Below are 448,655 nucleotides of genomic sequence, written 5' to 3' on the forward strand. Positions count from 1 at the left end.
CCTCGGTGGTGGGCTCGTCGATATCGGCGATGGGCGGTGCGCGAAGCTCGCCAAGGGCGAGGTTGCAGATGGTGATGCTGATGGCCATGCGCCGTGTTTAGGCCGGCCGGAACGGAGTTTGAATCAAGCGCCGGAGGAGCCTTTTTCGCCTGCAGCATGCCGCGCAGCAAAACGTCGCTCGAAACCGGAAAAAATCCCCCTGTTTTGGCGCCTTGGCATGCACAGGGCAGTTGACGAAACGACCGCAAACGTGCGGATAATCATGGCTTGCGAAAAGGGGAGAGAATGCAGGACCGCGATCTTCTGGAAGGCGAAACGCGCGAGGTCGGCCGCCGTGTGCGCGAGCAGATCGCGCGCCGCCGCATCTCGCGCCAGGCGCTGGCCGATATGGCGAAGATCAGCCTGTCGACGCTTGAAAAGGCGTTGTCCGGCGGACGTCCGTTCACGCTCGCCACGACGATCCGGCTCGAGGAAGCGCTTGGCGTCACGCTCCGTCCGGTGGCGCCGCCCGTACCCGCCCAGTCCCATGACCTCGCACCCGAAACCATGGGCGCCTATGCCCATGCCGCGGTGCGCTGGATCGAGGGGCGCTATCTGACGCTCAGGCCCAGCTTCGGCAGTCCGGGCGACATCTTCGCTTATGTCACCACGATCCGCTGGATCGACGAGGCGGGGCATCTCGGCTTCGCTGAATCGCAGCGCATGGACGCGCGCTTCGAACAGACCGGGCATGTCTCCATGCCGAACCTGTCGGGCCATATCTATCTCGTCACCAATGTAGCCGGGCAGCACCGCATGGCGATCCTCGGCCGCCCGACGATCGAGGGGGCGCTCTACGGCGTGCTGACCACGCTGCAGGTCGGCACCGGCTCGCAGCTCGTGCCGGTCGCCTGCCCGATCGCGCTGGCGAAGCTGGGCGGCGAGGCCGATCCGGCGATTGGCCGCATTGCACCGGGCACGGCGGAGCATCGCGACTATCGCGAGCGGCTGGACGTCGCGACCCAGGGCGATTTCGTGCGCTTTTATCGGTAGCAGGTGCTGGTGGGAGGATGTGGTTACGCTCCACTCCCCGAAGGACGGGTTTTACAGACCCGCTGCCGGAACTACCGGCTTTACCCTCCCGGAAACATGCGAACGGACGGCGCGAGATCTCGGCCGGGTCACGGTTCTTTCCGAAGGGAGTTGAAGCGGATGCTTCGCCAATCCAGATCGTCCCGCTTCCCGGGACGCACGACTACGCCCGGTCAGTCGACGCGGTAATATCGATAGCTGGTGTGGGTCTTGGCGTTCATGGTGCGCGGCGCCTGCCACAGCTTGGCGGAGTGGTCAATCGACGGACGCCGAAAGAACTTGCATCCACACCGTCCTTGGGCACGTATAAGCTCGCATAACATGGTCGCGTCCGTCAGCCCGTGCCGTTTCGCGGTACTGGCAAAGAATGATAGGATCCACGCGCCGCCCCGCTCGGGGGTGGCGCTTGCGGGGCGAGACCATGGCTGTCCGGAACTGCATTCACCCGATCTGCATCGCGTTGGCGTGCGCTCTTGGCGGAGCCATGCCGGCTACCGCCCAGACCGATCCCACCGCCGAGCTCGACATGCTGTCACGGGATTCGGTCCAGACTGGGCCGGGCATCGCGCTTGCCCGCCGGCAGATCGGGGAAGGCGATCTGATGGCCGCGATAGCGACGCTAGAGCGGGTGCTGATGGCGCATGGCGATGCCGACGCGGCGCTACTATTGCATGCGACCCTGCTCTGCCGCCTCGACGATCGCGAGGGCGCCCGGGCCGAGCTGGCGGCGCTCGACCGGCCCCCGCCTGGCCCGGCCTGGGCTGAGATGACGGCGGCCTGCGGCCCGATGCCGCGTCCCGGAACGGGAGGGTGATGCCATGACCCTTCTGGTCTCCCGCATCGCCGCCGCGCGCCTGCTGCTCGCCGCCACCGCGCTCACCGTCGGGAGCGCTTCCCTTGCGGCGGGCGCGCCGGAGGTGATCGGCATCAACGCCGCGGTCCTCAACAATGTCCGGATTCGCCCCGGCGGCACGACGGTCGCGCGCACCGCGGTCGTGCGGCAGCGCGTGGCGCTTGCCGACGAGGTGCAGACCGGCGGCAGGAGCCAGCTCCAGGTCCTGCTGCTCGACAAATCCACCTTCACCGTCGGCGCGAACGCGCGGCTGACGATCGATCGCTTCGTCTATGATCCCGCCCGTGGCGCCCGCTCGGTCGGCGCCTCGGTGGTCAAGGGCGCGTTCCGTTTCATGTCTGGCCGGCCCGATGCGAAGGGCAGTTCCTCGATCCGCACGCCCGTCGCGACGATCGGCATCCGCGGCACGATCGTCGACGGCGTGGTCGGCGAGGATGCGGTGCGTATCGCCGTCGGGGAACGCGGCGTCGGACCGGGCGTCCGCAGCGATCCCGCGACCGCCTCGCTGATCATCCTGCGCGGGCCCGGTCGTGGTGCGCAGGGCAGGGTGCAGCCTGGCATCATCGACGTGTCGTCGGGCGGGCGGACGGTCACGGTCGATCTGCCGATGCGCGCCGTCTATGTGCCGCGCCCCGGCGCCGCGCCGATTGGTCCCTTCGTCATTTCGCCCGAGGGATTGCGCGCGGTGCAGGCGCTGATCTTCCCCTCCCTGGCGCCGCGTTTCGGGCTCGCGCCGGAAATGGCCGGCCAGCCTTATTACCCGGTCCAGCCCACCACCCGTCCGCGTCCGCCCGGCGGCCCGGACTATCTGGAGGACAGTGCGGGCGGCAATCCGACTGGCTATCCTACCGGCTATGCGCCGCAAGGGCCGGGCAGCTATATCCCGACCATCCCGCAAGGGATGCTCGAGACGGCCCGGCGGCCGCAACGATCGGCGCCAACGGGCGATCAGCAAACGCCGGCGCCGACACAGACATCTGGCGGCGAGAACGAACGGATAACCACCCAGAAGTCCACGCCCACGCCAACCCCGGTACCGACACAGGTCGATACGCCGGTGTCCGACCAGGTCCCGGCACCCGCATCGACGTCAGGCCCGAACGAGAAGATGTCGGTTCCGACACCGACGCCCACGCCGCCCGCGCCGAAACCGGTAGGCGCACCAGCGCCGGGGCCCAACGAGCAACTGCCGGCCCCAACGCCGATGCCTACTCCGACGCCCAAGCCGGTTTATACGCCGGTGCCGGGTCCGAACAACAAGGTGCCGACACCCCCGGCCAAGCCGATCAATATGCCGGCACCCACGCCGAACCCAACGCCCACCCCGGCACCGCCACCCAAATATCCGCCGGGCCAGAATCCCAATCCGAACAACCCGACCGCCGTGAAGTGACGGCGCGGCCCGGCGGCGGCGTCAGCGGCGGGGCGTATAGACCGGCAGCTGGATTTCGTCCTTCTCGACGCTTGCCAGCGTGCCGGCCAATCCCTGCCGGTCGCGCGGATCGGTCGCCTTGGCGGCCAGGTCCTTGAGGATCGCGGCATAGGCGATCTTCATCGCGCCGGCGGCGGGCACGGCGATGTCGGGTTTCACCCCGACATGCTCCCAATTGGTCCCCGTGACCGGGTTGATTGCCCGGCCGGTCGGGATGAAGGCGACGAAGCCCTGACCCAGCGGCACATAATCGCCCGGATTGGCGCCGCCGCCGGTCGTTTCGCCGACCAGTACGCCACGCTTCTGCGTCTGCAGGTCATAGGCGCATTCTTCGCCGCCCGAGAATGTATCGTGCGACGTCAGCACATAGATCGGCCTTGTATAGCGCACGCCGGCCGCCGGGCTGGTCCAATAGGCGCGCGTCTTGCCGTCGGTGCGGCTGTACAGGTCATTCAGATGCCTGGCGTCGCCCTCGGCGAAGAAATGGCTGAGCAGCCAGGCAACGCTTTCCGGCTCGCCGCCGCCATTCTGGCGCAGGTCGATGATCAGCGCGTCGGTGCCCGACAGCAACGTGATCGCCGCGGTATAGGCCTTGGCCACGAACGCCGTCGGGCCGAAGCCGCGGATATCGAGATAGCCGACATTGCCGGGCAGGCGCTGCACGCGGTTGATGCCGAAGGCTCGCTGCGCCACCTCCTGCCGGCCCTGCGCGACCTGCTCCGGGGTCATCGGTCCATCCTCGCTGGGCGGCGCCCTGAATTGCGGCTCGAACCGTACCCGGAAATGCCCGTCCTTGCCGATCTCCCGCAGGTCGTTGCTCAGGGCATCGCCGAACGCGGCGCTGCTGCTGGCAGCGTCATAACCGCCATGGCGCAGTTTTGCCGACAGAGCGGCGGCGACCTTCGCAGCGGTGTCGGGAAAGACATAGTGGCTCTTGAGTTGCCGGCCCAGGGTCTCGACGACGGCCGCTCGGGTGTCGGGCGTGATCGGTGCGTCCGGCGCTGACTGAGCGAGCGCTGCGTGACTGGCGGTGAGGCCGAGGACGGACAACAGGGTGAGAGAAAGGCGCATTACTTCTCCTAATCGATTAGTAGATAAAGGTAAAAAGGGGGAGCTCAGCGGGGTGCGAGATCGAAGCTGGCGCCGGTTTCCGGGGCCACTTCGAGTCGCTGGAATTCCCAGGCATCGCCCTTGCGAGTGCCGACGGCATGCAGGCGCGCCTTGCCCTTCGGTCCCCACAGGGAAATCGTCATGTCGGTCCGATACTCATCGAGATAGCTCGGGCCTTTCGTGCCGATCGCGCTGACCGGCTGGCCGATCGCCCCGATTACGCGCTGGTCGCTGCTCGCGGCGCTGGCGGCGGCCTGATAGGCGGCGGTACCGATGAACGGGGGTGGCGGCAGCGGAGGCGCGGGCGGCAGGGGCGGCGGCGGCACGATCTGCGCGTCGTGGATCCAGCGGCGCACGCCCGCATCGATCGGGGCCGGACGGCCATCGACCGAATAGCTCTCGTAATGGCGTCCATGGATATCGGTGGAACGCTTGTACAGGCGCTGCCGCCCATCGACGGTGTCGTGGATTTCCATCGTGTTGCCGACCAGTCGGCCCCAGAAAGACATGCCGTCCCCGGAGCGCGCACCGGCGGGTGTTGCCTGCCCAGCGAGCACGACACCCGTGCCGACCAGCGCGAGCAAGCCGAGCGGCACGCCCCAGCGCAGTGTGGGCGGCGTATCGGGTGACAACAGGCGTTTGATTCGATTCATCAGTAATCCTCCATTGGCAGGTAAAGCGAAACGAAAACCAGGCATGCGCAGGCGCTCGAGCGTGCTCAGCGCCTCGGCCAGCACGATCGGATCGCCGCAGGCTGTGACCGCCAGATCGTCACAGGCATGTTCGCGCTCGGCCCGGATGCGGCGGCTGAGCCACCAGGCGGCAGGATGATAGAAAAGCAGCGTCTCGATCGCGCATTGCAGGCCGTTCCAGATCCAGTCGAGCCGGCGGATATGCGCCAGTTCATGCGCGATCAGCGCCTCGATCTGTTCGGGTGCCAGGCGTGTCAGGATCGATAGCGGCAGCCAGATCACCGGCCGCAGCGCGCGCGCGGTGCAGGGCAGGACGGAATCGTGCAGCAGCCGGATCGCGACTTGCCGGCGAATGCCGATCGTGCGGCGCAACGCATCGGCGCGCGCCTGCCAGAGCGGAGGCAGCGGCTCGAATACCGTGGTGTCGAGCCGTCGCAGCATCGCCCAGCCTCCCGCCAGCCTGATCGCCATCAGCGCGACGCCGGCGATCCAGAGCCAGCCCAGCCAGAGCGGCGCATCGCCGGCACTCGTTCCGGGCAGCACCGCGAGGGGCGGGAGCGGGGCGCCGGCTGGCCTGACCATGGCTTCGCCAGCCGGGATCGCCGCTTGTTCGCCCATCATCGTCACGAAAGTCAGTATCGGCGCCGCCGCCATCGCCAGCAGCGCGACCATGCCGACCGCGTGACGCAGCGAAGCGCTGCGTCGTGCGAGCAGCGCGAACAACGCGGCGGCGATCAGGCCAAGCGCGGCACCCTGCCACAGTGATTGCAGCAGCGCGCTCGCCAGGGCTGCCTCGATCGTCTGGCTCATGATCCCCGCCGCCGTGCCTTCGCCTCGGCGATCATCGCCTCGATCGCGTCGAGATCCGCGGGGCTGGCGGCGTCCGCATCCAGCGCGCGCTGCACCAGTTGCACGGCCGATCCGGAAAAGGCCCGGGTCATCAGGTCCTTGAGCAGGGCGGATTGCACCGCCGGTTCGGGATGGGCCGCGGCATAGAGATGAGTCCGTTCGCGCTCGTCGCGGCTGACCAGGCCCTTCTCGGCCATGATCGTCATCATCTTGAGCACCGTCGTGTAGGCGGTGTCCTTGGTGCGGGAGAGCGCTGCGTGAACGTCGCGCACGGTGCACGGGCCACGACGCGCCCACAGCACCCGCAAAATCGCCAGTTCGCCTTCGGTAGGATGAGGGTTCACGCGTCGCTCCTTGGTACGACGCCTATAGTACTAATATGTTAGTAGATGTCAACCACCTGTCTGATAATCGGGCCGGCTACCCGATTCCCGCCAATACCGGGCCAGGCCCAGTTCCTCGACGAATCCAGCGAAGCGCGGGTCCTTCCGCATCGCGGCGGTCGAAGGCAGGAAGATCATGCGCGATCGCCGGGCGGTGGGCCGGCTGTAGATGCGCTGCTCGGGCGAGAAGCGGAGAGCGCCGATATCGAAGCTGCGCCCGAAGAAATAGCCCTCGGCGATCGCGAAGGCGGTATCGACCCGGCCCAAGGCAGCCGCGAACTGCATCGAATTCTCGGCATAGCCCACACCCTTGTGCGCTGCCTCGACCGCGACGGCGATCGCGGCGTCGATATCGGCGCTCGTTCGTGATCGCATCGCCTGCGCGACGCGCAGGAGCATGTCGAAATCCCAGTCGGGGATGCCGGTCGGTCGTCCGTCGACATTCTCGCCGAAGCCGATCGCCTCGTCGGCGCGGCCGGTGTAGAGCAGCAGATAGAAACGCGTGAACCAGACCGCGAAATGGGTCGGGAACAGGGCAAAGGCCTCGTCCATCGCGCGATCGGCCTCGTCGAGCCGGTTTGCAGCCCAATAGGCCACGACGCGCGCATAGGAGGAACCCGGCGTCGGCATCGATCGCGGCCACAGCGCGTCGACCAGCGTGGCACATTCGCGGCACCGCCCGACATCGCCGAGGATGCCCGCCAGCGCGCTCGTCAGCATGGGCTGGTTGGGGCGATCGGCGAGCCCGGCGCGGAGCCGCGTCTCGATCTGTCCCCAATGCCCGATCACCGGCGTCAGCACGCCCATCGCCGCGCCGGCATAGACATTGGCCGGGTCGATCTCGCGCGCGCGCTTGCTCGCCGCGGTCGACCGGGCGCGCAAATCGGCTTCGAACTGCGGCGCCCGGGCGATCGATGCCCCGGCATAGGCCAGCGCGAGCAGACCCCAGCCATCGGCATAATCGGGCGCGGTTTGAGTCACGCGGCGGAGCAGGCCGATCGCCTGGCTGTTGCCCTCCAGCGTTCCCTGTCCGATCGCGAGCACTGCCTGCTCGACAAGCGGGGCCACCTTGGCCGGCGGCCCCTTGCGCCCGAGCAGCTGCGGCAGCAGCAGCGCGCCGCCACTGGCCGCGGCGAGGGTTGCGACGGCGCCCGCGATGATAGCGCGCCGGTTCGGCGAACGCTCGATCATGGTGTTGACCGGCACGAGGATGGGCGGTGGCGTTTCCCGCGCCGGTTCGGTGGTCGCGACGGTCAGGCGATAGCCGACTTTCGTCACTGTCTCGATCGTGAAGGCGCGGGCGCCGATGCCGTCCGCCAGCCTGCGCAAGCGCGACATGACGCGGTTGATCGCATCCTCCCCGACGACCCGGCCTTCCCAGCAGCAACGGATAAGGTCGTCGCGGCTGACGACACCGCCCTCCGCGCGAGCGAGCGCCACTAGCACCTGCATCACGCGTGGTTCGACCACTTCGCGGGTGCCATCCTCCGCCGTCACCTGGCGAAGGTCCGGCCGGACGTCGATCGACCCGATCCGGAACGGCGCCGCATGCGCAAGATCGATCCGGTCGTTCACCCCATCGCCCTTTCCACCCCGCCGCGCCCGCGTCGAGCCCGCCGCAGCCATATCGGTTCTTGATCGGTATTTCATCGGTCAATCATCACCTCCTCCTCCTCTCGGACAAGCGCGGCGGAGGGCAATGTCGCAATGCCCGGCGCGGTCGTTCCGGCCGGCGATTTGGAGGAGAATGATGATGACGAAGACCCTGACGATCGCCGCGGCCGCGGTCGCCCTGTTCGCCGCGATGCCGGCCGCCGCCGGCCCGATCGCAGTGCGTCACGCCGATCTCGATCTGGCGAGCCCCGCCGGTCGCGTCGAACTGGACCGCCGCATCGCGCGTGCGGTCGAGGCGAGCTGCGGTTCCTATTTCCAGGCCTCGCCCGAAGAACAGCGGGATATCGATGCATGCCGCGCCGGTGCCGTTGCGGCGGTGCGGCCGCTGAAGGACGCCCTCATCGCCCGCGCGACCGGCACGGCGTCGACCAGGGTCGCGTCGCGCTGACGCGGATCGACTGCCTCGCGATCAGAAGCTCGTCGTCAGGTTGGTCGACACATATCTGGTGTTGCCGGATCGCGGCGCGTTCGGGGCGTCGCGCAGGAAGCGCCCCTTGGCGAGCCACACCCCGTCAAGCTCGATGCGCACCCGGTCCGGAACCAGCCAGTATCGTACTCGCGCATCGACCTGATGGCCGGCAAAACTGCCTGATCGTCCCGTGACATCGCGCACGCCGGTGGTGGAAAAACTGTCGGTGCGATCCGCCAGCCATATCGGCCGGTAGCTCACGAACCAGTCGATCGCCTTGTTGGGCGTTGCCTCCAGGCGGATGCCCGGCGTCACCAGGTTGGCGCGGCCCACCGCATTGTACAGGCCGGCCGGGGCGAGATCGGCGCGGCGCATGCCGAACAGCGAGTCGAACCGGCCATAGGAGCCGCCCGGTCCGTCGCCGCTGGCCCGGTCGAATTCGATCGAGACATGGGGCTTCCATCCATGGGCAAAGCCGTAGCCGATCTCGGCATGGACGAAGGACGCGCTCACATCGAGCATGGCGGCCGTCGGCGCCAGGCTGCTGCGGATATGGCCGAGCTGGTAGATTGCCTCGACCTCATAGTCGAACCCGCCCGCCTTGGGCTCGCGGACGATGCGGGCGCCGATCGTGTTCAGCGACCGATCGCGGCTGGGCCGCTCCGGCGCATCGCGTTCGCCGAGATGGTAGAAGGACAGTTCAGCCATTGCGGGGCCGATCGTTTTCGTGCGCGAGACCGTGCCGCCCCACAGCACCTGGTCGAAGCTCTCCCGGTCGACTTTCAACCGGTTGTCGAGGAGGGAGGTGAGGTCGTCTGGCAAGCGGATTTGCGGCAGGACGTAGATGAAGGTCCCGCGCACCCCGCCCCGGGCGGCGATGTCGGCGCGCAGGCCGGTATAGCCATTGGTGGTGTTGCGATAATCGTCGGCGGCGACCAGCCGGCGCGAGCCGATATTGAGCAGAAAGCGCCCGCCCTGCAGCGAAAGAGTGGTGCCGGGACCCAGAGCATTCGGTGCGTCGACCGCGACATAAGCCTGTACGAGTTCGGCCGCATTCACTTCGCCGGTGGTGATGGGCGTACCGCGATCGGCCAGATAGGCCCGGCTGTCGTAGAGCTCGGCCGCGATCCGCACTGGCCCGTGGCGGTATTGCGCGGTCAGGATCGTGCGCAGGTTGATCAGCTCGTCGCTGGCGTTGAACCCCGCGCGCGGCTGGTCGTCGATCGTCTCGTAGCGAAAGCGGATGCTGCCGCTCAAGTCGAGGCCTTGGCCGAAGGCGGGTGTGGCGGCGAAGAGGAGGCAGGCCGCCGTTACGGCGCCTCTCATGCGGTAACCCCGGCAAGATAGAGCGCGATGCCCGCCGCCGACGTCGCCGCGAGCGTCGGGATCGTGCCGGCCTTGAAGCGCAGCACCGCCACCACCGCCGCGACCGACAGCAGCAACGCCCATGGATCGACGCTCGACAGGACCGGCAGGTCGAAGTGCAACGGGCCGGCCTCGAACGGCCGTACCGCGCGGAACAATGTGTGGACGGCAAACCAGATGGCGAGGTTCAGGATCACCCCGACAACCGCCGCCGTGATGGCGGAGAGCGCGCCGGCGATCGCCGCATTGCCGCGCAACCGCTCGATGAACGGCGCGCCGAGGAAGATCCACAGGAAACAGGGGATGAAGGTGACCCAGGTCGCGAGCAGCCCGCCAAGCGTCCCGGCGAGCAGCGGCGGCAGCACGCCCGGATCGCGATAGGCACCCATGAACCCGACGAACTGCAGCACCATGATCAGCGGACCCGGCGTCGTCTCCGCCATGCCCAGCCCGTCGAGCATCTCGCCGGGCTGAAGCCAGTGATAGGATTGCACGGCTTCCTGCGCGACATAGGCAAGCACGGCATAAGCGCCGCCGAAGGTGACCATCGCCATCGCCGAGAAGAAGGTCGCGATCTGGCTGAACACGTCGTTCGGGCCAAGCCACAGCAACAGGACCGCGACGGGCGTCAGCCACAGCGCGAGCCACACCGCCGCGATCCGCAACGCCTGGCGTTTGCCCATGCGTGCATGCTCGGGCAGCTCCTCGCCGAGCAGCGTATCGCGGTCCTCGACGATCGCGCCCTTCGACGCACCGTGCCCGCCACCGACCTTGAACACGCCCAGCCCCGCGCGACCGCCGACATAGCCGATCGCGCCGGCGGCAAAGATGATCAGGGGGAAGGGAATGCGGGCGAAGAAGATCAGCACGAACGCCGCGCCCGCGATCACGAGCATGACGCGATTCTTCAGCGCCCGCGAGGCGATCCGCACCACTGCCTGCAGCACGATCGCCAGCACTGCCGCTTTAAAGCCGAAGAACAGCGCCGTGACGATGCCGAGCTTGCCATAGATTGCGTAGATCCAGCTCAGCGCCATGATCGAGACGACGCCCGGCAGCACGAACAGTCCGCCGGCGATGATGCCGCCCTTCGTGCGATGCATCAGCCAGCCGATATAGGTGGCGAGCTGCTGCGCCTCGGGACCAGGCAAGACCATGCAATAATTGAGCGCGTGGAGGAACCGGTGCTCGCCGATCCAGCGTTTCTCCTCGACCAGCACGCGGTGCATCATGGCGATCTGGCCGGCCGGGCCGCCGAAGGAGAGTGCGGCGATGCGCAGCCACACCCGAAAGGCCTCACCGATCGAGACCTGCTCGGGCGCCCGATGCGCCGTTTGGGCGGCGGTCATTTCGGGCTCCGCGATGTCGCCGGTTTGTGGGATGTCCAGTCATGCGTCTCGCCGGTCGCATCCCGGCACCAGCGATACAGCGCGTCATAGATCGGCATGCCCGCATCGAGCTGGGCCAGATCGTCGGCGAACATGCGTGACAGGCCAAGCGATATCGCGAGCAGCCCGGCGGCTTCGGGCACCAGGTCGAGGCGCGCGGTGTCGGCACCGCGCACGATGGTCGACAGGCGGACGAGCGCTTCGATGCCGCCCAGCCCGAATTCCTCGACCATTACATCGAACGTGCAGAGATCGCCGCGATGCGTCCAGCGCACGCCTTCGCCCTCCACGTCGAACGGAGTCGCGCCCAGGCGCACGGCCACGCCGGTCACTTCGGGGGCGGGCACGAACAGGAACTGCGCGGCGGGATCGACGAAGCGGCGGATCAGCCAGGGGCAGGCGATCCGGTCGACCTTGGGCCGCGCACGCGTGACCCAGAGCGTGCGGCCGGCGCCGTCGCGCGGCGGCACCGCGGACTGGTCGACCATGGCAAAACCTGCGGCCGCCCAGCCGGGCACACCGTCCTCCAGCGCGTCGGCATCGGCGCCCGCCTGGCGCAACAAGGCGGCGATGCCATGGCTGGCGGTATCGCTTTCGCCGGCGACGACGATGCCGCGTCCGGCAAGGGCCGGCACCCACTCGGTGGCATCGGCAAAGGCGCGCCGCACCGCGCCGGGGATGAGTCGCGGCTCGGCGGCGAATTCGGCATCCGTGCGGATATCGACGATCGTCGGGCAACCGGGGGTGCCGATCAGCTTCACGAGCTTGTCGGCGGCAATGGCATTGATCGCGGGCATGATGCGTCCTCAAACGATAAGGGACGCGATACTTCAGCCTGTCGCCTCATGGGGAGATCGCGATCCCCATGAGGCTAGAAGGCAATGTAGCGACGTTTCTGTCAAGCCTTGGATCAGGGCTTGGCGGTATCCAGCACGATGTCCTGCACCACGATCTTGTCGTGGCGGACCACGAACACGTCGACGCCCGATACCTGTTTCGGCGTGCCGCGGAACTGCATCCAGCGCAGCAGCGCGACATCGCCGCCCAGCGGCTCGACCACCGTCTCCATCGCGCGGATGCCGTCGATGCTGCCCGGGCCGGTCAGCACGACGAACACTTTCCGCGCATTCGCCTTGCCTGAATAGACGCCCGGCGCGTTCGCTGGAGTCTGGCCGGGGACGAGGCCGGGCGGAGTGATCACGACCGTATCGTCCGCATAGTCGGCCATCACCGCATCGACATTGGCGGTCTTCATCGAGACGACATGATCCTTCACGACCTGCTCGGGCGTACGGTCAGCCGCAAGGGCGGGCACCGCCGCAAACATGAAGATCGCTGCGGTAAGTTTCGCCAATTTCGACATCTTGCTCTCCCGATTCTGATCTTATTGTCGGGTGACCCTTCCACGATATGATATAGGATTCAAGAGACGACCTAAGGTTTTCCGGCCCAGCGTACGGGCAGCATTGTCCAGGACGGAACCGGTTTGCCTGCGTCGTCCAGCGCCGGACTATATCGAACCTTCGCCCGGGCGATGTCGCAGGTGAGACGATCGAGATCGGGTGCAACGTTGACGACGACCCGGCAGTCGGTGACTGCCCCGTCGGCTCCTAGGGTCAGCACGGCGACCACCCGCCCTCCCGGGCCTTTGGGATAGGCATCCTGGCGGAACCACTGAGCCGGATTGCCGGTGGGCGGGGTAGCGGCCTTGGGGAAGGCGGCGGGGTCGACGCCCCATGATGCCAGAAGTTTGGCTTCGCACTGCTGTAGGTCGACAACCGCTTTATCAGCGCCCTGGATGTCGAACATCATGCTGTCGCCGGCATCGATCGTCAGCCTGGTCGCGGACGGCAACACGTCGACGAACCTCCCGTCCACGCTGAAACGGATCAGCCGCTGTGGCTTGTTGGGTATCTTTACGCTGGAATAGATGCTCCGGGCGCTTTGTCCGGCTGGCCCCACGGTTATGGTGGCGTTGCCGGACCGGCGCGCGGCAGTGGAATCGGCCGTCGGGGTGAGCACGATTATCTCGGTCCGGCCACGGTCTAGTCCAGGCCGAAAGGCGATCGAGACCGGCTTTTCAGACGATCCGTAATCCCGGGTCAGCATGCATTTGTCGACCCCGTCATTTTCGACCTTCCATGAGCTCGCTGGAACCAGTGGCGCTGGCGACGCGGGCTCCTGCGCGCCGGATGCCATAGGTGCGATCACAATGAACCCGGCGGCCAGCGTCGAGAAAGCGGCTCTCATCGTCGTCACTTCCCTCCGCTGGCACTGTGCATGTTCTTCGGCGATATCGTGCCGGATCGCAACGCTGCCAGTTCGCTTCCAGGGCTATTTGCTTCGCGGTCGGCACCTCCCATATCGGCCACGCCGCCTTGGCTGGAGACTTGCTTATGCTAAAACGACGCGCTCTCGGGACTCAGGGTCTCGAAGTTTCCGAACTGGGCCTTGGCTGCATGGGGATGAGCCAGTCCTATGGCAGTTTCGACGATGCCGAATCGATCGCCACGATCCACCGCGCGATCGACCTCGGGGTGACTCTGTTCGACACCGCCGAGGTCTATGGCCCGTACACCAACGAGGAACTGCTCGGCCGTGCGCTTCAGGGCAAGCGCGACAAGGTGGTGATCGCGACCAAGTTCGGCTTCGATCTCCGCCACGAGAATCGCACCGGCGCCGTGAACAGCCGGCCCGATCATATCCGCGAGGTTACCGAGGCATCACTCGCGCGGCTCGGCACCGATCATATCGACCTTCTCTATCAGCACCGCATCGACCCGGCTGTGCCGATCGAGGATGTCGCGGGCACGGTCGGCGAGCTGATCCGCGAGGGCAAGGTGCGCTATTTCGGCCTGTCCGAGGCGGGCGTGGCCAATATCCGGCGCGCGCATGCGGTCCAGCCGGTCACGGCATTGCAAAGCGAATATTCCCTATGGGAACGCGGGCTCGAGGCGGAGATCCTGCCCGTGCTGCGTGAACTCGGCATCGGGCTGGTGCCGTTCAGTCCGCTCGGCCGCGGCTTCCTGACCGGCACGGCGATGCGGGCCGAGGACTATCCCGAAGGCGATTTCCGCCGCGGCGATCCGCGATTCCAGGGCGAGAATTTCACCGCGAACATGCGCGCCGCCGATGCGGTGCGCGCGCTGGCCGAAGCGAAGGGCGTGAAGCCGGGCCAGATCGCGCTCGCCTGGCTGCTCCATCAGGGCGAGGACCTGGTGCCGATCCCGGGCACCAAGCGGCGCACCTATCTGGAGGAGAATGTCGCCGCGGCGGAGATCGCGCTGAGCGAAACGGAACTGGCTGGGCTCGACGAAGCGCTGCGCCCAGGCGTCGTCGCGGGCGAACGGTACGGCGAGACCGGCATGGCGATGCTCGACCGCTGATCGCGGGTCAGGGCTTGTCGGTGAAGCGCTTGACCTTCACCGGCAGGTCCTTGCCCTTGGTTCGCCGCGACGGGATCTGCACCGGATGCTTCTTCTTCCACGCGGCGAAGGTCATCGGTCCGTCCGGCGTATCGATGATTAGGTCGTCGGTCGAATCGGCCATGGTGCGCTTCCGGTTGGCGGTGGCGCGGCGTCGATGCCGCCGCTCGGGACAATCAGCCCTTTACGGCCTTCGGCTTGGCATAGGGCACGAACTCGCCCAGCCCGACAAAGCCGGTCTGGAAGTGCACCGACCGGTCGACCAGCTTGATCGTGTCGAGGCTGCACAGCTGCGAGCCGAAGGTCCTGCTGACCAGGATATCGTCGCTGTCGAGCGAGCTTTGGCCGACGCGCGGGCGGTTGACGTACAGCGTGCTACCGATCCGGTAGACGATTGCGGTGCCGTCATAGACCGTGGACGAACTGATGTTCTGCTGGCTGATGCAGCTCACCGGCTTGCCGGCGACGCGGCCTTCCAGCGCCTTGGCGAGCTGGGCCTCGGCCTTGCTGTTGTCACGGTGATCGCGCGCCGCGGCGGGAACGGTGGCGCCCATGCCGATCAGCGCGGCGCCGAGGAACAAGGAGGAAAGGATACGCATAGGGACCCTCGCAGTTTTGAGTGTTGATGGCACCCATAGCACATCGTTGCTGAACCGGCGATGAGTGGCCGGGACAGAACCGGTTCCTCTGGTCAGGGCACGCGGCGGGCGGTGAGAATCTTGATCGTCGGCGCCAGCATCTGCCCCTTCATCACGCCCTCGCCTTCGGTGGGGGAGGTCGGCGCCATGCCGATGCGGCGCACCACGTCCATCCCCTCGACCACATGCCCGAACGCCGCGAAACCGAGATTGTCGCCGGGCTGGTCGGGTTTGGCATCGAGCGAGGAGAGATCGCCGATCGCAATGAAGAAATCGGCGGTCGCGCTGCCCGGCTTGTCCCGCGCCATCGAGATCACGCCGTCCTTGTTGGTGAGGCCGGTCTGGGTGGTCGGCTCGTGCGGCACCGGCGGGAACAGTTTTTTCGGATCGTTGCGCAGGCCGCCCTGGATCAGCCCGAGCTCGGGCTGAAGCTTCATCGCCCGGTAGAAGGTGATGCCGTCGAACCTTTTGGTGTCGACATAATGCAGGAAGTTTGCCGTCGTCTTCGGCGCGCGATCCTTTTCCAGCTCAAGCGTGATCGGGCCTTCGCTGGTCGTCAGTACCACGCGAACGGTGGCGGGCACCGGCGCCGGCACGACGGGTTCGGCGGTCTGGGCGGAGGCAGTACCGATGCCCAGACACAGGGCGGCGAGGAAGGCGAATCGTCTGAACATGCGCTCAGCCTAGAGCGTCGCCGCGCGCTCTGCCAAGCGGGATGGCTGCCCCCGCGCGGATCGGCCGCGCGGGGGCATGCGCATCAGAATTCGGCGCTCACGCCGAAGGTGAAGGTCCGGCCGCTGGTCGTATAGACCTCGGGACGGTCGGCATTGATGTCGGCGAACTGACGGATCGCCTCATTGGTCAGGTTGATGCCCTCCGCCACCAACCGGATCTTCGGCGTGATGTTGAAATGCGCCTGGAAGTCGATGTTGTTGGTGCCCTTGATACCGCCGCCGGTGTTGGCGAGATTGCCGGTGCTGGTCAGATACTGGCTGCGATAGGCGTCCGACACGCGCACGCCCCAGTCCTTGTCCTCATAGTAAAGCGTCACGTTAGCCGCCCATTTGGACAGGTTGAGCAGCGGCAGCGTCTCGATCCTGGTCGTCGTGCCGGAGGTGTAGAGCGCCTTCTGGTGCCCGTCGAACCAGGTGCCGTTGGCGACCGCGCCGAGATGGTTGAACGGTGCCGGCAGGAAGGTGAAGTCGTGCTGGACCGCGACTTCGATCCCCTTGATGTCGGCGCCCGGACCGTTGACCGGCCGGCTCACATCATAGGGCGTGTTGCCGTCCTGGCCCTGGATCAGCAGCGACAGCGGCAGGCCCGTCTGGCTGTACGGGATCGTCGTGCTGTTCGTCGTGATGAAGCTGTCCATCTTCTTGTAGAAGAAGCCCACCGAGGCGAAGCCGGTACGGTCCATATAATATTCGATCGAGCCTTCGATCGAGGTCGCCTTGTACGGCTTCAGGAACGGATTGCCGAAGCTGGCGCTCCCCCCGTTCGGCCGCGTGGTGAGTGTGCCTGCTGCCGCCAGGTCGCCGAGCGCCGGCCGGTTGACGTTGCGGCTCGCGCTCAGACGCACGACCACATCCTTGGCGACGTCGAGCGCGAAATTGGCGGCGGGCAGCCAGCCATTGCTGTTGGTGCGGATCGTCACCGGCACCAAGGTGTTCACATTGTTCACCGGCACGGTGAGGTGACCCGAGGAGGTCAGGTCGGTCGAATAATAACGCAGGCCGGCATTGCCGCGCAGGCGCATGCCGCCAACCAGCGTGTCGAGATCGACTTGGGCGAAGCCGCTCCAGGTCTTCTCGTCGACCAGGAAATCGCTGCCGGCCTGCAGGTTCTTCGCCGCCAGGTCCCGCTGATCGCCGATATAGGCATACACCCCGTCCACATTGCCGACGATATAGGGCAGCAGCGAATCCCGCCCGATCACCTCCTTCAGATTGTTCGGAATCGCCACGTTCGCCGGGACGTTGTGGAACACCTTGTTGACGTAGATATAGCCGCTGTTGCTGAAGTGCTTGAATTCACCGCCGGCCTTGAAGGTCAGCGCGTCGGTCGCTGCGAAGGCAGCGCTCAGCTTGCCATTGGCATATTTGCTGGTGATCCCGTTTTCCTGCACGTCCAGGCGCTGCAGCGTCCAATTGTTGGGGTCCGTCAGGTCCTTGCCATAGGTGTTGACCGGGATGGTCGGCCGGTCGTCGAAGCTGAAGGCCATGTTCTTGGCCTCCATGAACACCTTGTCGAACACCGGCTGGCTGAAATCGGATTCCTCGTAACCGCCAAGCGCGCTGATCGTCAGTCGGTCGGTCACCTTCCAGCTCGCATTGGCCACGCCCTGGTAGAAATCGGTGTGGTTCTTGACGATGTGATGCTCGGAACGCTGGTCGATGCCGGTATAGCTTGCAGCGCGCAGCGTGTTGCCGTCGATCACCGCCGACTGGATGATCTGGCCGCCATTGACGGTGGCGCCGGTCAGCGCGTTGGTGCCGGCGCTGGCGATGGCATAGTCGTCGCGGTAATCCCACAGCCGGCCATAGAGGAAGTCGACGTCGAGCTTGAACCGGTCGCCAGGATGATATTGCAGCGACGACGTGACGCCCAGCCGCTTGCGGTCGGTGTACCAGGTCGAGGGCGATTCAGCCTGGGGCGCGATGATGTTGCCCGATTGCAGCTGCTGAGAGGTCGCGGCGTCGATATTGGGGCCGATATTGCCAGGCGCATATTTGACGAAACCCCAGCCCCAGTTGCGATAGCCATATTCGTTGCTCTTGATCTGGCTGTAAGCGACCGAGACGAGCGCCCCGAAATCGCCCCAGCGCCCGGAGGCGAGGCCGACGACGCGCGGGGTGATGCCGCTGGTGTTGGTGTTGGTCTGGCCCTTGGCCGAGACGACGATTTTCGAGCCGTTATAATCGAACGGCTTGGCGGTGTTCAGCCCGACGGTGCCGGCGATGCCGCCTTCATCCTGCTCGGCCGCATAGGATTTCTGGATCGAGACGCGGTTGAACAGCTCGGACGCGAACAGGCTGTAGTCGAACGAGCGCGACCGGCTGACGCCGCCGCGATTGTCCATGCCCGATGCGGTGTTGCCCAGCACTTCCATGCCGTTCAGCTGCGTGCGGGTGAATTCGGCGCCGAGACCGCGCAGCGCGATCTGGCGGCCTTCGCCCGAATCGCGCGTGATGGTGATGCCGGCGACGCGCTGGAGCGATTCAGCCAGGTTCAGGTCGGGAAAGGCGGCGATATCCTGCGCCAGGATATCGTCCTCCGATCCCACGGCGGCGCGCTTCAGTTCCTGCGCGCGGGTGAGGCTCTGGCGATAGCCGGACACGACGATGTCGCTCTCGCTGATGGCTTCCTGCTCCGGCGCGGCGCCGCCGGTCTCGACCTGCGCGATCTCGCGCACGGCGTGGGTCGGGCGGCGCAGGGCGGCGGGTGCGGCCACGGGCTTCAGCACCGCGACGCCGTCGCTGATCGACGCCGACAGGTTGGTCCCGCGCAGCATCAGGTCGAGCGCTTCGCGGACGCTATGCGCGCCGCGCACGCCGGCGGTGCGGCGCTTCGCCACGACGTCGGGCGCCACGATCACCTGTACGCCCGTCGCGCGCGAAAATTGCGAGATCGCCGTGCGCAGGTCCGATGCGCCGATATCGAAGCGCATCTGGCGTGCCAGCGTGCCCTCGACCGGCTTCGCCTGCGCCATGGCCGGCGCGGCGAGCGCCGCCGCCAGCGCGATCAATGAAAGTCCCTTTGTGCGATCCATGATATTCCTCCGCTCAGGCGTTTGTTCGCCTCGGACGGAGGACGGGGTTGGGCACCCGGTCCGGACAAAAGAATTTTGTTGCAGTGCAATGACAGTGGCGGAGCGAAAACGCCTCTCACTCCGCCGCCGGCGCTAGCCGCAGCTTGTCGCCGTCTTCGACGACCTCGAAACCATAAGCGGTTCCGATCGCGCCGAGCAATTGGCGCGGTTTATCAAGCTTGAAACGGCCGGACAGGGCGATGTCGCCCAGAGCCCGTGGCGGCTCCATGATCACCGGTCCACCGCGGCGATTGAGCGCGTCGACCAGGTCGGACAGCCGCATATCGTCGGTATCGAGCCAGTCCTGGCGCCAATCCTGTTGCGTTGCGTCAAAACGCGTCGGCGCCTGCGCCACCCCGCCCTCGAAGCGCGAGCGCCATCCCGCCGGCACCTCTACGCTATGCGCGTCCGCGCCGACGCCGCCGAACCGCACGCGCCCGCGATACACCGCGAGCTTCACCTCGCCGCGCGCCATGTCGACGTCGAAGGCAGTGCCGAGAACCTGAGTCGACGACACGCCGGCCTGGACGATGAACGGCCGGTTCTTCTCGTGCGCGACGTCGAAATAGGCCTCGCCCCGGTTGAGCGCGACCTGCCGCTTGTCGTCGTCGATCGTCACGTCGATGCTGGTCGCACCGTTGAGATGAAGCGTCGAGCCATCGGCAAGCGTGACGTCGCTCTGCTGCCCGCGCGCCGTTTCGTAATGCGCGACGATCGGGGCCGGGGCGCTGGCGAACCATCCGTTCGACACGCCGCCAATCCCCACGCCCGCCACGAGCATGGCGGCGCCGAGTGTCGCAATTCCCCGCCGCCGCGTGGCGCGCATCGCCAGAATATCGTCGTCGGAAAGCCGGCCAAAGGACGCCGATTGCTCGAGCGCCTCAGCCAAAGCGGGGTCGTCGAGCGTCGCCTGGACGTCATCGGCAAGCGGCGGCGGCGCGGCCGGGGCGGCATCTTCGGCCAGCGCCCAGTGGGCGGCATCGCGCAGGGCGGCACGGCGGCTCATGCCCGGGCTCCCGCCGGCAGGCCGCGCCGTTCCAGCGCGGCGCGCAGATCGGCCAGCGCCCGGCTGCAATGTTTCTCGATCGCCGAAAGGCTGAGCTGCAGGTCGCTTGCGATCACCGTCGCCGGAATGCCGTCGAGCCGCCGGCGCAGGAACACCTCGCGGCGTAGCGGCGGCATCACCTTCAGCGCGCGCACCAGGATGTCGACCCGCTGGCGGTAGTCGAGAATTTCCTCGGCGCGGGGCTGGGGACAGGCAATGTCCTCGGCCAGCTCGGCGGTCTGCGGTTGAGCCTGGCGGCGGCGCATATGGTCGAACACGAGGTTGCGCGCGACCGCGAAGCAGAAGGCGCCGACATCCGCCACCGGCCGGGTGCGGCGATAGCTGTAGAGCCGGACATAGGTTTCCTGGACGATGTCCTCGCCGTCGTTGCGGTCGCGCAGCCGGCCTTCGACGAAGCGCTGCAGCGCCTGGCGCAGGTCGATCTCATCCCGCGCGAGGCCCCGCGCGGCGGCGATGGGCGACAGCTCGTTCATGAGATCCGCCCGGCGCAGAGGGGCAGGGCGCGGCGGCGCGGCATGCCGGTCATTGGTCGCTCCCGTCCCTGGAAATTCACACGAGTCCCGTTCCCCTAGGCGCGCTCCATGACCCATCAGTGACAGTCGCGCGGATGAAGCGCTGACTCGTCGCTTTACTGTAACGCGCGGCCCTTAAGGCCCGGCCCTTTGGTGGCGGGAGTGGATCATGCGTGGAACGATGCTGATGGCGACGATGGCAGCGCTCGCCTTGGCCGGCTCGGCTCCCGCGCAAAAGCCGGAACGGCCGTTGTTCAGCATCGGTGCCATCGCCGATGCGCAATATGCGGTCGAGCCCGACAATGGCCAGCGCCTCTACCGCACTACTCCCGCCAAGCTCGCCGCCGCGGTGGCCGATCTCAACCGGCAGAAGCTCGCCTTTGTCGTCCATCTCGGCGATTTCATCGATCGCGACTGGGCGAGCTATGATCTGATCCTGCCGGTCGCGCGCAAGCTGAAGCACCCTTGGCAGTTCGTGCTGGGCAATCATGAATTCTCGATCGACGACGTGCACAAGCCGATGGTCCCGGCCAAGCTCGGCATGAAGGCGCGCTATCACAGCTTCGTGCAGCATGGCTGGATGTTCATCGTCACTGACGGCAACGACCTCAGCAGCTATGCCTGGCCCGAGGGCAGCGCGGAGCTCAAGGCCAGCATGGCGGCACATGCCGGGCTCTACGCCGACAAGCCGCTATGGGACGGCGGCATCGGCGACGCGCAGCTCCACTGGATCGACGCGCAGCTCGCCGAAGCGGACAAGCGCGGGCTGAAGGCAATGCTGTTCAATCATTTTCCGCTCTATCCGGAAAACCAGCACAATCTGTGGAATGCGCCGGCGGTGATGGCGCTGCTCGAACGCCACCCTTCCGCGAAGGTCTGGCTCGACGGCCATAATCACGATGGCAATTACGGCGCCCGCGCCGGCATCCACTATGTCAACCTGAAGGCGATGCTCGACACGGAGGAGACCTCCTATGCCCGGCTCGACTTCTTCGCCGACAAGGTGGTGGTGCACGGTACGGGGCGGCAGCAGGACATGACGCTGTCACTGCGGTGACGCTGGCCGATCCCGATTTCCATGCCTAGACTGTGCGGGTCAGGGGCCGTGGAGAGGAACCGCCATGCAGATCGTCGACCGCGCGGCCGTGAAGGGCTCGCTGCGCCCGAGCAACCATCCTTATCTCAACGGTGCCTGGACGCCACTGCATGAAGAAGTGACCGCGATCGAACTGGAGGTGATCGAGGGCGCGATCCCGACCGATATCGACGGCGTCTATCTGCGCAATACCGAGAATCAGCTGCACCAGCCGCTCGGCCGTTATCATCCGTTCGACGGCGACGGCATGATTCACCAGATCGATTTCCGGAACGGTGCTGCCTCGTACCGCAATCGCTTCGTGCGCACGCGGTGCTTCCAGGCCGAGCAGGAAGCGGGCGGGTCGCTCTGGGGCGGGCTGGCGGATCGCGCCGGCACCTCGCTGCGCCCCGGCTTCGGCGCGCATGGCGCGCTCAAGGACAGCAGCAGCACCGACATCATCGTCCATGCGGGCAAGGCGATCTCGACCTTCTACCAGTGCGGCGAAGGCTATGTGCTCGATCCCGAAACGCTCGAACAGCATGGGATGGCGGCCTGGGTACCGATCGACGGCATCTCCGCGCATCCCAAGGTGGACGATCGCACCGGCGAGCTGATGTTCTTCAACTACTCGAAGCACGCGCCCTTCATGCATTACGGCGTGGTCGACCGGAACGAGAAGCTGACGCATTATATCCCCGTGCCGCTGCCGGGCCCGCGCCTGCCGCACGACATGACCTTCAGCGAAAACTGGTCGATCGTGAACGACCTGCCGGTGTTCTGGGATGCCGAGCTGCTCAAGCGCGACATCCACGCCGCGCGCCTGCATGAAGGCGTGCCCGCGCGCTTCGCGCTGATCCCGCGCCATGGCGGCCCCAACGAGATCCGCTGGTTCGAGGCGGCACCGACCTATGTCCTGCATTTCCTCAACGCCTATGAGGAAGGCGACGAAGTGGTGATGGACGGCTATTTCCAGGAGGATCCCACGCCGGCGCCGCTCGAGAACGCCGATGGCTATGGGCACCTCATGGCCTATGTCGACGAGCACAGCTTCCGCCCGAAGCTGCACCGCTGGCGCTTCAACCTTGCCGACGGCACGACCCGCGAGGAGCGGCTGGACGATCGCATCCTTGAATTCGGGATGATCAACCAGCGCGTTGCGGGGCGGAAGCACCGCTACATCTATTCGACCACGTCGAAGCCCGGCTGGTTCCTGTTCAACGGCTTCGTCAAGCACGACCTCGACACCGGCGAGTCCTGGGAGCTGATGCTGGAGGACGGCCGCTACGCCAGCGAAGCCCCCTTCGCGCCGCGGACGGGCGCGGTGGACGAGGATGACGGCTATCTGGTCAGCTTCATCATCGACGAGAATCGCGGCACGTCCGAATGCGTGCTGATCGACTGCAAGAGGTTCGAGGAGGGACCGGTCTGCCGCATCGCGCTGCCGCACAAGATCTGCAGCGGCACGCACGCGCATTGGGCAGAGCGGTCGGTGTTGCGGGCTGCAGGGTAGAACCTCAGCCCAAAACGACCACGTCACCCCGGACTTGTTCCGGGGTCCATCGTCCCGCAAACATAACGGCTGCGGCGTCTGCGGAAACATGGATGCCGGAACGAGTCCGGCATGACGCAGTTTGGTGGAATTACGCCTTCGGCCACCACGGCACGAACCCCGACGTCCGCCGCACATACTCCTGATAGCCCGCCCGCTTGCGCTTCAGCCGTCCTTCGATCGTCGGCACGCCCGACCATCGGATCAAGGTCCAGGTGAGCAGCGCCGGCCCGGGCAGCGCCCATATACCCGACCAGGTCTCGGCGGCGATCAGGTACAGGCCCCACCAGGTCAGCGCGTCGCCGAAATAATTGGGATGGCGCGTGAAGCGCCACAGCCCCGTCGCCAGCACCTTGCCTGCATTGGACGGGTCGCGGCGGAACTGAACGAGCTGCCAGTCGCCCACGCTTTCGAACAGGATGCCCGCGATCGCGATGCCGGCGCCGGCCAGCCCCAACGGGCCGACCGGCGGCCCGGCATCGATCTGCCCCAGCTGGACCGGCAGGCACACGATGAACAGCAACGGCGCCTGAGTCGCGAACACCAGCAGCAGCGACGCGCGGGCGAAACCCCAGCCCTTGGCTTCCTCCACCATCGCGAACATCTTGCCATAGCGCCGGTCCGGCCCCTGGGTGCGCCAGCGCCAGAGCAGGTACAGGCCAAGCCGCACGCCCCACACCGCGCAGAGCCCGAGCAGCAATGCCTTGCGGCTCGGATCGCCGCCGGTGTGGAGGAAGCTCGCGACGCCGAGGAACACCATGCCCAGCGCCCAGACGCTGTCGATCGGCGTCACGTCACGCGTCTTCAGGCAGACCAGCCAGAGCAGGACGAACAGGGTGACCAGCAATGCCGCATTGGTCGCAAGGAGGATGAGCGCGTTCATGCGGCCGCGCGCTCGACGATGAAGCTGACCGTCGTGGTGGTCGATCCACCGATATTGAGCGTCTGCACTCGCCGTGCCCCCTCGACCTGATAGTCGCCCGCTTTGGCGGTCACCTGCTTTGTTGCATCGAGCAGCATGCGCACCCCCGTCGCCCCCACCGGATGGCCAAGCCCGATCAGCCCGCCCGACGGATTGATCGGCAGGCGCCCGCCCATTTCGATCGACCCGTCTTCGATCGCCCGCCAGGACTCGCCCGGGTCGGTCAGGCCGAGATGGTCGATCGCCATATATTCCGTCGCGGTGAAGCAGTCATGCGTCTCGACCGCGTCGATCGCCCCGATATCCACGCCGGCCCGCGTCCTTGCGTCGAGAATGGCGCGGCGCACCTGCGGGAAGACATAGGGCTGGCCTTCGCTCGCCTGCACTTTCGCGGCGTAGGAAATGGGGGCGGAGCGATGCCCCCAGCCACTGATCCGCGCCAGGCTCTCCAGCGGCACGCCGCGCGTGCGGGCATAATCGGCGGCGCGTTCGGGTGAGGCGAGGAACATCACCGCCGCGCCATCGGTCACCTGCCCGCAATCCATCTTGCGCGTCCGTCCTTCGACCACTGGATTGGCCTCGTCATCGGCGGTGAAATGCGCCGGCGTGAAGACATGGCCGCGCGTCTGGGCATTGGGATTGCGCTTCGCATTGCCGAAATTGATCTCGGCGATGCGCATCAGATGTTCGTATTCAAGGCCGTGCCGCCGGCCATATTCCTCGGCGAGGTCCGAAAAGGCGCGCGGCCAGACAAATTCGGCATCGCCATATTCATGCCCGTTCCACGCCGCCGCCCCCAGATGCTGCGCCGCCGTGCGCCCAGGCACATTGCGCATCTGCTCGATTCCGACGACGCAGGCCAGGTCGTATCGCCCCGCCTCGATCTCCGCGGTCGCCGCCAGCAGCGCGACGCTGCCAGAGGCGCAGGCCGCCTCGTGCCGCGCGGTCGGAAGCCCGTCCCACGCCGGATCGATCAGCCCGAAGAAGCCGCCAAGCAATCCCTGGCCGGCGAACAGTTCGGCGGTGAAATTGCCGACATGGCCGGTCTCGACCTCATCCGCGTCGAGCGCGGCCGCTTGCAACCCGTGGCGCACCGTCTCGGCAAAGGAATCCGCGATATCGATCCCCTCGCGGCTCCAGTTGCGCGCGAAGTCGCTCTGCCACCCGCCCAGGATATAGACCAACCTCGCTCTCCCCTCTTTTCGCCGAGTGTCGCGCGTTTGGCGGCGCTTGGCAATTTGGCGTGCGGTTATCGCGCGCGGTCGTTCCCGAATTTGTCCGCGCGGCGCTGGCCGACCATCAGGCCCCGTTCCAGCCGGGCGCACAGCGCGGCATAATAATCCGACAGGAACCGGTAGTCGTCGCCGTCATCGGGGATGTCGGCCTTGCGCCGGATCGTCGCCGCGACCGTCGCGATCGCTTCGTCGCGGCCGCCGCGCAGCACATCCTCGAGCGTCTGGAGCTCATAGACGCCGTAAAGGCTGAGCGCTGCTTCGCTGAAGGTCCGCCGCTGTCGCGATACCTCTGCGCCCAGATCGTCGCCCAGCGTGTTGCTGACGGTCCGGACGACCCAGGTGCCGGCGATCAGGTCGCCCACCCGCAACCGGTCGCGATTGAACAGCGGGAAGAACAGGAAGATGCAGCTCCAGCTCAGCGAGAACAACACCAGGAACCCATCCGCCGTGCCCTGCGCCGATTGCATCGCCAGGAAGGATAGCGGCAGGAACACCTCGATCTCGCGCATCGCGTTGCGCGCCAGCACGGCACCGCCGGTCAGCCGCGCGCCGTCGCGCGCGACCACGCGCAGGCCCATCAGCCGCTTGCCCGGCGTCGCGCCCCGCCCGCCCATTTCGAACAGCACGAACCAGCCATTGCGCAGGACGAAGAAGCCGATCAGCCACAAGATGGCGAATGACGTCGACTTGCTCGCGGTAAAGAGCAGGCCGATGACGATGGTCAGGATGATCAGCACGACCAGCATGGCTAGCCCGTCGAGCATGAAGGCTGCCGCGCGGGCGCCTGCGCCGCCCAGCTCGAGCTGCAGGTCCACGCCCTCCGGCGTCACGAAATTGCGGCGGAGCGACTTGGGGGCCGTGGGCCCCTTGCGGAACGGCCAGCGCATCAGCGGCGCCGCGGCAGGTAGAAATAGACCAGCCAGCCGGCAAGCATCGCAAAGCCGATGCCGTAACGGGTGACGTCGCCCGTTATCGTCTGTCGGCCAATGCCTTCCAGCAGGCCCGCGATCGCCAGCATGATCACTGCGCCGCCCATCGCGACCGCGCCGGCGCGTCCCGCAACGACCACTGAATCGCCGCGCGCGAGGCGCCCGGGAAAGGCGATGGCAGTACCGATGCGGAAGCCCGCGGCACCTGACAGGATGATGGCGAACATCTCCGTGGTGCCATGGATCGTCAGCCAGCCGATGAATTCGAAGCCGAGCCCCTTCGCGGCGAAAACTGCCACCATCGCGCCGAGCATCAGCCCGTTATAAATGATCAGCATCGCCGTCGGCACCGCGAAGGCGAAGCCCAGCGCGAAGGCGAAGATCGCGATCTGGGCATTGTGCGTGAACAGGAAGGTCGCGAAGGTCGCGAGCAGCTCTTCCTTGCTGTCGTAGAGCGTGGCCTTCAGCGTTGCCGCCGATGCAGTCGGGTCGCGCCCGCCGGCCATGTCGCCGCCGACGATCCCGTAGAACCAGGTCGGATCATGGATGACCAGCAGATAGCCGACCACGGCGCCGGCGATGGTCAGCAGCAGCGCGACCAGCGTCTCCCGCCACAGCGACTTCACCGCTTCCGGCCAGCCATGCGAGAAGAATCGGCCGAGCTGGCCCAGCGCCGATGTCGGCACGCCGTAAATCTGGAAATAAGCGCGCGCGCAGAGCTGCTCGAGATAGCCGACGAGCGAGCGGTCGAGCGAGGTTTCACGCGCGACCGACAGGGTCGACAGGGTCGAGCGATAGAGCAGCGGCAGGGCGAGCAGATCGTCGTCGGACAGCGACCGCACCGATCGTTTCTCGCACCGCGTGATCAGCTGGTCGAGCCGATCCCAATCGGCCGCATGCACCTTGCGGAACCGGCTGGCGTTGACCAGCACCGGCTGCGCATCGACAAAGGCCGATGCCTTGCCGGGCGTCCGGGCGTTCGCTGGCGCGGTCACAACAGGTTCCTCCGCTTGAGATCGATATAGCCCTCGACCAGCCGCTCGCTGACCTGGTCATGCTCGCTTTCGATCAGGTGCACGCCGAGATGGCGCAGCCGCGTCATCACGACCCGCCGGTCCTTGAGCAGCGCGGCGGCGGTCACCGCGCGCGTCACGTCATCGGCACTCTCCGGCGCACGGTCGGCGATCGATTCGACCTCCTCGTCGCGGAGCACGACGATCAGCAGCAAATGCGTCTTGGTGATCCTGGCGGCAGCGCGCACCAGGAACTCGGCGGTGGTCAGGTCAGTGAATTCAGTGAACAGGACGATCATCGATCGCCGTGTGAGCTGAGTCGCCAGGGTAGTCAGGGCGAAGGTGTAGTTGGTCTCCTCGCCGCTGTAATCGATGCCCGCTGCGAGCCGCTGCAGATTGGCGAAGGCGGCCGTGCCCGAGATCAGCCCGCTGGCGATGCGCGGTCGGGAATCGAAGGCGTGGAGCGCGATCCGGTCGCCCAGCTTCAGGGCGACCCACGCGGTCAGCAGCATCGCCGAGACGGCGCGGTCGACGCGCGGCAGGCCCGCGACGGGCTCGGTCATCTGGCGCCCGGCGTCGATCGCGAACACGATCTGATTGTTGCGCTCGGTTCGATATTCCTTGGCGTGCAGCTTCATGTGCCGCGCCGATTGTTTCCAGTCGATCGCGCGGCGGTCCATTCCCGAGCGGAACTCGACCAGCGATTCGAAGTCGGCGCCATCGCCGCGGTCGATCTGCGCGATCAGCCCCTGCAGCGCGTGCCGCTGGAAGATCTGCGCCCCGCGTTCGTGCACCGGGCGGATGTCGGGCAGGATCGGGAAGGTCAGGCTCACCGGTATTTCGCGCTGCTTCCATGCCAGGCCGAGCGGCCCGTGCCAGCGCAGCCAAAGCCGGTCGATCCGCGCCAGCCCGCGCCGCAACGTCGTCAGCGGCAGCAACGCCGCGCCCTTGCCATTCTCCAGGGCGATCCACAGCCGCCCGTCATCCTCGACCGAAACCAGCGGATCGGCGGAAACGGCGATCTCCGCCGATTTCGGCGCCCGCCCGTCGCTCAACGTGACGCTCACCGTCGCTTCTGTCGTCGCCCCGACGCAGACGCTCGGAATCGGTGCGATCTGCGCGCTGCCTTTGCGCGCACCGGAAAAGGCATCGATCAGGGTCAGCAGCAGCACGGCGATCGGCCAGGCCAGCCCGGCATACCAGCGCGACGGCAGGAGCACGGCGAGCAGCAACACGGCGGGAGCACCCGCCGCGGCCGCAATCACCGCCGTGCGCGTCGGATAGATCAACGGGGGGCCTCGATCGCCTCGATGATGCCGCGCAGCACGTCTTCTACCGTACGCCCGTCGATTTCGGCCGCTGGCGACAGGATCAGCCGGTGGCGCAGCAATGCCGGCGCCAGCGCCTTCACGTCGTCCGGGATCACGAAGTCGCGCCCGTCGATCGCTGCCCGCGCCCGCGCCGCACCGGCCAGCATCGCGCCGGCCCGCGGACTCGCGCCGCTTTCCAGATCGGCCACGTCGCGCGTCGCGCGGATCAGCGCCGTGATGTAATCGATCACCTCGTCCGCCAGCCTGATGGCGGCCACCGCGGCGACGGCCGCATCGATCGTCGCGGCGTCCGCTTTCTTCTCCACGCCCCATTCGGCCGGCGTCATCGCTTGGTGCGCGCCATGGTTCGCGACGATCCGGCGCTCGTCCTCGGCGGAGGGGTAATCGACCGTCTGCTTGAACAGGAATCGATCGAGTTGTGCCTCGGGCAGCGGATAGACGCCCTGCTGCTCGATCGGATTCTGCGTCGCCACGACCATGAAGCGGTTGCCGAGCGGCAGGCTCTCGCCATCCACCGTCACGGTGCGCTCCTGCATCGCCTCGAGCAAAGCCGCCTGGGTCTTGGGCGGCGCGCGATTGATCTCGTCGGCCAGCAGCAGATCCGTGAAGATCGGCCCGCGTGTCAGGGTGAAGGTCGATGTCTGGAAATTGAACAGGTTCGCGCCGATAATGTCGCCCGGCATCAGGTCAGGCGTGAACTGGATGCGTCCGAAATCGAGCCCGACCACGTCGGCGAAGCTCCGCGCCAACAGAGTCTTGGCGGTACCGGGAGGACCCTCCAGCAGGATGTGCCCGCCCGAAAAGAGCGCGACGAGCATCAGCTCGACACTGTCCTCCTGGCCGACAACCGCCTTGCCGATCTCCCCGCGGATCGCCTCGGCGAGCGCGCGCACATCTGTCGTCACCTGTTCTTCTCCCACAACCATTGATGCAGCGCCTGCGCCGCGGAAAGGACTGAATGCCGGTCGCGCGCGTCGCGCGCTGCCTGGGCCAGCTCGCTGAAGCGCGCGCGGCGCCCGAGCCCGTCGAGATGCGTGTCCAGCGCCGCGTCGCGCAGGTGCGGCGGCACCGCGAAGATCGTGGCGGCCCGGTCGCGCACCGCATCGGCATAGCGCGTGCCGAGCATCGCATAGCGGCCGGCCTTGCGCACCAAGGCGGCGGCATTGTCGATCAGCGCGGCCTTGCCGAAGGCGATCGCGCGGGCGCGCCGCCGCGGCGCGCCGAACCGCACCGCCCCCTGCCACGCCGCGAGCAGCACGGCGATGAATACCGTCAGCGTCATCGCCAGGAAAGGCGGGTCGAGCGCCAGCTTGAGCGGGCTTGGCGATTTGCCGAAGCCATTCAGCGTTACGTCGAAATAGATCGAGGTCGCCTCGTTCGAATTCAGCCAGTCGAGCAGATCGAGCGCCGAGGCCGCCTGACGCGGATCGGCCATGCCGATATTGGAGAGCAGGTCGGGATCGGCCAGCACATAAAGCGGCTGGTCGGCCAGTTTGGCCAGGACGATGCGGCCCTGCGCGTCAGTGATCAGCGGCGTCAGGCCGGTGCCCGAGATCGTCTGGAGCGGCCGCGGTGCCGTGAAACGGATGGTCTTTGGCAGGTCAGGCGAGGTGACGAGCGGCCTGCCGCCGCTGCGGTGCCGGGCGGTTTGGAGCATGGTGCCGGGCGCCAGCACCCCATTGGGTTCGGAGACGGGTTTCAGACCCTGCTGGTGGACCCAGCCGGTCCGGTCCTCGTCACCCACCGTCTGCCATTTCGGCAGGACGACGAGCGTCGGCTTTCCCCCACGCTGGCTGAGCACGGGCGAAAGATTGGTGGCCGCCGCCTCGGGCGTCAGCACCACCAGATCCTCGGTACCTAGCAGATGCACGTCGCGCGTGACCTGCGGATCCCGGTCCGTCGCTTCGGCCAGGCGGACGAGCCCGCTGAAACCGGTCGCGGCGTTGGACAGCGCATGTCCGCCGCCGTTCCGGCCGGACCGCATGTCGGGGGCATAAGCGCCCAGCACCAGCGTGCCGATAAAGCCGAGAATACCGATCGCCAGGATCAGCACGACCGTGCGGGCCCTGAACACGCCGTCCGAGACAGCCGGAGTTCCGATCGCGATGTCGCTCATACGCGCCAGGTCCCCGGCAGCGCGAAATCGGCATAGGCGGCGCGTGCCGTTTCCCAATCGTCAGCGGAAACGGGCCGGCCGCCGAACAGGCTCTTTTCCACAAGGCGCGCGATGCCGGTGAACAGATCGCGGGCCGATGGCGGGATATCGGCCGCCGCGGCGAGTTCCCGGCTGGTGAGCGCGGGGCGGACGAGGCGCGGGCGGCGGCGCGCGATATCCTCGATCGACCGGGTCAGCAAATGGTGGACCGCCTCGGCAAAACGGCCCTGCCTCGCCATCGCATCGGCTTCATTCAACCAGGCGCGCGCCGGCGCCGCTTCGGGCGCCCAGGCCTCTTCGGGCATGTCCGTGGATGCGCCCTGCGACCGCCGACGCCGTGGCAGGCGCCAGACGCCATAGCGGATTCGTTCATACACCACCCACAGCAATGCCGCGGCGGCCAGGGCGATCACCGTCCACAGGAAGATGCGGGCGTAAGGCGCATCGGGCATGAAGCTGCTGAGCCAGCGGAAGAACCGGCCGACCGGCCTCAACACTTCCGTCAGCCATTCGCCGAAGCGCACCAGCCATGCCGGCGGCTGCGGTGGTGGCGGCGCCGGGGTCAGCGTGAATTGAGTCGACGGGTCGGCCTTCAGCGCCCGGTAAGCGCTGGCGAACCGCTCGGCTGCGGCTGCCGCCTCTTGCGAATTACCCCCGCTCACCTGTTCCCCCGGTCGTAGTCCGCTTCGCCCCGACACTAGCCGCTACATGCGCCGGCGCAATCACGGATATCTGTCCAAAACGGTTATTACTTGGGGCTTTACAGCGAAAGGGGTCTTCGTCAGTCTGCCCCGGATAAGGCGCCAAGGCGCCTTCAGGGGGACGCGAATCATGGCGACGAGCATTGACGGCGCAAGCGACCGGTCCGTTTCGATCGGACGAATCTTCAGCCGAGCCTTTGGGACGATGGGCGGCAATCCGATCACCGTTTTCGGCATCTCTTTCGTGTTCGGCGCGGTCCCCGGCGTGCTCATCAACTATGTCGCGCAGAGCCTGGGCTATTCGCAGCAGAATCTCACCACTGGCGTGATCTCGCCCATCCTGTTCTTCACCATCCTGGCGGTCACTCTCGTGCTCGGCGTGGTTTTCGCGATGCTCAGCCAGGGTGCGCTGGTCCGCGCGACGATCGCACACAGCGAAGGTCGCGAGGCGAGCTTCGGCGACTGCGCGATGACCGGCCTGCGCGTCGTCGTCCCGCTGTTCCTGCTCGGCATCCTGCTCGGTCTCGGTGTCACGTTCGGCTTCCTGCTGCTCATCGTTCCCGGCATCATCCTCTATCTGATGTGGGCGGTCGCGGCGCCGGCGCTGGTGGTGGAGCGGACCGGCGTGATCGAGGCGTTCGGCCGCAGCAGCTATCTGACCAGCGGTGCGCGCTGGAAGATTTTCGGCCTCGGCCTGATCATGCTGGTGATCTACTGGATCTTCTCGGCAATCAGCGGCGTCGTCATCGTCAGCATCTACGGCCTGCAGGGCATGGTCGCCGCTACCCAACAGGGGCTGCCGATCGGTTTCCTGCTCGTGAGCGCCGTGATCTCGACGATCGTCACCGCCATCGTCGCGACGGTCCAGACCTCGCTCTATGTCGAGCTGCGCAACTGGAAGGATGGCCCGGACACTGAGGCGCTGAGCGAGATTTTCGCCTGAACCAGCCGACAGGGGCGGGATCAGCGCAGCGGAACGGCCGGGATACGGCTCGTCACGACGTTGCGGGTCTGCCGGTCGAGCGACCACAGCATTCGCGGCGCCGAACGATCCCAGGAGATCGCCTGGCCGCCGGTCGGCAAGGGGATGGTCGCGACATGCTCGAGCACCGTGCCCGCTTCGGGCAGGCGCAATGCATAAAGCTCGGGCCGGTCATGGCCGGTGACGTAGAGCAGCCCGTCATCGCCCCATGACCCGCCCGAACAGCTCATCGGATCGAAGCGCGCCAGCACGCTCGCCGGGAAATGCCAGGAGGCGGTCGGGCGGAAGTCGGCATCGAGCCGGACCAGCAGGGTCCAGCGATGGTCGTGCCCCGGCTCGCCGCCATGGTCGGCGGGGTAGTTGGCAAGGCCGGCATACCAGTCCTTGCCGCGCCGCTCGATCCAGGTGAGCGAGCCGGGCAACGGGGGCAGGGCGATGCTGCGGATATGTTTCAGGGTGGCGGTATCGAAGATCTCGACCGCACTCGACATCGGCACGGCCGGATAGTTGGACGCAGCACAGATGAGCTGCGTGCCCTCGACCACGCACGAATTCATATGCGGATACAGCGCACGCGGACCTTCCCACTGGGCCACGCGCTTGCCGGTCTTCTTGTCGTATTTGCCGATGCGATTGTTGGTCATCGGATAGAAGAAGCGGGCATCGGCGGCGACGCCCTGCCGCGCTTCCTCGGCGGTCCAGCGCGCGACCGGCTGGGCCGCGCCAAGTTCGGGCACGGCCGCCGGTGCCGGAGCCGCCACCTCCTGCGCACCGCCGGTCGTGGCGGAGATCATTGCCGTGGCGGCGGCGAGCAGGAGGAAGCTGCGCATCAGAACTTGGCCGATACGCCGGCGTAGAAGGTCCGGCCATAGCGTTCGTTCTGGATCAGCCAGTCGGGATTGCCCGCCTGATATTGCCGGGTCGGCTCGTCTGTCAGGTTCTGCGCTTCCGCGAAGATGCGGACGCCCTCGAACACGCCGACGCTGATCTTGGCGTCGAGCCGGCGCAGATCGTCATTATACTGGTCGTTATAGGAAGGGCTGCCGATCGCGAGCAGCGCCTTGCCGGTGTTGTGATAGGCGACCGACGCCTCGACCGGGCCCTTCTGGTAGAACACCTCGGCACCGTAGAGATATTTGGACTGGTTCGGGAAGGTCGAGCTGCGCCCGTCCGGCAAGGTCAGGGTCGAGCTGGTCAGGGTGCCCGTCAGCTGGATGCCGAGGCCCGACAGCAGGCCGGGCAGGAACGTGAACTGCTGCTGATATTGCGCCTCGATGCCGACGATGTCGCCGTCGGTCGCGTTGAACGGCTGGGTGATCGTCAGGGTCGGATAGGCCACCCCGTTATAGGTCGTGTTCTTCAGCACCGTCGCCTGGGAGAAGATCGGGTTGCTGATGAACTTGGCAAACACGCCGATGCTCAGCAGGCCCCCTCGCGCGAAATACCATTCGGCCGTCGCATCCAGATTCTGCGCGCGATACGGCTTCAGGTCGGGGTTGCCGAGCGACACCTGCGCATTGATCGTGTCGATCGATCCGCCGGGCGAGAGATTGCTGTATTCCGGCCGTCCCAGGCTGGTCGAATAGGCCAGGCGGAACACCGTGTTGCCGCTCGGCTTGATCCGCACCACCAGCGAGGGCAGGAAATCGTCATAGCTGACGCTACGCGCCGCCGGCGTGATCGTCGTGCCGTTCTGGAGCTGGAAGCCCGTGATATCGAGCGCGGTATGCTCGTAGCGGATGCCCGGCGTCACCGTGACGTCGCCGAAATTCAGGTTCGCCATGGCGTAGACCGCGGCGACCTTCTCGGTCAGCTGGAAATCGGACAGCGTGTTGTTGGCGAGCGTCGCGACCGGATCGAGCGGCATCAGGGCGTCGCCCAGATGCGCGTCGGTGAATTGCTGTAGCGCCGGGATGTTGAAGGTCGGGCTGTTGCTGAAACATTGATCGGTATCGGCGCTGTTCGGATAGACGCAGATGGGGGGGGCGCCGAGACTATACTGGCCGAGCGTCCAGCGGTTCGCGGCCGAGCCGCGCACCCAGGTCGGGTTGTCCTGATCGAAATCGCGGTTGGTCGTGCGGTATTTCGCGCCGGCCTTCAGGAAGCTGCCCTCGCCGACGCTGTCGAGTTGATAGGTCGCGTCGAACCGGCCCTGCCAGATCTTCTCGGTATTGAGTTGATGTTGTTTGGTGAACTGGCGGAACTGCATCTGGTTGGCGACGCATTCGGTGTCGGGCTTGGCCGAATAGACCTTGTCGCTGAAATCGAAGGTCACGCGGCCCGGGTTGCAGCGGAACTGCCAGATCGGGAATTTGTCGAGCGTCTCGTTGCGACTGTACGCACCCTCATAATCGAGCTTGAGCGCGCCGAGATCGGTCGAGCCGCCAACCATGCCCGTCGCCAGCCACTTCGCCTTGTAATCGAGCCGCAGATCCTCGCGCCGCTCCGGCCCGGTGCCGGGCGCGCCCGTCATCGAGCTGGCGGTGCCGTTGGTGAAACCGGTCAGCCCGTCGGCATTGAGCGTATAGGGCGTGGTCGTGAAATCCAGGCGATAGCGCGGGCGCACCTCGTCCTCGATGAACTTCGAATAAACGCCGCGGATGTAGAAGCTCTGGGTATCGCTCGGGCGCCAGTCGAATGCGCCGGTCGCGCCGATACGGTGCCGGTCGAGCGAATATTCGGTATATTTGATATTGTCGGGCAGGCCGCCGCGCGCCGCGCCCGCGACCGGCTTCCAGTTATCCGGATAGAAGCCCTCGCTGACGAAGTCGCGATTGGAGAAGCTGCCGCCGAGCACCAGGCCGAACTGCTCGTCGGCCCCGAACCTGGTGGCGATGCTGAGGTCGGCCTGCACCGGCACCTTGTGGTTGAGTTCCTGATAGCCCGCCTTGGCGCTGCCGGCGATGGTGAACTTGTCCTTGAAGTCGAACGCGGTCTGCGTGACCAGGTTGATCGTGCCGCCGATGCCCTGGCCGTCCATGTCGGCGGTCTTCACCTTGGCGACCTCGACCCGGTTGAGCAGCTGGCCCGAGATGATGTCGAGCGGCAGCGACCGGGTCGTACCGTCGGGATTGCCGATCTCGATCCCGTTCAGCGTATAATTGTTGAGGTTGGAGGGCACGCCGCGGATCGAGACGTAACGTCCCTCGCCCTGGTCGTAGGTGACGCCGACGCCGGGCAGATGCTCCACCACTTCGGAGACGTTGCGGTCTGGCAGGCGGCCGATCTCGTCGGCGCTGGCGACGTCGGTCACGCCGATCGCATCGCGCTTCAGCTCGATCGCGCGCTGCAAGCTGCCGCGCTGGCCGGTGACGACGATATCCCCGGAGGTGTCGCTGCCGTCGACGCTCTGAGCATGGGCGGTGGTGGCGGTGCAGATGGCGATGATCGAGACGCCGACCCGGCTGACCGTGCGAATGCGCTTCATGAAGTTCCCCCTGAACATCTGCGGCGAGGCAAGAGGTACCACCGCTTTGGTGGCAATCTCCTCGCCGACGCCCTTGCGGTTCAACGTTACCGCGCCATGACCGGCTTGTGGCATTTCCGTTACGGAATCGGGTTTTTGCCGAACGATGCGGCCGGCAACTAGGACCATAACGGTACTGAAAATAGTGTCAGGCGGGGCCAGGGTGCATCCATGCGGGGAATTTGGGCGTAGCTTGCCTCATCGCCAGAAATGGAGGGAACATGTCCAGGCGAACGATCGGTGAGGAATTGCAGTATCTGTTCGCCCGGCGCGATCAGGGCCTGCTGCCCGAAGACGAATTCCAGCGGCGCAAGGCGCATCTCCTGCGGGTCAGCGCCTGCCGGCTGCCGGCAATGGCGCCCGACCCGATCGGCACGCTCGCAAAAGCGGTGGCGATCACGGGTGGGGCCATCGCACTTGTCGCGCTGATGGCGGTCGGGGTCGCGTGATGGAGCAGTCACCGCAGGTCAACGCCGGTCTTCGCCTCTCCATCTTAGATCGGGGCCCCTGCAGGTGCGCATGGCATTGCCGCGTTCCAGCTCGTGATTCTGGCTCCATAGCGCGCTTGCCGCCGGTGTCGCCCTGCCGCGTTGTTCGTCGAACAGCATCGCCGGCTTCAGCCGGGCGATCTTCCCGGGAAGTGCAGCCGATATGGCAGTAGTTTCCCTCTGCTTCGCAAGAATCGCTGTTGTGACAATGTAAACGCCTGAATCGTCAGAATATCCATGTTAGTAAGTAAGCCGGAAATGTCGCTTCCAGCCAATACACGTTTTCAAGGCCGGCAGTATTTGAGCGGCGAGGGACGAATCGATTAGTCGATTCGGTATCGATACAAATATCCGCAGGGTCGCAGACTCACTCGGGGGGCACCATCCTGAGGAGAAGATCATGGCTGACCATATTCAAGATATCGAGATACTGGGCGATCTGCTCGGACAATCCGACGCGATTGCCAATCTGCTGCAGGCGCGGGGCGCCTTCGATTCGGCCTATGCCGCGTTTCGCGCCGAGGACGCGAAGAAGTTCCAGTCCGTCCTCGACCGCGCGCAGTTGCAGATTCATTGCCACAGGATCTGCCACTGGATTCGCACCAAGGAATGCGTCTTCCTGTGCCTGGAGCTTGCAGGCCCGCCGGCACCGGCAACCGCGCTCGATCCGCGTGTCCTGGCCAAGGCGATCGTCCGGCTCGGCGAGGACGAGAAGCTGGTGCGGCGCGTCGCCGACGTGCTGGCCAGGCGCGACAAGGCAGGCTTTGCCGAGATACTGAAGCTGCTCAAGATCGAGCCCTATGCGCATCTGTTCTGTCACTGGCTGTGCGTGATCCGATACCGGCTGGTGTGCCGCTGGATCTGTCATGTCGGCAAGATCGAGCGGCCCGTGCTGTGGGTCGAGCTCCAGGCGGCGGCGCGCGCCATCGGTATGCTGGTCAAGGACGAGAAGGCCTTTCGCGCCGCCGTCATCGCATCGACGGCAGGGGACGCTACCAGGCTCGGCGCGGCGATCACCGGCGCGGGGCTCGGCCTGCGTTGTCACTTCGTGTGCGAATTCTTCTGTTCCTGGCGCTGCGTCCTGGTCTGCCTGACCCTGGCACGCGCTTATCCGTTCGCCGCGATCGAAGGGCCGGCGCAGATCAAGGAAGCCCATGAATTCGCCACCGCCATCGTCAAGCTCACGCAAAACCCGACGGACCTCATGCGCTTCAGCGCGGCGGTCGGTAGCGGCAATGTCGACGCCTGGGCGGCGCTGATCAAACAGTACAAGTTCGAGCGTTTCGCCCTTCAGCTGTGCCACTGGATCTGCGGCTGGCGCTGCAGCCGTTTCTGCCGGCTGGTGTGCGTCAACATCGATTATCATCCATGGTTCACGCATATCGGCGATTTCAGCATCACCGGCGATATCAGCTCGGCGACCGGCCGGACGGTCGGTCCGCGCGGCGGCCATGGCGGGCCCGATTTCGGCTTTTTCGGCGGACTGAGCCTGCGCGGCTTCTGTCCGAAAAAGGACCCCGCTCATCCGGCCGAGGATATGGCGTACCGCTTCCTGTTCCAGCCGGCGGGCGCGGCACAGCCGATCCCGATCGGGCCCGGTTTCGTCGCCGAGGTATTGGTGGGCACGCGCTACACTTTCTGGAACGGCAACCCCAACACGCTGCAGACCGTGCGCCTGCGCGGGACCAACCCGACGCCGACGCCGCCGACGCCGAACGCGGACCCCAGCCCGCCCGATCATTTCATCGTGCCGGACGCGGACGGCTGGGTGCTGGTCGACCAGGGCGCGCTGGACGATGCGTTCAGCGGGTATCTGATGGGGTTCAATTCGGGTGCGGCGATCCTGCCCAACGGCGCGGCACCGACCGGCGTCGCGGCTGGAACGGCAGTGCCCGCCGGAGACCAGAAGAACGGCGTCGATTGCGCGATCATCTTCCAGGCGACGCGTGTCAGCACCATCGCTCTGGTCAATGGCGGCGCGGCGCCGGACTATACCAACCAGATCGGCAAGGTGCGGATCAACAACTGGAGCCAGGTCGCGCTGCTTGACCTGCTGCAGTTCCACACCAGCGGCGGCACACCCTGCTCCCCGCTGAGCTCGGCGCTCGATATCGAATATAGCGTCGATCATGAGCTGATCGCTGCCTGGAGCATCGGGCTGTCGACCGCGGCGCCGGGCGTGTCGCTGACCAACCCTCCACCGCCGCCTTCCACTGCCCGTGGCGGCGCCGGCACGCATCATGAGGACATTTCAACCTGGCCGACCTGTTCCTACACGGTGACGCTGACGACGCGGCGGCGGCTGACCAACGGATTGAACGACGATCCGAACTGGCCGATCTCGAAGACCTTCTGCATCGGCCGCGGCACGGTCAGGCCCCGCCCGGTCTGATCGCGCCCGGCTTGATCGCGGCGAGGGTCGCCACCTCACCCTTCCGCCTCGTCGAACGAGACGGAAGGGTGGGAGTGCGCTAAACTGCTGCGATGGACCAATCCGAGACCACCGCGCCCCGCGCCACCCTTATCGCCAGGCTGACGCTCGCGGGCCTGCTCGTGCTTCTCGGGCTGTGGATCGCCTGGACGTTTCTGCCGTCGCTGGCCTGGGCGGTGGTGATCGCGGTGGCGATCGATCCGCTGCAGCTGTGGCTGCGCGCGCGATGGCCGGGGCCGGCGGGCCGCACCTGGATCGCGGCGGCGATCACGCTGCTGGTCGCGTTGCTCGTGCTCGTGCCCGTCGCGGCGGGCATCGCCCAGGCCGCGCGCGAGGCGCATGATGTCTCGGTCTGGATGACCCAGGCGCAGACGAACGGCCTGCCCTTGCCGGCATGGGTGGCGAAGGTGCCCGTCGGCCGCGAGATGCTGACCAATTGGTGGGAGACGAACCTCGCCACGCCCGAGGGCGCGATCCATCAATTCCATCAACTGCGCGCCGTCGCCGACACGCGCCTGATCGGCACCAATGTACTGCACCGGCTGGTGATTTTCGGCTTCACCCTGCTGACCTTGTTCTTCCTGCTGCGCGACCGCGACGCGATCATCGCGCAGATGCGCCGCGCCGGAGACCGGCTGTTCGGGCCCACCGGGGAGCGCGTCGGCGAACAGGCGCTGCGCTCGATCCGCGGGACGATCGATGGCCTCGTCCTGGTCGGCATCGGTGAGGGCGCGGTGATGACGATCGTCTATATCGTACTCGGCGTGCCGCATCCCCTGCTACTCGGCGCAGTGACGGCGGTGGCGGCGATGATCCCGTTCGGCGCGGCATTGGTCTTCGCGATCGCCGGCGCCTTGCTGATCGGTCTCGGCTCAGTCGGCGGCGCGGTCGCGGTGATGGTCATCGGTCTGGTCGTGGTCGGCATCGCCGATCACTTCATCCGCCCCGTGCTGATCGGCGGCGCGACGCGGCTGCCCTTTTTGTGGGTGCTGATCGGTATTCTCGGTGGCGTCGAGACCCTGGGATTGCTTGGCCTGTTCATCGGCCCCGCGACGATGGCGGTGCTGGTGATGTTGTGGCGCGAGTTCCTGGAGGCGCCGGGACAGGCCGAGGAAATTCCCGCGACTCAGTAAACCCCGCCGACTGCCTGCACCGTCGCCACCGCGATCTGCAGCCGGTTGGTGCGCACGTCGAGCAGCGACCGTTGCGCGTCGAGCGCCGCGGTCTGGGCGGTCACCACTTCCAGATAATCCGATGCGCCGTCGCGGTAGCGGATCAGCGCCAGGTCGCGGGTGCGCTCGGCCGCCGTCGTTGCTGCCTGCTGGTCCGCCTCCTGCATGGCGAGATAGCGGGCGCGGGCCAGGTCGTCCTCCACTTCGCGAAAAGCGGTCAGCACGGTCGAGCGATAGCTGGCGGCCGCCTCGTCATAGTGCGCGCGGCTGATCGTCACCCGGGCGCGGCGGGCGCCGCCGTCGAAGATCGACAGCGCGGCGGAGAGTGGACCCAGCGCCCAGAAACCATTGGGGGCGCTGAAGATTCCGCTGTTTCCGGCCTCGAATCCGCCCGATCCGCCCAACGTAAGCGAAGGGAAAAGCGCCGCGCGCGCGACGCCGATCCGGGCATTGGCCGCGGCGATGCGCTCGGCCGAAGCGATCACGTCCGGGCGGCGCTGGAGCAGGTCGGAGGGCACGCCGACCGGAATCACCGGCGGCGCGAGCGGCATCTTGGCCACGGCCAGCGAGAAACTGGACGGGGATTCGCCGACCAGGATCGCGACGGCATGTTCCAGCGCGGCGCGATCGGCTGCGACTGACGACAATTCGGCCCGGGCGCTCGACAGGATCGAGGAAGCGCGGCTGACGTCGATGCCCGAGGCAATGCCGCCGGCATGGCGCGTATCGGTAAGGTCATAAGCGCGCTGGAATGCGGCGACCGTCTGCTCCAGCAAGGTGATTCGCGCATCGAGCCCGCGCATCCGGACATAATTGTCGGCGAGCGATGCTTGCAGACCGAGCCGGACGGCGGCGAGATCCTGCGCACTGGCGCGGGCGTCGGCGGCACTGGCCCTGATCGAATTGCGCACCCGCCCGAACAGGTCGATCTCATAGGCAAGCGACGCGCCGACGCGCAGATCCGTGTCGGTCGCCGCCGCGCCCGATCCGAACGGCCGGCCGGCGGAAATGCGCGAGCGCTCCGCGTCCGCGCCGACATCCACGCTGGGCAGCGCTTGCGCACCCGTCTCGCGCAAGGCGGCGCGGGCCTGGTCGTAGCGGGCAACGGCGGCGGCGAGATCGGGGTTGGCTGCCTCGATGCGGGCTTCGAGATCGTTGAGGGTAGGGTCGGCGAACAGGGTCCACCATTTGCCGGGTTCGGGTGCGGGCGTGGCGATGGGCTGCCACGGGCCGAGTTCCTTGTACGCCGGCGCGGCGAGGCTGGGGGGGATCGTTTCCGGCGGGGCCAGCGAACAGGCGGTGAGGCTGGTTGCAAGAAGGGCCGCCAAAAAGCCCCGCCCCTTCAGGCGCACCGGGTCGGCCATGCCCCCGGCATGGCCTGAAGAGCGCGGGGCGCTCTTCACCCGGTGCGGGGTTGGGGGTGGGGCAGTGCGGCAAGAACCAGCGCCGGCGTATGCGGGACGGCCCCACCCCAACCCAGCATCGCCGCCCTTGGCGCTGTCCGGGGGACAGGGCTGCGGCGATGCTCCTGAAGGGGAGGGGCTTATAGTTGTAGTCTCAACTCGCCGCACGGGTCGCCCCCGGCTTCGCCGTCCGCACCGCATCGCCCGACTGGAGCGAGTCCGGCGGATTGTCGATCACCCGGTCGTTGGCGTTCAGCCCCGCGCTGATCTCGACATTGTCGCCATTGTCGCGGCCGATCGTGATCGTCTTCAGCAACGCCTTACCATCCGGCCCCAGCACCGCGACCTGAGTCCCGTCCGCCCCGATGATCAGCGCGCTCGGCGGCAGGCGGACGCCCGCGCCCGGGCTGCCCAAGCCAAGCGGCAGCTTGACCTGGGCATAGGCGCCCGGCTTCAGCGCGCGGTCGCCATTCGCGGCCTGGAATTCCATCAGCACCGTGCCCGATTGCGGATCGACCGCGCCGGCGCTGCGCACCATCTGGATGTCGAAATCGCGTCCCGGATATTCCGGCACGTTCAGCGACGCGTGCAGGCCCGGATGGAAGGCGCCCGAATAAGGCTGGGGCACGCGCACATAGACGCGCATCCGCCCGATATCGGCGACGGTGAACAACGGCGTCGACGCGGCCGTGCCCGCGGTGACGAGCGCGCCGATCTGAGTCGACCGGCTGGTCACCACGCCGGAAAAGGGCGCGACCAGCCGCGTGAAGCCCTGCAGCGCGCCGAGCCTGCGGACGTTCGCGCTCGCCGCATTGGCGATGGCGGTCTTGGCGGCGAGATCGCCGATCTTCTCGTCGGTTTCCTGCTTCGACACCGCGTCCTTCGAGAGAAGATTGTTCCAGCGCGCGGCGGTCGACTGGGCGAGCGCGCGATTGGCCTGGGCGGTCTGGAGATCGGCGCGGGCGGCGGCGACCTGCTGGTCCACCTCGGGCGCGTCGAGCACCGCGAGCACCTGCCCGGCGCGGACCGGGTCGCCGATATCGACGAACCAGCGGCTGATATAGCCCGTCGTGCGGGCATAGATGGCGGCGCTGTTATAGGCCTGGACGCTGCCCGGCAGGGTCAGCGCATCGGCCTTTTCCGCGGGTGTGGGCCGGATGATCGTGACGACGGGGGTGGATTGCGCCTCGGTCCAGGTCGTCAGGCTGCTCTCGGCGCGCATCCGGGTGACAATGCCGAACGCGACGACCAGCAGCGCGACCACCACCGCGACGATCGCATAGGTCCGCAAATGGCTTTTGGGTCGCGTATCGGGCGTATCGGTAGCGACGTCAGGCATGCACTTCCTCCAGCGCGGCGCCCGTGGCGGCGCGTCTGCTTTTCTTTTCCGCATCGCGGCGGTGCGCAATGCTGAAGATCACCGGCACGAACATCAGCGTCGCGATCGTCGCGACGATCAGCCCGCCGATCACCGCGCGGCCGAGCGGCGCATTCTGCTCGCCGCCTTCGCCCAGACCCAGCGCCATCGGCAGCATGCCGATGATCATGGCGAGCGCGGTCATCAACACCGGGCGGAACCGCGTCATGCCGGCCTCGAGCGCGGCCTTCATCGCCTCGCCATGTTCCGCCAGCCTTTCGCGCGCGAAGCTGACCACCAGGATAGAGTTGGCCGTCGCCACGCCCATGCACATGATCGCGCCGGTCAGCGCCGGCACCGACAATGTCGTGCCGGTGATGAACAGCATCCAGATGATGCCGGCGATCGCGCCCGGCAGCGCGGTGATGATCACGAACGGGTCGAGCCAGCTCTGGAAGTTCACCACGATCAGCAGATAGATCAGCAGGATCGCGCCGATCAGGCCGAAGAACAGGCCGGAAAAGGCCGTGTTCATCGTCTGGTACTGGCCACGCAGGGTGACCGTCACGCCCTTCGGCGCCTGGTCCTTCATCTGCTTCAGCACATGGTTGATGTCGCCCGCCACCGCGCCGAGATCGCGTCCGCTGGGCGTCGCGAAGATGTCGATCGCGGGGGCGATATTGTAATGGGAGACGATCGCGGCGGCATTGCCGCGCGACACGGTGGCGATGCCGCCCAGCACCTGGGACCCGGCATGGCCGGCACCGGTGATCGGGATGTTCTGCAATTCGCTGAGCGAGCCGACGCGATATTCCGGCGTCTGCGCGACGACTGAATAGGACACGCCGTTTTCCGGGTTGAGGTAAAAGACCGGCGAGGTCTGGCCCGATCCGGCGAGCGCCCCGGCCAGGCCGTTGGTCACGTCGCGTTCGGTCAGGCCGAACTGGCTGATCCGGCTGCGATCGACCGCGACGCGCATCTCGGGATAGCGCGCGCTTTGCTGGATGCGCGCATCGGCCAGGCCGGGGATCGTCTGCAGCCTGCGCAGGATGTTGCGGGCATAAGCGTAATTGGCGGCCTGGTTGCGCCCGCCGGTGATCTGCACGTCGATCGGTGCCGGCGCGCCGAAGTTCAGGATCTGGCTGGTGATGTCGGCGGGCAGGAAGGAGAAGGTCGTGCCCGGGAAAGCGCGCGGCAATTCCTCGCGCAGCTTGCGGACATAGCCTTCGGTCGGGGCATGGTCCTTCGACAGCTGGATCAGGATGTCGCCGTCCTGCGGCCCGATCGTGCCGGAATTGTTGTAGACCAGGTTGATGCTGCTGAACGCCAGGCCGATATTGTCGACGATCGAGACCAGCTGGTCCGCCGGGATGATCTGACGGATGCGGCGCTGGATGCGGTCGAATTCGGCCGAGGTCTGTTCGATGCGCGAGCCCACGGGTGCGCGGACATGCAGCGTTATCTGCCCGGCATCGACCGAGGGGAAGAAATTCTGTCCCAGGAACGGCACCAGCAGGAACGATAGCAGGACGACCGCAAGGAAGCCGATCACGAACCGCCGGCCGGCGCCCAGCGCCCGCTCGAGCAGGCTGCCATAGCCGGCGCGGATCCGCTCGAACCGCGCCTCGAACCCGCGCTGGAACCGCACCATCGGGTTGCGCGAGGTTGGGCTGCCCGCCTCATGGATATGCCCCGGCGCATGCGGCTTCAGCAGGAACATCGCCATGGTCGGCACCAGGGTGCGCGACAGGATGAACGACGCGATCATCGCGAACACCACGGCGAGCGCCAGCGGCACGAACAGGAAGCCGGCGATGCCCGGCAGGAAGAACATCGGCACGAACACGATGCAGATGCACAGCAGCGAGACGAACGCCGGCGTCACGATCTGCGCCGCGCCGTCGAGGATCGAGGGGACCACACCCTTGCCCTGCTCCATGTGCCAGTTGATGTTCTCGATCGTCACCGTCGCATCGTCGACCAGGATGCCCACCGCCAGGCTGAGCCCGCCGAGCGTCATGATGTTGAGCGTCTGCCCGGTCGCCGCCAGCGCGATCAAGGCGGCCAGGATGGCGAGCGGGATCGAGATCGCGATGATCACCGTCGAGCGCCACGATCCCAGGAACAGCAGGATCATCAGGCTGGTCAGCGCGGCCGCGATCGCGCCTTCCCTGACCACGCCGTTGATCGCTGCCTTCACGAACAGCGACTGGTCGCCGATCGGCACGATCTTCAGCGTGTCGGGCAAGGTCGTCTGGATATTCGGCAGCGCGTCCTTGATGCCCTGGACGATCGCCAGCGTCGAGGTCGCGCCGTTCTTCAGGATCGTCATCAGCACGGATCGCGATCCGTCGACATGCACGACATTGGTCTGCGGCGCGGTGCCGTCGCGCACATGCGCGATGTCGCGCATATAGATGGTGCCGCCATCGACCACCTTGACCGGCAGCGCGTTCAGCTCCTCGATCGATCCCGGCGCGTTGTTGAGGCGCACGGTATATTGATAGCCGCCGATCTTCACGAAGCCGGCCGGATTGATCTGGTTCTGCGCGGCGATGGCGTTGGTCACGTCCTGCGCCGACAGTCCCTTGGACTGCAGCGCCTGCGGATCCATGTCGATCTGGATCTGGCGCGATCGTCCGCCCGAGGGATAGGGGATGGCGGCGCCCGGTACCGTGACGAGCCCGGGGCGGATGCTGTTCTGCGCGAGATCGAACATGCGCCCTTCGGACAGGCCCTTGCCCGACAGGGCGAGCTGGAGGATCGGCACGGTCGAGGCATTGTAATTCAGGATCAGCGGCGGCGTGGTGCCGGGGGGCAGCTGGCGCAGCACCGATTGCGACACCGAGGTCACCTGCGCGGTTGCGGTGCGGATATCGACGCCGGGCTGGAAATAGATCTTCACGATGCCGATGCCGGGCATCGACTGGCTCTCGATATGGTCGATGTCGTTGACCGTGGTGGTCAGGATGCGCTCATAGGGCGTGATGATCCGGCCCGACATGTCGTCGGGCGACAGGCCGGCATAATTCCACGCCGCCGCGATCACCGGCACCTTGATCTCGGGGAAGATGTCGACCGGGGTACGCGCCGCCGAGAGTATGCCGACGATCGCGATCAGGATCGCCATGACGATGAAGGTCAGCGGCCGCGTCAGCGCGACCTTGACGATTCCGATCATTTGGGTCCGATCATGGCGGATCTCCGGGCCTGGGGAGGCGCAACAACTGAGTCTTCCGGCGCCGAATGGGCCTTTGCTGCACGTGCGTCCAATATGATTTGACCCCGGATCAAGACGTGGGACATATCGATTATGGAGCTTCGCCACCTGCGTTATTTCGTTGCCGTCGCCGATGCGCTGCACTTCGGCCGGGCGGCGGCGCAGCTCGGCGTGTCGCAGCCGCCACTCAGCCAGCAGATCCGCGCGCTCGAGGACCTGCTCGGCGTGCGCCTGTTCGAACGCAGCAGCCGCAAGGTCGCGCTGACCGAGGCGGGCCGCGTCTTTCTCGACCAGGCGCGGGCGACGCTGGCCCAGGCCGAGCATGCTATCGACGTCGCGAAGCGCGCCGCGCGCGGCGATTTCGGCAAGCTCGCCATCGGCTTCAATCCGTCCGCGCCCTTCGTGCCCGCCGTCGCCCGCGCGATCTTCGCGTTCCGCCAGCTTTATCCCGACGTGCGGATCGAGCTGTTGGAGCTGTCCCCCGGCGCGCATGTCGCGGCACTGGCGGCCGGCGATATCGACATCAGCTTCCTGCGCAGCCCGACGCCGCCGGTGGTGCCGCCGGGCATCGTCGCCACGCATGTGCTGGAGGAGCGGCTGTTCATCGCCATGCGGTCGGACCATCGTCTCGCCCGCAAGACCAGCCTGTCGTTCCGCGATCTGCACGGCGAGCCGATGATCTTCTACGCGCGCGACCAGAAGGGCAGCTTCGCGACGAATTTCCTCGAAATGCTTCATGCGGAAGGCGTCGACCCGCTGGTGGCGCAGGACGTGCGGGAGATTTCGACCATGTTCGGCCTGGTCGTCGCCGGCCTCGGCGTCGCGGTGCTCGCTGAATCGCTCTGCGCGCTGCAGCCGGCGGGCCTCGCCTATCGCGCGCTCAGGGGCAAGAAGGCGATCTCGTCGCTATGGATCCTCAGCGCGAAGGATGCCGAAGGGCTCGCCGCGCGGCAGTTCCTGGCGGTGCTGGAAGACGCGGGGCAGCCGTTGGACCGCCCCGCGCCATGACGTCAGCTGCGCAGCGACCGGAAGGTGGCGCGCAGGTCTTCAGTGAAGGCCTGGGGCTGTTCCCACGCGGCGAAATGCGTCCCCCTGGCGTGGCGCTTGTAGAAGACGAGGTTGGGATAGGCCTTGCGCGTCCAGCTTTCCGGGGCCTGGTAGATTTCCTCGGCAAAGGCGCTCACCCCGGTCGGCAGCTCGATGCCCTTGGGCGCGAAAAACGCCAGCTTGCTTTCCCAATAGAGCCGCGCCGAAGACACTGCGGTGTTGGTCAGCCAGTATAGTGTGATATTGTCGAGGATATCGTCGCGCGTCAGCCCTTCGCGCGCGCCGTCGAACACGCGGGCGATCAGCTTGTAGCTTCTGATGTCGTGATCGAGCATCCACGCGGCGAGGCCGACCGGCGAATCCGCGAGCGCGTAGAGCGTCTGCGGCCGCCCCGCCATTTCCTGCGCGTAACCCAGGCCGTGCGCGTAGAAATCGACCAGCTGGTCCCACGCATATTTCTCGTCCGCCGACAGACCTGCCGGTTCGGGACCGCCGGGCAGCAGCGCGGAGATGCTGTCGGGCACCGTCGCCGGCATGTTGGTGTGAATCCCGGCCAGCCCGGCCGGCTTCTGCAGCGCCATCTGCTCGGTGACGGCATTGCCCCAGTCGCCGCCCTGGGCGACATAACGGGTATAGCCAAGGCGGGTCATCAGCACGCCCCAGGCCCGCGCGACGCGTTGCGGGTCCCAGCCGGTCGCGGCCGGCTTGCCGGAAAAGCCATAGCCCGGAAGCGAGGGGATCACGACGTCGAACGCATCCGCGGCGGTGCCGCCATGGGCTGTCGGGTCAGTCAGCGGGCCGATGACCTTGAGCTGCTCGATGATCGACCCAGGCCAGCCATGGGTGATGATGACCGGCAACGCACCGGGATGTTTCGACTTCACATGGATGAAGTGGATGTCCAGCCCGTCGATCGCGGTGACGAAGGCGGGATAAGCGTTGAGCTGGGCCTCGGCGCGGCGCCAGTCGTGATGATGTTGCCAGTAATCGGCGACCTTCTGCATCGTCGCCAAGGTCACGCCCTGCGATGTGTCGCTCACCGTCTCGCGCTCGGGCCATTTGGTGGCGGCAAGGCGGCGGCGAAGATCGGTCAGCGCTTCGTCCGGCGCGCGGTACCGAAAAGGGCGGATCGACGCGTCGCCGGCCGCTTCGCTGGTTGCCGTGGCGGCACCGACGACGAAGCTGGCCGTGGCGGCCATCTCCGCCTGAGCGGCGCCCGGCGCCCGGGCCTGCGCATCGGCATGCCCGGCAGAAGGTGGCGCGGCGGTTTCGGCATGCGCGCTACCGGACAATATCGCGCCGAACGTACCCACCATGGTCGATGCCAGGAGCTGGCGCCGACCGATCGAACTCCACAACAAGCCCATGATCATTCTCCCCGTTCAGGGCGGGCAGGAATGATGCGTTCGCTTCGAATTGGACCCAGGTGACAGCGCACGCGCTACGGTCCCCGCCCGTGCGGGTATCGTGCCTGACGCCGGCCGAGTCGGTCAAATCGGATCGATCGCACCGGACGTTGTCCGGTCGGCATGTCGTGCCCGGTTGCGGTGGACGCTGGCCTGGACGCGGCCATCTGGAATCCCGACGCATTGACACCCGCTCGGGCCGCCGCGAGGATCGGCCTGTCGGCAGCCAGGCTCCGAGCCGTGTGACGAGGAAGTATCTCGTGGTAGAGTTGACGGACCCGACCGCTGCTCATCGCTGGCCCGCGACAGCAAAAACGGGTGTGTCGAGCGCGATCTCCCTGGCGTGGCTGCTCGACCCGGTTCCGCCCGCGACATTCGTGGCGGACCATTGGGAGCGCGCGCCGCTGTTCGTCAGCCGCTCCAGTCCCGGCCATTATGCCTGCCTGCCGGGCCTGAACGAGGTCGACGAACTGATCACCGCGACCGCGTCGCGCTCCCCGGGCATGACGGAAGATGTGCGCATCATCAGGACCGATGAAAAGGGAGAGCTGTCGGTTCGGCCGCCCCGCATGCTCGAAAACGGATTGCCGGATATCCAGGCGATGTACCGGGACTATCAACATGGCTGCTCATTGTCGGTCAATCATCTGCACCGCCGATCGGCTTCGCTTGCCCGGCTCTGCGGCCGCCTGGAGGAGGATCTCCACCACCCGATCGGGGTCAATCTCTATCTGACGCCGCGCGGATCGCAGGGTTTCCAGCCCCATATCGACACGCACGACGTTTTCATCCTGCAGGTCCATGGCACCAAGGACTGGTATTATGCCGAGCCCGACGACGCGCTGCCGCTGGCTTCGATGAAGCCGCCATGCGACCATCGGCTGGACAGATATCGCAAGATCACGATGCGGCCCGGCGATCTGCTGTACCTGCCGCGCGGATTTCCGCACTTCGCCAAGGCCACCGCAACGTCCTCGCTTCACTATACGGTGGGGCTGGAGCCATATCGATGGATCGACTTCATGTATGATGCGCTCCAGGAAATGGCGCATTCGGACGTCGCATATCGTCATGCCCTTCCCCCCGGCTTTTCCGATCGGCCGGTGGACGGTGCCAGCCCGCGCGCCTTTGCAGGCGAGCTGGTCCGCCAGCTGCAGGACGACGGGTTCCTGGCGCGTGTCGGGCAGCGGCTGGAGGCGCGAAGGCTTCGGCCAGGCAAGGCCACGCCGATCGGGCATTTCGCGTCCATCGACGCGGCCCAAAATCTTGCCGCTGAATCCGTCCTGGTCCGCGTCCCGGGCGTCCATTGCCGCGTCCGTCGTACCGAAGATGCGGCCATTATCGATTTCACCGGAAACTTCGTGTCCGGTCCCGATTTTCTGATGCCATTGCTCCAGTTTATTGCCGCGAATCGCGCGTTTGCTGTAAAGGATTTGCCGGGTACGCTGGCGATGGCAGACAAGCTTGATTTGATTCGGCGTCTGATCGGCGAAGGCCTGCTGCACATCATCCCTACCCGCTAACCCGACGTCCAAGGAGGAAGTGCCATGACCAGCGACGCATCTCCGTATCAGCAGCCCGGCCCATCACATCAGTCCGGCAAAGCCAAGGGCCCTATCGCGGGCGACGACCTGCCGAACGACGCCGAACTGGTGTTCAGCGAATGGCTGGCGAGCCTGGAATATCAGGACCGTCGATATCATGAGAAGGTCATCGGATTGCTCGCCCGCGAGGCGATGAAGGACGAGGCTTTCAGGCATAAGGTCGTGGCCGATCCGGCCGGCGCCTTATACGATCTCGGATCGAGCCTGGCCGTGCCGGAAGATTTTTCGATCAGGTTCCTGGAAAATACCGACAAGGAGCTGAACGTCGTCCTGCCGCCGCTCGCCTCGACGATAACGGACTATCTGGAAACGCTTGGCCGGGAGGACGCCGATTATCCGATAGCATTGCGCGATCGCCTCCAGTCGCGAACCGCCGCGCGGATGCCCACGCTGTTTCAGGACGACTGGAATTTGAGCGACGCTGGCGATGATCTCTCTTTCCTGATGATCGCGCCGCCTGGCTGACCCCTTCGGCGCGTGTTCATCTCATCGCCGCGTTGGCTGCCGATATCGTCGGCCATCGAGGCGACGCGGCCTAGAGTAGCTTGCATTACATCGGAGCCACCACCACCCGTTCGTCCTGAGTAGCCATCGAGTAGCCGCGCAGCGGCGTATCGAGAGGGCGTATCGAAGGACAGGTTCCGCGCGACAACCTGTCCTTCGATACTGGCTCTCGATACGCCTTCGGCACCTCGATCCCTACTCAGGACGAACGGATCAGATTTAACGCTCGCCGCTCTAGAGTCTGATGACTTTACCTTTACCCGTTCGTGCCGAGTGAGACCGAGTAGCGCCGCAGGCGCGTATCGAGGGCTCGTATCGAGGCACTGTTCCGGGCGACACCCGTCTCTCGATACGCCATCTCGCTACGCTCCTGCGGCGCTACTCGATAGCTACTCGAGACGAACGGCAGGGACCGGATCGACCTGAAGTCATCTCGCTCTAAGCGTGTGAAACGGCGGCCCAGTCCAGCCCGAACCGGCTCAGATATTTGCGCAGCCGGTCGGCGTCATTGGCGCTGCTCCGCCGGGTGCGTGACGCGGCGAAGAGGGTGCGGCCGGCTTCGGACAGCGATCGGCTGGTACGGCAGACGCGAATGGTCTCGGCGAGTTGAACGCGGTCGAACGGGTCGATGTCGGCAAGCGCTTCGGCATCGAGCAGCTGGGCGAGCACGCCCAGCCCGTCGTCGGTCTGGCCCGACCACAGACGCTTGAGCCGGATGATTTCGGCTTCGACGCAGTCCAGATCGATCCGCCCCTTCGGCGAGAGCGTCGCCATGCGCGTCACGCTGGCGGCAAGGTCGCGAAAATTGCCGGGCCAGCGCGCATCCACGCCGGTGGCGAAGGCCAGATAACGCTGGCGGGCTTCCTTGTTGAAGCTGGCGCGATCCCCCTCGCGCTCGGCGAAGCGATCGAGCTCATAGTCGAGATTGGGCTCGATATCCTCGCGCCGGTCGGCAAGGCCGGGCAGCGTGAAGGTCCACAGGTTGAGCCTTGCGTAGAGATCGTCGCGAAAACCGCCGGCCGCCACCGCGTCGCCGAGATCGCGGTTGGTGCCGGCGATCAGCTGGAATTCGGATGCCGCTTCCTTGTCCGCTCCCACCGGCAGGAAGCGCTTGTCCTCAATGGCGCGCAGGATCATCGCCTGTTCGTCCAGCCCGAGCTCGCCGATCTCGTCGAGGAACAACATTCCCTTGTCGGCGGCGCGCAACAGGCCGGGGCGGTCAGCGACCGCGCCGGTGAACGCGCCTTTGCGGTGGCCGAACAGCGCCGACATCGCGCCGTCGCCCTTCAAGGTCGCGCAATTCACTTCGACGAACGGCCCGGCGACCTGGTGCTTCAGCTTCTTGAGTTCATAGATGCGGCGCGCGAGCAGGCTCTTGCCGGCGCCGGTCGGTCCCATCAGCAGGATCGGCGCCTTCGATCGCAGCGCGACGCGCTCGATCTCGTCGATCATGCGGTTGAAGGCGGCATTGCGCGTGTCGATGCCCGATTTGAGGAACGAGGTGCTTTCGGCGCTGGCCACCGCGAACCGCGTGGCGATGCTGTCGTAGCGCGACAGGTCCAGGTCGATCGTGTTCCAGATGCCGGCCGGGTTGAGCGACCCGCGCTCGGGCTGGGTCTGGAGCAGACGGCCGGGCAGATACCGCGCCTCGGTCAGCAGGAACAGGCAGATCTGCGCGACATGGGTGCCCGTGGTGATATGGACCAGATACTCCTCGGTGTCGGGATCGAACGGCTCCGCGCGGGCGAAGTCGAGCAGCTTGCCGTACACTTCCTCGAAATCCCACGGGTCCTTGAAGTCGAGCAGACGCATCTCGACCGTGGTCTCGGGCGAGACAGCGGCAATGTCCTCGACGACATAGTCCGCGAGCCGGCGATGGGCGCTGCCGTGCAACAGGATGAAGCGATCGACCCGCAGGTCTTCGTGCATGGTCAGGCCCACGCTCGGCCGCCATTTATTCCAGCGCGACGGCCCGAACTTGGCGGCGTCGAGCGTCGAGCCCAGGAATCCGATGACGGTGAGCGGCTTCATTCTTATCCCATAGGATAAATTCCTATCTGTAGCGATAAGAAAGTGGATAAGCGCCGCAGCGGCTGTCGCGCCCGGATGTGGCGATCTTCTTGAATAATATCATTCATTATCAGGCAATTATGAAATTATCGGCCCCGTCTCGGCCGAACTGGCACGCGAACTGCTCTGTATCCGGCATCGAGCGAGGCGATATTTCGGCCTCCTTGGTAGCGGAGCAGAGCAGGGGCGGCCGGAATGGGCCGGCCGCCCCGAAGGATTTTCACAGGGCGTAGCTCAGGCCGCGCAGAGCACCGGCCTTGGGCGCCGGGGGTCGCAGGTTCAAATCCTGCCGCCCCGACCAGTAAGAGGAGTTGGACGATGGCCAACAAGGGACTTTTTGCTTCGGCGGTGGCGAAGCTCTTGCCGCGCACGGACACGGTGAACCGCGAAGGAGCGCCGGCCTATGCCTATGGGCCCCGGGAAAAGCTCGCGCAGCTTGCCGCGACCGGAACGCTGGCGGACAATTTTTACGGCGCGGCGGAGACGCAGCTGGCCGAGGTGCTCGATGCCGCCAAGGCGGTCGATCCCTATTTCGTGGCACAGGCCGCGATCTACGCTCGCAAGTCGGGGGCCATGAAGGACATGCCGGCCTTGCTGGCAGCCTATCTTACGGTCGCCGATCCCGATCTGTCGGTCGCGGTGTTCAATCGCGTGATCGACAACGGGCGGATGCTGCGCAACTTCGTGCAGATCATGCGTTCGGGGCAAGTCGGGCGGACGTCGCTCGGCTCGCGGCCGAAGCGGCTGGTCCAGCGCTGGCTGGAGCAGGCAACCATGCCGCAGCTGATGGCGGCGGCGACGGGCAAGGATCCGTCGCTGGCGGACGTCGTGCGGATGGTGCATCCCAAGCCGGCGGATGCCGCGCGCAAGGCCTTTTACGGCTGGCTGATCGGGCGTCCCTATGACGTTGCCGCGCTGCCCGCCGAGATCGCCGCGTTCGAGGCCTGGAAATGCGACGGCATGCTGCCCTTGCCGCCGGTGCCGTTCGAATGGCTCACTGCTTGCCCGCTCACCGCGGTGCAATGGGGGGAGCTTGCCGGCCGCATCGGATGGCAGGCGCTGCGGATGAACCTTAACACGCTGGCGCGCAATGGCGCGTTCGACGTGGAGGGAGTCACTGATGCCGTTGCCGCTCGACTGACGGATCGCGATGCACTGCGCGTCGTGCGACCCATGCCGTACCAGTTGATGGTGGCGCTGGGTCAGGTCGGCGATGGCGTGCCGCTCAAAGTCCAGGCGGCGCTGGAGGAAGCGCTGGAGCTGTCGCTTCGGGGCGTGCCGAAGGTGCCGGGCCGGATCGTCGTCTGCCCTGACGTGTCGGGGTCGATGGGGTCGCCGGCGACGGGCTACCGCAAGGGTGCTTCGTCGAAGGTCCGGTGCATCGATGTTGCGGCCCTGGTCGCGGCGGCGATGCTGCGGCGCAACCAGGATGCGCGCGTGCTGCCGTTCGAGCAGCGGGTCGTGAAGCTGAAGCTCGAGGCCAATGCCCGCGTGGCCGTGAATGCGGCGAAGCTGGCGGCGGTCGGCGGGGGCGGGACGAATGTCTCGGCGCCGCTGGCGATGCTGAACGCCGAACGCGCGACCGTCGATCTGGTCGTCATCGTCTCCGACAACGAGTCGTGGGTCGATGCCGGCCGGCGCGGCTCGACGGCGACGATGGCGGAGTGGAACAAGCTGAAGCGCCGGAATCCGGCCGCCAGGCTCGTCTGCATCGACATCCAGCCATACGGGACCACGCAGGCGAAAAGCCGGGCGGACATCCTCAACGTCGGGGGATTCTCCGACGCCGTATTCGACACGATCGCGCGCTTCGTCTCCGGCGAGACGCGCGACTGGGTCGGGATCATCAAGCAAGTGGAGATATAGGAACAGGCCGTGGCGAATGCCGACGGGATTACATTGCGCCAAGGGGAAACCCGAAAATCCAGAGTAGAGCGCCCGGGAAGCAGCGATGCCGAACGGGAGATGGGGTTCGAGTCCCCCCGTTGCAGCGGTAGCTCAAGGACGTTCTCGTCACTCTTGTCGCCACGGCCCATTAAACATCACGGCGAATGCCGGGAAGGACTACACTATGACTGCGGGTGTCGCGGGTTCGAATCCCGCCCGCTCGAAAGAGCGGTAGCTCAGTCTGGATAGAGCACCGGCCCCCTCGGGGGCGGTCTTTCCCAATCCTCGTCGCCGTGGACGAGATCAACATGGCGAATGCCTGACGGACTACATCGACTCCTAATCGCCAGGTCGCGGGTTCGAGTCCCGCCGGGCCTTTCACGGGCCCGTAGCTCAGTTGGTAGAGCGGGGAAGTCCGTCAAACACCTGGTCGCCATGACCCAATTGAAGCTGGCGAATGCCGGCGGGACTACATCGGTAAAGGCCGAAAGGCCGAGCGGTTCGAATCCGCCCCGGAAGCAATTCCTGGATGTCCCGCCTCACTTCGTCGCCAGCACCGAAATTTCAGTCGGCGAATGCCGGCGGGACTACAGGTCAGAGCACCTGCCGGAAGGCAGGAGGTCGGCGGTTCAACTCCGCCTCCGGGCAACCGGATAGCTCAGGGAAATGTCTCGCCATGCCTCGTCGCCGACACCATGATCGAACCAAGGGAGGTCGCGATGACCGAGACTTATGACTACCAGCACGTCGAAGGCGGCGTGCCGATCAAGATGTGGACGCGCGGCGTGCCGGTCGAGGACGGCGCGCGGGCGCAGCTCGCGCGGGCGGCGCAGATGCCGTTCGTGTTCCGGCATGTCGCGGTGATGCCCGATGTCCATATCGGCATCGGCGCGACCGTGGGGTCGGTGATCCCGACCAGGGGCGCGGTGATTCCGGCGGCGGTCGGCGTCGACATCGGCTGCGGCATGATGGCGGCGCGCACCTCGCTGGTCGCAAGCGACCTTCCGGACAATCTGGAGGCGATCCGCTCGGCGATCGAGCAGGCGGTGCCGCACGGCCGCGCCGTGGGACGCAGCAAGCGCGACACTGGCTCATGGGGCGATCCGCCGCCGGCGATCGTCGAGGCCTGGGCGACGCTCGTCCAGCGCTTCGATCGGCTCACCGAGAAGCATCCGCGGCTGAAGAACACCAACAACCTGGTGCATCTCGGCACGCTCGGCACCGGCAACCACTTCATCGAGCTGTGTCTCGACGAGAAGCAGCGGGTGTGGGTCATGCTGCATTCGGGGTCGCGCGGCGTCGGCAACGCGATCGGCACTTTCTTCATCGAGCTGGCCAAGCAGGACATGCGCAAATGGCACATCAACCTGCCTGACCAGGATCTCGCCTATTTCCCGGAAGGGACTGACCATTTCGACGAGTATGTCGAGGCGGTCGGCTGGGCGCAGGACTTCGCCGCGCTCAACCGGCGCATGATGATGACCAATGTCATGCGCGCGCTGCGGAGCCAGATCGCCAAGCCGTTCGAGGCGGAGATGGAAGCGGTGAACTGCCACCACAACTACGTCCAGCGCGAAAATCACTTCGGTGAGAACGTGCTGGTCACGCGGAAGGGGGCGGTGCGTGCGGCAAAGGGCGTGATGGGCATCATCCCGGGATCGATGGGCGCCAAGTCGTTCATCGTGCGCGGGCTGGGCAACCCGGAATCGTTCGACAGCTGCTCGCACGGCGCCGGTCGGGTGATGAGCCGGACCGCCGCCAAGAAGCTGGTGACGCTCGACGAGCATATCGCGGACACCGCGGGCGTCGCGTGCCGCAAGGACGAAGGCGTCATCGACGAGACGCCCAGGGCGTATAAGCCGATCGAGGCCGTCATGGCCGCGCAGGCGGACCTGGTCGAGATCGTCCACACGCTGAAGCAGGTGGTGTGCGTCAAGGGCTAGTCCCCTGGCGCACACCGCCCCATACGAGAAATAGCATGATCATCATCGATGGATCGGAAGGCGAGGGCGGGGGGCAGGTGGTGCGCAATGCGCTCGCCCTGTCGCTGGTCACCGGCCGGCCGTTCCGCATCGCCAATATTCGTGGGCGTCGTGAGAAGCCCGGGCTGATGCGCCAGCATGTGACCGCGGTCGAGGCAGCGCTGACCATCGGCGGCGCGGTGTGCGAAGGCGTGTCGGTCGGATCGTCCGAGCTGAGCTTCACGCCCGGGCGGGTCGTGCCCGGCGACTATCGCTTCGCGGTCGGCACGGCGGGCAGCACCGGCCTGGTGCTCCAGACCATCCTGATGCCGCTGCTGCTCGCGGGCGCGCCGTCCCGGATCGTGCTGGAGGGCGGCACGCACAACATGATGGCGCCGCCCTTCGAGTTCATCGAGCGCGCGTTCCTGCCCGTCATCAACCGCATGGGGCCACACGTCTCCGCGCGGCTGACCCGGCATGGCTTTTTCCCGCGCGGTGGCGGGCGGATCGACATCGACGTGACGCCGGGCAAGCTGACGGCGATGGAGTGCCGCGATCGCGGCGGGCTGACCGCCGTTTCCGCCACGGCGCTGTTCGCCGGCCTTCCGTTCGACATCGCCGAACGCGAGATCGGGACCGCGCGCAAGCTTCTGCCGGACTGGCCGGAGGAGGCATTCTCGGTACGGCAGCTGCCCGCCGAGCAGGGGCCCGGCAACGCGCTGCTGCTGGAGGCGGCATTCGAAAACGTCACTGAAGTCGTCACGGGCTTCGGCAAGCTGGGCGTCTCGGCAGAGTCGCTGGCCAGGACAGCGGCGCACCGCATGGCGGGATTCCTGGCGTCGGATGCCTTTGCGGGCCCCTATCTGGCCGACCAGCTGCTGTTGCCCTTCGCGCTGGCGGGCGGCGGCAGCTTCACGACGGTCAAGCCGAGCCAGCATGCCCGCACCGCTGCGGACGTGATCCGGCTGTTCACCGGCCAGCAGTGGGTGTTCGAACAGCAGCCCGGTGGCAGTCATCTGGTGCGGCGGAGCTAGGGCGGTTTCGAGCTGGTGTGATTCTCACCGGCCTCTCGAACCGGAAGTCCGTCCACTCTAAACCTGCCATCATGCCGAACTCGTTTCAGCATCCAAGGTGCAAACAACCGATGCCGCCGCTTGGGGAGCGTTGGATGCTGAAACGAGTTCAGCATGACGGAACTCAATATTATCGAACGACCTTCAGTTACAGGACACCAGTCCCGTTCGCCCTGAGCTCGTCGGGGGGGCGCTGCCGTCTGGCCGCGCTTCCCCCGTCGATTCAACATTCTCGCTTCCCGGTCCATTCCCTGTCGCGATGGGGGCCTGTGCCTGGCCGGAGCGCCGACGGGCGGGAAGATGATCCCCAGTCAAAAACATAGGGGTCGCGAAATTCATTACTTGCCAATACTATTGTCATGCGCCGGCACGATGGATCTCACGGCGAACCGCCGCCATCATTGGCGAGCCGGCGGCGTAATGCGTATGAAGTCGACGTTCACGCCGCGCCCGGAATCGAAAAACGCCCCCTGCTTGATGCCTCTTATAATTCGCCTCCGCGGCAAAAGCGATCTTGTGGTGATCTGTCGGCAGTTGAAGATATACCTGCCTGTACTGATCCTTTACCTCGACGGCCCGGCCAGTTGCCCTGTGCGATGTCTGCCGTTCGCATCGCTCAACGAGGGGAGGCGTCGCCAGGGCAAGGAACCCTCGCATAATTCGCTCAAGTATAGATGCGGTCACGTCGATCGCACGCACCCGCTTCAACGCTGCTTTACAAGCCCAACACACCTGCTAGCCTTCCCCCAAGCGGAGGGAATCATGCTGAAGATCGAGAAGCTCACTCATGTCTATGGCAATGGCACGCGCGCGCTCGACGGCGTCGACCTGACCATCCCGCCCGGCATGTTCGGGCTGCTCGGCCCGAACGGCGCCGGCAAGTCGACCCTGATGCGCACCGTCGCGACCCTGCAGACGCCGACCTCGGGCTCGATCAGCTTCGACGGCCTCGACGTCATCGCCGAACCCGAGAAGCTACGCCGCACGCTCGGCTATCTCCCGCAGGATTTCGGCGTCTATCCGCGCGTCTCGGCCTACGACATGCTCGATCACATGGCGGTGCTGAAGGGCATTGCCAGCCGCGGCGAGCGCAAGACGACGGTCGAGGGGCTGCTCCACCAGGTCAATCTCTGGGACGTGCGCAAAAAGGCGCTGGCCGGTTTCTCGGGCGGCATGCGCCAGCGCTTCGGCATCGCCCAGGCGCTGATCGGCGGCCCCAGGCTGATCATCGTCGATGAGCCCACCGCCGGCCTCGACCCGGAGGAGCGCAACCGCTTCCTCAACCTGCTCGGCGAGATCGGCGACGATGTCGTGGTGATCCTGTCGACGCACATCGTCGAGGACGTGGCCGATCTCTGCCCGCGCATGGCGGTGCTGGCCAACGGGCGCATCCTGCTCGAGGGCGCGCCGCTCGACCTCATCGAGGCGACGCGCGGCCGGATCTGGGAAAAGACGATCGATCGCAGCGAGCTGGAGGACCAGCGCCAGCGCCACCGCGTCATCTCGACCCGGCTGTTCGCCGGCAAGACGATCATCCACGTCCTGGCGGACGCGGCGCCCGGCGCCGGTTTCCATCCGGTGTCGGGTGGGCTCGAGGACGTCTATTTCTCGACGCTCGATTCCTCGCGTCGCGCGGCCTGAGCGGGGTGTCCGGCATGTTCGGCGGCGTCTTCGGCTTCGAGCTTCGCTACCAGATGCGTAACCCGGTCTTCTGGGTCGCGGTGGTCGTCTTCTTCCTGCTCTCGTTCGGCGCGACGACGATCGACCAGATCCAGATCGGGTCGGGCGGCAACGTCCACAAGAACGCGCCCTTCGCGATCGCGCAGGTCGTGATCATCATGTCGCTCTTCTACATGTTCGTCTCGACCGCATTCGTCGCCAATGTGGTGGTGCGCGACGACGAGACCGGCTTCGGCCCGATCGTGCGGGCGACGCGGATCACCCGCACCGCCTATCTGCTCGGCCGCTATACCGGGGCCTATGTCGCCGCCGCGATCGGTTTCCTCGCGGTGCTGGCCGGCATCTGGGTCGGCACCTTCATGCCCTGGGTCGACAGCGAAGTGCTCGGCCCGAACGTCTTTTCCTATTATGCCATGCCGTTCCTGTGGATCGGCCTGCCGAACCTGCTGCTGACCTCCGCCCTGTTCTTCGCGCTGGCGACCGCGACCCGGTCGATGATGGCGACCTATCTCGGCGTCATCGCCTTCCTGATCCTGTGGACCATCGCCAGCGTCGTGCTCGATCGCAACCCGGCCTATGAACTGGCGGGCGCTTATGGCGAGCCGTTCGGCATCGGCGCCTTCTCCTATGCGACCAAATATTGGACGGCGGCCGACCGCAACACGCTGGTGCCGCCGCTCGACGGCATGCTCCTGTGGAACCGCGCGGTCATCGTCGCGATCGGGCTCGGCGCGCTGGCGCTGGCGACCGCGACCTTCCGGTTCGGCACCAAGGCCTCGAAGGCGAGCCGCCGCGCGCTCAAGCTGCAGCTCCAGGTCGACGCGCCGGCGCCGTCCGGCCCGATCGGTCCGCTGCCCGTGCCCGGCTTCGGGCGCGCGACCGCGCTGGCCCAGCTCCGCGCGCGTACCCGGCTCGAGCTCGGCCAGGTGTTCAAGAGCCCGGCCTTTTTCGTGCTGATGGCGCTCGGCCTGTTCAACGCCGCCGGGGCGATGGTCGATTTCGGGGAGCTGTTCGGCACGCCCGTGCTGCCGGTCACCCGGGTGGTGATCGGGCTGCTGCAGGGATCGTTCGGCATCATCCCGCTGATCATCGCGGTCTATTATGCCGGCGAGCTGGTCTGGCGCGATCGCGACCGCAAGATCCACGAGATCATTGATGCCTCGCCGATCCCGGACTGGGCCTATGTCGTGCCCAAGGTGCTCGCCGTCATCCTGGTGATGTGCTCGATCCTCTTGGTCAGCGTCGTCGCCGGCGTGGTGGCGCAGCTGCTTCACGGCTATGGCGAGTTCGAGCTCGGCAAATATCTGCTCTGGTACGTGCTGCCCGACACGATCAACTTCACCCTGATCGCCGTGCTCGCCGTGTTCATCCAGGCGCTCAGCCCGAACAAATATATCGGCTGGGGCGTGATGGTGTTCTACTTCATCATCGTGCGCGTCACGCTGCGCAATCTCGGCTTTGGCGACGCGCTGTACAATTACGGCCAGTTTCCGCCCGTGCCGCTGTCCGACATGAACGGCATGGGCAAGTTCTGGATCGGCGCCTGGTGGCTCCGGCTCTACTGGTCGGCCTTTGCGGTGATGCTGCTGGTGCTTGCCCATGCCCTGTGGCGCCGCGGTACGGAGACGCGGCTGCGGCCACGGCTTAAGCGTTTGCCGCGCCGTCTCGCCGGTCCGGCCGGGCTGGTCGGTGCCGCGGCGCTCGCGCTGTTCGTCGCCAGCGGGGTGTATATCTTCATCAACACCCATGTGTGGAATCACTATACCACCCAGGTCGCCGACGAAGCCTTCATGGCCGATTATGAAAAGGCGCTGCTGCCTTATCAGAAGCTGCCCCAGCTTTCGGTGACAGCCGCGCGTGTCGCGGTCGATCTGCGTCCGCAGGAACCGGGCCTCACCGCCAGGGGCGTGCTCACCCTCGTCAACAAGGCGACGGCTCCGATCCGCGACGTGCATGTGCGCATGGGCGATCAGGTGACGCGGATCGGGTCGTTCGCCATTCCGGGGGCGACGCTCGTCCGCGATTATCCGAAATTCCAGTACCGCATCTATCGTCTCGCGGCCCCGCTCGCGCCGGGCGGCACGACCAGCCTGACCTTCCGCACCGAGCGCACCCAGCACGGCTTCCGCAACAGCGGCAGCGACACGCGCGTCGTGCAGAACGGCACCTTCGTCAACAATTTCGAATTCGTGCCGTCGATCGGCATCGACCAGAGCGGCATGCTGCAGGACCGGGTCAAGCGCCGCAAATACGGCCTGCCGCCGGAGCTTCGCCCCGCGAAGCTGGAGGACATGACCGCGACGCGCTTCAACCAGCTCCGCACGGACTGGATAAAGACCGACATCACCGTCACCACCGATGCCGGCCAGACCCCGATCGCGCCGGGCTACAAGGTCAGCGACACGACAGCCAATGGGCGGCGCACGGCGCGCTTCGTCGTCGATGCGCCGATCCAGAATTTCTATTCGGTCCAGTCGGCGCGGTACGTCGAGAAGCACCGGATGCATGATGGCGTCGATCTCGTCGTCTATTATGACGCGCGCCACGGCGCCAATGTCGATCGCATGCTCGCCGCCTTCGCGCACGGGCTCGATTATTATCAGCCCAATTTCGGTCCCTATCAGTTCCGCCAGGCGCGCATCATCGAGTTCCCGGATTACGCGCAGTTCGCCCAGGCATTCGCGGGCACGATGCCCTATTCGGAAGGCATCGGCTTCATCGCCGATCTCTCCGATCCGGAGAAGATCGATTACGTCACCTATGTGACCGCGCATGAGCTGGCGCATCAATATTGGGCGCATCAGGCGATCGGCGCGGACATGCAGGGCTCGACCATGCTGACCGAGACGCTGGCGCAATATTCGGCGCTGATGGTGATGGAGAAGCTGTACGGCCGCGACCAGATCCGCCGTTTCCTGAAGTTCGAACTCGATCGGTATCTGCGCGCGCGCGGCGGCGAAGTGATCGAGGAGCTGCCGCTCTACCGCGTCGAGAACCAGCAATATATCCATTACCGCAAGGGCTCGCTGGTCATGTACCGGCTGAAGGATGCGCTGGGCGAGGCGCGGGTCAATGCCGCGCTGAAACGCTATCTCGAACGCTTCCGCTTCAAGGGCGCGCCGTTCCCGCGCTCGCTCGACCTGATCGCCGAGTTCCGCAAAGGGGCGAGCCCCGAGGAGCAGGCGCTGATTACCGATCTGTTCGAACGCATCTCGCTCTACGACATCAAGACCAGGGCTGCGGTCGTCAAGAAGCTGCCCGACGGCCGGTTCGAGACGACCCTGACGGTCGAGGCGCACAAGCTCTATGCCGACGGCAAGGGCAAGGAGACCGAAGCGAAGATGGCGGAGACGGCGGAGTTCGGCCTGTTCGCCGCGATGCCCGGCCGCGGCGCCTTTGCAAAAAAGGACGTGCTGCTGCTCCAGCGTCTGCCGCTGAAAACGGGCACGCAGACGATCAGGCTGGTGACGGCGACGAAACCGGCCTTTGCGGGTGCGGATCCCTATAACGTCCGGATCGATCGCAACTCCGAAGACAATGTCATCGCGACGACCGGGTAAGGGTCAGGGCGCCTTCGCGGAGCCGGCCGCCACGGCATAGACCACGCCTTCGCGGCCGGGATCGAGCCCGATCAACCGGTTGAGCGCGCCGTCGCGAAGGCCGCCCATGCAGAGCGTCGCCAGCCCCAGTTCGACCGCGGCGAGGCAGAGATTCTGCGCGACATGGCCGGCCTCGAGCAGAATGTAGCGATAGCCCCGCGGCCCATATTTCTTCTGCGATCGCGGGAACACCGCGCCGATACAGACCACGATATTGGCGTCGATAATGAACGGCCAAGTGTAGAAGATTGTCGCCGCCTCAGCCTGCCAGTCGCCGGCACGCACCAGTTCGAGCGCAGGCCCGCGCGCATCGAAATGATAGATGCCATCGGCCAGTCCCTCCACCTCGCGGAGCAGCAGATACAGCTCGAGCGGATAGAGCCCGCCGGCCGAAGGCACCCCGCGCCGGAGAAAGGCATGGCCGCCCTCAAGTGCGGCCCGGTCGACGATGCCATAGGCCGCGTGCAGCAGGTCGGAGAGTATCTGCCCGCTCATCGCCCGGGGCTCGAACGCGCGCACCGAATAGCGCGCCGCCGCCAGCGCCACGACGCTACCCGGGACAGGCGGCGGCAACGGGATACGCGCCGCCTCCAGATGGTCCTTGAATTCCTGCGCGAAGGGGGCTCCGCGATAGGCCTGTTCGTTCAGCCAGGGCTCGGAATTGAGGTGGAACAGCCGGGAAAGCTGCATGGGATCGTCGACCGGCAGCATCGCAGCCATCAGGCCAGGGGATGGGGGCAGGGGTTGAGCGTCGCCTCGGTGCGCGCCGCGTCGCGCAGGCCCCAGGCGACCGGCGCGTCGAACAGTCGCGTGCCGCCCAGCCGGGCCTCGCCATGGCCGAAATGGATCGGCTGGAAACCCGTGGCGATGCAACGGACGACGCGGATGCCGGTCGCGACGATGTCGGCCCCGGTGATGTCGACATAGGCGACCCGAGCGCCCGCCCGGACCAGCCCGTCGACGACCAGATCGAGCGCCGCCGCGGGATCGGCGGTCTCTGGCCGGGGGAGATCGTCCAGCGCCACGCTGTCGCCCAGGTCGAGAAAGTCGAACTCGCCCAGGTTGCGGCGGAGCGCATGGAAGGCGGGATGATCGTCCAGCCCGCGCACATCCTCATAGCTTCTGAGCCGCTCGGCATGGTCGGACTGCCCGGAGCGCGCCGCTTCGCTCGGACGCGCCTGGCAGGCCTCGAACACGGCCTTGTCCAGCGCCGCGACCGGATCGACATCGCACCCCATGCCGATCACCCGCGCCGGCCCGTTGCCGGCCAGGTCGTCGAGCACCGCCAGCATCACATACGGCACCTGGTCGGTCGCCAGCCGGTAGAGCCGCAATTCCACCCCATGCAGCCGGTAATGCCGCGCGATCGAGGCCGCGTGGCACCCGTTCTGCGGTATCGCGATCCGCGTTGCCGGCAGCTGGTTCATCCAGCCGATCAGCAGCGCATCCCGCTCGATCACCTCGTAAAAACCGCTCAGGATCGCCCGGGTCAGATCGGCCCCTGCGGCAAGCCCGTTGGAGGTCGTCGCGGTGACATGGTCGGCCGCGAGCGGCATCGGCGTGACGAGATAGACCAGCCCCGCCGGCAGCGCGACCGGCGTGCCCGCAGGCAATTCCATGCCCCTGATCCAGGAGATCGGCACTTCGGGCGACCAGCGGGCATAGCGCGCGCCCGTCTCATATTGCGTATCCGAATAGAGCACGCAGTCAGCCGGCGTGATCGCATCCGGCTCGGCCGGGCCGGTCCACACGCGCGCCGCGTCCCAATGATAGGCGCTGTAGCGCTCCACTGCCTCGCCGATCGCCGAGAGCTTCGCCTGGGTCTCGGTCGCGCCCTTGCCGCCGCTCAGCCTTTCCGCGGCCGGCGCGGCGCGGAAATCGAAATGCGACAGCATCGCGGTGAACAGATGCGGCGGCACCGGCTCCTCCGCCCCGCGCTGCTGATGCACCACCTCGGTGATGATGCCGGTCCGGCGGCTGACCAGCAGCTCCATCGTCCTTTCCGCACCGGGGTTCATGCCGCCGCGCCCGTATCGCAGACCGGGCAGCCGGGCTTTTTCAGCACGACATGCTTCTCCTGCCGCAAGGTGAGCAGGCTGGTCACGATCAGCCGGCCGTTGAGCGCGGGCTCGGCGATGCCGGTCAGGATATTGACGGCCTCGGCCACCAGCATCCCGGCCAGGATATCGGCGCCCCAGGCCAGATTCTCGCGCCGGGCGCCAAGATCGCGGCGCAGCCGGTCGAGCCGGCGTTCCAGCGCGAAACGCGTCTGCGGATCGGCCGCCGTCGCCACTTCCCGCATCCGGTAGCACATATAGCAGGGGCCGTCGGGCGATGCGTCGAACCCCGGCCCGGCAACGACTTCGCTGCCTTCGAGCGATCCCGTCAGCCAGGCAACCCCGGCACCGCGGCACGCCCGGTTGAGCTTCAGCGCGAGGTTGAGTTCGCCGGACTCGAGGCAGGAGATGACGAGATCGCAGCCCGCGACCAGCGCGGCGATCGCCTCGCTGTCTTCGGGGCGGTCGCCCGCCCATGCGATCATCGGGTCATGCATCGTAGCGGCCAGGCGCTCCGCCACCAGCTCGGCACGGTTGCGGCCATTGTCGTCCTCAGCGAACAGCCCCGAAAAATAGGGTGACGTCGCGTCCGCCATAGCGGGATCGATACACAGGATTTGCCCCACGCCGGCGGTGGCAAGCAGTCGCGCGACGCTCGCGCCGGCACCGCCCATGCCGAATATCGCGACCTTTGCCCCGGTCAGCCGCGCCTGCGCGCCGCGCCCCTCGGGCGCCGTCTCGTCGAGATAGCCGAGCTGAGTCGCCAGCCGCGCCGGCGGCTCCTCGGCCGCCGCCGCGCCGTCGATCAACAGGCCCTGTCCCGCCAGCATCTCGATCGCTGCCTCCAGCTCGTCACGCGGAAAGGCGGACGCGGCGGAATCGCAGATCTCGTCCACGCTGCGGGTGCCGTCGAGCAGGGGGAAGACGATGCGCTCGAACTCGCGAAAGGATCGCCCCTTCATGGTCAGCAACCGGCGCCACGACACGAAGCGGAGCTGCTCAGCGCCCGATGGGTCGGGTGGCTCGGTCCAGGTCAGGAAGCAGCTAGGCAGCAGCGGTTTCTGCAACCCGGACCTCCCGCATGTCGGCCGCCGGGCGGTCCCGGAATACGGCAAGGCTCAGCACCCGGTCGCCATCGCGCGCGACCAGCCGCCGCGCGTCGAAGTCGGCGACGATCGCCTCGATCCCCGCTTCGTCGACGCCCAGGTCCCGCGCGACATGCGCCACGGTCGCGGCCCGATCGCACCGCGCATAGACAAGCGCGGCAAGCCCGGCAAAGTCGTGGCGCGCCGCCACGGCCGCTGACCGGCTGTCGAAGATGGTCAGGCGATCACCGGCGAAATGCGCGTCGAGCCGCGGCGGCTCGGCGGCGGCGCGACCGTCGATCCATCGCCGCGTCTCGCGCTGCACCGGCGCCAGATAGGTCTGCGGATCGCGCCGGTCCGGGTAATCGAAATCGAAGAAATAGGCGAGTTTCGACAGGTCGCGCCGGCCGAGCGGGAAGACGTAGAAATAGGCCTGGGCCGGGCGCAAATTGGTGAAGCCGAACCGATCGGGCTCGCCGTGAAACGGGCTGAACCGGTCGAGCCGCACCATGCCGCAGGAACAGGGCGGATCGAGATGCGTGAGCCGCGGGATCAGCGCGGCCATCCGCTCATATTCGGCCGGGTCCTCGCCCGGGAAGCCGCCCAGGATATTCCACGACACCTCGATGCCGACCTCGCGGCACCAGCGCATCAGCTGGATGTTCTGGAATCCGGTGCAGCCCTTGCTCATCAGGGTCAGCACCGCGTCGGAGAAGCTTTCGATCCCCGGCTGGATCTGATTCACCCCGCCCGCACGCAGCTTGACCAGCTGCTCGAGCCGCAGATTGGCCTTCACTTCGTAGAACAGCTTCAACTCGTGCGGCGATGCCGCCAGGCGCGCGAACAGCGTGTCGATATAGCGCAGGTCGAGGATGTTATCGACGCAGCCGATATTCTCCGACTCATAATGGGTGAGCAGATAATCGATCTCCTCGAACACCCGGTCGGGCTTCTTGGACCGGAACACCATGGTGTCGCCGTTCAACCCGCAAAAGGTGCAATGATGCTTGGCGCCCCACCAGCAGCCGCGCGAGGATTCGAAGACGAGATGCCCCTTGAACAGCCCGGCTAGCGCGGAGGTGGAGAGATTGCCGAAATAGTCCTCGAAGTCGGGATAGGGCAGGGCGTCGAGATTGGTGACCGCGGGCGACCGCGCCGGCAAATTCACCTGGCCCTGCTGCAACACGCCGCCGATCGGCTGCGGATCGGCACCGCCCAGCAGGCGATCGAGCAAGGCGGGAAAGCTCAGATCGGCCTCGCCCGAACAGACATAGTCGATCCACGGGAAGCTGCTGATCAGCTGCAGCCCCATATCGCCTTCGCAATTCGCCCCGCCGAAGACGATCACCGGCGGCGCGGGCAGCGCCTTCAGCCGGCGCGCCACCGCCAGGCAGGCACAGGTCTGGTGAAATACCGTCGAGAAGCCGACGATCCGCGGTTCGCGCGCCATGATCGTGGCGACGCACGCGTCGAGGAACCCGGCGACCTGCGTGCGCACGCGCATCAGCGCCGCGATGAAGGCGGGGTCGCCGCCCGCCATCGGGCCGAAGATATCGTCGAAATAATCGGCCGGCGCGGGGATGTCGTCGCCGAACAGGTCGTCCGCGAACACCCATTCGCCGAGCAGCATGTTGGGCGGGAATTCGGAGGCGACGCGCTGATAGTCGCCAATGCCCATCAACCCCGCAAGATCGAGGTTGAAATAGATCGCCTCGGCTGAATGGCCCGCGCGGCGGACCTCGGGTATCAGCAAGCTGACTCCCATTGAGGGCCGCCCCACATCGGCGAACGGCATGATGGGAAAGACGACATCCACGCGCCGTACTCCCGCTAACCGCTCACCGTTTGTTCAGACCCTGCCCCGCGACTGCCGTCTGGAGCAGACACCGGGCTCAACCGCCCAGCGTGCCGAAGCCGCCGCCGCTGATCGGCCCGCCCGGCAGGCCGCCGCCGCATTCGTTGATGCACTGTTCGATCGTGCACGCGCGAATGGTGCATTGCTGGACGACGGTACAGGCCCGGATGGTGCATTGCTGAACCACGGTGCACGCGCGGATGGTGCATTGCTGGACCACGCAGGGATGGACGATGCATTGCTGCACGACGCAGCTCGTCACGCACGGTTGCGGTTGCGGCGCCGGCGTGAGCGCGGTCGCGTCGCCCGTAGACGTCACGCCGCCATGAATCAGGGATGCGACCTTGTGATAGGCGCGCATCTCTTCCTCCGAGACGTGCAGGCCGCTCAACTTGTCTTCAAGCGCCGCAAGGCGCATCTCGAGAGTCTTCTCGTCACTTGTTTCAGCCATGGCTGCCTCCATCAGTGTTCAGTAGACACGACAACGCATCAGCGCCAAGTTATTTGGCGCGAGTCGTTTTTGCTGGATTGCGGCTATAGTATCAGTTTCAGGAACATCTTCAACAAAAAGCGCAGAAAACCGATTGGAAACTATAGCAAGATTCCAACCTATCTTGTCGTTTCTGTCCAATTGCTGGCTGGCTAGCCTTCGGCGTCAGCCTTGAGTGCGGCGAGCAGCTCCTGCCACCACTGGCCATGACGCTGCAGGAAGGTCATGCCGACCATCCCATGCCGCGCCGCATGCGGCGCCGGGACGCTGTCCCAGCCGAGGTGCTCGACGGTGACGCGCGTCTCCCCGCCGATCGCCTCGAACCGCACATCGATCCGGGTCGACTGATCCTTGGTGAAGCTCGCCTGGCGCCAGGTCAGGCCGAGCCGAACGCCCGGCTCCCAGGTCGTCACCCGCCCGATTTCGAATATGGCGCCGTCCGCCTGGGTCTCGGTGAAGCGCCCGCCCTCCATCGGCTCGATCGTCAGGGTGCCGGGGCCCGCGCGGGTGAAGCTGAACAGCTGGTTGGGCCGCCACCAGAGATGGATCTCGTGCGTGAACGCCTCGAACACGCGGTCCGGCGCGGCCGCGATGCGCAGCGCGACCAGGACGCGCGAGCTCATGGCCGCGCCTCGACATGCGCCTTGAGCGCCGCGAGCTGATCCGCCCAGAGCTGTTCGGTCTCGTCCACCCAGGATTTGAGTCCCGCCATCGATCCCGCCTTCAGCGCATAGATGCGCACGCGCGCATCATAGTCCGGATGTACTTCCTCGATCAGCCCACCCGCCTTCAGGGTGCGCAAATGCCGGCTGAGCGCGGCGGGGCTGACCCCGACACTCTCGGCCAGTTCCCCGGCACGGTACGGCCGGTCGCGCAGCAGCTCGACCACGCGCCGCCTTGTCGGGTCGGCGAGCGCGGCGAGCGTCCGGTCGATCGCGGGGGCCGCGCTCAGGAGAACATCTCGATCTTGAGGCCGGTCGCCTTCTCCGACTCCTCGACCGAGAAGGGCCGCTTGTTCTGCGCGAAGGTCCAGACATGCCCTTCGGGGTCGCGTGCGCGATAGGTGCGGTCGCCATAGAATTGGTCGGTCGGCGCCTCCACAATCTCCGCGCCGGCCTCCACCGCGTGCGCGCAATGCGCGTCGATGTCGCTGTCCAGCTTCACATGCAGGCCCTGGCTGTTCTTGCCGCCGATGCTCGCCGGACTGGCGGTATAGTCGGCCCATTCATTGCCGATCATGAGATAGCCATTGCCGAAGCTCAGCTGGGCATGGACCATCTTGTTGTCGGGATCGGTGATGAGCATGGCCGGCTCGAAGCCGAAGGCCTTTTCGAGCCAGGTGAAGGCGGCCAGCGGATCGCGATAGAAGATGGCGGAGGCAAGCGAGGCTTGAGTCATGAGGTCATCCTTCACGAGTCGATCAATATTTAACGTTATAGGCAAATATATTCACGCACGTCAAATTCGCGCGCGCCGCCTATGATCATGCCAGGGAGATGTCTCATGCGGATCATGCTCGCCACACTGGCGATGGCCATCGCGGTACCGGCCCCGGCGCAGGACCGCGCGGCCTTGGTCGGTATTTATGACGGCCATCAGATCGAGATGGGCGCCCAGCTCAGCCTGACCGCCGATGGCCGCTTCGAATACGGCCTGGTCTATGGCGCGCTGGATGAGGCGGGGCAGGGAAGCTGGGTGGTGAGGGACGGCCGCGTGCTGCTGACCAGCGATCCGGTCACGCCCCCGCGCTTCGTCTTCACCGGGCAGAAACCCGCGCCCGCCGGCACGCTGCGCGTGTCGCTCGAGACGCCTAAAGGCGTGTCGCCGCACTATTTCGATGCGGTCGTCACCTCGGCCAAAGGCACCACCAAAGGCGGGCAGTTCACCGAGGAGGGCCTGTCGCTGCCACTCGACGCCGGCGATCCGCCGGCCAGCGTACGGCTGTTGCTGCCGATGTTCGATCTGGCGGGCGATATGGTGCCGATCGATCCGACCCAAGGCTATTGGCTGAGCTTCCGCTTCGAGCCGAACGACATCGGCAAGGCCGATTTCCGCGAAACCGCACTGACGATCGACAAGGGCGACCTGGTGTTCGACCGCTTCGGTCGCACGATCCGGTTCAGGAAAGTGGAGTAACTATCTTCCCAACCACTCGCAGACGAAATCGCCGATGCCGCCCGCCCTAAGGCGTCGTCGGATCGCGCCGCACGGGCGCGGGCGCGTCCTGCCAGCCGCCGCCCAGCGCCTTGAACAGGCTGATCTGCGCATCCGCCACCGCTGCGTCGGATTGCGCCAGCGCGGCGCGCGCATCGGCGCGGTCGCGCTCGGCCTCGATCAGCAGCAGGAAGCTGTCGGCGCCGTAGTCGAATCGCAGGCGCGAAAGCCGCGCCGCCTCGGTGCTTGCCTGGGCGGCGCGGGCTAGCGCCGCATTCCGATCCAGCGCGCCGGCATAGCGTGCCAGTGCCTGTTCGACTTCCTTCAGCGCGGTCAGCACCGTTCCGTCGAAGCGGGCGAGCGATGCGTCGGCGCCCGCCTCGGCCTGGCGGACACGCGCGCGTGTCGCCGTCATGTTGGGGAAGCTCCACGAGATCAGCGGCCCAAGCGACCAGGAGAAACCGGCCGGCTTGAAGATGTCGCCCGGCTTCTGCGCGCCGAACCCGACCGCGCCAAGCAGACGGATCGAGGGATAGAGATCGGCCGTCGCCACGCCGACGCGCGCCGTGTCGGCCGCCAAGGTGCGTTCGGCCGCGCGAACGTCGGGGCGACGGGCGAGCAGCGCCGCGCCGTCACCGACCGGCACCGTCACGGTCACGCGGGGCGGGGCGGTGCATTTGTCGGCATCGGCATCGATCGCTTCAGGCGTGTGGCCGGTCAGCGCCGCCAGTGCGTAGAGCGCGGCGCGGCGTTCGGCCTCGAAGGTCGGGATCTGCGCCTGGGTGCCGGCGAGCAGCACATCGGCGCGCTGCACGTCGCGGCGAGTGCCGCGCCCGGCCTCGAACAACGTATTGGTCAGGTCGAGCGTCTGCTGCTGCAGCTTGACCGTCTCGAGCGCGACCGAGCGTTGCGCCGCATTCGAACAGGCCTGGGCATAGGCGCGCGTCGTCTCCGCCGCGACCGAGACCCGGGCTGCGTCGAGTTGCGCGGCGGCGGCATCGGTGTCGCCCCGTGCCGCCTCGATCGCGCGGGTCACGCCGCCGAACAGGTCGATCTCATAGGAGGCGTCGAAGCCAAGCGAGTAGAAGTCGGTCTCGAACGCCTTGCCGGTCGGGCTCTGCGTCGCGGGCGTGCGGCTTCGCGTCGCCTGGGCACTGAGATCGGTGCTCGGCAACCGCGCGCCGCGCTGCTCGGACAGCACCGCCCGCGCGCGCGCGAGATTCGCCGCGGCGGTGCGGATATCGGTATTGTGCGCCAGCGCGTCGGTGACGAGTCGGTCGACCACCGGATCATTATAGAGCTGCCACCAGTGATCGGGCAGCGGCGTCGCGGCGACGCTGTTGCTGCGGGTGGTCTCGGCGAATCCGGCGGCCGAACTGCTTGGCGTGGCGGGGTGCTTATAGTCAGGGCCGACGGTGCAAGCCGAAAGGGCGAGGACGGCAGCCAACACCCCCACTACCTTCCCCGGCGAAGAGTATCGGGTCGGATCGTCCCCCGGACGATCCTTGAACATGCGGGGCATGTTCAACCCGATGCTGGGCCCAGTTGGGCGAACCTCAGTGATGGATCGAAAAGCCTTCCCAACTGGACCCCGGCCTCCGCCGGGGAGGAAGGAGGAGGTGAGGGCGTGAAAACGCATCATGCCGGCTCTCCCGCAGGCTCGGCATGCGGCGGCTCGGCCTTTTTGTGCGGGATCTTGCTCGACACCCAGTCACCCAGCTTGCGGCTGATGACATAGAAGCTCGGTGTGAACAGCAGGCCGAAGGTGGTCACGCCAATCATCCCGAAGAACACCGCAACGCCCAGCGCCTGGCGCATCTCGGCGCCCGGGCCGGAGCCGATCACCAGCGGCAGCACGCCAAGGATGAATGCGATCGAAGTCATCACGATCGGGCGCAGGCGCTGCTCGGCGGCATGTTCGGCGGCTTCATGCATCTCCATGCCCGCTTCCTCGTTCTGGCGGGCGAATTCGACGATCAGGATCGCGTTCTTCGCCGCCAGGCCGATCAGCACGACCAGGCCGATCTGGGTGAGGATGTTGTTGTCCCCGCCCATCAGGTTCACGCCAAGGATCGCGGCGAGCAGGCACATCGGCACGATCAGGATGACGGCGAGCGGCAGCACCAGGCTTTCGTAATTCGCCGCGAGCAGCAGGAACACGAACAGCACGGCCAGCCCGAACACCAGGCCGGCGGTATTGCCCGCCTGTTGCTGCTGGAACGCCAGCTCGGTCCATTCGAAGCGCATGCCCTTGGGCAGGGTCTCCTCCGCCAGCTTCGCCATGGTCTTCAGCGACTGGCCCGAGGAGAAGCCGCGCACGGTATCGCCCTGGAATTCGGCCGAAGGGTAGAGGTTGTAGCGCACCACACGGTACGGGCCGCTGTCGTTCTTCAGGGTCATTACCGCATCGAGCGGCACCATCTGCCCGCTGGCGGAGCGGGTGCGCAGATGCCCGACATCCGATACCTGGTCGCGGTACGGCGCATCGGCCTGGGCGGTCACCCGATAGGTACGGCCGAGGAAGTTGAAGTCGTTGATATAGGTCGAACCGAGATAGGTGCCGAGCGTCGAAAAGACATTCTCCACCGGCACGCCCAGCTGCTCGGCCCGCTCGCGATCCACATCGGCGAACAGGCGCGGCGTGCGCGTGTTGAAGGTGGTGAAGGCGCTGGTGATGCCCGGCGTCTGGTTCGCCTTCATCATCATCGCAAACGCGGCGCCTTCCAGCGCCTTGTAACCCATGTTGCTGCGGTCCTCGATCAGCATCTTCCAGCCGCCGCCGGTGCCGATTCCGCGCACGGGTGGCGGCGGCACGACCAGGATATTGCCGCCGTTGATACCGCTGAACGCGCCGCGCAGCTCGTTGGCGATCACATCGGCATTCGCGCGGTCGGCATGCGGCTTCAGCGGGATGAACATCGCGCCCGCATTGGGCGCGGTCGAGAAGGTCGCGCCGTCGAGGCCGGCAAAGGCGACGGTGGCCTCGCTCGCCTTGTTGGCCAGCGCGATCTTGCCCGCCTGAGTCATGATCTCGGTCGTCCGTTGCAACGAAGCGCCCGGCGGCAGCTGGATGACGGCGATCAGATAACCCTGGTCCTGCGCCGGGATGAACCCGGTCGGCGTCGCGGTGAAGCGCCACCCGGCCAGTCCGATCAGGCAGACATAAACGATACCGACCAGCGCGAGCGCCCGCACCGCACGCGCTGTGAACTTGCCGAAGCGCGTGCCGACGCGTTCGAAGCCGTGATTGAAGCCGCGCGCGAACCGGCTCGGCAGGCCGAGCACACCCGGGCGCGGTTCGCCCTCATGCTTCGGCTTCAGGATGATCGCAGCCAGCGCCGGCGACAGGGTCAGCGACACAAAGGCGGAAATCACCGCGGCCGACACGATGGTCAGTGCGAACTGCTGGTAGAACTGTCCGGAAATGCCGGGAATGAAGCTGGTCGGGATGAACACGCCGCACAGCACCAGCGCGATCGCGATCAGCGCGCCGGACACTTCGTCCATCGTCTCATGCGCTGCTTCGCGGGGCGTCAGCCCCTTTTCGTGCATCAGGCGCTCGATATTCTCCACGACCACGATCGCGTCGTCGACGACGATACCGACGGCGAGCACCATGCCGAACAGCGACAGATTGTTGAGGCTGAAGCCGAACACGGCAAGCATCGCCAGCGATCCGACCAGCGACACCGGCACCGCGATCAGCGGGATGATCGTCGCGCGCCAGCTCTGCAGGAACAGCAGCACGACGAGCGCGACCAGGATGATCGCCTCGATCAGCGTGTGATACACTGCCTCGATCGACGCCTGGATATATTCGGTCGGGTTATAGGGAATGCTGTACGCCATCCCCTGCGGGAAGCTCTTCGCTGCCTCGGCGATGTCGGCGCGCACGGCCGCCGCCGTGGTCAGCGCGTTCGATCCTGGCAGCTGAGTGATGGCGATGCCGATCATCGGCTTGCCCGAGAGGAAGGCGTTGATGCCGTAATCCTGCGCGCCGATCTGCACCCGTGCGACGTCGCGCAGGCGGGTCAGCCGCCCCTGGTCGTCGCGCTTGACGATGATCTCGCCGAACTGTTCCGGGGTGGTGAGCCGCCCGGTCGCCTGGATGCCGAGCTGGAAGGCGGTACCGCCCTGGTTGAACGGCGGCGCACCGACCGATCCGACCGCGACCTGCGCGTTCTGCGCCCGGATCGCGGCGACGATCTCGTCGACGGTCAGGTTGCGCGACGCGGCGCGATCAGGGTCGATCCAGACGCGCATATTGTAATCGCGCCCGCCGAACGCCCGCACGCCGCCGACGCCGGGGATGCGCGCCATGCGGTCGATGATCTGCGTCGTCGCATAGTTGGAGACATATTGCTGCGGCAGCGAGCCGTTGGGCGAGGTCAGCGCGATCACCATCAGGATGTCGGGCGAATTCTTCAGCACGGTCACGCCGACCTGGCGGACCTCGGCCGGCAGGCGCGGCTCGGCGGTGGAGACGCGGTTCTGCACCAGCACCTGCGCCTGGTCGACATTGACGCCCTGCTTGAACGTCACCGTGATCTGCAGCGATCCGTCGCCGGTGGCGGACGAGGACATGTAGAGCATGTTCTCGACGCCGTTGATCGATTCCTCGAGCGGCGCGGCCACGGTTTCGGCCAGGGTCTCGGCGGTCGCGCCGGGATAATTGGCGGTGACCACCACGGTCGGCGGCGCGATCTCAGGATATTGCGCGACGGGCAGGCCGGGATAGGCGACCAGCCCGAACACGACGATCAGGATCGACATGACGGCCGCGAAGATCGGCCGCTCGATGAAGAAATGGGGGAATTTCACGGGATCAGTTCGCCGTGGCTTCGGACGGCGGCGGTGCCGTGTCCGGTTGCGATGTCGGGCCCGTGTCAGCCGCCTGCGGCTTCATCACGACCTTCTTTGCCTTTACCGCGGCGCCGGGCTGCAGGGTGGTGATGCCCTCGATCACCACCTCGTCGGTCGGCGCCAGGCCAGTCTTGATGACGCGCAGGCCCTCGACCTGCGGCCCGGTCTCGACCGGTCGCGGCGATGCCTTGCCGTCCTTGCCGACGACATAAACGAGCTTGCGGGTCTGGTCGGTGATGATCGCCTCGTCAGGGACGAGCATGGCCTTGTAGGTGCCCGAACCGAGCAGGCGCGCGCGGCCGAACATGCCGGGCGTCAGGAAGCCGTCGGGATTGGCGATCACGGCATGCGCGCGGATCGTGCCCGAATTGGTGTCGATCGCATTGTCGACAAACTCCATCCGCCCGCGCCAGCGAAAGCCGCTCTCGTCGGCGAGCTGGACCTGGACCGGGTTCGGCGTGTTGCGGGACGAGCCACGCTCGCCCGTGCGGGCCTGGCGGATATATTTGAGGTAGAAGCTCTCGGCCCCCTCGAAGGAGAACCAGATCGGATCGGTCGAAACGACGCGGGTCAGCACCGTCGTGCCCTCGGTCGCGAAATTGCCCTTGGATACGCGCCGGTCGGATACCAGGCCGGTGATCGGCGACCGGACGGTGGTGAAGCCGAGGTTCAGCCGCGCATTGCTGACATTGGCCTGCCCTGCCGCGAGATCGGCCGCGGCGCTGCGCACATTGGCCTGCTTGGTCTCATATTCTTCCTTGCTGATCGCCTGGGCGGCAAGCAGCTTGTCGGCGCGGGCCAGTTCCGACCGGGCGTTGATCAGCGCGGCGTTCGCCTTGGCCGACTGCGCCTGGGCCTGGGCGAGCGCGGCGGCATAGGGACGCGGGTCGATCGTGAAGAGCGGCTGGCCGGAGCGGACGCGCTGCCCGTTGACGAACAGTACCCGGTCGATCGTGCCCGACACGCGGGGGCGAAGCTCGACATCCTGGATTGCCTCGAACCGGCCGACATATTCGTCCCAGTCGACCACGTCGCGCTGCAGCGGCACGGCAACGGTGACCTGGGGCGGCGGCGGCGCGGGCGGCTTGCCGCTGCCCGAACAGGCAGACAAGGCGAGCGCCGCAGCGGAAATGAAGGAGGCCGAAGGCCAGCGGAAAACAGTCGGCATCGGTTGGCTCATCCCCTTGTCGGCCAGCTTCTTCTTTTTCCGAGCATCCCCGCAATGATCCTGGGTCTCGCGCCCGGCACATAGTCGTGGTGCAAGTGCGAACGTTGCGAGCGGTTTGCAAGGCCGATCCAGCCGATCTCGGCCCCATATTAGCGCTAACATATTGCGGAGGAAGTGTAACTTTCTTTCCGCTTCTTTTCCCAACAATTCTCGTCGACCGGAAAATCGCGACCAGTGTCCATCGGGCGGCTCGCTCGGCCATATCGCGCGCTTCAGCAGGACGATGCAACAGGTGGCCCTTGGCAACCGCCGGCAACTGTGTTGCGGGATGCCGCAGGAACAATCCTGCCGGCGGCTGGTTCTCCTTTTCTTGGGCATCGGCCGGAGGGGGCTGGAACGATGGTAAGCGGGGAGGGCGAGGCGCAGCCGACGAGCAGGTTCGAGCTGCTCGTACAGAGCGTTACCGACTACGCGATCTACATGCTCGACCCGAGCGGGGTCGTGACCAGCTGGAATGCCGGCGCGCAACGCTTCAAGGGCTATACCGAGGACGAAATCCTCGGCCATCATTTCTCGCGCTTCTATACCGAGGAGGACCGTGCCGCCGGCTTGCCGGCGCGCGCGCTCGCAACCGCCCTGAACGAGGGACGGTTCGAAGCGGAGGGGTGGCGCATACGCAAGGACGGGACGCGTTTCTGGGCCAATGTGGTGATCGATCCGATCCGCGATACGGACGGCACCTTTATCGGCTTCGCCAAGGTGACGCGTGACCTGAGCGAGCGGCGGAAGGCCGAGGAGGCGCTGCGGCACAGCGAGGAGCGATTCCGCCTGCTCGTCCAGAGCGTGACCGATTATGCGATCTACATGCTCGATCCGAGTGGCCTGGTAACCAGCTGGAATGCCGGCGCGCAACGCTTCAAGGGCTATACCGAGGAGGAAATCCTCGGCCATCATTTCTCGCGTTTCTATACCGAGGAGGACCGCGCCGCAGGGCTGCCCGAAACCGCGCTCGACACCGCGGCGCGCGAGGGCAGGTTCGAGGCGGCCGGCTGGCGCGTGCGCAAGGACGGCACGCACTTCTGGGCGTCGGTCGTGATCGATCCGGTGCGCGACCCGAAGGGCCGGCTGGTGGGCTTCGCCAAGATCACGCGTGACCTGACCGAGCGCCGCGAAGCGCAGCAGGCGCTGGACCTGGCGCAGGAGGCATTCTTCCAGTCGCAGAAGATGGATGCGATCGGCAAGCTGACCGGCGGCGTCGCGCATGATTTCAACAATCTGCTCGCCGTGATCATCGGCAGCCTCGATCTGGCCCGGCGCCGCATCCCCGAGGGAGCGGATATCGGCCGCTTTCTCGACAATGCGATGAGTGCGGCGGAACGGGGGGCGACCCTCACGCAGCGCATGCTCTCCTTCGCGCGCCGGCAGGAGCTGAAGCTCGAAACGGTCGATGTCGGGAATCTGGTGCGCGGCATGGCCGAGCTGCTCCAGCGGACGATCGGTGCGGGAATCAGCATCGACACCGAATTCCCGCTCCGCCTGGCGCCCGCCCGTGCCGATCCGTCCCAGCTCGAGCTGGCGGTGATGAACCTGGTGGTGAACGCGCGCGACGCCATGCCAGACGGCGGCAGAGTGACGATCGAGGGCAAGCAAAAGCGGATCGGGCGCGGTGCGGGGCTGCAACCCGGCGATTATGTCCGCTTGTCGGTGGTCGATCGCGGCCAGGGCATGGACAAGGTGACGCTCGCGCATGCGATGGAGCCGTTCTTCACCACCAAAGGTGTCGGCAAGGGCACCGGCCTGGGCCTGTCGATGGTGCATGGTTTCGCCGAACAATGCGGCGGCCGGCTGATCCTGAAGAGCCGCCCGGGCAAGGGGACCAAGGCGGAACTGTGGCTGCCGCTCGCGACGGCGGCGGTGGACGCCGATCAGCGCGACCAGGCGGCGGCGCCTCATATGGCGATGGAGCCGCTGGTGGTGCTGGCGGTGGATGACGATGCGCTCGTCCTGACCAACACGGCGGCGATGCTCGAGGAAATGGGTCATCGGGTGCTGCGCGCCGCGTCGGCGCGGGAAGCGCTGGCGATTGTCGAGCAGCAGGCGATCGACCTGGTCGTGACCGATTACGCCATGCCGGAAATGACGGGCGCGGACCTCGTGGCCGCGCTCCCGGCCTCGATGCCGGTTCTGATCGTCTCGGGCTATGCGGAAATTCCCGCTGGCGGAGAGGCTATCGGCGCCAGGCTGACCAAGCCGTTCCGTGAGGAACAGCTTGCCGACGCGATTCGGGACCTGATGCTCCAACGCGAGGCGACGGTCGAACAATGACCGGCGAGGACACGCGCCGGCTTTCGTTATTTGGCGGCGGCGACCTTGTTCGCGACTCTGCTGCCCGATGCAGCCGGACCATGGGCCGCCGTGCGGGTCAGCTCGGTTTGCACCTCGTCGGCCCGGATCCGGTCCAGCAGGAACCACACTGCGGCGGACAGCAGGAAAAGCAGCGCGAAGGTGATCAACACCGGCACTGCCTCGCTATCCTGTGCCGCGACCGCCTGTTTGGGCTGGTCGTCGGTCTGATCGGTCATACCGTTCCCCAATATCTGGCGGTGCAACGATGCTGCATTCCGCCGGTTCCCTCCGGGAATCGAGCCTATGCGGTCCGCAGGGGTTGAATCCCTGTCACACCGCGATCGCCGATGCCCCTTAATAGGGTCATGACCAATATAGAAAAGCCAAAGGCGTCGGAATGGTATCGCCGGGAGACGAAAATGCGCCAAACCCGTCCCTCGCGGGACTTGAAACTTCCGGCGCGAAGAATCGTTCGACCCTGATGACCGCAACCGAATGCGACTGCCTCGTCGACCGCAAGTCCCTTCCCGATACCGCCGTACATGCCATTCGTGAATGCTGGTTCCTCGCCCGGAGCCTGGTTCCCGCCGGCAAGACGCTGCGGCGCCGCCTCGCCAACCGGGGTGGGCCGCGCATCCTGCTGCTGCCTGGTCTGTTCGCGACCGACGCGGCAATGCGGCCGATGCGCATGGCGCTGCGCTATGCCGGGTACCGCGCCTATCGCTGGGGCCTGGGGCGCAACATGGGCGCCTCGGCCGATCTGTTCGAACGCCTGGACGCGCGGCTCGACCAGTTGCAGCGTCGCGACGATCGTCCCGTGATCCTGCTCGGCTGGAGCTTTGGCGGGCTCATCGCGCGCGAATATGCCAAGGTGGCGCCGCACCGCGTGCGCGCCGTCATCACCCTTGGCAGCCCCTTTTCCGGCGATCTCAGCACGACGATGCTCGCGCGGGTCTATGAATGGATCGCCGGCCACCGCGTCAGCGCGCCGCCGATCCAATGTACCCTGTCGGAAAAGCCGCCGGTCCCCACCGCCGCGATCTGGTCGCGCTGCGACGGCGTCATCCCCGTCTTCGCCGCGCGCGGTGCCGCCGGGGAGGCCGATCACCGGATCGAGGCCGGGTGCGCGCATCTGGCCTATCCGTCCGACGACGGGGCGCTGGTGGCGGTGCTCGACGCGATCGCGCGCTGCTGTCCGGACGAGGCGATCGTGCCGGCCGCTCCCCGGCCCGTATTCGCCGGCATGGACATCCCGGGGCTTCCGGCCTGATATATCGACATGCCTCGATGTTAAGGCGCCGCGCACCGGCTGCGTCTAGACCGCGACATTATCTCGCTTGCGTGCTGGTCCGGCGCGGCGAACAATGGAGCCGACATGACTCTTGAAAAAAAGGCGGCGACCGGCGTTGCCGGACTGGATGACATCACCGCGGGCGGCCTTACCCGGGGCCGCCTCTATTTGCTCGAAGGCAGTCCCGGCACGGGCAAGACCACGATTGCCTGTCAGTTCCTGATGGCCGGCGCCGCGGCCGGGGAGCGCTGTCTGTACATAACCCTTTCCGAAACCGAGGAGGAATTGCGGGACAGCGCCGCCTCCCATGGCTGGGTGTTGGAAGACAGGATCGAGGTGTTCGAGCTGGTACCGCCCGAAAGCCTGCTCGACGAGGATCAGCAGCAGAGCCTGCTCTATTCCTCGGATCTCGAGCTCGGTGAGACCACCAAGCGCATCTTCGAGGCGTTCGAACGGGTGAAGCCCGACCGGGTCGTGCTCGACAGCCTGTCGGAGATCCGGCTGCTCGCGCAGAGCTCGCTGCGGTATCGCCGCCAGATCCTCGCGCTGAAGCATTATTTCTCGCGTCACGGTACGACCATCCTGATGCTCGACGACCTGACGACCGAAATGCTCGACAAGACCGTGCACAGCGTCGCGCACGGCGTCATCCGGCTCGAGGAATTGTCGCCCAATTACGGCGCGGAGCGCCGCCGCCTGCGCGTGGTGAAATATCGGGGCCAGCGTTTCCGCGGCGGCTATCATGATTTCGTGATCGATACCGGCGGCGTGCGGGCCTTTCCGCGGCTCGTATCGGCCGAGCACAAGAATAGTTTCAGCCGCGATCTGGTGGCGACCAGACAGGCGGCGCTGAACGCGCTGCTGGGCGGCGGCTTCGAACGCGGATCTAGCACCCTCATCATCGGCCCCGCCGGTACCGGCAAATCGTTGCTCACCCTGACTTTCGTCGCGGACGCGGTCGCGCGGGGCGAGCATGCGGCGATGTTCATCTTCGACGAGGAAATGGGCCTGCTCACCTCCCGCGCCCGGGCCCTGGGAATCGATCTCGACGCGATGGTCGAAAGCGGGTCGCTGACGCTGGAACAGGTCGATGCGGCCGAACTGACCCCGGGCGAATTCTCCCAGCGCGTGCGCAACTGCGTCGAGACGCACAAGGCGCGTACCGTCGTGATCGACAGCGTCAACGGATACCAGGCGGCGATGCCGGAGGAGCAGGCGCTGATCCTGCACATGCACGAGCTGCTGCAATATCTGAACCGCCAGGGCGCGACCACCTTCCTGACCGTGGCGCAGCACGGCCTGGTCGGCGACATGAGGGCGCCGGTCGACGTGACCTATCTGGCGGATACCGTCATTCTGCTGCGTTATTTCGAAGCCGCCGGGCGCGTGCGCCGCGCGATTTCGATCGTGAAGAAACGCACCGGCGCGCATGAGGACACGATCCGCGAATTCCGGATCGGCAGCGAGGGCATCACGCTCGGCAAGCCATTGACGGAGTTTCAGGGCGTGTTGCGCGGCGTACCGTCGCTGATCGGTTCCACGCCACACGACGGGTTCGCCGACGAATGAGACCTGTGTGACCGGCATATCGGCCCAGCGCGCGATCGTTCTCGCCCCGCATGGACGGGACGCGACGATCGCTGCGACCATGCTACGCGAGGCCGGGATGGAGGCGGTCACTGCGGCAGATCTTCCGGGCCTGGTGGCGGAACTGCAGGTGGGCGCCGGTTTCGCGCTCGTCACCGAAGAGGCATTGCGCGGGGCGGATCTCCATCCGCTCGACGCTTTCCTGCGGATGCAGGAAGAGTGGTCGGATTTTCCCTTCATCCTGCTCACGCAGCGGGGCGGCGGGCTGGAGCGAAATCCGGCGGCGGTGCGGCTGCTCGAAACATTGGGCAACGTCACGTTCCTGGAACGGCCATTCCATCCCACCACGCTGATCAGCCTGGCCAAATCGGCGGTCCGCGCGCGGCTGCGCCAATATGAGGCGCGGGCGCGGCTGGCGGAGATCAATGCCCGTGAAGCGCAGTTCCGCACTTTCGCCGAAGCCATGGCCAACCATGTCTGGACGTCGCCGCCCAGTGGCGGGCTTGACTGGTTCAATCAGCGAACGCTCGATTATACCGGTCTCGCCCCGGCCGACCTGATCGGCGCTGGCTGGACACGCACGGTCCATCACGACGATCTGCCCGATGCCGCCGCCCTATGGGCCTCCTCCATCGCCGCCGGCACCGACTACGAGACCGAGTTCAGGATCCGCCGTGCCGATGGCGAATATCGCTGGCACCTCGTCCGCGCGCTGCCGATCCGCGCGGAGGACGGCACGATCCTGCGCTGGATTGGCACCAACACCGACATTCACGAACAGAAACTGTCCGAGGTTGAAAGCCAGCGCGACCGCGACCGGCTGTGGATGCTGTCGCAGGACCTCATGCTGGTATGCGATTTCCATGGCGTCATCACCGCGGTGAATCCGTCCGCTACCCGGCTGCTCGGCTGGAGCCAGGACGAGATGGTCGGCCGGAGCATCGTCGCTTTCCTCCATGCCGACGACGTCGCCACCACGGCGAAGCAGATCGAGACGCTGTCGGCCGGCGCTCCCACGCTGGCCTTCGAGAATCGCTATGCCCGGAAGACGGGCGGCTATCGCCTGCTGGACTGGACCGCTGTGCCCGATGCCGGGCGGATCCACGCAGTCGGCCGCGACATCACCGAGGAACGCAGTCTCGCGCGAGACCGGGAGCGGATCTGGAACCTCTCGCCAGTGATCAAGCTGGTCGTGTCTACCTCCGGCGAAGTCCATGCGGTGAATCCGTCCTGGACCAAGGTGCTCGGCTGGACCGAGAAAGAGACGATCGGCCGCATGGTGACGGATTTCGTCGCGCCCGAGGATCTGCCGAAGAGCAGGGGGGCGCTGGAGGAATTCTCCGCTGGCGTGCCGATGCTCGAGGTCGAGCGAATCTATATGCACAAGGATGGTGGCCGACACCGCATCGCCTGGATCACGGTGGCCGATGGCGGCACGCTCTACAGCTTCGGCCGGGACGTAACCGCGGAACGCGAAGCGGCCGACGCGCTGGCCGAAACCGAGGCGGCGCTCCGCCAGTCGCAGAAGATGGAAGCCGTCGGCCAGCTCACCGGCGGTATCGCGCACGACTTCAACAACCTGCTGCAGGGTATCACCGGCAGCCTGGAGATCGTCCAGCGCCGGCTCGATGCCGGGCGACTCGACGGGGTCGATCGTTTCATCGGCGGCGCCACCAATGCGGCGAACCGCGCCGCGGCGCTGACCCACCGGCTACTCGCCTTTTCGCGTCGCCAGCCGCTCGATCCGCGCCCGGTCGCCGCCAACCCGCTGATCGAATCGATGGAGGATCTGATGCGCCGCACGCTCGGCGAGCAGATCGATCTCGATTTCATCCTGGCGGACGATCTGTGGCCGATCCTGTGCGATCACAACCAGCTCGAGAACGCGATCCTCAATCTCGTCATCAACGCGCGTGACGCGATGCCCGATGGCGGCCGGTTGACGATCGAGACCTCCAACGCCGATTTCGACGAGGCGTTCGCCGAGCGTCATGGCGAGCTGAACGCCGGCGAATATGTCTGCATTCGGGTGACCGACACCGGCAGCGGCATGGACGCCGATACTATCGCGCGTGCCTTTGAGCCGTTTTTCACGACCAAGCCGCTCGGCCAGGGCACCGGGCTTGGCCTGTCGATGATCTATGGTTTCGCCCGCCAGTCCGAAGGCCATGCCTCGATCGAGAGCGAACCCGGTGCCGGCACCACTTTCAGCATCTGCCTGCCGCGCTACGAGGGCGCCGTCACGGTCGACGAGCCGGTAGCCCGTTCCGCCCCGGCTGAACCGACGGGCGCCGCCGAAACGGTGCTGGTGGTGGAGGACGAACCGGTGGTGCGCGGCCTGATCGTCGAGGTCCTGACCGAGCTCGGCTATCAGGCGATCGAGGCCGGCGATGGCCCCGAGGGACTCGAAAAGCTCCGCTCGCGCGACCGCATCGATCTGCTGATCACCGATATCGGCCTGCCTGGCCTCAACGGCCGCCAGATCGCCGATGCCGGGCGGGAGCTTCGGCCGGGCCTCAAGGTTCTGTACATGACGGGCTACGCGGAAAATGCGGCGCTTGCGCCCGGCTTTCACCAGCCGGGCACCGCGATCATCACCAAGCCCTTCGCGATCGAAGCGCTCGCGGCCCGGGTACGATCGATCATCGAGGCACCGGCCGGCGCAGACGTGGACGCCGCGCTCGATCCGGTACCCTCAGCGGCCGGATAAGGCTCGAATGGACGAAGCCCGTCCGGGGTCAGGCTTTGGCGCGCTTCGTCGTCGCGCCCGCGCGCGGCTTGGTGGTGCGGGCGGGCTGGCGTCGCGCTGGGCGGGCAGGGGGCGTCTCCACTTTCCGGCGGCCATAGAGCAGCGCGCCGGCGATCGCCGCGACGCCAAGCCCGATCGCGGCCCCGATCGCGATGGTATTGGTCGACAGCGCGTCGGACAGTGAAAAACGCTCTCCGAAAATATACTGCGCCTTATCGTCATCCTCCCGGTGCTCGCTGCCCATGGTGAAGAAGGCGGGCTCCTGCGTCTCGTCATGGGGCTCGGGGTGCAGCGGATAGGGCGGCACGGCTGCGTCGGGAAGCGGGCGTTGGTGCGTCATGACAAGGCCTTCTTGCGTCAGTGAATGCCCATCAACGCGTCGCGCCCGCTCCGGTTTCCCCCGGTCGCGCGGGTCACTTCGGCTGGTCGATCCACACCGTCCAGTATCTTCCCAGCGCCGCGCGCGGCCCCTTGATGGCGGCGAACGCCTGTTTGGCCGCGTCGCCCTGGCCGCTCAGCGCCAATGCCGCGCCCAGCCTGGTGTTAACGACATCGGCATCGACCCCACCCTTGGCCAGCGCGACCTTGTACAGCTCGATCGCGGGGGCATAATCGGCGTAGCCGAAATAGGCGTCGGCCATGGCCAGCGCGATCGTCCCGGTGCCGTTCGGTCCCTTGGCCTGCGCGGCGCCGGCGGGCAGGCTCGCCCGGTCGCTCGCGATCTTGGTCTTGACCACATCGTTGAACTCGCGCGCGGTCATGTTGGTCGCCATCACGATATCGCCGCTCGCCACGCCCTCCGCCAGCACCGCCGACGCCTCGCCGGGCAGCTTCTGATAGGTGTTCTCGACATAGGACAGATAATCGCCCTGTCCCTTCATTGCCTTTGCCGCGCGCAGCAGGCGCATCAGGTCTATGACATATTGGGTGTCGATGTCGTTGGTGTCGCGATAGCCGATCAGCGCATCGCGCCAATGCGTCGCGCTGGGATAGGCGACGACCCGCGCCCGGCCGGCCCGCTCGACGGCCGATCCGTGTTTCGCCTGATAGGCGATGCCGAACGCGCGGGAATACCATTCGTCGGGCACGGGCACGCCGCCGGGTTTCGCTTCGACCGCCCGCTCCAGCACCGTGACGGCCTCGTCCGGCTTCTTCTGCGCGATCTTCGTTTCCATCAGCAGCGCATAGACATTCGCGTCGCTGGCGCCTGCGGCGATGGCGGCGGTCAGATATTTGTCCGCCTTGGCCATGTCCTGGTTGTTATAGGCGATCTGGCCGGCCGCGAGGTTGAATGGCACGACATTGGCGGCTGGCAGGAATCCGCTCGCCAGCACTGCCTCGATCCCCTGCGCCTGGACGGCGACGTCGTTCTGCGCCTTGCCGAGATCGAGCCGCAGCGATCCGATCATGAAGCGGTCGTCATTGCTCTGGGCAAGGCCGTCGGCCTGGGCGAGCTTGGCGGACGCGGTGGCGAAATCGCCCTTCTTGATCGCTGCCTGGGCGTCCGCCAGCACCGGTCGCGCTTCCTTGGAGAGCTTGGGCGCCGCGGGCGCGGGCGCCTTCTGCGCGACGGCAGCGGCCGGCGCGGCGCCGATCATGGCAAGGCAAAGAACGGATCGTAGCGCGACCTGCTTCATATCAACCTCTCCTCGGTGGAGCCGGCTGTTATCCGCCGTGCCCTGCACGGCCGCATGAATGCACTTTTTGGGCGATTCTGCCAGTGGTGCCTTCGTCCGGCCTCAGGCGATCGGGCACATCCCGCCGCGCATCAGGGCGACGCCGTTGGAGAACCAGCGGCTGGAATCCTGCATCGTCGCGGTGTCGTGGTAACAGGCCTCGCCCGTCTTCGCCGCCGGATCGAACAGAAAGGCCCAGTTCCGCCCGCTGCAATCCTGCGCGTCGCATCCCGCCGCGACGACCTTCCCGCCCCGCGCATAGATCGGCTTTTCAGGTCCCCTGGATTCGCTGAAATGCGCGCGCGTCACATTGTCGTGCACGGCGTCGAGCAAGGCCTTGGAAACATCGGTGCGGTCGAAGAACAGCACGCCACCGACCGGATCATTGGGGAATTTGCCGATATAGGCCGTCGCCGAGGTCTCGGGCGTCTGGCCGGGCATCGGCGTCGCGGCGACATCGCCCGGCGGTACGAAGCCGGCGGCATTGGCGGGCGGCTCGTCCTTGCTTGCCGCGCCGCCGCAGCTCGCGAGCAGAAACAGGGGGAGGAAGAGGGGTACGATGCGGGCGGCAGGTCGGTTGCTCATGATCGGTCAACGCCCCGGCCCGCCCGTCGGGCCCCTGAAATCGCCCGACCCGCCCGTCGGGCCCGAGAATGGATCGTCAGACCGCGCGCACGCCGCCGGCCAGCCAGCGCGCGCAGATCGGACCAAGTTCGTCCACGCTGCGCGTCTCGTAATCGATCACGTCGCGCAGGCTGAGCGTATCGCGCCAGCGGCCATTGCAGCCCCTGTTGATGAAGGTCTCCGCCCCGCCGTCCCAGAAGATGCCGCTCAGCGGCGCGGCCTTGGTCGCGTTCGCCTTCATCCATGGGAAAGTGCAATGCTCGACCATCGACGGGAAGTGCGCGGGATTGATCCGGATATCGAGAAAGTCGGCGATGCGCCGCATTTCGCCCGTCAGGTCGCGCTTCAGATCCTCGAAATGGACCAGCATCACATTGGGCTGGTCCTTGATCGCCCACCAGCCGCGCAGATTCTCCCAGAACGGCCAGAAAGGTTCGCCGTCATGGTCGAGCCAGGTGCGGAAATACTGGCGCATATCCGGGTCGGCGCGCTGGATCGGCGGCCCGACCCGCCCGGGCGTGTCGTTGAGCGCCGCGAACCACGCGGCATTGGCCCTGGCATGATGGTTGTGCATGCTCCAGATCACGTCGCGGCCGTCGCGCGCCACATAGAGATATTTGGCGCGCGGGCTGAACACGAGCGCGTCGACCGGCAGGTGCGTCTTGAGGAAGCGCCGATGCTGCTGTGCCTCGACTGCCTCCAGCTTCGCCTCCTTGGGCGGCACGCGCAGGTCCAGCCAGGGCGACAGGTCCGATACGCTCACCTCCGGATCGCCGGCGAAGATCAGCTGCCCGACGATCTGCTGCATCCAGGTGCTGCCGGACTTGCCATAGCTTGCGATGACCACGTCGTCGTCGCGGAACGCGAAGTCGTTCCAGATCGTGGAATCGAAATGATGGTTGTGGAACTCGCGTGTCTTCATGGGCGCGCGAGGGGCGAGTTGCGTTGCCATGGGTGCTCCGGCTGCAAAAGAAGTCGCGTCCGGGTGCGGGAAATGGCGGGTGTCGACAATGTCGTTGCGCTCAAGAATCGACCAAGCGACCAGCGCGTATTTCGTCGCGGGAACGGCCTGGATCACCGTCCCCGCGACAGGCTCACTGCGTGTTTTCCTCGCGCTCGGCTTTCGCCGCGCCGGCGTATTTCTTCGCCGGGCTCACCAGCTCCCAGGCGGCGCCCGGCGGCGCATCGGTGGTGAAGGGCTGGCCAGGCCGGTAGAGTTCGCCGCCGGTATAGACGATGTGCGGCGCGATATAGGTAGGGGGCTGCTTCATGGTCGGTGCTCCGGTCATGGGTTGGTCTGGTTGCCCGCGGTCACCCCGGCGGTGATCTTGCCCAGCGTCGGCGCGGTGCCCACGACCGTGTATTTGAGCCGCAGATAGCGCTCGTCGGTACCGACCGGCAGCTCGTCGGGAAGCAACAGGGTCGCGCCGACCGCCAGCTGCGCCAGCGTATAGGCGGGCGAGGTCCATACCGTCTTGGGCGTGGCGAAGCCGACATTGTCGTCGGTCTCGATGCCGATGCTGAGCGAGGTCAGATTGTTGAAGCTTTCGACCACGCTCGCGCGGATCGAGACCTCCTTGCCCTTGCCGACATCGCGGGTGATGGCCGCGGCGGCACCGAACACGGTGCCGGTCGTGCCGAGATCGATGATGTTGGTCGAGGCCGCCGTGGCGGTCACCGCCTGGGCATTCGAGAACAGGGTGCTTGCGTCGTAGATCATGGTTATTCTCCTGAATGGCGTGGTTCGTGGCTTTATCGGCATCCCTCCTCCCGTTTGGGCTGAGCCTGTCGAAGCCCTGCTCTTCTCGTCGGAAGGAAGGGCAGTCCTTCGACAAGCTCAGGACGAACGGAGGAAAGCGGTGCGCATCAGGAAACTACGCTCTCCGCATTGTTCAGCGCATCGGTCTCGCGGATCGGCATGCCGCGGTACGACAGCACTTCCTCGCCCTGCAGCTCCATCGGCTTGAGCATCAGCGCGCCGTTCGACGCATTGGTGCCGGCCGCGTCGAGCGCCTGCAGCATGTCGCGGTTCATGTAGATGACGGTGCGGCCCTGCGCCGCGACGTTCGACGCCATCTTGGCCGCGCGTCGGCCCTGCAACTTGTAGCAGGCCTGGCGCATGAGGCCGTAAAGGTCGACCGATCCGGCGGCCACGTTCGACACGTCGATGTTCGCGATGCGCGCATTGTAGCGCCAATCGCGCACCGCCACGCCGATATGCTGGCGGAACAGCTCCTCCTTCACATAATAGATATTGCCGTTGCCGTCGCTCGTGCGCTGCTCGCCCTTGTCTTCGCGCGTCACGCCGGCCTTGGTGCCCTTGGGGTGGATCAGCGTGGTATAGTCGTCGCCCCAGGTCACGAACCAGATCGAGGTATTGTCCGAACCGACACCGCCGCCATTGATGATCTGGCCGCCCGCGCCGCCGCCGCCGAGCGCCGAATAGCGCGCGGCCAGGCCCTTGAACCGCTCCGGGGTGGTCGTGGTGTTGTGGTAGAAGAAGCCGCGCGACACCTCCTGCGCCATCGCCTCGAGATAGGCGCGGCCTTCGGACAGGCGCACGCCGCCCGGATTGTCGGAGATTTCGAGCAGCCGGGTGTCGACGGTCGACAGACCCTCGACGAAGCCGGTGGTATCGTCGACCTGCTGGGTCGTCGACTTGGACTGGGGGATGCCCTGGTAGAGGCGCCCCCAGGCCACATCGGGCAGGCCGGTGCGGATGGTGTGGCGGTGGACGGTGCCCATGTTGCAGGGTGCCGTCACCGCGTCCTCCATGATCGGGTTGAGCTGCCGCAGCACCTCGACCACTTCGCCGAGCTGGCCGTCGGCGCCGCCGGCGCCCTTGTAGAGATCGATCAGGTTGAGGAATGAATTGCCGATGGTCGCCATGTCTTACCCTCCTTTGGGTGTGTCTTCGGGGTAGAGCGTCTCCGCCCTGTCTCGCTTCGAATGATGGATGCCCGACGAGCGTTCGAAGCCGTCCTCGCCGATGGCCTTGCCGACCCGCTGAAAGGCGCGGATCATCTCGGGGTGGTTGCCGAGGCCACTCTCGTCGAGCAGCGTGCGGAACGCGCTGCCCTTGCCGAAGCCGAGCGCGTCGAGCGCCTTGGCCGCGGTGCCGATCGTCGTCGACCAGTGCGGACCGCCGATCTCCGGATCGTTGCGCGCGCTGTCGAGCCAGGCCTTGCGTTCGGCCTGGACCTGGCCGAGCACCTGGCGCTGGTGCCGGTCGAGCAGCCCTTGCGCGAACTGCCCCGCCACCGGCATCAGCTTGTTGGCCTGTTCGTTGGACAGGCCGAGGTCGCGGAACACCGGCGTCGCCAGTTCGATCGCCACCGGGTCGAGGGTCAGGCCCTCGGGCGCGGTGAGCTGATACTGGTCGGGAATGCCGGCATCGGCGTCGGGCGTTTCGCCGTCATCCTCTTCCGGAAGGGTTTCCCCGCCCTCGGCAAGATCCTCGCCAAGCGCTGAAGGTTCGAAATCGTCGAAGCCGTTTTCCGCCTCAGGCGGCATCGTCTCCGAGTTCTGCGTAGATGTTTCGTGGTTCAAGGACATTCTCCTTGCGCATCGAATGCGCCAGTTCGTGCAATGTTTGAATCAAGGTCGCCGCGGGGATTCCGTCGGGCAGGGCGACCGGCTGCGCGGCGTCGAAATCACGCAGAATCTCGAGCGCGAGGCTGCGCCGGCCCTCGAGATACAGGTGCCGCCCGTCAGCGACATTCGCGGTGGTGTCGAACACCCCGGCGCGCTGCACGAGCGACAGCAGGAACCGCCGAAACGGCGCGCTTTCGAGCAGGATGAGCTTGTCGGTCTTTTCGATCATGGGGAGCGCTCGCTTTTCTCCCTCTCCCCCTGTGGGAGAGGGAAGGGTGAGGGGCAGTGCGGTTCGACACTTCTCAACCCCCAGCCGTCACCCCGGACTTGTTCCGGGGTCCATGGTGCCGCCAGAGCCTCGGGTGGTGGTGCGTGCGGACCGGTGGACCCCGGAACAAGTCCGGGGTGACGAGGTCTTTGGTGCTACTGCCCGGGCCCAGGCCCAGCCGGCCCAGCCTGTGCGCCCATCTGCCCCAGCATCTGCATCGCCGCCGCGCCGTCCTTGGCCGGCCCGGCCATCGCGGCCATCTTCGCCATCTGCGCTTCCTGCTCGCGGCCCTGGCGCAGCGTGCCGGCGTCCTCGACCGAACGGATGATCCGGGGCGGCGCCCCGGCGCGATCGGCATAGTCGTCGACGATCGCATCGACATCGAGCCGGTCCGCCGCCTCGGGGAAGCGCCCCGCCAGATTGCCCACGAATGCCACCGTCCGCTCGATCTGGCCGAGCCCGACCATTCGCTGCATCTGGGCGAGGATCGACACGAAATCGACCTTCACTGCCTGCCCCTGGAGATGCTCGGGCGCCGGCGGCAGCAGACCCCGCCTCGACATGATGCCGAAGGTCCGGTCGATCGCCACCTCGAGCTTCTCGTTGTTGACGCGCTCGATCACCGGGCCGAGCTGAGTCAGCTTCTCCTCGTTGCGGCTGGCGATCTCCTCGACATTGCGCGGCTGGATGCCGTCCATGTTGGTGATCGCCATGAACAGGTCGGCATAGGTCAGCCGGTCGATCGCTTCGGTACAGCGCATGACGTCCTCATTGATCGCGCCGATCGCCGACGGGTTGATCGTGTAGGGCACGATCACCCCCGCCGCATCGATCGCACTGGCGGACACGATATTGCCTGCCCTGCCGGTCAGCTTGACCGTCGCCGGCACGATCTTCTCCGGGCTGATCAGGAACTCGGTCGCCTGGGTCTTGCGCCTGGTCTGGAGCTGAAGCTCGCGCATGTCGGGCAGGGCGTCGAAGCCGGGCGACGTGCCATAGGTATCACCCCCGATCGTGTCCCAGCGCGGTGCCCAGAAGGGTTGCTCCTCATAACCGGAAACGCGCAGCACCCGATCGGCGCGTCCGTCATTCTCGTCCCAATAGACTGATCGCCAGGGCTTGCCGCGCGCGGTCATCACGCCCGGCACCCGCTCGTCATTCGGTTCGATCGCCTGGACTACCGGAATCTGCTCGTCATACCGGCCATTGGCGTGGCAATTGCGCACGAAATCGCTGGCATGCTCCAGTCCGAAGGACTGGACGAGCTGATGCACCGACATGGAGCAGCGGCGATACAGCGTATCCGGCACCATCGCGTCGCTCAGCGCAATCCAGTACTCGCCCGCGGTCAGCGCATGGCACACCGCGCCCTCGCGGTCATGCTCGACCATCACGCAGGCGTCCGTGCCGAACAGCCCCATCTCGGCATAGCCGGCCTTCACCGCGCCGTAGAAATTGGTGCCGGCGAGGAAGCCGTACATCCGCCGCTCGACCTCGCTCAGCCAGTTTTTCACCGCGCCGTCTCCGGCGAGGTCGGTGTCGAACGGCGTCAGCCGGAACCATGGCCGGGACGGCGAGGAAAGCCCGCTCGTCATACCGCCGGTCAGGGTGCGAAAGCTCAGGATCGGGTGTCCGTTGAAGATGGCGGCATTGGTTCGCCTGAAATTGCGATTGTTTTCCGAGACGAGAAACCGCGAGCGCGAAGGCTGCGCGCATCTCGCGATGTCCGCCCATTCTGCCTCATAGGGCTGGCGCGCCGCCTTCAGCGCGGAAAGGCGCCGGTTGCAGCGTTCCTTCACGGAGCGGAGGAGGGCAGGGGCCATCATCAGCCTCCCAACACCGTCGTGGTCGACGGTCCCGATCCCTGGCCGAGCATGCCCTGGAACACCGACGCCATCATCGCGCGTCGTCGGCGAACATCATCCTCGACGCGCGGCGCGGTGGCGCCGCCATCGGGCAGTTTGAGCGCCTGGCGCTCGGGAATGGTTTGCGGCTTGGGGGGCTTGGGCGTGCACATGCAGTGCGGAATAGGGGAGGTGGGACAAGGTTTGAATCGACGCCCCGCCGTCTTCGGGCGAGCCCTCCGAGCCAGGCGCGTGCTTACGGCGCACGCGTGTCTTCCTCCCGACGCAGGGCGCCTTTGGCCCTTATGACAGGGAGCTGTGAAGCCCGGGCTGGCGCGGGTCGAGCGCGAAGCGGGCAATGTCCCTGATCGCCGAATCCTCCCTGCGGCTGTCGGTCAGGCCGCGAAAGGTCACGCTGCCGCCGGTCGGCGTCAGCTCGACCCGGCCATAGCCGCGCACCTCATTCTCGGTGAAGCCGATGCCGTTCTCGCCGGCCAGCGCCTTCAGGCTCGGGTCGTGCATCAGCGAGGTGATCGATCCACCGACGAACTCGGCCGAGATCGGCGGACCGTCGGGCTTGGCCGGATCGCGGATCTCGGCGGCGGCAAAGGCGTGGATGTCACCGCCCAGCGCCAGCGGATTACTGGTGCCCGCCTCGACCCAGCGCCGGAAGATGCGGTCGCGCGCCGCGGGAAAGCCCGACCAGGTATCGGCCGGATATTGGCGGCCGCGTTCGGGATGGTCCTCGTCGATCCGCGCCTGCTGATGCATCAGTGTCTGCTGGGCGAGGATGTTCCAGGTCGCGCGGGTGGTGCCCAGCCGGTCGTCGAGCCAGCGCTCCTGGCGGCGGCCCAGCATCGAGCGGTCCGGATTGGCCAGTTCGGGACAGGCGGTGACCAGGCTCAGATATTGCTGGTGCGCCTCTGCCAGGCCGGGCGGCTGGCAGGCGGGCAGGCCGCGATATTGTCGGTCGTCGAGGATCTGGAACTGGGCGAGACGGCCCCAGTCGAGCGTGCGATACAGCTGCATGTCCGGCCCGTGCGGGCGCGTCGCGGCGCGTAGCGGCTGGTGCTCGTAATAAGCCTGATAGGCGGCGGCGCGGCGGAGCAGGACCCTGGCGGGGTCGCTGTTGTTGGCGTCGCGCGCGTTGCCATAATCGTTGGACACCTCATGGTCGTCCCAGGTCAGTACCCAGGGTGCCGCCTGGTGCGCAGCCTGCAGCAGCGGGTCGAGCTTGTAGGTGGCGTAACGCACCCGATATCCGGCCAGGTCTTCCGGTTCCGCATTGCGGTGGAGCCGCACCGCGTCCTTCTTGTTGGGCGCGCCTTCATAGATATAGTCGCCCAGGAACAGGATCAGGTCGGGATCCTCGTCGATCATGTGGCGATAGGCGGCATAGAACCCCGCCTCATATTTCTGGCAGGACCCGAAACAGAGGCGCAACCGGTCCACCGCCGCGCCGGGCGCAGGCGCAGTGCTGGTGCGCCCGACCGCACTCTTCTCGCCGCCGGCGATGAAGCGGTAGAAATAGCGCGAGGCCGGGCGCAGGCCGGTCACCTCGACATGCATGGCATGGCCCCAGATCGGCTCGGCGCGGGCCGTGCCGGACCGCACGATGCGGGCGAACGCTTCGTCCTCGGCGACTTCCCAGCGCACCGGCACCGCGACCGGCGGCATCCCGCCATCGCCGGCCATCGGTTCCGGGGCCAGACGCGTCCACAAGACGATACCATCGGCGGCAGGATCGCCCGAAGCGATGCCGAGCGAGAACAGACCCTGCGGCAGGCGCTGCGCCCCGCGCGCGCCGACCGAGATCAGCGCGGCCGATCCGCCCGCCCCGGCAAGAACCGCGCGGCGGGTGAGGCTGGTGTAGTTCTTGATCATGCTCGCCCTATCGGACCCTCATGTTGCGAAGCTGTGACACTTCATGACCAGATGACCGGCGCGTCGCCGGGCGTCCAGGCTTTCAGTCGCACCATCGCCCGCTCGAACAGCGCTGAGCTGGTGTGCCGTTCCAGCCAGTCCCGCACGCGCGGGATCGCCTGCGCGTCGAACCAGGCCCGGTCGACCGAGGCGAATTGCCGCACGAACGGGAAGATCGCGATATCGGCCAATGACCGCGCCTCGCCGCACAGGCTCCCGGCCGGGGCCAGCCGCTCCTCCAGCTCGTGCAGTATGCTCAGTCCGGCGAGACGATGCCGGATCGGGTCGGCCTTGTGCCGGTCGGCATATTTGTACCGATCGAGATGATGCTTGAACTGTTCGTCAAAGCTGCCGATCAGCGCGGCATCGTCCCCGGCCAGCCAATCCTCCGGATCGGCGCGTCCAAGTGCCCACCGCATGATATCGATGCTTTCGTCGATCACCTGCCCATCGGCCAGGACAAGCACCGGCACGGTTGCCTTGGGTGAGGCCGCGATCATCGCCGCCGGCTTGTCCCGCAGCACGATCTCGCGAATCTCGAAAGACGCCCCGCTCGCCAGCAACGCCATGCGCGCCCGCATCGCATAGGGGCAGCGGCGGAAACTGTAGAGGATCATGCGTGCAGCCGGGCGAGTGCGATGCCGGCGAGATTCTGCGACCGCTTGATATGCCGGATGCGCGGCGCCGCGGGGGCAAGGCTGCGAAACGCGTCGAGATGGCCGATATGGGCGCCCCGGCATTTCGCGTCTCCATTGGCCTGGCTCACCACCGCGAGCGAATCGCCGAGGAATTGCGGGTCAGCCAGGCCAAGCTCCCGCGCCAGGCGCACCGCGTGGATCAGGGCAAGCCATTCGGCCTCCATGCCCGTGCCCGGCCCGAGATCGCGCTGGATATGCGCCCTGCCGCCGATCACGACCGCGGTTTCCATGCCGCCCGGCCGGCATCCGCCGTCGAAGAAGATTTTCACACGCGATGGCATGACGGGGATTTAGCGGCGAATGGGCCGCGCGGTATAGGCGTTGGCGCGGTCGCCCTAATAAGGCGCCCGCAGCACGCCTGGTGTCTTGGGCGCGTCGGTCGGCATCGCCGTGAAGCGGCGTACCACCACCCGGTCGCGGCCCTGCTGTTTCGCGGCATATAAACCCCGGTCCGCCAGCCGGAAGAGCTGCTGAAAATCGCCCGGCGCCTGGGTTTCCGCGACGCCGATGCTGGCCGTCACGATGCGATCGCCGATCGCCCCGCCATGGTCGCATGCCGCGATCTCCAGCCGCACGCCGTCAGCGAAACAGGCGAGCGCGAACCCCTCGATCCCCGCGATCATCAGGCCGAACTCCTCGCCGCCCAGCCGGGCCACCGCGCACATCGGCCCTTCCCAGCGTTCGAGCCGCTCGGCGATGCAGCGCAGCACCCTGTCGCCCGACTCATGGCCATGGGCGTCGTTGACTGACTTGAACCGGTCGATGTCGATCAGCAGCAGGGCGACCGGCATCATATCCGCCCGCGCCTGTTCGAGCAGCGGTTCGATCGTCTCGAGGAATCCGCGCCGGTTGCGCAGGCCGGTCAATGGATCGCGCCGCGCCAGCTCGTTCGCCAGCGCTTCCGCGGCACGCGCATGGTCGCGCTCGATGCGGAAATGGGCGAACCGCCGGCTCGCGGCCAGCGACAGCCACAATGTCTGCCATGCCGCGGCGAGCAGCACGATGATCTTCGAACCGCCACCCCAGAAGGCGTCCTCGACATTCACGAACTGGATAAAGGCAAGGGTCGCCATCGGCAGCGCCCATGCCCAGGCAAAGTCGCGCGCCTCACGGCTGCCGCGCCGCCAGGCCCAGGACAGACAGGCCGTGACGAGCACCAGATCGACCAGGATGAGCACGTCCATGACGTTCCCGAACAGGTCGATCGCCGCGCTGCGGATAAGGGCAAGCGGCACGCCGAGCACACCGACGGCGACACCAAGCGCCAGCGTCGATCGTCCCGCCCAGCGCGGCAGGGCGCGATCGTCGAACGAGGTGACGACCGTCGCCGTCGCCAGGGTCAACGCCAGGCAGGCGAGGAACGTGCAGATCTGCGCGGAGACCGTGCCGGCCATGCCGGGGACCGCGATAAGATGCATCTCCGACCAGATCAGTCCCCAGAGCAGCATGCACCCCGCCCAGGCGCCCTGCCAGGCGAGGAACTGCCGCCGCACGGCGAGCGCAAGCGACAGATTGTAGATCATGCCGATCAGCAACAGCGTCAGCGCCGCGCCGATCACCGCGCCCAGCGCGGCGGACTGGACGCCGCTATCGCCGCGTTTCAGCAGGCGAATGCGCAGCAGATGGTGGCTGGCGAGCTTGTCGAACCGCATCGTCACCGCGACGAGCGGCGCGTTCCGCACCGGCGCCTCGAAGGCGATCTGCCCACCCGCGCGCCAGTGCGATCCATAATCGCCGCTGCGCACCTGCTGCCATTGCGCGGCGCCGTCGGCATAGGAGAACAGGACGGCGAGCCGGTCGAAACGGGATTGATGGACCATCAAGACCATGTCGTTGCGATCGTCCGGCAGGCGGGTGAGGTCGGCGCGCAGCCACAGGCTCTCATCCTGATAGCCGGCCGGCGCCCCGTCACAGGCGAAACGCAGCGACGATAGCCCGTCATCGGCCAGGCGTTGCGCGGAGACGGCGTGGCACAGCGGGGCGTTGAGCTTCAATGTCTCGGCGCTGGCCGGAATCGACCAGCACGCGACGACCATGGCGGCCAGCGCAAACCGCAGCCGGGCCATTGCCCGATATGCTTCCCCCATCCCCATCATGGTTTACGCTATGCACCGATCCGGTGTTAAAAGTCTTACTTCTACCGTGTCTTGACGGGGAGCGGGGATAAAAAAGGCCGCCCTTTTCGGGGCGGCCTTTCCATTGTCAGCCGGTCACGGCTGGAAATCAGGCGCGCGACGCCCCCGCGCTGGAGGCCATGCTCACATGATTCGCCGTGGCCGGCTTACGACAATGAGACATCAGACCACCTCCTTTCCGTTGTTGAACAGTGATTTGTATATGGGCGCGGTATATTCCGGATCAAGGTGGGCGCGCGCGAACGGCGCGGGGATTCGCTGGTTCCCGAAGGGCCCGCCGCACGTGACAGCGCCGGGCGGCTGTGAAAGGATGGTGCGGCCATGAAGCGCCAGGAGAGTCATCATGTCGATCGGCCGATGCCCGGGCGCAATGCGCCAATGATAGCCGCCGCCGTCGCGGCGGGCGCGGCGGCCCTGGTCGGCGGGCTCGCGCTGTTCTCGCGTGCCGCCATGCGCCGCATCGAGCGCGACGTGCCGCCCGACGGCCAGTTCGTCACCATCGACGGGGTGCGCCTGCATTATGCCGATCGTGGCCATGGCCCGGCCATCGTGATGATTCACGGGCTCGGCGGGCAGATGCGCAATTTCGGCTATGCCCTGGCTGACCGACTCGTCGCCGATCACCGCGTGATTCTCGTTGACCGTCCCGGCTCGGGCTATTCCGCCGCGGCGCCCTCGGCCGCCATCGCTGCCCAGGCCAGGCTGATCGCCGGACTGATCGACTCGCTCGACCTCGAATCGCCGCTGGTCGTTGGCCATTCGCTCGGCGGCGCGGTGGCGCTCGCTCTGGCGCTCGATCATCCCGACAAGGTCGGCGGCCTCGCCCTGATCGCCCCGCTGACTCAGCCACAGGACCAGGTGCCGGCGGCGTTCCGTGGTATCGCCATCGCGTCGCCCGCGCTGCGCCGCGCCGTCGCCTGGACGCTGGCCACGCCGGTGGGGCTATTATCGGGCAGCAGGGGCGCGGTGGCGGTATTCGCGCCTGAGCCGGTTCCGCCCGACTTCGCCACGCTCGGCGGCGGCCAGCTGGTGCTGCGTCCCGGCGCCTTCCACGCCGCCTCGACCGATCTCGCCGCCGCGCGCGCCGACATGGCGGCGCTGGCCGCGCGCTATGGCGATCTCGCCGTGCCGGTCGCGATTCTGTTTGGCAGGGACGACCGGATTCTCGACCCGGCGATCCACGGCGCCCGGATCGCGGCCGATGTTCCCCGAGTCGCGCTGACGATGATCGATGGCGGCCACATGATCCCGATCACCGCCGCGGAGGCCGTCGCGCTGTGGATCCGCGAGCGCGTCGGGTCGCGTTTGAGCCCGGCGTCGAGGATTCGTTAATCTCTTGCGGGTAGACTGCACGCTATGAAGTTCGTGCTCGCCGCCATTTTCATGCTCGTAATGGGCGATCTCGCGTTTGCGCATGGCGCCAACACGACCGCGGTGACGCAGGCAGCGCTCCGCTTCTTCCATTCCGCCGGGGAAGAAGGCCGCGCGTCGATCTTCTCGCGCTAACGGCCCTCTCCCTTGAGCGTTATTGCGGCGTAGCGGCCACTGCCTGGCCGAGCTGCTGCCCCACCAGGGTGATCTCGACACGGCGGTTCTGCTGGCGGCCCGGCGCCGTCTTGTTGTCGGCGACCGGCTGGCTTTCACCGTGCCCGACCGCTTCGATCCGTGCACCATCGACGCCCATGCCGCTCAGCGCGGTGCGCACCGCTGCGGCACGCGCCTGGGACAGCTGCTGGTTGGACGCGTCCGACCCTTGCGCATCGGTATGCCCGTCGATGCGGATCTTCACCGCGGTGTTGGTCTGCAGATATTGGGCGAGCGGCCGCAGCCGTGCTTCGGCACCGGGTTTCAGCTCGGCCTTGCCCGTCTCGAACACCACGTCCTGCAGTACCAGCGTCGCGCCCAAAGCGGTCTGCTTCAGCTGAAGATCCGCCAGCTGCTTGCGTGCGGCCTCGGCATCGGCCTGCGCCTTGGCCGCATCCGCCTGAGCCACGGCGGCATCCTGCTGCGCGCGGGCGGCATCGGCCCGCGCCTGCTCCGCCTGGGACTGGCTCTCGGCCAGCCGCTGCTGGTTCGCGACGGCGGCATTGGCCGCGCGGTCCTTGGCGATCGCGGTCTGCGCATTGGCGCGCGCGGCGGCGATCAGCGCATCGATCCGCACGATCGAGGCGCGCGCCCGCTCCGCCTTGTCCTTGTCGAGATCGTCGGCCAGCGCGGGCAGCGATGCCGTCGCCTCGTCAAGCTGGGCCGCGCCGTACCGGGCGACGAGCGGGTCGGCGCGCGCCGCCTCGATCTTGGCGCGGTACTGGTCGACCACGATGCGGTCGGTCTTGTCGGCAAAGGCCGGGGTGGCCACGGCCATCGCGGCACCGGCCATCAGCGTCATCATTAGGGTACGCATCACTCTGTCTCCTGAATCGGGATAAGCCTGAAAGCCCGCAAACGCTTATTGCGGTACGGGCGCCGGCGGCACGGGGGCCAGCGCGGTTTCCTGCGCATGCGCTTCGTCCTGCGCGGCCTGTTTCTGCTGAGTCGCGGCAGCCAGATCGGCCAGCGCGCTCGCCTCGGTCGCCGCCGCGATGGTCTTGTCTTCCTTGCTCAGGCTCCATTGCAGCCGGGCCTCGGCCAATGCTGCGCTCGCCCGTGCCTGGATGTCGGCCGCGCGGCCGTCCATCGGGGTCTTGTCGTTCATGCTGATCTTGGCCTCGGCGGCGGCGATCGTGGTTCGGGCGGTATCGCGCTTGCTGGCCAGCGCCGGCGAGGCCGACATCATGGCCGTCACGGCAAGCGCCGCGCCGATGATCTTCGCGTTCATGGCAACACTCCGTTTGTCGCCCCCGCGCTTCAGGCCGTCATAATAGTCGAGGCGGGCGGATGGTTCCGTTTGGAGGGCGGTCAGATCGGGATTGGTCGGTCGTGCAGGCGTCCTCTCCCGGGCCGGACGGGCGCGGCCCACCGCTAAGCACTTGCCCTGGCGCACTCCGATCCGCCAAGGGCAGCGCATGACGTTTCAGGTAGATATGGGCACGGACGGCTCGGGCAAATCGGTCCATGTCGATCTGGAGGAGCTGCTCGCCACGCGTCTGCTCGTCCAGGGCAATTCCGGCTCGGGAAAATCCTATCTGCTCCGCCGGCTGATGGAGCGCAGCGCCGGCCAGGTGCAGCAGATCGTGATCGATCCGGAAGGCGATTTCGTCACCCTCGCGCCGTACGGTCATGTGGCGATCGAGGCCGTCGATTATGCGGTGGGCGAGATCACCCGCTTCGCCGCGCGCTGCCGCGAGCATCGCACCTCCGTGGTGCTCAGCCTCGAGGGGCTTGAGATGGAAGGGCAGATGCGCTGCGCCGCCGCCTTTCTGAACGGCCTGTTCGATGCCCCGCGCGAACATTGGTACCCGGCATTGGTCGTGGTCGACGAAGCGCAGATCTTCGCCCCCGCCGGCGGCGCCGAGGTGAGCGAGGAAGTCCGCCGCGCCTCGCTCTCCGCCATGGCGAACCTGATGTCGCGCGGGCGCAAGCGCGGCCTTGCCGGCATCATTGCCACCCAGCGCCTCGCCAAGCTCAGCAAGAATGTCGCGGCCGAGGCGAGCAATTTCCTGATGGGCCGCACCTTTCTCGACATCGACATGGCGCGCGCCGCCGACCTGCTCGGCATGGAGCGCCGCCAGGCCGAATCGATCCGCGATCTCTCGCGCGGCACGTTCCTCGGCCTCGGCCCCGCGATTTCGCGCCGGCCGGTGATGGTGAAGATCGGCGCGGTGGAAACCAGCGCGCGCAGCTCCAGCCCGGTGCTGACGCCGCTGCCCCAGGCTCCGTCCGACGACATGATGACCTTCCTGCGCGACGGCATCGAGGAGCCGGCGAGCACCTTGTTCCCGTTGCTCCCGCCTGGCGTCTCGCCCGCGCCGCGTACGCCGCCCGCCGCCCAGCTGCTGCAGGATCTCGCCGCCACGCCGCCGCGCGAGCATGACAGCGCGCCGGAGCAATCGCCCGAGGAGCTGGAGGAGGTCACTGTCCAGGTGCTCCGCGCGATCATGGACGATCCCGAGGCGACGCTCCGCAGTGCCGCGGTGCTGTTCCAGGATTTCCAGGTCCGCTGCCGCATGGCCGGGGTGAAGCGCAGCCCGCTCGACCCGTCCGCCTTCGCCCGCCGCCTCGCCGCGGCGCGCGCGGGCATCTTCGACCGGCTCGACGGAGAATGGCAGCAGGCGCTGGAGCAGGCGGGCGACCTGCCCGACGACATGCTCGGCGCCTTCCTGCTCGTCGCCCGCGCCGCGCGCGAGGGCGAACCCTGCCCCAGCGACGAGGAGGTCGCGCGCACCTATGGCACCAGCTCGCTCGGCCGCGCGCGGCGGGTGATGAGCTATATCGAGGGCCGCAACATCTTCGTGACCCGGGTCGACCTGTCGGGGAAACGGTCGATCACTATCCCGGGGTTGGGCTGGACGACCGCCGCGACGGAGACCAGCGGAGCCTGACGCCCGGTCAGAACGGGAAACCGTTGAACGCGTCCAACGCCCCGGTTCCGGTCAGCCGCTTGCACAAGATCTCGAGCGGCCACAGCGCGAGGGCGATCCCGACACCTGACAGCAGGAATCCGATCAGGAACGGGGCAGCCGCCGGGTCTTCCCAGCTCGATCCGGCGATATCGATGCTCGCCGTCATGACGCCGATGAAGATGAGCAGCACCAGCACAACCTCGACGATGAGGAAAAGCAGCAGGAGAAGGTTTTTCACGAAGCCGCGAGGCGGCGATCGGTGACGCATGCGCTCCGCCTCGCGCCACTGCGCCGCCCGCTCCCGCTGCGCCGGTGTCAGGACGCGCTCGAACCGCCATTTCATGACGGCGACCGTGACACCGGCCACGATCGCGACGATCGAGAAGACGACGGCCGAACTCGGCGTTGCCGCCGTCTGCGTCGAGGCGGTCACGATCACCGCGAAGACGCCGAGAAGGATCGTCCCGTAACCCGGCCAGCGCGCGACATCCACGTCGCCGGGTGGACCGACCGGGCGGCGATTGACCAGCGCGCGCGCCGGCGCGCGGGTGGACCAGACATGGGATCGATACAGGGCCAGGCCAATGGCGGACACGATGATCGCCCCGATCCCCGCGCGAATCCAGGCGGCCCCCTCCGGGTCGAACCGTGCCGCGAGCAGCACCGCCGCCAGAATGCCGAGTGCCATGGCGGCAAGGTGCAGCAGCAGGGAGTGCCGGCCTGCCCGGACGAACATGTCGCGCTCGGCGACCGTCACCGGGATCGGCGCGCCCCACCCGTCGCGGCGATAATGATAGTCCTTTCCGGTCCAGTCGAATTGCGGGGCGATCCCGGCAAAGCGGTCGATCGGCCCGATCCCGGCCGGGCGAAGCGGTGCGGTGCGCGTCATGGCTCAACCTCTCTAGCTGTCGGGGGCAGTGCCCCGTTTCAACAATGCCGCCGCGATGCTCTCCCGCACGCGGGCGAGCGCGACGGCCTCCACATCCGTCTGTCCCATCGCCGCCCAGGATCCGGTGATCGCGAAGCTGCAATGGCCATGCACCGTGGCGACGAGCGACCGTGCCAGCGTGCCGATCGCTTCGTCGGGCGCACGGCCCAGCGCGGCGGCGACCTCGGCCACGACGATCCTCATCAGCCGGCCGCGCGTCTCGTGCTGCGCGGGGGTGATGGTCTCGGCGGCGGGCCGATGGTCGTAGATCGCGGCCCAGCGGCGGGGATTGTCGCGGGCGAAGCGGAAATAGGCCTCGACCAGCGCGGCGATCCGGTCGTCCTGCGCCCGCGCCTCGGCCAGGCTGGCCTCGAGCGTATCGGCCCATTCGGCGAAGGTGCGCGTGCTGATCGCGGTGACCAGCCCATCGACATTGCCGAATACATTGTGGATCGTGCCGATCGAATAGCCGATGCGCTTCGCCACCTCGCGCGCGGAGAAATCGGCGTACCCGACCTCCGCCATCAGCATCTCCCCGGCGCCGAGGATCAGTTCGTACAATTCTTCCCGGCTGTGATCGAAGCGTCGGCCCAAGGTCGGTTTCCCCCTTTGTCGATGGGCGGCAACGCCCGCCGGCGCGTGGCCGGCGGACGTCCCGCGTGGTGATGGTGGATCAGCCGGTGCGCCGGAACAACCGGCCACGGCGCGGCGTGGCGTCGCTCGACGGGCTCAGCGCCTGCAACTGGGTGACGATCCCGCCGCCCGCGCGCGTCATGGTGAACAGCGGCGCACCCAGGGCATAGCCGCCGCCACCCATATTGTCGGGGCCGAATTTGTAGAATTTGATGATCACGGAATTGCCCTGCGGCGTTGCGGTACACTGCATCTGCCGGTTGGTCTGATATCCCTCGCCGCGCAGCAGGCAACTGGTTGATCCGTTGCCCGGCCCGAGCGCCAGCGTGTAGATGACGAAGATGGCGATGCTGTCCGTCGGCGACGATCCGCCGACCCGGCCGAGCGGTTCCTCCCAGACATAGCGGCCATACCATTCGGGCAACGGCTTGGCCGCGGCGGCGGTCGGGGCCAGGGCGGCCAGGGCCAGGCCCAGCGCGACGGTGCTCTTGATCCTGTTCAACATGATTAGTCTCCCGTTTTCAGCAAGCGTATAACGTTCGAACCGCGTCCGGGGCTCAGTAGCTGTGGAGCGGCATGCGGCCGGTGAGCGGCGTCACGGCAAAGTCGGTGCCGCCGCGCGGCGACGGCCACAGCGCGATCTGGAAGCGCTGCTTGGCGGCACAGGCATTGACCGTCCACTCTTCGAAATGGCCGCCACGAGCGACCGCCGGCATGGTCGGCGCGACCGGCGCATAGCTGCGCGGCATCACCCGCATGTGCGCCGAAAAGACGAAGGAGCAGCCGCCGGTCGCCCTGGAATAGGCCGAGATCTGGCGGAGCACGTCGACGGCAAGCTGCGGGCTGGCGAGCGTGCGCCCAGTGGTCTTGATCGGATAGGCGGCGGCCGGTTGGCTGGCCATCGCGGTCATGGCGGCAATCGCGCCAAGGATGATGCTGGGCTTCATGGTCGTTCTCCTTTTCGGGCCGCCGACGGGCGGCCTTTCGCGGCGTCCTGTGCCACGGCCTTCAATTAATCACTGTTCAATTAACGTCAAATGAACGGTGATTAATTGAAGCTCGACTCATCGCCGCGAAGGGGCATTACGTCGCGTCCGGGGCGAATCGGCGATCCGCGGCGGGGGTGTCGCCGGTTCGTGCCGGGGAACGATCCGCGCCGGCCGTGCGTCGTGACAGCCATAACGGCGACACTGCGAGGAGAGCGACGATGGCCTTTTGCAGCCAATGCGGTTCCCAGCTTACCGATGGCGCGCGTTTCTGCGCCAAATGCGGCGCATCCACGGAAGACGCGTCCGCCACACCCTCGCACGCCGCCGGCTATGCCCGGCCCGAGCCGCTCGCGCCGACGGTCGCGCCGGCGAACGGCGGGGCACGGCTGATCCTGCCGCTCGTCATCGTGCTCGCCATATTGGTGATCGGCTATCTGCTATGGAGCCAGCGCGAGGGTACGCGCCCGATCGCCGGCAACGAACAGCAACAGGCGGCCGCGCCCGGCGCGGACGGCGCGTCCGATCGCGGGCAAGAAGCGGCAGACGGCGCGGTGGCCGACGGCCCGGTCCAGCCGGAGCGCGCGGTCGATGCCGCGCGCCGCGATGCCGATCGGCTGACCACGCCGCCGCCCTTCACCCCGACCTTCACCACTGCGGCGGCGCTGGATTCCGCCTTTTTCAGCAATCCGCGCGGCGCCGCGCTGCGCTATGACGGGCCGGTCCGCGTGTCGGGCATCATTGCGACGATGGTCACGCCCGGCCCGACCCTGGCACTGTCGCTGGAGGGGCGGTCGCGCTTCAACCACATGATCGTCAACTTTCCGCGCGGCTATCGCGAACGCCTTGCTCCCCTGGCGAAAGGCATGGCGATCACGGTCTCGTGCGGTGGCGTCCAGGCGCTGGCGGGCACCACGATTCTCAACGATTGCGCGTTGGAACCCTGAAACCCGCCTTGGCTCCCGGGCAGGGGTGGGCCCGGTGACGGGTTCCCGGGCACGCCATGACGCCTTTGTCATGCCGCCGTCACCGCCGGGGCGCTCGCTATGGCCTAGCGTCCTCAGCAGCCGACCAGATCGGCAGGAGGAATGTCATGATCCGCACGTCACTGTTCGCCATCGCCTCGCTCGCCCTGCTCTCCAGCACCCCCGCGCTTGCCGCGCCGTGCAAGGACGCGAAGGGCAAGTTCGTGAAATGCCCGACCGCCCATGCCGCCGCCGCCGGCGTGACCAAGGACGCCAAGGGCAAATGCCACTTCGCCTCCGGGCCGAAAAAGGGCCAGTTCACTAAGTGCTAGGGCGCAGATGAGCGCCTAGGTCCTTCGCCTATTTGCCGGGCGCCACTTTCCGGGGCGCGTCCTCGTCAACGATCAGTGTAGATGCCCGCCGCGCGACGGCGAGGCCGGCTGCGACGGCAGCAGACATATCGTCGTTCTTGAGGGCGCGTTCGAAGGCCTGATCGATCGCCTCGGCATCGCGGGCACTGCAAACCCGCATAGGAGGAGACCTGGCGATATCGACCGAATACCACTTCCCGATGCACGGCCCCTTGTCGTCCAGACATTGGGAAACGGGTGACGTCGGCATCAGTGCGTCCTTCGAATTCCCTATATCCTTGGTCAGCATGCTGATCCTGGCATCGAACGCGCGCCAGCATTGTGCTCGATCCGCTCTCTTGGCGTGTACTTCGCACAGGCAGGCCGCATCCGCTTCGGGTTGAAGGGCAGCGACAGTTTCTTCAGTGGTTGGTGGCGACGCCCGGCACGATCCCAAAAGCATGACCATGGCGAATATGGCTCGGCGGCGCGCCATCCCCTACTTCTTCACCGCGCACCGCGCGATGGCACGCTCGAGTCCCAGTCGGCTCGGCCCGCTCGCGCAATCGGGCGGGCTGGCGATGTGGAGCGTCATCACGCCCTTCTCCGCCGGCAGCGGCCTTGCGCCGGGCGCGAGCAACTGGCGCAGCACCGCCCGGCCTTCGGGCGTGTCGATATGGTTGCTATGGCCCAGCGGCCTGCCGGGAATGTCGGTCCCGTCGATCACGGTCAGCTCGCCCGGTGCGCCGCGCGGATCGGGATAGCAGCGCGGCTCGGCGATGAGCGGCCCCTTGCGCCGGCGCAGGCGGAAGGTGCAGCCGACATCGCCCGCGCGCGGATTGCCGTGCACGGCCCAGCTGCTGCGCAGCGGCAGGTCCTTGCCCGAGGCGAACAGGGCGACGCGCCGCCCCGGCCGCACCACGTCGGGCGCCATGTCGCGGTCGAACAGCTCCCGGTCGATATCGGGTGACGCAAGCACCAGGATCTTCACCCGCGCCGCGAGATCGGGCGCGCCGGGTTTCTGCGACAGCGACTGGAGATGGCGCAGCCCGTCGATCGCGATCTGGTTGCCCATCGAATGCGCCACCAGCACCAGCTCGGGTGCCTGCGCCGCGAGATCGGCCAGCACCGTATCGAAATAGGCCTGGGTCCAGCGCGCATTCTCCTCGTCCCAGGTATATTTCGCGATCGTATGCTGCGACGGCCAGAGGAACGCCACCACCGGCCCGTCGAAACGCGCGGCCATGGCGATCTGGTCGGCCTGCGACAGCGCCTCCGCCACGGTATTGTTGTACCCATGGACATAGAGCAGAATCCGACGCGGCGGCGCCTGGAGATCGCGCCGCAGCCTGTCATGCCAGGCCGCGTCGGCCGACAGCTTGAGATTGGGCAAGGTCGGCGTGCCCGGCGTGGCGAAACCATAGCGGATCGGCTCGATGGCCGGCGCGCCATAGGGGCGGAAGCTGCCCCGCTCGACCGACAGCGAAAGCGGCTGATCCGCCAGGCAGGCGGGCATGCCGGTGGCGACGAAATAGACTGGCCCCTGCGCGGTGGCGGGATCGGCGGTCTGGCCGGTGCAATCGCCCGCGACCGGGCCATAAGCGGGCGGCACGGTGATGCAGCCGGCCAGCGGCAGGGCGGCCAGGGCGAGCGCCAGGGTCAGGAGTCGTTTCATCATGGTGTCTTTCCCGCCCTACTACGCGCTGGCGCGCCGGATCGCATAGGCCGCCCGGGCCGCGTCCATGCGCGGCGTATTCACCATCACCCATTCGGCAAGCGCCCGGACCGGCACGAGAAACTCGCGGCCCAGATCGGTCAGCGCATATTCCACCTGGGGCGGCGTCACCGGCGTCACGGTCCGCGAGACGAAGCCATGTTCCTCCAGATCGCGCAGCGTCGAGGCGAGCATTTTCTGGCTGATCTCGCCGATCTCGCGCCGAAGCGCGTTGAACCGGCAGGGGCCTCTGCCCAGCACGCGCACGACCAGCATCGACCATTTGTCGCTGGTCCGCGCCAGCGTCCGGCTGATGTGCTCGCAGGCCGCGCCGTGTCCCGCATCGCAGGCCAGGGCGGTTTCCGCCGGGTTAGCTGGTATCGCCAAGGTGCCTCCTTCTCAGTAACGATCACTCTACGTAATCAGGTTACCTCAGGAAACCACCTACTGCGAGGTACCATGACTGCCAAGCCCCGGATCGCCCTCATCATCGGTTCGACGCGCCCGACGCGCTTTGCCGAGACGCCCGCGCAGTGGATGCTCAAACAGGCCCAGGCGCGCGACGACATCGAGGTCGAGCTGATCGACCTGCGCGACCATCCCATGCCCTTTTTCGACGAAGCCATGTCCAACCTCTGGGCGCCGAGCCAGAACCCCGAAGCGGTGCGCTGGCAGGAGACGATCGGGCGCTATGACGGCTATATCTTCGTGGTCGCCGAATATAACCACTCGCTCACCGGCGTGCTCAAGAACGCGCTCGACCAGGCGTACAAGGAATGGAACCGCAAGCCCTTCACCGCGATCGGCTATGGCGGCACCGGCGCCACCCGCGCGGTAGAGCATCTGCGCGGCATCGGCGTCGAGCTGCAGATGGTCTCGACCAAAAGCGCCGTCCATATCGGCGGCGGCGACTTCATCGCGATCCACCCCTATTTCGGCAAACAGCCGATCGAGGCGATCGAGGCCAACCTGATCCCGTCCGCCACCGCCGCGCTCGACGAGCTGGTCTGGTGGGCCAGGGCGACGATGGCGGCGCGCGCGGCCGACGCCTGAGGGGGCGGCCCGGCTCTTCCCCGCAAGGAAGAGCCGGGGCCAGCCGACCTTAGAAGGCGGCGCTGATCGTGCCGAACACCTGGCGCGGCGCGGAGGAGTGGAACACCAGGATGGTGCCGGTGGCATCGTCGGGCGCGAACACGCTGCTGTCGAAATTCGACGCATAGCGCTTGTCGGTCAGGTTGGTGACGTTGAGCGACACCTTGGCGCCCTTCAGCGGGCCATGGCTGCCGAAATCATAGCCGACGCCCAGATCGACAATGGTGTAGCCGGCAAAGCTCTGGTCGTTCGTATAGGTGTAATAGCGCCGGCCGGTGTACTTGCCCTGCACCGAGCCGAAGAAGCCGGCATATTTCACGCTGACCACGCTCGACAGCATTTCCTTGGGCGTATCGACCTGCTGCTTGCCCGCGGTCGCCTTGATCACGCAGGTGGTGGTGCACCAGTTGAGATCCTGGTCATAGGTCGACTTGTTGTACGAGGCCGAATTGTACCAGCTCAGCCACGGCGTGGGCTTCCACAGCACGCCAAGCTCCACGCCCTTGCTGGTGACGCTGCCGGCATTGTGGAAGGAATTGCCGCAGCCCGGATTCTGCTGCTGGTTGGTCGGGCAGGGGTTGTACTGCAGCAGGCGGTTCTCGAACTTCACATAATAGCCGGTCAGCGACGCCTGGAGCTGGCCGCTGACGAAGCGATAGCCGCCCTCGACGCTCTTCGAGGTTTCCGGCTTCAGCGTCTTGCCCTGCACGTCCCACACCGCCTGCGACACCGATTGCGGGCCGAGTTTGAAGCCGCCCTGATACATCGCCATGTTTTCCGCATAGCTGGCGAACACCTCATGGCCCGGCGCGATCTTCCACCGCACGCCGACTTCGGGCAGGAAATTGTCCTTGGCGACCAGCGTGCCGCTGGCGAACTGGCTCGACGCCGGCGGTGCCGCCTTGGCGATGCCGCGCATCGCCTCGGCATCCGACTTGGCATAGGTGCTCTTGAACCCGAAATCGACGCTCAGCGCGTCGTCGAACAGCTTCACCGTGTCCTGGACGTAGAATTGCTCGGTCTTCCAGGTGGTACGCTGCACCCATTGCGCGGTATCCGGCTGGCCTTGCAGGAACTTCGCCAGGCTGAACGGCCCGGTGACGTTGGTCCAGATATAGCGCGCGGCGCTGCTGACATTGTCCTCCACCCAGAAACCGGCCTCGAGCTGGTTGAAGCCGAGCTGCCAGCTCAGGCTGCCGATCGCGCCGGTGCGGTCGATGGTGTAGCGCGTGTCGCGGATCTGCACCGGCAGGTCGTCGGCGGTCGAGGTCGTGCCCTGAGTCGACCAGCCCGTGATGAAATTATTGCCGGCGCCCTTGTCGGTGTGGTGATAGATCTGCCCGCGCACGCTCAGGTTCCTGGTCAGGCTGAAATCGCCGGCGATGTAATAGAGATTGTCATTGCGCAGGATCTGGCCGTTGGTGAAGGTGACGTCGGCGCGCTTTTCGGGCAGCGTCGAATCCACGCATTTGGTCGGCGCGGTCGGCGCTGTCACCGAGCAATAGGCGCGGTCGACATAGGCCTGCCAGTTCGGCGCATAGCCGCCCCAGTCCCAGCCGAGCCGCCCGAGCATGTCCTTCGACAGATAGGCATCGTCGGCCTGGTTGGTGCGCGACAGGTCGACAAAGGCCGTGATCGTGCCGCCGTCGAACGCATATTTCAGCTTGGCGTTGAGCTGCTTGCCGGTCGACTTGTTATAGGCGCCCTGGTTCACGAACAGCTTCTGCTCGCTATACTGGCCGGAGAGATAGGCCGAGAAGCCGCCATGCTCGCCGGTGTCGACGCGCACGAAGGCGCGCCGGCTGTCCTCGCTGCCGATGGTGCCGTTGGCCGCGATGCCCATCTCCTTGTGCGGATCGCTGCTGAAATAGGTCAGCGCGCCGCCGAGATTGCTGGTCGAGGGGATGGCGAGGCCGGCGATGCCGGTCGCCAGATCGGCGCGGCCGAGATTCTCCGAGATCAGCGCGCGGCTGATGGTGAGGCCATTGTAATTATTATAGGCGCCGTCGCCGAGCGGCATGCCGTCGAGCGTATAGCCGAGATGCGTGGTGTTGAAGCCGCGCACCTGCAGCGACAGCGACTGTTCGTTGACGCCGAGCGCGTCGATCGACTGCGCGCTCACGCCCGGCAGGAAGTTCAGCGCCTTCTGCACGCTGGTGCCCGGCGGCAGCACGTCGAGGTTCGAGGGCAGCAGGGTGAGGACCGATCGCGTCGCGCCGCTGCCGACGACGACGATGTCCTCGGGCTCGCCGCTGTCCACGGCGACGGCATCCGGGCCGACAGCGGCCGTCTGGACCTGAGCCGTCTGGGCCTGCGCGGCGGCCGGCACGAGCGCGGCCAGTGCGGCCGAGGCCATCAACACGGCATAAGCGTGGCCGCGGCGCAGCCGGCGGCGCGAAAGTTCGATCATGATCATTCCCCATCCCGGCGACCAGAGGGGCCGCCCGCCCGCGCAGCTAGGCGGCGCGCGCGACACTATCGTTACGGGCGGGTGACGTTTCCGTGACGGTGGGCGATGCGGCGCGATATGGTGTGAAGATCAGGCGGCCGCCGTGCCGCCGCGGCCATCGCCGAAGCGTTTCATGCAGGCGCGGGACATGTCTTGCGTCTGGCCCACATTGTTCATGAAGCCGCCCGTTGCGGGGTCGTTGATCCTGGCGCGGATCGCGTCGATCCGTTTGATGATCTGCCGGTTGACGCGCTCGCCCGGAATGCGCAACGTCGCCGCATTGGCCCAGAGGCTGGCATATAAAGCCCGCCACACCGTGTCGTCCCCTTCGAGCATCTCATCGGCCCGGTAGGTCTGGTCGATATAGTCATGGCGCACATGCTCGTTGGCGACGCATTCGACATTCGCATTGTACCGTTCCTTTGCCGCATAGGTGCAGGCGGAAAGGGCCATGCATGCGGCGACGAGGGTCGGGATTTTCATGCGCTTCCCCATTGCCGCGGTTTCGGTAACACTCCACTTGTTGGAGCGGCGACAGCGGAACTCGGTCTTGCATATCAAATTTATGCACTGTCGCCGAGATCACCGGGCTGCCCTTGCTCTGGCTGCGCTGGTACTGCTGGCGCTGATCGCCTGGGTCTTGGTCTTGCCGACGCCGCGGTTTGCGAAGCCCGGTGGGCCCTATGCGATCGGCAGCCGCATTTATTATTGGACCGATCCGTCCCGACCCGAGCCGTTCACCGCCGATCGCGGCGATCATCGCCGCGTGGTGGCGCAAATCTGGTATCCCGCCTCCGGGCCGGGAAAGGTGCAGCGCTATATCGACCGGCGCGAAGTCCTCGACGCGATCGCGGGCCGGTACCGGCTCCCGCCCTGGCTTCTCGGGAGGCTGAAGGACGCGCCTACGCATGCCGGCCAGGATGCCCGCCCGGACGGACGGCGGCATCCGGTGCTGATCAATCCGACGGGGTTGTCGGGGTTCAGGGCAGCAAGCCTGTTCTGGATCGAGGAGCTCGTGTCCTACGGCTATGTCGTGGTCACCCTGGATCAGCCGGGCACGGCCGCGGCAACGATCTTCCCCGACGGCGCGACGGTGCCGCTGGTCGCGGACTTCGCGGCGTTCAACCGGTACATGCCCCTGGCGCTGTCGCGGCAAGGCGATCGCGGGCTTGCGATGAATGGCGTCGCCTTGCCAGGCGGGATCATCCCTTTCCTCGCGCAGGATCTCAGCTTCATCCTCGACCGGCTCGGCAGGCTCGATCGGGAAGACCCCGTTGTCGCGAACGCGCTGGACCTGACGCATGTCGGCGCCTTCGGCATGTCGCTCGGCGGCTATATCGTTCCCGAGGCATGCCTGCGCGACGCCCGATTCCAGGCGTGCGTGGCCGTCGATGCGGGGAAGAGCGCCACCGTCGTGCGGCGCGGGCTGCAACAGCCCCTGATGATCATCAGCCGGGACGCACAGGTCATGCGGGAGGAACGCAGCCGGGCGGGCGGATGGCCCGAAGCCGAAATCGCCCATACCATCGCCAGCCAGCGGGCACTCTTCGAGCGGAACCGCGGCGATGCCTATTATGCGACCATGAACGGCATGTACCATCTGAACTGGACGGACGCGCCGCTCTGGTCGCCGCTCGTTCGGCTGGCGGGGCTTGCCGGCCCGATCGATCCGCGTGTCGGATATGAGATGACCAACGCTTGCACGCGCCTGTTTTTCGATCGGTATCTGCGCTCGGACCGCGGTGCCCGGGTCTGTGGAAAGTTCGTCGGCCAGCCATCGCTGCGACTGGAATTTCACGCGCGGTCATAAACTGCCCTGCGCGTTTCCGGACAGGCATTGCGATCCAGGGCCGCCGTCAGGGCTCGACAGGACCGGCCGACCTTTCGCTCTCCCGACTCACATCCGTCGCGCTGGCGTTCGGGCTAGAGCTTGCCACCCCTGGACGATGCGGCCCTCCGTTCCCGCCGATATATCGATAATCGATATTATCGATTGACGATAAGGCGACTCGGCATTATTGATTATCGATATCGAGCGTATCGATGTTCGATAGGAGGAGGCACTCGATGAACCGAAATGCCATTGCCCGATCCGACCTTGCGGCGACTGCCGCCGCCTGACCGCAACCCTCAAGGATACAGACCATGTCCCGCATCTTTTCCGATCCGCTTCTGTCGATTACCCAGAAGCTTCTCCGGGTGCTTTCCGTCCTGTTGTTCTTCCTCGCCGGCCTGGTTCTGGCGATCGCCCTGATCGGCCTGATCTTCGGCGTCCATACCAGCCCTTATGCAACGACATCTCCTGGCGGGGACGATTCGCCGCTGCTGTTCCTGGCGATAGCGGCACCGCTGGCCATCTATGGATGGTTCCTGCTGACGCTCGAGAAGATCGTCGGCTCCGTGAAGGCCGGGTCACCGTTCGTCGCGGTCAATGCCGACCGGCTGGCGCGGATGGGCTGGATCGCGCTTCTGCTGAAACTGGTCTCGCTGGCCGAATCCGGCCTGATGCCCGCCATGCCCTATGCCCTCCGCTTCGCCTCGCGTCTTTCCGGTCCCGATGTGCTGGTGATCCTGGTGCTGTTCATCCTGGCGCGGGTGTTCCGCCAGGGGGCGGCGATGCATGCCGATCTGGAAGGAACCATATGATGGCGGAAGCAGGCGACCGCATCAGGGTCGATCTCGACGACCTGCTGTACCAGCACCGGATGACGCTGACCGAACTCAGCAACCGCATCGGATTGACGCTGGCCAATCTGTCGATCCTCAAGACCGGCAAGGCCAAGGCGATCCGCTTCTCGACGCTCGAAGCGATCTGCCGCGAGCTGAAATGCCAGCCCGGCGACCTGCTCCGCTACGATCCGGAGTGAGCCGTGCGGAGTTCAAACCTTGAAGCAATGGTCGCGGTGCCATTGCAGAAAATGCGGATGCGGACGATCGGCCGGGCGCAGCGGCGGCAGGGCATGGCCGCTCTTGTTGATCATCGCGGTCACGCCGTCGGGATCGTTGATCTGGCGGGAGACGAGGATCTTCAGATCATCGTCCAGGCTGATCAGCCCACGATCGAACATCCAGTGGACGGTGCCGGACAAGGCCAGGCCGTTGGTGACGATGTCCGGCCCGCTCGCCTCGACCGGCCGGATATGTGCCGCCTGCACTTCGGCCCGGCCGCCGCCGTTGATCAGCTTCAGCCCGGTGATGGCGCAGCGCTCGTCATAAGCGCGCAGCACGACGCGGCGAAAGATGCGATCCCGCACGATGCGCGAGCCATAATAGCCGATGCGATCGCGTTCCTGCTCGAACGGGAAAGGCGCCCGCTCCTCCTGCAGGAGATTGGGGGCGAGCGCAGGATCGTCGTCGCGCGGCAGCAGCGTGTCGTCCCCGCCAAGGCCAAGCTCGATGATGCGGTTGAAGTCAGCCGCGGAGATCGGCCGGACCGCCGATTGCGCCCGGCCGGAGATGGCGCCGGCATCGTTCAACAAGCCGTGCTCGACCGGATCGCCGGGGCTGCCGAACGGCACGGGGTTGGGGAAATCGAGATAGCTGCCCGGCTCGATCACCGCGATGAACATGGTCGGCGTGCCGGGATCGGGAATGATCCGCTGGACCTTGGCGACCGCGAAATAGCCGCGCGTGCCGCGCACCTTGCGGGGTTCGTAATAGAGGATCCAGTCGCCCTCTGTTTGCTGGGCACGGGTGAGGTAGGGGCGGGGGAATTGATAGCGCTCGGCGGGGCTGTCTTCGTAGATCGAGTCTGCGCGGTGGATGAAGACGCCGAAGGCCATGGGAGGGTCATAGCTGGGAATTGGGGGGACCCAAAGGGCGATGATGGGGGTGTTTGAGACTGATACAGGAACGGGGCCAGCTATGCGCCGGTTGCGGACATTTCCAAGATCCAAATCGCTCGCCGAACCTCAAGCTATTGCGATTGAAAGCATTTGATTGCCGTGAAGAGATGATGCAACGGGACAGCCCTAAAGGGGAGGCTGTATGCGTAAGGCGAATTTGTGGGTTGGCTGTTGCATCCTCCTCGCAAGCTGCGGCGGTGGCGGCGGCAGCACGGGTGGGTCTGGAACCGTCACGCCTGCGCCAAGCCCTACCCCTACTCCTACTCCGTCGCCGACGGTGACGCCCAAACTTACCTACCTATATTCCTTCGGATCGAACACGCCTGACGGCTATCAACCGAACGGCCCCATGCTGCAGGCGAGCGACGGCAATTTCTACGGAACTGCCAATGGGGGACCGAACAGCTGCCGGCCGGGTGCCACAATTCAATGTGGAGTCATCTTCAAGATCACGCCCGATGGCCAGGAATCGATCCTCTACGCCTTTGGGAGCAGGCCCAACGACGGTTACACACCTTACGCGCCGCTAATCCAGGGAAGCGATGGCGCCATTTACGGAACTACCGCCAATGGCGGGGCGTATGGCGGCGGCGGGACGGTGTTCAGAATAACCCTGGGCGGTCAATACAGCATATTATATTCTTTCGGCGCGACCCCGGCGGACGGCATTGTGCCGAACCGCGTGATCCAGGCCAGTGACGGTAATTTCTACGGCACGACCTCCTCTGGCGGTGCTAACCATTGCAACCAAATTCCGCAGAGCGGCGGCAATTGCGGTACTGTGTTCAAGCTGACGCCGGGCGGTGTGGAAACCGTGCTCTATTCATTCGGAGGATCGGCGTCTGACGGCGTGCAGCCCGGTGGTTTGACTCAGGGGAGCGACGGCAACTTCTACGGCACGACGCAAAATGGCGGCGCCAATAGCTGCAGTACGACAGGTGAAACGCACGATTGCGGGACCGTGTTTAAGGTCACTCCCGGCGGTGCAGAAACAATCCTCTACTCCTTCGGGAATGGATATAGTTCCGGCTTCCTGACCCCGGATGGAATAGCGCCCGGCGGTGATCTGGTGCAGGGCAGCGACGGCGCATTTTACGGCACTACCGTGTCGGGCGGCCAGGGCCGCTGCGGGGGATTTTTCGGCTGCGGGACGGTGTTCCGGATTACCCCTGCAGGCGCCCTAACTGTCATCTACGCCTTCTCCGTCAATTCGCGGGCGGACGGCAGTGGTCCCTTTGGCCTCATCATTGGGCCTGACGGAAGCTTCTATGGCACCACATCCTCAGGCGGGAGTTTTTCGTGCGACTCTTGCGGGACGGCTTATCGCCTGACGCGGTCGGGCGTGCTCACGACGCTATATTCTTTCGGCCCGGTAAATCAGGCGCCAAACGACCCCAGTGCCGGTCTTGTGATGGGCAGGGATGGTGCTCTTTATGGTACAACGCGATCAGGCGTTGTTGGGTCAACCGGCGGCGGAACAGTGTATAAGTTGACGCTATAGTAACGAGAATATCCGGACTGCCGCAATGGTGCTTCAACGCACGGCGGTAGTAGATTTGGATCTAGGAAGGCGGGATCGATCTGCCGTAGTCAGTCCAGTAATCGACGAAGGTCGCCGCAATGCCGGGGGGCTTAAACAACGGCAAAATTCGCTGCCGAATCCCTTGGATCGAAGCGTCGGGCGGGGCATCGAGCCCCGCTCGACGCTGCCCCACCCCTTGCCCCTCCCCTGAAGAGGAGGGGTTAAGATAAAAAACGGCGCAGGGGTTACCCCCGCGCCGCTCTCTCAACCAGCCTCCCGGCCGGATCAGTGCTTCTTTTTCTTCTTCTTCCCCGCATCCGCGCTCTCGTCCGGCGCCGGGGTCGCCGTATCGGCTGACGGGTCGCTCGGCGGCGGGGTGGTGGTGGCGCTGTCCGGGGCCGGTGCCGGCGTCGTCGCATCAGGTGCGGGCGCGGGCTGAGTCTGCGGCACCGGGTCCGTCGGGGGGATGGGGGTGGTCGTCGGCGGGGTGCCCGGCGGGGTCTGTTGCTGGGCGGTGGCGGGCAGGGCGATGGCGAGTGCCGCGCCGGCGATGGCCGTGCTCAAGATCCTGATATTCATGGTCTATCCTCTCGGGTAATGATGCCCCTGTGCCGATGGACATGGCGCAGCGCGGCGGTCGTTTCGACCCTGACTCGACGGACCGAGCCAGTCGCGGGGCGTGCGGAAATCACCGGATCGGTTCGTCCCGCGCGGCGGTTCGGCTCGTCGTGCCCGATCCCTCAACGCCAATCCCTCAACGGATATCGCGGTACAGGTCGTACGAGTCATCGCGCAGGTCGCGGTAGAGATCCTCCTCCCATTCCGGCCGGCGCACGCGGCGATCGTGCCGTGCTTCCTCCCAGGTATCGACCTTCATCGAGCGGAAATTGGCCAGGCACACCGCGTCGCCGGCATCGGGCGAGCGGCCGAGCAGCGCCTTCATCTCGTCCTTGGAGCGCACCAGGATGCCGCGCGCCGTCGCGTTCCAGTGATAGGCGGCGAGATCGGCGCGCAGCGACGGATCGTCGGGCAGCGCGATCGGCTCGGCCCCTTGCGGGTCGAGCGCCTCGCGCAGGCGCCACACCATTTCCGCGCGGACATTGACGAATTTCAGCCGGCCGTCGGCGGTGCCGTGCCCGCTCGCCGAGGCAGCGTTGACCGCGATCGTCTGCACTCCGTTCTCGGTCAGGAAATTGGCGGTGGTCAGGCCCCATCCGATCACGTCGACATGCACCACCGCCCGGTCGCGGCGGTGGCGGATGACATGGCCGGCGGTGATCGGCCCACCCGCATCCTGCGGAATCTCGCGGCCGGGCACGCGGATCAGCGGCGCGAACCAGCTGCCGTGGCGGCAGGAAATGACGAACGCGTCGCGGCCGCCCACCGCCACGTCGACACCCATCGACTCCATCGGCGGCAGCCAGTCGCGCGGGGTCCAGCGCGCCATCGCCGCGTCGATCCAGGCGGTGGGGATGACCTGCCAGTCGTCATCCTCCACCCCGGCGGTGAAATCGCCGGTCAGCATCTGCGAGCGCAGCGGCTCGGGCATCGCCTGCAGCGTGTCGACATAGCCGGTGCGCATGTAGAAATGATTGTCGGTCACCCGGCTCGGCACGAAGGTGCGCGAGCGCGGCGTGACGATCTTTTCCGCGCCGAAGTCCGCCGGGTCGAAATCGTAAAGCGGCTCGCCCTTGAAGATCACGAACGGGTCGGCGCGCGGCATCTCCCGGTCCTGCCCGCGAAGGGTGGTGAACCAGCGCAGCTCGCCCGGCTCGGCCGGATGGGGGTGTTTCGGGTCGAGCCAGGGCGCGAAGAAATCGAGCACCCAGCGCCCCTCCGCATTGGTCGGCGGGTTGAACGTCATCACCACGCGGGCGCGCTGGGCCGGGTCGCTGGTGCGCGCCCAGCCCATGGTGAAGCGCACCTGCGCCTCGCGCATCTCGGTCGCTTCGTCATAGGCGATCAGGTCGTGCGGGCGGCCCTGCCATTTGTGATGATCCTGCGGGCCGTCGAGCCCGCCGAATTCGATCAGCCTGTCGCCGGCGCCATCGGGCAGGCGCCACGCGCTGCGGCTCTGGTTGAAGCCAATCGTCGAGCCCAATATCTCGCCGATGCGCTGGATGATGCCGCCGGTCTGTGCCTTTTGCCGGCGCAGGATCAGCGAGCGGCGGTGGCGGGTGAGCGCCAGGCCGGCGACCAGATCCGACTTGCCGCCGCCCGCCGCGCCGCCATAGCCGGTCACGTCCGCTTCGCTCTCCAGCGCCTGGGCCTGGGCGCCGGGTTGCGGGCGCCACGGCTCGGCCAGGCGGTCGCTCGCGGTGAGCCCCAATATCTCCGCGCGCTCGCTGGGGGTGGCGCGGCGCAGCAGCGCGTCGAGCCGGGCGGGATCGGTCTCGGTCATGCATCATCCTCCGGTGCGATATCGTCATGCTCGATGATCGATGCGTCGTCCCAGCCCGGGGCGTCCGCACGATCGCCGTCGAGTAAGTCCCCGCCGGGGTCGCGCGCGGCGATCGTGGCAAGGATCGAGGAAAGCCGCACCGCGATCGCCGTCGTGTCGACGGGCGCGGCGGCGGCGCCTGGGGCCGAAACGCCGGCCCCGGCGCCCGTGCTCCCGATTGTCGTCAGCCCGGCCATCCCGCCGATCCGGCCGTCCATCCCGCCGAAGCGCAGGGGGTACCAGCGCGCCAGGATGCGCATGCGCGTCTCGATGCGCAGGCGCGATCGCGCGATATTTTCCGGGTTGCGCTGGGGCGGCGCGTCCGCCTTCGCGTCCTTGCGCTCCAGCCAGTCGTTGCGGCTGTCGTCGGCGATCTCGATCATCTCGTCGACCAGCGCGTCGAAGCCCAGTGCCCGCGCCCGCGCCATGCGCGCAGCGAAGGCATCGTCCTCCATCCAGCGGTACACGGTGCTGAAGCGGATCTTCTGGTCGCGGCACAGCTCGCGCAGGGTGATGCCGCGGGAAATCCCGTCGATGATGGCGTCTTCGAGGGTGGTGGTGCGACGTTTCATCGCGCCGGATTAGGGCAGGGCGGTGCTGAGTTGAATCGACGGGGATGGCGACTGTCGAGAGCGGGCCAGGCCGCTCCCGCGCAGATGACTTACTGGCTTGGGAACAATTTCATCAGCAGACCGATCGCGGCGAACAGCATCAGCTGGCACAGATAGGAAAAAACGAAGGTCGCACCGAACTCAAGGATAAGATGCTGATTCCCGATAACTCTGGGATCGGCGACATGAAGGTCGTTATCCCCGGTCCGATACAACATGAAGGTCGTCAGGCCCGCCAAAATCAGAGATAATGGAAGCGCAAGGAGCGACGATCTTGAAATTATCCGAAACATCCCCCGACTCCTGTTCCTGCTTCTTTCTCCACCCGCCTTGAATCCGAATCACGTCCGTCGACGGAAACGTTGCCCGTCGGATCCACGCCTCGTTCTTGTAGATGATTTACGCCCCTGCGCCATAGGCGCAGAGCTTTTGCCACCGTTGTTGTTGAATATCGTGGCGAGATTGTCCGCGATGCGACTGGCATTCTATCGTCATGCGAGCATCTTTCGCGATGATGGACGAATAGGCGACGATGCGAGAGCGATGAGCTAGTCGCCTCGCCTCGTCCCACCACGGATAAGCGCCGGATAACGTTTCTCCATATAATCGTCGTCCAGGAACAGACCGTTGTATTTCTTTAATTACGGTTAATCACGTAATTACGGTGACATAATTACGGTGACAGTGCACTTTTAGCGACCTTCCTAATTACGGTGACAGTGGTAATTACGGTGACAGTGCACTTTTAGCGACCTTCCGCCCGCGCCTTGCCGGTGCAAGCGTCCGGCCGCTTTCCCGCTCCAGCGCGGCAAGGAACGCAGCATCGCCCACCGGACGCCGATCGTCTCGGCTTTCCGCAGTCTGGCAATCTGCTCCTCCTCTTCTCCGGCCGAAAGCAAGGCGCGGAAGTCGGGCTGGCGCTCCAGCACCGGTGCGACCGCCGTCACTCCATCGTCCGCGACGCGGCCCAGATGCGCATGAACGCTCGACCACGGCCAGTCGGTCGCCTGTGCCACCAGGCCTGCGCGGACCGGATTGAGCGCGACATATCGCAGCGCCGCGCCGAGATGCGCCTCGTCCATCGCGACGCAGCCGAAGCGCCCCTGCCAGAAATGCCCGGTCCGCTTCAGCCGGGCATGGACATGGCCCGCATAGCGCCGGTGCACCGCCGCCAGCGCGCGCCGCAGACCGTCCCGATCGGACGGCACAAGGACGAGATGCACATGGTTCGGCATGAGTACCCAGGCCCAGACCTCGACCCCGGCCGCCGCGCAATGCTCGGCGAGGAGATCGCGATAAAGCGCATAGTCCGCGTCGCTGAAGAAGGTCTGCGCGCGGCCATTGCCGCGCTGCGTCACATGATGGGGATGACCCGGAAAAACCGCGCGTGCCAGGCGTGCCATCCAGCCATGCTATCGCCGGCGAACTGTAGACGCAATTAGTCCACTGTCACCGTTATTCCTGTCACCGTTATTCCGTTATTCGTCGTGCGGCTGTGGTAACCTCCAGCCTACCCCAACCGAACCTTACAACGGCTGCCGCTCACGCCATGACGGTTTAAGCGTCGTCACCATCCGGCGCATCGCCTCGTCCAGGCGCTCCCTGCAACGCGGCACTGGATAGGCGGCGCAATCGGCATTGCGGATCGCCGTCCAGCGACGGGTCACGCCCCTGCTGGTCAGAGTCTTGTCATCTACCCAATCGGCCATGCCCGGCGTCCGGTCGATCCAGTCGAACATCCCGGATATGGATCTGCCCAAGGGTCGCCCCGCGGTGGGGCGTGCCACGCCCGTCAGGATCTCGGCACGCTGCCGTGCCAGCCTGGTATATTCCCACATCACCAACACGCGTTTCGACAAGGCGTCATGGCCAAAGTCCAGCTCGCTGGGCGTCAGCCGGTACATGAAGACGCCGAACATGTCGGGGTAGAACGTCTTGAACAGGGCGTTCGCTCGGGAACGGGACACCAGTTTGTGATACGCGTCGATAGCCTCGGAATCGCATTGCTGCACCTCGGCCGGCCCCATGAAAGGCTCCCGGTGCCGGCAGGCGAGATTGCGCGCATCGATTCTACGGATCGCGCGCGCGGCCTGCCGGGTGCTCGGGGTTTTGGCGATCGCCGGCTTCGCCGCGGGAGAGGGTTTCGCCTCGATCGCGGCTGATGTCGCCAGCAAGGCTGCCACGATCAACGCCATGGGCCCGAACTTTATTCTCCGGTCGAGCGACATATCGGCTATCTCGCAAGCAATGATCTTGTGGCGGGGGCGCTCACCTTGCCACGGTCGTACATATAGCGCGTTACATCAATAGAGGAGTCACGCCACTCGTGTGGTAGTATATAAAATCAACGATCAGGAAATTTACTCAATAGCATACCGAGTGCGGTGAATGTTGTAAACTGAAATGCGTACGATAAAATGAACATTGATGAGAATTCTAAAATGAGATAATTGTAGTCGATGATGTTAGTATCAGTAATATAAATTTCATTATTGTTGTTGTCTTGGCACAATAGAAAGGTTGTCAGGCAAGAAAATGCCAATGATAAAGGGAGAGAGTAGAGTGCTGATCGCGACATTATTTTGAGCATACTCGACTCCCGTATCTCGCCTTCTTAAGAAACTACGGAATCCGGATCGTTCCTGTTGATGGCAGAGTTGTCCGTCTGATCCATGATTTTTTCTTGTATATGGCTTTCACCCTCGCACCATAGTCCGATATCTTTTTAGCATCGGTGTTGTTATAAATCGTGGCGATTTTCGCGATGTCTGCGCCGGGCATCGCATTCAGAATTGCTTTGAGCAATTGCGTGCCGCCTTCGATGTTTGACCGGGCACCCCGAAGGCTGACATTCGAGCCCCAGGCGCTTCCCCAGTATGCGGTATTGACGTTCATTGGCCGGATGCTCTTGTTGGCATGAATCATGTCCAATGGGGCATCATACCAGCCATGCGTCGTTTCCATATAGACGATGGCACGGATCAAATCGGCATCGACTGAATATTTCCTCGACATCTCGACGATATATTTTTCGTTCCGGTCCACTTCCGAAAATTCCGGAATCTCACCGATTGGTGCGCGTGCGGAGGCTTTGGGGTTGTCGGCAATCGTGATGCGACCTGTTCTGCCGCCGCCAAGAAGGATATCCTTTCGCGTAATGGGCGTTGCCCGCTGGCGGGCGGCTCGGTCGATGGCAGCTTGGTCCTTGGTGAATGCTTCGAGACTCCGGTCGAGATCCGTCCCTTTCAACTCCCCGTGTCGGGAGCCGACAAGCGACACCCGCCGCTGTTGGAATCGGCGGGCTTTTCTCGCGGATTTGCGATTGGCCCTGGATCGCACTGGGGCGTTGCGGGTCGGTAGTGTTTCCAACCATTGTTCCATCTCGGCATAGCGTGCAAATTGGGCGTCAGTAAGCGACCCGATCTCAGCAATGCGCTGTGGATCGGCTGCGACGACGATGTCTGGTCCGGCCTCGTCGGTCAGCTCCGATACCGCCTGCGCCGTTGCATTCTGGCGCGATAAGCTGGAAGCCCTGGCGTTGGCAGGATTCTCCGCAGCTGCGTCATAACGCATCGCAGATACCGTTTCCGATGAGGACGCCACTTCGGGCGTCGCACCCAGCACCTTGTACCCGCCTTCCTTCCACCAGCGGACCGCCTCGTCGGCGGTAAAAGTGAACGGCACCAGCCCCTCGGCAATCAGGGCATGGCCGAAATACTTGTCCACTTCCTCATAAGTCGCGGCGCGCGTGCCGCCGGTGACCTCGTCCAGGTCGTCCATCGTCCGCGAGAACAGCGCCATCGCCATATAGCCACCGTTCCGATGCCGCAGGCTGAGATGATCCGGCACCTTCCAGCTCGAGATCGGCCCGTCCCATGGCGAGGGCGGCAGAGGGGGCGGTCGCTCGGGACGTGGGCGGGCGAGGTGCGCATTCTCCGCGATGAAGCGGTGCATCCATTGCTCGTTCGTTTCCTCCTCGGGCGCGGGCGGCGCCTCGGGCGGGATGGTTGCGGCCCCGTTGTCCGGCGCGCCGACGGGTTCGGGCATGCTGGCGGGAATATCGTCCTGGGGGTCGGTCGGGATCATGGGCGCCTCCTCGAAAGAGGGCGCATCTGCGCACCATCGCGGCCTCTTTTGAATCGATCCGCCTATCCCGCCAGCTGCCCGATCGTCGCGAGCAGCTCGGTGCGCGCGGTGAAGCCGCCGGGCTGGTCGGGCTGGGCCGTGGCCAGGAACTGGGCGAAGGTCACGCGCCGCTTGCCGCCCGGTCCGCCCTTGTCGGCCCAGCCGACGAACCAGCCGAGCTGGCGCGTCCGGTCCTCCCGTCCGGCGGCATCCCTGAAGCGGCCGCTGCCGGTCTTGCCATGTACCCGCCAGCCACCGCTGCCGTCGAACACCGGCAGGATCGCCCCGGTCAGCGCGCAGGCCCGCGGCGACAGCACTGTCCCCGCCAGCATCCGCCGCAGGAACGCGACCTGCTCGTCGGGCGAGATCGTCAGCGAGGAGCCGAGCCATGCATGGGTCAGCCCGTTCGCCTTGCCGGGATCGCCGCTCACGTCGCGATTGCCATAGTTCAGCCGGTCGACATAGGATTTGAACCGCGCCGCGCCGAGCCGCTGCGTGATCTCGCGCGAATACCAGATGACGGAGTCCTTCTCCCAGCGCGTCGGGTCGGTGCGCGCCTTGTCGATGTCGCGCACTGCCTCATGGATGCGCGGGTCGTAATCCCAGGCGGGGGCATGCGCGTCCTTCAGGATTCCGGCGTCATACCCCATCAAGGCCAAGGGAATCTTGAAGGTCGAGCAGGGCGAGAAGCGCGCGGCGCACTGGCCGGAACGGTGCAGGACGCGGCCCGTCGCCTGATCGACCAGCAATGTCGCGCGCGGCGGCCGGGCGATGATCGCCTCCGCCGCCTTCGGCAATCCGGCGATGGCGGCGCCTGTCCCGAGGAGAAGATGGGTGGTGAAGGTCCGCCGGTCGATCGTCATGGTCGCACGCTCCTCAAGCTGATGCAGCGCAGGCTAGGGCGAGGTCCGGTGCGCGCGCAAAGGATCAAAGCTGGCGGGAGCCCCTAGATTATCTTATGGCGCGGCCATGGTCCGCCCGCATCTGCCGCTCAATGCCCTGCGCGCGTTCGAGGCCGCCGCGCGGCACCTGTCCTTCACCCGCGCCGCGATAGAGCTTTGCGTGACCCAGGCCGCGGTCAGCCACCAGGTAAAGGGGCTCGAGGGCCGGCTCGGGGTGCAGCTTTTCCGCCGCTTGCCGCGCGGCCTCGCGCTCACCGACGAGGGGCTGGCGCTGCTCCCCGCGCTCGCCGACAGCTTCGATCGCATCGCCGAACTGGTCGAGGGCATCGGCGGCGGCATGGCGGTGCAGGTGCTGTCGGTCGCCGCGGTCGGCACCTTTGCGACCGGCTGGCTGCTGCCGCGCCTGCCCGGTTTTCGCGCCGCCCATCCGCGCATCGATCTGCGCCTGTTCACCAACAACAACCGTGTCGATATCGCCGGCGAGGGGCTGGATGTCGCGATCCGCTTCGGTGACGGCGCCTGGCACGGCACGGAGAGCCTGGCGCTGTTGGAAACGCCGCTCACCCCGCTCTGCGCCCCCGCCATCGCCCGCACGCTGTCGGCACCGCGCGACCTGCTCGCCGCCACCTTGCTGCGTTCCTATCGCCCCGACGAATGGCCGCGCTGGTTCGCCGCCGCCGGCGTCGCCGCGCCGCCGCTGCACGGGCCGGTCTTCGACAGCTCGGTGACGATGGCGGAGGCAGCGATGCAGGGCGCCGGCGTCGCGCTCGCCCCGCCCGCGATGCTCGCCCGCCAGATCGAGCAGGGCATGCTCGTCCGCCCTTTTCCGCAGGAGGTGACGACCGGCCGCTACTGGCTCACCTGGCTCAAGTCGCGCGCGCCCAGCCCGGCGATGCTCGCCTTCCGCGACTGGCTGCTGGCGGAGGCGGGATAGGGGACAATCGAGACTGCTGTAAACGCCTCGCTGGCGGCGACGTGCCACTCGCGTACCGCCATCGCCTTGATCTCGGCGGCGCGCCAGCCGTTTAGGATACGCGCGAGAGGGTCGCGACCAGTTCGGCCTGCCGCGAAACGCCGACCTTGGCAAAGACCGCTTTCAGATGCTGGCGGACGGTGTGTTCGCCGATCGCAAGATGATGTGCGATCAGCTCGATCGTCAAGCCTTCACCGATCATCGAGGCGATGTCCGCTTCGCGCCCGGTCAGCGCGAACAGCTCGATCAGGTCCTGCCGGCGGATACGGCGCGGCCGGTCGAGGTCGGTCAGCGTGACGAGCGTCGCCGGGCGGAAGATATCGAATAGATCGTCTCCAGGCGCGATCGGAAGCGCGCGCAGCACCAGCCCAAGTGGCGTGTGGGGGGCTGCGAGCCGCGCGGGCCTGGGCGGTTCCAGGCACCGTCTGGCCCCGCACGCTGCCGCGACGAACCGCTCGACCAGATGTCGGTGCTGCGGTTGAACAGCGGCCAGTCGACCGCGACGGACAGCGAGCACCCCCGCCGAGCGTAACAGCGTCTCGAATCCGGCAGAACATTCGATCACTTGCCCGTTGCGGTCCAGCAGCGCGAACGGCCGATCGGATTCGAGCGCGGCATAGGTGACCAGATCGCCGCTCAACCGGTTCGCCGAAAAGAGCCGGGCCATTGCGACGATATTGAGCATGTGCGGGGTGAGCAGCGCGAACAGCCTGCGATGCGCATCGGTGGAAGGACCGTGCGCTTTGGCATGGTTGACGGTCAGAAAACCGACCTGACCGTTGTCGCCCAGAATCTTGCTGCCAAGGAGGTGGTAATAGGGCGTCCGTTCGAGCCAGTCGAGAAACTCAGCCCGGTCCGGATCGTCTTCGAACAGCAGCCGGCTGTCGTCGGCGACCTCGCCGACCGCCATCGCCATGCCGCGCGCGACACGCGGGTTGATGTGGAAAATGCGGTCCTCGTACTCGCGGCGTATCGCGTCATCGAGGCCGCAGGTGTTCTTGATGACGACGGCACCCGTGGTGGTGTCGGTGAGTTCGAGCGCGCAACACGCCGCCCCCACCCCGGTTTGCAGCGCCACCATCGCCGGATCCCACCGCGCCGGGTCGAGTGCAGCTCCAGCGAACCGGCGCACGATATCGGCGACGTCTTCATCGCCCAAGCTCACGGCCTGATTCTGATCGGCACCGTCGATCGCCTCCCCCAAACAAGGGAAGCATACACCAGTCACGCGCCTTAGAAAGGCGCCACGAGCACGGCGTTTTACGGTCGCTGTCCTCCCTCCGGTCCTGATCGGAGACCGAAACCGTCCTGCCGGAGCGATTATTTCTTACGATTCAACCTGCTATCGAACAAATTGGGGGAACATACATGAGCAAGAGTTTCTTTGTCCTTTGCGCTGGCTTCATCGGCCTTGCGACCGCGGTGCCGGTGGCGGCGGAACGCACGCCCCGGTGCGAACAGTTGTCGGCGACGATCAGCTCCCCGGCGCCAAGTGGGGGCGCGCTTGCGACGCTCGAACATACCGTCGCCGTGCTCCGCGCAACACTCGCGATGATCGACGAGCCGTGCGGTGCCCCCTATATCGTCAGCACTGACCAGGGCGCCATCGCCCAGGAACGCGCGCGCGTCTATGCGGCATGGCGGCAGGCACGTGCGAACTGCCTACAAATCACGTCCGGTACTCCGCGGAGCGACAGCCCGTGCAGCGACGAGTGACGTCGTATCCCCCTGTCGGAACAGCGCGGGTCATCGAAGGTGACGGGACATGATCGGGAATAAGCGACCGCGGCGGATCGAGCCGCTGCCTGTGGTGGCGATTCTTGCCGCGCTGTTGGCGAGCGCGGCCACTCCCGCATGGGCAGTGGATCGAGCAAGCTGCCGTGCCGAAGTGCGCAACCTGACGGCGGCGATCCCGGACGGGCTGACGTCCTCATGGGCCGAAATTGTGCAGTCGCACTATGACGCGGTCAATGCGATCCACGATCGGGACGCGCTGGATGCGAGCTTGAGGCGAGTATGGGCGGAAAGCGACGCTTATGACCGCGATCCGGACCCCGATGGCGACGGGCTCGCGATCTCGCCGGCGGCGTTTTCTGCGGATTCGATCCTGCAGAACTGCCTGCACATCGCGCGAAAGGTCGAAATCGAGGCAGCCCTCGGGACAGAGGAGGTTGGCACCGCCGACACGCCCGACGTTTCCCCCGCCGCCGCCGATCGATCGTCCGGACCGACCAAGATCGATGCGTCCGAACCGTGGTTCGGCATCGACGATTTCCCCGCCGCCGCGATCGAAGAACAGCGGCAGGGTGTGGTGCGCTACGATCTGACGATCGATGCCGGCGGGTTGGTCGCCGACTGCCGCGCGAGCGGTCTGCCGGGAAGCCCGGATCTGGAGGCGGCGACCTGTGCGGCGGTGCGGAGCCGCGCGCGCTTCCACCCGGCGACCGACGAGGCGGGCAACCCCACGAACGGGCGAATTGCTGGCAGCGTCCGCTGGACGATTCCAGCCCCCTGACGACGGTCACCAATTCTGTCGAAAACGAAGGAGATCACGATGCGGTCCTTGTTGCGTACCTGCGCCATGGCATTGTTGCTGGCCCCCGCCGCTGCCCCGGCACGGCAATTCCCGGTAGATCCAGGGGTTCTTGCCGCTGAATATGACGAAGGCATGGAGGAATATGTCGCGGTCTTCGAGATCAGCGGATGCAAGATGATCGTGTCGCGGATCTACGACGACAATGTCGATCGTTTCATTCAGTCGCAAGCAAGCTGGAGCGGCGGTTGCCGCAACGGGTTGGCGCACGGGCCGGGTGTGCTGAAACTGTGCATCAAGGAGGGCAACGCCTATATGCATTGTCCGAAATTCGACCTGACCATGAAGAATGGCGCGTTCGACGGTCGGGTCAATTATTACATGGACGAGAAAACCACCTCGCCTGCGACATGGTATTACAAGGACGGCTGCACCAACCAGTCCGAAGACCCCGCGGTCGATCTGGAGGCGTGCGACATGCGCATCTACCGGAGCTTCCAGGCCCGGTTCGGTCATAGGTCCGCGTCATCCCGCTGAGAGCATCGTCGGCCCGTACGGGCCGGCGGCCGATCAGCCCCACACTGCTGCTGACGGAGGCAGCAGCCTAACCCCGCGCATGCTCCAGGATCAGCCCGGCGATGCGGTCCAGCTGCGAGGGCGGCAGGTCGTGCGCCATCTCCTCGATCACTTCCAGCCGGGCGCCCGGCACGCGGCGCGCGATGTCCTCGCCATTGGCGAGCGGCACCAGCGGATCGGCCGCGCCGTGAATGACGAGGGTGGGCGCGCTGATCGCGGACAGGCGTGCCGCGCGGCTGCCGTCGGCGATCACCGCGAGCAGATGCCGCTGCCCGCCGCGCGGGTGATAGGCGCGGTCGAACGCCCGGCCCGCCATGGTGCTGAACGCGTCGGGCGCCCGTGCGGGGTCGGGGAAGGAGATCAGCGCGAGGGTCGCGGCACCCATCGCGATCGCCTGCTCGCGGCTCGGATTCGGGTCGCGCCGGGCGATCATCCGGCGGCGCAGCGCGGGGGTCGGCCCCGGCAGGCCGGGCGCGCCGCTTGACGACATGATCGCGGTCAGGCTCAGCACGCGCGCCGGATGGGAAGCGGCGAGGATCTGCGCAATCATGCCGCCCATCGAGACGCCGACGACATGCGCCGCCGGAATCTCCAGCGCGTCGAGCAGGGCGACCGCGTCCGCCGCCATGTCGGCCAACGCATAGCCATGGCGGAACGGCAGACCGATCCGCCGCGCGGCAAAGGCGAGCAGGGGGTTGGTGACGGGCGCGTCGTGCAGATGCGTCGACAGGCCGATATCGCGATTGTCGTACAGGATCACCCGATGCCCCGCCGCCGTCAGCGCCGCGACGAAAGGATCGGGCCAGGCGATCATCTGCGTGCCCAGCCCCATGATCAGCAGGATCGGCGGGCCGGCCGGATCGCCTCGTTCCTCATAATGGATCTGGACGCCATTGGCGGGGATGGTCGGCATGCAGGCCCTTTCGGCGGTGGCGGCCGGGAGCCTAGCAGGGATTTGCGGGCGACCGAAAGCGGGCGCTGACCACTGGCCGATCGCCGGCCCTGGCCGGATGGGAACGCAACCGGTCGACCCGGCCTTGATTCAATCCCGGATTCCGCCCGGCTCGGGAGTCGCCCCGCATCGCGCATCGAACGCCGCCGCCAGCTCGGCCAGGCTGACCGCGCCCAGCCGCGCCAGCAGCAGCGCCTCCGCCTCGCGCAGCGCGTCGTCGATCGCGACGTTCACCACCTGCGCCACCGCGCAGTCGGGATTGTCGCTCTCGTTGCCGATCGCGAACAGGGTCGGGCCGCCCACCGCGCGGTGGATGTCGAGCAGCGACACCTTGCTCAGGTCGCACGCGATCGACCAGCCGCCGCCATGCCCCTTTTCCGACCGGACATAACCCGCCTCGCGCAGGCCGGCCATCGTCCGCCGCACCACCACCGGATTGGTGCCGAGCATCCGCGCGATCGTCGCGGATGTGGCGGGCCGATCGTGCCGCGCCATGTGGAGCAGCACGTGCAGCATGCGCGAAAGCCGGCTGTCCGTCCTCATCGCGCCTGTGTCGCGATTGTCGGCCGCGCTGGCAAGGCGATCATGACTCGACACATTAAAAGTTACATGAGATAGAGTCTCATCGCCGGCCCCGTCCGGCCAGCCACGGAGCCATGATGAGCCTGAACCTGAACGATGCGCGTTTCTGGGACGCGCTGTCCGATTATCAGAAGCTGGCTCACGCCTTCACCTTGACCTATGCCGAGGCGGCATGGCGGGCGGCGGCGCTGCGCAAAGGCGCGACGGTGCTCGACATCGCGTGCGGCGCGGGCGCGCTGGCGCTGGTCGCCGCGCGCGACGGGGCGCAGGTGCTGGCGACCGATTTCTCGCCCGGCATGGTCGCCGCCGTCCTGTCGCACGGCCTGCCCGATGTCGACGCGCTGGTGATGGACGGCCAGGCGCTCGACCTGCCGGACGCGTGCTTCGACGCCGCCTTCTCGATCTTCGGCATCATGCTGTTCCCCGACTGGCGCCGGGGCCTGGCCGAAATGGCGCGGGTGGTGCGCCCCGGCGGGCTCGGCTGCGTGGCGAGCTGGAAGCACGGGTCGGGCGCGGCGTCGAACCTGTTGCTGGCGGACCGCGTCGCTTCGCTCTTCCCCGACATCGCCCAGCCGGCGCCGGTCGAGGGCATGAACCATTTCCGCGACCCGGTCCGCTTCGAGGCGGCGCTGTCCGCCGCCGGCTTCACCGAGGTGCGCATCGTCGAGACGAGCAGCGACTATCCGGTCGACGCGGCCGCGCTCGACGATCCGGCGCGGCTGTTCCAGTTCAGCCCGGTCTGGCCGCTGCTGGACGCGGCACAGCGCGCGGCCGTGCTGGCCTCGATCCGGACCAGCGTCGAGCAGGCCGGCGGCGTCCTGCCGGTCCCGTCCGCTGCCCTGATCCGATCGGTCGGCGAAAGATCTGATACGAGTTGCCCGCCCGAACCGCATGCCGGTCGTGAAAGCCCGGCCCCGAACTCCGTCGACGCTCGTTCAGTCCTCACATGACCGGACCGACCCCAGCCAGCCCGCCCCCGATCCGCAGCGCCGCGATGATCGTCAATGCCCGGTCGCGAAAGGGCAAGGCGCTGTTCGACCGCGCCTGCGCGCGCTGCGACGATCTTCCCTTTCCGGTCGACGCCCATGCCGTGGAAGATCCGTCGACGCTCGAGCATGTCATCGAGCGAGCGCTCGCGAAGAAGCCCGACCTGCTGATCCTGGGCGGCGGCGACGGCACGATCAGCGGGCTGGTCGATCATATCGTCGGCACGCAGATCGTGCTCGCGGTCCTGCCGCTCGGCACCGCGAACAGCTTCGCCCGCACGCTCGGCATCCCGATGGATGTGGACGGGGCCCTCGACGTGATCGCGGGCGGGAAGCGGCGGCGGATCGATCTCGGCATGATCGACAGCGATTATTTCGCCAATGGCGCCGCGATCGGCATCGCGCCGCGCATCGCTCAGTCGGTACCGCATGCGCTGAAGAAATATCTCGGCCGCGCCGGCTATCTCGGCTGGGCCGCGTGGGAATTCCTGCGCTTCCGCCCCTTCACCCTGATCGTCGGCGAAGGCGAAGCGGCGGAACGGCTCGCGGTGGTCGAGGTGCGCATCTCGAACGGCCCCTATCATGGCGGCACGGAGGTGAACGAACAGGCCGAGGTGGATAATGGCAAGATCGTCGTCCAGGCCGTGACCGGCCATGCCAAGCGCCGCCTGATCAAAAACTGGGCGGCGAGCATCCTGCGGCTCGATGCCCGGCATGAGACGGTGCGGCATTTCTCCGGCACCGAGCTCCGCATCGCGACCGAGCCGCCCATGGCGATCTCGATCGATGGCGAAGTGCTGGCCAGGACACCGGTGAACGCGCGGGTCGCTGCGGGGGTGATCGAGGTGCTGGTGCCGTGAGTCGGGCCGGGACATCGACCGCCGCGGCCATCGTGATCGCGGCTGGAAATCGCCCGTGACCCGTCACCGCCGGCTTGCGGAACATTGAGGGAACGTTGTACGCTGATCTCCTGAGCGCACGAGGATGGCGGCAATGGATAAAAGGCATCGGCGTGGAACCAGGTGGTTCGGGTTTGCGCGTCCCACGGATTGGATGGCGATTGCATGCCTCCTTGCGCTCGTGTCGACAAACCCCGCCCAGGCACGGGAGCGGCGGCAGACGACCGAGCAGCTAAGGACGATGACGCTTCAGGAGGCAAACCGGATGGTGCGGCGGGACATGCTGTCCATTCTGGAGCCGGCTGAAAGGATCGTCCCGATCAATCGTCGACAAATCCGCGATGTCGACCTGACCACCCGGTCGGTCGGCACCGAATTCGAGGGCATCTGTCGCCGTGATCTGGTCAGGCTGAAATATGCTCCCGAAAAGGAGGGCGAACCCTATGAGAAAGCACAGCTTCGGCCATATGCCATCGAGGCATGGCGGACCTTCCACATCGTCCGCCTGCCAAAGATCGAGCGCGACGCCAAAGTCGGGAGCACAACGCTGATCTGGCAACAGGCGTGCTCCGATGTCGATAAAAAGTGGCGTGAGCGCGAGGATGCGGATCCCGACGACGCATGGGACCGGGCAGTGTGGTTCCCGGCGCCCGACGCGTTCCATGCGGTGCAGGCCGGCTTCGCGCTCGACATGGCACTTGCGGCGGTCAAGGCTGGCACGCTCAAGGCCCAGCCTTGCGAGCATGTCGTTTCGTCGGAGGTTCAAAGCTGCGAGGCGGCCATTCTCAAGGCTGGCAGCGTGTTTGACATGGGTGGCGTCACCTCGTGCCCGGGCGGGACGGGCGTGATCTGTTATAAGATTGACTTCCTCCGCTCCGGGACTGAGCTGACGATCATCGCTCCCGGTGACGATGAGAGGCTGCAGCCTTCCGACATCCTCTCGATCTCCGTCGCAGGTTTCGTGACGCTCGGTTAAGGGAGAAGCTTGCTTAAATGACTACAGGGTTGTCATCGCTTTTTTGCTTCCTTCTTTTTCTTCTCTTTTGGAGCAAGGAATCTTTTCTGAGACATGTTCAGATTGCTTCTCAGTGAGTATCGTTCGTTGCCATTGAATGCTTGTGAAGGGGCTGTGAAGATCAGCTGACCCTTCACCATCTCATGCCATCCGATCTGTCCATGATAGACAGTCGCCATAGGGATCCCGTATTTCTTCAATACGGTCGTGTCGCCGAAGCCACGATTTTCGGACGGATTGTCCACCATTCCGACCGCGTCGTCAGGATGGCCGTGTATTCCAAAGATCACCTTTCCTGGACCTGAGGGCGTTCCTTTATGATATAAGTCCCCGGCCTCGCCGCTCGCCACACGAACTTCGATCGTGCCGTCCGGCATAAGGTACCCATAGGCGAGTATTTCCTTCGCTCCCGCCGCGACTGCCAACATTGTGACGTGATCTATCGCCGCTTGTCGGATCTTCGGCGTTACGATGATATCCCGTCCGGACAGGCGGCCGATATCGTCCTTGTCGATATCGGCCGAGATAACCCAATCCGCTCCGGCCTTATGGGTTTCTATTGGAACAATGGGTGGCGGCGGACCGGCCAATTTCGGAGTCCCGTCCCTTCCGTTCGAGGCTGGAACATCACCTTGCGCGGGCCCGGGCGCGGGCGCGGGCGCAGGGCCGGTCGCCGGACTGGAGGGTGATACGGATAGATTGGCCTGATCGTTCGCCGGGGATTTGCGCGGCCCAAGCACGTCTGCGCTGAAAGGATCGATGCCAGGATCGCTCGCGACTTGAGGCGGATCGACGCCGTCGTCGACTCCCATGCCATTGAAGTTCATATCGATAAGTGATCTTTGTGCCATGTTGTCTCGTGGCTCGGACATCGCGTCACCGCTTGTCTGGCCGCTTGCAGGCGACTCCGGTACAATGTCGGGCGCACCCCCCAACACTTTGTACCCACCGGACTTCCACCACCAGATCGCCTCGTCGGCGGTGTAGGTAACGGGCACCAGACCTTCGGCGATCAGCGCATGGCCGAAATATTTGTCTACTTCCTCATAAGTCGCGGCGCGCTCGCCTTTGGTGACCTCGTCCAGGTCGTCCATCGTCCGCGAGAACAGTGCCATCGCCATATAGCCCCCGTTCCGGTGCCGCAGGCTGAGATGATCCGGCACCTTCCAGCTCAAGATCGGGCCGTCCCACGGCGATGGCGGCGGCGGGGGCGGGCGCTCGGGGCGCGGGCGGGCGAGGTGGGCGTTCTCCGCGATGAAGCGGTGCATCCATTGTTCGTTGGTCTCCTCTTCGGGCGCGGGCTGGGCGTCGAGCTGGCGGTTCGGATCGGCCGGTTGCGGCGCGATGGCGGGTCCCGGGTCAACCGCGTCCATCGTCTCGGGATTGCGGGCGTTCGGGGTCGTGAGGGGATCGATGCTGTCGGCCATGAGGCTCTCCTGAATGTCCCCACCGCCATGGCGCGCGTACCGACAGAATCGAAGGGCTTCAGACCAGCCTCGCCACTCGCGCGGCACGGGCTGGATGACCTTATCTCTTCATCATCACTGTATCTCCTCGACGACTGGCGGCCTGTCGTTGCACGCGAGATCGTCCAGCTTCCGCCATTCCTCCACTTCCATCTCGTTCCGCGTGATCATCACATCCGCATAGGTATCCATCTGGGTGGTAACGCCAGGGCGAACGATGACCCACACGTCCCGGATGTGCGCCATCCGGGGGCATCCGCTGACACGGGTATTCTCCAGCGCCTGCGCCAGCCATTGGCGGGACTGGGGCCAATGCGGGAACAGATAGTTCATGGCCTGAAAGAAGGCAGGAGGAACCTCTGCCCTGATACTCGTCTCCCCATCCTCGGCGATGTTGAACAGGATGGGGTTCATTTCCAATCGATCGATGGGCGACGGGGAGTCATCCGGCTCGACCATGAAAATCAGGCAATCCGGTCTCTGGTTCGTTCCGTTGAAGCACGGGTCATGCTGTGCAAAGCCGCACGCAGCATGGTTGCGGGTTTGTCGATCCCCGAGGCCACTGCATCGTTTTTTTCCGTCGGAACGAATATCAAGGCGACGACCAACAGCGCAGCGCAAAGAGCCACAAGAACTGCAGGCCGGGCCGTGGAACGCATAAATCGTCTCGCTCATCCAGAATATGCCGAACGTGAGGCCGCCCTGTCTCTTCCAGTCACCAAACAACCCAACTGCACAATATGAGAATTATGATCTCTGTTTGTTCTCATTTGGTCAAGAGATATCTCTCGAATGCGAACGTCTAGAAACCCTTCAGACCGAAGGAGCGCCATCTCAACGGCGATATGAACGCCTGTGGGATTACTTTCTGGGATAACGGTGACACGTGCAATAACCACTTAATTCTGCGTCATTATGGCTTTTGGTATTAAGTCGCATTTGAGGGCGCGAGGGCGTATCTGCGCGTGACAATAGAGGGGTAATTGCACGTGTCACCGTTACGGATTGCAGCCCGGCAAGTGCATCCACCTCCTCTGTAACATATCTCTGTTTGCGAATCTTTGGAGTTCTCTTGTTTATCGCTGCATAAGCGAAATTATTTCGTCGATGATTTTGGATATTGCTCAGGTATATAGTAGCATTTCATGTCGCTATCGGCTTCTCCGGAGCCGATAATACGATACAAGGATTCGGGCGGAATATCAGTTTTTTCAATATCTTCCTGAGATAGGCAGAAATATTTTTCTGTCGCAATGGCTCCCAGGGCATGGTATTCCCCATCTACGAGATCAAAAACCACTGCATATTCTTCATTGAGAAAAATATATTGTGGCATATGCGCATTCATCCTAACATTAAAAGTGCGACCGGAAAAATCACCGCTTACTAATGATATTGTTTTCATCTTTACGAGATAGACGCTATCATTCGGTATTTCCTCATAAGGATCCGGTCCCAAATATTTCAGGATTTTAATGGGCTTTGCGAGGACGATGGATGTTTTGGCCTTGGGTTCCGTTGCGCCACATAGCAGGGTTGCCAATACCGATACAAAGAACAGGCGGATGAGCTTCATTCCACGCTTCCTCGCAATCATCAATGATCCAAGTAACCAGACCTCAATAATCCTGTGACGGAAATCCTTCAGATCGGAATGTCCCGCCTCTCATTATGCTGACAAGAAAGCGCGAGGTAGTTCCGATCTCCGCGCAGCCCGCACCCAGGGAGGCTGTTCCCGCTTCATTGATCCCCTTTTGTTCCGTGCCTGTCAAGAGTTATCATGGTTTGGGCTCTCGAAGTGACCGGGTGTCGGTCTCGCCGAATAAAATGGCAGGCGCGCCCGATACTCACTTGGGCATTCCGGCGTATCGGATAGCCTTAAAAACCCCGCTGCTCATCATTCTTCCGACACCGATTTCCGGGGCTTTCGATTGTCCGGTCTCAGGATTCGTCTCCCCGCGTATCATCGTTACCTGATGAATAATGGGAGACTTCGCATTGTCCTCCACCACAAAATTAGGGACAAGCCAGCTTTTGACCACATTCGCATCGCGAGGACCTGGAACTTCACTAAAGCCATCGCCAACGGTGTGGGTGTGGATAACAAAGGCGCGTGGCCGGGATTTGCCCCACACCGCGACATTTTCGGGGAATCTGGGTTTAAGATCAATTACGCTTCCTCCGAGTGCCGGAAGTATCTTTATTGCGGTCACTACGTATCTGCTTGTGCTCGAGTCCCATTCGACCATCAGATATTTTTCGACCTGCCGGTTTTTTCCCCCCGCTCGAGATTTCGCTAAGACTGGCGCAATCGCCTTTACGAATGCGATTGCTTCGGGATCGGCCGAAATATCGATATTCGCAATTGCTGGGATTTCGGGCGCAGCGTCTACAGCCTTCTGATAGTCGCGGTCGTTATTCAGCCCTCCTTTGCCTTTTCTGGTATCGGGTTCTACTGAAGACAATAGTCCATTTTGCAGGGCAGCAATGAAGTCGCTCTGCGGCAGATATGCCCCGGTAATACGATTTGCCTGATTGTCCTTAAAGGTATGTCTCTTTCCCATAGAGATTGGAGTCGCGGTTGGTTTGGTCGCGTCCTTTGCAGGGCTGGCCGGTTGTACAGCGGTCTGGTTCCCGGCCGGGCTAGGCGCGGCCTGTGCGGTGGTCCTAGGTGCGGCCGGTGCAGTGGTAGCGGGAGCTGCAGGCGGCGATGCCGGTATGGCGGCCGGGCTCTGCTGCCCGGCCGGGACGCTTGCGCCTGTCCCGGTTTGGGACGGATCGACAACATTGTCGATCGCCACGCCATTAGTGGTCATATTGTTGGAATTCACATCGACAGGCGGCCGGGTCGACGCGTCGCCTTGCGCGTCCGGCGCTGAGTCGTTGGTCATATACGTGGCGTTCGCCGCACTGGCCACCGGTGACGGGGTTGGCGCTGCTTCGGGCGCAGCGCCGCCCAACACCCGATACCCGCCCCCTTTCCACCACCGCGTCGCCTCGTCGGGCGTGAAGCTGAACGGCACCAGCCCCTCGGCGATCAGCGCGTGGCCGAAATATTTGTCCACTTCCTCATAGGAGGCGGCGCGTGTGCCGCCGGTGACTTCGTCCAGGTCGTCCATCGTGCGCGACATCAGAGCCATCGCCATGTAGCCGCCGTTGCGGTGCCGTAGGCTCAGATGGTCCGGCACCTTCCAGCTCGAGATCGGCCCGTCCCAGGGCGAAGGAGGCGGGGCCGGCGGCCGTGGGGGGCGCGGGCGGAGCAGATGCTGGTTCTCCTCGATCAGGCGCATCATCCATTGCTCGCTCGTCTCGTCCTCCGGCTCCGGTCGAGCTTGGGGCGGGCGGTTGGGATTGGCCACGACCGGCGGTTCGGGGTCCGGCGCCACGATCCTCTCGGGGCTGGTGGGGTTCGGGCTGGTGAAGGGATCGATGCTGTCGACCATGAGGCTCTCCTGAAGGTACCGCAGCCATGGCGCGGAAACCGGCAAGGTTGAATCGATCGGCCGCGCTTCAGCCCAGCGCCGCCACCCGAGCGGCAAAGGCTTCTTCGCGCGATTGCCAGCCGGCCCAGACCAGCTCGGCGATGAAATCGTCGAGGGTCATGCCCTCGCCGCGCGCAGCCTTGATGATCTTCATCGCCATGTCGGGGTCGCGCGCCTTCACCATGTGCAGCGAGGCGGAGGGCATGCGGCCGGGCCGCTTCTTCGTGCGCCAGTGCGGCGTCTTGTTGGTCACCGGCGCGGTCGCCTTGCCCGTCGCCAGCACGGTGATGCGCCGGGTGCGCTGATAGCGCTCGACCCGGATCAGCCCCTTGCGCTCGAGCCGCTGGACCAGATGGACGGTGGTGCTGATGGAATCGCAGCCGCAGCGTTCCTGCAGCTCGTCGCCGGTCGGCGCGGCGCGCCCGGCCTCGGCCGCCTCGGTCACGCAGGCGAGCACTTCGCGCTCCCAGGGCGAAAGGGACATGTCGTTCATCTCGGTCTCCTTCAGGCGGAAAGCGGCGCGGCGATCTGCGCCAGGCGCGCGCGTTGTGCCGCGGTCATTCGTTCGGTTTCTGGAGGCTCCCCTTCCGGTCGCCAGTCGCGATCGTGCGTGGCGATCAGGGTGCGGATGCGCGACAGCTCCCAGCGCCGCACCGCCACGCCCGTGCAGCGCTCGCGGATTTCGGCGACCGAGGGGAAGAAGCGGCATTCCCTAAGCGCCCGCGCACAGGCCGCGCCGAGCACATCGGCGGGGATGTCGCCCAGCCCCTCGGCATAGAGCGCGAGCCGCACCTCGGCCTCCTGGTCGCTCGCCTTGCCGGCGGGAAAGCCGAGCGCGAGCTTGCCGATCATCCGCCGGATCTCGCGAGGGTTTGCCGGGGCCAGCTTCGCCTCGGTCGCCGTCGCCAGCGCGGCCAGCGCGCTGCGGTCGGCGGGCGAGCAGACATGGCTAAAAGCCGGCGCTTCCGTCACCAGCATCGCGAGCCTCGGATCGCAGCACGGCACGGACGAGAGGGTTTTGCGGCGCGCCGGCGGCGCCGGCAGTTGTGGATCGTGAGCGGCGGTTGCCATGGCGGGTTCCTGAGTCGTCGCGGGGATCGAAGATCTGCGCCCAGCCCTTCTCGGCGGCATGGGCGAGCAGCCTGCCCGGCGGCCAGGCGTCATCGGCCTGGGCGGCGAGATCGCGGAGCAGCTTGCGGTAGGCCGCTTCGGTCATCGCCAGCCGCTTGGCCCGCCGATTGGAGAGCAGATCGCGCCAGTCCGCCGGGTCGCAGCCGGTGGGGCAGGGGAAGCGCCGCGGGGCGGCCTCGCGCGGGGAATCCCCCACGGGTGCATGGGGGATGGGATTAATTTTTGGGGTCCGGGGGCTTTTATCAAGGGAAGGGGGGATGGCACCGGTCACGGCCGCCGGGGCGTCATGTGACGCGTTACCGGCGTTATCCTCGTCCCCTTCCGTCGCGCGGTGACCCGAGGAGGGTACGAGGGCGTCACCCTCTCCCCCCGTCACCCCGGACTCGTTCCGGGGTCCACCGTCCCGCGAACTCAATGGCCGAAGGGCGTGCGGAACGATGGATGCCGGAACAAGTCCGGCATGACGGAGAGAGTTGGGCCCCGGTTCGCTTTCCTCGCCAGGGCGGTCAGCCTCGCAAGCCGCACCGCCGGCCTCCACCCCGTCGAACAGATCCCCCGTCTCCTCCCCGAACAGCCGCTCGCGATAGCGCCGCTGCCGCCGCGCATTGCCGGCACGCTGCGCCTCGCGCCGAGCATCCTCGCGCGCGGCATCGGCCTTGACCGCCGCGACGATCACCTCGGCCGAGGCGCCCGCCGCGAGCATCGCCTCCAGGATCGCGGAATCGATCATGCGCGGTCATCGTCCCGCGCGGCAGGACGGGCGGGAGCGCCTGGCGAAGCCGCGAGCGGACACCCCGCCATCTGGCAGCTCCGCGCCTCCGGATGCCACCCCGATATCCCGCAAGGCGCACAGCGCCCGCCCACCGCATCGGCGCCCACGCCAGGGCATTCCCGCAAAGCATCCTGCTGGTTCACGACTCGCTCCGCTCTGTTTGTTCCTATTATGTTCTCATAGGAAATTTCCTACATTGCAAGCGCGAATTGATTCAACTCGTGTGCAGCCAAGGGTAGCGAGCCTGTGAACAGGAGTTCTGCAAGAGCGGCGCGTCCCGACGGGGCAGCGGCCGGATGGTGCCGACAGCGCGCCGATCCGCCTTGATCCACCCGCCGCGACACGTCTAAGGCCCAGCGGATGTCCGATATTTACGCGCTGCGCATGCTCGCTCTTTCTATGGCCCAAATCCGTCAGCGGATGCGCGACGATCTCGGTATCGCCGGGATGATCGACAGCGGCGATCTCATCGTCAAGACGAAGAAAGGGTCGCTGTTCGGCCGCGACGCCAGCGGCGATTTCGGCAACGACCTGCGCCAGCGCATCCTCGAGGCGCAGGAATTCCTGGAACGCGCCGCCTTCGCCGTCACGGACGAGGCGCTGGTCGAAGCCTATGAGGCCACCGGCGGCACCGGCGCTGACGCCGATCTGCTGTGGCGCGAGATCCGCCACCGCGGCCTGGTCGACTAGAACGGGGGTATAACCCCACACCGTTCGTTTCGAGCGACGTCGAGAAACGGTGATCGAGCGCCCGGCTCGGTTTCTCGACAGGCTCGAAACGAACGGTTTTTTTACGCCCCCGCCAGCTCCTCCAGCCGGTCGAGCAGGGGGCGCTGGCTCGCCAGCATCTTGGATCGCGCCAGATCGATGGTGAACCAGTCCGCCCGGTCGACCTCCGGGATGGTGATCGTCCGGCCGCTGCGCGGTGGCCATTCCATCTCGCATTCGGTGCTGACGATGCCCGCCGGATCGAGATCGCCCGCCAACGCATAGGCCTCGACCCATTTGCCGCCCGATTGCCGGATCCGGCCGAGCGGTTCGAGCAGCCCGGTCGCGTCGCTGCCCAGCTCCTCGCGGAATTCGCGCCGCGCCGCCTCGGGCGGGTCCTCGCCCGGTTCGACCGCGCCTTTCGGGATCTGCCACGCGCCAAGGTCGCGCGCGGCCCAGAACGGCCCGCCGGGATGGACGAGGAACACCTGCAATGCTCCGCGCCGCCTGCGATAGAGCAGGATGCCGGCGCTCAGGCGAAAGGGCGGCATGACAGGGGTACCCGCTTTCCGATCGAGCGGCGGTTCGAAGCCGCTCTTGCCGGACTATCGGGCACGCCACGCCCCGCGGCAAGAGCGGGACGTTCGGCCCGTCTCGCGCTACGCTCGCCCCCGCGCTGCGTGGCGCCGGCCGCTCAACGGGCGCGTGCAGCGGCCGAACGGCCGAAATCGGCCCGCCGGACACTCGCCGACAGCTTTCCGGCGTTGAACCGCCCCGCCATTGGATCGGCCACCTCGCGCGCCCCTTATTCGCCGGATAACGAAAAAGGGGCCATTTCCATGATACGCACTCTACGCGCTCGCCTGCTCGCTACCGCCATCGCGCTGACCAGTGCGGGCAGCCCAGCCATGGCGCAGGATCAGGCGCAGACGCCCGGACTCGCGCCCGAACCGCAGGCCGCCGAGGCGCCGGCGCAGAACGACATCGTCGTCACCGGCTCGCTGTTCCGCCGCACCGACGCGGAGACGCCGTCGCCCGTCACGGTGCTGAGCACCGTCGATCTCGACCGGCGCGGCATCTCGACCGTGCAGGATGCGATCCAGCAGCTCTCGTCGAACAACGGTCCGGCGCTGACCAACAGCTTCACCGCGAACGGCGCGTTCGCCGGCGGCGCCTCGGCGGTGTCGCTGCGCGGCCTGTCGACCAGCTCGACCCTGGTGCTGTTCGACGGCCTGCGTGCCGCCTATTTCCCGCTCGCCGATGACGGCACGCGCAACTTCGTCGATCTCAACACCATCCCCGACGACATCGTCGACCGGATCGAGGTGCTGCGCGACGGCGCCTCGTCGTCTTACGGCGCGGACGCGATCGCGGGCGTGGTCAACATCATCACCAAGCGCAAATTCACGGGCATCAGCGCCCGGGCCGAGGCCGGCATCAGCCAGGACGGCGTCGGCGCGAACCAGCGCCTGACGCTCACCGCCGGCACCGGCGATCTCGATGAGAAAGGCTATAACGCCTATGTCAGCGGCTTCTATGTGCACAGCAAGGCCGTGTTCAACCGCGACCTGCCGGCGCCGTTCAATTCGGCCGACACGCGCGGTCTCTGCTTCGACGGCACCTGCGGCCCCAATCTCGTGCTCAACGGGCTGAACGCCGCCGGGCTGCCCGGCAATTTCACGCCGACCAGCGATTTCTACATCCGCGCGCTCGACGCCAACAACGCGCCGGTCGGGCGATTCCAGCTGCTCAATCCGGCACGGGGCTGCTCCTATGGCGCGACCTATCGGCTGACCGCGGCGGATCTCGCCGCCAACGCCACCAACCCGACCGTCCTGTGCCAGGAAGACCAGATCAACCGCTACGGCGTGGTGTCGCCGGATATCGAACGCTTCGGCGGCTCGGCGCGCTTCACCGCGAAGATCGGCGATTCGGCGGAGGCCTATGCGCTGTTCAACTTCCAGCAGAGCTCGACCTTCTTCACGGGCCTGCCCCCCGCGATCCGCGCCAACGCCAATGCCGGCATCCTCTACCGGCGCTTCTCGACCGTCAGCAACAGCCCGGCCAACGCGCCGGGATCGGGCCCGCTCACCCTGCCGGTCTATGTCTGCGCCGCGCGGGTCAATTGCGCCACCGCCGCCGACCGCCGCCTCAACCCGAACAATCCGCTCGCGGCGCAGGGCCAGGCGGTGCTGCTCAGCGGCCGGATCGGCGACACGCTGACGCAGAACGCCACGCGCAGCCGCGTCTACCGCGCCGCGATCGGCATCAACGGCACGATGTTCGACAGCTGGACCTACACCATCGACGCGACGGCGATGCACAACGATCTGCGCCGCACCACCAACGGCTTCGTCTATATCCAGCACCTGCTCGATGTGATCGCCGATGGCAGCTATAATTTCGTCAACCCGCAGCAGAACAGCCAGGCGATCCGCGACTATCTCTCGCCGCAAGGCATCGCCGATTCCTCGTCCGATCTCTACCAGCTCCAGGCGGTCATCGGCACGGCGCTGATGGAGTTGCCCGGCGGTCCGCTCCAGCTCGGGCTCGGCGCGTCGATCCGCTACGAGGCGATCGACGCGCCCAGCGGCAATGGCGATTATAACGGGCCGACCCAGCGTTTCTTCACCCTGAACGCCTTCGGCACCACCGGCACGCGCAAGGTCTATTCGGCGTTCGGCGAGCTCAATGCGCCGATCCTCGACATGGTCGAGGCCAATCTGTCCGGCCGCTACGACAAATATTCGAGCGGCCAGAACGCCTTTTCGCCGAAGATCGGGGTGAAGTTCACGCCGTTCAAGCAGCTGGCGATCCGCGGCACCTATTCGAAGGGGTTCCGCATCCCGAGCTTTGCCGAGGCGAACGCGTTGCCGACCACCGGCTTCGTGCCGTTCAGCATTGCCGGCGCGCCGGATTCCTTCCTCCAGCAATATGGCTGCACCCGCGCCACCTCGACTGCCTGCCCGAATTATCTGAGCGCGGCGGCGGTCGGCCAGACGACGCTCGCCACGCCCGATCTGAAGCCGGAGAAATCGCGCAGCTTCACCTTCGGCGCGGTGTTCCAGCCGATCCCGGACCTGACCTTCACGGTCGATTATTTCAACATCAGGAAGACCGGGGCGATCACCACGCCGCCCTATCAGCCGGCGATCAATGCCTATCTGCTGGGCCAGCCGATCCCCGCTGGCTACACCGTCATCGCCGACGCGCCCGATCCGTTCCACCCCAATGCCATCCCGCGCATCGCCTTCGTGACGACCAGCCTGATCAATTCGGACACGATCAAGTCGGAGGGTATCGATGTCTCGGCGATGTATTCCCACCGGTTCAGCGACAAGGTGAAGTTCAGCTCGTCGCTCGAGGCGAGCTATATCATCAACCTCAGCACCACCTTCGCCGACGGCACCACCGAAAGCTATGAAGGCACGCTCGGCAATTTCGTGCTGACCGCCGGGTCGGGCACGCCCGAATGGCGCGGCAGCTGGCAGAACACGCTGCAGGTCGATCCCTTCACCATCAGCGCTACCGCCAATTATGTCAGCGGCTATAATCTGTCGGCGGAGGACCAGGGCGGCGTTTCCGGCGATTGCGGCCTGTCGAATGGCTTCACGCCGTGCGACGTCGGCCGATACATCACCGTCGATGCAGTCGGCAGCGTGCGGGTGAACGACAATTTCACCTTCTATATCAACCTCATCAACCTGCTCGATACGCTGCCCTCGGTCGATCCGGTCACCTACGGCGCGTTCAACTACAACCCGGTCCAGGCCGGCAACGGCATCCTCGGCCGCCAGTTCCGCGCCGGGGTGAAGGTCAGTTTCTGATGGCCCGGAACTGAATAGTGAATGCCGTCATGCTGAACTCGTTTCAGCATCCAATGTGCAACAACCAATGCCGCTGCTTGTGGAGCGTTGGATGCTGAAACGAGTTCAGCATGACGGCAGATTTGCAAAGGAACGACCTTCAGATTCAGGACACTGGACCAGCGCGACCTCCGCATGCTCGGCGCCTCTGCGCAAATCCTCTTTGCTGACGTGAAGCTCGATCGGCAGGAGAGTCGGCGCGCGGATACAATCCCCGCCCGAACGATTATCGTCTTGTGATTGCCACTGGGGTATCATCGCACGGCCGGAACAGGCCAGGGGAAGATGATGCGCGCCGCACCAACCGGGATGATCTGCCCCGCTCTCCTGCTCGCCGCCCTCCTGCTCACGGGGTGCGCGCGCAAGGATGCCGGCAACCTCGCGCCGCCGCGCGATGAATCGACAGCCGATTTCCCCATCCAGACCTCGACCATCGTCGTGCCGATCGGCGTGCCGCTGGCGGAGATCGAGGCGGGGCTGAACGAGCGCGTGCCGCGTGCGCTCTGGCACATCGACCGCCCCGGCGCGACCTGCGTGCCGGCCAAGCGCGTCGAGCTGCTCGGCATCCGCGCCAAGGTCCTGCCCCGCATCGCCTGCCGCATCGTCGGGGAGGCCGTGCGCGGCCGCATCCGCCTGTCGGGCAGCGGCAACCGGCTGATCGCGACCCTGCCCGTCTCCGCGACGATCAGCGCGGAACGGATCGGCGGCATCATCAAGCGCGAGACGGCGACGGGCGCCGCCGAGGTCCGCGCGGTCGTCACCCTGGGGCTCGATCGCGCCTGGCAACCGACCGCGAAAGTCAGCATCGATTATGACTGGACCGAGCCGCCCGGCATCGATTTCCTCGGCCAGCGCATCAAGCTGGTCGAAAAGGCCGACCGCAAGCTGCAGGGCGTGGTCGCCGGGCTCGAGCGCGACCTGCCGAAGGAACTGGCGAAGATCCGCACCCGCGAACGGCTCGAGGTGATCTGGCGCAAGGCCTTCACCTCGATCGAGCTCAACCGCGACAAGCCGCCCGCCTGGATGCGCATCACGCCGCAGCGGCTCGGGTTCGGCGGCTACCGGATCCGGAACGGCCGCCTCGAACTGTCGCTCGCGGCCGAGGCGCTGACCGAGACCTTCATCGGCAACCGCCCGCCCGATCCGGTGCCGACCGCGCTGCCGCCGCCGGCGGGCAAGCTGGGCAGGGACGGGCTGCGCTTCTTCGTGCCGGTGCTGGCCGATTACGCCCAGCTCGAACCCGTCGTCCTGCGCGCACTGCGCAAACGCGCGGCCAAGGGCATCGTCCTGTCAGGGGTCGGCCCGGTCGACGCGACGTTCGACAAGGTCACCGTCTACGCCACCAGCGGCGGCCGCATCGCGGTGGGCATCAGGGCCCAGGTCGCGGTGAAGGGCAGCGCCCTCACGAAGACGCACGGCGTGGTCTGGCTCACCGGCGTGCCCTATAACGCGCCGGGCTCGCAACTCGTCCATGTCCGCGACCTCGCCATTGCGGGGCAAACCGATCGCGAGGCAGTCAACCTGCTCCTCAACCTGTTCCTCGATCCGCAGGTCGTGGCCGAAATCCGCGACGCGCTCAGCCATGATTTCGTGAAGGACTATACCCATGTCCTGCAGGCCGCCCGCAAGGCAATCGCCAGCCGGCGTGAGGGGGATTTCACCCTCGCGGCCAATGTGACCGACGTGACGCACGGCGAGATCAAGGTCACCGGCCAGGGCCTGTTCCTGCCCGTGCGCGCGGACGGGACGGCGGCGATTACTTATGATCCGGGGAGGTGAGGAGGGTGCGGGGAGGGTGGTGCCGGATGGCGAAAACGGGTTGGCTGGAACCACCTCTCCCCGTTCGGGCTGAGCTTGTCGAAGCCCTGCTCTTCCCTTCGCGGCAAGAACGTTCGGCGTTGGTGGTTATGCGACCGTCGGCTTCCGGTTGCAGGTGGGCGAAAATCAGACGATCATGTGTCGGCATAGGACGGGGCCGATCAATGCTCGAAGGTCGAGACTGGTTTACGGTGGATGGAGCGGCAGCAGAAGAGCTGTCACGTCTTCGGGCGGTTGCGCCTCATGATCTACCTGAGCGTTATCTCGACCTGCTCGCGTTTAGCAACGGCGGCGAAGGTCCGCTGCCAAGCAAGCCTTATAATCTGTGCTTGGATTCCGCAGGAACGGTCGCGGAAACAATCGGGAGGGCGAACTACGGGCAAGCGGACTTGCAGGGCTTTCTCATCATCGGCGGTAATGGCGGCGGCGAGTATGTCGCATTCGACATCCGTAGCGGAGCGCCGTGGCCCATCGTCATGATTGACATGGTGGCGGGTGGCGACAGCGTAGAAGTCATCGCGCCTGACTTCGACACCTTCTACGACCGGATCGGGGTGGAGGAGGGGACGGCGTAGTAGTCCCCTTCTGGATCATGGGTGGTTAGCTGACATTGAGCGATATAGGTTGACCTGAGGTCCGATAACGACGGGGAAAAACGATGGGCGAGCGAGAGATGAGGGCCTTTGCGCTGGCCCCGCTGCCTTGGCTGGTTCCGCTGCTATTGGCGGTTGGCGTAAATGAACTGGTCGGGGATACGGGAGACGCGGGATACGCAGGCGTTTTCTTCGCCATGGTGGCACTCGCTCTACTCAGCTACGTCGCTACTGTCTTTTTCGGAGCTCCCACCCACCTAGTGTTGCGGCGTTTCCAGAAAACGGGCTTGATCTACTATCTGAGCCTCGCCGTTCTGCCCTTCGTTCTCTTCGCTGGGGCGATTGCGGCTTGGCTACAGTTGGACCCGACCCCGGGCCCAGACGTCAACCCGTTCAGCTTGTACATGAATCGCGGCGTCACCATAAAATGGACGCTGATCTTTGCAGCTATTGCATCGCTGTCGGCCACGACCTTCTGGTACGCCGGAGTAAGACAGCCAAAACCCTGAATGTCGGCTCTTTCGGTCGTGAGGTGCCCGGTTGCTTTCTGTTACGCCCGTTCATGGCGCCAACGACCGGGAGTGGTGGAAAGCGGCCATTTGGTCAAGCTGACTGAACCGCACGACATTAGTCGAGACTGGCCACATCATACCCTGATGTGCTGCTTTCATCCTTGTCGGACGGCGGCCCGCCGCCTCGAAAGAACTGGATCACGCACCAGAGCATGAAAGCACCAACCGGAATCATCCACCACCAACTGCTCATAACTTACTCGCAATATTGATTGGTCCAACTTCGTCGTTGCTAATATCCTCTTAGCACGGAAGGTCTGAAAGTGGGGCGTTCGCGCCCCGGCGCCTTACCTGCCGAGAAGGTGGAAAGCGGCCTCCGCGCCCGCTAACATCGGCGGCATGATTACCTGCCTTGCCGTGTCCGGATATCGCTCCCTGCGCGAGGTGACGCTCTCATTGGGGCGGCTCAACGTCATCACCGGTGCGAATGGAAGCGGGAAATCGAGCCTGTATCGAGCCCTCAAACTGCTTTCCGACGTGGCTCAGGGTCGGGCCATTGCCTCCCTGGCAGTGGAAGGTGGCCTGACGTCGACACTCTGGGCCGGCCCCGAGAAGTTCAGCCGCGAGATGCGCAGTGGGACGCAGCGGGTTCAGGGCACCCGGCGAAGCGGGCCGGTCAGTCTGAAGCTGGGCTTCTCGTCGGAGGATTTCGGCTACGCCATTGATCTTGGGCTACCCATCCCGTCGCGAACGCGGTTCGACCACGATCCGGAAATCAAGGTCGAGACGGTGTGGACAGGCCCCGTTCTTGGACGTGCGAATGTCGTGGCGGATCGGCGCGGCCAGCTCGTTCGCGTTCGCAGCAGCGACACCGGCATTTGGCGCGACAGCTTCAGTAATCTGCCCGCCTTTGACAGCATGATGACGCATTGCGCCGATGCGTCCGATGGTCTCGAACTGCTGCTCCTGCGCGAACGGATGCGCGCCTGGCGCTTCTATGACGATCTGCGCACGGACCGGGATGCACCTGCCAGACGACCCCAGGTGGGAACCTTCACGCCCGTTCTGGCGGGTGACGGCTCGGATATTGGCGCCGCGATTCAAACCATTATCGAAATCGGCGATGGCGATACGCTGGAAACCGCCATCGCTGACGCCTTTGACGGCGCCGCCATCTCCGTCGGCGACCGTTTCGAGGTGGAGATGCAACAGCACGGGCTTCTGCGCCCCCTGGTTGCTGCCGAACTGTCGGACGGCACGCTGCGCTACCTGCTGCTGGCCGCCGCCCTGCTCTCGCCTCGGCCGCCGGAGCTGATGATCCTCAACGAACCGGAAGCAAGTCTCCATTCGGACCTCCTCGATCCGCTCGCGCGGCTGCTGATCAAGGCGTCGGAACGCTGCCAGATCATCGTCGTGTCGCATGCGTCCAGGCTGGTCGCTGCGCTTGAGCGGCACGCCCAGAGCACCCTGATCGAGCTTCGGAAAGAGATGGGCGAAACCATCGTGTCCCAGGCCGAAGGTCCGGCCTGGACCTGGCCATCGCGGTGATCGGCCCTCTCGGTTCGACGGCAACGGCGGCGAACGCCCGCTATGTGACGCCGGCTTTCGAGCGCCGAAGACGAGGCAGGAGATGACGGCTAGCTGCCGTTCAGCCGATCAAAGGAAAATACGCCGCCATCGTGGTCGTCCATCAATTCGATGCTGGCTGGATGCGTTTCGTCGTCGAGATGCAGCTTCAGCGGGGAACCGTTACGACGGACCACGAACCCTTTGGAAGAGGCGCCGACATAGACCGACGGCAAAACATATGGCCCCTGCTTGTCGCTCTCGATGACGTAGCTGACTTGCTGTTTCGATATGGTCATTTGCCCATCCTTCAGGATGAGCATGCCGCAACAGTCATTCGCGTAAGATCCATTCGCGCTGGAGAGGGGCAAGCTTGGTTCGCTGAAGGGCATGGTAAAAAGGGCAGCAGCATAAGCTGCCCATGCAGCAAACCCGACGATCATCAGCCGCTTCAGGTTGCGGACATGGCGGTTCAAGTCCGCGTCGTTCAACTGCTTGTAGCGGTTGCCGCCGGTGAATTTCCAGAGCCCCCGCATCGGAAAAATGGAAGACTTCTCCACCGCGAGAAATGTCGCCGGATGTCGGTCGATCAGGACGTCCCGCACCTTTTTCAAATACCAAAACTGTAAAATGCAGCAGATGAAGAACACGCCGAAGGGAAGCAGGATCAGAAGCGGCATAGCGCGTTGTGACAGGCGAAATTAGCCCTGTAAATGAAATGACGACGGCCCCTGCCTATGAACCGAAAGCCGCAGTGATGGCCGATGCCCGCAACTGGATCGCCAGCCGATAGTTTGATGATCGAGCCGAGCGGAGATGAGCTGGCCAACCTCTAACGGGAGCAAGATCCGTGGCCAGAGCAATCATATCAGGCGCGGCACTCTCGCTGATTCTGGCGGGATGCGGTGCCATCTCGGGGCCGAGCGACAAGCAGATCGAGGATCTGGCGCGGCAGGAGATGATCAGCAACCCGGGTACCGACGATCCGGCGCAACGCGCCGTGATGGTCGCGGCGGCGCGCAACGCGACGATTTCGAAAAAGGGGCTCTGCAACACCTCGAAGCCCGACATCTATGCCTGCGTGGTCGACGTCACCGTCAAGCTGCCGGGCGCGCCCGAGACCAAACAGTCCATGGTGGTGCAAATCGGGAAGAGCGCCGATGGCGGATGGAAGGTGGTTGAGTAGCGGCTTGCCCGCACGCCACCCGCGTCCTCGATCTGCGTGAGCGCATGCAGAGCCTTCCGGAAGCCGATCGCCTGTCGCCCTTGAAGCTGTCTATGCGTGAACGGCCGAACTTGGTGGAAAGCGGTCGTTTCCGCCTATCGTCATTCGTAATAGGACTCGAAGGTGCGAACCTCGCCGGTCGAGCCATTGACGATCAGGATTTGAGGCCCATCGACTATCCCACCCTCCGGTGAGAAACGGTCTACAATTATAGACCAGTTATCAGGATCAGCGCCTGCGCGATGGACATCCGCTACCTCGAAGCGCCACCCTTTCAGGTCCTGCTCCGCAATATAATCCTCGGCCAGGGCCTTGGCCTGTTCGAGAGAAATATCGGGCTTACGTCGCCTCATCAGTCCCGCCTCACAATCTGACGGGCCAATCCTAAAGACAACCGGAATGGCGACAAGTGGGGCGGAAGCGGTCGCTAGTCGATTGGCCAAATCTCAGTCCCGATAGGGGCATCAGCCTTTTTGATACCCTTGAGAAGGCAGCCCCACCGGCGCTCCTTAGGGGGAGGCGTTTGAAATATTTCCCCCATGCGCAGCACGGCGCTAGTGGTCGAACCATCTGGCCGCTTCAGCAGAACCGCTCCTTCCGGACGCGCAGGGCCATCAGCGATAAGAGGACCAGGCACAACGATCAGCCCGCCCCAAGCTTCAATGTCAAAGACATCATCGACCGTAACGATCGGCTCCATTGCCTGATCTTAGATCAACCTGAAACGTACGCAACTTGTCGACAGGAGCGGCTGGTGCTGGGAGAACGATGGAGGCTCCGCTGCCTCTGATCGATTCAACCGCGATCCGAAGCGGTGCACCATGGAGGCTGGCCGGAGAATGACGAAAATCCGGCGCGCTCTTTCTCATGACGGTCGCGGCATCATTGCCTCATCCGTCCCCGCTAAGGCGATACGCCCCTGTTAACGGCACGGACCTTCCCTGTTCCGCGGAACGCTTACCCTGTTATCCGCGAACAGCGTAAACGACCATCAGCATGTTGAGATACAAGTAAAATATCTCCAACAAAATTGGAAATATCAGGGAAGAAAAAAATCTCTTCCCTGTTCCGACCCTGTTATTGGCCGGGAACAGGGAAAGCGGGGCGTCCGTTCACCGTCGGCGGTCCACGGGATTCGGGCGCGGCGGACCTGGGATGAGAGCGCCCGAATGTCCGGCATTGGTGGTTAGGCGACAGGCAGTTTTGGCGCAGAAGCTCGGCATAACTACCCTTGTCGCTACACCCCATTCGCCGATCACAGCAGGTCCTTACGGGTTTTGGTGGTCGAAAGTTTGTTCAAGCATAATGTGGAGAGTTCGCGCCGCCGGTGTCCAGCAATCATATATCGACGAAGTAGATAGATGCTTGCCTCCGGCAGAAAGTGACATCTTCGGTACCCCGGAGTTGCTTGGAGCGAAGAGTGCGTAACCTCTGCCATTGGCGGCAACGCACTTTTGATTAGACGCCCCATTTACGAGTACGGCATCAAAAGCCTTGCGGACGCTAGTGAGTTTTTCGCCGCTGAGCCGGCCTTTGCGCGATTGCGGCGACGGGAGGTTGGTGGGCCAACCTTCCGTCGGGGTGACGATTGAGTAGCTCCCGGTCGAGAAATCGAGATACAGAAGCGTCGGAGGCGTAAATTCCGACATCTCAATATCAGATATGACGACGGTCTCCGATTGCCTGGCTTCCGCCGACGTCGCCAGACTCGCAGCAACGCCTAAAATGACGGCGAAAAGCATAGTTTTCCAATCTTATTGGATGGCTGTTTTGAGCGTAAGCGATAGCGCATTGGGCGTCTATAACCGGGCCAAACCCGTCGCCCCGCCTCACGACCCACCCTTATTCCATCCCCACACCCCCAGGCCCATCCTGCTCCAGCAACAACTCCCGCAGCCGCTTCGCATGCACCCGCCCCGCGGCGATCCGCGTGCCGCCCTGCAGGATCACCTCGCGCCGCCCGGTCGGCGTCCGCCGCACTTCGGTGATCCGCGACAGCCGCACCAGAGCCGCCCGGTGCACCCGGATGAACTGCGCGGGATCGACCCGCCCCTCGAACGCGCGGATCGACAGGCGCAGCAGATGCGAGGTCGCGCCGGTATGCAGCCGGACATAATCATCCTCGCTGCTCACCCAGTCGACCAGGTCGAGCGGCACGCGCGTCAGGCTGCCGGTCGCGCCGCGGATCCACAGCTCGGTCTCATAGGGCGACCGCGCCTTGGCGTGGAACTCGGCGCGCAGATCCTCGATGATCGCGCGCATCTCCTGCACCTGGCCGACCGAGCTGTCCGCCGCCAGCCGCGCGCGCGCCCGGTCGATCGCCTCGCGCAGCCGCGGCGGGTCGATCGGCTTCAGCACATAATCGACCGCCGACACCTCGAAGGCGCGGATCGCGAAATGGTCGAACGCGGTGATGAAGATCACCGCCGGCGTCACGTCCCTGGGCAGCCGGTCGAGAATGTCGAACCCGGTGCCGTCGCGCAGCCTGATGTCGAGCAGCGCGATGTCCGGCCGTTTCTCCGCGATCAGCGACACCGCCTCGTCGCAGCTCATCGCCGATCCCAGCAGCGTCGCGCCGGGGATGCCGCCCAGCACGATCTCCAGCCGGCGCAGCGCCAGCGGCTCGTCGTCGACGGTGACGATGCTGAACGCGCTCACCGCGCCAGCTCGAACGGAATGGTGACGCTCACTTCATAGGCCCCCGGTCCGCGCACGACCGACACGCGCTGCGCCGGCCCATAATGTTCGGCCAGCCGCTCGCGCACATTGGCCAGGCCGATGCCGTTGGTGCAGGAGACGGGCGTGGAAGGTCCGACCGTGCCCTTATTGCCCACCCGCACCACCAGCTGCTCGCCGTCGCGCTCGGCCGACAGGCGGATCGCGGTCGGCGGCATCGACTTGGCGACGCCGTGCTTGATCGCATTCTCGACCAAAGGCTGCAGGATCAGCGCGGGCACCGCGGCGCGGCGCAGCTCCTCGGGCAAGTCGACATCGACGCTGAGGTCGGGATAGCGCATCTGCTCGATCGCGAGGTACCGGCGGTGCACGTCGAACTCATGTTCGATCGGCACGTCGATCAGCGGGTCGATCGACAGGGTCGAGCGGAAGAAGGTCGACAGCCCGGTCAGCATCTTCTCCGCCTCCGCGCTTTTCCCGTCCAGGATCAGCGAGGAGATGGAATTGAGGCTGTTGAACAGGAAATGCGGGTTGATCTGGTTGGAAAGCGCGCGGAGCTTGGCATTATGCGCCAGGTTGCGCAGCTCGGCCGATCGTCGCGCCTCCTCCTTCGCGTCGAAGCTGTATTCGATCGCCAGGTACAGCCCGGTCCAGGCGATGAAGAACCAGGACCAGAGCGACAGCACATGCGCCGCATCGTTCCAGCTGATCACGATCATGCGCAGGGTCCGCCCGTCGAACGCGGCAAAGGCGAAATAATTGAGCCAGGCGAAGAGCTCGGCGACCAGCGGCGCGGTGACCGCGAGCGTCAGGGCGCGGGTGCGGAAACTGCGATGCGACAGGCGGCGCAGCAGCCGGTGCATCAGGTAGCAGACCGAGATGCCGATGCCGTAGACGAGCCCGCGCACCCCGGCCACGGCCAGCTGGTGCGGGTTGCCCGCCAGATAGCCGAAAAAGGTGAAGATGGTGAAGCTCGCCCCCCACATGGCAAGCGTCACCACCAGCTTTGCCCTGGCTTCCGCCCGGGTCTCGACGCGGCCCCCGGCCCGGCCATCCCGCACGTCCGACTCCTCGACGTAAAAGGGCTCGCGCCCGGCATTGGGGGTCAGACCGTCCACGCGCCGGGTGTCGCAAATCATCCCCGGCCTGTCGACTGACGCTCACCCCCTCGGAATCGACGTTCGGCCGCTCGGACGCCGGCTCAGGCCGTGACGACGACCGGGTCGACACCCCGGCCGAGGCCGCGCAGCGTGATCATCGCCATCGGGATGCCGACGCAGACGATATGCGCGAACAGCGCGCTCGCCACCGCGCGTGGCTTCAGGCTGGGGAAGGCCTCCGGCCAGCGCAGCGGCAGCACGATCCAGTACATGACGAGATACAGCGCGACGCCATAAGCGATGCCGGCGATCAACGGATGCGCCGCGAAAAAGGGCAGGCGCCACGCGGCGGTGACGAACACCCCGACCATCACCGCCATGATCGCGAAATGCACCGCCAGACCGGCCAGCGCGGTCGGCACGCCGCCGCTTTTCATGCCTTCGCCGAACGGCCCGCTCGCGACGCTGTGCAGCACGTCGATCGGGGCGGTGCCGCGCAGGCCGGCAAAGACGATCGCGTAGAGGATATCGAGCGTTCCGCAGATCAGGGTCGCGGTCAGGATGGTCCTGCCGATCGCGGTCATGCGTGTTCCCTCCCCGGAGCCGCCGGCCAGTGCTCGCCGCAGATCCACAGCGATGTCGATCCCCGGATATCGGGCTCGACCCGCAGGCGCAGCCCCCAGCCACGCACCGTCTCGATCGGATCGGGCGCCCCCGCCGCGGCGAATCTGCGCCGGATGCGATAGACATGGACCTCGATGGAATCGCTGCCATAGCCCAGCCCGCGCAGGGTCGCCGCGATATCGGCGTAAGCCGCGCGACCCCTGCGCACGAGCAGCCCGAGCATCGCCGCCTCGGTCGGAGAAACCGGTATCGCCACGCCGTGACGCAGGATGCCGGCCGGCTCGGCGGTGGTGGCCAGCGCGCCCCGCCGCGCCGCGACGCCGCCCTCTTCGATCACCGGCCGCCAGATCGCCGGCGCGGCCGCGGCGCGGCGGGGCCTCTCGGGTATCGCATGTGCGTGCATCGGGCTCTCCCACCGCGGCTTCTTGCGCAGAACAGCCGGTGCCGCGCCGAAACCCAAGCCTTCAGCGGCCCAGCGCCATGATGGCGCGGGCAAAGGCCAGGCGGTTCGTTCGAACGGCTGTTTCGCGCGGGCGAGGCGCAGGGGGCGCCCATATTCTCGATCCCGTCAGTCGGGGTTGTCGCCTCGCATGGCGGACAGCACCGCCGCCAGGTCCGCCGACCACAGGTCGAGCCGCGTATCGCCGGGACCGCAGGCGGCCGACCAGTGGAACGTGCCCGCGCGCGACACCGACGGCCCGATATTGAGCCCCGCCGAACAGTTGATCGCGGGCGGCAACGGGCCATCGTCCCGCCAGGTGCCGGCGCGCAGCGTCGCCAGGTGCAGCGTCGTTCCGGCTTCGCCCTCGGCATCGCCGCGGGCGAAGACGATGTGCCGGGCATCGCCGGCAAAGGTCGCGTCGAACTCGTCCTCGCCGGTCTCGATCGCCCGGCCCAGCCCGGCCGGCGTGCCGATGCCGCCCGGGCCGACCGGCGCGAGATAGAGATCCTGCCGGCCCGATCCGCCCGGCCGGTCCGACGAGAAGAGCAGCATCCTGCCGTCCGGCGACAGCGAGGGCGCCCATTCCTTGCCTGGCGTGTTGACCATCGGGCCGAGCGCGCGCGGCGTGCCATAGCGGCGCGTGCGCGGGTCGAACGCGACACGGTACAGATCGTCCCCGCCCGCGCCGCCGGCCCGGTTGGAGAAGAACAGGACGCTGCGCCCGTCGGGCGCGAAGGCCGGGTCGAAATCATTCGCGGCGCTGTTGAACGACACCGGCGCTGGCCGGGACCACCGTCCCCCGACCAGCCAGGATTCGACGATCTCGAGCGCCCCCCGATTGACCACGCCCCACAACCGGTGGCGCCCATCGGGCGAGACGGCGAGCCGCACGTCCGACATCGGCGTGGAGATGGCGAGCCGCTCCACGGCGGGGGTGGCCGCCGGCGCGGCAAGGGCGGTCGCGGCAAGCATCGAGGCGAGCGCGAGTCGATGGGAGGTCATGCGAGGATCATTCCCGCGGTGCCGGCGCCAGGCAAGCGCTGGCCGCGCCGACGGTCATATCGTGTCGGTCAACGTCGCCCGAAACGCCCTCCCTTGCCCTTCCCCGGCGGAGGCCGGGGTCCAGTTGGGGGAGGTTCGGAAATGAGCGCCCCACCCAGTTACTACGGCCTTCCCAACTGGGCCCCGGCCTCCGCCGGAGAAGGGCAAGTGGGTGGCGCAACCGCGCCTGTCACGACATGATCGCCGCCATGACCGCCCCCATCACTCTCCGCCGCGCTGGAGCCGCGGACGCCACGACCATCCGCGCGCTGGTCCGCGAGGCCTATGCGCCATGGGTCCCCATCATCGGCCGCGAACCCCGGCCGATGAGCGCCGATTACGACCAGGCGGTGCGCGATCACCGTATCGACCTGCTCTATCTGGGCGACACTCTCGCCGCGCTGATCGAGACCATCGACGAGGCCGATTGCCTACTGATCGAGAATGTCGCGGTATCCCCGGCCTTCCAGGGCAGAGGCCTTGGCCGCCACCTGCTTGCTCATGCCGAGGCGCTGGCGGCCTCCGCCGGCCATGCCCGCATCAGGCTCTTCACCAACAAGCTGATGGAGGCGAACCAGCGCCTCTATGCCAGCCTCGGTTACGGTTTCGACGGCGAGGAGGCCTTCCCCGGCGCGATTGCCGTGCACATGAGCAAGCCTATCGGCCCGGTTTCCGGTCGGCCTTGATCGCCACGCTCACCGTCACTCCGGCCTTCACATCGGTGGTCGCTTTCCATTCGCCCTGGCCGACCCCGAAGACGGTGCGGTCGATCACCGTCGATCCGCGCATCGTCGCGACATCGCCGTCGATCGTCAGGGTGAAGGGCAGGGTCAGCGGCCGCGATACGCCGCGCAGCGAGAGCGTGCCAATCGCCTCGTAGCGATCGCCCGAGCGGTGACGGAATCTGGTGGCGGCGAAGGTCGCGGTCGGATGCGTCGCGGCCGCGAACCAGTCCGGGTCGGGCAGCGCGCCTTCGGTATCGGCGACGCCGGTCTTCGCCGAGGTCATGTCGATCGTCACCTTGACCGAAGACGCGTCGAGCGCGGCCGGATCGAACAGGATGACCGCATCCCAGCTGCCGAAGCGCCCGTCGACCGGCCCCTCCGACCAGCTCGTGGCGAACGACAGCGACGAGGCGGCGCGCCGCACCGTCCAGCGCGACGGCGCGACCGGCGTCGCCGTCGCTTCGGGTGTCGGGCTCGCCTCGGGCGTCGGCGTCGCGCCGGGCGTGATGGTCGGTGAGGGCAGGGCGGCCGGCACGGCCGCGACGACAGGCGCGGGCGTCGCGGCGGGGGCCGGCTCGGCCAGCGGGGTCAGCCGGATCAGGGTCGCGATGGCGGTCAGCCCGATGATCCCCGCGATGGCGACCAGCGCCGCGGCGCCGAGCGACCTTGCGGGCACCGGGATCATCCGGGCCAGGTCGCCGCCGCGCTCGAGGAACTGATGCTTCAGCGCGCCGGCGACGTGCAGGAACAGCACGGCATAGGAAATATAGATCAGCGCATGATGGCCGATCTCCGCCGCTTCCTCGACACCCGCCTTGGTCCCGGGCGCGAGGCCGGGCACGCCGGGCACATGCGGCCAGGGAATGGTGCTGAACAAATAGGTCGGGATCGCCGTCTTGCTCGCCGAGACGAGCAGCCAGCCGGTCAGCGGCAGGCCGAGCAGCAGCAGATAGAAGCCGACATGCACCGCGTGGGCGAGCCGCTTTTCCCAGACCTTCATCGTCGGCGGGAAGGGCGGCGGCGGATTGGCGATCCGCCAGGCGAGCCGGACCAGGGTCAGCAGCAAGATGGTGATGCCGACCGACTTGTGCAGCTGGAACACCGCAAAGGCCTCCGGCCCGCGCGGCCCGTCCATCCGCCAGCCGAGCCCGATCTGGACCGCGAAGCACGCCGCGATCGCCCAGTGCAGCAGGATCGCGCCCGTCGCATAGCGGACGGGCGGCGGCGGGGCGACGCTGGCGGGCTCGATCGGCGTATCGGTCATGCAAGGCTCCGCGGGAGAGGGCGATCGTTACGATAGCGGCGACACCGCGCCGGGCAAGCGTGCGCAGCCGCTATTCATCGCCCCAGCTATTCATCGCCGGTGCATTGGGGCATCATTACCATCATGAGCATGCGCCACGCTGCCCTTCGCGCCGCCATCGCCGCCGTCCTGGCCACCCTTTCCGTTTTTCCCGCCGCCGCTCAGGTGCCGGCCCAGGTGCCTGCCTCGACGCCGCCTGGCGCACCGCAGGCGCAGCTCGTGCCCGCCGCCGTGCCGGTGGAGACGCCGGCCGCGGCGCTGGCGCAGGACGCGGCCGACTATGCCCGGCAGAACCGCGTGCCGCTCGACGAGGCGATCTTCCGCCTGCGTGCGCAGCAGGAAAGCGTCGCGGCGACTGACCGGATCGCGTCGCTCTACAAGGATCGGCTCGCCGGCATCTCGATCGAGCATCATCCCGAATATCGCATCGTCGTGCTGCTTACCGGCGATCAGCCGGTCGAGGACGAGGCAGTGGTCGCGGGCGGGCGCACCATCGGCATCACCTTCCACACCGGCGCGCCGGCGACGCGCGACCGCATCGTCGCGGCGATCGAGAAGCACCAGGCTGAAATCCGCGCCGCGCTGCCGCGCCCGCCCGGCATGGGCGTCGATCCGCGTACCGGCGAGCTGGTCGTGATGGTCAATGGCGCCGATGTGGCGGCGATCGATCCGGTCGCGCTCAGGCAGAAGCTGACCGATCTGGCCGGGGTGCCGGTGCGCATCCGCATCCTCGGCCGCGACGCCAACAGCGCGATGGATGTGGGCGGCGGCTCGCGCGTGGTGGGGATCAACCCGGTGGACGGGCGGCGCTACGCCTGCACCACCGGCTTCGTCGTGACCGACGGCGCGCGCACCGGCGTGGTTACCTCGGCGCATTGCCCCGACACCCTTTCCTATGTCGATCGCGCGCGGCACGAGACGCCGCTCCAGTTCATCGGCCAATGGGGCTGGGGGTTCCAGGACGTGCAGGTCCATGTCAGCGACGCGGCGCTTCGGCCGCTTTTCTATGCCGACACCGCGAAGACCGAGGCGCGGCCGCTCACGACCTGGCGCAACCGCATCAGCACGCGCGCAGGCGACGTCGTGTGCCACCGCGGCGAGACGACGGGCTATAGCTGTTCGCAGGTCGAGCTGGTCGATTACGCGCCCGCCGGCGATCTGTGCGGCGGCGCCTGCCTGCCGACCTGGGTCGCGGCGAACGGCCCCGTCTGCCGCGGCGGGGACAGCGGCGCGCCGGTATTCAGCGGCACCGTCGCCTTCGGCATCGTCAAGGGCGCGAGCTACCGCGCCGACGGGAGCTGCATCTTCTATTATTACATGTCGACGGATTATCTGCCGCCCGGCTGGTCGCTGCTGCACGGCGATGGGGCGGGGCGTCCCAGTCCCTGAAGACGAACAACCCCGCCAGCAGGGGGGGGAGAGCTGGCGGGGCGTTCTAGATCTGAAGCGGCACGAGGGGGGACAGGAAACCGCTTCGGGAATAAGAACACCCAAGCGGAAAACTGGTTCCCGAGATTTTTCGAAAAATCGAGCGCGCCTGGCGCGTTTTCGAGTTGGGTTGATCTACCCTCTCCGTTCGCCCTGAGCTTGTCGAAGGGCTGTCCTTTCTTCTGCGAAAGAGAAGAGCAAGGCTTCGACAACCCCGGATCAAGTCCGGGGCCGAACGGGGAGGGATGATTCCAGCCGACTATGTTTTGCGCGGCACCGGAGACGGCGTAACCTCGTCCAGCATCCCCCCGAATATCGCCGTCGCCTCGGGGCCGAAACAGGCGAACGGGATATGGGCGATCGCCCGTGGTTCCTCGGCGAGAAAACCAGTCCCAGTCGGTCGCGCCGTATCGCATGGCTTTTCCTGTCGCATCCGCGCGCCCGGAACCAAGCCCCGGAACCAAGCGCGGCATGCCATCGTTGCCATGCCGTGGAAACGAGGAAAGCGCCATGGTGCTCGACCCCGAAGAATCGCCTTTTCATGTGGTGGAGCAGCGCGGGTTGAGCCGCGGCGCGATGGCGGCCGTCCTGCTGGTCATTCTGGTCGTGATGGGCGCGCTCGTCTTCCTGAGCTGACTGGTTCGAGCGGCTCGACCGACAGCTCGAGCATCAGCGCGACCAGCCGGTCGTCCAGGCTCTCGTCATCTACGTCCCAGCCATAGCTCGATCGCAGCGCCTGGCCGGTACAGGCAAGCTTGTCGCGATCCGGCGGGACGGGGATGGCCGTCTCGGCCGACGCGGCAGCGCGGCTGCGCCAGGAGGCGATGCGGCGCCACATGCCTTATCGTGACGGGATCGGCGGATAGGACGGGCTGTCTGCCGGGCCGGAATCGGCCAGTTCGAGACGATCGGGCGATCGCTCGGCCAAGGCCGTCCGCGATCCATAGGCGCTGCCGGGATAGATATCGCCCGGTGCCTCATATTGACGTTGCGTATAATAGGGATCCATGCCGGCGGTGGTGTAGGCGCTGGCCAGGACGCCTGCAGCAACGCTGCCGGCAAGGCATGCCGCCGCGATGGCGATCTTCGGTACCTTGCCTGACAGGTCCACGGCCGATTCTCCCGGTTCGGGCAAGGAAACGACCGGCAACCGGACCTGTTCCTTCCGTTCGCTGTGCTGGTCGTCGGGCGGGACGGGCCGAGCCCCCCGCGACGCGCGTCAGGCGGCCTCGGCCGCCGGCCCGCCCTCCGGGTCGTTGGCGCGTTCGAGATAGGATTCGGCGATCAGATAATGCGCGTGCACCACCGCCGGGTGCTCGGCGCGTTGCGCCAGTTCCAGTTCCTGTTCGGCCCGCAGGATGTACCAGGATTCGTCACGTTCTTCAGCCGGAACGACCGGCGCCTTCTCGCGCATTTTCGACAACTCTCAAGGGGGTTTCCGCTCGCCCCCGAAGACGCCCGGCCCGTGGATCGGTTCCGCCGGAATCGACGAAACGCGGCGGATGCGACGGGCCGCTACAACCGGCAACAACCGCCAGAGTGGCTGTAGGCGCTGTTGTTTTTCCGGCATGTTCGGAAGGATTACAGGTAGGTCAGGATATGGCCCGGTTCGATGTCGGGGACGTTGCCATTGGCCACGTCAGCAGGAGGTTGATGGCGCAGCAGCAGTCGAACCTGAATAGCGAACAGGTGCTTTTGACGGCGAAGTGGAACAAATGATGAAGAGCATCCTGGCATCCCTGCTGGCGTGTACGAGCGCCGCGCTCGCCGCGCCGCTCACCCCGAGCCAGTTGAATGACAGGCCAGATGACTATGACGGGAGCGCCGTCGTGGTGAAAGGCTATCTGGCGATAAGCCCGGGAGGGCATGTACTATACAGCGCGAAGGCCGATCTCGATCTGTTTTCCGACCTTGCCAAGGTCACGGATCTCAAAAGTGCCCTGCACCGATGTCTGACGATCTATTACACGCCGGCCCTGAAGAAGAAGCTGATGGCGCGGAACATGGCCGATGTGGTGCTGAAGGGCAGGTTCCACGCCCATTATATCAAGGAGGACGTCGTCGACCCCGGCGCCTGTGTCGGGCCCACGGCCATGGTCGTCGAAGAGATTCTTCCGGAAAAGGCCGGCTGATCCATCGCCCTGACCTGCCCATCCGCGATAACGGGGCTCAATGACGAGGCGCGCGAGACGACCAACGGGCGGATGTGCATCGGGTGAGGTGCCTTGCTCCGTGCGTGATCGCGGGCGATGGTCGGCACACGCAATCACATCATTTAACCGCCGCATCGTTTGTTGCGTCTTGCGACTCCGCGCGAAAATCATCAGGGCGCGGGCGTCATCGGCGTGGCTGAGTCCGCCCGCCGGTTGGTTACCGTTTCGACGACATCGAGGAGCAGCATGATGAAGTTTGTTCTGGCCGCAGCGATCGCGCTGGCCGCAGCGACCGCCGTTCCGGCGACGGCGCAGGACGTGCCGCGCACCTATCTCGATTCGACCGGCAAGGCGGATCAATGGTCCGGCGGCGTAAAGATGGTGCCGATCAAGACGCCCAAGGGCGACTTCAACGTCTGGACCAAGCGGGTCGGCAACAATCCCAAGCTGGCGGTGCTGCTACTCCATGGCGGCCCGGGCGCGACGCATGATTATTTCGAGCCGTTCGACAGCTTCCTGCCGCGCGAGGGGATCGAATATATCTATTACGACCAGCTCGGTTCGGGCCGGTCGGACAAGCCGACCGATACCGATCTGTGGACGCTCGACCGCTTCGTCGACGAGGTCGAGCAGGTCCGCGTCGCGCTGGGCCTGACCAGGGACAATTTCTGCGTGCTCGGCCATAGCTGGGGCGGCATCCTCGCGATCGAATATGCGCTGAAATATCCGGCCAACCTGAAATGCATGGTCGTGTCGAACATGATGGCCTCGATCCCGGCCTATAACGCCTATGCGCAAAAGACGCTGATGCCGGCGATGGACCAGAAACTGCTCGCCGAGGTGAAGGCGATCGAGGCGAAGGGCGACACGGCGAACCCACGCTACATGGAAATCCTGGGCCCGCTGCATTACGAACAGCATATCCTGCGCCGCCCGGCAGCGGAGTGGCCGGAGCCGCTCAACCATTCCTTCGCGCAGCTCAATACGCAGCTCTACACCTTGATGCAGGGCCCGAGCGAACTCGGCGCGAGCGGGCGCCTGGTCAATTGGGACCGTTTCGCCGACCTGGCGAAGATCAGGACGCCCACCCTCGTCATCGGCGCGCGCTACGACACGATGGACCCGGCCTATATGGCGGCGATGGCGAAGAAGCTGCCCAACGGCCAGTTCGCGCTGATGCCGGAGGGCAGCCACATGGCGATGTATGACGACCAGCAACGCTATTTCGCGGCGCTGACGGGGTTCCTAAAGGCGCGGGAATAGGGCCCCCTACAGCCTAGCTTCCGCGAGCAGCTCCCGGGTTCGCTTCAAGGTCGACAATAGCGCGGCCTTATAGCCCTGCTCGCTGTCGAACTGCGCCTGCTCGGCCCGTTCCTCCGGGCCGTCGGGCGCCTTTCCGCGCAAACCGAGATAGCAATAGAAGCGCAGCAGCAGCGCGCCGCTGTCGTCTTCGAACAACTCGTTGACGATCGCGCCCTCGCGCGGGCCGCTGGCCTGGAAGAAGGTCACCTTGCTCCCCGGTTCGAGCGTGATGATCTCGCGCAGGTCGAGGCCGCCGATGGTGGCGTCGCGCACGAAATGCGTCGCGCTTTCCTCCACCACGTCGCAGCGTGTGCAGAGTCCCGGCGGGAGGAACAGGCGCGCGTCGCGCGCCTTGCGGACCAGGCCCTTCCAGGCCTGGTCGCGGGTCAGGGGGATCTCGCCTGCCGGGTTCACCGAGACGGTGGCTGTCGAATACATCATGGTCGTGTTCCTTCTGGCGGGGGTTTCAAGCCGCGCTCTCGGCGGCGAAGTCCCGGTAAGTGCGCAGCGGGCGGCCGAGCATCGCGGTGAGGCGCTCGACGTCGCCGGCATCGGGGATCATGCCGTCGGACTGGAAGCGCTCGGCCATCAGCCGCATGTCGAACGCGGTCCAGCTCGGCAGATGTTGCCGGAGGTTCTGTTCGAACCCGGCGGTGTCGTCGCCCGGATAGACGACCGGGCGGCCCAGCACGTCAGACCAGATCGCGGCGACGTCCGTTCCGGTCAGCGTGTCGGGGCCGACGAGGTTGAACCGCTCGAGCGGCAGCGGCGTGACGGACTGCTCGCGGCGGAGCAACTCGAGCGCCGCGATCTCGCCGATGTCGCGCGTGTCGATCATGGCGAGGCCCTTGCCGCCGATCGGCATCGGGTACACGCCGTGCCCCGTCACCACATCCTTGATGGTGAGGTCGTTCTGGATGAAATAGGCGGGGCGCAGGATGGTGGCGTTGAGGCCCATCTGCTCGATCATGCGCTCGGCGGCGAACTTCACCGCGAAGTGCGGCACGTTCACATACAGGTCGCTGTGGATCACCGAGAGATAGACGATCCGCTCGATGCCCGCCTCGCGCGCGAGGTTGAGCGTGACCAGCGCCTGGGTGAATTCGTCGGCCGCGACCGCGTTGAGCAGGAACAGGGTGGACACGCCGGACAGCGCGTCGCGCACGGCATCGACGTCGAACAGGTCGCCCTTGGCGATGGCGACGCCCGCCGGGAGGTTGGCCTTGGCGGGATCGCGGACGAGCGCGCGGACGTCTGCGCCGCGCTTGACGAGCTGTTCGACGACCTGGCCGCCGATGGCGCCGGTCGCGCCGGTAACGAGAATGGTCATGTGGTATCTCCTGTGCTTTGCCGAAGCGGCACCCGAGAAATAGTGTTCCATATTTCTGACAATAGACGCTATATCTGGACGCATCGTCTCATTGGTGGAACGGATGGACCTTCTCGCGCTCACCGATTTCAATCTCGTCGCCCGGCATGGCGGCTTCGGGCGCGCGGCGCGTGCGACCGGGCGCCCCAAGGCGACGCTGTCGCGCCGGGTCGCCGATCTCGAGGCGAGCCTCGACCTGCGCCTGTTCGAGCGTGGGTCGCGCGACCTCCGACTCACGGAGGAGGGACGCGCGCTGTTCGAGCGGTCGGGCGCGCTGCTCACCGAGCTCGACGAGACGGTGGCGGCGATCGCCTCGGGCGGGGAGACGCCCAGAGGCAGGCTGCGGATCAGCGCGCCCTTGCTGTTTTCGCAAACCGCGATGGGGCGCCTGGCCGCCGGTTTCGCGCTGCGATATCCCGATGTCCGGCTCGAGATCACGACCGAGGACCGCGCCGTGGACATGGTCGAGGAGGGTTATGACCTGGTGATCCGGGTCAATCCCGACCCGGACGAGACGCTGGTCGGCCGCGCCTTTCTGAACGACCGGCTCGTCGCGGTCGCGAGCCCGAGCCTCGTGCGACCGGCTGACGGGTCAGCCGTCCCGGCGGTCGCGCGCGGATCGATCGATTCGGCGGCGATCTGGGAGATCGAGACCGCGAGCGGACCCGAGACCATCAGCGTCGCGACGGTGCTCAGCCTGTCGTCGCTCATCATGGTCCGCGATGCGGTGCGGGCCGGCGTCGGCGCCGCCCGGCTGCCGATCTCGCTGGTCAGCCATGATCTGGCGGCCGGCACGCTGACCAGATGGGGAGACGTGGGCGGGCCCGAGATCAGGCTATGGGCGCTCTACCCGTCGCGGCGGCTGCTCAGCGCGCGCGTGTCCGCCTTTCTCGACTACCTGAAAGAGGCATTCCCCACCGGGACGCCCGACGAGCTTGCTGCCTATGTCGCTGGATAGGTGGACGCGCTTCCCGGATCGGACATCGATGCGATGATTCAGATCGACGCAACCGCGACTGGGGGCAACAGCGTCTCTTTGGCGGGAGGCTAGGCCGCAGCCATCGCTTCCGGCTCCGCGGCTTTGCGGCTCACGGTCACGGCGTCGAGGGGCACGTCCATCGTGTAGACGAATCCGCTGGGCCTGTAGTCGAGCGCGACCTGACCCTTCAGCTGCTGGCCCAGCGACGTCATCATCCGGGTGCCGAAACTCTTGCGGGTCGGCGCGCTGACGAGCGGCCCGCCGGTCTCCACCCATTCGAATTGAAGGCGATCGCCATCGACCCGCCAGGCGAGATGGACCTGCCCTTCGGGAACGGAAAGGGCGCCGAACTTGGTCGTGTTGGTGCAAAGCTCGTTCAGCGTCATCGCAAAGGCAATAACGGAACTCGACGTGATGCGGATATCCTCGCCGGAGACGCGGAAGCGACCGCTGCCCTGGTCGAACGGCTCGATCGCGCTGCGGATGGTGCTGTCGATCGTCGCGTTTTCCCAGCTTACCCGGGTAAGCAGATCGTGCACACGGGCGAGCGCCGCGAAACGCCCGTCGATCGCGGCGCTCGCATGCGCCATGCTGGGCGCGGTGCGCAGGCTCTGATGGGTGATCGCGCCCACCGTCGCGAGCATGTTCTTGATCCGGTGGTGCAGTTCCGCGTGGATCAGGTGCTGCAGCTTGTCGGCCGCCTCGCGTTCCTCGGCCTCGATGCCGGCCTGGACGAGCAGGGCGCTGGCGTCGATCCCGGCCTGCTCCAGCGCCAACCTGAGGCTGTCGTTCTCGGTGGTGAGCGCATCCTTGAGTGGCTGATTCTCGTCGATGATCAGTTGCTGCTTCTCGGTATCGAGCACGGTCTTCAGGAGCAGGGCCTTGGCATCCATGCCTGCCTGCTGAAGGCGATGGCGAAGCTCCTTGTTCTCCGCGGTCAGGGGATCGTCGGCGGCGATCAGGGCGGGCATGACTTTCAGCACACCCGCGCCGACCATTTTCTGGAGCTCGAGAATCATCTGCTGGATTTCGAGCGGCTTGGGGAAGAACCGGCTGTCGACCGGCTTGTCGGCATCCGTCACCGCGATCTGCCCGGAGACCAGCACGATCTTGATGTGCGGCCAGCGCGAATGGACCGCATGAGCGAGCTTCAGGCCGTCCATGCTCCCCGGCATCTGAATGTCGGTGAACAGCAGCGAGATATCGTCGCGCGATTCGAGGACCTGCATGGCCTCGTCGGCGCTTACGGTCTCGATCGGGGTGAAGCCGGCGTCCTCGACGATATCGACCGCACGCATGCGCAGGACCATCTCGTCCTCGACAATCAGGACGATCGGTGTGGGGCCAGGCGCCGTCATGGAAAATACCTTCGGGTGCTCCGCTCTTCCCGACTGGGAGACGAAAGGCCCGGCATGGGCGTGGGCGGCGGTGCCGTGACTGTCAAGCAATGCCGATGGTCAGTGGTGGGCAGGTGGCGCCCGAACTGGTAGCTGAGCGTTGTTCGGGGGATTGCAGCGTGATTGTCGGTGATCGAAATTCGTTCGCGATCGAAAGCTCGATCACGAAAGCCTATCCCTCTCTTGGCCTGCGGGCGCTGGGCTATTTCGTGGTCCATATCCGGGGCAAAACATATGGCGTGCAGGAACCCGACGCGACGATGCTGGCGTGTTCGTTTGATGAAGTACTAGGGCGCCTTGATCGGCGCGGCACGCATCGAGTTTCGTATCTGCTGGAGATTGGCGCTCCGTTGATTGCCGAGGCCTATCTCGACGCCAGATACCGAGAAACCACGCGGATCGATTATTTTTCTCGTACAAAATCGGCGTTCACCGACGATCTTTATGACGTCAAGGTCCCATGGGCGCCGGATGGAGACGCGGCCTTTGACGACGGCAGCTACATCCTGCAGTTCGATGTTAGGGAAAAAGTTCGCCTGATCGCCTTCCAGAACCTGGAGTGCCCGGTGGAGACTGCCAATTCCGTCGAAGAAATCTGGCTCGAAAGCGATATATTCTACGGCGTTCTTGCCGAATGGAGCGAGCGGTTTGCCGCGGACTGGGCGGACCGGCTAGGCGACGAGAATCCAGAGGCCGGCCCTCTCTGATATTGCCGCGTCCGTCAGCGCGGAGGAACCGTCTCTACCCGCAAGCCGTCGCGTTCCTCATCGCCAATCCATCCCGCGGCTTTGAGATGGATGACGGCGGAGCGTGCCACCGGGGCGATCACCCCGTTCGAGAGGTGGAGCCGCATCGATCGGGCGTTCCCTTCCACTTTTTGCACCGCATGGCCGGCAACCCACCAGGAGCGATGCGTCCGCAGGCCGTCGGTCTCCATGGCCTCGATCGCGCGGGCGAGGGGCATCAGGATCAGCTCCGATCCGCTCGGCCGGTGCACGCGGACGTAATGATCTTCCATTTGCAGCGCGATCACATCCCTGCCCAGCGGGCCCGGGGTTGAATCGAGGAGCGGCGGGGAAACCGGATCGGGCGGTGGGCGACGCGTGATGAACGCGGCGCCGACCATTGCGATCAGCCCGATCGTCGTCGTCTGGGTGAACCAGAGCAGCCAGGACGGCCCGAACCGGCTGAGCTCGGGCCACAGCCAGAAGGCGACCGTCCGTGTCGCGATGGCTTCGGGTATGCTGAGCAGCAAGGTCGCGGCGATCAGCGAAAGCCACCATGTGAGGGACCCCGCGCGCGCGAACGAGGTGACGAACCGGAACCCGGCGCCGTAGAGCATCAAGGCCAGCAGTACCGAGGCGATCCAGTAACCCGTGCGCTGGACGGGGCCGCCATTCGCATAGCTGCCGAACGGGCCCAGCGCCGCCAGGATGCAGCCGGCGACGATCGCGATACCGATCCAGCGCAGCACGGACAGGACTGTCCCGCCGGCAAGACGCTCGCGGATCGCGGGAAATATCATGCGGGCGTTCTACCGCGACGGTGACGGCGGGCAAAGCCCGTTCGCCGATCCGCGAACCCATTCGCCCATTCGCGAAACGCGGCTTTCGCCGGGTGTTGCGACATGCCCATCAGCGCCGCACCCCTGATGGAGATTGCCATGTCGTTGCGCCTCGCCTTTGCCGCCCTTTTCCTGTCCTCGCTCCTGCCGCTCGCCATTCCGGCGGCCCATGCCCAGCCGGTACAGGCCGGTTTCGAACGGCGGACCACCGCCGACGGGATGGAAGTCGGCATCTGGTATCCGGCGTCGGGTACCCCCTCCTGGCAGCGGCTCGGGCTGTTTGCGCAGGAGGTGGTTGCCGACAGCAAGGTGCCGAGCGATCGACATCCGTTGATCGTCATGTCGCATGGCACAGGCGGCGATTTTTCCGGCCATGTCGATACCGCCGTGGCGCTGGCCCGCGCCGGCTTCATCGTCGCGGCGCTGACGCATCCCGGCGACAATTGGCGCGACAACAGCCGGGCCACCCGGGTCGAGGAACGCCCGGTCGCGGTCAGCGCCCTTATTTCGTACATGCTGGGCGCGTGGCCGGGGCATGCTTCGATCGATCCGGCGCGGGTCGGCGCGTTCGGCTTTTCGTCCGGCGGGTTCACCGTCCTCGCCGCGGCAGGCGGGCGGCCCGACCTGACGCGCCTGGCGGATCATTGCGCGCAGCATCCGGCCTTCTTCGTGTGCACGCTGCTGAAGACGCAGCCGCGCACCATGGCCGGCGCCTGGCCGGTTATGCGCGATTCGCGCATCAAGGCGGTCGTCGCCGCTGCGCCGGCGCTGGGTTTCGCCTTCGATCGCGCCGGGCTGGCCGAGGTGCGCGTGCCGGTGCAGCTCTGGCGGGCGGATGACGACCAGATCCTGCCCGCGCCCTTTTATGCGGATGCGGTGCGGGCGGCCCTGCCCACCGCGCCGGAGTTCCACGCCGTGCCCGGTGCCGGCCATTTCGATTTCCTCGCCCCCTGCGCCGACCAGACCGCCATGCCGCAACTGTGCCGGAGCGCGCCGGGCTTCGACCGGGTCACCTTCCATGCGCAGTTCGACGCGGAGGTGGTGCGGTTCTTTACGGCGCGATTAAAGCGCCAGCGCTGATCGGCCAAGCCCGAGGAATGACAGGCGCCAGTCGCAGAAAGCCCTGTTCATTGTGCCACCGACCCAGCTAGGTTGCTGGACGAATCATATAGTATATTTGATTGCCTGATCCCGAAGCCGGGGCTGGCGCATCGGGGGAGAGGGCATGCTGAAGTCGGTGGTGATCCGTGTCGGTCGTTCGATCGGCAGCGCGGCGGGGTTCGTAGCGCTGGTTTTGCTGGCCGCGAGCGGGGACGCGGCGCCCGCCGCGCTGGCCCAGGCGGAGGCAGCGCCGCCAAAGAAAATCCTGTTCCTCGCCGGCCCCAAGGAACATGGCCCGCCCGGCCGGCACGAATATGAGAAGGACCTGCGCGAACTCGCCTGGTCGATCGATCATGCGGGCAATCTGAAGGGCCTGAAGACCGAAGTGATCGTCGGCCGGCCGCCGCGCGACCTGAGCGTTTACGAGGATGCCGCCGTCATCGTGATCGATGGCAATGGCGACTGGCTCAAGCGCGAAACGGGCATGCTCTTTCCGCAGGCGCAGGACACCAATGGCCGCGTCTATGACGCCGAGGCGACTGCCTGGCTGAAGAGCTTCGACGCGCTGATCAAGCGCAAGCATATCGGCGTCGTCATGTTCCACTACACGATGTGGATCGATAACTGGGCGGGGCGGGCCTATGTGCTCGACTGGCTGGGCGGGACGTGGATCCCCTATGCCTCGCACAATCCGGTCGACACCTGGGCGGTGAAGCCGCTGGCGCCGAAACACCCGGTCCTGAGCGGGGTGAAGCCCTGGACGTTCCGCGACGAGATGTATTCGCGCTATTTCCTGTTTACCAACCCGAAGCGGACCGAATTGCTGTCGGGCATGCCCAAGGATCCCAAGAATGGCGGGCCGGACCCGATCTCCTGGGCCTATGAACGGCCGGACGGCGGGCGGGCATTCGTGTGGGGCGGGTCCGACTTCCACGACAATATGCACGGGTTCGCGGACTATCGGCGGTTCCTGCTGAACGGCATCGTGTGGGCGGCGGGCGCCGATGTGCCGCGCGGAGGTGTCGTTTCGCCCCCGCCGCCGGAGATGTGAGGGGCTCCGCCGCGTTCGGCCGCGCGCCGATGCGACATCCCGGCGCGGTATTGCCGCGCCGACACGTGCGCTTATCGCGGCCGTGCGACCAGCGCCGCGATCGCTTAGACTGCGGTGCCGACGAGCTTGCCGATGCCGGCGGTCAACGCCATGGCGAGGGCCCCCCAGAAAAAGACTCGCAGCACCGACCGCATCACTGGCGCACCGCCCGCCCTGGCCCCCAGCGCGCCGAGCAGGGCCAGGCACAGCAGCGACACGCCGGTGACGAGCGCGATGATCGAGCCGGCCGGTGCGACCGTCACCGCCAACAGTGGCGCGGCGGCCCCGACGCTGAACGTCGCGGCGGAGGTGAACGCCGCCTGTAACGGCCGCGCCGTCGAAACCTCCGAAATACCGAGCTCGTCACGGGCATGGGCGCCGAGCGCGTCCCTTGCCATCAGCTGGTCCGCGACCTGCCCGGCGAGCGCCGGGGTAAGACCCCGCGCGACATAGATGCCGGCCAGTTCCTCGCGCTCGAAGCCGGGCTGATCGCGAAGTTCCCCGCTTTCGCGGGTAAGGTCAGCCTTTTCGCTATCGGCCTGGGAGCTGACCGAGACATATTCGCCTGCGGCCATCGACATCGCGCCGGCGACGAGAGACGCGATGCCGGCCAGCAGAATCTCCGGCCTGGCCGCGGAGGAAGCGGCAATGCCGACGATCAGGCTGCCGGTAGAGACGATACCGTCATTGGCGCCAAGCACGGCCGCGCGCAGCCAACCGACGCGCGAGACGGTGTGGCGTTCGGGATGGAGCGGCAACCGAGACATCTGCGCGTTATCGCAGCGCCCGGGGACCGTTGCACTACGTAAAGTACCGAAGCCGTCATCGCGCCGGCATCGTTTCGATCAGACGCGCAAAAAATGCCCGGACCGCGAGGCCCGGGCACTCAGTTTTACGCAATCCTGCGCTGACATCCATCGAGGGAATCGGCTGAACGTCAACGCAGGGTGAGGTTGCCCTCCTGCGCATCGCGGCCGCTTCGGCTGGCCAGTCTAGAGGAACGGCCGAAGCGATCGTGATCCGGACCGGTTGGGGCGGCGCCAGCGCGGCACCGCCCGTCCCCGGAATTGCTTAGAAGTCGACCTTTGCGCCGACGCGGAACGAACGGCCCAGGATGCCGGCTTCCGACACCACCGGGTTGTACAGATACGCGCCATAAGTCGTCGCATCGATCGATGCCTTGCGGTCGGCAACGTTCATCACGTCCGCATAGAGCGTGAAGCGATCGGCGACCTTGACCTGCCCGTGCAGGTCGACCGAGACGAACGACTTCACGTTGCACGCCTGATAGGCTTCGCCGTCCAGGTTGGTCGGGACGAGGCTGCAATCGCCGGCGGTGCCGCCCTGATCCTCGGCCGAATAATCGTAACCGCTGGTGTAATAGGCGGTTGCGGTCAGCGACCAGGGTCCGACGTCCAGCGTGTTCTGCCAGTTGCCGCGCCAGCGCTGCGTGCCCGAGCCGGCAGTCAGGTTGAAGTTGCCGAGCGTGCCCGCATAATGCTCGGTATGGCCGTCCGGGAAGCTGGTGTTGAGGTCGATGATATAGGTCGCCTCGGCATCCGTGGTGAACTTCACGTTGGAGCCAAGGTTGAACACGCCGCGCGCGCCGAAATCGAGGCCCGAGGTATGGATCTTGTTGGCGTTGATGAAGCTGCCCTGCGCAAAGGCAACACGCTTCTGCGCGTTCGGATGATCGACATCGGCCTCATCCTGGATGATCGTCACGCCGTTATAGCTCAGCTCGCCGGTCGCGTAGTAGTTGTCGATCGCCGACTGGAAGTTCACCGCGGTGATCGCGTTGGTCTTCTGGATGTTGTAATAATCGACCGTGAAGCTGATGTTGTGGACCGGCTCGAACACCGCGCCGACGGTGAAGTTGCGCGACTTCTCCGCCTTCAGATTCGGGTTGCCGACCGTGGTCTCGCCGATGCTGTAGGTGGTGAGGTAGTTGTTGAACTGGCCGGTCGGCGTCAGATGCTGGCTGCTGAAGCTGGTCGGCAGGTTGCCCGGCGTGACGGTGACATAGCCCGAGGTCGGCAGCGCGCCGGATTCGGCGAAGCTCGGGATACGGAAGCCCTTCGAGAAGGTGCCGCGGATCGCGAGCTGCTTGATCGGCGTGAACTTGGCGCCGATCTTCGGCGAGAAGTTGCTCTGGCCGCTGCTGTAATGGTCGTACCGGCCCGAACCGTTGATCTCGAGAATGTCGAGCACCGGCGCGTTGATTTCGAAATAGCCCGATTCGACCTCGCGCTTGCCGGTCGCGCCAAAGGCGTTCAGGCGGAAATAGCGCTCGGTCGGGCCGGCATAGTCCGGGTTGCCGCTGGGATCGTACAGCGATTCGTGACGGAAGGCGCCACCGACGGCAACCTGCAGCGGACCGCCGGGCAGCTGGAAGAAGTCCCTCGAGACGGTGCCCTGGATCTGGTAGAGATGCGAGTTCTGGTGGTTGATCTGGGTCGGCGTCAGATAGTCGAGCGCCGCCTGGCTGGTCTGTTCCGGATGCACGAAGTTGTACGAGCCATCGGCCACTTCATCGAGCAGATGCTGGATATAGACATAGCCCTTGGCCGTCGTCTTCAGCTTGCTGATCATCGCGGTACCGTCGATCGCATAGTTCCAGTCGCCACCGAACGTGCCGTGCAGGCCAAGCGCCCCGCGGAACACGTCGCTCTGCGACGAATTGAACTCGATGCTGGTCGGCAGGCGGCCGGCGATGCGTGCCACCTGACCCTGTGCCGCGAACGGGTTGTTCGGGTTCAGGGTGCCGTTGGCGGCGGTGCAGGCGGCGGTGGTGCCGCGCGCGCAGATATAGACCGGCAGGGTGATGACAGTCGCGCCGGCCGAGGTGCTGTAGGCCGGGAAGTCGATGCCCGCCGGAGCGTTCGCCCGGAAGATGCTGGCGAGGCCGGTATAGGCCGAATAGCTGTGCTCGTAATTGAACTCAGCGGTCAGCTCGCTGCCGCCCAGCACGTTCGCGGTCAGATGGGCGGAGCCGCCATAGCGGTGCATCTCCGGCTCGATCTGGCCGTAATCATGCGTGACGTCCTGCTGGCAGACGGTGCGCGGCGCGGTCGGGTTGTTGGCGTACTCGGTGTCCGTCAGCGTGTAGGACGTCAGGTTGCCGCAGCCGTTGAGCAGCTGATAGCGGCCGAGCGCGGTGGTGTTGGTCGCATCATAGGGGCGGACGATGAACGCGTCGGGCGCGGTCGACAGGCCGTTATAGATGCCGTTGGTGACGCCGTTCGCGATGTTGTTCGGGCCGCAGACGCCGGCATGGCAGAGGCGGGTCTGGTCGTCGGTGTTGAACGGATAGTCGCGGTCGCGATTGTACAGCGCAGACTGGTCCAGATAATGGCCGCTGACATAGACGTTATAGCCCTGCTCGCTCAGGTCGCCATAACCGAAGGTCGCGCTCAGGCGATGGTTGGCCGCGTCGCCGCGCTGGCTCACGCCGGCCTCGGCGGCCGCGTGGAGACCCTTGATCTCCTTCTTGGTGATGATGTTGACCACGCCGGCGACGGCGTCCGCGCCATAGGTCGACGAGGCACCGTCCTTCAGCACGTCGACGCGCTCGACGATCTCGTCAGGGATGGTGTTCAGGTCAACGAAGTTGCGCGTGCCGTCGTCAGCCAGCGGGTAATAAGCGGCGCGCAGGCCGTCGAACAGCACCAGCGTGGACGAGGTGGTGAGGCCGCGCAGCGACACCGACGACGCACCGCCGGCGAAGGCGCCGTTCGCCGTGAAGCTGTTGGTCAGCGCAGGGCCGTTATTGGCGGCGAGCGTCTGGATCGCGCCCTGCACCGTGGTGATGCCGCGCTTCGCGATGTCGTCCGCGGTGAGCACGGTGACGGGCGACGGCGTCTCCGTGTCGGTGCGGCGGAACAGCGTGCCGGTGACGACGATGTCCGCGCCGCCGCTATCGGCAGCCTGGTCGGTCTGGCCGGTGGCCGGTGCGTCCTGCGCGAAGGCGGGCGTCGCGGTCAGCGACAGGAAGGCGGCTGCCGTGGCGGCACCCGCAAGCAACCTGGCTTTGCGCAGGGAGGGAGTGGCATTGATCACAGAGAAAGCTCCTCACTGATTCCGCAGCCGGCGCGCGATCGCGCCGCCTCGAGCGGACTTATGTTTTCAAGTCTCTGGGACCATGCATCCCGGCCCCCCGAGACATGATGGAGCGGCAATGAAACCGGGCAGCGGGCGCTGTAAAGAATGTGTAGTGCCGGCCAGTTTTTTCGGGTGACGACGTGCCTGAAAAGCCACGAAATCTGTTAGTTAATCCGAACCGGGCCTATGCGCGCCACGTGATGAAACGGCATGGCATGGACCAGAAACGGTCATAAGCAGATGCCGTAATAATAAAATAAAACGGCCTCATTTTCATCTCAGCCTGTCGCCATTGGGGAATGGCTCAGCAACATTTCCTTACAAAAGGGACATGTGTGCTGGCGTCGGACTCCAGACGGCCTTTCGGTGTCCTGGACACCGCATCATAGGGGAGCGGATCGTCATGCCTCGACACGGACTCTTGCAATAAATCGCCGGTAGGCGAGGCTGTCGATGGGGTCGAAAGTCGGGTTCTGTCTGAGCCTGGGCGGGGCGGTCGGTGTGAATGGCCGTCGCAACAGGCCCATAATAGGACCGTTACAGCCCTAATATCTCGATCGCCTAACCGCTCGTCGTGCCAAGATTGACACCAGATGAACCGAATTCGGGCCGCAAGCGCATATAGGGCCGAATAAGACACAAAAATATGGCGTCGGGACGAATTGCATAGACGACGCCAGATGTCTCAATCCTCACCAAGTGACGCAAACATGACAAATTTGTCATGTTTGCCGACAAGAGCAGCAGAAAATCGGCCGAAATGGTCCTTTGCGTTCGGCCCTCATTGCCGTCCTCCCAAAAAAGCCGACTCCGCTTGACTCATTATCACGCTATGTGACATACACTGTATATCACACAGTGTATGTCAGGCAGCATGTAGATGACCATCGACCCCGATCTGTTCGAATCCATGCGGATGGAACTCCGCCGCGGATCGCTGGTGCTGGCGGTGCTCGCCCGGCTTACCGAGGAGCGGTACGGCTATACGCTGCGCCAGGCGCTGGCTGCCGACGGGCTCGAGATGGAGGAAAGCACCCTCTATCCGCTGCTTCGCCGGCTGGAGACGCAGGGGCTGCTCCACAGCGAATGGCGCGAGGAGGAGAAGCGCAGGAAGCGCTTCTATCGCCTGTCGCCGATGGGCGTCGCGATGCTTGCCGCGCTCACCACCGAATGGCGCGGCATCAACGCCTCGCTCGACAAGATCCTTCCCCTCTCCGGCGAAAGGCCCTGACATGGACATGCTCGAAACCTATCTCGACGCGGTCGCGGCGCAGCTGCCGCGCGACGCCGCCGACGACATCGTGGCCGAACTGCGCGACACCCTGCTCTCCCAGTTCGAAGAGCGCGAGGAAGCGCTTGGCCGCCCGCTGACCGACGAGGAGCGCGAGGAGGTGCTGCGCGCGATGGGCCATCCGCTCGTCGTGGCGGCACGCTATCGCAAGGGGCCGCAGATGCTGATCGGGCCCGAGCTCTTTCCCTACTGGCTGTTCGCGGTGAAGGCGGGGCTGCTGATCATGGCGGCGGTCTATGCGCTGACCATGATGCTGAAGTTGATCGGCAGCCCGCTCGATGCGGGGCAGGCCGTCGCGCAGTCCTTGCATGGCCTGTTCGGCGCCGGGCTGACCGTGATCGGCCTGGTGACGCTGGCGGGCGCAATCTGCGAGCATTTCGGGCTGCGGCCGCCCTATCTCGACACCTGGCGGGTCAAGGATCTGGAGATATTGAAGTTCGGCGATCCGGCGCGCTGGGCGAAGCATCTCGGCATCGATGCGTCGGCGAAGAAGGCCGATCGGGACGAGCCGGAGGATTCTCCCCGTGGCAGTGCAGGAATGCGGGCACCCGAAGAGCGCCCAGCGCCGGGACCACGGGTGAAGAAGCTGCGCGGCTGGCCGGGATCGGACGCCTTTTTCTCGCTGATCGGTGGGTTGGTGTTCGCTGCCTGGTGGGCCGGCCTGCTGCACATCCCGGGTCTCGCGCGCTACGATCTCGACGGCGGCACGGTGACGGTCGCGGGCGCGCCGATCTGGGCCGAGCTTTATCTGCCGATCCTCGTCTATGTGCTGGTGCAGGTGGCGGTCGACGCGGTCGGCGTCTTGCAGCCCGCCGCGGTCCGGCTGCGCGCCGCGCTGCAGATTCCGGTCGCGTTGGTCGGCATTGCGCTGGCCTGGACGATCCTCAATGCCGGCACCTGGTTCATCCTGAGCCGGGCGGGCGTCGACGTCCCGGTCGGTCGAAACGTCACCCTGGTCAGCGCCGAGGCACTGCGCGGCATGCACGGCCTCGGCCACACCCTGCAGGGTACGGCGACCGGCATCGGCGTGATCACGGCCTGGGTGCTGCTCATCACGATGATCTCGCTGGGGTTCAAGATCGGCAAGAGCCTGTGGCTGCTCTTCGCCTCGCGCCGCTATGCCTGAATGGTCCTGGAAAAGGGGTCAGAGTGATTTAACGAAAAATCACTCTGACCCCTTTTTGATTGAGTCACGAACAGGACAGGCGGATCTGTTGCGCGGGCTTGTCGAACAGGATCGACGAGCAGCCGGACAGCGCGTCAGCGCCCAACATGAGCCGGTCGCGTTTCGGGTCGTGCTTGCCCTTGGCGACCACCACCACTTCATCGGGATCGCTCTTCGGGGCATCGGCCTCGGGGATGTCCTTGGTGCTCCCGCCGTCCGCGACGCGCATAGCGAGCGTGCTCAGCTGGAGATGGCCGATCGGGAAGGGGCGGTCGAGCGTCAGCGTGCGGACCGGGCGGGCGATGCCGAACGCGATGATCGCGGGGGTGGCCTCGCCCGACAAGGTGCCGCCGAACAGGGCGGCGAGGCGCTTGCCCGCGCCGGCATTGGCGATGCTGCGCGGCTTGCGCGGGTCGAAGCCGACCCTGAGTGGCTGACCGCCGACCGCGATCGTCGCCGTGCTGACGAACCACCCGCCGAACAGGCCATTGCCGGTCATGGGGAGCGTGACCATCCGTTCGCCCGGCCGGGGCGGCCGAAGGTCGAAGCGCACGATCTCCTCGGGCACGCCGGCCGGGCCGATCGCCGCATCGGCGCCTTCGGCAAAGGGTCGCGGCGTCCATCCGACACGGTTCTTTTCGGTGCGTTGCCCCCAATCGATCCGCGTCACTTGCGTGCGTCCGATGACGCGTTCCGTGCCGATGACATAGGCGACCCCGAAACCGAGCACGCCGCCACCCTTCAGGTCGGCGCGCGCCGCATAATCGGCCGTCATCAGCAACAGGCCCGGTGCCGCGGGATCGATCCTGAGCTTTCCGGGCGCGCCGTTGATCGTCACGTTCCCCGCGCCGTCGCCGGGGACGACGCGTTCCGTCGCCGGGGCGGAGGCGCCGACCAGGAGCAGCGCCGATGCTGCCGCGATGAATGATCTCAAGGTGCCACCCTCCCGCTGACCATGGGGAAAGCTCGCCTTCAATTGCGGCGTGAGCATGTCGCGGGCGCTCATCAGGCCGTCGCGCAACCTTCCGCACGCCCCGAACCGGCGTCACGCCGCGATTTGCGTGGCTCCGGGCAGGAACGGGCCGACCACCGCCAGTGCCCGCCTGACATACTCGTCCTTCTGCCCGACCGGCGCGACATAATGCATCGCCGCTTCGGCATCGGCCATGCCGGCGCCGCGCGCGATCATCCAGGTCGCGAGATATTGCGCGGCGAGGCATCCGCCCGCCGTCGCGACATTGCCGTGCGCCACGAACGGCGCGTCGAGCACCTCGACACCGGCCTCGATCACCCAGGGCCTGGTGGTGAGATCGGTGCAGGCGGGTAGGGTGCCGACCAGGCCGAGCTTGGCGAGCAGCAAGGTGCCGGAGCATTGCGCCCCGATCAGCTGGCGCGCCGGGTCGAGCGCGATGCGCGACAGCATCTCCGGATCGGCGGCGATCTCGCGCGTCCTGATGCCGCTGCCGATCAGCACCGCATCGGCCTCGGCGGCGAAGTCGAGCGGCCTTTGGCGGCGGACGGTCACGCCGTTCATCGAGGTCACTTCCTCGGTCGGGCAGGTGATGTGCGCCGCCCAGCCCTTCGCGCGCAGCCGATTGAGGATGGCGGCCGCGACGAACGAGTCGAGCTCGTTGAATCCGTCGAACGTCAGGACCGCGATCTGCACGATGATCTCCTCAGGAATCGAGAAGGGCGCTTTAGCAAGTAGCGGCCCGCGGTGAAACACGCGTAACCGACAGCCACTTGACTACCTGTGGCGATGTATATAACTAATAGGTTATTGAACTGACAGGTTATAGAGAAAATGACGCCGCAGCATCTCGACGCCACCTTTGCCGCCCTGGCCGATCCGACCCGCCGCGCGATCCTCGCGCGGCTGGCGACGGGGGAGGCGACGGTGGGCGAGCTCGCTCATCCGTTCGCGATGAGCCAGCCGGCCATTTCGAAGCATCTGAAAGTGCTCGAACATGCCGGGCTGATCGGGCGCGGGCGCGACGCGCAGCGCCGGCCGTGCCGGATCGAGGCGGGGCCGCTGAAGGAAGCCAATGCCTGGATCGAGCGCTACCGCTCGATCTGGGAGGGCAATTACGAGCGGCTCGACGCCCTGCTCGCCGAGCTGAAAACCACCGATAAGCCCAAGGAGTGACGTGATGCCGACCCCCGTTGACGTGACGACCCCGTCCGACCGCGAGATCGTGGTCAAGCGCCGCTTCGATGCGCCGCGCAGCCTGATCTGGGATTGCCATACCAGGCCCGAGCTGATGCAGCGCTGGATGCTCGGCCCGCCCGGCTGGACCATGCCGGTGTGCGAGATCGATCTGAGCGTGGGCGGCGGATATCGCTATGTCTGGCGTAACGCGGACGGGCGCGAGCTCGTCTCGCAGGGCGAGCATATCGAGATCGCCGCGCCCGGGCGGCTCGTCACCACGGAGCGCATGCAGGGATTCGACGGCGCCTCGGTCAACACCATGGTGCTGAGCGAGGAAGGCGGGGGCACCTTGCTGACCCTGACCATGGTCTTCCCGACCAGCGAGATCAGGGATGGGGCGCTGCGCTCCGGCATGGCCGACGGCATGGCGATGAGCTACGACCGCATTCAGGAGATCGCGGACGAGCAGAAGGTCGGCTGACCATGACGGCGGGGGTCATGTCGGAACGGGTAGAGGCGGTGATGCGCGCGCTGCAAGGCGCGGCGTCGGCGCGGGTCCGGGACGAGATGGGCCCCCGTTTCGGCATCCACACCGACAAGGCGATGGGCGTGCCGATGGCGGCACTCCAGGCAATCGCGAAACCGCTCTACCCCGATCACGCGCTGGCCGCCGCTCTGTGGGAAACAGGGTGGTACGAAGCGCGGATGGTCGCCTGCATGGTCGACGACCCCGGCCAGGTGACGCCGGCGCAGATGGATGCCTGGCGCATGGATTTCGACAATTGGGGATCGTCGACACGGTCTGCGCCAGGCTGTTCGACCGGGTGCCCTGGGCCTTTGCGAAGATCGACGACTGGGCCGGGCTGAACGACGAATTCGGGCGCCGCGCCGCGTTCGCGCTGCTGGCGTGCTGCGCGATCCACCGTCGGGGCGGGGATGCCGACTATCGGCGCGGGCTGGCGCTGATCGAGGCGTACGCGACCGACGATCGCAATTTCGTGAAGAAGGGTGTCAACTGGGCGCTGCGGGCGATCGGCCTGAAGGCGAGCGCGGCATTGCAGGCCGAGGCGCGGGAGACGGCGGCGCGGCTGGCCGCCTCGCAGGACCGGGCGGCGCGGTGGAACGGAAAGGATGCGCTCAGGGCGTTCGCGAAGGCGGATGGGAAGGTGGCGAAGGGGGCATAACCCTCCCGTTCGTCCTGAGCTTGTCGGGCCGACGGCGAGCGAAGCTCAACGACTGTTCTTCCCCCTTCGTCGAGAGAAAGAACAGTGCTTCGACAAGCTCAGCACGAACGGAAGAGAGATGTTGGTAGACCGACAGCACCAAGGAGTACCACCATGATCACCCTCTATAATTTCGCCGGCGGCGCGCGTGGGCTTCGCGTCGCGTGGCAATGCGAGGAAATGGGGCTGGCCTATATGCCGGTCTCGCTGACCTATCCGACGCCGCCCGACTATCGCGCGAAATATCCGCCGGGGTCAGTGCCGTTCCTCGAGGACGAGGGCGGCGTCGGCCTGGGCGAATCCGTCGCGATCATGCTCTATCTCGCCGAGCGCTACGGCCCGACGCCGCTGCTGCCGCGCGCTCCCGCGGCGCTGGCGCGGGTGCTTCAGTTCACCGTCTTCGCCGAAAGCGCGATCGGCGGCACGATGAACGCGCTGATGGCGGCGAAGTTCGGGGCGCCCGAGGCGGACAAGACCAACTGGTCGGTGCGTCTGGGAGAGGGGAGTGTGGCGAGCGGTCTTGCCTATGTCGCCGCGGTGCTCGGCGACCGGGCGTTCCTGGTCGGCGACGACATCACGCTCGCCGATATCGCGGTGGCGCCGGCGCTCGGCATGTGGCGGGCGGCGCTGGGCGGCGAGATCCCCGCACCGCTCGAGGCGTGGCGCGCGCGGCTGGCGGAACGGCCGGCCTATCAACGGGCGCGGGCCGCGTTCCCACGCTGACCCGGGCGCGACCAACCAAGTCCAATTCGGACCCATATCCGCCCATTTACCGCTATCTCAAGCGCGGGGCGAGGGCGGAACGCTTGCGACTTTATTTCCCGTTCGGCCCTTTCGCGGTTTGCTTTAAATACCGTTTAGGACCTATATTGGCGCTCGGAGTAGGGGCTCCGAGGGGGGAGAATGAGGAAGGTTTTCAAACGGAAGGCGGCCGTCACGGTCGCGTTCCGGCCGGAGGTCGCACCTGATTTGCGGGACGGTGCGCAAAAGGCGATCCTGGCGGGGCGCTACATGATTTTCGGCGGCGCGGAGGAAGGCACGGCGACGCTGTTGCTGAACGGCGAACCGCGACTGGTCGCGATCGTGCGCAAGGCAGCCGAGGAGCTAGGCCAGAACCCGGCGTTCGACGTGCTCGCGGTGCGCGAGGCGCAGGCCGATATCGATCGCGAACGGGAAGAGCTGAGCCGGCTTTAGCAATGCGGCGGCAACGCAGTGGCGAATCGCGATGCTTCCCGGCTAGGCTCCGCGCCAACCATCGGGAGCCTTTGCCATGACCAACCCCAGCCCCTGGGCGCATCACCGCAGCGCCGGCATTGCCGACGACATCGATTTCGAGATCAAGGGCCAGGAACTGCAGTTTCTCGAGATCGAGCTCGATCCCGGCGAGAGCGCGGTGGCGGAGGCTGGCGCGCTGGTGTGGAAGGATGCCGCGGTCGGCATGACCACGGTGTTCGGCGACGGCAGCGGGGATAGCGGCGGCGGCTTCATGGGCAAGCTGCTCGGCGCGGGCAAGAGGCTGGTCACGGGCGAGAGCCTGTTCACCACCGTCTTCACCCATAATGGCTCGGGCAAGGCGCGCGTCGCCTTCGCCTCGCCCACCCCGGGCGCGATCCTGCCGCTGAAGCTGTCCGATTATGGCGGGCGGCTGATCTGCCAGAAAGACAGCTTCCTCGCGGCCGCCAAGGGCGTGTCGATCGGCATCGAGTTCCAGCGGCGCATGATGACCGGCCTGTTCGGCGGCGAAGGCTTTATCATGCAGCGGCTCGACGGCGATGGCTGGGTGTTCGTCCAGATGGGCGGCACCGTGGTCGAACGCCAGCTCGCGCCGGGCGAGCAGCTCCATGTCGATACCGGCTGTCTCGCTGCCTATACGCCGGGCGTGGATTTCGATCTGGTCGCGGCCGGCGGCGTGCGCAGCGCGCTGTTCGGCGGCGAAGGTCTGTTCTTCGCGCGGCTGACCGGGCCGGGGCATGTGTGGATCCAGTCTCTGCCCTTCTCGCGCCTGGCCGGGCGCATGCTGGCGGCGGCGGGCAGCCGCGGTGGCCAGAATCGCGGCGAGGGGTCGGTGCTGGGCGGGCTGGGCGACCTGATCGGCGGCAACAACTAGGGTCGATTCAAATCTTTTGCCGCCAAGCCTAGCCACCTCCTGAACCATATTCCAGCCCCGCCGCTTATGGAATGGCTGGAACATTTGTAGTACAGATGGGTCGAATCAGACGCGGAGTGGGGCAGATGGGGCGCCAGTGGATTGGTTTGGGTAGCGTCGTGGCGTTACTCGCGCTTGCGGCGTGCGGCGACGAGAAGCCTCCACGTGCCGCGCCCGATGGCTCCCAAGGTCGCGCATCGCCCGCCCCCGGTCAGGTGGTCCCATCCGCCGCGGCGCGCCCGCCCGTAACGGTGCCAGATGCCGCAAATAGCGCCGGGGCGGATCGAGCGAAGGAAGAGGTGCAGGAAGTGCCATTGCCGGCGCGGCCCATTCCCCAAGGTCGGCGATATCGTGCCGAACGATTGGGCACCGCTGGAGGGCGGTTGGTCCCATACTGGCAGCGGCCTCTGCGGTTTGGAAGGCGATGATTGCGGCGTCGACCACTATGACCAGCTGGAACCCGGCGGCCCCAATATCGGCCACTCTCTCTATGTGGTCACGCAGGTTGCGGAGCGAGCCGCCTCTGGCGGCATTTCGAAGGGGCGCGTCACCCTTGTCTTTTATGCTCGCCTCACCGAGCTGGAGTCGAAATTCTGTTCCATCGGCGGTCGTCCAGCGGTCGTCGCGTTTGCGGACCATAATTGGCAGAACGGCACCGCGTACATCACGGACGGCAAGACATTGCAGATCAGGCGGTGGCGCGACAAAGCGCCGCCGGATTGCCCGCCACCGGAGGATCCGGAGGAGCGGGACTAAGCCGCACTGCCCGCGCGGTTCGATCCTGCGACGAGGGATGAAGCGCGGTGTCGATGTATTACGCTATATGTATGATCCAGTGGATGTCTCTACTCCCGCGACGAGGTCGTTACTTGGGAGATGACCGAAATGACGCGAAGAGGAAAATGGACGCCCCTCACGGCATTCTATAGCTCCATGTTCGGTCCGTTCATATTTCAAGCTGACGCCGTGAGATGATGGTTTCCATGACGCGCTGGCAATCCGTAATACTGACTGCGCTGCCTATCCAGTGCCGCGTTGCGCGGAACGGCTGGACGACGCGATGCGCAGGATGGTGAAGGATTTGACGTCTCCCTGAGCGGACATCTCGCCCCGCTCAGATCAGCCGGGCGTTTTCGCCATTGCCGTCCTCGCCCGTGCTGTGAAAGCCATCGGGCGGCGCGAGATCGTCGAGCGCATCGGCGTCCATGTCGGGCATCGAGCCCTCGCCGGTCAGGTCGATCAGCGCCTGATCGAGCCTGAGCCCGACGGCGATCAGGCCCATCTCATCGGCCATGGCGAGCGCGGCGCGGATCAGCTCGGCGAGATCGGCTTCGGCCTGGCCCGCGGCCCCACGATAGGTGACGCTCATGCCGGGATGGCCCGACGCTGGCAGGAACTGGGGCAGGAACTGGCCGACCGAATCGGCTGGCAATGGATACGCATGAACATGGGCCCTCTTTTCCCTTCGATGCAGCGATATGAAGGGGCGTGCAACGGGTATCATACCCGATTCGGGACTCCGCGGGCCTGTTGATGCCCGTGAAGGGCGCGTTGCGTTACTTTCGTTCCTCTTCGATATGCCGGATATGATTGGCATCAGGGCGAAGAAAGACTTTCGTTATACAGCGTCTGTTGGGCGATCGCGAGAATTCCAGTAGCCTGAGATGGACGGAATCTCCGAACTTTTCCTCCATAATGGACGCGATCATGGCGCCCGCGTCTTCAGGCCGGCGTCTGGTCGAGCAGCGCCAGTACCGTCTCGGACGGGCGGCACAGTTTCGTGCCTTTCGGCGTCACCACGATCGGGCGGTTCACCAGGATCGGGTCGCGCAGCATCGCCTCAAGGATCGCCTCGTCCGGCACCGCCGGGTCGAGCAGGCCCAGCTCGGCCGCGGGCGTGCCCTTGTCGCGCAGCAGGTCGCGCGGGGTGGCCTGCATCGCGGCGAGCAGGCCGTCGAGCTGGGCGCGGGTCCAGCCGGTGCGACGATAGTCGATCACGACGGGACTGTGGCCGGCCGCCTCGATCATCGCCAGCGCGTTGCGCGACGTGCCGCAATCGGGGTTGTGATAGATGGTGACGGGAAATTCGCTCATTGGGGACTCTCCTCGAGCAGCCAGCCGAAGACGATCACCGCCGCCAGGGCACCGGCGATCTGGCAGGCGATGAACAATGGCACCGATCCAGGGGCGATGCCGGCGAAACTGTCCGACAGGCTGCGCGCCACCGTCACCGCTGGGTTGGCGAAGCTGGTCGATGCCGTGAACCAATAGGCAGCGGTGATGTAGAGGCCGACCGCCATCGGTGTCGCCTCGGGCCGCGCCCGCTGCGTGGCGAGGATCGTACCGATCAGGCCGAAGGTCGCGACGGCTTCCGAAAAACCCTGGGCCGGGCCATCGCGCAGCCTGGTCGAGACCTGCAGCAGCGGCTCGGCGAACATCGCATGCGCGGTCCAGACGCCCGCCACGCCGCCGGCAAGCTGGGCCGCGACATAAAGCCCGGCCATGCGCGCCGCGATGCCCCGTTGCAGCAGCACCACGAGCGTCACCGCCGGGTTGAAATGCGCCCCCGACACCGGCCCGAGCATCTGGATCAGCACCACCAGCCCCGCCCCGGTCGCGATCGCGTTGGCGAGCAGGGCGATGGCCATGTTGCCGCCGGCCAGCCGCGCACCCATGATGCCCGACCCCACGACGATCGCGAGCAGCAGTGCCGTGCCCAGCCCTTCCGCCGCGAGGCGGCGCGCCGCTGTCACGCGCAGCAGCTGGGTTGCGCTAAATCGGGCAGGGGTGCGCAGATCTCCGGCCGGCCGGCGCAGCAATCCTCGATCAGGAAACTGAGCAGGCCGCGCATGCCCTCATAATCCGCCGAATAGATCACTGAACGGCCGTCGCGCCGCGACCGGATCAGCCCAGCATGGCCGAGGATGGTGAGGTGGCTCGACAAGGTATTGGGCAGCGCGCCGACCTCGCGCGCGATATCGCCCGCCGCCATGCCCTCGGGACCGGCCCGCACCAGCAGGCGGAAGACGGCGAGGCGGCTGGCATGGGCAAGGGCGGACAGCGCCTCGACGGCGACGGGCAACTGCATCAGCAACAAGCCTTTGCGGGAGCAGAGGCTGGGATGACTTCGTCCTCGCCATAGGAGGTCGCGCCGCCATGCGTGAAGAAACTCTCCCAGCGCACGCCGGCGGTGTCGGTCACCCAGCTCTTGTCGGATTTGGCGTAGCAGCAGGTGGTCGCTTCCTGGTCGAACGTCGTCTCGCCCGCTGCCTTGAGCCGCGTCGCGAGTTCGCCCAGTTCGTCGGCGCTGTCGACCTGGATGCCAACATGGTCGACCCCGGTAGCGCGGGCGCGCGACGAGATGGCGAGATTCACCCGCGGGTCCTCGAGCATCCATTTGGCATAATCGGGCTGCACCACGATCGGCGCTGCGCCGAACAGGGTGGTGTAGAAACCGATCGCCGGTTCGATCTCGGGCACGCTGATATGCAGATGCAGGCGCTTCATCGCGGGTCTCCTCTTGCTTCTATATTTCGAATATCGCCGAAATATCGATTCGACAAGCGGTTTATGCCGGTCTCAGCCCGAGCCAGTGCCGCGCCCCCGGCAGGTGCCGCAGGACCAGGCGTTCGGCCAGCAGCACCGCAACCAGGGTCACGCCGAGCAGCGGCAGGAACAGGCCGAGCCCGACCAGCAGCACGACGAACCCGATCGCGACGGCGCGCGGCGCCAGCGCGGGCGGGGCGCCGAGCACCTCGCCCGGCCGCCGGCGCCACCACATCACCACGCTGCTGACCGAGAGCAGGATCAGGCCGAGCGCGGTGGCGAGGTTCATCAGCTGGTTGAGCCAGCCGAACAATTGCCCCTCATGCACCGCGACGCCATAGCCCACCATCCGGTCGATCAGCCGGCGCTGGGCGAAGTCGGTGCGGGAAAGCACCACGCCGCTCGCGCCGTCGAGCGTCAGGTCAGTGCGCATCGGGCGATTGGCCGCATCCGACTTGGCGGTCCAGGGCGCGCCCATGCCGGTCGGCGGGGCGATCAGCACCGGCGCGGCGAGGTTCAGCGGCGTCACGGTCGCGATCAGCCGGTCGAGCGGGGCGTAGGAGCCCATCGGATGGACCATCGCCATGCCGCCATGTTCGGCATGCTCGCCCATCACCGCGCGCGTGCCGGCATCGGCGGTGGCACGCGCCTTCAGCTCGCCGGCGCTCCCCGTCGTCCAGTCCTGCTTCACCATCTGGCCTTCGGCGACGGTACGGATGGTCTTGAGATACCCGCCCCAGCTCTTCGCCCAGGGCAGGCCCGACAGCAGCATGAACAGCGCCAGCGCCGACACCCAGAAACCGGTGACGCCGTGCAGGTCGCGCCAGAAGCGCCGCCCGCCCGATCGCAGCCGCGGATACAGCACGCCGCCCAGCCCGCCGCCGCGGGGCCACCACAGGAACAGGCCGGACAGGATCATCACGATCGCCCAGGAGGCAGCGAGCTCGACCAGATAGGAGCCGGCCGTGCCCGCGAGCAGCTCGCCATGCAGGCGGAAGACGATGCGCATCAGCCTTTGGTCCTCGTCGACCGTCTTCAGCACGGCGAGCGACTGCGGATGGACATAGACGCGCGTCTCCCGCTCGCCGGCGCCGACGATCACCTGCACGGCCTGGTCGGGCGAGTCGGGCAGCTGGTAGCGATGGAGCACCGACCCCGGCACCGCACGCACCGCGGCGGCGGCCTGCTGCGCGGCGGTGGCGCGGGGGCCGGTGATGTCGAGATGGGCATAGGGCCGGTCGATCAGTGTCTCGATCTGCGGGCGGAACAGATAGATTGATCCCGTCACCGCCAACCACAGCACGAACGGGATGCAGAACAGTCCGGCATAGAAATGCCAGCGCCAGATGGCGTTGTAGCCGGGCCAGCGGCGCGATGGGGTGCTCATGAGTGAGATCCTTGGAGTCTAAAAGCCTTCTCCCATCGGGAGAAAGTGGCCGAGCGCAGCGAGGTCGGATGAGGGTGAGGTTCGCGACACAAGCGACGGTCGCCCTCACCCTCCCGCCGCTTCGCGGCTCCTTCCCTCTCCCGCAGGGAGAGGGAGCTGAACACGCCTGGCGTCACCATCAGAACCGCGTCCTCACGCCGGCATAAATGGTCCGCGGTTGCCCCGCATAGATCGAGCCGGTGGTCGTGGAGAGGGCCGAGGCCGGGTTCTCCAGCCCGGTGGTGGCGTTCAGGCTGTTAGAGATGACCGAGGCCGATCCGACATAGGTCCGGTCGAACAGATTCTGCACCGAAGCGAAGAGGCTGATCCGTGACCACCATTCGGCGCTCTTGGGCGGATCGTAATGCAGGTTGAGGTTGACCAGGGTATAGGCCGGCATCGCCAGCACATTGCTGTTGTCGATGACGTACCGGCCCCGATAGGTCACCTCGGCAAAGCCGCCCAGCCCGGCCAGCGGGCCATGCGGCTGATCGTAGCCGGCGCGGCCGTTGACGAAGGTCGGGATCACCCCGGGAATGGCCTTGCCCTCACGGTCGAGCAGTTTCGAGAAACCGCCCGCGCTCAGCCGTTCGGTGAAGTCGGTATAATGATGGTCGTTATAGCTGTAGCTGCCCTCCAGCTTCACGCCGGAAACGGGCCGCCAACTCAGCCCGAGCTCGACCCCGCGATGCACCGAGCGCGGCACGTTGGAGGTATAGGCAAGCAGGCCGATTCCGGCCGACTGGCTGACCAGCTCATTGGTGAACCACTCATAATAGCCGGTCACTTCGGCCTTCAGCGTATCGCCGAGCGCGATCTCCGCGCCCACATCGACCCCGGTGTTCCGCTGCGACTTGAGATCGGCATTGTCGCCCGGCACGCCGGCCGCGGTAACGAACAGATTGCCCGCCTGGGGAATGCCATAGCCGGTACCGACCCGGGCGTGCAGCCGCACCGCATCGATCGCCTGCCAGAACAGCGCCGCTTCCGGCGCGACGTTGGAGAAATGTCGCTCGGCGGGGATCAGGCTGAGCACCGGGTTGCCGCCGACCGGGTAGCTGTACGCGGTCTGCCGCACGTCGATGATCGATCGTTCCACGCCGATGCCAGCGATCAACTGGAGTCGCGGCGTGATCTGCACCTCTTCCCGCGCCCGGGCGCCCATGTTGCGGATGTCGCCGAACACCGTCTGGGTCGGCGCGCCGAAGCCGTTGCGGCCGGCGGGCGTCTTGTTGAAGCTGAAGCTCTGGTTGTCGAGATAATTGTAGAAGACCCCAATGAAGCTGGTCGCATCCATGCCGAACAGCGTGCCCCGGTTGGTCACGTCCGAGGTGATGTTGTAGCTGTCGAGCGTGCCCTTGAACGGGGTGGCGCTGGTCGGCTGGTTGACCACGCGGCTGTCGAAGGTCGCCTGGGTGCGCCAGGTCGTGTCCGGGCCGAAATCATGCTCGTAACGCGTGCCGATAATCGTGCGCCGGTCGTTGCGGGCGAGATCGCCCTCGGCCGCGGTCTGCGCAATGCGCGCGCCGTTGATGCCGTTGACCAGCACGGAAATCGTCCCGCAGCCGGGTGCCGCGGTCGCCGCCGCCGCGCATCCCTGCTGGTACGGATTGGCGAGATACTGGTTGTAGGAAAGCCGGGTCGACAGGCGGAACTCGCCCTCATTGTAGATCAGCTTGGCCGCGACCCGGTCGTGGTCGCCAAGCGCATAGGTGCCGTACGCGTTGATCGTACCGGTTTCGTAGCCGCTATGCCCGGTCGCCCCGTCGGCCCGGACGAAACTGCCGAACAGGGCATATTCGTATTTCGGGCCGGCATGGCCGATGGTGGCATAGACATTGGCATAACCGTCGCCGCCGGCATCCGCGCCGACCTCGATCCCGTCGATGTCGCGCCCGCGCCGGGTGCGGAAATTGACCGCGCCGCCCAGCGCATAATTGCCGTAGCGCGCTGATGACGGCCCGCGCACCACATCGACCGCGCCATAGGCATGCGGGTCGGTCAGGTCGAACCGGGCGAGGCCGTCGGGCTGAGTGACGGGGAAATCATCCTCGAACACCTGGATGTTGCGCGCGCCGAAGCCGTTGCGCGCATTGGACCCGCGCACCGACACGCTGACGTCGCGTGGGCCATTGCCCTGCGTGACGGCGACGCCGGGCGAGAGCTTGACGATATCGGCGATGGTGGTCGCGGGCGTGTTGCGGAACACCGCGGCATCGATGGTGGTGACGGTCTGGCCAGTCACCTGGGTGGTCAGCGACAGGGCATGGCCGGTGACGATGATGTCGTCCGTGGCGGGGGCCTCTACGCGATCCTGCGCAACGGCGGGCGCCTTCTGGTCTAGCGTGGCGAGCTGCGCATCGATCTCGGCGCGCTGGCGCAGCAGGTCGGCGCGCTTCTGGTCAATACTCGTCTGGGCAGACGCCGCCGACGAAAGGGCGATGGCGGACGCGGCCGCGATCAACAGGGTCTTCATGGGGAAATGTCTTCCTGATCGGCACGCGCCCCGCATCGGCGGCGCGCGCTGCAAAAAAATGGCGGATCAGGAAGTAGCGGGCGGTCCTCGCAGTGGCGGACGCAGATGGGCCGGCGATGCCGCCGGCAGGGGGACGACGAAGCGCGCGCCCATGACCATGACGAACAGGATGGCCAGCGCGAGCAGGACCGGGTCGGCTGCCGCGAGCGTCGGCGCGGACAGGCCGGAGAAAGCGCAGGGCATCTCCGCCTTGCTCTGCTGATGGTCCTGGCCCTGTTCCTTGCCGGGAATCGGCATGGTCATGGTCATCGGCCCATAGCCGGAGCAGATCTGGATGATCATGCTGTTGCCCGACATGCCCGGCATATAGCCGGCCGGGATCAGCAGCTTCATCAGCAGCGCAGCCGCGACGATCCACCCGGCAAGGGCGCGATGGCGCAGGAAATGGCGGCGGAGCGCAGTCACGTTTTTCGCCTAGCGGCGGCGGATGGCTTTGTCGATTTCAATGCGGTGGCATTTCCGCGCGAGGCCTTCTCAAATATCGCGCGCGAACAGATCGCAGCCGGAACAGATTAATAGGTGCTGCAAGTCGCGTTCCGTGCATATTCAGTTGCTTATCCCTATATGGAGAGCAAGCCGGCACGGGGCGACGTTCAATTCGGAAACGTCTTCGCGCCCGCCCCCGAGGAGTGAACTGATGAAATCCCTGTTTGCCAAGGCGGGCCTTGCGCTCGCGCTGAGCGCCACCGCACTGACCGTCGCTGCCCCTGCAGAGGCGCAGCGTTATGGCGGGCGCTATCGTGGCCATGACAATACCGGCACCGCGATCGTCGCGGGCGTGGCCGGCCTGGCGATCGGCGCGGCGCTCGCGTCGAACGGCAATCGCGACCGTTATTATGACGATGGCTATTACGACCAGGGCTATTACGGCCCGGACTATTATGACCGTGGCTATGCCTATGACGGTTATTACCGCGCGCCTCCGGTCGTGATTTACAACGACCGCTATGTCGACCGTGGCTATTACAACCGCGGCTATCGCGGTTATGATCGCGGGTATCGCGGCGGCTATGGCCGTGGCGGTTACGGCGGCCACGGTGGTGGCTATGGCGGCCATGGCGGTTATGGCGGCCATCGTCGCTAAGGCCTGACATTCCCTATCGACGCTGCACGCGTTGACTCCCTGCCGCCCGGCCAGCGATGGTCGGGCGGCTTCTTGCGTCACCCGGCGAGCAGCGCGAGATCGAGCGCCGACAGCGCGGCCAGGACGAGGCCCGGCGCGACATGGCGATAGTCCCGGTGCCGGATCACGGTGGCGACCGCGGCGACGCAGATCGCGGCACCCAGCCCAAGGCCGGCAACGCGTATGGCCGGCACCATGATGAGCGCGGCCGCCAGCACCTCCAGCCCGCCGGTCACGAGATGCCACCAACGCGGATAGCCCCAACGGACGAAATCGTCCCTGATCGCGGCCGAGCCAATTGCATTGACGACGCCGGCGCCGAAAAAGGCGAGCGCGAGAAGCCAGGATAGTATATCGGTGGCGGGCAGGCCGAACAGGGTCATGATGTGCTCCGGTATGTCGTGAAAGGGATCGGCGTTCAGGCCAGGAGCAGCGCCGCGCCAGCGGCCAGGATGACTGCGGCGGTGGCGCCGTGGATGCCATAGGCCGCCGCGCGGGTGCCGCCGCTGCGCAGCACGATCGCCGCGTCGCCGATCGGGATGATGCTGGCGGCGATCAGGAACGCGCCGAGCAGATGCGGCGCGCGGTTGGCCAGCAGGATCCAGATGAAGAGCCCCGATGCGATGTCGCGCACGCCCTTCGCGTACAGCCAGGGCGCCGATGACAGGGCCTGTTCCCCGGCCGGAACGCCGTATCCGGCGGCGGCCGTTCGCGGCGCCACGAGGAAGCGCGCGCCGATGAAGATGATGCCGGCGCCGATCGCGCCGGCCATGATGGATGCAAGGGTGCTGACCATGGTCTAATCTCCTGTGGTCACGGAATCTAGCAACGCTAGATAATATGTCAATGAATATCTAGCATTGACAGAATCACGAGCATTAGTAAGACAAGCATATGTCCGTGACAGACCGCCGCCAGCGAGAGCGCGCCAGCCGCCATGATCTGATCCTGGCGACGGCGCGCGATCTCGCCGAGGCCGAGGGGTGGGAGGCGGTGACCACGCGTCGCCTCGCCGATCTCGTCGAGTATAGCCAGCCGGTGCTCTACAGCCATTTCGACGGCAAGGACGCGATCGTCCGCGCCGTCGCGATCCAGGGCTTTGCCGAGCTTGCCGACCGGCTGCGTCAGGCGCGCGCCGACCTTTCCGAGCCCGGGCCTGTATTGCGGGCGGTGTGCGGCGCCTATCTGGCCTTCGCCGCCGAGCGGCCGGCGCTGTATCAGGCGATGTTCGTGCTGCCGATCGACGTAAGATTCGCCAGCGACGACTCGCCCTCGGCCCTGAAGGCGGCCTTTGCCGAGCTGGCTGGCGCGATCAGGCCGTTCGACGCCGATCCGGATCTGCGCACCGAGCTGGTCTGGGCCGCGCTGCACGGCCTGGCGGTCCTGTGCCGCGGCGGCCGCATCCCACCCGAGGGTCAGCAGGCGCGCCTCGACCTGCTCGTCGGCCATCTCGGCGAACGCTGACAGGGCATTCAGGCGCCCGGCCGTTCATTCCACGATCGTGGTGAGCGGCTTGCCCTTTTCCAGGACATAGGTCGCCAGCTCGGCCGCCCTGGTCGTGCCGGTGTTGCGCGCCGCGTGCACGGTACCCGCCGGAACGAACAGGACCTCGCCCGCCTTGAGGGGGACAATCCTGCCCGCGACCTCATAATCCAGCGCGCCTTCGAGCACATAGATGATCTCCTCGCCGGGATGCGTGTGGCGCGGGAAACTGCTCGACGGGGCGAAGTCGACGCGCGCCTGAAGCACCTCCCGTCCAGGCAGGGCGAGATCATGTCGCTGAAGGTCGGTACGCGTCGTGCCGGTAGGGCGGGTCTGCACGGGCGCCGGCGATGCGCCCCCGGCGAGAAGGATCGCCGCGGCCGCCAGGGTGAGGGGGATCGCTTGCATGGTTTGACCTCTCGATGTGAGGCGAACAGTCTGGACCTGGCCGTTCCCCTTTGCGAGCGCGAATAGGGATGCAGGAAAGGGGTCCGAGGATGGTGTCGCGCTCTTCCGTGGGGCGACACCGTGTTTCGCCCGTTCGCGCTCAGGGATTCATGAGCCCGCCGACATCGGCCATGACGCGGCGGACGAGCTGGCTCTGCCGGTTGATCCCCATTTTTTCATAGACCGATTTGAGATGCGTCTTGGCCGTGTTCCCGGTGATTCCGCGGGCCAGCGCCGCCGAGGCGACGCTCGCGCCCGACACGATGCTCGCCGCTATCTCGGCCTCCGCCACCGTCAGCCCGTATATCGCGGCGATTCTTGCCGCCGAAGGCTGCGCCTCCATGGTCGAATGACCGACAAACAGGATCGCGCCTTCGCGCCGTCCCTGGCCCATGCTCTCATGATGGCCGGGGGCAAGGGGCTCGGCGATCACGGCGATCGGCGACGCGTCGTTCGAGCGGGCGATCGAGACCGCGTTAACGGCCACATCGTCCTGCCCGATGCCCGTCAGCGCACTGCGATAAATCATCCTGCTCAGCTGGGCCGAGGCACGAGTCCGGGTCGCGCGCAACCGGCCGCGAGTCGCGTCGATGCCGTCACCGGCCGACAGGAGTCGCTCGGCCGCGCGATTGGTGAAGCGGATCTGGCCCTCCGGACCAGTGATGATGATCCCGCGGTCGAGATGATCGAGGGCTGCACTGAGATCTTCGGCGCGTTCGCGCCAGATCCGCAATTGACGCCGCACCCGAAACGCCCGCGCCACATGGGGGATGAGCGCCTGAAACATCGCCAGCTCCGCCCCCGCATAGGGGCCGCCTCGCCGCGCGAGCATCATGATGTCGGTATAGTCGCACTGGCGTTCGAGCACGGCGCCGACTGCCTGGTCATAATCGAACGCGGCATAGAAACCGTCCCAGACACGACTTGCCTCAAGCAGATCCTGACCGCCGATGTCGTGGACGGTTGCCGGGCGTCGAAGCGCCAGTCGGGGCGCCGCGGCGACCCAGGGATTGTCGTCGGCGTTCGCCATCGGTCCGGCAAGCACTGCGATCGCCGCTGGATCGACCCGGTGGCCGCTAAGCTCGAATGCCTTGCCTGAGCTGGGCATCGTGCCGAGCAAAAGGCCGCTCTTTCCCAGATGGTCGCTCAGCGCATCGAGCGCCGCATTCCAGCTTCCATCGTCGATAACGCCTTCATGCAGCGCACCGACGATGTCCAGAAGGTCCGTTGGGCTTGGCCGCACGCGTCCGGTTCCTCGCGGAGCCAAATCTATGCCCCCTAGTGGCGAAAGTACAGCCTCTCACCCGTTCGGGTGAGCCGCGAGGTTCCGGGTCCGGCTAGGCAACCGGCCTCGCAACTGTTGGAGGTTATGATGTTGTCACCCACGCTCTCGACCGCGGCATCCCGCACATCGCGGCTGTCGACGAACATGAATGATCGGGCCAAAAAGTCCGTGTCCGATATCACCAAAATCCTCACGTCCGTATTTGGCGACGCCGACAAGGCCATCAAGCAGAAGGTGCTGGATCTCGGCGGCGCGCCGGGCAAGGCGCTCGGCGGTGTCGAATTCGGCGCCGGCGACGGCTTCCGGCAAAAGTTCGAACATGGCGAAATCTTCCTGCTTCCGCCGAATGCGCCATGCTGGGTGCATGGGGCGATCCTCGCCGAGTATGCGGCGCTTGGTGCGGAAGGCGGATTTCTCGGCTATCCCGTCACGGACGAGCGCCCGACGCCGGACGGCGCGGGGCGCTACAATCATTTCCAGAATGGCTCGATCTACTGGAGCTATGCTTCGGGCGCGCACGAGGTTCATGGCGCGATTCGCGACAAATGGGCTTCTCTCGGCTGGGAACAGGGCTGGCTCGGCTTCCCGACGGAAGGAGAGCGGCCCTTTACCGAAGGCGGCAGGATCTCGCGCTTCCAGAACGGGGCGATCTACTGGTGGCCGGACATCGGGGCATTCGACCTCGGCAGGGTGAGACTGCGCTACCGGGGGCTCTATTGTTTCGGGGAAAGCAATGAAGCGTCGTCGGCTGACGAGCCTTACGTCGTTATCGGGTCAATCTCGGTGCCGGCGGACGGCAACTCGCCACCCGCGGCGATACGCTCGCCGATTTACGACGATGTCGATTCCGGGGACGAACGCCCCGACGACATTCAGATCTATGTCGGCAATCCCTTCGGCATGGCGCTCGGCGTCGCGCTGATCGAGCACGACCAGGGGGATCCGGATGCCTATCTCGGCCTGGTCAAGGCAGGCGTCGATCTCGCCGGTAAAGGGGTCTCCGCCGCCTGCGGCGCGCTGTTCGGCCCCGAGGCCGCACCGACCTGTGAGTCGTTATGGAAGGAGTTCGCGCCGAAGATCGTCTCGACCGTGAACGACATTATCGGGTCCGATGACGACCTGATCGGCAAGACGACCCTTCAGATCAGCGCCAAGGAAATGGTGCAATCGGCCCATCTGCCCTGGGCACGATTCTGGGGGATCCGCTATCATCTGGAAACCGAACTGCTCACGGATGGCGACGCGTCCTACAAGGTCTATTTTTCGGTCGACCCGGTCTGATGCTGGCGGGCCGATAACGTGCGGCCGTCGCGAACCCTCGCGGCGGCCGTCGTCGTGCCGGCGCCCATGATGGACGATGACGGCCACCCGGTCGAGCAGCGCATCGGCTGTCCGCCTGGTCGCCATCTGCTATGCTCCTGGCAAGGAGGCCCGCCGCCATGACCGTCGACCGTTCTGAAGGTTGGGACGCCATCGCCGAACAGTTCATGGCCGCCCGATCGGCCATCGGGGCGGGGCTGGTGCGGTCCTGGGCCCGCGACGCGCTGCCCCCGGCGACCGCCATCCTGGACGTCGGTTGCGGCTCGGGCGTGCCGATCGCGCAGGCACTGGTCGAGGATGGTTTCACGGTCTTCGGCGTCGATGCGTCGCCACAGTTGATCGCGACGTTTCGCCGCCGCTTTCCATCGATGCAGGCTGCCTGTGAGGCCGCGCAGGACAGCATGTTCTTTCACCGCCGCTTTGCCGCCGCCATCCGTCGGCCTGTTGTTCCTGCTCGATATGGACAACCAGCATCGGGTTCTTCGCGGCGTGGCACAGGCGCTGGAGCCGGGCGGACGGTTCCTGTTCAGCGCGCCGCGCGAGGCGTGTGAATGGCGGGACGTGCTGACCGGCCGGCTGTCGCGCTCGCTTGGCCGGGAGGAATATGAACGCCTGCTCGACGCGTCGGGACTGCGCCTGCTCGATTGTCGCCTCGACGAGGGCGAAAACCATTATTTCGACGCGGTCAGGCCCTTATCGCCCGGCAAAGCGCCTTTTCGTCTGTAAGATTTCCCGCTGCCGCTCGACTATAGACTCGAACGGAGGGAATGGATGGATCAACGCCGCGCCACCCAGGATCGGGACGCTCGCTATGCCGATGCCGCGCGCTGCTATGGCGCGGCGATCGAGCGTCTCGCGCGCGGCTATGAGGCGGACGCCGAGTTGCGGCGCGATCTCGTCCAGGAAATCCACGCCGCCCTCTGGCGCAGCTATGGCTATTTCGAGGGGCAGTGTTCGGAACGGAGCTGGGTCTATCGCATCGCGCATAACGTCGCGGTCACGCATCTCATCGCCCGCCGGCGCCTGAAGCGCGAAAGCCTTGCCGGGCTGGACGAGATCGAACTGCTCCCTGACGGCGGCGATCTCGAACGGGAGGCTGCCGGGCGGTGGCTGGTCGAGCAATTGCTCGCGACGATCCACCGGCTCGCGCCGGCCGACCGGCAGGTGATGCTGCTCTACCTCGAAGATCTGAGCGCTGCCGAGATCGGCGACGTGACCGGCATGTCCCCCGGCGCCGTCGCGGTGCGCATCCACCGCATCAAGGCATTGCTGGCCAGGCCTTATGCCGAAAAAGGAGCTGCCGCATGAGCGAGCCCGATATCGTCAAACAGGCCTGGCAGGCGAGCGCCGCCGATCCGGCACTGCCCGATCTCGCCGCGGTGCGCGCCGGTGCCGACCGCTTCTACGCCCGCGTCCGTCGCCGCAACAGGGTCGAATATGCCGCGGCGGTCGTCGTCGTCCTCGGCTTCTCGGCCTATGTCCTGTTCCTCCCCTCGCTCGCGATGCGGATCGGGTCGGCGATGATCATCATCGGCACCCTGTTCGTCGTGCGGCAGCTCCACCGTCTCGCCGCGGCCACACCGCCGCCCGAACGTGCCGCCGCGGAACCGATCCTGGTCCATCAGCGCGCCCAGCTCGCCCGCCAGCGCGATGCGCTCGCCGGCGTGCTGACCTGGTATCTGCTGCCCCTGGTCCCCGGCTTCCTCGTCTTCACGATCGGCCCCGTGCTGGAGCATGGCGGCGTGGCGGGCCTGCTGCATGTGCCGCTCAAGACCTGGATCGTGCTGATCGGCGCGGCGCTGGCCTTTGCCGGCGTGTGGCTGCTTAACCAGCGCGGCGCGGCGCAGCTGCACGCGCAGATCGACGACATTGATACGTTGCTGGGGGATACACTGCTGGGCGGGAAGGAATGAAATGACGAACGGGGAACGAAAGCTGCTCGCGCGCGGTGTCGCCGCCGGCGCGATCATGGGAATGGCCGCGGGCCTCATCATCGCCCTGTTCATCGCGCTGAGACCGGACCTCTTCGCGGCCCTGATGAGGTGACTATCGGCGATGATGCGCGAACGCGACAATGGTCCGGTCCGGAACATTCACGGCCGAACCGGCGTTGCGCCTCCAGTTAAATCAGGAGGATAGCATGGCCGATACGAGATACGACGACCGCGAGACCGTGGTGGTGGAACGACGCGGGATGAGCGGCGGCGCGATTGCCGGCATTGTGCTGGTGGCCATCGCCCTGGTGGTCGCCCTCCTGTTCGCGACGGGTTTCTGGAGCGCCGACGTCAAGGAAGGCGCGCTGCCCAAGGTCAATGTCAGCGCCGATGGCGGCAAGCTGCCGGACGTCGACCTGAAGTCGAAGGAAGTCGTGGTCGGCACCACGCAGAAGACGATCGAGGTCCCCAAGGTCAAGACCGAGAAGGAAACGATCGACGTGCCGGTGGTCGGCGTGAAGGACGACAAGAAATAGGATTCGGCACCGTCACCTGACGTGCCTTTGTCCGCCCGGCCAGCAATGGCCGGGCGGATTTTTCATGGGTCTGTTCGGCGACAGCAGCGCGACACCGCCGACGCGGTTGCATATGCCGCAATTGGTAACCATCGGCCGCCGCCGGGTTCAGTGCCCCGTAGGCGGCGGGCCGCCGGCGGAGGCGAACAAGGCCCGCGCCGCGGTCTTTTCCGGCGAGTCATAGGCGCCATAGAGCACCGTATAGACCACCCGGCGGGCAAGGTCGGCCTTGCCCTGGCGGAGCAGCTCCTCGGCGAGATACAGGCGCGGCGCCGGCGCGGCCGGCACGCTGCGGATGACCTTCGCCATGCCCAGCATCGCCGGGTCCGGAACCCGCTCGCCGGCGCGCGCGAAGCTCTGGAAATAGGCGATCAGCGGCAGGGGGGCGTCGCCGTCGAGTTCGATCGCGCGCGCGATCGTCTTGCGCGCCTCGGCGAGCGTGGCCGATCGGTCGGTCGCGGGCCCCGTAACGGCCTGGCCGGTCAGCGCCACGCCCTTCCAGGCAAGGGCGCGGGCATTGTCGGGCGATCGGGCGAGCACGCGTTCGGCATCGGCGAGGCACGCGCCGTCATGGCCGCTGCGGCATTCCGCCTCCGCCGCGAACAACAGGGCCTCGCTGTCATAGGGCAGGCGGGCCACCGTATCGCGGACCCGGGCGAGCCAGGCTTCGCGGCGCTGCGTTTCCGTGGCCGAAAGGGTTGTGGCGGTGCTGCTCCCCGTCGTGATCGTGGCAAGGTGCGTGCCGAGCTCGACCCGCGCCTCGACCAGCGCTGCGCTCCCGGGCGACAAAGAGGTGACGATCGGGTCGGCAAGCGACGTCTGGGGCGGATCGGCGCGCGCAAAGGATTTCTGCGCCGCGACATATTTCACCATCTCGCGCTGGAGCTTGCCCAGATCGCCGAAGGCCCTGGCGGCCTCGGCCATCGGCACTCCGCGGTGGATCGCCGTCATATAGTCGCGAAACTGCTGGCTGCGCTCCGGTTTCAGATTGGAGAACAGGAAATAATGGGCAAGCAGCCAGGCGTGATAGGGCGACCAGCTCGCCCGCCGGCCGGCGGCGTCGAGATAACGGCCCGACAGGACGTCCCCGACGTTCAGATCGCCATAGGCTCGCAGTACCAGCTTGTAGTTTTCGGGCGGCAGGGCGTAGTCGATCGCGCCATTGTCGCGGATCCGCACGGTGGAGAACAGCGCGCCGACCCCGTCGAGATACCAGCGAGGATAGGCCGCGGGATCGGCGGTGAGAACGAAGCGCTGCGCGAAGGCGGAATAGAGCAGTTCTTCCCAGGTCCGGACGGCCGGCGCGTGATAGGGCACGTTGCCGCTGCACTCCCGCGCGCCCTCCGCCATCGAATCATCGCAGTCGAGATTGTAGGCGCGGTTGGTGTTGAGCTCGATGACCTGGTCGTTCCGCGCAATGGCGAGCACTTCGCCGTCCTCGCGCGGATCATAATAGGTCCGGTCGGGAAAGGCGGCGAGATACGGCCCTTCTTCCGCGCGCAGATTTTCGAGTTCCATGGTGCTGAATGCGGCTGGCGTGTCGATTAGGGTCACCTGCAGCTTCGCCGTCTCGTCGGGCTGGCCGCCCTGCCGATAGAGGCGCGACATCAGGGTATAGAGCCGCTCGAGATTGTTGGTGATGCGGGCGATATCGCCCATGCTGTCCTTGCTGAAGACGATCAGATGGTCGGACTCGGCCCGTTTCCAGCTGCCCTTCTTCTTGTCGACGACGCCGGTGACGACGACGTCGGGGCTGCCCGCTTGCCCGCTGGTCGTGGCGGGCTGCCGCGACGGGGTGGGGGCTTTGTCGGTCCGCCCCTGGGCGATGACGGGCGATGCGAGACACAAGAGCAGCAGAACGCACGACCGACCGACCGACATTGCACAATCTCCGGGGCTCATCCCGTTGAACTGTCTAGCAGATCGGGGCGGTCATGGACCAGATCATGTTTGCTCCGGTCTGGTTCAATCGCGTCGATTGACGCGCCAAAAATCATGCATCATGGTATGTTACATGTCTTGCCCTTTCAGCGATCCGGCGGCAGTGGCGCGCTATACGGAGGGACCGCCCCGGCAAGTGCCCGGTCTGGCCGATCTTCAGCGCATGGCGATGCTGCTCCTGTCGGAACAGGCGCCCGATTCGGCGGACATTCTGGTCCTTGGCGCGGGCGGCGGACTCGAGCTGAAGATGTTCGCGGAAGGACGGCCGCGGTGGCGTTTGCTCGGCGTCGATTCGTCGGCAGCGATGCTTGATCTGGCGCTCGTCACCCTGGGGCCGTTGGCGTCGCGCGTCCGGTTGCTGCAGGGCTATATCGACGACGCGCCAGCGGGGCCGTTCGACGGGGCGGCGTGCCTGCTGACACTTCACTTCCTTGCGAAGGAGGAGCGGCTCCGTACCCTGAAGGCGGTGCGACGGCGGCTCGGGCCGGGCGCGCGGTTCGTGACGGCGCATTACAGCTTTCCGCTGGCGCAGGCGGAAGGCTGGCTGTCCCGGTCGGCGGCGTTCGCCATATCCTCCGGCATTGATCCGGCACGGGCGTCGGCCTCGGCCGCGGGCATCATGGAGCATCTGCCGGTCCTGTCGCCGGAGGAGGACGAGGCGCTGCTCCGGGAAGCCGGCTTCGACGATGTCGGGCTGTTCTATGCCGGGTTCGCCTTTCGCAGCTGGGTCGGCACCGCCTCGTAAACGGTGCGGGGGCCGCTATACTCGTCCGGCGCCGCAAGAGCGCACAAGGGAGAGAAAGATGCGACGATGGTGGATCCTCCCCTGCGTGATGCTCGGCGCGCTGTCGCTGTCCGCTGCAGCGCCGCCGTGCGTTCCGGTCTTTCGGGCCGACACCCAGTGGCTCAAATTGCCGCCGGCGATGAAGCTCGGTGAGATCACCGCGGTCGCAGTGGATTCCCACGACCAGCTATGGGTGCTGCACCGGCCGCGCAGTCTGGCGAAGGAGGATCAGCCCAGTGCCGCGCCGCCGGTGATGCTGTTCGACCGGAAGGGCACCTATCTGCGCGGGTTCGGCGGGCCTTCCGCTGCCTGGGAATGGCCGGCGATCGAGCACAGCATCGCGGTCGACAAGAGCGGGCGCGTATGGATCGCGGGCAATTCCCGGACCGATCCGGCGGCGGGCGACGACATGCTGCTCGAATTCGCCAATGACGGCACACTGATCCGCCAGATCGGCAGGCGCGGGGCAAGCAAGGGCGATCTCGATACCGCCAACCTGCACGCGCCGGCCGATATCTATGTCGATGATGCCGCGCACGAAACCTATGTCGCCGACGGCTATGTCAACCGCCGGGTGATCGTCTTCGACAGCGAGACCGGCGCGTTCAAGCGGATGTGGAGCGGCTTCGGCAAGCCGCCCCCGGCCGATCCCGCCCCGGCATTGCGCGCGGTGGGTGCGCCCTTCACGCCCGAGAGCGGGGAAGGGCCGCAGGGCTTCAGCGGGGTGCATGGCGTCGAGCTGTCGCGCGACGGGCTGGTCTATGTCTCCGACCGCAACAACCAGCGGATCCAAGTCTTCACCAAGGCCGGCCGCTTCGTGAAGCAGGGCTTTGTCGACCGCAACATGGCTTCGCCGCAAACGGCGTCCGGCATCGCCTTCTCGACCGATGCGAAGCAGCGTTATCTGTACGTCGCCGACTGGGGCAATTCGGCGGTGCTGGTGCTCGACCGCGCCACGCTCGCGACGATCGGCAAGATCGGCGGCAAGGGCACCGCGCCCGGCCAGTTCACCGGCCCGCATTTGATCGCCACCGACAGCAAGGGCGTGCTGTATGTGGCCGAGGTGCAGGGCCGCCGGATGCAACGGCTGGTGCCGACAGGGCAGTAGCGGCGTCACATTCATTCTTCGTCATGCTGAACTTGTTTCAGCATCCATGCGCGGTCACTTGACTCACGGGTGACACTCTTGTGTCACCGGACCGCGCATGGACCCTGAATCACGTCCAGGGTGACGGCCGATATGGTTGAGCGTCAGCCCTGGCCCGCCTCATTGAGCATCGGGAAGCTGCGCTGGTGCCAGACCGGATAGGCCGGCGTCTGCTCGCTCGCCGCATCGAGCGAAGCGACCTGTTCCGCGGTCAACGCCCAGCCGGTCGCGCCGATATTCTCGACCAGCTGCGCCTCGTCGCGCGCGCCGATGATCAGCGTCGAGACGGTCGGGCGGCCGAGCAGCCAGGCAAGCGCGACCTGGGGGATCGACTTGCCCGTCTCGTCCGCGACCGCGTCGAGCGCATCGACGATCTTGAACAGATGCTCGTCCGCGAACTGTGGGCCGGTGCCGGCGATATCGTGCGCGCGGGTGCCGGGCGCGGCGGGCTGGCCACGGCGGATCTTGCCGGTCAGCTTGCCCCAGCCGAGCGGGCTCCACACCACCGCGCCGACGCCCTGGTCGCGCGCCAGCGGCAGCAGCTCCCATTCGTAATCGCGGTGGAGCAGCGAATAATAGGCCTGGTGCGCGACATGGCGCGGCCAGCCATGACGGTCCGACGCGGCGAGCGACTTCATCAAATGCCAGCCGGAGAAGTTGGAGGCGCCGATATAGCGGATCTTGCCGTCGCGGACGAGCTGGTCGAGCGTCGCCAGGGTCTCCTCGACCGGCGTATTGTAATCCTGGCCGTGCAGCTGGAACAGGTCGATATGGTCGGTCCCGAGCCGCGTGAGCGCTGCGTCGACCGCGTCGATCAGATGCTGGCGTGAGGAGCCGAAGGCGTTCGGGCCGTCGCCGGCCGCGCCCGGAAAGGTCGCCTTGGTCGAGATCAGCAGCCGGTCGCGCTTGCCCTTGATCGCGTCGCCCAGGATCGTCTCGGCGAGCCCCGAGGAATAGACGTCGGCGCTGTCGAACATCGACACGCCGTGGTCGAGGCAGACATCGATCAGCCGCGCCGCGCCGCCCGCATCGGTCGATCCCCAGGCCTTGAAGAAGTCGTTGCCGCCGCCGAACGTGCCGGTGCCGAAGCTGAGGGCGGGCACGCGAAGGCCCGAGGCACCAAGACGCCGATATTCCATGGCCGAAATCCCCTGTTCCAGAAGCGACTCGCGAGGGTCCATGCGGTCCGCGGCGCGGCATTGCCGTTACAGGGCTTTCCCCGGTTTTGGCAGGCTCCGACTCGAAAGGTCCACGCCCCGCATCGCGAAAGACAGAACGGGCGTCCGGCATCATTGCCGGACGCCCGCGAAAACCCGTGCGCCGTCAGAATTTGAAGCGCACGCCGGCAGTGAAATAACGGCCGATCGCATCGGCATAGGCCACGTTCGGGTAACGAAGGCCGATGCTGCCGGTGAAGCCGGAGGTCTGGTAGATGCCGCCCTTGGCATTGAAGACATTGGCGACATTGACGAAGGTCGTCACCTGCGAGTCCGAACCCAGATCATAGGACAGGTTCAGGTCGCTCTGGAAATAGGCCGGCACATCGGGAATGGCGAAAACCTGGGTCGGGTTGCCGGTCCATTTGATCGACGAGGCGAAGCGTTCGAGGAAGTCGAAGCCGAACCGGCCGATGCGGTAATTGACAGTGAAGTTCACCTTGTCGCGCGGCTGGGTCTCGGTGCCGGCGGCGTTGGTGATGACCGCGCCCGGAATGGTCTCCGTGGTCAGCGTCGGCTGGTGAGTCCAGAGCGCGCGCAGGTTCAGCCGGCCGCTCAGCAACGCGGTGGTATAGTTCGCCTCGACGTCGAAGCCCTTCGCCTCGATCCGCGCGATATTCTGGCTGAGCGAGATGTTGAGCGTCGGGAAATTGGCCGGCGAAGTGCTGTTGTACGAGATCGGCCGTACCAGCAGCGCGCAATAGGGCGAGGACCCGTCCGACGCGAGGCAGAGCGACTGGACGATCGGGTTGGTGCCCGCGACCGCGCCGATCGCATTGTCGATCTTCACATGGAAATAATCGAACGACAGGCTGAACCCGGGCATGAAGCGCGGAGTCAGCACCGCCCCGGCGGTGAAGTTCTGCGCGACCTCGGGCTCGAGATTGGGGTTGCCGCCGGCCAGGGTGTTGAGCTGCGCCGCGACGCCGGTCAGCGGATCGGTGACGCCAGATGCCGAGATGACCTGCGCCTGATAGAGATCCCACAAGGTCGGCGCGCGGAAGTCGCGCGAGCGGGTGGCGCGGAGCTTGAAGTCCTCGCTGACCTTCCATTCCAGGCCGAGCTTCCAGGTGCTCGACGAGAAATTCGCCTTCACATTGCCGTTGCCGACCGCGTCGTAGCGGGCATAGCGATACGCCCCGTTGAACGCGAGCAGCTCGACCAGCGGCAGGTCCTTCAGCAGCGGGACATTGACCTCCACATTGCCCTCGTAAATGTCTTCGCTGCCGATCGCGCCCGACTGGACTTCCTTGAAATGCCCGAGATTGGATACGGGATAGGACGCCGTCAGCGCATTGCCCGCCGGCCCGAGGCGCAGATATTGCGGGTTGAAGCTGTTGTCCGGCACGCTGGTCGTCACGCGCAGGCCGGCCCGGCGATAGGCACCGCTGACCGCGACCTTGACTGGCCCGGCCCAGCCGTCGAACGCGGTGCCGGTGATGTTCAGGCCGAAATCGTCGAGCGTGTTGCGCGCGCTCCACGACGTGTCCTCGAAGATGAAGTCCTTCGCTGCCTGCGATGCGCGGCCCTCACCGAACAGGTTGAGCGGCACGCAGCCTGGGAAGGCGCCCGGTGCGGTGATGCTGACCCGGCACACCACATTGCCGGTCGCCGGATCGCGCACCGCGTCGACCGCGGCGAAGAAATTCATGCTGTTGACGTTGTTCTGCGAGGTCAGCCGCGTGCGGTTGAAGCCGTGGGTATAATGCGCGTCCCAGGCGAAATCGGCGAACAGCCCGCCTTCGAGCCCCGCCGTCGCCGAGAAGGAATTGATCCGCGTCTCGAGCGCGAGGTCCTTCATCAAATCGCTGTCGAAGCGGTTGATCGCGAAGCTGCTGGTGTTGCTGTTGGTCAGCGCGGTCTGCTGCGCCGCCGTCAGGAAGGCGTTGCCGCTATAGATCCACAGCGGATAGGAGCCGGCCGAATTGTTCGGCGCACCCGCCGTCGCATTGGTGATGTTGGTATAGATCTGGCTCGCGCCGAACGAGCGGTTCTTGGCGTAGCGCGCCGAGACATAGCCCTTGATCGTGTCGCTGAACTCATAGTCGAACCGGCCGAACGCCTGGGCCGACTTGAAATTGTAGAGTAGCCATTCGTTATGGACATAGCCGCCATCGCCGCCGACCGCGGCATTGGCGGTGGCCGTCGCGGTGCCCGGGTTGAACGCAGCCAGCGAGCCGTCGGGGAGGAACTGCATGCCCGCGAACGGCCCGGTGCGGACCAGGCCGCCGGCCGAGGCGTTGCTCTGCCGCGCATTGTAGACGAGCGTGAACGGGCTGGCCGCGGTGCCCGCGCCGACCACCGCGGGATAGAGATTGCCGTAAGGGCGACTGGCGGTGTCGTCGATGCCGTTGCGCTTGTAATATTCGCCGCTGAGCTCGAGATGCCCGCGCTCGCCGATATTGATGCCCCAGGCGGCACCGCCGCGCACCGAGAAGGCGTCGCCATAATCCGAGATGCCGGTCTGCAGCAGGCCCTTGATCCCGACATATTTATTGTCGGTGATGAAGTTCACGACACCGGTTACCGCGTCGGACCCGTAAACGGCCGAGGCGCCGCCGGTGACCACCTCCACGCGCGAGATGAGCAGCTGCGGCAGCATGTTGGTGTCGACGGTGGTGTCGAAGAAGGTGCCGGGCACGCGATTGCCGTCCTGCAGGATCAGGGTGCGGATCGGGCCGAGCGCGCGCAGGTTGAGGAAGTTGCCGGGCGTGCCGAAGCCGCGCCCATTGGCGTTGACCGCGTTGTTGGGCGTCGAGGTCGAATTGAAGGCGGGGAGCTTGTTGAGGCCGTCCGGGATGCTGGTCGGCGTGGTCGCCTGGAGCAGCTGCGCATTGACCACCGTGACTGGCGTGGGCTGGTTGTTGCCGTTCTGGATGCGCGATCCGGTGACGACGATGTCGGTGCCGGGCGTGGCGGGCTGGTCGTCGGGCGCGGCGGGCGCATCCTGCGCGGCGGCGGCCTGCGCAAAGGCGGGCACGGCCGTGCCGGCGAGCATCGTCGCGGCCAGCAGCGCGAGGCGATGAGTCACGACTCGATTCTTGACAGAAATCATATTTTCTCTCTCCCCGATGGGCGTCCTCCAGCGGGAAGCCGGAGTCGCGTCGTTTATTATTGGAGCCTCTGACTGCACTTGGCCGCCATAGACATATCTTGCATACAGTGACAACTGTCTGTGTACAATATGGCGGATTGCATTCCGATGCCTTATTGTCAGATTTAATCGCAGCCAAAACGGTGCAAACCCGCCGGCCAATCCGATTGGTGCTGACCATCGGCCAGGCTAGGATGGGCGCCAAAAGGGGAGGTTGTCTTGAATCCAGCGAAGTGCCTGTTCACCGTCCTGCTTGCCCTTCCCCTCGCCGCCGCGGCGCCACCGGCGGGCCCGGAACGGCGCGATTTCGGCGTCACGGCGGAGGGCCGGACGGTCGACCGCTATGTGCTGCGCAACGATCGCGGCACGCGGCTGGGCGTGCTGACGCTCGGCGCGGCGATCGACGAGATCAGCGTGCGCGATTGGACGGGGCACATCGCCAATGTCGTCATCGCACTGCCCGACGTCGCGGCCTATGAGGCGTCGCCGACCGTCGGCGCGGTGATCGGGCGCTATGCCAACCGCATCTCGCATGGCGGCTTTTCAATTGACGGCGTGCGCTACCCGCTCTCGCCCGATCCGACCGCGATCGTCTCGCATGGCGGGCGCAAGGGCTTCTCGTCCAAGGTGTGGACGGCCGAGCCGTGCAGCACCGCCGGCTGCCGCAGCCTTACCCTGCGCTATCACAGCGCCGATGGCGAGAACGGCTTTCCCGGTGCGATGGACGTCGCGGTGACCTATACGCTCGGCGCCGACGATGCGGTGCGGATCGACTATGTCGCCACCACGACCAGACCGACCGTCATCAACCTGACCAATCACAGCTATTTCAACCTGGGCGGCGACCGGGCCGGAAGCGTCGACGACCAGCGCATCCAGATCGTCGCGGACAGTTTCGCGGTGATCGACGACAAGCGCAATGCGGTCGGCGAGATACGGTCGGTCACCGGCACCCCGTTCGACCTGCGCAAGCTAACGCGGATCGGCGAACGCGTTGCCTCGAACGATCCGCAGATGCTGCTGGGCAATGGCTTCGACCATAATTTCGTGCTGACCAAGCCGGCGGCCGACCCCATCCCGGTCGGTGCGCGCGCCTGGGACCCGACGAGCGGCCGCACCCTGGAGATGCGCACGACCCAGCCGGGGGTGCAATTCTACACTGCCAATCACTTCAACGGGAAACAGAAGACGCGTGACGGCCGCATGCTGCGCCAGGGCGCCGGCTTCGCGCTGGAGACGCAGCATTATCCCGACAGCCCGAATCAGCCCGCTTTCCCCTCGACGATATTGCGCCCGGGCGAGACGTTTCGGTCGACGACGATCTACAGGTTCGGCATCCGGCGGTAGCGAAACCGGGCTGGAACCCCACCCCCGATTCGGCCCCGGACGCTCACCGAATTGTCGAAGCCATGCTTCGACGGAAGAGATCAGTGCTTGGACAAGCCGAGGGCGAGCGGCGCAGCATTTCGGCTCGATTCCGGCTCGATCGATACATGTCGTGATGCCCGGGCAAAACGTCGGTCGGTGACGATCATCCCCCTGCAGGTCCCGTGCTAACGAATGCCCTGTCTAGCGCGTTACGCAGCGCCATTTGCGATCGACGCGTTCCATGCTGCGGTTACAGTGCAGGCAGTATCCGCGCCATACTCCAGAGACCTTGCGCGCCTTGCGTCGGTCAGGCTCATGCTTTCCGAACGCACACTTCAAGCGCCCAAATACGCTGGGTTTTGACGACTTCACTCATGATACTCCCTGAACAGGCAAGACGAGCCGACAGCGGATATTTCCGGTCCGCCGGCGTCGACGTGCCCGGCGGTCCTAATCTGCATGAACTGCGGTTGCAATATTGTTGCGGGAAAGGGTGCAGCATGAATTAGTCCTAATTACCCCAGGACCGGCTCGAATTCGGTACACGAGATGAGGAGAGCAGGCCCCAACGCAGTCGCCGGAGCGACCTCCTTCCGACCTGCCAATGCTTGGAAGAACGATGTTGCCGGGACGGAGAGCGCCACAGGAACGGGGAGGCCGATGGCGCGTTGGGGTCGGTAGATCGCTTGAGGGCGAATCATCAAGGGAGTAGAGTCATGGCCGAGATCAACAGCGACGAAAAGGTCGTGGTCGCAAAGAGCAGCATCAATATCGCGAACATCATCATCGCCATCGCGGTGTTGATCGCGGTGCTCGGTCTGTTGAAATATATCGGTGCTTCGCCCTTCTGATCGATACGGGCCGGTCGCCGCCGAAATTTTTTCGGATCCACAACCTGCTGGAATCCGGACTGCTTGTCGATTTGTCCACACGATTCCGTTTCGGGGTCGGAACGCGAAGGGCGCGTCGTCGTTGATCGTTTCGCGAAAGCGAAAAGGGGAAGCGATGAACTATGCTGTAGCGGCCGTTCCTGCGGCCTTCAGATTGCGTCCTGGCTCCACCTGCCTGCGCGCCGCCGGCTCAGGTCCGGGCGAAAGCCTGTGCACCCGGCCACGCGGTCATCTCGGGGCGTGCCGGCACATGCCGGCGCGGATGATCGAACTCGCTTCCTAAGCCCGGTCGAACGCGTGGAGGATCGGGCAGGGGCCGCTTGCGCTGGTGTCGCACGCGTGCGCCAGCCGCTTGAGCGCAGTGCGCGCCAGCTCGAGCTCGGCGATCTTCTCGTCGAGCGCGGCGAGCCGCTCGGTCGCGAGCCGCCTCGCGCGGTCGCGGTCCTCAGTCGCGTCGAGCGCGAGCAGCTCGCCGATCTCCTCGAGCGTGAAGCCAGCGCCCTGCGCCGAGCGGATGAAGCGCAGCCGCCGCACATGATCCGCGCCATAGCGGCGGATGCCGCCGGCCAGGCCTGACCCGCCGGTGCGTGCCGGCTCGTCGATCAGGCCGCGGCGCTGATAATAGCGCACCGTTTCCACGCCGACGCCACCTTCGCGCGCCAGCCCCGCGATCGTTATCTCCGCCATCGCTTGACTCCGTACCATGGTCCGGACCCCATATGGGCCGGGTCCGCCCGCGAGCAAGGGCGCTGGAGATGCATGATGACGACCCGCCCGGCCGGACAGGCCACCCTCTACCGCATGGTCATGCCCGATCATGTCTGTCCCTGGGGGCTGAAGGCTAAGGACCTGCTCCGCCGCCAGGGCTATCAGGTGGACGATCGGTGGCTCAGGACGCGCGAAGAGACCGATGCGTTCAAGGCCGAGCACAATGTGAAGACCACGCCGCAGACTTTCATCGATGGCGCGCGGATCGGCGGCTATGACGACCTTCGCCGCTTCTTCGGCAAGCCGGTGCGCGATCCGAATGCGGTGAAGTATCGCCCGGTGATCATGCTGTTCGCGATGACCGCGCTGATGGCGCTGGCCGCAAGCCAGGCCGTGTTCGGCACCCCCTTCACGATCCGTGCGGGCGAGTGGTTCATCGCCTTCAGCATGTGCGTGCTCGCCTTGCTCAAGCTGCAGGATGTCGAGCGCTTCTCGGCGATGTTCCTGAATTACGATCTGCTGGCGAAGCGCTGGGTGCCGTACGGGACGATCTATCCTTATGCCGAGGGCCTGGCCGGCGTGCTGATGGTCTCGGGCGCGCTGACCTGGCTGTCGGCGCCCATCGCGCTGGTGATCGGCGGGATCGGCGCGGTCTCGGTGTTCAAGGCAGTCTATATCGACCGGCGCGACATCAAATGCGCGTGCGTCGGCGGCGACAGCAAGGTGCCGCTCGGCTTCATCTCGCTGACCGAGAATGTGATGATGGTTGCGATGGCGCTGTGGATGCTGTTCGGGGCCGGCGCGATGACGATGGGGGGCTAGAAGTGGGCACTCCACCCGTTTGTCCCGAGTAGCCATCAAGCTTGTCGAGATGGCATATCGAGGGACAAGCGTATCGTGCTCCACCTGTGCCTCGATACGAGCTCTCGATATGCCTTCGGCTACTCGATCTCTACTCGGCACGAACGGGTGGGTTTGTGCCTTCGGGGCCCTATTTCTCCTCTTCGGCCAGCGCCTTCATCGTCTCGATCGCGCCCTGGAAGCGCGGGTTGACGCGGTCGAACTGGGCCTTGCGCACCTCGTCCGAGGGCATCAGCGCGGCGTCGTAGATCAGCGTGTAGACGATGCGCGACTTGCCCGTGCCGGCCGGCTCGACCGCGAGCGTGCCGTTATAGGCGAAGGTCGCCATGCCGCCGGCGGTCTGGCCATAGGTATAGGAGTGCGCGGTGCTGGCGACCATCGGTTCGAGCGTGGTGTCGTTCAGACGGCGGATCGTGCCGACATCGCCGCTACCCGAGACGATCTCGCATTTCACCTTCAGCCACTCGGCGATCGCGCAATAGCCGCCGACCCGCTTCCACACTGCGTCGGCGGAGCGGTCGACCAGGATCTCCTTGCGGATCACGACATAGTCGGATGCCGCGGCCGGCGTGGCGGCGGCCATCAGGGCGACAAGGGCTGAGGCAAGGGCGGCACGTGCGATCATCGGTCATCCTGTCCGGTGGTTTCCGCGCCTTCCTATGGCGATTGCCGGAGGATGCCAAAGTGATTGTTCGAGTCACGCCGTGTCGGGTTTCACCGGCTGGGGATGGTTCGGCTCGAGGATCAGCGTCTTGCCCTCGACCCGCCAGGATTTGAGCCGGGACAGGAAGTTCATCCCGATCACGTCGGTGTCGCCGAAGGCGGGGGAGACCACCACGGCGAGGTCGCGCGCGACGATCGTGCCGAAGCGCAGTTCCGGGATCGTGCCGGTCAAGGCGTTGACCATGCCATTGGCGGTGCGCAGCACGACCGGGAAAGGCGTGTCCTTCACCTCGACCCCGGCCTCGGCCGCGGTTCCGGCGGAGAGCGCGGTCACCGTCGCGCCGCTGTCGACCAGCATCCGACGCTCGACCCCGCCGATGCGCGCATGCACCCAGAAATGCCCGTCATTCGCCATGCGGATGCGCACTTCCTTGCCGACCACTTCCTGCTTGTCGGCCTGGAGCATGGCGGCGACCTTGGCGAGATAGGGATCGAAGCGCCCGCGGTCGCGCACCAGCATCACCACCAGCCCGCCGAGCACCAGCCAGATGACCAGCGTGGTCAATGTCCGCACCACTGGCATGCGCCGCCCGATCACCGCCGCGATCAGCAGCCCGGCGAGCAGCAAGTAGAGCGGCGTGGTGGCGCCAAGATCGGGGAGCATCCTGCCTCTTCGTCCATGCGGCTATCGTCGAACGCGTAAATATCCAGCCGTCACCATGTATGAAGCCTGACCGTTCCGCGAAAGGCTGGCGGCATTCGTAGCGAAGCGCCCGCATCGGAGTGGCTGGACGACGCGCAGCGTAAGCGCTTCCCTAAAATGCCGTCGGCCGACGGAACAGTTTCAGGGTCGGATCGTTCAGGCCACGCCAACCGCATCGGGCTCACACCTAGTCGGGGGTAAACCAGGCCGGTTCGGACAGCATCGTCCGGCCTGGTTTCATTTCCCGCCCGTTTCCCCCGCCAGTTCCGATGCCGTTTCGGCAGCGCACCATCGTGCCTTTGCCGCGGTTCGCCGAACCCGTGCGTGTCGTCCGCTTGATCACCTCACCAGCTTGTGATTGAGCAACGCGCAGGCGGGGCGGGGGCCCGGCTTGAGCAATGACGAGCGGGACGATTGATGTTTGGTGCGATCGCTTTTGCCTATGGCCTGCTGACCAGCTTCGTGTTGTCGGGCGCAAGTCTCAATCGGAAGAAACGGCAGCCCAATCCGCCGGTCCTGGTCTATGTCGGCCATGTCTGTTTCGGCTGTTCCGCCGGGCTTTCCGTCCTGCTTTTCTGCCATGCGGGGCGGCTCTGGCTGCTCGGCGGCTGAACGCAAACGGGGCGGCCGAAGCCGCCCCGCGCCGTTGGTTTCGGGAACCGGTTAGCGAACCGATCCGCGACGTACCAGATTGACGATCGCGAGCAGCACGACCGCGCCGAGCAGCGACACCAGGATCGTCGAGATGCTGTACCCACCGCTGGTGATCGGCGGAACGCCGAGCAGCGGCGACAGAAGGAAGCCGGCAAGGACCGCGCCGACGATGCCGACCACGACATTCAGGAAAACGCCCTGCTGCGCGTCGGTGCGCATGATCATGCTGGCAAGCCAGCCAATGACGCCGCCGACGATCAAAAGTATAATGAGACCCATCTTGCTCTCCATGACCAATGAAACAGCGCGGAGGCTTTCGCGGGCGCGCCGGGCTCTTTCATGAGACCTGGCAACATAACGGACGGAATCGCCTGGCGTTCCTTCCCCTGTAACGAAGTTGTTACAGGCCGAGCAAAAGCTGGTTCACGTCCTGCGCCGGTTCGTCGGCGTCCAGCCCCTCCAGGATCGCGCGGGCGAGCGTTTCCGCCGCCCGCGCGCGGAGCCGCGGATCGCGGACGGCGATGCCGATCCGCGCCCAGGCGGGCGCCGCCAGGATGACAGGGGCGAGATCGGCTGGGGCAAGGTCTGCGGCGAATCGGCTCATGTCTCGAAGTTAGATCAAAACGGGAACATCGGAAAGCGCCAAAATGGTGATATCCCGAGGGGATGTCGCAGACGGCGTTGGCGGGGCGGCGATCCGGCGGCGTTAGGCGAAGCGCCGGCAAGCATGCTTCTTCTTCCCGCGCCGGCGCGTTACACGGTGTGATGTTGCGCGGCCCCGCTCCCAAGGACAGCTTCCTCAACCTGCGCCGCAAGAGCCGGACGCCGATCTGGCTGTCGCTCGTCTGGCGGGTGCTGCTCGCGCTCGGGCTGATCGGCATCGCGCTGTCGGTCCATTGGCTCGACCGGGATGGCCTGCGCGACAATGTCGACGGCCATGTCACCTTTCTCGATGTGCTCTATTTCACCATGATCACCATCACCACGGTCGGTTATGGGGATATCGTGCCGGTCACCCCGCAGGCGCGGATGTTCGACACCTTCGTGGTCACGCCGGTGCGGCTGTTCGTATGGCTGATCTTTCTCGGCACGGCCTATGATTTCCTCCTCAAGCGCGTCTGGGAGAAATGGCGTATGAGCGTGATCCAGCGGCAATTGAGCGGCCATTTCGTCGTGGCCGGCTATGGCACCAGCGGCGCGGAGGCAGTGTGCGAGCTGATTCGCCGCGGCAAGCCGGCGGACACCATCGTGATGATCGACGAACGCGCCGCGGCGCTGCGCCTCGCAGAGGAATGCGGCGCGGCGGTGCTGGAGGGCGACGCCACTCGCAACGCGACGCTCGAGGCTGTCAAGATCGACAAGGCGCGCGCGATCATCATTTCGGCCGGGCGCGACGACACCTCGATCCTGATCGTGCTGACCGCGCGGCGCCTCGCGCCCGACGTGCCGATCAGCGTCATCATCCGCTCGGAGGACAATGAGGCGCTGGCGAAACAGGCCGGCGCCACCACGGTGATCAACCCGGCGAGCTTTGCCGGGCTGCTGCTCGCCGGGTCGACCCACGGGCCGCACATCGCGGACTATATGGCCGATCTCGCGGCCGCGGACGGCCGCGTCGCGTTGCACGAACGGCCGGTCACGGCGGAGGAGGTGGGCCGCCCGCTGGCCCAGATCGGCACCGGCCTCGGCATGCGCATCTATCGCGGCGACAGCGTCTTCGGCTTCTGGGAAATCGAGGCGGGGCGCCTCGAAGCCGGGGACTCGATTCTGGAGGTGGTGCCGCGTTAGAATCCTTGCGCGCGACCCGGCGATCACGCCTTTTAGAGCATTGGGTACGGAGCTGGCGCCAACAACGTTCAATTTGATGACAATCGCGTCATTTTTGTTGGAACTGCCATCACTTTGGTGCATTGTTGCTGCGAGAGGATACAAGCCGAAAAGGTCGCTTAAATGAGCAAAGTGATGCTGCCGCACCAGCTTGATTTGCTGCGGGGACACGCCAGGCTTTCCGGCGTCGTGGGTTTCATGATTGCCACGATCTTGTCATTGGCGATCTGGGTGGTGCTGCTTCTTCTTATTCTGTGAGATGACCAGAGGACGGCGTCATACCGCGCCGCCTATTGACCCAGATCATTGCGCTCCCGTTTCCGCGGGTGGATGCTCCTTCACGAGGAGACAGGCCTGTGGAGATTTCGTGGAACGAGGATGCAGTCGCAGCGGTTCGCCCGCGCGACGGCGACAGGGCGAGCGGAGATCTGGAAGTCGTTGCGCAAGGGTCGCTGACGCGCGTACTTGATAGCATTGCTGCCGGCTTCGCGGGGGATATCCCGCGCATGCGCATTTCCTTTCCCGAACGCTGCAAGCCGCCCTTCCGCTATGAGGGGGCCGAGATCGCCGCGCTGCTGGCGGAGCGCAGACGCGTCGCCGCGCTTGCATCGTCCGTCGCGACGCCCACCCAGGCCAGGCGGGTCCGGCCCCTGGTACGATAACCGTCCTTCGTATCTGGAGTATCTTGCATTAAATCGGTGCCACCAACACCCGTTCGTCCTGAGTAGCCATCGAGGAGCCACGTAGCGGCGTATCGAGAGGGCATATCGAGGGACAGGTTCCGTGCGACAACCTGTCCTTCGATACGGGCTCTCGATACGCCTTCGGCACCTCGATCCCTACTCAGGACAAACGGATCGGATTTAGCGCTCGCTCTAGCGGGCCCCAGCTGGACCGACGGCATGCGCCGTTTCCCGCGGCGGTCGCATGACGGTGGCATAATCGGATCGGTCAGGGCCGGTCGATAACGGGGCCATCGCAACCCCAAGGAAAAGTGCGGGGGCAAGCGGGTTGCCATGGCGGCCGATGCCGACCATTTGCCTGCCTCCTCCACTCCGTCTGCGGCGCAACGCCCCGGGCACAGGCAAAACCTTGACCGACCACGCTCCATCCCCTTCCTTGGCGCCCGCGGGCACCGGCATCATGCTGGGCGTCGCCGCCTATATAGTCTGGGGCGTGCTGCCGCTGTACCTGAAGCTGCTGCAGCATGTGCCGGCCAGCCAGATCCTGGCGCATCGCATCCTGTGGTCGGTGCTGATGCTGGTCGTCGTCGCGCTGTTGTTCGGGCGCGTGCGGTCGATCCTCGCGGCGGTGACGCGGCGCACGCTGCTGATGCTGATGGCCAGTGCCCTGCTGATCGGGGTCAACTGGCTGGTCTATATCTGGGCGGTGCAGAATGCCCATGTGCTCGATGCGAGCCTGGGCTATTTCATCAATCCGCTGGTCAATGTCGCGCTGGGCGTGGCGGTGCTGGGGGAACGGGTGCGGCGCGTCCAGGGCGTGGCGATCGCGCTGGCGGCGGCGGGGGTGCTGGTAATGGCGCTGTCCAACGGCAGCAGCATCTGGATTTCGCTGGTGCTGGCGCTGACCTTCGGCATCTATGGCCTGATCCGCAAGGTGGTGGCGATCGACGCGCTGGGCGGGCTGCTGGTCGAGACGATCCTGCTCGCGCCCTTCGCCTTCGGCCTGTTGCTGGTCGCGCATGGCGGCGGCGAGGGCGCGTTCGGCCGCGAGACCGCGACCGACCTGTTGCTGGTCGTGGCGGGCGCGGTCACCGCGGCGCCGCTGCTGCTGTTCGCGGGCGCCGCGCGGCGCATGCCTTATGCGGCGCTCGGCCTGCTGCAATATATCGCGCCGACCTTGCAGTTCCTGCTCGCCGTCTTCGCGTTCGGCGAGCATCTGCGCCCGCACGACCTTGCCGCCTTCGCGCTGATCTGGACCGGGCTGGCGGTCTATGCCTCGGACAGTATCCGCGCGACTCGGGCGGCGGCGCGGGATGTTGTCGGGCTTCGGCCCTCGACCCGGTAGATCGGTCGTCGTCCGCCGCCGAACGGCTCAGGATTTCCCCGCATGGTCGCCATATTCCCAGTCATAGGGAGTGCCGGTTTCGCCCAGGATGAAGCGGACCAGCGCGGGATAGGCCGCCTCGGCCCGCACGTCGTTGGACAGGATCAGCACGCAGCGCTGGCCTCGTTCCAGGCAGACCATGGTGTTGCCGGTCTGCTCGTCATGCCCGCCCTTGAAGAAGCCATGCCCCTGCGGCCCGTCGAACACGATCACGCCAAGGCCCGCCGCCAGCCCCTTGCGGCGCTCGGCCACCGGCAGATCGGGCGCGAGATTGGGGAATTGATGCGCGGTCGCGATCGGCAGGCTCGGCTTGACCATTTCGGCGCGTGAGGCCGGGGACAAGCCGTCGCCGCGCACCAGCGCCGCGACGAATGTCGCAAGGTCGGCGATGCTGGTGTCCATCGATCCGGCGGCGCGCACCTTCGACCGTTCGTCATGCTCCACCACTTCGCCCTTGTCGTTCCAGCCATCGGCCAGGTTGGGGCGGAAATCGGGGCGCCAGGTGAGGCTGGTGCGCGTCATGCCCAGCGTCGCGAAGATCGCATCGGTCAGGCCGCCGACATCGAGGCCGAGGCCCTGGGCCTTCCGGCCATGCTCGATGACGAACTGCAACAGGCTGAACCCTTCGCCCGAATAGCTGAACTGCGTGCCCGGATCGAAATGGATACGCAGCTTTTCATCGGGTTCGAGGAACCAGAAATTGCGGAAGCCCGTGGAATGAGTCAGCGCCATGCGCGGCGTGATGCGCCGCCAGCGATCGTCGCCCGCCAGGTCCTTGTACGGACCATATTTGCCCGGCGCGATCGCCGCGCTGTCATAATCGGGCAGGGGCCGGTCGAGATCGGCGGCGAACGGCGTATCGAGCGAGAGGACGCCGCGATCGACCAGGGTCAGGGTGGTATAGGCCATCACCGTCTTGGTCAGCGAGGCGCCGTACATCACGGTATCGGTCAGCAGCGGATCGCCCTTGGCATTGCGGATGCCGTACGCCTGGACATGGACCACCTTACCCTTGTCGATCACCGCGATCGCCATGCCCTTCGCACCGGTCTCCGCCATGGCGGCGCGGGCTCGCGCGTCGATCGCCTTTGCTGACGGGAGAGGTTGGGCGCTCGCGGGAGTGGCGATCAACGCCATCAGGCAAAAGACCAGGGTTCGCATGCCGCGAAATCTATCCGCGCCGGGGCTGCGGGGCCATCGGAAGTTTGACGCGGGCAATGTTTATTGTGCACCGCAGCAACAAACCGGCCTATGATCCGTTCAGCAGGTGCGGACGACTCGTTCGCCCCCTGGGGGACCGATCATGCGTACGCTTTCCGACACCATCACGCGGCTCGCCGCGGCCCAGGCCGGCATGGGGCAGGCGTTCGCCGGCGGCGCGGACCGGCTGACCGACATGGTCCTAACCGGCGCCAATCCGGGCCAGCTCGCGGCGCGCATCCATGTTCCCGAGGGATTGCGGCCCGGTGCGCCGCTGGTCGTGGTGCTGCACGGGTGCACCCAGAATGCTGCGGGCTATGATCACGGATCGGGCTGGTCGACGCTCGCCGACCGGCACGGCTTCGCGCTGCTCTATCCGGAGCAGAAGCGCAGCAACAACGCCAATCTCTGCTTCAACTGGTTCGAACCCGGCGATGTCGGCCGCGACGGCGGCGAGCCGCTGTCGATCCGGAACATGATCGGCCAGATGATCGCCGACCATGATCTCGATCCGTCACGGGTGTTCGTGACCGGCCTCTCGGCCGGCGGCGCGATGACGGCGGTGATGCTCGCGACCTGGCCCGAGCTGTTCGCCGGCGGCGCGATCGTCGCCGGGCTGCCTTACGGTACGGCAGCGGGCGTGCCCCAGGCGTTCGACCGGATGCGCGGCCATGGCGGGCCCAAGGGTCAGGAACTCTCCGCGCGAGTCCGCCAGGCCTCGGACCATGACGGGTCCTGGCCGATGCTGTCCGTCTGGCACGGCACTGCCGATTCGACCGTCGCCGCCTCCAACATGGAGGATATCGTCGAGCAATGGCGCCTGCTCCAGGGCCTGGACGCGGCACCGGCGCTGGCCGAGACGATCGGCGGCCACACCAGGCGGACCTGGACTGACGCCAAGGGCCGCGTCCGGATCGAGGCGCATGCCATCGCCGGCATGGGACACGGCACGCCGATCGCGCCGGCCGAGGGATGCGGCGCGGCCATGCCCTATATGCTGGATGTCGGGATCTGCTCGACGGGGCACATCGCCGCTTCCTGGGGCATTGCCGATGCCGCGCCGGCTTCTGCGCGCAAGGCACAGGCCGTGCCGCGCCAGGATCGCCCGGTGCCCGTCCGGCCCCGGCGCGTTTCCACCGCGGCCCCGCAGGTAGAAATATCCGGCGTGAAAAAGGTGATCGAGGATGCACTGCGCGCCGCCGGACTAATGCGCTAAGGCAATGCTTGCCGGGGCTTCGGCGCTCTCATAAAAGTGCGCCATGGCCGGTACCGTCTCCATCACCGGCGGCTGCCTGTGCGGCGCGGTGCGCTATGAGGCGGTCGCCGCACCCGATTATGCCGGCTATTGCTGCTGCGGCGATTGCCGCCGCGCGTCGGGATCGGCCTATATCCCGTTCATGGGTTTCCCGGCTGCTGTGCTGCGCTTCAGCGGCGAGACGACGCAGGTCCGCTCGTCCGCGTTTCGCGGCGGGGAGGCAGTGCGCAACCGATGTGCGGGCTGTGGCAGCCTCGTCTTCGGCGGCGTGGTCGGCGAGGACGAGGCCCACACCATCTATGCCGGCACGCTCGACGATCCGTCCCTGTTCACGCCGACCATGGTGCTGTTCGATCGCGACCGCCCCGACTGGGCGGTACTGCCGCAGGGCCTAACCGTCTTCCCCACCATGCCGGACTCCTAGCGCGAAGCTTAGTCAGCTGGAATCACCTCTCCCCGTTCGCCCTGAGCTTGTCGAAGGGCTGTTCTTTCTTCCGAGGAAGAGAAGCAGGGCTTCGACAACCCCGGATCAAGTCGGGGACCGTACGGTGGTGGATCAATCCAGCTCGAAAACGCTTTAGCTGCTGTCCTCGGCTGAAGGCGGGCTCTCGGCGGGCGCCGTGACGATATCGATCCGCTGGCGGGGCGTGTGCTGGCGGTCCCTGCGGTTCTTCGACCGGCGGCGCCTGCGCGACCGGGCGAGGCGGGCCCTGACCATCGGCATCAGCATGGCAGCGCCGCCGGCGATCACGGTGATGACGCCGAAGGCGATGACGGGAAAGGAAAAGACCATGCCGCTCCCCTGTTCGAGCGACGTTGCGGCATGGCGCGACCAGCCAGTTGTCCCCGGCATCGTCGCGCGATCCACGCCCGTCGCGCCGCATCGTCCCATAAATCGCGGCGCGGCGCGAGAGGGAAGGGCGATGGCGGCAAATGGTACGGCTGAAAAAGAGAAGAGCCCCGGCCGAATGGGGGGGGGCCGGGGCTCTAGGCAGGCGCGACCGGGAAGCGCCCGCAAATGCTGATTAACACAAATTAATTAATTTTTGGTGAATTTGTCCCCCTTAAGGGAGGACTGCCACCGATGCGCCGGGAAACGGATGAAATTCCACCCGTTTTTTTTTCATCGACGGGCAAGCAGCTCGTCGACGGTTTCCTCGACGGATTCAGCATCGTCACCCTGGACTTCGCGTTCGAGCGCGGTGCGGATCGCGCAGATCTGCGCGTCGGTCAGATGCTCGATGCCGACGAACTCGCCCCGGGCATTGTCGAGCGCGCGCAGGATCTCGTCGAGCTTCGCCTGGATCGCCGCGCCGTCGCGATTCTGGCTGTTCTGGATCAGGAACACCGCCAGGAAGGTGAGTACTGTCGTCGCCGTGTTGATGACGAGCTGCCAGGTATCGGAATAATGGAAGATCGGGCCCGATACCGCCCAGACGATGCAGCACAGGGTGGCCAGCAGGAAGGTCGAGGGCCACCCCATGATCGTCGCGCTGCGCGACGCGATGTTGGTGAAGAAACTGTCCAAGGGGGCACTCCCGGAATAAAAGCTGTCCGGGAAACGACTCGTCTCCGAAATAGTGCCATGCGTCGCGCAGGCGCCCGGCGCGGGGAACGCGCTCGTCGCTGGATCGAACCCCTCAGCCAGTCTGTCGGCAGTTGATCGCCTTCTGCCTGGCTGAGTCGGCCGGCGCTTTTACGGGGCCTTCGATCAAGGTCCCCTCATCGCCGTTGGTCTGCCACATCAGGCTGTGGCCGGGTGTGCGGCCGGTTTCCGAGCGATATCTGGTGGTGGCGGTGTCGGACAGCATGTTGGTCAGCTGGAACGTCTTCGCATCGATCGTCAGGCGCAGCACGTCCCAGGCGAGATCGTGATCGACCGTCAATGTCACGCCACCCGTGCAGCTGTAATGCATGGTCCCTTCGACCTTGCTGGCATCGCGCTTCAATACTGCGGAGCCGCCATTGGCGGTCGGTGGCAGGGCAATGGCATTGTCGACCGGGATGTCCATGGCCTTGACCGTAGGAGCCGGCACCGGGCCTTGCGTGGCGCTCTGGTCGGGCGCGGAAGGGCTGCATCCGGACAGCAGAAAAGGCGCCGCCAGAACCGTAACCAACCACCCACGCATCGACGGATTCTCCCGGATCCGCGCCTTCCCCGTGGAAGGCGCCCTGATGGCGCTCCGCTACAGGGTCGGGCCGCGACATACCAGGCTCAGCCGGTGATCAGGTTGAGCGCCCGGCCCGCGGGGCCGATCGTCACGCGCCGGCCCCAGTCGAACGACAGGAAATCCTGCTCGATCCCGTCAGCGAAGATCACCCCGCCGTCGTTCATGCGCGAGGTGACCGCCAGCGGCGCATCGGTCAGTCGGCCGGCGCGCAGATCGGTGCCGGTCGAGACACTGGGAAAGGGCTCGCGCACGAAATAGGCGACCGCGCGTTCCTCCACGCCGATCGCGAGCGGCTGGTGCGTCGCCTCCATGATCGACCGGGCCCAGCCGGTCGCGCCCGTGCCCGACGCGACGATCAGCCCGCTCGACGACTGGTCCTCCTGCGCCGGGCCCGCGGCCAGGCTGTAGCGCGCCGATTGATGGCTGCGATGCCCGACGAAGATTTCGTTCAGCGCGAGCAGATGCTCGCCCGTGTCGAGCGTCGCGGCGACCATGGTGCGGTGCTGGGCGCCGGCATCGCCCGCCATGCCGGCGGGCAGCAGCCGGCCCAGCCGGTCGATCGGCACGCGGACGAGCACGCCGTCATACAGGTCGGGCGCGGGGTTGATGCCGAACACCGGCTGGCCGGTCAGATATTTCGCGACGTTCGCGACCAGCCCGTCCTGTCCGACCGCGACCACCGCATCCTCCGGCCCGAACAGGAACCGGTCGAGATCGGCGCGGTGGACCAGCGCCTGGCGCCAGGTGTCGGGCACCGCCGCCCGCGCCGCGCGCAGGGCGGCATGGAGCTGGTCGTGGCGGCGCTCGAGATCCTCGATCCGCTGCCCGCGCGTCGTCAGGAAGAAGCGCGCCTGCTCGCGCGTCGCATGGCGCGCGAGCAGCAGCTCATAGTCGGTTTCCCGCGTGACGAAGACCGCGCGAGGCGTGATCGTCGACATCGCTCATGCCGCCGGCAGGGTGGCGGGGAGGGCAGTCGCGTCGCGCCTGAACTCGCCCATCAGGGTGGCGAGCAGGTCGGGCGTGACGTTCAGATGCTCGATCGTGTCGAGCTTGCCGGCCAGCTCGCGCGCGGCCAGCCCCAGCATCACCCCGGGCGGCAGGTCGCGATAGATCGCGATATGCGCGCGCTCGGTCTCCGCCCTGGCGCTTTCCACGGTGCGGATGCGCTCGGCCTCGGCCGCCGCCTCGATCTGCTGTGCCTCGGCAAGGCCGGTGGCGCGGTCGCGCGCGTTGCCGGTCTCCTCGGCGATCAGCTGCTTCTCGCGCCGCGCCAGCTCGGTCTTGTTGGCCAGTTCGTTTTCGGCGATCGCGCGTTCCTTGTCGACCGCCAGTGCCCGGCGTTCGAAGGTCGCCTGATCGGCCTTTTGCTGGAGCGCCTCGAAGGTCGGCGTCTGCAGCGCGCGTTCCAGCTCGCTGGAGGGCGCGAGATTGGTCAGCCTGATCGCGGCGATGCCGATGCCGATCTCGGCCAGCGCCGGATCGCCGCCCAGTGCTGCCTCGAGGGCCTTGCGCAGCGGCTCCGGCCCCGCATCGAGCAGCGCCCGCACGGAAGCCTGCGCCAGATATTGCAGCGCTGCCTGGTTGACGAGGCCGGCGAGCCGGGTCTCGATCTGCTGGATCGGTTCGCCCTTCAGCGCGCCGTTGAACACGCCGATGGTGAAATCGACCCGGCTTGCCAGCAGTTCCGGGTCGGTGACATGCCAGGTCAGGGTGCCCTGCACCGCGACCGTCTGGAAATCCTGGCTCCGGCCCTTCACGAACAGCGCCATCTCGCGGTCGTCCATCGGCAGCTCGGCCAGGCTGGCGGTCTCCGGCCGGAACCAGAAGACCAGCCCGCGCCCGCTCTGCCGCATGCGGCCGTTGCGATAGCGGATGACATGATTGCTCGCATCGCTGCGCAGCTGGGCGAGGAAGCCGAAATTGCGGATATAGGCCATGGTCATTCTCCTCGTGGAAAGGGGGAAGCGGGTGTGCGGTGGCGGAACAGTTCGGCCGGGCGGAACGACGCGCCCGTCTCGCGCTCGCCGGTCGGCTCGAGCCAGCCGCGGTCGAGCATGCGGCGGCGAAAACCTGGTTTGTTGAGCTGGGTGCCGAGGATCGCCTCATGCACGTCCTGCAGCGCGCGGAGCGTGAACCGCTCGGGCAGCAACGCGAAGGCGACCGCCGAATAATCGAGCTTGCCGCGCAGGCGCAGCATCGCGAGGCCGAGGATATCGGCATGGTCGAACGCAAGGGGCAAGGCCGCGCCGTCGGGCGCGTGCGCCGCGACCGGCCCGCCGCTCTCGCCCGCCCAGGGCACGGCGATGGTGGCGAGCATCAGCTCGGGCGCTGCCTTGAGCGCGGCGGCGAAGCGCTCGGCGGGCAGCAGTGCGAAATAGGCGATGCTGACGATGCGCATGCGCGGGTCGCGATCGACCGCGCCGAAGCTGTAAAGCTGTTCGATCCAGGCGCCTTCCATATGCGCGCGGGTCGCGAGCACGCGGCGCGCGGCATCGTCCAGGCTCTCGTCTGGCTTCACGAAGCCGCCGGGCAGCGCCCAGCGGCCGAGATGCGGATGGTCGGCGCGGCGCACCAGCAACGCCGCCGGCGCGCCGTCCACCACACTCATCAGGACAAGATCGACCGCGACCGACAGCGGCTCATAGGCGGTGGGATCATAGTCCCTGAGAAAGTCCGACTCGTCCACGGCGCAGCGCCTTATATCCAACTCGCATATTACTTATGCGCGAGTCGGATATAAGTGTCAAGGACCGCCAAACTTCTACCTTCCCCGGCGAAGGCCGGGGCCCAGTGGGGAAGGTCGACGTAACGGAGCGCTACGCCAGCCAAAGATCGTCCCCCGACTGGATCCCGGCCTTCGCCGGGAAAGGAGAAAGGGTGCCGCGGCCGTGGGAGATTGGCGCCCGCGGAACCTCGGCCCTTACGCCGCCAGCTTGCGGATCTCCGCTTCGGCGCTGTCGATTGCCTGCTGGCGCTGCGGTTCGCCCATCGCGACGCCTTCGGCGCGGATGAAACTGATGTCGATGATGCCGAAAAAGCCGAACACGCCGCGCAGATAGGTTTCCTGATGGTCGAGGAACGCCGCCTGCGTATCGGCGCCGTAAAAGCCACCGCGCGATGAGGCGATGATCACCGTCTTGCCGCCGGCCAGGCCCTGAGGGCCATCGGGCCCATAGCTGAACGTGCGGCCGGCGACCGCGAGGCGATCGATCCACGCCTTGAGCTGGCTGGGGATGCCGAAATTATACATCGGCGCGCCGACCACCACCACGTCCGCGTCGAGGAATTCCTCGAGCGCCGCCTGGCCGGAGGCGAGATCGCGCTGAAGCGGCTCGGCTTCGGGCACCGCGCCCTGGGCGGCGGCGAGGTGAAGGCCGGAAAGGTGATCGACGGGGTTGGTTGCAAGGTCGCGGCGGACGATCTCGATGCCGGGGTGCAGCGCCTGCTGCTGTGCGACGATCGAGGCCGAGAGATGACGGCTCACCGAGCCCGGGCCGAGAATGCTTGAATCGACATGGAGGAGCTTCATGATGGTGTCCTTCGCAAACGAGGAAAGTGATTGCGAAGCGTCAGATATGGACTCGTTATATAGCGCAACAGCCTATATATTCATCTGGATACCATCTGGAAAACCGATACATGCTTGACGCCGTCTCGCTCGATCAGCTCCGCACTTTCCTCGCCGCGGCCGAGGAAGGCAGCTTCTCCGCCGCCGGACGCCGGCTGGGCCGCGCGCAGTCCGTCGTCAGCCAGACGCTCGGCACGCTCGAACGCCAGATCGGCGTGCAGTTGTTCGATCGAAGCGCACGCTATCCGGCGCTGACCGAGGCGGGCAGCGCGCTGGTGCCCGAGGCGCGGGCCGTGGCGGGGCGGATGGATTCGTTCAAGGCGCGCGCCCGCGATCTCGCCGGCGGGCTGGAGGCCGAGCTGTCGGTCGCGGTCGACGTGATGTTCCCGATCCATGTCTTCGCGCATGCCGTGCGCGATTTCCAGGCGACCTTCCCGCACACGCCGCTGCGCGTGAATGTCGAGGCGCTGGGCGCCGTGGTCGAGCCGGTGGTGGAGGGACATGCGGCCTTTGCCGTGGTCGGGACCCTGCCGCTCGTGCCCGAGGATTTCGTGCAGGAACGGCTGCTCTCGATCCCGCTGATCATGGTCGCGGCACCCGAGCACCCGCTGGCGCAACGCACAGGACCGATTCCCCGGGCCGACCTTGCCGAGCATGTCCAGCTCGTCCTCACCGACCGGTCGGAACTGTCGCGCGGGAAGGAATTCGGCGTGCTCTCGCCCAGGACCTGGCGCATCGCCGATCTCGGCGCCAAGCATGAATTCCTGCGCGCCGGCCTTGGCTGGGGCAGCCTGCCCGAACCGCTGGTGCGCGCCGATCTCACCGACGGCCGGCTGGTCGAACTGGTGCTGGAGGATGGCTGGCCGGAGGGCAATGTGCTGCCGATGCTCGCGGTGCACCGCAAGGATACGCCGCCGGGCCCGGCCGGGCGCTGGCTGATCGAGCGGCTGAAGGATACGGTCGCTCAATGCCCCGGCGGGCATGATTGAGGGGACCCGCATCGCCATCGCAATAGGCCGTTATTGATCCGGTAAGTGTCGGATGCCATTGCGCTTTGCTGACACGGAGCATGGCATTGCGCGCAACCACGATCATCAGGGTAGATGCCAGAAGGGGACGGCGCTGAGCCGGGTCCTGATCCTTGGCGGCTATGGCGGGTTCGGCGCGCGGCTCACGCGCCGGCTCGCCGGGCGTGGCTATCATATCCTCGTCGCGGGCCGCAATCCGGACAAGGCGGAGGCCTTTTGCGCGGAGGTCGACGGTACCGAGCCGGTGCTCGCCGACCGCAACGGCGATCTCGATGCGCTGCTGGCCGAGCATCGCCCCGACCTGCTGATCGATGCGGCCGGACCGTTTCAGAATAGCGGCTATGGCGTGCCGCTGGCCTGTGTGCGGGCAGGCATATCCTATCTCGACCTCGCCGATGCGCGCGACTTCGTGACCGGGATCGCCGCGCTCGATGCGGCGGCGCAAGTGGCGGGCATGACGATCATTTCCGGCGCGTCGAGCGTCCCGGCGCTGTCCGGCGCGGTCGCGCGCCGGCTCGCAAAGGGCATGGACCGGGTCACTCAGGTCGATGTCGCGATCAGCGCGTCCAATCGCGCGACCGCCGGCGCGTCGGTCGCCGCGGCGATCCTGTCCTATGTCGGACGACCGATATGGCTGTGGCGCGGCCGGTGCTGGACGTCCGGCTGGGGCTGGCAGGAATTGCGGCGCGAGACCTTTGCGGTGGCGGGCGTGCCGGCGGTACGCGGTCGCTGGGTCGCCCTGGCCGAGGTGCCCGATCTGGACCTGATGTCCGGCATGCTGCCGGGTGGCCCGGCGGTGGCCTTTCGCGCCGGCACGGAGATTGCGCTGCAGACCATCGGACTGTGGCTGCTGAGCTGGCCGGTTCGCTGGCTCGGCCTGTCGGCTGCGCCGCTCGCGCCCGTCCTGCTGCCGCTGCAGCGCCTGACCAGGCCGTTGACCAGCGATCGCTCCGCCATGTCGGTGCGTCTGGCGGGAGAGGATGAGGCCGGGCTGGTCGAACGCCGCTGGACCCTGATTGCCGAACGGGGCGACGGCCCCGAGATCCCGACGCTCGCTGCGGTCCTCATCGCCGAGGATATTCTTTCCGGCCGCATTCCGGCCGGGGCGGCGAATGCATCGCGCTTTCTCGATCTCGCCCGGTTCGAACCCTTGTTCGGGACGCTCGCCCTGCGCCACGAGGCAATCGAGACTCGTCTGCCGCCACCCCTGTACCGGCGCGTGATCGGCCCGGCCTTCGACGCGCTGCCGGCCGCGGTTCGCCGGGTGCATGAGGTGTGCCGCGACGGCGGTGCCTCGGGCGAGGGTCGGGTGGAGCGCGGTACCGGGCTGGTCGCGCGGACGGTCGCGCGGGTCATGGGCTTTCCGCCGGCGGGGACTCATCCGCTGCATGTCGCTTTTGCCGAACGGAATGGCGTGGAGACCTGGACCCGGTCCTTCGGCCAGCATGTTTTTTCCAGCCGGCTGAGCCAAAAGGGCGCCCGGCTGGTGGAGCGGTTCGGGCCGCTGCGTTTCCATTTCGACCTGCCCTCGGACGACCAGGGTCTCCGCATGGAGATGCGCCGCTGGACCTGTTTCGGCCTGCCGCTGCCGCTGGCGCTCGGCCCGCGCATCCAGGCGCGCGAATGGCAGGAGGGCGAGTGTTTCCGCTTTGACGTGACGGCCGCGCTGCCGCTCATCGGGCTCGTGGTGCGGTATGACGGATGGCTGGCTACCTAGTTTCGCCCGTCACCCCGGACTCGTTCCGGGGTCCATCGTGCCGCAAAAGCAAGGGTGCGGCGCCTGCGGAAACTTGGATGCCGGAACAAGTCCGGCATGACGGAGAAGCGACGCGGCGTTCAGCCCCCCATCGGCCCGCCCGCGAAATCGTCCTTCGCGATGGCATAGGTCACATGCCGGATCACCGCGTCGCCCATCCGATATTCCTGCACCCGGTCGGTCAGCACGCCGCCGATCTTCTCCACCGCGCGGCGCGATCGGAGATTGTCCTCGCCGATGCGGAAGATGACGCTGTCATAGCTGCCAAAGGCATGGCCGAGCATCAGCCTCTTCATCTCGCGGTTCCACCCCCCGCCCCAGCGCTCGCACGCGACGAAGGTCCAGCCGATCTCGACTTCGCCGGGTTCGGTGAACAGTTCCGAATAGCGCGAGAAGCCGAACACCGTGCCGTCGGCGCGGTCGCGGGCGACCAGCCCGCCGCGATCGGCCAGCGCATCGTCGAAAAAGGCGCGGAACACCGGCTCGCGATAGCGTTCGCGCATCGGGTGCATCGCCCAGATCGCCGGATCGGACGCCACCGCGAACAAGGCGTCCCAATCCTCCGGCACCTGCGGCCGCAAGCTGAGCAGATCGCCTGACAAGGTCGGCTGGAAATCGAACATGCATCTACCTCGTCAAGGCGGGCGTCTGGGAGGGCGGCGTAGTTAGCGGCGCGGGTTCGGACAAGCCGACGCCGCAGCATCCTTCGATCGGCTTCTCATCCAGCCCTTTTCTCCCGCGAACGGGAAGCGGGTGGAGACCGCCCATTTCTTGCCGCCGATCTCGACCGCGCCCTTTTCCTTTCGGTCGCGAAGGAAGCTGGTCAGTGCGGGATAATCGGACGATGGCAGGAAGATGCTGTAGGAATCGCCGCGCTTGACCGTGCCGGGGCCATCAAGGGCGGGCCAGCCCTTCGGCCAGACGATCGACGCTTCGGGCGCATATGCATAGGGCCAGACCATCACCTCGACCTTCTCGGGCAGCCAGTCGCGCGCATCGGGGCGCTGAAAGGCATGCAGGATGTCGTAGCTCGTAATAAATGCCTTTGGTGCTTTCGACCGCACCGACGTGGACTTCATCGAGCCATAGACTGAAACGGACGAGCGCTTGTCGCCATTGAAGATCGTCAGGACTTCCGTCGGCTGATCGGTGGCGGACGCGGCATCGTAATATTCGTCCAGACAGGCGAGGGTGCCCAGATCCAGGCGCTCGATCAGTCTCGCCAGATCCGCCTTGCCGAGCTTGACGGATTTATATCCCGTCTTCGTCCGATAGATCGCCTGGCCATCGTCATAGAGCGCGAAGCTCGGCGAGTCCGATCCGATGACCATGAGCCACGGGTGCGTTTCGACAAGCACGATCAATGGTTTCGGATTGCCAGCCTCTGGTGCGGCAAGAATCAGAGGCGCGTGTCGAAGCTCTTCCTTCACGGCGGTGGCCTGGGGGGACGGCGACGATGCGGTGAGAGCAAGTGGCAGCAGAATTGCGCCGATTTCGCGTCCGGCCATGAAGTGCATCGACATCTCCACCGTGAATTCCGGGCGTGGTGATCATTCTGGCGCCGGAAAAAGGCGGTGTCGTGGCGCCAACTGGTCGCCGGTTTGGCAGAAGCCGGGGCGCCTGTTAGCCTGCGTCCCTTGGGGAGCGCCAATGATGGACGACACGAGCATCTGGCGGACCCGGCTCCTTTCGCTGGCGATCGTCGCCGCGATCTTCCTGCTCCCGGTGGCGGCGCTCCTGTGGCTGACGGCGGTGCCGGGCACTTCCTATGCCGGCCCGCTTCCGCCGCTGACCGCCGGCGAGGCGCAGCTTGCCGCCAGGCTGCGCGGCCATGTCACCGCCATCGCCAGCGTGCCGCATAATGTCGAGCATCCGATCGAGCTCGAACGCGCGGCGCGGCATATCGAGGGGGCGCTGGCCGGCATGGGTTATGCCGTGCGCCGCCAGAGCTTCAGTGCCGGCGGGGAGCGGGTGCGTAATATCGACGTGGTGATCGAGCCTGCCAAATCCGACGCGAAGACCTTGGTGATCGGCGCGCATTACGACAGCGCATTCGACGCGCCCGGTGCAAACGACAATGGCAGCGGCACTGCGGCGGTGCTCGAACTGGCGCGCAGCCTCGCCGATCTGCGCGGCAAGGCGGCGCTGCGCCTCCGGCTAGTGCTGTTCGTCAATGAGGAGCCGCCCTGGTTCCAGACCCCGCTGATGGGCAGCGTCGTCTATGCCGCCCAGTTGAAGCGCGGCGGCGAGCCTGTGCTGGGCATGATCAGCCTGGAGACGATCGGCTATTACAGCGATGCGCCGCACAGCCAGCATTATCCCTGGCCGCTCGGCATGCTCTATCCGGAGACCGGGAATTTCGTGGCGTTCGTCGGCACGACCGACGCGCGGGGTTTCGTGCGGCGGACGGTTCGGTCGTTCCGCGAGGTCGCGCAATTCCCCAGCGTCGGCGGCGCGGCACCCGGCTTCATCCAGGGGGTGGACTGGTCGGATCACTGGGCCTTTTCGGGCGAGGGTTTCCCGGCATTGATGGTCACCGACACCGCGCCCTTCCGCTATCCGCATTATCACAGCCTCGCGGACACGCCCGACAAGATCGATTATGACCGGCTCGCGCGGCTGGTGTCGGGGCTGGACCAGACGATCAGGTCGATGCGGTAGGGTCAGCGCCGGGCCGTCGCCAGTTCCTCCAGCCATGTATCGAGATGGCTATAGCCTCCGCCCGCCGGCCGCGCGGCATCCGCCGGATCAGCCGGATCGAGCTTGTGGGCGCGCTCCCAGCGATCGGGCAGGCCGTCGCCATCGCCGTCGCGCCACGGCGCGCCGGGCGGCAGGTCCGGCCAGCCGCCGACCTGCTTCTGGCTGTTGATGATCCCGCCGGTGCCCGCCGTCACATCGCCCACGATCCGCACATCCACCGCGTCGCGCACCAGCGACGCGCCCGCCCGCGCCAGCACTGCCTGCTCGCTCTCGGCCCAGCCCTGCGCCCGCACCGGCCTTATGGTGAGCGCCGCGATCCGGTTGGCCGGGTCCTTGATGCCGGTGACCAGGCTCATCGGATCGGCCGGCACCACGCCGTTCATCGCATTCCCCGCGAACAGCGATCTGGCCAGCGGATCGCCCTCGTCGAACGCGATCGCCGCCTTGCTCGACGGGCCGGTGCGATAGCTGTTGTCGATAAAGGCATAGGCGCTGTGCGACGCCTTCTCCCCGCTATCGGCATTATAGCCCGATCGCGCACCGCCCCAATTGTAGAAGAGGTTCGACCGGAACTCGATGCGCGGCCCTTCCGGGTCCTGGGCGGGCGGCATGTAGTTGCCCGGGCGCGGCATGCGCTGGATATGGTGCGCCCAGAGATTGTGGTGGAAGCTGATCTCCGCGCCATGCGCCGCGCGGATCAGCGATCCATAGCCATGCTCGCCCTTGGCGTGGATCGACCCGTCGAGCGATTCGGCGATGATCGACCATTGGATGGTCACGTCGCGGATATCGTCCTCGGGCTTGCGCTGCGGAATGCCGACCGACAAGGTCTCGTCGACCGACCAGCTCGCCGAGACATGGTCGAGGATGATCCGCCGCCCGCGCTCGACCGTGATGGCATCGGTCTCCACCCCCTCCTCGTCGCCGAGCCGCGACCGGATGAAGCGGATCACCACGTCGTCGGCGTCGACCAGCAGCGGCTGGCCGCGCAGGGTGATGCCGCCCCCCGGCGCGGTCTGGCCGGCAATGGTCACGCGCGGCTCACGGATCTTGAGCGGCTTGAGCAGGGTGATCGTCCCGCCGATATCGAACAGGATCACGCGCGGACCGCTAGTCTCGACCGCGGCGCGGAGCGAGCCCGGCCCGGCATCGGCCAGGTTGGTCACCCGCAGCACCTTGCCGCCACGCCCGCCGGCCGAACAGGCGCCCGCTCCCTCGGCGGTGGGGAAGGCGCGCTGGCATGTGTCATGGGCCGGCGATGCCGGTGCCGTCCCCGCTCCCGTCCCCGACAGCGCCCCCGACAGCACGGCACCGATCGCCATGATCCGCATCGCCCGCATCAGAAGATGAACCGCACGCCGCCGGTGATGATCCGCCCGGTGCTGGCATAGGTCTGGGTCACCGGGTTGGCGGCATACATGGTGCGATATTGCTGGTCGTTGGTCAGGTTGCGCCCCTCCAGCGTCAGCTTGGCGAAATCGGTCACGTTCACGCTGATCGCGAAATCGACGTTCAGCGTGTCCTCGTTATAGCCGAAATCGGCCAGCACCGGCGAGTTGCAGGCGGCCCCGGCATTGGTCGTGGTGCCGACGCTGCAGGTGCCCGTCGCGAGCGGGAAGCGGTTGACGTAGCGCTTGCGGTACGCGCCGGAGACGCGCGCCGACCAGACCTTGTTCTCGTAATAGAGCGTCGCGTTGAACGCGTCGGGCGAGGTGTTGAGGAACGGCCCTTCGGCAAAGCTGTTCTGCGCGGTCGCGGCGGTGCCGGTCTGGGTGGTCGAGAGCACGGTGCCGGTCAGATAGTTCAGCTTCGACTCGATATGCGTGTAGTTCGCCGCGATGCCCATTTTGTCGAAGGGCGCGGGCAGGAAGAAGAAGTCGGTCTGGAGATTGACCTCGACGCCCTTGATCGTGCCGCCCGGCGCATCCTGGAACTGGCGGATCGCCCAGGTGCCGCCGGCCAGCGTATAGGCCTGCAGCGTCGGACTGGTCATCGCCGCAACCAGCTGATTGTAGATCGCCGGCTCGAACACCGAGGAGAGCGGCGCCTCGCCCGCGATCTGCTGCGGGAAGGAATCGATCTTCTTGCTGAACAGCGCCACCGCGATCAGCCCGTTGTTGCGGAAATAGCGTTCGAAGCTGAGGTCGAAATTGGTCGCGCGGAACGGGTTGAGATAGGGGTTGCCGACCGTGACCGCCGGCGCCGCGCCGGCCGCGTTGAGGCCGCTGGCGAAAGCGGTGGTGCCCGGCGTCAGGCTGGCGAGCTGCGGACGCGAGATCACCTGTGCCGCGGCGAAGCGGATCAGGAAATTGTCCATCGGCTCGTAAGTGATGTTGGTCGAGGGCAGCCAGTCCCAATATTCGTTGCGCGCCGTCACCGGGATGCCGAGCACCCCGTCGGTACCGCCGACATTGCCGAGGCCGTTCACCCGCGTATTGGCGATGCGCATGCCGGCATTGCCGCGAAGGGGGCGGCCGAACGCGTCGACATTGAAATCGACCTGGAAGAAGCCGGAAATGTCCTTCTCGGTCACCGCGTTGCGCTGGCGCCCGTCCGCCACGGCACGGTAATCGCCCCATTTGTTGATGCAGTTGCAGTCGATGCCGAAACGCTGGCGGAACTTGTCCAGGTCGGGCGCATAGAAGCTGGTCGGCGTGCCCTGAGTGACCTGCAGCCCCTGGCCGAAGCCGACCGTCTTGCCCAGGTCAGTGATCGCCAGGTTGGATTCGAGCAGGGTCGGGTTGATCGCCTCGATGTCCTGGCTGCGACGGCCCTGGTCGCTGTCGAAATCGAACTGCTTGAACGTCCCGCCGAAGCGCAGGGTCATCTCCGGCAGCGCCTCATAGGTGAAATTGGCGCGTGCCACGCGGAACTCGTTGTTCACGAAGGTCTTGAAATAGCGGATCGTCGACAGGCCCTTGACCAGCGTCCAGCTCGCCGGCGCGGCGACGTCGAAGCCGGGGTTGAAGATCGGCATCCTGTCCCCGCCGCGATCGTCGAAGATATAATTGTCCCGGTCGATCGCGTTGATCTCGGCGAGCAGCCCGGTCGCGCTGAATTCGGACCGCGACCAGCCGATCGTCCCGTCCAGCTTCAGATCGTCGCTGATGTCCTGGCGGAAATTGAGCGTCGCCTGCTTGAACTCGGTCGATCCATATTGCGCGTCGGAGGAACTGCGCCAGTCGACATCGTCGAGCAGCAGATAATCCGCCTGGCCCGCGCCGTTGACATGCGCGCCGCGGATCTTGGTGTTCGGGCGGCCGATCAGCTCGTTGTAATAGCCGGTCAGGTTGGCGGTCGGCACGCGCCCGGCGGAGGTCGCGGCATTATAATAGTCGTACGGGTTGAGGTTGTTGGGATTGCGGCTGTTGAGCATGCCGGCCAGCACGCCGCCATAGAGCGCGTCGCCGCAGTCGATCGTCGCGCTCTGGGTGCAGGTGGGGTAGAGCGCGACACGGTCCGCATTGCCATTGGCCGTGCCGGCGGCGCGCAGCGTGTTCTGGGTGACGCGGGCATTGGTGCCGTTGCGGTTCAGGCCGATCGTGGTGATCGCGTCGGTGATGCTGTCCTGGTCATATTTCGAATAGACGAAATCGGCGATGATCTCGGTGTGGCTGGTCGGCTGCCACTGCATCGTCGCGGTCGCGCCGATCCGTTCGTAGCGCAGCTCCTGCCGGCCGATCGAGGGCAAGGCGGGGATGATCGTGGTCGGGGTGATCAGCGCATAGGCAGCCGGATCCGACCCGAAGGTCGCGCCGGTGCCCGCCGTGCTCGGCCGCGCGAAGCCGAAGGTGTTGGGCGTGACGCCGTTCAGCTGCGAGTTGCGATAGCTATATTCGAACGCGCCGATATTGCGGCGATAGGAATCGATCTGCTGTTCCTGCTTCTGATAGGCGCCCGAGACGAGGATGCCGAACGTGTCGGTCAGCTTGATCGAGGCGAGGCCGGTCAGGCGCGGGTTCCATGACTTGCCGTTCTCGCGATATTCGCCCTCGGCGCCGAGCGCGAAGCGATTGCCCTTGTTGGCGAGCGGCCGCCCGGTGGTGAGATCGACGATCGCGCCGAGCGAGCCTTCGTCGTTCACCGCCGCGGTCGTCTTGGTGATGGTCACGCCCCCGAACAATTCGAAGGCGAAGGTGTTGAAATCGAACCCGCGGCTGCGGTTGGCGCCCGCGTCCGAGGTATTGCCGCCCGCGACATTCTGGGCATCCGCGCCGTTCAGCCGCACCATCTGGAAATCGCCGCCCAGGCCGCGCACCGTGATGGTGCGGCCCTCGCCATTGTCGCGGTCGATCGAGACGCCGGGCAGGCGCTGGATCGATTCGGCGAGATTCGCGTCGGGGAATTCGGCGATGTCCTCCGCGGTGATCGCGTCGATGATCTGGTCGGAACGGCGCTTCAGCGACAGCGCGTTCTGCAGCGACGCGCGAAAGCCGGTGACGACGATGTCGCCCTCGTCCGTGCCGCTGGTCTCGCCCGCCTGCGGCGCCGGCACGGGGTCCGCCGCCTCGCCATAAGCCGGCATGGCCATGGCCAGCATGCCCATTGCCGAGCCGACCATCCATCGAGTGCGCCGTGATGCGGCCGTGCCGCGCGTGTCCAAGGTCATCCCGTCTCTCCCGAGCGGCCGGCGGATCATTCCGCCATGCCGTGATGTTTCGGGAATGACAGCGGTGTCCGTTCCGTAGCGTTCGGGCCAGGCCATTACCCGACGGCCTGTTTCCGATCCCATGACCCGTCACGGGCCTCCACTACGGTATTAGACATTGTTTTCAGCGTGATACGTGAAGCTCTGATCGTCTCCGCGTTACCACTACCCCCACTGGCATCCCCACCCCGTCAGACCTGCGATTATCTCGCAGTGCCATTTTGACACCGGTATCATCTCGTTGCGATCCGCCGCTGTCAAGAGCCAACAACCGCCGTATCTGCGGTACAGCGGAAGCGGTCGCTCTGCCTTTGTCCGGCCCCGCATCTCGGCTAAATGAGCAGGCGCACGGCGAACGGGCCGATGCGGGAGGGGAGGAGTCATGACGATCGATCGCATGGTGCGGCACTGGCGGCCGCTGTTGCTGGCGGCGGGGCTGGCGGCGTTGCCGGGCGCGGTGACGGCGCAAGCGCAGGTGGCGCCGCCACCGCCGGAGGCGCGCGCCGCGCCCGTGCTGAACGACGGCGCGCATGATTTCGATTTCGAGTTCGGGCGGTGGAAGGCGCATATCGCGCGCCGCCTGAAGCCGCTGACCGGGTCCCGGACCTGGGTCGCGTATGACGGCATCTCGGTGGTGCATCCGCTCTGGGGCGGCAAGGCGAATATCGGCGAGCTCGATATATCGGGTCCGGCCGGGCGGATCGAGGGGATGAGCCTGAGGCTCTACGACGCGGCATCGCGGCAATGGAAGATCCGCTGGGCCAACGGTGCCGACGGGGCGCTGGGCGAGCCGATGGTCGGCGGCTTCGCTGATGGCCGGGGCCTGTTCTACAATCAGGAGGAGCTGAACGGCCGCGCGATCCTGGTACGCTTCATCTTCTCGAACATGACCGCCACCCGCTTCCGGATCGAACAAGCCTTTTCCGACGATGGCGGCACGAGCTGGGAGGTCAACTGGATCTCCGATTTCACCAGGCTGCCGGACGGGGATCGGGGGCAGCCGGCGCGATGGGGGGCGGATGGTTGACGCGATGGTAACGCTACCAGTTGCAGTTTATGGATGCTGCAATGCAATATTTGCACTTGCGATAAAACCTGCTGCAGCGCACAAAGATCGTGCCTTTCAGGCATCCTCTCCTAAAACTTTCACGGCCGGTCTCGTACCGGCCTTTTTTTTGTCCGCGATTCGGCTATGGAGACTCGCCGTCGTATCGCCTCAAACAAGAAACGAAACACAACAGGAGTGGGGAAGCCGCCGGAAAGACCGGCACCGGCGACGCGACAGCGCGGGGGATCGAGCAGCCAAAGGCGCTCTCCCCCGCATTTTCATTCCATCAACACATTGGCGGGCAAGGCGATTCGCCAGAAACGCGTCGTCACCCCGTCCACCCCGAAATCATTGTCGTTGACCAGCAACAGCGAGTCGGTGGACATCAGGGTCACGCCTTCCAGATCGGCGTCGATCCCAGGATGGTCGTCCGTCGAGAAGACCAGGGTCTTGGCCAGGTGCGGAAGCGATTCGCCCGCGGCGCTCCGTTCCTCCACCGTCGGCCTGGTGGCGATATCGAGCTGGCACGGGTCGAGCGCGCGCTTGTCGTCGAGCGTGACGGCGTAGAATTTGCTCGTGGCCGATGCGCGTTCGAGCACGAGCAGGGTGCGCGGTCCGGTCATCGCGATGTCGCACAGCTTCAGGTCGGCGCGATCGACATCGCCGATCGCCGAGTCGCGCCGGAAGCTGCCGGGCTTGTCGAGCCGGTAGAGGAATTGCCGGGTCACCGCGCCGGTCGCCACCTCCATCTCCCACAGGCGGACATGCCGCGCGCGGCGATGCGTCTGCTCGTCGGGATGCGCGAGCGGGCTCTGGAAGGCGAGGTAGAGGCGGTGCCCGTCGGGTGAGAGCGCCAGCGCCTCGAAGCCGCGGTTGAGCGCGCGGCGCGCGGCGATCGCCGGCAGCGCCTCGACCACGGGATAATCGGCCCCACGAAACGCATCGCCGCACCCTTTGGGCACCCAGCGCACCAGCACCAGGCCGTCGGCGGCGACATGGAAGATCGACGGGCCATATTCGTCGGCGATCCAGAAGCTGCCGTCGGGCGCCGCCGCGATACCTTCGGTATCGGCGCCGGACGGATCGGGCGCGATTGGGGTGCCATGCACGTCGAAGGCGGGTTCGCTGAAGGGGCCCGGCACCGGCAGGCCGGACAATGGCCGCCCGCTACGATCGCGCAGCGCGATGGTGCGCAGGCAGGTCACCCGATTGCCCTCGACGCGCAGCTCGGAGATGGCCGGGCCGATGCCGGGAAAGGGCATGATCTTGGCGCCGGCCAGATCGGCAAGGTCGTCAAGGCCCTCCAGCCCGTACCGGTCGATCGCAAAGGGGATCTTCATGTTGGGCCCACGATCGCCGACCGCCCACACCACGCCCGGCGCATCCCCCGCCCGCCGTGATAGCCCCGACCCGAGCCCGCGCGTGACGCGGAGCGTGCCGCCGGGCAGATCGAGCGTGCCCAGCAGCTCATCGGCATAATCGAGACGGACGGCATGGACGGAATCGCGATGGGTCATCGCCCCGCCATAGCCGCTTTGCGGCCGTGAAGCCCGTTCAGCGTTCGCGCGGCCGATCGACCAGGCCGAAGATCGCCGGGCCTTCGATCAGCATGCCGACGCCGGGCAGGCCGGCCAAGATGCTGAAGGCGGCGAGCAGCAGCTCGACCGTGGTCACCGGATGATTGTCCGGCGGCATGGTCACCAGCAACCGCAGCGCGATCACCGCCGCCACGCTCGCCATCACCATTGCCGCTCCGATGTACCGGGTTCGCATCGCCATCGTCCTGCGCCCCGATTGGCGCGGCGCCGAGATGGGCCTGGCGGGCGTTAAGCTTCGAGAGCGAACCACCGTTTCCGCATTAAGCCGGCATTGGCAGGCACCGCCGGTCATGGCGCTCGGCGCTGAGGCGATCCCGGTCGAGCGTGCGCGGGAGCGGCTCCGCGCTGGCTGAACGCGCACCGGCCCGATGCGTTTTCATCTTCACGCCGCCTGCCGATTCCTGCGACAAGCATCGCATCATGATGGAGTCGCCCGCGATGAAGATCCCGATGTCTGCTTGCCTCGCTCTCGCGCTTGGCGCCTGCGGTCAGCCCGCCCCGCAGCAGAACACCGCCGCGCCGGCCACGCCCCAGATCGATTATCTCGGGCGGATCAACGCGCTGGCGCCGAAGCAGCGCGATGTCGTCTTCTACCGCGCGCTCGACGATGCCGGCAGCGATTGCCAGTCGGTGTCGAGCTCCGAGCCGCGCGCACCGGTGCAGGGCCGCCCGGCCTGGACGGCGCATTGCGAGGACGGGCGCGACTGGGTCGTCATCCTCCAGGAAAGCGGCATGCTGCAGATCGCGACCAAGGACGTCGACGCCGCGACGCCCGCCGGCAACGCGACCGCGCCTTAGAGAGGGCAGGTTTGTAACGGAACGAACTTCAGTTCCAGGCCTGCGCCTCTGGAGCGCCATGCGTTCACGGGACGCGCTCGCCACATTTTCCGTTCCCCGGCGAAGGCCGGGGCCCAGTTGGGGGACGATCGTGGCGGGTGCCGGATGCCGTCACATCAACCTTCCCAACTGGGCCCCGGCCTTCGCCGGGGAACGGGGAGGGCTAGCGCGAACTTCCTCCGGTCGATCACATTTAACGCACGCCGCCCTAACCCCCGGCAGGCGCGGCCCCGAACAGTTCGATCGTGAACAGCAAGGTCGCGCCGCCGGGGATCGGGCCGGTCGCCTCGGTGCCGTAGGCCAGGTCGGCGGGGATCGCGAACTCGAAGGTGTCGCCGACCGCCATCAGCGGCACGCCCTCCTGCCAGCCGCGGATCAGCCGGGGCAGCGGGAAGGTCGCGGGCGCGCCGCGGCCGACCGAGCTGTCGAACTCGGTGCCGTCGATCAGCTTGCCCGTATAGTGGATCGTCACCCGGTCGGTCGGCGCGGGATGCGGCGCGCCGGCGGGGCCTGCCTTGATCCGGCGATAGCGCAGCCCGCTGACGGTATAATGCCAGCCATCGGCTTCCTTCAGGCTCAGCAGATAGAGCATCTGGCGGTTGTGCCAGCTTGCATCCTGGCTGTTGACCGCATCGGGCGCGTCCTGGGCCGACGCCGCCGGCGACAGCGCCGCCATCACCACCGCTGCTGCCGCCGCCGTCCAGATCCTGCCCATCACATGCCCTTCGCGCTCATTGTCGTGGGCGTTCTATAGCCGGATGCGCGGTCAAGGGAATTGGATCAGGCAAGAACCGGCGCGATGTCGGTCCTGGCGAAATCGTCACCGACATAGAGCAGGCCGCATCCACGCTCCTTCGCCACTTCATAGGCAAAGCAGTCGCCGAAATTCAGCGCGGCGGGGTGGAGCCCCTTGCCCCATAGCGCATAAGCCTCGGCGACGCGTCGCGCCGATGCGGAATTCACCGGCGCGATCTCGAAGCCGAGGCCATCGATCAGCGCGGTCAATTCCTCGCCGACATTGCGCCGCGCCGCCACGATCAGCGCTTCGGCCATGGTGCCGGCTGAAATGATCAGCTCGTCCTCGCCTTCAAGCGCCGCGATACAGGCATTGGCCTTCGGCTCGTCGAGCAGGATCGCCATCAGTGCCGACGTGTCGACCGCGATCATCCGGGCAGGCCGTCATCTTCATACAGGAAATCCTGGCTGCGCGCGGCCGGCGGACCAGCCGTCTTTTTGGCCGCGGCAGACGCACGCAGGGTCTCGAGCAGGACCCGGCGCGCCTTGCGGTCCGGCACCGGATGGATCGGTACCAGACGGACGGCGGGGTGGCCATGCCGCGTCAGCACGACCTCGTCACCGGCTTCGGCACGGCGCACCAGCTCGGTAAGCTGCCCTTTTGCATCGGATACCGACACGCGCATCGTCCTGTTCTCCATGGACCATTGAATGGACCATATAGGAGAGAGATAGACCATCATATGGTCCATATCAAGGCTTGGGCAACCCCGGATCAGGTCCTGGCCGAACAAGGAACGGCAGTTTTCCCCGCCGTCCCCAGGATCAGCGCACTTCCAGCGCCTTGGCCATGTCGAGATGGCTCTTCACCACCGGCGCGATGTCGCCGGCCGCTGCCTTGAGCGGTGCGACATCACCGTCCTTCGCGAAATCCTCCATCAGCTCCAGCGCGTCGTCATGCGCGTCGATCTGCCCGTCGATATAGGCCTTGTCGAAATCGGCGCCCTTCAGCTTGGCCAGATCGGCCAGGTCGTCATTCTGCTCGCCGGTCAGGGTCGCATCGGGGGTGATCGCCGGGCGCGCCTTGGCCGCCGCCGCCTCGATCTTCGCGGTGGAGGCGGTGTGCGCCTTGATCATGTCGTTTGCGAACGCCTTGACCTGGGCGGAGGACGCGCTGGTCAGCGCGAGCTTCGCCGCCGCGATCTCGAACGCGTCGCTCTTTGCCGCGGTATCGGCGAAGGTCTGGCCGCTCGGCGTCGGGTTGAGCGCGGCGCTCACCGCATCGGCGGCGTTGGCGGCGCCATTGCCCAGATCGGTCATCGCCTCGCCGGCGCTGTTCTCGACAGTGTCGGCGGCCTGCTCGGTCTTCGGGCCACAGGCGGCGAGGCTCAGCGCCAGGGCGGCCATCGCGACGGAAGCGAGATATTTCATTGAAGGAGACTCCTTGGGTGCAGGCGGCTTCGAACGCCCGGACAAGCCCGCCGTTCCGCGACGCTCCGGTGCGGGGTGGCGTTGCGTCCGCTGTTCCGGCGCTGACCGGACGATCGTCATAACCTGCGTCAAGGGACGCCAGCTCACTGGAACCGCGGGGGCCGAATCCGGTTATGCGGCCGGAAGGGAGGCCGCCATGGCGACGCTGGTACGGACCGAGAAGCTGCCGGGCCTCACGCCGTTCGCGCTCGCCCTGCGCAAGGCGCTGACGACGGGAGGGTCGCGGCGCGTCGCGGGTTTCACCGCCGGCGGGCTGGCGATCGAGGTCCGCGCGACCGGCGATTCGCTGTGGGCGCTGATCCGGCGTGAGGGCAAGGGCGGCCTGGCGCTGCGGCTCGCCTTCGTGCCCGAGGGCGATTTCGACTGCACCATGCACAAGGCCGGGACCGACGAAGCCGCGCGGCTCAAGGTGACGAGTCCGCTCGGCACGCACGACATCGTCCTGCGCTCCGGCGGCGAGGCGCTGGAGCATCTGCGCGTCACGATATGCCTCACGCCGGCGACGGCGTTGCTCGTGCCGTTCCTGCCGCGCGATCTCTATCCGCTCGACGCGAAGGACGATCCGGCGGGCGCGGTCGGCCATGTCGAGGCGGCGCAGCGCGGGCTCAACAGCGGCCTGCTCTATTTCCGGATGGAGGAGCCGGCCTTCGGCAACATCCTGTATTTCCAGAACCTGACCGCGATGAACGACTATTATCTCGCGACCGGCACGAAGCCCGACGGGGCGGTCGGCGGCGTCTGGCCCGAGCTCGGTTATCTCGTGCCGACGCCGATGCCGGGCGAGATGACGCCGGACAAGGCGCTCGACGCCGGCGTCACGGTGACGCTGTCGGATGCGATCCTCGTGTTTCGCCACGACGCGCCCCAGGCCGAGGCTGAATCGGCGCGGCAATTCCTCCAGATGCTCGGGGTCGTCTACAAGCAACTCGACCTGCCGATCACTGACTATCGCGACTGGATATCCCGGTCCGAAGACACGTTGCGCGATCTCGACACGGCGCCCGAGGCGATGATCCGCCATTACGGTCATCGCTATGTCCATCCCTATACTGCGGCCGAATATCCCGACATCATGGTGCAGATGTCGCTGCTCTCGGCGATCCATGACTGGGGCCGGTGGAGCGGCGCCGCGCACCCGCTCGAGCCGGAGTTCAAGGCGGGGCTGAGCCGCTTCTACGACCCGAAGCTGAAGACGCTGCGACGCTATCTGCCCAATGTCGGCAGGGACAAGAACAAGGATGCGGTCGACAGCTGGTATCTCTACCACCCGATGCTCAATCTCGGCCGGCTCGCGCTGCACGGCGACAAGGCGATGCGGCGGCTGTTCCTGAAATCGGTCGATTTCGGCGTGAAGGCAGCGCGGCATTTCCACTATGACTGGCCGGTCATGTACGACGTCACCGACTTTTCCGTCATTACGGCGAATGCCGGCGACGATCGCGGCCAGACCGATGTCGGCGGCATCTACGCCTGGGTCATGCTCCAGGCCTATGAGCTGACCGACCGCCACGAATATCTGCAGGAGGCCCGCGCCGCGATCGAGGCGGCGATGGGCCGGCGCTTCAACCTCAACTATCAGGCGAACCTGACGGCATGGGGCGCGGCGGCCTGCATGCGGCTATGGCGCATCACCGACGATCGGCGCTTCCTCGACCAGAGCTATGTCTATCTCGCCAGCTTCTTCCACAACAGCGAGATCTGGGAATCGGAGATCGGCTTCGCGCGGCATTTCCGCAATTTCCTTGCCGTCACCTGCCTGCAGGACGCGCCCTATATGGCGATCTACGAATGCTTCGACAGCTTCGCCGCGTTCGAACATTATCTCGATGATAGCGGGCCCGATCTCGAGCCGGCGGTGCGCATGCTCGTCGCCGAATATTGCAAATATGCGCTCGACCGGGCGTGGTTCTATTATCCCGATGCGCTGCCGAGGGAGATGCTCGCGACCGAGATCCGCAACGGCCATATCGACCCGAAACTATCCTTCCCGCTGGAGGACCTTTACGCCGATGGCCAGCCGGCCGGGCAGGTCGGACAGGAGATTTACGGTGCCGGTGCCGCCTTCGTGTTCGCGACCCGCTCCTTCCACCAGGTCGAGGGCGCGCCGTTCCTGCTCCATTGCAACCATTTCATCCGCGCGCGCGAACGTCTGGCGGATCGGGCCCTGTCGATCTCGCTCGATGGCGGGGAAACCTGCCTCGCCGCGTTCAGCCTGGTCCGCGCAAAGCGCCGCAAGCTGCCCAGGACCCGGGTGACCATGGCGGGCGGCGATGTGATCCGCCCGAAAGCCGTGACCGCTGATCGCATCGACTATGTCGTGCCGGCCAATGGCCGGCTGGTGCTCAGCTGGGATTGATCACGGCCAGATGCGGGGACAATCCAGGCCTATTCTGGCGGCATCACCGTCTGGTCGAGATGCAGATAGAGCGCGCTGAAATCGGCCGCGGCTTTCAGGCGGTCGAGATCGTCGAAGCGGACATGGCGCTTGTCGCGCCGGATCAGTCCAAGCTCGCTCAGTGCCTTGAGCGTACGGTTCACATGCACGCTGGTCAGGCCGACCGCGTCGCCCAATTGCTCCTGGGTGAGCGGCAGATGATAGCCCTGGCCATCGGTCAGCCCCGCCGCTTCCATCCGCACGGATACCTCGCACAACAGATGCGCGACCCGCGCCTTGGCGTCGCGGCGACCGACATTCAGCACCCATTCGCGAAAGATCGACGCATCGATCAGCGCGTCGGTCCACATCGCGCGGCCGATCGCCGGATGGCGCAGCACCAGCTCCTGCAGCGCCACGCGGTCGATCTCGGCCGTCTCCAGCCGGCTCAGCGCCTGGATGCTGTGGTCGGCGCGATTGAGGAACAGGTGCTGCAGGTCAAGAAAGTCGCCCGCCATATGGATCGAGACGATCTGCCGCGCGCCGGTCGCCGCCAGCTTCTGCCGGAAGGCGAGGCCGGAAAGCACGAAGCTGCACTGTTTCCTGGCCGGCTCGCCCTCGCGCAGCACATAGGCCGGCGCTTCATAGGTCCGCTCGGTGAAGGGCAGCGCCATGATCGCCGTGCGATCTGACGGGCCAAGTGCGGTACGGCTTTCCAGCTTGCGCACCAATTTGGACAGGGGATGATCGTCCGACGACATGCAGGCTCTCCGATGGGCGGGAGCTCACGCATCTCTCAGTCGCCGGACCCGGACTTAACCCAATGACGATGGTCCGGCTTTAACACATGCAGTGCGGCAACGGGAACAAAAGTTGGAAAAAACAAGTACAACCTATGTTAAATTATAGTGACGTCGCCGTGCCGACGATATGAAAACGCCATCACCGGGATATGCGTTTGGGTTCCGGTGGCCGAGAGACAGTCGCGCGGATCGATCAAGGTTAAGGACCGTAACGGCGCGGTGCTCACTGCCTGCGCGCTGACGCGGTGGAGCATCCCGTCCGGCTGACCATTCTCCGGTCATGTCGGCACCGGGTGACCCCTGATGGCATGGCCCCGTCACATCCCCCGGAGCGAAAGCGGTGGTGCGGCGTTCGGGCCTGATGCCCAGATATTATTTCCACATCCATAACGGCACCGGCCTCACCCCCGACGAGGAAGGGCAGGAACTGTCCGGCCCGGACGAAGCGCATGACGCGGCGCTGGCCGGTATCCGCTCCATCCTCGCGGACGAGCTCGAAGGCGGCGAGATCGACCTCGACGGTCGCATCGAGATCACCAACGGCGACGGCGCCGCCGAGCGGACCGTGCCGTTCGGCGAAGCCGTCGAGGTGCGCCAGCCCGGGAAAAAGAGCGGATGATCGAAAAGCATCTGATGCGCCTGCGCGCCCGCGACGACGTCAGCGCTGAAGAGGAACAGGCGATCCGCGCCGCCGTGCTCGAACCCCGCGAGGTGGCGGCGCGCACCACGATCATCCACGCCGGGCAATTGCTGTCGACCTCGACCATGCTGCTCGACGGGCTGATGTGCCGGTACAAGGACCTGCGCAATGGCGAGCGGCAGATCACCGAGCTGCACGTGCCGGGCGATTTCGTCGATCTGCACAGCTTCTCGCTGAAGCGGCTCGACCATAACATCATGGCGCTGACGCCCTGCCGGATCGCGATGGTGCCGCACGACCGGCTGACCCGCATCACCGAGGATCATCCGCATCTCGCCCGGATGTACTGGTTCTCGACCAACCTGGACGCGGCGATCCACCGCGAATGGGAAGTCTCGCTCGGGCGGCGCACCGCGCTGTCGAAGACCGCGCATCTGTTCTGCGAGCTGCATGTCAGACTCGGGCTGGTCGGGCTTGCCGACGAGACGAGCTATGACCTCAAGCTCACTCAGATCGACATCGCCGAATGCCTCGGGCTCACTGCGGTCCATGTCAATCGCACCTTGCGGGAATTGCGCGAACAGGGCGCGGTCGAATTCGGCAAGGGTCGCGTGACGATCGGGGACATGGCCCGGCTGCGCAAGATCGCCGAGTTCGAGCCGGGCTATCTCTATCTGGAACGCCAGCACCAATAAGCCGGCCGGGCGCGGTTTGTTTCCGGCAGGAACCACAACCACACCCGTCATGCCGGACTTGTTCCGGCATCCAACGCGCCGCGAAAGCTGCACGGCGTTGGCGCGCGGCACGATGCCACGGCCACTGCCGACCTCGTTCGGCACCGTCCCGTGAAGAGAGCGGTTCACGCAGAGGCGCGGAGGCGCGGAGAGATCATGCCGAATCGCGCAGTTCCGACAATCTCCGCGCCTCCGCGCGAATCATCCTTCTTCGCGCAGCACAACGGTCAGCACGCACCCGGCACGCAGCAGCGCCGGGATCGGTCGGAACATCGGCACGAAGGCAGCACGTCGATTCAAAAGCGCCCGGGATCGTGGCAGCGTCGGCCGGAATCGCGCCTTCACGGCGATCACGCTCTTTGACATCGCCGGCATCTGTTGGAAGATCCGCTTTCCCTGTTCCGGGCGGCATCTTCCCTGTTATCCGGGCACCGTTCGCTGTTATCCATAACAGGGATGGTGACCACATCTTGTTGATAAACATCGTCTTTATGACGGTCGGTCGACCGCTCGCAGTGGAAAAAATACTTCTTCCCTGTTCTGTCCCTGTTACGGGCGCGGAACAGCGAAAATCCGGCCCGAACCCTGTTGGAATTTCCTAGAGCCGCAACCCGAAGCGCGGCCCGATCCACATCATCGCGAGATACAGCGCGACGGTCAGCGCGCACCCGGCGAACAGCGCCAGCCAGAACGGCACGCCGTGGCGCAACAGCACCGGGATCAGCAGGAACATCGGCAGCGACGGCAACACGTACCAGAAGGTCGCGCCGGCATGATCGGCCATGGTCGCGGCGTCGGGCTTGTCATGCCACAACCACATCATGCCCAGCACCGAGACGAGCGGCAGCGACGCGACCAGCGCGCCGAAGCCGGGACTGCGCTTCGCGATCTCGGAGACCGCGGCGATGATGATGCCCGAGACAAGGGCCTTGATCGCGAGATAGAGCATGACGGCGAGCCTAGGGCGGCCAGCGCCGATCGCCTAGATCATCGCGCGGTAAATTGGAGAAACAACAGGCGCTCGCCTCTCCTCTTTTTTCGCTTCCCCGGCGAAGGCCGGGGCCCAGTCGGGGGACGATCGTGGCAAGATGCTGTGCGTCGTTACAACCACCTTTCCAACTGGACCCCGGCCTCCGCCGGGGAAGGGCGATCGTGCGAATGCCTGGTCCACGTCCAGCGTTTGCCGCCATCAGGCGCCTTCGTTTCTATGCTTACATCATTCGCAATCCGGCGCCGTGCCTATTCGCTCGTGCTGCGATCCGGTTCCGCCGGCGCATCGTCCCCGGCCAGGTGCGCGTAACGGCCGGCCAGGTCGGCATGGATCACGCGCGCGGAAGCGCCGGTCTTCGCGGCCGCTTCGCGCTCCTGCTCGGCGCGGCGACGGAAATACTCGCGATCGGTCTGATTCGGCATGACAACCCCCATCAGTCAATGCGGGGAGCTCTCCACCTGCTCTCGGTCGCCGACTCGCAACGGTAGGCCCGGCGATAATGGAATCTAACATTTGTTGCGGTGGGAGTCTCTAACATCGCTCATGGCCGGCAATGCCCTTTTATCAGGTTGATCTGACGACATTCGGGCTGCCGGGCACCAGCCTGCTCAGTCCTCGATCTCGATCCACACCGGGGCATGGTCGCTGCTCTTCTCCCAGCCGCGCACCTCGCGATCGACCTCGGCCGCGACGAGCCGGGGCGCGACCGAGGGGCTGAGCAGCAGGTGATCGATGCGCAGCCCGGCATTGCGGGCATAGGCGTTCCGGAAATAATCCCAGAAGGTGTAGATCGTCTCGTCGGGGTGCCTGGTCCGCAGCGCATCGGTCCAGCCCTGGTCGAGCAGGCGGAAAAAGGCGGCGCGCACCTCGGGCGCGAACAGCGCGTCGTCGAGCCAGCGCTCGGGCTTGTAGACGTCGCGCTCGGTCGGCATCACGTTGAAGTCGCCGGCGATGATGACCGGCATGCCCGTCGCGAGCAGCTCGGCCGCATGCAGGATCAGCCGCTCGAACCAGGCCAGCTTATAGTCGAATTTCGGGCCCGGCCGGGGATTGCCGTTGGGCAGATAGAGCCCGGCGATCAGCACGCCGTTCACCGCCGCCTCGATATAGCGGCTGTGCTGATCGTCCGGGTCGCCGGGCAGGCCGCGCCGCGTCTCCACCGGCGCACCGACCCGGCTGAGCATCGCGACGCCGTTCCAGCTCTTCTGCCCGTGCCAGATCGCTTCATAGCCCGCTGCCTCGATCGCATCGGCGGGGAATTTCTCGTCCGGCGCCTTCAGCTCCTGCAGGCACACCACATCGGGCGCGCTCTCCTCCAGCCAGCGCAGCAGCACGGGCAGGCGGCCATTGACCCCGTTCACATTATAGGTCGCGATCTTCATCGGCGGCGTCCTTCCGTGGAAACCTCGCAACATCGGCGGGTTGATCCCATCTAACGCATGAAGGAGGCCGCCGATGCTCGAACATGTGCCGCACTGGCTGGGGAGTTTGTTCAAGGGCGTGCGCGCCGGCCATGCCCGGCTGGTCATTGCCGATATCGACCTCGGCCTGACTGGCGATGCGATCGACCTGTCCAGCCCGGCCTTCGCCAATGGCGCGCGCCTGCCCGAGCGATTCACCGCTGACGGGGCCGGCGTGTCGCCGCCGCTGGTGTGGGGCCCGGTGCCGGAGGGCACGCTGAGCCTCGCGCTGATCGTCGAGGATCCCGACGCGCCGTCGCTGACGCCCCTGGTCCATGCGGTGGTCTGGGGCCTGCCCGCCGACGAGCACCGGCTGGCCGAGGGCGCGATCGCCGAGGACGGCGCGGGCGACGGCGATGGCCGCGATGTCGGGCGCAACAGTTTCTTCGCCCAGGGCTGGCTGGCGCCCGATCCGCCGACCGGGCACGGCTCGCACGATTATGTGTTCCAGCTCTTCGCGCTGTCGGAGACGCCGGCGCTCGGCGCCAATCCGGGCCGCGCGGCGATCGTCGAGGCGATCCGCGGGCGCGTGCTGGCGGCGGGCGTGACGACCGGCACCTATTCGCGCGGCGAGCAGGCGCCGACCGGCCCGGCGCGCCTCGGGCGCGCGGCGACGGCATAGTGGCGAGCCGGATCGACCTGTTCGGCAGTCAGCCCGCGCTGCCGCCCGGCCTGCCCGCGGGCATCGACTATGCGCCGGACATCGTCACGCCCGATGAGGAACGAACGCTGGTGGAGCATCTCGACCGGATCGAGGTCACGCCGTTCCGTTTCCAGGGCTGGCTGGGCAAGCGGCTGACCACGTCGTTCGGCTGGCGCTACGACTTCGACGATGCGAGCTTCGGCCCGACCGAGCCGATCCCCGATTTCCTGCTGCCCCTGCGCGAGCGGGCGGCCGGTTTTGCCGGGCTGGCGGTCGCCGATCTCGTCCAGGCGCTGATCGTCCGGTACGATCCCGGCGCCGGCATCGGCTGGCACCGCGACCGGCCGGTGTTCGAGCATGTCGTCGGCATCTCGCTGGAGACCCAGGCGACGCTCAGGCTGCGGCGGCGAACGGAACAGGGCTTCGACCGCGCCGCCCTGCCGCTCGCCCCACGCTCCATCTATCATCTGGGCGGGGAGGCGCGGCACGGCTGGGAGCACAGCATCGCCGCCATGGCGGTACGCCGCTGGTCGGTCACCTTCCGCAGCCTGTCGGCAAAGGGCCTGAAGATCGCCGGCTAGAGTCTTCGCGCCCTCACCGTGCGAGGGGCCCCAACAAGGGCATTGCAAGGTCGCGGCAAGCCCGCCTTAAGGGAGGAGCGCCGCGCGACTCTCCCGCTGGCCGGTCATCACCGGTTCAACTGGAATGCGCGAGGGCGAAGATCGTGACGTTGCGTATGGGAGCATCCGAATGAAGTATCTTGCTGGTCTGACGGCGATCGCAATGCTGGCCGGTGCCACCGCGGCGTCCGCCGCGCCGCCCGCCGATGCCGTGGCCGGGGCCGTGGTGTTCAAGAAATGCGCTTCGTGTCACAGCGTCGATCCGTCGGGCAAGAACGGTCTTGGCCCCACTCTGCGCGGCGTGGTCAATCGCAAGGCGGGCACCGTGGCCGGCTTCAACTATTCGCCGGCGATGAAGGCCTCGGGCCAGGTGTGGAACGACAAGAATCTCGCCCGCTTCCTCGCCGCGCCGCGCCAGGCGCTGCCGGGCACCAAGATGATCTTCATCGGGCTGCCCAATCCGCAGGATCAGGCCAATGTGATCGCGTTCCTCAAGCAGAATGGCGCTGGCAAGAAATAGCCCCGCCGCGCGGTCGCCGCGGATCGCTCAATCGTCCGATTGAGCCTGAAGCGACTTCTTGTGCTGCTGGAGCAGCTTCTCGGCCTTGGCCGAAAGCTGCTTGGTTTCCTCGATGCTCTCGCGCAACGCATCCTGCGTTGCTTCGATGCGGGCTATCTCGGCTTCGAGTTTTTGGTGCTTGTCCATTTTTCCCCACTTGGGGGCTTAATGCAGATCAAGGGACGATCGTTCCGCCAATTGTCGATAATGTGACGCAAATGCGACGAAGCGAGCCAATACCGTCGATATATCGTGTTGATCGGACTGGGTATTTATAACCGGTCCGGCTGCATCAGGTCGAGGCCCGGCCGATCGCCGGGCCCCGACACAAGGATTGGGATCAGCCCAAAGGTGGCCCCGGCGGCTGCGGGAAGCGCGAGCGCGGGCCCTTGCCCCAGCTCGGCGTCGCCGTCTTCGGCGCATTGGCCTTGGGGTCTTCCAGATAGTGCGCGATGTCCCGCGCGGTCTGGCGGTAAAAGGCCGTGGTCAGCGCATCGCCGCCGGGCCTGGTCCTGAGCGTCGTCGCCAGGGTCGAGAGCTTGTCGAGCACATAGGCGCGCGCCTCGGGCGCGGCGTCGTCATTGCCGCCCAGGATCATCATCGATTCCAGCGCGACCTGCTGCGTCACCCGGCGCAGCGCGCGGTCGGACGCAGTGGCGTCGGCCGCCGCGCTCCAGCTATGCGCGAGGACGGTGTCGACCATTTCCGGAAAGGTCAGCGTATCGGGCTGGCGCGCGCCGAGCGCGATCATCCGGGTCGATTTGGCCGCGTCGAACAGCGGTTCGACCACCATGCCGGCGAGGATGCGCGCGGCGCGCAGCTGGTCGAACACGTCGTCGGTCGACAGGTCCTCGAGGTTGTTGCCCGGATCGGGGGTGAGCTGCACCAGCAGCGATTCCGGCAGCGCCAGGTTCTTCGGCTCGATCGCCTCCATCAACAGGCCGAGCGTGTCGCGCTGCAGCTTGGCCGGGATGAACTCGGTCGGCGGCAATGTGTCGCCCTTGACCACGATATTCTCATACAGGCCGCCGACATATTTCAGGCCGGATTCGATCGCGTAGCGATGGTGGAGATAGGCCATCCACAGCCGGGTGTTGCGCAGCGACCCGACCGGCTCGTCCGCCTTCAGCATGCCCTGCCCGTAATTGGCGATCATGATCGCGCGCGCGGCCATGTCCTCGCGCAGATTCTCGGTCGGTGTGGCGCGGTCGTCATACCAGGTCCAGCGCGGATCGGTGTCGGGCACGTAGATGATGCCCTTGGTTCGCATGTCGGCGATGATCGCGTCGAGCCCGGCCTTTTCCGACGCGGCGGGGAAGGGGGTGTAGGCGTAGCGCACCATGTAGGTGTCATAGGCGCCGATCTGCTTCTGGAAGCTCTCGCTCAGGTCGAGCTTGCCGTTCACCACCTTCACCCGGGGCGTCGGATATTCCATCACCGAGGCGCGGTTGTTGAGGCTCGAGGCGAAGTTATGGCCGAAACCCTGGGCATGGCCGAGCTCATGCGCGGTGAGCAGCGCCTGGCGCAGCAGCACCATGTCGCGCTGCCCCTTGGGCATCGCCGCCATCGCGTCGTCGCTCAGCAGATTGGGATCGGCGATGGTGATGCCGCTGCCATCGGCGGGCAGGCCGGCGCTGTAGACGTCCCAGTAATTGCCGACGGTGCGGATGCGGTGCGTGTCCATACGCACCTTGGACCCGATCACTTCGCCGGTGCGCGGATCGCGATAGGTGCCGCCCGAGGAGAAGCCGCGCTCGTCGCGGTTGATCCACAGGACATAGGCATAACGGATGTCCATCGGGTCCATATCGGCCGGCGCATCGAGCGCGACGATCGCGTTGCTGAAGCCCGCTGCCTCATAGGATTTGTTCCACCACAGCAGCCCTTCCTTCATCGCATGGCGGATCGGGGCGGGGATGGCGGGATCGAAATAGATGGTGATCGGCTTGATCGGGTCGCTGATCGCGGCGCTCGGGTCCTTCTTCTCCAGCCGCCAGCGGGTGATCCAGCTTTCCTCCGGGCTCTCGCTGAACGGCTTCGAATAATCCTGGAACCGCACCGCGCTCACCCCGATGCGCGGATCGGCCTCGCGCGGGGTGTAGCCGGTCGGCGCGCGCAGGAAGCTGTGGTGGATGCGCATCGTCATCATGCGCGGATCGGGCGTCACGCCCGTCACCAGCGCGCCGGGATTGTCGGCGACGAAGGTCGCGCTGGTCTCGATCTCGGTATTGTCGGGAAAGGCCTTCATCCGTGCGGGGTAGAAACTGCTCTTGCCCGCATCGAACTTGTAGCTGCCCTGGTTCGCGCGGCGAAGCTGCGCCTCCACATTGGCGGCATCGCGCATGAAGAAGGAGGTCGCGTCGACCACCACCTTGCCGCCGCTCTCGGACTCGATCGGCAGCGCGGCGAGGGTCGAGGTGGGGAAGCTGTCCGCCACGCCCTGCGCATGCGCGGCATCGCCGTTGAGCGAGCGGAAGCGCAGATTCTGCTCGTTGACCAGCACCTTGCCGCCGACGCGGGTGAAGCGGATCACCGCGCTGTCCATCACGCCGCGATCGAACGGCAGCTCGACCGATCCGCCGCCGGTCGCGGCGGAGACGTAATAGAGCACGTCCGCGTCGAACATCGGCACTTCGAGCAGCACGCGGCCCTTCGCCGCATCGAAATAATAGGGGATGAAACCATCGACGCGCGCGGGCAGCGAGGCGCCCTTTGCCGGCGGGTCGGCCGGGCGCGCGATGGCGGATGGGGAGAGCGCGACCAGGCAGATCGCGCCGAGCGAGGAAGTGAGCAGCTTCGCCTTGTTCATGGACCTGTTCCGATAGGAGGGGGTGATCTGTGTCGGTAACCCCTCCACCGTCACCCCGGACTTGTTCCGGGGTCCATGGTTCCGCGCGCGCAACGACTGCGGTGTCTGCGGGACGATGGATGCCGGAACAAGTCCGGCATGACGGCTGGGGACGCGGGCGTTACTTCGCGGCAGGCGGCGGCGGCGAAGCGGCCGCCGGATATTTGACCCCCATCTGCTCGAGATAGCTGCTGTACTTGGTCGGATCGTAATAGAATTTCTCCATCTGCGGCCGCATCTGCGCCATCAGCTGGGTGTTGAGGTCGATCGCCGGCTTGTCCGCCGCGGTCAGCACCGGATCGTACTTCTGGTCCTTCTGCTGCACCGTGTTGAAATAGGTCTTGGCGTCGGCGATCAGCTTGGGCGTCGTCATCAGGTCGAGCACGGTCATCGCCACCGCCTTGGCGCCCGCCACGGCGCCCTTGTGCGCGATCGGCGTCGCCATCGCGATCGCCGCGGTGACGTTATGGCCGATCGTGCTGGGCACGTTGGACGGGAAGCCGATGGTGATCGTCGGCACCGTCCACATGATATCGCCGATATCGTCCGAGCCGCCGCCATTGGAGGGGCCGCGCGTCTCCGGCGTGGAGAGCGGCGCGATCGTGTCGTACAGCGGCTGGACCTTCAGGCCGTTGCTCTCCTGCACGGCCTTGGCGAAAGCCTGGTCGTCGGCGGTCCATTTGGGCATGCCGACGGCCTTGATATTGGCATAGGCGGCCTCGGCCATCGGCTTGTTGCCGAAATTGGGCGCGGCATAGCCGAGCACGCGCCGCGTGACCGTGGTGCCCGTCGCCATCGCCGCGGCTTCGGAGATGGTGTTGCCCGTCTCGTAGAGCTTGCGGATCGAATCGAAGGTCTGCTCGCGGAAATAATACCAGACCGATGCCTCGCCCGGCACGACGTTGGGCTGCCCGCCGCCATTGGTGATGACATAGTGCGAGCGCTGGGTGAGCGGCAGGTGCTCGCGGCGCATGTTCCACGCCATGTCCATCACCTCGACCCCGTCGAGCGCGCTGCGGCCCGCCCAGGGCGCGCCGGCGGCATGCGAGGTCTTGCCGTGGAAGCTGTATTCCACCGAGACCATGCCGTTATTGCCCATCTCGCCATAGCCGGTGCCGAAGCGATTGCCGACATGCGTGAAGATCGAGGCATCGACGCCCTTGAACAGGCCTTCGCGGACATAATAGGCCTTGGTCGCGAGCAGCTCCTCGGCGACGCCCGGCCAGATCATCAGCCGGCCCTTGATGTTGTTCTTGATCATCACGTCCTTGGCGGCGATCGCCGCGGCGACGATCAGCGGCATGCCGCTGTTATGACCTTCGCCATGCCCCGGCGCGCCCGGCACCATCGGCGTGATCTTCGGCGTGCCCGGCATTTGCGACAGGCCGAGCAGGCCGTCGATGTCGCTGCCCAAGGCGATCAGCGGGCCGCCTTCGCCCCAGGTCGCGGTGAAGGCGGTCGGGATGCCCGCCACGCCGCGGGTGACCTTGAAGCCTTCCTTCTCGAGGATGCCGGTGATGTATTCGGAGGTCTTGAACTCCTGGAAGCCCGGCTCGGCGAAGCTGTAGATCGAGTCGACCATCTCCTGCACCAGCTTGGCATGAGCATCGACGTTTGCGGCGGCCGCCGCCTTCAGCGCGGGCTTGGCCTGGGCGTGAGCGGCGGTGGGGACGTAAAGCGCGGTGGACAGCAAGGCGACCGTCAATCCAACCATCTTCTTCATGTTGAAATTCTCCTGATCTTTTCTGGTCTTGAGGTTTAGAAATCGAACCGGACGCCGACCCGGAACACGCGGCCGAGGACATCGTAGAGATTGCGGTTGGTCTGCGGATATGCCGGGGTGTTGTTGCCGGTCGGACCGTTGCCGACGAGCACCGGATCGGTATCGAGCAGGTTCTTGATCGACAGGAACGCCGTGGTCTTGGCGCCGGCAATCTCGAACTCGTGATTGACCTGCAGGTCGACATAGATCGCACCGGCGATGTCGTTGCGGTTCACCGTGCGGTTCGCCACGGTCGAGACCGGGCAATCCGTGCTGCAGACGATATAGCTGTTGTCGTACACGCCGCCGCTCACGCCGCGGCCGACCAGCTGGAAGCCCCAGGGCCCGACATCGTATCCGGCGGTCAGGCGATAGGTCCAGTCGGGCAGACTGCCCGAATTCTGGCCGGCTGCCTCGGTCGGCACGTCGACGCCATTGTCGGTGTAGAGGCTGATATTCTTGGTCACCAGCGCGCGCAGCGTCAGGGCACCGGGGCCAATCGGCTTGCGATAGCTTGCCTCGAAATCGATACCCTTGGCTTCGATGCCGACGAAATTGGTCGGCTTCAGCTCGATGCTGGTGATGAGCAGGTTGGGCGTGGTGACGCCACGGCCGCCGGTGGTGGAAATGGCGGCACAAGCTGCGGCATTGCTCTGTTCATAGCATTGCGTGACCAGCGTCTGGGCACCGATATTGGCGATCGCCCCGCTGAGCTTGATCTGGAAATAGTCCACCGAGAAGGCGAGGCCGGGGATGAAGCTGGGCGTGAAGATCGCGCCGACGCCGTAGGTCTTGGCGACTTCCGGGCTGAGCGCGGGGTTGCCGACGGTGGATTCGTTGAACTGGTCGACGCGCTGGTCGATGCGCGTGCCATTCTGGACTGGCACGTTGACGGTATTGGTGCGGCCGGTGCCGGGCGCGAACAGCTCGCCCAGGTTCGGCGCGCGGATGTCGCGCGAGATGGTGCCGCGGAACTTGACGTCGGGGATCGGCTGCCAGGTCACGCCGGCCTTCCAGGTGCTGACCGTGCCCGAGGTGGAATAGTCGGTCAGGCGGAAGGCGCCATTGAAATCCGCGCCCTTGAACAGCGGCACGATGGTCTCGAGATAGGCTTCCTTCACATTATATTTGCCGAAGGTGGGCAGATAATTGCCGTAGATCCAGGTGCCGCTGGTCACGCCATTGGCGACGCGCGGCTGGAACAGCGGATCGACCGATCCGGTCACCGATTCCTGACGCCATTCGCCGCCGAAGCCGAGCGAGATCGGGCCGGCCCAGAGATCGACCAGGTTGTTGGTGAACAGGTTGAACGCCGCCACGTCCTGCTTCAGCGTCTGCTTCCGGAGCGGTTGCAGGCCGTCATACAGGACATAGGCCAGCGCCTCGGGCGAAACGCCGCCCACGCCGATGCGGTTGATCGGCACGCAGCCATTGTTGACATTGGCGGCGGTCAGGCGCGACCGGCAGACGATGGTGCCGGCGGCGATGCCCGACGCGTTGCCGGCCGGCGCCACCACCGCGTCGGTGGCCAGCGCCATGCGATCGATGTTCCAGGCGTTGGTCAGCAGCTCGTTGGTCTTGGTGATGCCTTTCTGGTAATAGGCGTCCCAGTGCAGCTCGCGGTCGAACAGGCTGAAATCGCCGCTGGCACCCACGACATAGCGGAACACCTCGCGGGTATTGTCGCTGCCCTGGGGCGGGATGCCGATATTGCTGGTCCCGATCGTGGCCGTGGTGACCTTCGTCGTGTTCGCGGGGTTCGCGTTATAGGCGTTGACCTGGTTGAGGAAGCTGGTGGGCAGATAGGCGTTGACCAGCCCGCCATTGGTCGCGGACGGCGCGATCTGGATGGTCACGCCCGTGGTCGGCGTCTGCTGGTAATAGCTCTGGCCCTGGTAGCGGGTGTACGCCATCTGGCCGTACAGCTCGAACGCGGGCGAGAATTCATAGGAGATCCGGCCGAACCCGCTCTTGCGGTCCTCCGATGGCAGCAGGGTCGCGCTGCTGACATGGCCTTCGCGGCCGATCAGATAATCGCCGCCGACCATCCATTGCCCATTGGAAGGGCCGAACACGAAATTATTGACGGAGGCCTTGCCGGTCGCCGGATCGACCTGGCCGAAATAGACGCCCTTGAACGGCCCGGTGCTGATCAGGCCGCCTTCGGTGAACTGGCCGGTGCCGATCCCGCCCTGGATCAGGCGCGCCGGATAGCAGATCGTCGAAGCCAGCGCGTCCTTGCACGCGGTCTCGCTATAGGCGGGGTTGTCGATCTGGAAGAAGCCGCTGTCGTTCCAGTCGCGGTCGATCGACTGGATGCCCTTCTGGGTGAAATATTCGCCGCTGACCAGGACATGACCCTTGCCACCGGCAAAGGGGGTGCCGGCCGTCAGCGTGAACTTGTGGTTCGGGCCGTCGCTATAGGTGGTGACGCCATATTCGTAGCTGCCCTTGATGCCGGTATATTTCTTGTCGAGGATGAAGTTGATGACGCCCGAAACGGCGTCCGAGCCATAGGCGGAGGAAGCGCCGCCGGTCACCACTTCGACCCGCTCGACCAGCGCCTGGGGAAAGGTATTGACGTCGACCACGCCGCTGGTCGCCGAGGCGACCGAGCGCTGGCCGTCGAACAGCACCAGGGTGCGCTGCGACCCCAGGTTGCGCAGGTTGACCGACGCGACGCCGGCCAGGCCGTTGCTGAGCGAGCCGTTCGAGTTCGCCGCGGTCGAGCTGCCGCGCACCGACGGAAGCGTGTTGACGAAGTCGGCGATGTTGGCCGGCGCCTCGGCCTGCAATTCCTTGCTGCTGATCACGCTGACCGGGGTCGGGGCATCATAGCCGTCGCGCACGATGCGCGATCCCGTGACGGTGATCTCCTCCTGGGGCGCCTCTCCCGCCGCTGACTGGTCCTGGACGAGGGTGTCGGCCGGTGCCGTGTCTCCGGCCGCCGGTGCCTTGTCCTCGACGCTTGCCATCATCGCCGGCGCTGTCTGCGCATTGGCGATGCCGGGCATGGCGACGATCGCCAGTGCCAGAATCCCGGCGGTCGAAAGGCTATGTCGCCTGAAAAGCCGGCGGTCGGAAGTCGTGTTCGCGCTGAATGAAATTGTCATGGTCGCCCCCGATTATTGTTACTCCCTGGGCAACCTCTCCCTTCACTCTGTCCCTTTTCGGAACATTGTCATTGAACGCTATAGTTACTGGCCGATGTATGTCGCGCGCACCTCACCTGCGACGCCGACCTGATGGTCAGCGCCCCGAATATGACTCGCGCAGTGCAGTCTCCCTGGTGAGGCAATTCTCTGCGGAATTGCCCTGACGCAAGATTAGCAGAGTTCAGATAGGAGATGTCGCTATTTTCACGCGCAGATTGACGATGTTTGCGTAGATTCTTTCACGAATTGTGCATCGAGCGCTGGTTCCGGGCGCCACCACTCGTCAGCTAGCCCGATTCCCGCGTTACCACCGAATCCGGTCCGAATCGCTCGCTCAGGCCGGGCCCTTGAGCAAGACGGGCGGAACCGATCGCTGCGCCACTTCGCGCATGACGAAGCTGCTGCGGATCTTGGCGACATGCGGCAGCATGGACAGTTCGCTGCGATAGACCCGGTCGTAATCCTCGAACGACTTCACATGGATGATCATCAGGAAGTCGACATTGCCCGAGACGAAGCTGCAATAGGACATGGACGGGCATTTCACGACGGCGGTCTCGAACTCCATCAGCACGTTTTCGGCCTGGGACCTCAGTTCGATCATCACGATCACGACGATGCCGAAGCCAAGCCGCGCCATGTCCAGATCGGCGGAATAACCGCGCACCGCGCCGCGTTCCTCCAGGATCTTGCGCCGCCGGGCGACGGCGGTGCTCGACAAATGTACGCGTTCGCTCAGCGCGACGTCGGAGGCGCGGCCGTCGCTCGCCAGTTCGCGGAGGATGCGATAGTCGATCGCATCGATGTCGGTCATGCCGGAATCGTTCACGCACTGTCCCCTTTGCGCATCATTTGATCGATTGTGCGTCGCAACATGAATTGATGCAACGCCGATGGCAATGCGGCTAGGGGATTCCGGCGAGAGAAATTGATCGAACCGCTACGGCGCGGGTGTCGTCCAGGCGATCGTCGATGTTGCAGCGCCGCGCGTCATTTCGGGCGAGACCGTCTCGGGTGCCGCCACTGGCGCGTCGATCACCGGCTCGACGGACAGGGGATCGGCATAATCGTCGGTGACGACTACGCGCGCGCCGAGCCCGATCACGCCATAGAGCTTTCTGGCGAAGGCGATGGGCACGCGGACGCAGCCATGGGAATCGGGATAGCCGGGGTTCCGGCCGGCATGGATCGCGATCCCGTCCCAGGTGAGGCGCATCATGAAGGGCATGGGCGCGCCCGAATAAAGGTTGGAACGGTGCTTCGCGTCCTTCTCCAGGATGGTGAAGTCGCCGACGGGCGTATCGAAGCCTGGCGCCCCGCTCGAGATCGGGGACAGGCCGATCAGCGTCTCGCCGCGATAGACATGGATGCGCTGCAATGGGATGCTGACCAGGATCCGGATGTCGCCCGTGCCGCCGGCGTCGTTCCAGAGGAACTGGCCCGGCTCGAGCGCGGCGACCATGTCGCTGGTGAACGGGGCGCCGTCCGCCGCGCGCGCCGGCGTAGCGGTCCAGGCAAGGAGGAGCGCCGCGGCAAGCGACCAGATCGAACTCCGGGATAACGGCATGAGCACCTCGTCGTCGCGCGTTCCCCCTTCGAGGCGTCAACGGCCATGGCGTGATTTGGTGCCGTCACTTTGGTCGGGAATTGACGGGAAAAATCTGATAGCCTGCGCAGAGGAAGACCGTCGAGGCATGTCATTGCGGGATGAAGAAGCGACGCCCACGCGGCGCACGATCTTGCGGACGGGCGCGGGCGTCGTCGGCGCGCTGACCGCTGCGCTGGTGCTGCCCGATCCGCTCGGCGCCGCCGCCGCGGCGGCATCGGGCGACTTTCCGCCGATCGCCGCGCCGTGCAAGGTCCGGCCCGCCCTGCTCGGCCAGGCGCTGGTCGCGCTCGACCGGCATCGCGACCGGATCGAGTTCGACGACCGCGTGGCCATCGTGGATTTCAGCGCGCCGTCCTCCCAGCCGCGCTTCTATCTGGTCGATCTGCGCAACGGTGCCACCACCAGCTTCCTCGTGACCCATGGCAAGGGTTCCGATCCGGATCACAGCGGCTGGCTGCAACATTTTTCGAACGACGATGGCTCGCTTTGCTCGTCCGAGGGCAGTTTCCTCACCTCCGATTATTATGTCGGCGATCACGGTGCCTCGCAGCGATTGCTCGGGCTGGATCCGACCAACAGCAATGCGGAAGACCGCGCGATCGTCATCCACAGCGCCTGGTACGCCAACCCCGAGCTGCTGCTGGTCCAGCCGATGCTGGGCCGGAGCGACGGGTGCTTCGTGTTCGGCGAGGCGCAGATCGATTATGTGTTCGACCGGCTCGGGCCGGGGCGGCTGCTGTTCGCGGCAAAGATCTGACGCCCGGAAGTCTGACGCCCAAGGATGCATAGCGCCACCGATGGTGGCATCCCTTGTCGACGGTGTCGTCAAGGATAGGCCAGAATGAAGCGGTCGCCTTACCGCAGGATAGCCGCATGACCGCTCTGCTCCCCGCCGAACTTGCCTGGTACGTCACGGGCCGTTTCTACCGCACCGCCGATGGCACGCTCGCCGATTTCGGCTATTTCCTGCATCTGCCGTTCCTCGATGTGCCGTTGTTCGACGGCCCGCGCAGCGAGACCACCGCGCATTTCACCTTCGCCGCCCGGCCGTTCGACGCGAAGGCGGTCGACAATGGCGCATTGTCGCTCGGGGTGGATCCGGTCGGGCAATTCTCGCTCTATCTGCAGCGTCGACCGGCCGGGGACTTCGACGATCCCGCCTCCTTTGCGCTGGGCGAGCGGATCGCGACGTTTCGCCGCGCCAGCCTGGTGGTGGGAACGACGGTGGCGGGTTCGTCGGTGCCGTTGATCGGCACCAACGTCTTTTCCGCGCGCCTGATCGACAGCCGTCCGTTCGATTTCGCCGGCGGCCGGCATGATCTGGCGGCGCATCTCGGCGCGGGCGTGACGCAGTTCGGTACCTCGGCCGAGACGCCGATAACGCCCCCGCCGGCGGGCTATGATCTGGTGCTGCCCTTTACCGGATCGGCGATCCTGCTGGGCTGACCCCGCGCGTCTCAGCCGGCGCCCGGTCCGGCCGGCGGCTCGGGCACGACTTCCGCCTTCCAGGCAAGCTCCGGCCGCAGATATTTGCGCGCCAGTGCCTCGATATCGGCCGGCGTCATCGCCTCGAACTGGGGCACCGCGGTCAGCGTCTGTGGAATATACTGCGGCCGGTCGACGATATAGGTGAGCTGGTTGAGCCACCAGCCATTGGTATTTTGCGCCCGCCGCGCCGCCTCCACCAGCGGCTCGCGTGCCCGCTTCAGCTCGTCCGCGCTGATCGGCGTGTCGCGCAGGTTCGCGGCGATCGCGTCGACCGCCGCGAAGAAGGCCGGCAGCTTTGCGGGCGCGGTCTCCGCCTGCACCGAGATGGTGCCATAGCCCTTGTAACTGTTGGAATAGCTGGCCGATACGCCCGGTGCATAGGCCAGTGCCTGCTTCTCGCGTATCTCGTCCAGCGCGCGCAGCTTCAGGACGGCCGCCAGCATCTCGATGCGGCGGACCTCGGTCAGATCGTCGATCGCATCGGTCGCCGGCCAGGCGACATAGCCGAGCCCCTGTTCGGCGAGTCCCTTGTGCATGAAGCGGAGCGGTGCCGCCATCGGCGCGGGGAAATGCCGCTGGTCGGCGCCGGGTACGGGGATGCCGGGCGCCGGGCGCGGCGGCAACGCGCCGAAGGTGGTCGCGGTGACGGCGATCGCCTCGTCGACGGTCAGGTCGCCGACCATGGTGATATGGATCGGCCCGACCGACAGCAGCGCCTTCAGGCCGGGTCGTTCGGTTTCCATCGACCATCGCGACAGGATGTCGGGGGGCACCACCGCCGCGCGCGCGTCGCCGCCGGCCAGCAATTGCTTCGCCTGCACGGCGAATGCGCCCGACGGCACGGCCAGCGTCGCCTCATAGCTTGCCGGATAATTGGCCTTGCTCTGTTCGAACGCCTGGCCGCGATAGGCTGGGTCGGTCAGATAGGCCGCCATCAATTGCATCTGGAGCTGCAGGTCCACGCGCCGCGTGCCGCCGCTCAGCAGGAACTTGTCGCCGAGCGTGGCCAGTCCCGTGCCGACGACATGGCCGTTGAGCGAGCGGCTGATCTCGTCGGTCGTCATCTTGCCCAGCCCGCCCGATTGCAGGCTGCCGATCATGGTGGCGCGCGGATCGAGCGTGTCGGGGGGAAAGTTCCGCTCGCCCGTGCCGGTCAGCAGGTTGATGGAGATGGCGTCCTTGCTGAAACTGGTCGGCTTCACCGTCAGCGTCACGCCATTGGCGAAGGTGACAATGGTCGTCCCCAAATCGGCAATCTCCCGGCGCTGCGTGACGGTGCCGGGCTTGCCGAAATCGGTATAGGGCCAGGGCAGCTTGGCAACGGCGCCGGGTGCCGCGACCGCAACGGCGCGTGAAGCCTGCAGCGCTGCCGTCACTGACTTCTCGCCGCCCTCGATCGCGACGGGCGACATCACCATGGTCAGGGGGCCGCCGCCGCTGAAAACGGGCTTCACCGCGTCGCTGACCTGCGCCGCCGTCAGCGTCTTCACCGTTGCTTCGAACAGGTCGAGATCCGTCCGGGGCGAGGAGAACACCTCCCGGTCGTTGACCGCGCCGACGATGCCGGCGGCCAGCCCGCGCGTGTTGCGGGTGGGCGCCCCCTTCACCGCATTTTCCAGCGCGGTGCGATAGGTGGTGATCTCGCGCTGCAGTTCGGCATCGGTGACGCCATAGCGAACGAGGCGGCGCTGTTCCTTGTCGACGGCCTCGAGCGCGGCCTTCCATTTGCCCTGCACGAACTGGGCGGTGAGCGTGGTGACGCCGACGCTGCGCACCAGTTCGGTCTGGCGGGCATTGGCGTTGAGGAACGGCGCGTCGTCGGTGCGCGACAGTTCGGCAAGCCGGCGGTTGAGCACCGCCAGGCCGAGATATTCGATCGTGTTCCGGCGCCGCTTGGCGATCGTGTCCGGCCGCAGATCGGGTGGGCGGACCCAGGCCAGCGAAATGCCGGAGGAAATGCCGGGCTCGACCAGGATATGCGTTTCCGGCCCACGCCCGGCGACCGTGCCGAGATCGGGGTCGGGGCCATCCGGCGCCCTGGCGCGCCAGTCGGCAAAGGCCGTGCGGATCCTCGTTTCCATCGACGCGACGTCGAAATCGCCGACCGCGACCAGCGTTGCCCGCTCGGGGCGGTAATAGCTGTCGTAAAAGTCGGCGAAGCGTTCTCGCGGCGCCGTGCTGACGATCTTGAGCTCGCCGATCGGAAAGCGCGAGGCGACCTTCTGCCCCCTGGCAAGGATGTCGAGCTGCTTGCGCGAGATGCGCAGCGCGGGCGTGTTGCGCTGGCGCTCCTCGCCGGCGATCACGCCGCGTTCCTCGTCGATTTCCCTGATCCCCATCGTCGCTTCCGACACCTGCTCGCGCATCACGCGCAGCGCGGTGTCGACCGTCTCGTCATTGGTGCGCGGCAATTCGAGCTGATAATAGGTCTGGTCGAAGCTGGTCGCGGCGTTGAGATCCGCACCGAACGCCATGCCCAGCCGCTCCAGGATGGCGATCAGCTCGTTCTTCGGAATGTGCGTCGTGCCGTTGAACGCCATATGCTCCATGAAATGGGCAAGCCCGAGCTGGTCGTCCTTCTCCATCAGCGATCCCGCATCGATACGCAGGCGCAGCGAGGCCTGGCCGGGCGGGGTGGCGTTGTGCAGGATCGCGTAGCGCATGCCGTTGGGCAGGGTGCCGGTGCGGACCTCGGGATCCGCGGGCACATCGCTGGCCTTTTGCGGCCAGGGTTGCGAGGGCAGCTGCGTGGCTATCTGCGAGATCGCGGCAGGTGCCGCCGTCGTTCCCTCGGCCTGTCCCGACAGCGGTCGCGCGGACAGCCCGGCCATCAAGGCCGTCATCAGCAGGAACAGGCGACCCGAACGCGACATCGATCGATCCTCACAAGGCGGCGGAGAAACCGTCCGTCCCAACAATGCGCCATAGCGACGCAAGGAGCGCATCTGAGCGCGCCGGCCGAACATTCATAGGCTGAACTTCCCGGGAGGCTTTGATTTGGCGCAGTCGGCCCACTCGACCTCTGCCGAAAGCCATGTCCTTCGCGCGCGATTCATCCCCTTGCGGCCGCACGCCGCCTTGTGAAGGCCGGACGGGTCCGTCTAGGTACCGGTCACAAGGCAGCGAAGGACGGGGGCGTGGGTATGATGACGAAGGAAGGTGACATCGCCATCGACCCCGACGCCCAGGCTGTGCTGGACATGGCCGCGGCGGCGGGGCGTCGGCCCATGCACGAACTCGGCCTGGCGGAGGCGCGTGCGGCGATGCGCGCTGCCCGGCTGGCGCTCGGCGCCGAGCCCCCGGCGACGCTGATCCGGGATCTCGCGGCGCCGGGGCCGGGCGGTCCGATTCCAATCCGTCTGTACCGCCCGCCCGGGCTGCCGGCCGACGCCGTCATGCCCCTGCTGGTCTATTATCACGGCGGTGGCTGGGTGCTCGGCGATATCGAGACCGGCGACGCCCTTTGCGCGTCGCTCGCCGGCCGCCTTGGCATCGCGGTCGCGGCGGTGGATTATCGCCTGGCGCCCGAGCACCCTTTCCCGGCGGCGGTCGACGACAGTTTCTTCGCGCTGCAATGGCTCGTGGGTCAATCGGCCGCCCTCGGGCTGAGCGCCGATCGGGTCGCGGTTGCGGGGGATTCCGCCGGTGGCAACCTGGCGGCGGTGTGCGCGCTGCTGGCGCGCGACCGGGGCGGCCCGGCGCTCCGCTCCCAGATCCTGCTCTACCCGGTGACGGATTGTTCGATGACCAGCGATTCCTATCGCCGCAACGCGTCCGGCTATCTGCTGACCGCCGAGACGATGCGCTGGTTCCGCGACCAATATCTCGGCGCCGCCGATCCGGCCGACTGGCGCGCGTCGCCGCTCCGGACCGAGCGCCTCGACGATCTGCCGCCTGCGCTCGTCGTCACCTGCGGGTTCGATCCGCTGCACGATGAGGGACAGGCTTATGCCGAGCGCCTGCGCGCCGCCGGGGTGCCGACGCGTTTGCTGCCCTATTCGCGCCAGCTCCATGGTTTCGCCCTGTGGGGAAAGGTGGCGCGCGATGCGGAAACCGTCCTGTCGCAGGTCGCCGACGAACTGGGGCCGGCGTTGTTCCCGACGCATGGCTGACCGGTGCCAAGCATGCATCGTCCTTCTACAGCTTGCGCATTTACGATAGTCCAGCCGCTTCTCCCGGCTCGCAAGCGGCGTTCGACCTTGTATGCTTGCGCCAATCGGCAGGAAGACCCGAGGCGTCGGGTTTGCCGATGACGGACTCGGGCCGGCGGGCGCCACGATCCCGCACCGCCGGACCCAATGACGAGAGGAGACCCGGACGATGTATGACCTGAAGGATCCGAGGTCGACCATGACCACGGCCAAGGCGGATGCGCCAAAGGCGCCGATCACCGACTTTGCGGGCGCGGAGGTGATCGAGTTTCACGACATCCCCCCGCAGGAAACGGGCGAAGGCTTCAAGACCTGGTACGGGCGCGGGCAGAATTTCATCCTGTCCTATACGGAGGCCGAGGCCGGCGCGGTGCTGTCGCGCTCGGGCCAGCCCGACGAATATATGGCGTTCTTCCCGGAACGGCATACCCGCGTCGACATCGAGACCGACAATGGCAGCGCATCCGACGTCAGCTATCAGCTCGCGATCATCCCGCCGGGCGACAGCAAAATCGTCGTGAAGGAAGGCGGGCTGGTCCTGCGCCTGTTCAGCTCGCTCGCACCCGATCTGGCGGCAAAGAGCCATAATGCGGAAAGCTATGCCCGGCCGCATCCGAACATCCCGCCGTTCGAGCCCTGGCCCGCTCCGGCCGACGGATTCAAGCTGCGCCTCTATCCCATCGACGTGCCCGTCACGCCGGGGCGGTTCGGGGTCATCTATCGCTCGACCAACATGATGATCAACCTGATCCCGGTCATGATGGAGCCGCGCGACCCCAACAAGATGTCGCCGCACTTCCACGACGATTTCGAGCAATGCTCGCTCACCCTGCAGGGCGACTACATGCATTATCTGCGCTGGCCCTGGGTGCCCAACAAGTCGATCTGGCGCGACGACGCCGCGATCCGCGTCACCGCGCCGTCGATGACCGTCATCCCGCCGCCCGCGATCCACACGTCGCAGGCGCTGCCGGAGCCGCCCTGCCATCTGATCGACATCTTCAGCCCGCCGCGCGTCGATTTTTCCGAAAAGGCCGGCTGGGTCCTCAACGCCGACGATTATCCGATGCCGTGATCCGGCGGGGCGATCGCTCGTGATCGCCCCGCCGACCGATTTTTCGACGACGCTCGTTACGCGCGGCGACGAGGCCTCGCGCCGGCCGCGAAAGGCCTGGCCGGATTGCGCCGCATCAATCCAGGAGAGACAAGAATGGATGCCACTCGTCCCGATCCCCGCCAGTTCCGCGCCCGGCTTCTCGCCGGCGAACCGCTGATCGGCACGTTCATGAAGGTGCCGGCACCCCAGAACACCGAGGTGCTTGGCCTGGACGGCTTCGATTTCGTCATGCTCGACGAGGAACATGCGCCCTGGGACCGGGTGACGCTCGACACCGCGCTGCTCGCCGCGCGCGCGTTCGGCACGGCGGGCCTGGTGCGGATCGCGCGGCCTGACGCGAACAGCGTGTTGTCGGTGCTCGATGACGGCGCGATCGGCATCATGTGCCCGCATGTCGATTCGGCGGAGAAGGCACGCGCGGTGGCATCCTGGGCGCGTTATCATGGCGGGGTTCGCGGCGCGGGAGCGAGCCGCGGTGGCGAATATGGCGCGCGCGGGGCCGACAATTATCGCTATGCGGACGAGACCTCGACCGTCATCTGCATGATCGAGGACCGGCAGGCGCTCGACGTGATCGACGATATCGCGGCGGTCGAGGGGGTCGATGCGCTGTTCCTCGGGCGCGGCGATCTCGGCCTCTCGCTCAGCAACGCGACGGACCCCGTGCCGACGCTGAAGGACGCGGTCGAGCGGGTGATCGAGGTCGCCAGGGCACATGGGAAACCGGTCTCCGCCGTGGTCCAGTCGATGAGGAGCGACGAGGCCAAATGGCTGATCGACCTGGGGGTGACGGCGATGATGGTCGCGTCCGACCTCGGCTTCCTGCGCCAGGCCGCGAAAGCCGCGCTCAACGACTTCCGCGAGGTGATGAAACCGGCCTGACCGGCGCGGCGCCCGCTCAGTCGGCCGGGCGGTAGAAGGTGGAGATCACGGGCCAATAGGCCGCGCCGAGGCCCTCGCTAGATGCCCGCTCGAGCAAGGTGCGGGCATAATCGGCGCCGGGCACGTCGATGCCGACGTCGCCGGCCATTGCCAGCGCATAGCCGATATCCTTGAGCATATAGTCGGTCGGGAAGACGCGTTCCGGAAAGGCGCCCGGCGCGACGGCTTTCAACCCGTGGTTCCGCAGCGCGAAGCTGTCTGCCGATCCCTTGACGAAGGTTTCGAACAACGCCGTCGCGTCGATGCCTGTCCCCTGCGCGATCGCCGCGGCCTCCGACAAGGCGATCACCGTGCCGACCACCACCATATTGTTGAGAATCTTGACGACCTGTCCGGCGCCGACCGGGCCGCAGTGCGTAACCTCGGCGGCGAAGCAGCGCAGCAGCGGTTCGATCATCGTGAATAATTGGGGAGTGGCGCCGACGGTTATCGCCAATGTACCCAGTTCGGCAGCGGCGCGGGTCCGCGCGACCGGCGCGTCGGCGTAGCGGGCCCCCCGGGCGGCAAACGCTTCCGCCAGGCGTCGGGTGATATCGAGCGGGCTGGTCCCGAGATCGACAAAGGTCTGCCCACTGCGCGCATTGGCCAATATGCCGTCATCGCCGCTGCAAACTTCCTCCAGATGCCTGCCGCTCGGCAACGAAACGAAGATGATCGTCGCGTCGCGCACCAGGTCGGCGATCGTGTCTGCCTTCACGACGCCGACATCGGCCAGGCGCTCGAGCGGGTCGTTTGCGAGATCATAGCCGGTGACGTTCATCCCGCTCTTGATGGCGAGATGCCGGCACATCGGCTCTCCCATCACTCCAAGGCCGATAAAGCCGATCCCCCCGCTGCTCCCGATCATCGCATTTTCTCCCGTCGCATGCCCCTCGAAGCGCGTCTGGCGGCACGACGCGCAATGCCCAAAATCGTATCGACCACATCGGCAAGTTATTAGCTGCGGCTCGCGGCACTCGGTTACCGGTATCCCATGTCCATGCCCGCGTCCCTTTGTCGGTAAGCGAATCGCGATGCCGTCATCTCCCGAACTGCTGTCCTATCCGTGCGTGGTGATGCGCGGCGGCACCAGCCGCGCGGTGTTCGTGAGGGAGGGCGACCTGCCCACGGATGCCGTCGCGCGCGAGCGCGCGATCCTGGGCATCTTCGGCTCGCCCGACCGGCGTCAGATCGACGGCATCGCCGGCGCTGACCCGCTGACGAGCAAGCTCGCGATCATCGGCCCGCCCCGGGTGCCGGGCACGGACCTGACCTACACCTTCGGGCAGGTCGAGATCGAACGGCCGGAGATCGACTGGCACAGCCTGTGCGGGAACATCTCGGCAGCGGTCGGCCTGTTCGCGATCGAGGAAGGGCTGGCGCCGGCGACCGCGCCTTGCGCGAGGGTGCGCGTGTTCAACACCAACCTGAATCGCGTGCTGACGATCGAGGTGCCGGTCGTGGACGGCTATCCGGTGGTCAGGGGCGATTATGTCGTCCCCGGCGTTCCCGGCAGCGGCGCACGCATCCTGATCGACTTTTCGGATACGGCCGGCGGCGCGACAGGGCGCCTGCTGCCGACCGGCAATCCGGTCGACCGGCTCGATATTCCTGGTCACGGTCCGATCGAGGCCTCGCTGGTCGATATCGGCAACGCCCATGTCTTCATTCGCGCGTCCGATGTCGGGTTGACCGGCACGGAGACGGCGGCGCGGATCGACGCCGACGGGCAATTGCGCGGCCTGCTCGAGGCGATCCGGGGCGTCGCGGCGCATCGGATGGGGATGATCGCCGATCCCGCCCGTTCGGCGGCCGAGAGCCCGGCGACGCCGCTGCTCGGCATGGTCGGCGCGCCGCAATCCTATCGCATCGACCAGACCGGGAAGACGGTCGCGGCGGAGGATGTCGATCTCGTTTCCCGCCTGATGTTCATGCAGCAGACGCACAAGACCTATGCTGGCACGAGCACGGTCTGCACCGGCGTGGCGAGCCGGCTGTCGGGGACGATCGTCCATGAAGTTGCGCGCAGGCGCGATGCGAGCGAGGTGCGGATCGGCCACCCGGCGGGCGTGATCGAGACCGAGACGGTGATCGCGCGGGACGGCCAGACCCATATCGTGCACCGCGCGACGCTTGGGCGCACCGCGCGGCGGATCATGGAGGGGCGGGCCTTCGTCCCTGCGCCAGAGCCGGTAGCGGCCTGATCCGATGAGCGCGTTGCCCGACTACGCCCTCTACGCCCTGCGTTATGCCACACGGGCCGCGCGGCGGCGCGATCACTTCATCGGTGGCGATCCGCATGATGCGCCGATGCCGATGGATTATTTCATCTGGGTCGCGGTCGGGGCCGAGCGAAGCTTCGTGATCGACATGGGCTTCACCGCCGAGGTGGGCGCAAAACGCAAGCGGGACTATCTGCGCTGCCCGGTCGAGGCGCTGGCGCTGATCGGCATCGACGCGACCGAGGTGCGCGACGTGATCATCACGCATCTCCATTATGATCATGCGGGCAATTTCGAGAAATTCCCGAACGCGCGATTTCACATCCAGGAACCCGAGATGCACTTCGTGGCCGGGCGCCACATGCAGTATCACGGCATCTCGCATGGTTATGAGCCCGAGGATGTCTGCGACATCATCCGGCTGAATTTCGCGCAACGCGTCGTGCATTATGACGGGGAGGGCGAGGTCGCGCCCGGCATTCGCGTGCACCGCACCGGCGGGCATACCGACGGGCTGCAGTTCGTGACGGTGCATACCCGGCGCGGCTGGGTGGTCGTCGCGTCCGACGCCTCCCATTTCTACGAGAATCTCGACCAGTACCGGCCCTTCACGCGCGCGTTCAACGTCGGGGACATGATGGCGGCGTTCGACCGGCTGCGCGCGCTCGCGCCGAGCATCGATCATATCGTGCCGGGTCATGATCCGCTGGTGATGCGACGCTATCCGGCGGCCGCGCCCGAACTGGAGGGCATCGTGGTGCGCCTCGATGTCGATCCGATCCCGGCCTGACCGGCGGGCTTCATTCACGTCATCAAAGGGGGACAATAATGCGTGAGACGGTCGCCGAGGCGCTAGCCCATCATTTCGTGAACCTGAAGGCGAGCGACATTCCGGTACGCCTCATCGCCGACTGCAAGGCGCTGGTGCGCGATTATCTGGGCGTCGCGCTTGGCGGCAGCCAGACCGGCAGCGGCCGGGCGTCGGCTGCGTTCGCGGAGGAGGTGGGCGGTCGTGCGGAGGCGACGATCATCGGCAGCGGTGCCCGCGTTCCAGCGGTCCATGCCGCCCTCGCCAACGCCATCGCGTCGCATTCGATCGAGCTCGACGATGTCGACATCCTGGCGCTGTTCCATTTCAGCCCGCCGGTCGTGTCGGCGGCGCTGGCGGCGGCGGAGCGTGAGCGATCGAGCGGGGAAGAGTTTATCGCCGCGGTCGTCGCCGGGTGCGAGATGATGGCGCGGGCCAGCAACGCGACCAACTTCTCGCTGCGCGACCGCGGCTATCACACCACGCCGACCTGTGGCGTGTTCGGCGCGACGATCGCCGCCGCGCGGCTGATGAAGCTGGACGAGGCGCAGACCGTATCGGCGCTCGGCATGGCGGGGGCGCAGGCGTCGGGGCTGATGGAGATGTACGGCCCGTCGATGCAGAAGCGCTTCAACCCGGGCCCGGCAGCGCGCAACGGAGTAACCGCCGCCCAGATGGCGAAGACTCGGCTTCACCGGCACCGCGACGATCTTCGAGGGCGAACGCGGCTTCTGCCGCGCATTCAGCGACACGCACGACATCGGCGCGCTGACGCGGGATCTCGGCTCGGATTTTCCGATCTTCATCGAATACAAAGCCTATTCCTGCGCCCGCCCGATCCACAACGCGATCGATTGCGCGCTGGCGGTGCGTGGCCAGTTGACCGAGCCGGTCTCGGCGATCACCAGGATGACGATGCGCCGCCATCCGACCTGGGCGCACTATCATCTCAACACGCGACCAAAGACCTATCACGAGGCGCAGGTCAGCCTGCCCTATTCGGTCGCGGTGGCGCTGATCGAGGGCGCGGCGTTCTTTCCCCAATATCAGAACGAGAAGCTCGGCGACGCCGAGATCCTGCGCCTGTCGGACCTGCTCGAGGTGGTGCCGGACGACACGCTGCCACGCGGCGTATCCTGTCACCTAGTGGCCGAGACCGCCGGCGGCGCGCGGGCTGAAAGTCAGGTCGATCATCCCAAGGGATCGATCGACTATCCGATGACCGACGCGGAGATGCGCCACAAGGTCCACCTGCTCGGCGACCCGGTGCTGGGCGAGGAACGGGTCGCGCGGATGATCGCGACGATCGACGATGTCGAGAACCTCGCAGGGATCGACGATCTGATGCGGTTGACCGTGCCGGCCGCCGGATAGCGGGGCAGGTGCTAGCGCAGCCCGCCATAGGCGGCCCACAGGCTGCCCGTCATCCACCCGCAATCGACGACGAGATCGGCACCGGTGACGCCGGAGGCGCGCTCGGATGCGAGGAATTCCACCACCTCCGCGACCTCGGCCGGCTCCACGCAGCGGCCGAGCGCCATCCGGGCGTCGAGATCGGGCGGATAACGGTCGCCCGATCTTTTGCGCTCGACGATGCGTGGGACGAGCGTGACGCCGGGCGAGACCGAATTCACGCGCACGCCGCGCTGGCCCCATTCGCCGGCGAGGCTCCTGGTCAGATTGATGATGGCCGCCTTGCTCGGGCCATAGATATTTAGCGGAGTCGAGCCATGGCCGGTCACGGAGGCAATGTTGACGATGCTGCCGCGTCCGCGCGCGGCCATGCGTGCGCCAAAGACTCGGTTGGCATGATAGGCGCCGCGCAGATTGACCGCCATGATCCGGTCGAAGAGGTCGGCGGGCGATTGTTCGATCGGCTCGTTCGCCTGGAATATGCCCGACGACACGACCAGCGCGGTTACCGGACCGACATCCCGGTCGATCCGATCGGCGAGTGCCTCGATCGCGTCGATGTCGGTCACGTCGAGGATGTGGGCGGTTCCGCCGAGCGCCTCGGCCAGGGTCTCGCCGGCGGCGATGTCGCGGTCGGCGATGACGATGGCCCAGCCGCGCGCATGCATGACCCGGCAACAGGCCGCGCCGATGCCGTTGGCGCCGCCGATCACCACGGCGATGGGACGATCGTTCATTGCCGCGCCTTTCATTCTATCCGACGTGAATCCCTAAGGAGGGCAAGCCGATGACGAGTTTTGGGGAGGTGGTGCGCAAGCGCCACTCCGTCCGGGCCTTTTTGCCGCAACCCGTGCCGGACGGCATCATCCGCGAGGTGCTCGCCGACGCGCAGCTCGCCCCCTCGAACTGCAATACCCAGCCCTGGGAAACGCATATCGTCTCGGGCGCGGCGCGCGACCGCCTCTCGGCCGTACTGCTCGATGCGTTCACTCGAGGCCGCTTCTCGCCCGATTTCTCGTTCGACCGGAAACATTATCCCGGCGCGTCGGGACAGCGCGGTGACGCGCAGGCAGCGGATTATTTCGCCGCGCTCGGGATCGCTCGCGAAAATCATGGCGACCGTCGGTTCAGCGCGGCGCGCAATCTCACCTTCTTCGACGCGCCGCATGTCGCCTTGCTGTTCATGCCCGTTGTGGGAGACAGTGTGCGGGCGGCGGGCGACCTGGGCATGTATGGCCAGACGCTGCTGCTGTCGCTGGTCGCGCATGGGCTCGGGGGCATACCGCAGACCTTTCTCGGCATGTTTGCCGGCGATGTGCGCCGCGCGCTCGGCATCGGCGACGATCTCAAGCTGCTGTTCGGCATCTCGTTCGGTTATTCCGACCCGGCGTCGCCGATCTCGGACTACCGCATCGGCCGTGCCGCGCTCGACGAGACGGTCCGGTTTCACGAGTGACCCGTCACGGGGCGGGGCGGCCCCGGCAGCTTGAATACCGCATTGGCCCGCGCGACGGCGCCCGCCGGGCCGATCAGCAGGGCGTCGCAGAACACCATGCTGCGCGTGCGGCGCAGGATCCGTACCCGCGATTCGAGCCAGTCGCCGAGGTTCGCGGCCCGCATGAAATCGATGGTGAGCGTGACGGTCGGGGCGTGGCCGCCTCCGGTCAGCGCCGCCATGCCCCGGCCGAGCGATATGTCGAGCATGGTCGCGATCATCCCGCCATGGCAGGTGCCGGCGAAATTGCAGTGATGCGGCTCGATCCGGATGGCGAAGCGGGCCGGTTCATCCTCGTCGCCGGCAAACGGATCCGCGATGAACATCGGTCCGACGCGCGCCAGGAACGGGTCGTTCAGGTCGAGCTGGCGCCAGCCCCGCAGTGTCGTGCTGTCGATGTCCACCGGCAAGCCCTCGCTCAATAGTCGGTCGGCGTCTCGTCGAGCCGCACGATATCGGCGATGCCCGGCAGCGATCGCGGATAGCGATCCAGCACCAGGGGGTCATGGCCGGGAATGATGTGGCGGATGGTCGTGGAGAGCTCCCGCATCCGATCATAGCCGGCGAGCATGTCCGCCACGCTGTCGACGACCGGGAACGGCCGATACTGCTCGAAATTCGCGTAGAAATGGGACGCGTCCGACCCGATCACCACCCAGCCGCGCTTCGTCTTCACCCGCACGATCTGCAGACCGCGCGAATGGCCGCCGACGCGGTGGACCGTCAGCCCGGGCTCGATCTGGCTGTCGCCGTCATGGAAGCGGACGCGCCCGTCGAACACCTTCCCGACCATGGATTGCACGTCGGCGGGCTCGAATGGATGGTTGAGCATCGGGTGGCACATGCACCGGCCGGTGCAATAGGCCATTTCGCTGTCCTGGAGGTGATAGGTCGCCGCCGGGAACAGCTCGCGGTTACCGGCATGGTCGAAATGCATGTGCGAGATGATGATGTCGGTGACCGCCGCGTGATCGATCCCGATCGCCTTCAGCCCCTCTTCCACCGGCCGCACCAGGCGGCGCTGCCGCGTCCGGCTGGCCTCCATGTCGAACCCGGTATCGACGATATAGGTCTTGTGCGGTCCGATGACGGCCCAGACGAAATAATCCAGCGGCATCGGCAGGTCGTGAGGATCGCCGCCGAGGAAATTCTCGGCGGCATTGCGATCATGATGGGCGTAGCGGACCGCATGGATTTCGAAGGTCGATTCAGCGCTCATCGCGCCTGCCTGCCATCGATCTCCACGCCGGCCCATTCCTCGACCACGCGCGCCATGTTGGTGAAGTCCGCGTCGCCGCCGAATCGCGCCTGAGTGATGGTCAGCATGGTGCGCGCGGTATTGCCCATCAGCATCGGTACGCCCATCGCCTCGGCTTCGTCGAGGCACAGCTTCATGTCCTTCAGCGACAATTGCGTCGCGAAGCCGAAGTCGAAGCTGCGCGGCAGCACGGCGCGCGGCATCTTGTCCGTGGTCGCGCTGTTCCGGCCGCTCGACGCATTGAGCACGTCGAGCATCACATGCGGGTCCAGGCCCGCCTTCACGCCCATCGCCATGCCCTCGCACGTCGCGACCAGTGCGGCGACCGACAGGGAATTGTTGACCAGCTTCATCGTCTGCGCCTGACCCGGCTTGTCGCCGACATGGAAGGTCTTGCCGAACGTGTCGAGCAGCGGGCGCACCTCATCCCAGATTCCGGGCGGGCACGCCACCATCAGCGACAGCCGCCCCGCCAGCGCCCCGCCGCGTCCGCCGCTCACCGGTGCGTCGACCCAGGCGATGTTCGCTCCGGCCAGCTCGTTCGCTACCTCTGCCGCCATCTTCGGGCCAGTCGTCGACAGGTCGATGACGATGCGCGGCGCACCCGCGACGAGCGAGACGGCGACGTCCCGCACTATCTGCGGCGTGGGCAGGCTGACGAACACGATATCCGCCCCCGCGGCAACGGCCTCGACCGACTCCGCGCCCCGCCCGCCGGCCGCGACGAACGTCGCCAACGCCGTCTCGGTCCGGTCGAAGCCGATGACATCGTGCCCGGCGGCAACCAGTCGCGGCGCCATCGCGCTGCCCATGCTGCCCAGACCAACGAAACCAAGCACTGAACTCGTCGTCATTCCATTCTCCATGTCGCAGCCCTCATGCCCGGGCCAGCCATCCGCCCTCGATCGGCAGAATCGCTCCGTTCATGTCCTCGCCGACCGGTCCGCACAGCAGAAGCATGAGCGCCGAAACGCTTTCCGCGGCGACGAACCGGCCGCTGGGCTGCTTGCCCTCCAGAAAGCGCCGTTCCGCCGTGCCGCGATCGATGCCCTCGTCCTGCATCATCCGCGTCACCCGCTCCTCCCATATCGGGGTCAGGACCGAACCCGGGGTGAGCGCATGGCAGCTGACGCCGCTTCCCGCGACCTCGAGCGCGACCGCGCGGGTCATGCCTTGCAGCGCGGTCTTGGTCGTCACATAATCGATCCGGTTGACCACCGCGCGCGAGCCGTAGACCGAGGTCATGTTGAAGATGCGCCCATAATTGCGCGCGCGCATCGAGGGGAGCACCTGCTGAGTAGCGACGAGGGCGGCAGTGAGGTTCACCGCCAGCGCTTCGTTCCAGCGATCGAGCGGAAAGTCGCAGAGCGGCGAGAAATGCCGCACCACGGCATTGTTGATCAGGATGTCGATCGGGCCGATCGCCGAGGCGTGTTCGATCAGCGAGCATACTTCCTCCGACCGGGCAAGATCGGCCTGGAGATACCGCGCCTCGACGGCGAATTCCGCGGCCAGCGCGGCGCGCCTGTCCTCCGCCTCGGCCGCCGGTTCGATGCCGGAAAGGACGATCGTCGCGCCGGCCGAGGCGAGGCCGCGCACCATGGCGAGGCCGAGGCCGCCGAGCGATCCGGTGACGAGCGCGGTGCGTCCCGCGAGCGACCGCCCGGTCATGCGGGCACCGTCAGCGCGGTGATCGCCGAGACGCTGTCGACCTGGTCCAATTGCATCACGGCGTCGACGATGCGGCCGGCCTGGGCGTCGTCCAGCACACCATCGACATTCTCGCGAAACTTGGTCTCGATCTCCACATCGGTCATCGGGTTGCGGGCCGATCCGCGATTATGCTCCTCCACTTCCTCCAGTCGGCGGCCGTCGCGGGTTTCTATCACGACCACCCCCTTGAATTGCTGGCTGCCGGGCATCGTCGGATCGACCACGACCTCGACGCGGTCGGTCAGCGCGAGGATCGCGGGGTCGCGGAGCGACGCGGGAGCATAGGCCTGCTTGCCGATGCGCCCCAGTACCAGCGCCTCGGCGATGGTGTAGGGCAGGCTGACCCGGCCGTGCGAATCGGTCAGCGGGCGGCGCTTCTCCGCGCCGGGCTCGCACACGATGCCGACGATATAGGGCGCGACCGGGCAGATCACACGCGCGATATCGTCGGGCGCCAGCGCGTGCCGCTCGCGCAGGCGCAGCGCGGCGGTGATATAGGGATGGATGACATGCGCGACCGGATAGGGCTTGAACGAGGCGTCGCGACTGTCCCAGCGCGTGCCGAGCCCGTCGGTCAGCCGCCCGAACGCCGGCGCGCTGTCCGGGTCCTGAAGATGCGAGGCGAACAGGCCGAACCGGCCTTCGAATATCTCCGCGGGCCCGGTCACGCCGTTCTGGCCAAGCACTGCCGCGGCGATGCCGCTCTGCGCGGCCCAGCCGGGGTGAAGGAATTTTGATTGCGTCCCATCCACCCAGCATTGGATCAGGCCCGCGGCGAAACTGCCGGTAATCCCTGCCGCGTTCGCCATTTGCGCCGCGTCGAGCCCGAGCAGATGGCCGGCGAGCCAGCAGACGCCGAACGGCGCGAACAGGCCGGAAGGGTGGAAGCCGCGCTTGTGGAATTGCTGCGGCGTGACGCTGCCGACGCGCGCGCTGATCTCGTTGCCGATCGCGACGGCGACGATGGCGTCCCGGCCGCTGCTGCCGAGCCTTTCGCCCAGCGCGAGCGCTGAAGCGACCGACGGACTGCTCATATGCACGATCGATTCATTGTGCGTGTCGTCATATTCGAGCGCCTGGGACAGCGCGCCGTTGACGAAAGCCGCCCCGGCGACGCTCGCCCTGACCGCGCTTCCCCATAGCCGTGCCTCGTCGCCCGGATAGAGCGATGCCGAGGCGCGCACCGAGGCACCGAACGGTGTCTGCCCGCCCGCGATCGACAAACCAATGACATCGAGCACGCGCAGTCGCGTGCTGGCGATGACGTCTGCCGGGAGATCGTCGAACGATGTCGCCGCGACCCACCGCGATATGGCCCCCGAAGCCGTCCCCATTCCCGCCTGCTGATCTAGTTACCGGTATCAAGCCTCTAGAGGCAGGGGAATGGCGTGACAAGCCGTATCGTATCGGCGCTGGACCGCACGGATCGTCGATTGCTAGTGTCGCGCGATCAGTGCAGGAGCTTTGGCGTGCCAGCCAGCAAATCGCCTATGATAACCGGAGTGCGCATGCGCGAAGTCGCCGCGCGCGCGGGGGTTTCCCGCATGACCGTGTCGCGCGCGCTCAACAAGCCGGACATGGTGACGGAAGCCTTGCGCACGAGGGTGGAGAAGGCCGTTGCCGACCTCGGATACGTGCACAATCACGTTGCGCGCAGCCTGTCGTCGAGCCGTTCGACCATCGTCGGGCTAGTGCTGCCGAGCCTCGAGAACTCGATCTTCGCGCAAACCATGAAGGGCATTTCGGACGTGCTGCGGCCGGCCGGTTTCCAGCTGATGGTGGCCGAAAGCGGCGATGATGCGGAAGAGGAAGAGCGAGTCATCGCGACTTTCCTCGCGCAGCGCGTGGCGGGCCTGGTGTTGCACGGTACCCGGCACAGCGCCACCGCGGCGCGCATGATTCGCGCGGCGGGTGTGCCGGTCGTCGAAAGCGGCGACATCCCCGCCGAACCGATCGACATGGTCGTCAGCTATTCGAACCGCGCCGCCTCCAAGGCGATGACCCTGCATCTCGCGCGGCTGGGATATCGCCGGATCGTCTTCGCCGGGTTGGCGCACAATCCGCGCGCGACCGAGCGCGAACTCGGGTTTCGCGACGCGCTGGAGGAATTGGGGCGGCCCTTCGATCCGCGCCTGACCATCGCCGTATCGCGCGGATTCGTCGGGGGTGCCGAGGCCGTCGAATATGTTCAGCGCAGCATGCCCGATACCGATGCCCTGTTCTGCGCCGGAGACGTGCTGGCCGTCGGCGCGCTGTTCGATTGCGACCGGCGTGGCTGGAAGGTACCTGGCCGACTGGCCCTGGCGAGCTTCGATGACCTCGATCTGATGCGCTTCGTCAACCCGGCGATCACAGCCCTGCGCCTGCCGCGGTACGAGATCGGGCAGCGCAGCGCGAAGATGCTGCTCGCGCGCGTCGGGCAGGAGGAACTGCCGATCAGCTCCGTCGACCTGGGTTTCGAGATCGTGCATCGCGCCAGTGCTTGATCATGCCGATCGGGCATTTGCTACCCTGGATGGAGGCTGATACCGGTATCTGGTCAATCGGGAGGAGAGGCTGGATGGGGATGGGCGTCGTCAGGAAGATGGTCGCCATGGCGACGATGCTTGCCGCGGGGCACGCCGCCGCCGCAGACGGGTCGGACACGCTAAACGGCCTGGCATCCCTGTGCGGCGCGTGCCGGGTAGAGCGCGTCGCGCAGTGCGGCGTGTTCGTCGAAGGGCCGAATTTCGATCGCGACGGGACGCTGTGGACGGTCGACTATCGCGGCGGCGCCATCCTGCAGGTCGTCGACGGCCAATGCCGGACGGTCGCGAAGACCGAGGGGCAGGCGAACGGATCGCGTTTCCACCCCGATGGCCGTCTGTTCGTCGCCGATGCGCAGCGCGGGCTGCTGATCTTCGATCCGCGCACCAGAACGCTCACGGTGCGGGCCGCGATGGTCCAGGGCAAGCCGATCGTCGGTGCCAATGATCTCGTCTTCGACGGCGATGGCGGGCTCTACATGACCGCGCGCGTCACGGCGACGCGGCTCGAGCCCGATGGCATGGTGATCTATCTTCCGCCGGGCGAGAAGAGCGAGCCGCGCATCCTGGCCGATCATCTGCCCTTCCCCAACGGGATCGCGCTGTCGCCTGACGGGACGCGGCTGTTCGTCGGGCTCTATGCAGACAAGAGCATCATCGTGCTGCCGCCGGCGAACAAGCCGGCGCCCTATCTCACCAGCTGGACCTATCTGCGCACCGAAGGCGGCGTGGGCCCGGACGGGATGACCACCGATGCCGAGGGGCGGCTGTGGTGGGCCAATTTCGGCGACGGCGCGATCGGCGTGGCCGGGCCGACCGGGCGCTATCTCGGCCGGGTCGAACTGCCGCCCGAAGCCGGCAAGGGCACCACCAACGTGACCGTGCACGACGGATATCTCTATATCACCGAAGCGCTGAAGGGAGACATCTGGCGGGTGCGCCTCACCACGGCGGTGAAGCCGAGATTGCCGTAGCGCCGGACGGATGCAGGCTATTTGCCGGCATCCACCTCGGCAAAGGCCTCGCGGGCGATACGTGTCGAGTCGAGCCCGGCGGGCATGCCGCAATAGACCGCGACCTGCAGCAGGATCTCGCGGATCTCGTCGCGAGTAAGCCCGTTGGTCAGCGCCGCCTTGACGTGCAGCTTCAGTTCGTGCGGCCGGTTGAGCGCGCTGATCATGCCGAGGTTGAGCAGGCTGCGGTCGCGGCGCGACAGGCCTTCGCGGCTCCACACCTTACCCCAGCAATATTCGGTCGACATGTCCTGGATCGGGCGGCTGAAGTCATCGGCATTGGCGAAGGATCGCTCGACATAGTCGGCGCCGAGGACTTCCTTGCGCAGCGCGAGGCCGCGTTCGTACATGTCGTTGCTCATCGATTGGCTCCCGATACTGGTAGTTTTGCACAAGCCGCAGCCACGCGCTTGCCGCGCCTAACCGAATTCGATACCGGTAACAAGAAGCCAGATTGGGGAGATTTACATGGTTCTGGAGGGGCGGGTCGCGCTGGTCACCGGCGCAGCGCGGGGTATCGGGCGCGCCATCGCGTCGGCACTGGCCGAAGCCGGGGCCAGGGTGGTCCTGGTCGATCTGGACGGTGCGGAGGCGGAGCGGGCGGCGGCGGAGATCGGCCGGGGGGCGACGGGACGGCAGCTCGACGTGTCGGACGAGGCGGCATGCGAGGCGCTCGCCCGGGAAGTCGGCTCACTGGCGATCCTGGTCAACAATGCGGGGGTCATCGTGCCGGGCCGGATCACCGATGCCGACGCGCCGCGGAACTGGGCCCGCACATTGGCGGTCAACGTCACCGGGCCGTTCAACCTGTGCCGGGCCTTTCATGCCCAGCTGCGCGAAAGCCGGGGCGCGGTCATCAATCTCGCCTCGATCCGCTCCTTCGTCGCCGCCGGCAATGCGGCCGCCTATGCCGCGTCCAAGGGCGCGGTCATGCAGTTGACCAAGGCGCTGGCGGTCGAATGGGGGCCGGACGGAATCCGCGTCAACGCGATCGCACCGGGGTTCGTCGAATCCGCGCTTGTCCCGGATTCGGAAAAGACCCCGGCGCGCGAGGCCGCGATCATGGCGCGCACGCCGCAGAAGCGGATCGGCGACCCCGAGGATGTCGGCGGGGCGGCGGTGTTCCTCGCCTCGGACGCCGCGCGCTTCATCACCGGTGTGGTCCTGCCGGTCGATGGCGGCTATCTCGCCGGGTGAGCTTCAGCCACGGATCGCGGTGATCTGAGCCTCATACTGGCCTGGGTCGATGACCACGTCGATCAGCGCGGGCACTTGCGCGGCCAGCGCCGCGGCGAAGGCATCGGCAAGCTCCTCGACGCGCTCGACGCGGGTCGCGGCCCAGCCGAAGCCGGCGGCGATCCGGGCGAAATCGGTGGACGAGAAATCGACCCCGGCCGTCGCGAGCTGGCGTCGTTTCTGCTTCTCGCCGATCAGGGTCAGCGACGAATCGTTGAACAGGACGACGATCGGTGTCGCGCCTGCCTGAATGGCCGTGCCCAGTTCGCCCAGGCACATCATCAGACCGCCGTCGCCGGTGAAGGCGATGGTGGTCCTCTCCGGCTCGACCAGGCTCGCCGCGATCGCGGCAGGCAACGCGAACCCCATGGTGGAGAGCCCGCGCGAGATCAGCGACAGGTTCGGGCCGGGCGACTGCCACAGGTGCAGCACCGGCAGCATATGCGCGCCGGCATCGATCGTGATGCGGCTGTCCGCGGGCAGCGCGGCGATCGCGGCGTCGACCAGCTGCGACGGCGCGATGCCCGGCCCGGTCGGCGTGCGCGCGGCCGACCAGAGTCGCTGCTTGGCGGTCGCCAGCTCCTCGGCGCTCCAGCCCGGTGCCGGCATCGCGTCGGCAAGCGCGGCGAGGCCCGTCGGCAGGTCGCCGATCAGGGTCACGTCGCTGTCGACCAGTATGTGCGCGTGCGGGTGTTCGGTCAGCTCGATCGTCGGGATGCCGGCATAGCGCCACGGCTGAGGCGGGCCTTCGACGGGATCGAAGCCATAGAGCAGGATCAGGTCGGCCGCGCGGATCAGCGGTTCCTCGGCGACGCCGCCGGCGTAAAGGCCGAGGCCGAGCGGCGTGTGTTCGGACACCACGCCCTTTGCCTTGTACGTGGTCAGCACCGGACAGCCCGAGGCGGCGGCGAAGGCGCGCAGCGCGTTGCCGGCCGCGCTCGACCTGGTCTGGAGCCCGGCGATCAGAATCGGGCGCCGGGCGTCGCCGAGCAATTCGCGTGCCCGCGCGACCGCCGCGTCGTCCAGATCCGCAAAGGGCGCGGGCGGCATGGCCGGTGGCGGCGGGCTTGCCGGACGACGGATGAAGGAGCCGGCGACCTCGAGATAGGCGGGGCCGTGGGGGTGCTCCTCGATGGCGCCGAGCAGGCGCTCGAGTTCGGCCAGCGGGTCCGCACCGCGCAGATCGGAAGACGCGCGCAGCATCGGCGCCAGCAGCGCGGGCTGGTCGATGCGCTGGTGGCTGATATAGGCCTGCCCGTCCTCATAGCCGTCCGCGATGAGCAGCAGCGGCACGCGATCGAGATCGGCATAGGCGACGCCGTTCGCGGCAGCGGCGAGGCCGGGCCCGCGCGTCGTCATCGCGACACCCGGCGTACCGGTGAGTTCCGCCGTGACGCACGCCATGATCGCGGCGGCGGTCTCGGTGCGCGTCAGGATGAATTTCATGCCTGCCGCCTCGGCGGCGGCAATGAAGTCGAGATTGCACTCGCCCCCCGGCACGCCGAACATGCGGGTGACGCCGCGCTCGCTCAGGCGCGCGACCAGGGCCTCGGTCACGGTTGGATGAGTCACGATAGTCGATGTCCTGTGCGGGAGTGTCAGGCGGCGGCCTGTTCCAGGGTCGGGCCGACATCCTCGAGCGTCACGCGCCGCAGATCGCGCGGGAAGACCTTGTCGTCATAGCGCATGCCGCGGTGCATCGTGCAGCGATTGTCCCAGATTACCAGGTCGTTGACGCGCCAGCGATGCGTATAGACGAAGTGCCGCTGCGTCGCATGCTCGGTCAGCTCACGGATCAGCGCCGTCGCCTCGGGCGTTTCCCAGCCCCGGATGCGCCCGATATGGGCCGACAGATACAAGGCCAGGCGCCCCGATTCGGCGTGATACCGCACGAGCCGCTGCGGAACCGGCGCGCACCGTTCCATTTCCAACGGGCTGAATTCGTCGAAGCCGAGTTGCGCGCGCGAGAAGATCAGCGAATGTTCAGCGACCAGATCGCGGGTCAGCGCCTTCAGATTTTCAGGCAGATAGTCCCAGGCGACGCGGGTATCGATATATTCGGTCTCGCCGCCCCGCGGCGGAATGACGCGCGCATGCAGCATCGACCAATAGGCCGGCGTCGGCTTGAAGCTGCTGTCGCTATGCCACAGCAGATTGCCCAGATTGAACATGCGTCGGCGGTCGTCCGCTGCCAGGATCTGGCCATCGGCACCCAGGTTCGAGATGTCGTTGATCTGCATGTTCGGCAGCCGCCGCCGCTCCTGGTCGACCAGCGTCGGGGTGGCCTCGATCGTGCCGAACTGGCGCGCGAAATCGGCCTGCCGTTCATCGGTGAGGCTCTGGTCCGGGAACACCAGCACGCCATAATGGTCCATCGCGGCGCGGACCTGGTCGATCTGTTCGGGCGCCAGCGGCGCGGACAGGTCGATCCCCTCGACACGGGCGCCGAACAGCGGATGGATGGCCGCGGCGTCCAGCGCCAGGGGCTGCGAAGCCTGGTCGAGCGAAGCGGTGATCTGCACCGTCATGACATTCTCCTGTCGAAACCGATCGAGGTCGAAATCATCCGGCCCGCCTCGGCAGTACGCAGCGACGTCTATGGGCATAACCGGCGCGTCGGCAACAGGGCGACTTCCGTACATTTTGTAATGCTGATGAGCGAACTTATTGATAAATAAAGCTTAAATTGCTCGAAACCCGGGTTTGATGATGATTAGTCATACTACCCTGCCTGGCGGGTATCGCCGGCATGAAAGGGCGCTATTCGCCATGCGTCTGGACAATGCCGCAGCGCGATTATGCAGCGCATCTCCAGTGCGATAACGCCCCTGCAAGGCCCGTATCGTCAGGGCGTTGCCGGGCGGCTTTGCCCGTCTCGCGGACTGGGATGAGTGGGGCATGCGGGGAGGGGATCGGTGTGGATGTGACGAACGGTACGGCGCTTCGGGATTGGACGGCGGCTTTTGTCGAGGCGTTCAACGCGGGCAATGCCGACGCAGTCGCCGCATTGTTCTCCGAAGAGGAAAGCTATTGGCGCGATCTGGTCGCGTTTTCCTGGAACATCGTGACGGTGGAAAAGCCGGATGGCGTCGCCGCGCTCGTCCGCAGCCAGGCTGGTCATGTCGGGCCGATCTCGATCTCCGCGGTGCGTCAGGCCGCTTCGGGCGACGGGCAGGTCGAAGGCTGGTTCGACTTCGAGACCCGCGCGATCCGCGGACGGGCCTATGTCCGCCTGCGTGCCGGTGGCTGCTGGACATTGCTGACCTCGGGGCTTGCGCTCAAGGGCTTCGAGGAGCCGGCGGGGCGCCGCCGGGTGGAAGGCGCCGTGCATAGTGCGCTGAAGGAGCGCCGCACTTGGAGCGACGAGCGCGAGGAGGTCGCAGCGACGCTCGGCCATTCGGTCCAGCCCTATTGTCTGATCGTCGGGGGCGGGCAGGGCGGCCTGGCGCTGGCGGCGCGGATGAAGCGCATCGGCGTGCCCGCACTGGTCATCGACGCACTCGACAGGCCCGGCGATTCCTGGCGCAGCCGCTACAAGTCGCTGTGCCTGCACGATCCGGTGTGGATCGACCATCTGCCCTATCTGCCGTTTCCCGATCACTGGCCGGTCTACACGCCCAAGGACAAGATGGGCGACTGGCTCGAGGCCTATGCGAAGATCATGGAACTCGACATCTGGAATGCGACCATTTGCCGCTCGGCGGCTTTCAACGCGCGCGACCGGTGCTGGGACGTGACGGTCGAGCGCAGGGGTGAGACGATCACGCTGCATCCGCGCCAGTTGGTCCTGGCGACCGGCCTCTCGGGCATCAAGGCGGTGCCCGCCATTCCCGGCGCGGAAAGCTTTCAGGGGATTCAGTTCCATTCGAGCGACCATCCCGGGGGGGCGCAGTTCGCCGGCAAGCGCGCGGTCGTGATCGGCGCCAACAATTCCGCTCATGATATCGCCGCCGATCTGTGGGAAAATGCGGCGGACGTGACGATGATCCAGCGGTCGCCGACCACGGTGATCAAGGCGTCGTCGCTGCGCGTGTTGCAGGACCGCGGCTATTTTTCGGAGGACGCGGTCGAATCCGGCATGACGACCGACGATGCCGACCTGCTCGTCAGCTCGCTGCCCTTTCGTGCGCGCGAGCCGCTCGACCGGGCGAATTGCCGCGCGATCCAGCAATGGGACGCGGCGTTCTACGAGCGTCTCCGTGCGAGCGGCTTCCTGATCGACTTCGGCGAGGACGAGACGGCGATCGGCGGCAAATATCCGCGTCGGGCCTCGGGCTATTATATCGACGTCGGCGCGTCGGATCTGATCGCGGATGGGGAGATCAAGGTTCGCAGCAATATCGGCGTGGAAAGGATCGAGCCCAATCAGGTCGTGCTCTCGAGCGGGGAGGCCCTGCCCGCGGACGTGATCGTCTATGCGACCGGCTATGGGCCGATGAGCGGCTGGGCGGCGATGCTGATCTCTCCGGAAGTCGCCGAGGCGATCGGCCCATGCTGGGGGCTCGGCTCCGATACGGCGATGGATCCCGGACCTTGGGAGGGCGAGTTGCGCAACATGTGGAAGCCGACCGCGCAGGAGGGGCTATGGTTCCACGGCGGCAATCTCATCCAGTCGCGGATCCACTCGCTGCACCTGGCGATCCAGATCAAGGCGCGGATGGAAGGGATCGCGACGCCGGTCTTCCAAGCGCCCACGATCGTGCGTCCGCCATTGGGCGAGGGTGACTGGAAAGGCTAAAGCATCGAGCGGTAAATCTGAACCACAGCCGTTCGTCCTGAGTAGCCATTGAGCTTGTCGAAATGGCGTATCGAAGGACAAGCGTCACGCGCTCCAATGTCCTTCGATACGGGTCTTCGACAAGCTCAGCCCCTACTCAGGACGAACGGTTCTGATTTTACGCACGCTGCTCTAGAGCAGCGCTGGTCGCTTTCATCCACCACCCCCGTTCGGCCCCGGACTTGATCCGGGGTTGTCGAAGCCCCGCTCTTCTCTTCCTCGGAAGAAAGGACAGCCCTTCGACAAGCTCAGGGCGAACGGGGAGAGGTGATTCCTCTAGCTTTTCCAGCTCGCGACGGCGGTCTCGTCGGGTTCGACGCCGCCGAGCGCGGCCATGCGCGCGGTCAGCATATAGCCCCCGCACAGCACGACCATTTCGAACAGCTGTTCGGTCGGAAAGAAGTCGCGCGCGCGGGCCAGGCTCGCGTCGGACGGCGACACGTCGCGCACCACCTCGGTGACGAACGTCGCGAGCGCGGCCTCCCGGTCGGTCAGGCCGGAGAAATCGCCACTGCGCATCGCGTCGCGCTGGGCGGCGGTGACACCGAGATTCTCCGCGATGCTCAGATGATGGAACAGTTCATAGTCCGAGTCCGACAGATAGGCGACGCGCAGGATCAGCATCTCGCGCAGGCGCTCGTCGAGTGTCGAGTCGAACACCACCGCCCGGCCCAGCCGGCGCTGCGCCAGCCACAGCGCGTCGGGGGCGTGCATCGCCATGCGCGAGACGTTGAGCACCCTCCCTTCCACGCCCGTCAAGACGTGGCGCTTCTGTTCCGACAGCGTCTCGGGGTCGGGATAGGGGAATCGGCTCATGGCATCAGCCTCGCGTTGCGGGCCGCCATGGCGGCGGCGCGGTGATCTGGTCGTCGGTCATCACCTCGACGATGGTCGGCCCGTGCTCGGCCAGCGCGGAGCGGAGCGCGGTGGCGAGGTCGCCCGGTTTTTCGACCTGATAGGCCTTGCATCCGAACGCTTCGGCCGCGCGCGCATAGCTGACCGGGGTGAAGCGCCAGTTCTCGTCCAATGCGGCGCTTTCGTGCCACACCGGCTTCTCCTGGCTATAGGCATTGTTGTTGTTGACCACCGTCACCGTGGCAATGCCGTATCGCATCGCCGTCTCCATCTCGGCAAGATGATAGAGGAATGCGCCGTCGCCGTTGAAGCAGATCACCGGTCGTTCCGGCGCGGCGCATTTCGCGCCGAGCGACGCGGGATAGGACCAGCCCAGCGACCCGCACGCGCGCAACAGGCCCTGGCCGGGCCGGTCGAGATAGAGGTTGCGCGCTGCCCACACGCCCGAATGGCCGGTATCGACCACCACCAGCGCACCGTCGGGCAGCGCCTCCGAAAGATCGCGGCACAGGCGTTGCGGCACGATCGGCACGGCGTCGGATCGTTCGCCGGGTGCGGCTGCCTCGGCCCATTCGCGCTTGAGGGCGGCGATCCGCGCACGCCAGGGCTCCGGCGCCCCGCCTTCGGCATGCAGCGCCAGCTGGTCCAGAACCGTCGCCGGATCGCCCGCCAGCGCCACCTCGAGCGGGAAATTTCGACCCAGTTCGCGCGGATCGACATCGATCTGGATCGCCGGGATGCCGGGACGCGCGACCTGCCAGTCGCTGGTCACCATGCTGCCGGTGGTGGAGCCGACGAACAGGATCAGGTCGGCCTCCGCGACCGCGCGGTTGGCGGTGTCGCGCGCATAATTGCCCGTTACCCCGGCATTCAACGGGTGCCCGTCGGGCAGCGCCGCTTTCGCATCGAGCGAGGTCGCCAGCGGCATCTGCCATTGCTCGACGAAATTGCGCAGCCGGCCGCCCGCACCGCTTGACCGGATTCCGGAGCCCGCGATGACGATCGGCCGTGCGGCGGCTTTCAGCCGGGCCGCGGCGCGTGACACCGCGGCCGGATCGGCCGGCGCGCGCAGCCAGGGCGCGGCGGCGCTGTGCGGCTCGGGGCGGTGCGGCGACGAGACTTCATCGTCGAGCATGCCGCCCATGAAGCCGCCCAGTTCGAGATGGACCGGCCCGGGAGCGCCGCTGGTGGCCGCGCGCGCCGCCTGGTTGAGCAGATCGGGCAGGCGCGAGACGGACTCGACCCGCGCGGCGAACCGTGTCAGCCCGGCGAATACCGGTCTCTGGTCGACTTCCTGGTAGAAATTGCGCTCCCGCGTATGCGGAAGCCCGCCGCCGGTGATCGCCAGTACCGGCGCATGGGCCATCAGCGCGTCGAGAAGCCCTGCGGCGAGATTTGCGGCGCCGATCGCCTGCGCGCCGCACACGCCGACCCGACCCGATGCCCGCGCATAGCCGTCCGCCATATAGGCCGCCGCGGCTTCGGAATGCGCCGCGATCGGCTGCACGCCCTTCGCGCTCATCGCCTTGATCGCCCGCGGAGCGAGCAGGGGCATGTGAAAGAAGTGGCTGACCCCGCACTGATCCATCCAGTCCGCCAGATAATGGTGGCCGGTCGTCGATGATGCGGCGGGATCGGTTGCGCTATAGATGGCGGGTCTCCCCGATGCGGTGCGGCAGTCTCAGGACCCTCATGAGGCGAGCCGCCGGGCGTAGACGCGAGCGGGCGCACCATCTCCCCCGACGATGGGCAAGACGCCGAAGCGGAACTCCGCCCGCGCGCCGGCGAGCGCGGCATGGCCGGTCAGATGCTCGCAGATCAGGATGCCGCGCGCCAGCAGGGTCCGATGCACCGGCCAGTCGAAGCCGGGCGCGCGCAGGTGATAGACCAGGTCGGGCGTCGCGAAGTCGCAGGCGAGCATCTTGATGCCGCGCGTGACCAGCCATGCCGCTGCCTCGGCGTCCAGGCTTGGATGGCGATCATAATCGGGCGTGCCGAACCGGCGTGCCCATCCGGTGTCGAGCGCGAGGATATCGCCCTCGCGCAGCATCGGCCGGCATCGCTCGAGCGTCGCGACGCCGATCACTTCGTCCTGTTCGGCCTCGATGTGCCACACCACGCCGGGGCCGTGCAGCCGGTCGAACGGAATCGAGGCGGCGTCGGGCGCATCGGCGAAATAATGGATCGGCGCATCCACATGCGTGCCGGCATGGGCGACCATGCGGATCTCGGTGACGTTGAAGGGGTCGACAGGCAGCGAGCGCAGCCGCTCGAAGCTCGGCGCGGGGAAGATCGACGCGCAGGGCATCGCCGGGGATACGGCGTGGCTCAGGTCGATCCAGTCGCCGTCCGGCCTGGAACTGGCCGGCACCGGCAGTGCGCTCCATCCAAGCCATCCGCTGGCGGTCTGGTCGCAACGATCGCACATATCGGCCGCTCACCGTCCCGCGGTGTTTCGGGCCACAGGCCCGCGCGCTCGACCGACGATGCTTGCGCTCATGATCTCTCCGATCGTCATTCCATCTCGATTCCGGCCAAGGTCAGGTCTGCACCGCGAACGGATCGCGATCGTCTTCCGACAGGTTGATCATCACATTCTTGGTGGTGAGGAACTCCATCAGCCCCTCCTGGCCGCGTTCGCGCCCGACCCCGCTTTCCTTGACGCCGCCGAACGGCGTCTGCGCGGCGACGGCGCGATAGGTGTTGACCCAGACCATGCCGGTCCTCAGCGCGGCCGACACGCGGTGCATGCGGTTCAGGCTCTGCGTCCAGATGCCGGAGGCGAGCCCGAACGGCGTGTCATTGGCGATGCGGATCGCCTCTTCCTCGTCAGCGAACGGGATGATCGAAAGGACTGGCCCGAAAATCTCCTCGCGCGCCAGCGCCATGCCATTGTCGACATCGGCGAAGATCGTGGGTTGCACGAACAGCCCGTCGCCGAGGCCGTCGCCGGTCGCTGCCCCGCCGCCCGCGACGAGCCGCGCACCCTCGGCTTTCGCACCTTCGATGAAGGACAGGATGCGCTGGAACTGCGGCTCGTTGGCCGCCGTTCCCATCTCGGTCGCAAGATCGAGCGGGTCGCCGAGCCGGATCTGCGCCGCGCGTTTCGCGAGCGCGTCGACGATGCCGGGATAGACCGAGCGCTGCACCAGCAGCCGGGATCCGGCGATGCAGGTCTGGCCGGTCGCGGCGAAGATCCCGGCCAGCGCGCCGACCGTCGCTTTCCCGATATCGGCGTCCTCGAAGATGATGTTGGGGGATTTGCCGCCCAGCTCCAGCACCACCGGCGTCAGGTTGCGCCCGGCCGCGGCGGCGATCTCGCGCCCGGCGCGGCCGCTGCCCGTGAAGCTGATCTTGTCGAGCCCGCCGCCGGCGACCAGCGCCTGCCCGGTGCGGACGTCGCCCGTGACGACATTGAACACGCCCGGCGGAAAGCCCGCTTCCTCGACCAGCCTGGCGAATTCGAGCGTGGTGACCGAGGCATGCTCGGATGGCTTGACCACCACGCAATTGCCCGCGGCCAGCGCCGCCGGCAGCTTGTTGCCGAGCAGCGCGATCGGCGAGTTCCACGCGGTGATCAGCCCGACCACCCCGAGCGGCTCGAGCGTGGCATAATCGAACATGTCGCGGCGATCGAGCGGGATCACCTTGCCCCACAGCTTGTCCGCATAGCCGGCAAAGAAGCGCAGGGTGCGCGCCACGAAACGCATCTGGCTGCGCGTCTCGCGCACGATCTTGCCATTATCGGTGCTTTCGAGCGTGCCCATCCGGTCCGCGTCGCGCTCGAGCAGGTCCGCCAGACGGTTCATCAGCCGCGCCCGCTCCACCCCCGGGGTGCGCGACCAATGCGTCTCGAACGCCTCGCGCGCCGCCGCGACCGCGCGTGCCACATCGGCCTCGTTCGCCTGCTGGATCATGGCCCAGGGCTGTTGACGGAACGGGTTGAGTGTCGGGAATTCCTCGCCCGAGCTCGCCGGGACCCACGCACCGCCGATATAAAGCCCATAAGCGGGCAAAGGGTTCGGCACGCGTCTCTCCTGCGGGTCGTTGGGCCGGGTTAAGCGGATCGGACGATATGCTTTCCAATACCGTTTCCCTCTCCGGCATGCCGCCAGGGCATCGTGAACCGGAAAATCATATTGGTGCGGCAGGGCTGTCGGCGCCTATCCCGCTCGGGCGATGGATCGGTCTGGGGATATGCAATGACAAGCTCGCGGGACAATTTTGCGGGCGATTTCGATTTCATCGTCGTCGGCGCGGGATCGGCGGGATGCGCGGTCGCGGCCCGGCTGTCCGAGGACGGGCGCGAGCGGGTGCTGCTGATCGAGGCAGGCCCGCGCGACACCAGCATCAACATCCATATCCCGCTGATGGTGGTGAACCTGCTCAAGGACCCCGCCCATACCTGGCCGCTGGTAACCGAGCCGCAGGCGGCGCTCAACGACCGCACCCAATTGTGGACGCGCGGGCGCATGCTCGGCGGGTCGAGCTCGATCAATGGCTGCGTCTATGTGCGCGGCGATCCGGGCGAGTTCGATTCGTGGGAGGCGATGGGCCTGCCGGGCTGGGGCTGGTCCGACATGCTTCCCTATTTCAAGCGCATGGAAAGCTATGCCCCCGGCGACCCCGCGACCCGCGGGCATGACGGGCCGATCGGTGTCACCAGCCTCAAGCATTTCGACGCGCTGGCCGATGCCTATGTGCAGGCGAGCGGGGAGGCAGGCTTCGATATCGTCGAGGATTATAATGACGGCCATTATGAAGGCGCGTCCTATCTGCAATATTCGACCCGGCGCGGCTTCCGTTCGTCGACGGCGGTGGGATATCTGAAGCCCGCGCGCAACCGCGAAAACCTCGCGGTGATGACCGATGCGCTCGTGACCCGCGTGGTGATCGAGGATGGCGTCGCCACCGGCGTGGAACTTCGCCGCGGAGGGGAGCTCAGGCGGATCGCGGCGCGCAAGGAAGTGATCCTGTCGGCCGGTCCGGTCCATTCGCCGGCGCTGCTCGAGCTTTCCGGGATCGGCCAGGCAGCGCTGCTGCGCGAGCACGGCATTCCGGTCGTCAGCGATCTGGCGGGGGTCGGCGAAAACCTACTCGACCATCCGAACACCCGCCTGACCTTCGATTGCACCCGGCCGATCACCATCAACGATGCGCTCCAGCGCCCGACCGTGAAGATCAGGGAAGGGCTGAAGTTCGCGCTTCTCGGCAAGGGCCTCCTGTCGATCTGCTCCGCCGTGGCGCATACCGTGATGCGATCCTCGCCTGAAGAACCGCGCCCGGACCTGAAGCTCCAGCTCCAGCCTTTCTCGGGAAAGGATCGCTACGCGCGGCGCCCGCAGGATGGGCTGGATGCGCATTCCGGCTTCACCATCGGCGTCATGGGCCTGCGGCCGCGGTCGCGCGGCTGGACTCATATCCGCTCGGCCGATCCGGCGGAGCATCCCAGGATCGACCCGAAATATCTGGACGATCCGCATGACGCGGAGGTGCTGCTCGCCGGGATCAAGGCAGTACGCCGGATCGCCGCCGCGCCGGCGATGCAGCGGATGATCGTGCGCGAGACGCGCCCCGGCAGCGACACCGTCACCGACGAGCAGATTCGCGACTATATTCGTGAGACGACCCAGACGACCTGGCACATCGTCGGCAGCTGCAAGGCCGGGACCGACGATGCCGCGGTCGTCGATCCGGCGCTTCGGGTGCGCGGCGTCGGCCGGCTGCGCGTGATCGATTCCTCGATCTTCCCGACGATCCCTTCCTCCAACACCAACGCCCCGACGATCGCGCTCGGCGAGCGCGGGGCGGAAATGGTGCTGAACAGCTGGCGCAACGATCACAGGGCGGTGGCGTGATGGCGATCGATCGGATCGAGATCCATGTCACCGAACTCCCGGTTCGGCTGAAGCGGACCTTCTCCAGCGGCAGCTACGATACCGGCCCGCCGGAGCAGCTGCTCGGCAAGCCCGTGCTGGTCAAGATCCATGCGGACGGCGTGGTCGGCGTGGCCCAGATTCGGCCGATCAGCCCGGGCCATTTCGTCGCCGATACCGTGCACAGCGTGGTCGCGGCGATCCGCGACATCTACGGCCCGCTGTTGATCGGGCGGCGGCTGGCGGATTTCGAGGCGAACGACGCGCTGATGACCTCGCGGCTCGCGGGAAATCCCGCCGCCCGGGCGGTGCTCGACATCGCACTCCACGATGCGCTGGGCAAGGTGCTGGGCGTGCCCGTCCATGTTCTGCTCGGGGGGCGATCGCACGACAGCATCCCGCTCGAATGGTCGGTCAGCCTGTATGACGACGTCGCGCGCATGATCGACGATGCGCGCCGCGCGATCGACGAATTCGGCATGCGCGTGCTCTGCCTGAAGGCGGCGGGCAAAGGCGGATGGCGCACCGATGTGCGAAACTTCGCGGCCGTGCGCGAGGCGGTTGGGCCGGACGTGCTGATCGGCGTGGATCCGAACACCGGCTGGACCGTCGCCGAAACCGTCGCCGCGCTCGATGCGATGCACGACATGGACGTCGGCTATTGCGAGCAGCCGGTCGAGCGCCGCAACCTCGCCGGGCTGGCGGCGATCCGGGGCCAGGCGCGGGGCGTGCCGATCATGGCGGACGAAAGCCTGTTCACCGTCCAGGATGCCGCGGAACTCGCGCGCAGCGGCGCGGTCGATATATTCTGCATCAAGCTGTACAAGGTCGGCGGGCTGACGCCGGCCAGGCGCATGCTGGCGATCGCCGACGCCTTCGATATCGGTATCAATTGCGGTGGCCTCGCGGTCGCATCGCAGTTCGAGGCGGCGGCGGCGGCGCATTATTGCGCGGCGGTGCCGGCGCGGCGGACCTTCGGCGCGGCGGAATTCGTGTTCGGCGCCGGCGTGCTGGGGCCAGATCCGCTGGTGGCGGACGGCGGTTTCACGATCGTCGACGGCGCGGTGGCGGTGCCGACGGGCCCAGGCCTGGGGCTGACGCTCGACGAGGAGGCGCTTCGCCGCATGACACTGCTGCACGAAGAGGTGAGGCGCTGAAGCGAAACGCGTTGAATATGCGCTGCGAGGTACCTCCTTCTTCCTGGCTTCCCCGGCGAAGGCCGGGGCCCAGTTGGGAAAGCTGAAGTAACGACGCGCAACTCCGCTCAGGATCGTCCCCCAACTGGGCCCCGGCCTTCGCCGGGGAACCGAAGAGGTGAACCGGATTTAGCACAGGTTGCTCCAGGACGGATCGGCGGAGAAGGCTTCGCGCGGAATCAAGGGCGCAGGGATGTGCCGGAGACGGATCATCTCCGCGCCTCAGCGCGAACCCTTCTCCATCCCCGACCCGCCGTCGTCAGGCAGCGCTGCGCGCGTTGTGAACATTCTGCACGGCCTGACGCACGACGCCGGGCGTCAGGTGCGGCGCGACCGAGCGGATGAATTCGAGCAGATAGGGACGCAGATAGGTGTTCGAGCGCAGCACGACATGCACCGTGCTGGACGGCACCAGATCCCCCAGGGCACGCGTCGCGATGCCGGTGTCGCGTTCCGGATCGAACGCCAGGTCGGACAGGATGCCGATACCGAGCCCGAGCGCGACATAGGTCTTGCACACATCGGCATCGATGCCGCTCATGATGACGCGCGGCTCCAGCCCCGCGTCAGTAAAGGCCTTCATTACCTTCCAGCGGCCGCTGTAGCGCGTGTCATAGGTGATGATCGGGTATTTCGCGACTTCGGCGAGCGTCAGCTCGGAAACGCTGAGCAGGGGATGGCCGATCGGCGCGACGATCATGCGCTTGATCTGGAAGCCGTCCAGTTTCACCAGATTGGGGAACTCGCGGATCGTCTCGGTCCCCACCGCCAGGTCGACGTCGCCGCCATCGACCATCTGGCAGATTTCCTCGGGATCGCCCTGCCGCATGACCAGCTTCACGTCGGGATATTGCTTCACGAACCGCTCGACGACACGCGGCAACGTGTAGCGCGCCTGGAAATGCGTCGTGCCAATGGTGAAGACGCCGCCATTGCCCGAATTCATGTCGCTCTTGAGCCGCTTCAGGGCGGCAACGTCCGTCGCGATGCGCTGCGCGATCGAAAACACCACTTCACCAGGCTCGGTCAGGCCAATGATGCGGTTGCGGGTACGGATGAAAATCTCGAAGCCGAGCTCCAGCTCGAGCAGCTGAATCTGCCGGCTGACCCCCGGCTGGGACGTGTTCAGGGATTCTGCTGCGGCGGAGAGATGATTGCCGTGCCGTACGATCTCGACGACGTATCTCAGTTGCTGAAGCTTCAAGGCTCACGCATCCCCGACAATGTTTTCATCGCATGCTAGGATGCCATAATATTTCGTGCAAGCATAGCCCCGCTCGCTAGAACGATCCCCGTCGGCAGCGCGAATAGCGCGCTGCATCGCTGAAATTGTTGCAGAAAGTCGGGTGCGTCGGCGCCGGTCGGCTGCTGCCTGCGGAAAAGGGCGGGGATGCGGAACAGTCTCGATCGCAGATATGACGTGATCGTCGTCGGCGGCGGCAACGCCGCCCTGTGCGCGGCGCTGAGCGCGGCGGATGCGGGCGCATCGGTCCTCGTGCTCGAACGCTCCCCGGAGAGTGAGCGGGGCGGCAACACCTCCTATACCGACGGGCTGATGCGCACCGTCTATGAAGGCGCGGACGACATCCGCGCTTTCTGCCCGGACCTGACCGACGCGGAATGCGAGGTCAGTGATTTCGGCACCTATACCGAAGGCAAGTTTTTCGAGGATATGGGTGAAATCACCCAATATCGCACCGATCCCGAATTGTGCGACCTGCTGGTGACGCGCAGCCGCGCGACGATCCTGTGGATGCGCGACCAGGGCGTACGCTTCTTCCCCAATTTCGGGCGCCAGGCCTATCGGGTCGACGGGCGCTTCAAATTCTGGGGCGGCGCGACGATCGCGGTGCAGGCGGGCGGACCCGGCCTGGTCGACTCGCTGTACCGCGCGGCGGAAAAGCGCGGCATCGAGATCGTCTATGACGCCTGGGTGCGCGATCTCGTGCGCGGCGACCTCGAGGTCACCGGGGTGCGGGTCGCGGTCGACCGGCAGGAGCGCGAGATCTTCGCGAGCGCCGTCGTGCTGGCCTGCGGCGGGTTCGAGGCCAATGCGGAATGGCGCACGCGCTATCTCGGGCCGGGCTGGGATCTCGCGAAGGTGCGCGGCTCTCGCTATAATACCGGGGATGGGCTGCGCATGGCGCTTGACGCCGGCGCCCAGCCTTATGGCCATTGGTCGGGCTGCCACGCCGTGTCGTGGGAGCGCAACGCGAATGATTTCGGCGATCTGGCGCTGACCCCGCAATATCAGCGGCACAGCTATCCACTGTGCGTGATGGTCAATCGCGAGGGCAAGCGCTTCGTCGACGAGGGCGCCGATTTCCGCAACTACACCTATGCCAAATATGGCCAAGCAGTGCTCGCCCAGCCGGGCCAGCTGGCCTGGCAGGTGTTCGATTCGAAGGTCTCGCATCTGCTGCGCGACGAATATCGCACGCGCAACGTCTCCAAGGTCCGCGCCGACACGCTGGAGGAGCTGGCCGACAAGATCGAGGAGATCGACAAGGCGCAGTTCCTGGCGACGGTCGCCGAGTTCAACGCGTCGATCGACACCGACGCGGCGTTCGATCCCAATATCAAGGACGGCCGCAGCGCGACCAGCAACGGCGTGGTGCGCAGCAACTGGGCGTGCGCGATCGATACCGCGCCGTTCGAGGCCTATGCCGTCACCTGCGGCGTCACCTTCACCTTTGGCGGGGTCAAGATCTCGACCGAGGGCGAAGTGATGAACACCAACGGCCAGTCGATCCCGGGCCTGTTCGCCGCCGGCGAGATGGTCGGCGGCATATTCTACTTCAACTATCCGGGTGCCAGCGGGCTCACCAGCGGGGCGGTGTTCGGCCGCCTCGCCGGGACGAGCGCCGCCGCCTACGCGACCGCGAGGTCGGCATCGCCGGCCCCAGCCCCAGCCCCAGCCCCGGCCGCATCCGCTGCCTGAACGCTTCCATCCCCTGCCAGAAGAGAGTCCGCATGAACGCCGAAACCCAGATCGCCGTGCCGGGCGTCACCCGCGAAATCGCCGAATTCGCCGCCGGGCTGCGCTATGAGGATCTGCCCGACGATCTGATCGTCAATGCCAAGCAGTGCATTCGCGACAGCCTGGGTTGCGGCCTGTTCGGCGCGGACACGGAATGGACTCAGGCAGTGGTGCGCACCGTCGGTCTGCTGGGCCAGGCGCAGACGGCGAGCGCCTGGGGGATGAAGGTCAAGGCCGATCCGCTGGGCGTCGCCTTCATCAACGGCACGGCCGCGCAAGGCTATGAACTCGACGATTGCCACGACCAGTCGATGTCGCATTACGGCGCGGGCGTTATCCCGGCCGTGCTCGCCTGCACCGAGGGCGCGTTCGGCGCGTTCGACGGCAAGGACGTGATCCGCGCCGTCGTCGCCGGTTACGAGCTCGGCACGCGGATCGGCAATACCGTCAGCCCCTCGGCCTTCCATCGCGGCTTCCACCCGTGCGGCCTCACCAGCACCTTCGGGTCGGCGGCGGCGATCGCCAAGCTGCTCGATCTCGACACCGATAAATATGTCAGTGCGCTCGGACTGGCCGGGTCCCAGGCGGCGGGGCTGATGGCCGCGCAGTTCGGCGCGATGGCCAAGCGTTTCCACTCGGGCAAGGCATCGCAGAACGGCATCATCGCCGCATTGTGCGCGCGCGAGGGGCTGACCGGCGTGCGCGACGTGCTCGAGGCGCCCTATGGGGGTTTCTGTTCGACCTATTCGTCGGAATACGACCTGAGCTGGGCGACCAACGGCCTGGGCAGCGACTGGGAGATGCGCAAGAACGGCTTCAAGCGCTATTCGTCGCTCGCTTCCAGCCAGACCTCGGTCGATGCGCTGCGCGCGATCATCGCGCGCACCGGCATTCATGGCAGCGATGTCGCCAAGGTGCGCATCGGCACCACCGACATGGTCCATGTCCATTGCGGCTGGCCCTATGTGCCCAATGGCGAGACGATCGCCGCGCAGATGAACCTGCCCTACACGGCGGCGGTTACCTTGCTCGAAGGCAATGCCTTTATCGACCAATATAGCGACGACAAGCTGCGCGATCCGACGATCATCGATCTCGCCAATCGCATCGAGGTCTATGTCGATCCCGAGCTCGACGCCGGCGGCAAGCATGAGATGCGCGCGGTGCGCGTGGCGGTCACGATGAAGGACGGCACCGAGCACAAGGCCGACCAGACCTATCGTTCCGGTCATTGGCGCAACCCGATGTCGGAGGATGCGCTCCGGGACAAGTTCCGCGATCTCGCCGGCCGCGTGCTGCTCCCTGCCGCCGTGACAGAGGTCGAGCAGATCATCGACAATCTGGAGCATGAGGCGGCTCCGTCGCAGCGGCTGGGCCAGGTGTTGCAGCAGGTTCGCTGACCATCCTCCACCATAGGGAAAACCGACGATGACGATGCTGGCCGAAGCCTTTTCCAACTACGCGGTCGGGCTCACGCGCGATGCGATTCCTCCCGCCGTGCGCGACGCGGCGCTGTGGCACATCGTCGATTCGATCGGCGTATGCATCGCGGGCGCCAATCCCCGGGAACAGAGCGGTGCCGCAGCGGCGAAGCTCGCGGGCGCCTGGGGCGCGGGGACGGGCGCGTCGCTGTTCGGGCTGGATGCCAGGTCGCGGCCGGAACTGGCCGCCCTGGTCAACGGCTCGCTCGCCCAGGCGCTGGAGATGGACGACAAGCACGGCTCGTCGCTCGCCCGGCCGGGATCGACCGTGGTGCCCGCGGTGCTCGCCGCCGCCGAGGCGCGGGGCGCGACACTGGCCGAGGCGATCGACGCGACGGTGGTCGGTTATGAAGTGATGATCCGGCTCGGGTTCGTCGGCGGCGATCGTTTTCTCGAGCGGGGCTACCACACCTCCTCGCTGATCGGATCCTTTGGTGTCGCGGCGGCGATCGGCCGCCTGGCGGGCGCCACCCCGGCGCAGATCGGCGACGGGCTCGGCATCTGCGGCACCTTCGCCTCCGGCATTCAGGAATCGACCCGCACCGGCTCGACCGCCAAGATCCTGCATGGCGGGTGGGGCGCCCATGCCGGCATGCTTGCGATCGACCTGGCGATGGCGGGCATCTCCGGACCGGACAGCGTCTTCGAGGGCAAGTTCGGCTTTTTCCAGACTCATCTGACGCCGGTCACCGGCGACCTGGATTTCGCCAGGGCGGGCGAGGGGCTGGGCACACGCTGGTATCTGCCCGAGACGGCGTACAAGCCCTATCCCTGTTGCCAGCTGCTCCACGCGTTCATCGAAGCCGCCAAGCAGATCCTCGCGGATTTCGTGCGGGACGGCGTGACGGTCGATGAGATCACTGGCATCGCCTGCCAGCTGGCCGAGCCCGGTCTGACGCTCGTCACCGAACCGCGCGACCGGAAGAAAGCGCCGAGCACACCGCACGAGGCACGCTTCAGCCTCTATTTCGGCGTGGCGGCGGCATTGGTCGATGGCGACGTGGCGCTGGAGACCTTCATGCCCGAGCGCCTGTCCGACCCGCGCATCCTGCGGCTCGCGCAGCTGGTCGAGGCCTCGGTCGACCCGCTTTCCGATTATCCGCAACATTGCCCGGCGCGGCTGACCGTCGAGGCGGCGGGGCGTAGCTATTTCAAGCATGTGCCGTTCCACCCCGGTTCGCCCGAGGCTGCGCTGTCGCGTGACGACGTGCTCGACAAGTTCGCCCGCAACACCCGCTGGTATTTCGGCGATAGCGCGCGCGACACCGGCGTGGCGATGGGGGCGATGCCGGGCAGCGCGACGGTCGCCAGCCTGGTGCAGACCGTCGCCGCCGGCGTGCCCGGGATGCTGAAGGCCTCGTGAGCATGCTGCGCGGCGCGGGGAATTTCGATCGCCTGCTGATCGGCGGCGAATGGGTCGCGCCGCATTCGGGCGATACGATCCGCAGCATCGATCCCTCCACCGAGGAGATATGGGCCGAAGTGGCGGTCGCCGACGCGGTCGATGTGGACCTTGCGGTCGCCGCCGCCAGAACCGCGCTGCGCGGCGCGTGGCGCGACATGGCGCCGACGGCGCGCGGTGCGATGATCGCCCGGCTTGCCGATCTGGTTCGGCGCGACGCGGCCGTGCTGGCCGAAATCGAAAGCCGCGACAATGGCAAGCCGCTCCGCGACACGGTGGGGGAGATGCAGCGCGCGGCCGACTGGCTCACCTTCTTCGCGGGCGCGGCCGACAAGTTCAACGGCGCGCAGATCCCGTTCCGTGCCGATGCGATCGCCTATACGCGACACCAACCCGTCGGCGTGGTCGCGGCGATCTTGCCGTGGAATTCGCCGATCCTCCTCGCCTGCTGGAAGCTCGGCCCGGCGCTGGCGACCGGCAATGCCGTGATCCTCAAGCCCGCCGAACAAACGCCCGCGAGCCTGCTCGCGCTGGGCCGGCTGGCGGGGGAGGCCGGGTTTCCGCCGGGCGTGGTCAACGTCCTGCCGGGCGACGGCTCGGTCGGCGCCGCGCTGTCCGGGCATGCCGGCGTGGACAAGGTGTCGTTCACGGGGTCGCACGCCACCGCGCGGCGGATCATGGCGGCGGCGAGCGTCAACCTGAAGCGCTGTTCGTTCGAATGCGGGGGCAAGTCGCCCTTCATCGTGTTCGCCGACGCCGATCTGGAAAAGGCGATCTCGGTGGCCGTGCACAGCGCTTTCCGCTCGACCGGCCAGTCCTGCTCGGCGGCGTCGCGGATGTTCGTCGAGCGGCCGGTCTATGACCGGTTCGCGCGCGAACTGGCCTCGCGCGCGGGGCGCATCCGGGTCGGCGGCGCGCTCGATCCAAAGACTCATATCGGGCCGCACACCTCGGCCGAGCAGCGCGACAAGACCGAGAGCTATATCGCGATCGGCCGCGAGAGCGGCGCCAGGCTGCTGGTCGGCGGCGGGCGCCCGCCCGGCCTCGATCGCGGCTATTTCGTCGAGCCGACGGTGTTCGCCGAGGTCGACAATCAGTCCCGGCTCGCCCGGGAAGAGGTGTTCGGCCCAGTCGTCGCACTGATGCCGTTCGAGGGCGAGGAGGAAGCGATCGCGCTCGCCAATGACAGCGAGTACGGCCTGGTCGGGGGGTTATGGACCAATGATGTCGCACGCGCGCACCGCGTCGCGAACCGGATCGAGAGTGGGCTCGTCTCGGTCAATACCTTCCGCCCGGTTCATTTCATGCTGCCCTATGGCGGGTTCAAGCTGAGCGGCATAGGCCGCGAAAACGGGATCGACGCGCTGCGCGAGTTCAGCGAGGTCAAGACGGTCGTCATCGATCTTTCGACTGAGATCCCGCCCGACCCGTTCGCTGACTGATCGCCTTATTGCGCGACCACGCCGCCATCGATCGAGATGATCGCGCCGGTGACATAGGAGGATGCGCTCGACGCGAGCCACACCACCGCGCCGGCCATCTCGTCCGGCTGCGCGACCCGGTCCATCGGTACCTTCAGCGGCTGTGCGCCGCCGGCGCTCAGCCGGCCCGCGCGCATGGTATGAAGCAGCCCGGTATCGACCGGGCCCGGCGCGATCGCGTTGACGCGGATGCCGCGCGGGGCAAGCTCCAGCGCGGCCGATTTCGTCAGCCCGGCCACCGCATGCTTGGTCGCGGCATAGGGGACGACGAACGGCAGCCCGGTGAGCGCCGCCGTCGACGCCAGGTTGATGATCGATCCGCCACCATGCGCCAGCATCGCCGGCACCTGATATTTCATGCCCAGCCAGGTGCCGCGCACGTTGATCGCGAACAGCCGGTCGAAATCGGCCGCGTCTATTGTGTCGAGCGCCCCGGTCGGCCCCGGAATGCCGGCATTGTTCATTGCGATATCGAGCCCGCCCAGTCGCTCGACCGCGGTCGCGACCGCCGCCGCGACCTGATCCTCTTCGGTAACGTCGACCGCGACATAGCTGACCGAGGTGCCGCTCGCCGCGGCGATCTCGCGCGCCAACCCGTCGCCCTTCGCCGCATCGAGGCCCCCGATCACCAGGTCGGCGCCGGCCATCGCGATCGCGCGCGCACAGGCCAGGCCGATGCCGGAGTCGGCGCCGATCACCAGCGCCTTGCGCCCGGCCAGCGAGAAGCTTGTCTCAGTCACTATACGCTCTCCTTATGATGGGTCCGATTTCCGGTCTTGTGTCGAAAGGGGCGCTCCACCTACGATCTCGCGGAGACTTGTTCCCGGTCCCATCGGCTTCGCGCAGAAGGGGTGCGGTATCAACTCCAAATTCGCTGATCGAGTATATCGGCGCGCGATAGTAATATAGAGGGGAGGGGTCGAGTTGCGGATAAGGGGCGATATAGTCGAGTCCGCGATGATCGATGAACAGTCGTCCGCATCCTATCCGGTGAATTGCAGCCGGATACCCTATCCGTCCTTCGATACTCTTTCACCCGAAAAGCATGAACGGGTGTTTGGCGCCAATCAACGGCGCCTGTTGAACGTTTCGCACATGGCGATGCACGCCAGCGATCAGCTCTGGTCCGCGCAGGCGGCTCTCGGCCGGGCCACGATCGAGTGCGACCTCGATCCCAGGCTGCGCGAGCTGGCGATCCTGCGGGTCGCTCACCTGCAGGGTTCCAACTATGAGCTGTTCCATCATCGCGGCCTGGCCCGCGCCGCCGGCCTGAGCGCCGCTGAAGAGGCAGCGGTCCTGGGGGGCGATCCCTCGCTGCTCGCCGCGCCGGATCTGGCCCTGATCGCCTTTGTCGACGCCGTCGTGCGCGACGTCTCGCCCGATGATGTCGTGCTGGCTTCCCTGCGCGCGCTGCATAGCGACCGGTTCGTGTTCGACCTGGTCATTCTGATCGGCAGCTACATGATGACCGCGCGGGTGGCCGCGGTCGGCGGGGTCCAGACCGAGGATCAGCCGGTGAGCGGCTGGTGAGTGTGCCCCTCCCCCTGTTCGACACGCACGCGCATCTCATCGCGGACGATCCGGTGGCCTATCCGCCGTCGCCGATGCGCGGCACCACCAGCGTCACGCTCATGACCTATAGCGTCACGGCCGACTGGCTGATCGGGCAGATGGATGCCCACGGCGTGGCGCAGGCGTGCATCGTCCAGCGCGGCCATGTCTATGGCTATGACAATCGCTACATCATCGATTCCGGCCGGCGTTTCCCGGACCGCTTCGTGCCGGTCGTCATCCTGGATGCGCAGGACCCGGCGACGCCGGCGGCGCTGCGGCGGATGGTGCGCGAGGACGGGGTGCGCGGCGTGCGTTTCGCCCAGACCCGGTTCGAGGACTATGGTACCGGCTGGATGAACTCGCCGGCGGCGCTGGAGTGCTGGCGCGCGGCCGCCGATCTCGACATTCCGGTCGCGATCATCGTTTTCCGGTTGCACCTGCCCTGGGTGCTGCCCGCACTGAAATTCGTCGCCGAGCGGTTTCCGGGCCTGCGCATCATCCTGGATCATGTGGGTACCGCGCACACGGCGTCGAATCCCGAAATGGGCAAGTATCGCGAGCATGGCTTCGACGCGACGCTGCCCGGCCCACCCGATTACGGAATCGGGACCACCATCGCGATGTTCGAGAGGATGCCCAACATGTATTTCAAGGTGACCGAGATCGTGTTCGATCGACTCGCCGACCAGAAAATGGTGCCGGCCGACTTCGTCCGGCTACTGGCCGATCGCTTCGGGGCCGATCGCCTGATGTGGGGATCCGATCTCGGCCAGAGCGAGAAGAGCTACGAGGTGAAGGCGGCGATGGCACGTTCGGCCGCCGATGCGCTGGACGACGGCGAACGCCGTCGCTTCCTGAACGGCACTGCTGCAGCGGTGTACGCCCGATGAGCGGCGGTGGTGCAACGGGCCCGGTCGGGGGCGCGAACACGGCAGAGGTCGCGGTCGGCCATGTGCTCGACGACCTGCGCTCCGTTCGCCTGCGCTTCGTTCCGCCGATCCTGCTCGGTTTCATCATGCTGTTCGATTCATGGGACAGCGTGGCGATTTCCTATGTCATGCCGTCGCTGACCGCCGAATGGCAGCTCAAGCCGGTGTCGATGGGGGCGCTGATCTCGTCCGGCTATGCCGGGCAGTTCGTCGGCGCCATGCTGCTCGGCATGCTGGCGGAGCGTTTCGGCCGGATGCCGGTGTTCCTGGTCGCGATGACGCTGATGAGCCTGCTCGCGATCGGCTGCGCCATCAGCCCGGATTACTGGACGCTGATCGTGCTGCGTTTCGTCCAGGGGGTCATGATCGGCGGGGCGCTGCCGGTGGCGATCACCTATATCAACGAGCTTGCCCCGACGAGCATCCGCGGCCGATATTTCGGTACCTTCCAGTTCATCTGCATGGCGGGCTATGCGGCGGCGGCGCAGTCGAGCGCGATCGTCATTCCGCATCTCGGCTGGCGCTGGCTGTTCGGGCTGGGCGTCATCCCGCTGGCCCTGCTGCCGCTGGTCGTGCTCCTGCTGCCGGAATCGCCGCGCTGGCTGGCGCGTCTCGGGAGGATCGACGACGTGAACCGCGCGCTCGCCAAGCTCGGCGGCCCGCCGATCGCGGTGGACGCCGAACTGGCGACGGGGGGGCGGACGGCCCCGGCGGCGGCGCCGACCAGGGTGAAGGCGCTGTTCGCCAGCGATTATCGCAAGCGTTCGATCATCATCATCAGCCTGTGGTTCTTCACCTCCTTCGCCACCTTCGGCCTGACGACCTGGGTCCCGTCAATCTATGTGCGCGAGTTCAAGATCCCGGTTGCCGACGCGCTCGCCTATGCGGCGATTTCGAGCACGTTGTACCTGTTCGCCTCGCCGATCGTCGCGGCGGTCATGGATCATACCGGGCGGCGGCCGCTCGCGCTGGGCGGGACGCTGATCGCCGCCGTCGCATTGCTGTCGCTCGCCGTCCATATCCCGGATTCGCGCACGGTGCTGATCGCGCTGGTCGTGCTCGGCGCGCTGTCGATCTCGATCGGATCGCTGATCGTCTGGCCCTATACGGCGGAAAGCTATCCGACGCGGCTGCGGGCGGTCGGGCTCGGCATGGCCAGCGCGACGGCGCGCGGCGCGTCGATGCTCACCCCGCTGATCGTCGGGGGCATCCTGGCGGAGAGCGGGTCGGTTCGCGTCGTGTTCGGCGTGGTCGGGACCTGCGCGCTGATCGCCTTCCTGCTGTGGCTGACCGCGACGCGCGAGACGGCACGGATGAGCCTGGACGACCTCAAATGAGCCGTGCCGCCGCGGGGACCGGCGCGGCCCGGCCGCCTCGAGTGAAACATTGAATGAAAGGAATTGTGATGTCTGACTATGCTGGCCCGATCTACGATGCCCATGCCCATCTGGTGTCCGACGATCTCGAGAAATACCCGCGCACCCACCCGTTTCGCGAGGGCGCGGTCGAAGGATCGGTGTTCGGCCCCGGCACGATCGGCAAGCCGGGCGGGATGCACGGGCCCAATCCGATCAACGAAAAGCCCAGCGCCGAAAAGATGCACAAATGGATGGCGGAAGAGAATGTCGTCGGCATCGCCGCCGTCCAGAAGGGCATGATCTACGGCACCGACAACAGCTATATCGTCGATGCCGCGGACATCTTCCCCGACGAGATGCGCGCGATCATCATCGTCGATCCGCAGGCACCGGAGACGCCGCAGATGATCCGCGACGATGCGGCGCGCGGCATCATCGGCATCCGCTTCTTCGGGGTGGGCGTGACGGACAAGAGCAAGTGGCTGAGCTCGCCCTCGGCGCTGGAGGCGTGGACGCTCGCCAATGATCTCGGGCTGCTGGTGGATATCGAGGCGCCGGCGCGCGGCGCCGATGTGCTGATCCCGGTGATCGAGGCGATGGCGGATCGTTTCCCGAATCTGCGCATCGTGCTCGATCACGTCTTCCTGCCCGACGTCACCCAGCCGGATTTCGGCATCGACGCGCGGTTCGACGGCTTCAGGGCGCGCGACAACATCACCTACAAATTCACCTCGCTGAACATGGATTTCATCCGCGAAAAGGGCATCGCGCCCGGGGCGGTGCTGCGCCGCGCCGTCGACTATTACGGCCCGGACAAGCTGATGTGGGGATCGGACATCGGCACGTCCTCGGGCAGCTACAAGGAAATGGTCGCGCGCGCGAAGGAATCGACCAGGCTGCTGACCGAGGAGGAGCGCCGCAAGGTGCTGCACGACAATGGGCGCCGGGTGTTTCTCGGCTGGAAGGGCTGAGGGAAAGGGCCGGGCGGCGACGCCCGGCCTTGTTCGCTCAAGGCCTGACCGACCTGACGGCGGCTTCGCGATCCTCGCGAGGCCGCCGTTTCCTTTCGTGCCTGTTCCCCGCACCCCTGCAAAAAAGAAAAGGCCCGGGTGAGCTGCGCTGCTCGCCCGGGCCTCCTCCCCTTGTCGGTGAGGATCAGTATTTCGCGCGTACGCCGAACTTGAAGGCCCGGCCGAACGGGTCGAAGTGCAGGCCATTGCCGAAGAAGCGCAGCTGCTTCGGCTCGCCCTTGTCGAACACATTGTTCACGCTCGCGAAGAACTCGACATTGGCGACGTTGATGTGCGCCGACAGGTCCATGTAGAAGCGCGAGTCGACCTTGTTGGTCGTGATGCTGTTCGGGTTGTTGATGTCATAGCCCTCCTGCTCCGGGCCGATCTTGGTCGAATCGAGGATACCCTCGGGGATATAGCGGCCATGCGCGCTGATCCCCCAGCTTGGCCGGGAGTAGCTGATCACGCCGTCCAGCTTCCAGCGCGGCACGCCCTGGATGTTGGTGACCGAGCCGGCATTGCCGGTGACGTCGTCGAGCTGGGTCACCACGCCGGTGGCGCCGGTCGTCGACAGATCGAGCACATAGTTGCCGTTGACCTGGAGGTCGATATTCCCGCCGAGCGCCGGGATGCGATAATCCGCCACCAGTTCGAAACCCTCGGCGTGCAGCTGGCTGAGGTTCTGCGAGGTAGTGAAGATCGTGTTGATCGATCCGTTCGGATTGAACTGGATCAGGTTGCACAGCAGGTTCTGGTTGCGGCAGGCCGTCGCGATCACCGCCGGCGTCAGCGAGTCGATCGCGCCGTCCACCTTGATGTCGTAATAGTCGATCGACATGTTGAACCGCGGGACGAAGCTCGGCTTCAGCACCACGCCCGCGGTGAAGGTGTTGCCGCGCTCCAGCTTCAGGTTCGGGTTGCCGCCGGCGACGACCAGCTGCAGCGTCGTGCCGCCGACGAACGGATCGGCGAGCGGAAGCTGGGTGGTGGTCGCGTTCGGGCTCGATTCGAGCGCGGTTGGCGCGCGGATGTCACGCGAGCGCGTGACGCGGAAGGTGATGTCGGAGATCGGCGTATAGACCGCGCCCAGCTTCCAGGTCGTCGCATTGCCGAAATTATTATACTTGGTGTAGCGCACGGCGCCGTCGACATCGAGCGCCTTGCCCAGCGCCGAATCCTTGAGCAGCGGGACGCCGGCTTCGAAATAGCCTTCGGTCACCGTCGTCTTGGTGAAGGGCAGGACGGTGGTCGCCGCCTGGATGAACGCGCCCGACAGGGTCAGCGGGTCGGCGTTGCCCTCCGCCGTGTCACTGCGATATTCGCCGCCCGCCGCCACCTTGACCTCGCCGGCCCAGGTGCTGAACGGCGATCCGCGCAGATTGGCCGCGACGACATGCTGTTCGAACTTGCGGCTTTGCGTCGCGGTACGGAGATAGCGCGCGCCGGCCTCCGGGCTGATCGTGCCGAACAGGTTGATGGGGATACAGCCATTGGTCGGCACCGTCAGCGTCGTGCGGCAGACGATGCTGCCGATCGCGAGCCCGGAGGTGCCGACATTCGCCGCCGTCACCCGCACCGCGTCGACCGCGTTGTTCCATTCCTTGGTGCGCGTCTTGTAGCTGACGACGCTGCCGTCGACCTGGCCATAGGTGTAATAGGCATCCCATGCCCAGCCGCTGCCCAGATCGCCCTTGAGGCTGAGGGCGCCGCGATAGGTCGTGTTCGTGCTCGTGCCGATCGCCAGGCCGTCGGGCGACAGGCCGAACGCCGCGTGGCTGACGAGGATGTTGGTGATCGCCGGATCGGCCGCGAGGATCGCGGCTCGCGTCTGGGCGGAGATATAGGGATTGTTGATGTCGATCGCGGTGCGGTCGTCGAGTGGCGGGGTCGAGCGGGCCGGGCCGCCGACGACGCGCGAATACATGAATTCGACTGACGCCGTGATCGAATCGGTCAGGTCGTAATCGGCATGCGCCATCGCGGAGACGTGCTTGGTCGGCACCACCAGCGGCGATGGCGTGAGGCCCAGCAGATAGGGTTGGGTCGGGTCGCTGCCGTTCGGGAATTGCTGGAACGACCCGCTCAGATAATTGCCGAACGTGTAGGGGACGAGATTGCCGTTCGCGTCGAACTGCTTGCCGCGCAGGGCGTTCGGCAGCGAGGTCGCCCCGACGTTCAGCACCTGCTGGCCGAGCGTGATCGTGCCGCCCGAGCCGTTGGGTTTGGTCGCGCCGACCAGGATGCCGTTGTCGTTATAGACGAAGTTGACGCCGTCGAGCACGAGCGTCGCGGGCAGGCCGTTGGTGCTGGTCCGGGTCGTCGTGTTGTAGCCCGGATTGGACACATAGTTGGTGTATTTCCGGCACCAGGAGCGGACCTCGCACGGCCCGAGGCCCTTTTCCTCGGCATATTCGACCGCCGCGATCACATGGCCGCGGCCGCCCGAGAAATCGGTGCCGCCGGCGAGCGCGGCATAATAGGTCTGGCCGTCGCCACGCTCGGTGACGCCGACATTCACGTCGCCCTTGAGCCCGTTGAGCTTGGTGTCGAGGATCAGGTTGACCACGCCCGCGACCGCGTTCGCGCCATAGGCGGCGGACGCGCCGCCGGTGACGACCTCGGCGCGCTGCACGACGATGTTGGGGATGCTGTTGAGGTCGACGGTACTGTTGTCGTTGCTCGACACGAAGCGCCGTCCGTCGATCAGCGTCAGGGTGCGCGTGGCGCCCAGGCCACGCAGATCGAGCGTGCGCGCACCGATCGCGCCCGAAACGCGGAAGGAATTGGTCGAGGGTCCGTTGATCGGCCGGAACGACGGGATCTGGTTAAGCGCGTCGGCGATGTTCTGGATGTTGAGCTGCTTCAGCCGCTCCTGGCCGACCACGTTGACGGGCGTCGGCGCGTCGTAGCCGGCGCGGCCGAGGCGCGAACCGGTGACGATGATCTCGCTGGCGGTCTCGTCGGCGGCGTCAGCCTGCGCGACATCGGCCGGCTGGGCCTGGGCCGCCGTGGCGGGCCGGTCGGCCGCCTGCGCCTTCGCGGCCGGGCCGTTGACGATCGCGGCGAACGCGATTGCCGCGCCCGAGGTGCGAAGCAGAAAGCTGATCTTGGACATCACTCCCCTCCCTATGTTCGGCGTCCCCCGACCGTGGGAGGACGCTCATGATCCAGTTGTTACCGGTATCTGATGCTAGAGATGTTTCTTAGCGTCGAAATGCTCCGAGAGGCATCTTTATTTGATCTCCACAATGCTTAACCGGGCATAGTGAAACCATGGCTTGATCGCGTTCCGGCATCGCCGGCCTCGACGCTTGATCGATCGCGTGTTCGCTGCGTCGGTCTGCAACTATGCCTGCCGCCTCGGAAAAGTGAGCGGATCACGGACGGATACACTGGCCCTTCCGGAGATTTGACCGCGACGCCCCGTCGTTGCCCCCTTGAACGAGGTTCCGCATGGCGCCCACCGAGTCCCCAGCAGCCGAGCCCGACACGAGCAGCTTCTTCGGCTGGTACACCCTTGCCGACGGCAGGACCCGGCGGGTGTTCTGGGCCTGTTTCCTCGGCTGGGGCCTGGATGCGATGGATGGCCTCATCTACCAATATATGGTGCCGCTGCTGATCGCGGCGCTTGGCCTCACGATCGGGCAGGCGGGCAGCATCGTGTCGGCGAACTTCTTCGCGGCGGCGATCGGCGGCTGGGCGGGCGGCTGGCTGTCCGATCGCTTCGGGCGCGCGCGGATCCTCAAGCTCACCATCCTGTGGTTCTCGGTCTTCTCGTTTCTGTCGGGCTTTGCGCAGGATTACGAACAGTTGCTGATCCTGCGCACCTTGCAGGGCCTCGGCTTCGGGGCGGAATGGGCGGTCGGCGCGGTGCTGCTCGGTGAGATGATCGCGCCGGCCTGGCGCGGCCGCGCGCTGGGCACGATGCAGAGCGCTAATGCCGTCGGCTCCGGCCTGGCCGCGATCCTCGCCGGCCCGGTCGCGGGGCTGATGCCGCTATGGCTCGGCTGGCGCGTCGTGTTCTGGATCGGGCTGGCGCCGGCGCTGCTGACCTTCTTCATCCGCCGCCACGGCGACGAATCGCCGTTGTTCACCAAGGCGACCAAGGGCCGCCACCCGTTCGCGATGTTGCGACGGGATCTGCTGCCGACCACGGCGCTCGCCTGCCTGTTGTCGACCGGCGCGCAGGGCGCCGCCTTCGCGGTCACGTCGTTCCTGACGACCTTTCTGGTGACGGAACGCGGCCTGTCGCTCAGCGTCGCCGGGCTCTTCGTCCTGCTGAACAGTGTCGGCGGCTTCTTCGGCTTCCTCGTCAACGCGCATATCGCCGACCGTTTCGGCCGGCGCGCGACCTTCAGGATTTTCGCGCTGGGCTTCGTGCTGGCGGTGATCGCCTATCTCTATCTGCCGCTCGGCAATTCGGCCTGGACGCTCCTGCCGGCGGGCATGGTCTACGGCTTTTTCCAGTTCGGCATCTACGCGGCATTCGGGCCGTATTTCAGCGAGCTGTTCCCGACCGAGGTGCGCGCCACCTCCCAGGCTTTCGCCTATAATTTCGGGCGGGCGACGAGCTTCATCTTCATCCAGGGCGCGGTGCTGATCGGCGCCGGTATGACGCTGAGCATCGGCATGACGATCATGGGCGTCATCGGCATGGCGTGCGCGCTGGTCGCCACGCTGCTGCTTCCCGAAACCCGCGGGCGCGACCTGCGCGACATAGGCGCCCTTCACTGAGCCCTTGCGGGCGTGGCGCGCTACGCCGCGATCCGCGCGCCGTCGAGATGGGCGCGGCGATAGTCGCGCGGCGCGGTGGCGAAGCGGTCGCGGAAGCTGCGCGTGAAATGCGGCGCGCTGTTGAAGCCCCAGGCAAAGGCGATCTCGGTCATCGAATGGCCGCGCCAGCGCGGGTCTGCGATCTGTTTGGCGCATTCCTCGAGCCGGCGGCGCAGGATATAGGCCGATACCGTCTCGCTGTTCGCGGCGAAGATCAGGCGCAGATAGCGCGACGACAGGCGCAGATTGGTCGAGATCGAGCAGGGCGTGAGGCCCGGATCGCGCAGATGCTGCTCGATATAGAGCTTCACCGCTGCCTGCCGTCCGACGATGATCGAGGAACTGGCCTCCTGCGCCTCGAACGCGATCGCATAGGAGGTCGCGACCAGATCGAGCACATGGCGGGCGACGCGCAGCTGATAAGGCTCGCTGAGCGCATCGCCGCCGCCGAATAGCGCGCCGATCATCGCGACGATCGGGCCCGTCATGCCGTTCCCGCCGGGCAGCCGGCGTGCGCAGAGCCATTCGGGCGAAGGCAGATGATCCCGCAGCATGCGGGTGGGCACGCGTATCGACAACAGGCAGCTCGGCTCGGCGGCGTCGAGGTCGTACGGCACGGCATGGTCGAGCAGGCTGGCGTCGCCGGGGGACAGCAGGACATGGTTGCCGAGCTGGCCCAGGCTCGCGCGGCCATTCAGCAGGAACAGGATCGTGCTGGTCTTGTCGCGCGATCCACCTTCCTGTCCCGGGAGGGAAATGTGCCCGCGAACATTGTCGAGCCGGGTAATCTCGAGCGGCCCGACCCGTGCGAGGGCCGGCTCGCGGCTCGCCGCGGCCGTGCCGCCGGAGGGCGCGGCACAATCGCCTTCAACGGTCAACCGATCCCGCCTGCACTCGGCCATAACCCCTCCATGATGTGCCCGATTCGGCCAGGGCTAAACCCATTTTCCGATATCATATGGGATTTTGTGGCGCCGCGATCAATCATGCCGTTGGTTCGCGCGGTCGATTCAGCGCGGCAGGCCACACACGTCATAGGGTGTTTTTGGTCCCGGTAACAAGTTCGCGCCTCGAATATCGCGCGCGCTCTTGCAGCGACAGGCATCCGGACATCGAAGGATCGCACCTTGGTATCGACGAGTATTTAAACGTCAAAGACCTTTGCCGCGCAGGGCTATAAGAGCCTCGGCAAAACAGACTGAGGAGGGACAGATGTTCAATCAGGGCAAGAACCGCAAGGTCATCATCACCTGCGCGCCGACCGGATCAGTCCATACGCCGTCCATGTCGCCCCACCTGCCCGTCACCGCCGACCAGATCGCGGCCGAGGCGATCGCGGCGGCCGAGGCTGGGGCTTCGATCATCCACCTCCATGCGCGCAACGAGGATGGCAGCCCCACGCCGTCGCCCGAGGCATTCCTGCGGTTCCTGCCGCGGATCAAGCAGGCGACCAACGCCGCGATCAACATCTCGACCGGTGGCAGCACGACGATGACGCTCGACCAGCGCATCGAAGCCGCCAAGACGCTCAAGCCCGAGGTCGCCTCGCTCAACATGGGGCCGCTGATCTTCGACTTCAGCGCCGCCGCCAACCGGGTCGAGAAATGGGAGCATCCCTGGGAAGAGGAATATGTCCGCGGGTCGACCAACCGGATCATGTACAATGATATCGGCTATATCGAGCGCATCATGCGCGAGGTCGGCATGGCGGGCGGCACCCGGTTCGAGTTCGAATGCTACGACATCAGCCATGTCTATACGCTGGCGCATTTCGCCGACCTGAAGCTGATCGAGCCGCCCTTCATGATCCAGGGCGTGTTCGGCATCCTTGGCGGCATCGGGCCGGACGTGCGCAACGTCGCGCATATGGTGACGGTCGCGGACAGCCTGTTCGGCAACGACTATCATTTCTCGGCGTTCGGCGCGGGCCGCCATCAGATGAGCTTCTGCACGCAGAGCGTGCTGCTCGGCGGGCATTGCCGCGTCGGCCTGGAGGACAGCCTGTCGATCGGCCGCGGCCAGCTCGCGACCTCGAACGCCGAGCAGGTCACCAAGATGGTGCGTGTCGTCACCGAACTCGGCCTCGAGGTGGCGACACCCGACGAGGCGCGCCAGCTGCTCGGCCTCAAGGGTGGCGATCAGGTCAATTTCTAGAGCGGCGAGCGTTAAATCTGATCCGTTCGTCCTGAGTAGGGATCGAGGTGCCGAAGGCGTATCGAGAGCCCGTATCGAAGGACAGGTTGTCGCGCGGAACCTGTCCTTCGATACGCCCTCTCGATACGCCGCTGCGCGGCTACTCGATGGCTACTCAGGACGAACGGGTGGTGGTGGCTCTGATTTAATGCAAGCTACTCTAATGCCCTGAATCCGAAGTTCGTTCCAATACAAACCTGACGTCATGCTGAACTCGTTTCAGCATGACGGAATTCAAATATATCAAACAACTTCAGTTCCAGGCCGCCAGGCCTGGCTTTATTCACGATCGGCCCGTGGGCGGCACGGTATGATTGTCGCGCAGGGGCGCTGAGGCGCGGAGATGGTCCGGCCGGGGCCGCGGCCCGATTGGGACGGCCAACCTTTCGATCAAAGGGGGATATAGGCGCACGCTGATTCGCCCGGCAGAATCTCCGCGCCTCCGCGCCTCCGCGCGAACCCTGTTCTCGATGCGATCGGACCCACAACATCCATGTCGGCCCGTCGACTCCTGGCGCGGGCGCGCGCTCGCTCAGCGCGCGCCTCCGACCTCGATCGTTGCCGCCGAGATATAAGACGCACGGTCCGATACGAGGAACATGATCGCGGCGGAGACTTCCTCGGGCTTGCCGGCGCGCTTCATCGGCAGCAGATCGGCGATGCGATCGAGATGGCCGGGCGCATGGATCTCGGTGTCGATCGGGCCGGGCGCCACGACATTGACCCTTATGCCTTCGAGCGCGACCTCCTTCGACAGGCCGATCGCGAAGCTATCCACGCCGCCCTTCGATGCCGCGTACCAGACATGCTGCCCCGGCATACCGAGCCGCGCCGCGAGCGAGGACAGCAGCACGATCGCGCCGCCCCTGCCGCCATGTCTGGTCGACATGCGCTTGACCGCTTCCCGGCTCGCGATCATCGCACCCGTGAGGTTGATCGCGACGACCTCCGCCAGCGTCTCGTCGCTCTGGTCCTCCAGCCGCCCGGTGCCGCCCGTCACGCCGCCATTATAGACGAAGGCGGTGACCTGCCCGATCTCGTCGGCGGCGGCGAAGAGACGCGCTATATCCGCGGCCTTGCCGGTGTCGGCCTGGACGGCGGTGGCCTCGCCCCCCTTGGCGCGGATCGCCGCGACCACTGCATCGGCGGCATCGACCCGCCCTGCATAGGTGAGCAGTACGTGATAGCCCGCCTGCGCGGCTTCCGCCGCCACCTGCGCGCCGATCCCCCGGCTGCCGCCGGTGATGATGAAGACGCCCTTGTCCATTCGTTCCTCCTCGATCGGTGCGATGCTTGGGATGCCGTACGTGGCCGCTCTATCCGGCGCGCTCCTGCGCCATGCCCTCGGGCACGATCGTCCTGACGATCGAGGCGTCGAGCGCCTCATAATCGTGCAGCCCGATCACGTCGTAGAGCTCGGCGCGCGTCTGCATGCGGGCGACCATGTTCTGGGCGCCGCCATCGCGCGCGATCGCCGCGTAGAGGTCCGCCTGCGCGCGATTGGCGACGCGCAGCGAGGAAACCGGCCAGATCACCAGCTTGTAGCCCATGCTCTCGAACTCGTCCGCCGTATAGAAGGGCGTCTTGCCGAACTCGGTCATGTTGGCGAGCAGCGGGACGCCGGGCATCTTCGCCGCGAACCGCTCGAACATCTCGCGCGTGTTCAGCGCCTCGGGGAAGATCGCGTCGGCGCCGGCGGAGACATAGAGGCGCGCGCGTTCCACCGCCGCGTCGAAGCCCTCGACGCCGGCCGCGTCGGTGCGCGCGACGATCACCATGTCGCGCGCCGCCTTTTTTGCCGCGGCGACCTTGGCGGCCATGTCGTGCGCGTCGGCCAGTTTCTTGCCGTTCAGATGCCCGCATTTCTTGGGCAGGATCTGATCCTCCAGGTGCACCGCACCCGCCCCCGCATCCTCGAAGGTGCGGACCATGTGCATGACGTTCAGCACTTCGCCATAGCCGGTGTCGCCATCGACCAGCAGCGGCAGGCCGGAGGAGCGGACGATCTGCCGGATGAAGAAGGCGACCTCGTCCACCGTGATGATGCCGAGATCGGGCAGGCCCATCGACGCGGTCATCGCGGCGCCCGACAGATAGAGCCCGTCAAAGCCGGCATTGCGCGCCTGGATGGCCGCCTGGCCGTTATGCGCGCCGGGCAGGCGATAGATGCCCGGTCGGGCCAGTGCGTCGCGGAATCGGCGGCCGGCACTGGCCGTGGGAAGCTGCTCGGCGAGGAGATAGGGCAAGGTGGTTTCCTTGTCTGGCGGCATCAGCGGCCACGGCCGTCGAGGCGATGCTTGCGCAGGAACGCGGACAGCTGGTCGGCGACCGCGACATTGTTGAGATCGGCAAACGGGATATGGGTGTTGCCGTGCAGCCCCTGGTCGGACAGGCGCAGCATCTCCGCCTTGCCGCCATGCGCGTTGACGATGCGCACGAACGCCTCGGCCTGTTTGTAGGTGGCGGCCCAGAATTCCGACTTGTCGATATTGTCGCCCCAGACGAGCTGGATCGGCATGCGCGTCAGCCTGGCGAATTCGGCGGCGGGCACATGGATCGGACCGAAGGCACCGGGCGGGTCCTGCGGGCCCTCGCCCTCGGGAAAGACGAAGCCGGGATTTTCATAGGAGACGATCGCGGCGACCTTGTCGGTCTTCAGCGCGGTCAGCAGCGCGCGCATGCCGCCGGCCGAATTGGTGACCAGTACCGATCGCCCGATCCGGTCTAGCGCCCTGGCGGCGGCGTCGGATTCGAGCTGGGCATTGGCGATGGTGTCGAACTCGTCGTAGCGCGCTCGCGTCGCCTGTTCCCATGCCGCCTGGTCGCCCCTGGGGAACTGCACGCCAGGGAACCACTCGCCAGCGCGGGGCCCCAGCCGCCAGGCCGTCCAATTGCCCTGGTCCTGCCCGATCCGCGCCTTGTAGCTATAGTCGACACAACCATAATTCGCCCGGCCGACGCGCGGTCCGTCCCAGACATAGGTCGCGAAACCCCGGCGCAGGAAAATGCTCTGGAATCCTTCCCCGCCATCCCAGCGGCGCTGCCAGACGGCCGCGCTGGAGCTGTGCCACAGGAACAACGGGACGGCGCGCGGATTGACCGGAATCTGATATTCGACATGGCCATGGTCGCACGACAGCGTCTGGTCGCCGCCGCCGATGACGCGGCCGCCGGCCTCGAACGAGCCCTGCCGGGCGATCGTGATCGGGGCGGGCGTCGCGGCCAGGGCCGAGCCGGCGACGATGCCGGCCAGCGCGGCGACCAGTCTGGCGCGGCGTGCCCAGTTCCGCCGGCCCATATGCTTCCCGACCGGCGTCTCGATCATCGCGCTTCCCCTGGCTGCATTGCGGTTTCGCGCGCTCACAGTTACCGGTATCAGCGTCGGAAGCAAGGCGATTGTCCGCCGGACGCGACGGAAGCAAGTGTTGCTGCCGGTACGGCATGAAGCGGGGGAGAACGCCATGAATGTCCTGATCGTCTACGTGCATCCTTCCCCGGTATCGTTCAACGCCGCCCTGCGCGACGCCGCCGCCGATGAGGCGCGCGCGCTTGGGCACGAGGTGGTCGTGTCGGACCTGTATGGCGACACTTTCGGTGCGGTCGGCGGGCCGCTCGACTTCGTGGAGGTGCAGAATCCGGCGGCCTTCCATTACCAGTCGGAGCAGCGCGCCGCGGCGCTGTCGGGCGGTTTCGTCCCGGAGATACGGCGCGAGCAGGAGCGGCTGTGCCGGGCCGATCTGCTGATCCTGCAATTCCCGCTCTGGTGGGGCGGCCCGCCCGCCATGCTGAAAGGATGGATCGACCGGGTCGGCGCTTACGGTGTCGCCTATGCCGATGGTACGCGCTTCGAGTCGGGGCTGTTCCGCGGTCGGCGCAGCCTTATCAGCGTCACCACCGGCGGTACGCCCCAGCGATTTTCCGACGAGGGCGACTATGGCGCGATCGACAAGATATTGTGGCCGACCCAGCATTTGTTCCTCGGCTATCTCGGCTATGATCTCGTCGCGCCGCAGGTCAGCTACGCCGTCGCGCGCCGCGACGATGCCGACCGCCGGCGGATGATCGCCGATCTGCGCCGCCGGGTCGCGGCGCTGCTCGCGGACCCGGTCGATGCCACGCCCATCCCGCCCTCCGCGACGTTGCTGGACGCGGTCGGCGCGCGCGACTGGAGGAGCCCGGTCTGACCTGCGCGCCAGGCGCGATATTTCGTCCCGCTGGGAAATGTGTCGTCGATCGATTCAACGGCGATCCGGATCGTTGCATCGCCGGCTGCCTCTACCAATATCGCGCGCTCGCCAGCCGCGCCCCCTCCGCCAGCACCGCGAGCTTTGCCCAGACGATGTCGGGATCGACCCCGCCCGAGCCGACATGGACCGAAAAGCCGCAATCGATGCCGGCCATCACATTGTCGCGCCCGACCAGATCGGCATAGCGCCCGATCCGCTGCGCGATGAGCTCGGGATGCTCGATATAGCTGGACTGGCATTCGATCACGCCCGGGATCAGCATCTTGCCCTCGGGCACGCCGTTTCCCTCGAACATCTCATATTCATGGGCGTGGCGGGGGTTGGCCGCCTCGAACTGGATGGCGTGCGGCCGCGCGCGCCAGGCCAGGTCGATGATGTCCTTGAACGGCACGTCGCAGTGGTGCGGCCCCGGATAATTGCCCCAGCACATATGCATGCGCAGCTGGCGTTCGGGGATGTTGGCGGTGGCGTGGTTGAGCGCCTCGATGTTGAGCATGATCCGGTCGCGGAACTGCGAGAGGGTCAGGTCGCGGAACTGGGTATGGCGGCCCATCGCCAGATCCGGGCAGTCGACCTGCAGGATGATCCCGGCGGCGGCGATCGCCTCATATTCGTGGCGCAGCCCCTCGGCGAGCGCGAAGAGATAGGCTTCGTCGCTGTCATAATAGTCGTTGGCGAAGAACAGCGCGGTGACCCCCGGCGAGGCGGCGCTCATGAATGCCTGCCGCCCCGGATGCGGCGCGAGCGCGGCGTTGAGCGTGCGGGTATCCTGTTCGACCGCGGTCATGTCCTTCACCGAGATCGGGGCATTGCAGGCCGGGGTCTTGCGGTGCCTGCGGCCGGGATCGCCAAAGATGCGCTGCTTGACGCCCGGAAAATCCTCGACGTCGGCAAAGACATAGCTGTTGCCCGCGCCGCCGAAGCCGTTGAGCCGGTCCTTGATATAGGTCGCATAGCTCGGCTTGGACTGTTCGCCGTCATTGACGATGTCGATGCCGGCTTCGGCCTGTTTGGTCACGACATGGCGGACGGCGGCTTCGATCCGCGCATCGACCGCCACGGGATCGAGCGGCAGCCCCTCTTCCCGCGCGAACATCAGCGCGATCAGATCGTCCTGGCGCGGCAGGCTGCCGACATGCGTGGTGAGGAAGCGGCCGGCGGTCATGCGCGCGGGATCGGCGGGAGGAGGAACATCGGGGCGGCCTTTCAGTGGGGAAGCGAAACGAGGAGATCCGCGAGGATCGCGTTGAACTGGACGGGATTGTCGAGATTGCAGAGATGCCCGGCGTCATCCACGCCGATAACGCGGCCGGCGGGCGCGGTTGCGCCGATAAAGGCGGCGACCCGCCGCCGCCACGCGGTGTCGCCCGCGCCGGCGACGGCCAGCACCGGCATCGGCAAGGCGGCGATGTCGTCGCGGCCGATCGTGATCGGGGCGGGCGCCGCCAGCAGATCGCGCCCGTCATAGTCCTCCAGCATGGCATCGAGCAGCGGCCGGGCAGGCTCGGCGGCCTCGATCAGCTCATGCGTCGCCCAATCGGCCTTCATCGCGGCGAGCCGCCCGGCCCGGATCATGTCGGCATAGCGGGGGCGCGGGATGTCCCGTTCGTCGTCGCCCTGGGGCACGACGCCGTGCAGCGGCGCGCCGACCAGCACCAGCGCGCTCAGCCGTTCGGGCCGGTGGCGGGCATAATCGAGCGCGACGCTCGCGCCCTGCGACAGGCCGACCAGCACGAAGCGACCGGCGCGCGCGAGACGATCCACGTCGCGCCACTCGCGAGCGAGATCGGGCGGCGCGGTCGACCGGCCGAAGCCGCGCCGATCGGGCATGACCAGCCGCGCCCGGTCAGCGAGCGGATGCTGCGGCAGCCAGCTGCGATGATCGAGCGTCCAGCCATGGAGCAGGACCATGTCGGGTCCGGTGCCGGCGACGAGCGTGTGGAGCACGCCGTCCCCGACATCGACATCGATCATCGTCCGCGCGGCCGCGCCAGGAAGCATGGGTTCAGCACCCCGGGTCGATGCGGCCGCTCGTCTTCACTGCGCGTCTTCGAGGATGTGGCGCACGTCGTTGTTCGGCCGGTGATCGCCCGCGAGCCAGCGCTTCAGCTCGGAATGCGCATCCTTCAGGCGCATCGCGTTGATCTCGTCGGCCTTGTCCGCGTCGCGGGTGAACTCGACGATCATGCCGTCGGGATCGACCACATAGACCGATCGGCAATAGCCATGTTCGAGGATATAGGTCCCCGGCGGCTCGATGCCCGCCTCGACGATCCGGCGCTCCAGATCGGCCTGGGCTGCGGCGTCGACGTTCAGGGCGATGTGGCGGAACGGGCTCGACGGAAGCTCGGGGCCGAACTCGGCCTGGTCGTCAGCGTCGGCGAAGGAGAAGAAGGCCAGCGCGCTGCCATCGGAAAGGCCGAAGAAGCAATGGCAATAGGTCCGTTCCTTGCCGAACAGGTCTTCCTGCTCGCACCAGGTGGCGACCAGCGGAAAACCGAGAATATCCTCGTAGAAATGGCGCGTCGCCTCGAGGTCCTTGGCGACATAGGCGGTGTGGTGCAGGCGGCTGGATGGGGAAACGGTCATGTTTCGGCTCCTGTCGTTTCGATCAGTTGGCGGGCGGCGATGCGGCGAGCTTCCGGGCAATTCTGGCGACATGATCGCCCTGGAATCGGGCACCGGCAAGTTCGTTGTCGCTGGGCGGCCGGCTGCCGTCGCCGCCGGCGATCGTCGTCGCGCCATAGGGCGTGCCGCCGCTGATCTCGGTCATGATCGCGTTGCCGGCGAAGCTGTAGGGCAGGCCGACCACGACCATGCCATGGTGAAGCAGGGTGGTGTGGAACGAGGTGATCGTCGTCTCCTGCCCGCCATGCTGGCTGGCGGTGCTGGCGAACACGCTGCCGACCTTGCCGATCAGCGCGCCGGTGGCCCAGAGCGGACCGGTCTGGTCGAGGAACGTGCGCATCTGCCCGGCCATGTTGCCGAAGCGGGTCGGCGTGCCGAAGATGATCGCATCATAATCCGCCAGCTCGCCCGGCGTCGCGAACGGCGCTTCCTGGTCGAGCTTCATGCCCGCGGCGCGTGCCTGCTCCTCGCCCATCGTCTCCGGAACGCGCTTCAGCACCGCCTCGCAGCCCTCGACGCCCGCGGCGCCTTCGGCGACCGCGCGCGCCATCGTCTCGATATGGCCGTAGGAGGAATAATAGAGGATCAGGATGCGAGTCACTTATGGTCCTTCAATTGGGGCTGCTTCAGAATTTGACCGTCCCCTCAAGCCCGTAGATGCGCGGCCGCGCCTTGAACACGAAGCCGCCGGGCGAGAATTCGGCATTGTATTTCTTGTCGAACAGGTTGCTGGCAAAGGCCGTGAGCGTCCATGCGCCGCCGTCGAGCGCGAGCCGCGTGTCGACCACGTCGACCGGGTCGCGCGACGTGGAGTTGGTCACGTCGAACCAGGTGCGGCCGGTGCGGCGATAATCCACCCGCAGCCGCGCCTTGAGATCGCTTGCGCCGAGCCGGGTCTCATATTGCCCGCCGGCATTGAGGGTATAGCGCGAGATGAACGGCGCTTCGTTGCCGATCACCGTCGGATCGGGAAACTTTTTGATCTCCGAATAGGTGAAGCCGAGCCCGACATTGAAATCCAGGCCGCGCGCCGGGTGGATCGCGCTTTCGAGTTCGAAGCCGCGCAGCCGGGTCTCGGGCACGTTGCCGAGATTCTGGGTCGAGTTGGCCGCGAGAAAGACGAAGAAATAGCCGTTCTTCGACTTGGTCGTATAGGCGCTGCCGTTGAAGGTCATCAGGTTGTTGAACAGCGTGCTCTTGAAGCCGAGCTCGAACGTGTCGGCGGTTTCCGCCTCATAGATGTCGCCGACGCCGACCACGCCGGTGCCCGCCGCCACCGCGCCGACGCCGGTCTGGTTGAAGCCACCCGACCGGAAGCCGCGGCTGTACCCGCCATAGAGCGTGAGGTTCTTCACCGGCTTCCACGTCACCGTGACCTTCGGCTGCCATGACGAGAAGGACCGGTCGCGCACTTCTCCGCTGGTGCCGGCCGGGAAGCCGGTCACCACCGGGATGAAGGCAGGCGGCGTCAGCGTGGTGTTGCTGCGCTTGTCGTGGTCGTAGCGGAGCGACCCGTCGATCCTGAGCGATTTGGAGAATTCATAGCCGAGCCCGGCATAGACCGCCCAGGCGAAATTATCCTGGCTGTCGGCGAGGAAGGTCGCCTGGGGGTTGAGCGGATTGGTGCTCGGGGTGCGATAGACCGGGAACACGCCCTTGCCGGTATCGACCATGTTGCCGGTCGAGATGTAGCGATCGGTGTGGATGAGATAGGTGCCGAGCGACCATTCGAGCGGCTGGTTGTCCGGCGACGAGATCCGCAGATCCTCACTGATCGCGCGGACGTCGAGGAACTGGCTCTGGTTGAGGTCGAAGCCGAGCAGGCTGAAGAACAGCGATTCCGGAATAGGCAGGAAATTGAAGGCGTCGCCGGTCAGGATCTCCGAGACCTTGTCGTAGGAGGTGATCGACCGGATCGAGCCCCAGTCGGCCTTGTAGTCGAGCTTGGCCGAGACATTGTAGATGTCGCGATTGTCGATGCCGGCATTGTTGACGCGCACCGGCAGGCTCACGTCGTTCACGTCGTTGACGATGTTGTAGTAGAAGGCCTGGGTCTTCAGCAGCGAGACGAAGCCGCGCAGGTCGACGCTGAAATTGTCGGTCGGCTCCCACAGCAATTTGCCGCGGACCGAGAAATCCTTCACCGGATCGGCGTCCTTGCCGAGGAAGGTGTTGGGAATATAGCCGTCGGTGTCGCGCCATGACCCCGACAGGCGGAATTTGAGCGTATCGCTGATCGGGCCGCTGAGACCGGCGCGAAGCGTATAGCCGAACCCATTGTCGATCCCGGCCATGATACGGCCCTCGAGCGTGTCGCTCGGCTGCTTGGTGGTGATGACGATCGCGCCGCCGATCGCGTTGCGTCCGTAGAGACCGCCCTGCGGGCCCTTCAGGATCTCGATCTGGTCGATGTCGAACAGTTCCTGGTTGAACTCGGCGGCGTTGACTTGCTGCACGCCGTCGACGACGACCGCGACTGACGGCTCGGAATTGCGGTTCTGGGTGATGCCGCGGATGATGACGAAGGCGTTGCCGACATTCTGCGTCTCGATCAGCTGCACGTTGGAGGTCAGCGCGATGAAGTCGGCGGGCTTGTCGATGCCGGCGGCTTCGATCGTCTTCGAATCGAACGCGGTGATCGCGGCCGGCGTGTCCTGAAGCCTGGTGTCGCGGCGCAGCGCGGTGACGACGATGTCGTTGCCGGGTTCGGCAGCCTCGGCCGGCGCCGGCGCTTCCTGCGCAGCGGCCGGCACCGCGACCGCCAATGTGAGCGCGGAGACCGATCCCGCCAGCAAGGTCCTAGTCCTGATCGCCGTCCAGATCGCCGGTTTCATCACCCGATTCCTCCCCAATCCCGGCGCGTGCCCTTTTTTTGCAAGAGTCCCCGCGCCTGTCTCCTGGAGGCAGAGTGATTGTTTCGTCATTCGAAGTCAAGTTCGATATGCGAAGTTTGGGATGACAAAAGTCCTCCGCGCGCCGACATCGTGGCCGGGGCGGGCAGAGCTATGACGATGGCGTGATAGGGTTCGGTTCAGCCGGAATGCAGCGAGTGGATCAGCGCGGGCCAACGCTGCAGCGCGTTGCCGATTTCGGCCGCGGCGTCGCGCAGCAAGGGCAGGCGGGTGCGCACCAGTTCGTCCTGCGAGATGCGCGTGGTCGAGGTCGAGCAGTTGATTGCCGCCACGATGCGCCGCCGGGCGTCGAAGACCGGTACGGCGACCGAGACCAGCCCGTAATCGAGTTCGTCCAGCGCCGAATCATACCCCGTGGTGCGGGCGGCCGCGAGCCGCGCCTGCAGGCCCTCCGTGGTGGTCACGGTCCGTTCGGTGAACCGCGTCATCCTCGCGCGGTCGAGATAGGCCGCGATCACCGCCTCGTCCTGGAAGGCGAGCAGCACCTTGCCCAGCGATGTCGCATGAAGGGGGAAGCGGGTGCCCACCGTCGCGCCCAGGCGCAGATGGCGCGTGGTGGAGACATGCGCGACATAGAGGATGTCGTCGCCCGACAGCACGGCCATGGACGAGCTGTCGCCGGTATCGTCGCGCACCCGCTGCAGGGGCGGCAGCACGACCTGTTCCACGTTCATCGACGACAGATAACTGGTGCCGAAGGTCAGCACTTCAGCGCGCAGCAGAAATTTGCGGCCATATTGAGCGACATAACCCAGCTGCACCAGCGTGTTCAGGCACCGGCGCGCGACCGCCGGGCTAAGCCCGGTCAGCTGCGCGACCTCGCTCAGCTGCATTTCCGGATGGGCCGCGTCGAACGCGCGCAACACGCGCAGGCCGCGCTCGAGCGTCGAGAGATACTCGCTGTCCTTGGGCGGCTTCTCGGTCGCGGGCATGCCCTGCGTTACTGTTCGGAACGGCACAGGGCAAGCGGGCGCCATCGCGGCCCGCCGTCGCTCATTCGGTGACGGCTGCCGTGGTGCGGTCCCCCAGCAGGGCCGCGTTGTGCTGGCCCAGTACGGGCGGCGCGCTCACCTCCAGCATTGCCTCGCCGTCGAACCGCACCGGCGAGCGGATCGTGCGGAAGGCGCCGTGCGGCCCGGCCGGATCCTCGACGCACAGACGCAGATGCTTCGCCTGGTCGGTCGCGATCACCTCCGGCGCGGAATAGACTGGCGAATGCGGCACTTCGAGCCGCTCCAGCACCCCGCACCAGTCGGCGCGGGCGCGGGTGGCGAAGATCGGCGCGAGGAAGGCGGCGACCTTCTCGTAATTCTCGATCCGCGCGGCGCGGCTGCCGAACTCCGGGCGCGCGAGCATGTCGGGCTGGCCGACCGCCTCGGCGAGATTGTCCCAGAATTTCTGCGGCGACGACATGTGCAGCGCGATCCAGCCGCCGTCGCTGCACTGGAAGACATAGGATTGCGAGACGTTGGGCCGGCTATAGGGGCCCATCACCTCGCCTTCGGAGAAATAATGCGTGAAGTCGTCGAGGTTGAAATGCGCCATCGCCTCGAACATCGACACTTCGACATGGCGCCCCCTGCCGGTCGTCTCGCGCTCATGAAGCGCGGCGAGCACGCCATAGGCGCCGTAGAATCCAGTCACCGCATCAGCCAGCGCCGGGCCCACGACGCGGGGATTCTCCGGATTGATCAGCAGGCGCAGGAATCCGCTGGCCGCCTGGGCGACCGTGTCGAAAGCGGGCCTGTCGCTGTCCGGTCCGGTCGGGCCGAACCCCGAAATCGACAGGTAGATCAGCCGGGGATTGATCGCCTGCAGCCGCGCGACATCGACATTAAGTTTGGCGGTAACGCCCGGGCGGAAATTCTGGATGAAGATGTCGGCCCCCGCCACCATGCGGTCGAAGGCGGCGAGATCGTCCACGTCGCGCGTGTCGAGCGTGATCGAGCGCTTGTTGCGGTTATAGGTCTGGAAATGCGGGCTGTAGAGGCCGCCGTTGAAGGCGCGGAACGGATCGCCGCCATCGGGGCGTTCGATCTTGATGACGTCGGCGCCCATATCGGCCAGCAACATGCCCGCCGCCGGGCCAGTGATGAACGTCCCCATTTCAAGCACGGTGACATCGGCGAGCGGCTTGGCCATGTTGACTACTCCTTGCCGCACGGCATAGAAACTTCGATATACGAAATCAACTTCGTAAATCGAACTCGATAACCGTCTACGCGGGCGCATTTTGTAAAAGGGCAGAGACGATGCGGATTGGCAAACAGGATGCGCCCCATTCGGCGATCTGCACGTCGGACGCGACCAGCATCACGGTGCGCGGGCGCGATCTGTGCGGGGAGATCATCGGCCGGATGGATTTCACCAGCTATTTCTGGCTGCTGGTGACGGGCAAGGCGCCGACCGAAGTGCAGCGCTTCTTCGCCGATGCGGTGCTGACCGCGATCGCCGAGCATGGCCTGGTGCCGAGCGTGGTCGCCGCGCGCATGACCTATGCCGCCGCGCCCGAGGCCTTTCACGGGGCGGTCGCGGCCGGGCTGCTCGGTTGCGGCTCGGTGGTGCTGGGCAGCGCGGAGGTCGCGGGGCGCTTCTACGCCGATCTGGTCGCCGAAGCCGCGGCGGGCGCCAGTGTGGCTTCGGTCGCTCAGGCAGGGATTCGTCGGCTGCGCGAGAACAAGCGCGCCATTCCCGGCTTCGGCCATCCCCAGCATAGCGAGGGCGATCCGCGCGCGCTGCTGCTGCTCGACCTGGCCGAGCAGCACGGCATCGTCGGCGATCATCTTCGCATGCTCTACGCGATCCGCGACGCCTTGCCCGGCACGCTCGGCCGCGCGCTGCCGATCAACGTGAACGGCGCGATTCCCGCGGTGATGCTCGACGTCGGCTTCCCGGTCGGCGCGCTCAAGGGCATCTCGCTGCTCGCCCGTACGGCGAGTCTGATCGGCCATCTCCAGGAGGAGGCCGATCGGCCGATCGGCTTCATCCTGTCCGGCGCGGCCGCATCGGCGATCAGCTATGACGGGGAGTGAGCGCGCCTGACGGGCACGAGCGACACCGCGGCTGAACGGACCGCCTTACCGTTCACGCATGCTGGGGCCGCCCAGCGTCCGGTTGTTGCCGTGCGGTGACGTCTTACGTTGCGTGTGCGGTCGCTTCGATTAGGAAGGGGGCAAGAGGAGATCCGGTTTTACATGAATCCCGATTTCAAGACCCCGTTGCTCGACACGGTTCATACGCCCGCGGATCTCAGGGCGCTTTCCCCGACCCGGCTTCGGCAGCTGGCCGACGAGTTGCGGGCGGAGACGATTGCGGCGGTGGGGGTGACGGGGGGTCATCTCGGCTCGGGGCTTGGCGTGGTCGAGCTGACGACGGCGATCCATTATGTGTTCGACACGCCGCGCGACCGGTTGATCTGGGACGTGGGTCACCAATGCTATCCGCACAAGATCCTGACCGGGCGCAGGGACCGGATCCGCACGCTGCGCATGGGCGGGGGGCTGTCGGGTTTCACCAAGCGCAGCGAGAGCGAATATGACCCGTTCGGTGCGGCGCATTCGTCGACCTCGATCTCGTCGGCTTTGGGTTTTGCGATCGCCAACAAGATCAAGGATCAGCCGGGCAAGGCGATCGCGGTGATCGGCGACGGGGCGATGTCGGCGGGCATGGCCTATGAGGCGATGAACAATGCGGAAAGCGCGGGCAACCGGCTGATCGTGATCCTCAACGACAATGACATGTCGATCGCGCCGCCGGTGGGGGGCCTGTCGGCCTATCTGTCGCGCATCGTGTCGAGCCGGGAGTTCCTGTCCTTGCGCGAGCTGGCGCGTCGCCTGGCGCGCAAGCTGCCGCGGCCGCTGCATTCGGCGGCGAAGAAGACCGATTCGTTCGCGCGCGGCATGGCGATGGGCGGGACGTTGTTCGAGGAGCTGGGCTTTTATTATGTCGGCCCGGTCGACGGGCATAATCTCGACCAGCTGATCCCGGTGCTGGAGAATGTGCGCGATGCCGAGGAAGGCCCGATCCTGGTCCATGTCGTGACCAAGAAGGGCAAGGGCTATGCGCCGGCCGAGGCCGCGGCGGACAAATATCACGGTGTGCAGAAGTTCGACGTGATCACCGGTGCCCAGGCCAAGGCGCCGCCGGGACCGCCAGCCTATCAGAATGTGTTCGGCGCAGCGCTGGTGGCCGAAGCCGCGACTGACCCACGCATCTGCGCGATCACCGCGGCGATGCCGTCTGGTACGGGGCTCGATGCCTTCGCCCAGGCCTATCCCGATCGCTTCTTCGATGTCGGCATTGCCGAGCAGCATGCGGTGACCTTTGCCGCCGGGCTTGCCGCACAGGGCATGCGGCCATTCTGTGCGATCTACTCGACCTTCCTGCAGCGCGCGTACGACCAGGTCGTGCACGACGTGGCGATCCAGAATCTGCCCGTCCGGTTCGCGATCGACCGGGCCGGCCTGGTCGGTGCCGACGGCGCGACGCATGCCGGCAGCTTCGACGTGACCTATCTCGCGACCTTGCCCAATTTCGTGGTGATGGCAGCGGCCGACGAGGCCGAGCTGGTGCACATGACGCATACCTGCGTCGAACATGACAGCGGCCCGATCGCGGTGCGCTATCCGCGCGGCAACGGCACGGGGGTCGATCTGCCCGAGACGCCCGAACTGCTCGAGATCGGCAAGGGCCGCATCGTGCGCACGGGGCACAAGGTGGCGATCCTGTCGCTCGGCACGCGCCTTGGCGAGGCACTGAAGGCAGCCGATGCGCTCGATGCGCGGGGGCTCTCCACCACGGTCGCCGACCTGCGCTTCGTCAAGCCGCTCGACGAGGCGCTGATCCGCAAGCTGCTGACCACGCATGAGGTGGCGGTGACGATCGAGGAAGGGTCGATCGGCGGGCTCGGGGCGCATGTGCTGACGCTTGCCAGCGACACCGGGCTGGTCGATGCGGGCCTCAAGATCCGCACCATGCGCCTGCCCGATGTCTTCCAGGACCAGGACAAGCCCGAAAAGCAATATGCCGAGGCCGGCCTCGATGCCGATGCCATCGTCGATACCGTGCTCAAGGCACTCCGCCATAACTCGGGCGGTGTCGTCGAGGAAGCCAGGCGCGATGTTGTTTAAGCGCGTGCGTGCCGCCTTCGCCATGCTGATCGGGTTGGGGCTCACCGCTGCGGCGCCGGCACCGAACGGCACGCTCACCATTCGGGTCGACAATGTCCGCAACTCGGCGGGCGTGGTGCATGTCGATATCTGTCCCCAGGCGCAGTTCCTGAAGGACGATTGCCCTTATGCCGGCGACGCGCCGGCGCGCGCCGGAGTCACTCTCGTGACGATCCATGGCCTGCCTGCCGGCCGTTATGCCGCGCAGGTGTTCCACGACGAAAACCGCAACAAGAAGGTCGATCGCGCGCTGTTCGGCATCCCCAAGGAAGGCGTCGGTTTCTCGAACGATGCCCGGATCAGCCTCGGGCCGCCGAAATGGGCCGACGCGGTCTTCGCCTTTGACGGGCAGGAACAGGCGATCGGCCTGAAGATGCGCTATTTCCTCGGAGCGTCCGGGCCGGCAAAGGCACGCTGAGCGCATGCGGTCGCCCATTCCTGCCTTGGTCGGCGTCAGCGTTCGCCATCCCTGGCTGACCTTGCTGCTGTCCCTCGTGGTGGCGGGACTGGCGCTGGTCTTCACCGCTGCGCGGTTCGACATGACGACCGATACGGCGGCTTTGATCTCGCCCGATATCGACTGGCGCAAGCAGGAACGGGCGATGGAAGCCGCCTTTCCCCAGCTACGCGACGTGATGGTGGTGGTGGTCGACGGCCAGACACCCGAGCTGGCCGAGGACGCGGCGGCGAAGCTGACCGTCGCGCTGGGCACGGACAAGGCGCATTTCCGGCTGGTGCGCCGGCCGGACGGTGGCGATTTCTTCGCTCGTGAGGGTCTGTTGTTCGGGTCGCGCGAGGATGTCCGCCAGGCGACCGCCGCGCTGATCGAGGCGCAGCCGCTGCTCGGGCCGCTCGCCGCCGACCCGTCGCTGCGCGGCGTCAGCGGCGCACTGTCGACGATGCTCGACGGCGTCGACGCGAAATCGGCGACGCTCGACCAGATCGACCGGCCGATGCGGGCGCTGGCTGACGCCACCGAGCGATCGCTCGACGGCAAGCCGGCCTGGTTTTCGTGGCAGCAATTGTTCGGGACCGGCGCAGGGCCGCTCAGCCCGCCCAAGCGCCGCCTGATCCTGGCCCAGCCGGTGCTCGATCACAGCGCGCTGATGCCGGGCGAGGCGGCAAGCGACGCGGTCCATGCCGCCGCAGCGGCGCTGCGGCTCGATGCCGCGCACGGCGTGTCGGTCCGGCTGACCGGCGAAGTGCCGCTCGCCGACGAGGAATTCGCGACCTTGCAGGAAAATATCGGCGCGGTCGGCATGGTGATGCTCGGCGCGATGCTGGTGACCCTGTGGTTCGCCACCCGATCGGTCCGGCTGGTCGCGGCCATTTTCGGCACGATCATCCTTGGGCTGGTCGTCACCCTCGCCGTGGGGCTCGCCGCGGTCGGGCGGCTCAACCTGATCTCGGTCGCCTTCATCCCGCTGTTCGTCGGGCTCGGTGTGGATTTCGGCATCCAGATCTGCGTGCGCTACAATGCCGAGCGCGTAACGGGGCTCGCACCCGCCGCCGCGCTGGAGGCAGCCGCGATCGCGCTTGGCGCGCCGCTGTTGCTGGCGGCGGGCGCGGTATTCCTCGGCTTCGGCGCCTTCCTGCCCACCGCCTATATCGGCATCGCCGAGCTGGGCGTGATCGCCGGCCTCGGCATGGTGATCGCGCTGCTGTTCAGCGTGACCCTGCTGCCCGCTCTGGTCCTGCTGCTGCGCCCGGGCGCGCCGCGCCGCGAGGTCGGCTTCGCGCAATTCGCGCCCGCCGACCGCTTTCTCGAACGGCGGCGCAAGGCAGTGCTCTGGGCGTTCGGCGCATCGATGGTGGTGAGCATCGCGTTGCTTCCCTGGGTCGTGTTCGACTTCAACCCGCTCCATCTGCGCGATCCCGGGGCACCGTCGATGCAGGCGCTGACGGACCTGACCCGCGACCCCGACCGTACCCCCAATACGATCGACGTACTCGCGCCCGACGCACCGGCCGCGACGGGGCTGGTGAAACGCCTCTCGGCGCTGCCCGAGGTGAAGCAGGTGATCTCGGTCGACAGCTTCGTGCCGGAGGACCAGCCCGCCAAGCTCGTCCTGATCCAGGATGCGTCAGTGCTGCTCGACCTGACGCTCAACCCGTTCGACATCGCGCCGCCACCCGATGACGCGGCGCTGGTCACCTCGCTGCGGCAGGTGGCGGGGCGATTGAAGACGGTCGGCGGGGCAGGGCAGGGCGCGGTGGATGCGCGGCGTCTCGCCACGGCGTTTGATCGGCTGGCCTCGGCGACACCGGCGAAGCGCGCCGAGGTGAACGCGATGCTGTCCCGGCCGCTGACGGTCATGCTCGACCAGGTCCGCGCCGCGCTGCAGGCCGAGCCGGTCACGCGCGAGAGCCTGCCGGCTGACATGGTTCGCGACTGGATCGCCCCCGATGGCCGCGCGAGGCTTCAGGTCTTCCCCAAGGGCGACGGCAACGACAATCAGGTGATCAGGCGTTTCCGCGCTGCGGTCGCCACGGTGACGCCGGCGGTCTCCGGCCTGCCGGTCGCGACTCAGGCGGCGGCGTTCACCGTGGCGGGCGCGTTCGTCCAGGCCGGGGTGATCGCCTTCGTGCTGGTCAGCCTGTTGCTGCTGGCGGTGCTGCGCAACCTGCGCGAAGTGATGTTCACCCTGGCGCCGGTGATCCTGTCGATCTTCCTGACGCTCGCCACCTGCGTGCTGATCGGCCAGCCGATCAATTTCGCCAACATTATCGCCTTCCCGCTGCTGTTCGGGGTCGGCGTCGCCTTCCACATCTATTTCGTGATGGCGTGGCGGGGCGGCGCGACCGGGCTGCTCCAGTCGAGCCTTGCCCGCGCCGTGCTGTTCAGCGCGCTTGCCACGGGCACGGCGTTCGGCAGCCTGTGGCTGTCGCACCATCCGGGAACGGCGAGCATGGGCAAGATCCTGATGATCTCGCTCATCTGGACCCTGATCTGCGCGCTGGTGTTCGAGCCTGCCCTGCTCGGGCCGCCGGCCGGGAAGGACAAGGACGAGCCGGTTCTGGCCTAGGGTTTTGCGGGGTCAGCGAGCGGGTCGCTGAGGGGATCGGCCTTTTCCTTTGCCGGCTCGCTTGCCGGTGTCGCTGGCCTGCCTGCCTGGTTGCCGGCCGGATCGCTCAACGGATCGTCGAGGGGGCTGGGCGTGCCTGTCGCCGGATCGCTCAGCGAATCGTCGAGTGGGCTGGCTCCTGTCGCGGCGCGGCCATGCAGTTCCTGGATCTCGGCGGCACGGTTCTGCAGATAGACCGACCGCAGCGTGGCATAGGGGTCGACCGCGCTGTCGAGCAGCGCCTTCATGTCGGCATCCGATTCGGCGCGCTGGTCGAGCGCGCCGAGCACGCCCCGGGGCAGCTGAAATTGCCAGCGGTCGAATGGATTGCCGACCGCGACCGGCAGCACGAAGCCATCGCCCTGGCCGCCGATCAGGTCGCGCAGCGTGGTCGGGCCGACGAACGGCAGGAACAGATAGGGGCCCGGCCCGACTCCGTAATAAGCCAGCGTGTTGCCGAAGCCGTTGCTCCGGTGCGGCAGCCTCACGCCGGGCGTCCCGGCGACGTCCACGAGACCGCCGATGCCGATGGTCGAGTTGGCGGCGAAGCGCACCAGCGTCCTGAGCGCGCGGCCCGGCTTGAGCTGGAGCAGGTCGTTCAGGAAGACGATCGGCTCGCCGAGGTTGCTCAGGACGTTGCGGATGCCCGATCGCACCGGTTTGGGCACGACATGCTTATAGGCCATCGCGGCCGGCCGGACGAATCTCCGGTCAGTGCTCTGGAAGGCCGAGAACATGCGCCGGTTGAAATTCTCCAGCGGGTCGCCGGGCGTACGCTCGATGCTGCCGGCCGGCATTGCCTCGATCGCGACTGGCGCCGTGGCAGGATCGACCAGCGGGTCGAGCGGAACGGCATCGGCGGCCTGCGCCGGGGGAGGGGTCTCGGTCCGGGGTTCGGCGACGGCCGATGGCGCAACCTGCACGATCGGCGCGGACACTGCCCTGGCGGGCGCTTCCGGCGTCGCACTCAGCAGCGCGACCGCCGGCAGGACGAGACCGAGGCTCAATTCCCGCCCTTGGCAGCCAGTTCGTCGAGATGGCGGATCAGCGCCTTTGCCCCGCCGGTCGCCAGTACCCGCGAGAAATCGGCGCGCCGGGTGGCAAGCTGGCTGATCGAATTGCGGTAATAGACGTCGATGATCTTCCAGCCGCCGCCGCTCGCGCGCAAACGATAGGCGATCGGGATCGGCGCCTCGCCCGCCTGCACCAGGCTGGTCTTGACCAGCTTGTCGGTCCCGCGAGTCTCGACCTTGGCGTCGACCGTGAATTTCTGGCCGGAGAAGGAATCGAAATTGGTGGCATATTGGCCGATCACCATCCGCCGGAAAGCGGCGACCAGCGCGGTCTGGTCCGCCGGCGCGATCCCGTTCCAGCCGGCGCCGACCGTCAGCCGGGCCATCAGCGGCACGTCATAGACGCGGTCGACGACCGGGCCGATCGCGGTTGCGCGGCCGCGCACGCCCATCGCCTTGCCGCCCTTCATGATCGAGACCAGCCCGTCGCACAGCGCCTGAACGGGCGCGCGGGCGGGGTCATTGGCCTGGGCCAGGGCGGCCGGGGCTGGCGCGACCAGCGCCGCGAAGATCAGGGAGGGGATCAGGGAGGGGATCAGGGTTCGCATGTTCATTCCGTTCCGTTCTGCCCCGCGGCGGATGTATCGGCGCCGCGCGGCAAAATCCACCCTCTGCCGCATCGTCCCACCGAAACGGCCGCGTTCCTAACATGCGTGCCGCTTTTACACCTTTTTTCTCGGCTACCGCGTCGCTATCTTCCTACCGCAACGGCGAAGGATATCGCCGAACCGGGGGCTGGTGTGAAACTAGTACGGGGCTGGGCACGGGTTTGATGACCGTTGAAAAAGTTGCTCCATTGCGGGTGATCCTCGCGAAGCCGAGGGGTTTCTGCGCTGGAGTGGTACGAGCGATCGACATCGTCGAACGCGCGCTCGATCTCCATGGCGCGCCGGTCTATGTCCGGCACGAGATCGTCCATAATCGCCATGTCGTGAACAAGCTGCGCAGCAAGGGCGCGATTTTCGTCGAGGAACTGGCGGAGATTCCCGCCGGCGCGCCGACGATCTTCAGCGCGCACGGCGTCGCCCGCTCGGTACAGGACGAAGCGAAGCTGCGCGAACTGCCCGTGCTCGACGCGACCTGCCCGCTCGTCACCAAGGTCCATGTGCAGGGCCGGCGCTACGCCAGGGCCGGGCGCACGCTGGTGTTGATCGGCCATGCCGGCCATGCCGAGGTCGAGGGGACGATGGGGCAGGTCGATGCGCCGATTCACCTCGTCTCGACCGAGGCGGAGGTCGCGGCGCTGCCGCTCGCGCTCGATACGCCGATCGCCTATGTCACCCAGACCACGCTCAGCGTCGACGACACTCGCAGCGTGATCGCCGCGCTCAACGAGCGTTTCGCCGATGTGCAGGGCCCGGACGTGTCGGACATCTGCTACGCCACGCAGAACCGCCAGACCGCCGTGCGCGATCTCGCGCGGGTCAGCGAATTGCTGATCGTGGTCGGGGCCGAGAACAGCTCCAATTCCAACCGGCTGCGCGAGATCGGGGTCGAGATGGGCGTGCCGAGCTATCTCGTCGCCGATGGCGACGGGGTCGATCCGGCATGGCTGATCGGGGTGGATGCGGTCGGCATCACCGCCGGCGCGTCGGCGCCGGACGAGCTTGTCGACGACGTCATCGCCGCCCTGGCCCGGCTGCGCCCGATCGAGGTCTCGCAGCTTGACGGCGTCGAGGAAAATATCGAGTTCAGCCTCCCGCCCGAACTGAGAAACGTAATGCCGCGCGCTGCAGCGGCCGAATAGGACGATCCCATGAGCCTCCCGCTTCCCGCGCTCGCGCGCATCGGCGCCTACACCGTCAGGCAGCACATCAAGGGCGGCCGTTATCCGCTGGTGCTGATGCTGGAGCCGCTGCTGCGCTGCAATCTCGCCTGCCCCGGCTGCGGCAAGATCGACTATCCCGATGCGATCCTCAACCAGCGGCTGAGTTTCGACCAGTGCATGGAGGCGATCGACGAATGCGGCGCGCCGGCCGTGTCGATCGCGGGCGGCGAGCCGCTGCTCCACCGCGACATGCCGAAGATCGTGCAGGGCTATATCGCGAAGAAGAAGTTCGTGATCCTGTGCACCAACGCGCTGCTGCTGAAGAAGAAGATCGACGATTATGCGCCGTCGCCCTTCTTCACCTGGTCGATCCATCTCGATGGCGACAAGGGCATGCACGATCACGCGGTCGACCAGGACGGCACCTATGAGGTCGCGATCGAGGCGATCGAACTGGCCAAGGCCAAGGGCTTCCGCGTCCAGGTCAACTGCACGGTGTTCGACGGCGCGTCATCCGAGCGGCTGGCGGGCTTCTTCGACGAGATGGAGAAGCGCGGCGTCGAGATCACCATCTCGCCCGGCTATGCCTATGAACGCGCGGCCGACCAGGAGCATTTCTTCAACCGCACCCGCACCAAGCAGTTCTTCCGCGACGTGTTCGCGAAGGGCGATGGCGGCAGGAAATGGACCTTCACCAATTCGCCTTTGTTCCTCGACTTCCTCGCCGGCAACCAGAGCTATGAATGCACGCCCTGGTCGATGCCGCTGCGCACCGTCTTCGGCTGGCAGAAGCCCTGCTATCTCGTCGGCGAAGGCTATGTGCAGAGCTTCAAGGAGCTGATGGAAGGCACCGAGTGGGACGATTACGGCGTCGGCAAATACGAGAAATGCGCCGACTGCATGGTCCATTGCGGGTTCGAGGGCACCGCCGCGACCGATTCGATCCGCCACCCGCTCAAGATGTTCATGATCGGCCGCAACGGCGTGCGCACGACCGGGCCGATGGCGCCGGACATCGACATCAGCAACCAGCGCCCGGCGCAGGACGTGCACTCATCGCATGTCGAGCGCGAGCTGGAGATCATCCGCAAGGCCAATCCCAAGGCGGCCAAGCACGTCGCGAACGCGGCGTAAGGCGGCAAAGGCACGCCCGGCATCGCTGCCGGTGCGGATGAGAGCGGGGAGCTGGCGCGGATTCCGGGCGAGCGAGGCCAGGACTGCGCCCAGCGCCATGCTGCCATCGGGGCGCATACCGACCAGCGCGGCCGGCGGAAGCGCATGGTCAGCGGTATCGGAGATCGCCCTGATGGCCGCAAAGGGCAGACCGTGGCGCGCTGCCACGCGGGCGGCGATGTGGGATTCCATGTCGACCGCGAGGGCGCCGGTTGTTGCGTAAAGTGCCTGCTTCTCGGCCACGCTTGCAACGATCGTATCGCTGCCGATGATCCGACCCACCTGAGCATCGGTCAGGTGTTGCCGCAGCGCTTCAACAAGATCGCTTCCCCGGCGAAGGCCGGGGTCCAGTTGCGGGACCTGCGTAACTGGACCCCGGCCTTCGCCGGGGAAGTATTCAGCTATAACCAGATCGCCTGCCTTCAGGATCGGATCCAGCGCTCCAGCCAGACCACAGGACAGGATCGCACTTACACCTGTCGCCGCCGCCTCCAACTCCCGCTCCAGCCGAGCCGCATCACCGCCCCCGGCCACCACAACTATCCCCGGCCCACGCAGAATCGCGGCCTCTTTCCGCAAGCCGGTCGCGACCAGGATCGTCACATGCCGTACGCGACCTGGCGCGTGTTGGAGCGCTTCAGGTTGCGATAGCGCGCCATCGCCCAGAGCGGGAAATATTTCGGATAGCCATGATAGCGCAGATAGAAGACCCGCGGGAAACCGCCGCCGGTGTACATTTCCTGCCCCCAGAGCCCGTCGGCTTCCTGGTTTGCCGCAAGCCATTCGATCCCCCGCGCCACCGCCGGCGAATCGACGCCGCCGGCCGCCATCAGCCCGAGCAGCGCCCAGGCGGTTTGCGACGCGGTCGAGGGGGCAGGGGTATAGCCGGCATAGTCCAGTGCGTAGCTCTCGCAGTCCTCGCCCCAGCCACCGTCGGCGTTCTGAATCCGTGTGAGCCAGTCGACCGCTTTCGCCACGATCGGCTCCTCCGAGGCGAAGCCCGCCGCGTTGAGCGCGCACATCACCGACCAGGTGCCGTAGATGTAATTGACGCCCCAGCGGCCGAACCAGCTCCCATCGGGCATCTGCTCCTTGGCTAGAAAGTCGAGCGCCGCGCGCATCCGCTCGCTGTCGCGACTTTCGCCGAGCTGAGCGAGCATCGATACGCAGCGCGCACTGACATCCGAGGTCGGCGGATCGAGCAGCGCGCCGTGATCGGCAAAGGGCAGGTTGTTGAGGTAGTGATAGCTGTTGTCGGCATCGAACGCGCCCCAGCCGCCGTCACGGCTTTGCAGCCCGACGGTCCACTCCACGCCGCGATCGATCGCCTCTTTGTCGTCCCGCGCCTTGGCGCGGTCCATCGCCATCACCACCACCGCGGTGTCGTCGAGATCGGGATAATGCGCGTTGTTATACTGGAAGGCCCAGCCGCCCGGACGAACGTCGGGCTTTTCCCCGGCCCAGTCGCCCTTCACGTCGAGCACCTGCAATGGCTTCAGCCAGTCGAGCCCACGCCCGGCGCGCGCCTCGGCGTCCTCGCCGCCCGCTTCCAGCATCGCATGCGCGGCCAGCGCGGTGTCCCACACCGGCGAGACGCAGGGCTGGCAATAAGCCTCGTCCTCGCGGATCACGAGCAGCTTCTCGACCGATTGGCGCGCGATCGCCCGGGCCGGATGGTCCTCGGCATAGCCCAGGCAGTCGAACATCATCACGCTGTTCGCCATCGCGGGATAGATCGCGCCGAGCCCATCCTCGCCGTTCAGCCGCTCGATCACGAAATCGACGCACGCCTTGATCGCGCGGGCGCGCAGCTTCTTTGGCCACAGCCCGTTGCCGGCCTTCAGCACCCGGTCGAGCGCGTTGAAGCCGTGCGTCCACAGCCATTTGGTGTCGGCCGCCTTGGTGCCCGGACGGACATCCTTACCGGTGTACAGTTCGTCGACCTTCACCCCGAGCGCATTGCGCGCGACCGGCTGGAGCGCGCCGAGCACCAGCAGCGGCACCACCACGGTGCGCGCCCAATAGGACATCTTCGACAGATGGATCGGGAACCAGCGCGGCAGCAGGATCAGCTCCGGCGGCATGGTCGGCACGGTCGACCAGGGCCCGGCGGCGAACAAGGCGAGCTGGATGCGGGTGAAGACATTGACCGCCGCCGCGCCGCCCACCGCGAGGATCGCGGCGCGGGCGTTGGCCATATGCGGCGCATCGACCGGGTCGCCGATCATCTTCAGGGCGTAATAAGCCTTTACCGAGGCGCTGACATCGAACGCGCCGCCGTGGAACAGTCCCCAGCCATGATGCCCGGCCGACTGAATGCGGCGTAGATAGGTCGCGATCTTCGCTTCAAGCACGGCATCGACCGGCTCGCCGAGATAATGGCGCAGCAGGACATATTCGGCCGGGATCGTCGCATCGGCTTCCAGCTCGAACACCCAATGGCCGTCGTCGCGCTGCAGCCCGGCCATTGCGGCGGTTGCGCGGTCGACTGCCGCCTCGACAGTGGCGAGGGACATGGCGTCACGCGGTATTTCGGAAAAGCTCTGATGCATCGTTACGGTTCAGGCTCCTGAGAAATAAACATAGATCCCTTCCCGCTTCCCCGGCGAAGGCCGGGGTCCAGGTGGGGGGCGACGGTGACGAAGCGCAGCGCCTTTTTTCTACGGCCTTCCCACCTGGGCCCCGGCCTTCGCCGGGGAAGCAGGAAAGGGGAAACCATTAGCGTCCCAATGTCCGTCGCGCCACGGTTTCTCCCGAGCGCAACGCGCCCTCGATCGTGGCGGGGAGGCCGGTATCGGTCCAGTCGCCGGCCAGGAACAGGTTGCGCCAGCGCGTCGTGGCGGGCGGGCGCTTGGCATTCTGCTCGGGCGTCGCGGCGAAGGTCGCACGCTTTTCCTTGACGATCTGCCAGGCCGGCATCGGCGCATCCAGGCCGAGTGCGGCGCAGATATCGGCCCAGAAGGTCCGTGCGAGCACTTCGCGGTCCCTGTCGACCAGCCGGTCGGCGGCGCTGACCGTGACAGACAGGCGATCGGGAAAGGCGAACAGCCATTCCGCCGTCCCGCCGAACAGCCCCAGCATCGGTGGCGCGCCGGCCGGGGCGGGCAGGGCGAAATGGCCGTTGACGATGGCGCGGAAGTCGTCTGGCGCCTGGAGCCCGGGCACCAGCGAGGTCGCGACCCAGGGCGGCACCGCCAGGATCACCGCTTCGTCCATGCCCACGGGCTCGATCCCGGCGCCCCAGTCGAGGCCCGTGACGCGATCGCCCTCGACCGCAATCGCACGCAGCCGACGCCCGAGCACCACCGCGCTTCCCCGATTGGCGAGCCAGGCCAGTGCAGGATCGATAAAGGCCGCGCCGAGGCTGGGTTCAGCCACACGGGGACGCATCGCGCGGCCGCCCTTGGCGATCGTCTCGCGCAGGACATTGGCGGCGAGCAGGGCCGAGGATTCGCCGGGCGCCGTGTTGAGCGCCGCGAGCAGCACCGGCTCCAGCAGATGCGACCAGGCGGGGCCGCTCGTGGCGATGCGCTGGTCGATCCGACCCTCGCGGTTCGACAGCAGCTTGGCGAAGGGCAGATAATCGCCGATCCGGCTGCCCGGCACGCGCCGGGCCGGCGCGGCGATCCACCAGGGGAGCGCGCCGTCATTGATCCGCACCGTCCAGCGTTTTTCGCTGGTCAGGTCGTGGAACGTGAAATCGGCATGGTCCGGCCCGCCCAGCGGCGTGGTCGCGCCCACCGCCGATCGGAATCGCGCGACGGCGGGATTGCCCGACAGGACGAGGTGATTGCCATTGTCGATCGTCAGGCCAAGCTGCGGATCATGATAGGACCGGCAGCGCCCGCCCGCCTGCGCCGAGGAATCAGCGATCGACACGGCAACACCCGCGTTGCGTAACGCCACGGCGGCGGAAAGCCCCGCGAGCCCGGCTCCGGCAATCGTCGCCCGGGTGAAGCTCAACGCGTCAGCCACAGCCACGCCACGGTCCAGAGCAGCCCGAGCTTGGACACCTTCACCCGCTGGCGCGGTGGCTTCCAGCCGACCGCCTCGGTCCGCCGCAGCACCTTGGCATAGGCCGCCTCCATCAGGCGCGGCGCGATCAGGTGGCCGCGCGGGCGCGCCACGAGTACTGCGTGTGCCTGTCGGTAATGCTCGTGCGCCGTCGCCGCGAGGGCCCGGCAGGCGGCATCGATCCGGGGATCGGCCACGACCTCCAGCGGCGTGGTGAAGGGAATGCCGGCGGCGGTGATCGCCTCGGCGGGCAGATAGACCCGCCCGATTTCCGCATCCTCGTCCACATCGCGCAGGATGTTGGTAAGCTGCAGGGCGCGGCCGAGATGATAGGCCAACGCGATCCCCGGCGCCTCGTCCATGCCGAAGATGCGCACGGAGAGCCGCCCGACCGCCGAGGCGACGCGGTCGCAATAGAGATCGAGCTCGGCCATGGGTGGCCAGCGAATGTCGCGGTCGACATCCATCGCCATGCCGTCGATCACTGCCTCGAAATCCGCGCGGTCGAGGCCGAAGCGTGTCACCGCCTCGGCGACCAGAACCGCCTGACCGGGCGGGCCACCCGCGTAAAGCGCGTCGAGATCGGCGCGCCACGCGTCGAGGGCCTGCATCCTGCCCTCGCGATTGCCCTGCTGATCGTCGGCGATATCGTCGACCAGCCGGCAAAAGCCGTAGATCGCGTACATCGCCTCGCGCTCGGCCTTGGGCAGCACACGCATGCCGGCATAGAAGGAACTGCCCGAAACCTGCTGTTGCAGGGCGGCGGGGGTGGCGTCCGGGTTCATGCGGCGCGCCGGAACAGGCTGCCGACCGCGGCGCCCGCGGCGAGGAAGCCGGCTTCCCACGACTTGTGATGGACGCGCTCGCTGAGCGGGTCGCGCGTTTCGAGGCGCCCGCACAGGCTGATCGCGAGGCGCTGGATGATCGCGACTTCGGCCGCAAGGCGGCGGTCGGAGATCATCGCCGAGAAGCCGGCGGAGGTGTCGAGCAGCATCCGGGTCTTGCCCACCAGCGAGACGATCGCGGCGCGCAGGCCGGGCGTGGCGCGATCGGCGGCGAGATCCTCGATCCGCGCGCCCGTTTCGGCAAAGGTCTCAGCGGGGATATAGACGCGGTCGAGCGTGCGGTAATCCTTCGCGCAATCTTGGAGATGGTTGATCACCTGCAGTGCGGCGCAGAGCGCGTCGGAGGCGGGCCAGGTCGCGCGATCCTCGCCATGTACGTCGAGCACATAGCGCCCGACCGGCATCGCCGAGAGCCGGCAATAGCCGATCAGCCCGTCCCAGTCAGCGTAGCGCGTGACGGTGACATCGCGCTCGAACGCATCGAGCAGGTCATGCGCATGGACGGGGTCGAGCCGGTGATCGGCCATGACCGTGCGCAGGGCGATCGCCTCGGCAGCACCCTCCGCCTTGCCGTCGAGCCCGGCGCGCATCCGCCCGAGCTGGGCGAGCTTTTCCGTCGCGGGCAGGGTTTCGTGATCGGAGATGTCGTCCGCCACGCGGGCGAACCGGTAGAACGCCATCACCGGCGCACGATGCTCGGGCTTGAGCAGGACCGAGGCGACGGGGAAATTCTCGTCGCGATGTCCCTTGCCCGAGGCGAGATCGGCCGCTTCCATCAGCGCGTCCCCGTCGCCTGAGCGCGGCCTTTCCACATTCCACCACGTCCCCGCATATGCTGCCATGCCGATAGCAAGGTGCAGCCGGCGTAGAAAGCGGCGATCAACGGCAGGGCCACGCCCCAGAGCGGGGAACGGCGATAGAAACGCAGCATCGGCTGGAAGGAGATCGCCATCAGCGCCCAGGCGCTCGCGCCCGCGATCTGGGCCCAGCCGGTACCGGCCAATGCGAGGAGCGGCGGCGCGCCATAGACCAGGGCAAGGCCCATCAGCGTGCCGACCAGCAGCAGCGGCGAATAGCCGAGCTGCGCATAAGCCGAACGGGAGATCATCGCGGCGATCACCCCCATATCGTCATAGGCGCGGATGCTGCGCGAGCGATGCGTAAGGCCAAGCCAGATCGGCCCCTGTTTCTTGAGCAGCGCGCCGAGCGTGCAATCGTCGATCAGCGCGGTGCGGATCGCGGCGATGCCGCCGGCCGCCGCCAGCGCATCGCGGCGCACCAGCATGCACCCGCCCGCCGCCGCGCCGGGCCCGTTCGGGCGATTCACCCGGCCGAACGGATAGAGCATCTGGAAAAAGAAGACGAAGGCGGGGATCAGCGCGCGCTCGGCCAGGCTGGTACAGCGCAGTTCGGCCATCAGCGAGACCAGCGTCAGCCCGCCGTCCTCACCGCGCGCGACCAGTGTGCGGAGCGTGTCGGGTTCGTGCGCGATATCGGCGTCAGTCAGCCAGAGATAGCGCGGCGCGGAGCCGGCATGCTCGACGCCTTGCGCGACCGCCCAGAGCTTGCCCGTCCAGCCCGAAGCGAGCGGCTGGCCGGTCAGCACCTCCAGCGAGTGCCGCCCTTGCGCCGCACGGGCGATGTCGGCGGTGCCGTCGCTACTCGAATCGTCGACCAGGATGATGCGGAAGCGCCCGGGATAGTCCTGCGCGCGCAGGCTGCCGATCGCACGGCCGATCACCTCGGCCTCGTCACGCGCCGGGACGATCGCGACCACCTCGGGCCAGTCGGCCGGGTCGGCCGGCACGCGGTTGGTGTCGCGCTCGCGGGCAAGCCAGAAGCCGCCATGCGCGAAGACCAGGCCGATCCAGACGACGAGGCTCAGGCCGCCAAGGGCGAGGGAGATCACCGGATCATCCCCGCGTCCTTGAACCACGCGATCGCATCGGCAACCGCCTCTCCCCAGGGCCGGGCGCGATAGCCCAGTTCGGCCTCCGCTTTGGCCGAGATGAAGAACATGTGGTGCTTCGCCATCTTCAGCCCGTCGACCGTGAGGAACGGATCGTTGCCGGTGATCCGCGCCAGCGCCTCATTGATATAAGCCAGCGGGAAGAGCGGCGCGCGGGGCAGGCTGATCGTGGGCGGCCGGCGCTTCATGATCGTCGCGATGGCGGCAAGCATGTCGGCCAGCCGCACATCCTGCCCGCCAAGGATATAGCGCTCGCCGATGCGGCCCTTTTCCATCGCCAGCAGATGGCCGGCGGCGACATCGTCGACATGGACGAGGTTGAGCCCGCTATCGAGATAGGCGGGCATCTTGCCGTTCGCTGCCTCGACGATGATTCGCCCGGTCGGCGTCGGCCGTACGTCGCGCGGGCCGATCGGCGTGGAGGGATTGACGATCACTACGGGCAGGCCGCGTTCGGCGACCATCCGTTCGACCAGGCGTTCGGCGACGACCTTGCTGCGCTTATAGGCGCCGACCGCCTGTTCGGGTGTGGCGGCGCGGGTCTCGTCGGCCGGGCCTGCGGGATCGGGCTTCAGCGTTGCGACGCTGCTCGTATAGACCAGCCGCTCGACGCCCGCGGACAGCGCCGCCTCCATCACCGCGCGCGAGCTGGCGAGGTTGTTGCGCACGATCTCCTCCGGATCGGGCGCCCAGATCCGGTAATCGGCCGCGACATGGAACAGGTGGCGCACGCCGCGCATCGCTTCGGCCATCGCCACAGGGTCGCGGGCATCGCCTTCGACGAGCGTTCCGGGAAAGTCGACAAGATTGGCGCGCGGGCTGGTCGCGCGCACGAGTCCGCGCACCTGCCGCCCCTGCGCGGCGAGCGCCCGCGCCACCGCCGATCCGACAAAACCCGACACGCCGGTGACCAGCACCGCATCCGAACCCTGGCTCACCCCGCCTCCGCGCGTTTCGATCGCGCTCTACACAGGATGCGCGAGCGGCGATAGGGAGGTGGGATGGTGGATGTGAGAAGGCGGTTACACTTTAATCTCCCTCTCCCCTTGTGGGAGAGGGAAGGGGCCCATCGCTCTTGCGATGGGAAGGGTGAGGGGGACACGCGTAGTTGCGGTTCCGAACTTCTCTCCCCCTCCTCCGGTGCTTCGCGCCACCAGTTTTGGTCGTCCGGCGGGCCGAAATGCCCCCCGGGCATTTCTAAACCATGCCGGGGGCATGGTTTACCCGTCGGTCGCCCAAAACTCCCACAGGGGGAGAAGGGTTTTAGGCCTTCGCCCGGATGCTAGCTCTTGCCATCATCGGCTGGGTGTTGCTGGCGCTTGGGGCGATTGGTACGCTCTACATGATCGCTGCGACGATCGTGTTCCGCCGCTTCATGGCCCAACAGACCACGCCCATCTCCCGCACCGACGCCGTAACCCTGCTCAAACCGCTCCACGGCGCCGAGCCCCGCCTCCTCGAAAACCTGACAAGCTTCCTCGTCCAGGATCAGAGCGGCCCGATCCAGCTTCTCTGCGGCGTCCAGCATGCCGACGATCCCGCGATTGCCGTGGTCGAGGCCCTGCGCACCCGCTTCCCGCATATCGCCATCGACCTGGTGATCGATCCCGCGAGTCACGGCGCCAATCGCAAGGTCTCGAACCTGATCAACATGATGGCGAAAGCCCGGCACCCGATACTGGTGCTGAGCGACAGCGACATGGTCGCGGCGCCCGATTATCTCGCCCGCGTCCTGGCCGCGCTCGACGCGCCCGACGTGGGCGCCATGACCAGCCTCTATCATGGGCGGGGCGATGCCGGCTTCTGGTCGCGGCTCGGCGCGGCGGGGCTCAGCTACCAGTTTTTGCCCGGCGCGGTATTCGGCGTCGCGCTCGGCCTGGCGCGGCCGTGCATGGGGTCGACCATTGCGATCCGGCGCGACACGCTCGACCGGATCGGCGGGTTCGAACGCTTCGCCGACGTGCTGGCCGATGATTATGCGATCGGCGAAGCGGTCCATGCGCTCGGACAAAAGGTGGCGGTGCCGCCGATGCTGGTCACCCACGCCTCGGCCGAGCGTGGCTTCGCCGAGCTGTGGCGGCACGAGCTGCGCTGGGGCGCGACCGTGCGGGGTGTCGTGCCGGGCGCCTATATCGGCTCGGTGATCGGCATGCCGTTTCCGCTCGCCCTGGTCGGCGCGGCGCTCGTGCCGGCACATATCGCCGGTCTGGCGATCGCCCTCGCAGCGCTCGTCGTTCGCGCCATCGTCGTGCTGTCAGTCGACCGCCGGACCGGTGCACGCGCCGCACCTTTATGGCTTCTGCCGCTACGCGATTGCCTCACCTTTGCGATATTCGTCGCAAGCTTCTTTGCCGCATCGGTTGATTGGCGCGGACAACGGCTTAGAATGGAGAATGACGGCCGCGTCTCGGCCAGTCCGGAGATTTCCGCATGATGCGTACGCTGTTCCTTCAGGCTCCCTCGTTCGACGGTTATGATGGGGGTGCCGGCGCGCGCTATCAGATGAAGCGCGAGGTGAAGTCCTTCTGGTACCCGACCTGGCTGGCCCAGCCGGCGGCGATGGTCGAGGGGTCGAAGCTGATCGACGCGCCGGCGCACGACCAAAGCTGGGACGACATCAAGCATGAATTCGATGACCGTGACCTCGTCATCCTCCATACGTCGACGCCGAGCTTCGGTCAGGACATCCGCACCGCCGCGTTGATCAAGCAGCATAATCCGAATATCCTGATCGGGTTCGTCGGCGCCAAGGTCGCGGTCGAGCCCGACAAGAGCCTTGCCGCGACCCCCCATGTCGATTTCGTCGCGCGCGAGGAATATGATTTCACCATCCTCGAGATCGCCCAGGGCAATCCGCTCGCCACGGTGGACGGCATCACCTGGCGTGCGCCCGACGGCGCGTTCGTGCGCAACAGGGATCGCGCGATCATCGAGGACATGGACGTCCTCCCGATGGTCTCGCCGGTCTACAAGCGCGACCTCAAAATCGAGAAATATTTCGGCGGCTATCTGCTCCACCCCTATGTCAGTTTCTACACGGGCCGCGGCTGCAAGAGCCGCTGCACCTTCTGCCTGTGGCCGCAGACGATCAGCGGCCATAATTACCGCTTCCGCTCGGTGCCCAAGGTGATCGAGGAAGTGCAGTACATCCTGGAGAATATCCCCGAGACCAAGGAGATCTTCTTCGACGACGACACGCTGACCGACAATCACGCACGCGTCGAGGAACTGGCGATCGCGCTCGGCAAGCTCGGTTTCGGCAAGAAGGGTTTCCCGGTGTCGTGGAGCTGCAACGCCAAGGCCAATGTGCCGAAGAAGACGCTCGAGATACTCAAGGCCAACGGCCTGCGCCTGCTGCTGGTCGGCTATGAGAGCGGCAACCAGCAGATCCTGCACAATATCAAGAAGGGCCTGCGCGTCGATGTGGCGAAGCAGTTCACCAAGGACTGCCACGAGCTCGGTATCGTCATCCACGGCACCTTCATCCTCGGTCTGCCGGGCGAGACCGAGGAGACGATCGAGGAGACGATCAACTACGCCAAGGAGATCGATCCGCATACCATCCAGGTGTCGCTCGCGGCGCCCTATCCGGGCACCTTCCTGTACAAGCAGGCAACCGAGAATGGCTGGTTCGACAACAGCAACGATCTGCTGACCGACGGCGGCAACCAGATCGCGCAGCTCAGCTATCCGCATTTGCCGGCGAGCGTGATCTTCGACAAGGTCGAGGAATTCTACAAACGCTTCTATTTCCGCCCGTCCAAGATCTGGTCGATCGTGTCGGAAATGCTGCGCGACTGGGACATGATGAAGCGCCGCCTGCGCGAGGGTGTCGAGTTTTTCGACTTCCTGCGGCGGCGTAAAGAGGCGGCGTGAGGCGGACTTGCTCTCAATTGGCGTCATGCTGAACTCGTTTCAGCATCCAACCTGCCACCAGCGAGATGCCCTGTGGGGCACATTGGGTCCTGAAACGAGTTGGAGATTGTACCCCTCCGATATGTTTGCTTCCCCGGCGAAGGCCGGGGTCCAGTTGGGGGAGTCCTGGAATGGTCGCTCCGGCCGTTCCGCTCTGCCTCCCCACTGGACCCCGGCCTCCGCCGGGGAAGAAAAATATACGTCTCGACGGGGTAACTCCCAAACGAGTTCAGGGTGACGCAGCGTAAGGAAGGGAGGCGCACGACAACGAAGCGCCTCATTGTCACCTCCGACGATTTCGGCGCCGCCGTCGCGGTCAACGAAGCCGTCGAACAGGCCCATCGCGGCGGCATCCTGACCGCCGCGAGCCTGATGGTCTCGGGTGACGCCGCCGCTGACGCGGTCGAGCGTGCCAGGGCGATGCCGAAGCTCGGGGTCGGGCTGCATGTCGTGCTGGTGGAGGGGCGACCGACGCTTCCGCCCGAGAAGCTATCCGAACTGGTTGACGAGACTGGCCATTTCCGCACCGATATGGTTTGCGCGGGCATTGCGATCTTCGCCAGTCCGACCGCACGGCGCCAGCTGCTCGCCGAGGTGGAGGCGCAGTTCGCTGCCTTCGCCGCGACCGGCCTGCCGCTCGACCATGTCAACGCGCACAAGCATTTCCACCTTCATCCAACGATTGCCTCCGCCATCCTCAAGGTCGGCAAGCGCTACGGCATGAAGGCGGTCCGCGCCCCGATCGAGCCACGCGACATATTGGCCCGGATCGAACCGGGCAGCCGCGGCATCGACGTCGCCCGCCTCTGGGCACTGCTCGTCCGCAAGCGAATGCGCGCGGCGGGCATGGCGGTGCCGGATCAGGTGTTCGGCCTCGCCTGGTCCGGTGCGATGGATGCGGCGCGCGTGCGCGGGCTGATCGCCCATCTCCCCGACGGGCTGACCGAGATCTACACCCACCCCGCCACCGACGATCATTACCCCTCCCACGCACCGGGTTACGCCTATCGGGCCGAACTCGCCGCGCTGATCGACCCCCTTGCGCGCGAGGCGATCTCGCGCGACAGGATCGCACTGGGGAGCTTCACCGACTTCGCTTGAGACTTTCGCCATGAACATTGCCAACGGCTTCAGCCACTTCGCCCAGCCCGAGCCGGTTCCCGACGGCCCGATCCGGCTCGGCAGCCGCGAGCATCGCGCCCTGTTCTGCCAGACCATGCTCGACACGCACGATCCCTATCGGCCCGCGCTGATCGACTGGCCGAAGCTCGAACCAGAGGCGCGCGACAAGATCGTCTCGCTGCCGATCTGGGACATCGCCGTCGCGACCGAGGGCCGTGCGGGCATGAACGTGAAGACCTTCGGCGAAGCGATCGGCGATCCGCTCCTGAAAGCCGCGGTCGACATGAACGGCTTCGAGGAGAGCCGGCACAAGATCGTGCTCGCCGACATGGTCCAGGCCTATGGCATCGTGCTGGCGCCCGAGCCCGACTACAAGCGCCCGCGCGACCCCGAATTCGCCTTCATGCGCACTGGCTATTCGGAATGCATCGACAGCTTTTTCGGCTTCGGCCTGTTCAAGCTCGCCAAGGATTCGGGCTTCTTCCCCGAGGAACTGGTCGACACGTTCGAGCCGGTGATGCGCGAGGAAGGGCGGCACATCCTGTTCTTCGTCAACTGGGTCGCGTGGTGGCGGCGCACCATGCCGTGGTGGCGCCGCCCGCTGTTCGAGGCGAAGGTCCTCATCGTCTGGATGTTCCTGATCGGCGAGCGAATCAGCATGGCCAAGGGCATGGGCGACGACAACACCAAGGCGCAGGAGAATAATTTCACGCTCAACGGCTCGAAGGAGCTTGGCGTCGAAGTGACTTTTCCCGAGCTCGCCCGGATTTGCCTTGCCGAGAATGACCGGCGTCTGGCACCCTATGACCCGCGGCTGATCCGGCCGCGTTTCGTGCCGGCGATGATGCGTCTTGCATTGCGGTTCGCGGGTGGGCGCAAGGGAGAGTCCGCCTGAACAATGTCGCTCGCGCGGGCATGCTGCTCGCGACCCTGGCAGGGCTGATCGCCGCGATCTGGGTCTTCGGCTCGATCGGGTTCGGTAGCGTGCTGGCTGCCGCGGGACGGATCGGGGTCGATGGATTCCTGATCTTCTGCGCCTTTTCCATCGCCACCTTCGGGATTCTCGGTGCCGCCTGGCTGGCGGCGGCGCCGGGGGAGTCGCTCGACCGGATCGGCCTGTTCGCCTGGGCGCGGGCGGTGCGGGAGGCGGTATCGGACCTGCTGCCCTTCTCGCAGATCGGTGGCATCGTCGTCGGCACCAGGACTCTGACGACGGCGGGCATCCCTGCCTCGCGCGTCTATGCGTCCTTCGTGGTCGACATGACGACGGAGATGGGCGCGCAGCTCGTCTTCACCCTGTTCGGCCTGGCGATGATGGTCACCCTGTTCGCGGCGGGCGGCCAGGCGGCGGCGCTGCGCCCGCTCATCCTGGGCGGTACGGCGGTGATGGCCGCGGTGATGGTGATGTTCTTCTTCGCGCAACGCCCCGCGCTCGGCCTGGCGGGCCGGGTCGCCCAGCATTTCCTCCCCGGATCGGTCGTCGCCATGACGGGCATCACTGACCGGTTGCGCGACACCTATGCGCAACCCGGCCGCGTGGCCTTGGCTTTCGCGCTCAACCTCGCCGGCTGGGTCGCCAGCGCGGTCGGCGGCTGGGTGGTGCTGCGCATGATGGGGGCGGACATCTCGATCTGGTCGGCGCTGTCGATAGAAAGCCTGATCTTCACGCTCAGGAGCGTGGCCTTCGCCGTCCCGGGCGCGATCGGGGTCCAGGAAGCGGCCTATGCCCTGGCCGCGCCGCTGTTCGGCCTCGCGCCGGAAACGGCGCTGGCCCTGTCGCTCGCCAAACGCGCGCGCGACCTCGCGATCGGACTGCCGACCCTGATCGTCTGGCAAATCGGCGAGGCGCGGGCCGTGGTGCTGGTATCGCGCAAGGGATAGCGATTCGGGCGTTCCAGACCAACCGCACCGGGACGGGATGTCCGCCGATGCGCAAGAACCAGGGACTTGTGCTGGCGCACCCGACAGGATTCGAACCTGTGGCCTCTGCCTTCGGAGGGCAGCGCTCTATCCAGCTGAGCTACGGGTGCCTGGACGCTGGCGCCTAGCAAAGCGCGGGCGCGCGCGCCAGCCGTTTTGCGCGGGGCGCTATTTCTTGATCAGCTTGACCGGCTGGAACGCGCCCAGGCCACAGGTCGGGCCCCGCATGCCGGATGAGGGGCGGAGGACGGTGATCGTGTCGACCGAGCAGAGTTCGCCGGTATGCGTCTCATAGCCGAAGGTCTCGTCGAAACCGAGGCCAGGGCAGCCATGGGGCAGGGTGTTGCGGTAAACCTGGCCGCCATTCATCTCGAAATCGATCACGGAGTCGCTGCGCACATGAGTCGCGCGGATACGGCTGGTGGTGACGCAATGCTGCGGCTTGCCCGTCGGAGTCGCCTCCGGGACGCGGTCGCGATCCCTGGCCGCACCGGGGGCGGCGAGAGCAACAATGGTCAGGGCGATCAGGATCGTGCGCATCGGATCAGGCCTCCATGGTCGCGGCGCGCTTCGGCGCCGGCGTCTTCGGCTTATAGGCGCACAGATCCGCGACCACACAGCGCCAGCATTCGGGGGTGCGCGCCTTGCACACATAGCGGCCGTGCAGGATCAGCCAGTGATGCGCATGGAGGCGGAAGGGCTGGGGCACGACCTTCTCCAGCTGAAGCTCGACCGCCAGCGGCGTCTTGCCCCGCGCCAGGCCGGTGCGGTTGCCGACGCGGAAGATATGCGTGTCGACCGCGAAGGTCTCCGCGCCGAACGCGGTGTTCATCACCACGTTCGCCGTCTTGCGGCCGACGCCCGGCAGCGTCTCCAGCGCGTCGCGGTCCGCCGGCACCACGCCGCCATAATCGGCGATCAGCTTTTCGGAGAGGGCGATGACGTTCTTCGCCTTGGTGTTGAACAGGCCGATCGTCTTGATGTGCTGCTTCAGCGCCTCTTCGCCCAGCTGGACCATCTTTGCCGGCGTGTCGACCTCGGCGAACAGCCGGCGCGTGGCCTTGTTGACGCCGATATCGGTCGCCTGGGCGGACAGCGCGACCGCGACGAGCAGGGTATAGGGATTGGTGTAGTCGAGCTCGGTCTCGGGATGCGGATTGTCCGCCGCCAGCCGCGCGAAGAACTCGACGACATCCGCCTTTTTCAAAGACCCAGCCCCTTCAAAGACCCAAGCCCTTCAAAGACCCAGCACCTCGGCCATCTGATAGCGCCCGGCGGGCTGGTCGACGAGCCACAGCGCCGCGGTGATCGCGCCCTTGGCGAAGATCGTGCGGTCCTCGGCGCGGTGGCCGATCTCGACGCGCTCGCCGGTCCCGGCGAAGATCACCTGATGGTCGCCCGCGACCGATCCGCCGCGCACTGAGGCGAAGCCGATCGTTCCTTCCGCGCGCGCGCCGACCAGGCCGGCCCGGTCGGTCACCTTCGCCTCGGCCAGTGTGATGCCGCGCCCCGCCGCCGCCGCCTCGCCGAGCAGCAGGGCCGTGCCGGACGGCGCGTCGACCTTGTGGCGATGATGCGTCTCGACGATCTCGATGTCCCAGTCGGGGCCGAGCCGGGCCGCGGCCTCGCGCACCAGCCGCGCGATCAGCGTGACGCCGAGCGAGACGGTGCCCGTCTGCAGCACCGCGACCCGCTGTGCCGCCTCGTCGATCATGGCGTGATGCGAAGGCTGGAGGCCGGTGGTGCCGACCAGGATCGGCGTGCCGGTCGCGACCGCGGCGGCGAGATTCGCCTCGAGTGCCGAGGGCGCGGAGAAATCGACCAGCACCTCGCATCCTTTGGCGAGCGTCGACGGATCGCCGCCGGCATCGATTCCGCCGGAGATCGTCGCGCCGAGATCGGGCGCGACCCGGGCCAGCGCCTGGCCCATGCGCCCCGCGCTGCCGATGATGCCGATGGTGGTCATGACCCTCTTCCCGCGCCTGATGATTTCCGGCGTCCTTGCCACAGATCGACCGTACTGGGACAGGGTGGCCGGCAAATTTACTCGGCCGCCGCGATCCCCGCCGCGACCAGCTCCCTGCGCGCCGCGTCGAACGCTTTCCGGAAGTGCGGCTCCGCCATCAGCCGCTCCGCGATCAGCAGGCCGAGCATCTGGCCGGCGCTCACATCGCTGCGGAAATGCTGGCCGCAGACGATGCGGCTCTGGCCGTAGCGCGCGGCACGGGCGAGGATCGGCCCGGCCTTTTCGGGCACCAGTCGCGCCAGGGTTTCGCCCATGGAAAAGGCCATGGAGGTGTGGCCGCTCGGATAGCTCGACAGCGGATCGTCGTTGCGCTTGCAGCTCTTCAGCGCCGGATCGACGATATAAGGCCGCGGCCGTCTGAATTCGTCCTTGCCGCGATCGACCGTCGCCTTTTCCGTGGCGCGGACCATGTCGAGCAGGGCGCTGGTCGCGGGCAGTTTCGCCAGCTCGAAGCCGGGGCCGAGCGCCGCGGCGAAGATCGATCCGTTCTTGGTGTCGCCGTCGCTACGGGCATCGGCTTCGTCAGCGGGCGACCGCGCGGATTCGATCGCGCGGAGCTCCGCCAGTTCGGCCAGTGCCTGCGGGCTGCCGGCGACGGGCGGCGGCGGCAGCACACGGACCGGATCGAGATCGCCGAGCAGGGCCGGCGTCTTGTCGGCGGCGGGGGCCGCGGCGGCAAGCGCCGCCACGGCCAGGAGCATCAGCTTCATCAGAAGGTCAGCGTGATGTCGCCGGTATAGGACCGTCCCGTCTGGTAGAAATACTGGTCGAACGGTGCGGTCTTGCCCGTATTGATATTGGTCACCCGCTGCGAATCGAACAGGTTGTTGACCTCGAAGCCGACCCGCACCGGGCCGATATCGTAGCGTGCGGACAGGATCGCGCTGTTATACCCATTGCTGCGATAGCTGTTGTACACCGGAAGCGCGGTGGCGATGTTGGCGTTGGTCACGGCCGACGGATCGGTGAACCATTGCCGGCCGGTATATTTGTCGATCAGCGAGAAGCGGATCGGCCCGTTCTTGTAGAGAATGCCGGCGGCCGCGGTCCATTCGGGCGCATTGGCGACCTGGAGCTTGGGGCCGCTGGCATTGTCGGTCTTGGCATAGTTGCGCGACCCGTTGGCGAAGACGGCGATGCCGTGCGGCAGGGCATAGGTGACCTGGCCTTCGATGCCCTTGTACTGGACGGCGCCCTGGTTGACCCAGATCACGCCGTCGCTGGCGACCGGCGCGTTGATCGACGCGAACTTGTTGGTGAAGTCGATCTTGTAGACATCGGCATCGATCGAAAGATTGCCGCCGTGATAGACGACGCCGGCCTGATAGTTGGTCGAGCGCTCGGGCTCGACGGTCGAGAGCGCGGGATTGGCGACATAGAGCACGCCCAGCGACGGGGCGAGGAAGCCGCGCGCATACTGGGCATAGACCGCCAGCCGATCGCTGACCGCATAGTTGATCGTGGCGAAGGGCAGGTTGGCGCTATAGGTGTCGCTCAGCTTTTGCGGGATGCGGGTCGTCTGGTTGTACAGCGCATCGATCCGGCGGTTGAAATCGACATGCTTGAAGCCCGGGGTGATCTTCAGCCCTTCGATCGGGCGCAGCTCCAGCTCGACGAATTCCTCGGTGTGGTTGGTGTGGCTGTTCTGGTCGAACTTGATGTTCTGCGGGGTAGTCAGGCCCGAAACCGGATCGATGACCTTCTTCTCGACATAGTTCGGCGCGCCGGTCACCAGGTTGACGTCGCGTTGCTGGCGATAGGTGTTGGACCATTCGATCCACGCGCCCGCGGTGATCGCGCCGAAGCCGAAGTCGATCCGCGTCTTGGCGATGTCGCCGAACATCCGGTACTTGTTGGTCTTGGTATAGCCCGGCACGCCGGGGGCGGTCGTGGCCACGCCATTGACCGGCGTATAGACATTGGCCTTGGCGATGTCCGCGGCGCTTGCGGTCGCGAACAGGGTCACGTCGTTCCCGCTCAGCGTCTCGTTGTCATAGCTGTAGGTATAGGCGCGGTTCTCGAAGATCGAATTGGGCGCGATGGTCGCCTCGAACTTCACCACCTCGAAATCGGTCGTCTTGTGGGTGTGGTTGTAGCCGTAATAGGTCTGCGAATTGGGGTCGTCGTTCAGGCTGAAATTCTTGCCGTATTTCGCGACCTGCGACAGCGTCGCGCCGTCCTTGTCGGGCTGATTGAAGGTGTTTTCGTTATAGGTGGCGAGGATCGTCAGCTTCGCGTCCGGCCCGATCGGGATCATCACCTTGCCGAAGACGTTGTTCGACCGGAACGGGCTGAAGGTGCGCGCGCCGTCCGACCCGATATGCTGGCCGCTCAGGACGATCTCGGTGCCGCCGAGCTTGTCGATCGCGCCGCTCTGCGCGACGCCGCGCAGCATCCAGGTGTTGTAGCTGCCAAAGCTGCCCTTGGCCTCGATGCTGGCATCCTCGCGCGTCGCGCGGGAGAACAGGTTGATGTTGCCGCCGAAGGTCGCCTGGCCGAGCTGGCTCGCATTGCCGGGGCCGCGATCGACGATCAGCGTCTCGATCGTGTTCGACGGGAAGAAGGTGTTCGAATGGTGCGTCGGATCATTGGTGTCGCCGAACGGCACGCCGTCATAGGTGACGTTATATTCGCCGTCCTGGAAGCCGCGGATCTGCGCCTTGGACTCGGACAGGCCCGGGCCGTTGGCATTGCCATAGCCCGAGACGCTGGGGGAGATCAGCGCGATCTGGTTGAAGTCGGAACTCGCGGGCAGCGAATCCTCGATGAACGAGCGCGAGATCACCGATTGCGGCTGCGTGGTCTGCAGCGAGGCGGTAACCGGCGCGATCTCGTTCGCGCGGGTCGCCGTCACGACGATGTCGGAGCCTTCGGCCAGGTCGGTCTTCGGCTTCTGGTCGGCCGGCGTCTCGTCGGCGGGCGTCGCTGCTGGAGCGGTTTCCGCATAAGCGGCGGTGGAGAGAATCGAAAGCGCAAGCATGCTCACGCCGAGCAGCAGCCGCTGCGGCTTCGTGGAGGTCGACATTGATCTGGTTTTCCCTGACGCCGCCGATCGGCGCGGGGCTGGCCTATGGAGGCAGTGTGACTCTTTTGCTGCGATAACGTTGCGGATCCGTGTCAAATCGCAACATGACAAAGTTTCAATGTTTGTGTCAGGAATCTCGGAATGCGGAACATCATCCGCCCGTCCGGCAGCCGGACGAAAAAAGGGGCCGGCCGATGAACGGCCGGCCCCCGGGGAAGCGCGCCATGCTGCGACGGATCAGAAGCGTCCGCGCAGGCCCAGCATGACCTGGCGGCCCGGGTTGAAATCCGAAAAGGTCGCGTTTTCGAACTGGAAATAGCTGCGCTGACGTTCCTTGAAGATGTTCTGGACGTCGAAGGTCAGCTCCGGCAGCCGCTTGTTGCCGAAGATCTCCCCGAGATCGAGCGAGCTGCCGAAATCCCATTGCTGATATTTGTCGCTGTACAGCGCCGCGGCGGGGATGCCGTTCTGGTTCGTGCCGGAGGAGACGAAGCCGTCGGTGAAGGTGGTCGACAGCCGCGCCGAGATGCCGCCGCGCTCATAATAGGCGGTGATATTATAGGTCGTCGGCGCAATGCCCGTCGCGATCGCCGGCGCCGCGCCCGATCCCTTCTGGTCGATCAGCGTGATATTCGCGCTGAAGCCGAAGCCGTTGAGCCCGAGATAGCGGCCGAGCAGGAAATCGAGCGGCTGGACCCAATTGCCTTCCAGGCCCTTGACCGTCAGCACGCCGCTGGCGTTGACCTGCTGCGTCAGCACCACCGTGGCAGCCCCCGCGCCGCCCCGCGAATTGATCGCGGCTTGCTGGGTCGGCGACAGCGTGTCGAAGGTCACGCCATAAGCGGCCAGCGCGGTAAACGGCACCGTGACATTGCCGTTGACGGTGAAGCCCGTCACGTCCTTCTGGAAGGCGGCAATGCCGATATAGCCTTCCTGCCCGGTATAATATTCCGCGCCGAAATCGATATTGGTGGAAATGAACGGCTGCAGCGAGGGGTTGCCGACGCTGCCGGTGTCGGCCGACGGGCTGGAGAAGTTGAGGCCGGGCAGCATCGACGATGGGTTGGGCCGGGTCATGGTGCGCGACACCGCCATGCGCAGCACTGCCTTGTCGTCGATATGGAACGCCGTGGTGAAGGACGGCAGCCAGTTCTCGTACTTGGCCTTGGTGTACACGAAGTTCAGGATATTGGGGTAGCAGGATCCGTCGCGCGCATTGCCGGCGCCGGGGCAGGCGGCGGGCAGCGGCCCTGCGCCGTCCGGGTCCTGCGCGTTGCGCGGATCGGAGATGGAGACATAGCCGCCGATCTGCTGGTCGGTCTTCACCCAGCGCAGGCCGGCATTGAAGGTCAGGCGCTCGCCCGCGACCGGTACGTCGCCATTCACTTCGCCATAGAAGCCGAGCGTCTTTTCGCGGACATAGCCGCCCGAGGCGCCGGTGTTCGATCCCGTCGACGGCGGCGACGCATCGTGGAACGAGTCGTAATTGGACGCCTTTTTGAACTTCTCCCAGTCGACCGTGATGAAGCCGAACGAGCCGGGCTGCAGATAGCCCGGCAGCGCGCTGTTCGGGATCAGCGACCCGCCATAGCTGAGCGGGCCGAGCCCGCGCGAGAAGCCGGTGCCGAGCGCGGGATAGGTCGGATATCCCGCCCCCGGCGTCGCCGTGTTGAGGCCCTCGCAGGGCGGCTGGGTGTTGGGGCCGGGCACGAACACGTTCGGCCGGTCGCCGCACACCGCGTTCTGGAACGCCTGGGTGTTGTCGGTCGCGCTGATGCTGCGCGAGACGTCGTCATAGGCGCCGCCGGCCTTCAGGTTCAGATGCGTGTCGCCCCAGGTCAGGTCGCCGCGCACGCCCTTGGTCTTGGTGGTGCGATATTCGTCCTGGATGTTCACGCGCCCGCCCGGCCAGCCGAACTTGCTCGGATCGTTGAGGTTGATGTTCGACTTGATGTTGGGAATGCCGCCCGCCGTGTTGTCGAATTCGACCGTGACGCCCGAATTGGCGAGCGTGCTGACCAGCACCGTCGGCACCTCGCGGTGGAACTTGCTCCGGGTGTAATTGGCGTTGAGGTTGAATTTCAGCGTGTCGGTCGCTTCCCATTCCACGCCGGGGTTCACGCCCCAATAGCTCGTATCCTCGATGAACGGCCGGTATTCGAGGAAGAATTGCGCGTTGTAATAGGTGCCCTTGGTCACCACGCAGCCGGCCGAACAGTCGCTCCGGTCATATTGCGTGTTGACCGGGATGACCGCGCCGTTGCGCCCCACCCAGTTCATGTCGATGCGGCGCAGATCGTTGTTCTTCTTGGAATACATGCCGTCGACATAGGCGTGCAGGCTCTCGCCCTTATATTCCAGGCTGCCGATGAAGCTGATCCGGTCCTTGGTGCCGAACTCGGTCACCGGGCGGCCGAGGCGCGGCAGCAGGCCGTTGTCGATCTGCCCGATATTGGCGCCGGGGTTCTGGGCCAGCAGGAAATCCTGGTTGATCACGGTGCCGGCGGCCACGCCGGGGATGCCCGCGTTCGAGGGCACGGAGCCGGGAATGGTGAAATTGCCGCCGCCGGTGGCGTTGCAGGGCGCGGTGCGGCACTGCGCCGCCGCGATCTGCGCCAGGGTGGGCGTGTTGCCGGCGCCGGCGATGCTCTGCGGCGTGGACAGATTGGGGTTGGTCAGGCCGACCGTCTCGTATCCGTTGACATTGACCTGGTTGCGCACCCCGGCAAAGCCGACCAGCACGCCGACATCGCCCATCGTCGTGCTGGCGAGCACGGAACCGCGATAGCCCCATTTGCCGCTATTGCTGATATTGGTCGCCTGGCCCGAATAGGTGACGCGGGTGCCTTCGCGATCGAACGGCCGCGCGCTGCGCAGGTTGACGGTGCCGGCGGCACCACCCTCCAGCATGTCGGGCACCGAGCTCTTGTTGACGGTCAGGCTGGTGAACAGCTCGGTCGGGAACACGTCGAGATCGACTTCGCGGTTGGTGCTCTGCGCGCCGTCGCGGCCGGTCGAGGCGACGGCGATCGGCGCGTTGTTGAGCAATACGCGGGTGAAGTTGGTGCCGAGGCCGCGGATCGTGACCTGCAGGCCCTCGCCGGTGATGTCGCGGCTGATCGTCACGCCGGGCACGCGGTTCAGCGATTCGGCGATGTTGGTGTCGGGGAACTTGCCGATATCCTCGGCGAAGATCGCATCCGAAAAGCCGGTTGCGTTCTTCTTTGCCTGAGTCGCGCTCTCCAGGCTGGCGCGATAGCCCTGGACGACGATGTCGGCGCTGGTGTCGTCCTCCTGGCTCACCGTCTGGTCCTGCGCCGCGGGCGGTGACTGCGCCGCCGCTGGTAGCGCGATCATCATCGCCGATAGAGACCCTGCGGCGAGCAGCGTCGTGCGAAGAGTATTCTGGCGTTCGTTGGAAATCATCTCACCCCTCCTCGTGCCTCCGCTTCATGTCGGATGGCCGGTCAGCGCCGATGGTAGCGCTATCACGGACTGGTAGTCCGCAGGGCGATTCTTGTCAAGGTAGGACCGGATCGGAACGATATCGCCAAAATGGCTATATCGACCCGGAACGCCGCGATGTCCGCGAGGCGATCACGCCGATCGCAGCGGATCTGGATATTGTTGTGCTTCCCGCCCGAAACAATTGACACTATCAGTGTCAGAAGTCGTCAGCGATATCCGATCCGCCTTTCCCCGGCACCGCCGGCGGAAAGGCGATGGTCGTACGGCATGGTGCCGTCGCGCTGACCCGACGGGAGAGAAAACATGGCCGATGGTTCCACGATTCTGGGTCCCAATCAGCTCGTCACCGGCGTGCGCGGCTGGGCCGGCAGCGAAGTCGTGCTGACCGGGTCGAGCGTGAGCGACGGCGTGACCAGCGCCTTGCTCTATCTCGGCCCGCTCTATCCGACCGACAGCACGGGCATCTGCCTCCTCACCCCCGCGATCCAGGGGCGGGAGGTGACCAGCGCGACCTTCTACGGACCCGACACCTATGTGTTCAATCCGGATCTCGGCAAGGGCCGGGTCCGCGCGGTCGGCAGCTACCAATATGGCGGCGGCAGCGCGCGCAATTGCGGCATGGTCTATCAGGGCACGCCGCAGGGCGATGGCGGCTGGTCGTCGCTCGAGGTGCCGGGCAGCGAGGTCGGCGGACAGACGGTGTGGAACACCATCGCGCACAGCACGATGGGGACTCTGGTGGTCGGCAATTACGACCTGCTCGACGTCCCTCTGTCCGCCAACGCCTTCATCTTCGATATCGCCAGGGGCACGTGGCGCCTGTTCGACTTCCCCGGCTGCACCCTGACCACGGCGTACGGCATCTGGCAGAACGAGATCGGCGGCACGCGCTACACCATCGTCGGCGGCACGCGCGACGGGCACGGCATCAACCAGGGCTTCGTCGTCGGCTATGATTCGGTGACGCGCGCGTTCAGCCATTTGAAGCTCTACAGCTATCTCGACCAGCCGCACCTGGTGACGCATTTCGAAGGGATCGTGGCGACGCCGAAGGGCTTCAACCTCGCCGGCGGCTCGTCGGGCTCACTAGCCCTTTTCGCCTCGATCGAGGTCAATCCGGACGGCTCGTTCAGCGACGCGACCTGGGTGCCCTATGCCTTTCCCGGCTCAAGCATCACCACCGGCAACAGCATCTATGGCGATGTGCTGATGGGCATTTACGCCGAGTCCGGGGTGTCCGGCGTCAAGAGCTATGTCGTGCCGATCGAACCATAGGCGGCTGACAGGCGCTGGTGTCCGCGAGGGCCGCCTCGCGACCTTCTGCCGGCCGGACGGATTGTGGGAGGGGCACCGGGTCGCGAAGAGGTGGGCTTCCGATAATTGATTATCGGCGCGCTGCGTTGACGGCGTTGCGAAATGGGCGCGATTGGGTCAAGTCTCCGTGAATGGATTATACCGACATCGATCCGGTCATCGAGAGATGGGTGGCGCGTCTCGGCTCCACGCTTTTTTCTAAGTGGAACGGTGCGCCAGCGCGCTTCTTCTACACACCGGGCGATCCGCCTTTCGAATGTTTCCAGATCAGCGTCGAGAGGTTCGAGCCTGACGAAGTCTTGGTTTATGCGCGCGCGATTGACGCGAACGACGACACTGAAAATGGCTTGGAGAAAAGCTGGACTGGGGCGCAAACTCAGCTTGATGCCATGCTGACGAGCGCCTCAGAAACGATAAACGAGTGGAAAGGGAGGCCTCGAATTACGCCCGACCCGCCATCGCCGTGGTGACCGGTATCCGCAACATCGTCATCCTCACCGGCGCCGGCATCTCCGCCGAGAGCGGCCTCGCGACCTTTCGCGGGCCGGGCGGATTGTGGGAGGGGCACCGCGTCGAGGATGTGTGCACGCCCCAGGCGCTCGCGCAGGATCCCGATCTGGTCCACCGTTTCTACGACGCCCGCCGCGCGGCGCTGGCAACGGTCGAGCCCAATGCGGCGCACCGCGCGCTGGCGCGGCTCGATGCCGCATGGCCGGGCGAGCTGCTGATCGTCACGCAGAATGTCGACGACCTGCATGAGCGGGCCGGGGCGACGCGGCTGCTGCACATGCATGGCGAGCTGAACTCGGCGCTTTGCGCTGCCTGCGCGGCACGGACGCCCTGGACCGGCGACATGCCGCCCGGCACGCGCTGCGACACGTGCGGCGCGCCGGTGATGCGGCCCGACATCGTGTTCTTTGGCGAGATGCCGTACGACATGGACCGGATCGAACGGGCGCTGTCGGATGCCGATCTGTTCGTCTCGATCGGCACCTCGGGCGCGGTCTATCCCGCCGCGGGCTATGTCCAGACCGCGCGCTATCACGGCGCGAAGACGCTGGAGATGAACCTCGAACCCTCGGCCGGCAGCGGCTATTTCCACGAGACGCGACTCGGCGCCGCGAGCGAGCTGGTGCCGGCATGGGTGAAGGAGCTTCTTCATTCCTCCCCAAGCTAGCTTGGGGAGGGGGAGGAATGAGGGTCACTCCGCCTGGTCGAAATATGTCGTCGATCGATTCAACCGCGATCCGAATCGCTGCACCATGGAGGCTGGCCGGAGAGTGACGAAAATCCGGCGCGCTCTTTCTCATGACGGTCGCGGCATCATTGCCTCATCCGTCCCTGCTACGGCGACCTTGCCCTGTTAACGGTATGGGCCCGCCCTGTTCCGCGGGACGTTCGCCCTGTTCTTCAGGAACAGGGCAGGCGACCATCAATATTTTGAAATATATGGAAAATATCTCCAACAAAGTTGGAAATAACAGGGCAAGAAAAAATCTTCACGCTGTTCTGCCCTGTTACCGGCCAGGATCAAGGCCAGGTACAGGGAGCGCGGCGCTCGCGCCGTCGGCGGTCCGCGCCATTCCGTTTTGCGTTTCACCTCCAGGCGAAAGGCCCTAGATTGGCCGCCAAGGGAGTTGGACCATGGGCATATTGGATTTCCTGTCGAAGCAGTTCGTCGATGTGATCGATTGGGTGGACGAGCCCGGTGTGCTCGCCGTCCGTTACCCGATGCAGGATCGCGAGATCCAGACCGGCGCGCAGCTCACCGTGCGCGAGGGGCAGAAGGCGTTCTTCTATAATGAAGGCCAGATCGCCGATGTGTTCCTGCCCGGGCTGCACACGCTCGAAACCAGCAACATGCCGCTCCTCACCGCGCTGAGGAACTGGGACAAGGGCTTCGCCTCGCCCTTCAAGTCGGACATCTTCTTCTTCACCTCGCGCGAGCAGGCCGGGCTAAAATGGGGCACGGCGCAGCCGATCACGGTGCGCGACAAGGAATTCGGGCCGCTGCGTATCCGCGCTTTCGGCAGCTATTCCTTCCGGGTCGAGAATGTGCCGGTGTTCGCCGCCAAGCTGCTCGGCACGCTCGAGAAACTGACCGTCGCCGATATCGAGCCGCAGCTTCGCGGTGCGATCACCACGGCGCTCGCCACCGCGCTGGGCGGCGGGGCGATCGCGTTCGTCGACCTCGCGGCGGATCAAAGCGCGATGTCGCAGCGGTTGCTCGCCGCGGTCAAGCCGGCGTTCGAGGCGTGGGGCCTGAAATGCTGCAGCTTCTTCGTCGAGAGCCTGTCGCTGCCCGAGGCCGTGCAGGAGCATCTCGACAAGGCGAGCTCGATGCGCGTGGTCGGCGATGTCGATCGGTATGTCCGCTTCCAGACCGCCGAGGCGATCGATACCGCCGCGGCCCAGTCGGGTGGTGTCGCCGGGATCGGCGCGGGTGCCGCGGCCGGCATGGCGATCGGGCAGAGCATGGCGGGCGGCTTCGGCCAGGCCGGCGCGGCGCAGCCGGGCGAGGACCCCTATCAGCAGATCGAGAAGCTCCACCGCCTGATGACCGCCGGTGCGATCACTCAGGCCGAGTTCGATACGAAAAAGGCGGCACTGCTGGCCAAGATCGGCTGATCCTTCGTGATCGACGCGAATTGCCCCAATTGCGGTGCGGCGGTGCATTTCCGGTCGGCCGATCTGCCGGTGAAGGTCTGCGACTATTGCCGCAGCTCGCTGGTCCGCAAGGGCGACATCCTGCAGGCAATGGGCAAGATCGCCGAAGTGCCGGAGGATGTCAGCCCGCTGCAGCTCGGCGTGCGCGGCACCGATGGCGGGGTCGGCTTCGAACTGATCGGTCGCGTGCGCTGGCGCTGGACCGATGGCGGCTGGAACGAATGGCTCGCGCTGTTCGATGACGGCTCGACCGCCTGGATCGGCGAGGCGATGGGCCGCTACATGCTGCTCCGCCAGATCGACCATAGCGGTATGCGCACCGGCGCAGTGCGGAGCCTGCGCGACGATCAGGAGGTCGAACTCGGCAGCGAGGCGACGATCGACGGAATCGCCTACACCGTCACTGACGTGAAGGAAGCAAGCTGCGCCGGTGGCGACGGCGAACTGCCGTTCAGCACGCCGGCCGGGCTCACCGCGAAGAGCATCGATCTGATGGCGCCCGATGGCCACTGCGCGAGCATCCAGAAGGAGCGCGGCGAGGTGCTGGTCTATGCCGGCCGCTACGTCACGCTGGGCGACCTCAAGGCGACCGGGCTGCGCGCGTTCGAGGGCTGGCCGATGCCGCGGTTCGCCGCGTGAGCGACGCGCTATCGACCGTTCGGGCGCTGTCCTGCACCCAGTGCGGCGGCACGATATCGTTGCGCGCGGCGGGCTATACCGTCAGCCTGATCTGCGAGCATTGCGGCACCACGCTCGACGCGACCGACCCCGATCTGCGTATCATCGCCCGGGCAACCGCGGCGATGCGCGTTCCGCTCATCCCGCTCGGCACCCGCGCGGAACTGCGCGGCACGATGTGGGAAGTGGTCGGCTATCTCGAGAAATCGGATGGTGGGGGCGGCTGGTCCGAATATCTGCTGTTCAATCCCTATCAGGGCTATGCCTTCCTGCTCGACGACGGGCGGCGCTTCAGCATCGGTTTCCTGCTCGATCGGCTGCCCGGCTATGACTGGGGCCAGCTTCAGCTCGATGGCGAGGGCTATGAACGCTTCGGCACGCGCTACCCGACCTGGGTGAAGTTCGTCGTCGGCGAATTTTACTGGCGGGTCGCCGAGGGCGAGCATGTCCGGGTCAGCGACTATGTCCGCCCGGGCAAGATGATCTCCTGCGAGGAGAATGACAGCGAGCGCACCTGGACCCGGCTGTTCATGCTCGACTGGGGCGAGGCGGAAAAGGCCTTCGGGATCGAGCGCCGCCGCCGCGAATACAGCACGCCGTCGCCGCACGAGCCCTCGCCCTATCGCGACAAGATGGTCGAGGCAGTGATCCTCGGCGCGATCGCGGCGGTCACGCTGTTGCTGATCGCGATGATGGGTGGCGGATCGACCCGGGCCGCCAGCGCCGACATGCAGGTCGCGATCGGCGGCGCGCCGGTGACTCAGGTCGTCCGCGGGATTGAGCTTCCCGGGCGCAACACCGCCGTGCGTATCGGCGCCCGCGCGGACCAGCTCGACAATAGCTGGATCGAGCTCGATTATTCGCTGGTCGACCGTCGCACTCAGCAAAGCTTCGATGCCTCGACCGTGGCCGAGCGCTATAGCGGCCGGGACAGCGACGGCGCCTGGAGCGAGGGCGACACCACGCCCAGCATCAAGCTGTCGAGCATCCCGCCCGGGACCTATGATCTGGTCGTCGAGGCAAGCGGCCATCGCTGGGCGCCGGGCGCGTCCATTTACGCCACCTATAGCGGCCCCGAAGTGATTCCGGTGGAGATCTACGTCGCGCGGGGCGGCATGTTCGGCGGAAACGTGCTGCTCGGGCTGATCCTGCTGCTGATCTGGCCGGCGATAGCGATCTTCCGGCATTATGGCTTCGAGCAGCGGCGGTTGAGCCCAGTCGCCGAGGATGACGACGAATGAGCAAATCCTCGATCCTTTACGGCATATTCTGCCTGCTGGTCGTCGGCGGGTTCACCTATGCGACGATGAACGGCTTCTCTCCCTTCGCCCAGGGCGGCACGCGCGGGTTCGTGCGCACTGCCTATGGCCCCACCCACAAATAGCGAGAAGGGTATCCCATGCTCACCACCGCAGTCCTGCTGGCCACCCTCGTTTACGCAGGCATCGGCCTGGTCATCTTCGTCCTCGGCTTCTGGCTGTGGGACCGGGTGACCCCGGTCGATCTGTGGGGCGAGGTCTGCAAGGGCAATATCGCGATCTCCATCCTGGCCGGGTCGGTCGCGATCGCGCTGGCGATCATCATCGCGGCGGCGATTCATGGATGACGGCCCGGCCGGGGATTTTGCCCGGCCATCGCGCCTCGGTGCGGCGCTGCTGGTTTCCGCCTTCGTCGTCGCCACCTGCGGGCTGATCTACGAGCTGCTCGCCGGCACCCTGGCGAGCTACCTGCTCGGCGACAGCGTCACGCAATTCTCGATCGTCATCGGCACCTATCTGTTCGCCATGGGCATCGGCTCCTGGTGCTCGCGCTATGTGAAGCGCGACGAACTCGCCGTGTTCGTCCGGGTCGAGATATTGATCGCGGCGATCGGCGGGGCCTCGGCCGCGGTGCTGTTCCTGCTGTTCGACCGCGTCGCCGATTTCCGCATCCCGCTCTACGGCCTGGTGCTGGTGATCGGCGCGCTGGTCGGGCTCGAAATCCCGTTGCTGATGCGCATCCTCAAGGACCGGCTCGAATTCGGCGATCTCGTGTCGAAGGTGCTGACCTTCGATTATGTCGGCGCGCTTGCCGCCTCGCTGCTGTTCCCGTTGCTGCTCGTCCCGCAGCTCGGGCTGATGCGCACCGGCTTCCTGTTCGGCCTCGCCAATGTCGCCGTCGCCATCGCGCTGATCCTCATGCTGCCGGGCAAAAGACGCCTGCGCACGGAACTGATCGTCGGCATTCTGGTGGCGATCGGGCTCGCAACAGGGTTCCTCGTTTCCGAAAAACTGCAGCGCGCCGCCGAGGTTGGGGTTTACGGCGATCCGATCCTCTATGCGGCGTCGACGCCCTATCAGCGCGTCGTCATCACCAAGCGCGCGGGCGACCTGCGGCTCTATCTCAACGGCAATCTGCAATTCTCCTCGCGCGACGAATATCGCTATCATGAGGCGCTGGTGCATCCGGTGATGAGCCGTGCGCACAACCCGCGCGACATCCTGGTGCTCGGCGGCGGCGATGGGCTCGCGGTGCGCGAGATCCTGAAATATCCGGGCGTCGCCTCGGTCACGCTGGTCGATCTCGATCCGGAAATGACCAGCCTGTTCCGCAACAGCGCGATGCTGTCGGCGCTCAACCATGATGCGTTCCACTCGCCTAAGGTGCATGTGATCAATGCCGATGGGTTCCGCTGGCTGCGCGAGAACCAGCGGCGGTTCGATGCGGTGTTCGTCGATTTCCCCGATCCGACCAATTTCGCGATCGGAAAGCTCTACACCGTCAGCTTCTATCGCGAGCTGGCCAGGGCGCTCGCGCCGGGCGCCGTGGTCAGCGTGCAGAGCACCTCGCCGCTGGTTGCGCCCCGCGCTTATTGGACGGTGGCGACCACGCTCGAAGCCGCGGGCCTGATCACCCGCGGCTATCATGTCTATGTGCCGAGCTTCGGCGAATGGGGCTTCGTGCTGGCGTCGAACGAGCCGATCGGTCGGCCCGGACCACTGCCCTCGGGGCTTCGTTTCCTCACGCCGCAGACTGACGCGCTGGCCTTCATCTTCCCGCCGGACATGGCGCGGCGCGCGGTGCCGGTGAACCGGCTCGACAACCAGGCTTTGGTCCGCGAGTTCGAGGCCGAGTGGGCCGTGTACGAGGGCTGACGGCATGGCCGTATCCCGCCGCACCCTGATCGCCGGCTCGGTCACCGCCGCCGCGGCGATCGGCGCGGGCGCCATCGCGTGGGAAGGCCGGGACAAGCCCATGCCCGGCACGCTGAGCGGCGCCGACTTCGCCCGCGGCCACCGCCTGCGCGACGGCGCGACCTTCCCGCCGCCGAAACGCGAAATCCGCACCGGCATCGCCATTCTCGGCGGCGGCGTCGCCGGCCTGTCGGCGGCCTGGGCGCTGGCAGAAGCGGGCCTGACCGATTTCCGCCTGCTCGAGCTGGAGGATCGCACCGGCGGCAATGCCCGGTCGGGCCGCAACGCCGTCTCGGCCTATCCGCTCGGCGCGCATTATCTGCCGATCCCCAATGCCGAGGCGAAGGGTGTGGTGCGGCTGCTCGAAAAGCTCGGCATCGTCATCGGCCATCAGGACGGCAAGCCGCTGTTCGATCCCTATCAGATCGTCTCCGATCCCGACGAACGGCTGCTCAACCTCGGCAAATGGCAGGAAGGGCTGATCCCGACGGTCGGCCTGACCCCGGCCGATCGCCACGACCTCGACGCCTTCTTCGCGGCGATGGCTGGCTATCGCGAGCGTCGCGATGGACAGGGCCGGCCGGCGTTCGCGCTGCCGATGGCGTTCAGCGCACGCGACCCGGACCTGCTGGCGCTCGATATGCTGAGCTTCACGGCATGGCTCGACCGGAAGGGCTGGCGCTCGCCGATCCTCCGCGGTCATGTCCGTTATGCCTGCCGCGACGATTACGGCACGGAGCCCGATCAGGTCTCGGCTTGGGCGGGCATCCATTATTTCGCCGGCCGGCGCGGCGTCGCCGCCAACACCTCCGGCGATACGGTGCTGACCTGGCCCGAGGGCAATGGGCATCTCGTCGGGCGCATGGCGCAGCGGCTCAAGGCGCAGATCGATTGCGGCCGGATCGTCCACCGCGTGCGGCCCGTCACGGCGGGTGTGGAGATCGATTGCTTCGACGTTGCGTCCGGCGAGTCGGTGCGCGTCATCGCCCGCAGCGCGATCCTCGCCACGCCGCATTTCGTGACGCGCCGCCTGCTGCCGCCGGGTGCGCTGGCGGAGGGGCAGTTCGGCTACGCCCCCTGGATCGTCGCCAATGTCACGGTCGACCGGCCGCCCGCCGGCAACGGCTTCGAGCTTGCCTGGGATAACGTGTCCTGGACCAGCCGATCGCTCGGTTATGTCGTCGCGACGCATCAGTCGCTCGGCACCGTGCCCGGGCCGACCGTGCTGAGCTGGTATCTGCCGCTGTCCGACATGCCGCCTGCCGATGCCCGGCGCGAACTGATCGACCAGCCGCTCGACTATTGGCAGGCCATGGTCCGCGACGACCTGCTCCAGACCAATCCGGACCTGGAGGGCGCCATCTCGCGCATCGATATCTGGCGCTGGGGCCATGCGATGATCCGCCCGGTGCCCGGCTTCTTCTGGAGCGGGGCGCGCGAGGAAGCGGCCAAGCCGCGGCCGCCCTTGTTCTTCGCCCATTCGGACCTGAGCGGCCTCTCGCTGTTCGAAGAGGCGCATTATCGCGGCACCCAGGCGGCACAGGACGCGATGGCGCATCTGGGCATTCCCTATGAAGACATGCTGATCTAGGAACGCACGTGGATTACAGCGGGACGCATCTCCTCGCCGACCTGTTCGGCTGCACCGGTCTCGACGATATCGATCGGGTCGACGCCGCGCTTCGGAACGCCGTCGTGGCGGGGGGCGCGACCCTGCTCGACCTTCGGCTCCACGGGTTCGGCGCGGGGCAGGGGGTGACCGGCGTGGCGTTGCTCGCCGAATCGCATATCTCGATCCACACCTGGCCCGAGCGCAACTACGCCGCGGCCGACATCTTCCTGTGTGGCGGTCGGCATGATCTGGACGCGGCCCTGGCGGCCCTCTCCGCCGGTCTGGGGGCCGAACGCTGCGAGGAGCAGCGCATCGCGCGCGGCTTCAGCCTCAGCGACGTGATGAACCGATAGAAGCGGTTCGGCGCAAGGGTCACTCCACCCAGTCGAGCCCCATCTCGCGGTAGATATCCCGCTCGTCATCCCAGCCGGGCTTCACCTTTACGTGCAGATAGAGATGCACCGGGCGGCCCATGATATTGCTCAGCTCGGCGCGGGCCCGGGCGCCGATCTCCTTGATCCGCGCGCCGCCCTTGCCCAGCACGATCGCACGCTGGGTCGGGCGCTCGACCAGGATCTGCTGGTGGATCTCGACGGAGCCGTCCTCGCGTTCCTTATACTGCTCGGTCTCGATCGCGCTGGCATAAGGCAGCTCGGCATGGAGCTGGAGATAGAGCTGTTCACGCGTCACTTCGGAGGCAAGGCTGCGCTCGGTCGCGTCGGACACCTGATCCTCGGGGAAATGCCACGGCCCCTCCGGCATCGCCTTGGCCAGCACCCGCTTCAGCTCGGGCAAGCCATCGCCGGTCGAGGCGCTGACGAAGAAGGTTTCGGCGAAATCGACGATGCCGTTGAGCTTCTCGGCGTGGAGCAGCAGCTTCGCCTTGTCGGCCAGGTCGACCTTGTTGAGGATCAGATATTTCGGCTCGGCGCGCGACGCGATCGACTCCGCGATCGGGATCACCTTGGGGCCGAGCCCGCCCTTGGCGTCGACCACCAGAGCGATCACGTCGGCGCCTTCGGTCCCGCCCCAGGCGGCCGAGACCATCGCCCGGTCGAGCCGGCGCTTGGGCTCGAAGATGCCGGGCGTGTCGACCAGCAGCAACTGGGTCTCGCCCTCGATCGCGACACCCATCAGCCGGGCGCGCGTCGTCTGCGCCTTGGGGCTGACGATCGCGACCTTCTGGCCGACCAGCGCGTTGACCAGGGTGGATTTGCCGGCATTGGGCGCGCCGAGCACGGCCACGAGGCCGCAATGTTGTTCAGTCATCTAAACCTCAGGTGATCAACGTCCCGACCGGGGCCGGGGCGAATGGGAAGCACCACCTGTACCCCTTGCGTCGGGTTTTGTCGAAGCCCGCTGAACCGGCGCTTCGGCGGCCCGGGCAACCGCGCAGGCGGACGCCCGCCGGTCAGGCGATGATCAGCCCCCGCATCGTCTCGCGCGGCAGGGTCTCGTCGAAGCGGCAGCCGATCCGCCCGTCCGAGCACCAGATCACCGTCGCGGCCATCGCCGTGCCGCCATTCAGCCTGAGCAGCAGGCGCTCGCCCGGTGGATGCTGGACCGGCGACAGGATGCGGCAGCCATAAGGCGAAACGTCGCACAACATGGCATGAGACGGCTTTCCGCGGTGCGCCTGCGTCGTCACGCGGGTGACCTGCACGGGGTGGCGCGGCGCGGCGCGGCCATCGAGCGACGCCGCCTGCACGGTGCGATACTGGGTTGCCCTCGACGCCATGTTGTCCCCCCGCCCTTGGCGCGGGGATACGCGGCGTTGGTAAGCAAAGCGTTAAGGCCTGGGCAGGGATGGCTGCGGGCCAGGTATCGTTCCGGCCCTTTGTCGGCAGCGGTGCCGGCGCCGCGCGGCTAGCCGGTCAGCTTCTCCAGCAGCGCCGCCGCCGCCGCGGTTTCCGCTTCCTGCTTGGAGCTGCCGGTCGCGGTCGCCTCGGCCAGTGCGCCGATCGAGGCCTTGACCGTGAAGCGCGGCGCATGGTGCGGGCCGGACCGGTCGACCACGTCATAAGCGGGCGTGCGGCGGTTGTTCGCCGCCGCCCATTCCTGCAGCGCGGATTTGGGATGTTGCGGCGCCGCCGCGCCTTGCGTCTTTACCCGGTCGCCCCAGGCCTTGCGGATCGCCTTGCGCGCCGGCTCGAGCCCGGCATCGAGATAGAGCGCGCCGATCAATGCTTCCATCACGTCGCCAAGGACATTGTCGCTGTCGGCGGCGCCGTCGTCGCGCGCCTGTTTGCCGAGCTTGAGCTGCGTGCTTACGCCGACGCTGCGCGCCACGTCGGCGCAGACCGCGCCCGTCACCAGCGCGTTCAGCCGCTTCGATAGCGCGCCTTCGGGCTCGCCGGGAAAGGTCTCGAACAGCCATTCGGCCATGACGAGGCCGAGCACCCGGTCGCCCAGGAACTCGAGCCGCTCGTAATTCGCCGCGGCCTGGCTGCCATGAGTCAGCGCGCGTTCGTACCCGGCCAGGTCGCGGGGCTTGTGGCCGAAACTTTCCTTGATCCAGTCTGAGAGCGCTCCGCTCAAAAGCCTTCCCCGATCCTCGACCAGCGCGCCGCGGAGAACCATGTCCAGGGCAGGAACCAGTTGGCGGAGCCGTCAGTGGAGAAGAAGGTCACGACCGCCTTGCCCTCGATCCGGTCCATCGGGACATAGCCCATGCCGCTCGGCTGGCCCGGCAGGGCATCGGCGGGGGCGGGGAAGCGACTGTCGCCGCTGTCGTCGCGGTTGTCGCCCATGACGAAGACGCGGCCCGCCGGCACCGAATAGAGCCCGGTATTGTCCGCCTCGTCATTCTCGCCGCGATCCAGCACCATATAGGACTTGCCGTTGGGCAGGGTCTCGCGGAACTGCGGATAGCGGCAGATCGGTTTGCCATCACGGCCATTGTCGAGGAATTCGGACGGGCATTCGCTGCCCGCCGGATAATTGGGCGTGATCGGCAGGGTGAAGTCGGCGACCGGATCCTTGGGGACCGCGGTGCCGTTCAGGATCAGCTGGCCGTGGCGCATCTGGATCGTGTCGCCGGGCAGCCCGATCACGCGCTTGATCACGTCATGGTCGCCGGTCGGATCGCGGAACACGACCACGTCGCCGCGTGTCGGATCGCGGCCGAAGATGCGCCCCGGGATCAGCGGCACGCTGAGCGGCAGCGAGTGGCGCGAATAGCCGTAATTCCATTTCGACACGAACAGATAGTCGCCGATGTAGAGCCGCGGCAGCATCGATTGCGACGGGATGTTGAACGGCGAGAAGATGAAGCTGCGGAAGATCAGCACCGCGATGACCAGCTTCACCAGGAACAGGATGGTGTCGCGGGTTTCCGACCTGGGCTTGGGCGGCGTGAGGGTCGCGCCGGGGGCGGGGTCGGGTGCGGGCATGTCGGTATCGGCCATGCGCGGCGGTTTGCGGTGGCGGGGGCGAGGCGTCAAGCCGGGCCGTGCCGGGAAAGGGCTCGAGAGCGGGAGAATGAGGGGGGGCGGCACGCTCGGAATGGGGCGCCCGGCGAAAAAGACTGGTGGGTTCGAGGTGGTATAATGCGCGCCGCGCGACTACCTGACGGCATCGATTAGCGGAGATGTTTTCCATGGCTGCAGACTGGACCTCGATCGAAGCCTTGCCCTCCCCCCGGCTGGAGGCGTTGTTCGCCGACGATCCGGACCGGCTGAAGAAGCTCAGCCTGGACGTCGCCGGCCTGCATTTCGACTGGTCCAAAACGCATCTGACGCCCGAGGCGATCGCTGCCTTCGAGGCGCTGGCCAGAGCGCAGGACCTCGCCGGCAAGCGCGAGGCGCTGTTCGCGGGCGAGATCGTCAACGTCACTGAAGGCCGCGCCGCCACCCACACCGCGGAGCGCGGCGAGGGCAAGGCGGAGGATGTCGGGCTGGCCATGACCTTCCACGCCCGCATGCGCGCGCTGATCGACGCGATCGAGGCCGAGGCGCTCGGGCCGATCCGCCATGTCCTGCATGTCGGCATCGGCGGTTCGGCCCTTGGCCCCGACCTGCTGGTCGACGCGCTCGGGCGGGAATCCGGGCGATACGACACCGCGATCGTCTCGAACGTCGACGGTGTCGCGCTCGAGGAAGCGTTCGGCCGCTTCGATCCGGCCGCGACCCTGCTCGTCATCGCCTCCAAGACCTTCACCACCACCGAGACCATGCTCAACGCGGAAAGCGTGCTCGAATGGATGCAGGAAGGCGGCGTCGAGGACCCCTATGGCCGCGTCGTCGCGCTCACCGCGGCGCCCGACAAGGCCGTCGAATGGGGCGTGGACGAAACGCGCGTGCTGCCCTTCATGGACTCGGTCGGCGGGCGTTACTCGCTCTGGTCGTCGATCGGCTTTCCTGCCGCGCTGGCGCTGGGCTGGGACTGTTTCGAGCAGCTGCTCGACGGCGCCGCCGAGATGGACCGGCATTTCCGCCTTGCCTCGCTCAGCGAGAACGCCCCGGCGCTCGCGGCATTCGCCGATCTCTATTACACGCAGGTCCGTCACGCCGAGACGCGCGCGACCTTCGCCTATGACGAAAGGCTGCGGCTGCTCCCGTCCTATCTCCAGCAGCTCGAGATGGAATCGAACGGCAAGGGCGTGACGGTCGACGGCCAGCCGCTCGGGCGGCCGAGCGCGGCGATCACCTGGGGCGGCGTCGGCACCGACGCGCAGCATGCGGTGTTCCAGCTGCTCCACCAGGGCACGCACCTCGTGCCGGTCGAGTTCGTCGCGGTGATCGAGCCCGGCGACAGCCTGGCCGAGGACCATCACCGCCAGCTGCTGCTCAACGCCTTCGCGCAGGGCGCGGCGCTGATGACGGGGCGGGCCAACGACAAGGATCCGGCCCGCAGCTATTCGGGCGACCGGCCCAGCTCGACCATCCTGCTCGACGATCTCGATGCCCGGACGCTCGGCGCGCTGCTGGCCTTTTACGAGCAGCGCACCTTCGTGAACGCCGTGCTGCTCGGCATCAACCCGTTCGACCAGTTCGGGGTGGAGCTGGGCAAGGAAATGGCCAAGGCAGCGGGAGAAGGCGGGCAGACGTTCGACGTCTCCACCGAGGACCTGATCAAGCGAGCGTTCGGCGAGCAATAGCCGTAAGGCACGGCGGTATTTGTGGAAGAATGACCCCGGATCGAGTCCGGGGTGATGAGGAATATGAGATGGCCGAGGCCAAATATGACTACGACCTTTTTGTGATCGGTGCCGGCTCCGGCGGCGTCCGCGCGTCGCGCGTCGCGGCGGCGCACGGCGCGAAGGTCGCGGTCGCCGAGGAATATCGTGTCGGCGGCACCTGCGTGATCCGCGGCTGCGTGCCCAAGAAGCTGCTCGTCTATGGCGCGCATTTCGCCGAGGACCTGGCCGATGCGCGGCGTTTTGGGTGGAACGTGCCCGACGACTGCGTTTTCGACTGGAAAGTGCTGACCCGGAACGTGCTCGACGAGGTCGACCGGATCAACGCCGCCTATACCGACACGCTGACCAACAACAAGGTCGAGATCATCGCCGAGCGTGCGACGATCACCGGCCCGCACGGCATCCGGCTGGCGAGCGGGCGCGAGGTCACGGCGAAGACCATCCTCGTCGCGACCGGCGCGACTCCCTCGGTACCTGACTGCCCCGGCAGGGAATATGGCATCACCTCGAACGAGGCGTTTCATCTCGACGCGGTGCCGAAGCGGATCCTGATCGCCGGCGCCGGCTATATCGCCAACGAGTTCGCCGGCATCTTCCACCAGTTCGGCGCGCATGTGACGCTGATCAACCGCACCGACGTGATCCTGCGCGGCTATGACGAGCAGATCCGCGACCGGCTGCTCCAGATCTCGATGATGAAGGGGCTCGAATTCCGCTTCCACGCCGATTTCCAGGGCATCGAGAAGATGGACGATGGCTGCCTGAAGGTGAGCATGTCAGGCCATGAGCCGATCATCGTCGATTGCGTGATGTTCGCGACCGGGCGCGACCCCAATACGGCCGATCTCGGTCTGGAGACGGCCGGCGTCGAGATCGACGCCAAGGGCGCGATCGTGGTCGACGACGACAACCGCTCCACCTGCGACAGCATCTATGCGGTGGGCGACGTGACCAACCGCATCCAGCTGACCCCGATCGCGATCCGCGAGGGCCAGGCCTTTGCCGACACGATGTTCGGCAACAAGCCGACCCGGGTCGATTACGAGAATGTCCCCTCGGCGGTGTTCAGCCATCCGCCGATGGCCGGTGTCGGCCTCACCGAAGGCCAGGCCAAGATGAAGTTCGGCTCGGTCAAGGTCTACACCTCGGATTTCCGCCCGATGAAGAACGTCCTGGCCGGCCGCAACGAGCGTGCGCTCTACAAAATGGTCTGCGACAGCGAGACGGACAAGATCCTCGGCCTGCACATGATCGGCCCGGATGCGCCCGAGATACTGCAGGGGGCCGCGATCGCGGTGAAGGCCGGGCTGACCAAGGCGGCGTTCGACGAGACGGTTGCGCTGCATCCGACCATGGCGGAGGAACTGGTGCTGATGCGCTAGTTGTCAATCTTAGCGCAAAATCGTATAAGGCGCGTGATGGCACAGATGAATATCTCGGTCCCCGATGCGCTCAGGCAATGGGCGGAGCAGCGTGTGGCCGAAGGGCGATATGCCAGTACCAGCGACTATATTCGCGACCTCATGCGCCGCGACCAGGACGCGGCGGCTGAGCTGGCCTGGTTGCAAGGCGAGATCGACAAGGGCATTGCATCAGGGCTTGATCCTCGATCCCATTCGCAAATCATCCAGGACATTCGCACCAAATATCTAAGCGAAGATGGCTGAGCTTCGGCTCACGCCAGAGGCCAATGCCGATCTGGAGGACATCACCGTCTACAGCCTCGATCAATTCGGGCGCGCGACGGCGGACAGGTATCTAAGCGCCTTCGAATCGGCATTTGAGATTCTCGAACGCTATCCGGAGTCAGGGGGCGTCTATGCCGGTATCGTACCGGATGTGCGATGGACGCGCTGCGGTAGTCACCGCATCTTCTATCGTGTCGAGGAAGATATCGTCACAGTCGTGCGCGTTCTCCATTTCGCCCGCGACGCGAAGCTGGCCTTCAGCAGTCAACACTGACCTGGCCTTCAGCCCACCGCCTCGCCCTGCCGCCGCACCGCGAACCGCGCCAGTGCCGGCCCCAGGATCACGCAGGCGAAGAAGCGCAGCGCCTGGAGCGCCATCACATAGGGCACGTCGACCCTGGTCGAGGCCGCGATGATCGCGACCGAGTCCATGCCGCCGGGGCTAGTCGCAAGATAGGCGGTGATCGGATCGACGCCGCCGAAATGCGCGAGCAGGAAACCAATGCTGGCGGAAATGCCGATCAGCAGCAGGATCGACAGCAGGATGCGCGGCAGGGCGCGGGCGGCGGCGCGGACGATCTCGCGGGTGAAGTGCAGCCCGATGCGCCAGCCGACGATCGCATAGCTCGCCGCGAGCAGCCAGCCCGGCAGGTCGAAGCGCACCAGCCCGGCGATGTTGAGCGCCGTGCCGAGCAGCATCGCGCCGATCATCGCGCCGGCGGGCAGCTTGAAGCGCACGCCGAGCCATCCGCCGATCGCGGCGATGGCGAGCGTCGCGGCAAAGGCCACCGGATCGATCGGCGGGAACCAGTCGGCGGTCGGGCTCTCCATGCCGCCATGCGCGCCGACCAGCGCCGCGACGATCGAGGCGGTGCCCGCGACGCATACCACGCGGCTATAGGTCATCACCGCGACCAGCCGCCATTCCGCGCCATAGGATTGCGCCATCAGCACCATCGCCGCCGCGCCGCCGGGCATGCACCCCCACACCGCCACGCTGGGCGGGAGCCAGCCGAGCCGTCCGATCAGCAGGCCGATGCCCACGCCGACGCAAAGCGTCGCGGCGGTGACGGCGAAGAAGACCGGCCAATGCTCGATCACGGTGCTGACCGTGCCGGCGGTGAAGGAGCGGGCCACGAGCAGCCCGACGAGCGCCTGCGCCGCCTGGAAGGAAAGCGGCGGGACGGTGACGCCCTGGCCACGCGTCGCGAGCAGGATCGCCGCGATCATCGGGCCGAGCAAAAGACCCGCCGGCAAGCGCAACGCCTCCAGCACGCCGGCGAACGCCGCCGACAGCGCCAGCAGCAACGCCCAGCGGACAAGGGGCGGACCCGCGCCGGCCTCAGCCATGCCGGCCGATCGGAACGGTTGCGCGGGCGGGCGGGTGCATGCAGGCCTCGTACGGAGGGAAGACGGCGTTCCTCTCGCCCCGTACGCGGCGCTTGTCCAGCCGGTTCAGGTCACTCGGGATCCTTGCCAGCGGCCAGTGACTTTCGCTGTTCGGGGCGGATAACAGCGAAATAACAGGGAACGAATTTTTCTTTCCCTGCTATCGGGCGGATCTTGGGTCAAATCGCCCCAATTAATCCTGTAGTATCAAAGGGATGATTGGTACTTCCCTGTTATTCAATAACAGCGAACCGGGGTCGCAGGAACAGTGAAACCCAGCGCCCGAACAGGGAGCCGGCTTCGACAATCTCCGGACGATGCGAAAGAGCGGGAACGGCGTTACACACCATATCCGCCGCCACCTTATGACGATTTTTCGGAAGATTGAATCGATCGCATGGGATGCCCCGTTCGGCCGGTTCAGGCGGCGACCACGTCCCGTTCAGTGACATGGGCCTTCAGCCGGTCCCAGCCGAGCCGATGGCTACTTGACCCTATTCGCCACCAGATCATCCACCACCGCCGGATCGGCCAGCGTGCTGGTGTCGCCCAGGCTGGACACGTCGCCCTCGGCGATCTTGCGCAGGATGCGGCGCATGATCTTGCCCGAGCGGGTCTTGGGCAGGCCCGGCGCGAATTGCAGCGCGTCGGGCGCGGCGATCGGGCCGATTTCGGTGCGGACCCATTTGACCAGATCCTTGCGCAGCTCGTCCGACGCGGTCTCGCCCGAATTGAGCGTGACATAGGCGTAGATGCCCTGGCCCTTGATGTCATGCGGCATGCCGACCACCGCGGCCTCGGCGACCTTGGGGTGAAGCACCAGCGCCGATTCCACCTCGGCGGTGCCCATGCGGTGGCCCGACACGTTGATCACGTCGTCGACCCGGCCGGTGATCCACCAATAGCCGTCCTCGTCCCGCCGCGCGCCGTCACCGGTGAAATATTTGCCGCGATAGGTCGTGAAATAGGTCTGGAAGAAGCGATCATGATCGCCCCAGACGGTGCGCATCTGCCCCGGCCAGCTCTTCGCGATGACGAGATTGCCCTCGGTCGCGCCATTCAGCACATTGCCCTCGGTATCGACCAGTTGCGGGTCGACGCCCGGCATCGGCCGGGTCGCGCTGCCCGGCTTCAGGTCGGTCGCGCCGGGCATCGGGGCGATCATCGCGCCGCCGGTCTCGGTCTGCCACCAGGTGTCGATGATCGGGCAGCGGCCCTCGCCGACCACATCGTGATACCAGCGCCATGCCTCGGGATTGATCGGCTCGCCGACCGTGCCGAGCAGCCTGAGCGAGGCGCGGCTCGTCCTGCTCACATAATCGTCGCCCTCCTTCATCAGCGCGCGGAGCGCCGTGGGGGCCGTGAAGAGCGTGTGGACCTTGTGGCGATCGATCACCTGCCAGATGCGGCTGGCGTCGGGCCAGGTCGGCAGGCCCTCGAACATCAGCGTCGTCGCCCCGTTGGCGAGCGGGCCGTACAGGATATAGCTGTGGCCGGTGACCCAGCCGATATCGGCGGCGCACCACCACACGTCTCCGGCGCGGTAATCGAACGCCAGTTCATGCGTGAGGCTCGCCCAGAGCAGATAGCCGCCGCTGGTGTGGAGCACCCCCTTGGGCTGGCCGGTCGAGCCCGAGGTGTAGAGGATGAACAGCGGGTCCTCCGCGCCCATCGGCTCGGGCGGACAAATGGCGGACTCGTCCTTCGCTGCCTCATGATACCAGACGTCGCGGCCCTCGCGCATCGTCACGGCACCGCCAGTCGCCTGCACCACGATCACGGTCCTCAGCGCCGGCGCACGCTCGGCCGCGGCATCGACATTCGCCTTGAGCGGAATGCGCTTGCCGCCGCGCCGGCCTTCGTCGGCGGTGACGACGATCGCGCTGTCGCAATCAGTGATGCGCCCGGCCAGCGCCTCGGGCGAGAAGCCGCCGAACACCACGGAATGGATCGCCCCGATCCGCGCGCAGGCAAGGATGGCGAAGGCCGCCTCCGGGATCATCGGCATGTAGATGGTGACGCGATCGCCCTTCTTCGCGCCCTGGCTTTTCAGCACATTGGCGAAGCGGCAAACCTCGGCATGGAGCTCGCGATAGGTGAAGCGGCGCGGCTCCTCGCCCGGCTCGTCTGGTTCCCAGATCAACGCGGTCTGCTCGCCGCGCTTCGCGAGGTGCCGGTCGAGGCAATTGGCCGCGACGTTCAGCCGGCCGTCGGCGAACCACTGGATGTGGAAATCCTTTTCGCCGAACGACCAGTCGCCGGCGATCTCGGGTCGTTTGATCCAGTCGAGCCGGCGTGCCTGTTCGAGCCAGAAGCTGCCCGGATCGGCGAGGGATCGCCCGTAGAGCGTCTCATATCCGTCCGCGTCGAAGCGTGCGCGCTTCGCCCATTCGGGTGGTACGGGATAGAGCGTCTGATCGGACATGGCGTTCTCCTGCGCGCTCTCTTTGCCGCGAGAAGGAGCGATTGCAAGCCCGGCTTGGCGGCCCCTCCGTTTCGATGGTAGACCCGTCCTCCACGGGAGGGGACAAGCACATGACGGGCACGATCCTGGTCACGGGCGGCAGCGGGTACATCGCCGGCTATCTGATCCGCCAGCTTGCCGCCGAAGGGTGGACGATCAACGCCACGGTCCGATCGCTGAAGCGTGAGGCCGAGGTGCGCGCGGCGCTGGGCGTGCCGGGATCGTCGATCCGTTTCTTCGCCGCCGACCTCACGGACGATGCCGGCTGGGCCGAGGCAGTCGCCGGGTGCAGTCATGTCGCGCATGTCGCCTCGCCCTTTCCGCTCGCCGCGGCGAAGCATGAGGACGAGCTGATCGTGCCGGCGCGCGAGGGGGCGCTCCGGGCGCTCCGCTTCGCGTCGGAGGCAGGTGTTTCGCGCTTCGTGATGACTTCCTCGGTCGCGGCGATCGCTTATGGGCACCCGGGGGACCGGACCTATACCGAGGCGGACTGGACCGACGTGACCGCCCCCGGCGTGAACGCCTATGCCAAGTCGAAGACCATCGCCGAGCGGGCGGCGCGCGACTGGGTGGCGCAGCAGGGCGGGGCGATGCAATTCTGCACGATCAACCCGTCAGCGGTGCTCGGCCCCGTGATGAGCACGGATTATTCGACCTCGATCGAGTTCGTGAAGCGGTTGATGGACGGTTCGGTGCCCGGCTTTCCGCGGATCGGACTGGCGGTGGTCGATGTGCGTGATCTGGCCGACCTGCACGTCCGCGCGTTGACCGCGCCCGACGTGGCGAATGAGCGCTTCATCGGGGCGGGCCGTTTCATGATGACGCGCGAGATCGGCGAGGTGCTGCGCGCGCGGCTCGGGCGAGAAGCGCGCAAGGTGCCGACACGCGGCATCCCCGATTTCGTCCTGCGCTTGATGGGGCTGTTCGACAGCGGCGTGCGACAGATCGTCGGCGAGCTCGGACGCACAAGAGCAGTGGATTCGAGCCATGCGCTCGAGGTGCTGGGCTGGAAGACCAGGGCCGAGGAAGAGTCGATCGTCGACACCGCGCGCAGCCTGATCGATCGGGGGATATTGAAGGTTTGAGGGCGGGCTTCCCTACAGGAGAAGGGTTCAGCGCGCCTTCCCCGCGATCGCCGAGAGCGCAATCCCCGCGACGATGAAAGTCATGCCCCAGAAATGGAAGGCGTGGAGCGCTTCGCCCAGCAGCAGCGCCGCGAGCAGGGCGCCGAACAGCGGCATCAGCGTGATCATCTGCCCGGCCCGCCCCGCGCCGATCATGCCGACCGCGCGATTGTAGAGGAAATAGGCGAGGATCGACGGCAGCACCGCGACATAGGCGAAGGCGCCGAAGGTAACGGGGCGCCAGCGGACCGCGTCGCCGCTCAGCCATTCATGCATCGCGAGCGGCAGCATGGCGAGCGCGCCGATGGTGAAGGTGACGATGAGGAAGCTCAGCGGATCGACCTCGGGCCGGAGCCGGAGCAGCACGGTGTAGAGCGACCAGACCAGGCTCGCGGCGAGGATCAGCGCGTCGCCCGCGCCGAGCCGGAGATGAAGCAAGGTGTCGATATCGCCGGCGGAGACGACCCAGGCGACGCCGATGGTCGAGGCGATCACGCCGAGGATCTGCAGCGCCCGCGCCCGCTCGCCGAAGAAGAGGCGGCCGAACAGCACGACCAGTGCGGGGATCGCGGCCTGGATCAGCATCGCATTGGTCGCGGTGGTGTGGTGCAGGCCGGAATAGAGAAAGGCGTTGAACGCGGCCACGCCGAGCAGGCCGAGGACCAGCACCTCGCGCCACTGCGCACGCAGTGTCGAGGTGTCGGCGCGGAAGCGTCTCCACGCGAAGGGCGTCAGGATCATCGCCGCGCCGGCCCAGCGCACCAGCGCCAGGGTGAAGGGCGGAATATCGTCGCGGACCGCGCGGCCGACGATCGAATTGCCGGCCCAGAGCAGCATGACGATGGCGAGAAAGAGATAGGCGCGCAACTGGGCGGAGGGTGCGGCGGTGGTGGACTGCATGGGGGCCGTTATCGCATGGGCACTCGTTCGGCCAGATGGCGGTAGGCCGTTTTCCCCAAACGTCATGCCGGACTCGTTCCGGCATCCATCGTGCCGCGCGTACAACGGGTGTGGTGTGTGCGGGACGATGGACCCCGGGACAAGCCCGGGGTGGCGGTTTGGAGTGGCACCCCTGCTCTTTCTTTCGACTGTGGAAAGAAGAACGGCCCTTCGACAAGCTCAGGACGACCGGAGAGGGATAGTCGGCGGGATCTCGCCCCGGGCCTACACCACCCGGTACGGCACGGTGCCGCGCAGGTCCGGGTCGACCGCGATGTCGCGGTCGGCGGGCGGGAAGGCGCGCTGGTCGCAATCGTCGCGTGGGCAGAGCCGGCAGGAGATGCCGATCGGGATCGGCGGCGCGCTCCGGTCGAGCGCGTCGGCATAGACGAAGTCGGCGGCATGCTCCGCCTCGCACCCCAGGGTCACGGCATAGCGGCGCGGACTGCGGGTGAAGCTGCCCGAGGGTTTCACCAGCCCCTTGGCCATCGAGACATAACGCACACCATCGGGCGTTTCGGCATGCTGGACGAGGATCCGGTCGGGGATCGCGACGGCCTCGTGCACGATCCATAACGGGCAGGCGCCGCCGAAGCGGGCGAATTGCAGCCGGGTCGCGGAGTGCCGCTTGGTGATGTTGCCGGCCATGTCGACCCGGCAGAAATAAAAGGGGATGCCTTCCGCACCGGGGCGCTGCAGCGTCGACAGGCGGTGGCAGGCCTGTTCGAAGCTGACGCCGAAGCGGCGGCACAGCCGGTCGATGTCATGGCGCATCTGGCGGGCCGTCGCGCGGAACCGGGCATAGGGCATGGTCAGCGCGCCGGCGGCGTAATTGGCGAGGCCGATGCGCAGCAGGTTGCGCGCCTCGACGCTCGATACCGATGCGCCATCGACGATCTCCTGGATGGCGTCCGCGAAGTCGATCGCGACGAGCTGGTGGGCGATCAGGAAGCGGCGGCTTTCGGGCGGCATCGCGCCGTTGAGCGTCAGCCTGCCGCGCTGGCGGTCGAGCGCGCGCAGTGGCGCCGCTTCGTCCGGGGTCGTGACGATGGTGACACCGTGGTCGGCGAGACGGGCGACCAGCGCCGCTTCGCCGGGGCCGAGCTGCTCCGCCAGCGCCTCGGCGGCGCGGTCTAGCGGGTCGACATAATTGCCCGCGATATGAAACCAGTCGCGCACCGCTTCCCATGGCATGCGCGCGCCCGCATCGGAGATGCCGGAGGTCATGCTTTCCTCCACCATCTGCAGCCGTTCCTCGGCGGCGCGCACCGCGGCGTGGAGCGCGATGATGCGGTCGGCGATCTCGGGCCGCTCCTCGGCGAGCCGCTCGATCGCCTCGGGCGGCGGGGCCGGGGGCAGAGCGGGATCGGCCAGCGCGGCGGCCAGGCCGGTGAGGCGCATGGCCGGCGCGTCGCTCTCGATCAGCGCGCCGGGATGGCGGCGGCGCAGGGCGGCGGTCACAGATGGGGTCAGTGGCCGGTCGCCGCTTTCGAGCTGGGAGAGATAGGAAACGGAAATGCCCAGCCGCGCGGCCATCGCCGCCTGGTTCAGGCCCGCCGAGCGGCGCAGGGCGCGAAGCTGTTCGCCGGCATAGAGGCGTGGGGTGCGGGGCAAATTCGGGCTCCGGTCAGGTGCTCTCTTCCGTTCGCCCTGAGCTTGTCGAAAGGCTGTTCTTTCTTCGAGAGGCAAGAAGAAAGTACAGGGCTTCGACAAGCTCAGCCCGAACGGCGATGGGGATGGTTCAACTACTTCGCAAACGGCTTGTTCGCAACTTCGCAAATTCACATTTGCAAAACGCCGTGCACCTTGAAAGAGAGGCCCACCCATTCCGGAGTAGTGCATGCCGTCGACGATCGAGGAGCTTGAGCGCCGGCGCGAGGCCGCCCGCATGGGCGGTGGCGAGAAGCGGATCGCCGCGCAACACGCCAAGGGCAAGCTGACCGCGCGCGAGCGGCTCCAGGTGTTGCTCGATGAGGGCTCGTTCGAGGAGCTCGACATGTATGTCGAGCATAATTGCGTCGATTTCGGCATGCAGGATCAAATCGTTCCGGGCGACGGCGTCGTCACCGGATCGGGCACGATCAACGGCCGGCTGGTGTTCGTGTTCAGCCAGGACTTCACCGTGTTCGGCGGGTCGCTCAGCGAACGGCACGCGCAGAAGATCTGCAAGGTAATGGACACAGCGATGAAGGTCGGGGCGCCGGTGATCGGCCTGAACGATTCGGGCGGCGCGCGCATTCAGGAGGGCGTCGCCTCGCTTGGCGGCTATGCCGAAGTATTCCAGCGCAACGTGCTGGCGTCGGGCGTCGTCCCGCAGATTTCGCTGATCATGGGGCCGTGCGCGGGGGGCGCCGTCTATTCCCCCGCCATGACCGACTTCATCTTCATGGTGAAGGATAGCTCCTACATGTTCGTCACCGGCCCGGATGTAGTGAAGACCGTTACAAACGAGATCGTCACGCAGGAGGAACTGGGTGGAGCGGTGACGCATACCACGAAGTCGGGGGTCGCCGATGTGGCCTTCGATGACGATATCGAGGCGCTGCGCGCGGCCCGCGACTTCGTGGACTTCCTTCCCGCCTCGAACCGCGAGCCGGTGCCGGAGCGGCCGAGTTCCGATCCGTGGGACCGGGTGGAAGAGAGCCTGGACTCGCTCGTCCCGGCATCGGCCAACCAGCCCTATGACATGCACGAACTGATCCGGAAGACGGTCGATGAGGGCGATTTCTTCGAGATCCAGCCGACGCATGCGGCGAACATCATCATCGGGTTCGGGCGGATCGAGGGACGCACTGTCGGGTTCGTCGCCAATCAGCCCATGGTGCTGGCCGGCTGCCTCGACATCAATTCGTCCAAGAAGGCCGCGCGCTTCGTGCGGTTCTGCGATGCGTTCGAGATCCCGATCGTCACCTTTGTCGATGTGCCGGGCTTCCTGCCGGGGACCGCGCAGGAACTGAACGGCATCATCAAGCACGGCGCGAAGCTGCTTTTCGCTTATGCCGAAGCGACCGTGCCGAAGATCACCGTCATCACGCGGAAAGCCTATGGCGGGGCCTATGACGTCATGGCGTCGAAGCATCTGCGCGGCGATCTCAACTATGCCTGGCCGACTGCCGAGATCGCGGTGATGGGCGCGAAGGGCGCGGTCGAGATCATCTTTCGCGGCAGGAGCCGGGAAGAGATCGCCGAGCGCACCGCCGAATATGAGGCGCGCTTCGCCAACCCGTTCGTGGCGGCGTCCAAGGGCTTTATCGACGAAGTGATCCAGCCGCATTCGACCCGGCGGCGCATCGCGCTCGGCCTGCGCAAGCTGCGCGGCAAGAGTCTCGAAAATCCGTGGAAGAAGCACGATAACATACCGCTCTGACGCGAGGCCGATATGGGGCGGTTGCGCTCAATACCGGCTTGCGCGCAGGGTAGGATGCTCAACAAACGACAGGTGACGCAATGATCCTTTTCCTGACCATGGCTCTTCAGGCAGCGGCGCCGGCTGCGGCGGTGCCCGCCCCCGTGGCACCCTGGACTCCCCGCATGAAGGTCGATCCGGCGACCGGCGCGCAATCGGGCTCGGTCTCGGTATCCTCGGTCGAGGGTAAGGGCCGGCTGGTCGTGCGCTGCGACCGGCGCGCCGACAATGTCGTGTCGATCCAGTTCATCCCGACCCTGCCCTTCGCGGCGGCCACGCCGCGCCCGGTGTCGATCCAGGTCGACGGGGCCGCGCCGCTGGGCGCCAATTGGGATTTCCCGGGCAGCGGGACCTATATCGCCGACGACCAGATCGTGACGACGCTGACCAGCGCGATCGCGCACGCCAAGCTGATCAAGCTGCGCGTGATCGATCCGATGAACAACCCGATCGATGCGAGCTTCGCCGGCCCGCCGAGCGAAGCCCCGGTCAAGCAGGTGCTGGAGGCCTGCGGCTATGTCCTCGGCCAGGCGCCGGTACGCGCGCCGGCGCCCGCACCCAAGGCCGCGCCGGCGCAATGATCATCGGTCGCCTCAACCATGTCGGGGTGGCGACGCCGTCAATCGCGGCGGCGATCCCCTTTTATCGCGACGTGATGGGGGCGACCCGCATCCATGAGCCGTTCGATTTGCCGGCGCAGGGCGTGAAAGTGTGTTTCGTCGACACGCCCAACACGCAGATCGAGCTGATCGAGCCGTACGACGCCACCTCGCCGATCAACGGTTTCCTCGAGAAGAACCCGGCGGGCGGGCAGCATCACCTTTGCTACGAAGTGCCCGACATCCTCGAAGCCAGGGCCTGGTTCGAGGCCAAGGGCAAGCGCGTGCTCGGCGAGCCGCGCATCGGCGCGCATGGCACGCCGATCTTCTTCGTCCACCCGAAGGACATGGGCGGCGTGCTGACCGAGATCATGGAAACGCCGAAGGGGGATCATTGATGGCCTATGAGCATATCCTGAGCGAGCGCCGCGGCGACGTGCTGGTGCTCACCCTCAACCGCCCCGACCGGCTCAACGCGGCGCCGCCGGCGATGTTCGACGAACTGCGCGAGGCGCTGGGCGCGCTGGACGGCGCGCGGGCAGTGCTGTTCGCGGGCGCGGGGCGTGCTTTTTGTTCGGGCGCGGATGTGGGGGGCGGGGCGCTCGGCGCGGACAATCCGGGCGAGGCGACCTATCAGGCGCTGACCAACCATTATAACCGGACGATCGAGGCGGTCGCCGATCTCGGCGTGCCGGTGGTCAGCGCGGTGCGCGGGCCGGCGGCGGGGATTGGGTGCAGCCTCGCGCTCGCCGCCGATTTCTGCGTCGCGAGCGAGACCGCCTATTTCCTCCAGGCCTTCGTCAATATCGGCCTGGTGCCCGATGGCGGCGCGAGCTGGATGCTGCCGCGCCTGATCGGCAAGGCGCGCGCGACCGAGATGATGATGCTCGGCGAACGCGTGCTCGCGGCCAAGGCTTATGACTGGGGCATGATCCACAAGGTGACGGCTGACGACACGCTCGATGCCGAGGCCTTTGCGCTGGCCGAGCGGCTGGCGGCGGGGCCGACGGTCGCGCTCGGCCTGATGCGCCGCGGGCTCGCCCATGCGCTCGAGGTGGATTACGCCACCGCGATGCTGCGCGAGGCCGAGAACCAGCGCGCCGCGCGGGGCTCCGCGGATTCGATGGAGGGCGGCATCGCTTTCCTGCAGAAGCGCAAGCCGGCGTTCCGAGGGGCGTGATGACGCGCGACCGCCCATTTTCCACCGTTCGCCCTGAGCTTGTCGAAGGGCTGTCCTTCTTTCTTCGGTCGCAAGAAAGGGCAGGGCTTCGACAAGCTCAGCCCGAACGGAATTTTGGACTTGGGCGATGACCGAAAAGCCTAATCTCGAATCCTGGAGCGCCGCCGCCGCGAAGGAGGTGAAGGGCAAGGACCTGACCTGGCAGACGCCCGAGGGCATCGCGGTCAAGCCGCTCTACACCGCCGAGGATGTGGCGGATATCGACCCCGGCCTGCCCGGCTTCGCGCCCTTCACGCGCGGCGTGCGGGCATCGATGTATGCCGGGCGGCCCTGGACGATCCGCCAATATGCCGGTTTCTCGACCGCCGAGGCATCGAATGCCTTTTACCGCCGCAACCTCGCCGCCGGGCAGAAGGGGCTTTCGGTCGCGTTCGATCTCGCCACGCATCGTGGCTATGACAGCGATCATCCGCGTGTCACGGGCGATGTCGGCAAGGCCGGCGTGGCGATCGACACGATCGACGACATGAAGATCCTGTTCGACGGCATCCCGCTCGACAAGATGTCCGTCTCGATGACGATGAACGGCGCGGTGATCCCGATCCTCGCTTTCTTCATCGTCGCGGGCGAGGAGCAGGGCGTCCCCCAGGAGCAGCTGGACGGCACGATCCAGAACGACATCCTGAAGGAGTTCATGGTCCGCAACACCTATATCTACCCGCCCGAACCGAGCATGCGGATCATCTCGGACATCATCGGCTATACCTCGCGGCACATGCCGAAGTTCAACTCGATCTCGATCTCCGGCTATCACATGCAGGAAGCCGGGGCGACGCAGCTTCAGGAACTTGCCTTCACCATCGCCGACGGGCGCGAATACGCGAAGGCCGCGATGGCCTCGGGGCTCGATCTCGATGCGTTCGCCGGGCGGCTGAGCTTCTTCTTCGCGATCGGCATGAACTTCTTCATGGAAGTCGCCAAGCTGCGCGCGGCGCGGAAACTCTGGCACCGGGTGATGACCGACCTCGGTGCGAAGGATGAGCGCTCCAAGATGCTGCGCACGCATTGCCAGACATCGGGCGTGTCGCTGACCGAGCAGGACCCGTACAACAACGTCATCCGCACCACGATCGAGGCGATGGCGGCGATGCTCGGCGGCACGCAGAGCCTGCACACCAACGCGCTCGACGAAGCGATCGCGCTGCCCACCGACTTCTCCGCCCGCATCGCGCGCAACACGCAGATCGTGCTGCAGGAGGAGACCGGCATGACCCATGTCGTCGATCCGCTTGGCGGCAGCTATTATGTCGAGAGCCTGACGCAGGAGCTGTTCGACAAGGCCTGGGAGATCATCGAGCGGGTCGAGGCCGAGGGCGGCATGGCGAAGGCTGTCGCGGCAGGCTGGCCCAAGGCGATGATCGAGGAAGCCTCGGCCGGGCGTGCGGCGCGGGTCGACATGGGCGAGGACGTGATCGTCGGCGTCAACAAGTACAAGCTGGCGGAGGAGGATGCGATCGACATCCTCGACGTCGACAATGTCGCGGTGCGGGAATCGCAGATCGCGCGGATCAGGAAATCCAAGGCCGGCCGTGACGAGGACAAATGTCGGGCAGCGCTCGACGCGCTGCGCGAAGGTGCCGCCGGCACGGAGAATGTCCTCGGTCTCGCGGTCGAATGCGCGCGGCAGCGGGCGACCCTGGGCGAGATCAGCCAGGCGATGGAGGATGTGTTCGGGCGCTACGGCACCAATCCGACGCCCGTTTCCGGCATCTATGGCGGGGCGCACGAGTTCGACCGGCGCTGGCTCGGGCTGCTCGACGGGGTCACGTCGCTGACGCATCGCATGGGCCGCAAGCCGCGGCTGCTCGTCGCCAAGATGGGGCAGGACGGGCATGATCGCGGCGCGAACCTGGTGAGCTCGGCATTCGGCGATCTCGGCTTCGAGGTGGTACCGGGGCCGCTGTTCCAGACGCCGAAGGAAGCCGCCGATCTCGCCATCGCCTCCGATGTCGACGTGGTCGGCGCCTCGTCGCTGGCGGCGGGACACAAGACCTTGATCCCGGAGTTGATCGGCCATCTGCGCGAGGCGGGCCGGGGCGATATCAAGGTGATCGCGGGCGGCGTGATCCCCGCGCAGGATTACCAGTATCTGCGGGATGCCGGGGTGCAGGGGATTTTCGGGCCCGGTACCAATCTGGTGAATGCGGCCGGCGAGGTGTTGAAATTGCTGGGGCATAATTTGCCCCCGATCGAGGAAGCTGCTGAATGAGCGACACTTTTGAACTCCCCTCCCGCTTGCGGGAGGGGCCGGGGGTGGGCTCGCGCTATCCTCAGGCGGACCGTATGTTGGAACCGGGCGCCCACCCCCCAGCCCCCTCCCGCAAGCGGGAGGGGGAGCAGGTTCGGAACGACTGGACTCGCGCCGACATCGCCGCGCTGTTCGATCTCCCCTTCACCGAGCTCGTCTTCCGCGCCGCCGAAGTCCATCGCGCGCACCACGCCGCGGGTGAGGTCCAGCTCTGCACGTTGCTCTCGATCAAGACCGGCGGTTGCCCGGAGGATTGCGGTTATTGCTCCCAGTCGGCTTCCGCAGAGTCCGGCCTCAAGGCCGAGAAGCTGATGGAAGTGCAGGCCGTGCTCGCCGCCGCCGCCGAGGCCAAGGCGGCGGGCTCGCAGCGTTTCTGCATGGGCGCCGCCTGGCGCAACCCCAAGGACCGCGACATGGGCGCGGTCGTCGCGATGGTCGAGGGCGTCAAGGCGATGGGCCTCGAGACCTGCATGACGCTCGGCATGCTCGAGCCGCATCAGGCGCATCAATTGGCCAAGGCGGGGCTCGATTACTACAACCATAATATCGATACCTCGCCCGAACATTATGGCGAGGTCATCACGACGCGGACCTTCCAGGACCGGCTCGACACGCTGGAGAATGTCCGCCAGGCCGGCATCAATGTCTGCTCGGGCGGGATCGTCGGCATGGGCGAGACGCGGGCCGACCGGGTCGGTTTCGTCCATACTCTCGCCACCTTGCCGCGCCATCCGGAGAGCGTGCCGGTCAATGCGCTGGTGCCGGTCAGGGGCACCGTGCTGGGCGACATGCTCGCCGACACGCCGCTCGCCAAGATCGACGATATCGAATTCGTCCGCGCCGTCGCGGTCGCGCGCATCACCATGCCGCTGTCGATGGTCCGCCTCTCGGCCGGCCGCGAGAGCATGAGCGAGGCGACTCAGGCGCTCTGCTTCATGGCGGGCGCCAATTCGATCTTCACCGGCGAGAAATTGCTGACCACCGGCAATGCCGGCGGCGGTGCGGACGAAGCGCTGTTCGCCAAGCTCGGCCTCAAGCCGATGGAGGGCGAGGAGCCGATGCGCGAAAAATCCCCCTCCCGCCTGCGAGTTTCAGGTCGGTCAAGCCCCCGGCTTGACCTGAACGATGCGGGGCATCGTTCACCTGAAACTGGGCCAGGGGAGGGCCTGTCCTTCAGATCGGACCTGGCTGTAGCGGGACAGGCCCTCCCCCAACCCCTCCCGCAAGCGGGAGGGGAGTAAGTGTTCAAGAAAATCCTGGTCGCGAACCGCGGTGAGATCGCGTGCCGCGTCATGCGTACCGCCAAGAAAATGGGGATCGCCACCGTCGCGGTCTATTCCGACGCTGACGCGCGCAGCCCGCATGTGCTGATGGCGGACGAGTCGGTGCGGCTTGGGCCGCCGCCGGCGGGCGAGAGCTATCTGCTGGCCGACCTGATCCTGCTCGCCGCGAAGGAAACCGGCGCTGACTGCATCCATCCCGGCTACGGCTTCCTGTCCGAGCGCGAGAGCTTTGCGCGCGCCTGCGCCGAGGCCGGCATCGCGTTCGTCGGCCCGCCGCCGAACGCCATCGCCGCGATGGGCGACAAGATCGAATCGAAGAAGCTGGCCAAGGCGGCCGGCGTCAATGTCGTGCCCGGCTTCCTCGGCGAGATCGACGATACCGAGCATGCCGTGCGCATCGCCTCGGACATCGGCTATCCGGTGATGATGAAGGCCTCGGCCGGCGGCGGCGGCAAGGGCATGCGGCTTGCTTATTCGGAGCAGGACGTCCGCGAGGGCTTCGAGGCGACCAAGCGCGAGGGCCTGGCCAGCTTCGGCGACGACCGCGTGTTCATCGAGAAGTTCATCGAGAGTCCGCGCCATATCGAGATCCAGGTGATGGGCGACCAGCACGGTAACATCGTCTATCTCGGCGAGCGCGAATGCTCGATCCAGCGCCGGCACCAGAAAGTGGTCGAAGAGGCGCCGTCGCCCTTCGTCACGCCCGAGATGCGCAAGGCGATGGGCGAGCAGGCCGTCGCGCTGGCCGCGGCGGTCGGCTATTTCAGCGCGGGCACGGTCGAGCTGATCGTCTCCGGCGCCGATACCTCGGGCAAGGGTTTCTACTTCCTCGAGATGAACACCCGGCTCCAGGTCGAGCATCCCGTCACGGAATGCATCACCGGCCTCGATTTGGTCGAGCTGATGATCCGCGTCGCCGCGGGCGAGCCGCTTGGCTTCACCCAGGACGACGTCACGCTCACCGGCTGGGCGATCGAGAACCGCGTCTATGCCGAGGACCCCTATCGCGGCTTCCTGCCCTCGATCGGGCGGCTGGTGCGGTATAACCCTCCTGCGAGCACTGAGACGCCCTATCATGAAGTCCCCCTCCCGCTTGCGGGAGGGGTTAGGGGAGGGCCTGTCACGGACTCCGCCTCCGACAGGACAGGCCCTCCCCCGACCCCTCCCGTCAACGGGAGGGGGGAAGAAGGGGACGGCGAAGCCTATGTCCGTGTCGATGACGGGGTGCGCGAGGGCGGCGAAGTCTCGATGTTCTACGACCCGATGATCGCCAAGCTGATCACCTGGGCGCCAACGCGCGAGGAAGCGATCGACACCCAGATTGCGGCGCTCGACGCGTTCGAGATTGAGGGGCCGGGCAACAATATCGACTTCGTCTCGGCGCTGATGCAGCATCCGCGCTTCCGCGAAGGCGCGCTGACCACCGGCTTCATCGCCGAGGAATATCCCGATGGTTTCCACGGCGCGCCGGCATCGCCCGAACTGGTCCGCAGTCTCGCCGCCATCGCCGCCTTTGCCGCGACCGCCGAGGCCGACCGCGCGCGGCGGATCGACGGGCAGCTTGGCAAGCGGCTCCAGCCGCCGTTCGACTGGGTGGTGAAGATCGGCGATGCCGAGCATGCGGTGACGATCTCGCCCGACGGCCTCACCGTCGATGGCGAGGAGCTGGACATTGCGCTCGAATATACGCCGGGCGACCGGGTGGTCGAGGCGGAGATCGGCGACGAAATACTGATCGTGAAGATCGCGCGCGCCGGCGCCGGGTTCCGCCTGACCACACGCGGCGCCTCGCACCAGGCGCGTGTGCTGCCCGCGCATGTCGCGCCGTTCGCGAAACACCTGATCGAGAAGATCCCGCCCGACCTGTCGAAATTCCTGCTCGCGCCGATGCCGGGGCTGCTGATGCGGCTCGATGTCGCGGCGGGCGACAAGGTCGAGGCGGGCCAGCCGCTCGCCGTGGTCGAGGCGATGAAGATGGAGAATATCCTGCGCGCCGCCAAGACCGGAAGGGTCAAATCGATCAATGCGGCGCCGGGCGACAGCCTCGCGGTGGATGCGGTGATCCTGGAGCTGGAATAACCGCCGGACAGCGCTCCGCGGTGCTTGTCGGAGTATATTTTGGTCTTCGACCGGGCAAGTAACGACACTGCAAGATTGTGAAAAAGCGCGTTATTTCGGTCGTTCCGCGTTCCGGGGCGACAAATTGCGACAATATTTCGATGGACCCAAACCGGCCCCATGGCCATTTGTGCCGGTATGTTTCGCAAGCGCATCCTTCTGTTGCTCACCGTCGCCCTGCCGCTTCAGGCGTGCGTGGTCGGCCCGGATTATGCCCCGCCCGCGCCCGGTGCGCTGGGCGTGCCGGGGGGCTATTCCACCCCGGCGCCGTCGGGCCAGCCGGCCGATATCGCGGCCTGGTGGACCAGCTTCAACGATCCGCTGCTGACCTCGATCATCGACCGGGCGCGCAGCGGCAATCTCGATATCGCCCAGGCCGTGGCGCGGCTGCGCCAGGCACGCGAATCGCTGGTACAGGCCCGCGCTGCGCGGCTGCCGAGCGTCAGTGGTTCGGCCGGCTATGGCCGCGACCTGCTCGACGCGACCGGCCCGCGCGACAGTTTCTCGATCGGGGCGGATGCCTCGTACCAGGCCGATCTGTTCGGCGGCGTCAGCCGCAGCATCGAGGCGTCGCGCGCGAGCTATGCTGGCAGCGGTTATGATCTCGCGACGGTGCAGACCTCGATCGCGGCCGAGGCGGGGCGCAACTATATCCTCGCCCGCCAGGCCCAGGCCAGTCTCGCCATTGCGCGCAATTCGCTCGGCATTCAGGACGACAATCTCGAGATCAGCGGCTTCCGGGTCCAGGCCGGGCTGGTCTCCTCGCTCGATGTTGAGCAGTCGCGCGCCCAGCGTGCGCAGACCGCGGCGACCATCCCCTCGCTCGAGCAGAATTACCAGTCGGCGGTGAACCGGCTCGGCGTGCTCACCGGCCAGGCGCCGGGCGCGCTCAAGGCCGAACTCGAGGCGACCGCGCCGATTCCCGCCGGGCCGGCAACCATCGCGGTCGGCATTCCCGCCGATGCGCTGCGCCAGCGCCCCGATGTCCGCGCGGCCGAGCGTCGCCTCGCTGCCGCCACCGCGCAGATCGGGGTGGCCGAGGCGCAGCTGTATCCGGCGCTCAACATCACCGGCAATATCGGCACGGCTGCCACCTCGTTCGGCAGCCTGGCGAGTGTCGTCACCGGCGGGCTGTTCGCTGGCCTCAGCCAGCTGATCTTCGACGGCGGACGCGCTCGCGCGCAGGTCCGCTCGCAACAGGCGGCAGCCGAGGGTGCCCTCGCGCTCTACAAGCAGACCGTGCTGACCGCGCTGGAGGATGTCGAGAATGCGCTGACCGCGCTTCAGGCGGCGAAGGATCGGCAGGCGCAGTTCGTCATCGCGCTCGACGCGGCGAACAACAGCGCGATCCTGTCGCGCAGCCAGTATCGCGCCGGCCTGACCGATATCACCACGCTCAACACCAATGAGAGCGCGCTGCTCTCGGCGCAGAACGGGCTGTCCAATGCGAAGGCCGATCAGGCCCAGGCGCTGGTCCAGCTCTATCTTGCCCTTGGCGGCGGCTGGGACAGCACGACCGTGCCCCAGGCCCCGACGACACAGACTCCCTAGGAAGCATCGATGGCCGATCCGAACAGCAATGATCTCGACGAATTCCTCGGCGTGAAGACAGCGCCGGCATGGCAGCGCTACGCCAAATGGGGGGCGATTGCCGTCGGCGTGATCCTGCTCCTGCTGCTGGCGAAGAGCTATTTCGCGGGCCCCACCACGGGTGGCTATGCGACCGCCGAGGTGCGGCGCGGCTCGCTGTCGGTGACGGTCTCGGCCACCGGCAAGCTCGCCCCGACCAATCAGGTCCAGGTCGGCTCGGAGCTTTCGGGTCTCGTCACCAAGGTGGTGGCGGATGTGAACGATCGCGTGGTGGCGGGCCAGCCGCTCGCGCTGGTCGATCCCTCGCGGTTCCAGGACACGGTCAACCAGAGCAAGGCCGCGCTCGATGCGGCGGTGGCGACGGTCGGGCAGAACCAGGCGACCCTTGCCCAGTCCAACGCGCAGCTGTCGCGTCTGCAGGAAGTCAGCCGGCTGTCGGGCGGGCGCGTTCCGGCCAAGACCGAGATGGAGCAGGCAATCGCTGACCGCGACCGCGCGATCGCCAACCTGCGTGCCGCCCAGGCGAACGTGGTGTCGGCGCGTGCCGCCCTGTCCTCGAACAATACCCAGCTGACCAAGACGGTGATCCGCTCGCCGGTCAACGGCGTGGTGCTCGCACGCCAGATCGAGCCGGGCCAGACCGTTGCCGCCTCGTTCAACACGCCGACCCTGTTCGTCATCGCGCAGGATCTGTCGACGATGAAACTCGAGGTCGCGATCGACGAGGCCGATGTCGGGTCGGTGAAACAGGGCCAGCAGGCGACCTTCACGGTCGATGCGTTCCCGGGCAAGACCTTCCCGGCCTCGATCACGCGGGTCGATCTCGGATCGAATCTCAGCGCGCAGACGACCACGACGACGACCACCACGACCGCGCAGGTCGTGTCCTATGGTGCCACGCTCAGCGTCGCCAATGCCGACCAGCAGCTTCGCCCCGGCATGACCGCGACCGCCGACATCGTGACCAATGCGCGCAACAATGTCCTGCTCGTCCCCAATGCGGCGCTGCGTTTCACCCCGACTGTCGACACGCCCGCGGCGTCCGCCAGCGGCGGCATCGCGGGGGCTCTCGTCCCGACCCGGCGGCGTGGCGGCGCGGGCGCGCCGCGCACCGCGACGATCGGTGCCGGGGCGAAGCAGACCGTCTATATCAAGGGCGAGGACGGCAAGCCCAAGCCCGTCGAGATCACCACCGGCGTGACCAATGGCACCGTGACCGAAGTGGTCGGCGGCGGCCTGAAGCCCGGCGATCAGGTCATCACCGGCCAGCTCAGCGGTGACAGTTCGAAGAGCGGCAGCGGCCAGCGGCGGCGCTCCGGCGCGGGCGGTGCTGGTGGGGTCGGTGCAGGCGGTGGGCAGCGCAGTGGCCAGTGAAACGCCAGCGGAGGGTCCGCTGCCCCTTATTCGGCTGCGCAAGATCACCAAGACCTATGGCGTAGGCCCGACCGCGTTCAGGGCGCTGAAGGGTGTAGATCTCGACATCCAGCAGGGCGATTTCATCGCGGTGATGGGCGCGTCCGGCTCGGGCAAGTCGACCACGATGAACATTCTAGGCTGCCTCGACGTGCCGAGTTCGGGCACCTTCCTGTTCCGCGGCCATCATATCGAGACGCTCGGCCGCGACGAGCGCGCGCTGCTGCGCCGGCGCTATCTCGGTTTCGTGTTCCAGGGCTTTAACCTGCTGGCGCGCACCACCGCGCTGGAGAATGTCGAGCTGCCCCTGCTCTATCGCGGCGATCCCAAGAAGGAACGCCATGACGCGGCGATGGCGGCGCTCGACAAGGTCGGACTGGCGAAATGGTGGGACCATACGCCGGCGGAATTGTCGGGCGGCCAGCAGCAGCGCGTGGCCATCGCCCGCGCGATCGTGACCTCGCCCGACGTGCTGCTTGCCGACGAGCCGACCGGCAACCTGGATTCGGAGCGGTCGGTCGAGATCATGGAATTGCTCAGCGGCCTCAACCGCGATGCCGGCATCACCGTGCTGATGGTGACGCACGAACCCGACATGGCGGCGTTCGCGCGCACCATCGTGCATTTCAAGGACGGGCTGGTCGAGCGAATCGACAGCAAGCACCATGAAGGGGAGCAGGTGTCGTGAGGCGTCTCACTTCTTCATCCCCCTCCCGCTTGCGGGAGGGGCTAGGGGAGGGCCTGTCAACCAGCGCTCCGCTCTCCTTCGGACAAGCCCTCCCCCGACCCCTCCCGCAAGCGGGAGGGGAGAAGTAGATGCTCGCCACCACCTTCCTCCTCGCGATCCGCTCGATCCTGCGTCACAAGCTCAGGTCGTTCCTGACCACGCTCGGCATCATCATCGGCGTCGGCGCGGTCGTCACCATGGTGACGCTCGGCCAGGCGACCACCGCAGCGGTGCAGAAGCAGATCGCCGCACTCGGCACCAACGTGCTGCAGGTCCGTCCCGGCCAGGGCTTCGGCCGTGGTGGTGGCGGTCCGCGTCCGGCCGATTTCAAGCCGGAGGACGTCACCGCGATCAAGGACCAGATCGCCGGCGTCACCGCGGTCGCGCCCCAGGCGCAGACGACCGCGACGGCGATCTATGAAGGCGCCAACTGGTCGACCACGATCAACGGCACCACGCTCGGCTATTTCGAGGTCCAGCCCTGGCCGCTCACCGCCGGCCGGCTGTTCACCACCACCGAGGAGCAGGCAGGCAAGAGCGTCTGCATCATCGGCAGCACGGTCGCGCAGAATCTCTATCGCGGCGGTGCGGCGGTGGGCACGCGCATGCGCATCGGCGGCATCTCCTGCGACGTGATCGGCGTGCTCTCGACGCGCGGCCAGGCCGGTTTCGGCGGCGACCAGGACGATGTGGTGATCATGCCGCTCAAGGCCGTGCAGCGCCGCTTCATCGGCAGCACCGACGTGCGGCTGATCCTGGTCGGCGTCGACGAGGCCTATTCGACCGCGACGGTGCAGACCGGGATCGAAGGCCTGATGCGCGAGCGGCGCAACATCACCGGCAGCAAGACCGACGATTTCAACATCTTCGACACCAAGCAGATTTCCGACACGCTGACCGGCACCACGACCCTGCTGACCAGCATCGTCACCGCGGTGGCGGCGATCTCGCTGCTGGTCGGCGGAATCGGAATCATGAACATCATGCTCGTCTCCGTGACCGAACGGACCCGCGAGATCGGCATCCGCCTCGCGATCGGCGCGGTGGCGCGCGAGGTGCTGCTGCAGTTCCTGGTCGAGGCGGTGGCCCTGTCGTGCCTCGGCGGGCTGATCGGCTTGGTCGTGGCGCAGATCGCGATTCTCTCGCTGGCGCCGCTGATGAAGGTGAGCTGGATCTTCGTGCCGCAGATCAATGTGCTGGCGTTCGGGATATCGGCGGTGATCGGCGTGGTGTTCGGCTATTTCCCAGCACGGCGGGCGGCGTCGCTAAACCCGATCGACGCGCTAAGGCACGAGTAAGATCCCCCTCGTATTGGGGAGGATTGAAGGCTTAGAAAACCAACCCCCGCAGCCTTTCCAGATCCTCCGGCGTATCGATATCGATCAGCTCCGCCGGCGACGTCACGACATGCCGGCCTTTGCGCACCAGATCGCGGGCACCGGCATCGCCTTCGAGCGTCAGCAGGAAATCGAATTGCGCCGCGCCGAAGGCAGCAGGGGGACAAGGGCGGATGCCGTCGCTCGACGCGACCACCGAATGGCACGAATCCACCGCTTCGAGCAGGTGATAGACATGCGAGGCGGTCACGCGCGGCATGTCGGCAAGCGCGATCAGCACTGCCTCGGCACCCTCGTCCCGGGCGGATTGCACGCCCAGCTTCACGGAGCGCGACATGCCGATCATTGGCTCGTCATTGTGGATCACCCGATAGCCCCGGCTGGCGAAATCGAGGTCAGTGCCGTTCTTCACCACGATGCGCGACTGGAACGGGATGTCCTCGAACGCGGTGACCACGTGCATCGCCAGCGGATGGCCGAGGAATGTCTGCTCGAGCTTGTCCAGATCGCCGAAACGCTCGGATCGCCCGGCCGCGAGCAGGATCAGCACGGTCTTCTCGACATGGATCATGCGTGTTTGCCGTCCCTTGAATTGAAGGCCCCGACCATTGCCGCCGCGATCGACAGCGCGATCTCGGCCGGGCCGATCGCGCCGATGTCGAGGCCGACCGGCGCATCTATGCGGTCGATATCCTGCGCACCAACCCCCTGGGCGGCGAGCCGTTCCCGGCGCGCGGCGTGGCTGCGGCGGGAGCCGAGCGCGCCGACATAAGCGGTCGGCGCGGAGAGGGCGGCGAGCAAAGCGGGGTCGTCGATCTTGGTGTCGTGGCTGAGCGTCACCACGGCGGTCGAGGGCCCGGGCGCATAGGCGGCGACGGCCTCGTCCGGCCAGCGATCGTCGAGGGTGACCCCGGGGAAACGCTCTTCGGTGAGGAACCGCGCTCTCGGATCGATCACCACGGTGTCGATCCCCAGTTCGCGTGCGAGGCCGGCCAGGGCCTGGGCGATCTGCACCGCGCCGACGATCAGCAACCGGCGCGGCGGATCGTAGCGGTTGAGAAAGGCGGAACCCGTCTCGAGCGGCCGGGCGTCGCTATGGCCGGTCGCAAGGTCGGTCGCGACGGTCAGCGCCTGGCCGGCATCGCGTGCCTCGGCGATGCGGTCGAACAGCTCGGGGTCGAAGCCCTCGGCCGAGACAGGCTGGACCATCACCGCGATCTCGCCGCCACAGGGCAGGCCGACTTCCCACGCAGCGGCATCGGCCACGCCGTATGTCTTCACCTGGAACGGCGCGCCGGCGATCACCTCGGCGGCGGTGGCGAGGATGTCGCTCTCGACGCAGCCGCCCGAGACCGAGCCCTCGAACCGGCCATCGGCATGCACCAGCATATGGCTGCCGCGCGGGCGCGGCGCCGATCCCCAGGTCGAGACGACCGTGGCGATCGCCATCGGTGCGCCTTTCCAGGCGGCGGCTGCGGTCAGGACGGTGTCGTTATCGGCCATAAACTTCCTTCGTCATGCTGAACTTGTTTCAGCATCCATGCGCGGCCAATTGGTCCAACAGCGGCGCCCGAGAGGCAGATGGCCGCGCATGGACCCTGAAACAAGTTCAGGGTGACGGATGTGTGGGATCATATCGGCGGCAACCCCGCCAGCACCTTGTCGAGCGTCATCGGGAAGTCGCGCACCCGTACCCCGCAGGCATTGTAGATCGCGTTGGTCACCGCCGCGCCCGCGCCGGAGATGGTCAGCTCGCCCAGCCCCTTCGCACCGATCGGGTTGGCGTGACGGTCATGGTCCTCGATGAAATGGACGTCGAGATGCGGGACGTCGGCATGCACTGGCACATGATATTCGCCGAGATCATGGTTGACGAACAGCCCGTAACGCTGGTCGATCTCGGCGCCTTCCATCAGCGCATAGCCGATGCCCCAGATCATGCCGCCGATCGCCTGGCTGCGCGCGGTCTTGGCGTTGAGGATGCGGCCCGCCTCGAACACGCCGAGCATGCGCCGCACCCGCACCGCGCCGGTCACGGCATTGACCGCGACCTCGGCGAACTGCGCGCCGTGCGCGGCCTGGCTATAGGTGCGCGCATTCCTGCCCTGGCTGATCTTGCCTGTCGCGACGATCGGGGCATCCCCGACCAGTTCGTCCAGCGCGACGCGGCGGTTGCCGGCGATGGCGTGGCCGTCCTTCAGCGTCATGTTTTCCGGCGTCGTGTCCATCCGTTTCGCCAGCTCGGCGACCAGATCCTCGCAGGCCAAGGCCACCGACGATCCCGCGCTGGCCGCGCCGAACGATCCGCCCGATCCGGCGCCGGGTGGCAGATCGGTATCGCCGAGCTTCACGTCCACGCAGCGGATCGGCAGGCCGAGCGACTCCCCCGCGATCTGGGCGAGGATGGTATAGGTGCCGGTGCCGATATCGGTCATGTCGGTCTCGACCGTGGCGCGGCCGTCAGTGCCGAGCGTCACCCGCGCCTGCGAATCCACCAGCAGGTTGATCCGCACCGCCGCCGCCATGCCCATGCCGATCAGCCACTCGCCGTCACGCACCGACCCCGGGGTCGGTTCGCGCCGCGCCCAGCCGAACAGTTCGGCGCCCTTGTCGAGACATTCGACGAGGCGCCGGGTCGAGAAGGGCTGGCCGGTGGTCGGATCGGTCTCGGGCTCGTTGAGCTTGCGGAAATCGACCGGGTCGCGGCCGAGCTGTTCGGCCAGTTCGTCGATCGCCGTCTCCAGCGCGAGCATGCCGACGGCCTCGCCCGGCGCGCGCACCGCGCCGGCCTGCACCATGTCGAGCGTCACCACCTTGTGGCTGAAATGCCGGACCGGCGCGGCGTAAAGCGGGATGGTGCCGAGCGCGACCGGTTCCATGAAGCCGCCGTCGGGCCCCTGGCTCACCACGCTGTCATGCCCGATCGCGGTCAGCCTGCCGTCGGCATCGGCGGCGAGGCGGATGCGCTGATGCGTGTCGGTGCGGCGATAGACATTGTGGAACAGCTGGGCGCGCGCCATGGCGATCTTGACCGGCCGGCCGATCCGCTGCGCGGCAATGGCGGCCATCACTGCCTCGGGACCGAGCATCTTTCCGCCGAATCCGCCGCCGATATAAGGCGAGATGATGCGGACATCGTCGGCCTTGATGCCCAGAGCCGCGGCGAGGATCGGCTTCGCCGCGTTGAGGATCTGCAGGCTCGAATAAAGGGTAAGCTTCTCGCCTTCCCAGACCGCGATCGAGGCATGCGGCTCCATTGCCGCATGAACCTGATTGGGTGTGGCATAGATCTGGTCGATGCTGGCCGCGGCACTCGCCATCGCCGCGTCGATATCGCCGATCGTCATGTCCTGCAGCCGCGAATCCTTGGGCGGGCCGCTTGCGTCGGCGACATTGGCCATGGTGTCGAACCGGCCCTCTTCCGCCTCGATGGTCACCCGCACGGCACGCGCCGCGTCGCGCGCTACCTCGAAGCTGGTGGCGATGGCGGCGCCAAGTACCTGATCCCAGTGATCGATCTCGCCATTGCCCGCATGGGCCGGCGTGAAGGCGGCGGCCTGGCGCGGAATGCGGGGATCGTCGACAAGGATGTCGATCACGCCGGGCACCGCACGGGCGGCCTCCGCGTCGAAGCCGGTCACCTTGCCCTTCGCGGCCGGCGCGGTGATCAGATAGCCATAAGCGACATTGTCGATCCGGTGCTCATAGCCATAGGTCGCCGCGCCGGTGACCTTGAGCACGCCCTCGACCCGGTCGAGACCCTTGCCCAGCACGTCCTGCACCCCGCGATCGAGCGCGAGGCCGGGGTGATCGGCGTCCATTTTGTAGTCGGTCATGCTTTGCCTCTGAGCGCTACGGACCCGCCACGAACACTTGCCCTTCCCCGGCGAAGGCCGGGGTCCAGGTACGGCCCGGTTGTGACGGCGCGGTGCGCGCCTTTCCTTTTGTCCCCCAACTGGACCCCGGCCTTCGCCGGGGAAGCAGGTTTTGGCGAGGCGAGGGTGCTTACAGGTGCAGAAGTCATAAATCCGGCAACCCCGCCAGCAGCTTGTCGAGCGTGATCGGAAAGTCGCGCACGCGCACGCCGCAGGCATTGTAGATCGCGTTCGCCACCGCCGCGCCTGCGCCGCAGATACCCAGCTCGCCGATACCCTTGGCGTGGAGCGGGTTGGTGTGCACGTCGCGCTCGGTGAGGAAGGTCACCTCGATATGCGGCACGTCCGCATGCGCCGGCACGTGATATTCCGCGAGGTCGCGGTTGACGATCTTGCCGTTGCGCGGGTCGTGGATCAGGTCCTCGGTCAGCGCGCTACCGATGCCGAAGATCATGCCGCCGATCGCCTGGCTGCGCGCGGTCTTGGCGTTGAGGATGCGTCCGGCCGCGAATATGCCGAGCATCCGCCGTACACGCACCTCGCCGGTCACGACATTGACCGCCGCCTCGCAGAAATGCGCGCCGTACGCAGCCTGCCGGGTTTCCTTCGCCTGAGCGCCCGGCGAAATCTCGCCCATCGCATCGATCCCGTCGCCGACCAGCGACCCGATCGGCACGCGGCGATTCTCCGCGATGGCGAAGCCGTCCTTCAGGGTCAGCGCCCCGGTCGCGCAGTCCATCGTTTCGGCCAGCCGGTCGCGCAGTGCCTCGCAGGCGAGATAGACCGACGACCCGCTCGACGTCGCGCCATAGGATCCGCCCGACCCAGCGGCGGGCGGGAAATCGCTGTCGCCCAGTCGCACCTCGACCCGGTCCGCCGGCAGCCCGAGCATCTCGCCCGCGATCTGGCCGAGGATGGTGTAGCTGCCGGTGCCGATATCGGTCATGTCGGTCTCGACCAGCGCCTTGCCTTCGGGCGTGATCGCTACGCGCGCCGCTGAGGGGCGCAGCAGATTGCTCCGCGCCGCCGCGGCCACGCCCATGCCGATCAGCCATTCGCCCTCGCGCCGGCTGCCGGGCCTCGCGTTGCGCTTGTCCCAGCCGAACTGCGCGGCGCCCTCGTCGAGGCAGCGGCTCAGTTGCCGGGTGGAGAAGGGCACGCCCGATTCCGGATCGACCGCCGGATCGTTGCGCTTGCGCAGCTCGACCGGATCGAGCCCCGCCGCTTCGGCCAGCTCGTCCATCGCGCTTTCCAGCGCGAGCATGCCGCTGCCTTCGCCAGGCGCACGCATCGACCCCGACAGGAGCCGGTCGAGGCTGACCATGTCGTGCGTGATCAGCCGGCTGGCGCCGCCATAAAGGAAATGCGTCGCCACCCCGGCGGGCTCGAAATAGGGCTCGCCGGGCAAGTTACCGCAGATCGTCTCATGCCCGATCGCGGTCAGTATGCCGTCTTCGTCCGCGCCTAGGCGGACGCGCTGTTCGGTATCGGAACGCCGGATCGTCGTCTCGAACACCTGAGGCCGAGACATCACAGCCTTGACCGGGCGCCCGACCGCTTTCGACGCAATCGCTGCCGCGACCGCCTCGGGCGCAAGGCCGAGCTTCGAGCCGAAACCGCCACCGACATAACGCGACACCAGCCGCACCTGATCCGGCTTCAGCCCCAGCGCATCGGCCAGTTGCAGCCGGTTGTGCGCCACCACCTGGTAGGAGCCATGGACCGTCAGCCTGTCGCCGTCCCAGGACGCGATCGAGACATGCGGCTCCATCGCCGCGCTGCTCTGGCTCGGCGTGGTCCAGATGCGATCGACGGACCAGGCAGCCTTGCGCATTGCGTCATCGACATCGCCCTGCGAAAAATGGGCCGGCACCAGCCGGTCGCCCGGCTTTTCCGCTTCGCCGCGCAACCGATGGAAATCGAAGCGGCCCTCGACCGGCTCATAGTCGATCCGCACCGCGCGGGCGGCGTCGCGCGCCTGTTCGAAACTTTCCGCGACGACGATCGCGACGATCTCCCCGGCATAGCGGACATCGCGCACGCCCTGAGTCGGCGCCTTCGGGTTGCCGGCCTGTTGCGGGTTGCGCAGGAAGCGGTCGAGATCGGTCACGACGTCGATCACTCCCGGCATCGCCCGCGCGGCGCTATCGTCGATCCCGGTGACCTTGCCCCGCGCGAAGGGCGCGCCGACCAGATACCCATGAGCGAGCCGGTCGAAGCGATATTCAGCCGAATAGGTCGCCGCGCCCGAGACCTTCAGCGGCCCCTCGGTGCGGTCGATCCCTTCGCCGATCAGCCCCTGCGCGCCATGGTCGAGCAGGCTGACCGGGACGGGCCGGTCCATCTTCAGGGCGTTGGCCCGGCTCATTCCGCCGTCAGGTCGCGCAGGCAGGCGATCAAGGTGCGGCGGGTGAGGGGGATCTTGAAGTCGTTCGATCCGTAACCCTTCGCCTCCGCCAGCAACGCATCCGCCGCCGCCTCGAACGCGGCGGTCGACGGCGCCTGGCCGATCAGCGCCGCTTCCACCGCCGGATCGCGCCACGGCATCGGCCCCAGCCCGCCGAACGCGAGCGCGGCCGAGGCGATCTTGCCGTCCTCGACCGAGAGGATCCCAGCGACCGACACCAGCGCAAAGGCATAGGAGGCGCGGTCGCGGACCTTGCGGTACAGCTGCTTGCCGGCGGGCGGCGGGGGCAGTTCGATATGGGTGATCAGCTCGCCCGGCTGGATCACCGTTTCGATATGCGGCGTGTCGCCAGGCAGCCGGTAGAAATCGCCGATCGCGATCCGCCGCCGGTCGCCGCCCGGCTGGAGCGTGACGATCACCGCGTCGAGCGCGCGCATCGCCACCGCCATGTCGCTCGGATGAGTCGCGATGCACTGCTCGCTGGTGCCGAGGATGGCGAGGATGCGGTTGAACCCGCCGATCGCCGCGCAGCCCGATCCTGGCGCGCGCTTGTTGCACGGCATGGCGGTGTCGTAGAAATAATAGCAGCGCGTCCGCTGGAGCAGATTGCCTCCGGTCGAGGCCTTGTTGCGCAGCTGCCCGGACGCGCCGGCGAGCAACGCCCGGCTGAGCACGGGATACCCCTTGATGATGCGAGCATCGGCGGCGAGATCGCTGTTGGGCACCAGCGCGCCGATCGTCAGCCCGCCATCGGTCCGTTCCTCGATCGTCGCGAGATCGAGCCGGCTGATATCGACCAGCTTTTCCGGCGTCTCGATCTGCAATTTCATCAGGTCGAGCAGGTTGGTCCCGCCAGCGATGAAACGACCGCCGGCCGCTACCGCTGCCTCCGGACTGTCCGCTTTGGCGTATTCGAACGTCTTCATGAGGTGGCGACCTCACGACCAGCGGGCGCAAGCCCGGCAACTTCGGAAATCGCGTCGACGATGTTCGGATAGGCCGAGCACCGGCAGAGATTGCCGCTCATCCGTTCCGATATCTCCACGTCGGTCAGCTCGATATTGTCGAGCGCTCCGCTGACATGGCTCGGCCAGCCCTTCGCCACTTCGTCGAGCATGCCGACCGCGGAGCAGATCTGACCGGGCGTGCAATAGCCGCACTGGAACCCGTCATGCTTCACGAACGCTGCCTGGAGCGGGTGCAGAGCCTCCGCGCTGCCCAGGCCTTCGATCGTCAAGATGTCATCATCCTGATGCATCACCGCGAGCGTCAGGCACGCATTGATCCGTCGCCCGTTCACCAGGACGGTGCACGCGCCGCACTGGCCATGGTCGCACCCCTTCTTGGTGCCGGTCAGGCCGAGATGCTCGCGCAGCAGATCGAGCAGGGATGCGCGGATATCGGGATCGGCGTCATGCTGCGCGCCGTTGATCGTGAAGTGCATGGGGTCGCCCCTCCTGGCTGATTGGGGTAACGCGTTTGGGAAGGATCGTTTCCGGTAATGGATAGCATAGTGAAACTTTTTCGTACGTCATTGCGCAAGCGAAATCTTTTGAGTTTTGCCCTTGCGCTGGCGCCTGCCGCCGCGATCGGGCAGACCGCGCCGGTGACTCAGCTTTCGCCTGCCACGCCGCTGTCGCCGCCCATCGTCATCGCGCATCGCGGCGTCAGCGGCCTGCGCCCGGAACACACGCTCGCCGCCTATGAGCTGGCGATCGAACAGGGCGCCGACTTCATCGAGCCCGATCTGGTGCCGACCAAGGACGGCGTGCTGGTCGCCCGGCACGAGAATGACATCACCGAGACGACCGATGTCGCGAAGCACCCCGAATTCGCCGGTCGCAAGACGACCAGGATGATCGACGGCGAGAAGCATGTCGGCTGGTTCACCGAGGATTTCACGATCGTCGAGCTGAAGACCTTGCGCGCCAAGGAGCGGCTGCCGATGCTCCGCCCCGACAACACCCAATATGACGGCCAGTTCGAGATCCCTACCTTTGCCGAGGTGATCGCGCTGGCCAAGAAGCGCTCGGTCGGCGGGCGCACCATCGGCATCTATCCCGAGACCAAGCACCCGACCTATTTCGCCTCGATCGGCCTGCCGACCAACGAAAAGCTCGTCGCCCAGCTCAACGCCGCGGGCTGGAAGGATGCGAAGGCGCCGGTGTTCATCCAGTCCTTCGAGGTGAACAATCTGAAGGCACTGCACAAGCTGACCCGCGTCCGGCTGATCCAGCTGATGGACGCGAGCGGCGCGCCGGCGGACGGCGCCGCGCCCAGCTATGCCGCGATGGCGACGCCCGAGGGGCTGAAGGCGATCGCTGCCTATGCCTGGGGCATCGGCCCCAACAAGGATCTGGTGATGAAGGGCAATGAGCCGCCCTCGAGCATCGTCGCCGATGCCCACAAGGCGGGCCTGCGCGTGCATCCCTGGACCTTCCGCGCGGAGAATTTCTTCCTGCCCGCCTCGATGCGGGTCGGCATCAATCCGCGCGGCCATGGCCGTCTTTCGGACGAAATCCAGCGTTATCTGGACCTTGGCATCGACGGCTTCTTCACGGATTTCGCCGGAATCGGCGTCGAGGCCCGTGATGCCCGGGCGAGGCTCACGCGCCCACAGTGAAAGAGAACCGCATGCGCAAATTCCTGCTCCCCCTGATGGCCCTTGTTCCGCTGCTCGCCGGCGGTTGCGTCCGCACGGTGGCGAGCGTCGTCACCGCGCCGGTCAAGGTGGTGAGCAAGACCGCCGACTGGGCGACGACCAGCCAGGACGAGGCTGACCGCAACGCCGGCCGAAAACAACGCAAGGAAGACGAGAAGCGCGCCAGGGAAGAACGCAAGGCCCAGCGTGAACAGGATCGGGAGCGGGACTAGCGCCAATCACGCCGTCATGCCGGACTTGTTCCGGCATCCATCGTGCCGCGAGAGCCGAAGCCTATGGTGTGCGGCACGATGGCCCCCGGAACAAGTCCGGGGTGACGGCTGGATTTGGTTGAGCGACTACCCCCGTATCGCAACCGCCTCGGAAACCAGCCCAGCATTCGCCAGTTCGCGCTCGGCCTGCATGAAGCCATAGGCCGGCACGATCTCGCCGGTCCGGTCCGAGACTTCGCGCCAATGCGCCACGACCTGCTCGCCCGCATCCGCGCCGGCCCCGACATAATAGCCATCCGACAAGGTCACGCTTGCCGTCGCGAAATGGCCCGCGCCCGCGCAGAGGATCGCGCGTGTCGGCGCTTCCTCGCCGACCAGCGCCAGCAGGCCGGGGCTCACCAACGCCGGATCGAGCAGCTTCAGGCTCTCGTCGGCGAGCACGCCGTGCGTCATCTGGGTCGCCGCGGTGGGGGCGAGGCAATTTGCCCGGATGCCGTATTTCTCGCCCTCGATCGCCAGGGTCTGCATCAGCCCGACCAGCGCCATCTTCGCCGCGCCGTAATTGGCCTGGCCGAAATTGCCGTAGAGCCCGGACGAGGAGGTGGTCATCACGATGCGGCCGTAACGCTGCTCGCGCATGATGTCCCACACCGCCTTGCTGCAGATCGCGGCGCCCATCAGGTGCACGTCGACCACCAGGCGGAAATCGTCGATGCTCATCTTGGCGAAGCTCTTGTCGCGCAGGATGCCGGCATTGTTGACCAGAATGTCGATCCGGTTCCAGCGCGCCATGACGATGGCGACCATCGCGGCGACCGCGGCCTCGTCGGTCACCGATCCGGCGGCGGCGATCGCTTCGCCCCCGGCCGCGACGATCTCGGCGGCGACTCGCTCGGCCGCCTCGAGGCCGAGGTCGTTGACCACCAGCTTCGCGCCCTGCCGGGCGAGGAACAGCGCGTGCTCGCGCCCCAGTCCCCCGCCCGAACCCGTGACGATCGCGACGCGTCCCTTCAGTGACATCCCTCAGCTCCCCTTCTCGTTGATCTTGCGGTGCGGAATATCGCGATTCTCATTCACTCACAAGATAGCGAATATCATTTCAGGCCGGGACTGCTGGGTGGCGGCCGGTGCTTTCGGTCCGGTTGCCGATCACACGCGATGGCATCGTGGAAATGGCGCACTCCCTATAGTAAATTATATTCGTTATCGGGAGCAGGTCATGTCGAACTTGAAGCTCGTGGTTGGAGCGTTGTCTCTTTGTTTGTCTGGTTTATTCAGCCCCGCTACCGGGCAGACCGTTGCCACCCGCCCTGACGCTCCCGTACCGGCGACGTGCCATTTCTCCCGTCCCGCCCGTCTCGTCACGGCGATGCGTGATGCCCCCGAGATTGCTGCAGAATTCAAAAGGCAGAAGCTTGACATGGCTGATGTCGGGGAACGATTCATACCGTTCGACGTGGAAGACAACGCGTCGAAGGGATTGCCCCATCGCCAGTTCGTTCGCGCCTATTTCTTCGATGATCGAGCGATTGTTTGGTATTATCAAGGGGGATACGCCACCATCTTTCATGTCGTCGAACTTCGCACTCTGGGCGACACGGACGGATCGGCACCGATTCTTCGTCTTACGGGAACGGCGCTCGGTGGCCCGCTTTGCGTCGCAACACAGGCCATTCTGGATGGCGTTATCGGCCAGTCGGGCTGGTAGGCGGCGCTGAATGGGGCGCTGCCGTCTCGCCTATTTAGCGTAGTTTCGGTGACAGTTTACTAAATAGCCTATTTAGTAAACTGTCACCGAAACTGGATGCGCCGGTCAGGTGGCCGGGGCGAACACGCGCAGCCGGTGGCCATCGGGATCGAGCGCGACGAAGGTAGTACCGAAGCTCATCTGTGTCGGAGCCTGAAGGATCGGCACGCCGCGCCGCTGCCAGTCTGCATGAATCGCCTCGACGCTGGTCCCATCGGGGACCGCAAAGGCAATCTCGCTGGCGCCGGTCTGGCCACTGCTCTTCGGCTCGACCGTCTCGCGCCCCCACAGGCCAAGCATGACTCCGTCTCGCAACGGCAACATGGCAAAGCCCGGCTTTTGCTCGATGATCGGGATGTCGAGCAGTGCATGGTAGAAGGCGGCGCTGGCTGCATCGTCTTCGACGTGAAGCAGCAGGAAGCTGAAATCCGGCATGATGGTCTCCTCTGGCCGGCGGAGGCGGGATCGCCCGTCGGCCAGAATGTTTTACGCAACCATGCTGTCAGTTTCTGTCAGTAGTCAGGTCGTGGTCATTGCTCGGGGATATTGCGCACCATCCGCCAATCCTTGAGCAGCGAGGCACGCCGGCGCGGGTAGCGGCCTGGCGTCACGTCGAGCGCAGTGATCCGGTCGGTCCTGAAATGGCGATAGCCCTCGCGCAATTCGCACCATGCCACGACGACCCGCACGCGATCGTAAAAGGCCAGCGCAAAGGGCCAGATCGCGCGCTGGGTGGCGAGCCCCTGTTCGTCGGCATAGGCGATCTGCACCCTTCGTTCGGACCGGATCGCCTCGCGGATCGCGGCAAGCTCGGTATCTCCGGCGGCGATCGGCTCGCCCGGCCCGATCAACAGGCCCGACGCGTCGATACTGTCCTTGAGGTCCTCGGGAAGCACCGCGCCGATCTTGGCGAGCACGTTGCGTGCGGCCTTGCCGAGCAGCCCGTCCGCCCGTTCCGAAACCCAGCGCGACCCGAGCACCAGCGCCTCGATTTCCTCCTCGGAGAACATCAGCGGCGGCAGCATGAAGCCCGGGCGGAGCACATAGCCGACGCCCGCTTCGCCATCGATGTGCGCGCCCTGTGCCTTCAGGGCATCGATGTCGCGATACAGCGTCCGCAAGGATATGCCGAGTTCTTCCGCCAGCACGGCGCCCGCAACGGCGCGCCGATGACGGCGCAACACCTGAATCAGGTCGAGAAGCCGTTGCGCGCGCGACAAGGGGCACCTCCGGTCGTTGTCTGGTCCCGCTGCCATAATGTGGCAGCAGGTGCAGTCAAATCTCAAAGCGCCAGTTCGAGCACCTCCTCGCGAGCGCGATCGACGTCAGGCATGCGATAGTGCTGCTCTTCGATCGCCGCGAGGCGGGACGGAACGATCTCTGCACTGGAGACGCCATAGAGCTTCTGAAAGTTCATGATGAGAGGCTGCCACCTGGCGGGATCGATCCGGTTCTCGTGACCGTCCATGAGCAGGCCGGGATGCACGTGAACACGGGTGATGCGCACTTCGAAGGCCGAAATCAGTCCGGCGACCTGGGGGTCGTCGGCCATGATGTCGTGGCGCGCCGCCACCACGGCTTCCAGCTGGATGGGACATTCCAGTACGCGCGGTGCGGCCACGGTCTGCGATGCGATCGGCGTCACGCCGGCTGCTTCGAACTTGCGAGGCTCATAGGCGTAACCCAGACGCTGCTTCAGGTCGGGTATCGACTCGGTGCCGGTGAGACGCGCCAGCCTGTTCACTGCGTCCGCCTGGGCGGGTGACGCCAGGTTGAGCACGCACTGCCCCGTCCGGATCATGTTCTGCGGTGTCTGCGACGCCGTCTGGAGGCCGAGCATGGCACGCCAGCCGAGCCACCATGCCGACGACATCGGCGCAAGATTGGCCGTGCCGTCCTCATTCTGCGTGCTGATAAGGACCACGGGCGTGCCGAAATAGAGGATCGCGGGTTCGATCGTCACATGGGGATCGTTCATGAGAGGCTCCGTCGCTTGAGGATGAGCCGCCTATGGGATCCTATGGGTAGCGCAGAACCCCGTTACTTGCGCTGAAAAGGGATTGTCGAAGATCGTTTCGGCACTGCGCAACGCGTCCGTCGGCGGTTCATGAAGCGGCCGCCTCAGATCGCCGTCGTACCCGAACGCTGCCGGCACAATTCCACGAAACCCGCCGCCATGAACGACGCCATGCGGTCCTTCACCGCGACGAAGTCGTCCGACTTGCACAGGCCGCCCGACAGCTTGTCGATGCGCCCGGTGCGCGCCAGCGTCAGCATCAGCGCGCCGGTGACGAAGTGATAACCCCAGAAGATGTCGGCCTCGGCGCAGTCGGGCAGGGCCTTTTTCAACAGGCTGATCAGGCGCAGTACGACGGGGTCGAAATGCGCGTCCATCAGTTCCGCGCCCCATTCGGGCACATTGGCTACCTGCGCGCCGAGCGCGGCGTAGTTCTTCCAGCCCTCGCCGCCCTCGATATAGAGGTCAAGATCGGTATCGAGGAACGCGCGGAGCGCCCCCTCGACGCTCGGCTTGCCGCCGGTCGCGGCGTCATATTCGTCGAGCGCCTTCATCCGCCGCTCGCTCGTCACCACCGCGCGCCTGGCGAACACCGTGTCGAACAGCGTCTTCTTGTCGTCGAAATAATAGTTGAGCAGCGTGTGGTGAACGCCCACGCTTTTCGCGACATCCTTCAGGGTCACCCCGTACAGGCCATGTTTCGAGAAGAGATATTCGGCCGCGTCGAGGATCTGCTCCATCATCTCGGCGCGCTGTTCCGCCTTGGTGGAACGCCGGCGGGGTGTAACATCTTCGGGCAATGAGCGCCTTTCTGTCTTGCCGTGGCTGGCGTCGGGCCAGCCGGCAGCTGGACCGTGGCTCAAACGCTGCCATATTCCGATCTCAACCGTATCTTGTCGATCTTGCCCGTCGACGCCAGAGGCATATGCCGCAAGCGCACGATCGCATCGGGGATCCACCAGGGTGCGACCCGGCCCCTCAGCGGCGCGAGCAGTGCTTCGTCGCTCATCGCCTGCTGGTCGCGCATCTCGACCAGCAGGATCGGGCGCTCGCCCCATTTCTCGTCCTGGCGGCCGATCACCGCGGCGAGCGACACCTCGGGCAGGGCGCCGACCACGGCCTCGATCTCGGCCGGGTTGATCCATTCGCCGCCGGACTTGATCAGGTCCTTGGCCCGCCCGGTGATGATCAGGTTGCCGTCGGCGTCGATCCGCGCGAGATCGCCCGTCCCGAACCAGCCATCCGCGTCAGTCGCGCTTTCCTCCTGCCCGAAATAGCGCTCGACCACCGCCGCCCCGCGCACGCGCAGATGCCCCTCGGGTCCGCGCTGCTGGGGCAGGGCGACCCCATCGGCATCGACCAGCAACAGATCGACCCCGATCGCCGGGCGGCCCGCCAGCGCGGCGGACCGCGCCGGATCATTGGGCAGGGATACCGTGCCCGACGGCGACAGCTCGGTCATGCCCCAGCTCGTCTGGATGGTGACGCCCAGCCGGCGCTCGATCCGCTCCATCAGCGCCGGCGGCAGCGGCGCGCCGCCCATGATGATCCGTTTCAGCGACGGAACCTCGCCACCGGTCGCCTCCAGATGCTCGACCAGGCCGAGCCATACGGTCGGCACGCCCACGGCGATCGTCACGTCCTCGGCGGCGATCAGCCGCGCGAGGCTCGCGCCGTCCATCTGCCGGCCGGGCAATACCAGCTTGCCGCCCGCCGCGGGCACCGCGAAGGGCAGGCCCCAGGCATTGGCATGGAACATCGGCACCACCACCAGCACGCTGTCGACGCCGGAGATCGCCATCACATCGGCCTGCAACAGGCGCAGCGTGTGGAGGAAGCTCGACCGGTGGGTATAGGTCACGCCCTTGGGCGCGCCGGTGGTGCCCGAGGTGAAGCACAGGCCGGACGGCGCGGTCTCGTCGAAGCCGCCCCAGGCGACATCGGCGCAGGCCTCGGCAATCAGCGGCTCGAGGGCGAGCACGGAGGCCGCGCCCGCCTTGAGCTGAGTCGTGCCGTCGATGACGAGTACGCACTCGATCCCCGGCACGCGCTCGACGATCTGGGCGGCGAGCGGCATCAGGTCGGCGCTGGCGATCAGGATGCGCGCGCCCGATTGCTCGACCATCGCGCCGAGCTGCGCACCGGTCAGCCGCGGGTTGAGCGTGTGGCACACCGCGCCCATGCCCATGACCGCATACCAGGCCTCGACATGCGCCTGGCTGTTCCAGGCGAGCGTCGCGACCCGGTCGCCGGTCCGCACGCCGAGCCCGGCCAGCACCGCCGAGACGCGCTGGCTGCGCTCGAGCAAGCCGGCATAACCGATCCGGTCGACCCCGCCATCCTCACGCGCGGTGACGACTTCGCGACGGGGGTGCCATTTGGCGGCGTGTTCCAGGAACTTGTCGAGCGTCAGGTCGAACGGCTGCATTTCTCCGTCGATCATTTGCAGGTCGCCGCCTTTGCCAGAACCGGGGAGACGATGCCGGTATTCCAGTTCCATGGCTGGTCGCCCGCCGCCCGCCGGCGGCACACCGCCGCTTCGTGCAGCGCGAACATCCCTGGGAACAGCTTCCTGCCCGGCGTCGGCGCCTGGGCGAAGGCCATGTAATTCGCGTCCTTGCCATAAGGCTGCCAGGCGGGCTGGTCCTTGGCGACGGGATCGCCGGTGGTCGCGAACGACACCCAATAGCTCATCATCGCATCGGACAGGCGCCGCTCGGCCAGCGCGTCGGGCACCTTGGGCCAATAAGGCGGGGTCTGGCCGGCCGTGCCGAAGACATAGGGCAATTCCGAGGCGTGGAAGGCGTGCAGGCCATTGTCGTCCGCGGCCGGATAGCCATGGTCGAACAGATAGAGATAGCCGCGCTGGCCGATCGCGGTCTGGCCGATCGCGAGCCGGGTCGAGGTCCAGCCGTAAAGCGCGTCGCGGGTGTTGGCGAGCATGCTCTCGTCGATCGTGGCCGAGGGATAGAGCGCGAGATAATAATCGGCGAGATCGCCATAGCGGCTGCGGATCGCCGTCTCATAGGCCGCGGCGTTCGCCGGCGCCGGCGGCAGCAGGATGCGCAGCGAGCGGATCTCGCCACTGTTGAAGCCGGCGAGAACCGGCACCGGCGCCTGCTCGCCGCGATCCCAGGTGTCGACGAGCTGGCGGGTCAGCACCTTGCCGTCGATCGCGCCCCAGGGGCCATAGCCCTTGGCCGCCGCGGTGTCGGTGATCTTCTCCGCGTCCATCGCGCGCAGCGCCGGCAGGTCGGCGGCACCCAGCACGGTCATCGCCTGAACGCCTGCGGCCTGGGCGGAGGGCGTGCCGTGCGCCGTCTGCTTCAGCTCGGGCGTGGAGATCATATAGGCGCTTTCGGCGATCGCCTTGTGGAACAGCCCGCGCGCCCGCGGCGAGGCCATCAGGTACATCACGCTCAGCCCGCCCGCCGATTCCCCGGCGATCGTCACGTTACCGGTGTCACCGCCGAACGCGCCGATGTTGCGCTTCACCCATTCCAGCGCCGCGATCTGATCGAGCAGGCCGTAATTGCCCGAAATGCCTTCCGCCGACTCAGCGCTCAGCGCGGGATGGGCGAGATAGCCGAGGATGCCGAGCCGGTAGTTGATCGAGACGACGATCGCGCCCTTCGCCGCCATGCGCGCACCGTCATAGACCGGCTCATGGCTGTAGCCGCTGACCAGCGCGCCGCCATGGATCCAGACGAACACCGGCAGCTTCTTCGCGTCCTTTGGCGCCCAGATGTTGAGCGTCAGGCAGTCCTCGCTCATCTTCGCGGGCGGGTTGCTGTAGATGCTCGGGCCGCGCGCATGCGGCTGGACGCAGGCCGGACCGAATTCCGTCGCCTTGCGCACGCCCTGCCAGGCCGGGAGAGGGGCCGGCGCCTTCCAGCGCATCGCCCCCACCGGTGGCTGGGCATAGGGGATGCCCTTGAAGACGCTGACATTGCGCTGGACACTGCCCTGCACGGTGCCGGCGGGAGCATCGACCGTCGCCGATTGGGCAAGCGCCGGGCCGGCGACCAGGACAGCCGCCAGCGCGGCGAGACGATAGTGTTTCATGCGGATATCTCGACGGAGTTGCGGTTCTCGCGGCGCAGGATCCGCGCGAGCCAGAGGAAGAGCGCGATCGCGATCAGATAGAAGGGCGTCAGCGTGTACAGGGCCGATTGAAGATATTGCGCGTGGCCATGCGCCTTGAACCAGTCGCTCGCCTGGCCGACCCAGGTCGGCCCGAGCCCGAGGCCGATGAAGTTCATCACCAGCAGCAGCAGCGCCCCGGCCAGCACGCGCTGATTGGGCCTGACCTCGTCCTGCACCAGCGCGACGGACGCGGAGAGATAGAAATAGTTGAACATCATCACGACGGCGAGCAGCGCGAGCGCCAGTGGCCAGGTCGGCGCCCAGATAAAGGCCAGATAGAAGGGCATGGCGACGGCGAGCGACAGCGCCGGCGCGACGGCATAGCCCGCGCGCGAGCGTCGCGTCATCCGGTCGATCACCCGGCCGGAAATGACCATCCCGCCGCCCATGCCGACAACCAGCACCAGCGCGTACCAGATCGCGACCTCGCTCAGCACCATGCCCTTGTCGCGCATCAGGAACAGCACGGCGAAATTGCCCAGGCCATAGGTGACGAACTGGGTCGCGCCACTGCCCAGCGCCGCGAGCATCAGCACGGGATGCGAAAAGAACATGCGCACGGTCGGCCAGAACTCCGCCTTGTCAGAACTGCCCGGCACGCGCACCTGGTCGGTCGCGCCGCGTTCCGGCTCGCGCAGGAACAGCCGCACCAGCAGCGCCGTGACGATGCCGATCACGCCGATGATGATGAACGGCATGCGCCAGCCGAACCGCTCTGCGATCGCCGCACCGAAGGCGACGCCGATCGCGGCGCCGATCGCCGGGCCGAGATTGAAGATGCCGAGCGCGGCGGCGCGCTTGCCGGGGGGATAGGTGTCGGTGATGATCGCATAGGATGGCGGCACGCCGCCGGCTTCACCGAAACCGACGAGCATGCGCGCGACGACGAGCTGCGGGTAAGTCGCGGCCATGCCGCAGGCGATCGTCGCCCCGCTCCAGATCGCGCAGGCGAGCGACAGCACGTTGACGCGGTTGGTCCGGTCGGCGAGCCAGCCGACCGGGATCGCGATGAAGCAATAGAACATCGCGAAATAAAGCCCGCCGATCAGGCCGAGCTGGCCGTCGCTGACCTGGAGCGAGTCCTGGATCGGCTTGGCGAGGATGCCGATCAGCTGCCGGTCGAGGAAGTTGAGCACATAGACGAAGGTGAGCGTGATCAGCATGAGCCATGAGCGCGTGCCGACCACCCCGGTGGAACGCGCAGCGGCCGGCTCCGTCACGCCGATCGGAGGAATGGAGCCGGCCGCCACCGATCAGAGACCATAGCCGAGGCGGATGCCGATGGTGCGCGGCCTGAGCGTGCCGAACCGGCTGACGAGAAACGCTTCGGGATGGATGTAGGTGACCGAGTGATCGTCGAAGACATTCTCGACATAAAGCTGCGCCGAGATATCGCCGCGCTTCAGCCCGAAGGTCAGGTTGGTGTTCACGAATTCGTCGGTCTCGCCAAAGGTCACCAGGCGCACGGTCGGCGCGCCCGGCGTATTCGGGAACGAGCTGTTGTACGATCCGACATATTGGGCGTTCACGGCGAGGTTCGCCCGGGTTTCGTTGCCCAGATCGAAGCCATAGGAAGCATAGAGCGCGCCCTGGAGCCGCGGCGCCGATAGCCTGTGGCCGAGGACCGCGCCGGAAATCGCCGCCTCGGTCGCGCTGAGCTTGGTGATCTTCGAATCATTGTACGACGCGTTCATGCCGATGAACACGTCCTTGGCGGGAATGATGCCCATCTCGACCTCGAAACCCTTGCTGCGCGCGCCGCCGATATTGGTGGCGAACTGCACCGAGTCCGATACGCGATTGGCCTGCGCCTGGATATTGGTCCAGTCGATCAGATAGGCGGCGAGGTTGATCGTCACCAAGCCATTGAGGAACCGCCCCTTGGCGCCGATCTCATAGCTCTTCAGATCGTCCGACGACGCGCCATTGGGGATGATGATGTCGTTGGGATTGACCAGGCTCGGCCGTCCGGCGAACGCATTGATGATCGGCGCGCGAAAGCCGGTGGAGAAGGTGGCATAGGTCGTCACCGACTCGGTCGGCTTGAAGCTGGCGCTGGCCTTCCAGCTCGGCTTCGATCCGGATGCCTTGACGCCGGTGACGGCCGCGTACGGCGTCAACTGGGTGAAGGCGACCGGCAGATAGGCTCCGGTCGGTCCGCGGATCCCGGCCAACGCGGCCGACAGATAGTTGAGATTGAAGAAGCCCGGCGCGGTGGCGAGATAGCCACCCGCTTCCGTGAAGCCCTGCGCCGAGATGCGGCCATAGCGCATCCCGCCGGTGAGCCAGAACTTGGGCGAGAAGCGATAGGTCAGCTCGCCGAACCCGGCGAGTTCCTCGCTGATCTGGTGAGTGTACTGCTTCTGATAATATTGGTCGGGAAGCCCGGTCATGTTCCGTGCCGCCAGGAACGAGGGGCTGGAGCGGTAGAAATAATCCACGTCGCGGCGGCGGTTGAGATAGAAGCCGCCCAGTACGAACTGGAACGGGCCACCGAGCGACGAGACGAGCCGGGTCTCCTGCACGAACACCTTGTCGTAGCCGTTCGCATCCAGGCCGAAGGCGATTGGCGCGCCGGCATAGGATCCGGGCGGAAAAGTACCCGCGAGATCGACCCAGAAACGCTGGTCGAACTTCGAATAGGTCGACGAGCTGGTCAGCTTGGCAAAATCGAAGTCGTAATCGAGCGTGCCGTTGATCACCGTCTGCTTGCCGGTAAAGCGGTCGGGCTGGTCCGACACGCGCTTCTCGCGACCCAGCGAGGGGCTGGTCAGCGAGGAATCCTTGGGATCGCTGTTCTCGTACGAGCCGAGCAGCTTGATCGACAGCCGGTCGGTCGGCCGCCACAAGACGACGAGGCGGCCGCCCCAGTCGATCAGCTTGTTCGAATTGTGGACGCCGGTGCCGACATTGTCGAGATAACCGTCTTCATGGCGATAGAAGCCGACGCCGCGGATCGCGAGCTTGTCACTCACGACGGGGATGTTGACCATCACATTGTAGCGCTGGCGAACCGAATCCGATCCGGTCAGGCCGATATCGGCGAGCGCGGAATAATCGAACTCGTGAAGGTTCGGGCTCTTGGTCAGGATGCGCATGGCGCCCGACAGCGAGCCCGATCCGAACAAGGTGCCCTGCGGCCCGCGCAGGAACTCGACGCGCTCGACGTCGAACAGATTGGGATCGACCACCGTGGTGTTGCCGATGGTCGAGACCGGCAGCTCGTCGATATAGACGGCGACCGAGCTCTGCAGATTGGCGTTGTAGCCGTTGGTGGCGATGCCGCGCGCGGTGAAATTGTTGAAATTCTGGGTCGGGCGATTGAGCACCACGCCCGGCGTCTCGCGGGCGATGCCTTCGAAGCCGACGATGCCCTTTTCGGTCAGCTGCTCCTGCGAGAAGGCAGTGACGCTGAGCGGCACGTCCTGGATGCGTTCGTTGCGGCGGGTGGCGGTGACGATGATGTCGTTGCCGGACGCGTCGTGAGCCTCGTCCTGTCCGGTCGATTCCGGTTCAGTGCTCTGCGCCAGCGCGGGCGTTGCCGATACGACGAACGCGGCGGCGCAAGCCGACGCAAGAAGAATGGCCCTCATGTTCTCTCTCCCATGAACGCCGATCGTTGGTGCCGGCGATGTGAGGGAGAGAATGCCGGTCTCGCTTGCCGATGTCAACACTCACTCTCACGCGTGTGAATAACTTTGAGGGAGCGATCGGCGCACCGGGAAATTCCGCTCCCGCTCGCGGGAGGGGTTAGGGGAGGGCATGTCTCCAGGGAGATCGCAATTGGACAGGCCCTCCCCCGACCCAGTTTCAGGTGAACGATGCCCCGCATCGTTCAGGTCAGGCCGGGGCCTGACCGACCTGAAACTCGCGAACGGGAGGGGAGAAGAGAGCGCAGCGCCGTTACGCCCCGCCCAATATCTTCGCGATCGCCAGCAACACTTCGGGCCGCACCTGAACGCCGATATGGCTGCTCCGCACCTCGACGCTGCGACAGGCCGGCTCCCGGCAGATCGCGCCGTTGACCAGGCCGTCGCTGGCGCTCCAGATCGCCGTCGCGGGGACGGGCAGGGGTTCGGCCACCTCATGCCCCAGCGCCACCACCTTTGGGTCGTCGATGCGGTCGCCGGTCAGCCATTCGAAGGCGCGCCACACATTGGTCGCGCGCGGGCTGCCCGCGAAGGGCGAGCTGACCGTGATCACCTCGCGCACCAGTTCGGGCATGCGATGCGCCGCCATCCGCGCCATGATCCCGCCCAGGCTGATGCCGATCAGCGTCACCTTCTCGCCGGTCTCGTCATGGATGGCGCGGATGCGCTCGAACAGCTTCTCGCCTTCGGGCCCGATCGCGCGCGCCCCGAAATTGCGGCCCAGCCCCCAGCCATGAGCGCGGTAGCCGAGCCGGTTGAGATAGTTGCGCATCGCGACGTTCGACCGGTCGGCATTGACCAGGCCCGGCAGGATCAGCACCGGCCGACCGTCGCCCTTCGGCCCGTCGCTGCGCAGGCGCCGGTCCCAGAAGAGCTGGCCGAGCCCGATCGCGCCGCGCGGTACTTCCATCGCCCAGAGCAGCAGGGACGGGGCCTTGGCGTCGGTCATCATCACTGGAACCATCCCATCACCGTCACGGGAAAGGGCGTCCAGGCCCCGACGCGCACGCCGGCATGGCGTAGCGCGTCGCCGGTCCAGGCGTTGCAGGTCTGCGCCGCGCTGTAGCGGCCACGCGCGTCGTAAAAGGCGTCGTAATCGCCATAGCCGAACTGGTGCGCGGGGCGCTGGCCGTTGTCGGCGCGGAAGCTGGCGCGGATAAAGGCGGCAAGGCGGCGATATTCCTCGGGGCGCAACACGATGCTCCGCATATCCGCGTCAACGCGCGGTTCGGGCACATGGGCCACATGCATCACGGTGCGCTCGCTGCCCGCCGCCGCGGCCAGCACGGTCAGCGGCTTCACGTCCGCCCAGGTCGGCGTCTCGACATAGAAGGTGCGGTCGCCCCAGCCGATCGAGACATGGCTGTACCGGGCATAGCCCGGATCGCGCAGGTCGCCCGGCTGGAGCAGGTCGCCCCAGTCCTCGCCCCCGCCGGTCTGCGGTACGACGATGCCGGTATGGACGCCGTTGCTCTCGATATAGATGCGCACGCCCGACTCGGGCTCGGTCCAGGCGGCGTTGGAGGGTATCGCCCCGCCGGTTATCCCGGCGGCGGCATAGGCCAGCAGGATCCCGATCAGCCCGGCAAACGCGGCCCCCGCCAGTCTCGCGCCGAACCGGAAGGGATGGATTTTCGGCGGCATCGCGACTGTGATATGGCATTTTTCATGGCCGAAGAAACGCATGTTCTCGATCGTCCGCCGGAAGGCGCGGCACCGGACTGGACCGTCCCGCAGGACTGGTCCCATTATACCGCGCAGGAGCATGCGGTGTGGGACACGTTGTTCGACCGTCAGGCGAAACTGCTCCCCGGCCGCGCGTCCGAGGCGTATCTGCGCGGGCTCGACGTGCTCAAGCTGTCCAAGCCCGGGATCCCGGATTTCGCGGAATTGTCCGAACGGCTGATGGGGCTGACCGGCTGGCAGGTGGTGGCAGTGCCCGGCCTGGTGCCCGACAATGTGTTCTTCGATCACATGGCGAACCGGCGTTTCGTCGCGGGCAATTTCATCCGCCGGCCGGACCAGCTCGATTATCTGCAGGAACCCGACGTGTTTCACGACGTGTTCGGCCATGTGCCGATGCTCGCCGACCCGGTGTTCGCCGATTATCTCGCGGCCTATGGCCGAGGCGGTCAGCGCGCGCTGGAGCTCGGCGCGCTCAAGCATCTCGCCCGGCTCTACTGGTACACGGTCGAGTTCGGCCTGATCGCCGAGCCCGAGGGCCTGCGCATCTATGGTTCGGGCATCGTCTCGAGCTTCGCCGAGAGCCGCTTCGCGCTCGACGATCCCAGCCCCAACCGCATCGCCTTCGACCTGAAGCGGGTGATGCGCACCGACTATCGGATCGACGATTTCCAGCAGAATTACTTCGTGATCCCCAGCTTCGACGAGCTGTTGCGGGTGACGGTCGAGACCGATTTCGCCCCGCTCTATGCCGAGATCATGGCCGAGCCGGACGTGCCGGTCGCGGAGATCCTGCCGGATGACCTGGTCCTGACGCATGGCACACAGGCCTATGCGCTGGAGAAGGCGGCGGCGCTCTAAATCCTCCCCGTGCCGGGGAGGAATTGGAGTTACCAGCTCCCGAACCCCGGCGTCTCCGCCGTCTTGTCGCTGTCGCGCACCGGCCGCCGCCATCCGAGCCGCTGTCGCTTGCGCAACCGCAGGGTCGGCCAGTCCCCGATCTGCGTTCGCCCGGCGAGGAAGAGCCCCTCGCGCCGATAGGCCCGCGCCACCGCCGCTGCCTGCGTCTCCAGCAATCCCGCCAGCACCAGAGTCCCGCCCGGCTCCAGCGCCGCCGCGATCGCGGGTGCCAGCGCGATCAGCGGCCCGGCCAGGATGTTGGCGACGATCAGGTCGTACGGCGCCCGCCGGAGGATCAGTGGATGGTCGAGCCCCGAGGCGACCGCCAGCGCCAGCCGCCCCTTGCCATGCCCCAGGGCGACGCCGTTGAGATCGGCATTGTCCGCCGTCACCTCGATCGACGCCGGATCGATGTCGGACGCGGTGGCATAGGCGCGCGGCCAGAGATGCATCGCGGCAAAGGCGAGCAGCCCGGTGCCCGTCCCGACATCGACGATATTGCGGAACATCGCCCCGCGCCGCTTCAGCGCGTCGAGCGTCAGCAGGCAGCCGGTCGTCGTCTGGTGCTGCCCCGTGCCGAACGCCCGGCTCGCCTCGATCCGGAAGGCGCGCGTGCCCGGCGGCACCGTGCCGCGATTGGCTTCGGTATGGATATAGAAGCGTCCGGCATGGACCGGCTCGATCCCGGCCTGGCTCAAGGTGACCCAGTCCTGCTCGATCACCGGTTCGGGCTTCGCCTTGCTGTTCGCCCCGCTCGGCACCAGCGCGCGCACCGCCGCCACGGTCGCCGCATCGGGCTTGCCGTCGAAAAACGCATCGAGCCGCCAGCGCAGCGGATCGTCCTCGACTTCCTCGCTGGTCAGCAGCACCGGCGCGGGGTCGAGCGCGGCCAGTGCCTCGGCTTCGAAGTCGATCGCCTCCGCTTCGTCGCGGGTGCAGGGCAAGGTCAGTTTCCAGCTTTCGGCCATGACGTGCCTGTGTCTCCATTCTTGCGAACCGCCAAGCAGAAGAACGCGGCGGCGACAAGGTCATGCGGTCGCGCTCCCGATGGTTCCCACTGGCCGATCCGCGTCGATCGGGCGTAAGGAAGCATCATGAACATCAGCGCACGCAAGGGCCAATAGGATGCGGGTCGGCCTGCTCAAGCTGAAGCTGCAGCTCCTGTGCGGCGACGGCTATGCGATGGGACCCGGCAAGGCCGATATCCTCGCCGCGATCGAGCGCGACGGGTCGATCTCGGCGGCGGGCCGGTCGCTCGGCATGAGCTATCGCCGCATCTGGCTGCTCGTCGACGAGATGAACCGCAGCTTCCGGGAGCGGCTGGTCGAGACCCAGGCCGGCGGCAGCAGCGACCGCGGCGCGCACCTGACCGATCAGGGCCGGGCGGTGCTCGCTGCCTATCGGGAGCTCGAGGCCGAGGCCGCCGTCGTGACTGAAGGCGACGCCTATCGGCGCCTCAGCGCGCTGGTCCGCGAGACGCCGCTCCCCGCCAGGCCGGGCCCGGCCAGAAAATAAACCCCGATTGGCGGCACTTCCGCGACGCCCGGCGCTTTCCCCGATCCGATTGCACTATATACGGGCATATATATCGACTCGACGCGCAGCCAAATGGCAGGTCGAACAAAAGGGGATTTCGATGGACGCACTTCGGTCCGGCGCGGCGCTCGTGTTTCTTTTCACTGCCTGTGCAGCCCCCGCCGGCGCGCAGATCGTCGCGAGCCCCGCCGCCGCGGTGCGCGACGATGCGGAGGACGATCCCGCGCTCGGCGAAGTGACCGTCACCGCCCGCCGCCGCGTGGAGGACGCGCAGCATATCCCGGGATCGCTCTCGGTGGTCGACGGAACGCTGCTCGACCGCTCCTATACGGTGAACACGCAGCAGCTGTCGCAACTGGTGCCCGCGCTCAACTACAGCTCGGCCAATCCGCGCAACACCGCCTTCACCATCCGCGGGCTCGGCAGCAGCGTGGTCGCGGTCAGCCAGGCGAATGACGGGCTGGAGCCGGGCGTCGGCTTCTATGTCGATCAGGTCTATCACGCCCGCCCCGCCACCGCCGCGTTCGACTTCAGCGATGTGGGCCAGGTCGAGGTCCTGCGCGGACCGCAGGGCACCCTGTTCGGCAAGAACAGCACCGCCGGCGCGATCAACATCACCACCCGCCTGCCGACCTTCACGCCCGAGGCGACCGAGGAGCTGTCGGTCGGCAGCTTCAACTTCGTCCAGGCCAAGGTCGCCGCGTCCGGCCCGCTGATCGGCGATGTGCTGGCGGCGCGCATTTCCGCCGTCGTCACCCGCCGCGACGGGGTGATCGACAATGTGCGCACCGGGCAGGACCATAACGGCATCGGCAACCAGGCCGTGCGCGGGCAGCTGCTCTACAAGCCGTCCGAGCTGTTCCAGCTCCGCCTGATCGCCGACTTCACCAATTTCGAGAGCAATTGCTGCACCCAGGTCTATTACCGCGTGGCGGAACGGCCCGCGTCGCTGCGCACCCTGTCGCGGCAATATCCCGCGCTCGCCGCCGGGCTCGGCTATGCGCCGCCCAGCCTCAACCCCTATGACCGCGTCACCGATATCGACGCGCCGCTCGGCGTCGACACCAACGAAGGCGGCGTCTCGGCGATCGCCGACTGGAATGTCGGCCCGGTCACCCTGACCTCGGTCAGCGCCTGGCGCTTCTGGAACTGGGATGCGGCGAACGACCGCGACTATACCGGCATCCCGATCCAGATGGTGCAGCACATCCCGTCGCGCCAGGACCAGTATAGCCAGGAACTGCGCGTCGCCTCGAACGGCAATGGCCCGATCAGCTATGTCGGCGGCCTCTATTTCTTCCGCCAGCGCGTCATCGGCCGGCCGATCTCGATCTATGGGCCGCAGGCGGCTTATTGGCTGATCGGCCCGACCACCGGCGCCAATGCCACACCCGTGCCGGCCAATCTGCTCGACGGGTACGGCACGGATGGGCGCACCGATTTCCAGTCGAACAGCTATGCCGCGTTCGGTGAGGTCAACTGGCGCCCGGTCGATCGCCTGACGCTCACCGCGGGCCTGCGCTATACCTGGGAGGACAAGAAGGGCAGCTACGACACCTTCGTGTTCGGCGGTCTCGCCACCTCCAACACCGCGCTGGTCAATGCCAAGCTGTCGATCCTGCGCGGGCAGAGCTATGCCGCGACGATCGGCGACGGCGCGCTCACCGGCCGTGCCAACATCGCCTGGCAGGCCACCGACAATGTGCTCGGCTATGCCAGCTTCGCGCGCGGGGCGAAGTCGGGTGGCATCAACATGTCGGGGCTGCCGCTCAACGACCAGAACCTGCCCGCGCTCGGCACGGCAGTGGTCAAGCCGGAACAGAACACGGCTTATGAGGTGGGCGTGAAGACGCGGCTGTTCGACAACCGGCTGATCCTCAACATCGACGGCTATTATACCCGCGTCACCGATTTCCAGTCGAACGTCAGCGACACGCGCGCCGCGGCGGCGCTGCGCACCTATCTCGCCAATATCCCGCTGGTCACGGTCAAGGGGTTCGAGGCCGATGCCACCGCGCTGGTCGCCCGCGATGTCTCGCTGCGCGCCTCGGTCGCTTATGCCGATGGCAAATATGCGAAATATCCCAACGGCCCGTGCCCGATCGAGCTGATCGGCAACGCCGCCGCGCCGTGCAACCTCACCGGGGTCGGGCTGCCCGGCTTGCCCAAATGGTCGACCACCATCGGGGCGGATTATGCCCATGCGGTCCCCGGCTTCGGCAGCGGCGGCAAGGCGTTCGTCCACCTCGACGCCAACGCCAAGACGAAGCAGTTCGGCGACCCGACCGGATCGCGCTTCACCGTGATCCCCGGCTATACCGTGGTGAACGGCAGCATCGGCATCCGCAGCGGCCATGGCTGGGAAGTGGCGCTGTTCGCGCGCAACCTGTTCGACCGGGATTATATCCAGAACGTCACGATCCAGGCCGGCAATTCGGGCCTTATCCTCGCGACGCCCAGCGACCCGCGGACGATCGGCCTGACCTTCCGCGCCCGGCAATAGTCTCAACTAGCGGACGTAGCTGGCCCCGTTCACGTCGATCACCCCGCCGGTCATCGAGGCCGGCGCGGCCAGCGCAAGGAAGCGTGCCGTCTCGGCCACTTCCTCCGGCATGGCGACGCGGCCGAGCGGGATGTCGGCGAGCAGCTTGTCGCCGCCCCGGCTCGACAGATATTCCTCGGCCATGCCGGTCATGGTGAAGCCCGGGCAGACCGCAAAGGCCAGGATGCCCTCGGCGGCATAACCGCGCGCGATCGACTTGGTCATCGCGACCATGCCCGCCTTGGACGCGGCATAATGCCAGTGCGCCGGGCTGTCGCCGCGATAGGCGGCGCGGCTGGCGATGTTGACGATCCGCCCGCCTGACCTGCGCTCCTGCCAGTGGCGCACCGCGAGCCGGCACAGCTCGGCCGATGCCGTCAGGTTGATGCGCATGGTGCGCTCCCAGTCGGCGACCCAGTCGTCATGCGGCCGGTCGAGCGGATTGGCTTCGAACACCCCGGCATTGTTGATCAGCACGTCGATCCGCCCGTCGAGCCGTTCCAGCGCGGCGTTCCACAGCGCCTGCGGCGCCGCCGGATCGGCGAAGTCGGCCGGGATGCCGCTTGCCGTGCCATGGCCGACCAGGCTGACGTCGGGAAGGGTGAGGGCGGTTGCGATCGCCGCGCCGATGCCGCGGCTGCTGCCGGTGAGGAGGATGTTGGTCATGGCCCGCGCCATAGCCGCGCCCGCCCGCCCGCGTCACCCCCGCCAGAGCCGCCTTCGGGACGAAAGGCCGGGAATCGAGGCTTCCAGACCCTGCATGGCTGCGTGTAGGGTCATCCCATGCGGGGTTTTCTGGCGACGCGGACGGGGATTGTGGCGGCGCTGCTGCTGCTGTCGGCCTGTGCCGGCGGCAATTTCCGCCCGGTCAGCGATCTGCCGGTCAAGATCGGCCAGCCCTACCAGGTGCGCGGTACAACCTATGTGCCCGCTGCCGATCCCGGCTATGACATGCTCGGCTATGCCAGCTGGTACGGCAAGGAATCGGGCAACCGCACCTCCAATGGCGAGCGTTTCGAGCCCGGCTGGATCACCGCCGCACATACCACGCTGCCGCTGCCGACCTATGTCGAGGTGACGGCGCTCGACACCGGGCGGCGCATTCTCGTCCGGGTCAATGATCGCGGACCCTTTGCGCGCGGCTCGCGCATCATCGATCTGTCGCGCGGCGCGGCGGAACTGCTCGGCATGAAGGCGCAGGGCCAGGCGCCGGTGCGCGTCCGCCGCGTCGAACCGCGGGAACGGGACCGCGAACGCCTGCGCAAGGGCAAGCCAGCGGAGGAGCTGCCACCGGTGCCGGACCGGGTGTTGCGTAACCTCCGGGCGCAGCTCGCGGCGGTAGTGCCGTCGGGAGGGAGTGCCGGTCTCGATCGCTAGGGATGGCGTGTTTCTCGCGTCGATTGGCCGGCCGCTATCCGCTCTACACGCCACCCCCGTTCGTTTCGAGCGAAGTCGAGAAACATTGACGGAGCGCCAGGCCCGGTTTCTCGACTTCGCTCGAAACGAACGGAGAGAGGGCGACGCTTACGGGAATCGACACGGCCGTATACTATGCGTCGGGCAGATCATGGGGTGACGCATGAGCGCGGAACGGTATGGGCAATCCATTGTCGGCCTCGGGCTGCGCGCGCTCAAAGGCGGTGCCGTAGTCGTCGCGCTCGCGGTCGATCGCGGCGAGCCCCACCTTCTGCTCGCCACCTTCCTCGCAACCCATGATGAGGGCGACCGCCTGTCGCTCGAACCCTATGGCGTCGCGGCTGGGATGGCACTGGGTCCTGACGGCAAGGCATCGGCCGAAGCTATCGCCACCGTGGCGGAGGGGCGGAAACGCCAGGACCGGCTGGCGGCGGAGGGCCTGCAGGCTATCGTCGATCGCCTGAAGGCCGAGGGGCATGACAAGGTCGCCGCGGCGCTCCTCGTCAATCGCGCCGGCTGGGTCACCGATCTGCTCGACTACAGCCTCGCCTGGGCGGACCATGTGCCCGTCGCCGAAGGGCTCGCCGTGCGCGAGGCGTTGCGGTCCGGAGTGCAACACTGTCGCATCGACAGGGTCGAGCTGGACGAGAAATCGCTTCCCGATCTCGCGCATGAAGTGCTCGGGCTGTCAGCAGCAGAGATCGCTGCGCACCTGAAGGATTTGGGCGCGACGGCGGGCAAGCCATGGCGAAAGGAGCAGAAGGCCGCCTGCCTGGCCGCCTGGATCGCGGTTCTGCGGGCGAGTTTCTCGGCCAAAAGGAGCGTCGGTCCAGACTATCCCGCATAAAGAACGACGGCATATCTCCGCTTGGTATCGATCACGATCAGGCCCTCGGCATTGGCAGTGATCGTATAAAAGCCGCCTGGAGTCGCCAGCATATCCCCGACGGAGACGGGCAGCCGGGTCGTGGTTCCGCAGCCGCCCTCCGCGTTTCGGGCGAAGAGCGTGAACGGGGTGGCGCCTGGATCAGGCTGGGCTTTGAGGTTCACACCTTTGCCTGCCCTCACCAACGGCAATGGCGTCCGCTTCCACGTACGATATGGGTTGCGGGCGTTTTCTTTGGGAATAGTCGCTCCATCCAGCATCGCCAGGCCTTCGCGTTTCAGGCGTGCCGTTGTTTCCGGTGTTAATTTGTAGATCGCCATGAAACATCCCTCGCGGATCCCGATCGAGTAGCTGGAATGAGCGACGGAGAGATACGCCAGGCTTGACGGCAATTGGCCCCTGGGGGTGTCCCAGTCGAGCCACGCGCACATGGCGAGCGGCAGTGAGATTATGACGAGCGCGGCGATGCGGGCTGCTCGCAGGCAACCAGGTTCGCCCCCGGTAGGGGACATGTCGTTTTCCATGATTTCCGCTGTAGCGGACAGACGTGAAGCCGGTGTGCTGAGACGGTCCGCAATTGGTGCAATTGCCGACTCGTTGGAGGCACCTGAGACTTACGCCGCCACGCTCGCCGAGAACGTATCCGCCGCGCCCTTCAACCCGCTCAGCCGGTCGTCCACTTCGCCGAACTCGCGCCCAAGCGCGTCGATCTCGGTCGCCACGCCTTCGGTGTCCTCGCGGATCGTCGCGATGGTGTTGGACATGGAATCGGCGGCGAGCGCCGTCTCGTCGACGGCCGCCGTGATCGCGGTCACCGTCTGCGCCTGTGCCTCCATCGCAAAGCGGATGCGGTTGGCGCTTTCCTGCACATCGGCGACGGTCGTCCTGATCGAGGCATTGGTCTCGACCGTGGAGCGGGTGGCGGACTGAATCGCGGCGATCTTGCTGGCGATGTCGTCGGTGGCGCGCGCGGTCTGGCTGGCGAGCGACTTCACTTCCTGCGCGACCACGGCGAACCCCCGGCCGGCATCGCCCGCGCGGGCGGCCTCGATCGTGGCGTTGAGCGCGAGCAGATTGGTCTGGCCGGCGATGTCGCGGATCAGCCCGAGGATCGATTCGATCGACTGGGCATGGCCGCTCAAGGTTTCCGACATGCCGACCGCTTCACCCGCCTGGCTGGAGGCGCGCGTCGCGATTTCCGCAGCCGCTTCCACTTCGCTGCGCGCATCCTCGATCGCCCGGATCAGGCCGGCGGCGGTGCGTGCCGCTTCGCGCATCGCGACGGCCGATTGTTCGGCGGCGGCGGCGACTTCGGAGGTCTTGCCGAGCATGCCGCGCGCCGAGGCGGAGGCGCGGTGCGCCTGTACCCGGATGCGATTGCCGAGCGAGGCGGTGCCCTCGATCGACTGGGCGATGCTTTCGCTGAACTGGGCCGAGCGCGCGCGGCGCTCCTCGCGCGCCTGCTCCACGTCGCGGGCGCCGAGATGCGAGGCCATCACATCGGCTTCGACCAGGCCGAGGCGCTGGATCACGTCGCCGATCTCGCGCAGCCGGCTGGTGTCGTCGCCCATCTTCTCCTCGATCACCTCGAGCGTGCGGCTGTGCGAGAAGCTCAGCGACGACAGCAGCGCCTGGAGCGGGATGTTGAGCTTGTGCGATCCGGAGGCGTGTTTGATCGCCATCAGCATCCAGGCGTCGTCGAACGGCCGCTGATATCTGGCGCGGGTATATTCGGCACTCCGGCGTATGCGCCTGGCAAGCTGGTCGGGGTCGAGCAGCGGGCGCAGATGCGCCACCGCCGGCAGCGACAGATAATGTTCCCAGAAAGAGGCCGCGATGACCTCCTCGCTGCCCTGGATCAGCCGCGCGATCTCGGCCGCGGCCGGCGCGATCGCCCCGTCCCAGTCATAATTCGCCACATGCTCGGCGACGGAGCGCGAATCGCCGCTCCAGCCCCCTATCGTGCCGTTACCTTCTTGCGCCATTCAGCCATCCTCCCAATGCCCCATCCTCCCGATGCTCATGAGTCTCGGGCTCATGCTGCAACCTTGGCGACGAACTCGCCCGCACTGTTCTTGAGCGTGCCAAGCCTACCATCCAGTGAATCGAATCCCTGGCCGACACGTTCGATCTCCGATGCGACCATTTCGGTATCCTCGCGGATCGCGGCGATGGTGTTGGACATGGAATCCGCGGCGAGCGCCGTCTCGTCGACCGCGGCGGTGATCGCGGTCACCGTCTGCGCCTGCGCCTCCATCGCGTAGCGGATGCGGTTGGCCGATTCCTGCACGTCGGACACCGTCGCCTTGATCGAGGCATTGGTGTCGACGGTGGAGCGCGTGGCCGACTGGATCGCGGCGATCTTCGCGGCGATGTCGTCGGTCGCGCGCGCCGTCTGGTTGGCCAGGCTCTTCACTTCCTGCGCGACCACCGCGAAGCCGCGACCGGCGTCGCCCGCGCGCGCCGCTTCGATCGTGGCGTTGAGTGCGAGCAGATTGGTCTGGCCGGCGATGTCGCGAATCAGGCTCAGGATCGATTCGATCGACTGGGCATGGTCGGACAGGGTTTCGGACATGCCGACGGCAAGGCCCGCCTGGCCGGAGGCGCGGGTGGCGATCTCGGCGGCGGCCTCGACCTCGGAGCGGGCATCCTCGATCGCGCGGATCAGGCCGGCGGCGGTCCGCGCCGCTTCGCGCATCGCAATGGCCGATTGTTCGGCGGCGGCGGCGACTTCGGAGGTCTTGCCGAGCATGCCGCGCGCCGAAGTGGAGGTGCGCAGCGACTGGCCACGCAGCGCGCTCGATTCCTGAGTCGCGCTTTCGACCATCTGGGCGATGCCGTCGCGGAACTCGGCGGCCAACCGGTCGCGCCCACCCTGGGCGAGATGCTCGCGATAGCCATTATAGAGCGCGACGGTGATCTCCCCCTCCAGCGCGGAGAGGCGCATCAGCGTATCGACCAGCACCGGCAGCCGATCGTCGTCGCGGTCGATCTTGCGGGTGACCACGCCGAGCGCGACCCGGTCGCTCGCGTTGATCATCGACAGCAGGGCAAGCGGGGAGACATTGCCGAGAAAGGCGGCGGCGACCGATCGTTCGACCGATTCGATCCAGACGCGGCCGGTCGTGTCGAGGAAACGGTTCCGCAGGAACACGCAGCCCACCTCGATCATCTTCTCGGTCTCGTGCGACGCCCAGACCCGGTCGTCGGCGAAGCAGCGCAGCCATTGCTGCCAGTAACCTTCCGAGATCGACCGGATTTCCGGCTCGATCACGCTCCACGCATCGCGACTCGCGCGCGCCAGCGACCCGTCGACATCGAACACGCGCAGCCTGGCCGCGATGTCGACCTGGGCGGCAATCGTGCCGGGGGCGGGCAAGTCACTGGGGGTCAAGGGCGAAACTCCGATAGCTGGCGACCGACCGCCTCGGGGCGGTTCGCACGGGAGTTACGCCGGATAAGATTAAAGGGCGGTTAGGATGTGAGGGCGGATCGGCGCGGTCAGCAGTCCAAAGCGTCATGCCGGACTCGTTCCGGCATCCAACCTCCCGCAGGCGCTGTCGGGGATTTGGAGAGATGGCCTGACAACAAGTGCCGGGGAAGTAGGGAGCTTGGTAGCAGCCTGCTTTTTGAGTCTGAAGGGCGACTCATGGCGCTCATGATCCGCGAGCGATTCACTTCATCCTCCTAATCTGGTGAAATCACCTCGCCGCCACCGACACATCGGCACGGCAAATAGAGGCAAGTAAAGCACCATGAACTCCTCATACCCCTCGCGTAATTTGGTAAGTCGAGCAGCAATCATGTCATGGTCGAGTAGCCCGGCCGAATCCGCGCCTCGCAAGTGCACCCCAAGAACCCGTTCGCACCCTTCAAATAACATCCGCACAGGCGCCAAGAACCACTCGATTTTGCCCCGCTCGCAGGTGGGTCGCGAAATTCAGCGAATAGTTGCCAGTCGGTCGCAACTTCGCGCATTTTCCAACGCCGTTTCTGCCGCGCTACTTGACGCGAACGCTCCCATCCGCCCCACCGCACCCGTCCAATCCGCCTTGCATCGCGGCACGCGCGGACTAATACGGCGCCACTGACCGTCCGAGAGGATTTCCCGCCTTGGCTAGCCCACGCAACCCTGCCCGACCAATCTCGCCGCATCTGACGGCGTGGAAATGGGGCGTCCATATGACCGTCTCGATCCTGCACCGCGTGACCGGTGACGGGCTGGCGACGGTCGGCACGATCCTGCTCGTGTGGTGGCTCGCGGCGCTGGCCGGCGGCAAGGAAGCCTATGCGGCCTTCACCGACATCTTCACCGTGGCGGACGGCAAGCTCAACATCATCGGCTATGTCTTCGGCATGGGCCTGACCCTGTCGCTGTTCCAGCACATGGCCAGCGGCATCCGCCATTTCGTGATGGATGCGGGCGCCGGCTTCGAGCTCAGGACCAACCGCACCGGCTCCTGGCTGACCTTCGTCTTCTCGATCACCTTCACCGCCCTGTTCTGGGCCTATCTGCTCGTGGGGAAATAAGATGGGCAACGGTACCGAACTCGGCCGGGTCCGCGGCCTCGGCTCAGCCAAGGAAGGCTCGCATCACTGGTGGAACCAGCGGCTGACCGCCGGCGCCAACCTGTTCCTGATGCTCTGGCTGCTGCTCTCGATCGCACGCCTGCCCAATTATCAATATGAGACGCTGCACGACTGGATCGCCTCGGCCTGGGCCGCGATCCCGATGATCCTGCTGATCGCCTCGGTCTTCTATCATTTCCGCCTGGGCCTTCAGGTCGCGATCGAGGATTATCTCCACGACGAGGCGCGTGTCGCCGCGATGCTCGCCCTCACGTTCTTCACCGTCGCGTCCGCCGCGATCGCCATCTTCTCGATCCTCAGGATCGCCTTTGCCGCCGGAGCGCCAGTCTGATGCCGGAAGCCTATAAGATCATCGACCACACCTATGATGCCGTGGTCGTGGGCGCCGGCGGTTCGGGCCTGCGCGCGACCATGGGTATCGCGGAGTCGGGCCTGAAGACGGCCTGCATTACCAAGGTGTTCCCGACGCGCAGCCACACCGTCGCGGCGCAGGGCGGCATCGCCGCCAGCCTGGGCAACAATACGCCGGATCACTGGACCTGGCATATGTTCGACACCGTCAAGGGATCGGACTGGCTCGGCGACCAGGACGCGATCGAATATATGGTGCGTGAGGCGCCCGCCGCCGTCTACGAGCTGGAGCATGCCGGCGTGCCGTTCAGCCGCAACGAGAGCGGGACGATCTATCAGCGCCCGTTCGGCGGCCATATGCAGAATATGGGCGAGGGGCCTCCGGTGCAGCGCACCTGCGCCGCGGCGGACCGCACCGGCCATGCCATGCTTCATGCGCTCTACCAGCAGAGCCTGAAGTACGACGCGGACTTCTACGTCGAATATTTCGCGCTCGACCTGATCATGGAGAATGGTCAGTGCCGCGGCGTGATCGCTTTGTGCATGGAAGACGGCTCGATTCACCGCTTCCGCAGCCATGCCGTGGTGCTGGCGACGGGCGGCGGCGGCCGCGTCTATCAGTCGGCGACCTCGGCCCATACCTGCACCGGTGACGGCAACGGCATGGCGCTGCGCGCCGGCATCGCGCTGCAGGACATGGAGTTCGTGCAGTTCCACCCGACCGGCATCTACGGCGCGGGCGTGCTCATCACCGAGGGCGCGCGCGGCGAGGGTGGTTACCTGACCAACTCCGAGGGCGAGCGCTTCATGGAGCGCTATGCGCCGTCCGCGAAGGACCTTGCCAGCCGCGACGTGGTCGCGCGCTCGATGGCGATGGAGATGCGCGAGGGTCGCGGCGTCGGCGAGCACAAGGATTATATCTACCTGCACCTCGATCATATCGATCCCAAGGTGCTGCACGAGCGCCTGCCGGGCATCACCGAGACGGGCAAGATTTTCGCCGGCGTCGACCTGACGCGCCAGCCGCTGCCGGTCACGCCGACGGTGCATTATAATATGGGCGGCATCCCGACCAATTATCACGGCGAGGTCGTGCACAATAAGGACGGCAATCCCGACACGATCATCCCCGGCCTGTTCGCGGTGGGCGAAGCGGCCTGCGTCTCGGTGCACGGCGCCAACCGGCTCGGCTCCAACTCGCTGATCGATCTCGTCGTGTTCGGCCGCGCGACCGGCCTGCGTTTGAAGGATCAGCTCAAGCCCAACACCCCGCACAATGCGCTGCCCAAGGGTTCGGAGGAGTTCGCGCTCACCCGGCTCGATTATTTCCGCAACGCCAAGGGCGCCGCACCGACCGCGCAGATCCGCGCCGAGATGCAGCGCACCATGCAGAAGCATTGCGCCGTGTTCCGCGACACCGCTTTGCTGGCCGAGGGCGTGACGAAGATGGACGCGATCTACTCCAGCTTCGCCGATGTCGGCATCAGCGACCGCTCGCTGATCTGGAACACCGATCTGGTCGAGACGATGGAGCTCGACAATCTGATCGGCCAGGCCGTGGTGACGATCAAGGGTGCCGCCAACCGCAAGGAAAGCCGCGGGGCGCACATGCACGAGGATTTCCCCGAGCGCGACGACGCCAACTGGATGAAGCACACCGTCGCGACCTTCGACGGCTGGGGCGGCAAGGGCGGCACCACCGAGATCGACTACCGCCCGGTGCACGACTACACGCTCACTGACGACATCGACTATATCAAGCCGAAGAAGCGGGTTTACTGATCCGACCCGGCAATTTGATTCAACATCCGGCTCGACGCTGATAGACGGTTCTCCGCTGTTGTTGACGCGAGGAGCCCGCGGCTGAGACGATGAACTATAGCGGGCGTCTCGTGCTGCTGCTCGGCTGCATTCTCCCGGTGCAGATCGTCGCGGCGTGCGCCTCTCCCGCGCCGGATGTCGCCTCGCCGCCAGCGTCTTTATCGGTCGATCCCTTTTACGCGAAATATGTCGATGCGGACGGCATCCCCGTCCTGTCCTCGGCCAAGGTGCCCGATCGCGCGCTGCTGGTGGCCAGGCAGATCATCCAGGGCATGCTCGATCATCGCCCCGATCTCGCCCAGGGGCTGGCCGCCTCGGGCTACCGCGTCGCGATCATGGCGGAGGACGAGAGCACGCTCGACCTGCCCGAGCAGCGTGACTGGAAGAGGCCCGGCCGCGACGATCCCCGGCTGACCCGCTGCGAGCGCAAGCATTATGACGAGCGCATCGGCCGCATGACCGACCGTGCCTATTGGAACTACCGCGCTCGCGGCATGGCCGGGAAACTGACGAGCGGCGCGGTCGAGGATCTGCTCGGCCAGCGCAACTCGCGCTATTACGGCCAGACGATCTTCCTCCACGAATTCTCGCACGACATCCTCCAGGCGATCCGCGCGATGGACCCGGGCCTCTACCGGCAGGTCGATCGTGCCTATCGCGCAGCCCTCAGGGCCGGCCGGTGGAAGGGCGAATATGCCTCGACCACGATCGACGAATATTGGGCGGTGGGCAGCCAGTTCTGGTTCAACTCGGGCCGCATCGTGATCTTCGACGGCCGCCGTATCCTGTCCCATGACGAACTGCAGGCCTATGATCCCGCGCTCTACGCGGCGCTGGGCAGGGCCTATGGCGCGAGCCACCGGATCGAGGGCGATCCCTTCTATCTGAGCGAGGCGCGCATCCCGCCGGGGCCGCTACCGGCCAATACTGCTGAAGTCTGTTGAAGCTGCTATCCGGTCTTTTCGCGTCGACCCGGAACCTCCCGGTCGCGACTCAGTTAGGGGCGCCATGACCGAACCTCGCTATCCGCTCCTCGCCAAGCCGCACATCCGCCTGTCCGGCCCCGTCGATCAATATATGTATCAGAGCTTCCGCCAGCAGCTCGATACCTGTCCGGAGCAAGGCGCGCTGGTCATCGCGATGACCACGCTCGGCGGCGACCCCGAGGTCGCGCGGACCATGGCCGACGATATCCGCCTGCTCGAGGACCATGACGGCCGCGAGATCCTGTTCCTCGGCAAGGTCGCGGTGTATTCGGCCGGCGCGACCTTCATGGCGGCCTTCCCAGTCGATCGCCGCTTCCTCACGCGCCACACGCGGCTGATGATCCATGAGCGGATCATCTCGAAGCAGCTCAACATCAACGGCCCGCTGCGCATGTGCATCGCCAGCCTGAAGGCGACCCTGCATGAGATCGAGCATTCGATCCTGATCGAGGAAGAAGGCTTTCGCGATATCGTGAAGGGTAGCCGGGTCGATTTCGAGGACCTGCGCGAACGTGCGCCCGCCAACTGGTATATCGAGGCGGAAGAAGCGCGCGACCTGGGGCTGGTGCTGGACGTGATCTGATATTCCTAAGCCCCTCCCCTTCAGGGGAGGGGTTGGGGTGGGGCGGTCCAGTGAGTGGAGTCTCCGTGAGACTCCCCCACCCCCCACCCCCCTGCCCCTGCCCTGAAGGGGAGGGGAGAAGAAGGCCCTGCACGCGTTCTGCACAACCATTCCTCCCGATCCACTTTGGCGTCGGCCCCGGCGCCCCGCTAGCTGAAGGTCTCCTAAAAGGGAGACCATCATGTCCGCACGCCATGCGTCAGAACGCTCGCCCGGGTTCAAGCTGTTGCTGCCGTTCCTGATCGGCACGCTGCTCGCGATCCCGCTCTTCGCCATCTATCTCCTCGTCTATGATCGCCAGACTCAGTCGGAGACCGCCCAGGCATCGATCGCGCAAGGCTGGGGCGGGCCGCAGGCGATCGCCGGGCCGGTGCTCGTCATCCCCTATTCGAAACAGACGACCGAGACCGTCACCGAGAATGGCAAGCAGGTGACCAGGACCAGCACGAGCTGGCACGACATGACCCTGTCGCCCGATGCGACCAGGCTGAAGACCGATCTCAAGCCCGATCTGCGCCACCGCTCGATCTACGACGTGGTGGTGTTCGAGGCGCGCAACCAGGGCAGCGCACGCTTCACGCTGCCGGCCGACCTCCAGCGTTTCGGTGTCGCGCCGGATGCGCTGGCGCTCGATCGCGCGCAGATCCGCTTCGGCATCAGCGATGCGCGTGGCCTGTTCGGCTCGCCGCCCGCGGTGTCGGTCAACGGCAAGCCCGTCTCGCTCCAGCCGGGCAACGGCATGCGCGAGACGGGCGGATCGGGCTTCTACGCCTGGTTCGATGCGAGCGACCTGCGTGGCCGGCCGATCGGCGTGGCGTTCGATTATGCGGTGCGCGGCAACGGCTCGCTGTCGCTGGTGCCGAACGGCGGCGATACCGCATGGCGCGTGCTGTCGTCCTGGCCCAGCCCGAGCTATCAGGGCGGCTTCCTGCCAGTGCAGAAAAAGCCGTTCGGCAAGGGCTTCGATGCCAGCTGGCGCGTCGGCAACCTCGCGCTGGGCAGTCCGCTCGTCGCCTTCGACCAGGCCTCGGGCGACGCGTCGTCCGCCCAGGCCGCCGGCGAGGGGCGCCGCGCTGGCGAGACGGCCGAGCATGAAGCACGGGTCGACCTGCTCACGCCGGTCGATCTCTACAGCCAGGTCAACCGCTCGGTGAAATACGGCTTTCTGTTCGTCGGTTTCACCTTCCTTGCCTTTCTGATGTTCGACGTGATCGGTGGGGTGCGGGTGTCGGCGATCGAATATGGCCTGGTCGGATCGGGGCTGGTGCTGTTCTTCGTGATGCTGCTCGCCTTTGCCGAAGTGATCGGGTTCACGCCGGCCTATGCGGTGGCGGGCGGCGCGATCGTCGCGCTGCTCACCGCCTATTCGGCCGCGGTGCTGGGCAGCTGGCGGCGAAGTCTGTTCATCGGCGCGCTGATCTCGGCGCTCTACGGCGTGCTCTATGTGCTGCTCAGCCTCGAGGACCTGTCGCTGCTGGTCGGTTCGGTGATGCTGTTCGTGGCGCTTGCCGCGGTGATGTTCCTGACGCGGAACATCGACTGGGGCGGGGCGCCGATCCAGCCAGAAAGGGAAGCGGCCTAGTATTAAAAGCCCCTCCCCTTCAGGGGAGGGGTTGGGGGTGGGGGCCTCCGATTTCCTCCAACTCCAGCATTTGAGGGACTGCCCCACCCCAACCCCTCCCCTGAAGGGGAGGGGCTTGAGAAGGTCAGTTCCGCCAGCGCAAATTGCCCCGGGTCAGCTCCGCCACCGACTTCACCCCCATCAGCTTCATGTCCCGCTCGATCTCCGCCTGCAGCCGCCCAAGCACCCGCTCGACCCCGGGCTGGCCCGCCGCCGCCAGCGCATAGAGATACATCCGTCCGCCCGAGCAGGCCTTGGCCCCGACGCTCAGCGCCTTCAGCACATGGCTGCCGCGGCGGATGCCGCCGTCGCAGATCACGTCGATCCTGTCGCCGACCGCATCGACGATCTCAGCCAGCTGGTCGAAGGGCGATCGGCTGCCGTCGAGCTGCCGCCCGCCATGGTTCGACACCATGATCGCCGTCGCGCCGATATCGACCGCGCGCTTCGCGTCCTCGACTGACATGATGCCCTTCAGGCAGAATTCGCCGCCCCATTGTGCGCGCACGCCCTCGGCCGTCTTCCAGTCCATCGACGGATCGAGCATCTTGTTGAAATAGTCGGCGACCGACAGCGCGACATTGGTCCCTTCGGACACATGGTCCTTCAGGTTCGACAACTCGAACTTCCCGCGGAACAGATAATCGAGCGTCCAGCCCGGGTGAGTCGCGAAGCTGATCGCCGAGGCTGGGGTCAGCTTTGGCGGCGAGGTGAAGCCGGTGCGCAGGCAGCGCTCGCGATTGCCCGACACGATCGTGTCGACGGTCAGCGCGATACAGTCGAACTTGGCCTCCTTGCAGCGTTCGACCAGCGCGTGGTTCAGTCCCTTGTCCTTGTGGATATAGAGCTGAAACATCTTGGGGGTGCTGATCGTCCGGCCGATCTCCTCGATGCTGACGGTGCCAAGGCTCGAAATGCCGAAATAGGTCCCGAACTTCTCGGCCGCGCGCGCGACGCCGCGCTCGCCATGCCAGTGGAACAGGCGCTGCAAGGCAGTTGGCGACAGGAACAGCGGCATGTCGATCTTGCGGCCCATCACCGTGGTGCTCATGTCGATCGTCTCGACGCCGGCGAGCACGCTCGGCACCAGGTCGCACGACTCGAACGCCTCGGTGTTGCGGCGCTTGGTCGCCTCGTCATCGGCGGCACCGTCGATATAGTGATACACGGGGCCGGGCAGGCGCTTGCGGGCGAGGGTGCGGAAATCCTCGACATTGTGGCAATCGCTCAGTCTCATATTTTGCCCCGTTTGGTCATATGCTGGACTTCGCCCTACGATTCTTGCCCGGTGCCCGCAACGCCGGCGATGATGCCTGCTCCGTCGCGGAATTTGCAATCATGCGGTGATCCGACGCCGCGGACCGCGCCAAAGGGTTGCACGCGCGCGCCGAAAGGCATAGCCGCTTTCCGCGACGCACCATTTCGTTTCCGCCGGAGACTTTCAGGCATGGCCGAATTCAGACTGCCCCCGAACAGCCGACCCAAAAAGGGCGGCAAGGTCCACAAGGCAGCCGCCGAGGCAAAGCGGGTCAAGAGCTTCAAGATCTACCGCTACGATCCCGATGCCGGCGAGAACCCGCATTACGACATTTTCGAGATCGATCTCGACAATTGCGGCCCGATGGTGCTCGACGCGCTGATCAAGATGAAGTCGGAGCAGGACAGCTCGCTGACCTTCCGCCGCTCCTGCCGCGAGGGCATTTGCGGGTCGTGCTCGATGAACATCGACGGCAAGAACGGCCTCGCCTGCACCACCGCGATCGAGGACGTGAAGGGCGATATCCGCATCACGCCGCTGCCGCATATGGAAGTGATCAAAGACCTCGTTCCCGATTTCACGCATTTCTACGCGCAATATTCCTCGATCAAGCCGTGGCTGCAGACCGTCACGCCGCCGCCCTCGGGCAAGGAGCGGCTCCAGTCGCCGGCCGATCGCGAGAAGCTCGACGGCCTGTACGAGTGCATCCTGTGCGCCTGCTGCTCGACCGCCTGCCCGAGCTATTGGTGGAACAGCGACAAGTTCCTCGGCCCCGCGATCCTGTTGCAGGCCTATCGCTGGCTCGCCGACAGCCGCGACGAGATGACCGGCGAACGACTCGACGAGCTGGAGGATCCGTTCCGCCTCTATCGCTGCCACACGATCATGAACTGCGCGAATGTCTGCCCCAAGGGCCTCAACCCGGCCAAGGCGATCGCCGAGATCAAGAAGATGGAAGCAGAGCGAGTCGTCTGAGGCTCGTCGCGTGACCGAAACCAGCGCGCCCGCTACCTTCCTCTATGAGGAGGACCCGGATCATCCCGGCTGGATGCGGTGGGGCTTCACGGATCCATCGCGCTACAACAGCTTTCTCGGCCCGATGATGGTGCGGGTCGAAGGCGGCATTGCCCGGGTGCGCATGACGCCGGAGCGGCGCCATTCCAATCTGCGCGACAGCGTGCATGGCGGCGCGATGCTCGGCTTCATCGATGTCGCGCTGTTCGCTGCCTCGCGCAGCTTCGGGCTGATCACCGCGGGGTCGGCGGTGACGCTCGACCTTTCGACTCAGTTCATCGGCGGCGGCCGCATCGGCGAGCCGCTGGAGGCGCAGGTCGAACTGCTGCGCGAGACCGGGCGGCTGCTGTTCCTGCGCGGCCTCGTCGTGCAGGACGAGGACAAGGTCGCGAGCTTTTCCGCCACGATCCGCAAATCGGCCCCGAAGCAATGACTTCTATCTCCGTTCGTGCTGAGCGTGTCGAAGCACTGTTCTTTTTCACGTGGGTCGCAAAGAAGAACAGCCCTTCGACAAGCTCAGGGCGAACGGGCGGAGCGCTGTAGTGCCCAACGTCCTCGCCCGCTACCAAGCGCTGATCGCCGCCGGCGAGCTCCGGCCCGATTCCGAACAGGAGGAAGCGGCACGCCGCCTCGACGCATTGGCGACCGAACTCGAGGCAGCGCCGAAGCGCGGCTCGGTGCTGTGGCGCGCGCTGGGCCGGCGGCCCGAGGCGCCGGCGGGCATCTATCTCTGGGGCGGGGTCGGCCGCGGCAAGTCGATGCTGATGGATCTGTTCTTCGGCTGCATCAACATGCGGCGGAAGCGGCGCATCCACTTCCTCGAATTCATGCTCGACGTCCATGCCCGCCTGCGGATCGAGCGGGAGAAGGAAGTCGGCGACCCGATCCTCCCGGTCGCCGCCGCGATCGCCGAGGAAGTGAAGGTGCTCTGCTTCGACGAGATCATGGTCACCAACAGCCCTGACGCGATGATCCTGTCGCGGCTGTTCACTGAGCTGCTGCGCCACGGCGTGACGGTGGTGATGACCTCCAACCGGCCGCCGACCGATCTCTACAAGGACGGGCTCAACCGCGAGCATTTCCTGCCCTTCATCGACCTGATCCAGAGCCGCATGCAGGTGCTCGCGCTCAACGGGCCGGTCGATTACCGCCGCGACCGGCTCGGCCAGGTCGAGACCTGGCTGGTGCCCAACGGGCCCGAGGCGACCGCGCAGCTTTCCGCCGCCTTTTTCCGCCTGACCGACTATCCGCCCGAGGACCGCGACCATGTGCCCTCGGAGGAATTGCCGGTCGGCGGCGGGCGCACCTTGCATGTGCCCAAGAGCCTGAAGGGCGTCGCGGTCTTCTCGTTCAAGCGGCTGTGCGGCGAGGCGCGCGGCTCGGCCGATTATCTCGCGGTCGCGCGGCGTTTCCACACCATCATCCTGGTCGGCATCCCGCGGCTCGGGCCGGAGAACCGCAACGAGGCGGCGCGTTTCGTCCAGCTGATCGACGCGTTGTACGAGCACAAGGTGAAGCTGCTCGCCGCTGCCGATGCGCCGCCGGGCGAGCTGTACGAGAAGGGTGACGGCCGTTTCGAGTTCGAGCGCACGATCAGCCGGCTCGAGGAAATGCGCTCCGACGACTATCTCGAACTGGGTCACGGCGCGAACTGACCTTCGCCATCGCCCGACCATTTGCTATCGTGCCGCGGCCGGCCATGGAGGGAAGAAGATGCTCGTCACCACCACCGAGAATGTCCCGGGCCATACCGTACTCAAGACGCTGGGTCAGGCATTCGGCGTCGTCGTCCGCAGCCGCGGCATCGGCGGCAACATCACCGCCAGCCTGCGCTCGATCGTCGGCGGCGAAATTCCCGAATATACAAGGCTGGTCGAGGATACGCGGCGCCATGCGATCGACCGCCTTGTCGCCAACGCCGCGCTGATGGGCGCGAACGCCGTCGTGATGATGCGCTTCGACTCGGGCGAGATCGCCCAGGCGATGAACGAGGTGGTCGCGTACGGCACCGCCGTCATTCTCGATCCCGCGCCCGAATGATGCTGCGTACCTTCGTCCTGGTGATCGCGATGCTGTTGTTCACCGCGGCGGTGATCGGCGCGGTGATCGATCCGGCGGTGTGGCCGACGCTGATCGCGGCGACGGTCGTGCTTGCCGGCATCATGCTCGAACGCCGCCGGTACGGCGCTTCGCAGGCGAAACCGATCGGCGGCGGGTGGCGCGAGACGTCCGAACGTTTCGTCGACGACGCCAGCGGTCGTCCCGTGACGGTATGGTATAATGACGCGACCGGTGAGCGTCGCTACGTCGATCCCGAGAATGATCAACCGGCGTAAATGCACTTGCGAATTAGTTGCAATAAGCACGTGAAAATATCGGGTTTTAGCGGTTGCCCCTACGGCCAAACGCGCCTAAGCCGCCGCCCAGTTTCGCCGCGCGCGCGGCTTTATCATTGCCGAAAGGACGAGGAATGGCCCGCAAGAAGATCGCGTTGATCGGTGCCGGTAACATCGGCGGCACGCTTGCTCATCTCGCAGCACTGAAGGGCCTGGGCGACATCGTCCTGTTCGACGTGGTCGAGGGCGTGCCCCAGGGCAAGGCGCTGGATCTCAGTCAGTGCTCGCCCGTCGAAGGCTTCGACGCCAAGATCACCGGCACGAACGATTATGCCGACATCGCTGGCGCGGACGTCATCATCGTCACCGCCGGTGTCGCCCGCAAGCCGGGCATGAGCCGCGACGACCTGCTCGGCATCAACCTGAAGGTCATGAAGGCCGTGGGCGAAGGCATCGCCGCCAACGCGCCCGACGCGTTCGTCATCTGCATCACCAACCCGCTCGACGCGATGGTCTGGGCGCTGCGCGAATTCTCGGGTCTCCCGCACCAGAAGGTCGTCGGCATGGCCGGCGTGCTCGACAGCTCGCGCTTCAGCCATTTCCTCGCCGAAGAGTTCAAGGTCTCGGTCAAGGACGTCACGTCCTTCGTGCTCGGCGGCCACGGTGACACCATGGTCCCGGTGATCAGCTACTCGACCGTATCGGGCATCCCGGTTCCGGACCTGATCGAGATGGGCTTCTCGACGCAGGAGCGCATCGACGCGATCGTCGCGCGCACCCGGTCGGGCGGCGGCGAGATCGTCGCGCTGCTCAAGACCGGCTCGGCCTATTATGCCCCCGCCACCTCGGCGATCTCGATGGCGGAGGCCTATCTCTACGACCAGAAGCGCCTGCTCCCGGCAGCGGTCCACCTGACCGGCCAGTACGGCGTCGACAATCTCTATGTCGGCGTGCCGGTGGTCATCGGTGCCGGCGGCGTCGAGAAGGTGGTCGAGATCAAGCTCGACGAAGAGGCCAAGAAGAATCTCGACGTCTCGGTCGAGGCGGTCAAGGAATTGCTGGTCGCGTGCAAGGCGATCGACGGAAGCCTGGCCTGACCTCATTGTGCTCCCGCGAAGGCGGGAGCCCAGTCTGGGTCCCCGCCTTCGCGGGGACCCAAGGAGGCGGGCGGTGCGAGAGGATAAACCCGGCTTCGTCTACATCATGGCGAAGCAGAAGAACGGAACGATCTATATCGGTGTAACCAGCGACCTGCCTGCCCGCGCGTACCAACATCGCAACGGCCTGGTCGAAGGCTTCACCAGAAAATACGACTGCAAGCTGCTCGTCTGGTACGAAGCCCATGATACGATCGAAGGGGCCAGACATCGCGAATTGCAGCTGAAGAAATGGAATCGGCAGTGGAAGCTGCGAGAGATTGAAACGATGAATCCGGACTGGGACGATCTGTTCGAGTCTTTGTTTTAGGTCTGGGCTCCCGCCTTCGCGGGAGCGCGGCAAGTGGGAACGAGAAAAATATGGCAATCCTCGTCGACAAGAACACCAAGGTCATCACCCAGGGCATGACTGGTGAGACCGGCACGTTCCACACCCAGCAGGCGCTGGCTTATGGCACGCAGATGGTCGGCGGCGTGACGCCGGGCAAGGGCGGCACCGAGCATATCGGCCTGCCGGTCTATGACACCGTCGCCGAGGCCGTCGCGAAGACCGGCGCTACCGCGTCGGTCATCTATGTGCCGCCGCCCTTCGCGGCCGACTCGATCCTCGAGGCGATCGACGCCGAAGTGCCGCTGATCGTGACCATCACGGAGGGTATTCCGGTGCTCGACATGGTCAAGGTGAAGCGCGCGCTCAGCGGCTCCAAGTCGCGCCTGATCGGTCCGAACTGCCCGGGCGTGCTGACCCCCGGCCAGTGCAAGATCGGCATCATGCCCGGCAGCATCTTCAAGCAGGGCTCGGTGGGCGTTGTAAGCCGCTCCGGCACGCTTACCTATGAAGCCGTCTTCCAGACGTCGAATGCGGGCCTCGGCCAGACGACCGCGGTCGGCATCGGTGGCGATCCGGTCAACGGCACGAACTTCATCGACGTGCTCGAACTCTTCCTCGCCGACGACGAGACCAAGTCGATCATCATGATCGGCGAGATCGGCGGCTCGGCCGAAGAAGAGGCGGCACAGTTCCTGCGCGACGAGGCGAAGCGCGGGCGGAAGAAGCCGATGGCCGGTTTCATCGCGGGCCGCACGGCGCCTCCGGGTCGCCGCATGGGCCATGCCGGCGCGATCGTGTCGGGCGGCCAGGGCGGCGCCGAGGACAAGATCGCGGCGATGGAAGCGGCAGGGATCAAGGTAGCGGACAGCCCGTCCGAACTGGGCACGACGCTGCTGTCGGTGTTGAAGGGTTAACCAGGCCCCGCCTCGGGCGGGGACAAAGCAGCATCACCTCCCCAGGGATGCGCCGAGGAACAGCCAATGGGCTACGAAGGCCAGGATTTCGCTGACATCGCCGGGGGCGTGAGCCCGGCGTTCATCGATGCGCTCTACGCGCGGTACAAAGTGTCTCCGGACAGCGTCGAGCCGGGCTGGCGCGGCTTTTTCGAAGGCCTTGAGGGCAATGCGACCGGCCCGAGCTGGAGCCAGTCCAACTGGCCGCTCAGCTCGACCGACGATCTGACCGCGGCGCTCGACCCGACCCAGATGGAGCCGGCGCCCAAGCCCGCCAAGGGCGGCGCCAAGCCTGCCGCGGCACCGGCCGCGCCCGCGCCCTCGCAGGACGACATCGTCCGTGCCGCCGCGGATTCGATCCGTGCGATGCTGCTGATCCGCACCTATCGCGTGCGCGGCCATCTTGCCGCCAATCTCGATCCGCTCGGCCTGTCCAAGCGCGAGATGCCGGCCGATCTCACCACTGAATATCACGGTTTTTCCGACACCGATCTCGACCGCCCGGTCTATCTCGGCGGCACCATGGGCCTGCAATGGGCGACGGTGCGGGAGCTCGTCGGCATTCTGCGCGCGAATTACTGCGGCAATGTCGGCCTCGAATATATGCACATCTCGGACGTGGAGGAGCGCCGCTTCCTCCAGGAACGGATGGAAGGCAAGGACAAGGCGATCGAGTTCAGCCCGCTGGGCAAGAAGGCGATCCTCAACAAGGTGATCGAAGCCGAGCAGTGGGAGAAATTCTGCGGCCGCAAATATGTCGGGACCAAGCGTTTCGGCCTGGACGGCGGCGAGAGCATGATCCCGGCGCTGGAAAGCGTCATCAAATATGGCGGTCAGTTCGGCGTGCGCGAGATCGTGTTCGGCATGGCGCATCGCGGCCGGCTGAACGTGCTGTCCAACGTGATGGCCAAGCCGTTCCGCATCATCTTCCACGAATTCGGCGGCGGCTCCGACAATCCCGACGACGTGGCCGGTTCGGGCGACGTGAAATACCATCTCGGCACCTCGACCGACCGCGAGTTCGACGGGATCAGCGTGCATATGTCGCTGGTCGCCAACCCCTCGCATCTCGAGGCCGAGGATCCCGTCGTGCTGGGCAAGGTCCGTGCGATCCAGACGATCGCCGGCGACCTGAAGGAGCACAAGGCGTCGCTGCCGGTGCTGATTCACGGCGACGCGGCGTTCGCGGGCCAGGGCATCGTGTGGGAATGCCTCGGCTTCTCCGGCATCCGCGGTTACAATACCGGCGGCTGCATCCATTTCGTCATCAACAACCAGATCGGCTTCACGACCAGCCCGCAATTCGCGCGGTCGTCGCCCTATCCGTCGGATGTGGCGAAGGGCGTCCAGGCGCCGATCTTCCACGTCAATGGCGACGATCCCGAGGCGGTGACCTTCGCCACCAAGATGGCGATCGAGTTCCGCCAGCGCTTCCACCGCGACATCGTGATCGACATGTGGTGCTATCGCCGCTTCGGCCATAACGAGGGCGACGAGCCGAGCTTCACTCAGCCGCTGATGTACGATCGCATCCGTGCGCATCCGCCGGTCAGCGAAATCTATGGTACCAAGCTGATCGAGCAGGGCGTGATCGATCGCGCCTGGATCGACGACAATATCGCGCAGTTCACGACCCTGCTCGAAGGCGAATTCGAGGCGGGCGCGAGCTACAAGCCGAACAAGGCGGACTGGTTCGCCGGACGCTGGTCGGGCCTGCATGCGCCGGCCGATGCCGAGAGCGCGCGCCGCAATGTCGAGACCGGGATCGAACCCAAGCTGTTCGACTCGCTCGGCCGCACGCTGACCACGGTTCCCGACGACCTGACCATCCACAAGACGCTCGGCCGCGTGATCGACGCCAAGCGCGAGATGTTCAAATCGGGCGCCAATTTCGATTGGGCGACGGGCGAGGCGCTCGCTTACGGCTCGCTGCTGTCGGAAGGCTATGGCGTCCGCCTCTCGGGGCAGGATTCGGGCCGCGGCACTTTCTCGCAGCGCCACGCGGTGTGGATCGACCAGAAGGACGAGCACAAATATCTGCCGCTCGCGCAGCTCGAGCATGGCCGTTTCGAGGTGCTGGACAGCCCCTTGAGCGAATATGGCGTGCTCGGCTTCGAATATGGCTATGCGCTGGCCGACCCGAAGACCCTGGTGCTGTGGGAGGCGCAGTTCGGCGACTTCATGAACGGCGCGCAGATCATGATCGATCAGTTCATCGCGTCGGGCGAGGCCAAGTGGTTGCGCGCCAACGGCCTGGTGATGCTGCTGCCGCACGGCTATGAAGGCCAGGGTCCGGAACATAGCTCGGCACGCGTCGAGCGTTTCCTGCAGCTGTGCGCGCAGGACAATATGCAGGTCGCGAACTGCACCACGCCGGCGAATTATTTCCACCTGCTGCGCCGGCAGATGCATCGCAGCTTCCGCAAGCCGCTGATCATCTTCACGCCCAAGTCGCTGCTGCGCCACAAGCTGGCGGTATCGAGCGCGGCCGATTTCCAGGGCGACAGCCACTTCATGCGGCTGTTGTCCGATCCTTCGGCGCCGGCGGACCTGGACGTGAGGCGACTCGTGCTGTGCACCGGCAAGGTCGCTTATGACCTGATGGAGGCGCGTGATGCGGCCGGCGACAAGAACACCGCGATCGTCCGGGTCGAGCAGCTCTATCCTTTCCCGAGCGAGCCGCTGACCGCGCGCCTGCAGAAGCTGCCCAACCTCGAAGAAGTGGTCTGGGCGCAGGAAGAGCCGAAGAACAACGGCGCGTGGAGCTTCGTCGAGCCGTTCATCGAGGAATGCCTGGTCGGGGCCGGGGTCAAGCCGGTGCGCGCGCGCTATGCCGGCCGCGCCGCCGCCGCATCGCCGGCGACCGGCCTGATGAAGCGTCACCAGATGGAACAGGCCGCGCTCGTCGCTGACGCGCTCGGCCATAATGTCCGCGAAGAAATCCGCCGCACGCGGAAGAGCTGAAGCATTGGGGCTGTTCCCCGGCGAAGGCCGGGGCCCAGTCGGGAAACGGATGTGATGACTCGCGGCGCTCGCCAATGATCGCTGCGTAACTGGGCCCCGGCCTTCGCCGGGGAACAAGGGAAGTAAGAGATGGCAACCGAAGTAAAAGTGCCCGTCCTGGGCGAATCGATCACTGAAGCGACGCTCGGCGAATGGCTCAAGCAGCCCGGCGATGCCGTGGCGATGGATGAGCCGATCGCCAGCCTGGAGACCGACAAGGTCTCGGTCGAGGTACCGAGCCCCGTCGCCGGCGTCATGGGGGAGCAGGCGGTGAAGGTCGGCGATACCGTCCAGGTCGGCGCGATGATCGCGACGATCGACGCTGGCGCGGGCGCTCCCAAGGCCGCCGAGGCGCCGCAGCCTGCCGTGACCGCGGCACCTGCTGCTCCCGCTGCGCCCGCTCCCGCTGCGCCGGCCCCCGCCGCGCCGGCCGGTGACGGCCCGGCCGCGCTCTCTCCTTCAGTGCGCCGCGCGGTGCTCGAGCACGGCGTCGATCCCTCGACGGTCAAGGGCACCGGCAAGGACGGCCGCATCACCAAGGACGATGTCGTCGCCGCCGCTTCGGCCGCGCCGGCGCCCGCTCCCGTCGCGGCGGCAGTCCCGGCCGAGCCGCAGGTCGCGCCCTCGGTCGCCGCCTCGACCGGCCGCAAGGAAGAGCGCGTGCGCATGACGCGCCTGCGCCAGACGATCGCGAAGCGCCTCAAGGAAGCGCAGAACACCGCGGCGATGCTCACCACCTTCAACGACGTCGACATGACGGCGGTGATCGAGGCGCGCACCAGGTACAAGGATCTGTTCGAGAAGAAGCACGGCGTCCGCCTCGGCTTCATGGGCTTCTTCGCCAAGGCCGCCTGCCTCGCGCTGAAGGACGTGCCCAGCGTCAACGCCTCGATCGAGGGCGATGAGATCGTCTATCACGATTATGTCGATATCTCGGTCGCGGTGTCGGGCCCGGGCGGCCTGGTCGTCCCCGTCGTGCGCGATGCCGACCAGCTTTCGGTCGCCGGGATCGAGCGCACCATCGGCGACTTCGGCAAGCGCGCCAAGGACGGCACGCTCAAGATGGAAGAGATGAAGGGCGGCACCTTCACTATCTCCAATGGCGGCGTGTTCGGCTCGCTGATGTCGACCCCGATCATCAACCCGCCCCAAGCGGCGGTGCTTGGCCTTCACCGCATCGAGGATCGCCCGGTCGTCCGCGACGGCCAGGTCGTGGTCCGCCCGATGATGTACCTCGCGCTCAGCTACGATCATCGCCTGATCGACGGCCGCGAGGCCGTGACCTTCCTCGTCGCGCTGAAGAACGCGATCGAGGATCCGACGCGGATTTTGATCGACCTTTGACCCCACCGCCGTTCGTCCTGAGTAGCCATTGAGCTTGTCGAAATGGCGTATCGCAGGACAGGCCTCACGCCATGTCCTTCGATACGGGTCTTCGACAAGCTCAGCCCCTACTCAGGACGAACGGGAGTGCTTACGTGTCGTTACGCACCATGCGATTGAGATAGACAATGGCTGACTATGATTTCGACGTCCTGGTAATCGGCTCCGGCCCGGGCGGCTATGTCGCCGCGATCCGTGCCGCGCAGCTTGGGCTCAAGACGGGTTGCGTCGAGAGCCGCGAGACGCTGGGCGGTACGTGCCTCAATGTCGGCTGCATCCCGTCTAAGGCGATGCTGCACGCGTCCGACCTGTATGATGAGGCAGTGTCCGGCCGGCTCGCCAAGCTCGGTGTGAAGGTCGAGACCAGCCTGGATTTGGAGACGATGCACGGCCAGCGCCTCGACGCGGTCAAGCAGCTCACCGGCGGCATCGCGTTCCTGTTCAAGAAGAACAAGGTCGAGTGGATCAAGGGTCGCGCGACCTTCACCGGCAAGGACAGCGTCAAAGTCGGCGATCGCGAATATCGCGCGAAGAACATCATCATCGCGACCGGCTCCTCGGTCACCCCGCTGCCGGGCGTGACCATCGACCAGAAGATCGTGGTGGATTCGACCGGCGCGCTCGAACTGCCCGCGGTGCCGAAGCATATGGTGGTGATCGGCGGCGGCGTGATCGGGCTCGAGCTCGGCTCGGTCTGGCGGCGCCTTGGTGCGAAGGTGACGGTCGTCGAATTTCTCGACCAGATCCTGCCGGGCTTCGACGGCGAGGTCCGCAAGGAAGCCAACAAGATCATGAAGAAGCAGGGGCTGGAATTCCACCTCTCGACCAAGGTCACCGGCGTGGTCGTTAGTGGCGACACCGCCACGCTCACGCTCGAGCCAGCCGCCGGTGGCGAAGCGGCGACGCTCGAAGCCGATGCGGTGCTCGTCTCGATCGGTCGCCGCCCCAACACCGAAGGCCTCGGCCTCGACGCTGCGGGCCTCGCCACCAACCAGCGCGGCCAGGTCGAGACGGACCACCGTTTCCAGACGTCGGTACCCGGCATCTGGGCGATCGGCGACGTCATCCCCGGTCCGATGCTGGCGCACAAGGCCGAGGACGAGGGCATTGCGGTCGCCGAGAACATCGCCGGTCTCACCGGCATCGTGAACCATGATGTGATCCCGAGCGTGGTCTACACCAATCCCGAGATCGCCGGTGTCGGCTTGACCGAGGAGGCGGCTAAAGAGCGCGGTGAGGTGAAGGTCGGCAAGTTCCCGATGCTCGCCAATTCGCGCGCCAAGACCAATCACGAGCCCGACGGTTTCGTGAAGGTCATCGCGGATGCGAAGACCGATCGGGTGCTCGGCGTCTGGATCATCGCCTCGGTCGGCGGCACGATGATCGCCCAGGCCGCGCAGGCCATGGAGTTCGGCGCGACCTCCGAGGACATCGCCTATACCTGCCACGCCCATCCGACGCATTCGGAAGCGATCAAGGAAGCCGCGATGGCAGTGCTGGGCAAGCCGATCCACATCTGACGGGGTGCGCGGGGTGAAGGATCAGATCGAGTTCGAGCCCCCGACACAGTCGACTTGCCAATGCTGCGGCGATGTCACCACCCATCTGGTCCGCTTCGTCAGCCGAGACGAAGCGGCCCTTGCAGTATATTTTGCGGACTACTCGGAAGGGCATGATTTCGTCAGCGTACTGGTCGGGTTTGGCGATTGGGCTGATGACGCAACACCGGACGATCGACTGGCTTTTGCCTTTCGTATCTGGATTGCCGAGAATAGCTATCAGGTCGGCCTCGTCGATGCGGCGGAAGCGATGTATCCGACGTCCTATCTCGGCCGCATCCTCGATCGGGATGAAGCTCTCGGCCATGCCCTGAAATCCGAGGTGTTCGATCTCAGCGACCATATCGTGGCCTGTGATGAGCCGGTGATCGCGTTCCTCAACCGCAAAGCCGCTACCTAAACCGCCCGGGCACCCCATGGCCCGACCGGCTCCGTGCCGCGCGCCATTACCGCGACCACCACCGTCAGCAGCGCCGCCGCGCCGGTCGCCAGCCACAGCGCGCCGGTGTCGAACGCGCCGTAGCAGCGCGCCCCCATCACCACGCCGCTGACGAAACCGAGCCACAGCAGCAGATACCGCAGCCAGGTCCAGCGGTCCGCATCGCCCATCAGCGCCCCGGCCAGCCGCTGCGCCATACGCACGAGCGATCCGGTCATATAGGTGAGCCCGATGCTCACTTCGCCATCGCGCAGGAACAGGCCGTTCTCCGCGCCCATCGCCGCGGCGAGCAGCAGCAGCGCCTTGGTGTTCGGCTCGAAATGCATGATCGTCGCGGCGAGACCAAGCAGCAGCGTCACCGCGATCATCACCGCTGCCTGGGCGTGCTTTGCCCAGCGTCGCGCGATCACCGTCGCGATCATCACCCCGCTGACGAAGCTCAGCAGCAGCGCGCCGGCCATCCGCACCTCGTCATAGCGCTCGGTCGCGACGGCGACGCCCAGCCGCGTCGTATTGCCGCTCATGAACGAGGCGAAGAAACCGCCAAGGCTCGAATAGGCAAGGGCATCGACGAAACCGGCAAGCGCGGCAAGGCAGATGGCAAGGGCGATCATCGACGGGCGATAGCGTTGCATGACACTGCTATGTCGCAGCGCGCGCCGAGTTTCCAGCCGCCTTTGCGCGGAGCCGTCGCTGGCGATAGAACGCGCCATGCTTCCCCACGCCCCCTGGCAATTCGGATCGATCCTCCCCTGGCTCGACCTGTTCGGCATCGCGGTGTTCGCGACCACCGGCGCGCTCGCCGCGACCCGGCGCGGACAGACCTTGGTCACCGCCGCCTTTTTCGCGCTGATCACCGGCGTGGGCGGCGGTTCGGTCCGCGATCTGCTGATCGGAGCGCCGGTCTTCTGGGTGCATGATCCGCTGGTCGCCGCGATCTGCCTCGCGGTCGCCGGTCTGGTCTGGATCGCGCCGCAGATCTGGTGGCAGGACAAGGCGCTCGACTGGCTCGATGCCGTCGGCCTCGCCGCTTATGCCGTGTTCGGCGCGGCCAAGGCGCTGGCGTTCGGCATCCCGCCGGTGCCGGCCGCGCTGATGGGGGTGATGACCGCCTGTGTCGGCGGCATCATCCGCGACGTGCTGGCGGGCGAGCCGTCGATCCTGATGCGCCCCGAACTGTACGTGACCGCCGCCGCGCTCGCCGCGGGACTTCACGTCGCGCTGGTGTCGGCGGGCGTCCCCGCCTTCGCCGCGGCGGTGGTGGCGGCGATCGCCGGCTTCGGCCTGCGTGCGGCGGCGATCCACTGGAGGCTCGCGCTCCCCAGCTATCGCGGGCGGCGCTAGGATCAGCCCTTGGGATCGCCCGGCAGATACTGCCCGGTCACCAGCTTGTAGGCGTCCGACGTGCCGCGCCCGCACCAGCCATCGACCTTGACGACGACACCCTTGAAGCTGCCCAGCCAGGTCTGCAGGGTCATGCCGGCGGCGATCACGGCCGGATCGGTCGGCTTGGCGGTGGCGAAACGCGAGACCAGCGGGCCGGTGACCACGGACGGCAGGGGCTCGTCGGTGAAGC

At 66.3% G+C, this 448,655-nt stretch carries 424 protein-coding genes, 2 tRNA genes and 3 pseudogenes (2 of these 429 only partly in view); 193 read left to right on the forward strand and 236 right to left on the reverse strand.

Features of this window, described 5'->3' with window-relative positions; genetic code table 11:
- On the reverse strand, positions 1 to 88 hold the start of the coding sequence (locus tag ACZ1I2_RS05790; protein WP_465170629.1) for a phage connector family protein. Its footprint begins 557 nt before the window's first position; only the first 88 of its 645 coding nucleotides appear in the window; its start codon is at positions 86 to 88; its stop codon lies off the left edge, out of view.
- Positions 89 to 285: 197 nt separating this feature from the next.
- On the opposite strand from ACZ1I2_RS05790, the gene ACZ1I2_RS05795 reads away from it, so the two are divergent.
- The 3 genes from ACZ1I2_RS05795 (at position 286) to ACZ1I2_RS05805 (ending at position 3,317) form a co-directional block, all read left to right on the forward strand.
- Complete coding sequence (locus ACZ1I2_RS05795) at positions 286 to 1,032, forward strand: helix-turn-helix domain-containing protein (RefSeq protein WP_465174813.1); 747 nt, start codon at positions 286 to 288, stop codon at positions 1,030 to 1,032.
- Positions 1,033 to 1,555: 523 nt separating this feature from the next.
- Entirely contained in the window at positions 1,556 to 1,885 is a 330-nt protein-coding gene (locus ACZ1I2_RS05800; protein WP_465174812.1) for a tetratricopeptide repeat protein, read from the forward strand.
- Positions 1,886 to 1,889: 4 nt separating this feature from the next.
- Positions 1,890 to 3,317: a FecR family protein gene (locus ACZ1I2_RS05805; RefSeq protein WP_465174811.1), complete on the forward strand. Its 1,428-nt coding sequence runs from the start codon at positions 1,890 to 1,892 to the stop codon at positions 3,315 to 3,317.
- Positions 3,318 to 3,338: 21 nt separating this feature from the next.
- Here ACZ1I2_RS05805 and ACZ1I2_RS05810 read toward each other — a convergent pair whose 3' ends face one another.
- The 4 genes from ACZ1I2_RS05810 to ACZ1I2_RS05825 are packed head-to-tail and all read right to left on the reverse strand — an operon-like array spanning position 3,339 to position 8,016.
- A complete protein-coding gene (locus tag ACZ1I2_RS05810; protein WP_465174810.1) occupies positions 3,339 to 4,427 on the reverse strand; it encodes a S41 family peptidase in 1,089 nt (362 codons plus the stop codon).
- Positions 4,428 to 4,471: 44 nt separating this feature from the next.
- Positions 4,472 to 5,968 (reverse strand): M56 family metallopeptidase, encoded by a 1,497-nt coding sequence (locus tag ACZ1I2_RS05815; protein WP_465174809.1) that lies wholly within the window; start codon positions 5,966 to 5,968, stop codon positions 4,472 to 4,474.
- The gene (locus ACZ1I2_RS05820) at positions 5,965 to 6,351 is read right to left on the reverse strand and encodes a BlaI/MecI/CopY family transcriptional regulator (protein WP_465174808.1); all 387 of its coding nucleotides are present in this window, start codon (positions 6,349 to 6,351) and stop codon (positions 5,965 to 5,967) included. Before ACZ1I2_RS05820 ends, ACZ1I2_RS05815 begins: the two co-directional genes overlap by 4 nt.
- 48 nt (positions 6,352 to 6,399) lie before the next feature.
- Positions 6,400 to 8,016 (reverse strand): winged helix-turn-helix domain-containing protein, encoded by a 1,617-nt coding sequence (locus ACZ1I2_RS05825; RefSeq protein ID WP_465170622.1) that lies wholly within the window; start codon positions 8,014 to 8,016, stop codon positions 6,400 to 6,402.
- Positions 8,017 to 8,143: 127 nt separating this feature from the next.
- On the opposite strand from ACZ1I2_RS05825, the gene ACZ1I2_RS05830 reads away from it, so the two are divergent.
- A complete protein-coding gene (locus tag ACZ1I2_RS05830) occupies positions 8,144 to 8,452 on the forward strand; it encodes a UrcA family protein (protein WP_465174807.1) in 309 nt (102 codons plus the stop codon).
- A 21-nt stretch (positions 8,453 to 8,473) separates the two neighbouring features.
- Here ACZ1I2_RS05830 and ACZ1I2_RS05835 read toward each other — a convergent pair whose 3' ends face one another.
- The 5 genes from ACZ1I2_RS05835 to ACZ1I2_RS05855 all read right to left on the reverse strand — a co-directional run bounded on the left by ACZ1I2_RS05835 (position 8,474) and on the right by ACZ1I2_RS05855 (position 13,476).
- Positions 8,474 to 9,730, reverse strand: coding sequence for an alginate export family protein (locus tag ACZ1I2_RS05835; protein ID WP_465174806.1), 1,257 nt, complete (start codon positions 9,728 to 9,730; stop codon positions 8,474 to 8,476).
- Between the two features lie 65 nt (positions 9,731 to 9,795).
- Entirely contained in the window at positions 9,796 to 11,187 is a 1,392-nt protein-coding gene (gene chrA, locus ACZ1I2_RS05840) for a chromate efflux transporter (RefSeq protein WP_465174805.1), read from the reverse strand.
- Positions 11,184 to 12,023, reverse strand: coding sequence for a chromate resistance protein ChrB domain-containing protein (locus ACZ1I2_RS05845; protein ID WP_465174804.1), 840 nt, complete (start codon positions 12,021 to 12,023; stop codon positions 11,184 to 11,186). Before ACZ1I2_RS05845 ends, chrA begins: the two co-directional genes overlap by 4 nt.
- 113 nt (positions 12,024 to 12,136) lie before the next feature.
- Positions 12,137 to 12,589: a nuclear transport factor 2 family protein gene (locus ACZ1I2_RS05850; protein ID WP_465174803.1), complete on the reverse strand. Its 453-nt coding sequence runs from the start codon at positions 12,587 to 12,589 to the stop codon at positions 12,137 to 12,139.
- Positions 12,590 to 12,660: 71 nt separating this feature from the next.
- Complete coding sequence (locus ACZ1I2_RS05855; protein ID WP_465174802.1) at positions 12,661 to 13,476, reverse strand: energy transducer TonB; 816 nt, start codon at positions 13,474 to 13,476, stop codon at positions 12,661 to 12,663.
- Positions 13,477 to 13,622: 146 nt separating this feature from the next.
- On the opposite strand from ACZ1I2_RS05855, the gene ACZ1I2_RS05860 reads away from it, so the two are divergent.
- On the forward strand, positions 13,623 to 14,612 hold the full coding sequence (locus ACZ1I2_RS05860; RefSeq protein ID WP_465174801.1) for an aldo/keto reductase: 990 nt from the start codon (positions 13,623 to 13,625) through the stop codon (positions 14,610 to 14,612).
- Positions 14,613 to 14,619: 7 nt separating this feature from the next.
- On the opposite strand, the gene ACZ1I2_RS05865 is transcribed toward ACZ1I2_RS05860, so the two are convergent.
- The 6 genes from ACZ1I2_RS05865 to ACZ1I2_RS05890 form a co-directional block, all read right to left on the reverse strand.
- Positions 14,620 to 14,775, reverse strand: a complete 156-nt coding sequence (locus ACZ1I2_RS05865) for a hypothetical protein (protein ID WP_465170615.1) — start codon at positions 14,773 to 14,775, stop codon at positions 14,620 to 14,622.
- A 52-nt stretch (positions 14,776 to 14,827) separates the two neighbouring features.
- Positions 14,828 to 15,250: a hypothetical protein gene (locus tag ACZ1I2_RS05870; protein WP_465170614.1), complete on the reverse strand. Its 423-nt coding sequence runs from the start codon at positions 15,248 to 15,250 to the stop codon at positions 14,828 to 14,830.
- Positions 15,251 to 15,342: 92 nt separating this feature from the next.
- Complete coding sequence (locus tag ACZ1I2_RS05875) at positions 15,343 to 15,963, reverse strand: peptidylprolyl isomerase (protein ID WP_465174800.1); 621 nt, start codon at positions 15,961 to 15,963, stop codon at positions 15,343 to 15,345.
- A gap of 83 nt (positions 15,964 to 16,046) precedes the next feature.
- Positions 16,047 to 19,058, reverse strand: coding sequence for a TonB-dependent receptor (locus ACZ1I2_RS05880; RefSeq protein WP_465174799.1), 3,012 nt, complete (start codon positions 19,056 to 19,058; stop codon positions 16,047 to 16,049).
- A gap of 115 nt (positions 19,059 to 19,173) precedes the next feature.
- Complete coding sequence (locus ACZ1I2_RS05885) at positions 19,174 to 20,103, reverse strand: FecR family protein (protein WP_465174798.1); 930 nt, start codon at positions 20,101 to 20,103, stop codon at positions 19,174 to 19,176.
- On the reverse strand, positions 20,100 to 20,636 hold the full coding sequence (locus ACZ1I2_RS05890; RefSeq protein WP_465174797.1) for an RNA polymerase sigma factor: 537 nt from the start codon (positions 20,634 to 20,636) through the stop codon (positions 20,100 to 20,102). The genes ACZ1I2_RS05885 and ACZ1I2_RS05890 overlap by 4 nt, the downstream gene beginning before the upstream one ends.
- A 208-nt stretch (positions 20,637 to 20,844) precedes the next feature.
- Here ACZ1I2_RS05890 and ACZ1I2_RS05895 point away from each other — a divergent pair, with 208 nt between their 5' ends.
- A complete protein-coding gene (locus tag ACZ1I2_RS05895; protein WP_465174796.1) occupies positions 20,845 to 21,732 on the forward strand; it encodes a metallophosphoesterase in 888 nt (295 codons plus the stop codon).
- Between the two features lie 64 nt (positions 21,733 to 21,796).
- Positions 21,797 to 23,263 (forward strand): carotenoid oxygenase family protein, encoded by a 1,467-nt coding sequence (locus ACZ1I2_RS05900; RefSeq protein ID WP_465174795.1) that lies wholly within the window; start codon positions 21,797 to 21,799, stop codon positions 23,261 to 23,263.
- Between the two features lie 130 nt (positions 23,264 to 23,393).
- Here the strand turns inward: ACZ1I2_RS05900 and ACZ1I2_RS05905 are convergent, their stop codons facing one another.
- The 8 genes from ACZ1I2_RS05905 to ACZ1I2_RS05940 all read right to left on the reverse strand — a co-directional run bounded on the left by ACZ1I2_RS05905 (position 23,394) and on the right by ACZ1I2_RS05940 (position 31,549).
- Positions 23,394 to 24,185, reverse strand: coding sequence for a DUF1295 domain-containing protein (locus ACZ1I2_RS05905; RefSeq protein ID WP_465174794.1), 792 nt, complete (start codon positions 24,183 to 24,185; stop codon positions 23,394 to 23,396).
- Positions 24,182 to 25,408 (reverse strand): acetyl-CoA acetyltransferase, encoded by a 1,227-nt coding sequence (locus ACZ1I2_RS05910; RefSeq protein WP_465174793.1) that lies wholly within the window; start codon positions 25,406 to 25,408, stop codon positions 24,182 to 24,184. Before ACZ1I2_RS05910 ends, ACZ1I2_RS05905 begins: the two co-directional genes overlap by 4 nt.
- A 65-nt stretch (positions 25,409 to 25,473) precedes the next feature.
- Positions 25,474 to 26,346 carry an RDD family protein gene (locus tag ACZ1I2_RS05915; RefSeq protein ID WP_465174792.1) on the reverse strand — a complete coding sequence of 291 codons (873 nt, stop codon included), beginning with the start codon at positions 26,344 to 26,346 and terminating at the stop codon, positions 25,474 to 25,476.
- Complete coding sequence (locus ACZ1I2_RS05920) at positions 26,346 to 27,383, reverse strand: stage II sporulation protein M (RefSeq protein WP_465174791.1); 1,038 nt, start codon at positions 27,381 to 27,383, stop codon at positions 26,346 to 26,348. Before ACZ1I2_RS05920 ends, ACZ1I2_RS05915 begins: the two co-directional genes overlap by 1 nt.
- A complete protein-coding gene (locus tag ACZ1I2_RS05925; protein WP_465174790.1) occupies positions 27,380 to 28,690 on the reverse strand; it encodes a DUF58 domain-containing protein in 1,311 nt (436 codons plus the stop codon). Before ACZ1I2_RS05925 ends, ACZ1I2_RS05920 begins: the two co-directional genes overlap by 4 nt.
- A complete protein-coding gene (locus ACZ1I2_RS05930; RefSeq protein WP_465170602.1) occupies positions 28,687 to 29,658 on the reverse strand; it encodes an AAA family ATPase in 972 nt (323 codons plus the stop codon). The genes ACZ1I2_RS05925 and ACZ1I2_RS05930 overlap by 4 nt, the downstream gene beginning before the upstream one ends.
- Entirely contained in the window at positions 29,634 to 30,848 is a 1,215-nt protein-coding gene (locus ACZ1I2_RS05935; protein ID WP_465170601.1) for a hypothetical protein, read from the reverse strand. Before ACZ1I2_RS05935 ends, ACZ1I2_RS05930 begins: the two co-directional genes overlap by 25 nt.
- Complete coding sequence (locus tag ACZ1I2_RS05940; protein WP_465170600.1) at positions 30,845 to 31,549, reverse strand: DUF4129 domain-containing protein; 705 nt, start codon at positions 31,547 to 31,549, stop codon at positions 30,845 to 30,847. The genes ACZ1I2_RS05935 and ACZ1I2_RS05940 overlap by 4 nt, the downstream gene beginning before the upstream one ends.
- A gap of 169 nt (positions 31,550 to 31,718) precedes the next feature.
- Here ACZ1I2_RS05940 and ACZ1I2_RS05945 point away from each other — a divergent pair, with 169 nt between their 5' ends.
- Positions 31,719 to 32,531: a DUF7847 domain-containing protein gene (locus ACZ1I2_RS05945; RefSeq protein ID WP_465170599.1), complete on the forward strand. Its 813-nt coding sequence runs from the start codon at positions 31,719 to 31,721 to the stop codon at positions 32,529 to 32,531.
- A gap of 20 nt (positions 32,532 to 32,551) precedes the next feature.
- On the opposite strand, the gene ACZ1I2_RS05950 is transcribed toward ACZ1I2_RS05945, so the two are convergent.
- Both ACZ1I2_RS05950 and ACZ1I2_RS05955 read right to left on the reverse strand, forming a co-directional pair.
- On the reverse strand, positions 32,552 to 33,400 hold the full coding sequence (locus ACZ1I2_RS05950) for a hypothetical protein (protein WP_465174789.1): 849 nt from the start codon (positions 33,398 to 33,400) through the stop codon (positions 32,552 to 32,554).
- Entirely contained in the window at positions 33,400 to 35,997 is a 2,598-nt protein-coding gene (locus ACZ1I2_RS05955; RefSeq protein ID WP_465174788.1) for a TonB-dependent receptor, read from the reverse strand. Before ACZ1I2_RS05955 ends, ACZ1I2_RS05950 begins: the two co-directional genes overlap by 1 nt.
- Before the next feature lie 260 nt (positions 35,998 to 36,257).
- On the opposite strand from ACZ1I2_RS05955, the gene ACZ1I2_RS05960 reads away from it, so the two are divergent.
- The 3 genes from ACZ1I2_RS05960 to ACZ1I2_RS05970 all read left to right on the forward strand — a co-directional run bounded on the left by ACZ1I2_RS05960 (position 36,258) and on the right by ACZ1I2_RS05970 (position 40,088).
- Complete coding sequence (locus ACZ1I2_RS05960; protein WP_465174787.1) at positions 36,258 to 36,485, forward strand: SHOCT domain-containing protein; 228 nt, start codon at positions 36,258 to 36,260, stop codon at positions 36,483 to 36,485.
- 439 nt (positions 36,486 to 36,924) lie between these two features.
- Positions 36,925 to 38,916, forward strand: coding sequence for a hypothetical protein (locus tag ACZ1I2_RS05965; protein WP_465174786.1), 1,992 nt, complete (start codon positions 36,925 to 36,927; stop codon positions 38,914 to 38,916).
- Between the two features lie 92 nt (positions 38,917 to 39,008).
- On the forward strand, positions 39,009 to 40,088 hold the full coding sequence (locus ACZ1I2_RS05970) for an AI-2E family transporter (RefSeq protein ID WP_465170594.1): 1,080 nt from the start codon (positions 39,009 to 39,011) through the stop codon (positions 40,086 to 40,088).
- Here ACZ1I2_RS05970 and ACZ1I2_RS05975 read toward each other — a convergent pair.
- The 3 genes from ACZ1I2_RS05975 to ACZ1I2_RS05985 all read right to left on the reverse strand — a co-directional run bounded on the left by ACZ1I2_RS05975 (position 40,082) and on the right by ACZ1I2_RS05985 (position 46,068).
- A complete protein-coding gene (locus tag ACZ1I2_RS05975) occupies positions 40,082 to 41,491 on the reverse strand; it encodes an efflux transporter outer membrane subunit (protein ID WP_465174785.1) in 1,410 nt (469 codons plus the stop codon). The two genes, ACZ1I2_RS05970 and ACZ1I2_RS05975, sit on opposite strands and share 7 nt — an antisense overlap.
- 193 nt (positions 41,492 to 41,684) lie before the next feature.
- The gene (locus ACZ1I2_RS05980; RefSeq protein ID WP_465174784.1) at positions 41,685 to 42,869 is read right to left on the reverse strand and encodes an efflux RND transporter periplasmic adaptor subunit; all 1,185 of its coding nucleotides are present in this window, start codon (positions 42,867 to 42,869) and stop codon (positions 41,685 to 41,687) included.
- Positions 42,862 to 46,068: an efflux RND transporter permease subunit gene (locus ACZ1I2_RS05985; protein ID WP_465170591.1), complete on the reverse strand. Its 3,207-nt coding sequence runs from the start codon at positions 46,066 to 46,068 to the stop codon at positions 42,862 to 42,864. Before ACZ1I2_RS05985 ends, ACZ1I2_RS05980 begins: the two co-directional genes overlap by 8 nt.
- A 132-nt stretch (positions 46,069 to 46,200) precedes the next feature.
- Between ACZ1I2_RS05985 and ACZ1I2_RS05990 the strand changes: the two genes are divergently transcribed.
- A complete protein-coding gene (locus ACZ1I2_RS05990; protein WP_465170590.1) occupies positions 46,201 to 47,115 on the forward strand; it encodes a LysR substrate-binding domain-containing protein in 915 nt (304 codons plus the stop codon).
- Positions 47,116 to 47,117: 2 nt separating this feature from the next.
- Here the strand turns inward: ACZ1I2_RS05990 and ACZ1I2_RS05995 are convergent, their stop codons facing one another.
- Positions 47,118 to 48,521, reverse strand: a complete 1,404-nt coding sequence (locus tag ACZ1I2_RS05995) for an epoxide hydrolase family protein (protein ID WP_465174783.1) — start codon at positions 48,519 to 48,521, stop codon at positions 47,118 to 47,120.
- A gap of 299 nt (positions 48,522 to 48,820) precedes the next feature.
- Between ACZ1I2_RS05995 and ACZ1I2_RS06000 the strand changes: the two genes are divergently transcribed.
- Positions 48,821 to 50,083 (forward strand): cupin domain-containing protein, encoded by a 1,263-nt coding sequence (locus tag ACZ1I2_RS06000; protein ID WP_465174782.1) that lies wholly within the window; start codon positions 48,821 to 48,823, stop codon positions 50,081 to 50,083.
- Positions 50,084 to 50,107: 24 nt separating this feature from the next.
- On the forward strand, positions 50,108 to 50,629 hold the full coding sequence (locus ACZ1I2_RS06005) for a hypothetical protein (RefSeq protein ID WP_465174781.1): 522 nt from the start codon (positions 50,108 to 50,110) through the stop codon (positions 50,627 to 50,629).
- Between the two features lie 477 nt (positions 50,630 to 51,106).
- On the opposite strand, the gene rtcR is transcribed toward ACZ1I2_RS06005, so the two are convergent.
- Entirely contained in the window at positions 51,107 to 52,699 is a 1,593-nt protein-coding gene (gene rtcR / locus ACZ1I2_RS06010; protein WP_465174780.1) for an RNA repair transcriptional activator RtcR, read from the reverse strand.
- Between the two features lie 262 nt (positions 52,700 to 52,961).
- Between rtcR and ACZ1I2_RS06015 the strand changes: the two genes are divergently transcribed.
- From ACZ1I2_RS06015 to ACZ1I2_RS06040, 6 genes are all read left to right on the forward strand, one after another.
- Positions 52,962 to 53,039, forward strand: a tRNA-Pro gene (locus ACZ1I2_RS06015).
- Positions 53,040 to 53,056: 17 nt separating this feature from the next.
- Positions 53,057 to 54,604 (forward strand): vWA domain-containing protein, encoded by a 1,548-nt coding sequence (locus ACZ1I2_RS06020; RefSeq protein WP_465174779.1) that lies wholly within the window; start codon positions 53,057 to 53,059, stop codon positions 54,602 to 54,604.
- A 740-nt stretch (positions 54,605 to 55,344) separates the two neighbouring features.
- The gene (locus tag ACZ1I2_RS06025; RefSeq protein ID WP_465174778.1) at positions 55,345 to 56,568 is read left to right on the forward strand and encodes an RtcB family protein; all 1,224 of its coding nucleotides are present in this window, start codon (positions 55,345 to 55,347) and stop codon (positions 56,566 to 56,568) included.
- Positions 56,569 to 56,603: 35 nt separating this feature from the next.
- Positions 56,604 to 57,620 carry an RNA 3'-terminal phosphate cyclase gene (rtcA, locus tag ACZ1I2_RS06030; RefSeq protein ID WP_465174777.1) on the forward strand — a complete coding sequence of 339 codons (1,017 nt, stop codon included), beginning with the start codon at positions 56,604 to 56,606 and terminating at the stop codon, positions 57,618 to 57,620.
- Between the two features lie 801 nt (positions 57,621 to 58,421).
- The gene (locus tag ACZ1I2_RS06035; protein WP_465174776.1) at positions 58,422 to 59,300 is read left to right on the forward strand and encodes an ABC transporter ATP-binding protein; all 879 of its coding nucleotides are present in this window, start codon (positions 58,422 to 58,424) and stop codon (positions 59,298 to 59,300) included.
- 14 nt (positions 59,301 to 59,314) lie between these two features.
- Complete coding sequence (locus ACZ1I2_RS06040; RefSeq protein ID WP_465174775.1) at positions 59,315 to 62,899, forward strand: ABC transporter permease/M1 family aminopeptidase; 3,585 nt, start codon at positions 59,315 to 59,317, stop codon at positions 62,897 to 62,899.
- 3 nt (positions 62,900 to 62,902) lie between these two features.
- On the opposite strand, the gene ACZ1I2_RS06045 is transcribed toward ACZ1I2_RS06040, so the two are convergent.
- The 8 genes from ACZ1I2_RS06045 to ACZ1I2_RS06080 form a co-directional block, all read right to left on the reverse strand.
- Positions 62,903 to 63,658 (reverse strand): SagB/ThcOx family dehydrogenase, encoded by a 756-nt coding sequence (locus ACZ1I2_RS06045; protein ID WP_465174774.1) that lies wholly within the window; start codon positions 63,656 to 63,658, stop codon positions 62,903 to 62,905.
- On the reverse strand, positions 63,658 to 64,956 hold the full coding sequence (locus tag ACZ1I2_RS06050) for a YcaO-like family protein (RefSeq protein WP_465174773.1): 1,299 nt from the start codon (positions 64,954 to 64,956) through the stop codon (positions 63,658 to 63,660). The genes ACZ1I2_RS06045 and ACZ1I2_RS06050 overlap by 1 nt, the downstream gene beginning before the upstream one ends.
- On the reverse strand, positions 64,953 to 66,062 hold the full coding sequence (locus tag ACZ1I2_RS06055; RefSeq protein WP_465174772.1) for a TOMM precursor leader peptide-binding protein: 1,110 nt from the start codon (positions 66,060 to 66,062) through the stop codon (positions 64,953 to 64,955). Before ACZ1I2_RS06055 ends, ACZ1I2_RS06050 begins: the two co-directional genes overlap by 4 nt.
- On the reverse strand, positions 66,040 to 67,833 hold the full coding sequence (locus ACZ1I2_RS06060; protein WP_465181600.1) for a RiPP maturation radical SAM C-methyltransferase: 1,794 nt from the start codon (positions 67,831 to 67,833) through the stop codon (positions 66,040 to 66,042). The genes ACZ1I2_RS06055 and ACZ1I2_RS06060 overlap by 23 nt, the downstream gene beginning before the upstream one ends.
- A 139-nt stretch (positions 67,834 to 67,972) precedes the next feature.
- Complete coding sequence (locus ACZ1I2_RS06065) at positions 67,973 to 68,386, reverse strand: hypothetical protein (RefSeq protein ID WP_465174770.1); 414 nt, start codon at positions 68,384 to 68,386, stop codon at positions 67,973 to 67,975.
- A gap of 191 nt (positions 68,387 to 68,577) precedes the next feature.
- Positions 68,578 to 69,048: an SRPBCC domain-containing protein gene (locus ACZ1I2_RS06070; protein ID WP_465174769.1), complete on the reverse strand. Its 471-nt coding sequence runs from the start codon at positions 69,046 to 69,048 to the stop codon at positions 68,578 to 68,580.
- A complete protein-coding gene (locus ACZ1I2_RS06075; protein WP_465181601.1) occupies positions 69,045 to 69,314 on the reverse strand; it encodes an ArsR/SmtB family transcription factor in 270 nt (89 codons plus the stop codon). The genes ACZ1I2_RS06070 and ACZ1I2_RS06075 overlap by 4 nt, the downstream gene beginning before the upstream one ends.
- A gap of 59 nt (positions 69,315 to 69,373) precedes the next feature.
- Positions 69,374 to 69,823 (reverse strand): VOC family protein, encoded by a 450-nt coding sequence (locus ACZ1I2_RS06080; RefSeq protein WP_465174768.1) that lies wholly within the window; start codon positions 69,821 to 69,823, stop codon positions 69,374 to 69,376.
- 105 nt (positions 69,824 to 69,928) lie between these two features.
- Between ACZ1I2_RS06080 and ACZ1I2_RS06085 the strand changes: the two genes are divergently transcribed.
- Positions 69,929 to 70,561: a hypothetical protein gene (locus tag ACZ1I2_RS06085; RefSeq protein ID WP_465174767.1), complete on the forward strand. Its 633-nt coding sequence runs from the start codon at positions 69,929 to 69,931 to the stop codon at positions 70,559 to 70,561.
- Between the two features lie 46 nt (positions 70,562 to 70,607).
- Here the strand turns inward: ACZ1I2_RS06085 and ACZ1I2_RS06090 are convergent, their stop codons facing one another.
- From ACZ1I2_RS06090 to ACZ1I2_RS06100, 3 genes are all read right to left on the reverse strand, one after another.
- Positions 70,608 to 72,092, reverse strand: coding sequence for an efflux transporter outer membrane subunit (locus tag ACZ1I2_RS06090; protein WP_465174766.1), 1,485 nt, complete (start codon positions 72,090 to 72,092; stop codon positions 70,608 to 70,610).
- A 125-nt stretch (positions 72,093 to 72,217) separates the two neighbouring features.
- The gene (locus ACZ1I2_RS06095) at positions 72,218 to 75,400 is read right to left on the reverse strand and encodes an efflux RND transporter permease subunit (RefSeq protein ID WP_465174765.1); all 3,183 of its coding nucleotides are present in this window, start codon (positions 75,398 to 75,400) and stop codon (positions 72,218 to 72,220) included.
- 4 nt (positions 75,401 to 75,404) lie between these two features.
- Positions 75,405 to 76,610 carry an efflux RND transporter periplasmic adaptor subunit gene (locus tag ACZ1I2_RS06100; RefSeq protein ID WP_465174764.1) on the reverse strand — a complete coding sequence of 402 codons (1,206 nt, stop codon included), beginning with the start codon at positions 76,608 to 76,610 and terminating at the stop codon, positions 75,405 to 75,407.
- A gap of 399 nt (positions 76,611 to 77,009) precedes the next feature.
- Here ACZ1I2_RS06100 and ACZ1I2_RS06105 point away from each other — a divergent pair, with 399 nt between their 5' ends.
- Positions 77,010 to 78,935: a hybrid sensor histidine kinase/response regulator gene (locus ACZ1I2_RS06105; protein WP_465174763.1), complete on the forward strand. Its 1,926-nt coding sequence runs from the start codon at positions 77,010 to 77,012 to the stop codon at positions 78,933 to 78,935.
- Positions 78,936 to 78,961: 26 nt separating this feature from the next.
- On the opposite strand, the gene ACZ1I2_RS06110 is transcribed toward ACZ1I2_RS06105, so the two are convergent.
- Positions 78,962 to 79,192, reverse strand: coding sequence for a hypothetical protein (locus ACZ1I2_RS06110; RefSeq protein ID WP_465170568.1), 231 nt, complete (start codon positions 79,190 to 79,192; stop codon positions 78,962 to 78,964).
- Between the two features lie 245 nt (positions 79,193 to 79,437).
- On the opposite strand from ACZ1I2_RS06110, the gene ACZ1I2_RS06115 reads away from it, so the two are divergent.
- The 3 genes from ACZ1I2_RS06115 to ACZ1I2_RS06125 all read left to right on the forward strand — a co-directional run bounded on the left by ACZ1I2_RS06115 (position 79,438) and on the right by ACZ1I2_RS06125 (position 84,544).
- A complete protein-coding gene (locus ACZ1I2_RS06115; protein ID WP_465174762.1) occupies positions 79,438 to 80,226 on the forward strand; it encodes an alpha/beta hydrolase in 789 nt (262 codons plus the stop codon).
- Between the two features lie 105 nt (positions 80,227 to 80,331).
- Positions 80,332 to 81,816, forward strand: coding sequence for an ATPase domain-containing protein (locus ACZ1I2_RS06120; RefSeq protein WP_465174761.1), 1,485 nt, complete (start codon positions 80,332 to 80,334; stop codon positions 81,814 to 81,816).
- A gap of 7 nt (positions 81,817 to 81,823) precedes the next feature.
- Entirely contained in the window at positions 81,824 to 84,544 is a 2,721-nt protein-coding gene (locus tag ACZ1I2_RS06125; RefSeq protein WP_465174760.1) for a PAS domain S-box protein, read from the forward strand.
- A 28-nt stretch (positions 84,545 to 84,572) separates the two neighbouring features.
- Here the strand turns inward: ACZ1I2_RS06125 and ACZ1I2_RS06130 are convergent, their stop codons facing one another.
- From ACZ1I2_RS06130 to ACZ1I2_RS06200, 15 genes are all read right to left on the reverse strand, one after another.
- Positions 84,573 to 84,923 (reverse strand): hypothetical protein, encoded by a 351-nt coding sequence (locus ACZ1I2_RS06130; protein WP_465174759.1) that lies wholly within the window; start codon positions 84,921 to 84,923, stop codon positions 84,573 to 84,575.
- A gap of 73 nt (positions 84,924 to 84,996) precedes the next feature.
- Complete coding sequence (locus ACZ1I2_RS06135; protein WP_465174758.1) at positions 84,997 to 86,220, reverse strand: hypothetical protein; 1,224 nt, start codon at positions 86,218 to 86,220, stop codon at positions 84,997 to 84,999.
- A gap of 102 nt (positions 86,221 to 86,322) precedes the next feature.
- Entirely contained in the window at positions 86,323 to 86,844 is a 522-nt protein-coding gene (locus ACZ1I2_RS06140) for a hypothetical protein (protein WP_465174757.1), read from the reverse strand.
- A 76-nt stretch (positions 86,845 to 86,920) separates the two neighbouring features.
- Positions 86,921 to 87,805, reverse strand: a complete 885-nt coding sequence (locus ACZ1I2_RS06145) for a sulfotransferase domain-containing protein (RefSeq protein WP_465174756.1) — start codon at positions 87,803 to 87,805, stop codon at positions 86,921 to 86,923.
- A 172-nt stretch (positions 87,806 to 87,977) separates the two neighbouring features.
- Complete coding sequence (locus tag ACZ1I2_RS06150) at positions 87,978 to 88,154, reverse strand: hypothetical protein (protein ID WP_465174755.1); 177 nt, start codon at positions 88,152 to 88,154, stop codon at positions 87,978 to 87,980.
- A gap of 14 nt (positions 88,155 to 88,168) precedes the next feature.
- Positions 88,169 to 88,603 carry a Bbp16 family capsid cement protein gene (locus ACZ1I2_RS06155; protein ID WP_465174754.1) on the reverse strand — a complete coding sequence of 145 codons (435 nt, stop codon included), beginning with the start codon at positions 88,601 to 88,603 and terminating at the stop codon, positions 88,169 to 88,171.
- A gap of 146 nt (positions 88,604 to 88,749) precedes the next feature.
- A complete protein-coding gene (locus ACZ1I2_RS06160; RefSeq protein ID WP_465170558.1) occupies positions 88,750 to 89,772 on the reverse strand; it encodes a major capsid protein in 1,023 nt (340 codons plus the stop codon).
- 3 nt (positions 89,773 to 89,775) lie between these two features.
- Entirely contained in the window at positions 89,776 to 90,396 is a 621-nt protein-coding gene (locus ACZ1I2_RS06165) for a hypothetical protein (RefSeq protein WP_465174753.1), read from the reverse strand.
- The gene (locus tag ACZ1I2_RS06170; RefSeq protein WP_465170556.1) at positions 90,386 to 90,706 is read right to left on the reverse strand and encodes a Bbp19 family protein; all 321 of its coding nucleotides are present in this window, start codon (positions 90,704 to 90,706) and stop codon (positions 90,386 to 90,388) included. The genes ACZ1I2_RS06165 and ACZ1I2_RS06170 overlap by 11 nt, the downstream gene beginning before the upstream one ends.
- A 194-nt stretch (positions 90,707 to 90,900) precedes the next feature.
- Positions 90,901 to 92,568 carry a portal protein gene (locus ACZ1I2_RS06175; protein ID WP_465174752.1) on the reverse strand — a complete coding sequence of 556 codons (1,668 nt, stop codon included), beginning with the start codon at positions 92,566 to 92,568 and terminating at the stop codon, positions 90,901 to 90,903.
- A gap of 2 nt (positions 92,569 to 92,570) precedes the next feature.
- Entirely contained in the window at positions 92,571 to 92,762 is a 192-nt protein-coding gene (locus ACZ1I2_RS06180) for a hypothetical protein (RefSeq protein WP_465170554.1), read from the reverse strand.
- 130 nt (positions 92,763 to 92,892) lie between these two features.
- Complete coding sequence (locus tag ACZ1I2_RS06185) at positions 92,893 to 94,473, reverse strand: alkaline phosphatase D family protein (protein WP_465174751.1); 1,581 nt, start codon at positions 94,471 to 94,473, stop codon at positions 92,893 to 92,895.
- A 41-nt stretch (positions 94,474 to 94,514) separates the two neighbouring features.
- Positions 94,515 to 95,129 (reverse strand): glutathione S-transferase, encoded by a 615-nt coding sequence (locus tag ACZ1I2_RS06190; protein WP_465174750.1) that lies wholly within the window; start codon positions 95,127 to 95,129, stop codon positions 94,515 to 94,517.
- Positions 95,126 to 95,491 carry a reverse transcriptase-like protein gene (locus ACZ1I2_RS06195; RefSeq protein WP_465174749.1) on the reverse strand — a complete coding sequence of 122 codons (366 nt, stop codon included), beginning with the start codon at positions 95,489 to 95,491 and terminating at the stop codon, positions 95,126 to 95,128. Before ACZ1I2_RS06195 ends, ACZ1I2_RS06190 begins: the two co-directional genes overlap by 4 nt.
- Before the next feature lie 54 nt (positions 95,492 to 95,545).
- A complete protein-coding gene (locus ACZ1I2_RS06200; protein WP_465174748.1) occupies positions 95,546 to 97,276 on the reverse strand; it encodes a GGDEF domain-containing protein in 1,731 nt (576 codons plus the stop codon).
- Between the two features lie 390 nt (positions 97,277 to 97,666).
- Between ACZ1I2_RS06200 and ACZ1I2_RS06205 the strand changes: the two genes are divergently transcribed.
- Together ACZ1I2_RS06205 and ACZ1I2_RS06210 are read left to right on the forward strand one after the other, a co-directional pair.
- The gene (locus tag ACZ1I2_RS06205; protein WP_465181602.1) at positions 97,667 to 98,677 is read left to right on the forward strand and encodes an alpha/beta fold hydrolase; all 1,011 of its coding nucleotides are present in this window, start codon (positions 97,667 to 97,669) and stop codon (positions 98,675 to 98,677) included.
- A gap of 24 nt (positions 98,678 to 98,701) precedes the next feature.
- Positions 98,702 to 98,851, forward strand: coding sequence for a hypothetical protein (locus ACZ1I2_RS06210; RefSeq protein ID WP_465170548.1), 150 nt, complete (start codon positions 98,702 to 98,704; stop codon positions 98,849 to 98,851).
- Between the two features lie 19 nt (positions 98,852 to 98,870).
- Here the strand turns inward: ACZ1I2_RS06210 and ACZ1I2_RS06215 are convergent, their stop codons facing one another.
- Both ACZ1I2_RS06215 and ACZ1I2_RS06220 read right to left on the reverse strand, forming a co-directional pair.
- Positions 98,871 to 99,746: an OmpA family protein gene (locus tag ACZ1I2_RS06215; RefSeq protein ID WP_465174746.1), complete on the reverse strand. Its 876-nt coding sequence runs from the start codon at positions 99,744 to 99,746 to the stop codon at positions 98,871 to 98,873.
- Positions 99,747 to 99,791: 45 nt separating this feature from the next.
- Positions 99,792 to 100,160, reverse strand: coding sequence for a hypothetical protein (locus ACZ1I2_RS06220; protein ID WP_465170546.1), 369 nt, complete (start codon positions 100,158 to 100,160; stop codon positions 99,792 to 99,794).
- Between the two features lie 187 nt (positions 100,161 to 100,347).
- Between ACZ1I2_RS06220 and ACZ1I2_RS06225 the strand changes: the two genes are divergently transcribed.
- Positions 100,348 to 101,823: an ATP-binding protein gene (locus ACZ1I2_RS06225; RefSeq protein ID WP_465174745.1), complete on the forward strand. Its 1,476-nt coding sequence runs from the start codon at positions 100,348 to 100,350 to the stop codon at positions 101,821 to 101,823.
- 7 nt (positions 101,824 to 101,830) lie between these two features.
- Here ACZ1I2_RS06225 and ACZ1I2_RS06230 read toward each other — a convergent pair whose 3' ends face one another.
- The 4 genes from ACZ1I2_RS06230 to ACZ1I2_RS06245 form a co-directional block, all read right to left on the reverse strand.
- Positions 101,831 to 102,733 (reverse strand): hypothetical protein, encoded by a 903-nt coding sequence (locus tag ACZ1I2_RS06230; protein ID WP_465174744.1) that lies wholly within the window; start codon positions 102,731 to 102,733, stop codon positions 101,831 to 101,833.
- Between the two features lie 12 nt (positions 102,734 to 102,745).
- On the reverse strand, positions 102,746 to 103,366 hold the full coding sequence (locus ACZ1I2_RS06235) for a TetR/AcrR family transcriptional regulator (protein ID WP_465174743.1): 621 nt from the start codon (positions 103,364 to 103,366) through the stop codon (positions 102,746 to 102,748).
- Between the two features lie 79 nt (positions 103,367 to 103,445).
- Entirely contained in the window at positions 103,446 to 103,910 is a 465-nt protein-coding gene (locus ACZ1I2_RS06240) for a DUF5991 domain-containing protein (protein WP_465174742.1), read from the reverse strand.
- A 52-nt stretch (positions 103,911 to 103,962) separates the two neighbouring features.
- Positions 103,963 to 104,352 carry a hypothetical protein gene (locus ACZ1I2_RS06245; RefSeq protein ID WP_465174741.1) on the reverse strand — a complete coding sequence of 130 codons (390 nt, stop codon included), beginning with the start codon at positions 104,350 to 104,352 and terminating at the stop codon, positions 103,963 to 103,965.
- A 260-nt stretch (positions 104,353 to 104,612) separates the two neighbouring features.
- On the opposite strand from ACZ1I2_RS06245, the gene ACZ1I2_RS06250 reads away from it, so the two are divergent.
- Both ACZ1I2_RS06250 and ACZ1I2_RS06255 read left to right on the forward strand, forming a co-directional pair.
- Positions 104,613 to 105,338 carry a zinc-ribbon domain-containing protein gene (locus ACZ1I2_RS06250; protein ID WP_465174740.1) on the forward strand — a complete coding sequence of 242 codons (726 nt, stop codon included), beginning with the start codon at positions 104,613 to 104,615 and terminating at the stop codon, positions 105,336 to 105,338.
- A 146-nt stretch (positions 105,339 to 105,484) separates the two neighbouring features.
- A complete protein-coding gene (locus tag ACZ1I2_RS06255; RefSeq protein WP_465174739.1) occupies positions 105,485 to 105,688 on the forward strand; it encodes a hypothetical protein in 204 nt (67 codons plus the stop codon).
- Positions 105,689 to 105,716: 28 nt separating this feature from the next.
- Here the strand turns inward: ACZ1I2_RS06255 and ACZ1I2_RS06260 are convergent, their stop codons facing one another.
- From ACZ1I2_RS06260 to ACZ1I2_RS06270, 3 genes are read right to left on the reverse strand one after another with little or no spacing between them, the layout of a single operon-like run.
- Complete coding sequence (locus ACZ1I2_RS06260; RefSeq protein WP_465174738.1) at positions 105,717 to 106,175, reverse strand: hypothetical protein; 459 nt, start codon at positions 106,173 to 106,175, stop codon at positions 105,717 to 105,719.
- A 30-nt stretch (positions 106,176 to 106,205) separates the two neighbouring features.
- Entirely contained in the window at positions 106,206 to 107,384 is a 1,179-nt protein-coding gene (locus ACZ1I2_RS06265) for an alpha/beta hydrolase (protein ID WP_465174737.1), read from the reverse strand.
- An 18-nt stretch (positions 107,385 to 107,402) separates the two neighbouring features.
- Positions 107,403 to 107,807: a winged helix-turn-helix transcriptional regulator gene (locus tag ACZ1I2_RS06270; RefSeq protein WP_465170537.1), complete on the reverse strand. Its 405-nt coding sequence runs from the start codon at positions 107,805 to 107,807 to the stop codon at positions 107,403 to 107,405.
- 72 nt (positions 107,808 to 107,879) lie between these two features.
- On the opposite strand from ACZ1I2_RS06270, the gene ACZ1I2_RS06275 reads away from it, so the two are divergent.
- Positions 107,880 to 108,473 (forward strand): NADPH-dependent FMN reductase, encoded by a 594-nt coding sequence (locus ACZ1I2_RS06275; RefSeq protein WP_465170536.1) that lies wholly within the window; start codon positions 107,880 to 107,882, stop codon positions 108,471 to 108,473.
- A 49-nt stretch (positions 108,474 to 108,522) separates the two neighbouring features.
- Here the strand turns inward: ACZ1I2_RS06275 and ACZ1I2_RS06280 are convergent, their stop codons facing one another.
- Entirely contained in the window at positions 108,523 to 110,922 is a 2,400-nt protein-coding gene (locus ACZ1I2_RS06280) for a TonB-dependent receptor (RefSeq protein WP_465174736.1), read from the reverse strand.
- A gap of 129 nt (positions 110,923 to 111,051) precedes the next feature.
- Positions 111,052 to 111,444 carry a hypothetical protein gene (locus tag ACZ1I2_RS06285; protein WP_465174735.1) on the reverse strand — a complete coding sequence of 131 codons (393 nt, stop codon included), beginning with the start codon at positions 111,442 to 111,444 and terminating at the stop codon, positions 111,052 to 111,054.
- A gap of 82 nt (positions 111,445 to 111,526) precedes the next feature.
- Here ACZ1I2_RS06285 and ACZ1I2_RS06290 point away from each other — a divergent pair, with 82 nt between their 5' ends.
- From ACZ1I2_RS06290 to ACZ1I2_RS06300, 3 genes are all read left to right on the forward strand, one after another.
- Entirely contained in the window at positions 111,527 to 112,771 is a 1,245-nt protein-coding gene (locus ACZ1I2_RS06290; RefSeq protein ID WP_465174734.1) for an alpha/beta hydrolase family protein, read from the forward strand.
- A 335-nt stretch (positions 112,772 to 113,106) separates the two neighbouring features.
- Entirely contained in the window at positions 113,107 to 113,607 is a 501-nt protein-coding gene (locus tag ACZ1I2_RS06295) for a hypothetical protein (protein WP_465170533.1), read from the forward strand.
- The gene (locus ACZ1I2_RS06300; protein ID WP_465170532.1) at positions 113,607 to 113,828 is read left to right on the forward strand and encodes a helix-turn-helix domain-containing protein; all 222 of its coding nucleotides are present in this window, start codon (positions 113,607 to 113,609) and stop codon (positions 113,826 to 113,828) included. The genes ACZ1I2_RS06295 and ACZ1I2_RS06300 overlap by 1 nt, the downstream gene beginning before the upstream one ends.
- Before the next feature lie 12 nt (positions 113,829 to 113,840).
- On the opposite strand, the gene ACZ1I2_RS06305 is transcribed toward ACZ1I2_RS06300, so the two are convergent.
- On the reverse strand, positions 113,841 to 114,743 hold the full coding sequence (locus tag ACZ1I2_RS06305; RefSeq protein ID WP_465174733.1) for an HNH endonuclease: 903 nt from the start codon (positions 114,741 to 114,743) through the stop codon (positions 113,841 to 113,843).
- A gap of 412 nt (positions 114,744 to 115,155) precedes the next feature.
- Between ACZ1I2_RS06305 and ACZ1I2_RS06310 the strand changes: the two genes are divergently transcribed.
- A complete protein-coding gene (locus ACZ1I2_RS06310) occupies positions 115,156 to 116,307 on the forward strand; it encodes a choice-of-anchor tandem repeat GloVer-containing protein (protein ID WP_465181603.1) in 1,152 nt (383 codons plus the stop codon).
- A 306-nt stretch (positions 116,308 to 116,613) separates the two neighbouring features.
- Here ACZ1I2_RS06310 and ACZ1I2_RS06315 read toward each other — a convergent pair whose 3' ends face one another.
- From ACZ1I2_RS06315 to ACZ1I2_RS06325, 3 genes are all read right to left on the reverse strand, one after another.
- Positions 116,614 to 116,907 carry a hypothetical protein gene (locus tag ACZ1I2_RS06315; RefSeq protein ID WP_465174732.1) on the reverse strand — a complete coding sequence of 98 codons (294 nt, stop codon included), beginning with the start codon at positions 116,905 to 116,907 and terminating at the stop codon, positions 116,614 to 116,616.
- Between the two features lie 175 nt (positions 116,908 to 117,082).
- Positions 117,083 to 118,729: a terminase gene (locus tag ACZ1I2_RS06320; protein ID WP_465174731.1), complete on the reverse strand. Its 1,647-nt coding sequence runs from the start codon at positions 118,727 to 118,729 to the stop codon at positions 117,083 to 117,085.
- Positions 118,726 to 119,340 carry a terminase small subunit-like protein gene (locus tag ACZ1I2_RS06325; protein ID WP_465174730.1) on the reverse strand — a complete coding sequence of 205 codons (615 nt, stop codon included), beginning with the start codon at positions 119,338 to 119,340 and terminating at the stop codon, positions 118,726 to 118,728. Before ACZ1I2_RS06325 ends, ACZ1I2_RS06320 begins: the two co-directional genes overlap by 4 nt.
- Positions 119,341 to 119,384: 44 nt before the next feature.
- Between ACZ1I2_RS06325 and ACZ1I2_RS06330 the strand changes: the two genes are divergently transcribed.
- On the forward strand, positions 119,385 to 119,630 hold the full coding sequence (locus tag ACZ1I2_RS06330) for a hypothetical protein (RefSeq protein WP_465170526.1): 246 nt from the start codon (positions 119,385 to 119,387) through the stop codon (positions 119,628 to 119,630).
- Between the two features lie 453 nt (positions 119,631 to 120,083).
- On the opposite strand, the gene ACZ1I2_RS06335 is transcribed toward ACZ1I2_RS06330, so the two are convergent.
- The 4 genes from ACZ1I2_RS06335 to blaOXA form a co-directional block, all read right to left on the reverse strand.
- A complete protein-coding gene (locus ACZ1I2_RS06335; protein WP_465174729.1) occupies positions 120,084 to 120,782 on the reverse strand; it encodes a transposase in 699 nt (232 codons plus the stop codon).
- 123 nt (positions 120,783 to 120,905) lie between these two features.
- A complete protein-coding gene (locus ACZ1I2_RS06340; protein ID WP_465174728.1) occupies positions 120,906 to 121,607 on the reverse strand; it encodes a hypothetical protein in 702 nt (233 codons plus the stop codon).
- 394 nt (positions 121,608 to 122,001) lie between these two features.
- Positions 122,002 to 123,465: a hypothetical protein gene (locus tag ACZ1I2_RS06345; RefSeq protein ID WP_465174727.1), complete on the reverse strand. Its 1,464-nt coding sequence runs from the start codon at positions 123,463 to 123,465 to the stop codon at positions 122,002 to 122,004.
- Between the two features lie 62 nt (positions 123,466 to 123,527).
- Complete coding sequence (gene blaOXA / locus ACZ1I2_RS06350; protein ID WP_465174726.1) at positions 123,528 to 124,367, reverse strand: class D beta-lactamase; 840 nt, start codon at positions 124,365 to 124,367, stop codon at positions 123,528 to 123,530.
- A 106-nt stretch (positions 124,368 to 124,473) separates the two neighbouring features.
- Here blaOXA and ACZ1I2_RS06355 point away from each other — a divergent pair, with 106 nt between their 5' ends.
- Positions 124,474 to 125,340 carry a LysR substrate-binding domain-containing protein gene (locus ACZ1I2_RS06355; protein WP_465170520.1) on the forward strand — a complete coding sequence of 289 codons (867 nt, stop codon included), beginning with the start codon at positions 124,474 to 124,476 and terminating at the stop codon, positions 125,338 to 125,340.
- A 91-nt stretch (positions 125,341 to 125,431) separates the two neighbouring features.
- Here ACZ1I2_RS06355 and ACZ1I2_RS06360 read toward each other — a convergent pair whose 3' ends face one another.
- A complete protein-coding gene (locus ACZ1I2_RS06360) occupies positions 125,432 to 126,583 on the reverse strand; it encodes a helix-turn-helix transcriptional regulator (RefSeq protein WP_465170519.1) in 1,152 nt (383 codons plus the stop codon).
- A 164-nt stretch (positions 126,584 to 126,747) separates the two neighbouring features.
- On the opposite strand from ACZ1I2_RS06360, the gene ACZ1I2_RS06365 reads away from it, so the two are divergent.
- From ACZ1I2_RS06365 to ACZ1I2_RS06375, 3 genes are read left to right on the forward strand one after another with little or no spacing between them, the layout of a single operon-like run.
- Positions 126,748 to 127,095, forward strand: a complete 348-nt coding sequence (locus ACZ1I2_RS06365; protein WP_465170518.1) for a hypothetical protein — start codon at positions 126,748 to 126,750, stop codon at positions 127,093 to 127,095.
- A gap of 49 nt (positions 127,096 to 127,144) precedes the next feature.
- On the forward strand, positions 127,145 to 127,894 hold the full coding sequence (locus ACZ1I2_RS06370; RefSeq protein WP_465170517.1) for an energy transducer TonB: 750 nt from the start codon (positions 127,145 to 127,147) through the stop codon (positions 127,892 to 127,894).
- Positions 127,895 to 127,933: 39 nt separating this feature from the next.
- Positions 127,934 to 128,449, forward strand: a complete 516-nt coding sequence (locus ACZ1I2_RS06375; RefSeq protein WP_465170516.1) for a hypothetical protein — start codon at positions 127,934 to 127,936, stop codon at positions 128,447 to 128,449.
- 67 nt (positions 128,450 to 128,516) lie between these two features.
- Here ACZ1I2_RS06375 and ACZ1I2_RS06380 read toward each other — a convergent pair whose 3' ends face one another.
- Positions 128,517 to 129,401 carry an alpha/beta fold hydrolase gene (locus ACZ1I2_RS06380; RefSeq protein WP_465174725.1) on the reverse strand — a complete coding sequence of 295 codons (885 nt, stop codon included), beginning with the start codon at positions 129,399 to 129,401 and terminating at the stop codon, positions 128,517 to 128,519.
- 129 nt (positions 129,402 to 129,530) lie between these two features.
- Positions 129,531 to 129,983: an Rrf2 family transcriptional regulator gene (locus ACZ1I2_RS06385; RefSeq protein WP_465170514.1), complete on the reverse strand. Its 453-nt coding sequence runs from the start codon at positions 129,981 to 129,983 to the stop codon at positions 129,531 to 129,533.
- A gap of 116 nt (positions 129,984 to 130,099) precedes the next feature.
- On the opposite strand from ACZ1I2_RS06385, the gene ACZ1I2_RS06390 reads away from it, so the two are divergent.
- The 3 genes from ACZ1I2_RS06390 to ACZ1I2_RS06400 all read left to right on the forward strand — a co-directional run bounded on the left by ACZ1I2_RS06390 (position 130,100) and on the right by ACZ1I2_RS06400 (position 132,883).
- Positions 130,100 to 130,972 (forward strand): class I SAM-dependent methyltransferase, encoded by an 873-nt coding sequence (locus ACZ1I2_RS06390; RefSeq protein ID WP_465174724.1) that lies wholly within the window; start codon positions 130,100 to 130,102, stop codon positions 130,970 to 130,972.
- Positions 130,969 to 131,868 (forward strand): diacylglycerol/lipid kinase family protein, encoded by a 900-nt coding sequence (locus ACZ1I2_RS06395; RefSeq protein ID WP_465174723.1) that lies wholly within the window; start codon positions 130,969 to 130,971, stop codon positions 131,866 to 131,868. The genes ACZ1I2_RS06390 and ACZ1I2_RS06395 overlap by 4 nt, the downstream gene beginning before the upstream one ends.
- Positions 131,869 to 132,148: 280 nt before the next feature.
- Entirely contained in the window at positions 132,149 to 132,883 is a 735-nt protein-coding gene (locus ACZ1I2_RS06400; protein WP_465174722.1) for a hypothetical protein, read from the forward strand.
- Positions 132,884 to 132,915: 32 nt separating this feature from the next.
- Here the strand turns inward: ACZ1I2_RS06400 and ACZ1I2_RS06405 are convergent, their stop codons facing one another.
- The 7 genes from ACZ1I2_RS06405 to ACZ1I2_RS06435 form a co-directional block, all read right to left on the reverse strand.
- Positions 132,916 to 134,349, reverse strand: a complete 1,434-nt coding sequence (locus ACZ1I2_RS06405; protein ID WP_465174721.1) for a hypothetical protein — start codon at positions 134,347 to 134,349, stop codon at positions 132,916 to 132,918.
- Between the two features lie 114 nt (positions 134,350 to 134,463).
- Positions 134,464 to 135,063 carry a hypothetical protein gene (locus ACZ1I2_RS06410; protein ID WP_465174720.1) on the reverse strand — a complete coding sequence of 200 codons (600 nt, stop codon included), beginning with the start codon at positions 135,061 to 135,063 and terminating at the stop codon, positions 134,464 to 134,466.
- 421 nt (positions 135,064 to 135,484) lie between these two features.
- Positions 135,485 to 135,964 (reverse strand): hypothetical protein, encoded by a 480-nt coding sequence (locus ACZ1I2_RS06415; protein WP_465174719.1) that lies wholly within the window; start codon positions 135,962 to 135,964, stop codon positions 135,485 to 135,487.
- Between the two features lie 271 nt (positions 135,965 to 136,235).
- Positions 136,236 to 137,831: a hypothetical protein gene (locus ACZ1I2_RS06420; protein ID WP_465174718.1), complete on the reverse strand. Its 1,596-nt coding sequence runs from the start codon at positions 137,829 to 137,831 to the stop codon at positions 136,236 to 136,238.
- 67 nt (positions 137,832 to 137,898) lie between these two features.
- Complete coding sequence (locus tag ACZ1I2_RS06425) at positions 137,899 to 138,363, reverse strand: LexA family transcriptional regulator (protein ID WP_465170506.1); 465 nt, start codon at positions 138,361 to 138,363, stop codon at positions 137,899 to 137,901.
- Positions 138,364 to 138,374: 11 nt separating this feature from the next.
- Positions 138,375 to 138,848 carry a hypothetical protein gene (locus ACZ1I2_RS06430; RefSeq protein ID WP_465174717.1) on the reverse strand — a complete coding sequence of 158 codons (474 nt, stop codon included), beginning with the start codon at positions 138,846 to 138,848 and terminating at the stop codon, positions 138,375 to 138,377.
- A complete protein-coding gene (locus ACZ1I2_RS06435; RefSeq protein WP_465174716.1) occupies positions 138,820 to 139,731 on the reverse strand; it encodes a hypothetical protein in 912 nt (303 codons plus the stop codon). Before ACZ1I2_RS06435 ends, ACZ1I2_RS06430 begins: the two co-directional genes overlap by 29 nt.
- A gap of 402 nt (positions 139,732 to 140,133) precedes the next feature.
- Here ACZ1I2_RS06435 and ACZ1I2_RS06440 point away from each other — a divergent pair, with 402 nt between their 5' ends.
- Positions 140,134 to 140,463 carry a hypothetical protein gene (locus ACZ1I2_RS06440; RefSeq protein ID WP_465170503.1) on the forward strand — a complete coding sequence of 110 codons (330 nt, stop codon included), beginning with the start codon at positions 140,134 to 140,136 and terminating at the stop codon, positions 140,461 to 140,463.
- Between the two features lie 101 nt (positions 140,464 to 140,564).
- Here ACZ1I2_RS06440 and ACZ1I2_RS06445 read toward each other — a convergent pair whose 3' ends face one another.
- Positions 140,565 to 141,032, reverse strand: a complete 468-nt coding sequence (locus tag ACZ1I2_RS06445) for an NUDIX hydrolase (RefSeq protein WP_465170502.1) — start codon at positions 141,030 to 141,032, stop codon at positions 140,565 to 140,567.
- A gap of 288 nt (positions 141,033 to 141,320) precedes the next feature.
- Between ACZ1I2_RS06445 and ACZ1I2_RS06450 the strand changes: the two genes are divergently transcribed.
- The 5 genes from ACZ1I2_RS06450 to ACZ1I2_RS06470 all read left to right on the forward strand — a co-directional run bounded on the left by ACZ1I2_RS06450 (position 141,321) and on the right by ACZ1I2_RS06470 (position 148,818).
- Positions 141,321 to 144,308 carry a TonB-dependent receptor domain-containing protein gene (locus ACZ1I2_RS06450; RefSeq protein ID WP_465174715.1) on the forward strand — a complete coding sequence of 996 codons (2,988 nt, stop codon included), beginning with the start codon at positions 141,321 to 141,323 and terminating at the stop codon, positions 144,306 to 144,308.
- Positions 144,309 to 144,635: 327 nt separating this feature from the next.
- Entirely contained in the window at positions 144,636 to 146,126 is a 1,491-nt protein-coding gene (locus tag ACZ1I2_RS06455; RefSeq protein WP_465174714.1) for a DUF4403 family protein, read from the forward strand.
- Positions 146,127 to 146,329: 203 nt separating this feature from the next.
- Positions 146,330 to 146,740: an SMI1/KNR4 family protein gene (locus tag ACZ1I2_RS06460; protein ID WP_465174713.1), complete on the forward strand. Its 411-nt coding sequence runs from the start codon at positions 146,330 to 146,332 to the stop codon at positions 146,738 to 146,740.
- 83 nt (positions 146,741 to 146,823) lie between these two features.
- Entirely contained in the window at positions 146,824 to 147,267 is a 444-nt protein-coding gene (locus ACZ1I2_RS06465) for a hypothetical protein (protein ID WP_465174712.1), read from the forward strand.
- Positions 147,268 to 147,669: 402 nt separating this feature from the next.
- A complete protein-coding gene (locus ACZ1I2_RS06470) occupies positions 147,670 to 148,818 on the forward strand; it encodes an AAA family ATPase (protein WP_465174711.1) in 1,149 nt (382 codons plus the stop codon).
- An 89-nt stretch (positions 148,819 to 148,907) separates the two neighbouring features.
- Here the strand turns inward: ACZ1I2_RS06470 and ACZ1I2_RS06475 are convergent, their stop codons facing one another.
- Complete coding sequence (locus ACZ1I2_RS06475) at positions 148,908 to 149,516, reverse strand: hypothetical protein (protein WP_465174710.1); 609 nt, start codon at positions 149,514 to 149,516, stop codon at positions 148,908 to 148,910.
- Between the two features lie 170 nt (positions 149,517 to 149,686).
- On the opposite strand from ACZ1I2_RS06475, the gene ACZ1I2_RS06480 reads away from it, so the two are divergent.
- Positions 149,687 to 150,022 carry a hypothetical protein gene (locus ACZ1I2_RS06480; protein ID WP_465174709.1) on the forward strand — a complete coding sequence of 112 codons (336 nt, stop codon included), beginning with the start codon at positions 149,687 to 149,689 and terminating at the stop codon, positions 150,020 to 150,022.
- 140 nt (positions 150,023 to 150,162) lie between these two features.
- Here ACZ1I2_RS06480 and ACZ1I2_RS06485 read toward each other — a convergent pair whose 3' ends face one another.
- The 7 genes from ACZ1I2_RS06485 to ACZ1I2_RS06515 form a co-directional block, all read right to left on the reverse strand.
- The gene (locus ACZ1I2_RS06485; RefSeq protein WP_465174708.1) at positions 150,163 to 150,414 is read right to left on the reverse strand and encodes a hypothetical protein; all 252 of its coding nucleotides are present in this window, start codon (positions 150,412 to 150,414) and stop codon (positions 150,163 to 150,165) included.
- Between the two features lie 915 nt (positions 150,415 to 151,329).
- Positions 151,330 to 151,803 carry a hypothetical protein gene (locus tag ACZ1I2_RS06490; protein WP_465181604.1) on the reverse strand — a complete coding sequence of 158 codons (474 nt, stop codon included), beginning with the start codon at positions 151,801 to 151,803 and terminating at the stop codon, positions 151,330 to 151,332.
- Between the two features lie 100 nt (positions 151,804 to 151,903).
- Entirely contained in the window at positions 151,904 to 152,719 is an 816-nt protein-coding gene (locus tag ACZ1I2_RS06495; RefSeq protein WP_465174707.1) for a LytR/AlgR family response regulator transcription factor, read from the reverse strand.
- Positions 152,716 to 153,855 (reverse strand): sensor histidine kinase, encoded by a 1,140-nt coding sequence (locus tag ACZ1I2_RS06500; protein WP_465174706.1) that lies wholly within the window; start codon positions 153,853 to 153,855, stop codon positions 152,716 to 152,718. Before ACZ1I2_RS06500 ends, ACZ1I2_RS06495 begins: the two co-directional genes overlap by 4 nt.
- A gap of 83 nt (positions 153,856 to 153,938) precedes the next feature.
- Complete coding sequence (locus ACZ1I2_RS06505; RefSeq protein ID WP_465181605.1) at positions 153,939 to 154,421, reverse strand: hypothetical protein; 483 nt, start codon at positions 154,419 to 154,421, stop codon at positions 153,939 to 153,941.
- Positions 154,418 to 154,864 (reverse strand): helix-turn-helix domain-containing protein, encoded by a 447-nt coding sequence (locus ACZ1I2_RS06510; protein WP_465174704.1) that lies wholly within the window; start codon positions 154,862 to 154,864, stop codon positions 154,418 to 154,420. Before ACZ1I2_RS06510 ends, ACZ1I2_RS06505 begins: the two co-directional genes overlap by 4 nt.
- 165 nt (positions 154,865 to 155,029) lie before the next feature.
- The gene (locus ACZ1I2_RS06515) at positions 155,030 to 155,905 is read right to left on the reverse strand and encodes a TolB family protein (RefSeq protein WP_465174703.1); all 876 of its coding nucleotides are present in this window, start codon (positions 155,903 to 155,905) and stop codon (positions 155,030 to 155,032) included.
- Between the two features lie 248 nt (positions 155,906 to 156,153).
- Here ACZ1I2_RS06515 and ACZ1I2_RS06520 point away from each other — a divergent pair, with 248 nt between their 5' ends.
- Positions 156,154 to 156,630, forward strand: coding sequence for a GNAT family N-acetyltransferase (locus ACZ1I2_RS06520; RefSeq protein ID WP_465170486.1), 477 nt, complete (start codon positions 156,154 to 156,156; stop codon positions 156,628 to 156,630).
- Here the strand turns inward: ACZ1I2_RS06520 and ACZ1I2_RS06525 are convergent.
- Both ACZ1I2_RS06525 and ACZ1I2_RS06530 read right to left on the reverse strand, forming a co-directional pair.
- Positions 156,602 to 157,204, reverse strand: coding sequence for a YceI family protein (locus ACZ1I2_RS06525; protein ID WP_465181652.1), 603 nt, complete (start codon positions 157,202 to 157,204; stop codon positions 156,602 to 156,604). The two genes, ACZ1I2_RS06520 and ACZ1I2_RS06525, sit on opposite strands and share 29 nt — an antisense overlap.
- Before the next feature lie 201 nt (positions 157,205 to 157,405).
- Positions 157,406 to 157,933, reverse strand: a pseudogene (locus ACZ1I2_RS06530) (cytochrome b); the annotation flags it as partial.
- A 123-nt stretch (positions 157,934 to 158,056) separates the two neighbouring features.
- Here ACZ1I2_RS06530 and ACZ1I2_RS06535 point away from each other — a divergent pair.
- Positions 158,057 to 159,361, forward strand: a complete 1,305-nt coding sequence (locus tag ACZ1I2_RS06535) for a chymotrypsin family serine protease (RefSeq protein WP_465174702.1) — start codon at positions 158,057 to 158,059, stop codon at positions 159,359 to 159,361.
- 549 nt (positions 159,362 to 159,910) lie between these two features.
- Complete coding sequence (locus ACZ1I2_RS06540; protein ID WP_465174701.1) at positions 159,911 to 160,036, forward strand: hypothetical protein; 126 nt, start codon at positions 159,911 to 159,913, stop codon at positions 160,034 to 160,036.
- Here ACZ1I2_RS06540 and ACZ1I2_RS06545 read toward each other — a convergent pair.
- From ACZ1I2_RS06545 to ACZ1I2_RS06555, 3 genes are all read right to left on the reverse strand, one after another.
- Positions 159,996 to 160,238, reverse strand: coding sequence for a hypothetical protein (locus tag ACZ1I2_RS06545; protein ID WP_465174700.1), 243 nt, complete (start codon positions 160,236 to 160,238; stop codon positions 159,996 to 159,998). The genes ACZ1I2_RS06540 and ACZ1I2_RS06545 overlap by 41 nt on opposite strands.
- Before the next feature lie 3 nt (positions 160,239 to 160,241).
- On the reverse strand, positions 160,242 to 160,511 hold the full coding sequence (locus ACZ1I2_RS06550) for a hypothetical protein (protein ID WP_465170481.1): 270 nt from the start codon (positions 160,509 to 160,511) through the stop codon (positions 160,242 to 160,244).
- 108 nt (positions 160,512 to 160,619) lie between these two features.
- Positions 160,620 to 160,814, reverse strand: coding sequence for a hypothetical protein (locus ACZ1I2_RS06555; protein WP_465170480.1), 195 nt, complete (start codon positions 160,812 to 160,814; stop codon positions 160,620 to 160,622).
- A gap of 301 nt (positions 160,815 to 161,115) precedes the next feature.
- Here ACZ1I2_RS06555 and ACZ1I2_RS06560 point away from each other — a divergent pair, with 301 nt between their 5' ends.
- Entirely contained in the window at positions 161,116 to 161,532 is a 417-nt protein-coding gene (locus tag ACZ1I2_RS06560) for a hypothetical protein (RefSeq protein ID WP_465174699.1), read from the forward strand.
- 270 nt (positions 161,533 to 161,802) lie between these two features.
- Positions 161,803 to 162,816, forward strand: coding sequence for a proline iminopeptidase-family hydrolase (locus tag ACZ1I2_RS06565; protein ID WP_465174698.1), 1,014 nt, complete (start codon positions 161,803 to 161,805; stop codon positions 162,814 to 162,816).
- 6 nt (positions 162,817 to 162,822) lie between these two features.
- Here ACZ1I2_RS06565 and ACZ1I2_RS06570 read toward each other — a convergent pair whose 3' ends face one another.
- Together ACZ1I2_RS06570 and ACZ1I2_RS06575 are read right to left on the reverse strand one after the other, a co-directional pair.
- Positions 162,823 to 163,296: an SRPBCC family protein gene (locus ACZ1I2_RS06570; protein WP_465174697.1), complete on the reverse strand. Its 474-nt coding sequence runs from the start codon at positions 163,294 to 163,296 to the stop codon at positions 162,823 to 162,825.
- Positions 163,297 to 163,321: 25 nt separating this feature from the next.
- Positions 163,322 to 164,185, reverse strand: a complete 864-nt coding sequence (locus tag ACZ1I2_RS06575; RefSeq protein WP_465174696.1) for an SDR family oxidoreductase — start codon at positions 164,183 to 164,185, stop codon at positions 163,322 to 163,324.
- Positions 164,186 to 164,288: 103 nt separating this feature from the next.
- Between ACZ1I2_RS06575 and ACZ1I2_RS06580 the strand changes: the two genes are divergently transcribed.
- The gene (locus tag ACZ1I2_RS06580) at positions 164,289 to 165,182 is read left to right on the forward strand and encodes a LysR family transcriptional regulator (RefSeq protein ID WP_465174695.1); all 894 of its coding nucleotides are present in this window, start codon (positions 164,289 to 164,291) and stop codon (positions 165,180 to 165,182) included.
- Positions 165,183 to 165,271: 89 nt separating this feature from the next.
- Here the strand turns inward: ACZ1I2_RS06580 and ACZ1I2_RS06585 are convergent, their stop codons facing one another.
- On the reverse strand, positions 165,272 to 166,561 hold the full coding sequence (locus ACZ1I2_RS06585; RefSeq protein ID WP_465174694.1) for an HWE histidine kinase domain-containing protein: 1,290 nt from the start codon (positions 166,559 to 166,561) through the stop codon (positions 165,272 to 165,274).
- An 89-nt stretch (positions 166,562 to 166,650) separates the two neighbouring features.
- On the opposite strand from ACZ1I2_RS06585, the gene ACZ1I2_RS06590 reads away from it, so the two are divergent.
- Positions 166,651 to 167,307: an Imm42 family immunity protein gene (locus ACZ1I2_RS06590; RefSeq protein ID WP_465174693.1), complete on the forward strand. Its 657-nt coding sequence runs from the start codon at positions 166,651 to 166,653 to the stop codon at positions 167,305 to 167,307.
- A 14-nt stretch (positions 167,308 to 167,321) separates the two neighbouring features.
- On the opposite strand, the gene ACZ1I2_RS06595 is transcribed toward ACZ1I2_RS06590, so the two are convergent.
- Positions 167,322 to 168,125 carry a LytTR family DNA-binding domain-containing protein gene (locus tag ACZ1I2_RS06595; RefSeq protein ID WP_465174692.1) on the reverse strand — a complete coding sequence of 268 codons (804 nt, stop codon included), beginning with the start codon at positions 168,123 to 168,125 and terminating at the stop codon, positions 167,322 to 167,324.
- A 102-nt stretch (positions 168,126 to 168,227) separates the two neighbouring features.
- On the opposite strand from ACZ1I2_RS06595, the gene ACZ1I2_RS06600 reads away from it, so the two are divergent.
- Complete coding sequence (locus tag ACZ1I2_RS06600) at positions 168,228 to 169,244, forward strand: alpha/beta hydrolase family protein (RefSeq protein WP_465174691.1); 1,017 nt, start codon at positions 168,228 to 168,230, stop codon at positions 169,242 to 169,244.
- A gap of 145 nt (positions 169,245 to 169,389) precedes the next feature.
- A complete protein-coding gene (locus ACZ1I2_RS06605; RefSeq protein WP_465174690.1) occupies positions 169,390 to 170,316 on the forward strand; it encodes a ThuA domain-containing protein in 927 nt (308 codons plus the stop codon).
- Between the two features lie 104 nt (positions 170,317 to 170,420).
- On the opposite strand, the gene ACZ1I2_RS06610 is transcribed toward ACZ1I2_RS06605, so the two are convergent.
- The gene (locus tag ACZ1I2_RS06610; protein ID WP_465170472.1) at positions 170,421 to 171,122 is read right to left on the reverse strand and encodes a VIT1/CCC1 transporter family protein; all 702 of its coding nucleotides are present in this window, start codon (positions 171,120 to 171,122) and stop codon (positions 170,421 to 170,423) included.
- Between the two features lie 304 nt (positions 171,123 to 171,426).
- Positions 171,427 to 174,414: a TonB-dependent receptor plug domain-containing protein gene (locus ACZ1I2_RS06615; RefSeq protein WP_465174689.1), complete on the reverse strand. Its 2,988-nt coding sequence runs from the start codon at positions 174,412 to 174,414 to the stop codon at positions 171,427 to 171,429.
- Positions 174,415 to 175,336: 922 nt separating this feature from the next.
- On the opposite strand from ACZ1I2_RS06615, the gene ACZ1I2_RS06620 reads away from it, so the two are divergent.
- Both ACZ1I2_RS06620 and ACZ1I2_RS06625 read left to right on the forward strand, forming a co-directional pair.
- The gene (locus ACZ1I2_RS06620) at positions 175,337 to 175,687 is read left to right on the forward strand and encodes a PadR family transcriptional regulator (protein ID WP_465170470.1); all 351 of its coding nucleotides are present in this window, start codon (positions 175,337 to 175,339) and stop codon (positions 175,685 to 175,687) included.
- A 1-nt stretch (position 175,688) separates the two neighbouring features.
- The gene (locus ACZ1I2_RS06625) at positions 175,689 to 176,873 is read left to right on the forward strand and encodes an HAAS signaling domain-containing protein (RefSeq protein ID WP_465174688.1); all 1,185 of its coding nucleotides are present in this window, start codon (positions 175,689 to 175,691) and stop codon (positions 176,871 to 176,873) included.
- A 64-nt stretch (positions 176,874 to 176,937) separates the two neighbouring features.
- On the opposite strand, the gene ACZ1I2_RS06630 is transcribed toward ACZ1I2_RS06625, so the two are convergent.
- Positions 176,938 to 177,918, reverse strand: a complete 981-nt coding sequence (locus ACZ1I2_RS06630) for a hypothetical protein (RefSeq protein ID WP_465170468.1) — start codon at positions 177,916 to 177,918, stop codon at positions 176,938 to 176,940.
- Positions 177,919 to 177,957: 39 nt separating this feature from the next.
- Positions 177,958 to 178,578 (reverse strand): DJ-1/PfpI family protein, encoded by a 621-nt coding sequence (locus ACZ1I2_RS06635; RefSeq protein WP_465174687.1) that lies wholly within the window; start codon positions 178,576 to 178,578, stop codon positions 177,958 to 177,960.
- 138 nt (positions 178,579 to 178,716) lie between these two features.
- Here ACZ1I2_RS06635 and ACZ1I2_RS06640 point away from each other — a divergent pair, with 138 nt between their 5' ends.
- The 7 genes and pseudogenes from ACZ1I2_RS06640 (at position 178,717) to ACZ1I2_RS06670 (ending at position 183,186) form a co-directional block, all read left to right on the forward strand.
- On the forward strand, positions 178,717 to 179,058 hold the full coding sequence (locus tag ACZ1I2_RS06640; RefSeq protein WP_465174686.1) for an ArsR/SmtB family transcription factor: 342 nt from the start codon (positions 178,717 to 178,719) through the stop codon (positions 179,056 to 179,058).
- 4 nt (positions 179,059 to 179,062) lie between these two features.
- Complete coding sequence (locus ACZ1I2_RS06645; RefSeq protein ID WP_465174684.1) at positions 179,063 to 179,542, forward strand: SRPBCC family protein; 480 nt, start codon at positions 179,063 to 179,065, stop codon at positions 179,540 to 179,542.
- Positions 179,543 to 179,628: 86 nt separating this feature from the next.
- A pseudogene (locus ACZ1I2_RS06650) lies at positions 179,629 to 180,245 on the forward strand (DNA alkylation repair protein).
- 153 nt (positions 180,246 to 180,398) lie between these two features.
- On the forward strand, positions 180,399 to 181,007 hold the full coding sequence (locus tag ACZ1I2_RS06655; protein WP_465174681.1) for a glutathione S-transferase family protein: 609 nt from the start codon (positions 180,399 to 180,401) through the stop codon (positions 181,005 to 181,007).
- A gap of 180 nt (positions 181,008 to 181,187) precedes the next feature.
- Positions 181,188 to 181,478 (forward strand): hypothetical protein, encoded by a 291-nt coding sequence (locus ACZ1I2_RS06660; RefSeq protein WP_465174680.1) that lies wholly within the window; start codon positions 181,188 to 181,190, stop codon positions 181,476 to 181,478.
- A 76-nt stretch (positions 181,479 to 181,554) separates the two neighbouring features.
- Positions 181,555 to 182,391 carry a TIGR00266 family protein gene (locus ACZ1I2_RS06665; RefSeq protein WP_465174679.1) on the forward strand — a complete coding sequence of 279 codons (837 nt, stop codon included), beginning with the start codon at positions 181,555 to 181,557 and terminating at the stop codon, positions 182,389 to 182,391.
- A 390-nt stretch (positions 182,392 to 182,781) separates the two neighbouring features.
- A complete protein-coding gene (locus ACZ1I2_RS06670) occupies positions 182,782 to 183,186 on the forward strand; it encodes a hypothetical protein (RefSeq protein WP_465174678.1) in 405 nt (134 codons plus the stop codon).
- A 358-nt stretch (positions 183,187 to 183,544) separates the two neighbouring features.
- On the opposite strand, the gene ACZ1I2_RS06675 is transcribed toward ACZ1I2_RS06670, so the two are convergent.
- The 8 genes from ACZ1I2_RS06675 to ACZ1I2_RS06710 form a co-directional block, all read right to left on the reverse strand.
- Positions 183,545 to 183,862 (reverse strand): hypothetical protein, encoded by a 318-nt coding sequence (locus ACZ1I2_RS06675; RefSeq protein ID WP_465174677.1) that lies wholly within the window; start codon positions 183,860 to 183,862, stop codon positions 183,545 to 183,547.
- A 290-nt stretch (positions 183,863 to 184,152) separates the two neighbouring features.
- Entirely contained in the window at positions 184,153 to 184,524 is a 372-nt protein-coding gene (gene arsC, locus ACZ1I2_RS06680) for an arsenate reductase (glutaredoxin) (protein ID WP_465174676.1), read from the reverse strand.
- Positions 184,521 to 185,183, reverse strand: coding sequence for an aquaporin (locus ACZ1I2_RS06685; RefSeq protein ID WP_465170457.1), 663 nt, complete (start codon positions 185,181 to 185,183; stop codon positions 184,521 to 184,523). Before ACZ1I2_RS06685 ends, arsC begins: the two co-directional genes overlap by 4 nt.
- A complete protein-coding gene (locus tag ACZ1I2_RS06690; RefSeq protein WP_465174675.1) occupies positions 185,180 to 185,518 on the reverse strand; it encodes an ArsR/SmtB family transcription factor in 339 nt (112 codons plus the stop codon). The genes ACZ1I2_RS06685 and ACZ1I2_RS06690 overlap by 4 nt, the downstream gene beginning before the upstream one ends.
- Positions 185,518 to 185,937 (reverse strand): ArsI/CadI family heavy metal resistance metalloenzyme, encoded by a 420-nt coding sequence (locus ACZ1I2_RS06695; protein WP_465174674.1) that lies wholly within the window; start codon positions 185,935 to 185,937, stop codon positions 185,518 to 185,520. Before ACZ1I2_RS06695 ends, ACZ1I2_RS06690 begins: the two co-directional genes overlap by 1 nt.
- A 61-nt stretch (positions 185,938 to 185,998) precedes the next feature.
- Positions 185,999 to 187,363, reverse strand: a complete 1,365-nt coding sequence (locus ACZ1I2_RS06700; RefSeq protein ID WP_465174673.1) for a PepSY-associated TM helix domain-containing protein — start codon at positions 187,361 to 187,363, stop codon at positions 185,999 to 186,001.
- A gap of 178 nt (positions 187,364 to 187,541) precedes the next feature.
- Positions 187,542 to 189,878, reverse strand: coding sequence for a TonB-dependent receptor family protein (locus ACZ1I2_RS06705; protein WP_465181606.1), 2,337 nt, complete (start codon positions 189,876 to 189,878; stop codon positions 187,542 to 187,544).
- Positions 189,879 to 189,944: 66 nt separating this feature from the next.
- The gene (locus ACZ1I2_RS06710; RefSeq protein ID WP_465170452.1) at positions 189,945 to 190,343 is read right to left on the reverse strand and encodes a hypothetical protein; all 399 of its coding nucleotides are present in this window, start codon (positions 190,341 to 190,343) and stop codon (positions 189,945 to 189,947) included.
- A 232-nt stretch (positions 190,344 to 190,575) separates the two neighbouring features.
- On the opposite strand from ACZ1I2_RS06710, the gene ACZ1I2_RS06715 reads away from it, so the two are divergent.
- On the forward strand, positions 190,576 to 191,022 hold the full coding sequence (locus ACZ1I2_RS06715; RefSeq protein WP_465170451.1) for a hypothetical protein: 447 nt from the start codon (positions 190,576 to 190,578) through the stop codon (positions 191,020 to 191,022).
- Between the two features lie 77 nt (positions 191,023 to 191,099).
- Here ACZ1I2_RS06715 and ACZ1I2_RS06720 read toward each other — a convergent pair whose 3' ends face one another.
- Together ACZ1I2_RS06720 and ACZ1I2_RS06725 are read right to left on the reverse strand one after the other, a co-directional pair.
- Entirely contained in the window at positions 191,100 to 191,444 is a 345-nt protein-coding gene (locus tag ACZ1I2_RS06720) for a DoxX family protein (protein WP_465174671.1), read from the reverse strand.
- Between the two features lie 35 nt (positions 191,445 to 191,479).
- Positions 191,480 to 191,857 carry a DUF4267 domain-containing protein gene (locus ACZ1I2_RS06725; protein WP_465174670.1) on the reverse strand — a complete coding sequence of 126 codons (378 nt, stop codon included), beginning with the start codon at positions 191,855 to 191,857 and terminating at the stop codon, positions 191,480 to 191,482.
- A 98-nt stretch (positions 191,858 to 191,955) separates the two neighbouring features.
- Here ACZ1I2_RS06725 and ACZ1I2_RS06730 point away from each other — a divergent pair, with 98 nt between their 5' ends.
- Positions 191,956 to 192,525 (forward strand): TetR/AcrR family transcriptional regulator, encoded by a 570-nt coding sequence (locus ACZ1I2_RS06730; protein ID WP_465174669.1) that lies wholly within the window; start codon positions 191,956 to 191,958, stop codon positions 192,523 to 192,525.
- 24 nt (positions 192,526 to 192,549) lie between these two features.
- Here the strand turns inward: ACZ1I2_RS06730 and ACZ1I2_RS06735 are convergent, their stop codons facing one another.
- Positions 192,550 to 192,951, reverse strand: a complete 402-nt coding sequence (locus ACZ1I2_RS06735) for a cupin domain-containing protein (protein ID WP_465174668.1) — start codon at positions 192,949 to 192,951, stop codon at positions 192,550 to 192,552.
- 139 nt (positions 192,952 to 193,090) lie between these two features.
- A complete protein-coding gene (locus ACZ1I2_RS06740) occupies positions 193,091 to 194,233 on the reverse strand; it encodes a helix-turn-helix transcriptional regulator (protein WP_465174667.1) in 1,143 nt (380 codons plus the stop codon).
- Between the two features lie 69 nt (positions 194,234 to 194,302).
- Between ACZ1I2_RS06740 and ACZ1I2_RS06745 the strand changes: the two genes are divergently transcribed.
- From ACZ1I2_RS06745 to ACZ1I2_RS06775, 7 genes are all read left to right on the forward strand, one after another.
- Positions 194,303 to 195,556 carry an LGFP repeat-containing protein gene (locus tag ACZ1I2_RS06745; protein ID WP_465174666.1) on the forward strand — a complete coding sequence of 418 codons (1,254 nt, stop codon included), beginning with the start codon at positions 194,303 to 194,305 and terminating at the stop codon, positions 195,554 to 195,556.
- Positions 195,557 to 195,714: 158 nt separating this feature from the next.
- A complete protein-coding gene (locus tag ACZ1I2_RS06750; RefSeq protein ID WP_465174665.1) occupies positions 195,715 to 196,146 on the forward strand; it encodes a class I SAM-dependent methyltransferase in 432 nt (143 codons plus the stop codon).
- Between the two features lie 10 nt (positions 196,147 to 196,156).
- Positions 196,157 to 196,321, forward strand: a complete 165-nt coding sequence (locus tag ACZ1I2_RS06755; protein WP_465174664.1) for a hypothetical protein — start codon at positions 196,157 to 196,159, stop codon at positions 196,319 to 196,321.
- 45 nt (positions 196,322 to 196,366) lie between these two features.
- Positions 196,367 to 196,903, forward strand: coding sequence for an RNA polymerase sigma factor (locus ACZ1I2_RS06760; protein ID WP_465174663.1), 537 nt, complete (start codon positions 196,367 to 196,369; stop codon positions 196,901 to 196,903).
- Positions 196,900 to 197,508 carry a hypothetical protein gene (locus tag ACZ1I2_RS06765; RefSeq protein ID WP_465174662.1) on the forward strand — a complete coding sequence of 203 codons (609 nt, stop codon included), beginning with the start codon at positions 196,900 to 196,902 and terminating at the stop codon, positions 197,506 to 197,508. Before ACZ1I2_RS06760 ends, ACZ1I2_RS06765 begins: the two co-directional genes overlap by 4 nt.
- Before the next feature lies 1 nt (position 197,509).
- Positions 197,510 to 197,641: a hypothetical protein gene (locus ACZ1I2_RS06770; protein WP_465174660.1), complete on the forward strand. Its 132-nt coding sequence runs from the start codon at positions 197,510 to 197,512 to the stop codon at positions 197,639 to 197,641.
- Positions 197,642 to 197,735: 94 nt separating this feature from the next.
- Positions 197,736 to 198,065 carry a hypothetical protein gene (locus ACZ1I2_RS06775; protein WP_465174659.1) on the forward strand — a complete coding sequence of 110 codons (330 nt, stop codon included), beginning with the start codon at positions 197,736 to 197,738 and terminating at the stop codon, positions 198,063 to 198,065.
- 147 nt (positions 198,066 to 198,212) lie between these two features.
- Here the strand turns inward: ACZ1I2_RS06775 and ACZ1I2_RS06780 are convergent, their stop codons facing one another.
- A complete protein-coding gene (locus tag ACZ1I2_RS06780; protein ID WP_465174658.1) occupies positions 198,213 to 199,985 on the reverse strand; it encodes a tetratricopeptide repeat protein in 1,773 nt (590 codons plus the stop codon).
- A gap of 163 nt (positions 199,986 to 200,148) precedes the next feature.
- On the opposite strand from ACZ1I2_RS06780, the gene ACZ1I2_RS06785 reads away from it, so the two are divergent.
- Together ACZ1I2_RS06785 and ACZ1I2_RS06790 are read left to right on the forward strand one after the other, a co-directional pair.
- A complete protein-coding gene (locus ACZ1I2_RS06785; RefSeq protein ID WP_465174657.1) occupies positions 200,149 to 200,790 on the forward strand; it encodes a class I SAM-dependent methyltransferase in 642 nt (213 codons plus the stop codon).
- 58 nt (positions 200,791 to 200,848) lie between these two features.
- The gene (locus tag ACZ1I2_RS06790) at positions 200,849 to 201,937 is read left to right on the forward strand and encodes an NHL repeat-containing protein (protein ID WP_465174656.1); all 1,089 of its coding nucleotides are present in this window, start codon (positions 200,849 to 200,851) and stop codon (positions 201,935 to 201,937) included.
- A gap of 143 nt (positions 201,938 to 202,080) precedes the next feature.
- Here ACZ1I2_RS06790 and ACZ1I2_RS06795 read toward each other — a convergent pair whose 3' ends face one another.
- Positions 202,081 to 203,115: an aldo/keto reductase gene (locus ACZ1I2_RS06795; RefSeq protein ID WP_465170438.1), complete on the reverse strand. Its 1,035-nt coding sequence runs from the start codon at positions 203,113 to 203,115 to the stop codon at positions 202,081 to 202,083.
- 184 nt (positions 203,116 to 203,299) lie between these two features.
- Positions 203,300 to 206,224, reverse strand: coding sequence for a TonB-dependent receptor domain-containing protein (locus ACZ1I2_RS06800; protein ID WP_465174655.1), 2,925 nt, complete (start codon positions 206,222 to 206,224; stop codon positions 203,300 to 203,302).
- A 282-nt stretch (positions 206,225 to 206,506) separates the two neighbouring features.
- Here ACZ1I2_RS06800 and ACZ1I2_RS06805 point away from each other — a divergent pair, with 282 nt between their 5' ends.
- Both ACZ1I2_RS06805 and ACZ1I2_RS06810 read left to right on the forward strand, forming a co-directional pair.
- Positions 206,507 to 207,634 carry an aldose epimerase family protein gene (locus ACZ1I2_RS06805; RefSeq protein WP_465174654.1) on the forward strand — a complete coding sequence of 376 codons (1,128 nt, stop codon included), beginning with the start codon at positions 206,507 to 206,509 and terminating at the stop codon, positions 207,632 to 207,634.
- Between the two features lie 737 nt (positions 207,635 to 208,371).
- Positions 208,372 to 208,506, forward strand: a complete 135-nt coding sequence (locus tag ACZ1I2_RS06810; RefSeq protein ID WP_465170435.1) for a hypothetical protein — start codon at positions 208,372 to 208,374, stop codon at positions 208,504 to 208,506.
- Positions 208,507 to 208,824: 318 nt separating this feature from the next.
- Here the strand turns inward: ACZ1I2_RS06810 and ACZ1I2_RS06815 are convergent, their stop codons facing one another.
- Positions 208,825 to 209,232, reverse strand: a complete 408-nt coding sequence (locus ACZ1I2_RS06815; protein WP_465174653.1) for a MerR family DNA-binding protein — start codon at positions 209,230 to 209,232, stop codon at positions 208,825 to 208,827.
- A 72-nt stretch (positions 209,233 to 209,304) separates the two neighbouring features.
- Here ACZ1I2_RS06815 and ACZ1I2_RS06820 point away from each other — a divergent pair, with 72 nt between their 5' ends.
- Positions 209,305 to 210,075, forward strand: coding sequence for a MauE/DoxX family redox-associated membrane protein (locus ACZ1I2_RS06820; protein ID WP_465174652.1), 771 nt, complete (start codon positions 209,305 to 209,307; stop codon positions 210,073 to 210,075).
- Between the two features lie 169 nt (positions 210,076 to 210,244).
- On the opposite strand, the gene ACZ1I2_RS06825 is transcribed toward ACZ1I2_RS06820, so the two are convergent.
- Together ACZ1I2_RS06825 and ACZ1I2_RS06830 are read right to left on the reverse strand one after the other, a co-directional pair.
- The gene (locus tag ACZ1I2_RS06825) at positions 210,245 to 210,739 is read right to left on the reverse strand and encodes an SRPBCC family protein (RefSeq protein WP_465174651.1); all 495 of its coding nucleotides are present in this window, start codon (positions 210,737 to 210,739) and stop codon (positions 210,245 to 210,247) included.
- A gap of 72 nt (positions 210,740 to 210,811) precedes the next feature.
- The gene (locus ACZ1I2_RS06830; RefSeq protein ID WP_465174650.1) at positions 210,812 to 211,441 is read right to left on the reverse strand and encodes a retropepsin-like aspartic protease family protein; all 630 of its coding nucleotides are present in this window, start codon (positions 211,439 to 211,441) and stop codon (positions 210,812 to 210,814) included.
- A gap of 456 nt (positions 211,442 to 211,897) precedes the next feature.
- Between ACZ1I2_RS06830 and ACZ1I2_RS06835 the strand changes: the two genes are divergently transcribed.
- The gene (locus tag ACZ1I2_RS06835) at positions 211,898 to 212,092 is read left to right on the forward strand and encodes a hypothetical protein (protein ID WP_465170430.1); all 195 of its coding nucleotides are present in this window, start codon (positions 211,898 to 211,900) and stop codon (positions 212,090 to 212,092) included.
- Positions 212,093 to 212,143: 51 nt separating this feature from the next.
- Here the strand turns inward: ACZ1I2_RS06835 and ACZ1I2_RS06840 are convergent, their stop codons facing one another.
- Positions 212,144 to 212,413, reverse strand: a complete 270-nt coding sequence (locus ACZ1I2_RS06840; RefSeq protein WP_465170429.1) for a GlsB/YeaQ/YmgE family stress response membrane protein — start codon at positions 212,411 to 212,413, stop codon at positions 212,144 to 212,146.
- 121 nt (positions 212,414 to 212,534) lie between these two features.
- Positions 212,535 to 212,738, reverse strand: a complete 204-nt coding sequence (locus ACZ1I2_RS06845; RefSeq protein ID WP_465170428.1) for a DUF6771 family protein — start codon at positions 212,736 to 212,738, stop codon at positions 212,535 to 212,537.
- 161 nt (positions 212,739 to 212,899) lie between these two features.
- Here ACZ1I2_RS06845 and ACZ1I2_RS06850 point away from each other — a divergent pair, with 161 nt between their 5' ends.
- The 4 genes from ACZ1I2_RS06850 to rarD all read left to right on the forward strand — a co-directional run bounded on the left by ACZ1I2_RS06850 (position 212,900) and on the right by rarD (position 215,989).
- Positions 212,900 to 213,922, forward strand: coding sequence for a potassium channel family protein (locus tag ACZ1I2_RS06850; protein ID WP_465174649.1), 1,023 nt, complete (start codon positions 212,900 to 212,902; stop codon positions 213,920 to 213,922).
- 162 nt (positions 213,923 to 214,084) lie between these two features.
- On the forward strand, positions 214,085 to 214,219 hold the full coding sequence (locus tag ACZ1I2_RS06855; RefSeq protein ID WP_465170426.1) for a hypothetical protein: 135 nt from the start codon (positions 214,085 to 214,087) through the stop codon (positions 214,217 to 214,219).
- A 248-nt stretch (positions 214,220 to 214,467) separates the two neighbouring features.
- A complete protein-coding gene (locus tag ACZ1I2_RS06860) occupies positions 214,468 to 214,623 on the forward strand; it encodes a hypothetical protein (protein ID WP_465174648.1) in 156 nt (51 codons plus the stop codon).
- A 457-nt stretch (positions 214,624 to 215,080) separates the two neighbouring features.
- Complete coding sequence (gene rarD / locus ACZ1I2_RS06865) at positions 215,081 to 215,989, forward strand: EamA family transporter RarD (RefSeq protein ID WP_465170424.1); 909 nt, start codon at positions 215,081 to 215,083, stop codon at positions 215,987 to 215,989.
- Between the two features lie 27 nt (positions 215,990 to 216,016).
- Here rarD and ACZ1I2_RS06870 read toward each other — a convergent pair whose 3' ends face one another.
- Complete coding sequence (locus ACZ1I2_RS06870; RefSeq protein WP_465174647.1) at positions 216,017 to 217,189, reverse strand: serine hydrolase domain-containing protein; 1,173 nt, start codon at positions 217,187 to 217,189, stop codon at positions 216,017 to 216,019.
- Between the two features lie 142 nt (positions 217,190 to 217,331).
- Here ACZ1I2_RS06870 and ACZ1I2_RS06875 point away from each other — a divergent pair, with 142 nt between their 5' ends.
- Together ACZ1I2_RS06875 and ACZ1I2_RS06880 are read left to right on the forward strand one after the other, a co-directional pair.
- Complete coding sequence (locus tag ACZ1I2_RS06875) at positions 217,332 to 218,444, forward strand: extracellular catalytic domain type 1 short-chain-length polyhydroxyalkanoate depolymerase (protein WP_465174646.1); 1,113 nt, start codon at positions 217,332 to 217,334, stop codon at positions 218,442 to 218,444.
- Positions 218,445 to 218,487: 43 nt separating this feature from the next.
- A complete protein-coding gene (locus tag ACZ1I2_RS06880; RefSeq protein WP_465174645.1) occupies positions 218,488 to 218,907 on the forward strand; it encodes a GFA family protein in 420 nt (139 codons plus the stop codon).
- Between the two features lie 153 nt (positions 218,908 to 219,060).
- Here ACZ1I2_RS06880 and ACZ1I2_RS06885 read toward each other — a convergent pair whose 3' ends face one another.
- The 7 genes from ACZ1I2_RS06885 to ACZ1I2_RS06915 form a co-directional block, all read right to left on the reverse strand.
- Positions 219,061 to 219,336 carry a hypothetical protein gene (locus tag ACZ1I2_RS06885; RefSeq protein WP_465174644.1) on the reverse strand — a complete coding sequence of 92 codons (276 nt, stop codon included), beginning with the start codon at positions 219,334 to 219,336 and terminating at the stop codon, positions 219,061 to 219,063.
- Between the two features lie 270 nt (positions 219,337 to 219,606).
- Positions 219,607 to 220,011: a low affinity iron permease family protein gene (locus ACZ1I2_RS06890; RefSeq protein WP_465170419.1), complete on the reverse strand. Its 405-nt coding sequence runs from the start codon at positions 220,009 to 220,011 to the stop codon at positions 219,607 to 219,609.
- Positions 220,012 to 220,123: 112 nt separating this feature from the next.
- Positions 220,124 to 220,612 carry a hypothetical protein gene (locus tag ACZ1I2_RS06895; RefSeq protein ID WP_465174643.1) on the reverse strand — a complete coding sequence of 163 codons (489 nt, stop codon included), beginning with the start codon at positions 220,610 to 220,612 and terminating at the stop codon, positions 220,124 to 220,126.
- Between the two features lie 86 nt (positions 220,613 to 220,698).
- A complete protein-coding gene (locus tag ACZ1I2_RS06900; RefSeq protein WP_465174642.1) occupies positions 220,699 to 221,592 on the reverse strand; it encodes a hypothetical protein in 894 nt (297 codons plus the stop codon).
- Positions 221,593 to 221,595: 3 nt separating this feature from the next.
- Entirely contained in the window at positions 221,596 to 222,591 is a 996-nt protein-coding gene (locus tag ACZ1I2_RS06905) for an SPFH domain-containing protein (protein WP_465174641.1), read from the reverse strand.
- Positions 222,592 to 222,593: 2 nt separating this feature from the next.
- Positions 222,594 to 223,340 (reverse strand): NUDIX hydrolase, encoded by a 747-nt coding sequence (locus tag ACZ1I2_RS06910; protein WP_465174640.1) that lies wholly within the window; start codon positions 223,338 to 223,340, stop codon positions 222,594 to 222,596.
- 234 nt (positions 223,341 to 223,574) lie between these two features.
- A complete protein-coding gene (locus tag ACZ1I2_RS06915) occupies positions 223,575 to 224,183 on the reverse strand; it encodes an FMN-dependent NADH-azoreductase (RefSeq protein WP_465174639.1) in 609 nt (202 codons plus the stop codon).
- A gap of 110 nt (positions 224,184 to 224,293) precedes the next feature.
- On the opposite strand from ACZ1I2_RS06915, the gene ACZ1I2_RS06920 reads away from it, so the two are divergent.
- Both ACZ1I2_RS06920 and ACZ1I2_RS06925 read left to right on the forward strand, forming a co-directional pair.
- Positions 224,294 to 225,211, forward strand: a complete 918-nt coding sequence (locus tag ACZ1I2_RS06920; RefSeq protein WP_465174638.1) for a LysR family transcriptional regulator — start codon at positions 224,294 to 224,296, stop codon at positions 225,209 to 225,211.
- A gap of 58 nt (positions 225,212 to 225,269) precedes the next feature.
- Positions 225,270 to 226,967, forward strand: coding sequence for an SDR family oxidoreductase (locus tag ACZ1I2_RS06925; protein WP_465181607.1), 1,698 nt, complete (start codon positions 225,270 to 225,272; stop codon positions 226,965 to 226,967).
- Between the two features lie 119 nt (positions 226,968 to 227,086).
- Here the strand turns inward: ACZ1I2_RS06925 and ACZ1I2_RS06930 are convergent, their stop codons facing one another.
- Positions 227,087 to 227,629, reverse strand: coding sequence for a GNAT family N-acetyltransferase (locus ACZ1I2_RS06930; protein ID WP_465174636.1), 543 nt, complete (start codon positions 227,627 to 227,629; stop codon positions 227,087 to 227,089).
- Positions 227,630 to 227,671: 42 nt separating this feature from the next.
- Complete coding sequence (locus tag ACZ1I2_RS06935) at positions 227,672 to 228,523, reverse strand: hypothetical protein (RefSeq protein ID WP_465174635.1); 852 nt, start codon at positions 228,521 to 228,523, stop codon at positions 227,672 to 227,674.
- Between the two features lie 133 nt (positions 228,524 to 228,656).
- On the opposite strand from ACZ1I2_RS06935, the gene ACZ1I2_RS06940 reads away from it, so the two are divergent.
- Positions 228,657 to 229,667 carry a M28 family peptidase gene (locus ACZ1I2_RS06940; protein ID WP_465174634.1) on the forward strand — a complete coding sequence of 337 codons (1,011 nt, stop codon included), beginning with the start codon at positions 228,657 to 228,659 and terminating at the stop codon, positions 229,665 to 229,667.
- 2 nt (positions 229,668 to 229,669) lie between these two features.
- Here the strand turns inward: ACZ1I2_RS06940 and ACZ1I2_RS06945 are convergent, their stop codons facing one another.
- Entirely contained in the window at positions 229,670 to 231,028 is a 1,359-nt protein-coding gene (locus ACZ1I2_RS06945; RefSeq protein ID WP_465174633.1) for a pectate lyase family protein, read from the reverse strand.
- 17 nt (positions 231,029 to 231,045) lie between these two features.
- Positions 231,046 to 234,315: a TonB-dependent receptor gene (locus ACZ1I2_RS06950; RefSeq protein ID WP_465174632.1), complete on the reverse strand. Its 3,270-nt coding sequence runs from the start codon at positions 234,313 to 234,315 to the stop codon at positions 231,046 to 231,048.
- Positions 234,316 to 234,736: 421 nt separating this feature from the next.
- On the opposite strand from ACZ1I2_RS06950, the gene ACZ1I2_RS06955 reads away from it, so the two are divergent.
- The gene (locus ACZ1I2_RS06955; RefSeq protein WP_465174631.1) at positions 234,737 to 235,381 is read left to right on the forward strand and encodes a hypothetical protein; all 645 of its coding nucleotides are present in this window, start codon (positions 234,737 to 234,739) and stop codon (positions 235,379 to 235,381) included.
- Positions 235,382 to 235,680: 299 nt separating this feature from the next.
- On the opposite strand, the gene ACZ1I2_RS06960 is transcribed toward ACZ1I2_RS06955, so the two are convergent.
- Together ACZ1I2_RS06960 and ACZ1I2_RS06965 are read right to left on the reverse strand one after the other, a co-directional pair.
- Entirely contained in the window at positions 235,681 to 236,919 is a 1,239-nt protein-coding gene (locus ACZ1I2_RS06960; protein ID WP_465170406.1) for an esterase-like activity of phytase family protein, read from the reverse strand.
- A 37-nt stretch (positions 236,920 to 236,956) separates the two neighbouring features.
- The gene (locus tag ACZ1I2_RS06965; RefSeq protein WP_465181608.1) at positions 236,957 to 237,148 is read right to left on the reverse strand and encodes a hypothetical protein; all 192 of its coding nucleotides are present in this window, start codon (positions 237,146 to 237,148) and stop codon (positions 236,957 to 236,959) included.
- 10 nt (positions 237,149 to 237,158) lie between these two features.
- Here ACZ1I2_RS06965 and ACZ1I2_RS06970 point away from each other — a divergent pair, with 10 nt between their 5' ends.
- Positions 237,159 to 237,353: a hypothetical protein gene (locus tag ACZ1I2_RS06970; RefSeq protein ID WP_465181609.1), complete on the forward strand. Its 195-nt coding sequence runs from the start codon at positions 237,159 to 237,161 to the stop codon at positions 237,351 to 237,353.
- A 67-nt stretch (positions 237,354 to 237,420) separates the two neighbouring features.
- Positions 237,421 to 237,798 carry a hypothetical protein gene (locus ACZ1I2_RS06975; RefSeq protein WP_465181610.1) on the forward strand — a complete coding sequence of 126 codons (378 nt, stop codon included), beginning with the start codon at positions 237,421 to 237,423 and terminating at the stop codon, positions 237,796 to 237,798.
- 247 nt (positions 237,799 to 238,045) lie between these two features.
- On the opposite strand, the gene ACZ1I2_RS06980 is transcribed toward ACZ1I2_RS06975, so the two are convergent.
- The 4 genes from ACZ1I2_RS06980 to ACZ1I2_RS06995 all read right to left on the reverse strand — a co-directional run bounded on the left by ACZ1I2_RS06980 (position 238,046) and on the right by ACZ1I2_RS06995 (position 240,003).
- Positions 238,046 to 238,552, reverse strand: a complete 507-nt coding sequence (locus ACZ1I2_RS06980) for an FKBP-type peptidyl-prolyl cis-trans isomerase (protein ID WP_465170403.1) — start codon at positions 238,550 to 238,552, stop codon at positions 238,046 to 238,048.
- Positions 238,553 to 238,617: 65 nt separating this feature from the next.
- On the reverse strand, positions 238,618 to 239,004 hold the full coding sequence (locus ACZ1I2_RS06985) for a type II toxin-antitoxin system VapC family toxin (RefSeq protein WP_465170402.1): 387 nt from the start codon (positions 239,002 to 239,004) through the stop codon (positions 238,618 to 238,620).
- Positions 239,001 to 239,315, reverse strand: a complete 315-nt coding sequence (locus tag ACZ1I2_RS06990; protein ID WP_465170401.1) for a type II toxin-antitoxin system Phd/YefM family antitoxin — start codon at positions 239,313 to 239,315, stop codon at positions 239,001 to 239,003. Before ACZ1I2_RS06990 ends, ACZ1I2_RS06985 begins: the two co-directional genes overlap by 4 nt.
- A gap of 82 nt (positions 239,316 to 239,397) precedes the next feature.
- A complete protein-coding gene (locus ACZ1I2_RS06995) occupies positions 239,398 to 240,003 on the reverse strand; it encodes a DUF4142 domain-containing protein (protein ID WP_465170400.1) in 606 nt (201 codons plus the stop codon).
- A gap of 196 nt (positions 240,004 to 240,199) precedes the next feature.
- Here ACZ1I2_RS06995 and ACZ1I2_RS07000 point away from each other — a divergent pair, with 196 nt between their 5' ends.
- Positions 240,200 to 242,419, forward strand: a complete 2,220-nt coding sequence (locus ACZ1I2_RS07000) for a hypothetical protein (protein ID WP_465174627.1) — start codon at positions 240,200 to 240,202, stop codon at positions 242,417 to 242,419.
- A gap of 29 nt (positions 242,420 to 242,448) precedes the next feature.
- Here the strand turns inward: ACZ1I2_RS07000 and ACZ1I2_RS07005 are convergent, their stop codons facing one another.
- Positions 242,449 to 243,198 carry a Crp/Fnr family transcriptional regulator gene (locus ACZ1I2_RS07005; protein ID WP_465174626.1) on the reverse strand — a complete coding sequence of 250 codons (750 nt, stop codon included), beginning with the start codon at positions 243,196 to 243,198 and terminating at the stop codon, positions 242,449 to 242,451.
- Between the two features lie 382 nt (positions 243,199 to 243,580).
- On the opposite strand from ACZ1I2_RS07005, the gene ACZ1I2_RS07010 reads away from it, so the two are divergent.
- Positions 243,581 to 243,859, forward strand: a complete 279-nt coding sequence (locus ACZ1I2_RS07010; protein ID WP_465170397.1) for a DUF6894 family protein — start codon at positions 243,581 to 243,583, stop codon at positions 243,857 to 243,859.
- Positions 243,856 to 244,575, forward strand: a complete 720-nt coding sequence (locus ACZ1I2_RS07015) for a Crp/Fnr family transcriptional regulator (protein WP_465174624.1) — start codon at positions 243,856 to 243,858, stop codon at positions 244,573 to 244,575. Before ACZ1I2_RS07010 ends, ACZ1I2_RS07015 begins: the two co-directional genes overlap by 4 nt.
- A 240-nt stretch (positions 244,576 to 244,815) precedes the next feature.
- On the opposite strand, the gene ACZ1I2_RS07020 is transcribed toward ACZ1I2_RS07015, so the two are convergent.
- The 4 genes from ACZ1I2_RS07020 to xth form a co-directional block, all read right to left on the reverse strand.
- Positions 244,816 to 244,989 carry a hypothetical protein gene (locus tag ACZ1I2_RS07020; RefSeq protein WP_465174623.1) on the reverse strand — a complete coding sequence of 58 codons (174 nt, stop codon included), beginning with the start codon at positions 244,987 to 244,989 and terminating at the stop codon, positions 244,816 to 244,818.
- Between the two features lie 223 nt (positions 244,990 to 245,212).
- Positions 245,213 to 245,563 carry a DUF3147 family protein gene (locus tag ACZ1I2_RS07025; protein WP_465174622.1) on the reverse strand — a complete coding sequence of 117 codons (351 nt, stop codon included), beginning with the start codon at positions 245,561 to 245,563 and terminating at the stop codon, positions 245,213 to 245,215.
- A 290-nt stretch (positions 245,564 to 245,853) separates the two neighbouring features.
- On the reverse strand, positions 245,854 to 246,027 hold the full coding sequence (locus ACZ1I2_RS07030) for a hypothetical protein (protein ID WP_465174621.1): 174 nt from the start codon (positions 246,025 to 246,027) through the stop codon (positions 245,854 to 245,856).
- Between the two features lie 186 nt (positions 246,028 to 246,213).
- Positions 246,214 to 246,987 carry an exodeoxyribonuclease III gene (gene xth, locus ACZ1I2_RS07035; RefSeq protein WP_465174620.1) on the reverse strand — a complete coding sequence of 258 codons (774 nt, stop codon included), beginning with the start codon at positions 246,985 to 246,987 and terminating at the stop codon, positions 246,214 to 246,216.
- A 73-nt stretch (positions 246,988 to 247,060) separates the two neighbouring features.
- Here xth and ACZ1I2_RS07040 point away from each other — a divergent pair, with 73 nt between their 5' ends.
- From ACZ1I2_RS07040 to ACZ1I2_RS07050, 3 genes are all read left to right on the forward strand, one after another.
- On the forward strand, positions 247,061 to 247,687 hold the full coding sequence (locus tag ACZ1I2_RS07040) for a YbhB/YbcL family Raf kinase inhibitor-like protein (RefSeq protein ID WP_465170392.1): 627 nt from the start codon (positions 247,061 to 247,063) through the stop codon (positions 247,685 to 247,687).
- Entirely contained in the window at positions 247,687 to 248,289 is a 603-nt protein-coding gene (locus ACZ1I2_RS07045) for an alpha-ketoglutarate-dependent dioxygenase AlkB (RefSeq protein WP_465174619.1), read from the forward strand. The genes ACZ1I2_RS07040 and ACZ1I2_RS07045 overlap by 1 nt, the downstream gene beginning before the upstream one ends.
- A gap of 169 nt (positions 248,290 to 248,458) precedes the next feature.
- The gene (locus tag ACZ1I2_RS07050) at positions 248,459 to 248,848 is read left to right on the forward strand and encodes a c-type cytochrome (protein ID WP_465170390.1); all 390 of its coding nucleotides are present in this window, start codon (positions 248,459 to 248,461) and stop codon (positions 248,846 to 248,848) included.
- Positions 248,849 to 248,875: 27 nt separating this feature from the next.
- On the opposite strand, the gene ACZ1I2_RS07055 is transcribed toward ACZ1I2_RS07050, so the two are convergent.
- The 6 genes from ACZ1I2_RS07055 to ACZ1I2_RS07080 all read right to left on the reverse strand — a co-directional run bounded on the left by ACZ1I2_RS07055 (position 248,876) and on the right by ACZ1I2_RS07080 (position 258,219).
- On the reverse strand, positions 248,876 to 249,034 hold the full coding sequence (locus ACZ1I2_RS07055) for a hypothetical protein (RefSeq protein WP_465170389.1): 159 nt from the start codon (positions 249,032 to 249,034) through the stop codon (positions 248,876 to 248,878).
- A gap of 193 nt (positions 249,035 to 249,227) precedes the next feature.
- Positions 249,228 to 251,696 carry a DUF5117 domain-containing protein gene (locus tag ACZ1I2_RS07060; RefSeq protein ID WP_465174618.1) on the reverse strand — a complete coding sequence of 823 codons (2,469 nt, stop codon included), beginning with the start codon at positions 251,694 to 251,696 and terminating at the stop codon, positions 249,228 to 249,230.
- Between the two features lie 160 nt (positions 251,697 to 251,856).
- Positions 251,857 to 253,449 (reverse strand): amidohydrolase, encoded by a 1,593-nt coding sequence (locus ACZ1I2_RS07065; protein ID WP_465177174.1) that lies wholly within the window; start codon positions 253,447 to 253,449, stop codon positions 251,857 to 251,859.
- A gap of 44 nt (positions 253,450 to 253,493) precedes the next feature.
- Positions 253,494 to 256,610, reverse strand: coding sequence for a TonB-dependent receptor plug domain-containing protein (locus ACZ1I2_RS07070; RefSeq protein WP_465181611.1), 3,117 nt, complete (start codon positions 256,608 to 256,610; stop codon positions 253,494 to 253,496).
- A gap of 376 nt (positions 256,611 to 256,986) precedes the next feature.
- A complete protein-coding gene (locus ACZ1I2_RS07075) occupies positions 256,987 to 257,481 on the reverse strand; it encodes an Lrp/AsnC family transcriptional regulator (RefSeq protein WP_372850024.1) in 495 nt (164 codons plus the stop codon).
- A gap of 111 nt (positions 257,482 to 257,592) precedes the next feature.
- On the reverse strand, positions 257,593 to 258,219 hold the full coding sequence (locus ACZ1I2_RS07080) for a L,D-transpeptidase family protein (protein WP_465170385.1): 627 nt from the start codon (positions 258,217 to 258,219) through the stop codon (positions 257,593 to 257,595).
- A 127-nt stretch (positions 258,220 to 258,346) separates the two neighbouring features.
- Between ACZ1I2_RS07080 and ACZ1I2_RS07085 the strand changes: the two genes are divergently transcribed.
- Positions 258,347 to 259,018: a murein L,D-transpeptidase catalytic domain family protein gene (locus ACZ1I2_RS07085; protein ID WP_465174616.1), complete on the forward strand. Its 672-nt coding sequence runs from the start codon at positions 258,347 to 258,349 to the stop codon at positions 259,016 to 259,018.
- A gap of 116 nt (positions 259,019 to 259,134) precedes the next feature.
- A complete protein-coding gene (locus tag ACZ1I2_RS07090) occupies positions 259,135 to 259,707 on the forward strand; it encodes a hypothetical protein (protein WP_465174615.1) in 573 nt (190 codons plus the stop codon).
- 11 nt (positions 259,708 to 259,718) lie between these two features.
- Here ACZ1I2_RS07090 and ACZ1I2_RS07095 read toward each other — a convergent pair whose 3' ends face one another.
- Positions 259,719 to 262,622 (reverse strand): M16 family metallopeptidase, encoded by a 2,904-nt coding sequence (locus ACZ1I2_RS07095; RefSeq protein WP_465174614.1) that lies wholly within the window; start codon positions 262,620 to 262,622, stop codon positions 259,719 to 259,721.
- A gap of 270 nt (positions 262,623 to 262,892) precedes the next feature.
- On the opposite strand from ACZ1I2_RS07095, the gene ACZ1I2_RS07100 reads away from it, so the two are divergent.
- From ACZ1I2_RS07100 to ACZ1I2_RS07110, 3 genes are all read left to right on the forward strand, one after another.
- Positions 262,893 to 263,861 carry an alpha/beta hydrolase gene (locus tag ACZ1I2_RS07100; protein ID WP_465177173.1) on the forward strand — a complete coding sequence of 323 codons (969 nt, stop codon included), beginning with the start codon at positions 262,893 to 262,895 and terminating at the stop codon, positions 263,859 to 263,861.
- Between the two features lie 208 nt (positions 263,862 to 264,069).
- Positions 264,070 to 264,975 (forward strand): hypothetical protein, encoded by a 906-nt coding sequence (locus ACZ1I2_RS07105; protein WP_465170380.1) that lies wholly within the window; start codon positions 264,070 to 264,072, stop codon positions 264,973 to 264,975.
- Positions 264,976 to 265,110: 135 nt separating this feature from the next.
- Positions 265,111 to 265,899 (forward strand): HpcH/HpaI aldolase family protein, encoded by a 789-nt coding sequence (locus tag ACZ1I2_RS07110; RefSeq protein ID WP_465174613.1) that lies wholly within the window; start codon positions 265,111 to 265,113, stop codon positions 265,897 to 265,899.
- Between the two features lie 16 nt (positions 265,900 to 265,915).
- Here ACZ1I2_RS07110 and ACZ1I2_RS07115 read toward each other — a convergent pair whose 3' ends face one another.
- A complete protein-coding gene (locus ACZ1I2_RS07115; protein WP_465174612.1) occupies positions 265,916 to 266,806 on the reverse strand; it encodes an NAD(P)-dependent oxidoreductase in 891 nt (296 codons plus the stop codon).
- 166 nt (positions 266,807 to 266,972) lie between these two features.
- Here ACZ1I2_RS07115 and ACZ1I2_RS07120 point away from each other — a divergent pair, with 166 nt between their 5' ends.
- From ACZ1I2_RS07120 to ACZ1I2_RS07135, 4 genes and pseudogenes are all read left to right on the forward strand, one after another.
- Positions 266,973 to 268,142 (forward strand): PrpF domain-containing protein, encoded by a 1,170-nt coding sequence (locus ACZ1I2_RS07120; RefSeq protein WP_465174611.1) that lies wholly within the window; start codon positions 266,973 to 266,975, stop codon positions 268,140 to 268,142.
- Between the two features lie 4 nt (positions 268,143 to 268,146).
- Complete coding sequence (locus tag ACZ1I2_RS07125) at positions 268,147 to 268,950, forward strand: N-acyl homoserine lactonase family protein (protein WP_465181612.1); 804 nt, start codon at positions 268,147 to 268,149, stop codon at positions 268,948 to 268,950.
- Positions 268,951 to 268,988: 38 nt separating this feature from the next.
- Positions 268,989 to 269,594 (forward strand): annotated as a pseudogene (locus ACZ1I2_RS07130) (MmgE/PrpD family protein); the annotation flags it as partial.
- Positions 269,595 to 269,835: 241 nt separating this feature from the next.
- A complete protein-coding gene (locus ACZ1I2_RS07135; RefSeq protein WP_465181613.1) occupies positions 269,836 to 270,342 on the forward strand; it encodes an MmgE/PrpD family protein in 507 nt (168 codons plus the stop codon).
- A gap of 11 nt (positions 270,343 to 270,353) precedes the next feature.
- Here the strand turns inward: ACZ1I2_RS07135 and ACZ1I2_RS07140 are convergent, their stop codons facing one another.
- A complete protein-coding gene (locus tag ACZ1I2_RS07140) occupies positions 270,354 to 271,118 on the reverse strand; it encodes an SDR family NAD(P)-dependent oxidoreductase (RefSeq protein ID WP_465174608.1) in 765 nt (254 codons plus the stop codon).
- A gap of 50 nt (positions 271,119 to 271,168) precedes the next feature.
- On the opposite strand from ACZ1I2_RS07140, the gene ACZ1I2_RS07145 reads away from it, so the two are divergent.
- Positions 271,169 to 271,837, forward strand: coding sequence for a nitroreductase (locus tag ACZ1I2_RS07145; protein WP_465174607.1), 669 nt, complete (start codon positions 271,169 to 271,171; stop codon positions 271,835 to 271,837).
- Here ACZ1I2_RS07145 and ACZ1I2_RS07150 read toward each other — a convergent pair.
- The 5 genes from ACZ1I2_RS07150 to ACZ1I2_RS07170 are packed head-to-tail and all read right to left on the reverse strand — an operon-like array spanning position 271,828 to position 276,181.
- Positions 271,828 to 272,280 carry a PaaI family thioesterase gene (locus ACZ1I2_RS07150; protein WP_465181614.1) on the reverse strand — a complete coding sequence of 151 codons (453 nt, stop codon included), beginning with the start codon at positions 272,278 to 272,280 and terminating at the stop codon, positions 271,828 to 271,830. The genes ACZ1I2_RS07145 and ACZ1I2_RS07150 overlap by 10 nt on opposite strands.
- Before the next feature lie 14 nt (positions 272,281 to 272,294).
- The gene (locus ACZ1I2_RS07155; RefSeq protein ID WP_465174605.1) at positions 272,295 to 273,095 is read right to left on the reverse strand and encodes an N-acyl homoserine lactonase family protein; all 801 of its coding nucleotides are present in this window, start codon (positions 273,093 to 273,095) and stop codon (positions 272,295 to 272,297) included.
- Positions 273,092 to 273,988 carry an NAD(P)-dependent oxidoreductase gene (locus ACZ1I2_RS07160; RefSeq protein WP_465170371.1) on the reverse strand — a complete coding sequence of 299 codons (897 nt, stop codon included), beginning with the start codon at positions 273,986 to 273,988 and terminating at the stop codon, positions 273,092 to 273,094. The genes ACZ1I2_RS07155 and ACZ1I2_RS07160 overlap by 4 nt, the downstream gene beginning before the upstream one ends.
- Positions 273,989 to 274,010: 22 nt before the next feature.
- A complete protein-coding gene (locus ACZ1I2_RS07165) occupies positions 274,011 to 274,805 on the reverse strand; it encodes an SDR family NAD(P)-dependent oxidoreductase (protein ID WP_465170370.1) in 795 nt (264 codons plus the stop codon).
- Positions 274,802 to 276,181 carry an MmgE/PrpD family protein gene (locus ACZ1I2_RS07170; RefSeq protein WP_465174604.1) on the reverse strand — a complete coding sequence of 460 codons (1,380 nt, stop codon included), beginning with the start codon at positions 276,179 to 276,181 and terminating at the stop codon, positions 274,802 to 274,804. The genes ACZ1I2_RS07165 and ACZ1I2_RS07170 overlap by 4 nt, the downstream gene beginning before the upstream one ends.
- A 174-nt stretch (positions 276,182 to 276,355) precedes the next feature.
- Between ACZ1I2_RS07170 and ACZ1I2_RS07175 the strand changes: the two genes are divergently transcribed.
- On the forward strand, positions 276,356 to 277,333 hold the full coding sequence (locus ACZ1I2_RS07175) for a LacI family DNA-binding transcriptional regulator (RefSeq protein WP_465170367.1): 978 nt from the start codon (positions 276,356 to 276,358) through the stop codon (positions 277,331 to 277,333).
- 74 nt (positions 277,334 to 277,407) lie between these two features.
- Complete coding sequence (locus tag ACZ1I2_RS07180) at positions 277,408 to 278,346, forward strand: SMP-30/gluconolactonase/LRE family protein (protein WP_465174603.1); 939 nt, start codon at positions 277,408 to 277,410, stop codon at positions 278,344 to 278,346.
- A 17-nt stretch (positions 278,347 to 278,363) separates the two neighbouring features.
- Here the strand turns inward: ACZ1I2_RS07180 and ACZ1I2_RS07185 are convergent, their stop codons facing one another.
- A complete protein-coding gene (locus tag ACZ1I2_RS07185) occupies positions 278,364 to 278,747 on the reverse strand; it encodes a carboxymuconolactone decarboxylase family protein (RefSeq protein ID WP_465170365.1) in 384 nt (127 codons plus the stop codon).
- A 106-nt stretch (positions 278,748 to 278,853) separates the two neighbouring features.
- Here ACZ1I2_RS07185 and ACZ1I2_RS07190 point away from each other — a divergent pair, with 106 nt between their 5' ends.
- Positions 278,854 to 279,582 carry an SDR family NAD(P)-dependent oxidoreductase gene (locus tag ACZ1I2_RS07190; protein ID WP_465174602.1) on the forward strand — a complete coding sequence of 243 codons (729 nt, stop codon included), beginning with the start codon at positions 278,854 to 278,856 and terminating at the stop codon, positions 279,580 to 279,582.
- Positions 279,583 to 279,585: 3 nt separating this feature from the next.
- Here ACZ1I2_RS07190 and ACZ1I2_RS07195 read toward each other — a convergent pair whose 3' ends face one another.
- A complete protein-coding gene (locus ACZ1I2_RS07195) occupies positions 279,586 to 281,193 on the reverse strand; it encodes a thiamine pyrophosphate-binding protein (RefSeq protein ID WP_465174601.1) in 1,608 nt (535 codons plus the stop codon).
- A 26-nt stretch (positions 281,194 to 281,219) separates the two neighbouring features.
- Entirely contained in the window at positions 281,220 to 282,149 is a 930-nt protein-coding gene (locus ACZ1I2_RS07200) for a TauD/TfdA dioxygenase family protein (protein WP_465174600.1), read from the reverse strand.
- A gap of 395 nt (positions 282,150 to 282,544) precedes the next feature.
- Here ACZ1I2_RS07200 and ACZ1I2_RS07205 point away from each other — a divergent pair, with 395 nt between their 5' ends.
- Positions 282,545 to 284,359, forward strand: coding sequence for an NAD(P)/FAD-dependent oxidoreductase (locus ACZ1I2_RS07205; RefSeq protein WP_465174599.1), 1,815 nt, complete (start codon positions 282,545 to 282,547; stop codon positions 284,357 to 284,359).
- A 315-nt stretch (positions 284,360 to 284,674) separates the two neighbouring features.
- Here ACZ1I2_RS07205 and ACZ1I2_RS07210 read toward each other — a convergent pair whose 3' ends face one another.
- The 4 genes from ACZ1I2_RS07210 to ACZ1I2_RS07225 form a co-directional block, all read right to left on the reverse strand.
- Positions 284,675 to 285,214 (reverse strand): carboxymuconolactone decarboxylase family protein, encoded by a 540-nt coding sequence (locus ACZ1I2_RS07210; RefSeq protein WP_465174598.1) that lies wholly within the window; start codon positions 285,212 to 285,214, stop codon positions 284,675 to 284,677.
- 4 nt (positions 285,215 to 285,218) lie between these two features.
- Entirely contained in the window at positions 285,219 to 286,808 is a 1,590-nt protein-coding gene (locus ACZ1I2_RS07215) for a thiamine pyrophosphate-binding protein (protein ID WP_465181615.1), read from the reverse strand.
- Between the two features lie 135 nt (positions 286,809 to 286,943).
- Positions 286,944 to 287,681, reverse strand: a complete 738-nt coding sequence (locus ACZ1I2_RS07220; RefSeq protein ID WP_465174597.1) for a cyclase family protein — start codon at positions 287,679 to 287,681, stop codon at positions 286,944 to 286,946.
- A gap of 112 nt (positions 287,682 to 287,793) precedes the next feature.
- The gene (locus ACZ1I2_RS07225; RefSeq protein WP_465174596.1) at positions 287,794 to 289,281 is read right to left on the reverse strand and encodes an aldehyde dehydrogenase; all 1,488 of its coding nucleotides are present in this window, start codon (positions 289,279 to 289,281) and stop codon (positions 287,794 to 287,796) included.
- Between the two features lie 174 nt (positions 289,282 to 289,455).
- On the opposite strand from ACZ1I2_RS07225, the gene ACZ1I2_RS07230 reads away from it, so the two are divergent.
- On the forward strand, positions 289,456 to 291,111 hold the full coding sequence (locus ACZ1I2_RS07230; RefSeq protein ID WP_465174595.1) for a GMC family oxidoreductase: 1,656 nt from the start codon (positions 289,456 to 289,458) through the stop codon (positions 291,109 to 291,111).
- Entirely contained in the window at positions 291,111 to 292,286 is a 1,176-nt protein-coding gene (locus ACZ1I2_RS07235) for a mandelate racemase/muconate lactonizing enzyme family protein (RefSeq protein WP_465174594.1), read from the forward strand. Before ACZ1I2_RS07230 ends, ACZ1I2_RS07235 begins: the two co-directional genes overlap by 1 nt.
- Before the next feature lie 298 nt (positions 292,287 to 292,584).
- On the opposite strand, the gene ACZ1I2_RS07240 is transcribed toward ACZ1I2_RS07235, so the two are convergent.
- Complete coding sequence (locus tag ACZ1I2_RS07240; protein ID WP_465170355.1) at positions 292,585 to 293,529, reverse strand: LysR substrate-binding domain-containing protein; 945 nt, start codon at positions 293,527 to 293,529, stop codon at positions 292,585 to 292,587.
- A gap of 186 nt (positions 293,530 to 293,715) precedes the next feature.
- Between ACZ1I2_RS07240 and tcuA the strand changes: the two genes are divergently transcribed.
- From tcuA to ACZ1I2_RS07260, 4 genes are read left to right on the forward strand one after another with little or no spacing between them, the layout of a single operon-like run.
- Positions 293,716 to 295,266, forward strand: coding sequence for an FAD-dependent tricarballylate dehydrogenase TcuA (tcuA, locus tag ACZ1I2_RS07245; RefSeq protein ID WP_465174593.1), 1,551 nt, complete (start codon positions 293,716 to 293,718; stop codon positions 295,264 to 295,266).
- Between the two features lie 32 nt (positions 295,267 to 295,298).
- The gene (locus ACZ1I2_RS07250) at positions 295,299 to 296,705 is read left to right on the forward strand and encodes an MmgE/PrpD family protein (RefSeq protein WP_465174592.1); all 1,407 of its coding nucleotides are present in this window, start codon (positions 295,299 to 295,301) and stop codon (positions 296,703 to 296,705) included.
- Between the two features lie 28 nt (positions 296,706 to 296,733).
- Positions 296,734 to 298,149, forward strand: a complete 1,416-nt coding sequence (locus ACZ1I2_RS07255) for an MmgE/PrpD family protein (RefSeq protein WP_465174591.1) — start codon at positions 296,734 to 296,736, stop codon at positions 298,147 to 298,149.
- Positions 298,150 to 298,151: 2 nt separating this feature from the next.
- Positions 298,152 to 299,630, forward strand: a complete 1,479-nt coding sequence (locus tag ACZ1I2_RS07260; protein WP_465177171.1) for an aldehyde dehydrogenase — start codon at positions 298,152 to 298,154, stop codon at positions 299,628 to 299,630.
- Between the two features lie 5 nt (positions 299,631 to 299,635).
- On the opposite strand, the gene ACZ1I2_RS07265 is transcribed toward ACZ1I2_RS07260, so the two are convergent.
- Entirely contained in the window at positions 299,636 to 300,409 is a 774-nt protein-coding gene (locus ACZ1I2_RS07265; RefSeq protein WP_465174590.1) for an SDR family NAD(P)-dependent oxidoreductase, read from the reverse strand.
- Positions 300,410 to 300,626: 217 nt separating this feature from the next.
- Here ACZ1I2_RS07265 and ACZ1I2_RS07270 point away from each other — a divergent pair, with 217 nt between their 5' ends.
- From ACZ1I2_RS07270 to ACZ1I2_RS07285, 4 genes are all read left to right on the forward strand, one after another.
- The gene (locus tag ACZ1I2_RS07270; RefSeq protein WP_465174589.1) at positions 300,627 to 301,199 is read left to right on the forward strand and encodes a carboxymuconolactone decarboxylase family protein; all 573 of its coding nucleotides are present in this window, start codon (positions 300,627 to 300,629) and stop codon (positions 301,197 to 301,199) included.
- Positions 301,196 to 302,113 (forward strand): amidohydrolase family protein, encoded by a 918-nt coding sequence (locus tag ACZ1I2_RS07275; RefSeq protein WP_465174588.1) that lies wholly within the window; start codon positions 301,196 to 301,198, stop codon positions 302,111 to 302,113. The genes ACZ1I2_RS07270 and ACZ1I2_RS07275 overlap by 4 nt, the downstream gene beginning before the upstream one ends.
- On the forward strand, positions 302,110 to 303,489 hold the full coding sequence (locus ACZ1I2_RS07280) for an MFS transporter (protein WP_465174587.1): 1,380 nt from the start codon (positions 302,110 to 302,112) through the stop codon (positions 303,487 to 303,489). Before ACZ1I2_RS07275 ends, ACZ1I2_RS07280 begins: the two co-directional genes overlap by 4 nt.
- A 68-nt stretch (positions 303,490 to 303,557) precedes the next feature.
- On the forward strand, positions 303,558 to 304,481 hold the full coding sequence (locus ACZ1I2_RS07285; protein WP_465174586.1) for an amidohydrolase family protein: 924 nt from the start codon (positions 303,558 to 303,560) through the stop codon (positions 304,479 to 304,481).
- A gap of 184 nt (positions 304,482 to 304,665) precedes the next feature.
- Here the strand turns inward: ACZ1I2_RS07285 and ACZ1I2_RS07290 are convergent, their stop codons facing one another.
- A complete protein-coding gene (locus ACZ1I2_RS07290) occupies positions 304,666 to 307,638 on the reverse strand; it encodes a TonB-dependent receptor domain-containing protein (protein WP_465174585.1) in 2,973 nt (990 codons plus the stop codon).
- Positions 307,639 to 307,976: 338 nt separating this feature from the next.
- Between ACZ1I2_RS07290 and ACZ1I2_RS07295 the strand changes: the two genes are divergently transcribed.
- Positions 307,977 to 309,257: an MFS transporter gene (locus tag ACZ1I2_RS07295; RefSeq protein WP_465174584.1), complete on the forward strand. Its 1,281-nt coding sequence runs from the start codon at positions 307,977 to 307,979 to the stop codon at positions 309,255 to 309,257.
- Positions 309,258 to 309,277: 20 nt separating this feature from the next.
- Here the strand turns inward: ACZ1I2_RS07295 and ACZ1I2_RS07300 are convergent, their stop codons facing one another.
- Complete coding sequence (locus tag ACZ1I2_RS07300) at positions 309,278 to 310,174, reverse strand: helix-turn-helix domain-containing protein (protein WP_465174583.1); 897 nt, start codon at positions 310,172 to 310,174, stop codon at positions 309,278 to 309,280.
- A gap of 334 nt (positions 310,175 to 310,508) precedes the next feature.
- Between ACZ1I2_RS07300 and kce the strand changes: the two genes are divergently transcribed.
- Positions 310,509 to 311,450, forward strand: coding sequence for a 3,5-dioxohexanoate:acetyl-CoA acetone transferase (gene kce, locus ACZ1I2_RS07305; RefSeq protein ID WP_465174582.1), 942 nt, complete (start codon positions 310,509 to 310,511; stop codon positions 311,448 to 311,450).
- Positions 311,451 to 312,021: 571 nt separating this feature from the next.
- Here kce and ACZ1I2_RS07310 read toward each other — a convergent pair.
- The 3 genes from ACZ1I2_RS07310 to ACZ1I2_RS07320 are packed head-to-tail and all read right to left on the reverse strand — an operon-like array spanning position 312,022 to position 314,814.
- Positions 312,022 to 312,756, reverse strand: a complete 735-nt coding sequence (locus ACZ1I2_RS07310; RefSeq protein ID WP_465170342.1) for an SDR family oxidoreductase — start codon at positions 312,754 to 312,756, stop codon at positions 312,022 to 312,024.
- A gap of 49 nt (positions 312,757 to 312,805) precedes the next feature.
- Positions 312,806 to 313,735, reverse strand: a complete 930-nt coding sequence (gene prpB, locus ACZ1I2_RS07315; RefSeq protein WP_465170341.1) for a methylisocitrate lyase — start codon at positions 313,733 to 313,735, stop codon at positions 312,806 to 312,808.
- 23 nt (positions 313,736 to 313,758) lie between these two features.
- Positions 313,759 to 314,814, reverse strand: a complete 1,056-nt coding sequence (locus ACZ1I2_RS07320; protein ID WP_465174581.1) for an alpha/beta hydrolase — start codon at positions 314,812 to 314,814, stop codon at positions 313,759 to 313,761.
- Positions 314,815 to 314,950: 136 nt separating this feature from the next.
- Between ACZ1I2_RS07320 and ACZ1I2_RS07325 the strand changes: the two genes are divergently transcribed.
- Positions 314,951 to 315,673, forward strand: coding sequence for an NAD(P)H-dependent oxidoreductase (locus ACZ1I2_RS07325; RefSeq protein WP_465174580.1), 723 nt, complete (start codon positions 314,951 to 314,953; stop codon positions 315,671 to 315,673).
- A 91-nt stretch (positions 315,674 to 315,764) separates the two neighbouring features.
- Here ACZ1I2_RS07325 and ACZ1I2_RS07330 read toward each other — a convergent pair whose 3' ends face one another.
- From ACZ1I2_RS07330 to ACZ1I2_RS07360, 7 genes are all read right to left on the reverse strand, one after another.
- Complete coding sequence (locus ACZ1I2_RS07330) at positions 315,765 to 316,901, reverse strand: cobalamin-independent methionine synthase II family protein (RefSeq protein ID WP_465174579.1); 1,137 nt, start codon at positions 316,899 to 316,901, stop codon at positions 315,765 to 315,767.
- Between the two features lie 41 nt (positions 316,902 to 316,942).
- A complete protein-coding gene (locus ACZ1I2_RS07335; RefSeq protein WP_465170337.1) occupies positions 316,943 to 317,737 on the reverse strand; it encodes an alpha/beta fold hydrolase in 795 nt (264 codons plus the stop codon).
- A 36-nt stretch (positions 317,738 to 317,773) separates the two neighbouring features.
- Entirely contained in the window at positions 317,774 to 318,325 is a 552-nt protein-coding gene (locus ACZ1I2_RS07340; RefSeq protein WP_465170336.1) for a VOC family protein, read from the reverse strand.
- Positions 318,326 to 318,347: 22 nt separating this feature from the next.
- Complete coding sequence (gene wrbA, locus ACZ1I2_RS07345; protein ID WP_465170335.1) at positions 318,348 to 318,965, reverse strand: NAD(P)H:quinone oxidoreductase; 618 nt, start codon at positions 318,963 to 318,965, stop codon at positions 318,348 to 318,350.
- 25 nt (positions 318,966 to 318,990) lie between these two features.
- Positions 318,991 to 321,198 (reverse strand): TonB-dependent receptor, encoded by a 2,208-nt coding sequence (locus ACZ1I2_RS07350; RefSeq protein WP_465174578.1) that lies wholly within the window; start codon positions 321,196 to 321,198, stop codon positions 318,991 to 318,993.
- Positions 321,199 to 321,395: 197 nt separating this feature from the next.
- Positions 321,396 to 322,208 (reverse strand): IclR family transcriptional regulator domain-containing protein, encoded by an 813-nt coding sequence (locus tag ACZ1I2_RS07355; protein ID WP_465170333.1) that lies wholly within the window; start codon positions 322,206 to 322,208, stop codon positions 321,396 to 321,398.
- 61 nt (positions 322,209 to 322,269) lie between these two features.
- Positions 322,270 to 323,418: a CaiB/BaiF CoA transferase family protein gene (locus ACZ1I2_RS07360; protein WP_465174576.1), complete on the reverse strand. Its 1,149-nt coding sequence runs from the start codon at positions 323,416 to 323,418 to the stop codon at positions 322,270 to 322,272.
- Between the two features lie 110 nt (positions 323,419 to 323,528).
- Here ACZ1I2_RS07360 and ACZ1I2_RS07365 point away from each other — a divergent pair, with 110 nt between their 5' ends.
- The 4 genes from ACZ1I2_RS07365 to hpnN all read left to right on the forward strand — a co-directional run bounded on the left by ACZ1I2_RS07365 (position 323,529) and on the right by hpnN (position 329,470).
- The gene (locus tag ACZ1I2_RS07365; RefSeq protein ID WP_465170331.1) at positions 323,529 to 324,308 is read left to right on the forward strand and encodes a citryl-CoA lyase; all 780 of its coding nucleotides are present in this window, start codon (positions 323,529 to 323,531) and stop codon (positions 324,306 to 324,308) included.
- 162 nt (positions 324,309 to 324,470) lie between these two features.
- The gene (gene dxs, locus ACZ1I2_RS07370) at positions 324,471 to 326,405 is read left to right on the forward strand and encodes a 1-deoxy-D-xylulose-5-phosphate synthase (RefSeq protein ID WP_465174575.1); all 1,935 of its coding nucleotides are present in this window, start codon (positions 324,471 to 324,473) and stop codon (positions 326,403 to 326,405) included.
- Positions 326,395 to 326,862 (forward strand): DUF2141 domain-containing protein, encoded by a 468-nt coding sequence (locus ACZ1I2_RS07375; protein WP_465174574.1) that lies wholly within the window; start codon positions 326,395 to 326,397, stop codon positions 326,860 to 326,862. Before dxs ends, ACZ1I2_RS07375 begins: the two co-directional genes overlap by 11 nt.
- A 4-nt stretch (positions 326,863 to 326,866) precedes the next feature.
- Positions 326,867 to 329,470 carry a hopanoid transporter HpnN gene (gene hpnN, locus ACZ1I2_RS07380; protein ID WP_465174573.1) on the forward strand — a complete coding sequence of 868 codons (2,604 nt, stop codon included), beginning with the start codon at positions 326,867 to 326,869 and terminating at the stop codon, positions 329,468 to 329,470.
- Here hpnN and ACZ1I2_RS07385 read toward each other — a convergent pair.
- Positions 329,467 to 330,516 (reverse strand): MlaA family lipoprotein, encoded by a 1,050-nt coding sequence (locus ACZ1I2_RS07385; protein ID WP_465174572.1) that lies wholly within the window; start codon positions 330,514 to 330,516, stop codon positions 329,467 to 329,469. The two genes, hpnN and ACZ1I2_RS07385, sit on opposite strands and share 4 nt — an antisense overlap.
- Positions 330,513 to 331,136: an ABC transporter substrate-binding protein gene (locus ACZ1I2_RS07390; RefSeq protein WP_465174571.1), complete on the reverse strand. Its 624-nt coding sequence runs from the start codon at positions 331,134 to 331,136 to the stop codon at positions 330,513 to 330,515. Before ACZ1I2_RS07390 ends, ACZ1I2_RS07385 begins: the two co-directional genes overlap by 4 nt.
- 218 nt (positions 331,137 to 331,354) lie before the next feature.
- Between ACZ1I2_RS07390 and ispH the strand changes: the two genes are divergently transcribed.
- Together ispH and hpnH are read left to right on the forward strand one after the other, a co-directional pair.
- Positions 331,355 to 332,329 carry a 4-hydroxy-3-methylbut-2-enyl diphosphate reductase gene (ispH, locus tag ACZ1I2_RS07395; RefSeq protein ID WP_465174570.1) on the forward strand — a complete coding sequence of 325 codons (975 nt, stop codon included), beginning with the start codon at positions 331,355 to 331,357 and terminating at the stop codon, positions 332,327 to 332,329.
- Positions 332,330 to 332,338: 9 nt separating this feature from the next.
- Positions 332,339 to 333,484: an adenosyl-hopene transferase HpnH gene (gene hpnH, locus ACZ1I2_RS07400; RefSeq protein ID WP_465174569.1), complete on the forward strand. Its 1,146-nt coding sequence runs from the start codon at positions 332,339 to 332,341 to the stop codon at positions 333,482 to 333,484.
- Here hpnH and ACZ1I2_RS07405 read toward each other — a convergent pair.
- From ACZ1I2_RS07405 to hpnA, 7 genes are all read right to left on the reverse strand, one after another.
- Complete coding sequence (locus ACZ1I2_RS07405) at positions 333,404 to 334,126, reverse strand: phosphorylase family protein (protein ID WP_465174568.1); 723 nt, start codon at positions 334,124 to 334,126, stop codon at positions 333,404 to 333,406. The two genes, hpnH and ACZ1I2_RS07405, sit on opposite strands and share 81 nt — an antisense overlap.
- Positions 334,123 to 336,039, reverse strand: coding sequence for a squalene--hopene cyclase (gene shc, locus ACZ1I2_RS07410; RefSeq protein ID WP_465174567.1), 1,917 nt, complete (start codon positions 336,037 to 336,039; stop codon positions 334,123 to 334,125). The genes ACZ1I2_RS07405 and shc overlap by 4 nt, the downstream gene beginning before the upstream one ends.
- Positions 336,040 to 336,241: 202 nt before the next feature.
- Positions 336,242 to 337,504 (reverse strand): hydroxysqualene dehydroxylase HpnE, encoded by a 1,263-nt coding sequence (gene hpnE, locus ACZ1I2_RS07415; RefSeq protein WP_465174566.1) that lies wholly within the window; start codon positions 337,502 to 337,504, stop codon positions 336,242 to 336,244.
- Entirely contained in the window at positions 337,483 to 338,322 is an 840-nt protein-coding gene (gene hpnD / locus ACZ1I2_RS07420; protein ID WP_465174565.1) for a presqualene diphosphate synthase HpnD, read from the reverse strand. Before hpnD ends, hpnE begins: the two co-directional genes overlap by 22 nt.
- A complete protein-coding gene (hpnC, locus tag ACZ1I2_RS07425) occupies positions 338,319 to 339,158 on the reverse strand; it encodes a squalene synthase HpnC (RefSeq protein ID WP_465174564.1) in 840 nt (279 codons plus the stop codon). The genes hpnD and hpnC overlap by 4 nt, the downstream gene beginning before the upstream one ends.
- The gene (locus ACZ1I2_RS07430; RefSeq protein WP_465174563.1) at positions 339,158 to 340,291 is read right to left on the reverse strand and encodes a glycosyltransferase; all 1,134 of its coding nucleotides are present in this window, start codon (positions 340,289 to 340,291) and stop codon (positions 339,158 to 339,160) included. Before ACZ1I2_RS07430 ends, hpnC begins: the two co-directional genes overlap by 1 nt.
- Positions 340,288 to 341,289, reverse strand: coding sequence for a hopanoid-associated sugar epimerase (hpnA, locus tag ACZ1I2_RS07435; protein ID WP_465174562.1), 1,002 nt, complete (start codon positions 341,287 to 341,289; stop codon positions 340,288 to 340,290). The genes ACZ1I2_RS07430 and hpnA overlap by 4 nt, the downstream gene beginning before the upstream one ends.
- A gap of 341 nt (positions 341,290 to 341,630) precedes the next feature.
- Between hpnA and hpnI the strand changes: the two genes are divergently transcribed.
- The 5 genes from hpnI to ACZ1I2_RS07460 all read left to right on the forward strand — a co-directional run bounded on the left by hpnI (position 341,631) and on the right by ACZ1I2_RS07460 (position 347,269).
- Positions 341,631 to 342,785: a bacteriohopanetetrol glucosamine biosynthesis glycosyltransferase HpnI gene (gene hpnI / locus ACZ1I2_RS07440; protein WP_465174561.1), complete on the forward strand. Its 1,155-nt coding sequence runs from the start codon at positions 341,631 to 341,633 to the stop codon at positions 342,783 to 342,785.
- The gene (gene hpnJ / locus ACZ1I2_RS07445; RefSeq protein ID WP_465170315.1) at positions 342,782 to 344,227 is read left to right on the forward strand and encodes a hopanoid biosynthesis associated radical SAM protein HpnJ; all 1,446 of its coding nucleotides are present in this window, start codon (positions 342,782 to 342,784) and stop codon (positions 344,225 to 344,227) included. The genes hpnI and hpnJ overlap by 4 nt, the downstream gene beginning before the upstream one ends.
- Positions 344,228 to 344,500: 273 nt before the next feature.
- Positions 344,501 to 345,367, forward strand: a complete 867-nt coding sequence (gene hpnK, locus ACZ1I2_RS07450; protein WP_465174560.1) for a hopanoid biosynthesis-associated protein HpnK — start codon at positions 344,501 to 344,503, stop codon at positions 345,365 to 345,367.
- A gap of 10 nt (positions 345,368 to 345,377) precedes the next feature.
- A complete protein-coding gene (locus ACZ1I2_RS07455; RefSeq protein ID WP_465174559.1) occupies positions 345,378 to 346,283 on the forward strand; it encodes a ferritin-like domain-containing protein in 906 nt (301 codons plus the stop codon).
- 20 nt (positions 346,284 to 346,303) lie between these two features.
- Complete coding sequence (locus ACZ1I2_RS07460) at positions 346,304 to 347,269, forward strand: lysylphosphatidylglycerol synthase domain-containing protein (protein WP_465174558.1); 966 nt, start codon at positions 346,304 to 346,306, stop codon at positions 347,267 to 347,269.
- 72 nt (positions 347,270 to 347,341) lie between these two features.
- On the opposite strand, the gene ACZ1I2_RS07465 is transcribed toward ACZ1I2_RS07460, so the two are convergent.
- The 7 genes from ACZ1I2_RS07465 to ACZ1I2_RS07495 form a co-directional block, all read right to left on the reverse strand.
- Positions 347,342 to 347,418, reverse strand: a tRNA-Arg gene (locus tag ACZ1I2_RS07465).
- Positions 347,419 to 347,476: 58 nt separating this feature from the next.
- Complete coding sequence (locus ACZ1I2_RS07470) at positions 347,477 to 347,848, reverse strand: hypothetical protein (RefSeq protein ID WP_465174557.1); 372 nt, start codon at positions 347,846 to 347,848, stop codon at positions 347,477 to 347,479.
- A 4-nt stretch (positions 347,849 to 347,852) separates the two neighbouring features.
- Positions 347,853 to 348,515, reverse strand: coding sequence for an endonuclease III (gene nth / locus ACZ1I2_RS07475; RefSeq protein WP_465170310.1), 663 nt, complete (start codon positions 348,513 to 348,515; stop codon positions 347,853 to 347,855).
- 30 nt (positions 348,516 to 348,545) lie between these two features.
- Complete coding sequence (gene dapB / locus ACZ1I2_RS07480; protein ID WP_465170309.1) at positions 348,546 to 349,274, reverse strand: 4-hydroxy-tetrahydrodipicolinate reductase; 729 nt, start codon at positions 349,272 to 349,274, stop codon at positions 348,546 to 348,548.
- A gap of 77 nt (positions 349,275 to 349,351) precedes the next feature.
- A complete protein-coding gene (locus ACZ1I2_RS07485; RefSeq protein ID WP_465174556.1) occupies positions 349,352 to 350,044 on the reverse strand; it encodes a phosphatase PAP2 family protein in 693 nt (230 codons plus the stop codon).
- Positions 350,044 to 352,359: a TonB-dependent receptor gene (locus ACZ1I2_RS07490; protein ID WP_465174555.1), complete on the reverse strand. Its 2,316-nt coding sequence runs from the start codon at positions 352,357 to 352,359 to the stop codon at positions 350,044 to 350,046. Before ACZ1I2_RS07490 ends, ACZ1I2_RS07485 begins: the two co-directional genes overlap by 1 nt.
- A gap of 237 nt (positions 352,360 to 352,596) precedes the next feature.
- Complete coding sequence (locus ACZ1I2_RS07495) at positions 352,597 to 355,785, reverse strand: TonB-dependent receptor (RefSeq protein ID WP_465174554.1); 3,189 nt, start codon at positions 355,783 to 355,785, stop codon at positions 352,597 to 352,599.
- Between the two features lie 345 nt (positions 355,786 to 356,130).
- On the opposite strand from ACZ1I2_RS07495, the gene ACZ1I2_RS07500 reads away from it, so the two are divergent.
- The 11 genes from ACZ1I2_RS07500 to speD all read left to right on the forward strand — a co-directional run bounded on the left by ACZ1I2_RS07500 (position 356,131) and on the right by speD (position 365,624).
- Positions 356,131 to 357,102 (forward strand): hypothetical protein, encoded by a 972-nt coding sequence (locus ACZ1I2_RS07500; protein WP_465174553.1) that lies wholly within the window; start codon positions 356,131 to 356,133, stop codon positions 357,100 to 357,102.
- Between the two features lie 170 nt (positions 357,103 to 357,272).
- On the forward strand, positions 357,273 to 357,611 hold the full coding sequence (locus ACZ1I2_RS07505; protein ID WP_465174552.1) for a hypothetical protein: 339 nt from the start codon (positions 357,273 to 357,275) through the stop codon (positions 357,609 to 357,611).
- Positions 357,608 to 358,318 carry an NAD-dependent deacylase gene (locus tag ACZ1I2_RS07510; RefSeq protein WP_465170303.1) on the forward strand — a complete coding sequence of 237 codons (711 nt, stop codon included), beginning with the start codon at positions 357,608 to 357,610 and terminating at the stop codon, positions 358,316 to 358,318. The genes ACZ1I2_RS07505 and ACZ1I2_RS07510 overlap by 4 nt, the downstream gene beginning before the upstream one ends.
- A gap of 467 nt (positions 358,319 to 358,785) precedes the next feature.
- Positions 358,786 to 359,769 carry an SPFH domain-containing protein gene (locus ACZ1I2_RS07515; protein ID WP_465174551.1) on the forward strand — a complete coding sequence of 328 codons (984 nt, stop codon included), beginning with the start codon at positions 358,786 to 358,788 and terminating at the stop codon, positions 359,767 to 359,769.
- A 6-nt stretch (positions 359,770 to 359,775) separates the two neighbouring features.
- The gene (locus ACZ1I2_RS07520; protein ID WP_465174550.1) at positions 359,776 to 360,447 is read left to right on the forward strand and encodes a DUF4178 domain-containing protein; all 672 of its coding nucleotides are present in this window, start codon (positions 359,776 to 359,778) and stop codon (positions 360,445 to 360,447) included.
- A complete protein-coding gene (locus ACZ1I2_RS07525; RefSeq protein WP_465174549.1) occupies positions 360,444 to 361,727 on the forward strand; it encodes a DUF4178 domain-containing protein in 1,284 nt (427 codons plus the stop codon). Before ACZ1I2_RS07520 ends, ACZ1I2_RS07525 begins: the two co-directional genes overlap by 4 nt.
- Entirely contained in the window at positions 361,724 to 361,870 is a 147-nt protein-coding gene (locus ACZ1I2_RS07530; RefSeq protein ID WP_465170299.1) for a hypothetical protein, read from the forward strand. Before ACZ1I2_RS07525 ends, ACZ1I2_RS07530 begins: the two co-directional genes overlap by 4 nt.
- 15 nt (positions 361,871 to 361,885) lie before the next feature.
- On the forward strand, positions 361,886 to 362,092 hold the full coding sequence (locus ACZ1I2_RS07535; protein ID WP_465170298.1) for a DUF350 domain-containing protein: 207 nt from the start codon (positions 361,886 to 361,888) through the stop codon (positions 362,090 to 362,092).
- Positions 362,085 to 363,620: a polyamine aminopropyltransferase gene (locus ACZ1I2_RS07540; protein WP_465174548.1), complete on the forward strand. Its 1,536-nt coding sequence runs from the start codon at positions 362,085 to 362,087 to the stop codon at positions 363,618 to 363,620. Before ACZ1I2_RS07535 ends, ACZ1I2_RS07540 begins: the two co-directional genes overlap by 8 nt.
- 4 nt (positions 363,621 to 363,624) lie before the next feature.
- The gene (locus ACZ1I2_RS07545) at positions 363,625 to 365,250 is read left to right on the forward strand and encodes a flavin monoamine oxidase family protein (protein ID WP_465174547.1); all 1,626 of its coding nucleotides are present in this window, start codon (positions 363,625 to 363,627) and stop codon (positions 365,248 to 365,250) included.
- Between the two features lie 8 nt (positions 365,251 to 365,258).
- The gene (gene speD / locus ACZ1I2_RS07550) at positions 365,259 to 365,624 is read left to right on the forward strand and encodes an adenosylmethionine decarboxylase (protein WP_465174546.1); all 366 of its coding nucleotides are present in this window, start codon (positions 365,259 to 365,261) and stop codon (positions 365,622 to 365,624) included.
- Positions 365,625 to 365,643: 19 nt separating this feature from the next.
- Here speD and era read toward each other — a convergent pair whose 3' ends face one another.
- From era to lepB, 4 genes are all read right to left on the reverse strand, one after another.
- Positions 365,644 to 366,540 (reverse strand): GTPase Era, encoded by an 897-nt coding sequence (era, locus tag ACZ1I2_RS07555; protein WP_465170294.1) that lies wholly within the window; start codon positions 366,538 to 366,540, stop codon positions 365,644 to 365,646.
- Between the two features lie 142 nt (positions 366,541 to 366,682).
- Positions 366,683 to 367,009: a PilZ domain-containing protein gene (locus ACZ1I2_RS07560; protein WP_465170293.1), complete on the reverse strand. Its 327-nt coding sequence runs from the start codon at positions 367,007 to 367,009 to the stop codon at positions 366,683 to 366,685.
- Positions 367,010 to 367,137: 128 nt separating this feature from the next.
- Positions 367,138 to 367,851: a ribonuclease III gene (rnc, locus tag ACZ1I2_RS07565; RefSeq protein WP_465174545.1), complete on the reverse strand. Its 714-nt coding sequence runs from the start codon at positions 367,849 to 367,851 to the stop codon at positions 367,138 to 367,140.
- Positions 367,806 to 368,678, reverse strand: coding sequence for a signal peptidase I (gene lepB / locus ACZ1I2_RS07570; protein WP_465170291.1), 873 nt, complete (start codon positions 368,676 to 368,678; stop codon positions 367,806 to 367,808). Before lepB ends, rnc begins: the two co-directional genes overlap by 46 nt.
- A 191-nt stretch (positions 368,679 to 368,869) precedes the next feature.
- Here lepB and pgi point away from each other — a divergent pair, with 191 nt between their 5' ends.
- The 4 genes from pgi to ACZ1I2_RS07590 are packed head-to-tail and all read left to right on the forward strand — an operon-like array spanning position 368,870 to position 372,373.
- Entirely contained in the window at positions 368,870 to 370,369 is a 1,500-nt protein-coding gene (pgi, locus tag ACZ1I2_RS07575; protein WP_465174544.1) for a glucose-6-phosphate isomerase, read from the forward strand.
- Positions 370,370 to 370,398: 29 nt separating this feature from the next.
- Entirely contained in the window at positions 370,399 to 371,793 is a 1,395-nt protein-coding gene (gor, locus tag ACZ1I2_RS07580; protein ID WP_465174543.1) for a glutathione-disulfide reductase, read from the forward strand.
- Between the two features lie 36 nt (positions 371,794 to 371,829).
- Complete coding sequence (locus tag ACZ1I2_RS07585; protein ID WP_465174542.1) at positions 371,830 to 372,078, forward strand: type II toxin-antitoxin system ParD family antitoxin; 249 nt, start codon at positions 371,830 to 371,832, stop codon at positions 372,076 to 372,078.
- Positions 372,071 to 372,373 (forward strand): type II toxin-antitoxin system RelE/ParE family toxin, encoded by a 303-nt coding sequence (locus ACZ1I2_RS07590; RefSeq protein ID WP_465174541.1) that lies wholly within the window; start codon positions 372,071 to 372,073, stop codon positions 372,371 to 372,373. Before ACZ1I2_RS07585 ends, ACZ1I2_RS07590 begins: the two co-directional genes overlap by 8 nt.
- A gap of 8 nt (positions 372,374 to 372,381) precedes the next feature.
- Here ACZ1I2_RS07590 and ACZ1I2_RS07595 read toward each other — a convergent pair whose 3' ends face one another.
- Entirely contained in the window at positions 372,382 to 373,449 is a 1,068-nt protein-coding gene (locus ACZ1I2_RS07595) for an AbrB family transcriptional regulator (protein WP_465174540.1), read from the reverse strand.
- Positions 373,450 to 373,972: 523 nt separating this feature from the next.
- Positions 373,973 to 375,913 (reverse strand): acetate--CoA ligase, encoded by a 1,941-nt coding sequence (gene acs, locus ACZ1I2_RS07600; protein ID WP_465174539.1) that lies wholly within the window; start codon positions 375,911 to 375,913, stop codon positions 373,973 to 373,975.
- Between the two features lie 110 nt (positions 375,914 to 376,023).
- Here acs and ACZ1I2_RS07605 point away from each other — a divergent pair, with 110 nt between their 5' ends.
- Positions 376,024 to 377,037, forward strand: coding sequence for an SDR family oxidoreductase (locus tag ACZ1I2_RS07605; protein WP_465170284.1), 1,014 nt, complete (start codon positions 376,024 to 376,026; stop codon positions 377,035 to 377,037).
- 27 nt (positions 377,038 to 377,064) lie between these two features.
- Here the strand turns inward: ACZ1I2_RS07605 and ACZ1I2_RS07610 are convergent, their stop codons facing one another.
- A complete protein-coding gene (locus ACZ1I2_RS07610) occupies positions 377,065 to 377,976 on the reverse strand; it encodes a DMT family transporter (protein ID WP_465170283.1) in 912 nt (303 codons plus the stop codon).
- A 264-nt stretch (positions 377,977 to 378,240) separates the two neighbouring features.
- The gene (locus ACZ1I2_RS07615) at positions 378,241 to 379,629 is read right to left on the reverse strand and encodes a helix-turn-helix domain-containing protein (protein ID WP_465174538.1); all 1,389 of its coding nucleotides are present in this window, start codon (positions 379,627 to 379,629) and stop codon (positions 378,241 to 378,243) included.
- 226 nt (positions 379,630 to 379,855) lie between these two features.
- On the opposite strand from ACZ1I2_RS07615, the gene ACZ1I2_RS07620 reads away from it, so the two are divergent.
- From ACZ1I2_RS07620 to ACZ1I2_RS07670, 11 genes are all read left to right on the forward strand, one after another.
- Positions 379,856 to 381,382 (forward strand): acyl-CoA carboxylase subunit beta, encoded by a 1,527-nt coding sequence (locus ACZ1I2_RS07620; RefSeq protein ID WP_465174537.1) that lies wholly within the window; start codon positions 379,856 to 379,858, stop codon positions 381,380 to 381,382.
- Positions 381,383 to 381,462: 80 nt separating this feature from the next.
- A complete protein-coding gene (locus ACZ1I2_RS07625; protein ID WP_465174536.1) occupies positions 381,463 to 382,002 on the forward strand; it encodes a hypothetical protein in 540 nt (179 codons plus the stop codon).
- A complete protein-coding gene (gene mce / locus ACZ1I2_RS07630; protein WP_465174535.1) occupies positions 381,999 to 382,418 on the forward strand; it encodes a methylmalonyl-CoA epimerase in 420 nt (139 codons plus the stop codon). The genes ACZ1I2_RS07625 and mce overlap by 4 nt, the downstream gene beginning before the upstream one ends.
- Positions 382,418 to 383,200 (forward strand): enoyl-CoA hydratase-related protein, encoded by a 783-nt coding sequence (locus ACZ1I2_RS07635; RefSeq protein WP_465174534.1) that lies wholly within the window; start codon positions 382,418 to 382,420, stop codon positions 383,198 to 383,200. Before mce ends, ACZ1I2_RS07635 begins: the two co-directional genes overlap by 1 nt.
- 127 nt (positions 383,201 to 383,327) lie before the next feature.
- On the forward strand, positions 383,328 to 385,469 hold the full coding sequence (gene scpA / locus ACZ1I2_RS07640) for a methylmalonyl-CoA mutase (RefSeq protein ID WP_465174533.1): 2,142 nt from the start codon (positions 383,328 to 383,330) through the stop codon (positions 385,467 to 385,469).
- Positions 385,470 to 385,543: 74 nt separating this feature from the next.
- Positions 385,544 to 386,749 (forward strand): biotin synthase BioB, encoded by a 1,206-nt coding sequence (gene bioB, locus ACZ1I2_RS07645; RefSeq protein ID WP_465174532.1) that lies wholly within the window; start codon positions 385,544 to 385,546, stop codon positions 386,747 to 386,749.
- A 51-nt stretch (positions 386,750 to 386,800) separates the two neighbouring features.
- Positions 386,801 to 388,870: an ATP-binding protein gene (locus ACZ1I2_RS07650; RefSeq protein WP_465181653.1), complete on the forward strand. Its 2,070-nt coding sequence runs from the start codon at positions 386,801 to 386,803 to the stop codon at positions 388,868 to 388,870.
- A gap of 177 nt (positions 388,871 to 389,047) precedes the next feature.
- Complete coding sequence (locus tag ACZ1I2_RS07655; protein ID WP_465181616.1) at positions 389,048 to 390,460, forward strand: efflux transporter outer membrane subunit; 1,413 nt, start codon at positions 389,048 to 389,050, stop codon at positions 390,458 to 390,460.
- Between the two features lie 9 nt (positions 390,461 to 390,469).
- Complete coding sequence (locus tag ACZ1I2_RS07660) at positions 390,470 to 391,873, forward strand: efflux RND transporter periplasmic adaptor subunit (protein WP_465170273.1); 1,404 nt, start codon at positions 390,470 to 390,472, stop codon at positions 391,871 to 391,873.
- The gene (locus tag ACZ1I2_RS07665; protein ID WP_465170272.1) at positions 391,863 to 392,600 is read left to right on the forward strand and encodes an ABC transporter ATP-binding protein; all 738 of its coding nucleotides are present in this window, start codon (positions 391,863 to 391,865) and stop codon (positions 392,598 to 392,600) included. The genes ACZ1I2_RS07660 and ACZ1I2_RS07665 overlap by 11 nt, the downstream gene beginning before the upstream one ends.
- A gap of 128 nt (positions 392,601 to 392,728) precedes the next feature.
- The gene (locus ACZ1I2_RS07670; protein ID WP_465170271.1) at positions 392,729 to 393,937 is read left to right on the forward strand and encodes an ABC transporter permease; all 1,209 of its coding nucleotides are present in this window, start codon (positions 392,729 to 392,731) and stop codon (positions 393,935 to 393,937) included.
- 31 nt (positions 393,938 to 393,968) lie between these two features.
- Here the strand turns inward: ACZ1I2_RS07670 and ACZ1I2_RS07675 are convergent, their stop codons facing one another.
- From ACZ1I2_RS07675 to ACZ1I2_RS07700, 6 genes are all read right to left on the reverse strand, one after another.
- Positions 393,969 to 394,547 (reverse strand): nucleotidyltransferase family protein, encoded by a 579-nt coding sequence (locus ACZ1I2_RS07675; protein WP_465174529.1) that lies wholly within the window; start codon positions 394,545 to 394,547, stop codon positions 393,969 to 393,971.
- Entirely contained in the window at positions 394,544 to 395,479 is a 936-nt protein-coding gene (locus ACZ1I2_RS07680; RefSeq protein WP_465174528.1) for an XdhC family protein, read from the reverse strand. The genes ACZ1I2_RS07675 and ACZ1I2_RS07680 overlap by 4 nt, the downstream gene beginning before the upstream one ends.
- 128 nt (positions 395,480 to 395,607) lie before the next feature.
- Positions 395,608 to 397,812 carry a molybdopterin cofactor-binding domain-containing protein gene (locus ACZ1I2_RS07685; RefSeq protein ID WP_465174527.1) on the reverse strand — a complete coding sequence of 735 codons (2,205 nt, stop codon included), beginning with the start codon at positions 397,810 to 397,812 and terminating at the stop codon, positions 395,608 to 395,610.
- Positions 397,813 to 397,996: 184 nt separating this feature from the next.
- Complete coding sequence (locus ACZ1I2_RS07690; RefSeq protein WP_465174526.1) at positions 397,997 to 400,219, reverse strand: xanthine dehydrogenase family protein molybdopterin-binding subunit; 2,223 nt, start codon at positions 400,217 to 400,219, stop codon at positions 397,997 to 397,999.
- Entirely contained in the window at positions 400,216 to 401,184 is a 969-nt protein-coding gene (locus ACZ1I2_RS07695) for an FAD binding domain-containing protein (protein ID WP_465174525.1), read from the reverse strand. The genes ACZ1I2_RS07690 and ACZ1I2_RS07695 overlap by 4 nt, the downstream gene beginning before the upstream one ends.
- Positions 401,181 to 401,702, reverse strand: a complete 522-nt coding sequence (locus ACZ1I2_RS07700) for a 2Fe-2S iron-sulfur cluster-binding protein (protein ID WP_465174524.1) — start codon at positions 401,700 to 401,702, stop codon at positions 401,181 to 401,183. The genes ACZ1I2_RS07695 and ACZ1I2_RS07700 overlap by 4 nt, the downstream gene beginning before the upstream one ends.
- Positions 401,703 to 401,810: 108 nt before the next feature.
- On the opposite strand from ACZ1I2_RS07700, the gene ACZ1I2_RS07705 reads away from it, so the two are divergent.
- On the forward strand, positions 401,811 to 402,881 hold the full coding sequence (locus ACZ1I2_RS07705) for a glycerophosphodiester phosphodiesterase (protein ID WP_465174523.1): 1,071 nt from the start codon (positions 401,811 to 401,813) through the stop codon (positions 402,879 to 402,881).
- Positions 402,882 to 402,892: 11 nt separating this feature from the next.
- Complete coding sequence (locus tag ACZ1I2_RS07710; RefSeq protein ID WP_465170263.1) at positions 402,893 to 403,132, forward strand: hypothetical protein; 240 nt, start codon at positions 402,893 to 402,895, stop codon at positions 403,130 to 403,132.
- 126 nt (positions 403,133 to 403,258) lie between these two features.
- Here the strand turns inward: ACZ1I2_RS07710 and ACZ1I2_RS07715 are convergent, their stop codons facing one another.
- A complete protein-coding gene (locus ACZ1I2_RS07715) occupies positions 403,259 to 404,152 on the reverse strand; it encodes an SDR family NAD(P)-dependent oxidoreductase (protein ID WP_465174522.1) in 894 nt (297 codons plus the stop codon).
- A gap of 199 nt (positions 404,153 to 404,351) precedes the next feature.
- On the opposite strand from ACZ1I2_RS07715, the gene ACZ1I2_RS07720 reads away from it, so the two are divergent.
- Entirely contained in the window at positions 404,352 to 404,840 is a 489-nt protein-coding gene (locus ACZ1I2_RS07720) for a hypothetical protein (RefSeq protein WP_465170261.1), read from the forward strand.
- Positions 404,841 to 404,945: 105 nt separating this feature from the next.
- On the opposite strand, the gene ACZ1I2_RS07725 is transcribed toward ACZ1I2_RS07720, so the two are convergent.
- From ACZ1I2_RS07725 to ACZ1I2_RS07770, 10 genes are all read right to left on the reverse strand, one after another.
- Positions 404,946 to 405,314: a VOC family protein gene (locus ACZ1I2_RS07725; RefSeq protein ID WP_465174521.1), complete on the reverse strand. Its 369-nt coding sequence runs from the start codon at positions 405,312 to 405,314 to the stop codon at positions 404,946 to 404,948.
- Between the two features lie 95 nt (positions 405,315 to 405,409).
- The gene (locus ACZ1I2_RS07730; protein ID WP_465174520.1) at positions 405,410 to 406,099 is read right to left on the reverse strand and encodes a helix-turn-helix transcriptional regulator; all 690 of its coding nucleotides are present in this window, start codon (positions 406,097 to 406,099) and stop codon (positions 405,410 to 405,412) included.
- A gap of 62 nt (positions 406,100 to 406,161) precedes the next feature.
- Positions 406,162 to 406,857, reverse strand: coding sequence for a flavin reductase family protein (locus ACZ1I2_RS07735; protein ID WP_465174519.1), 696 nt, complete (start codon positions 406,855 to 406,857; stop codon positions 406,162 to 406,164).
- Between the two features lie 143 nt (positions 406,858 to 407,000).
- A complete protein-coding gene (locus tag ACZ1I2_RS07740; RefSeq protein ID WP_465174518.1) occupies positions 407,001 to 407,696 on the reverse strand; it encodes a TetR/AcrR family transcriptional regulator in 696 nt (231 codons plus the stop codon).
- Between the two features lie 59 nt (positions 407,697 to 407,755).
- Positions 407,756 to 409,339, reverse strand: a complete 1,584-nt coding sequence (locus ACZ1I2_RS07745) for an AMP-binding protein (protein ID WP_465174517.1) — start codon at positions 409,337 to 409,339, stop codon at positions 407,756 to 407,758.
- The gene (locus ACZ1I2_RS07750; RefSeq protein ID WP_465174516.1) at positions 409,336 to 410,961 is read right to left on the reverse strand and encodes a carboxylesterase/lipase family protein; all 1,626 of its coding nucleotides are present in this window, start codon (positions 410,959 to 410,961) and stop codon (positions 409,336 to 409,338) included. Before ACZ1I2_RS07750 ends, ACZ1I2_RS07745 begins: the two co-directional genes overlap by 4 nt.
- The gene (locus ACZ1I2_RS07755; RefSeq protein ID WP_465174515.1) at positions 410,958 to 412,262 is read right to left on the reverse strand and encodes a spinster family MFS transporter; all 1,305 of its coding nucleotides are present in this window, start codon (positions 412,260 to 412,262) and stop codon (positions 410,958 to 410,960) included. Before ACZ1I2_RS07755 ends, ACZ1I2_RS07750 begins: the two co-directional genes overlap by 4 nt.
- A 33-nt stretch (positions 412,263 to 412,295) precedes the next feature.
- Entirely contained in the window at positions 412,296 to 414,635 is a 2,340-nt protein-coding gene (locus ACZ1I2_RS07760; RefSeq protein WP_465174514.1) for a TonB-dependent receptor, read from the reverse strand.
- 310 nt (positions 414,636 to 414,945) lie between these two features.
- Positions 414,946 to 415,644: an esterase/lipase family protein gene (locus ACZ1I2_RS07765; RefSeq protein WP_465177170.1), complete on the reverse strand. Its 699-nt coding sequence runs from the start codon at positions 415,642 to 415,644 to the stop codon at positions 414,946 to 414,948.
- A complete protein-coding gene (locus ACZ1I2_RS07770; RefSeq protein ID WP_465174513.1) occupies positions 415,644 to 416,336 on the reverse strand; it encodes a TIGR02117 family protein in 693 nt (230 codons plus the stop codon). The genes ACZ1I2_RS07765 and ACZ1I2_RS07770 overlap by 1 nt, the downstream gene beginning before the upstream one ends.
- Positions 416,337 to 416,360: 24 nt before the next feature.
- Between ACZ1I2_RS07770 and phhA the strand changes: the two genes are divergently transcribed.
- A complete protein-coding gene (phhA, locus tag ACZ1I2_RS07775) occupies positions 416,361 to 417,236 on the forward strand; it encodes a phenylalanine 4-monooxygenase (RefSeq protein ID WP_465170250.1) in 876 nt (291 codons plus the stop codon).
- Positions 417,237 to 417,265: 29 nt separating this feature from the next.
- Here the strand turns inward: phhA and ACZ1I2_RS07780 are convergent, their stop codons facing one another.
- Positions 417,266 to 418,243, reverse strand: a complete 978-nt coding sequence (locus tag ACZ1I2_RS07780) for a 50S ribosomal protein L11 methyltransferase (RefSeq protein ID WP_465174512.1) — start codon at positions 418,241 to 418,243, stop codon at positions 417,266 to 417,268.
- A 157-nt stretch (positions 418,244 to 418,400) separates the two neighbouring features.
- On the opposite strand from ACZ1I2_RS07780, the gene ACZ1I2_RS07785 reads away from it, so the two are divergent.
- Complete coding sequence (locus tag ACZ1I2_RS07785; protein ID WP_465170248.1) at positions 418,401 to 418,790, forward strand: winged helix-turn-helix domain-containing protein; 390 nt, start codon at positions 418,401 to 418,403, stop codon at positions 418,788 to 418,790.
- Between the two features lie 121 nt (positions 418,791 to 418,911).
- Entirely contained in the window at positions 418,912 to 421,314 is a 2,403-nt protein-coding gene (locus ACZ1I2_RS07790) for a TonB-dependent receptor (protein WP_465174511.1), read from the forward strand.
- A 6-nt stretch (positions 421,315 to 421,320) separates the two neighbouring features.
- On the opposite strand, the gene ACZ1I2_RS07795 is transcribed toward ACZ1I2_RS07790, so the two are convergent.
- Positions 421,321 to 422,019 (reverse strand): SDR family NAD(P)-dependent oxidoreductase, encoded by a 699-nt coding sequence (locus tag ACZ1I2_RS07795; RefSeq protein WP_465174510.1) that lies wholly within the window; start codon positions 422,017 to 422,019, stop codon positions 421,321 to 421,323.
- Between the two features lie 117 nt (positions 422,020 to 422,136).
- On the opposite strand from ACZ1I2_RS07795, the gene ACZ1I2_RS07800 reads away from it, so the two are divergent.
- Together ACZ1I2_RS07800 and ACZ1I2_RS07805 are read left to right on the forward strand one after the other, a co-directional pair.
- The gene (locus tag ACZ1I2_RS07800; protein WP_465174509.1) at positions 422,137 to 422,730 is read left to right on the forward strand and encodes a septal ring lytic transglycosylase RlpA family protein; all 594 of its coding nucleotides are present in this window, start codon (positions 422,137 to 422,139) and stop codon (positions 422,728 to 422,730) included.
- Between the two features lie 202 nt (positions 422,731 to 422,932).
- The gene (locus ACZ1I2_RS07805) at positions 422,933 to 423,616 is read left to right on the forward strand and encodes a hypothetical protein (RefSeq protein ID WP_465174508.1); all 684 of its coding nucleotides are present in this window, start codon (positions 422,933 to 422,935) and stop codon (positions 423,614 to 423,616) included.
- Here the strand turns inward: ACZ1I2_RS07805 and ACZ1I2_RS07810 are convergent.
- The 3 genes from ACZ1I2_RS07810 to ACZ1I2_RS07820 all read right to left on the reverse strand — a co-directional run bounded on the left by ACZ1I2_RS07810 (position 423,604) and on the right by ACZ1I2_RS07820 (position 427,034).
- Positions 423,604 to 424,179, reverse strand: coding sequence for a hypothetical protein (locus ACZ1I2_RS07810; protein WP_465174507.1), 576 nt, complete (start codon positions 424,177 to 424,179; stop codon positions 423,604 to 423,606). The genes ACZ1I2_RS07805 and ACZ1I2_RS07810 overlap by 13 nt on opposite strands.
- Before the next feature lie 90 nt (positions 424,180 to 424,269).
- A complete protein-coding gene (locus ACZ1I2_RS07815; protein WP_465170242.1) occupies positions 424,270 to 425,640 on the reverse strand; it encodes a methyl-accepting chemotaxis protein in 1,371 nt (456 codons plus the stop codon).
- A gap of 50 nt (positions 425,641 to 425,690) precedes the next feature.
- Positions 425,691 to 427,034 carry a methyl-accepting chemotaxis protein gene (locus ACZ1I2_RS07820; RefSeq protein ID WP_465173986.1) on the reverse strand — a complete coding sequence of 448 codons (1,344 nt, stop codon included), beginning with the start codon at positions 427,032 to 427,034 and terminating at the stop codon, positions 425,691 to 425,693.
- Between the two features lie 734 nt (positions 427,035 to 427,768).
- On the opposite strand from ACZ1I2_RS07820, the gene sdhC reads away from it, so the two are divergent.
- The 6 genes from sdhC to creD all read left to right on the forward strand — a co-directional run bounded on the left by sdhC (position 427,769) and on the right by creD (position 433,607).
- The gene (gene sdhC, locus ACZ1I2_RS07825) at positions 427,769 to 428,185 is read left to right on the forward strand and encodes a succinate dehydrogenase, cytochrome b556 subunit (RefSeq protein ID WP_465174506.1); all 417 of its coding nucleotides are present in this window, start codon (positions 427,769 to 427,771) and stop codon (positions 428,183 to 428,185) included.
- Between the two features lies 1 nt (position 428,186).
- A complete protein-coding gene (gene sdhD, locus ACZ1I2_RS07830) occupies positions 428,187 to 428,576 on the forward strand; it encodes a succinate dehydrogenase, hydrophobic membrane anchor protein (protein WP_465170240.1) in 390 nt (129 codons plus the stop codon).
- Positions 428,576 to 430,378, forward strand: a complete 1,803-nt coding sequence (gene sdhA / locus ACZ1I2_RS07835) for a succinate dehydrogenase flavoprotein subunit (protein WP_465174505.1) — start codon at positions 428,576 to 428,578, stop codon at positions 430,376 to 430,378. The genes sdhD and sdhA overlap by 1 nt, the downstream gene beginning before the upstream one ends.
- 89 nt (positions 430,379 to 430,467) lie before the next feature.
- The gene (locus ACZ1I2_RS07840; RefSeq protein WP_465174504.1) at positions 430,468 to 431,361 is read left to right on the forward strand and encodes a glycoside hydrolase; all 894 of its coding nucleotides are present in this window, start codon (positions 430,468 to 430,470) and stop codon (positions 431,359 to 431,361) included.
- A gap of 64 nt (positions 431,362 to 431,425) precedes the next feature.
- Positions 431,426 to 431,986, forward strand: coding sequence for an ATP-dependent Clp protease proteolytic subunit (locus tag ACZ1I2_RS07845; RefSeq protein WP_465170237.1), 561 nt, complete (start codon positions 431,426 to 431,428; stop codon positions 431,984 to 431,986).
- 220 nt (positions 431,987 to 432,206) lie between these two features.
- On the forward strand, positions 432,207 to 433,607 hold the full coding sequence (gene creD / locus ACZ1I2_RS07850; RefSeq protein WP_465174503.1) for a cell envelope integrity protein CreD: 1,401 nt from the start codon (positions 432,207 to 432,209) through the stop codon (positions 433,605 to 433,607).
- A 124-nt stretch (positions 433,608 to 433,731) separates the two neighbouring features.
- On the opposite strand, the gene ACZ1I2_RS07855 is transcribed toward creD, so the two are convergent.
- Entirely contained in the window at positions 433,732 to 434,883 is a 1,152-nt protein-coding gene (locus ACZ1I2_RS07855) for an alpha-hydroxy acid oxidase (RefSeq protein ID WP_465174502.1), read from the reverse strand.
- A gap of 210 nt (positions 434,884 to 435,093) precedes the next feature.
- Between ACZ1I2_RS07855 and ACZ1I2_RS07860 the strand changes: the two genes are divergently transcribed.
- From ACZ1I2_RS07860 to ACZ1I2_RS07915, 12 genes are all read left to right on the forward strand, one after another.
- Positions 435,094 to 435,879, forward strand: coding sequence for a succinate dehydrogenase iron-sulfur subunit (locus tag ACZ1I2_RS07860; RefSeq protein WP_465170234.1), 786 nt, complete (start codon positions 435,094 to 435,096; stop codon positions 435,877 to 435,879).
- A 73-nt stretch (positions 435,880 to 435,952) separates the two neighbouring features.
- Positions 435,953 to 436,351 (forward strand): PaaI family thioesterase, encoded by a 399-nt coding sequence (locus ACZ1I2_RS07865; protein ID WP_465177169.1) that lies wholly within the window; start codon positions 435,953 to 435,955, stop codon positions 436,349 to 436,351.
- A gap of 109 nt (positions 436,352 to 436,460) precedes the next feature.
- The gene (gene zapE / locus ACZ1I2_RS07870) at positions 436,461 to 437,573 is read left to right on the forward strand and encodes a cell division protein ZapE (RefSeq protein WP_465174501.1); all 1,113 of its coding nucleotides are present in this window, start codon (positions 436,461 to 436,463) and stop codon (positions 437,571 to 437,573) included.
- A gap of 58 nt (positions 437,574 to 437,631) precedes the next feature.
- Positions 437,632 to 437,958, forward strand: a complete 327-nt coding sequence (locus ACZ1I2_RS07875; protein ID WP_465170232.1) for a YbjQ family protein — start codon at positions 437,632 to 437,634, stop codon at positions 437,956 to 437,958.
- On the forward strand, positions 437,955 to 438,254 hold the full coding sequence (locus tag ACZ1I2_RS07880) for a hypothetical protein (protein ID WP_465174500.1): 300 nt from the start codon (positions 437,955 to 437,957) through the stop codon (positions 438,252 to 438,254). The genes ACZ1I2_RS07875 and ACZ1I2_RS07880 overlap by 4 nt, the downstream gene beginning before the upstream one ends.
- Positions 438,255 to 438,388: 134 nt before the next feature.
- Positions 438,389 to 439,351, forward strand: a complete 963-nt coding sequence (gene mdh, locus ACZ1I2_RS07885) for a malate dehydrogenase (RefSeq protein WP_465174499.1) — start codon at positions 438,389 to 438,391, stop codon at positions 439,349 to 439,351.
- Between the two features lie 106 nt (positions 439,352 to 439,457).
- On the forward strand, positions 439,458 to 439,721 hold the full coding sequence (locus ACZ1I2_RS07890; RefSeq protein ID WP_465181654.1) for a GIY-YIG nuclease family protein: 264 nt from the start codon (positions 439,458 to 439,460) through the stop codon (positions 439,719 to 439,721).
- A gap of 50 nt (positions 439,722 to 439,771) precedes the next feature.
- Positions 439,772 to 440,656, forward strand: a complete 885-nt coding sequence (sucD, locus tag ACZ1I2_RS07895) for a succinate--CoA ligase subunit alpha (protein ID WP_465170228.1) — start codon at positions 439,772 to 439,774, stop codon at positions 440,654 to 440,656.
- 66 nt (positions 440,657 to 440,722) lie between these two features.
- Positions 440,723 to 443,659 (forward strand): 2-oxoglutarate dehydrogenase E1 component, encoded by a 2,937-nt coding sequence (locus ACZ1I2_RS07900; RefSeq protein ID WP_465174498.1) that lies wholly within the window; start codon positions 440,723 to 440,725, stop codon positions 443,657 to 443,659.
- 129 nt (positions 443,660 to 443,788) lie between these two features.
- A complete protein-coding gene (gene odhB, locus ACZ1I2_RS07905) occupies positions 443,789 to 445,042 on the forward strand; it encodes a 2-oxoglutarate dehydrogenase complex dihydrolipoyllysine-residue succinyltransferase (RefSeq protein WP_465174497.1) in 1,254 nt (417 codons plus the stop codon).
- 167 nt (positions 445,043 to 445,209) lie between these two features.
- Positions 445,210 to 446,601: a dihydrolipoyl dehydrogenase gene (gene lpdA / locus ACZ1I2_RS07910; RefSeq protein ID WP_465174496.1), complete on the forward strand. Its 1,392-nt coding sequence runs from the start codon at positions 445,210 to 445,212 to the stop codon at positions 446,599 to 446,601.
- Between the two features lie 13 nt (positions 446,602 to 446,614).
- Positions 446,615 to 447,040, forward strand: a complete 426-nt coding sequence (locus ACZ1I2_RS07915; protein WP_465170224.1) for a hypothetical protein — start codon at positions 446,615 to 446,617, stop codon at positions 447,038 to 447,040.
- Here ACZ1I2_RS07915 and ACZ1I2_RS07920 read toward each other — a convergent pair.
- A complete protein-coding gene (locus ACZ1I2_RS07920; protein WP_465174495.1) occupies positions 447,037 to 447,714 on the reverse strand; it encodes a YoaK family protein in 678 nt (225 codons plus the stop codon). The genes ACZ1I2_RS07915 and ACZ1I2_RS07920 overlap by 4 nt on opposite strands.
- Before the next feature lie 76 nt (positions 447,715 to 447,790).
- On the opposite strand from ACZ1I2_RS07920, the gene ACZ1I2_RS07925 reads away from it, so the two are divergent.
- Complete coding sequence (locus ACZ1I2_RS07925; protein ID WP_465174494.1) at positions 447,791 to 448,423, forward strand: trimeric intracellular cation channel family protein; 633 nt, start codon at positions 447,791 to 447,793, stop codon at positions 448,421 to 448,423.
- Between the two features lie 2 nt (positions 448,424 to 448,425).
- Here the strand turns inward: ACZ1I2_RS07925 and ACZ1I2_RS07930 are convergent, their stop codons facing one another.
- Positions 448,426 to 448,655 carry the 3' portion of a hypothetical protein gene (locus ACZ1I2_RS07930; RefSeq protein WP_465174493.1) on the reverse strand. 574 nt of this gene lie beyond the right edge of the window, so 230 of the gene's 804 nt are visible here — the last part of the coding sequence; its start codon lies beyond the right edge, outside the window — the gene reads right to left on this strand; its stop codon occupies positions 448,426 to 448,428.

The sequence above is a fragment of the Sphingomonas sp. BL-S-29 genome (genome assembly GCF_055521495.1).

Excerpts from the sequence above, each read along its gene's own strand:
- rtcA (WP_465174777.1), top strand. The coding sequence starts at position 56,604 with ATGATCATCATCGATGGATCGGAAGGCGAGGGCGGGGGGCAGGTGGTG.
- ACZ1I2_RS07470 (WP_465174557.1), bottom strand. The coding sequence starts at position 347,848 with ATGCGCACGATCCTGATCGCCCTGACCATTGTTGCTCTCGCCGCCCCC.
- ACZ1I2_RS06540 (WP_465174701.1), top strand. The coding sequence starts at position 159,911 with ATGGTGCTCGACCCCGAAGAATCGCCTTTTCATGTGGTGGAGCAGCGC.
- acs (WP_465174539.1), bottom strand. The coding sequence starts at position 375,913 with ATGTCCGATCAGACGCTCTATCCCGTACCACCCGAATGGGCGAAGCGC.
- ACZ1I2_RS06205 (WP_465181602.1), top strand. The coding sequence starts at position 97,667 with ATGAAGCGCCAGGAGAGTCATCATGTCGATCGGCCGATGCCCGGGCGC.
- ACZ1I2_RS06465 (WP_465174712.1), top strand. The coding sequence starts at position 146,824 with ATGGGCGAGCGAGAGATGAGGGCCTTTGCGCTGGCCCCGCTGCCTTGG.
- ACZ1I2_RS06590 (WP_465174693.1), top strand. The coding sequence starts at position 166,651 with ATGCCGATGGTCAGTGGTGGGCAGGTGGCGCCCGAACTGGTAGCTGAG.
- ACZ1I2_RS07140 (WP_465174608.1), bottom strand. The coding sequence starts at position 271,118 with ATGAACGATCGTCCCATCGCCGTGGTGATCGGCGGCGCCAACGGCATC.
- ACZ1I2_RS06440 (WP_465170503.1), top strand. The coding sequence starts at position 140,134 with ATGTCCGATATTTACGCGCTGCGCATGCTCGCTCTTTCTATGGCCCAA.
- ACZ1I2_RS06455 (WP_465174714.1), top strand. The coding sequence starts at position 144,636 with ATGCGCGCCGCACCAACCGGGATGATCTGCCCCGCTCTCCTGCTCGCC.
- ACZ1I2_RS07495 (WP_465174554.1), bottom strand. The coding sequence starts at position 355,785 with ATGATTTCCAACGAACGCCAGAATACTCTTCGCACGACGCTGCTCGCC.
- ACZ1I2_RS05880 (WP_465174799.1), bottom strand. The coding sequence starts at position 19,058 with ATGGATCGCACAAAGGGACTTTCATTGATCGCGCTGGCGGCGGCGCTC.
- ACZ1I2_RS07545 (WP_465174547.1), top strand. The coding sequence starts at position 363,625 with ATGGCCGTATCCCGCCGCACCCTGATCGCCGGCTCGGTCACCGCCGCC.
- ACZ1I2_RS06570 (WP_465174697.1), bottom strand. The coding sequence starts at position 163,296 with ATGATGTATTCGACAGCCACCGTCTCGGTGAACCCGGCAGGCGAGATC.
- ACZ1I2_RS06765 (WP_465174662.1), top strand. The coding sequence starts at position 196,900 with ATGAGCGAGCCCGATATCGTCAAACAGGCCTGGCAGGCGAGCGCCGCC.
- kce (WP_465174582.1), top strand. The coding sequence starts at position 310,509 with ATGTTCAATCAGGGCAAGAACCGCAAGGTCATCATCACCTGCGCGCCG.
- ACZ1I2_RS06880 (WP_465174645.1), top strand. The coding sequence starts at position 218,488 with ATGGCCGGTACCGTCTCCATCACCGGCGGCTGCCTGTGCGGCGCGGTG.
- ACZ1I2_RS06310 (WP_465181603.1), top strand. The coding sequence starts at position 115,156 with ATGCTGCAGGCGAGCGACGGCAATTTCTACGGAACTGCCAATGGGGGA.
- ACZ1I2_RS07050 (WP_465170390.1), top strand. The coding sequence starts at position 248,459 with ATGAAGTATCTTGCTGGTCTGACGGCGATCGCAATGCTGGCCGGTGCC.
- ACZ1I2_RS07110 (WP_465174613.1), top strand. The coding sequence starts at position 265,111 with ATGGATGCCACTCGTCCCGATCCCCGCCAGTTCCGCGCCCGGCTTCTC.
- ACZ1I2_RS05915 (WP_465174792.1), bottom strand. The coding sequence starts at position 26,346 with ATGCGCTGGCCGTTCCGCAAGGGGCCCACGGCCCCCAAGTCGCTCCGC.
- ACZ1I2_RS07925 (WP_465174494.1), top strand. The coding sequence starts at position 447,791 with ATGCTTCCCCACGCCCCCTGGCAATTCGGATCGATCCTCCCCTGGCTC.
- ACZ1I2_RS06425 (WP_465170506.1), bottom strand. The coding sequence starts at position 138,363 with ATGAACGACATGTCCCTTTCGCCCTGGGAGCGCGAAGTGCTCGCCTGC.
- ACZ1I2_RS07285 (WP_465174586.1), top strand. The coding sequence starts at position 303,558 with ATGTCTGACTATGCTGGCCCGATCTACGATGCCCATGCCCATCTGGTG.
- ACZ1I2_RS07060 (WP_465174618.1), bottom strand. The coding sequence starts at position 251,696 with ATGAACAAGGCGAAGCTGCTCACTTCCTCGCTCGGCGCGATCTGCCTG.
- ACZ1I2_RS07320 (WP_465174581.1), bottom strand. The coding sequence starts at position 314,814 with ATGATCGAGACGCCGGTCGGGAAGCATATGGGCCGGCGGAACTGGGCA.
- ACZ1I2_RS07795 (WP_465174510.1), bottom strand. The coding sequence starts at position 422,019 with ATGACCAACATCCTCCTCACCGGCAGCAGCCGCGGCATCGGCGCGGCG.
- ACZ1I2_RS06295 (WP_465170533.1), top strand. The coding sequence starts at position 113,107 with ATGTCCCGCATCTTTTCCGATCCGCTTCTGTCGATTACCCAGAAGCTT.
- blaOXA (WP_465174726.1), bottom strand. The coding sequence starts at position 124,367 with ATGACGATCGACCGGCGGACCTTCACCACCCATCTTCTCCTCGGGACA.
- ACZ1I2_RS07175 (WP_465170367.1), top strand. The coding sequence starts at position 276,356 with ATGCGCGAAGTCGCCGCGCGCGCGGGGGTTTCCCGCATGACCGTGTCG.
- ACZ1I2_RS05960 (WP_465174787.1), top strand. The coding sequence starts at position 36,258 with ATGTCCAGGCGAACGATCGGTGAGGAATTGCAGTATCTGTTCGCCCGG.
- ACZ1I2_RS06355 (WP_465170520.1), top strand. The coding sequence starts at position 124,474 with ATGGTCCGCCCGCATCTGCCGCTCAATGCCCTGCGCGCGTTCGAGGCC.
- ACZ1I2_RS07685 (WP_465174527.1), bottom strand. The coding sequence starts at position 397,812 with ATGACCGACTACAAAATGGACGCCGATCACCCCGGCCTCGCGCTCGAT.
- shc (WP_465174567.1), bottom strand. The coding sequence starts at position 336,039 with ATGTCCCTCGCCACTGTCGAGGCGGCAGTCGACCGCGCAACCGCCGCA.
- ACZ1I2_RS06325 (WP_465174730.1), bottom strand. The coding sequence starts at position 119,340 with ATGAAACGTCGCACCACCACCCTCGAAGACGCCATCATCGACGGGATT.
- ACZ1I2_RS07310 (WP_465170342.1), bottom strand. The coding sequence starts at position 312,756 with ATGGACAAGGGCGTCTTCATCATCACCGGCGGCAGCCGGGGGATCGGC.
- ACZ1I2_RS06320 (WP_465174731.1), bottom strand. The coding sequence starts at position 118,729 with ATGACCGAGACCGATCCCGCCCGGCTCGACGCGCTGCTGCGCCGCGCC.
- ACZ1I2_RS06210 (WP_465170548.1), top strand. The coding sequence starts at position 98,702 with ATGAAGTTCGTGCTCGCCGCCATTTTCATGCTCGTAATGGGCGATCTC.
- ACZ1I2_RS07780 (WP_465174512.1), bottom strand. The coding sequence starts at position 418,243 with ATGGCCGAAAGCTGGAAACTGACCTTGCCCTGCACCCGCGACGAAGCG.
- ACZ1I2_RS07260 (WP_465177171.1), top strand. The coding sequence starts at position 298,152 with ATGCTGCGCGGCGCGGGGAATTTCGATCGCCTGCTGATCGGCGGCGAA.
- ACZ1I2_RS06130 (WP_465174759.1), bottom strand. The coding sequence starts at position 84,923 with ATGACGCACCAACGCCCGCTTCCCGACGCAGCCGTGCCGCCCTATCCG.
- ACZ1I2_RS06825 (WP_465174651.1), bottom strand. The coding sequence starts at position 210,739 with ATGATCGCACGTGCCGCCCTTGCCTCAGCCCTTGTCGCCCTGATGGCC.
- ACZ1I2_RS07810 (WP_465174507.1), bottom strand. The coding sequence starts at position 424,179 with ATGGAAAACGACATGTCCCCTACCGGGGGCGAACCTGGTTGCCTGCGA.
- sdhA (WP_465174505.1), top strand. The coding sequence starts at position 428,576 with ATGCCGGAAGCCTATAAGATCATCGACCACACCTATGATGCCGTGGTC.
- ACZ1I2_RS07250 (WP_465174592.1), top strand. The coding sequence starts at position 295,299 with ATGAACGCCGAAACCCAGATCGCCGTGCCGGGCGTCACCCGCGAAATC.
- ACZ1I2_RS07350 (WP_465174578.1), bottom strand. The coding sequence starts at position 321,198 with ATGAAACCGGCGATCTGGACGGCGATCAGGACTAGGACCTTGCTGGCG.
- ACZ1I2_RS07005 (WP_465174626.1), bottom strand. The coding sequence starts at position 243,198 with ATGTCGTCGGACGATCATCCCCTGTCCAAATTGGTGCGCAAGCTGGAA.
- ACZ1I2_RS06450 (WP_465174715.1), top strand. The coding sequence starts at position 141,321 with ATGATACGCACTCTACGCGCTCGCCTGCTCGCTACCGCCATCGCGCTG.
- hpnC (WP_465174564.1), bottom strand. The coding sequence starts at position 339,158 with ATGGAAGCGGCCGATCTCGCCTCGGGCAAGGGACATCGCGACGAGAAT.
- ACZ1I2_RS06420 (WP_465174718.1), bottom strand. The coding sequence starts at position 137,831 with ATGGTCGACAGCATCGATCCCTTCACCAGCCCGAACCCCACCAGCCCC.
- ACZ1I2_RS07235 (WP_465174594.1), top strand. The coding sequence starts at position 291,111 with ATGGCGATCGATCGGATCGAGATCCATGTCACCGAACTCCCGGTTCGG.
- ACZ1I2_RS07335 (WP_465170337.1), bottom strand. The coding sequence starts at position 317,737 with ATGCTTCCTGGCGCGGCCGCGCGGACGATGATCGATGTCGATGTCGGG.
- ACZ1I2_RS07055 (WP_465170389.1), bottom strand. The coding sequence starts at position 249,034 with ATGGACAAGCACCAAAAACTCGAAGCCGAGATAGCCCGCATCGAAGCA.
- ACZ1I2_RS06190 (WP_465174750.1), bottom strand. The coding sequence starts at position 95,129 with ATGATCCTCTACAGTTTCCGCCGCTGCCCCTATGCGATGCGGGCGCGC.
- ACZ1I2_RS06065 (WP_465174770.1), bottom strand. The coding sequence starts at position 68,386 with ATGGCTGAAACAAGTGACGAGAAGACTCTCGAGATGCGCCTTGCGGCG.
- ACZ1I2_RS06240 (WP_465174742.1), bottom strand. The coding sequence starts at position 103,910 with ATGTTGAACAGGATCAAGAGCACCGTCGCGCTGGGCCTGGCCCTGGCC.
- ACZ1I2_RS07650 (WP_465181653.1), top strand. The coding sequence starts at position 386,801 with ATGCGTACCGCCAAGAAAATGGGGATCGCCACCGTCGCGGTCTATTCC.
- ACZ1I2_RS06655 (WP_465174681.1), top strand. The coding sequence starts at position 180,399 with ATGATCACCCTCTATAATTTCGCCGGCGGCGCGCGTGGGCTTCGCGTC.
- ACZ1I2_RS06515 (WP_465174703.1), bottom strand. The coding sequence starts at position 155,905 with ATGACCTCCCATCGACTCGCGCTCGCCTCGATGCTTGCCGCGACCGCC.
- ACZ1I2_RS05975 (WP_465174785.1), bottom strand. The coding sequence starts at position 41,491 with ATGGCCGACCCGGTGCGCCTGAAGGGGCGGGGCTTTTTGGCGGCCCTT.
- ACZ1I2_RS07750 (WP_465174516.1), bottom strand. The coding sequence starts at position 410,961 with ATGAAACACTATCGTCTCGCCGCGCTGGCGGCTGTCCTGGTCGCCGGC.
- bioB (WP_465174532.1), top strand. The coding sequence starts at position 385,544 with ATGTTGGAACCGGGCGCCCACCCCCCAGCCCCCTCCCGCAAGCGGGAG.
- ACZ1I2_RS06875 (WP_465174646.1), top strand. The coding sequence starts at position 217,332 with ATGCGTACGCTTTCCGACACCATCACGCGGCTCGCCGCGGCCCAGGCC.
- ACZ1I2_RS06975 (WP_465181610.1), top strand. The coding sequence starts at position 237,421 with ATGATGGAGTCGCCCGCGATGAAGATCCCGATGTCTGCTTGCCTCGCT.
- ACZ1I2_RS06255 (WP_465174739.1), top strand. The coding sequence starts at position 105,485 with ATGATCCGCACGTCACTGTTCGCCATCGCCTCGCTCGCCCTGCTCTCC.
- ACZ1I2_RS07455 (WP_465174559.1), top strand. The coding sequence starts at position 345,378 with ATGAACATTGCCAACGGCTTCAGCCACTTCGCCCAGCCCGAGCCGGTT.
- ACZ1I2_RS06230 (WP_465174744.1), bottom strand. The coding sequence starts at position 102,733 with ATGACGCGCACCGCACCGCTTCGCCCGGCCGGGATCGGGCCGATCGAC.
- ACZ1I2_RS07220 (WP_465174597.1), bottom strand. The coding sequence starts at position 287,681 with ATGTGCGATCGTTGCGACCAGACCGCCAGCGGATGGCTTGGATGGAGC.
- ACZ1I2_RS07840 (WP_465174504.1), top strand. The coding sequence starts at position 430,468 with ATGAACTATAGCGGGCGTCTCGTGCTGCTGCTCGGCTGCATTCTCCCG.
- ACZ1I2_RS05930 (WP_465170602.1), bottom strand. The coding sequence starts at position 29,658 with ATGGTTGTGGGAGAAGAACAGGTGACGACAGATGTGCGCGCGCTCGCC.
- ACZ1I2_RS06340 (WP_465174728.1), bottom strand. The coding sequence starts at position 121,607 with ATGTCGCTCGACCGGAGAATAAAGTTCGGGCCCATGGCGTTGATCGTG.
- ACZ1I2_RS06115 (WP_465174762.1), top strand. The coding sequence starts at position 79,438 with ATGACCGCAACCGAATGCGACTGCCTCGTCGACCGCAAGTCCCTTCCC.
- ACZ1I2_RS07805 (WP_465174508.1), top strand. The coding sequence starts at position 422,933 with ATGAGCGCGGAACGGTATGGGCAATCCATTGTCGGCCTCGGGCTGCGC.
- dxs (WP_465174575.1), top strand. The coding sequence starts at position 324,471 with ATGAATCCCGATTTCAAGACCCCGTTGCTCGACACGGTTCATACGCCC.
- ACZ1I2_RS06665 (WP_465174679.1), top strand. The coding sequence starts at position 181,555 with ATGACCAACCCCAGCCCCTGGGCGCATCACCGCAGCGCCGGCATTGCC.
- ACZ1I2_RS07715 (WP_465174522.1), bottom strand. The coding sequence starts at position 404,152 with ATGTCACTGAAGGGACGCGTCGCGATCGTCACGGGTTCGGGCGGGGGA.
- ACZ1I2_RS06585 (WP_465174694.1), bottom strand. The coding sequence starts at position 166,561 with ATGACGGCGCCTGGCCCCACACCGATCGTCCTGATTGTCGAGGACGAG.
- ACZ1I2_RS07155 (WP_465174605.1), bottom strand. The coding sequence starts at position 273,095 with ATGAGCGCTGAATCGACCTTCGAAATCCATGCGGTCCGCTACGCCCAT.
- ACZ1I2_RS07920 (WP_465174495.1), bottom strand. The coding sequence starts at position 447,714 with ATGCAACGCTATCGCCCGTCGATGATCGCCCTTGCCATCTGCCTTGCC.
- ACZ1I2_RS06950 (WP_465174632.1), bottom strand. The coding sequence starts at position 234,315 with ATGACCTTGGACACGCGCGGCACGGCCGCATCACGGCGCACTCGATGG.
- ACZ1I2_RS06930 (WP_465174636.1), bottom strand. The coding sequence starts at position 227,629 with ATGTTCGATTTCCAGCCGACCTTGTCAGGCGATCTGCTCAGCTTGCGG.
- ACZ1I2_RS07270 (WP_465174589.1), top strand. The coding sequence starts at position 300,627 with ATGATCGATGAACAGTCGTCCGCATCCTATCCGGTGAATTGCAGCCGG.
- ACZ1I2_RS05990 (WP_465170590.1), top strand. The coding sequence starts at position 46,201 with ATGGAGCTTCGCCACCTGCGTTATTTCGTTGCCGTCGCCGATGCGCTG.
- ACZ1I2_RS05825 (WP_465170622.1), bottom strand. The coding sequence starts at position 8,016 with ATGGCTGCGGCGGGCTCGACGCGGGCGCGGCGGGGTGGAAAGGGCGAT.
- ACZ1I2_RS07515 (WP_465174551.1), top strand. The coding sequence starts at position 358,786 with ATGGGCATATTGGATTTCCTGTCGAAGCAGTTCGTCGATGTGATCGAT.
- ACZ1I2_RS06200 (WP_465174748.1), bottom strand. The coding sequence starts at position 97,276 with ATGGCCCGGCTGCGGTTTGCGCTGGCCGCCATGGTCGTCGCGTGCTGG.
- ACZ1I2_RS07695 (WP_465174525.1), bottom strand. The coding sequence starts at position 401,184 with ATGAAGACGTTCGAATACGCCAAAGCGGACAGTCCGGAGGCAGCGGTA.
- ACZ1I2_RS07625 (WP_465174536.1), top strand. The coding sequence starts at position 381,463 with ATGATCCTTTTCCTGACCATGGCTCTTCAGGCAGCGGCGCCGGCTGCG.
- ACZ1I2_RS05980 (WP_465174784.1), bottom strand. The coding sequence starts at position 42,869 with ATGCCTGACGTCGCTACCGATACGCCCGATACGCGACCCAAAAGCCAT.
- ACZ1I2_RS06470 (WP_465174711.1), top strand. The coding sequence starts at position 147,670 with ATGATTACCTGCCTTGCCGTGTCCGGATATCGCTCCCTGCGCGAGGTG.
- arsC (WP_465174676.1), bottom strand. The coding sequence starts at position 184,524 with ATGAGCGAATTTCCCGTCACCATCTATCACAACCCCGATTGCGGCACG.
- ACZ1I2_RS07080 (WP_465170385.1), bottom strand. The coding sequence starts at position 258,219 with ATGCCGTTATCCCGGAGTTCGATCTGGTCGCTTGCCGCGGCGCTCCTC.
- ACZ1I2_RS06715 (WP_465170451.1), top strand. The coding sequence starts at position 190,576 with ATGAAATCCCTGTTTGCCAAGGCGGGCCTTGCGCTCGCGCTGAGCGCC.
- ACZ1I2_RS07460 (WP_465174558.1), top strand. The coding sequence starts at position 346,304 with ATGCTGCTCGCGACCCTGGCAGGGCTGATCGCCGCGATCTGGGTCTTC.
- ACZ1I2_RS07390 (WP_465174571.1), bottom strand. The coding sequence starts at position 331,136 with ATGAACATGCGAACCCTGATCCCCTCCCTGATCCCCTCCCTGATCTTC.
- ACZ1I2_RS06410 (WP_465174720.1), bottom strand. The coding sequence starts at position 135,063 with ATGAGCGAGACGATTTATGCGTTCCACGGCCCGGCCTGCAGTTCTTGT.
- ACZ1I2_RS07120 (WP_465174611.1), top strand. The coding sequence starts at position 266,973 with ATGCCGTCATCTCCCGAACTGCTGTCCTATCCGTGCGTGGTGATGCGC.
- ACZ1I2_RS06600 (WP_465174691.1), top strand. The coding sequence starts at position 168,228 with ATGCCCATCAGCGCCGCACCCCTGATGGAGATTGCCATGTCGTTGCGC.
- ACZ1I2_RS05965 (WP_465174786.1), top strand. The coding sequence starts at position 36,925 with ATGGCTGACCATATTCAAGATATCGAGATACTGGGCGATCTGCTCGGA.
- ACZ1I2_RS06840 (WP_465170429.1), bottom strand. The coding sequence starts at position 212,413 with ATGGGTCTCATTATACTTTTGATCGTCGGCGGCGTCATTGGCTGGCTT.
- ACZ1I2_RS07595 (WP_465174540.1), bottom strand. The coding sequence starts at position 373,449 with ATGGCTGAGGCCGGCGCGGGTCCGCCCCTTGTCCGCTGGGCGTTGCTG.
- ACZ1I2_RS06885 (WP_465174644.1), bottom strand. The coding sequence starts at position 219,336 with ATGCCGGGGACAACTGGCTGGTCGCGCCATGCCGCAACGTCGCTCGAA.
- ACZ1I2_RS07710 (WP_465170263.1), top strand. The coding sequence starts at position 402,893 with ATGCGCAAATTCCTGCTCCCCCTGATGGCCCTTGTTCCGCTGCTCGCC.
- ACZ1I2_RS05870 (WP_465170614.1), bottom strand. The coding sequence starts at position 15,250 with ATGCGTATCCTTTCCTCCTTGTTCCTCGGCGCCGCGCTGATCGGCATG.
- ACZ1I2_RS06215 (WP_465174746.1), bottom strand. The coding sequence starts at position 99,746 with ATGCGTACCCTAATGATGACGCTGATGGCCGGTGCCGCGATGGCCGTG.
- ACZ1I2_RS06505 (WP_465181605.1), bottom strand. The coding sequence starts at position 154,421 with ATGACCGCGATCGGCAGGACCATCCTGACCGCGACCCTGATCTGCGGA.
- ACZ1I2_RS07095 (WP_465174614.1), bottom strand. The coding sequence starts at position 262,622 with ATGTCGCGTTCGGGTCGCCTGTTCCTGCTGATGACGGCCTTGATGGCC.
- ACZ1I2_RS06405 (WP_465174721.1), bottom strand. The coding sequence starts at position 134,349 with ATGGCCGACAGCATCGATCCCCTCACGACCCCGAACGCCCGCAATCCC.
- ACZ1I2_RS07330 (WP_465174579.1), bottom strand. The coding sequence starts at position 316,901 with ATGACCGCCGGCCGCTTCCTCACCACGCATGTCGGCAGCCTGCCGCGC.
- ACZ1I2_RS07785 (WP_465170248.1), top strand. The coding sequence starts at position 418,401 with ATGCGGGTCGGCCTGCTCAAGCTGAAGCTGCAGCTCCTGTGCGGCGAC.
- ACZ1I2_RS06315 (WP_465174732.1), bottom strand. The coding sequence starts at position 116,907 with ATGAATATCAGGATCTTGAGCACGGCCATCGCCGGCGCGGCACTCGCC.
- ACZ1I2_RS07690 (WP_465174526.1), bottom strand. The coding sequence starts at position 400,219 with ATGAGCCGGGCCAACGCCCTGAAGATGGACCGGCCCGTCCCGGTCAGC.
- ACZ1I2_RS06735 (WP_465174668.1), bottom strand. The coding sequence starts at position 192,951 with ATGCAAGCGATCCCCCTCACCCTGGCGGCCGCGGCGATCCTTCTCGCC.
- ACZ1I2_RS06430 (WP_465174717.1), bottom strand. The coding sequence starts at position 138,848 with ATGCTGGTGACGGAAGCGCCGGCTTTTAGCCATGTCTGCTCGCCCGCC.
- ACZ1I2_RS06630 (WP_465170468.1), bottom strand. The coding sequence starts at position 177,918 with ATGAGCGCCCGCGACATGCTCACGCCGCAATTGAAGGCGAGCTTTCCC.
- ACZ1I2_RS07290 (WP_465174585.1), bottom strand. The coding sequence starts at position 307,638 with ATGTCCAAGATCAGCTTTCTGCTTCGCACCTCGGGCGCGGCAATCGCG.
- ACZ1I2_RS07720 (WP_465170261.1), top strand. The coding sequence starts at position 404,352 with ATGTCGAACTTGAAGCTCGTGGTTGGAGCGTTGTCTCTTTGTTTGTCT.
- ACZ1I2_RS06595 (WP_465174692.1), bottom strand. The coding sequence starts at position 168,125 with ATGATATTTCCCGCGATCCGCGAGCGTCTTGCCGGCGGGACAGTCCTG.
- ACZ1I2_RS06285 (WP_465174735.1), bottom strand. The coding sequence starts at position 111,444 with ATGAAAATCCCGACCCTCGTCGCCGCATGCATGGCCCTTTCCGCCTGC.
- hpnI (WP_465174561.1), top strand. The coding sequence starts at position 341,631 with ATGCTAGCTCTTGCCATCATCGGCTGGGTGTTGCTGGCGCTTGGGGCG.
- ACZ1I2_RS07700 (WP_465174524.1), bottom strand. The coding sequence starts at position 401,702 with ATGCACTTCACGATCAACGGCGCGCAGCATGACGCCGATCCCGATATC.
- ACZ1I2_RS06625 (WP_465174688.1), top strand. The coding sequence starts at position 175,689 with ATGGACATGCTCGAAACCTATCTCGACGCGGTCGCGGCGCAGCTGCCG.
- ACZ1I2_RS07030 (WP_465174621.1), bottom strand. The coding sequence starts at position 246,027 with ATGCCGAATCAGACCGATCGCGAGTATTTCCGTCGCCGCGCCGAGCAG.
- ACZ1I2_RS07065 (WP_465177174.1), bottom strand. The coding sequence starts at position 253,449 with ATGGTTGGATTGACGGTCGCCTTGCTGTCCACCGCGCTTTACGTCCCC.
- ACZ1I2_RS06860 (WP_465174648.1), top strand. The coding sequence starts at position 214,468 with ATGCGCATTTCCTTTCCCGAACGCTGCAAGCCGCCCTTCCGCTATGAG.
- ACZ1I2_RS06165 (WP_465174753.1), bottom strand. The coding sequence starts at position 90,396 with ATGCCGCCTGAGGCGGAAAACGGCTTCGACGATTTCGAACCTTCAGCG.
- ACZ1I2_RS07490 (WP_465174555.1), bottom strand. The coding sequence starts at position 352,359 with ATGTCGACCTCCACGAAGCCGCAGCGGCTGCTGCTCGGCGTGAGCATG.
- ACZ1I2_RS05885 (WP_465174798.1), bottom strand. The coding sequence starts at position 20,103 with ATGAGCCGCCGTGCCGCCCTGCGCGATGCCGCCCACTGGGCGCTGGCC.
- ACZ1I2_RS06660 (WP_465174680.1), top strand. The coding sequence starts at position 181,188 with ATGAGGAAGGTTTTCAAACGGAAGGCGGCCGTCACGGTCGCGTTCCGG.
- ACZ1I2_RS05850 (WP_465174803.1), bottom strand. The coding sequence starts at position 12,589 with ATGTCGAAATTGGCGAAACTTACCGCAGCGATCTTCATGTTTGCGGCG.
- ACZ1I2_RS07765 (WP_465177170.1), bottom strand. The coding sequence starts at position 415,644 with ATGATGACCGACGCCAAGGCCCCGTCCCTGCTGCTCTGGGCGATGGAA.
- ACZ1I2_RS05845 (WP_465174804.1), bottom strand. The coding sequence starts at position 12,023 with ATGCCCGCGATCAATGCCATTGCCGCCGACAAGCTCGTGAAGCTGATC.
- ACZ1I2_RS07790 (WP_465174511.1), top strand. The coding sequence starts at position 418,912 with ATGGACGCACTTCGGTCCGGCGCGGCGCTCGTGTTTCTTTTCACTGCC.
- ACZ1I2_RS07040 (WP_465170392.1), top strand. The coding sequence starts at position 247,061 with ATGCTCGAACATGTGCCGCACTGGCTGGGGAGTTTGTTCAAGGGCGTG.
- ACZ1I2_RS07620 (WP_465174537.1), top strand. The coding sequence starts at position 379,856 with ATGCCGTCGACGATCGAGGAGCTTGAGCGCCGGCGCGAGGCCGCCCGC.
- ACZ1I2_RS06225 (WP_465174745.1), top strand. The coding sequence starts at position 100,348 with ATGACGTTTCAGGTAGATATGGGCACGGACGGCTCGGGCAAATCGGTC.
- ACZ1I2_RS06845 (WP_465170428.1), bottom strand. The coding sequence starts at position 212,738 with ATGAGCCGATTCGCCGCAGACCTTGCCCCAGCCGATCTCGCCCCTGTC.
- ACZ1I2_RS07500 (WP_465174553.1), top strand. The coding sequence starts at position 356,131 with ATGGCCGATGGTTCCACGATTCTGGGTCCCAATCAGCTCGTCACCGGC.
- ACZ1I2_RS05970 (WP_465170594.1), top strand. The coding sequence starts at position 39,009 with ATGGACCAATCCGAGACCACCGCGCCCCGCGCCACCCTTATCGCCAGG.
- ACZ1I2_RS05875 (WP_465174800.1), bottom strand. The coding sequence starts at position 15,963 with ATGTTCAGACGATTCGCCTTCCTCGCCGCCCTGTGTCTGGGCATCGGT.
- lepB (WP_465170291.1), bottom strand. The coding sequence starts at position 368,678 with ATGGCCGATACCGACATGCCCGCACCCGACCCCGCCCCCGGCGCGACC.
- ACZ1I2_RS06460 (WP_465174713.1), top strand. The coding sequence starts at position 146,330 with ATGCTCGAAGGTCGAGACTGGTTTACGGTGGATGGAGCGGCAGCAGAA.
- rtcR (WP_465174780.1), bottom strand. The coding sequence starts at position 52,699 with ATGAAGCCGCTCACCGTCATCGGATTCCTGGGCTCGACGCTCGACGCC.
- ACZ1I2_RS07340 (WP_465170336.1), bottom strand. The coding sequence starts at position 318,325 with ATGACCGTTTCCCCATCCAGCCGCCTGCACCACACCGCCTATGTCGCC.
- ACZ1I2_RS06070 (WP_465174769.1), bottom strand. The coding sequence starts at position 69,048 with ATGAGCTCGCGCGTCCTGGTCGCGCTGCGCATCGCGGCCGCGCCGGAC.
- ACZ1I2_RS07105 (WP_465170380.1), top strand. The coding sequence starts at position 264,070 with ATGTATGACCTGAAGGATCCGAGGTCGACCATGACCACGGCCAAGGCG.
- ACZ1I2_RS06820 (WP_465174652.1), top strand. The coding sequence starts at position 209,305 with ATGATGACGACCCGCCCGGCCGGACAGGCCACCCTCTACCGCATGGTC.
- ACZ1I2_RS05805 (WP_465174811.1), top strand. The coding sequence starts at position 1,890 with ATGACCCTTCTGGTCTCCCGCATCGCCGCCGCGCGCCTGCTGCTCGCC.
- ACZ1I2_RS06760 (WP_465174663.1), top strand. The coding sequence starts at position 196,367 with ATGGATCAACGCCGCGCCACCCAGGATCGGGACGCTCGCTATGCCGAT.
- ACZ1I2_RS06690 (WP_465174675.1), bottom strand. The coding sequence starts at position 185,518 with ATGCAGTTGCCCGTCGCCGTCGAGGCGCTGTCCGCCCTTGCCCATGCC.
- ACZ1I2_RS06775 (WP_465174659.1), top strand. The coding sequence starts at position 197,736 with ATGGCCGATACGAGATACGACGACCGCGAGACCGTGGTGGTGGAACGA.
- ACZ1I2_RS05935 (WP_465170601.1), bottom strand. The coding sequence starts at position 30,848 with ATGAGCGACATCGCGATCGGAACTCCGGCTGTCTCGGACGGCGTGTTC.
- ACZ1I2_RS06960 (WP_465170406.1), bottom strand. The coding sequence starts at position 236,919 with ATGACCCATCGCGATTCCGTCCATGCCGTCCGTCTCGATTATGCCGAT.
- ACZ1I2_RS07085 (WP_465174616.1), top strand. The coding sequence starts at position 258,347 with ATGTCATTGCGGGATGAAGAAGCGACGCCCACGCGGCGCACGATCTTG.
- ACZ1I2_RS07255 (WP_465174591.1), top strand. The coding sequence starts at position 296,734 with ATGACGATGCTGGCCGAAGCCTTTTCCAACTACGCGGTCGGGCTCACG.
- ACZ1I2_RS07865 (WP_465177169.1), top strand. The coding sequence starts at position 435,953 with ATGCGGTGGGGCTTCACGGATCCATCGCGCTACAACAGCTTTCTCGGC.
- ACZ1I2_RS07015 (WP_465174624.1), top strand. The coding sequence starts at position 243,856 with ATGATCGAAAAGCATCTGATGCGCCTGCGCGCCCGCGACGACGTCAGC.
- ACZ1I2_RS06970 (WP_465181609.1), top strand. The coding sequence starts at position 237,159 with ATGTACCGGGTTCGCATCGCCATCGTCCTGCGCCCCGATTGGCGCGGC.
- ACZ1I2_RS05830 (WP_465174807.1), top strand. The coding sequence starts at position 8,144 with ATGACGAAGACCCTGACGATCGCCGCGGCCGCGGTCGCCCTGTTCGCC.
- ACZ1I2_RS05795 (WP_465174813.1), top strand. The coding sequence starts at position 286 with ATGCAGGACCGCGATCTTCTGGAAGGCGAAACGCGCGAGGTCGGCCGC.
- ACZ1I2_RS05815 (WP_465174809.1), bottom strand. The coding sequence starts at position 5,968 with ATGAGCCAGACGATCGAGGCAGCCCTGGCGAGCGCGCTGCTGCAATCA.
- ACZ1I2_RS07190 (WP_465174602.1), top strand. The coding sequence starts at position 278,854 with ATGGTTCTGGAGGGGCGGGTCGCGCTGGTCACCGGCGCAGCGCGGGGT.
- ACZ1I2_RS06280 (WP_465174736.1), bottom strand. The coding sequence starts at position 110,922 with ATGATCGAACTTTCGCGCCGCCGGCTGCGCCGCGGCCACGCTTATGCC.
- ACZ1I2_RS06175 (WP_465174752.1), bottom strand. The coding sequence starts at position 92,568 with ATGGCCCCTGCCCTCCTCCGCTCCGTGAAGGAACGCTGCAACCGGCGC.
- ACZ1I2_RS07535 (WP_465170298.1), top strand. The coding sequence starts at position 361,886 with ATGCTCACCACCGCAGTCCTGCTGGCCACCCTCGTTTACGCAGGCATC.
- ACZ1I2_RS06940 (WP_465174634.1), top strand. The coding sequence starts at position 228,657 with ATGATGGACGACACGAGCATCTGGCGGACCCGGCTCCTTTCGCTGGCG.
- ACZ1I2_RS06150 (WP_465174755.1), bottom strand. The coding sequence starts at position 88,154 with ATGAAGCAGCCCCCTACCTATATCGCGCCGCACATCGTCTATACCGGC.
- ACZ1I2_RS06170 (WP_465170556.1), bottom strand. The coding sequence starts at position 90,706 with ATGATCGAAAAGACCGACAAGCTCATCCTGCTCGAAAGCGCGCCGTTT.
- ACZ1I2_RS06290 (WP_465174734.1), top strand. The coding sequence starts at position 111,527 with ATGCACTGTCGCCGAGATCACCGGGCTGCCCTTGCTCTGGCTGCGCTG.
- ACZ1I2_RS05890 (WP_465174797.1), bottom strand. The coding sequence starts at position 20,636 with ATGAACGAGCTGTCGCCCATCGCCGCCGCGCGGGGCCTCGCGCGGGAT.
- ACZ1I2_RS07860 (WP_465170234.1), top strand. The coding sequence starts at position 435,094 with ATGGCCGAATTCAGACTGCCCCCGAACAGCCGACCCAAAAAGGGCGGC.
- ACZ1I2_RS06520 (WP_465170486.1), top strand. The coding sequence starts at position 156,154 with ATGACCGCCCCCATCACTCTCCGCCGCGCTGGAGCCGCGGACGCCACG.
- ACZ1I2_RS06265 (WP_465174737.1), bottom strand. The coding sequence starts at position 107,384 with ATGATGAAACGACTCCTGACCCTGGCGCTCGCCCTGGCCGCCCTGCCG.
- ACZ1I2_RS06110 (WP_465170568.1), bottom strand. The coding sequence starts at position 79,192 with ATGACCGATCAGACCGACGACCAGCCCAAACAGGCGGTCGCGGCACAG.
- ACZ1I2_RS06695 (WP_465174674.1), bottom strand. The coding sequence starts at position 185,937 with ATGAAGCGCCTGCATCTGCATATCAGCGTGCCCGAGATCGAACCGGCG.
- ACZ1I2_RS06145 (WP_465174756.1), bottom strand. The coding sequence starts at position 87,805 with ATGAAGACACGCGAGTTCCACAACCATCATTTCGATTCCACGATCTGG.
- ACZ1I2_RS06380 (WP_465174725.1), bottom strand. The coding sequence starts at position 129,401 with ATGCCGACCATCCCCGCCAATGGCGTCCAGATCCATTATGAGGAACGA.
- ACZ1I2_RS07115 (WP_465174612.1), bottom strand. The coding sequence starts at position 266,806 with ATGATCGGGAGCAGCGGGGGGATCGGCTTTATCGGCCTTGGAGTGATG.
- ACZ1I2_RS07090 (WP_465174615.1), top strand. The coding sequence starts at position 259,135 with ATGACCGCTCTGCTCCCCGCCGAACTTGCCTGGTACGTCACGGGCCGT.
- ACZ1I2_RS06535 (WP_465174702.1), top strand. The coding sequence starts at position 158,057 with ATGAGCATGCGCCACGCTGCCCTTCGCGCCGCCATCGCCGCCGTCCTG.
- ACZ1I2_RS07800 (WP_465174509.1), top strand. The coding sequence starts at position 422,137 with ATGCGGGGTTTTCTGGCGACGCGGACGGGGATTGTGGCGGCGCTGCTG.
- ACZ1I2_RS05905 (WP_465174794.1), bottom strand. The coding sequence starts at position 24,185 with ATGAACGCGCTCATCCTCCTTGCGACCAATGCGGCATTGCTGGTCACC.
- ACZ1I2_RS07485 (WP_465174556.1), bottom strand. The coding sequence starts at position 350,044 with ATGAAGCTGATGCTCCTGGCCGTGGCGGCGCTTGCCGCCGCGGCCCCC.
- ACZ1I2_RS06730 (WP_465174669.1), top strand. The coding sequence starts at position 191,956 with ATGTCCGTGACAGACCGCCGCCAGCGAGAGCGCGCCAGCCGCCATGAT.
- ACZ1I2_RS07605 (WP_465170284.1), top strand. The coding sequence starts at position 376,024 with ATGACGGGCACGATCCTGGTCACGGGCGGCAGCGGGTACATCGCCGGC.
- ACZ1I2_RS06250 (WP_465174740.1), top strand. The coding sequence starts at position 104,613 with ATGGCCTTTTGCAGCCAATGCGGTTCCCAGCTTACCGATGGCGCGCGT.
- ACZ1I2_RS06435 (WP_465174716.1), bottom strand. The coding sequence starts at position 139,731 with ATGATCGATTCCGCGATCCTGGAGGCGATGCTCGCGGCGGGCGCCTCG.
- ACZ1I2_RS07670 (WP_465170271.1), top strand. The coding sequence starts at position 392,729 with ATGCTCGCCACCACCTTCCTCCTCGCGATCCGCTCGATCCTGCGTCAC.
- ACZ1I2_RS06580 (WP_465174695.1), top strand. The coding sequence starts at position 164,289 with ATGGACCTTCTCGCGCTCACCGATTTCAATCTCGTCGCCCGGCATGGC.
- ACZ1I2_RS05950 (WP_465174789.1), bottom strand. The coding sequence starts at position 33,400 with ATGCGCAGCTTCCTCCTGCTCGCCGCCGCCACGGCAATGATCTCCGCC.
- ACZ1I2_RS06400 (WP_465174722.1), top strand. The coding sequence starts at position 132,149 with ATGACGCTTCAGGAGGCAAACCGGATGGTGCGGCGGGACATGCTGTCC.
- ACZ1I2_RS06575 (WP_465174696.1), bottom strand. The coding sequence starts at position 164,185 with ATGACCATTCTCGTTACCGGCGCGACCGGCGCCATCGGCGGCCAGGTC.
- mdh (WP_465174499.1), top strand. The coding sequence starts at position 438,389 with ATGGCCCGCAAGAAGATCGCGTTGATCGGTGCCGGTAACATCGGCGGC.
- ACZ1I2_RS07160 (WP_465170371.1), bottom strand. The coding sequence starts at position 273,988 with ATGACGACGAGTTCAGTGCTTGGTTTCGTTGGTCTGGGCAGCATGGGC.
- ACZ1I2_RS05985 (WP_465170591.1), bottom strand. The coding sequence starts at position 46,068 with ATGATCGGAATCGTCAAGGTCGCGCTGACGCGGCCGCTGACCTTCATC.
- ACZ1I2_RS06870 (WP_465174647.1), bottom strand. The coding sequence starts at position 217,189 with ATGCGAACCCTGGTCTTTTGCCTGATGGCGTTGATCGCCACTCCCGCG.
- ACZ1I2_RS07540 (WP_465174548.1), top strand. The coding sequence starts at position 362,085 with ATGGATGACGGCCCGGCCGGGGATTTTGCCCGGCCATCGCGCCTCGGT.
- ACZ1I2_RS06335 (WP_465174729.1), bottom strand. The coding sequence starts at position 120,782 with ATGGCACGCCTGGCACGCGCGGTTTTTCCGGGTCATCCCCATCATGTG.
- ACZ1I2_RS07145 (WP_465174607.1), top strand. The coding sequence starts at position 271,169 with ATGACGAGTTTTGGGGAGGTGGTGCGCAAGCGCCACTCCGTCCGGGCC.
- sucD (WP_465170228.1), top strand. The coding sequence starts at position 439,772 with ATGGCAATCCTCGTCGACAAGAACACCAAGGTCATCACCCAGGGCATG.
- ACZ1I2_RS06385 (WP_465170514.1), bottom strand. The coding sequence starts at position 129,983 with ATGAGGACGGACAGCCGGCTTTCGCGCATGCTGCACGTGCTGCTCCAC.
- ACZ1I2_RS07900 (WP_465174498.1), top strand. The coding sequence starts at position 440,723 with ATGGGCTACGAAGGCCAGGATTTCGCTGACATCGCCGGGGGCGTGAGC.
- ACZ1I2_RS07760 (WP_465174514.1), bottom strand. The coding sequence starts at position 414,635 with ATGAGGGCCATTCTTCTTGCGTCGGCTTGCGCCGCCGCGTTCGTCGTA.
- scpA (WP_465174533.1), top strand. The coding sequence starts at position 383,328 with ATGACCGAAAAGCCTAATCTCGAATCCTGGAGCGCCGCCGCCGCGAAG.
- ACZ1I2_RS06705 (WP_465181606.1), bottom strand. The coding sequence starts at position 189,878 with ATGAAGACCCTGTTGATCGCGGCCGCGTCCGCCATCGCCCTTTCGTCG.
- ACZ1I2_RS05945 (WP_465170599.1), top strand. The coding sequence starts at position 31,719 with ATGGCGACGAGCATTGACGGCGCAAGCGACCGGTCCGTTTCGATCGGA.
- ACZ1I2_RS07020 (WP_465174623.1), bottom strand. The coding sequence starts at position 244,989 with ATGCCGGCGATGTCAAAGAGCGTGATCGCCGTGAAGGCGCGATTCCGG.
- ACZ1I2_RS06085 (WP_465174767.1), top strand. The coding sequence starts at position 69,929 with ATGCGGATCATGCTCGCCACACTGGCGATGGCCATCGCGGTACCGGCC.
- ACZ1I2_RS06090 (WP_465174766.1), bottom strand. The coding sequence starts at position 72,092 with ATGTTCAAGGATCGTCCGGGGGACGATCCGACCCGATACTCTTCGCCG.
- ACZ1I2_RS06395 (WP_465174723.1), top strand. The coding sequence starts at position 130,969 with ATGACCGGACCGACCCCAGCCAGCCCGCCCCCGATCCGCAGCGCCGCG.
- ACZ1I2_RS06100 (WP_465174764.1), bottom strand. The coding sequence starts at position 76,610 with ATGCCGACTGTTTTCCGCTGGCCTTCGGCCTCCTTCATTTCCGCTGCG.
- ACZ1I2_RS06855 (WP_465170426.1), top strand. The coding sequence starts at position 214,085 with ATGAGCAAAGTGATGCTGCCGCACCAGCTTGATTTGCTGCGGGGACAC.
- ACZ1I2_RS05955 (WP_465174788.1), bottom strand. The coding sequence starts at position 35,997 with ATGAAGCGCATTCGCACGGTCAGCCGGGTCGGCGTCTCGATCATCGCC.
- ACZ1I2_RS07185 (WP_465170365.1), bottom strand. The coding sequence starts at position 278,747 with ATGAGCAACGACATGTACGAACGCGGCCTCGCGCTGCGCAAGGAAGTC.
- ACZ1I2_RS07215 (WP_465181615.1), bottom strand. The coding sequence starts at position 286,808 with ATGCCCCTGCTCGCTCCGCGGGCGATCAAGGCGATGAGCGCGAAGGGC.
- ACZ1I2_RS07770 (WP_465174513.1), bottom strand. The coding sequence starts at position 416,336 with ATGCCGCCGAAAATCCATCCCTTCCGGTTCGGCGCGAGACTGGCGGGG.
- ACZ1I2_RS07725 (WP_465174521.1), bottom strand. The coding sequence starts at position 405,314 with ATGCCGGATTTCAGCTTCCTGCTGCTTCACGTCGAAGACGATGCAGCC.
- ACZ1I2_RS05800 (WP_465174812.1), top strand. The coding sequence starts at position 1,556 with ATGCCGGCTACCGCCCAGACCGATCCCACCGCCGAGCTCGACATGCTG.
- era (WP_465170294.1), bottom strand. The coding sequence starts at position 366,540 with ATGACTGAACAACATTGCGGCCTCGTGGCCGTGCTCGGCGCGCCCAAT.
- rnc (WP_465174545.1), bottom strand. The coding sequence starts at position 367,851 with ATGGTTCTCCGCGGCGCGCTGGTCGAGGATCGGGGAAGGCTTTTGAGC.
- ACZ1I2_RS07230 (WP_465174595.1), top strand. The coding sequence starts at position 289,456 with ATGACAAGCTCGCGGGACAATTTTGCGGGCGATTTCGATTTCATCGTC.
- ACZ1I2_RS07170 (WP_465174604.1), bottom strand. The coding sequence starts at position 276,181 with ATGGGGACGGCTTCGGGGGCCATATCGCGGTGGGTCGCGGCGACATCG.
- ACZ1I2_RS07735 (WP_465174519.1), bottom strand. The coding sequence starts at position 406,857 with ATGAACGATCCCCATGTGACGATCGAACCCGCGATCCTCTATTTCGGC.
- ACZ1I2_RS07815 (WP_465170242.1), bottom strand. The coding sequence starts at position 425,640 with ATGGCGCAAGAAGGTAACGGCACGATAGGGGGCTGGAGCGGCGATTCG.
- ispH (WP_465174570.1), top strand. The coding sequence starts at position 331,355 with ATGACCGTTGAAAAAGTTGCTCCATTGCGGGTGATCCTCGCGAAGCCG.
- tcuA (WP_465174593.1), top strand. The coding sequence starts at position 293,716 with ATGCGGAACAGTCTCGATCGCAGATATGACGTGATCGTCGTCGGCGGC.
- ACZ1I2_RS06370 (WP_465170517.1), top strand. The coding sequence starts at position 127,145 with ATGATCGGGAATAAGCGACCGCGGCGGATCGAGCCGCTGCCTGTGGTG.
- ACZ1I2_RS05895 (WP_465174796.1), top strand. The coding sequence starts at position 20,845 with ATGCGTGGAACGATGCTGATGGCGACGATGGCAGCGCTCGCCTTGGCC.
- ACZ1I2_RS06985 (WP_465170402.1), bottom strand. The coding sequence starts at position 239,004 with ATGATCGCGGTCGACACGTCGGCACTGATGGCGATCCTGCTCGACGAG.
- ACZ1I2_RS06245 (WP_465174741.1), bottom strand. The coding sequence starts at position 104,352 with ATGAAGCCCAGCATCATCCTTGGCGCGATTGCCGCCATGACCGCGATG.
- ACZ1I2_RS06980 (WP_465170403.1), bottom strand. The coding sequence starts at position 238,552 with ATGGGCAGGATCTGGACGGCGGCGGCAGCAGCGGTGGTGATGGCGGCG.
- ACZ1I2_RS07125 (WP_465181612.1), top strand. The coding sequence starts at position 268,147 with ATGAGCGCGTTGCCCGACTACGCCCTCTACGCCCTGCGTTATGCCACA.
- ACZ1I2_RS06995 (WP_465170400.1), bottom strand. The coding sequence starts at position 240,003 with ATGAAATATCTCGCTTCCGTCGCGATGGCCGCCCTGGCGCTGAGCCTC.
- ACZ1I2_RS06565 (WP_465174698.1), top strand. The coding sequence starts at position 161,803 with ATGAAGTTTGTTCTGGCCGCAGCGATCGCGCTGGCCGCAGCGACCGCC.
- ACZ1I2_RS07200 (WP_465174600.1), bottom strand. The coding sequence starts at position 282,149 with ATGACGGTGCAGATCACCGCTTCGCTCGACCAGGCTTCGCAGCCCCTG.
- ACZ1I2_RS06045 (WP_465174774.1), bottom strand. The coding sequence starts at position 63,658 with ATGGCTGCGATGCTGCCGGTCGACGATCCCATGCAGCTTTCCCGGCTG.
- ACZ1I2_RS07505 (WP_465174552.1), top strand. The coding sequence starts at position 357,273 with ATGGATTATACCGACATCGATCCGGTCATCGAGAGATGGGTGGCGCGT.
- ACZ1I2_RS06490 (WP_465181604.1), bottom strand. The coding sequence starts at position 151,803 with ATGCTTTTCGCCGTCATTTTAGGCGTTGCTGCGAGTCTGGCGACGTCG.
- ACZ1I2_RS06560 (WP_465174699.1), top strand. The coding sequence starts at position 161,116 with ATGATGAAGAGCATCCTGGCATCCCTGCTGGCGTGTACGAGCGCCGCG.
- ACZ1I2_RS06700 (WP_465174673.1), bottom strand. The coding sequence starts at position 187,363 with ATGAGCACCCCATCGCGCCGCTGGCCCGGCTACAACGCCATCTGGCGC.
- phhA (WP_465170250.1), top strand. The coding sequence starts at position 416,361 with ATGGCCGAAGAAACGCATGTTCTCGATCGTCCGCCGGAAGGCGCGGCA.
- ACZ1I2_RS06025 (WP_465174778.1), top strand. The coding sequence starts at position 55,345 with ATGACCGAGACTTATGACTACCAGCACGTCGAAGGCGGCGTGCCGATC.
- ACZ1I2_RS06795 (WP_465170438.1), bottom strand. The coding sequence starts at position 203,115 with ATGGAATATCGGCGTCTTGGTGCCTCGGGCCTTCGCGTGCCCGCCCTC.
- ACZ1I2_RS06305 (WP_465174733.1), bottom strand. The coding sequence starts at position 114,743 with ATGGCCTTCGGCGTCTTCATCCACCGCGCAGACTCGATCTACGAAGAC.
- ACZ1I2_RS07880 (WP_465174500.1), top strand. The coding sequence starts at position 437,955 with ATGATGCTGCGTACCTTCGTCCTGGTGATCGCGATGCTGTTGTTCACC.
- ACZ1I2_RS07070 (WP_465181611.1), bottom strand. The coding sequence starts at position 256,610 with ATGACAATTTCATTCAGCGCGAACACGACTTCCGACCGCCGGCTTTTC.
- ACZ1I2_RS07745 (WP_465174517.1), bottom strand. The coding sequence starts at position 409,339 with ATGATCGACGGAGAAATGCAGCCGTTCGACCTGACGCTCGACAAGTTC.
- pgi (WP_465174544.1), top strand. The coding sequence starts at position 368,870 with ATGGCTGCAGACTGGACCTCGATCGAAGCCTTGCCCTCCCCCCGGCTG.
- ACZ1I2_RS06965 (WP_465181608.1), bottom strand. The coding sequence starts at position 237,148 with ATGGTGATGGCGAGCGTGGCGGCGGTGATCGCGCTGCGGTTGCTGGTG.
- ACZ1I2_RS06195 (WP_465174749.1), bottom strand. The coding sequence starts at position 95,491 with ATGCCATCGCGTGTGAAAATCTTCTTCGACGGCGGATGCCGGCCGGGC.
- ACZ1I2_RS07675 (WP_465174529.1), bottom strand. The coding sequence starts at position 394,547 with ATGATCCATGTCGAGAAGACCGTGCTGATCCTGCTCGCGGCCGGGCGA.
- ACZ1I2_RS06835 (WP_465170430.1), top strand. The coding sequence starts at position 211,898 with ATGTTTGGTGCGATCGCTTTTGCCTATGGCCTGCTGACCAGCTTCGTG.
- ACZ1I2_RS06640 (WP_465174686.1), top strand. The coding sequence starts at position 178,717 with ATGACGCCGCAGCATCTCGACGCCACCTTTGCCGCCCTGGCCGATCCG.
- ACZ1I2_RS06915 (WP_465174639.1), bottom strand. The coding sequence starts at position 224,183 with ATGAAGCTCCTCCATGTCGATTCAAGCATTCTCGGCCCGGGCTCGGTG.
- ACZ1I2_RS06645 (WP_465174684.1), top strand. The coding sequence starts at position 179,063 with ATGCCGACCCCCGTTGACGTGACGACCCCGTCCGACCGCGAGATCGTG.
- ACZ1I2_RS06260 (WP_465174738.1), bottom strand. The coding sequence starts at position 106,175 with ATGGTCATGCTTTTGGGATCGTGCCGGGCGTCGCCACCAACCACTGAA.
- ACZ1I2_RS06375 (WP_465170516.1), top strand. The coding sequence starts at position 127,934 with ATGCGGTCCTTGTTGCGTACCTGCGCCATGGCATTGTTGCTGGCCCCC.
- hpnD (WP_465174565.1), bottom strand. The coding sequence starts at position 338,322 with ATGAACCCGGACGCCACCCCCGCCGCCCTGCAACAGCAGGTTTCGGGC.
- ACZ1I2_RS06140 (WP_465174757.1), bottom strand. The coding sequence starts at position 86,844 with ATGAGCAACCGACCTGCCGCCCGCATCGTACCCCTCTTCCTCCCCCTG.
- odhB (WP_465174497.1), top strand. The coding sequence starts at position 443,789 with ATGGCAACCGAAGTAAAAGTGCCCGTCCTGGGCGAATCGATCACTGAA.
- ACZ1I2_RS06135 (WP_465174758.1), bottom strand. The coding sequence starts at position 86,220 with ATGAAGCAGGTCGCGCTACGATCCGTTCTTTGCCTTGCCATGATCGGC.
- dapB (WP_465170309.1), bottom strand. The coding sequence starts at position 349,274 with ATGACCACCATCGGCATCATCGGCAGCGCGGGGCGCATGGGCCAGGCG.
- ACZ1I2_RS07845 (WP_465170237.1), top strand. The coding sequence starts at position 431,426 with ATGACCGAACCTCGCTATCCGCTCCTCGCCAAGCCGCACATCCGCCTG.
- ACZ1I2_RS06935 (WP_465174635.1), bottom strand. The coding sequence starts at position 228,523 with ATGCACTTCATGGCCGGACGCGAAATCGGCGCAATTCTGCTGCCACTT.
- ACZ1I2_RS06620 (WP_465170470.1), top strand. The coding sequence starts at position 175,337 with ATGACCATCGACCCCGATCTGTTCGAATCCATGCGGATGGAACTCCGC.
- ACZ1I2_RS06920 (WP_465174638.1), top strand. The coding sequence starts at position 224,294 with ATGCTTGACGCCGTCTCGCTCGATCAGCTCCGCACTTTCCTCGCCGCG.
- ACZ1I2_RS06330 (WP_465170526.1), top strand. The coding sequence starts at position 119,385 with ATGGCGACTGTCGAGAGCGGGCCAGGCCGCTCCCGCGCAGATGACTTA.
- ACZ1I2_RS07000 (WP_465174627.1), top strand. The coding sequence starts at position 240,200 with ATGGCGACGCTGGTACGGACCGAGAAGCTGCCGGGCCTCACGCCGTTC.
- mce (WP_465174535.1), top strand. The coding sequence starts at position 381,999 with ATGATCATCGGTCGCCTCAACCATGTCGGGGTGGCGACGCCGTCAATC.
- ACZ1I2_RS07360 (WP_465174576.1), bottom strand. The coding sequence starts at position 323,418 with ATGGCCAAGCCGCTCGCCGATGTCACCGTGCTTGAAATGGGGACGTTC.
- ACZ1I2_RS06300 (WP_465170532.1), top strand. The coding sequence starts at position 113,607 with ATGGCGGAAGCAGGCGACCGCATCAGGGTCGATCTCGACGACCTGCTG.
- ACZ1I2_RS06220 (WP_465170546.1), bottom strand. The coding sequence starts at position 100,160 with ATGAACGCGAAGATCATCGGCGCGGCGCTTGCCGTGACGGCCATGATG.
- xth (WP_465174620.1), bottom strand. The coding sequence starts at position 246,987 with ATGAAGATCGCGACCTATAATGTGAACGGGGTCAATGGCCGCCTGCCC.
- ACZ1I2_RS06945 (WP_465174633.1), bottom strand. The coding sequence starts at position 231,028 with ATGGCGATCGGTGCCGTGCTGTCGGGGGCGCTGTCGGGGACGGGAGCG.
- ACZ1I2_RS06035 (WP_465174776.1), top strand. The coding sequence starts at position 58,422 with ATGCTGAAGATCGAGAAGCTCACTCATGTCTATGGCAATGGCACGCGC.
- ACZ1I2_RS05900 (WP_465174795.1), top strand. The coding sequence starts at position 21,797 with ATGCAGATCGTCGACCGCGCGGCCGTGAAGGGCTCGCTGCGCCCGAGC.
- ACZ1I2_RS06555 (WP_465170480.1), bottom strand. The coding sequence starts at position 160,814 with ATGCGCGAGAAGGCGCCGGTCGTTCCGGCTGAAGAACGTGACGAATCC.
- ACZ1I2_RS06345 (WP_465174727.1), bottom strand. The coding sequence starts at position 123,465 with ATGATCCCGACCGACCCCCAGGACGATATTCCCGCCAGCATGCCCGAA.
- ACZ1I2_RS06040 (WP_465174775.1), top strand. The coding sequence starts at position 59,315 with ATGTTCGGCGGCGTCTTCGGCTTCGAGCTTCGCTACCAGATGCGTAAC.
- ACZ1I2_RS07855 (WP_465174502.1), bottom strand. The coding sequence starts at position 434,883 with ATGAGACTGAGCGATTGCCACAATGTCGAGGATTTCCGCACCCTCGCC.
- ACZ1I2_RS06275 (WP_465170536.1), top strand. The coding sequence starts at position 107,880 with ATGACTGCCAAGCCCCGGATCGCCCTCATCATCGGTTCGACGCGCCCG.
- ACZ1I2_RS06365 (WP_465170518.1), top strand. The coding sequence starts at position 126,748 with ATGAGCAAGAGTTTCTTTGTCCTTTGCGCTGGCTTCATCGGCCTTGCG.
- ACZ1I2_RS07590 (WP_465174541.1), top strand. The coding sequence starts at position 372,071 with ATGGCTGAGCTTCGGCTCACGCCAGAGGCCAATGCCGATCTGGAGGAC.
- ACZ1I2_RS06955 (WP_465174631.1), top strand. The coding sequence starts at position 234,737 with ATGACGATCGATCGCATGGTGCGGCACTGGCGGCCGCTGTTGCTGGCG.
- ACZ1I2_RS06475 (WP_465174710.1), bottom strand. The coding sequence starts at position 149,516 with ATGCCGCTTCTGATCCTGCTTCCCTTCGGCGTGTTCTTCATCTGCTGC.
- ACZ1I2_RS06160 (WP_465170558.1), bottom strand. The coding sequence starts at position 89,772 with ATGGCGACCATCGGCAATTCATTCCTCAACCTGATCGATCTCTACAAG.
- ACZ1I2_RS07325 (WP_465174580.1), top strand. The coding sequence starts at position 314,951 with ATGAATGTCCTGATCGTCTACGTGCATCCTTCCCCGGTATCGTTCAAC.
- ACZ1I2_RS06810 (WP_465170435.1), top strand. The coding sequence starts at position 208,372 with ATGGCCGAGATCAACAGCGACGAAAAGGTCGTGGTCGCAAAGAGCAGC.
- ACZ1I2_RS06445 (WP_465170502.1), bottom strand. The coding sequence starts at position 141,032 with ATGCCGCCCTTTCGCCTGAGCGCCGGCATCCTGCTCTATCGCAGGCGG.
- ACZ1I2_RS06080 (WP_465174768.1), bottom strand. The coding sequence starts at position 69,823 with ATGACTCAAGCCTCGCTTGCCTCCGCCATCTTCTATCGCGATCCGCTG.
- ACZ1I2_RS06605 (WP_465174690.1), top strand. The coding sequence starts at position 169,390 with ATGCTGAAGTCGGTGGTGATCCGTGTCGGTCGTTCGATCGGCAGCGCG.
- ACZ1I2_RS06020 (WP_465174779.1), top strand. The coding sequence starts at position 53,057 with ATGGCCAACAAGGGACTTTTTGCTTCGGCGGTGGCGAAGCTCTTGCCG.
- ACZ1I2_RS06155 (WP_465174754.1), bottom strand. The coding sequence starts at position 88,603 with ATGATCTACGACGCAAGCACCCTGTTCTCGAATGCCCAGGCGGTGACC.
- ACZ1I2_RS05855 (WP_465174802.1), bottom strand. The coding sequence starts at position 13,476 with ATGAGAGCCGCTTTCTCGACGCTGGCCGCCGGGTTCATTGTGATCGCA.
- ACZ1I2_RS07585 (WP_465174542.1), top strand. The coding sequence starts at position 371,830 with ATGGCACAGATGAATATCTCGGTCCCCGATGCGCTCAGGCAATGGGCG.
- ACZ1I2_RS06725 (WP_465174670.1), bottom strand. The coding sequence starts at position 191,857 with ATGGTCAGCACCCTTGCATCCATCATGGCCGGCGCGATCGGCGCCGGC.
- ACZ1I2_RS07025 (WP_465174622.1), bottom strand. The coding sequence starts at position 245,563 with ATGCTCTATCTCGCGATCAAGGCCCTTGTCTCGGGCATCATCATCGCC.
- ACZ1I2_RS07165 (WP_465170370.1), bottom strand. The coding sequence starts at position 274,805 with ATGACCGGGCGGTCGCTCGCGGGACGCACCGCGCTCGTCACCGGATCG.
- ACZ1I2_RS05865 (WP_465170615.1), bottom strand. The coding sequence starts at position 14,775 with ATGGCCGATTCGACCGACGACCTAATCATCGATACGCCGGACGGACCG.
- hpnH (WP_465174569.1), top strand. The coding sequence starts at position 332,339 with ATGAGCCTCCCGCTTCCCGCGCTCGCGCGCATCGGCGCCTACACCGTC.
- creD (WP_465174503.1), top strand. The coding sequence starts at position 432,207 with ATGTCCGCACGCCATGCGTCAGAACGCTCGCCCGGGTTCAAGCTGTTG.
- ACZ1I2_RS06895 (WP_465174643.1), bottom strand. The coding sequence starts at position 220,612 with ATGCGTGGGTGGTTGGTTACGGTTCTGGCGGCGCCTTTTCTGCTGTCC.
- ACZ1I2_RS06790 (WP_465174656.1), top strand. The coding sequence starts at position 200,849 with ATGCGACGATGGTGGATCCTCCCCTGCGTGATGCTCGGCGCGCTGTCG.
- ACZ1I2_RS07180 (WP_465174603.1), top strand. The coding sequence starts at position 277,408 with ATGGGGATGGGCGTCGTCAGGAAGATGGTCGCCATGGCGACGATGCTT.
- ACZ1I2_RS07530 (WP_465170299.1), top strand. The coding sequence starts at position 361,724 with ATGAGCAAATCCTCGATCCTTTACGGCATATTCTGCCTGCTGGTCGTC.
- ACZ1I2_RS06610 (WP_465170472.1), bottom strand. The coding sequence starts at position 171,122 with ATGTCTCGGTTGCCGCTCCATCCCGAACGCCACACCGTCTCGCGCGTC.
- hpnJ (WP_465170315.1), top strand. The coding sequence starts at position 342,782 with ATGATGCGTACGCTGTTCCTTCAGGCTCCCTCGTTCGACGGTTATGAT.
- ACZ1I2_RS06415 (WP_465174719.1), bottom strand. The coding sequence starts at position 135,964 with ATGAAGCTCATCCGCCTGTTCTTTGTATCGGTATTGGCAACCCTGCTA.
- hpnN (WP_465174573.1), top strand. The coding sequence starts at position 326,867 with ATGCGGTCGCCCATTCCTGCCTTGGTCGGCGTCAGCGTTCGCCATCCC.
- ACZ1I2_RS07635 (WP_465174534.1), top strand. The coding sequence starts at position 382,418 with ATGGCCTATGAGCATATCCTGAGCGAGCGCCGCGGCGACGTGCTGGTG.
- ACZ1I2_RS07680 (WP_465174528.1), bottom strand. The coding sequence starts at position 395,479 with ATGGCCGATAACGACACCGTCCTGACCGCAGCCGCCGCCTGGAAAGGC.
- ACZ1I2_RS06105 (WP_465174763.1), top strand. The coding sequence starts at position 77,010 with ATGGTAAGCGGGGAGGGCGAGGCGCAGCCGACGAGCAGGTTCGAGCTG.
- ACZ1I2_RS06510 (WP_465174704.1), bottom strand. The coding sequence starts at position 154,864 with ATGCACGCACATGCGATACCCGAGAGGCCCCGCCGCGCCGCGGCCGCG.
- ACZ1I2_RS07210 (WP_465174598.1), bottom strand. The coding sequence starts at position 285,214 with ATGAGCCGATTCCCCTATCCCGACCCCGAGACGCTGTCGGAACAGAAG.
- ACZ1I2_RS06180 (WP_465170554.1), bottom strand. The coding sequence starts at position 92,762 with ATGTGCACGCCCAAGCCCCCCAAGCCGCAAACCATTCCCGAGCGCCAG.
- ACZ1I2_RS06830 (WP_465174650.1), bottom strand. The coding sequence starts at position 211,441 with ATGCTCCCCGATCTTGGCGCCACCACGCCGCTCTACTTGCTGCTCGCC.
- ACZ1I2_RS06905 (WP_465174641.1), bottom strand. The coding sequence starts at position 222,591 with ATGGCCTATATCCGCAATTTCGGCTTCCTCGCCCAGCTGCGCAGCGAT.
- ACZ1I2_RS07560 (WP_465170293.1), bottom strand. The coding sequence starts at position 367,009 with ATGGCGTCGAGGGCAACCCAGTATCGCACCGTGCAGGCGGCGTCGCTC.
- ACZ1I2_RS07890 (WP_465181654.1), top strand. The coding sequence starts at position 439,458 with ATGGCGAAGCAGAAGAACGGAACGATCTATATCGGTGTAACCAGCGAC.
- ACZ1I2_RS06750 (WP_465174665.1), top strand. The coding sequence starts at position 195,715 with ATGACCGTCGACCGTTCTGAAGGTTGGGACGCCATCGCCGAACAGTTC.
- ACZ1I2_RS06050 (WP_465174773.1), bottom strand. The coding sequence starts at position 64,956 with ATGAACCCCGGTGCGGAAAGGACGATGGAGCTGCTGGTCAGCCGCCGG.
- ACZ1I2_RS06120 (WP_465174761.1), top strand. The coding sequence starts at position 80,332 with ATGACTCTTGAAAAAAAGGCGGCGACCGGCGTTGCCGGACTGGATGAC.
- ACZ1I2_RS06900 (WP_465174642.1), bottom strand. The coding sequence starts at position 221,592 with ATGTCGACGATCACGCCTCGCGCGGTCTTCGTCACGCGGGAAACCGAC.
- ACZ1I2_RS07610 (WP_465170283.1), bottom strand. The coding sequence starts at position 377,976 with ATGCAGTCCACCACCGCCGCACCCTCCGCCCAGTTGCGCGCCTATCTC.
- ACZ1I2_RS06485 (WP_465174708.1), bottom strand. The coding sequence starts at position 150,414 with ATGAGGCGACGTAAGCCCGATATTTCTCTCGAACAGGCCAAGGCCCTG.
- ACZ1I2_RS07355 (WP_465170333.1), bottom strand. The coding sequence starts at position 322,208 with ATGCCCGCGACCGAGAAGCCGCCCAAGGACAGCGAGTATCTCTCGACG.
- ACZ1I2_RS07100 (WP_465177173.1), top strand. The coding sequence starts at position 262,893 with ATGATGACGAAGGAAGGTGACATCGCCATCGACCCCGACGCCCAGGCT.
- ACZ1I2_RS06770 (WP_465174660.1), top strand. The coding sequence starts at position 197,510 with ATGACGAACGGGGAACGAAAGCTGCTCGCGCGCGGTGTCGCCGCCGGC.
- ACZ1I2_RS06005 (WP_465174781.1), top strand. The coding sequence starts at position 50,108 with ATGACCAGCGACGCATCTCCGTATCAGCAGCCCGGCCCATCACATCAG.
- chrA (WP_465174805.1), bottom strand. The coding sequence starts at position 11,187 with ATGACCGCCGCCCAAACGGCGCATCGGGCGCCCGAGCAGGTCTCGATC.
- ACZ1I2_RS06545 (WP_465174700.1), bottom strand. The coding sequence starts at position 160,238 with ATGTGGCGCCGCATCGCCTCCTGGCGCAGCCGCGCTGCCGCGTCGGCC.
- ACZ1I2_RS06780 (WP_465174658.1), bottom strand. The coding sequence starts at position 199,985 with ATGTCGGTCGGTCGGTCGTGCGTTCTGCTGCTCTTGTGTCTCGCATCG.
- gor (WP_465174543.1), top strand. The coding sequence starts at position 370,399 with ATGACCCCGGATCGAGTCCGGGGTGATGAGGAATATGAGATGGCCGAG.
- ACZ1I2_RS07365 (WP_465170331.1), top strand. The coding sequence starts at position 323,529 with ATGCGGATTGGCAAACAGGATGCGCCCCATTCGGCGATCTGCACGTCG.
- ACZ1I2_RS07655 (WP_465181616.1), top strand. The coding sequence starts at position 389,048 with ATGTTTCGCAAGCGCATCCTTCTGTTGCTCACCGTCGCCCTGCCGCTT.
- ACZ1I2_RS07280 (WP_465174587.1), top strand. The coding sequence starts at position 302,110 with ATGAGCGGCGGTGGTGCAACGGGCCCGGTCGGGGGCGCGAACACGGCA.
- ACZ1I2_RS05995 (WP_465174783.1), bottom strand. The coding sequence starts at position 48,521 with ATGGGCTTGTTGTGGAGTTCGATCGGTCGGCGCCAGCTCCTGGCATCG.
- ACZ1I2_RS07375 (WP_465174574.1), top strand. The coding sequence starts at position 326,395 with ATGTTGTTTAAGCGCGTGCGTGCCGCCTTCGCCATGCTGATCGGGTTG.
- ACZ1I2_RS05810 (WP_465174810.1), bottom strand. The coding sequence starts at position 4,427 with ATGCGCCTTTCTCTCACCCTGTTGTCCGTCCTCGGCCTCACCGCCAGT.
- ACZ1I2_RS07875 (WP_465170232.1), top strand. The coding sequence starts at position 437,632 with ATGCTCGTCACCACCACCGAGAATGTCCCGGGCCATACCGTACTCAAG.
- ACZ1I2_RS06990 (WP_465170401.1), bottom strand. The coding sequence starts at position 239,315 with ATGATGGTCTATCTCTCTCCTATATGGTCCATTCAATGGTCCATGGAG.
- sdhD (WP_465170240.1), top strand. The coding sequence starts at position 428,187 with ATGGGCAACGGTACCGAACTCGGCCGGGTCCGCGGCCTCGGCTCAGCC.
- ACZ1I2_RS06390 (WP_465174724.1), top strand. The coding sequence starts at position 130,100 with ATGAGCCTGAACCTGAACGATGCGCGTTTCTGGGACGCGCTGTCCGAT.
- ACZ1I2_RS06850 (WP_465174649.1), top strand. The coding sequence starts at position 212,900 with ATGTTGCGCGGCCCCGCTCCCAAGGACAGCTTCCTCAACCTGCGCCGC.
- ACZ1I2_RS05860 (WP_465174801.1), top strand. The coding sequence starts at position 13,623 with ATGCTAAAACGACGCGCTCTCGGGACTCAGGGTCTCGAAGTTTCCGAA.
- ACZ1I2_RS07660 (WP_465170273.1), top strand. The coding sequence starts at position 390,470 with ATGGCCGATCCGAACAGCAATGATCTCGACGAATTCCTCGGCGTGAAG.
- lpdA (WP_465174496.1), top strand. The coding sequence starts at position 445,210 with ATGGCTGACTATGATTTCGACGTCCTGGTAATCGGCTCCGGCCCGGGC.
- ACZ1I2_RS06815 (WP_465174653.1), bottom strand. The coding sequence starts at position 209,232 with ATGGCGGAGATAACGATCGCGGGGCTGGCGCGCGAAGGTGGCGTCGGC.
- ACZ1I2_RS06185 (WP_465174751.1), bottom strand. The coding sequence starts at position 94,473 with ATGATCAAGAACTACACCAGCCTCACCCGCCGCGCGGTTCTTGCCGGG.
- ACZ1I2_RS07295 (WP_465174584.1), top strand. The coding sequence starts at position 307,977 with ATGGCGCCCACCGAGTCCCCAGCAGCCGAGCCCGACACGAGCAGCTTC.
- ACZ1I2_RS06720 (WP_465174671.1), bottom strand. The coding sequence starts at position 191,444 with ATGACCCTGTTCGGCCTGCCCGCCACCGATATACTATCCTGGCTTCTC.